Origin of the sequence: Microbispora sitophila (assembly GCF_014892245.1) — a bacterium.
In the GTDB taxonomy this organism is placed as follows: Bacteria; Actinomycetota; Actinomycetes; order Streptosporangiales; family Streptosporangiaceae; genus Microbispora; species Microbispora siamensis.
Genome location: NZ_JADBGC010000004.1, coordinates 112,594 through 457,055, shown reverse-complemented (window position 1 = coordinate 457,055; position 344,462 = coordinate 112,594). Strand labels below are relative to the sequence as shown.

Genomic DNA, 344,462 nt, shown 5'->3' with positions numbered 1-344,462 from the left:
TGTGACGGACGCGGCCGGCCGCTGGCGTTCCTGGTGACCGGCGGAAACGTCAACGACTGCACTCGCTTGCAGCAGGTGCTGCAGGCGATCCGCGTTCCCCGCCTCGGTCGCGGCCGGCCTCGGACGCGCCCTGACCACGTGGTGGCCGACAAGGGCTACAGTTCCCGCGCCATCCGCATCTACCTGCGACGGCGCGGGATCAGCCACACCATCCCCGAGCGGGCCGACCAAGTCGCCGGCCGTGCCAGGCGGGGCAGCAGGGGCGGCCGTCCACCGGTCTTCGACCCTCAGACCTACAAGCGCCGCAACGTGGTCGAGCGCTGCTTCAACCAGCTCAAACAGTTCCGCGCCCTGGCCACCCGCTACGACAAGACCGCTACCTCATACACCGCCGTGGTCACCATTGCAGCACTCCTGCTCTGGCTCTAGGCGACCACTATGAAGACAGGCCCTAGCGGCTGCCGAAGTCCTTCGTGACGTTGGTTATGCACCCGATCTTGCGACCTCCGGCTTTCATGCGCTTGATGGCGCGAGTTTTCTCCAGACGGTGGGTGCTCCTAAGCGGCTCGTGGACCTCATCGCTCATCACTCATATGCGCTCCTTGAAGCGCGCACGCGTGGTCTTGAGCACGACCTTGCGGCGTTCGATGATGAGGGACCGTCGGTAGTTCGAGATGCGCTCTGGTATTGCGACATCACCACGACTCCGGATGGCGATGCTACGACCGGCCCTCAGCGTATCGCTGAGATCAAGGAGCGCTATGGTCCGGATAGCCTGGTGACAGAGTTCATTACTGAGGCGTCCCCTGAGCTTCTGGCCACTGTGAATCGAACGGAGAACCGCCTTCCGTCTACCATCGCTTCAGCCTAGATAGGTGTCCAGTTCCTCTCGACTGATCCATCGGATGAGCGCGCACATCGTCCAGCACCCGCCGGTCGCGGTCACGCTGCCGTGGATCGAGAAGGGCAAGCCTGGGGGCGACCTGGTGACGGTGGAGCTCATGTTTCCCAGCCCGAATGGCAGTGCTCCGCATCGCCAACACGTTCAACCACACGTGGCGTGTCGGTCTTGAGCGTGCGGGCATCGTGCCGCCGCCGGCGAAGGGAGAGCGCCGGAAGTCTCACCGCGACCACGGATGCCACGTGCTGCGGCATCGGCGTGGCTCGGTGCCGGGGTCGACATTCGCACGGTCGCTGAACACCTCGGTCACGCCGACCCTGGCTTCACGCTCCGGACGTACACCCACCTGATGCCGAACGCAGCGGACCGGGCGTGCAAGGCCATGGACGCGTTCTTCACTCAAGAGCAAACCGGGCCGAGTGCCCTGGTTGTGCCCTCGGGAAGATCAATATGACGTTTACCCTGGTAGACGCGCGGTGCCCTTACTTCCACTGAAAGTAGACGAACAGGCGGCCGTGGTTCTTGGAGTCCTTGTCGATCCGGTGGTAGAGCGCCTTGATCTCCTTCTGCTCCAGGAAACGCAGCACCTTCTTCTTGAGCTGACCGGACCCCTTGCCCGGGATGATCTCCACCTGGGTCGCCTTCTTGCGTACGGCCTCCTGAATGATGCCGTGCAGCGCCTTGTCGATCTCGCTGCCCTTGTTGTAGATGTCGTGGAGGTCCAGCTTCAGCTTCACGCAAGCGAGTCTAAATCGCCGCTCGACGCGGGACGCGGGGCGAGGCGGGTGACCACGCCCCACGCCGGCAGGGCTCCACGTCAGCCGTTGATGTAGTCGACCAGGGCCTCCCGTTCGCTCTCCAGTTCCTGGATGGAGCTCTTGACGACGTCGCCGATGCTGACGATGCCGGCCAGCCGGCCGTCGCGGACCACGGGCACGTGCCTGATCCGGTGGTTGGTCATGGTGCGGCGCAGGTCGTCGACATTGGCGTCCGGGCCGCAGGTTCGCACCTCCGCGGTCATGATCGATGAGACGGGCATGGCGAGCAGCGCGGCGCCGTGCTCGTTGAGCCGCCGCACGACGTCGCGTTCCGACACGATGCCCGCGATGGACAGACCGTCCTCGGAGACCACGACCGCGCCGATGTTGAGCTCGGCCAGCCGGGCGAGAAGCTCGGACACCGTGGCGTGCGGAGGAACGGTCGCCACACCTGTTCCCTTACTCTGCAAGATCGTCCCGATGAGCATCGACACCGCCTCTCAGGGGGCACCCGGGGGACATGTCCCCGCTTCCGCTCCCGCCGGCCGGCCGGAGCGGCGAATCCTGTTTCCCCAGGCAACAGCGGTCGTCCTACCTCGTCAAGGGCCCCACCCCTACGATGGCGAAATATCACCGCACCCTGGGGGCAGACGATGGCCGAGAAGCTCAACACCGGGAGCCACGATCTCCCGATCTCAGACGCGCTCGCGGAGTTCATGCGCGGCGGCTGGGCCGACACGCGCGAGGACGTGGCGCCGCTGCCGGTCGCCGCGTACGCGGCCAAGCGGCGGGCGCGGCTCGCCGAACGCCTGCCCGGCGAGCGGCTCGTCATCCCCTCGGGCACGCTGCAGGCCCGCAGCAACGACGACGACCACCGGTTCCGTACGCACAGCGCGTTCGCCTACCTGACCGGCGGCCGGCAACCCGACGACGTCCTGGTGATCGAGCCGTCGGGCGACGCGCGACTGTTCCTGCATCCCCGCCCGTCCCGCGCCGAGTCGCAGGAGTTCTACCGCGACCGGCGGTACGGCGAGTTCTGGGTCGGCCGCCGTTTCGACCTCGCGGAGGCCGAGGCGGCGTACCAGATCGAGTGCGCGCACATCGACACGCTGCCGGCCGCGCTGAGCGGACCGGCGCGCGTGCTGCGCGGGGTGGACGCCTCGGTCGACGCGCTCGTCTCCCCCGCGGGCGACGACCGCGACGCCGAACTGGCCGCGGTCCTGTCGGAGCTGCGGCTGGTCAAGGACGAGTGGGAGATCGCGGAGCTGCAGCAGGCGGTGGACGCGACCGCGCGCGGGTTCGAGGACGTCGTGCGCGCGCTGCCCGCGGCCCTCGCGCACCCGCGCGGCGAGCGGTACGTCGAGGGCGTCTTCGGCCTGCGCTCGCGTCTGGAGGGCAACGCCGTGGGCTACCAGTCGATCGTGGCCTCCGGGGCGCACGCGTGCGTGCTGCACTGGATCCGCAACGACGGACGGCTCGACCCCGCCGAGATGCTGCTGCTGGACGCCGGGGTCGAGGGCGACAACCTCTACACGGCCGACGTCACCCGCACGCTGCCGCTGTCCGGCCGGTTCAGCCCGGTCCAGCGGCAGGTGTACGACCTGGTCTACGAGGCGCAGACCGCCGCAATCGCCGTGCTGCGGCCGGGGGTGCGCTTCCGCGAGTTCCACGAGACCGCCATGCGGGTGATCTCCGACGGGCTGCGCGAGTGGGGCCTGCTGACCCGGGCGCAGGCCGACGCGGGCCTGCACCGGCGCTACACCCTGTGCAGCAGCGGCCACATGCTGGGCCTGGACGTGCACGACTGCGCCCGGGCGCGGGCGGAGACCTACCTCGACGGCGTGCTGGAGGAGGGCCAGGTGCTGACCGTGGAGCCGGGGCTCTACCTCCAGCCCGACGACCTGACGCTGCCGCCGGAACTGCGCGGGATCGGCGTCCGCATCGAGGACGACCTCGTCATCACGGCCGACGGCGCCCGCCTGATGTCGGCCGCGCTGCCCCGCCGCGCCGATGAGATCGAGTCGTGGATGGCCGCCCTGGCCGGGTGAGCGTCCCCGCTCCGGGCTTCCGGTCCGGGCCCCGCCGCCCGGACCGGAATCCAGACGAGTCAGTCCGTCGCGGTCCCACGGGTTGCCGACCTGCGCCTCAGAGACGCGGCTGAGGCGGCTCTGCCGGCTCGCCCTTGTAGACGGGGTCGGACGGGTCGTCGATGATCGCCCTGATCCGGTCCGACGCGTCGAGGGCCTTGCCGGCCGCGATCATGATCGCGGTCACGGAGGTGCGGAACCCGTCGGCGTCTGTGCGGTCGGCGGCCTGTACGCACGTCGGGCCCGCGCTCCGGACGTCCAGTCCGAACTGGTGCCAGGATGCCTGCGCACCCGGGTCCGGAACCTGGAAGTAGACGGGTTCCCAGGCGGCCACGTTCATCATGTCCTGGCACAGGGGTCGCATCCTGGCCATCAGGCCGGCGGTGACCTCCAGGTGGCCGTCGCGCATCGCCGGACGTAGCAGTCTCGCCATCGACCTGCCGTCGCCGGCGGCGTGGTCGAGGAGGTATCGGCCACCGAGCCGATACCAGGCGTGGACCTGCCGCCGGCGCATGTCCTGTGATACCGGCAGAACCGGCAGCCCCGCCGTCCGCCGGAAGGCACCCTGCATGGTGACCGCTTGCCGCGCCTTGGTCGCGAGCTGCGCTTCGGAGTCGCCTGCCATGAGCACGGCCGCGGTCGCGAGAGCCGCGCAGGGGACGCCGACCGCTGACAGCACCACGCCGGCGCGCCCTCTTCCCGTCCTGGCGTACGAGGTGGTCGCGACCGGCCGGGGCGCCGGTGTGCCGTCCTTCGTGTGGATCGACCGCCGGGCAAGGCGGATCAGGGCAGCCAGTGCCGTGGCCGCCACCGCGGTGACGGGCGCCAGGAGTAGCGCGCTGTGCGCGACGAAGCCGAACGTGTTGCCCGCCTGAAGTTGCCGCCAGGCGGGGCGCCAGGTGCAGCTGTCGTTGAGGACGCTCAGTCGCCGGACGCATCCGTCGGCGGAGATCAGCACGGTCGCGGCGCCCAGGCCGAGCAGCGCGCCGATTCCCGCGGCGATGAGCGCGGCCGGGAGCCGGAACCGGGCAGAGGCCGCCGCGACCAGGGCGGCGACGAGTGCGCCGGCGGCGATCGCCCACAGTGACCAGATCGCGTAGCTGAAGGCGTACATGCCGCCGCGCTGTCCCGGTCCGGCGTCCAGAGTGTGCAGCCATGCCTGGACGCCGGCGACACCCACCGTCGCGATCGCCGCTCCCATCAGCGCGGGTGCGGTGGCCTGCCGCAGCGCGGGGGCCTGCCATACCGCGGGAGCAGTGGTGTCCGCCGCTGCGCGGTCTCCCCCGGCGGCGCCGGCCAAGCGGAGCCAGCCGGGTCCGCGTCCGGCGGCGCCCGCGGCCCACAGGGCAAAGGGCGTGATCCAGGCCGCGACGGCGGCGACGGGGGTCAGCGGCTGGTACGCCGCGTATCGCAGCACGGCGATCGTCGGGGCCATGACGTCGGTCGTGTCCGGGTGGGCGGTGCCCACACCGGGAAACCAGTGCGCGATGCTCCATCGCAGGCCCGCCGGGTCGAACCAGAACCCGGTGGCGTACATCGCCCCGTAGTAGTTCCACCAGGAGAACCAGGCCGAGAGGATCAGCCAGCCCGCAATGAGGCACAGCGCCAGCGGCCATCGCAGCGTCCGTCCCGGCCAGGACGCGGCGGCGAGGCGGGCGCACTGGGAGGTCCAGCACGTCACGGCGACCGCGGCAGCCACGACCAGCACCAGCACCCACCATCTGCCGGGCAGCCACAGTTCCCCGGTGGTCTGGCCGCTGACCAGCGATCCGGCGGTCAGCCCCAGACCCAGCCACAGCCCGGCCCGCGCCCCCGTGGGAGCCGGCCGGCCCAGCACGGCGGCGCGGACCACCGCCCGCCACAGCACCGCTGTGGCTGCCGCCGCGACCACGGCGGCCGGGACGGCGGCGAGGCCCTGCCCGAGCCAGTCGCTCAGGTCACCGACGTGAGGTGCGACGATGTGCCCCATCAGGTGGAAGTTCATCAGCGTGGCACTGGCGCCGGTCAGGAACATCAACAGTGGACTCACCGCGAAAAGCGGCGCCGGGTCGTCGAGGGCGTCACGGCGGATCTCCCACCTCGGGTGGGTGCGCATCCGGTCCAGCAGGACGCGCGACAACCGGGACAGACCCCGGTGCCCGGCCGGCGTGGGCATCGCGGCCCAGACGTGCTCCAGCGGCGCGCCCCATCGGCTGGCCGTCAGGTCGGCATACAGCTCCCTGCTGCGCAGCACGTCCGCCCGGGCGAAATGCACCACGATGGCGATGACCACGGGAACGGCCAGATAGTGCATGCTCACGGCGGTGAGCGCCGGGCCGGCGCCGGCCGCGATGCCGAACACCCCGAGTCCCGACCACCACAGCAGGAACGGCGTGATGACCAGCAGGATGAACGTCCGCCACAGGGCGACGGTGGCGTAGGTGATCGTCAGATCCCGGTTGGCGACGTGGCCGAGCTCGTGCAGGACAACGGCGTCGAACGTCCGCGGGTCGATGGTGCGGCAGGCGACCAGTCCGCCGTCCAGAAGCAGCCGGGGGCGGCCGTTGGTGCCGAACACCGCGGCGCTCCTGCTGATCGCGGCCGGCGCCATGAACAGTTCCGGCACCTGCACGACGCGGCCCGCGGCCAGTTCCGCGACCCGCGCGGCGATCTCGGAGCCGCCGGGGACGAGGTCCAGGCGAACGCAGCGGCCGCGAAGCTGCTTCCACAGCGGCAGCAGGGTCGTGGCTGCGGCCGCGACGGCGACGACCACCGCCGGCCCGGCCAGGATCTGCCACAACGGCGGAGGTGGTGCGTGCCGGGCCACGCAGGGCAGAAACGCCAGCGTCTGCCCGACCATGCGCGTTGCCGCCGCTACCGCATGAGCGGGGTCGAAGTCGACGCCGGCCGCCAGCTCACACCCTTCGTAGTCGCCGGGGTGAAGCGCGGACACCACCGGCACCAGCAGGTAACCGCTGGCGGCCACGAGCAGGAGCAGCAGCAGCGCGAAGCGGGAGTTCGTGCCGGCGCCGAGTATCCGTTCGTCGAGCCTGGCCCGGCCAGGCTCGACGGTGGTCACCGCCTCTCCCTCACATCGACTTCACCGTGGGATTCGCCCGGCTCGGCCAGCGCCAGACCGGCGATGACGCCGTCGGCGATCCGTTTGGCCCGACTCTCCGACAGCCCGGCCTCGGCGGCCGCGTCGAGGACCATCTGCTTGACCATCGCCTGCTGCTCGCGCGTGAGGCGAGGGATGGTTTCGGGCTTCGCTTTCCGGCGCCGAATGCGCCGCCACAGTGACGCCGAGCCGCGCGCCGCCTGGTCCACGGCTGCGTCGGCCAGCTTCTGGCGGGCGCTGTCCAGCGTCAACCACAGCAGCGGAGCCACCGGCGGAACGACGTCGGCGAGTCCGAAGCCGAGCGGGTCACGCCCGTGCCTGCGCCGGCGCAGCCGGGCCAGCACCTCGGCGTCGCTGTAGCGCAGCAGCCCCTCGACCACGACCGCTTCCTCCGGCGCGCAGTCGGCCACGACCCTCCGTACGACATCACGGACCAGAACCTCAGCGGAGCGTTCGGGCTGCGTGTTCAATGTCCCGTCGCTGGTGGAAGTTCGCTGACTTCGGAATCGGCCCCCCTGGGCGTGATGCTACAAGCGCTGATCGACGCGCATCCCGTTATCCGCACACGAATGCGTAGGACGCCGCGAATCGCCGGCAGCCGGCGAGAGCCACAGCCGCGGGTCGAGGCGAGTGAGCGGCCGAACGGCCCAGGTCACCCACTCGTCGTCGCATCTCGATGTACTGGCGCGCTCACGCCGGACCCACGGATGGCGCGGTCAGGGCGATGGTCACGTGCCGACCCGGTCCTTCACGAGCCGCACACATGCGGCCGCGACCCATCTCGGATAGGTCAGCTCACCCGGGATGTAGATCCAGTAGCTGGACCCGCCGCAAGAGCGGTAGTAGCCACCGCTCTCGCTCTGGCACAGCGACGGGAGGTACTGGCCCGCGTACAGCGTCGTGATGACGTAGCCGGACGTGGTGCTCTTCTGGGACCGGACCGAGACGGCGCTGACCCCCGGCGCCGGAGTGACGGAGCAGGTGACCGCGCCGGCCGGGTGGGCGACGAAGACCACCGAGGCTGCCGCCGCCATCATGGTCACCGCGGCGGCGACGCCGACACGTCTCTTCGATGTCGTCGTTGCTTCCTCTCCCCACGAGCTCGATGGTCACGCAACCTGCGCCGCGGCACGGGGCCGGGAGAACGCCGGCTGTGGCGTCCTGGGCCCCAGTTCACGTGATCGTCACATCGCTCCCCTACAGTGGCCCTCGTGCGCCCCCCACTGGCCGTGGCCGGCCACACCGACGACGTGCTGGACATGGTCGCCGGCACCCTGACCGAGGCCGAGCGCGAGCGCGCGGAGCGTTTCACCCGCAAGCGGGACCGCCTCGACTTCGTCGCCGCCCACCTGCTCGTACGGCACTGCGCCGCGGAGCTGCTCGGCACCCGCGCCTGCATGCTGACCGTGGTGCAGCGATGCGAGAGCTGCGGGCAGGCCCACGGGCGGCCCTGGCTGGCCGAGGCCCCCGAGGTGTCGATCAGCCTGGCGCACACCTCGGGCTACGTCTGCGCGGTCGCCGGCTTCGGCCGGGTGGGCGTGGACGCCGAGCACGCCACGAACGGCCCGGCCGACGAGAGGCTGGTGGAGCTCGCGCTGACCCCCGCGGAGGCGAAGCTGGTCGGCGACGACAACCGCGGGCTGATCCGGCAGTGGGTACGTAAGGAGGCCCTGGTCAAGCGGGGAGAGCTCACACTCGACCGGCTGCGCGAGGCGGACCTGTCGGCCCTGCCGCTGGAGGACGGGCTGTCGATCCCGCTGGAATGGCAGGGCCGTCACTTCGTCGAGTGGACGGCCGGCACCGTGATCGCCTCCGCGGTCACCGACGAGCCCGCCAAGCTACGCCTCCTTGGCGGCTGACCGGCCCGGGGTGGGGTCGAGGAAGACCTGCCGGATCTCCGGGAACCGCGCGGTGAGCCGGCGCTCCACCTGGTCGGAGGCGAGCTCCAGCCGCTCCCCGGACGTCTCGTCGCGGAAGTCGACCTTCGCCGCGACCATGACCTGGCCGGGGCCCATCATGACGGTGACCAGCTCGACGACGGCCTCGACCTCCGGCTGGGCGGCCAGCTCGCCGCGGATCTCTTCCTGCAACCCGCGCGGCGCCGCCTGGCCGATGAGCAGCGAGGCGTTGGTCCTGATCAGGGTCAGCGCCACGCCGAGCAGCAGCAGCCCGATGACGATCGAGGCGACGCCGTCCCACACGGCCGAGCCGGTGAGCTGCGACAGCAGCAGGCCGACGCCGGCCGTCGCGATGCCGATCAGCGCGGCGAAGTCCTCCAGCACGACCGCCTTGAGCATGGTGTCGGAGGTGCGGTGCAGCAGCCGCCCGGGGCTCACCCGCCAGCGGCGGGCCTCGCCGCGAAGCTGCCGCAGCGCCCGCCACAGGGAGACCGACTCGATCGCGAAGGACACCGCGAGCACGAGGTACGACACCCCGATGTCGCCCAGGTTCTCCCCCGCGGTGATCGTGTGCCAGCCGTGCGTCAGCGAGAACCCGGCACCCACGACCAGCGTGAAGCAGGCCGCCACGATCGCCCACAGGTAGGCGGCCCGCCCGTGGCCGAGCGGATGACGGGGGTCGGCGGGGCGCTCGCCGTGCCGGATCGCGGCGAACAGCACGACCTCGGTGGCCGTATCGGCGGCCGAGTGCGCGGCCTCCGACAGCATCGCCGAGGAGGAGCTGAGCAGGCCGGCCACGAGCTTGGCCAGCGCGATGGCGAGGTTGGCCGCGCCCGCGACCACGACGGTGCCGAGGCTCTCACCGTTCTCGCTGTCAGGCATTCCGCTCCGTCCGTCGAATTGATCTTATGCTGGTGGTCATGGAAGCCCCCGATTGGCTCACCCCGCAGGAGCAGAGCGCCTGGCGGGCCCATCTGGCCGCCCACCGCCTGCTCTTCCACCAGCTCGACCGGGAGCTGCAGGGCACCGGGCTGTCGCTGAACGACTACGAGATCCTCGTGAACCTCTCGGAGAGCCCCGGCCGCCGCATGCGCATGAGCGAGCTGGCCGACGCGACGATCCAGTCGCGCAGCCGGCTGTCCCACCAGATCTCCCGGATGGAGGCCGCCGGCCTGGTGACCCGGCAGGACTGCGAGGACGACCGGCGCGGCACGTTCGCCGTGCTGACCGACCACGGCTGGGAGACGATCCAGCGGGTGGCGCCGGATCACGTGGCGAGCGTCCGCCGGCACTTCATCGACCTGATGACCCCCGAGCAGGTGTCCGCCCTGGAGCAGATCTACACACCGATCGTCGACCATCTCCAGGCGGTCCGCGGCACCCGGTGAGGGGGCTGCGGGACGGCACGGGATGAGCACCGGCCCCGACTTCCCGCGACGGGTCATGCCAAACCGATTCTCGCGCCAGAGCGCGTGCCGGCCCCGCCCGCTCGCTACGATCCGGCTGTGCGAACAATCCTCGGGCTCGTCGTGGCCGGTTTGCTGCTCGTGACCGCCTGCAGCGCGAAGAGCGAGACGGCCCTGCCGGACGGTCCCGCGTTGCTGAAGCGCTCGGCCGAGGCCATGCGGACGGTCAAGACGGTCGCCTTCACGATCGAGACCAAGGACAAGCCCGCCGTACCGGTCCGGCACGCCGAGGGCAGCCTCACCCGGGAGGGCGACGCCAAGGGCACGCTGCAGATCGAGATCGCGGGACTGCAGGAGATCGAGTTCGTGCTCGTCGGCGACAAGGTCTACTTCAAGGGACCCACCGGCGGCTTCCAGACCATGACCCGGCAGCAGCTCATGGCTCTCTACGACCCCTCCGCCGTGCTGACCGGCGTACCCGACCTGCTGTCCACCGCGAAGGACGTCCAGACGCAGGCGGAGGAGAAGGTCGGCGACGCCGCCGCCTACCGGGTGACGGCCGCGCTGTCGCAGCAGGTGCTGGCCAAGCTGGTCCCCGGCGTCCAGCAGGGGGTCACCGGCACGCTCTGGATCGACAAGGCCACCAGCCGCCTGCTCAAACTCGACCTGCCGCTGACCGGCGGCTCCGTGGCCGTGACCCTGGGCGACTACGACGCCCCCGTGACCATCGCCCCGCCCGCGTCGTGACCGACGCCACCGGCGCGGCCGGGCAGACGCGCGCGACCGGGACGGCCGGGCCCACCACACGGCACCGGCGTCTCGCGCTGGGCGTCGGCGGGGCGGCCGTGCTGCTCGCCGCGCTCGACGCGTACGTCGTCGTCACCGTGCTCGTGGACGTCGCCGCCGACGTCGGCGTGCCGCTGAACCACCTGGAGCGGGCGACCCCGGTCGTGACCGGGTTCCTGCTCGGCTACGTCGCGGCGATGCCGCTGCTCGGCCGACTGTCCGACAGGTACGGCAGGCGCCCGCTGATCCACGCCTGCCTGGCCGGGTTCGCCGCCGGTTCTCTCGTCACCGCCCTGGCGGCGAGCGTCCCGGCACTGGTCGCGGGCCGTACGCTCCAGGGCGTCGCGGGCGGCGCGCTGCTGCCGATCACCATGGCCCTCATCGGCGACCTGTGGGACGAGCGCGTCCGGCCGGTGGCGCTCGGCGCGGTCGGCGCGGCGCAGGAGCTCGGCAGCGTGCTCGGCCCGCTGTACGGCGCGGGCCTGGCCGCGCTCGCCGGATGGCGCGGCATCTTCTGGGTCAACCTCCCGCTCGCGCTGCTGGCCGCCGTCGCCGTGCAGACGGCCGTCCCCGGCGGGCGCGAGCCGTACGGCCGGCCCTCTGACGGGGTGAACACGGGGAAGGTGGACGCGGGCGGCGGCGTCCTGCTCGCGCTGGCGCTCGGCCTGCTGGTCGCCGGGCTCTACAACCCCTCCCCCGACACGGCCGTGCTGCCGCCGTGGGGACTGCCGTGCGTGGCCGCCGGGGCGGTCGCGGCCGTGCTGTTCGTGCTGTGGGAGATCCGCTCGCCGGTCCGCCTGCTCGACCTGACGGGCGTGCCCAGGACACCGCTGCTCGCCACTTTGGCGGTGAGCCTGCTCGCCGGGGCGGCGCTGCTGGTCACGCTGGTCGACGTGCAGCTCGCGGCGCAGACGCTGCTCGGCAAGGACGCGGTGGGCGGCGCCCTGGTGCTCACCCGGTTCCTCGCCGCGCTGGCGGTCGCGGCGTTCCTCGGCGGGATCCTGGTGCGGCGGTTCGGCGAGCGCCCGGTGGCCGTGGCGGGGATGGCGGTGGCCGCCGCGGGCTACTGGATGATCTCCCGGTGGCCGCTCGACCTGGCCTCGGCCGGCGTGCGGATGGACGTCGACCTCGTGGTGGCCGGCCTCGGCCTCGGGGTGGTGATCGCCCCGGTCTCGTCGGCGGTGCTGCGCCTGGTCCCGGCGGCGCAGCACGGCGTGGCGTCGGCGGCGGTCGTGGTGGCCAGGATGATGGGCATGCTGCTGGGCGTGGCCGCGCTGTCGGCCTGGGGCTTCCACCGGTTCCAGTCGCTCACCGCGCACCTGGACACGCCGCTGCCGTTCGGGGTGGACGCGGCCGAGTACGCCCGCAGGCTCGCGGACTACACGGCGAAGGTCCAGGCGGCGCTGCACGCGGAGTACACCGAGATCTTCCTGATCACGTGCGGGCTGTGCGTGCTCGGCGCGGCCGCCTCCCTCGCCCTGCCCCACCGCCGCGCCTGACCCCGGTGCCCCTCCGGGTCAGGCGCCGAACCAGCCGGGCACGTCGAGGCGGAAGACGTCCTGCGGCGTCACCTTCCGCAGGTCGGCCTCCAGCGCCCTGAGCCGATCGTCGCCGATGACGCCGGCCCAGCGCGCCCGCAGGTCGTCGAAGATCCGGGCCGAGCGCACCAGCATGTCCACGCCCGACGGCGTGAGCCGTACGATCTTGCGGCGCGTGTCGCGGGGGTCGCGGGCGCGCTCCACGTAGCCGATGCGCTCGAGCGTCTCGACCGTCTTGCCCGCCGCCTGTTTGCTGACACCCAGCGTGCGGCCCAGCTCCACCGCGGTCGTGCCCTCCGTGCCGATCGCCTGCATGACGAATCCATGCATGGGCCGGGCGTGCGGATGCCCCTGGCGGGCGAGTTCGGCGTGCAGTTCGTCGATGAGGACGCGAAACCCCAGGAAGAGCCGCAGGGGCAGCTCGAAGCCGGGCGGGTCGATTGACAAGATAGACAACCAGGTTCACTATTAACGACAACGACGTTGTCTATCTTAGGAGACGCCGGCGATGCCTGTCATCCGTCATGCCCAATGCCGCAGATCCGAGACCCCGGCCGGGGTCATGACCACCTTCGCCTCGCCCACTCTGGGCGGCGCCGCCCGAGCCGTGTGGCGCGTCGAGGCGACCCCCGCGACGAGCGGGCCGCTGCACGACTTCGACGCCGAGCAGGTGTGGACGTTCCTCGGTGGGACCGCCACCGTCGAACTCGGCGGGGAGACGTTCACGGTCGCTCCCGGCGACACCGTGGTCATGCCGCCCTCCACCCCGCGCCGCGTCACCGCGGGCGCCGGTGAAGGCTTCACCGCCGTCGTCACCGCCCCCGCCGGGGCCAGGGCCGTCCTGCCCGACGGCACCGTCCACGGCGTGCCGCCCTGGATCGCCTGACCTCGGGCCCGCTCTCTCACACCAAGGAGTCACGACATGCCTGTCATCCGTTCCGCCGACAGCCGCAGGAGCACCACGCCCAACGGCGTCATGACCACCCTCGCCTCGCCCACCCAGGGAGGCGCCACCCAGGCCGTGTGGCGGGTGGACATGCCGGCCGGCAACAGCGGTCCCTACCACGCCGCCGACGGCGAGCAGGTGTGGACCTTCCTCACCGGCGGCGCGACCGTCGAACTCGACGGCGAGACCGTCGGCGTCGAGGCCGGGGACACCGTCGTCATGCCCGCGGACGTGGGCCGCCGGATGCACGCCAGCACCGAGTCGGGCTTCACCGCGATCGTGGTCGCACCGGCCGGCTGCGAGGTCTACAACCCCGGCGGGGTCACCGCGGCGGACGCCTGCGACCTGGCGCCCAAGGGGACCGACCGGCTCCTGCCGCCCTGGACCCGCTGACACGGGCCCCTCGTCTCCCGGTGCGAGGTCCAGCCGGGCTCGCCTCGCCGCAGTGCCGGACGGCCTGCCCGGCCTGTCGGCAGGGGCGGACCGGGTCTTGCCGGCTTCCCGCGCGGTGAATTTCCCGGCGGACAGGGACGGGTGTCCCGGGTGCTCGGGACACCGGACGGTCCACCATTGCGGCGTACCGTTCCGGCTCTCGCCGTCGCCCCGCAGAACCCCCGGGGCTCGTCCCTTCCCGACTGAGGAGGCCCCATATGCGCAAGGTGTTCTTCGGGTTCGCCGTTCTGCAGCTCGTCGCCGTGCTCGCCCAGTTCTACCTCGCCACGTTCGGCGCGTTCGAGACCCCGCACCCGGCGCCGGGCGACCCGAACGCCGCCATCAACTACCACGCGATGAACGGCACGATGGTGATCCCGCTCGTCTCGCTGCTGACCACGATCGTGGCCCTGATCGCCCGCGCGGGCGGCAAGGTGGCGGGCCTGTCGATCCTGCCGTTCGTGCTGGTCGCGGTGCAGTTGTTCGTCATCTTCCCGCTGGCGGAGATCGCCGGCGCGACGGAGACCGCGACGACCACGGCCAGCCTGGTCGTCATGGGCTTCCACGCCCTCGACGGCGTGGCGATCCTCGCCGTGGCCGTCGTCGTCGTGCGCCGGGCCCGCGCCCTGGTCAAGGGCGCGCCGGTCGCGGCCCCCTCCGGGGCGCACGTCGCGGCGTGAGCACCGCACGGCTGATCGCTCTCGATCAGATCCTGTTCGTCCTGGTCGCGGCCGCCTGGGCCGCGACCGCCGGGGTCGCCCTGGCCGGTCTGCGGCAGCCCGCCGCGGCCGGACGGCGGACCCGCCTGATCGCCGCGGCCCTGTGGGCCGCGGCGATCGTCGTGACCGCGCTCAGGATCCCCGTCACGCTCGGCCTCGCCCGGGCGGGCTGGTGGTTCGTGGCGGAGAAGGTCACGTTGGCCCTGCCCCTGGTCGTCCTTCCCGCGCTCGCCTCGGCGGCCGTCAGCCTGCCCCGGCTGCTGCGCGCGCCGTCCGGAAGCGGCGCTCCCGTCCTCTCCCCCCGGCTTGTCGCGTTCCCCCTGCTGGTCACCGCGTACGGTGCGGTGGCCGGGGTCGCCTGCGGGGTCGTGATCTCCTATCCGGTCACGGGCGGCGGGGCGGCGGCGGTGCTCGCGCTGTTCGCCGCGGCGTCCGTCGTGTCATGGCGGCTGCTCGGCCCGGTGCGCACGCCGGGCGACCGCTGGCAGGCCGCCGGGACCGGCGTGCTCGCGCTCGCCGTCGCCCTGACCGTGGGCGGCGGCTGGTCGGGCGGTCACCCGCACTTCGGTGACCACGCACGCGCCCAGGGCATCTCTGTCGACCTGCTGCGCGGCCCGGCCGCCTCGGCAGCGGGCGGGCCGTCGGGGGCGAAGCCACGGGTCCGCCGCTTCACGCTCACCGCACAGCCCGCCACCGTACGGCTCGCCTCCGGCCCGATCGACGCGTGGTCGTTCAACGGCCAGGTGCCCGGGCCGGTGCTGCGGGTGCGGCAGGGCGACCTGGTGGAGGTCACCCTGCGCAACCGGCTGCCCGGACAGGCGGTGACCGTCCACTGGCACGGGTACGACGTGCCGTCCGGTGAGGACGGTGTGCCTGGCGTCACCCAGAACGCCGTGGCGCCCGGGCAGACCCACGTCTACCGGTTCCGGGCCGAAGATCCCGGCACGTACTGGTATCACAGCCACCAGAACTCCAGCATCGCCGTGCCGCGCGGGCTGTTCGGCCTGCTGGTCGTCGATCCGGCCGCCCCGCTGCCGGAGAGCGAGGACCACGTCCTCGCGCTGCACACGTTCGGCACCCGGCCCACGCTGTCGGTGGACGGCGCGGCGCCGACGGACGGGCTCGCCCGCCTCGCACTGCCGCCCGGCGCCCGGACGCGGCTTCGCGTGGTGAACACCGACACCCGGCCCGTGGTCCTCGGGCTGGGCGGCGCGCCGTACCGGATCGCGGCGGTGGACGGCGGCGACGTGCCGGGGGCGACCGACCTGGACGGCGCCCGTCTGCACCTCGCCGCGGGCGGCCGTTACGACCTGACCTTCACCGTGCCCTCCGGCCCGGTGCTGCTGACGGCGGGGGACCGCCCCGCTCTGCTCGTCAACGGGCCGTCGGCGCCTCCGGCGGCGGCCGGGCCGATCGTGGACATCACCCGGTATGGCGCGGCCACCGCCCCGCCGGCCCGGTTCGACCAGGAGGTCACCTGGGTGCTGGACAAGACCCTCGCCATGGCCGACGGCCTGCCACGGCTCGCCCAGACGGTGAACGGCAAGGCGTGGCCGAACATCCCCACCCCCGTCGTACGGCAGGGCCAGACCGTCAGGATCAGGGTGGTGAACCGGGGCACCGACACCCACCCGATGCACCCGCACGGCCACCACGTGCGGATCCTGTCCCGCAACGGCGTGCCCGCGACCGGGCTGTCGATGGACACCTTCGACGTCGCCCCCGGCGAGGTCTGGGAGGTCGCCCTGGTGGCGGACAATCCCGGCATGTGGATGTCCCACTGCCACGACCTGGCGCACGCCGCTCAGGGAATGGAGTTCCACCTCGCCTACGAGGGAGTCACCACGCCGTACGAGATGGGCGGCGGCAACCACCCGGCCTGACGCGCGCGGTCAGGAGCGGAGGTAGGCCAGCACCGCGAGGACGCGGCGGTGCTGGTCGCCGTCCTCGGCGTGCAGGCCGAGCTTGGTGAAGATGCCGCGGATGTGCTTTTCCACCGCGCCTTCGGTGACGACGAGGCGGCGGGCGATCGCGGGGTTCGACCTGCCCTCGGCCATCAGCGACAGGACCTCGCGCTCGCGCGGCGTCAGCGAGGCCAGCGGGTCGTCGCGCCGCCGCCGCACCATCAGCTGGGCGACGACCTGGGGGTCGAAGACCGTCCCCCCGGCGGCGACCCGCCGCAGGCCGTCCATGAACTCCTCGACGTCGACCACGCGGTCCTTCAGCAGGTAGCCGACCGCTCCGCGGGCGTCGGCCAGGAGGTCGTCGGCGTACGACACCTCGACGTACTGCGACAGGATCAGCACGGGCGCGCCGGGCGCCTTCTCCCGCGCCTCGACGGCGGCGCGCAGGCCCTCGTCGGTGAACGTCGGCGGCATCCGCACGTCGACCACCGACACGTCGGGCCGGTGGGCGACGACGGCCTTGACCAGGTCCTCCCCCGTGCCCACGGTCTCGACGACCTCGCAGCCGAACTCCTCCAGCAGGCGGACGAGCCCCTCCCGGATGAGGACGGCGTCGTCGGCCACCACTACGCGCACGGAACCTCCGCCGTGATCAGTGTCGGCCCGCCCGCCGGCGACCGCACCGACAGCTCGCCGTCGACGGCCCGCAGCCGGTCGGCCAGGCCGGACAGGCCGTGTCCCTTGGCGACGTGTGCGCCGCCGACCCCATCATCCCCGATCGTGAGGATGAGCGTGTCGCCGATCCTGGTGAGCCCGACCGAGCAGGACGTCGCCCTGCTGTGCTTGGCCACGTTGGTGAGCGACTCGGCGGTGACGAAGTAGATCGTGTTCTCGATGAGCGCGGGATACCGCTCGGCCGTCTGGACGTCCAGCTCCACCGGGACCGTGCAGCGGCCGGCCAGGGCGGCGAGCGCCGGCGCGAGGCCGCGGTCGGCGAGGATCGGCGGGGCGATGCCGCGCGACAGCGCCCGCAGCTCGTCCAGGGTCTCCCGGGTGGCGCTGATGGCCTTGCCGATCGTCTCGTGCGCGGCCGTGGCGTCCTTCTGCAGTTCCCGCTGGGCCCGCGACAGCTCCATCGCCAGGTGGACCAGGCGCTGCTGGGGCCCGTCGTGGATGTCGCGCTCCAGGCGGCGCAGCGCGTTCGCCTCCGCGTGGGCGGCGGCGTGACGGCCCTCGGTGAGGTCGTCGATGCGCTCCTGCAACTCGGCGACGCCGGTCAGCAGCGACCGGCCCAGCGACGCCTTGATCAAGGCGCAGGAGCGGACGACCGGATAGAGGGTGATCGCGGCGACCACCCCGATCGCGACGTAGAAGACGCTGTTGACCATGTAGCCCCGGCCGAGGCCGAGAAGTTCGGGCAGCTCGGTGTTGCCGGGGATGTTCGAGGTGATCCACCCGTACAGCGGATAGGTCAGCCCGGCGAGAGCCAGCGCCCACCAGACGACGGTCACGCAGAACGCCACGATCGCGACCGGGAAGGCCAGCAGCGCGTGCAGCACGTCGAGCCAGGGCTGGCCACCGGCGAGCGGAGTGACGGTCCTGCGGAACACGCCCGCGCCGGGCGGCGATGTCGGATAGCGCGGCCGGGGCAGCTCCCTGCCCAGCACCGCGCGCATGCGGAGCCGCTCGACGTCGCCCATCCCCCGGGCGATGAGGAGGGTGAGGGCGAGGACGGGCACGCCCAGCCAGACCACCAGCAGGCCGGTGCCGGCCGACAGGCCGGCCACCGTGAGGCAGAACGTGATCGTCGCGAGGGGGAACCCGACGAGGATATAGACCGTGTCGCCGCCGAGGCGGGAGAGAAGTCGGCGCATGTCCCCAACGCTATTGACCCGCCCGCCGCAGATCGATCCGGCGAACGGCAGTCCCGGGGGTAGGGCATTCCCTACCCCCGGGGCCCGGCGGCCTCGGAGAACGGCAGCGGCCGGGTCGCGTAGCCGGTCTCCACCACGTCGGCGTACCACTGCCGCTCCCTGTCGGAGACCAGGCTCCAGCAGGAGTCACCGTCCTGCGGCACGACGGCGTCCAGGTAGACCAGGCCGGCCACCCGGCCGGGCAGGCGGTCGGCGACGCCGGTGATCACCATTCCGCCGTAGCTGTGGCCGACCAGCACGGCGTCCCGGACGTCCTCGGCCTCCAGCACCCCGGTGACGTCCCGGATGTGCGTGTCGAGGTTCACCCCGCCGTCCAGCAGGTGGGCGCGCTCGGCGAGTCCGGTCAACGTCAGCGGAACGGCGCGGTGCCCGTGGCGGCGCAACCCCTCGCACAACTCCCGGAAACACCAGCCGCCGTGGCACATACCGGAAATCAGGACGAACATGGCCATCTGGTGCCTCACTGTCTCGTGGACGCTTCCGCGCCGGGTGTCTTCTCGGCCAGACCCGCCCCGGCCCGGCGGGAGGGATTCGCCAACGCCGCGACCAGGGCCGCGGCGGCACACAGGATCGCCGTCCACGCCAGGGTGGCGGTGGTCGAGGTGTGGTCGGCGACGAGCCCGGCGAGCCACGGGCCCGCGGTCTGCCCGGCCGCGAAGATCGTGGTGAACGCCGCCAGGGTGGCCGTCCAGTCGGCGGGCGGGGTGTTCGCCTTGATGAGCGCGGTGACGGCGGCGGGCACGCCCATGAACGTCGCCCCGTAGACGATCGCGGAGGCGAGGATGACCGGCGGTGCGGGCGCCGCCATCGCCAGCGCCGCGCCGCCGCCCAGGAGGCCGAGCAGCACGGCCAGGGCCCGGGTGCCGGGCCACCGCGCGGTCGGACGGCTCCACAACGCGGGCGCCGCCACCACGGCCAGGCCGAGCGCCGTCCAGGTGAGCACCACCTGCCCGACCGGCGCGTGCCGGTCGGCCAGGTAGGCGGACAGGAAGGTGATGTAGGTGATGTAACCGGCGGCGAACAGCAGGTAGGCCAGGGCGACCCCCCACAGTGGGCGCACGTGGACCCGCCCGGCGGAGGCGGCCTGCGCCTCCTCCCCCGGCTGCGCCTCCTCCCCCGGCTGCGCGTCCTCGCCAGCCCTGGCTGCGGTCCAGCTCACCAGCGCCGCCAGTCCGGCGGCCACGCCCAGGCCGGCCCAGGCCAGGTGCAGGTGGTCGCCCAGCGACGGGATGCCGGCCCCGCTGACGACGATGCCCACCCCGGCGCCCGCGAAGTAGACGGTGATGGGCGTCCCGGAGGCGGCGCGGGCGGCCAGGCGCGACGCGATGACGCCGCCGGTGACGAACACGGCGGCGCCCGCCGCCCCGGCCGCGGCACGCGCCGCGAGCAGCACCGGATAGGCGTCGCTCGTCGCGGTTGCCGCCAGCGCCAGCGCGGTGAGGACCATGCCCCACCGGAAGGTGGCCGCCGTGCCCAGGCGGCGTACGACGACCGCGGTCACCAGCGCGCCGAGCAGGTAGCCGAGCCCGTTGGCGGCGCTCATCGCCCCGGCTTCGGTCAGAGACCAGCGCAGCACGTCCCGCATCGCCGGAAGGAGCAGCCCGTACGCGAAACGCGCCAGCCCGAGGGCCGACGCGGTGCCGAGGGCCAGCCGTGCCGCCTGCCATACCGCCTGTCGTGTCTCCCGCCGGATCGGCGTGCCGACGGCGAGGGGGTCGGGCATTGCTGGCTCCAGAGATCGAACCGATCGGTACGATCTCGAAGCGTAGCAGCGGATCGAACCGATCGGTACCATCTACGTATGCCGGTTCCCAAGGGCTCGACGATCGACCCGGAGCGCACCCGCGCCGCCATCCTGGAGGCGGCCACCGCCGTGCTGTACGAACGCGGGCTCGACGGCGTCGGCGTCGCCGAGTTGTGCGCCCTCATCGGGGTGTCGAAGGAGACGCTCTATCGGCACTTCGGCACCAAGGACGGGCTCGTGGAGGCCATGCTCCGGGCCCGCAGCGAACGGGTGACCCGCTGGCTGGCCGAGGCCGCCGCGGCGGCCGGGGAGGATCCCCGTGACCAGCTCGCCGCGGTGTTCGACGCGCTGAACGAGTGGTACGAGGACCCGGTCTTCCGCGGCTGCGCGATGCTGAACGCGGCGGCCCAGCATCACGTCGAGCCGGTGCGCGCCATCACCGCGCGCCACCTCGATCGCTACCTCGACCTGCTGACCGGCATCGCGGAGCGCGCCGGAGCCGCCGATCCGCCCCTGCTGGGACGCCAGTTGCTCATGCTGGTCGAGGGCGCCACCGTCATCGCCGCGCACCACGGCACGGCCGGCACGGGCGAGCAGGCCCGCCAGGCGGCGCTCGCCCTGCTGTCGGCCGCCTCCCGCGACGGCGGCGGAGACTGAGCCGGCCCGGATCACGGCGTTCGCGACGTGCCGGCCGCGGGCCGGCCGGGGTTACTTCTTCTTGCGCTTCTCTCGGATCTTCATCGTCACGTCGATCGGGGAGCCCGCGAAGCCGAACTCCTCGCGGATGCGGCGCTCGAGGAACCGGCGGTAGGTCTCCTCCAGGAACGCCGAGGTGAACAGCACGAACTTCGGCGGCTCCGTGGACGCCTGGGTGGCGAACAGGATCTTGGGCTGCCGGCCGCCACGCACCGGCGGCGGGGTGGCCTGCACCAGCTCGGTGAGGAACTGGTTGAGCCGGGCCGTCGGCACCCGCGTGCCCCACGACTCCAGGGCCCGTTCGATCGCCGGGGCCAGCTTCTCGACGTGCCGGCCGGTCTTCGCCGAGATGTTCACCCGCAGCGCCCAGGGCGTGCGGACGAGCTGCCGGTCGATCTCCTTCTCCAGGTAGTACCGCCGGTCCTCGTCGACCAGGTCCCACTTGTTGAACGCGACCACCATCGCCCGGCCCGACTCGATGACCAGGCCGATGATCCGCAGGTCCTGCTCGGTCAGCACCTCGGAGGCGTCGATCAGCACGACCGCGACCTCCGCCCGCTCCAGCGCGGCCCGTGTGCGCATCGCCGCGTAGAAGTCCGCGCCCTTCAGCTCGCGGTCCCGCCGCCGGATGCCGGCCGTGTCGATGAACCGGTACGTCGTGCCGCCCAGCTCGATCAGCTCGTCAACCGGGTCGCGGGTGGTGCCGGCCATCGGGTCGACGAGCACCCGCTCCTCCCCGGCGAGCTTGTTGAGCAGCGACGACTTGCCCACGTTGGGCTTGCCCAGCAGCGCGATCCGGCGCGGTCCCCGCCGCTCGCCGAACGTCTGCGGCGGCGTCTCGGGCAGCGCGTCGAGCACCACGTCGAGCAGGTCGCCGCTGGCGCGGCCGTGCAGGGCGGAGACGGGGTGCGGCTCGCCGAGGCCGAGCGACCAGAGCCCGGTCGCCTCCAGCTCCATCTGCTGGTTGTCGACCTTGTTGGCGGCCAGCACGACCGGCTTGCCCGAGCGGCGCAGGACCGCGCCGACGGCCTCGTCGGAGTCGGTGACCCCGACGCCGGCGTCCACCACGAACAGGATCACGTCGGCCAGCTCGGCCGCGATCTGCGCCTGCTCGGCGATGCGCAGGGCCATCCCGGTCGCGTCGGGGTCCCAGCCGCCGGTGTCCACCAGCGTGAACCGGCGGCCCCGCCAGGTCGCCTCGTAGGTGACCCGGTCGCGGGTCACGCCCGGCACGTCCTCCACCACCGCCTCACGACGGCCGATGATGCGGTTGACCAGTGTCGACTTGCCGACGTTGGGGCGCCCTACCACGGCGACGACCGGCAGCGGGCCCGAGTCGGGCTCCCGCTCCGCCTCCTCGGTGGAAAGCTCGGCGAGCTCGGCCTCGATCCAGCCGCCCTCGTCCTCGTCGTACTCCCCCGTCACGTCCATACCCTGCCTCATCGGCTGCTCTTCCCGTTCTCCCCGGCCTCCCGTGAGGCCTCCCGGCGGACCGCTTCCGGGGCCGGGCTCATTCGTACGTCGCACCGCGTGGCCCTCCCCGGCGCGGCAGACGCGGCGCTGGAGGCGGTCAGGCGGGGCGTGCGGGCGTCAGACCCGCTCCTTGACGAGCCGGAGCACCTCGGCGATCACCTCGTCCAGGTCCAGCGGCGTCGTGTCCAGTTCCACCGCGTCCGCGGCCATCGCCAGCGGATCGGCCTTGCGCGTCGAGTCGAGGGCGTCGCGCCGGGCCATCGCGGCCTGCTGCGCCTCCACGGTCGTCCCGTCCAGTTCGGCCGTACGGCGCAGGGCGCGCGCCTCGGCGCTCGCCGTGAGGTAGATCTTGACGGGCGCGTCCGGCGCGACCACGGTGCCGATGTCGCGGCCCTCGACCACGATCCCCCCGCCGGGAAGGGACTCGGCGATGATCTCCCGCTGCAGGGCCACCAGCCGGCGGCGCACCTCGGGCACGGCGCTCACGGCCGACACCGCGCCGGTCACCTCGGGGCCGCGGATCGGCCCGTTGACGTCGACGCCGTCGACGGTGACGCCCGGCGCGTCGGGGTCGGTGCTCATCACCAGTGCGGGCTCGGCGGACCTCGCGGCGATGTCGGCGGCGTCCTCCAGGTTCACGCCCCGCTGGAGCATCCACCAGGTGACCGCGCGGTACATGGCGCCCGTGTCGAGGTATCGCAGGCCCAGCGCCCGCGCGACGCCCTTCGAGGCACTCGACTTGCCCGATCCCGAGGGACCGTCCATGGCGACGACCAGACCCGACACCGGCTCTCCTTCTCCCCTTCGAATCGTCGTCCCCGAGGCTACCGGGATACCGCCCGAAAGCATGCATCGGCGGCGGGACAGGGTCTCCCGCGCGACGATCTCGCGTTCGCCGGCAACGCCGGCCCGACGGCTCTCAGGCGGTCTCCTCGGCGGTCCCGCCCAGCACCCGGGCCGCCCGCGCCTCCTGGGCCAGCCGGCGCAGGGAGGCGAGCACAGGGTCGCCGAGAGCGGTCCAGATCACGATCGCCTCGGCCATGGCGTGCAGGTCGCCGCGCCGGCTGATCGCCCGCACCTCCTTGTCCGCCAGGTGCTCGGCGGTCTCGGCGTAGGTCTCCAGCAGGTCCAGGTAGTCGTCCTGACCGAGGCGGCGCAGGGTCGCGAGCGCGTCCGCCAGCGTCCGCCTGGCCGGGTTGCCCGGCTTGACCTGCCAGCCCCGCCGGGCGATCAGCTCGTCGACCTGCGCGGCGGCCTCGTCCCAGGCCTCGTCCTCGGCGCGTTCCCTGGGCGGGGTCAGCGCGTACTGGGCCTTGCCGAGCACGTCGAACTCCGAGACGCCGGAGGAGAAGATCAGGGCGAGCGCCTCGCGGGCGGAGGCCACCGGCAGCCCGCCGACCTCGACCAGCGCCCGGGCCAGCCGCAGCCGCCTGACGTGCTCCTCGCCGTACCGCGCCTGGTTGGGGCCGGTCCGCTCTCCCGGCGGGACCAGCCCTTCCCGCATGTAGTACTTGATCGTGGGGATCGGGACCCCGGTCCGCCTGCTCAGCTCCGCGATCCGCATGTCCCTCTCCCTCGCCGCACCCTCCCAGGATAGGCCCGGGGCTTGCTCACACCCGCAGATATGGATAGCGTCGCTAACGGCGATTTATGGATAGTGACACTCTCCACTATCGGAATGGGGGAAGCGCATGTTCCGCGCTCTCGGCCGCTTCGCGGTCCGTCACCGTCGCCTGATCCTGCTGGGCGCGCTGCTGTTCACCGTGGTCGCGGGCGTGTGGGGCGTCGGCGTCTTCGGCCGCCTCGGCGGCGGCGCGGGCTTCGACGATCCCGGCAGCCCGTCCTCGCACGCCGACCGCCTGCTCGCCGGACCGCTGGGCCGCCACACGGCCGACGTCGTCGTGCTGTACGAAAGCGACCGCCTCACCGTGGACGACCCCGCCTTCGCCGGGCCCGTACGCCGGGCCCTCGACGCGGTCCCCCGCCAGGACGTCGTACGGCTGGAGTCGTACTGGTCGACCGGCTCACCCGGCTTCGTGTCGGAGGACCGGCACGCGACGTACGTCACCGTGCAATTCCGCTCCCCCGACGACCAGGAGCGCGTGCGGGCCCTGCGCGGCATCCGGGACGGGTTCGAGGTCGAGGGCCTGACCGTGCGGTTCGGCGGGATCACGGCCATGACCGACCAGGTCAACAGCACGATCGGGCGTGACATCGGCCTGGCCGAGGCGATCTCGGTCCCGATCCTGCTGATCCTGCTGGCGGTGGTCTTCCGCAGCCTCATTGCGGCCGCGCTTCCCCTGGCCGTCGGCGTGGTCGCCGCGCTCGGCACGATGGCGGTGCTGCGCCTGGTCACGCTGGTCGCCGACGTCTCGACGTTCGCCATCCAGGTCGTCACGGTGCTCGGCCTCGGCCTGGCGATCGACTACGCGCTGCTCGCGGTCACCCGGTTCAGGGAGGAGCTCGGCAGGGGCGCGTCCGTCGAGACGGCGGTGGAGCGGACGACTGCCACGGCGGGCCGGACGATCGCGTTCTCCGGCGCGGTCGTGGCGCTGTCGTTCGCGGGGCTCGCGGTGTTCCCCTCGCGGTTCCTGCTGTCGATGGCGTACGCGGGCGCCGCCACGGTCGTCCTGGCCGTGCTGACCTCCCTCACCGTACTGCCCGCGCTGCTGGCGGCCATGGGCCGGCGTGCCGGCGAAAAGAGGCTCGGCCGGCGTGCCGGCGAAAAGAGGCTCGGCCGGCGTGCCGGCGAAAGGGGGCTCGGACAGCGGGTGGGCCGCGCCCGGCCCGCCGCCTCCGGCGAGCGGTGGTATCGCCTGGCCCACGCCGTCATGCGACGGCCCCTCGCGAGCGCGCTCGCCGTCGTCGCGGTGCTCGTGGCGCTCGGCCTGCCGTTCCTCGGCGTGAACTGGGCCAGGCCCGGCGACTGGGTCCTGCCCGCGGGCGCCGACGCACGCACCGTGACGCGGGAACTGGCCGAGCGCTTCACCGCCGACCCCGCCAAGGTCGTGACGGCCGTCGTCGAGGCGCCGCGCGCCCTGGACCGGGCGGCGCTGGACGGCTACGCCGCCCGCCTGGACGCGGTGCCCGGCGTGGAGGGCGCGTCCGTCACCGGGACCGCCGGCCCTCTCGCCAGGATCACCCTCGGCTACGCGGTGGACCCGATGTCTCGCGAGGCCGTGCGGATGGTCGAGGACCTGCGGGCCGTGCCGCCTCCGGCCGGGGCCGTCGCGTCGTTCACCGGGATGCCCGCCTCGCGGGTGGACATCGTGGACATGGTCGTCTCCCGCCTGCCGTGGATGGCGCTGTTCGTGGCCGTGGTGTCGATCGCCCTGATGTTCCTGGCGTTCGGCTCGGTGATCCTGCCGATCAAGTCGGTGCTGCTGAACCTGTTGTCGCTGTCGGCGTCCTTCGGCGCCATCAAACTGATCTTCCAGGACGGCCGGCTGGCCGGGCTGCTCGGCTTCGCGCCGGTCGGAGCCGTCGACGTGAACTTCCCCGTGCTGATCGTCGCGATCGCCTTCGGGCTGGCGATGGACTACGAGATGTTCCTCCTGTCGCGCGTACGCGAGGAGCGCGAGCGCGGGGCCGACCCCGCGGAGGCGGTGGCGCGCGGGCTCGCCCGGACGGCCGGGGTGGTCACCAGCGCCGCCCTCCTCGTCGCCGTGTCCGTCGCCGGCTTCGCCTTCTCCAGCGTGACGATCATGAAGATGATCGGCGTCGGCCTGGTGATCGCGGTCGCCGTGGACGCGACGATCGTGCGCGGCCTGCTGGTGCCGGCCACCATGCGGCTGCTCGGGGAGCGCGCCTGGTGGGCGCCCTCATGGCTCCAGATCCGCCGGCAGCAGCTGCTCGGTGAGCAGCCGCCGCACGCGGACGGTGCGATCGGGGTGGTCGAGCCAGGAGTTCAACAGCCGCCATCCGTGGTAGTAGCCGAGCGTGTAGAGTCCCATCCCCGCCGTCCGCAGTGAGCCCAGCACCGCGGCGGCCTCGGCGTCGGAGAGCAGGGCCCACCGCGACAGGTAGCCCGCGACCTCGTGGTCCGGCCGCCCCTCGGCGACCAGGAACGCCGCGTTGGCCCAGACGCCGAACAACGCGGTGCGGGCCCGGTGGATGGCGGCGAAATCGCTGCCGTCGGGGTCGATGCCCTGCTCGGCCAGGATATTGACGGTCAGCCATGCCTGGGCCTCGTCATCGTGGAAGATGATGTCCTGCGCGTGCAGCCCGAGACCTTCGCTGATCACGAACGACGGCCCGAGCATGAATCTGACCCACTGGTCGAGCCGGCCCTGCTCCTCGACCAGCACCAGCTCCTTGAGCATGGACTCGGCGATGTGCCCGGGATGGCCCTCGTGCGCGACCACGTACAGCAGGTCGGCCAGGTTGAACGGCAGATCGGCGTTGATGAAGATCGTCGAGCGCAGTCCGCCCGCGTAGTGACCGGCCGCCAGGTAATGCGCGCCGCGCTGCAGCCGGCACTCCACCACCTCGTCGTCCGGCAGCGGCACCAGCGCGCTCGTACGCCGGCGCGTCTCGGCGACGGCCCGTTCCACGAGGGCGGGCAGCCGGCCGAGCCGTTCCACCGGCAGCGTGTGGGCCGCCTGCCAGGCCCGCAGCCGCTCGGCCAGCGAGCCGGGCCCTCCTCCGGCACCGGGCAGGGCCCGGTCGAGCGTGGCGTGTGCCTCCTCGAACACCTCCAGCGGCAGCCAGGACACCTCGGCACCCAGGCATTGGCGGGCGTACTCCGGCAGTGGCAGCTCCTCCCCGCCGAGGCGCCGGGCGACCGCGCGCAGCGCCCGCACCTGCGCCGTCAGATACCGGACCCGCCCGGGTTCGAACGGCGGCCTGTCCAGCAGGGCCTCGGCGTCGTCGGCCAGCCGTCCCGGTGGAGGTGGATCCTCCCGTTCGACCTGTTCGCTCCACTCCTGCGGCCCGCGGTAGACGAGCATGGTCGCCCCGCCGTCCCCGGCCACCTGCCTGTTGACGCGCAGTGCCAGCAACGCGTAGCCGCGCAGCCACTCCTGGGGGGTCATACGACATCTCTCCCTTCAACGACACGACCGCGGAGCCGAAGCTAGCTGTACGGTTTGCCGTACGTCGTACGGAAGGAGGAGCGGATGTCCCGGCAGCGACCGCCCGCCGTCTGGTTCACCGAAGAACAGCCGCGCAAGCCCCGGCTGTCCCGCGAACGCATCGCGCGGGCTGCCGTCGCCCTGCTCGACGCCGAGGGAGTGACGGGCTTTTCCATGCGCCGCCTCGCCGCCCGCCTCGACGCGGGGGTGATGTCGGCCTACGAGTACGTCCGCGGCAAGGAGGACGTGCTCGACCTGGCCATGGACCAGGTCTTCGCGGAGATCGAGCTCGACGACACCGGCATCACGCCCTGGCGCCGGGTCCTGACCCGGCAGCTCCACCAGAGCCGCCTCGTGATGAAACGCCACTCCTGGCTGCCGTCGCTGATGGCGGTCCGTCCCCTGCTGGGCCCGCACTTCCTCGCCCGCTCCGAGCTGTTCTACGCCACGCTCGCGCGGGCCGGGCTGCGCGGCCCCGAGCTGCTCGCCGCCGTCGGCACTCTGACGTACTACGTCCAGGGGTACACCGCGGCGGAGATCACCTGGCGCGGCTCGGTCCGCGACTCCGCCGAGGAGACCGAACTACGCCGTCAGGCCCAGGGGTACCTCGACCAGCGGGCGGAGCTGTATCCCACGCTGACCCGGCACGCCCAGCTCGCCGACGACGACTTCGACGGCCAGTTCCAGCAGGGGCTGGACCTGATCCTCGACGGCATCCAGGCCCGGCTCGGGCACGAGGCGCAGGACCGCTGATCCTCCGCGCGTCGACCTTGCGCGTGTTGACCTTGCCCCTGGGTGAAGCCCCAGCATCGCGGCACCGGCCGTGGCGGCCGGGACGAGGAGGAGTGGTGCGGGAGCTGCTGACCATCGGGACGTTCGCCCGGGCCGCCCGGCTGTCGCCCAAGGCGTTGCGGCTGTACGACGAGCTCGGGCTGCTGCGGCCGGCCGCCGTGGACGGCGAGTCGGGATACCGCTACTACGACCCGGCCCAGCTGGAGCGGGCCCGCCTGATCGCCTGGTTGCGGCGGCTCGGCATGCCGCTGGCGCGCGTACGGCAGGTGTGCGACCTGCCCGCGCCGGACGCGGCCGAGGAGGTGGCCGCCTATTGGCGGCACGTCACGGCCGAGACCGAGGCCCGCGGCCGGCTCGCCGCCTTCCTCGTCGACCATCTGTCGGGAAGGGGCAGCGCCGTGAAGGACACCACGACCACGCCGGGGATCCGTTACGCCGCCCGGTCGGAGCCCGGACCGGTGCGGACGAGCAACGAGGACATCGCGTACGCCGGCGAGCGGTTGCTGGCGGTGGCCGACGGGATGCGCGGCCCGGGCGGCGACCGCGCCGCCGCGGCGGCCGTCGACGCGCTCACGCGCCTGCGGACCCTGTCCGTGCCCGCCGAGGACCTGCTCGGCGCGCTCGCCGACGCCGTCGGCGACGCCGAGCGGGCGATCCGGGACATCGCCGCCTCGACCCCGTCGGGAGAGGCCGTCACCACGCTGACCGCGCTCGTGTGGTCCGGGTCGCGGCTGGCACTGGCGCACATCGGCGACAGCCGGGCGTACCTGTTCCGCGACGGGGGGCTGTTCCAGATCACCCACGACCACTCGTACGTGCAGTCGTTGATCGACGAAGGGCGGCTCACCCCGGAGGAGGCCGTCTCCCACCCGCGGCGCTCGCTCCTGGTGCGCGCGCTGACCGGCACCGGATCCTCACTGCCCGACCTGTCGATGCACGAGGCCGTCCCCGGCGACCGTTACCTGCTCTGCTCGGACGGGCTGCCGGGTGTCGTGCCGGCCGGCGTGCTGCGCGAGACGCTGGCCGGTCCCGGCGGTCCGCAGCAGGTCGCCGACGAGCTGATCGACCTGGCGTACGCCGCCGGCGCCCCCGACAACGTCGCCTGCGTGGTCGCCGAGGTGGTGGCCGGCGCTCCGGCTGACACAGCGGCTGATGCGGCGGCTGACGCGACGGCTGACGCGGTGGCGGCGGAGGGATCCGCCGCCACAGGCGACGGCGGGGCCGCGCGATGAGGGCCGCGACGGTGCGGCCACCCCGTTCTTCCACCTGTTCCTCCAGGCCGGTCTCCGCCCGGTCCTTCGCCGTCGACTGCCGGCCGCTGTCCATCCCGGCGTTCCGGCGGATGTGGGGCGCCTCGGTGGTCTGCGCCGTGGGCGGGTCCTTCAGCGTGGTCGCGGTGCCGACGCAGCTGTTCACGGTCACCGGCTCGTCGGCGGCCGTGGGGGCCGCCGCGGGGGTGTCGTTCGCCGCGCTGGTCGTGGCGGCGGTGTGGAGCGGCGCCCTCGCCGACGTGACGGACCGGCGGACGATGCTGCTGGCCGCCGACCTCGGCCTGGCCCTGACGTACGCGGCGCTGTGGATCCAGGCGGTCCTGGGCGGCCGCTCCGTCCCCGTCCTGCTGGTGGCGGTGGCCTTCCAGGGGCTGACCTACGGGACGGTCCTGACGACGACGGGAGCCACCGTGCCCCGCCTCGTCCCGGCCGAGCTGCTGCCGGCGGCCAACAGCCTCAGCTCGCTGGTCCGCTACGGCGGGTCGATCCTGGGGCCGATGCTCGCCGGAGTGCTGGTGCCGGTCGTCGGGCTCGGCACGCTGTACCTGTTCGACGCCGTCGCACTGCTCGCCGTGGTGTGGGCCGTCGTCATGCTGCCGCCGCTGCCGCCTGCAGCGGGCGCGACGGACGCGGGCGGCGGCCGAGCCTCCTCGGCGGCCGTCCGGACACTGGCCGGGTTCCGCTACCTGGCGGCCGACCGGCTGCTGGTGGCGGTGCTGGCCGTGGACCTCGCGGCCATGGTCTTCGGCATGCCGTCGGCGCTGTTCCCCGAGCTGGCCCGCCACGCCTTCGGCGGCACGGCCGGGGGCGGCCCGGAGACGGGGCTGCTCTACGCGGCCTATCCCGCCGGGGTCTTCGCGGCCGGGCTGCTGTCGGCGACGTTCACCCGCGCCCGGCGCCACGGCGCCCTCGTGGCGGGCGCCGCCATCGCGTGGGGGATCGCCGTCGTGCTCGTCGGCCTGGCCGCCGAGCTGTGGATCGCGCTGGCGGCGCTCGCGCTCGGCGGCGCGGTCAACTTCGTGCTGAGCACCTTCCGCACCACGATCACGCAGACGCACACCGGCGACGCCGTGCGCGGGCGTGTCCAGGGCGCGCTCACCGTCGTGCTGGTCGGAGGGCCGCAGATCGCGAACCTGCTGCATGGTGCTGCCGGCGCTGCGCTGCATGGTGCTGCCGGCGCTGCGCTGCATGGTGCTGCCGGCGCTGCGCTGCATGGTGCTGCCGGCGCGGTGTACGGCCCGCGCATCGTGATCTGCGCGGGCGGGCTGCTCACCGTGGCAACCGTGACGGCGATCGCCTGGGCGATCCCCGACCTGCGCCGCTACGTGGCCCCCGCTGCCGCTCCCGCTCGCGCGCCGGGGCCGGTGGCCACCAGGACGTCACCGGCCGCACCGGATGACCGAGTCAGCCCGGCACCTGCCAGCCGCGCTCGCGCAGGCCGTCGGTGAGCACTCCCGCCGCCTCCGGCTGGACGTACAGCTCGGCCGCGCCGAGCTCCAGCCCGGTGGCGTGCTCCAGGCGGATGTCCTCGATGTTGACGCCCGTCTCGCCCGCGGCCTGGACCAGGCGGGCCAGCTCGCCGGGACGGTCGCCGATGAGCACCTGGACCACCGCGTACGTCCGCGCCGGGCCGCCGTGCTTGCCGGGAATCCTGCCGGTCCCCCGCACACCGCGCGACAGGAGGTCGGTCACCTGCTCCATCGCCGCGCCGTCGCCCGCCAGTGCCCGAAGCGAGCGGGCGGCGGCGCTCAGGTCGGCCACGAGCGCCTCCAGCACCTCGGCGACGGGCAGCGCGTTGCCCTCGAGGATGCCGGTCCACAGCGCGGGGTCGCTGGCGGCGATGCGGGTCACGTCGCGCACGCCCTGCCCCGACAGCCCCAGCGCCGTCTCCGACGCCTCCGCCAGCCGGGCCGCCACCGCGGCGGCCGTCACGTGCGGGGCGTGGGAGACGACCGCGACGGCACGGTCGTGCTCGGCCGCGTCCACCCGGACGGCGTTGCCGCCGCACAGCGAGATCAGCCGCTCCACCGCGGCCACCGCCCGCGGAGCCGCCTCGTCCGTCGGGCAGTACGCCCACGGACGGCCGAGGAACAGGTCCGCGCGGGCCGCCGCCGGGCCCGACCGCTCGCGGCCCGCGAGCGGATGCCCCGCGACGTACGTCGACAGGTCACAGCCGAGCTGGGCGGCCTGGGCCAGCGGGAGCGCCTTCACGCTCGCCACGTCGGTGTAGAAGCGGGCGCTGTCGCGCTTTTGCAGGTCGAGCAGTTGCTGGGCGACGAACTGCGGCGGCACGGCGATGACCGCGAGATCCACCCGCTGCTCGCCGGTCCAGTCCTCCCCCGCCCCCAGCTCACGCGCGAGCCGTACGGCTCCCGCGTCCCGATCGGCCAGGAAGACCCGCACGTCCCGCTGCCGCAGGGCCAGTGCGACCGACGTGCCGATGAGGCCCGTCCCGACAACGACCACACTGCCGATCTCGGCGTCCTCGATGGGAGTCATCGTGCTCTTCCTGCCGTCGCCGTTCCCGGGTGCGCTGTCCTGCGACGGATGTCTCGTGGGGTGGATTGTGGTGGTTCGCCGGCCGTGCCGCCCCGGCGTGGCTCTTCCGGGGGTACTGCTTACTGGGCGATGTCCACGCGCAGCGCCACGGCGCCGCGCAGGTACACGTGCTGGATCTCCTGCCGGGGACGGTCGGTCTGCACGTGGGCCATCAGCCGCACCACGCGCGGAAGCGCGCCCGGCACGTCGATCTCGGTCGCGCACAGCAGGGGCACGTCGTGGAACCCGAGCTTGCGCGCGGCCAGCGCGGGGAACTCGGCGGTGAGGTCGGGCGTGCACGTGAAGATCACGCTGATGACGTCGTCGGTCGTGAGGTTGTTGCGCCCCATCACCTCGGTCACCAGCTCGGTCGTCCCGGCGAGTATCGCGTCACGATCGTTGCCGTCGACCTGGATGGCTCCGCGAATCGCCCGCACCATGTCGTTCCCCTCTCGCTGGGCCGGGCCTGTCTCCTGCGGAGACGAGCCCGGCCCATCTACGTGGCCTTCAGCAAATATGCCCGGCTTGCGGCTTTCGTCCGCCGCGCGGAAAGGCTACAGGCCGACCGCCGCGTACAGCTCACCGATCTCCTGCACGGTGAGCGCCCGGACGGTCCCCGGCTTGAGCCGGCCGAGCTTCACCGGGCCGAACTCGATGCGGGCCAGGTCGATCACCCGGTGCCCGACCGTCTCCAGCAGCCGCCGGACGATGTGCTTGCGCCCCTCGTGCAGGACGATCTCGACCAGCGCCTGCTGGCCGTGCTCCTGCACCACCCGGAACTCGTCCACCTTGGCCAGGCCGTCGTCCAGCTCCACGCCCTTGCGCAGCGCCTTGTGCAGGTCGCGCGGGACAGGACCGGGCACCTTGGCCCAGTACTTCTTCTGCACGCCGTAGCTCGGATGGGTCAGCCGGTGGGCGAGCTCGCCGTCGTTGGTCAGCAGCAGCAGGCCCTCGGTCTCGGTGTCGAGACGCCCCACGTGGAACAGCCGCGGCGCGAGGTCCTGCACGTAGTCGTTCAGGCACGGCCGGCCCTCGGGGTCGTCCATCGTGCTCACCACGCCGATCGGCTTGTTGAGCGCGTAGTAGACGGTGTCCGAGGACGTCGGGATGCGCTTGCCGTCGACCCGGATGACCTGCTTGGCGGGGTCGACGCGGGCGCCGAAGCGGCGCACCGTCTGCCCGTCCACCGTCACCCGGCCGTCGCCGATCATCTCCTCGCACGCCCGCCGGCTGGCCACCCCGGCCTGGGCGAGCACCTTCTGCAGGCGCTCACCGCCCGGCACCTCGGTCGTGTCGCGCTCGTCGGTGTAGTCCTTGTCGTAGAAGTCCGGGTCGCGCAGCGGCTGCCTGGACGTCTTGAACGGGTTGCCCGCCGGGCCCGCGCCGGGGCTCTTGGAACCTCCCGCGGGCCGCGCCGCGCCGCGCGAGCCCGCGCTCGCTCCGGCGCCGCCGAACCGGCCGCGACCGCCCCCCTGGCGGCCGATCGTCTGCACATCGTCACGGCTCGCACGGCCCCTGCCGCCGCCGCGTGCCGTGCGGAAGTCGCCGCGCTCGCTCCGTGCTTCACGGTCGCCGCGCCGGCTCCGGCCGTCCCGGTCGCCCCGCTCCTCGTCGCGGAAGGCCGCCCGCCTCGTCTCCTGGGCCGTCTCGTAACCGCCGTCGCGGTCACGCAGCCGGTCCCGGCCGCCCTCCGGCCTGCCGTACCTGCCGCGCGAACCGGCCCCCTCGGTACGGAACGAGGGACGGCCGGCGGAGGAGGCGTCCCGGGCACCGCGATCCCGGCCGGAACCGCGATCACGGTCGAAGTCACGCTCGTAGCCACGGCCGCCGTCGCGATCGGAGCTGCGGTCGAACCCGCGGTCGGAGCCGCGGTCGAAGCCACGGCCGCCGTCGCGGTCGCCGGAACGGCCGCCCTCGGGCCTGCCGTACCTGCCGCGAGAACCGCCCCGCTCCGCCCGGAAGGAGGTCCGGTCGTCGTCGCGATACCGCTCGCCGCCGGAACGCGCGTCGCGGCGGCCGGTGTCACCGTAACGACCGGTGTCACCGTAACGGCCGCGGGAGCGGTCGTCACGGGCGTCACCGGTACGGCGCTCGCCGTACCGGTCGCCGCGCGGGGCCTCCTCGTCGCGGGACCGCCTGGAGTCCGGCCTGTCGGACCGGGAGTCGGACCTTGAGCCCGACCTGGAGTCGAAACCGTACCCGGACCGGGAACCAGGGACGCGGGAACCGCCGCGCCGGTCGCCCTGGGGGCGGAAGCCGCCGGATCCGCCGCGGGATCCACGCGGGCTCGCGCCCTGCTGACCGGTGCTCCGGCTCCGACCGCGTCCCTCACCGGACGGGGTGCCACGCCTGTTGTTCACTACTTCTGCTCCTCAAGAATTTCCACGTCGTCCGGGAGGAACGGGGCGAGCTCGGGAAGCTCGTCGAGGCTCCGCAGCCCCAGTCTCTCCAGGAAGTAACTCGTCGTCCGGTAGAGCACGGCCTGGCTCTCCGGGTCGGTTCCGGCCTCTTCCACGAGGCCGCGTGCGACCAGCGTCCGCATGACGCCGTCGCTGCTCACGCCGCGCACCGCCGCCACCCGGGCCCGGCTGACCGGTTGCCGGTAGGCGACCACGGCGAGGGTCTCCAGCGCGGCCTGCGTCAGCCGCGCCTGCTGGCCGTCCCTGACGAACCTCTCCACCAGCGCGGCGCATTCCGCCCTGGTGTAGAAGCGCCAGCCTCCGGCCACCTCTCGCAGATCGAAACCCCGTCCGGAGGCCGTGTATTCCTCCGACAGCGCGCGGAGCGCGGCGGCGACCTCCGCCGTCGGGCGTTCGAGCACCTGCGCGAGGGTCACCTCGGCGACCGGCTCGTCCACCACCATCAGGATCGCTTCGAGGGCCGTGGAGAGCGTGGGGCCCTCCACCGGCTCCGCCTCGGACTCCCGGGCCACCGAGGCCGGATCCGGCGATCCGGGGCCGGATGACGCGAGCGCGCCGCCGTCCCGCCCCGTCACATCGGCGGCGGAACCGGAGAGGTCGCCGCCGGAACCGGGGGTGTCGCTCGCTTCCATCGCTCCTCGCTCGTCCTGCGGGTCACGTCTCCGTCGCGCCGTTCGTCCGGCGTCCTCGGTTCGGCGGGGCCTCTGTCCGGTCGGGTGGCCCGCCTCACTCGTCCCGTGCGGCCGCCGCCTCGGCGGGCCGCTCCTCGCGCCGGCCCTCGTCGTAGTCGTCGCCAACCGTGACGTCGCCGTCGGCGGTTCCCGTCCAGGTGACGTACAGGTCGCCGAGGGGTTCGACCTGTTCGAAGGAGACCGCGGCCTCCCGGAACAGCTCAAGGACGGCCAGGAAACGGGCGACGACCTCGAACGTCCCCGCGCAGTCGGCGGTCAGCGCCCGGAAGGTCGCCGTGTGCAGCCGCCTCAGCCGCTCGACAAGAATAGCGGCTTGCTCCCTGACGCTGGCCAGCGGTTGGTAGATGTGCGAGACCGACACCGACGGCGGGGCCTTCGGGGTGAAGGCCCGTGCCGCGATCTTGGCGAGCTGCTCGGGCCCGATGCCGAGCACGAGTTCCGGCAGCAGGTCGGCGAAGCGCTTTTCCATCGGCACGGCGCGCGGGAAGCGCAGCGCCTCCTCGGCCATCCGGCCGGAGAAGATCTTCGCGACCTCCTTGTACGCCCGATACTGCAGCAGCCGCGCGAACAGCAGGTCGCGGGCCTCCAGCAGAGCGAGGTCCTCCTCGTCCTCCACCTCTCCGGTGGGCAGCAGCCGGGCCGCCTTGAGGTCGAGCAGGGTCGCCGCGACGAGCAGGAAGTGGCTCGTCTGGTCGAGGTCCCACTCCGGGCCCCGCGACCGGATGTACGCGATGAACTCGTCGGTGACCTTGTGCAGGGACACCTCGGTGATGTCCAGCTTGTGCTTGGAGATCAGCCCGAGCAGCAGGTCGAACGGCCCTTCGAAGACGTCCAGGTGCACCTGGAAGCCGCTCGGGGCGCTCTCCTCGGTCCCCTGGTCGGTCTCCTGGCCGGTCGTCACACCTGCCATTGTCCCCTACCGGCGTGATCGCGCGGCACCTACGACGACATCGCTGTCAGACGCGGGCGGGCCACCTGGCCAGCAGCTCGCGGGCCAGCTCACGGTAGGCGGTGGCGCCCATCGAGCCGGGGTCGAACTGCGTGATCGGCTCTCCCGCCAGCGTGGCGTCGGGGAAGCGAACCGTCCGGTTGATGACCGTGTGGAACACCTTGTCGCCGAAGCCCTGCATGATCGTCTGCAGCACCTCGCGGGCGTGCAGCGTGCGGGGGTCGTACATGGTGGCGAGCAGGCCGTCGATCTCCAGGCTCTTGTTGAGCCGCTCCTGGACCTTGCCGATCGACTCCATGAGCAGCGCGACGCCGCGCAGCGCGAAGAACTCGCACTCCAGCGGAATCATCACGCTGTGCGCGCAGGTCAGCGCGTTGACCGTCAGCAGGCCGAGGGACGGCTGGCAGTCGATCAGGCAGATGTCGTAGTGCGGCAGCAGCGGCTCCAGCGCCCGCTGGAGGGCGTACTCCCTCGCCACCTCGTTGACGAGCCGGATCTCCGCGCCGGACAGGAAGATGTTGCTCGGCAGGAGCTGCATGCCCTCGACGGTGGTGTCGAGCAGCACGTCCTCGACCGTGACGTCCGGCTCCTCCATGATCAGGTCGTAGACCGTCGCCTCGAGCGGCCGGGGGTCGATGCCGAGACCGACCGACAGCGCGCCCTGCGGGTCGAAGTCGACGAGCAGAACCCGCTGACCGACCTCGGCGAGCGCGGCGCCCAGGTTGATCGTGGTCGTCGTCTTGCCGACGCCGCCCTTCTGGTTCACCATCGCGACGATGCGCGCGGGCCCGTGCGACTCCGGCGGGGTCGGCTCGGGGAACACCGGACGTGGACGGCCGGTAGGCCCGATCGCGCCGGGAGCCCCCACCCACGTCCCCTCTGTGGTCGCAGTCACCTGTTGGTCCTCCCTGACGGCCTTAGAACCTGATCGAATCTAAAGGGTAGGCACGTGGTCGGCAAGGCGGCGCGCCAAAGGCCCGCGAGATGGGCCTTCTAATGCAACGCACGGGGATGCGCCGCCGCGTAGACCTCCCGGAGCGTGTCGACCGTCACCAGGGTGTACACCTGCGTGGTGGTCACCGAGGCGTGCCCGAGCAACTCCTGGACAACCCTAACGTCGGCGCCGCCGTCCAGGAGGTGGGTTGCGAACGAATGGCGCAACATATGCGGTGATACACCGGAAAGTCCGGCTCGTTCCGCCGCCGCCTGCAGCACCTCCCAGGCGCCCTGCCGGGTGAGCCGCCCGCCCCGCGCGTTGAGGAACAGCGCGGGCGTCCCCCGGCCGTGCGCCGCCAGCCGAGGCCTGGCCCTGACCAGGTACGCGTCGAGCGCCTGGCGGGCGAAGCTGCCGAGGGGCACGATCCTGGTCCGCCCGCCCTTGCCGCGCAGCCGCACCTGGTCCTGGTCGGGCTCCTCGTCGTGGACCGGACCCGTGGGCACGTCGTCCACAGCCAGCCCGACGGCCTCGGAGATCCGGGCGCCCGTGCCGTACAGGACCTCCAGCAGGGCGCGGTTACGCAGGGCGAGCGGCGAGTCCTCCGGGCCGCAGGCGGCGATGAGCCGCTCGACCTCCGCGACGGTGATCGCCTTGGGGAGGCGCCGGAGCTGGCGCGGCGGGCGCACCTCGTGCGCGGGGTCGTGGCCGGCCACGCCCTCGCGCAGGGCGAATCGGTGCAGCCCGCGTACGGCCGACACGGCGCGGGCGGCCGAGCTGGCGACCAGCGCCGGGTGGTCCTCGTCGCCCTCCCGCAGCGCGGCGAGGAAGGCGACCACGTCCGACTCGGCGACCTGCGCGAACGTCTCGAGCCCGCGCGCCCGGAGATGCTCGACGTATCGGCGCAGGTCACGCCGGTAGGAGGCGAGCGTGTTGGCAGACAGCCCCCGCTCCACCGCCAGGTGGGCGAGGTAGCTGGACAGCACCGCCTCGGGCTCGCTCAGGACGTCTCCCTACGGACTCATGCCTCCGGCGCGTCGGCGGGACGAAGGCCCTTGAATCCGTCGGCGGAAGCAGCGTATGCGGCGAGGATACCGGCGACGGCAGGAGAATTGTGGATCATTCCGCTCAGCGCCTTATCGACCGCCGCACCCAGGGGAATCCAGACCGCCGGCATGTCGGTCTCCTCGTGGTGGCGCACGTACGTGTTCTCCTCGTCGGGGATCGGCTCCACGTCGCGCGCCAGGAAGACCCGGATCCGCTCGTCCGACATGCCCGGCGAGGTGTGCAGGTCGACCAGCGTGTGCCACGTCCGCGCCCGGTAGGCGGCCTCCTCGGCGAGCTCGCGCGCCGCGCACTCCACCAGCGGCTCGCCCGGCACGTCGCGGATGCCGGCCGGCAGCTCCCACAGCAGGCGCCGCGCCGGATGCCGGTACTGGCGGATCAGCAGCACGCGGTCCTCGTCGTCGAGGGCGAGCACCGCGACCGAGCCGGGGTGGACGACGTAGTCGCGGTCGGCGGTCACCCCGCCGGGCATCTCCACCGTGTCGGTGCGCACCGTGATGATCCGCCCGGAGAAGTGCTCGGCCGAGGCGACGACGTTCCAGGACTCCTCGGCGTCCTCCACCTTCACCGTGTTCTCAGCCGTCACTTGGCCCGCCCCGCCTTCGCCACGTTCTCCCGCCGGCCCGCGTACTCGAGCGCGGCCTGGACCAGCCCCTTGAACAGGGGGTGCGACCGGGTCGGGCGGGAGCGGAACTCGGGGTGGGCCTGCGTACCGATGAAGAACGGGTGCTGGTCGGTGGCCAGCTCGGCGTACTCGACGAGGCGGCCGTCGGGCGACAGGCCGGAGAACACCATGCCGACCTTCTCCAGCCGCTCCCGGTAGGAGTTGTTCACCTCGTAGCGGTGCCGGTGGCGCTCCTCCACCTTGGCCTTGCCGTACAGGCGGCGGGCCAGCGAGCCCTCCACGAGCCTGGCCGGGTAGAGGCCGAGCCGCATGGTGCCGCCCATGTCGCGCTCGCCGGCGACGACGTCCTTCTGGTCTGCCATGGTGGAGATGACCGGGTTGATGGTCTCGGGGTCGAACTCGGTGCTGTCGGCGTCCTCGATCCCGGCCAGGTTGCGGGCCGCGTCGATGACCATGCACTGCATGCCGAGGCAGATGCCGAGCAGGGGAACGCGCTGCTCGCGGGCGTGCCGTACGGCGCCGACCTTGCCCTCGATGCCGCGCACGCCGAAGCCGCCGGGGATCAGCACACCGTCGACGCCGTCCAGCTCGCGGGCCGCGCCCTCGGGGGTCTCGCAGTCGTCGCTCTTGACCCAGCGGATGTTGACCCGCGCGTCGTTGGCGAAGCCGCCGGCGCGCAGCGCCTCGGTGACCGACAGGTACGCGTCGGGCAGGTCGATGTACTTGCCGACCAGCGCGATCGTGACCTCCTTGGCCGGGCGGTGCACCCGGCGCAGGAGCTGGTCCCACTCGGTCCAGTCCACGTCGCGGAACGGCAGGCCGAGCCGGCGCACCACGTACGCGTCGAGCCCCTCGGCGTGCAGGACCTTCGGGATGTCGTAGATCGAGGCCGCGTCGACGGCGGAGACCACGGCGTCCTCGTCCACGTCGCACATCAGGCTGATCTTGCGCTTGAGCGAGGTGGTGATGGGCCGGTCCGAGCGGCAGACGATCGCGTCGGGCTGGATGCCGATGCTGCGCAGCGCGGCGACCGAGTGCTGCGTGGGCTTGGTCTTCAGCTCCCCGCTCGGGCCGATGTACGGCAGCAGGGAGACGTGCAGGAAGAAGACGTTGTCGCGGCCGACCTCGTGGCGAACCTGCCGGACGGCCTCCAGGAACGGCAGCGACTCGATGTCGCCGACGGTGCCGCCGACCTCGGTGATGACCACGTCGACGTCCGGCCCCGCCATGCCGCGGATGCGGTCCTTGATCTCGTTGGTGATGTGCGGGATGACCTGGACGGTGTCGCCCAGGTACTCGCCGCGCCGCTCCTTGGCGATCACGTTGGAGTAGACCTGGCCGGTGGTGACGTTGGCGGAGCCGTGCAGCTCGGTGTCGAGGAAGCGCTCGTAGTGGCCGATGTCGAGGTCCGTCTCGGCCCCGTCGTCGGTGACGAACACCTCGCCGTGCTGGAAGGGGTTCATCGTGCCCGGGTCGACGTTCAGGTAGGGGTCGAGCTTCTGCATGGTGACACGAAGGCCGCGAAGCTTGAGGAGGCGGCCGAGGCTGGAGGCCGTGAGTCCCTTGCCGAGACTGGAGGCGACGCCGCCGGTGACGAACAGATGCTTGGTTTGTGCGGCGCTGCGCAAGAAGAGCTCCCGTGGTCGATGTCGATCCGGCCGTCCGGATTGGACGCCGCGATGCCCACGGGCTCTCAGAATATCAAACGCTGGGCAACATTGGGCTTGCCACGTGCACTAACCCGCCATAGCGGACAAGCCGACCTAACGGTAACTTGTCGCGTTATGTCGTTCGTGAAGCGCGCCGTCGGCCGTCTGGTCCACCGGGGCTGGGCCTATGTGCGGGAGGCCGGGGCGATCAGCCCGGCCGCCCCGGGCGGCTACCGGTTCCGCAGCATCGGCGAGGGGGTGTGCCTGTCCTTCCCTCAGGGCGCCATCTTCGGCGAGCAGTGGATCGAGATCGGCCCGCACACGCTGGTCGGGGAACGGGTGTCGATCTCCGCCGGCATGGGCCCCGGCGTCGACCTGGGGCCCGACTCGATCGTGCGGATCGGCCGGGGCTGCTCGATCGGCAGGGGCAGCCACATCGTCGGCCACCAGTCCATCGACATCGGCGACGACGTCTTCACCGGCCCCTACGTCTACATCACGGATCAGAACCACGTGTACGACGACCCCGAGACGCCCATCGGGCGGCAGTGGCCGCGCAACAAGCCGGTCTCCATCGGCTCGGGATCCTGGATCGGGACGGGCGCGATCATCCTGCCGGGGACGCGCATCGGCCGCCAATCGGTGGTCGCCGGCGGCGCCGTGGTGCGCGGGGAGTTCCCCGACCACTCGGTCATCGCCGGGGTCCCCGCCAAGATCGTCCGGCGACACTCCGCCGATCTCGGCTGGCACAGCCCCTCGGCCGTCCGCCTCACCTCCCCCCTTCCCGCCGACTCCCGCACCCGGGCCGAGCACGAGTCACGTACGGGCTGACCGAACGCCGGCAATCTGTCGCAGAATGAGCCCATGACTACGGTCCGTGACAGGATTGTCATGTGGAGCGATCACTCTGGGGAGAGGAGGACCCCGGATGACCGCGGCTTTCCCCGAGTGGTTCTATCCCGGTCCGCCCGGCGGGTGGACCGCCGACATGCTCGACCATTTACCGGCCGGAGGAAGTCCAGCTCGTCGTCGAGGTCGTGTCGCCCGACTCGGAGGAGCGGGACCGCACGACCAAGCCGATCAAGTACTCGGACGCCGGGATCAGATATCTCTGGCGCATCGAACTGGAGGACCAGGAACCGGTCGCGTACACGTTCGAGCTGGCGCCGAGCGAAGGGGTACGTGCCGACCGGGATCCACCGTGAGCGCCTCATGACCTACGTCGGCTTCGACGTGGACATCGACCTGGACCTGAGCCCGTTCATCGGCTGACCCACCTGTCGAGCGTCACCCGCGAGACGCGGGTGCCGTGCCCCGCCGTCAGCCGGGCGGGGCTGCGACCCGGGCACGGCGGGCCGCCCGGTAGCGCCGGACCCTGCGGATGAGCCGCCAGGCCACGAACGCCAGCACGGCCAGCGCCACCACCACCAGGACGGGCAGGAAGATCGCGATCAGGCTCATGCCGAGCGAACCCACGTCCTCCACCGTGCTGACGACCGGCGCGCCCACGCCCGCCGTGGTGGCGTTCACCACCGGCCGTGCCGTGGCCTTGATCACGTGCACGGCGAGGGCGACGGCGATTCCCAGCAGCCAGCCGACCGCCGGGTGCTCGGCCATCCACGCCGAGTTGTCGATCTTCGCCGCGGCCGCCGTGGCGCTGAAGACCACGCCGCCCGACGCGGGCCGCACCGCCGTCTGGATCATGTCGTTGACGTGGTCGACCACCGGCACCTTGTCGAGGACGAACTCGGCGACCAGCAGCACGGCGACGATGGCGAGGACCCAGGTGTCGGACAGCCAGGCGTACTCGGCCGGCAGCCGCACGGCGTCGGTGAGCCGCGCGAGCACGCCGACGAGCAGCAACGGGATGTACGCGTTGAGCCCGGCCGCGGTCGACAGTCCGAGCCCGGTGAGCGCCGCGAACATCAGCAACCTCCTCCGGCCGGCGGGACGATCCCGCCTCCCCGTCAACGGACGGCCCCGGCACCGTGTGCCCGGTTACTACCGCGAATCGCACTCCCGACACCCGCGGGTATGAGCCGGGCGCGGCCGCCGTGCCGGCGGCTCAGTGTGGCCGCTCTGCCCGGCCGCCCGATCGGTGCCCGGAGGCGCCGTCAGCCTGCTGCGGCGGCGAGTTCGTCGATCGCCACGGCGAGGTCCTCGGCGCGGGCACCGCGCTTCACCAGCGCGCCAAGGCGCTGCGCCTGCTCTCTCGTGGGGAGGAACCCGGTCAGCAACGCGGGCAGGAGCAGGCGTCTGGCGAGCACCTCGGGAACGGAGATGCCCTCGGGCCGCCGGACCACCGAGACGTTCACCCGGATGGCGTGCTCGTTCCCCGGCGGCACCCCGGGACGGTCGGTCTCCCTGGCGACGTAACGTATGCCGTTCGCCACGTCGCAGCGCGGGCACCCGGCCTGGCGGCCCAGCGGCCCGCCGCACTCGGCGCAGGTCAGGCGGTCGAGCGCGGCATCGACCACGCGCCAGTCATGCCGGTCCGGCTCGTCGGCCACCATCTCGGCGATCGCCCGCTCGTCGGCGGGCGCGACGCGGTCGCCGAACTCGCGTAGGAGGACGTCCCGCCAGCCCTCTTCCACGATCGCGTCGACCAGCTCCGCACACCTCGGGCAATCGGGGGCACCGCCGTACTCCCAGCCGCCGCAGGACGGGCACCGCCGCAGCGCCTCGCCCACCGCAGGTCGCATGATCACCTCCCGCGGGGACGCCCCCGCCGTCCGCCGCACCGGTCGGGTCGTCGCCGGGGACGGCCTCGTGGGCGCGGACCGGCCGGGCCGCGCCGGGTCGTCGTGATCGGCCCGGACACCAGGCTAGGTGTGCCGCTCAACCCGGGCGAACGGTTTTCCGTCGCCCGATCCGCCTGAGGGACATCACAGCGGGACCTCTTCGACAGCGGGCGTGAGGGCCTTCCCGATACCTGTGACGCCGTACGCAGGGGAATGGCTGACCCCAGGTCACGGCGGGGAAACGCCATGCCGTGTGGCGGTGTAGCAGCGTCACCCGCTGGAAAAGGGGGGGAATCTCGCTCCCAGCCGTCACCCGGCGCGGTCGCGCTCATGGCCCGGTTTTGGCGGGCGGCCGGCGCGCAAACCAGATGTTCCTCCTGGGTTGACGGTTTTGCGGGGCGCGGCGGTCCACTCCGCTGCGGCTCCCGCCGTTCCCGCCAGTGGCAGCATCAGCACGAAACGGGCGCCTACCGGCGAGTCCTCGATCCGCAGGGTGCCCTTGTGGGCGCGGGCGATGTCGCGAGAGATGGCGAGGCCGAGTCCGCTGCCGCCGGAATCCCGGCGACGCCCCTCGTCCAGGCGGACGAAGCGTTCGAAGACACGCTCGCGGTCCGCCGGGGCGATGCCCGCTCCGTCGTCGGTAACCGCCACGACAGCCTGGCCGCCGACGGAGTCGACCGTCACCGTGACGGCGCCGGCCGCATGCCGCCGCGCGTTGCTCAGGAGGTTGCCGACCACTCGGGCCAACTGGATCCGGGAGCCGCGGACTCGCACGTCCCCGGCCGCCCGAACGTGCACCGGCACCCCGGGGCCCAGGGCCGACACCTCCTCCGTCACCAGCGCGCCGAGCTCTATCAACTCCGGCGCCGCCGCATCGGCGCCGCGCAGCCGGGTCAGCAGCAGCAGGTCGTCGACGATCGCCTCGAGCCGGCCGGTGGCCCGCAAGGCTCCCTGGATGGTGTCGCGCGGGTCGACGTCGTCGGGATAGAGGAGAGCCTCCTCCAGTCGTGCCCGCAGGCCGGCGATCGGCGTCCTGAGCTCGTGGGAGGTGGTGGAGGCGAACTGGCGCTCCAGCTCGACCGGGCGGAGGGTCCGGCCCATCGCCCACCACGTCATCCAGGCCACCGAAACCAGGATCAAGACACCGCCCCCGGCGATGACGTACTCCAGGTTGTGCGTGGCCAGGAGGGACGGCTGCGCCGTGCCGGCGTAGACGACCGGCGAGTCCGCCGCGGGAGAGACCCGATTGGCCATGAGCATGACACACCGGTCCTGCGCGGAGCACTCCGTGCGCTCTTGAAGGCGATCGTCGGCTGGAGGCCGCAGCGTGCTGAGCGGCCCCATGCCCGCGGCCTGAAGGCTGGAGTCGACGACCCTTCCGCGGGCGTCCACGAGCTGGACGAGGGTGATGTCGGTGAATGTGGGGATCGGATAGGGCACGGCGCCGTTGCGCGCCGCCGCGCTCCATCGTGCGGCGACCTGCTCGGCCGTGAAGAAGACTTCGTCCTGGATTCTGTAGCGGATCGCCAGGTCGAGGCCGACGCCTCCCACGACCAGGGCCAGCAGCAAGAGCCCTGCCGCGGCGATCGTGGAGCGCGCTTTTATGGAGTGCGGGTTCACATCCGATTTCCCCTCCCCTGGTACCGGCGGATGGTTTCTGTTTCGGGACGATCAGTTCTGCGCGTACCAGCGCCGGATCGCCTCGCCCGCCTGGGGCGCACGACGGTCCGCCGCGGCCTGCACATCGGCCAGAGTCTGCGCGGCCAGCGCCCGCCGCCACGCCATCTCGGCCTTGCGCATCGCGGTCGAGACCGCGCACGGGGTGCGGAACTGCCACTCCGGCCTCGCCGCCCCGGCCCCGCGCCGTCGGATCTCCGTGCAATGGAACGCCTCGGCAGGTCCTTCGATCGCCGTCACGACGTCCATGACCGTGATCTCCTCCAGCGGCCGGGCCAGCCGGAACCCGCCCCTCACCCCCGGAGTGGATGTCATGATCCCGGCCTTGGCCAGCGCCTGGAGTTGCTTGTTGAGGTATGCGGACGGCAACTCGAACCCGGCGGCGAGCTTCGCCGTCGAAACCGGCACCTCGTTGCCGAGCCATGCCAGCGTCAGGCAACAGTGCATCGCCCACTCGACGCCCTCACTCATCCGCATAATCTGGATACTACACATCCAGGATTGAGATCGGGAGCCGTTGTGCCTGGTCAGGAGTGGTGCCGCCGCCGTACGCGGGACCGATCAGCCGTGTGGAGTGCAACCGGATGAGGGCGTCGCAGCCGACGAGCGTGGCCGGGAGCCTCGGCCCACCGGCGCGGAGCGCGGTCAGGAGCGGGCGTCCCGGGCGGCGAGGATGCGCGCCTCCTTCTCCGGGTCGATGCCGTCCCTTGCGAGCGGCGTGAGGACGAGCGCGGCGGGGCGGCACCGGCAGAGGGAGGTCCCGCCACTGGCGTACGGGCGTCGCCCCGGACGCGCTTCAGCCGGTCGGCCGGACGGCGGGAGCACGGCGGTCAGGGCGACGAGCGGAAGCATGGTCACGCGCGACCGGGCCGCCCCCGCCGCCGCGCGGAAATCACCTCGGTGAGCCGGGCGACGAGACATCGCGCCGGCTCCGGCCGGAGTGCGGGAGCGGAGTGCGGGGGGCCGGAGTGCGGGGGCGGAGTGCGGGGGGCCAGAGTGCGGGGGCGGAGTGCGGGTCGGTCGCCTTACCGGGTGGCGGGCTCGAGCACCAGCACGGCGGTGTCACCCGCGACCTGTGCGAGCCGCAGGTCGACGTCACCGATGCGGCCCGGCCTGCTCGTGCTGATCGTCACCGCTCCCCTGACTCGGCAGCGGTCGTTGTAACAGCTCCGGCTGATGCTGATGTTCGCGCCGTCGACGACCGTCGAGGTGCCGGTGAAGGCGAGCCTGACGGCGTCTCCCCGCAGGCCCACCACGGTGATCTCGTCCACGCCCAGCCTCGGGTCGATCGGGATGGCGTCCCCCTCACGCACTCGCGCCTCGCATTCGCCGTCCCGGCACCCGGCGAGGTCGCTCGGCGTCGCCGACGGGCTGGGCACCGGCGACGGTGTGGGCGTCGCGGGCGGGCTGGGCGAGACCGAGGCGAACGTGACCGGCCGGCTCACCGGCACCGCGGCGAACGACCGCGCCGGAGCCCCGCCGCAACCGGCGAGGAGCGCGGTCACCGACCCGGCGGTGAGCACGAGGCGGGCGTAAGGGCTGGACGCGATAATCGTCGAACGCATTATTTCCCCGATTGCCACAGACGGATTCGCCCGGCGGGAGCCGCTCGAATAGGCGGCCCCCATGACGCGTGGACGTTATCCACGCGCCGACGAATGCCTTCCCCGCAACAGGCCAGGTCAATCGCGTTCGGAGCCGCGCCCCTCTCGATTCCGCACAGCCCGCGGCGTTTCAACGGGACAAGAACGCCAAAAACCCGGCCCGGTTTCCACACTTCGCCCACCAGCGGTTCCAGCGCACAATTCACCAGAATTCGCTGAATAAGAAAATTTGCCGCATGGCCGGGCACGGGGTGATGCCGCCTGCGCCCCGCCCAGGCCGGCGGGCCCGGGCGGTCATGGGGGTCACGGCACGGTAGCGCCCGGTCGCCCGATCATGAGCGCTCACCGGGCCGGCGGGCCCGGACGACTACGGCGCAGGCGCGTCGCCCCGCTGAGACGGGGTCACTGAGCAGTGACTGCATGGTCTACGCCGTCACTTCACGCCGGCCTCGCGCATGTCGCGGACCTCCCGCTTGAGCTCCTTGATCTCGTCGCGCAGCCGGGCCGCCACCTCGAACTGCAGGTCGGCGGCGGCGTTGTGCATCTGCTCGGTCAGCGACTCGATCAGCGACTCCAGCTGGGCACGCGGCATCTCCCCCGCGATGGCCTTCGCGTGCTGACCCGCCCCGCGGGACGCGAGGCCCGGCACCGGCGCCTTGCCGCGCGACTGCTGCCGCCCGGCGCCGCCGAGAAGCTGCGCGGTGTCGGCGTCCTCGCGGACGAGGCTGTCCAGGATGTCGGCGATCTTCTTGCGCAGCGGCTGCGGGTCGATGCCGTGCGCCTCGTTGTAGGCGATCTGCTTGGCCCGGCGCCGGTTGGTCTCCTCGATCGCCCGCTCCATACTGGGCGTGATCTTGTCGGCGTACATGTGGACCTGGCCGGACACATTGCGGGCCGCGCGGCCGATCGTCTGGATGAGCGAGGTCTCCGAGCGCAGGAAGCCCTCCTTGTCGGCGTCGAGGATCGACACCAGCGACACCTCGGGCAGGTCGAGGCCCTCACGCAGCAGGTTGATGCCGACGAGCACGTCGAACTCGCCCATGCGCAGCTCGCGCAGCAGCTCGATGCGGCGCAGCGTGTCGACCTCGCTGTGCAGGTAGCGGACCCGGATGCCGTTGTCGAGCAGGTAGTCGGTGAGGTCCTCGGCCATCTTCTTGGTCAGCGTGGTGACCAGGACCCGCTCGTCCCGCTCCGCCCGGGCCCGGATCTCCTCCATGAGGTCGTCGATCTGGCCCTTGGTGGGCTTGATGATCACCTCGGGGTCCACCAGGCCGGTGGGGCGGATGACCTGCTCCACCACCTCGCCCTTGCTGCGGCCCAGCTCGTACGGCCCCGGCGTGGCGGACAGGTAGACGGTCTGCCCGATGCGCTCCAGGAACTCCTCCCACTTGAGGGGGCGGTTGTCCATCGCCGACGGCAGGCGGAACCCGTGGTCGACCAGCGTCCGCTTGCGCGAGGCGTCGCCCTCGTACATCGCGCCGATCTGGGGGACGGTCTGGTGCGACTCGTCCAGCACGAGCAGGAAGTCGTCGGGGAAGAAGTCGAGCAGCGTGTGCGGCGGGGTGCCCGCCTCGCGGCCGTCGATGTGCCGCGAGTAGTTCTCGATCCCGGCGCAGGTGCCGACCTGGCGCATCATCTCGATGTCGTAGGTGGTGCGCATGCGCAGCCGCTGGGCCTCCAGCAGCTTGCCCTGCCGCTCCAGGTCGGCGAGCCGCTCGGCGAGCTCCGCCTCGATGCCGGCGATGGCCCGCTCCATCCGCTCGGGACCTGCCACGTAGTGGGAGGCGGGGAAGATGTGGAGCTCGTCGTCCTCGCCGACGACCTCGCCGGTCAGCGGGTGCAGCGTCGCCAGCTTCTCGATCTCGTCGCCGAACATCTCGATGCGGACGGCCAGCTCCTGGTAGACCGGGATGACCTCGACCGTGTCGCCGCGCACCCGGAACGTGCCCCGGGTGAAGGACAGGTCGTTGCGGGTGTACTGCATGTCGACCAGCCGCCGCAGCAGCTGGTCCCGCTCGATCTGCTGGCCGACCTTGAGCCCGACCATCCGGTCGACGTACTCCTGCGGAGTGCCCAGGCCGTAGATGCAGGAGACGGAGGCGACCACCACCACGTCGCGGCGCGACACCAGCGACCAGGTCGCCGAGTGGCGCAGCCGCTCGACCTCCTCGTTGATCGAGGAGTCCTTCTCGATGTAGGTGTCGCTCTGCGGGACGTACGCCTCGGGCTGGTAGTAGTCGTAGTAGGACACGAAGTATTCGACCGCGTTGTTCGGCAGCATCTCGCGCAGCTCGTTGGCGAACTGGGCGGCGAGCGTCTTGTTCGGCTGCATGACCAGCGTCGGGCGTTGCACCCGCTCGATGAGCCACGCCACCGTCGCGGTCTTGCCGGTGCCGGTCGCGCCGAGCAGGACCGTGTCCTTCTCCCCGGCCCTGACCCGCCGCTCCAGCTCCGCGATCGCCGTGGGCTGGTCGCCGGACGGCGTCATGTCGGTGACGACCTGGAAGGGCGCGACCTTCCGCTTCAGGTCCATCATGGATGTCATCGGCCGCTCAGCTCCTCACTCGCCCCGTCCACCGGCGCGGGCGGCCGCACAGACACAGGCGCCCACTCCGGTTCACCTCCATAACCTACGCGCGGCGACCGACAATTCCGGCCCCGATGCCCGTCCCGTTCATCGCTTCCGGGCCGCCGCGGCCTGGCCAGGCGAACCCTTTGCCGGACCATGACCCGGTCGTTACGATTCGAGTCGGGGGCCGACACTGACGGGATGGCGGGGCTGACCTATGGCGGGGTTGCGGAGTGCCGTCGGCCAGTCGCTCGCGTGGGCGGCCAAGAACGTCGACGGGGCCATCGCCCTCGTGCTGGCCGTTGCGGTGGGCGTGCTCGGCGTGCTGCCCGACAAGGTGATCCCCGACGAGGTGAAGTCGCAGCTCGTCAGCGGCACCACGCTGGTCGTCCTGGCCCTGGTCGCGACCGCGCTGCTGCGCGACCGGGCCCGGCAGGAGCCCGTCGAGGAGGCCATGCACGCCACCTCCGGCGTCCTTTCGCGGCTCCCCGAGCGCCTGGACCGCCTCGACGAGCTGGAGGACCTGGTCGCGGGCACCCGCCGGGCCCTGGAGGACATGGCGGTCATCCGCATCCTGGGCAGCCAGCACGAGATCGCGCAGGCGCACGCGGACGCCCGGAGGGGCACCGACCGCTGGACGTTCAAGGGCGGCACCGGCACCTACATGCGCGCCGTCACGCTGCCCGAGTGCGTGGCCGCCGCGCGGCGGGAGAAGCGGCACCTCACGGTCCGTCTGGAGATCATCGACCCGACGGACGAGGCGGTGTGCGAGAGCTACGCGCACTACCGCAGGTCGCTGTCGGACCGGCCGGACGGCACCGGGGAGCGGTGGACGACCGACCGGGCCAGGAAGGAGTCGTACGCGAGCGTCCTGGCCGCGTTCTGGTATCGCCAGCGATACGGCCTGCTCGACATCGCGGTGGGGCTCTCGCCGGTCATGACGACCTTCCGCTGGGACATGTCCGGCCGCGCCCTGATCATGACGTCCGAGGACCCCAACCGGGCCATCATCGCCTTCAGCGGCTCGTTCTTCTACGAGAGCTGCGGCACCGAGCTGCGCACGAGCTTCGAGCAGGCCCGCCGCGTGGCGATCGACCGCTACCGGTCGGTGCCGCTGAGCGACGAGCCGACCGTCGAGGAGGTCCGCAGGCTGTTCGACCGCGTCGACCTCCCCCTGCCCAAGTCGTTCACCGACCGCGACGTGGTCGAGGTCACCCGCAAGGCGCTGCGCGCCAAGGATCCGTACGCGCCATGAGGTATGAGGACGTGTCCGACGTGCTCGCCGGCGGCAGCGCCCGCGAGTGGGCCCTCGGCGTGCTCGGTGAGATCGCAGAGGGTGGCTCGGGCGTGCGGGGCGTGCGGCATCCGCTGGGATTCCTCTGCCTGCCGCTGGTCCGGGAGGGAGACCTCGGGGTGTGCGTGCACGTGTGGACCGCCGCCGCCCGGCGCGCCCGCAGCACCACCTCCCAGGTCCACTGCCACAGCTGGGACCTGGTCAGCCACGTCCTGTACGGCCAGGTGCGCAATGTCCACGCCGTGGTGACCGACACCACCCGGTCCCCCACCCACCGCGTCTTCGAGGTGGTCAGCACCCCGTCGGGCGACGTCGTCCGCCCCACCCCGAGGACCGTGGCGTACGCCCCGGGGCGCGCCGAGCTGTTCGGCGCCGGGGACACCTACACGCTCGTCGCGGGCGCCTTCCACAGCAGCGTCATCCCCGAGGACGGCGAGGCCGCCACCGTGGCGCTCGGCCGCGGCCGGCCGGGCCTGGGCGACCTGTCCCTCGGGCCGCTCGCCACGCCCCTCCACCACGTCAGGCGGGAACGCCTCGACGACGCCGAGACCGCACGTGCCGCCGAGCTGGCCAGGAGGAGCCTGTGGACCTCGAACACGCCAGGCGGGTAGCCGTCGAGGCCGCCCTGGCCGCCGGGGCCGTGCTGCGCGAGAGCGCGCCGGGAGCGGTCGCCGTCCACGACAAGGGCGGGTCGGGCGACGTCGTGACCGACCTCGACCTGGCCGCGGAGAAGCTGATCCTCGACCGCATCCGGGCCGAGTTCCCCTCCCATCGGATCGTGGCCGAGGAGTCGGGCGTCCACGGTGGCGACCGTCCGGACGGCGGATGGACCTGGCTGGTCGACCCCCTCGACGGCACGAACAACGTGGCGATCGGCCTTCCCGCGTACGTCGTGGGCCTGGCGCTGTGCACGGGCGGCCGCACGGTGCTCGGAGTGGTCCACGAGCCGCTCTCCGGCCGCACCTGGTCGGCCGTCAGCGGGGCCGGGGCCCGCGGGCCGGCGGGGCCGCTGACCGGGCCGCCGCGCCGCGACCTGCGGCACGGGCCGGTGCTGGCCTGGACGCAGGGCCACGGGGTCTCGCGGAGCGACCCGGCGGCACGGTCGCTGAAGATGACGATGGACGCCCGCGCCCGGCGGGTGCTCCAGCTCTGGGCTCCGCTGCTGTGCTGGGCGATGCTCGCGCGCGGCGACATCGACGGCATGATCGGCTACCGCGCGGAGGGGCTCGACCTGCCCGCCGGCGCCCTGATCGCCCGGGAGGCGGGGGTGGAGATCCGCGGGCTCGACGGCGGCCCGTTCGAGGCGTCCGCCGAGGGCCCGCCCGACGACCGCAGCTTCGTCGCCGCGCCGCCCGCCCTGGTCGGAGACCTGCTCGGCCTGGTCGCCGAGGCCCGCCGCCTGGCGCCCGCCCTGCCTCCGCTCTGACTCGCCGCAGCCCCGGGGTCAGTCGTCGAGACCGCGCGCGGCGAGCGCCTCGCCCAGCGCGTCGGCGTGCCGCAGGGCGCCCACGACCAGCGGGACGGCGAAGGCGCGCGGGCTCCGCTCGACCCCTCTGGCGCGCTGCGCCTCCCGCACCCGGGTGACCAGATCCGCGATCACCGGCACGCTGCGCAGCGTGAGGGACAGGAGCAGCGACAGGCGGAACGGGTCGAGGCCGGCGAACCTGGCGGGGGCGAGGCAGCGCTCCAGACTGGCCATGAGGGCGCCGGTGCGCGTCGTGAGGGTGACCAGCCCGGCCAGGGCGACGGCGAGCACGACCCGGAGCGTGGAGGACGCCGCCGTGGGCAGGTCCGCGAACACCAACTGCACGCCGAACAGTGCCACGGCGAACCAGCGGACGGGCCGCACCTGCGCCCAGGCCGCCGCGACGCCGACCCCGGAGACGGCGTACAGCAGCACCACGGCGGCCGCGGCGCCCGCCAGCGCCGCGGGCGAGCGCAGCAGCAGGAGCGCCGTGCAGGACACGGCGAGCCCGGCGAGCTTGGCCCCGGCGGGCAGCCGGTGCAGGAGCGAACCGCCGGGCACGTAGGCGCCGGTGAGCCCGCTCACGCCATCATCTTCCTGTAGTGGCCGATCGCGGCGGCGGGCTCGGCGTCGGCGACGATCCGCCCCTCGTCGATCACGAGCACGCGGTCGAAGTCCTCCAGCAGCGCGAGGTCGTGGGTCACCACGACCACCTGCTGCGGAAGAGTCCGGAGCAGCGCGGCGACCTGCCGGGAGTGGCGCAGGTCGAGCAGCGTGGTCGGCTCGTCCATGACCAGGATCTCCGGGTCGAGCACCAGGACCGAGCAGAGGGCGAGCAGTTGCTTCTGGCCGCCGGACAGGTGATGCGCGGGGTGGTCGGCGTGCTCCCCCAGGCCGTACCTCTCCAGGACCTCCCGCACCCGGCGCTCGACCTCCTCGCGCGCCAGCCCCTTGCGGCGCAGCGAGAAGGCCACGTCCTCGGCCACCGTGGGCATCACGATCTGCGCGTCCGGGTCGGTGAACAGGAACCCCACGCCGCGCCTGATGCGGGCCGCGTGGCGGCGGGTGTCGAGCCCGGACACCGTCACCGTGCCCGAGGACGGCAGGACCAGGCCGTTGACGAGGCGGGCGAGCGTGCTCTTGCCCGAGCCGTTGGCCCCCACCACGCCCACGCGGCGCTCGGTCAGCGAGGCCGTGACGCCGCGCAGCACCTCCCGCTGCCCGAGCCGCACATGGACGTCCTCCAGCCGGATCACTCACACCACCTCGAACAGGGCGGCGATCCCGAGACCGCCGCCGACCGCGACCGCCGCCAGGCCCAGCGTCCCCGGAGGAGCCCCGAGGAGCCGGCTGAACAGCCGGGTCACCACCACCGCTCCGCTCGCGCCCCAGGGATGGCCGAGGGCGAGCGCGCCGCCGTCGGCGCACACGCGGCCGGCGTCCGCGCCGAGGGGGTCGAGGCCGAGCGCGTCGGTGACCGCGAGCACCTGCGCCGCGAACGCCTCCACGATCTCCACCGCCGCCACCCTCCCCAGGTCCGCTCCGGTCCGCCGCAGCACGCGTCGTACGGCGGGCACCGGTCCCCACCCGGGAAGCGCGGGGTCGCAGCCGGCGACGGCGCCGGCCAGCAGGCGCAGACCGGGCAGGCCGGCCGCCGCGCGCAGCCGCTCGGGCACGACCGCCACGGCGGCGGCTCCGTCGCTCACCGGGGAGGAGTTGCCGGCCGTCACCGTACCCCCCGGCACGAACGCGGCGGGCAGCCGGGCCAGCGACTGCGGCCGCAGCACGCGCGGACGCTGGTCGTCCGTCCGGCCGCCGATGGGGACGATCTCGCGCGTGAACCGTCCGGCCTCCCGGGCGGCCAGCGCCCGCGCGTGACTTCGGGAGGCGTACGCGTCCTGGCGCTCCCTGGTCACGCCGCGCGCGGCGGCGAGCGCCTCGGCGGCCGGGCCCATGTCCGGGTCCGGGTGCCCCTCCGGGGCGAACGGCGCGCGCTCGTACGGCACGCCCGGCTCGCCCTCCCGCCGGCGAACCCGCAGCGGAGCGGTGGAGGCGCTCTCGACGCCCCCGGCGACGACGAGGTCCGCCTCGCCGCAGCGGACCGCCTGGGCGGCCAGCAGGATCGCGGCGAGGCCGCTGCCGCACTGCCGGTCGACGGTGACGCCGGGCACGTCGTGGCCCATCCCGGCGGCCAGCGCGCAGACCCGGGCGAGGTTGCCCCCGGGTCCCGTGCAGTTGCCCAGCACCACGTCGTCCACCGGGACGCCGAGGTGCGCCACGTCGCGGGCGACCGCCTCGATGACGGGCGCGGCGAGCCGGTCGGCCGTCAGGGTCCGGAACGCGTGGCCGGCCGTGCCGATGGGGGTGCGGCGGGCCGCCACGACGACCGCGTGCTCGTCCATCTCAGTCGAGCCGCCGCAGGCCGGGATCGTCGCCGGCGGCGAGACGGGCGGCGACGAAGGCGCGGGCCGGCTTGCCCGTGGGGGTCCGGGGCAGGGACCCGGCCGTGTACCAGCGCCGGGGCCGCTGCGCCGGGTCGAGTTCGGCGCGCGCCGTCGCCTCCAGCGCGGCCCTCGACGCGTCCTCGCCCTCGACGACCGCGGTGACCACGGCGCCCAGGTAGGGATGCGGCGTGCCGACCACGACCACGTCGTCCACTCCCGGCACCTTCCTGAGCACCTCCTCGACGTCCTCGGGCACCACGGTGGCGCCGCCGGTCTGGATCGCGCCGTCGCCCCGGCCGCGCAGCCGCAGGACCTCGCCGGGCCGGTGCGGCTCGGCCAGGTCGCCGACCGTCATCCAGCCGCCGTCGTCCCGCCGCAGGGGGCCGGTCGCACCGGCCAGGTAACCCTCGCAGAGCCACGGGGAGCGCACCCACACCTCGCCCAGAGCCTGCCCGGGCGGCACCCTGACGTCGATCTCCACGCCGGGGAAGGGCCGCAGCCCGGCCCCGTCGGCGTCCACGGCGACGAACGACAGCTCGGTGGCGCCGTAATACGACACCACACGCACTCCGGCCGCCGCTGCCCGGGCCCTGGCGGCGGCGTCCAGGGCGGCCCCGCCGACCACGGCGGTGTGCAGCGGGCCTCCGGCCGCCTCCAGGGCGTCCAGTACGGCCGGCAGGCGGTGGGGCACCACGTGGACCACGGTGGCCCGCCGCAACTGATCCGCCAGCAGGGACGGAGACCACCGGCCGGGGACCACGGCGGTCGCGCCCGCCGCCAGCGTGTGCACGGCGGCGAAGCCGTACAGGGAGGAGACCAGCGGACCGGGGATCAGCACGACGTCGTCCTGGCCGATCCCGGTCAGCGCGTCCAGGTAGGCGAACGACGCGGTCCACGAGGCCCGGCTGCGCACCACGGCGCGGGGCCTGCCGGTGCTGCCGGAGCTGAAGCAGGCCCAGGTGAGGTCGCCCGGCGCGGGGCGGTGCCGTACGGGCGGGCCGTCGGCCTCCGGCAGCGGGGCGTCGAAGCGGGCGGTGACCGGCACCGCGGCCATGACCTGCGCCCGCCGTTCCTCGCTCCAGGCATGGTCGCACAGCAGCGGTGTGGCTCCCGCCAGGTCGGCGGCGAGCACGGCGACGAGCAGGGCCACGGGGTCGGCCTGGCCGGCCGCGACGAGCGCGCCGGGCCCGACGCCCTCGTCGGCCAGTCGGCGGGCGGCGCGGCCGGCCAGGGCGGCGAGTTCGGCGTAGCCGAGGTCGCCTCCGGGCCCGGACAGCGCGATCCGGTCCGGGCTGGCGGAGGCGTGCCGCATGACCTGCGCGGCTACCGGCACGGGCGCGTCACCGCCCCCCTGCCCGCAGCCGCTCGCGGTGCACCGCGGGGACCGCGTCGGGGTAGGCCCGCTGGGTGCCCCGCGCCACGATCGACGCCAGCACCGCCTTGGCCAGGTCGCCGGGCAGGAAGGCGGCGCTGAGCAGCGCGGTCTTGCCCAGGGACAGCCCGGTGACCAGGGCCTGCACGGGGATGCCGCACAGGTAGACCACGCCGACGCCGCCGGCGAGGCAGGCGGTCACCAGCCGCACCGTGGACGGTGTGCGTCCCCCGCGTTCGACGATCCACCCGGTCAGGGCCGCGCCGGGAAGCCAGCCGATCAGGAAGCCGGCCGAGGGCCCGGTGAAGACGCCGAGCCCGCCGCGTCCACCGGCCAGCAGGGGCAGCCCCGCGGCGACCAGCACGAGCAGGACCACGACGGCGAGGGCGGACCGCCACGTGCCGAGGATCGCCCCGGCGAGCATGACGCCGAGTGTCTGCAACGTGATCGGCACCGCGTCGCCGAAGACGTTCAGCGCGCCCGGCATGCCGAGCACGGCGATCAGCGCGGCGAAGACGCTGACCCTGGCGACGTCCGCCGCGGGGAAGCGCCGCCGCGGCGGACTCTGTTCATCTGTCACGGATCGATCCCATACCAAGACGCTCCGTTCGGCGCATGAGGATTCCCACAACTTTTCGCCGTGTCGTTCTCAGCGCCGCCCATAGCCGGGCGATCCGGGCCGCTCGACTTGGGACGGAGCTCAGGCCGTGAGGATCAGGACGGTCACGGTCGCGGCGAGGCCGGTCACGGCGAGGCCCGCGCCGGTGGCGACGAACTTGGCCAGCGGCACCCGCACGTCCCCCCGCCGGCACCACTCGAACCACAGCAGCGTCGCGAGCGAGCCCCAGGGCGTGATCACCGGGCCCAGGTTGGTGCCCGCGAGCAGCGACAGCAACTGCGTGTGGTTGGCCGCGGGGACGACCTGCTCGCCCGCGACGTACGCCGGGAGGTTGTTGAGCACGTTGGACAGCGCGGCTCCGGCGGCGGCCGCGCGGTAGGCGCCGTCCCCGTCGCCGCCCACGCCGACGAGCGCGCGCATCACCTCCGCCAGGCCGAGACGGCTGAGCGTCGGGACCACGAGGAACAGCCCGGTGACGAAGACCAGCAGCCGCCAGGGGATCAGGCCCCACACGAGCTTCGCGCGGTCGCGCCAGGCGAAGGCGGCGACCACCGCGACCGCCGCGACGAGAGCCGCGACGCCGATCTCCACGCCCACCAGGATCGCGGCGATGAACAGCAGGCACGCCACCCCCGCGACGCCGAACAGCACCCGGTCGGCCACAGGCACCGGAGGCGGCGGCACGTAGCGGTCCTCGCCCCGCTCGCCGCGCCGCCAGTAGAACGCCCACAGGAACGCCATCGTCACCGCGATCGACACGGCCTGGGGCGCCCACATCCGCGCGGCGAACTCCTGCGTGGTCAGCGCGACCCGGTTCATGGCGAGCAGGTTCGTGAGGTTGGAGACCGGCAGCAGCAGGCTCGCGGTGTTGGCCAGCCAGACCGTGGTCATCACGAGCGGCAGCGGCGCGATCTTCGCGCGCGGCGCAAGGGCCAGCATGACCGGCGTCAGCAGCACGGCCGTCGTGTCCAGGTTCAAGAAGATCGTGACCAGCGAGGCGAAGGCCGTGCAGAACAGGAAGAGAACGGCGTAGCTCCCCCGGCCGACGATCGCGATGCGGGTCGCGATGACGTCGAAGACCTGCGCCTCCTTGGTCAGCTCCGCCAGCACGATCACCGCGCCGAGGAACAGCAGCAGGGGGGCGATGCGTTCGACGCTGTCCCTGGCCTCCTCCGCCGGCAGCAGGCCGGTGGCCACGAAGACCAGGCCCGCCGCGAGCAGTCCGAACCTGATCCAGTCGAGAACGCTCAGTCTCCGCAGCCCGGTCGCCACGCGCACACCCTATCTCGCCGCCCGCCGAGATGATCGATCCCCTCCAAACCGTCGGCGGCAGCGTGAATACTGGGCCCATGACGCACACGGGGCGGGGGGACGCGCGGACCGAGATCTTCGTCAGCTACTCCCCCGCCGACGAGCGCTGGGCGACGTGGATCGCCTGGCAACTCGAAGCCGCCGGCTATCGCACGATGCTGCAGGCGTGGGACTTCGTGCCGGGCACCAACTTCATCGACTTCATGGACCGCGGGGTCAGCGAGGCCGACCTCGTCGTCGCGGTGCTCACCCGCAACTACCTGGGCTCCCGCTACGGCAGGCTCGAATGGCAGGCGGCGCTGCGCGCCGATCCCGACAACCCGTCCAACAAGCTCGTGACGGTCCGCCTGGAGGACTGCCCGCTCGACGGCCTGCTGTCCACGATCACCTGGGTGGACCTCCTCGGCGTGACCGACCCCGACGAGGCGCGGCGGCTGCTGCTGACCCGGATCCGGCAGGCGCTGGCCGGCCGGGCCAAGCCGGCCGAACCGCCCCGCTTCCCGGCGGGGCCGGGCACGCACGCCCTACATCCGCCCGCGGACCCCGCGCCCCCCGCCGTACGGGTGCCCCGGGCCCGGCGCACCCCCGCAGCCGAGCCGGCGTTCCCGACGGCCGAGCGCGCGGGCGGCGCCTCCGCGGTGACCGTGCTGCACGTCGCCGGGCCGCGGTTCGGGCGCGGCCTCGCCGAGGCGGACGAGCCGCTCGACGCGGGCGAGCTGCAGGCGAGCGTGTGGGCCGACCTGACCCGTCTCGCCGACGCCGGTGTGCCCAGGCCCGATCTCCTGGTGGTGACCGGCGACCTCACCGAGTCGGGCAGCATCCGCGAGTGCGAGCAGGCGCTGGCGTTCCTCACCGGGCTGCGCGTGCTGCTGGGCCTGGAGCCCGGGCGGCTGGTGGTCGTCCCCGGGCCGCGCGACGTCACCAAGGCGGCCTGCCGGGCCTACTTCGCGACCTGCGAGGCCGACGACGTGCGCCCGCAGCCGCCGTACTGGCCGAAGTGGCGGCACTTCTCCACGCTCTTCGGCGAGCTCTACCAGGGCCTCGACGGCCCGGCCTTCGACAGCGCCCAGCCGTGGACGCTGTTCGAGCTGCCCGAGCTGCGCACGGTCGTCGCCGGGATCAACTCCACGATCGCGATGAGCCACCGCGAGGAGGACGACTACGGCTTCGTCGGCGAGGCCCAGGCGGCGTGGTTCGCCGAGCGGCTGCGGCCGTTCGAGGGCTGGCTGCGGATCGGCGTCGTCGCCCATCCCCCGCGTCCCGGCCTGCGCGACGCCGCCACCCTGGAACGGCTGCTCGGATCCCGGCTCGACCTGCTCGTCCACGGGCGGAGCCCCCGGGGCGGCGGCCCGGAGGAGGTCTGGGATCTGGAGGGGCTGCCGTGCGTGCCCGCGCTCGCCCCGGGCCGTCACCAGATCCTCCAGCTCACGCCGGAGGGGCTGCGCCGGTGGACCCGCGACCGGCCGGAGCTGGGCGACCCCGAGGTCCTGCCGTACGGCTGGCGCGGCTGGCGGCCGCAGACCCCCGCCGCGGCGGCTCCCGAGCCGCCGTCCCGGGAGCCGGAGGAGCCGGCGGGCCCGGCCGACCTGCTGCTCGACCGGATCGCCGAGGTCTGCGAGACCCGCTTCGAGCGGGCCAAGATCCGCCGCGTCGCGGGCGACCCGCCGCGCCTGCTCGTCACCCACCCCGAGGACGGGTTCGTCCGCCAGGTCCTGATCGGCGCGCACGCCGGGGAGCTGAACCAGGATCGGGTCGAGGCGTTCCTCGGTCACGTCCACGCGGCGGGGCTGGAGCACGCCGCCGAGCTGGTCTACCAGGGGCCGCAACCGTCCCGGACCTTACGCGACGACGCGCTGCGGCGCGGGCTGCGGCTGCGCAGCTTCACCGAGTTCCAGGGCCTGCTCGACCTGTCGTCCTACGTGGCCGGGCAGACGGCCAGGCTGCGCGGCGACCGCCGCTACCCGCCCGAGCTGTACGTGCCGCAGCGGTTCCGGGAGCTCGACCGGACCGGCGGCGAGGTGCGCGACGACCTGACCGACGAGCTGATGCGGCTGCTCGCGGCCGACCACGGGCGGTTCGTGCTCGTGCTCGGCGACTTCGGCCGGGGCAAGACGTTCTCGCTGCGCGAGGTGGCCAGGCGCATCCCCGCCGAGCTGCCGCACCTCACGCCGATCCTGATCGAGCTGCGCGCCCTCGACAAGGCGCACTCGGTCGCCGGGCTGGTCGCGGCGCACCTCGCCAACCACGGCGAGGAGCTGATCGATCTCAAGGCGTTCCACTACATGCTGCGCCAGGGCCGCATCGTGCTGCTGTTCGACGGCTTCGACGAACTGGTCACCCGTGTGACGTACGAGCGGGCGGCCGACCATCTCGACACCCTGCTGCGCGCGGCCGAGGACAAGGCGAAGATCCTCGTTGCCGGACGCACCCAGCACTTCAAGTCGCGCAGCCAGGTGATGACCGCGCTCGGGGAGAAGGTCGGCCTGCTGCCGAACCGCCGGGTGCTCAGCATCGAGGAGTTCACCGAGGAGCAGATCCGCGCCTACCTCGTCAACCGGTACGGCTCGCAGGAGGCGGCCGACGACCGGATGGCCCTGCTCACGGGCATCGGCGACCTGCTCGGCCTGGCGCACAACCCCCGCATGCTCAGCTTCATCGCCGACCTGCCCGCCGAAAGGCTGCGCGCCGTCGCCCAGGCCGGGGAGGCGATCAGCGCCGCCGGTCTCTACCAGGAGATCCTCGACACGTGGCTGGCGTTCGAGGAGGAGCGCGTGCGCGGCGTGGCCGGAGCTCCCGGCGGGCTGACCCGCGAGGAGCTGTGGCGGGCCGCGACCACGCTCGCGCTGCGGCTGTGGGAGACCGGTGAGACCTTCCTGCGGCCGGTGGAGCTGGCCGAGGTCGCCGACACGCTCACCGGCCTGGCCGCCGACACGCAGAACCGCGTGCCGTACGGACCGGAGACCGGTTCCGAGCAGGCGGAGCACACAGGCCCGGCCGACGCGGACGGCGCCGGAACCACGGGAGGGCAGGGGCCCGCGCGGCTGACGCCCGAGCAGGCCGCGCACGCCGTCGGAGCCGGCAGCCTGCTGGTCCGCACGGACGAGGGATTGTTCGGGTTCATCCACGCCTCGGTCGTGGAGTGGCTGGTGGCCCGGCACCTCGCGGAGTCGCTCGGCACCGGCCGCGCGCCGGGGCTCGGCCTGCGGCCGTTGTCGGCGCTGGCCGTCGACTTCCTGTGCGACCTGGCCGACGCCTCGATGCTGCAGGCGTGGGCGGCCCGCACGCTCGCCTCCCCCGGCGCCGGTGACGTCGCACGGGCCAACGCCATCAAGGTGACCACCCGGCTGCGCACCTCGGCCAGGACCGACCTGCGCGGAGCCCGGCTCAGCGGCGAGGACCTGTCGTACCGCGAACTCCAGGGCGTGGACCTCACCGGCGCCGACCTGACCGACACCCGGCTCGTCGGGGCCGACCTGTCCCACGCGGTGCTCAGGGACGCCCGGCTTGTCGGGGCGCGCCTGGACGAGGCCGTGCTGGTGGGCGCCGACCTGCGCGGCGCCGACCTCACCCGGGCCCGGCTCGCCCGCGCCGACCTGCGGGACGTCGCCGTCGAGGGCAGCCGCTGGGACCGGGCCGCGCTCATCGACGTCACCGGCGTTCCCTGGGGAGCGCCGGAGCTGCGCGGCGCGGCCGTGGCGCCCGCCGCCCCAGCCGCGGGGACACGAACCGACGGGGGGCGGGTCGGCGCCGAACTGGCCCCCGCCGTCGTCGGCGTGCCGTACGGCTACCACTTCGAGAGCAGCCGCCTGCCCGAACCGGTCGCCTACCACCCCGACGGCGGCGTGGTCGCCCTGGGCGGTGAGGACGGCGGCGTGCTGGTCTGCGACAGCGTCACCGGGTCCGCCCTGCGCACGCTGCAGGGCCACCGGGGCCGCGTCTACAAGGTCGCCTACGGCGAGGCCGGGCTGGTGACCGGCGCGAGCGACGGGACCATCCGGGTGTGGGACCCGGCCACCGGAGAGCCGTCGCACGTCCTGCGTGGCCATCCCGAGGGGGTGTGGCCCGTGCTGACCTCCGGCGACCTGGTCGCGGCCGGCGGCGCGGACGGGATCATGCGGGTCTGGGCGTCCGGGGAGCTCGCGTGGGAACTGCCGGGCCACACCGCCCCGATCTACACGGCCGTGTTCCTGCCGGGGCTGCTGGTGACCGGCGACAGCGCGGGGGCGATCCGCGTGTGGGACCTCGCCACGGGGCGGGTGCGCCACCATCTGCACGGCCACAGCGGAGCCGTCTACCGCCTGGTCCTCAGCCCCGACGGCACCCGCCTGGCCGCCGGGGACGGCCAGGGCGTGCTGCGGATCTGGGACCCCCGCACGGGCGCCGCACTGCACGAGCTCACCGGTCACCCCGGCCGGATCTACTCCCTCGCCTTCCACCCGGAGGGCCGCCTGCTCGCCTCCGGCGACACCGAGGGAGCCGTACGGCTGTGGGACCCGGTCACGGGGGCGGCCGCCGGCAGCCTGCCCGGGCACCGCGGCGCCGTCTACCAGGTCCTGTTCGATCCCACGGGCGAGCTGCTGGCGACCGGCGACAGCGACGGGGTCGTACGGATCTGGGACCACCGCACGGGCCAGGCGCGTGCCGAGCTGACCGGGCACCGGGGCTCCGTCTGGCCGTTCGCGTTCCGCCCGGACGGCAGGCAGCTCGCGACCTGCAGCAACGACGGCACCGCCCGCCTGTGGGACCCGCACAGCGGTCGGTGCGTCCAGACGCTGCGCGGCCACGGCCGCCGCATCACGTCGGTCCGCTTCTCCGCCGACGGCGGCATGCTCGCCGCCTGCGGCAACGACGGCTACGTACGGCTGTGGGACCCGGTCACGGGCCGGCGCCTGCGCTCGCTCACCGGGGCGGCCGACCGGCTGGTGTCGGCCGTCTTCAGCCCGGCCGGCCCGCTGCTGGCGACCGCGAGCAACGACGGCGGCGTCTACCTGTGGAACCCGGTGGCAGGGACGTACGAGCGCGAGCTCAACGTGGAGACCGACCATGTGTGGGCCGAGGCGTTCAGCCCCGACGGGCAACTGCTGGCCACCGCGAACGACGACGACAGCGTCCGGCTGTGGTACCGCCCCTCCGGGCGGCAGGTCGCCAACCTCGCCGGGCACCGGGGACGCGTCAGGTCGATCGCCTTCAGCCCCGACGGCCGGCTCGTGGCCACCGGCTGCGACGACCGCAACGTGCGGCTGTGGGACGTGTCGACCGGCCAGTGGGCGGCGACGCTGAGCGGCCACGACGACCGGGTGTACGCCGTGGCCTTCTCCCCGTCGGGCGACCTGCTGGCGAGCGCGAGCAACGACGGCACCGCCCGCCTGTGGGAGGTCGCCTCCGGCGAGTGCCTGCACGTGCTCGCCGGCGGCGGGCGGCTGTGGACGGCCGCCTTCAGCCCGTCGGGCGACCTGCTGGCCACCGCCGGGGACGACCTCGCCGTCCACCTGTGGGACCCGGCCTCCGGCGCGCGCGCCGGCACCCTCGCGGGTCACGGCCGCCGGATCTGGTCGCTCGCGTTCCACCCCTCCGGGGATCTGCTCGCCAGCGCCGGGGACGACGGCGTGGTGATCCTGTGGGACGTCCCGGGACGCGAACGCCGCGCCACGCTGCTCGGCCTGCCCGAGGGATGGGCCGCGTTCTCGCCCGGCGGGCTGTACAAGCTGGAAGGCGACGTGACGGGCCAGTTCTGGTACGTGATCGGCATGTGCCGGTTCGAACCCGGCGAGCTGGACGAATACCTGCCCGAGGTCAGGCGGCTGGCCCTCGACGAGCCGTTCTGACGAGCGGCCGGGTCACCGGTCGCGGGCGGTGTGAAGCCCGGAGATGACCATGTGGGCCAGCAGGGCGTGGCTCTCGTCGAGGTCCTCCGCGAGCTGGAACGCGCCCGCCGCCTCCAGGACGGCGAAGCCGTGCATCGCGGCGCGCAGGCAGCGGACCGCGTGGATCGCGGCCGAGCCCTCCAGCCCGTACGCCCGCAGTGCGGCGAGCATGACGCCGACCAGCCGGTCTCCCGCCTCGGCCGTCTCGGGCCGCGGCGCCTGGATCAGCGCCGAGTAGCGGTGCGGATGCCGGGCGGCGTAGGAGCGCCAGCCGTCCATCAGGGCGCGCAGCGCCTCGTCGCCCGACCTGCCGAGCACCGCCTCGCTCGCGATCTCCGTCAGCTCGCCCAGCACCCGTCCGGAGACCAGGACGCGCAGCTCGGCGAGGTTGCGTACGTGCTTGTAGAGGGAGGGGGTGGCGACTCCCGCCCGCCCGGCGACCGCGGACAGGGTGAGCGCCTCGGGGCCCTCCTCGTCCACGATTCGAAGCGCGAGGTCGACGACGGCGTCCGGAGACAGAGCCGCCCTAGCCACGGGCCCGTTCCTTGAGGAACGTGAGCATCGCGGCGGCGACCTCGTCGGGGTGCTGCGCGTGCGGGTAGTGCCCGGCGCCGTCGATCATCACCACGTCGCCGAGGCCCGGCGGCATCCCGGCGACGATGCCGTCCGCCTCGGCCCGGGGGTCGGTCCAGTCGAGGTCGCGGGTCCCCATGACGACCAGCGCGGGGCAGCCGATGCGGTCGAGGTGGGCGCCGGCGTCGGTGGGCGCGGACGCGCCCATCGCGCTCACCACGGCCATCCGGCCCGGCCTGCGCAGGTCGTTCTCCAGGGCGGCCAGGTAGTCGGCCCAGTCGGCGGGCTTGACGCCGGGGTAGGCGTGGTCGAGGTAGCTCTTCCACAGCCCGATGCTGCGCAGGAGCGCCACGCCCATGAGCCGCGTCATGCCCTTGCGGTAGTGGCCGTTGCTCAGCAGGCCGCCCAGGTCGGGCTTCTGCGGCCGGGTGAAGGGGCCGATCTCCACCAGGGCACTGACCAGCTCCGGCCGCTGCGCCGCCGCGATGGTGGCCGCTCCCCCGGCGAACGAGTGCCCCACGACGACGGCGGGCCCGCCCAGGTGCTCGATCAGGGCGACGATGTCGGCCGCGGTGTCGGTGCGGGTGTAGGAGTCCCAGCCGAGGCTCGACTCGCCGTGCCCGCGCAGGTCCATGGTCGCCACCCGATACCCGGCGGCGGTCAGCGCCGGGACGAGGAAACGGTAGGCGCGCCGGCCGTTCCCCATGCCGGGGACCATCACGACCAGCGGCCCCTCCCCCGTCACGTCGTACGCGATCTCACCTTCGCCGATCTTCAGGAACTCGGTCACGTCATCCTCCAGGCTCAAGTGCATAGCTCATAGGCTAATGGTATTAGCCGATATGCGTCAAGACGCGCCCCCTCGGGTTCGCGGGCACCGGCGGACCCCGGCTCAGCGGTTCAGCCGCGGGTCAGGTCCTGGAGGCCGACCACGCGCAGCAGCTCCAGCCGCTCGTAGGACTCGCTGCCCGGGCGGGCGGTGTAGACGACCAGCCGCTGGTCGTGCTCCGGGCTCAGCAGTACCTCGCAGTCCAGCTCCAGCAGGCCGACGACCGGATGCAGGAAGCGCTTGACGTCGGCGCGGCGCACGGCGACGTCGTGGGTGTCCCACAGCGCCGAGAACTCCTCGCTGCGGGCACGGAGCCGGCGTACGAGCCCTGCCAGCCGCGCGTCGTCCGGGCGGCGGGCGAATGTGGCGCGCAGATCCGCCACCGCCGTGCGGGCGGCGCGGTCACGGTCCTCGGCCGGGAAGAGTTCCCGCGCGGACGGGTCCGTGAAGTAGCGCCAGACGACGTTGTGCTCCGCCTCGGGGCGGGCGGACATGTCACCGTGCAGTGCTTTGTCCATCGCGTTCTGCGCGAGGACGTCGCCGCGGTCGCTCACCACCCGGGCGGGCGTGTCGATCAGCCGGTCGAGGACGAGCAGCAGGCCGGGGCGGACATGCTCCGTGGCCGGCCGGTCCCGCGGCGGCTCCTCGCCGGCCAGGTGGAAGAGGTGGTCCCGTCCGTCGCCGGTCAGCCGCAGCGCGCGGGCGACGGCGGCGAGCATCTGGCGGGACGGGCGCGAGCCCCTGGCCTGCTCCAGCCGGGTGTAGTGGTCGGTGGACATGCCCGCCAGCTGCGCGACCTCCTCGCGGCGCAGTCCCGGGGTGCGCCGCCGCGCGCCCTGCGACAGCCCCACGTCGGCAGGGGTGAGCCGGGCACGGGAGCGGCGCAGGAAGTCGGCCAGCTCGATTCTGTCCACGCTCCCACCATGCCCCGGGACGCCGGACGCAGCCAGGGACCGCCCGTCCCCGGATAAGGGCGTCTCTCCCGCCGACGCCCGCGCCGCCGCACGCTGGGAGCCGGCTCGGCGGACCGGCGGCGCCCTCGCAGGGGCGACGGGACGAACGCCGAAGGGCGCCGCGTGCCACACCCGGCACTCCGGCGTTTCGCGGGTTCGCCACCACCACGAACGAGGAAGGCAAGGTTCGCATGCACTACCGCACGCTCGGCCGGACCGGTATCAAGGTCAGCCCGTACGCGCTCGGCGCGTTGATGTTCGCCACGTCCGTCGGCAACCCCGATCCCGGCGACTCTGCCCGCATCATCCACAAAGCGCTGGACGCGGGAATCAACCTCATCGACACCGCCGACGCCTACGGCGACTCCGAAGAGGTCGTCGGCAAGGCGCTCAAGGGGCGACGGGACACCGTCGTCCTCGCGACCAAGGTGAGCCGCCCGATGGGCGACGACCCCAATCAGCAGGGCGCCTCACGGCGCTGGATCATGACCGCGGTCGAGAACTCGCTGCGCCGCCTGCAAACCGACCACATCGACCTCTACCAGATCCAGCGGCCGGACCCCACCACGGACGTCGAGGAAACCCTCTCCGCGCTCTCGGACCTGATCCACAGCGGGAAGGTCCGTGCGATCGGGACGTCCACGATGCCGGCGTCCGACATCGTCGAAGCCCAGTGGGTCGCCGAGCGGCGCGGCCTGGAACGGTTCCACACCGAGCAGCCGCCGTACTCGCTGCTCAACCGCGGCATCGAACGCGAGGTGCTGCCGGTCGCGCAGCGCTACGGTGTGGGCACCTTGGTGTGGGGCCCGCTCGGACAGGGACTGCTCACCGGACGCGTCCGCAAGGGGCAGCAGAACGAACTCCGCCGCGCCGGCCTCTTCGCGCACCTCAACGACGAGCACCGCCTCGACGCCGTCGAGCGGTTCATCTCGCTCGCGCAGGAGGCGGGTCTGCCGCTGACCCACCTCGCCATGGCATTCGCCATCGCTCATCCCGGCGTGACCAGCGCGATCGTCGGGCCGCGCACGATGAGCCACCTCGACGACCTGCTCGCCGGCGTCGACGTCGCGCTCACCGACGACATCCTCGACCGGATCGACGAGATCGTCCCGCCCGGCACCGACGTCGGCACACTCGACCAGGCCTACGTGCCGCCGGCTCTCCAGCGGACGAGCCTGCGCCGCCGCCCCGTCGGCGAACGCAGCGCCGCCTGACACCTCCGCCACCGCCGTCTTCGACGACCGGCGCAGTCGTCGCGGACGCGGGGCTGAGGCGCCGCGTTAAGGTTGTGCACGTGAGCCCGAGGCCCGTGCGCGCAGTCGACGCCGATGGGAAAGTCGACCGGCAGGCGCGGATCCTCGAGGCGGCGCTTCGGCTCCTGTCCCTGCAGGGCATATCCGGGGTCAGCATGCGTGCCCCCACGTCGGCACCGCCGGCGACGGGGCGAGGTTGGAACTGCTGGAGCCGAGGAGCGAGGGGTTCCTCACCCGCTTCCTGGACGCCCGCGGCGAGGGTCCTCATCACCTCACCTTCGTCGTACCGGACCTGCGCACGACGGTGGCGCAGGCCCGTGCGCTCGGCCTGACCGTCGTCGGCGAGGACCACGACCACCCGCCCTGGCGCGAGGCGTTCATTGCGCCCGACCGCAGGCACGGTGTCGTCATCCAGCTCGCGCAGTCCGACCGGAGCCACCCGCCCGTCGACCGGCTGCTGTCGAGCCGTACCCGTGACGTCGGGGACTTCCCAGCTCCCGGGGAGCCACCGAGCCGCTGTGGTGGACCGGACTGTGGGAGACCTCGCCAGGAGCGGTCGCACGGCTGGACAGCACGCATCTGGCGTCGACGGACCCTCGAGTTCTCCCGGCTCGTCTTCGGGGAACCGCTGGGGGCTCGGGTGGCTGAAGAGGACTCGGCGCTGGACCTGTCGTGGCCCGGCGGATCGGTCCGGGTGCACGCCTCGGACCGCCCAGGCGTGACCGGGATGAGCCTGCGCGGTGGTCCCGCCGACGGCATCGCCATCGGTCCCGCCCGGCTCGGCGCGGAGGCGGTCCACCCGTGAGCGCGACGACCGAACCGCGGCAGTCTTCAGGACCAAGGGCGTCGGCTTTACGTTGTAGATTCAGAACGGATCGGGCGTCCGTGCGACTTCCGGCGCATGGACAGCCCGGTCAGCCCCGTAGAGAGACCCGCGCGCTCAGGTCCTGCCAGATCTTGTCGACCTGAGCGTCCAGGTCGTCCAGGGAACCCTCGTTGCGGATCACGATGTCGGCGATCCTCAGCCGGTCCTCGCGGGAGGCCTGGGCGGCGATCCGGGCGCGGGCGTCCGCCTCCGGCATGCCGCGGAAGCGCAGCAGACGCTCCAGCCGCACCTCGTCCGGTGTGTCCACGACGATCACCACGTCGTACAGGGCGGCCAGGTTGTTCTCGGCCAGCAGCGGCACGTCGTAGACGACGACCGCGTCGTCCGGGGCCTCTCGCTGGAGTCGCTCACTGCGCTCGCCCACCTTGGGGTGGACGATCCCGTTGAGGACCTTGAGCTTCTCGGCGTCGGCGAAGACGATCGCGCCGAGCCGTTCCCTGTCGAGGGTGCCGCCGGGACGGAGCACGTCCTCGCCGAACGCCTCAACGATCTCCGCGAGCCCAGGGGTGCCCGGCTCCACGACCTCTCTGGCGATCTTGTCCGCGTCGACGACGACGGCGCCGCGGGCCGCGAGCCGGCGCGACACCTCGCTCTTGCCCGAACCTATGCCGCCTGTGAGCCCAACTTTCAGCACGTCCCGCAGCCTATCGGGCGGACTGGTGCTGGGGCTCCCGGCGCAGGTGGACCAGCGTCAGGTGATCCTGGACCCGTTCCCGCTGGGTCTCCCGGTAACCGAGGCGCCGGTAGAGCCGCAGGTTCCCCTCTGACAGGTGCCCCGTGAACAGGTCGAACGCCGCCGCCTCGGGCACGGCCTCGTGCATCGCGGCGAGCAGCTCGCTGCCGATCCCCTGCCCCTGCCGATCGGGCGCGACCACGAGACGGCCCACCAGGCAGGTCGAGCCGGACATCTGGCCCCGGACCGCGCCGACCAGCCGCCCGCCGTCCGTCGCCTTCAGCACGACCCCCGTCTCGATCACCGTACGCACCTGGTCGAGCGACTCGACGAGTGGTGCGATGAACGGGTCGCCGTAGAGCTGCGCCTCGGTCACGTACGCGGCCCGCTGCAGGGTGAGGATCTCCCCCGCATCCGCGGGCAGGGCCCTCGCGATCTCCACCACGAGGGCCACCCTACCGGCACACCTGCCTCCGCCAGGGGCGGGCCGGGCTCCCGGACGTCACTCGCCGCGGCCGGCCCTTCCTCGATCATGGACCCCATCATGCCGCCAACCCGGGGGGAGGTGTCCCCCGCCCGGGAAGGGCCGTCAGAAAAGGGGAAAGGCCCCGCCGAAGCGGGGCCTTTCGTGATGCCGTGGAGGACTGGGCCGTGACCTCCGGTCGAAGACCGGGTGTCAGCTCTGGCCGCCCGCCAGCTTCTCGCGCAGGGCGGCGAGGGCCTCGTCGGAGGCGAGGGCGCCGCCGCTGGTCTGCGAGCTGGTCTCGCCGCTGTAGGACGACGGAGCGGCCTCGCTGGCCGCCGCCTCCTCCTGGCGGGCCTTCTCGATCTGCGAGCGGTGCGCCTCGAAGCGGGCCTGGGCCTCGGCGTACTGCCGCTCCCACTCCTCGCGCTGCTTGTCGAAGCCCTCGAGCCACTCGCCGGTCTCGGCGTCGAAGCCCTCGGGGTAGATGTAGTTGCCCTGGTCGTCGTAGGTCGCCGCCATGCCGTACAGCGTGGGGTCGAACTCGACCTCGGCACCGACGCCCTCGTTGGCCTGCTTGAGGGACAGCGAGATGCGGCGGCGGTCCAGGTCGATGTCGATGATCTTGACGAAGATCTCGTCGCCGACCTGCACGACCTGCTCCGGAATCTCCACGTGGCGCTCGGCCAGCTCGGAGATGTGGACCAGGCCCTCGATGCCCTCCTCGACCCGGACGAAGGCACCGAACGGCACCAGCTTGGTGACGCGGCCGGGCACGACCTGGCCGATCTGGTGGGTCCGGGCGAACTGCTGCCACGGGTCCTCCTGCGTCGCCTTGAGCGACAGCGAGACCCGCTCGCGCTCCATGTCGACGTCGAGAACCTCGACCGTGACCTCCTGGCCCACCTCGACGACCTCGGACGGGTGGTCGATGTGCTTCCAGGACAGCTCGGACACGTGCACCAGGCCGTCGACGCCGCCGAGGTCCACGAACGCACCGAAGTTGACGATCGAGGACACGACGCCCTTGCGGACCTGGCCCTTCTGGAGGGTGTTGAGGAACGTCTGGCGAACCTCGGACTGCGTCTGCTCCAGCCAGGCACGGCGGGACAGGACCACGTTGTTGCGGTTCTTGTCCAGCTCTATGATCTTGGCCTCGAGCTCGCGCCCGACGTACGGCTGCAGGTCGCGGACGCGGCGCATCTCCACCAGGGAGGCGGGGAGGAAGCCGCGCAGACCGATGTCGAGGATCAGGCCACCCTTGACGACCTCGATGACCGTGCCGGTGACGATGCCGTCCTCGTCCTTGATCTTCTCGATCGTGCCCCAGGCGCGCTCGTACTGGGCGCGCTTCTTGGACAGGATGAGGCGGCCTTCCTTGTCCTCCTTCTGGAGAACCAGGGCCTCGACGTGCTCTCCGACCTCGACGACCTCGGCCGGGTCGACATCGTGCTTGATCGAGAGCTCGCGCGACGGGATAACGCCCTCGGTCTTGTAGCCAATGTCGAGCAAGACCTCGTCTCGATCGACCTTGACAACGGTGCCCTCAACGATGTCTCCGTCGTTGAAGTACTTGATGGTCTCGTCGATCGCGGCGAGGAAGGCCTCCTCGGAACCGATGTCGTTGACCGCTACCTGCGGGGTGCTCGAGGTGGCCTCAGTGCTGCTCGTCATGTGTGGAATTGCTCCGAACCGGACAGATGTCGTTGTGACAGAAGCGCGGCGGGCCGTTTTTCGTTCACCGGATGATGCTTCCTGGTAATCACCAGATGACCGAGCGCGAGCCCGCTCCGTCCGTGACGCGCGCGAGCCCACAGCGCAGCGATCAGCATATGAGACGGAGCGAGCTGGGTCAATCCGAGGCAACCAGGCGAACGCCTAGTAGGTGATCACCGACTTCGCCCGCGCCGGTGAGAGCGTTGCCCGGAGTTTACGCGGCACCGACACTCGAGCCGGATCCCCATCCGACGTATAACGCTCTCCTGGGTGTTTGTCGAGCCAGTCGAGCCAGTAGGTCGTGCACCAGCGGCGACAGTCGCCGTGTTTTCCGTTGGACTGGATCCTCGGGATCGCGTATCGCGGAAAACTTTTCGCGTAGGGCGAAACCGCGGGCTGCGCCCCGGCCAGGAAGACGGCGTCGAAGTGGTAGCCGGTGCCGTCCCACATGCCGTCGTGCGCCCTGCTCAGCTTCCTCGGCCGCGACCCGTACGGCAGCGCGAAGGTCGTCGAGGCCGGCACGCCGATCTTCTTCAGCAGCCGCTCCTGCCGCACGATCTGCTCGCTGACCCGCTTGTTGGAGAGCCGCCGGAGATCGGGATGGGAGTAGGTGTGGTTGGCCACCTCGAAACCGTGGTCGAGCAGCCACTTCACCGCCTGCCTCTGCCGCTCCCGGTCACGCAGCCCGAAGGGGTCGCGGTTGACCCAGAAGGTGGCGGTGGGCCGGAAGTTCGGGTACTTCGCCGCTACCTCGTAGATGATGCCGACGGCCGTGTCGTTCTTCGGCATGCCGTTCCCGTCCATCGCGAAGTGGCTGGGGTGGCCGTCGTCGAAGGTCAGGACGACGGGATGGGTTCCCGCCGGAATGTCGATCTTCCTGGCCGCCAGTTCGGCCGCGGTGATCGGGACGTAGCCGTCCTTGGCCAGGCGCTCCAGTTCCTTGCGCAGCTGGCCGGGGGTCCGGTCGATGGACGCCAGCCGCTTGGGCAGGATGCGGTGGTACATGATCACGGGCACCAGGCCGGCCTCGTTCGCCTTGACCTTCCTGGCCGACTCCGCGGTCGCCTTCGGCGGGGCCGCACTGGGCTTGGGCGACGGCGACGGTGGCTGCGCGCGCACCTGCGACCGTTCCTCGCCCGTGGACCGTGGCAGCAGCACGAGCGCGACAAGACCGATCACGACAACGACGACATTGGCGATTGCAGTCATTCGGGCAAGGTTGCGCACAGTTATTTGACCTTACTGCCCGACGTGTCCGCATTCACATGTGTTGCAATTTTCCTGTGGACTGGAGCCTGCGTACGTGCGGACGACATGGGCACGTCACCTACGCCCCCGACGAGGAGGCGCTGCGGAACCGCCTGCGCGCCGAGACCGCGCTGGGCGAGGCGTGGCGCTGCCTGCGCTGCGGCGACTTCACCCTGGGCCCGCCGCGCGGCGCCGGGCCTGCCGGCGAGGCGCCCGTCGTGCTGCGAGGCCGGGCGCTGCGGGACGCCGCCGTGCTACGGCTGATCGCCGTCTTCCGCTGGGCCAAGGCCGTGCTCGTGATCGTCGGAGCGTACGGCGTGTGGCGGTTCCGGGCCCATCACGACGCCGTACGGCGGGCGTTCGACCAGGACCTCCCGCTGGTCAGGCCGCTGGCCCAAAAGCTCGGGTGGAACCTCGACCAGTCGGGCGTGGTGCACACGCTGCGGACCGCCCTGGGCGCACGGACGACGACCCTCACCTGGATCTTCCTCGCCCTGCTCGCCCTCGCGGCCCTGCTGCTGACCGAGGGGGTCGGCCTGTGGCTGCTGAAGCGATGGGGCGAGTACTTCTCGGTGATCGTCACCTCGGCGTTCATCCCGGTGGAAATCTACGAGATCGTCGAGAAGGTGAGCCCGTTCCGGATCGTGATCCTTCTGATCAACATCGCGGCCGTGCTGTACATCGCGTTGAGCAAACGCCTGTTCGGACTGCGCGGCGGGCGGGCGGCGTACGAGTCGGAGCGGCACGAGGCGAGCCTGCTGGAGGTCGAGCAGGCGGGCCTGGCCATGGCCGGGCGGGGGCACAGGCCCACCCGCCCGACCGGCCGCCCCTGACCCGTCACCCGGCCCGGCGAACCAGTCCGGTTCGCCAAGTACAGCCCGGCGTGGTCAGTGGCCGGCGTCCTCCCAAGTGGTCCCGACCCCCACGCTGACCTCCAGCGGCACGCTCAGGTCGTAGGCCCGGCACATCTGCGTGCGCACGACCTCGGTCAGCTCCTCCAGCTCGCCCGGCGCGACCTCGAACACCAGCTCGTCGTGGACCTGGAGCAGCATGCGGGAGCGCATGCCCTCGATCGCCTTCTGCACGTTCAGCATGGCGACCTTGATGATGTCGGCCGCCGAGCCCTGGATGGGCGCGTTGAGCGCCATCCGCTCGGCCATCTCCCGGCGCTGCCGGTTGTCGCTGGTCAGGTCGGGCAGGTAGCGGCGGCGGCCGAGGATGGTCTCGGTGTAGCCGTCCTTGCGGGCCTGGGCGACGATCGACTCCAGGTAGTCGCGAACGCCGCCGAACTCCTCGAAGTACTCCTCCTTGAGCGCCCTGGCCTCCGCGACGGGGATGTTGAGCTGCCCCGACAGGCCGAAGTCGGACAGGCCGTAGGCCAGGCCGTAGTTCATGGCCTTGATCCGGGCGCGCAGGTCGGCGTCCACCTGCTCGGGGGGCAGGTCGAAGACGCGGGACGCCGTGGCCTGGTGGAAGTCGTGGCCCGACTCGAAGGCCGCGATCAGCGACTCGTCCCGGGACAGGTGCGCCATGATCCGCAGCTCGATCTGGCTGTAGTCGGCCGTCAGCAGCGTGTCGTAGCCCTCCCCCACCACGAAGCCCTTGCGGATGCGCCGGCCTTCGACTGTGCGGATCGGGATGTTCTGCAGGTTGGGCTTCTCGCTCGACAGCCGCCCGGTGGCCGCCACGATCTGGTTGAACGTGGTGTGGATCCGCCCGTCGTCGGCGATCTCCTTGATCAGGCCCTCGACCGTGGTGCGCAGCTTGGTCTGGTCGCGGTGGCGCAGCAGGATCACCGGCAGCTCGTTGTCGGTCTGCTGGGCCAGCCAGGCGAGCGCGTCGGCGTCGGTCGTGTAGCCCGTCTTGATCTTCTTGGTCTTGGGCAGGCCGAGCTTGCCGAACAGGATCTCCTGCAACTGCTTGGGCGAGCCGAGGTTGAACTGCTCCCCCACCGCCTGGTGGGCGGCCTCCACCGCCTGCTTGACGGCCGCGCCGAACTCGGCCTCCAGCGCCGCGAAGTACTGCCGGTCGGCGGCGATGCCGGCCCGCTCCATCTCGGCCAGCACCCGCACCAACGGGAGCTCGACCTCGGTCACCAGCCGGGTGCCGCCGCGCTTGGACAGGTGGGCCTCCAGCGCGTCGGCCAGGTCGCGCACCGCCTGGGCCCGCAGCGCCAGGTCCCGGGCCACGCCCTCGTCGGCGTCCTCGAACAGGGAGGTCTGCCCGCCGGGCGCGGACTCGGCCCGCAGTTCGCGGTGGAGGTAGCGCAGGACCAGGTCGTCGAGCGGGAACGACCGCTGCCCCGGCATCGCGAGATACGCGGCGAGCGCCGTGTCGCAGGTGAGGCCGCGCAGGTCGTGCCCGTGGGCCCACAGCGCGAGCAGCGGCCCCTTGGCGTCGTGCACGGCCTTCGGCCTGTCTTCGTCGGCGAGCCAGGCGTGCAGCGCCGCCTCGTCCTCCTGGGTGAGACGCGTGGGGTCGAGGTAGGCGGCGCCGCCCGAAGAGGCGATCGCCAGGCCCTCGAACCGCCCGGTGCCGCTGCCGTACGCGCCCTGGAAGGCGAGCCCGGCGCGGTCCTCGGGGAGGGCGGCCAGCCAGCCGGCCACCTGGCCCGGCTCCAGCACCGTCACCTCGAGCTCGAAGCCCTCGCCCGCCTCCGGCTCGGTGGTGCCGAGGGTCTTGAACAGCCGCTCACGCAGCTCGCCGCGGATCTGCAGCGAGTCGAGGAGCTTGTTGACCTCCTCGCGGTCCCACAGGCCCATGGTCAGCGCGGACACCTCGGCGTCGACCGGGGCGTCGCGCTTCAGCTCGGTCAGCATCCGGTTGTGGATCACCTGGCCGAGGTGCTCGCGGAGCTTGTCGCCGACCTTGCCCTTCACCTCGTCGGCCCGCCGGACCAGCTCGTCCAGCGAGCCGTACTCGGAGATCCACTTGGTGGCGGTCTTCTCCCCCACGCTCGGGATGCTCGGCAGGTTGTCGCTCGGGTCGCCGCGCAGGGCCGCGAAGTCCGGGTACTGCGCCGGGGTGAGGCCGTACTTCTCCATGACGGCCTCGGGGGTGAAGCGGGTCATGTCGCTGATGCCCCGCCTGGTCATCAGCACCGTGACGTTGTCGTCCACGAGCTGGAGCGCGTCGCGGTCGCCGGTCACGATGAGCACGTTCATGCCTTCGCCCGAGGCCCGCGTCGCCAGCGTCGCGATCAGGTCGTCCGCCTCGAAGCCGGCCACGGACATGCGGGGGATCCGCAGCGCGTCGAGCAGCTCGAAGATGAGCTGCATCTGGCCGCGGAAGTCCTCGGGGGTCTCCGCCCTGTTGGCCTTGTAACCGTCGTACGCCTCGTGCCTGAAGGTCGGCTCGCTCCGGTCGAAACAGACCGCGACGTGGCTCGGCTGCTCGTCGCGCAGGATGTTGGCCAGCATCGAGGTGAAGCCGTACACCGCCTCGGTGTGCTGACCGTCGGTGGTCATGAGGTTCGCGTCCTTCAACGCGTAGAAGGCGCGATAAGCAAGAGAATGCCCATCCAGGAGCAACAGACACGGACGGGTGGGGGTCGCTTCACTCTTCGGCACATCCGCAGCCTAGTCTCCCTGTACGACAGAAAACCCGTGCTCTTCCCACAGGAGGCGTCCCCTTGACCTTGACGAATCCCGAGGAGTTCGTGTCGTCGATGAACGCGTCCGGGGACCACCTGCACCAGCGGATGGGCATCGAGATCCTGGAGGCCAGCGCCGAGCGGGTGGTCGGCCGCATGCCCGTCGAGGGCAACACCCAGCCGTTCGGCCTGCTGCACGGCGGCGCGTCCTGCGTGCTGGCCGAGACCCTCGGCTCGACCGGCGCCGCCCTGCACGCCGGCGCGGGCAGGATCGCCGTCGGCGTCGAGATCAACGCCACCCACCACCGCTCCGCCACCTCGGGCCACGTCACCGCCGTCGCCACCCGCGTGCACGGCGGGCGCACGCTCGCGACGTACGCCATCGAGGTCACCGACGACGAGGGCCGTGCGGTCTGCACGGCCCGCCTGACCTGCATGCTCAGGGACGCCCGCTGAGGCCGGGAGGCTCGCGGGCCGTGCTCGCCCGCGAGCCTTCCGGGCAAGCACCACGAAAACCCCTTACGACGCATTGGGCCTTATAACGGAACGGCTTGCGACTCTCTTTGCACGGGAGTCGCTCCGGTCGCTACCGTTGTGGCTCCAGAGCCCGTGGGAAGACCGAGTAGACAACGTGCGGAGCCGGGGAAGCTGTGTACGGTCCCAAAGGTCCTCCCACGGGCTCACGCTCTTCTACAGCACCGACCCTCCGGTTGACTCCTTACATGCCCTGACCTGCGAACCCTTTCTCACGTCAGTGACACACCATGGTCACCAATTGGTGACGAACAACCCCGAAACGGGCGTCTCAGGCTTATGCTCCGGCCACAACATCGCAGCAACCTTGCCGATGTTGCGCGTCCGCAGTGGGGGGCACGACCCCGCCATGACCTGAACAGAGGGAGCACCATTGCGCAGAGCCGTGATCGCGTTCACGGCCTTCCTGGGTGGAATCGTCTTTCTGCTCTCCTCCCCCGCCTGGGCGGACGGGGAGGCGTTGAAGGGCACACTCCAAAACCAAGGCCAGCCGGTGAACGGCGTGAAGATCAGCGTGGCGGGCGAAGACGGCAAACCCGTCGGGGACGCCACCACGGGTGCGGACGGCAAGTGGGAGGTGCCGGTCCCCAAGGCGGGCAAATACAAGGTCACGCTTGACCAGGCGACGCTCCCCAAGGGGATCGCGCTGAAGTTCCAGAACCGGGCCACCCTGGACGTGCAGGTCTACGAGGGCAGCGAGCGCAACGTCCTGTTCGCCCTCGCCCCCGCCGGCCAGCAGGGCGGGGCCGCGGCGCCCGCCTCGTCCGACTCCTCCTCCTTCTGGGACCGGGTCGCCCAGCTCACCTTCGAGGGCTTCAACCTCGGGCTCATCATCGCCCTCGCGGCCATGGGCCTGTCCCTGGTGTTCGGCACCACCGGGCTCACCAACTTCGCCCACGGCGAGTTGCTCACGTTCGGCGCGATGTGCGCCTACTTCTTCAACGTGGTCGTGGGATTGCCGCTCATCTGGGCCGCGGTGATCTCGGTCGTGATCGGCGGGGCCTTCGGATACGGTCAGGACCGGTTCTTCTGGGGAGTGCTGCGCAAACGGGGCAGCAGCCTGGTGGCCATGATGATCATCTCGATCGGCCTGGCCCTGTTCCTCCGCTACGTCTTCCTGTTCTTCTTCGGCGGTGAGGGCGCTCCGTACGCGGACTACAACGCCCAGCCCGGCATCCAGGTGGGCCCGATCTCCGCCGCGCCGAAGAACTTCATCGCGATGGGCATCGAGCTCGCCGTGCTCGTGATCGTCGGGCTCGCGCTCCTCAAGACCCGCGTCGGCAAGGCCGCCAGGGCCGTCGCCGACAACCCCGCGCTCGCGGCCTCCTCCGGCATCAACGTCGACGGCGTCATCCGGATCATCTGGACCGTCGGCGGCGCCATCGCGTCGCTCGCGGGCGTCATGCTCGGCCTGTCGCAGAACGTCAGCTACCAGATGGGCTTCCAGATCCTGCTGCTCGTCTTCGCGGGGGTCACCCTCGGCGGCCTCGGCACCGCCTTCGGCGCCCTCGTCGGCTCCATCGTCGTCGGCCTGTTCATCCAGCTGTCCACCGTCGTGGTGCCGACCGAGCTGAAGACCGTCGGCGCGCTGCTGGTGCTCATCCTCGTCATGCTCTTCCGGCCACAGGGCATCCTCGGCCGGCGCGAGCGCATCGGCTGATCGGAGACCACACGTGGACTGGAACACCATTTTCGTCACCACGGTCAAGGCCTCGATCGGCCTGGAGACCGTCGTCTACGCGCTCGCCGCGATCGGCGTGAACATCCAGTTCGGCTACGCCGGGCTGCTCAACTTCGGCCAGGCGGCCTTCCTCGGCGTCGCCGCGTACGGCATGGCCGTCACCGTGGCCACCTTCCACCTGCCGTTCTGGCTCGGCATCCTGATCGGCCTCGCGGCCACCGTCGTGCTGGCCTTCCTGCTCGGCATCCCCACCCTGCGGCTGCGCGCCGACTACCTCGCCATCGTCACCATCGCGGCGGCCGAGATCGTCCGGCTCGTCTTCAGATCGGTGAAGTTCAGCAGCGTCTTCGGCGGCTCGGACGGCCGACAGAACTTCTCCGGCGACTTCTTCGCGATGAACCCCTACTCCCCCGGCACGTACGGCATCGGCCCGATCAGCTTCAACGAGCGGGTGACGTGGGTGCTGACGGTCGGCTGGGTGCTCATCGCGATCTCCTGCGGGCTGGTCTACCTGCTCATGAAGAGCCCGTGGGGCCGTGTTCTCAAGGCCATCCGCGAGGACGAGGACGCGGTGCGCAGCCTCGGCAAGAACGTCTTCTCCTACAAGATGCAGGCGCTCGTGCTCGGCGGCGTCGTCGGATGCCTCGGCGGCTTCCTGTTCGCGCTCGGCCAGGCGTCGGTGCAGCCCGACCTGTTCAGCACCGAGTTCACCTTCTACGCGTACACGATCGTGATCCTCGGCGGCGCGGCCCGCGTCTTCAGCCCCGTCGTCGGCGCCGCGATCTTCTGGGTGCTGCTGGTCTTCGTCGGGAACACGCTCAGCGAGGCCGTGAGCGCCGGGCTGCTCCCCTCGTTGTTCACCGTGAACAACATCGGCGCGGTCCGCTTCATGCTGGTCGGTCTCGGCCTGATGCTCCTGCTCATCTTCCGGCCTCAGGGCATCTTCGGTGACAAGAGGGAGATCGCGCTCGATGCACGCTGACACCACCCCGACCAGGAAGTCGGCGGCGCTGGCCGCCTTCGCGGGCCTCGAGCACGAGCCCGGCGTGCCCAAGCCCGACCCCATCCTCGTCGTCGACAAGGTCGTACGCCGGTTCGGCGGCCTCACCGCCGTCGACGTGGACCACGTGGAGATCCAGCGCGGCTCGATCACCGCGCTCATCGGCCCGAACGGCGCCGGCAAGACCACGTTCTTCAACCAGCTCACCGGCTTCGACAGCGCCGACGAGGGGTCCTGGACCTTCAACGGCAAGCAGCTCAAGGGCGTGCCCGCCCACCGGGTGGCCCGTTCGGGCATGGTCCGCACGTTCCAGCTCACCAAGGCCCTGTCGAAGCTCACCGTGATGGAGAACATGCGGCTCGGCGCGCAGAACCAGCTCGGCGAGAACTTCTTCCGCGCGCTGATCCCGGGCAGCTGGCGCCGCCAGGAGGACGAGATCACCGAGCGTGCCGAGGAGCTCCTCGAGCGCTTCAAGCTCGCCGCCAAGCGCGACGACTTCGCCGGGTCGCTGTCCGGCGGCCAGCGCAAGCTGCTGGAGATGGCGCGGGCCCTCATGGTCGGCCCCGAGCTGGTCATGCTGGACGAGCCCATGGCGGGCGTGAACCCGGCCCTGACCCAGTCGCTCCTCGGGCACGTGAAGGACCTGCGCGAGGAGGGCATGACCGTGCTCTTCGTGGAGCACGACATGGACATGGTCCGCGACATCAGCGACTGGGTCGTCGTGATGGCCCAGGGCGCCGTGATCGCGGAGGGGCCGCCGGACACCATCATGTCGGACCCGCGTGTGGTCGACGCCTACCTGGGCGCCCACCACGACGCGCCGATGTCCGCCGAGGAGTTCGAGGAGCAGCTGCAGGAGGCCGAGGCCGAGCTGGAGTCCGAGATCGAGGAGAAGGCATGACCGCCCCCACGCCGGAAAACCACGCGGAGCCAGACCGCGTCCCCACGCCGGACGGCGTCGAGACGGACGGCGCCGGCGAGCCCGAGCCGGTCGCGGCGGCGGACGAGGACGGCGCCGAGCCGGTCTCGCGGGCGGCCGTCGTCGACCGCTCCGACCACCTCGCCGGAGCGGAGAACGCGCTGCTGCGGGCCGACGAGCTGTACGCCGGTTACATCCCCGGCGTCAACATCCTCAACGGCGCCGACCTGTACGTGAAGAAGGGCGAGCTGATCGGCATCATCGGCCCGAACGGCGCCGGAAAGTCGACCCTGCTCAAGACCCTGTTCGGGCTCGTGCCGGTGCGCAGCGGCTCGGTCACGTTGGACGGCGAGGACATCACCAACCTCAAGGCGCACTCGCTGGTGGCCCGCGGGGTGGGCTACGTCCCGCAGACGAACAACGTCTTCCCCAGCCTCACGATCGAGGAGAACCTGGAGATGGGCGCCTTCCAGGTGCCCGGCAAGTTCAAGGAGCGGTTCGAGTTCGTCTGCGAGATCTTCCCCGCGCTCCGGGAGCGCCGCAAGCAGCGCGCCGGCTCGTTGTCCGGCGGTGAGCGGCAGATGGTCGCCATGGGCCGGGCGCTCATGACCGAGCCGTCGGTCCTGCTGCTGGACGAGCCGTCCGCGGGCCTGTCGCCCAAGCTGCAGGACCTGGTCTTCATCCAGGCCCAGCAGATCAACAAGGCCGGCGTTACGGTGATCATGGTGGAGCAGAACGCCCGCCGCTGCCTGCAGATCTGCCACCGGGGCTACGTGCTCGACCAGGGCCGCAACGCCTACATGGCCAGCGGTCGCGACCTGATCAACGATCCCAAGGTCATCCAGCTCTACCTGGGCACGCTCGCCCGGGCCTGAGCCGCTCCCCGAGGGCCCCAGCGGAGCCTCCGCCGGGGCCCTCGTCGTATGTCTGTGACCTTATTTCCACCTGATCGGCAACCGGCGGGGCGACAATGAGCCGTATGACCCGAACCCCCCTCCGGGCGGCACTGGTCGTCTCGGCACTCGCGATCGGCCTGTCCGCCTGCCAGTCGCCGTCCCCGGAGCCCACGACCTCGGCGGGCGCCGTGTCGTCCGCCGCGCCGGCCACGGGGGCCGCGTCCGGGAAGACCAGCGGCGCGGTCTACGTCACCGGCGCGAAGGCCGGAGACGACCCCTGCGCCCGCGTGGTGTCCGCCATCGGCTATCTGGGACTGTCGCTGCTGCCCGCGAGGCAGGAGGAGGCCCAGCACTGGGACGGGGACGTACGCGGCCGTTTCGGCTATCTGCGCGGCACGCTGGAAATGTACGGCCCCCACCTGCCGGCCTCGGCCTCGGCCGCCGTCGCGACCATCGACGGCCTCGCCGAGACCCTGTCCCGTGCCGACACGGCCGGTTCCCGGCGTCCGGACCTGCTGCGCCGCTACCGCAAGGCGTCCGCCGCCGTCCTCACCGCCTGCGGCCGTTCCTGACCCCCGTGACCATCCCCCGCTTCCGGTAGACGCGGAAAGGGCCCGCTCCACGGGAGCGGGCCCTCCTCGCCGTGAATCAGCCGGCGATCTTGCCGGTGTTGAAGGCGATGTTCTTGTTGGTGTTGTCGGCGCCGTACTGGTAGATGCCGATCGTCGCCTCGGCCGGGTCACCGGCCTCGTTGAACTCGATCGGGCCGGACGCGCCGTCGTAGTCGATGTCCTTGCCCGCGGACAGCAGGTCGTTGCAGGACTTGAAGTCCTTGCACTTCTCGCCGCCCGTGGAGACCTCCTGCAGCTTGGCCGCGATGTCCTTGGGCGCGTCGCTCTTGGCGGCGACCGCCGCGAGCGCGGTCAGGATGGTCGCGTCGTACGACTCGGGGCCGTAGTTGAAGTCCTTCAGGTTCGGGTCGACCGTCTTCAGCTTCGCCTTGAAGTCGTCGGAAACCTGGGCGCCCGGCTGGGTGCCCTTGGCGCCGTCCAGCGTGCCCTTGGGGAAGCCGTCCTTGCCCGTGCCGTAGTTGGACAGGTTGCCGTCGACGAAGTAGTACTTCACCTTCTTGGCGGTCAGGCCCTGCTTGACGAGCTCAGGAATGATCTTCTTGGTCTCGTCGAAGCCGATCAGCGCGACGGCCTTCGGGTTGGCTTCCTTGATCTTGGCGACGTCCGCCGAGTAGTCCGCCGCCTTCGGGTCGTAGATGACCTTCTCCACGACCTGGCCGCCGCCGCCCTCGACCGCCTTCTGCACGTTCTCCGCGAGGCCGGTGCCGTACGCGTCCTGGAGGGCCAGGATGCCGACCGTGTCGTTGCCGTCGGCGAGGATCAGGTCGCCGAGGACACGACCCTGCAGCACGTCCGGCGGAGCCGTACGGAAGTAGAGGCCCTTGTCGTTGTAGGTGGTGAACTGGTCAGAGGTGTTCGCCGGCGAGATCTGGACCACGCCCGCACCAGTGATCTTGTCGATGACCGACAGCGACACCGAGGACGAGGCCGCACCGATGACCACGTCGGCCTTCTGCTGCAGCAACTTGTCGACAGACTGGGACGCAATGTTGGTCGAGGTGTCACCCGAGTCCGTGTCGACCTCGACCACCGGCTTGCCGAGGACACCGCCGGCGTCGTTGATCTCCTTGATCGCCAGCCCGACACCCGCGAACTCCGGCGGGCCGAGGAAGGCGAGCGAGCCGGTCTGCGGCAGCAGCGTGCCGACAGTGAGAACGCCATCGCCCTGGGCGGTGGCGGCAGCGGGCGCGGAGGACTGGGCCGCCGGTGCCGAGGAGGCCGGCGCGGCGCTGTCCTCACCACCGCCACAGGCCGTCAGCGCGAGGCTGGCGGCGGCGGCGACGGCCAGCGCCCGCCCGAGGGGGGCAATGCGGATCATGAAGCATCTCCTTCATCCAGGCCCGGGAGTCGTCAGCGCTGCCGACTGGTCCCGATCGAATGGCTGAAAGGTACATAGGCCAGGCACGGCCCGACCAGGGATGCATCAGAACTGTCCGCACTTGGATGCGGAGTCGTAATAACTCCTCAACTTAGCGGGACGGCCCCTGACCAGGAGTGTTCTTCTCAACGATCAGCGGGCGGCGTTCAGGCGGGCTGCTGGGTCTCACCGCCGTTCTCGTTCACCACGATCTGGGCCACCTGGCGCATGCTCATGCGCCGGTCCATGGACGCCTTCTGGATCCACCGGAAGGCCTGCGGCTCCGTCCACCCGTGCTGGGCCATGAGCAGGCCCTTCGCGCGCTCCACGAGCTTCCTGGTCTCCAGCCGCTCCGACAGCGTGGAGACCTCCTTCTCCAGCGCGGCGATCTCCTCGTGCCGGCTGACCGCCATCTCGATGGCCGGGACCAGGTCGCCCTTGGTGAACGGCTTGACCAGGTAGGCCATCGCGCCCGCGTCCCTGGCCCGCTCGACCAGGTCGCGCTGCGAGAACGCGGTGAGGATAAGGCACGGCGCGATGCGTTCCGAGACGATGCGCTCGGCGGCGGATATCCCGTCGAGCACGGGCATCTTGACATCCAGGATCACCAGGTCGGGGCGGAGCTCCATGGCGAGCTTGACCGCCGTCTCGCCGTCGCCGGCCTCGCCGACAACGGCGTAACCGTCCTCTTCGAGCATCTCCTTCAGGTCGAGGCGAATCAGCGCCTCGTCTTCCGCGATCACCACTCGCCGCTGCGTACTCACGCACAAGAGGTTACCGACGTCCGCTACATTAGGACCACGGCAGGGGATGCCCCAAGCGATCTCCAAGCAAGATCGACCGCTGGGATGGCACCCATTGCCAAAACCGGACAAATCCGTAAATAGCCCCGATAGACCAATCGGCAGAGTCGATGGCCTCAAAATCCATTCAGTGTGGGTTCGAATCCCACTCGGGGCACTTGCGCGAATAGCGGCCCCTAAGAAGCCGTCAGGGCGACGACGATGGGGCCATGGTTGCGCTCCAGCGGTCAGCGGTGACATACTGTGACCGCCGGGCCCCGCTGGGGCCGCGGAAGTGAGGCCGGGACCTCCCGATGGAATCGGGCGCCCGGCCTTCGCGGTTTCAGTGCCGGACTCCACGAGGAGCGGTCACAGGAACTCGATCCTCTGCCGGATGATGTCGAAGCTCTCACCCTCGCCGCCGAGCCACCACACGACGCTGCCCACGAGTACGTCGGCGAGCCAGAGCAGCGGCTCGTCCGCTGATCTCCTCCACTCCGCTCGCAGGCCTCGCTCGATTCGGCCGGCCCCTCGGAGCGCGTCCACCAACGCGCGGTCTCGTCTGTCGTGCCACTGGTCTCGCGTCTCGATGCAGACCGTCTCCACCTTCTGCTGAGACAGCTCGCGCAGGAGCCTGTCCAGACAGAGGCGCCTCGCTCGTTCCGCTTTGCCGTTCTCCGGATATATGTCGACTACGACCATCGCCCGCAACGGCATCCTTGCCACCGCCTCGGCGATGAGCACGTGACGAGCGGAAGATTCATCCCGCCAGTGAATTCTCTGGCTCCTGCCGGCCCTGAGGCCCAGCAACCGCTCTCGCAGTTCCGCGCAGACATGCTCCTCCAGCAGGACGGCCGCCAAGGCGTAGACGTAGGCGTCACCGCTCCTGCGCCGCATGCTTTCGTCGATGAACGCCAAGAGAGCCACAGTGGGCCGATGATACGCGCTGTAACCGACAAGTCACCCTGGATGCGAGAATCAGGTGCCGGGGAGGAGGCGGACGGCGTCGAGGGCGAGGGAGAGTTCGACGACGTCCAGGGGGCGGGCCAGCGACCGGCCGGTGAGCTGCTCGATGCGGCGCACGCGGTTGAAGACGGTGTTGCGGTGGCAGTACAGCTCGGCCGCCGCCCGCGACGCGGACCCCTCGCAGCGCAGCCACGCCTCCAGAGTCGCGAGCAGCACGCCGCCGTCCGGTGAGGCGATGATCGGCCCGAGGACGCCGCCCGCGAGGTGCCCGGCCAGCTCCGGCTGGCAGACCACCAGCGCGGCGGGCAACCGCCGGTCGAGCCGCGCGATCTCCGGCGCGGTCCCCGAGCAGGTGCGCATGGCCACCTCCGCCAGGCGGCGGGCCGTGCCGAGGTCGGCGAGGCTCTCCACCACCGGGCTGACGCCCGCGCTCGCGCAGACGACCGGGGTGATCGCGGCCACCAGGTCGTCCAGCACCCGGTCGTCGAGGTACACCACCGCCATCTCCAGGTCCGGGCGCATGCGCCACAGGAAGCGCAGCCCGCCGATCTCGTCGGGCCGGTGCACGCGGTCGGGCTGCGCGGGCAGCCGCGTTGTGACGACCGCATAGCGTCCGTGCTCCGGCAGGCCGAGGGCGTCGGCGGCCACGCCGGCCACGGCCGGGTCGGCGCGGCCCTCCAGGAGGGCGTCGAGCATGGCGTTGACGCGCTGGTTGGTCCGGCCGAGCAGCTCGTTCTCCCGGCGGCGGTAGGCGTCGGCCGCCGCCACGGCCTGGCGGTCGATGGCGTGCCACACGTGGGTCGCGCTGCGCAGCAGGGCGGGCAGGCGTTCCTGGCCCTGGTCGCCGATGATGTCGATGACGCCGTTCCAGGTGACCTGCGCGGCCAGGCGGTAGCTGCGCATGAGCGAGTCCAGCGGGAGCCCGAACTCGGCCCGCCGGCGCCCGACCGTCTGGGCGTACGCGACGTCGCGCCGCTCGTGCCGGGGCTGCAGGATCGCGGTGATGCCGACGCGCAGCCCCTCGTGGGTGCTCTTCCAGTGGTCCTCGTAGGGGACCGTCATGCGGTAGGCCTCGTCGCTTTCCCTGCCGCGCTTCACCAGCTCGTCGGCGAGCTCGGGGAGCCGTTCCAGCAGGCCTGCGGCGGAGGTCCGCAGCAGTTCCCGGACCTCGGAGTCCGTCCTGGACCTCATGCCCCGAATGTGCCAGCCGGCGGCGTCCGGAACAAGGTTCGGTTTTCGTTTCGTGATGCGGGATTGTGCTGGAGCACAGGGCACGGCCGGCGCGCATGGGCTGGGGTCCCGACTTGACTCCTGGCGCTGGACGGCCCTCGACCACGGTGGGTTGGGTGTGCCTTCATCGGAGTCACAGGAGGCGCGGATGTCTGGTGAGGCGGGCCCGGGACCAGCGGCCCAGAGATCGAGGGTCCGGTGACCGCGGACCCGGGAGCTGCGGACCCGGGAGCTGCGGACCCGGCAGCTGCGGACCCGGCAGCTGCGGACCCGGCAGCTGCGGACCCGGCAGCTGCGGACCCGAAGGCCGGGGGCCTCGAGATCAGGGGCCTGGAGGTGCGGTACGGCCCCGTACGCGCCCTGCGGGGCGTCCATCTGGCCGTGCCCCGGGGCGCGGTGACCGCGGTGCTCGGCGCGAACGGCGCGGGCAAGACGACGCTGCTGCGTGCCGTGTCGGGGACGCTGCGGTTCCACCGGGGCGCGATCACGTCGGGGACGGTCGCCTTCGGCGGATCCCGCCTCGACGGCGTGCCGGCGGCGGCCGTCGTACGGCGCGGAGTGGTCCAGGTGCCGGAGGGACGGCGGGTGTTCGCCCGGATGACGGTGGCCGAGAACCTGCGGGCCGGAGCGCTGGGCGTGCCGGGCAGGCGGGCGGCGGCGGCCCGTGAGCGGGTGCTCGAGCTTTTCCCGGTGCTGGCCGAGCGGGCCCACCAGCGGGCGGGCCTGCTGTCGGGAGGTGAGCAGCAGATGCTGGCGATCGGCCGGGCGCTCATGGCCGGGCCTTCGCTGCTGCTGCTCGACGAACCCACGCTCGGGCTCGCGCCACTGATGGCGGCCCGGATCGCCGACACCGTGCGGCAGATCAACGCCCAGGGCACGTCGGTGCTGCTGGTCGAACAGAACGCCGCCATGGCGCTCGCGCTGGCCGAGCGGGCGTACGTGCTGGAGGTCGGCGAGGTGGCGCTGTCGGGACCGGCGGCGGACCTCGCGGCCAGCGACGAGGTGCGGCGCCGCTATCTCGGCGTCGGCGCGCCCGAGACAGACCGACCGGTCGGTACCCACCCCGGCCCAGGCCGCGAACGGCACGAGAGGACCAGGCTGACGAGATGGACGGCATGACCCACCGCCGCGGCGAACCGCGCGCACGCCCGCTGAGGCGCCTCCGCGTGCCCATGAGAAACCAACCGGTCGGTACGGCCGACGGTGACGGCCCGGCCGAACTCGTGGTCAGCGAGGTGACGGTCCGCTTCGCCGGGGTCACCGCGCTCGACGCGGTGAGCTTCACCGTGGCCCCCGGCAGCGTGCACGCGCTGATCGGCCCGAACGGCGCGGGCAAGTCCACCTGCTTCAACGTCCTGTCGGGCGTCTACCGCGCCACCTCCGGCAGTGTGCGCTTCGGCGGCGCCGAGCTGACCTCGCTGCGCCCGCACCGGGTGGCGGCGCTGGGCGTGGCGCGGACGTTCCAGAACATCGCCCTGCCGCCGCACCTGACGGTGCGCGACAACCTCATGCTCGGCCGGCACCGCCTGACCCGTGCCGGCTTCGTCTCGGCCGGCCTGCGGCTGCCCTCGGCCAGGCGCGAGGCCGTACGGCACGGCGCGCGCGTGGCGGAGATCGCGGAGTTCGCCGGTGTCGGCGACGCGTTGTCCATCCCCGTCGGGCTGCTGCCGTACGGCGTGCAGAAGCGGGTGGAGCTGGCCCGCGCGCTGTGCATGGAGCCGCGGCTGCTCCTGCTGGACGAGCCGGTGGCGGGGATGAACGGCGCCGAGCGGCGGGAGATGACCGCCCTCATCCAGTCGGTGCGCGAGAGCCTCGGCATCTCGATCCTGCTGGTCGAGCACGACATGGCCATGGTCATGCGGATCGCCGACGCGGTGACCGTGCTCGACTTCGGCAGGCGGATCGCGGACGGGCCGCCCGAGGAGGTCCAGCGCGACCCCGAGGTGATCCGCGCCTATCTCGGCGACTTCGGCGGCCCCTCCGGTGAGCGGGGGGAGGCGTGATGGCGGTCTTCCTTGAGCTGCTCGTCAACGGGATCTCGATCGGGGCCGTGTACGCGCTGATCGCGCTCGGCTTCGTGGTGATCTTCAAGGCGACCGAGGTGGTCAACTTCGCCCACGCGTCGCTGCTGCTGGCCGGCGGCTACGTGATCGCCCGGCTGCACCCGCTGATCGGGTTCTGGGCGGCGCTGGCGGCCGGGATCGCGGCGGCGGCGCTGGTCGGCGCGCTGGTGGAGTTCCTGATCCTGCGCCGGGCGCACGTCGGCTCCCGCGGCGTGCTGGCCATCGTCACGATCGGCGTGGACATCCTGCTCACGACCGAGCTCACCCGCCGGATCGGCACCGAGGTGCTCGCCCTGGGCGACCCCTGGGGCGACCGGGTGCTGCGTCTTGGCCCGGTCACGGTCGCCGAGACCCGCGTCGTGGCCCTCGCGGTCGCCGCCACGCTGATCGTGGCGTTCCTGCTCGCCTTCAAGTTCACCGGCTGGGGCGTGGCGATGCGCGCCACGGCCGAGGACGCGGAGACCGCCGCGCTGATGGGCGTGCGGCTCGGCCGGGTCTCGCTCAGCGCGTGGGCCGTCGCCGGGGCGCTGGCCGCGGTCGCGGCGATGTTCCTGTGCGTCTTCCCGACGCCGGGCCTGGACAGGGGCACGGCCGCGGCGGCGATGAAGGCGTTCCCCGCCGCCATCCTCGGCGGGCTCGACTCGACCACGGGCGCACTGGCCGGAGGGCTGATCGTGGGTGTCACCGAGACGCTGATGAGCGGCTACCAGAGCGAGCTCGCCTTCCTGGGCCGCGGCATCGGCGACGCGGCGCCGTTCCTCGTGATGATCGTGATCCTGCTGCTGCGGCCCTCCGGGCTGTTCGGCACGAAGGAGCCGGCCCGTGTCTGAACCCACGCCCACGGCCGGCACGTCCGTGCCGGAGACGCCCACGGCCGGCACACCCACCCTCAGCGCGTCCACGCCCGGTACGCCCCCGCGCGGCAGGTTCCGGCCCCTCCGGGCCGCGCTGTGGCTCCCGGTGCTCGCGGTGGCGGTCGCGGTGCCCTTCTACCTGGAGGGGTTCTGGCTGCAGGCGGGGCTGTTCGCGATGTCGGCGGCGATCGGCGCGATCGGGATCAACCTGCTGACCGGGGCGACCGGGCAGCTGTCCCTGGGGCATGCCTTCTTCCTCGCGGTCGGGGCGTACTCCTACGTCTCCCTGTCGTCGGACCTGGGGCTGCCGACGCCGCTCGCGGCCGTGGCGGCGGTGATCGTCGCGGGCGTGTCCGGTGGCCTGTTCAGCCCGATCGCGGGCCGCCTCAAGGGCGCCTACCTGGGCATCGCCACGCTCGCCCTGATCTTCGCCGGCCAGCACATCCTGTTCAACGCCGAGCCGGTGACCGGCGGCTTCAACGGACGGCCGGTGCCGCCGATGGAGCTGTTCGGCTTCGTCTTCGCCGACACCCCGGAGCTGGTGGTGCTGAACGTGCCGTTCGGCTCGCTCGAACGGCTGTGGTTCCTTGGGATCGCGTTGCTCGCGGGCGCGGCGATGTTCGCCCGGGGCGTGCTGCGCGGCCGTCCCGGCCTGGCGATGAACACGATCAGGGACCACGAGATCGCCGCGGGTGTCATGGGCGTCCCGGTCGCCCGCTACCGCGCGGGCGTGTTCGTCCTGTCGTCCATGTACGGCGGGCTCGCCGGGGTGCTGGTCGCCCTGGTCTTCCAGCAGGTCGTGCCGGACTACTTCGGCATGCTGCTGTCGCTCGACTACCTCGCGATGATCGTGATCGGCGGCCTGGGATCGGTCGCCGGGGCGGTCACCGGGGCCGCGTTCGTCTCCCTGCTCCCCCAGTTGCTCACGCGCTACAGCGACGCCCTGCCGCTGGTGGCCGAGCCGGGTTCCGGCGGGGTCTCCCCCGCCGAGGCCGCGCGGATCCTCTACGGCGCCGCCGTCGTCGCGGTGGTGCTGTTCCTGCCCGGCGGTCTGGTCGGGCTCGCCACGCGGCTCGGCCGCGTTCGACTCAAGGAGCTCAGATGGGCAAAATCGGCACCCGCGCCGGCGTCGCGGCGTTAGCCCTGCTGTCCCTGGCCGTCGCGACCTCGGCCGCGGGGTGCGCCAGCGGCAAGACCACGGGCGGTGGCGGAGACGCCGGGGCGGCGGCCGGTGGTGACGGGGTCAAGACCGGCCCCGGTGTCACGGCCACCACGATCACCGTGAGCGCGCTCACGGACCTGACCGGTCCGTACGCGTCGTTCGGCAAGAGCCAGACGCAGGCGCAGCAGCTGTACTTCGACCAGGTCAACGCCGGCGGCGGGGTCTGCGGCCGGAAGTACGAGCTGGTCGTGCGCGACCACGGCTACGACACGCAGAAGGCGGTGGCGGCCTACACCGAGGTCGCGCCCAAGTCGGCGGCGATCGTGCAGTTCATCGGTTCCCCGATGATCACGGCGCTGAAGCAGCGCATCGACGGCGACAAGCTGCTCACGATCCCGATGGCGTGGGCGACCACCCTGCTCGGCAGCCGGGCCATCCAGGTGACCGGCACGACGTACGACGTCGACATGATCAACGCCGTCGAGTTCCTCACGAAGGAGAAGGGGATCAAGTCCGGCGACAAGATCGGGCACCTGTACTTCGAGGGCGACTACGGCGAGAGCTCGCTCAACGGCTCGAAGTACGCCGCGGACAAGCTCGGCCTGAAGATCGTCGAGCAGAAGATCAAGGCGACCGACCAGGACATGAGCGCCCAGGTGGCGGCGTTCAAGGCGGCCGGGGTGAAGGCCGTGCTCGTCTCGGTGGGGCCCCGGCAGACGGCCTCGCTGGTCGGCGTGTCCCTGGCCAAGGGCATGGACGTGCCGTTCGTCGGCAGCAACTCGGCCTACGCTCCGCAGCTTCTCGCGACCCCGGCCGGGCCGGCCCTGCTGAAGGTCTTCTCCTACGTGTCGGCGGGGACGCCGGTCAGCGCGCAGAACCCGGCGATGCAGAAGCTGGTGGCCGACTACCAGGCGAAGTATCCCGGCGAGACGCTCGACAGCGGCGTGCCCACCGGCTGGAGCGCGGCGATGATCGTGGACGAGGCGATGAAGAAGGCGTGCGAGGCCAAGGACCTCACCCGGGAGGGCGTCCTGAAGGCGCACCGCTCGCAGTCGAACTTCGGCGGCGACTTCGGCACGCCGATGAACTTCACGTTCTTCGACAAGCCCGCCTCCCGGTCGTCGTACGTGCTCAAGCCCGACAAGGCGGCGCTCGGCGGCGCGGTGGTCTTCAGGGAGGCGGAGGTCTCCGAGCTGGCGAAGGACTACCCGGTGCCGGTGGGCTGACGCGGACAGGCCCGTGCCCGCGCCGGGGTGGTTACTCGCAGGTGCCGCGATTGACGAGATTTGCCCGGAAGGAGCGGTGTCCAGAGTGGTGCATCGCAAGGCGGAGGAGGAGCTCGTAGCGGAGCTGCGAGCGATCTTCCCGGGCCCCGCGGAGATTACGAGCTTGCGAGGAATCTCCGCGGGTGGGGCGACAACGCAGCGAGGTGCCGCTCTGGGCGACGCGACGGGGTGAAGATCGGAAAGAGGGGCACTAGTATCCCGATACCGAACAATCGTCTGGAGAATCGATGCGGCGCACCATCTACGGCGAGGACCACGAGGCCTTCCGCGACTCCGTGCGGCAGTTCGTGATCCGCTCGGTCGCCCCGCGGGCCGAGGAATTCATCGAGCGCCGGCTGATCGACCGCGAGGTGTGGCGGGAGGCCGGCCGGCAGGGATTCCTCGGCCTGGAGGTCCCCGAGGAGTACGACGGCGCGGCTGCGGGCGACTACCGCTTCAACGCCGTGCTCACCGAGGAACTTGCCGGGGTGGGCATGGCTCTGGCGTCCAGTTTCAGCATCCACTTCGACGTGGTCGCACCCTACCTGGTGGAGCTGACGACGGACGAGCAGAAGAAGCGCTGGCTGCCGCCGTTCTGCTCCGGAGAGATGATCACCGCGATCGGCATGACCGAGCCGAGCGGCGGGTCGGACCTGGCGGCGCTGCGCACGACCGCCGTCAGGGACGGCTCCGACTGGATCATCGACGGCTCCAAGACGTTCATCACCAACGGCTACCAGGCCGACCTCGTCGTGGTGGCGGCCCGGACCAGCCCGGAGAAGCGGGCCAAGGGCATCACGCTGTTCGCGGTCGAGGACGGCATGCCCGGCTTCCATCGCGGGCGCAAGCTGGACAAGGTCGGCCAGCCGGAGGCCGACACGGCCGAGCTGTTCTTCGAGGGCGTGCGGGTGCCCGCCGGCAACGTGATCGGCGAGGTGGACCTGGGATTCATCGCGATGATGGAGCGACTCCCCCAGGAACGGCTCGGCAGCGCCGTCACCAACATCTCCCACGCCGCCGCCGTGCTCGCCGAGACCCTGTCGTACGTGAAGGAGCGCAAGGCGTTCGGCCAGGCGATCGGCAGCTTCCAGTACAACAAGTTCACCCTCGCCGATCTGGTGACGAAGGTGGAGGTGACCCGGGCGTACGTCGACCAGTGCGTGGCCGCTCACGCCGATGGGGAGCTGACGGCGGTCGACGCGGCCAAGGCCAAGATGTGGACCGCCGAGGTGCAGAACCAGGTGATCGACGCCTGCGTGCAGCTCTACGGCGGCTACGGCTACATGAGGGAGTACCGCGTGGCACGGGCCTGGATGGACGCCCGGGTGACCCGGATATGGGCGGGGTCCAACGAGATCATGCGCGAGATCGTCGGCCGGGACCTCGGCTTGTGAACGGGCCCGTGAAGGACCGGGGAGCCTATCCGCACTGGCGGGACGTGCCCACCCGCTGGAAGGACAACGACGTCTACGGGCACGTCAACAACGTCGTGCACTACTCGCTGATGGACACCGTGATCAACACCTGGCTGATCGAGGAGGCCGGGCTGGACATCCACGAAGGCCCGGCGATCGGGTTGTGCGTGGAGTCGCGCTGCTCCTACCGGGCCTCGGTGTCCTTCCCACAGGTGATCAGCGTGGGCCTGCGGATCGGGCACCTGGGCCGGTCCAGCGTCCGCTACGAGCTCGGACTGTTCGCCGGGGACACGCTGGTCGCCGAGGGGGACTTCACACACGTCTTCGTGGACCGGCACACCCGCCGCCCGGTGCAGATCGGCCCGCCCCTGCGCCCCGCCATGGAACGCCTGCTCGTCCCCCCTGCCCCCGGCATGATCTCGTAGTCGGCTCAGCGCCCGTGGACGTTGACGGCCACGCCGCTCAGATGGTCCTCCTGGGCGATGTCCAGCAGGGTGTTCGCCACGTCCGCCCGGGTCAGGGAACGCGGCGTGGCCAGCAACTCGCGGCGGATCACGACCGCCCCTATGGCGGGCCGGTCGGTGAGCCGGGTCAGCCGGACGATGGTCCAGTCCAGGTCGCCGGCGCTCACCGCCTGCGGGCCGGCGGCACGGTGATCAGGACGGCGACGCACCATGTTGTTCTCCTCAGCGACTGGAGGGTCGGACGACGGCGACAGTGACGATAAGGACGAAAGCGGCCAACGCGGTCAGGGTGCGCAGATCGTGGAACAGCTCCCACCGCCGGAAGACCTCGGCGTAGCCATCCGGCACCGGACCGGCAGCCCATTCCCGGAAACGCGCATGCAGCGGGACATTGCCGAAGACGGTGACGAGCAGCGAGGTCAGCGCCAGCGCACCGGCGCCGAGCGCCAGCCGGCGCACCCGGCCGCGGCCGGCGATCGCCAGACCGAAGGTGGTGAGGATGGCCAGCGCCATCGCGCTCTGCATGATCGGCTCGTTGACCTCCATCATCGTGGTGTGGAAGGTCAGGCGCACATCCAGCGGAACGGCCCGGAACGTGGGAATCACGTTGGCCGCGCCGTACCCGAACGCGCCCGCGAGCAGGCCGGTGGCCAGCAACGCCGCCCCGTGGATGTACCTGAGTGGGGTTCCCATGAACGGCTATCGTCGTCCAGCCGGAGTTCGACGGCGTCCCACCCACGGAGGCATCTGCCGCTACCCCACCGAGATCAGCTCGGCTTGGCGGGCTAAGACTCCGGGAGTAGTCCGCAAGGGCAGGGGTCAGGCGAGGCTGTCGAGCCAGGCGCGGTGGAGGCGGGCGAACCGGCCGGAGCCGGCGATCAGGTGGTCCGGCGGGCCGTCCTCCACGATCCGGCCGTGCTCCATGACGAGCACCCGGTCGGCGATCTCCACGGTGGACAGGCGGTGAGCGATGATCAGCGCGGTCCGGTCGGCGAGGATCGTCCGCAGCGCCCGCTGCACGAGACGCTCGCTGGGCACGTCGAGGCTGGAGGTGGCCTCGTCCAGGATCAGCACGGCGGGGTCGGCGAGGAACGCCCGGGCGAACGCCACGAGCTGCCGCTGCCCCGCCGACATGCGGCCGCCGCGCTTGCCCACCTGGGTCTCGTACCTGTCGGGGAGCGCGGAGACGAACGTGTGGGCGCCGATGGCCTCGGCGGCACGCTCGATCTCCGAATCCGGCGCGCCGGGCCGCCCGAACCGCACGTTGTCGGCGATCGTCCCGCTGAACAGGTAGTTCTCCTGGGTGACCATCACCACGTGGCGGCGCAGGCTGTCCTCGTCCAGGTCGCGCAGGTCCACGCCGTCGAGCAGCACCCGCCCGGCGACCGGGTCGTGGAACCGGGCGATGAGCTTGGCCAGCGTGGTCTTGCCCGCGCCCGTGGTGCCGACGACGGCCACGGTCTGCCCGGCGGGAATCTCCAGGTCGAGCAGCGGCAGCACCGGCGGGCCCTCGGCGTAGGCGAACCCGACGGCCTCGAAGCGCAACGCCCCGGCGGCGCGCGGCAGCGGCACCGGGCGGCGGGGCTCGGCCACCGAGGGCCGCTCCTCCAGCACGCCCGACAGCTTCTCCAGCGCCGCCCCCGCCGACTGGAGGGCGTTGTAGAACTGGCTGATCTCCTGCATCGGCTCGTAGAACTGGCGCAGGTAGAGGAGGAACGCCGCGAGCACGCCGACCGTGACCGTGCCGCGCAGCGCGAGCAGGCCGCCGTACAGCAGGACGGCGGCGACGGTGACGTTGCCGATCAGCTTGATGCCGGGCATGAACACGGCGACCAGGTGCATGCCCCTCGTGTTGGCGGCGCGGTAGTCCGTGTTGAGCCGCTCGAAGATCTCCTGGTTGCGCTGCTCCCGCCGGAACGCCTGCACCGCGCGGATGCCGGTCATCGACTCCACGAAGTGGACGATGACCAGCGCGACCGCCTCCCGCGTACGGCGGTAGGCGACGCTCGACTGGCGGCGGAACCACCGGGTGAACAGCAGCAGGACCGGCAGCGGCAGCAGCGCCACCAAACCGAGGCGCACGTCGAGCACGAGCAGCATGACGGCGGTGCCGCACAACGTGAGCACGGCCGTGACCAGGCCGTCGAAACCGGAGTCGAGCAGTTCCGCGATGGCGTCCACGTCGGAGGTGAGCCGCGAGATGACCCGCCCGGAGGTGTACTTCTCGTGGAACGACAGCGACAGGCGCTGGAAGTGGTCGAAGACCCGGCGGCGCAGCTCCAGCAGGATGTCCTGGCCGATCCGGCCCGACATCTGCAGGAACGCCTGCCGGGTGAGCGCCTGGGTGAGCGCGGCGGCCAGCACCGCGCCGACGATCGCGAGCAGCGTGCCCGCGCCCTGCCCGCGCAGCATGGGCGGGATGCCGTCGTCGATGCCCGCCTTCACCAGGTACGGCAGGGCCAGCCCGGCGGCGTTGGACACCACGATGACCGCGGTGAGCACGGCGATGGCCCGGCGGTGCGGGCGCAGCAGGTCGCCGAGCAGGCGGCGCGACCGGGTGCGCAGCAGCAGGGAGACGCGCTCGGAGATCTCGTCGCGATCTTCCGCCGCGACCCCGCGCCACCCTGTGTTTCCCGCTTCGCCATCGGGGCGCTCACTTCCGCCGGCGTCGCGCCGGAGGCGCGCAGTGAGCGCTTCCCTCGTCGCTCGGAGTCGCTCGTTCCTCGCTCCCCACTCGCTCCTCAGTCCAGACCGGCGGCGCGCCCCTCCGGCCCGCTCGGTGTCTCCCCCGCCGTCAGCGGTCCCTTGGGTCATCGCATCGAGCCTTCGGGGTCGAGGTCGGCGTCCTGCGCGAGCAGTGCGCGATACTCCGGCACGGCCGACAGCAGGTCGCCGTGGCGGCCGACGTGGGTGACGGTGCCGTCGCGCAGCAGCGCCACCCGGTCGGCGAGCAGCACGGTCGAGGCGCGGTGGGCCACGACGATGCCGGTGGCCTCGGCGAGCACCCGCCGCAGCGCCTCCTCGACCAGCGCCTCGGTCTCCACGTCGAGAGCCGAGAGGGTGTCGTCGAGGACGAGCACCCGCGGCCTGCCGAGGATCGCCCTGGCCAGCGCGAGCCGCTGCCGCTGACCGCCCGACAGCGACATTCCCTGCTCCCCGATGCGGGTGTCGAGCCCCCACGGCAGGTCGTAGGCGAACGTCGCCTGCGCGATCTCCAGGGCCTGCCCGATCTCCTCCTCGGTGGCGTGCCCGTGGCCGAGTGTCACGTTCTCGCGGACGCTCATCGAAAAGAGCGTCGGCTCCTCGAACGCGGTGGCGACCACCGAGCGCAGCGAGGCCAGCGACAGGTCCCGCACGTCGTGCCCGTCCACGGTGACGCGACCCGCGGTGACGTCGAGCAGGCGGGGCACGAGCGCGGTGAGCGTCGTCTTGCCCGACCCCGTGGCCCCTACGAGGGCGACGGTCTCCCCCGGCCGCACCTCCAGCCACACGTCGCGCAGCACCGGCCGGTCGGCGCCGGGGAAGCGGAACCCGGCGCCCTCGAAGCGTACGTGGCCGCGCGGGCGCTCGATGACGGCCGGGCCGCCGCTGATCGCGGGCACCGTGTCGAGCACCTCGACCACCCGGTCGGCCGAGGTCATGGCCTCCTGGCCCATGGCGAGGATGTAGCCGAGCGAGGCGACCGGCCAGACGAGCTGGAGGACCAGCGTGGTGAAGGCGACCAGGGTGCCGAGCGTCAGCGCGCCGGCGCCGACCGCGATCGCGCCGAGCAGCAGGACCAGGGCGAGTGTGACGTTCGGCACGACTTCGAGGAAGGTGAAGAACCGGGAGGCCAGCCGCACCTTCGCCAGCGAGGTGCGGCGGATCTCGCGGGCGGCCGCGGCGAAGTTCGCGAAGACGTGCTCACGCCTCCCGAACGCCTTGACCGTGCGGATCCCCACGGCCGACTCCTCGACCAGCGTGGCGAGGTCGCCCTGCTGGTCCTGCACCTGCCGGGAGATGACGATGTAGCGCCGCTCGAACCGCAGCGACAGGACCACGACAGGGACGGCGGAGACGGCGACGAGCAGGCCTAGTGGCCAGTACATCCGCAGGAGCACCACGGTGACCGCGGTGAGCTGCAGGATGTTCATGATCAGGAACAGCACGCCGAAGCCGAGGAACCTGCGGATCGTGGACAGGTCGGTCGTCGCCCTGGACAGCAGCTGGCCCGACTGCCATCCGTCGTGGAAGCTCATCGGCAGCCGCTGGAGGTGCCGGTAGAGGTCGTCGCGGATCGCGGTCTCGAGGCCGAGGACCGGCCCCGCCTGGGACCAGCGGCGGACGAACGTGAGGACCGCCTCGGCGATGCCGAGGCCGAGGGCCAGCAGCCCGAGCGGGATCAGCCCGCCGAGGTCCCCATGGGCCACGGGGCCGTCGATGATCTCCTTGCTCACCAGCGGGATCACCGTGCCCGCGGCGATCCCGAGCAGCGCGGCGAGCCAGGACACCACCAGGCTGGGCACGTACGGGCGCAGGTAGGACCTCAACCGCCACAGCGAGCGCCACGACGACCGGCGGACAGCGTCGTCCCTTGCGTCGGGCCCGGGTTCCTGAGGGGAGTCCATCAACGGGCGCAGCGCTCCTCCGGCGTCTGACAGGAAAGGTCGACTCGCTCCTGCCATGCTCCGTCGAAGGGCGCCGCGCCTTCAAGGGGTTTTCTCCCGCCGCCGGGTGCCCCAGGCTGTGGCCCAGGGGTACCCGGCCGCCGGGGTCAGGTCGACGGGTGGGCGACCGCCGAGCCGATGGTGTGGACGCGCAGGGCGTTGGTGGAGCCGTGGTTGCCGGGCGGGGAGCCGGCGACGACGACGACCTTGTCGCCCTTCTCGCAGACGCCGAGCGACAGCAGCGAGGCCTCCACCTGGCGGACCATGTCGTCGGTGTGGTGCACGAACGGCACCTCGAACGTCTCCACCCCCCAGGTCAGCGCGAGCTGGCCACGCACCTGCGGGTTGGAGGTGAACGCCAGCAGCGGGATCGGCGAGCGGTAGCGGGCCAGCCGCCGGGCGGTCTCGCCGGACATCGTGAACGCCACCAGGGCCTTGGCCCCGACGATCGCGCCGACCTCGGCGGCGGCACGGGCGATGGCCCCGCCGGTCGTCTCGGGCAGGCGCTCCAGCGTGTGGGTGGCCTGCAGCGTGGTGCCCTCGGCGGCGACCGCGATGCGGGCCATTGTGGAGACCGACTCGATCGGGTAGTTGCCGACCGAGGTCTCGCCGGACAGCATGACCGCGTCCGCGCCGTCCATCACGGCGTACGCGACGTCGGACGCCTCGGCGCGGGTGGGCCGGGGGGCGCCCATCATCGAGTCGAGCATCTGGGTGGCCACGATGACCGGGTGGGCCTTCTCCCGGCACAGCTCGATGATGCGGCGCTGGACGATCGGCACCTGCTCAAGCGGCAACTCGACGCCGAGGTCGCCGCGGGCGACCATGACGCCGTCGAAGGCGTCCACGATCTCCTCGAGGCGGTCGACGGCCTGCGGCTTCTCGATCTTGGCGAGGAGCGGGAGCCTGACGCCCTCCTCCTCCATGATCGCGTGGACGAGCGCGGCGTCGTCCGGCGACCGGACGAACGACAGGGCGATCATGTCGAAGCCGGTGCGCAGCGCCCAGCGCAGGTCCTCCTCGTCCTTCTCCGTGAGCGCCGGGGCGCTGACGGCGACGCCGGGGAGGTTGAGGCCCTTGTTGTCGGAGATCATGCCGCCGATGACCACGCGGGTGACGACGCGCGGCCCCTCGACCGCGGTCACCTCGAGGTTCAGCCGGCCGTCGTCCACGAGGATCGTGTCGCCGGGCTTGACGTCGCCCGGCAGGCCCTCGTACGTCGTGGAGACGATGTCACGGTCGCCGGGAACGTCCTCGGTCGTGATCGTGAAGACGTCCCCGTAGCCGAGCCGCACGGGACCGGAGGCGAAACGCCCGACGCGGATCTTGGGGCCCTGGAGGTCGGCGAGGACGCCCACGGCGCAGCCCAGCTCGTCGGCGGCGGCTCTGACCCGGTCGAACACCTCCTTGTGCAACTCGTGGCTGCCGTGCGAGAGGTTGAAGCGGGCGACGTTCATGCCCGCCTTGATGAGCTCGCGTAGGCGCTCCGGCGAGGAGGTGGCGGGCCCGAGGGTACAGACGATCTTTGCTCGACGACTCACAGCACTACCCTAATTGGTACAGACCACTTGCAGTGACGGCGCACACAGCTGTCGCCAAATGTTCAGACACTTCACGCGATCATCCGCGTGCCCTAGCCTTGGCAGCCATGGGACGTACCCGGACCTGGGGGGTAATAACGGCGCTGTTCACCCTGGCCGCGTGCGGAGGCCAGGGTACCGAATCGGCCGCGCCGCCGACGGGTGTTTCGGTGTCGCTCAACCAGTGGCGCAGCGACGAGACGTCTCACGACCTGGAGGTGTCGGTGCGCAACGAGACCGACACGCCGGTGCGCTTCCAGGACGTCCAGCTCGTCACCGGCTCGTTCGCGACGCTCCCCCCGACCCGCGTGGACACCGTCCTCCGCAAGACGCCGCGCACGGACCTGCGGATCCCGTACGGCGAGGCGCGCTGCGACCCGGCGAAGATCCCGCCGGTGCGCCCGGCCACGGTGGTCGCGCACATCCAGGTCGGCGACGGGACATTGCGCAAGGTGGAGTTCCCGGTCCACCACCCCGACCCCACGCTGGACGGGCTGGTGAAGGCCGAATGCGGGGCCTACATCCTGCGCCGGTCGGTGGACGTGACGTTCGGGGACACGTGGACCCGGGTGGGCCGGACCCTTCACGGGAACCTCGTCGTCACCAGGAAGGGCGGCTCGGAGCCGATCACCATCGACGACCTCGGCGCCACCACGCACTACACGATGCTCCCCCGCTCGGGGAAGCGCCGGCCGGTGGCGGTGCTCGCGGCGGACGCCACGCGGCTGGAGATCCCGGTGGAGGTCACCCCCATGCGCTGCGACTGGCACGCGTTCGCGGAGGCCAAGAAGGCCTACCTGTTCCCGATCTACGGCATCGTGGGCGGCGGCGAGAGGCGCTACCTCATCGCGACGCCTCCGGCTCCGGTGCAGCAGACGTTCCTGTCGTACGCGCAGGACGTGTGCGGCGTCGGCGGATCCTGATCGCGAGGCCCGCCCAGGAGGCGAGCACGACGGCGATCACCGCCAGCCGCACGTGCCAGACGTACGCCTGCGGGTAGACCACGCCCTCGATGTAGGTGTCGATGAAGCCGCCGGGCAGCAGGCCGCGCTCCCCGGCCCTGGCCCTCCCCCAGTTCTCCAGCGCGGTCAGCGGGCACTCCACGAGCCCGGCGAGCTGCACCAGCCCCCAGGCGCACAGCGCGAGGTGCGGCCAGATCAGCCGGGGCCGCCACCAGGCGAGGAAGCCGCCCAGGGCGATGTAGGCGATGACGAGGAAATGCGCCACCATCGTGGCCTGCCAGACGAGCCCGTAGATCATGATCTGCCCTCCTCCGCGAAGGAGGGTAGGCCGCCGTGGCCCGCCGGACATCCGGCGGGCTACTCAGGCGCGTACTCAGGTGGGGACGAACCCCTGGACGAGCCCCACGACGGACTCAGGGCGCGACGGTGGCGGCCCGGGCGGCGTCGACCAGGCCGTGGCCGAAGAAGCCGTTCTTCGCCGTGGGCCCCTCGCAGACCTGGCTCTCGCCCGTGCCGTAGCGGTAGGTGCGAGGCGCGGGGCAGCCCTTCGGGGTCGCCGTGGCGTACAGCATGCGCTCCACCTGCGCGGGGTCCATCTCGAGCCCGCCCTTGCCCGGCTTGCCGAACCGGCCGATGATCAGCGCCGCCACCCCGGTGACGTGCGGCGCGGCCATGGAGGTGCCCTCCAGGTACTGGTAGTAGGCGCACGTGCCGTCGTGGCAGTCGCGGATCACCGAGGACGTCTTCGGCATGCCCGAGGCATCGACGAGGCCCTTGGCGCGCAGGACGTTCTCGGGGGCGGCGGCCAGGATCTCCCGGCTCGCGCCCTTGAGACCGGTGCCGCCGTCGAACATGTCGCCGCCCGGCGCGGCGATGTCGGTCTGCTCGACGCCGTAGTCGGAGTACGCCGCCTTCTGCCCGCCGGGGCCGACGGAGGACACCGAGATGACGCCGTCGAGCTCGGCCGGGACGTTGAGGCAGGTGTTGTCCACGGACCGCTTCTTCTCCATGCCCTTCGGGAAGTCGGGGCTGGAGGTGTCGTTCTTCACCTTGCCGAGGTCGAGGCCCTCGTTCCCGATCGCGGTGACGAGTGTGACGCCGCGCGCGCGGGCGTACTTGACCGCGCGGCGCATGCCCTCCACGATCGCCCGCTGCTCCAGCCGCTCCCTGTTCGTGTCGTTCGGATTGTTCGCGCAGTTGAACGCCCAGGGGTCGACGAAGAAGCTCATGTTGACCACGTCGACGCCGACGTCGGCGGCGTACTCCAGCGCGTCCATCGTGGGCTTGAGGAAGAAGAAGCCCGAGTCGGTGCCGGCGCGGAGGTTGACCAGCGACACGTCGGGGGCGACTCCGCTGATGCCGAGGCCGTTGATCGGCGAGCCGATCGTGCTCGCGACGTGGGTGCCGTGGCCGTCGTCGTCGACGTCGGCCGGGTCCTTGCAGCCCTTGTGCTCGCAGGGCCCGTCGAGCGGCTTGCCGTTCTCGTCGGTGGGCTCGTCGGTGACGAAGTTGCGGCTGAGCGCCTGGTTGAAGTTGGGCGCGATGTCGGGGTGCTTGCCGTCCACGCCGGTGTCGATGATGCCCACGAGCACCTTGTGGCTGCCCCGGGCCTTGGCGTACGACCCGGTGGGGGTGGCGCCGATCATCTTCATGTCCCACTGGCGGCCCGAGAGCGGGTCGCCGCCCGGCACCGACCGGACGTGCTCCGCATGCCGGGCGCCGGAGGTGACGGGCGCGCCGGCGGTCTTGCCGATGGGACGGTCGAGCGCGACGCCGACCACGGAGGGATCGGCGCCGATCTTCTCGGGGTCGGACGCGCGTACGACGAGGTAGCCGAGCTTGTCGTCCCTCCCTTGGATCGTTCCTCCGGCCGCCTCGGCCGCCCGCTCCGCGGTGGCCCGGTGACCGTCGGTGTAGAAGACCAGGTAGTTCCGCGCGGGCTCCGACGCGCTCGCCGCCCCCGGCAGACCCGCGGCCCCCAGCCCGCCGAGCATGGTGATGGACATGATGACCCCGGCGAGCCGCCCCCGTGCGTACAACGATCCTCCTCGGTTGCGGGCCCCTGGTGCGGAGGCCCCTCGATCCGGGCACAGCATCCTCCCGGCGGCCGTACGCGCTCGCAACCCGGCCACCGAACTGGATATGCCCGTTTTATCCCCTACGCCCCGACCGCCGTGGTCCGGTCCCCTGGGACCACGGCGGCGGGTCACATCTCAGACGAGGGGCCTCGCGGTCGGCGGAATGGGAACGGGCAGAACGGTCCGCCCGCTCAGGTAGCGGTCCACCGCCGCCGCCGCCGACCGGCCCTCGGCGATCGCCCACACGATCAGCGACTGGCCCCTGCCCATGTCGCCGGCCGCGAACACGCCCTCGACCGACGTCTCGTACGACGCGTTCCTGGCCACGTTACCGCGGGCGTCGAAGAACGACTCCGGGTCGCCGGACAGCGCCGCGAGGTCGTTCAGCAGCGGGCCCTTCTCCGGGCCGAGGAAGCCCATCGCGAGCGTCACCAGCTCGGCCGGGATCTCGCGCTCGGTGCCGGGGATTGGCTTGAACCCCGCCGCCGGGCCCTCCACCTCGACCAGGCGCAGCGCCCGTACGTTGCCCTCGTCGTCGCCGGCGAACTCGGTGGTGGACACCGCGTACACGCGGTCGCCCGCCCCGGCCTCCAGCTCCTCGTGCGCGCTCTCCATCTTGAACAGCATCGGGTACGTCGGCCACGGCTGGCTGCCCGGACGGGTCGCCGGCGGCCTCGGCATGATCTCCAGCTGGGTGACCGACAGGGCGCCCTGGCGGATCGCCGTGCCGATGCAGTCGGCGCCGGTGTCGCCGCCGCCGATCACGACGACGTGCTTGCCCTCGGCCGAGATCGGCGACTCGGCGTAGTCGCCCTCCTGGGTCTTGTTGGCGGGTGGGAGGTACTCCATCGCCTGGTAGACGCCCTTGAGCTCACGGCCGGGCACCGGCAGGTCGCGCCAGGCCGTGGCGCCGCCCGCCAGCACGACCGCGTCGAACTCCTCGCGGAGCTGGGCCACCGTGACGTCCACGCCGACGTTGACGCCGGTGCGGAACTCGGTGCCCTCGGCCTCCATCTGGGCGATGCGGCGGTCGACGTGCCGCTTCTCCATCTTGAACTCGGGGATGCCGTAGCGGAGCAGCCCGCCGATCCGGTCGGCCCGCTCGAACACGACCACGTCGTGCCCGGCGCGGGTGAGCTGCTGCGCGGCGGCGAGGCCGGCCGGGCCCGAGCCGACGATCGCGACCTTCCTGCCCGTCTTGGCGGCGGGCGGCTGCGGCGTGACCCAGCCCTCGGCGAAGGCGCGGTCGACGATCTCGACCTCGACCCGCTTGATCGCGACGGGGTCGGAGTTGATGCCGAGGACGCACGCCGACTCGCACGGCGCCGGGCACAGGCGGCCGGTGAACTCCGGGAAGTTGTTGGTCGCGTGCAGCCGCTCGATCGCCTCACGCCAGTCGTCGCGGTAGACGAGGTCGTTCCACTCGGGGATGAGGTTCCCGAGCGGGCAGCCGTTGTGGCAGAACGGGATGCCGCAGTCCATGCAGCGGGCCGCCTGCTTGGTGAGCGCGGGCCGGGGGAAGTCCTCGTAGACCTCGCGCCAGTCGCGGATGCGGACGTCGACCGGGCGGCGCGCCGGCAGCTCGCGCCCGTGTGTCAGGAACCCCTTCGGGTCAGCCAACGGTGATACCCCCCTTATCGCTGCGTGGAAACGGTCGTGGTGATTCGCATCGGCGTCACCCGTGGGCGGCGGCCATGACCGCCTCGTCGATGTCGCGGCCCTCGGCCTCGGCGGCGGCCCTCGCCTGAAGGACCCGCTTGTAGTCGGTCGGCATGACCTTCCCGAACCGGCCGAGCGCGGCGTCCCAGTCGGCGAGCAGCGCCTTGGCCACCGTGGACCCGGTCTCCGCGAAGTGCTTCTCGACGATCTCCCGCAGGAACTCGGCGTCGTCGTCGTCCAGCGCCTCCAGCTCGACCATCTCGCGGTTGACCCGCTCGGGCCGCAGGTCGAGCACGTACGCGACGCCGCCCGACATGCCGGCGGCGAAGTTGCGGCCGGTCGGACCGAGGACGACGGCCCGGCCGCCGGTCATGTACTCGCAGCCGTGGTCGCCCACGCCCTCCACGACGGCGGTCGCGCCGGAGTTGCGCACGCAGAACCGCTCGCCCACGATGCCGCGGACGAAGACCTCGCCGGACGTCGCGCCGTACAGGCCGACGTTGCCGGAGATGACCTGCGTCTCGGCCTCGAACGGCGCGTCGGGGTGCGGGCGGACGATGATCCGGCCGCCCGACAGGCCCTTGCCGAGGTAGTCGTTGGCGTCGCCGGTCAGCCGCAGCGTGACGCCGCGCGGCACGAACGCGCCGAACGAGTTGCCCGCGGAGCCGGTGAACGATACGTCGATCGTGTTGTCCGGCAGGCCGGCCCCGCCGTATCGCTTGGTCACCTCGTGGCCGAGCATCGTGCCGACCGTACGGTTGACGTTGCGGATGGGCAGCTCCAGCGTGACCGGGTCGCCGAAGTTCAGCGCGCCCTCGGCGAGCTGGATCAGTGTGTTGTCCAGCGCCTTGTCGAGCCCGTGGTCCTGCTCGACGACCTTGCGGCGCGGGGTGCCCTCGGGCAGCTCCGGCTGGTGCAGGATCGGCGCCAGGTCGAGGCCGGAGGCCTTCCAGTGCTCGACCGCCTGGGCGGTGTCGAGCAGGTCGGCCCGCCCGATGACCTCGTCGAGCGAGCGGTAGCCGAGCTCGGCGAGGTACTCGCGCACCTCCTGGGCGATGAACTCGAAGAAGTTCACCACGAACTCGGGCTTGCCGGTGAACCGCTTGCGCAGCTCGGGGTTCTGGGTGGCCACGCCGACCGGGCAGGTGTCGAGGTGGCAGACCCGCATCATGACGCAGCCGGAGACGACCAGCGGAGCGGTGGCGAAGCCGTACTCCTCGGCGCCGAGCAGCGCCGCGATGATCACGTCGCGGCCGGTCTTGAGCTGGCCGTCGGCCTGGACCACGATGCGGTCGCGCAGGCCGTTGAGCAGCAGCGTCTGCTGGGTCTCGGCCAGGCCGAGCTCCCAGGGGGCGCCCGCGTGCTTGACCGAGGTCAGCGGGGAGGCGCCGGTTCCGCCGTCGTGGCCGGAGATCAGCACGACGTCGGCGTGGGCCTTGCTGACGCCCGCCGCCACGGTGCCGACCCCGACCTCGGCGACCAGCTTCACGTGGACGCGGGCGCGCGGGTTGGAGTTCTTCAGGTCGTGGATGAGCTGGGCCAGGTCCTCGATCGAGTAGATGTCGTGGTGCGGCGGCGGCGAGATGAGGCCGACGCCGGGCGTGGAGTGCCGGGTCTTGGCGATCCACGGATACACCTTGTGACCGGGCAGCTGGCCGCCCTCGCCGGGCTTGGCCCCCTGCGCCATCTTGATCTGCAGGTCGTCGGCGTTGACCAGGTATTCGCTGGTCACGCCGAAGCGGCCGGAGGCCACCTGCTTGATCGCGCTGCGCCGCTCGGGGTCGTGCAGCCGCTCCGGGTCCTCGCCGCCCTCACCGGTGTTCGACTTGGCGCCGAGCCTGTTCATCGCGATGGCCAGCGTCTCGTGCGCCTCCATGGAGATGGAGCCGTACGACATGGCGCCGGTGGAGAACCGCTTGACGATCGACTCGACCGGCTCGACCTCCTCGATCGGCACGGGCGCGCCGCCGGGACGCAGCTTGAACAGGCCGCGCAGCGTCATGAGCTTCTCGGACTGCCCGTCCACCAGGGACGTGTACTCCTTGAAGATCTCGTAGCGCCGGGTGCGCGTGGAGTGCTGCAGCTTGAAGACGGTGGTCGGGTTGAACAGGTGCGGCTCGCCCTCGCGGCGCCACTGGTACTCGCCGCCGACCTCCAGCCGCCGGTGCGGGTTCTCCGCGCGGGGGTAGGCCCGCGCGTGCCGCTCCAGCGCCTCCTTGGCCAGCACGTCGAAGCCGACGCCGCCGAGGCGGGAGGTGGTGCCGGTGAAGCACTGGTCGATGACCTCGGCGCCGAGGCCGAGGGCCTCGAAGATCTGCGCGCCGGTGTAGGAGGCGACCGTGGACACGCCCATCTTGGACATGACCTTGAGCACGCCCTTGCCGTACGCCTTGATCAGGTTGCGCACGGCCTTGCGCGGGTCGAGGTCGAGCTGACCGGTGGCGATCAGGTCCTCGACCGTCTCCAGCGCGAGGTAGGGGTTGATCGCGCTCGCGCCGTAGCCGATGAGCAGGGCCATGTGGTGGCACTCGCGGGCCTCGCCGGTCTCGATCACGAGGCCGACCCGGGTGCGGGACTTCTCCCGGATGAGGTGATGGTGCACCGCGCCGGTGAGCAGCAGCGACGGGATCGGCGCCTTCTCACGGGACGACCCGCGGTCGGACAGCACGATGATCCGCGCGCCGTCCTCGATGGCCCGGGAGACCTCCTGGCGGATCTCCTCGAGCCGCCGCACCAGCGCCTCGCCGCCGCCGGCCGCGTCGAACAGGCCGGACACGACGTACGGCTGGAAGCCGGGCAGCGCGCCCTCGTCGTTGATGTGGATGATCTTCGCGAGCTCGTCGTTGTCGATCACCGGGTAGGGCAGCACGAGCCGGCGGCACGAGGCCGGGCCGGGGTCGAGCAGGTTGCCCTCGGGGCCGATCGTCGACTGCAGCGAGGTGACGAGCTCCTCGCGGATGGCGTCCAGCGGCGGGTTGGTGACCTGCGCGAACAGCTGGCTGAAGTAGTCGAACAGCAGCCTCGGCTTCTCGCTCAGCACCGCCACGGGGGTGTCGGTGCCCATCGAGCCGATCGGCTCGGCGCCGTTCTTGGCCATCGGCGTGAGGATGACCCGCAGCTCCTCCTGGGTGTAGCCGAAGGTCTGCTGCCGCTTGACCAGCGCCTCGTGGGTGGGGTGCTCGTGCTCGCGCTCGGGCAGCTCCTCGAAGCGGACCAGGCCGGCGTGCAGCCACTCGCCGTACGGCTCGGCGGCGGCGAGCTCGGCCTTGATCTCGTCGTCCTCGATGATCCGGCCGCGGGCGGTGTCCACCAGGAACATGCGGCCCGGCTGCAGGCGGCCCTTGCGGACGACCTTCTCCTGCGGGATGTCGGACAGCACGCCCGCCTCGGAGGCGAGCACGACGAGGCCGTCGTCGGTGACCCAGAACCGGCCCGGGCGCAGACCGTTGCGGTCGAGGACCGCGCCGACCAGCGTGCCGTCGGAGAAGGTGATGGACGCGGGGCCGTCCCACGCCTCCATCAGTGTGGAGTGGAACTCGTAGAAGGCCCGGCGGGCCGGGTCCATCTCGGTGTGGTTCTCCCACGCCTCCGGGATCATCATCAGCACGGCGTGCGGCAGCGACCGGCCGCCGAGGTGCAGCAGCTCCAGCGTCTCGTCGAACGAGGCGGTGTCGGAGCCGTCGGGGTCGCAGATCGGGAACAGCCGCCGCAGGTCGCCCGGGATCAGGCCGGTGGCGAGCATGGCCTCGCGGGCGCGCATCCAGTTGCGGTTGCCGCGCACGGTGTTGATCTCGCCGTTGTGCGCGACGTACCGGTACGGGTGGGCCAGCGGCCAGGAGGGGAAGGTGTTGGTCGAGAAGCGCGAGTGGACCAGCGCGATGGCGCTGACGTAGCGCTCGTCGGACAGGTCGGCGAAGAACGGCTCGACCTGCAGCGAGGTCAGCATGCCCTTGTAGACGATGGTCCGCGAGGACAGCGAGGAGAAGTAGACGTCCGCCTCGTGCTCGGCCCGCTTGCGGAAGGCGAACACGATCCGGTCGAGGTCGACGCCGGTCTCTCCGCCGGGCGAGGTCACGAACAGCTGCGCGAAGTGCGGCATGACCGCCCGGGCGGTGGCGCCGGGCAGGTCGCGGTCCACCGGCAGGTCGCGCCAGCCGAGGATCGTCACACCCTCCTCGGCGGCGATCTGCTCGATGAGGCCGATCGAGGTCTGCCTGGCCTGCTCGTCCAGCGGCAGGAACGCGGCGCCCGCGGCGTACGCGCCCTCGGCCGGAAGCTCGAAGTCGACCACCGCGCGGAAGAACGCGTCGGGGATCTGGGTGAGGATGCCCGCGCCGTCGCCGGTGTCCGGCTCGCTGCCGCTGGCACCCCGGTGGTCGAGGTTGCGGAGCGCGGTCAGTGCCTTGGCGACGATGTCGTAGCTGCGGCGGCCGGCGACATCGGCCACCATGGCTACGCCACAGGCGTCGTGCTCGAATCCGGGGTCGTAGAGTCCCTGGGGCTCGGGGAGACCTCCGGGAAGGCCAAGGCGGGCAGCAGGCATGTAGTCACTCCCGTCGTCAACGTCTGCGTGGAACAGAGGGACGACGCTGGCCCTGCTGCGGTTGTGGTGCTTAGAGATTACAACACGCTGCCGGAATAGTGCCCCCCAGGTCCGCTTCGCGAACCTTCACAGGTCAGCGCCGTGGATATGGTTTGCGCATGGGTGGTCATGAGGCGATCGACGAACTGCTGGCGGAGGCCGGCGTGGACGGCCTGCGCCTGCGCGGAGCGCTGGCGCTCCTGTCCGGCGGCCGCTGGTGGACCCTTGCCGACCTGGTCAGGGAGACCGCGACGTCGCGGCGGACGATCGAGTCGCTGCTGCGGGTGCTCCCCCTTGAGCACAGCGGCGATCGCGTCCGTATTCCCAGTGATCAGGTCAACCGCTACAACGTCGGGATAGATGCGGATATTTCCGGTCTTGGGAATCCGGTCGCCGGAATGGTCGCGGGGCACGCCGAGACGCTCGAACGCCTGGAGACGCTGATCGCCGAGGCTCCCCGGGGGCGGCACGCGCTCGACCACGTCTCCGCGACCGCCGAGACCGTGTTGCGCCGCGCCCTCCTGCTGGGGCGACGGTTCTGGCTGCCCGGCGCCCGCCTGCTGTGCGTCGGCGACCACGACCTGACCTCGCTGGCCGTGCGGATGGTCCACCCCGAGGTCGAGGTCGCCGTGGCCGACGTCGACGACCGCATCCTGGAGTACATCGACGCCCAGGACCTGGGGGTGCGCACCCGCTGGGCCGACCTGCGCCTCGGCCTGCCGCCGTCGCTGCGGGGCTGGGCCGACCTCGCGATCACCGACCCGCCGTACACGCCCGAGGGGATCGGGCTGTTCGCCGCCCGGGCCGCCGAGGGCCTGCGCGACCGCGACCGGGGCCGGATCCTCGTGGCGTACGGCGCCTCCGAGCGCACTCCGATGCTCGCACTGAAGGTGCAAAAAGCCCTCTTCGACCTCAACCTGCTGCACGAGGCGATATTTCCGCACTTCAACCGGTATCACGGGGCGGAGGCGATCGGCAGCGCGGCGGACCTGTACGTGCTGCGCCCCACCACGAAGACGTGGCCGGCGATCGCCGCCCGGCTCGACCGCCTCGCCACGGCCATCTACACGCAGGGACCCCAGGCCGTCGAGTCCGCCCCGGCGGCCCCACCGGACGAGGCGGCCGTGACCGCGTTCGGGCCGGACCTGCTCGCCGGCGACTGGCCGCGCGGCCTGCTGCCGCAGGTGCCGCGCACCCGGCTCGCCACCCTGCTGGCCAAGCCGTACGCCGCCGACCCCGAGCGGGTGGCGATCGCCGTGCCGGCCGGGCTGGAGGCGGCGCTGCCCCGCCTGCTGCTCGCGACGCGCGCCCGGCACGTGCGTGTGCTCGCCGCGGGCGCTGTGGTGGACAGGATGGCGGACCTGCCCGCGCTCGCCGCGCTGCTCGCCCCCGTCTATCGCCTGACCGCCGAGGGCCACGTCCTCGACGCCGTACGGCTCTCGCCCCCGGACAGCGGACCGGACCGGGTGGTGCGCAGGATCATGGACAGCGCCCACGGGAAGGTCGCCAACACCTGGCGCGAGGCACTGACCGAGACGGCCGGGCTCACCAAGCGGCAGGCCAGGGCCGCCGTCGAGGAGGCCGCGCCGTGGGCCCTCGACGCCGCCCCGCTGGAACTCCCCCTCCACCGCCTCGCCGAAATGAGGACGCGGATCGGCGCTCCCACCACGGCCTGACAAGACCGGGCCGGGTCCGTCGCGCCGGGTCTTGCGGGCTGGTCTACCGCGCCGGATCTACCGGGCGGCGGGGACGGACGGCTGCGCGGGCGTGCTCGCGGCGGGTGCGGACACGGCAGGAGAGGCGCCGGGATCGGAGGGAGGCTCCTCGGAGGGCTGGGCGGTGTCGGCCGGGCCCGGCGGTTGCGCGGGATCCGACGGCACCCCGGCCACCTTGACCACGCGGCGGAAGACCGCCTTCTCGGTCTCCCGCACGGCCAGGCCGAGCATGATGAAGTCGTCCTTTTCCCCCGGTTCCGCGCCGTCGGCGCGGCCGATCCAGGCCACCCCGAGGTAGTGCCCGAGGACGTAGGCGTTTCCCTCGCTGTATGCGCCGAACTTCGCCCGCGGCGACTCCAGCGGCTGCACCCAGGCACCCCGGTAGAGCGACGCCAGCGACTTCGCCAGCGACTCGGCCGCGGCGACGTCCGCGAGGTTGAACAGGGTGTACTGCGCGACGTACACCCCGTCGGCGGTGGCGTACAGGCCGCGGACGGCCTGGCTGCATCCGGCCTCGGTCAGGGCGTCGGCGAGGTCGGCTCCCCACACGGCGCCCGCGCAGGCCTGGTCCAGGCGGCCGGCCAGCCTGCGCAGCGTGACCTTCCCGGCCGTGAGCGTCCGTGCGCCGAACACCTCCTGGACGGTCAGCGGCGCGCTGTCGGCCTTCCTGTCGCCGATCGGAGCCAGTTCCTTCAGGGACGGCCAGGACTGGAAGGACGCGGGCAGGCCCTCCCCGGACATCTCGCCCGACGCCTGCACCGGCTGCGACTGCCCGCCGCCGATCGCGTTGACCACCAGCGTCAGCACCAGGGCGATCGCCAGCACTCCCACAGCGGTGACCGACCACACGACCACACGCTGCTGCCGGTCGTCCAGCCCCAGCTCGGCCAGGGCGGCCCCGGTCCGCCCCTCGGCCGGCGCGGACGACCGGCGCTTGCGCTTGGTCATAGACCGCCGGTTCCAATCAGCGAGCCCAGGCCCCAGGTCAGCGCCGCCGCCCCGGCCCCCACCACGAGCTGGCGCAGGCCGCTGAACCACCAGCTGCGGGCCGTCACCCGGGACACCACGGCGCCGGCGGCGAACAGCGCCACCATCGACACCACGGCGGAGATCCACAGTCCCCGCACGCCCAGCAGGTAGGGCAGGAGCGGGATCAGCGCGCCGATGCTGAACGACAGGAACGACGACACGGCGGCCAGCACGGGCGAGGGGAGGTCGTCGGGGTCCACGCCCAGCTCGGCCCGCGTGTGGACCGCCAGGGCCTCCTCCGGGTTCCGGGAGATCTGCCGGGCGACCTCCCTGGCGGTCTCCGGGTCCACGCCCCGCTCCTCGTACATCCGGGCGAGCTCGGCCTCCTCGGCCTCGGGATGCCGCTCCAGCTCCCGTCGTTCGACGTCGATCTCCGCCTGGGCGAGCTCGCGCTGGCTGGCGACCGACACGTACTCGCCGCCCGCCATGGAGAACGCCCCGGCGGCCAGGCCGGCGATGCCGGCGAGAGCGACGATCCGGGTCTCCGCGGTGCCGCCGGCGACGCCCGCGATCAGCGCGAAGTTGGAGACCAGCCCGTCCATCGCGCCGAAGACCGCGGGGCGTAACCAGCCGCCGTTGACATCCCGGTGCTCGTGGTGGATCTCGGCCCGCGCCCCCGTCGTGGCCTTCGTCATCGCTGGCCGGCCTCCGGTTCCGCCGCCGGGCCGTCGCTCGCGGCGCCCGCTCCCGCGGTCGCCGTCTGCTTGCCGGAGCCCGCGTCGCCGCCCGGTGGCGGGTCGCCGGCGCCGCCTCGCGTCTCCCGGTCCTGCGCCTTCTCGTCCCGCTCGTCGTCGCGCAGGAGTTCCGGCTCGTCGGCCTGGTCCCGCCCGTGGGCGGGGTCGGAGAGGTCTCCGCCGGTGTCGCCGGTCGGCGCGCCCAGCGGCTCCTCGCCCGTACGGTTGCGGGCCAGCCACAGGTACGCCAGGGCGCACAGGAAGATGACGACCGAGGTCCACTGGTTCAGCCGCAGGCCGAGAATGTGGTGGGCGGGGTCCACCCGCAGCCCCTCGATCCAGAACCGGCCGAGGGTGTAGCCCGCGACGTACAGCGCGAACACCCGGCCGTGCCGCAGACCGAACCGGCGGGCGGCCAGGATCAGCACGCCGGCGAGCGCGAGGTCCCACAGCGACTCGTACAGGAACGTCGGGTGGTAGGTGGTCGCGCCGGGGACGGTGCCCGGGCGGCCCGGCTCGATCTCCAGGCCCCACGGCAGGTCGGTGGGGCCGCCGAACAGTTCCTGGTTGAAGTAGTTGCCCCACCGGCCGATGGCCTGCGCCACGGCCACGCCGGGGACGAGGGTGTCGGCGATGGCGGTGAAGGAGATGCCGCGCCGGCGGCAGGCGATCCACACGCCGAGCGCGCCGAGGGCGATCGCGCCCCAGATGCCGAGGCCGCCCTCCCAGATGAACAGGGCGTCGATCGGCCGCTTGGGCGCTTCGGAGCCGAAGTAGATCTGCCAGTCGGTGATGACGTGGTAGAGACGCCCGCCGACGAGGCCGAACGGCACGGCCCAGACCGCGAGGTCGTTGATCGTCCCGGGGGCGCCGCCACGGGCGCGCCACCGGCGTTCGCCGATCCAGACGGCGACGATGACGCCGAGCACGATGCACAGCGCGTACGCGCGGATCGGGATCGGTCCGAGATTCCAGACCCCCTGTGACGGGCTGGGAATCGAGGCGAGGAGGGGCATGTAACGTGACGTTACCGCAAGAGAGGGCGGGCCCGGAGCGAGGCGCGGGCATCCGTCCCGCGACCTGCGCCGACCATCCGCCGCATCCCGTTCAGAGCCCGGCGTCCGGCGTCTCGCGGAGGGCGGCCAGGCGGGTGGCGAGGTCTCCCAGGCCCCGATATTCGCCGAGATCCACCAGTCCCAGCCAGCCGAGCGAGGTGACCGTTTCGGGGTCCCGGGCGCCGAGGACGCCGCCCACGAGCGCCGCGACCGTGTCGGCGTCCCCGCCGAGTGACACGGCGTACGGGAGCGCCGCGGCCAGGTCCGGGGCCTCGCGGATCACGTGGACCACCGCGGCGGCCGTCTCCACGGCGTCCAGGGAGACGCCCTCGCGCGGAGGCGACCACCGGCCGCGTGCGGCGTCCGCCACGGCCTCCATCGGCCCGTAGCGCTCACCCGCCCATCGCGCCTCGGCCGCCGCCACGGCCGGCAGATCGGCCGCGCCCGCGCCCTCCACCGCGGACGACGCCATGGCCGCGATCACGCAGGCCGATGCCACGGCCGCCGGCGCGCGGTGCGTCGCGGCGGACAGCGCCTCGCACAGGCCGCGGCGGCGTTCCGGCCGGTGGGGCGGCACGGCCCAGCCGACCGGGGCGATGCGCATGGCCGCGCCGTTGGTGGCCAGGTCGCCTGCCGAAGGCACGGGAAGCTCCCCCGTGGCGTGGAAGTGCGCGAGGGCCCGCCGCGTCGTCGGCCCGAGGCCGCGCACCCCGGGGGCCGCGTCGGCCAGACGGGCCAGGAAGTCCATGGAGCCGGGCCGCCCGCCCGTGTCGGCCAGGCACCGGGCGACCAGCACCATCTGCGCGGTGTCGTCGGAGGTCGAACCGCGCGGCCACCCCCGGTCCGGAGCCGGCAGCCGCACGACCTCGGCCGTGTCTATGTGCTCCGGCGGGCGCCCCTCCCAGGGCACGCCGAGCGCGTCGCCCGCCGCGAAGGCGATCATCGCCCCGTGGATCCTCCTCGCGGCGCCGGAGGGTTCGGTGAGGAGAGGCCGGTCGTCGTACGGCATGCGGGCATGCTAACCACGGCCGCCGAGGTGAAACCCGGCGAAGTCGGCGGGGAACCCGGCCGTACGTCAGGCCACGCCCACCGCCAATGGAACGTGCGTGCGGCCGCCCAGAGGCTCTCCGGGACGCGTCAGAGCTGCTCGCGCACGCCCGCCTCGCGCGCCAGTCCCTTCGCCTGGTCGCGCAGGTCGCCCCGGACCGCCGTACGAGCCCGGCCCCGGCGGGCCAGGGGGAGGAGCGCGCGCCCGTGCGCGTCCTCCAGTTCGAACGCCAGGGCGGCGTAGTAGGCGACGGCCGCGAGCACCAGACCGGCGACTCCCGCCGTGGTCCTCCACCCCGCGGACGCGGTGAGCTCGTAGACGCCGGTGATCGCGAACCTGGTGGCGGACATCGCCATCACGGCGGCGGCCACCAGCTTGGGCAGGCCGGCGAGGGCCGGGACGAGCATCGCCGCGGCGGCCGTGAGCAGGACGACGCCGAGCGCCGCGCTGGTCGTGCCGGGCGCGGTGGTGAGCGTGACGCCGGCGATCACCGCCCACGTGCCGGACAGGACGCCCATCGCGGCCCCGGCGACCGAATCGCGGGCGAGGAAGCCGAGGACGGAGACGAGAAACTGCAGCGGCGTGGTGAACAGCAGCGCCGCCAGGGCGACGACGCGCCCCTGCGCGGCGGGCACCCAGCCGAGCTCCATGGCGGCGAAGGCGGTCGTGGCCAGGGCCAGACCGAGGAACCCCAGCGGCAGCGGGCTTCCCACGGGCCGCAGGACCACACGGACCACGCCGTCCTGTCCGCCTGCCTGCTCCCCGGGGAGATCGCGCCCGCTCATCGGCCCGGCGGCGCCGCCCGGCTGCGGCCTCGCCGCACCGTCACGACCGGTTGTCCGGCTCTTGGGTCCGGCTGTCGAACTCGGTGTGGCCGTTGGGGCACTTCGGAATCGTGTCGCCCTCCTGGACCGACACCTTCTCGCCGCAGACGGCGCAGTGGAAGACGCCGGTCTTACGGGCCTTCTCACCGGTGTGGGCGGGCACGGCGCCTCCTCGCTCAGCTCATCGCGGCGGAACCGCTCGGGGCAGGCGCGGGCGGGGCTCCGGTCGGAGCGGCCTCTCCCCCGCCCTGTGCGGAACGTGCGACATGGCGCTCGATACCCCCATCACGGGAGAGCCACGCGGCTTTTGCCCGATTCTTGGCGACGGGCTGGGCGCGGGACGGCCCGCGGGGGGCCGTCCCGGCGGGAGGTCACTTGCCGGCGCTCTCCACCGCGTCACGCAGCGATTTCGGCACGAAGGCGACGTTGGTGTCGAGCTCCTTGCCGTTGAGCTTGACGGTCGGCGTGCCGGTCAGCTTCTGCGTGCTCATGGTCTGCGCGGAGAACTGCTGGTGCGCGGCGACGTTGCGCTGCTGCCGTACGCAGTTGTCGAAGTCTTCGGCGGTGACTCCGGCTTCCTTGCCCCACTTGATCAGCTCGTCGATCGTGAAGCCAGTCACGGTCTCGCTCGGCTGGTTCTTGTAGAGCTTGTCGTGGAACGCCAGCCACTGCCGGCCGTCGGTGACGCAGCGGGCGGCGGAGGCCGCGCGCAGCGAGTTGCCCTTGGTCGGCTCCTGCGTGAAGATCGTGATCGGGTGGTAGACGACCTTGGCCTTGCCCTCGGCGGCCAGGTTCTTCAGCGTGGAGCCGCTGGTCTCCTCGAACTGCTTGCACGCCGGGCACTGGAAGTCCTCGAACACGTCGACCACGGGCGCGGTCACGCCGGACTTGGCCATCACGACCGTCCCGTCCTTCTCCACGGTGACGGGCGCGACGTTCCCGGAGGCCTCCTCCGCGGTTCCCTGCTGCACCGACCACACCGCGAAGGCGACGGCGATCACGACGATCACCGCGATGGTGGCGATCATCGTGATGCGCTTGCGCTGCTCCTGCTTGCGCAAGGCCTCCCGTTGGGCCGCGATCCGGGCCCTGGCCGCCTCACTCGTCCGCTTGCTCACGAAGCTTCCCCCCTGGCTTTCCTCACGGCGACGTCCCGCGGTCGTCCGCGGTCACACACCGTCGTCCTCGCCGCCGTCCGAGTCGTCCTCGTCCGCTGTTTCCCGCTCCCCCGTGAAGCCCAGCGCGGAGTCCAGCGACAGCCGGCTCGCCGGCCTGACCACGATCCACGCCGCGCAGACCAGCAGCCCGAGGTCGCGCATCAGCTCCCAGAAGTAGTTGGGGTCCTGTCCCGCGGCGAGCGTGCCGTCGCCGCCGAAACAGCCGCAGTCGATGCGCAGTCCCCTGGCCCAGGCCGACGCGATGCCGATCACGAACGCCACCATCAGCACCCCGCCGACGGCCGCCGCCGCGCGCGTGAACAGGCCGACGAGCAGCAGCAGGCCCGTGATGATCTCCAGGACGGGCAGGCCGTATCCCACGACCTGCGCGACGGAGTCGGGCAGGAGCTGATAGGCCCGCACCGCCTGCACCGACAGCGCGGGCGCTCCGATCTTGAGCGCCCCGGCGACGATCAGTACGCCGGCGAGCACGACCCGTGCGGCGGTCGTGACCCAGGAGAGCACGGGTTTCGCGGGCTGTAACCGTTCGGACACCGAGGCGCCGGATGCCAACTGAACCATGAGTCTCCTCGCCCGGTAGGCAACACCGACTGAACAGTACCGGGACCCAACCTCACCATGTGCTGGATAAGAGCATGGTAAGCCGCCTTATCTTGGCTGCTCGCGGCGCATGTGCGGGAAGGAAACTTCAGGGTAGCTCAGCGCCGGACACCCCGGGCGAGTTCGGACGCGAGCTCGCGTACCGCCGCAAGGCCGGACTTCTCGTCCGGCGCGTCGAGCAGGCGCCGGATGAAGGCGGACCCGACGATGACGCCGTCGGCGTACGCCGCGACCTCGGCGGCCTGGGCGCCGTTCCCGACGCCGAGCCCGACGCAGACGGGCAGCGAGGTGTTCGCCTTGGTCCGCTTGACCAGGCCCTCCGCCGACGAGCTTACGGTCTCCCTGGCACCGGTCACGCCCATCAGCGAGGCCGCGTACACGAAACCCGTGCAGCAGGCGGTGACCCGGGCGATGCGCTCGTCCGGCGAGCTGGGCGCGACGAGGAAGACCGTGTCGATGCCGGCCTCCTTGCTCGCGGCGAGCCAGGGCTCGGACTCCTCGGGCGTCAGGTCCGGCGTGATGGTCCCGACCCCGCCCGCCGAGGCGAGGTCGCGCGCGAAGCGCTCGGCGCCGTAGCGGTCGATCGGGTTCCAGTACGTCATGACCAGCGTCGCGGCCCCCGACTTCGCCACGCCCTCGACGGTGCGCAGCACGTCGGCGATGCGGGTGCCGTTGGTCAGCGACCGGTGCACCGCGTCCTGGATGGTCGGGCCGTCCATGAGCGGATCGGAGTACGGCAGGCCGATCTCGATCACGTCGCAGCCTGCCTCGACCATCGCCGTCGCCGCGGCGACGGCGCCGTCCTTGGTCGGGAAGCCGGCCGGCAGGTAGCCGACCAGCGCGGCCCTGTCCTCGGCGCGGGCCTTGTCGAACACCGCGTGGAGTGTCGTCATCGGGATGCCCTATCGATGCTGATCAGAGGTTGAAGTACTTCATAGCGGTGCCCATGTCCTTGTCACCGCGGCCCGACAGGTTCACCAGGATGACCGCGTCCGGGCCGAGCTCGCGGCCCAGCCGCAGCGCGCCCGCGAGCGCGTGCGAGGACTCGATGGCCGGGATGATGCCCTCGGTGCGGGCGAGCAGGGCGAAGGCCTCCATGGCCTCCTCGTCGGTCACGCCCTCGTAGGTGGCCCGGCCCGTGTCCTTGAGCCACGCGTGCTCGGGGCCCACGCCCGGGTAGTCGAGACCGGCCGAGATCGAGTGGGACTCGATCGTCTGGCCCTCCTCGTCCTGCAGGACGTAGGTGCGGGCGCCGTGCAGCACGCCGACGCTGCCCTCGGTCAGGGTCAGCGCGTGCTCGCCGGTGTCCACGCCCCGGCCGCCGGCCTCGTAGCCGTACAGCCGGACGCCCTCGTCCTCGATGAAGGCGTGGAAGACGCCGATGGCGTTCGATCCGCCGCCGACGGCGGCGCAGACCGCGTCGGGCAGGCGTCCGGTCAGCTCCAGGACCTGGCGGCGCGCCTCGACCCCGATGATCCGGGCGAAGTCCCGGACGATCTCGGGGAACGGGTGCGGCCCTGCGACCGTGCCGAACAGGTAGTGGGTGTGGTCGACGTTGGTGACCCAGTCGCGGAACGCCTCGTTGATGGCGTCCTTGAGGGTCTGGCTGCCGTTGGTCACCGGCACGACCGTCGCGCCGAGGAGCTTCATCCTGGCGACGTTGAGCGCCTGGCGCTCGCAGTCGACGGCGCCCATGTAGATGACGCACTCCAGGCCCATGAGCGCCGCGGCGGTGGCGGTGGCGACGCCGTGCTGCCCGGCCCCGGTCTCCGCGATGACGCGCCGCTTGCCCAGCCGCTTGGTCAGCAGCGCCTGGCCGAGCACGTTGTTGATCTTGTGGGCGCCGGTGTGGGTCAGGTCCTCGCGCTTGAGCAGGATCCGCGCGCCCCCCGCGTGCTCGGCGAAGCGCGGCACCTCGGTCAGCGTCGTGGGACGGCCGGCGTACGTGCGCAGCAGGTGGTCGAACTCGCGCAGGAAACCCAGGTCGGTCTTGGCCTTCTCGTACTCCGCGGCGACCTCGTCGAGGGCCGGGATGAGGGCCTCCGGCACGTATCTGCCGCCGAACCTGCCGAACTTGCCGTGGACGTCGGGGTCGTTCCCGTGGACCCCGTTGCCGGCCAGATCGGCGGGGGTGATGATGGTCCCTTCCGTCGGGGTCACGCGGCCTCCCTCTGCAGCGCTGTCGTTCACGAGTGCCTCTCGGAGCCGGTGTCCTGCCGCGAGGCCGGGTGGGCGCCCGCGGTCACCAGGTCGTTGACCGCCGCCTTGGGGTCCCTGCCGGTGACCAGGCTCTCGCCCACCAGCACGGCGTCCGCCCCCGCCCGCGCGTAGGCGAGCAGGTCGTGCGGGCCGCGAACGCCCGACTCGGCGATCTTGATGACGCCGTCCGGCACCTTGGGCGCGAGCTTGGCGAACACCTCGCGGTCCACCTCGAGCGTCTTGAGGTCACGGGCGTTGACACCGATGATCTTCGCGCCGGCGTCGACCGCGCGGACCAGTTCCTCCTCGGTGTGCACCTCGACGAGCGGGGCGAGCCCGATCGACTCGGCCCGCTCGATCAGCGAGACGAGCGCCGGCTGGTCGAGGGCGGCCACGATGAGCAGGGCGAGGTCCGCGCCGTGCGCCCTGGCCTCCCACAGCTGGTAGGAGGTGACGATGAAGTCCTTGCGCAGGACGGGGATGTCCACGGCCGCGCGCACGGCCGCGAGGTCGGCGAGCGTCCCGCCGAACCTGCGCCGCTCCGTCAGCACGCTGATGACGTGGGCGCCGCCCTCCTCGTAGTCCGCCGCGAGGGCGGCGGGGTCGGCGATGGCGGCGAGCGCGCCCTTCGAGGGGCTCGACCGCTTCACCTCCGCGATGACCGACACCCGGTCGCCGCCGAGCGCGGCGTACGCGTCCCGGGGCTCGGGGGCGCGGGCGGCGAGCCGCTTGAGCTCCTCGATCGGCACGTTGCGCTGCCGCTCCTCGAGGTCCTCCCGCACGCCCAGGATGATGTCCTCAAGAACACTCACGCGTCCTCCTCGCCTTCGGCTCGGAGCTCGCGCGATTTGCCTGTCCGCTCGCTCACGCGTCAGGGTCCCTCCGGTCGGCTGCTCTGCGTGTCCTGCCCTGCGATGGTATCGGCCCGCCTCGCGTCGATCCGCCACCGGGTCGATTCACGGTGCGAGGAAATGCCCGAAAGGCGTATTACGCACCACCCAGAAGACGGCCGCGACGGCGAGGAGTCCCCACAGGTACGCGGGGTGCGCGATGTCCGGGCGCACGGGCCGTCCCTGCCATGATCGTAACGCCCAGCGGGCCCACAACGTGATTACGACAGGGACGCAGAAGACAAAGAGCAGGTTCATCCGCGCCGCCCCGGCGAGGTCGGCGTGGGCGAGGTCGTGCACGGCGCGCAGCGCGCCGCACCCCGGGCAGTACAGGCCGGTCAGGTAATAGAGCGGGCAGACGGGGTAATGGCCCGGCTCGTGCGGGTCGACCACCGCCAGGTACGTCACCGCCCCGGCGAGAACCGCCGCGGCGCCGAACGGCGCGCGCAGCGACCACACCCGGTCCCACGCGCGCCGTCCGGTCACGTCCATGAAGGTCAGCCTAACGCGGGGCGCGCACGACCACGGTGCCGACGATCTTGTCGGCGAAGGTCTGCCGCTTGGCGTCCCACAGCGGCCACAGGTAGCCGATGTAGCAGGGCAGGCCGTCCACGATGTGGCAGATGCCCCGGACGACGGCCATGCCGAATCCGATGTACTCGCCGGTCTGCTCCTTGACCGTCTGGATGCCGACGACCTTCTTGCCCACCGTCTGGCCGGTCGTGCCCTCCTTGTGCTTCAGCCACAGGCCGAGGCCGAGCGCGACGACGATGGCCACGAAGGAGAGCACCAGGCCGATCCCGAAGCCGGAGCCGACCTGACCGGTCTCCTGGTCCACCGAGCCGGCGCTCAGGGCGCTGCCGATGATGCTCAGGATCCAGGTGGGGACGCCGACGATGAGGCCGTCGATCAGCGTGGCGCCGACGCGCAGGCCCCAGTGCGCGAGCTCGGGGGCCGGGTAACCACCGGGCGCGCCGTACGCGCCGCCGTACTGGCCGCCGTACTGGTCACCGGAGGGCGGTGCCGGGTACGAACCCTGCGGCGGCGGGTAACCGCCCTGCGGGTAGCCGCCCTGGGAAGGCGGCGGGTAGCCGCCCTGCGGCGGGGGATACCCGCCCTGCGGGCCGGGCTGGTTCTGGGGGTAACCACCCGGGTTGTAGCCCGGGTCGTTGCCGTACGTCATGTGGTGCTCCTGCGTGAGTGGGGAAAGGAGTCTCGGATCTTTTTCAGCGCGACGAGACCGGAGACGACCCCGAAGATCCGCGGAGCACCGCATGGAGACGGGCCGGGGATGCCGGGGAGGAGCGACGCGACGACCATGCCGTTCCCGCCGGCGCCGGAGGGTGGCCGGCGCCGATGCGGACCGGCCGGGGCCGGTGACGATGACGGCCGGAGGCCGGCTGCCGGTCACCCCGGCCGGGCGGGCAGCCGCGGCCGCCCGTGCCGCCCGGCCGACTCCCGTGGCTCATTCGGTCTCCTGTGCGGTGATCAGAGGTCGGCGCGAAGCATATCGGCAGCGGGGCGGCCGTTCCGGCGGAAATCGGCTTTGTGGACAATTTGTAATGTGAGGTGGGAACGATCCAACGCGCTTCGGGGAGGGCGCTCTCCCGCAGGCGACCCGCTAGGCGGTGGGGTCCTCGCCCTCGTCGATCGCGTCCCACATCGCCCTGTCGGCGTCCTTCACCCGGGCGGTCTCACCCGTGCCCGCACGCCCGGCGCCCCGCTCGTACCTGCTCGACATGCCGGGCCAGCGGACGCTCAGGACCGCCGCCGCCGCGCCCGCCACGGCCAGGACGAGCCCGCCCGCGGCGGCCAGCACCGGCCAGACCCAGGGGCGCGACTCCACGGAGATGTGACCGGAGGACGTCAGCGCGGTCGTCATGTGCTGCGCGGCCGCCGCGGCGATCGTCCCGCCGCGCGTGCCGTCCCACGCCCCGGCCGCGACCGCCGCGCCGAGGAGGGCGACGACCACGCTCGTCGCCCGCCGCGCGACCCCACGGGTCGCCAGTACGGCCAGCACGGCGGCGAGCGCCGCCAGCGCCGCGGGGGTGAGCCAGGCGACCAGGTCGTTGCCGGTGAGGGAGCCGCCGCCCGCTCCGGCGGGGCTTCCCGCCGTGCCGAGCGTGACCCACACGCGGCCCGCGGCCAGCAGCGCGAGGCCGCCGCCCACGGCGCAGGCGGCCAGCCAGACGAGCAGTGAGCGCCGCGCCGTACGCGCCTGGTCGCGGGCGGGCGCGGGCGCGGTCACGGCGCGCCGCTCACGTCGAGGACGTCGGCGTCGAAGCAGGTGCGGTCGCCCGTGTGGCAGGCCGCCCCCACCTGGTCGACCTTGAGCAGGATCGTGTCGCCGTCGCAGTCGAGCGCCACGTGCTTGACCCACTGCACGTGGCCGGAGGTGTCGCCCTTCACCCAGTACTCCCCCCGGCTGCGGGACCAGTAGGTCGCCCGGCCGGTGGTGAGCGTGCGGTGCAGCGCCTCGTCGTCCATCCAGGCGAGCATGAGCACCTCGCCGGTGTCGTGCTGCTGGACGATCGCGGGCACCAGGCCGTCCGGCGTGCGCTTCAGCCGGTCGGCGATCTTCGGGTCGAGGGCCATGAGGCCAATTGTGCCGCAGGTCCCGGACGCCCCCGCCGCCGCTACCCTGGCCCGCCGGCCGCCGTGGTCACCAGCGACAGCGGCAGGTCGCCCACCCGGCGTACGGCGTGGTCCCCGTCGCGCGGGCCGCCCCGGTAGACCGATCCCGCGACCCAGCTCGCGGTGTTGGACGCGACGACCCGGCCCTCCGCGTTGACCAGGAACGCCGGGCCGGGGATCTCCCGCAGCGCCGGGAGCACCGCGGCCTCGAACCGCCGGACGAACACGTCGGCCGCGGCCACCCCGGCGAAGCTCCCTCCGGCCAGCACGGGCACCGACAGCGTCAGGCTGTACTCGTCGGTGCACAGGTAGTCGACGTACGGGCCGCAGATCGTGCGCTCGGCGCCGGAGAACGGGCCGGCGTACCAGTCCCAGTGGGTGTAGTCGTAGAAGGCGCTGCTCGCGGGGTCCATGTCCCGCAGCAGCTGCACGGGCTCGCCGGAGGGGTTCTCCTGCCACCATTCGAGATACCACGGCGCGTCGGCCAGCAGACCGGGCGCGGCGATGAAGCCGATCCCCGCGATCAGCGCCGGCAGATGGGCGGGCAGATGGGCGGACAGCGCGCCGCCGCGCAGCCGGGCCCCCAGCAGCGGGCGCAGCGCCGCGAGGTCGGCCACGACCGGGCGGCGCGTGCCGCCGGCGGGCAGGACGCAGGCGACGGCGGCGTCGCGCACCTCGCGCAGCGCCTCGAAGACGCCCTCGGCCGTCTCGCGCACCCGCGCCGTCGCCGCGGCGGCGTGGTCGTGCCCGGCCTGCACAAGTGACGCCGGTGTGCTCATGCTTCTTACTCCCGCAGCCGCAGCCGAAGCTCGATGAGGTGTCGTGTCGCGTCGAGCACGTGCCGCTCGGCGACGGCCCTGGCCTGTTCGCCGTCGCCGCGCTCGACGGCCCCGGCGATGGCGCGATGCTGTGCCGCCGTCTCATCGTGCCCGCTCAGGCCCTCGTGCGGAAGCCAGAGCAACGGTCCGATGTCAGCCTGTAACCGGATCTCCTCCTGAGTGAGGCGGGCCGACTGCGAGGCCGCCGCCACCTCGATGTGGAACCGGCCGTCGAGCCTGCGCAGCCGGGCGCACGCCTCTCCTGAGTCGGCCGTCTCCGGCGCGGCGGCGACGGCGTCCATCTCGTCCAGGGTGCGCCACAGGGGCGCGACGTCCGAGGGCAGCGAGCGCTCGGCGGCCAGCCGGGCCGCCGTCCCGGCGATGGCCGCGTAGTGGTCGCCGAAGTCGCGCAGCTCGTCGGCCGCGAACGCGCGCAGCCGCGCCAGGGGGTCGAGCTCGGCGGGCAGGCGTACGAAGCTGCCGCCGCCCCGGCCGCGCCGCGTCTCGACCATCCCCTGCTGGCGCAGCGCCATGAGCGCCTCCCGCAGGGTCACGGTGGAGACGCCGAGCCGGCCCGCGAGCTCCGCCTCGCTGGGCAGTTGCTCGCCGTCCGCGAGCAGGCCGACCGCGATCGCGTCGGCCAGCCGCCGTACGACGGCGTCCACCCGGCCGGTGCTGTCCACCGGGGAGAAGACGGCCAGGCGGGCCATGTTCACGGTCGCACTCCTGTTCGCCCACGCCGTCCGCGAAAGATCGACATCCGCGAAAGTTGACGACAGTGATACCGGATCGAGTCTTTACGCGAAACATTTAACTTCATATGTTTCAGGTCATGCCAGACCAAGCAGTCAGTCTCCGCGGCCTCCGCAAGAGCTTCGGGCCGGTCGAGGCGGTGGCCGGGATCGACCTCGACGTCGCCGACGGGGAGTTCTTCGCGATGCTCGGGCCGTCCGGCTCGGGGAAGACCACCGTGCTGCGCATGATCGCGGGGTTCGAGTCGCCCACCGCAGGGACGGTCGAGCTGGGCGGGCGCGACGTCACGCGGCTCGCGCCGTTCGAACGGGACGTGAACACGGTCTTCCAGGACTACGCGCTGTTCCCCCACATGAGCGTGCTGGACAACGTCGAGTACGGCCTGCGGGTGAAGAAGGTGCCCAGAGCCGAGCGGCGCGAGCGGGCGCTCGCCGCGCTGCGCTCGGTGCGGCTTGAGGGCTTCGAGAAGCGGCGCCCGGCCCAGCTTTCCGGCGGCCAGCGCCAGCGGGTCGCGCTGGCCCGCGCGCTGGTCAACCGGCCGCGCGTGCTCCTGCTCGACGAGCCGCTGGGCGCCCTCGACCTCAAGCTCCGCGAGGAGATGCAGGTCGAGCTGAAGGCGATCCAGCGGGAGGTCGGCATCACGTTCCTCTTCGTGACCCACGACCAGGAGGAGGCCCTGACGATGAGCGACCGGATCGCGGTGTTCAACCAGGGCAGGATCGAGCAGGTCGGCACCCCCGCCGAGGTGTACGAGCGCCCCGCCACCGCCTTCGTCGCCTCCTTCGTCGGCACCTCCAACCTCATCTCCGGCGAGGCCGCGCGGGCCGTGCTGGGCAGGGAGGGGACCTTCAGCGTCCGGCCCGAGAAGCTGCGCGTCGTGCTCGGCGACGAGCCCTCTGGACCGGACGAGCACGAGGCGGCCGGCGTGATCCGCGAGGTCGTGTACGCCGGTCCGGCGACCCGGTTCGTCGTGGACCTCGACGCGGGCGGTCGCCTGATCGCCCTCCAGCAGAACCTGCAGGCGTCGTCCATGGACGTGACGGGCCTGCGCGGCGCCCGCGTCCGCCTCGTGTGGCACCGCCGGCACGAGTTCCCCATCGACGCCCCCGCCGCGCCGGTCGCCGCCGGCTGATTCGCACCACTCACAGCAAGGAGAACCACGATGCGGTCCCCCCGTCCGCGTTTCGCCAGGCCTTCTCTCGTCGTCACCGCCGCGCTGGCGCTCGCCGCCGTCGCGGGCTGCGGCGGCGGGTCGTCCCCCGCCACCGGCGGCTCGGGCGCCGCCCCCGGGGGCGGCGCCTTCAAGCCGCCGAAGATCGAGGCTCTGAAGTCCCTCGGCCCCGGCGAGGGACAGGTCAACCTCGTCGCCTGGGCCGGGTACGCGGAAGACGGCTCCAACGACCCCAAGGTCGACTGGGTCCACCCGTTCGAGAAGGCCACGGGCTGCACGGTCAACACCAAGACGGCCGGCACCTCCGACGAGATGGTCAACCTGATGAAGACCGGCGAGTACGACGCCGTGTCCGCCTCGGGCGACGCCTCGCTGCGCCTGATCGCCTCGGGCACGGTCGCGCCGGTCAACACCGACCTCGTGCCGAACTACAAAGACGTGTTCGAGGGGCTGAAGCTCAAGCCGTGGAACTCGGTGAACGGGGTCGCGTACGGCATCCCGCACGGCCGCGGGGCCAACCTGCTCATGTGGCGCACGGACGCGGTGAAGCAGGCCCCCGACTCCTGGGGCGTCGTGTTCGACCCCGCCTCGCCGTACAAGGGCAAGGTGACGGCGTACGACTCGCCCATCTACATCGCCGACGCGGCGCTCTACCTCATGTCGGCCAAGCCGGAGCTGGGCATCAAGGACCCGTACGCGCTGGACGACAAGCAGCTCCAGGCCGCGGTCGACCTGCTCAAGCAGCAGAAGCAGAACATCGGCGAGTACTGGTCCGACTACACCAAGGCGGTGCAGTCGTTCAAGTCCGGCGACACGGTCGTGGGCACGACCTGGCAGGTGATCGCCAACCTGGTGGAGGCCGACAAGGCGCCGGTCGAGACGACGCTGCCGAAGGAGGGATCCACCGGCTGGTCGGACACCTGGATGGTCGCCGCGAAGGCCAAGCACCCCACCTGCGCCTACAAGTGGCTCGACTGGATCATCTCCCCCACGGCCAACGCCCAGGTGGCCGAGTGGTTCGGCGAGGCGCCGTCCAACGCGAAGGCGTGCGAGCAGACTTCGGACAAGTCGTTCTGCGACACCTACCACGCGACCGACGAGGAGTACTTCTCCAAGGTCCACTACTGGACCACGCCGATCGCGCAGTGCCTCGACGGCCGCACCGACGTCAAGTGCACCGACTACTCCGAGTGGACCCGGGCCTGGACCGAGATCAAGGGCTGAGCGCTCCCCACGGGGGACGGCCGCCCGGCCGTCCCCCTCGGCCGCACGGAGAGAAGACGATGACGACCCTCACGACGACGGCCGCCTCCCCCGGGATGCGGAGGCGGGCCGCCTCATTCCTGCACCGGCACGCCGGGGTGCGGCTGTCGCTGCTGCTGTCGGCGCCCCTGGCCTGGCTGGGGCTGGCCTACCTGGGCGCGCTCGCGGCCCTTCTCGTCACCGCGTTCTGGTCGACCGACGTGTTCACCGGCGACGTGGTCAAGGTGTTCACCTGGGCCAACTTCACCGATCTGGTCACGGGCGAGGTCTACCGCACGGTCGCCCTGCGCTCGATCGGCGTGGCCGCGGCGGTCACGCTGATCGACCTGGTGGTGGCCTTCCCCATGGCGTTCGCGATGGCCAAGCTGGCCTCGCCGCGGGCCCAGCGCTGGCTGGTGATCGCCGTGCTCACCCCGCTGTGGGCGTCCTACCTGGTCAAGGCGTACGCGTGGCGCGTGATGCTGTCCTCGGACGGCGTGCTCGGCTGGGGCTACGGCCTGACCGCCACCGTCGTGACCTTGTCGTACCTGTGGCTGCCGTACATGATCCTGCCGATCTACGCGGGGCTCGAACGGCTGCCGAACTCGCTGCTCGACGCGGCCGGCGACCTCGGCGCGCGCGGGTGGCGGACGTTCCGCACCGTGGTCTGGCCGCTGACCTTCCCCGCCGCCGTGGCGGGGTCGATCTTCACGTTCTCGCTCTCGCTGGGCGACTACATCACCGTGAAGATCGTGGGCGGCAAGACCCAGCTCATCGGCAACGTGGTCTACGACAACATCGGCGCGGCCAACAACCTGCCCTTCGCCGCGGCCGTCGCCACCGTTCCCGTCGTGATCATGCTGGTCTACCTCGCGGCCGTACGCCGCACCGGCGCGCTGGAGAATTTGTGAGAGAGCGAAGCGAACGAACCGGCAAGCACAGCAACCTGGTTCACCGGCCGACGAAGGAGGCCTGGTGAACCTCTCTCGAACGTCCCGGACGCTGCTGCGGGCGGCGCTGGCGGCCGGCCTGGCCGTCATCTACGTGCCGCTGGCCGTGGTGCTGCTCAACTCGTTCAACTCCGACCGGACCTTCTCCTGGCCGCCCGCCGGGTTGACGCTGCGCTGGTGGGGCGCCGCCTGGGACTCGGCCGGCCTGCGCGAGGCGCTGTGGACCTCGGTCCAGGCGGGTCTCGGCGCGACCGCGATCGCGCTCGTGCTCGGCACGATGGCCGCCTTCGCCGTGCAGCGCTACCGGTTCTTCGGCCGGGAGACGGTCTCGCTGGTGATCGTGCTGCCCATCGCCCTGCCCGGCATCGTGACCGGCATCGCGCTGAGCAACACCTTCCACACGGTGCTCGGTCTCCCCCTCGGGCTGCTGACCGTGATCGTCGGCCACGCGACGTTCTGCGTGGTCACCGTCTACAACAACGTGCTGGCCCGGCTGCGCCGCATGGGCCTGAACCTGGAGGAGGCGTCGGCCGACCTCGGGGCGGACACGTTCACCACGTTCCGCCTGGTGACGTTCCCGATGATGCGCTCGGCGCTGCTCGCGGGCGGTCTGCTCGCCTTCGCGCTGTCGTTCGACGAGATCATCGTCACGACGTTCACCGCCGGGGCCGGCGTCCGGACGCTACCGATCTGGATCTTCGAGAACCTGTTCCGGCCCAACCAGGCGCCGGTGGTCAACGTGGTCGCCGCCGCGCTGATCCTGCTGTCGGTGATCCCGATCTACCTGGCCCAGCGCCTGTCCGGCGGGGACCCCCAGACCCACTGAGGGACGCGGACGGGTCAGCCGTCCGCGCCCGTCAGGGATCGAAGGCAGGGGCGCAGCAGGGCGGAGATCTGCTCGGGAGGCGCGTCGCGCAGCTCTTCGAGCTTGAGCAGGTGCCGTCCGAGGACCACGCCGATGAGCACCGCGCTGATCACCGAAGCCCGTACGCCCGCGTCGGCGGCGGGGATGGCCTCGACGAGCTGCGCCCGGTATCGGGTACTGGAACCCCATGGGCCTCGCCGCCGCGGTGCGGGCGTGATCAGGGCCTGAAGACGTCGGCCGCGGTGATCGGCAGAACGCCCTCGCGCACGTGCGTGACCTCCTCGCGGGCGCACACGGCGTACGTCAGCGCGTCCACGTCGCCGGTGAGGTTCGCCGCCTTGCGCGACAGCCGCGCCCGCAGCCGTTCCGCGTCCACGGTACGGCTCCACTCGGCCTCGCCGACGAGGACCGGAACGCGCGTGCGGGCGGGTTCCGCGAGCACGACGGCGTCAATCTCGTCCTGCCCGTCGTCCTTCCACCAGGGCCCGACGGCGACGACCCGAGGTCCGAGTTCCCCCGCCGCGGCGCGCCGCCGCAGGTGGTCGCGGAACGCCTCCTCGTAGACCAGCCCGAGATGCTCGCTCATCGCCTCGTACAGTGCCTGGACGACGTCCGGCCCGGCGCCCTGCTCGATGTCGGCCCGGTAGCGCGAGAGCGGGCCCAGGTAAAAGGCGAGGAAGGGGTCTGCGATGCGGTAGATCTTGCGCCGCGTCCGCTGCTCGGACTCGGTGACGGGTAGCACTCTTTCGAGCAGCCGGAGCCGGAAAAGCTGCCGCAGCGTCCGGCTCGGATCCGCACCCAGCGCGTCGGCGATCTCGTGATGGCGGGTCTTGCCGTTCGCCACGGCCTGCAGGACGGCCGCTGGATACTCGCCGGCTTCCGCCTCCGTGGCCAGCACGAGCTCGCCTTCGGTGAGCAGGCGCGCCCCTGGCCTCCCCGCAAGACGAAGCAGGTTCTGCTCGATCGTCAGCTCCTGGCGCCACCACGTCAGGTACAGGGGCGTTCCGCCGACGACGCCGTACACCACCGCACGGTCGGCCGGGGTCAGATCCGGCAGCATCATGGCCGCCTCATGTGGCCGGAACGGATGCACCTGCAGCGCCAGGTCGAACCGCCCGTAGAGAGGCGCTCGATATTCCTGCATCTCCCACATCGTCCGTACGGCTGAGCCGCAGACGATGAGACGCAACCGCCCGTCCCCTCCGGCCGGTCCAGGAAAGCGCGCAGAACGCCCGGTAGTTCGGGAGAGGACTTCATCAGCTCGGGAAACTCGTCCAGGATCAGCAGGAGCGCGCTGTCCTGCGCCTGCAACGCCAGGTGCTCCAGCGCGTCGTCCCAGTCCCGGTACGGACGGTCCTGCGGATTGCGACCACCAGTGGTGGTAACCGAGGCCGCCCGGACCGACAACGCGGCCAGTTCGGCGGGCGCGGGCCTTGTGCCGCCGATGTGATAAAGCGCCCGTGCACCGCAGCGAGCCGCGAACTCGGTGATGAGTGCGGTCTTCCCGACCCGCCGCCGCCCACGCGTCAGCGGGCGGTGGTCGCGGTGGTCCAGGAGGCGTAGAGGTCGGCGTACACGCCGGGCTGCTCGGCCAGGACGGTGTGCGGGCCGCGTTGGACGATCCGGCCGTGCTCGAACACCAGGATCTCGTCGGCCGCCTGGGCGGTGGACAGGCGGTGGGCGATCGAGATGGCCGTACGACCGCGGGTGACGCCGTCGAGGGCGCGGGCGAGGCGCACCTCGGTGGCGGGGTCCACGGCGGAGGTGGCCTCGTCGAGCAGCAGCAGGTCGGGGTCGGCGAGGTAGGCACGGGCGAGCGCGACGAGCTGCCGCTCTCCTGCCGACAGGGACTCACCCCGCTGGCCGACCGGAGTGTCCAGGCCGGCGGGCAGGCCGTCGAGCCAGTCGGCCAGGCCGAGCTCGGTCAGGGCCCGGGTGATCTCCTCCCGGGTGGCCGAGGGCCGTCCGAAGCGGATGTTGTCCTCGAGCGTCGAGTCGAACAGGAACCCGTCCTGCGGGACCATGACGATCCGCTCCCTGAGCGAGGAGAAGCTGACCGTGCGCAGATCGGTCCCGTCCATGAGGATCCGGCCGGAGGTCGGGTCCATGAGCCGGGTGAGCAGCTTGGCGAAGGTCGTCTTGCCCGAGCCGGTCTCCCCCACCACCGCGACCCGCGTGCGCGGCGGGATCTCGACCGACACGTCGTGGAGCACCGGCGGCCCGCCGGGGTAGGCGAAGCCCACGCCGTCGAAGCGGACCGAGATCGGGCCGCGCGGCAGCGTCGCGCCGTTCTCCGGGTCGGCCACGTCGGCAGGGGTGTCGAGCACGCCCAGGATGCGCCGCCATCCGGCGATGGCGTTCTGCGCCTCGTTCAGCACCTCGGTCGCGGTCTGCAGCGGGCTGATGAACAGCGTGATCAGGAACAGGAAGGCGATGAGCCGCCCCGCCGTGATCGACTCGGCCACGCCCAGCCAGACCCCGGCCACGACCACCAGCGCGACCGTGATCGAGGCGACCAGCTCGGTGGCCGGGAACGTGAACCCGACGATCTTCTGGGCCCGGGTCTGCGCCGCGCGCATCCCGTCCACCGCGGTGTCGATCCGCTCGGCCGTGCGGTCCTCCGAGCCGTACGCCCGGATCACCGCGCTGCCGACGACCGACTCGCTGACGGCGGCGAGGACGTCGCCGGCGCGCTCACGCACCCGGGTGTACGCCCGGGCCACCAGCCGCTGGAACCGGGGCAGGGCCAGCACCAGCGGCAGGAAGCAGACCCACACGAGCAGCGTGAGCTGCCAGGAGTAGACGGCCATGAGCACGGTCGCCACCACCAGCTGGCCGGCGGACACGATGACCATCAGCCCGCCCCACTGCATGAACGTGCTGATCTGGTCGACGTCGCCGGTCACCCGGGAGACCAGGCCGCCGCGCCGCTCGGTGTTCTGCGTCAGCACCGACAGGTCGTGCACGTGCCGGAAGCCCTTGCCGCGCAGGGCCGCCAGGCCCGACTCGGTGGAACGGTAGAGCCGTACGTTCATGAGGTAGCCGCACAGCGCGGTCAGCACGACGGCGAGCGCGCACAGGGCTACCGCGTTCCGGATGAAGGGCAGGTCCGGCACGCCCGAGCGCAGGCCGCGGTCGATCACCTGCTGCACGGCGATCGGCACGACGACCTTGCCCAGGGTGGCCAGCACGGCCAGCACGAGCGTCCCGGCGAGCCCGCGGCGGAACTCCGGGGACAGCCGCAGGCCCTGCCTGAGCGTCTCCAGGGCGCCCCGGTCGGCCGACCGCAGGGACGAGGTCTCTCCTGTGGCCGTGTCGGTCACGGCGGTCACCGCGTCACACTCCTCGTCAAGGGCTTCGGGCCGTGCGTCATGCGACGACCTCCTCATCGGTGTCTTCGCGGATGTCGAGCGCGGCCCGCTCGGCCTCCTCGCGCTCGTAGGCGGTGACGAGGTCGCGGTAGCCCGCGCAGCGGACCAGCAGCTCCTCGTGCGTGCCGTGGTCGGCGACCACGCCCTGCTCCAGATAGACGACCTCGTCGGCCAGCGCGATCGTCGCCATCCGGTAGGCGACCACGATCACCGTGGCCTCGGCGGCGCCGTCGCGCAGGCCGTAGAGGATGCGCTTTTCGACCTGCGGGTCGACGCTGGAGGTGGCGTCGTCGAGGATGAGCAGCCGGGGCTCGCGCACGAGCGCGCGGGCCAGCGCGAGGCGCTGGCGCTGACCGCCCGACAGCGTCGCGCCGCGCTCGCCGATCCGGGTGTCCAGGCCGGACGGCAGCGCGCTGACGAAGCCGTCGGCCTGCGCGAGCCGCAGGGCGGCCCAGACCCGCTCGTCCGGCACCTGCCCGGCGAGCGCGATGTTGCCGCGCACGGTGTCGTCGAACAGGAACGTCTGCTGCGGGACGAGCGCCACCGAGGCGCTCACCTCGCCCCTGGCCACCTCACGCAGGTCGACGCCGTCGACGCGTACGACGCCCTCGTCGGGGTCGATCAGGCGCGCGAGCAGCTGGGTGAGCGTCGACTTGCCCGCCCCTGTCGGCCCGACGACCGCGATCGTACGGCCCGGCGCGACGGCGAAGCTCACGTCCCTCAGCACCGCGTTCCCCGGCACGTACGCGTAGGAGACGCCCTCGGCCTCCACCCGGGCCGGGCCGGAGGCGTCCAGGCGGGCGGTGCCGTACTCCATGGAGCCGGTGGCGTCGAGGACGTCCCTGACCCGCGTCCAGCCGACGACGCTGCGCGGCAGCTCGGCCAGCACCCAGCCGAGCGCCCGTACGGGGAAGGCGAGGAGGGTGAACAGGTAGGCGACCTGGATCAGGTCGCCGGCCGCGACGCCGCCGGACTCCAGCCGCAGCGACCCGACGAGCAGCACGGCCAGCACGCCCAGCGTGGGCAGCGCCTCGAGCATGGGGTCGAACAGCCCGCGGACCCGGCCCACGGCGACGTTGGCGTCCCGCAGCGCGTCGGCCTTCGCCTGGAACCGCGCGGTCTCCGCGTCCTCCCGGCCGAGGGTCTTGACGACGAGCGCGCCGTCGAAGCTCTCGTGCGCGACCTCGCTCACCTCGGCCCGCAACTGCTGGGCCCGCATCGCGAGCGGTGAGAGCCTGCGCTGGTAGACCAGGTTGAGCACGGCCACGGCCGGGAAGATCAGGAAGCCGACGACGGCGAGCACCGGGTCGACCAGCACGATCGCCACGGCGGCCGTCACGAGCATCACGATCACGCCCACCGCCATCGGCAGCGGGGCGAGCGGCCCCCAGGCCGCCTCGACGTCGGAGTTGGCGTTGGACAGCAGCTGCCCGGTCGGGTGGCGGTGGTGCCAGGCGAGGGGCAACCGCAGATACTGCCGGGTGACGGCGCGGCGGGAGTGGGCCTGCATGCGGTACTGGTGGATGCCGGCCATGATGCGCCGGCCCATGATCCCCGCGGCCTTGAGCACAGCCACGCCGACGATCAGCAGGGCCGCCGCGACCAGCACGCCGGCGCTCGCCGTGCCATTCCGGAACGCGGGCAGCACCGCGTTGTCGGTCGCCCAGCCGAGCGCCCAGGACGAGGCGACGGTCATCGCGCCGTAGAGGGCGCTGGCGAGGACCGCGCCGGTGAAGATCCTCGGCTCGGTCCTGATCGCCACGCCGATGACCTTGAGACCCTGGAGCATGACTGAGCTGCCGGGCCGCGCGGGGGACTCCTTCGTCGGCACGCGGTGCGTTCCTTCCGATCGGGGGACCAGCCGGGGCCGCTCCCTGTGAGCGCCCCGGAGGGGGACGTTACTCACTCGGGGACGCCACCGGATCGGTCACCGGACCGACGCCACCCAAGCCCTTGGTCCTAGTTACTCCCTATCATCCTGATCAACCTGTTTATTCCTCGGACGTGCTCGGCCGCCGGGCCGGAGGGCGTGGCGGACGCATAGGCTGATCGCGTGACACACGCCCAGACGGAGCGCGCAGCGCTCTGCGACCTGCTCGACCGCCTCGGTCCCGAGGCGCCCACGCTGTGCGAGGGGTGGGCGACCGGGGACCTCGCGGCCCACCTCGTCCTGCGCGAGCGCCGGCTCGACGCCGCGCCCGGCATCGCGCTGCCGTTCCTGGCGGGCTACACCGCCACCGTGCAGGACCGCATCAAGCGGAGCCACCCCTACCCCGAGCTGGTCGGGCTCGTCCGCCACGGCCCGCCGCGCTGGACGCCGTACGGCCTGGTCCCTCGCCTGGACGAGATCGTCAACACGGCGGAGCTGTTCATCCATCACGAGGACGTGCGCCGGGCGCAGGCCGGATGGGAGCCCCGGGTCATCCCGAGGGACCTGCAGGAGGCGTTCTGGAACCGGCTGCGCGGCACCGCCCGGCTCTTCCTGCGCAAGGCTCCGGTGGGGGTCGTGCTCCGCCGCCCCGACGGGGTCAAGGCCGCCGGGCGGATGGCTGAGCCCGCGGTGGTGGTCACCGGCGAGCCGTCGGAGCTGCTGCTGTTCGCGTTCGGCCGGCAGGCGCACGCGCGGGTGACGTACGACGGGGACGCCGCGGCGGTCGCCCGGCTCCAGGAGGCCCGATTGGGGCCGTGAGGAGGGAGTCGCGGGACTTGTCCGAAATCCTCCACGTAAACGTCGTGCAATGGGGCAGCATGAGACCAGCACACGATGTGTGGGAGCGTTTGGGAGCCCCGGATGAACCTCAAGAAGGTCCTGACCTACCTGGCCATCGCGTTTGTGATCTTCTATTTGTTCACGCAGCCCGCGAACGCCGCCGGCGCGGTCAGGAACCTGTTCGGGGGCATCAGCACGGGAGCCGAACGCCTGTCCGCGTTCTTCACCTCGCTCTTCTCGGGCTGAGCCCCGCTCTTTCCGGGCCGAACCCCGCTCGTCGCGGGGCTGGGCCGCGTTCTTTCCCGGCTGGGCCGGCGGTGTCCGGGCAGGCCCGCGAGGAGTGCGGACCGCGCCGCGGCGAGGCCGTCGATCCCGCCGTCTCACGATGAGGGCGGAACGGCCTCATGTCCTCTCGGCTAGTTATGATCAACACTGCCGCCGGGTACAAACAACCGGGATACCGATTGCAGGAGGCCCCCCGATGAAGGTGAAGAAGGTTCTTACGTACGCGGCCATCGCGTTCGTGGTCTTCTACCTCTACAGCCAGCCGCACGCGGCGGCAGGCGCCGTGCGCGGCGTGTTCGACACGGTCAACACCGGAGCCAGCCGACTGGCGACCTTCTTCACCTCGGTCCTGAGTTGAGGCCGCGGACCGCCCGCCCCCGCTCTCCCTCAGGTAGCCCCGACCACGACCACAGGCAGCCACGAACGACGACCGAACCGTAGTAGCAGCCAGAGCCGCGAGGCTCTCCGCGCACAGGCCGGCAGGGCATCCGCCCTTGCTCCGCCGGCCTCTCCTTTCGCATCCCTTCGTGACCGGCGAGCGGCTCATCCCGAGGCCCAGGACCTCTGCCCTCAGGTTCCGCTCTCACACAGTCCCGTTCTCACACCCGCTTACTTCCGCAGGGCTGCGGTGAACGGGAGCGGGCGCGCCGCGACGCGCTACCCGCGCTGCCGGTGCTCCGTGAGCTCGTACTCCACGAACGCCCCGATCATCGCCCGCCAGACGGCCTCGGCGACCTCCGGGGACAGCCCCTCACGCTCCGCGCGCTCCCGCGCCGCGGTCACGACCCGCTCCATCCGGCCGGGAGCCCGTACGGCCTGCTCGTCCGTCTTGAAGGCGGCCGCGGCGCGCACGAGACGCTGCCGCTCGGCCAGCAGCGTCGTCAGACGGGCGTCGAGCTCGTCGATGCGGCGGCGGACGTCGTCGAGCGAGGTGGGGTCGGACACGTGTTCCTCCGGGCGGCGAGACGATGATCATTGGCAACTCTAGGGCCGATGCGGAAGAGCTCATGCTTCCGCCCCCGGGGTCCGGGCCCACGCCTCGGGCCCTCTCCTCACGCGTGCCGGGGACCGACCGGTCCCACCTGGTCGGCCGCGTCGAGCGGGCCTCGGAAGAGCCGGTAACCGAACGCGGCGTACCAGGCGTAGTGCCAGGCGAAGTCCGCGCGTTCGAGCAGGCCGCCGACGTGCAGCGGGTGCAACGGTGAGCGGGGTATGAGGGGCCGGAACGCTCCTGCCGCCGTGAACACCACGACCGACAGGACCGGCCCGACGACACCGGTCAACGCCAGCGATAAAGACCACACAATCGCGAATGCCGAGTTTCGCCCACTATCGCCCTATTTGAGGTGATTGGTATGGACGGTCGCATGATGTCCGGCTGACCATTGAGGAGGCGGACTCCGGAGCGCCTCATGATCCCTCGACGGACAGGAGACAGCTATGCGTGCCAAGCGTTTCCCGAGCCTGCTGGGCCTGGCGTTCCTCGCCGCCGTCGGCCTCGCGGCGGCCCAACCGGCCCACGAGGCGTCCGCCGCCGCGACCTGCTGGGGCGACCACGGGTGTGGCCGGGGCGGCGCCTTCCAGGGACAGTGGCAGTGCCAGTCGATGGCGTCCTCCTCGCTCGGCACCGGCCCGGACGCCTACCCCACGGCGATCATCGACATCGACTGAGGACCCACCGACCGGGGGCCGGATCCCGGCCCCCGGTGGGCGCTCAGCGGACCGGGTGACCGGCCGCGCGCAGCGTGTCCTTCACCTCGTGGATCTTGAGCTGGCCGAAGTGGAAGACCGACGCGGCCAGCACGGCGTCCGCCCCGGCGTCCACCGCGGGCGGGAAGTCCTCCAGCCGCCCGGCGCCACCGGAGGCGATCAGCGGGACGCTCACCGCCGCCCGTACGGCCCGCAACATCTCCAGGTCGTATCCCGACTTGGTGCCGTCGCCGTCCATCGAGTTGAGCAGGATCTCTCCGACGCCGAGCTCCTCCCCGCGCCGGGCCCACTCCACCGCGTCGATGCCGGTCCCCCGGCGCCCGCCGTGGGTGGTCACCTCGAACCCGGAGGGCGTGGGCGGCCCGTCGACCACCCGCCGCGCGTCCACCGACAGCACGATGCACTGCGACCCGAACCGGCGCGAGGTCTCGGTCAGCAGCTCAGGCCGGGCGATGGCGGCGGTGTTGATGCCGACCTTGTCGGCGCCCGCGCGCAGCAGCCGGTCCACGTCGCCGGCCGACCGCACGCCTCCGCCGACCGTCAGCGGGATGAACACCTGCTCGGCCGTACGCCGCACCACGTCGAGCATGGTCTCGCGCTCGCCCGAGGAGGCGGTGATGTCGAGGAAGGTCAGCTCGTCGGCCCCTTCGGCGTCGTAGCGCGCGGCCAGTTCGACCGGATCGCCGGCGTCCCTGAGGTTCTCGAAGTTGACCCCCTTGACGACCCGGCCCGCGTCCACGTCCAGGCAGGGGATCACCCGCACCGCTACGGTCATCGCTCAGCCCTCATCGTTGCCGCGTTCCACCGGCCGATACGCCTCGACCTCGACCTCGACCAGCATTCGCTCGTCGACCAGCCCGGCGACCTGCACGCTCGTGCACACGGGCCGTACGTCGCCGAAGATCTCACCGTGCGCCTTGCCGACGGCGTCGAAGTCGCCGGCGTTCACCACGTACAGACGGGTGCGCACGACGTCGGCCCGGGTGGTGCCGGCCTTCTCGACGGCGTCCAGCGCGATGGAGAAGGCGGTGAGCGTCTGCTGGTAGGCGTCGCCCACGTGCTGGACCTCGCCGCCCACGGTGGCGGTGCAGCCGGACACGAGCACGTGCGGCCCGGCGACGACCGCGCGGGCGTAGCCGTAACGGTCCTCCCAGGGGCCGCCGGAGGAGATCCGCCCCTCGGGCATCTGCGTGCTCATGCGGTCTTCACCGCCGCGAGCGCCTCTTCCAGGGTGAACGCCTGGGCGTACAGCGCCTTGCCCACGATGGCGCCCTCGACGCCGTCCGGCACGAGCGTCGCGATCGCCCGCAGGTCGTCGAGCGAGGACACCCCGCCGCTGGCGATGACCGGGCGGTCGGTCCGCGCGCAGACCTCGCGCAGCAGGTCGAGGTTGGGACCGCGCAGCGTGCCGTCCTTGGTGACGTCGGTGACGACGTAGCGAGGGCAGCCCTCCGACTCCAGCCGGTCGAGCACCTCCCACAGGTCGCCGCCCTCCTGGGTCCAGCCGCGGGCGGCCAGCGTGGTGCCGCGCACGTCCAGCCCCACCGCGATGCGGTCGCCGTGCTCGGCGATCGCCTTGGCGCACCACTCCGGGTTCTCCAGCGCGGCGGTGCCGATGTTGACCCGGCGGCAGCCGGTGCTCAGCGCGGCCTCGAGCGAGGCGTCGTCGCGGATCCCGCCGGACAGCTCCACGTGCACGTCGAGCGCGCCGACGACGGAGGCGAGCAGCTCGCGGTTGCTCCCCCGGCCGAACGCCGCGTCGAGGTCGACCAGGTGGATCCACTCCGCGCCGGCCTTCTGCCAGGCCAGGGCGGCGGCGAGCGGATCCCCGTACGAGGTCTCCGTCCCCGCCTCGCCCTGCACGAGGCGGACGGCTTGGCCGTCGGCGACGTCGACGGCTGGGAGCAATACGAGCGACATTTGGTCATGACCTCCGGTCGAAGACGATGGTGACGAGCACCGGGAGCAGCAGGATCGAGCCGAGGAACACGCCCAGCCGGGCCATCCACGAGTCGAGCAGGATCCAGGCGAGCACCTGGACGAGGAACCACAGCACGGCGACGACGGCGTTCTCGGTGCGGCGGCGGCGGGCGAGATACCCGCGCTGCCGGGCAACCCGCACCGGCCTGGCCGGCCACGGCAGCACCGCGGCCACGGCCCCGGCGACGGGCCCGACGAGCCGCCGGCGCGTCTCGCGCCGCCTGGCCGCCCTCGCCTCGCGCTCGGCCCGGGCCGCCGCGAGGCGTTCGCGCTCGGCTTCGCGCTCCGCCCTCCGGCGGGCCCGTTCCTTGCTCATCGGGCCTCCCGCTCGGGTCCGGTCACGGCCTGGCCGGCCGTACGCGCCGCAGCCCCGCCGTTCCCCAGTGTCGCACCGCCGCCACGAGATTTCGCGTGCCGGACACGCTCACAACGTGCTCAGCCAGTTGGACAGCAGCACGGCCCCCGCGTCCCCGGACTTCTCCGGGTGGAACTGGGTGGCCATGAGGGGACCGTTCTCGGCGGCGGCCACGAACGGCACGCCGTGCTCGGCCCAGGTGACCAGCGGCTGACGGAAGCCGTCGCCGGCCTCCAGCCGCCAGTCGCGCACACCGTAGGAGTGGACGAAGTAGAAGCGCGTCCCCTCCTCCAGGCCGCGGAACAGCACGCTGCCCTCGGGGACGGTCACGGTGTTCCACCCCATGTGGGGCAGCACGGGCGCGTCGAGCCGCTCGACCGTGCCGGGCCACTCGCCGCAGCCCTCGGTGTGGACGCCGTGCTCGACGCCCTTCTCGAACAGGATCTGCATGCCGACGCAGATCCCGAGCACCGGGCGCCCGCCGGCCAGGCGGCGGCCGACGATCTGGTCGCCGCGCACGCCCTTCAGCCCCTCCATGCATGCGGCGAACGCACCGACGCCGGGGACGACGAGCCCGTCCGCCTCGAGGGCCGCGTCGAAGTCGGCGGTGACGGTCACGTCCGCACCCACCCGGGCCAGCGCCCGCTCCGCCGAGCGGAGGTTGCCCGAGCCGTAGTCGAGAACGACGACCCGTCTGCTCACTGCCACCACATCACTCCCGCGGTGATCGCCATGGCGGCCCCGACGCCGGCGAGCGCCGCCAGCAGCTTGAGGCCCTGCCGTATGCCCGAGATGACCCCGCCGATCAGGAAGAGGCCAATGAAGATCATCCCTCCGGACGCGAAGGTCATCAGAGGACTCCCTTGGTGCTGGGCACGCCGGTCGCCCGCGGGTCCCGCTCCGACGCCTCGCGCAGCGCCCGCGCGAGCGCCTTGAACTGCGCCTCCACGATGTGGTGCGCGTTGCGCCCGTACGGCACGTGCACGTGGAGGCAGACCGCCGCCTGCGCGACGAACGACTCCAGGATGTGCCGGGTCATGGTGGTGTCGTAGTCGGGCCCGATCATCGGGGCCATGCCCTCGGGCTCGGTGTGGACGAGGTACGGCCGGCCGGACAGGTCCACCGTGACCTGCGCGAGCGCCTCGTCCAGCGGGCAGGACGCGCTGCCGAACCGCCGGATGCCCGACTTGTCGCCCAGGGCCTCGCGGAACGCCGCGCCGAGCGCGATCGAGGTGTCCTCGATCGTGTGGTGGGCGTCGATGTGCAGGTCGCCCTCGGTCTTCACGGTCAGGTCGAACAGGCCGTGCTTGCCGAGCTGGGCGAGCATGTGGTCGTAGAAGCCGACGCCGGTGGACACGTCGACGATCCCGGTGCCGTCGAGGCCCACCTCGACCAGCACCGACGTCTCCTTGGTCGTGCGCTCGACCCGGCCGCGGCGCTCGTTCAGCTCGGTCATGCGAGGACCCCCTCCAGCGCGGCGCGGAACGCCGCCATCTCTTCCGGCGTGCCGATCGACACGCGCAGCCAGCCCGCGGGGCCGGTCTCCCGGATCAGCACCCCGCGATCGAGCAGTCCCTCCCATACGGACCGCCGATCCGCAAACGTACCGAACAGCACGAAGTTGGCGTCGGAGTCGGCGGCCGCCAGGCCACGCCCGCGCAGCCAGTCCACGGTGGCGTCCCGCTCGGCGCGCAGCGCGTCCACCGTGCCCAGCAGCTCCTCGCGGTGCGCCAGCGCCACCCGGGCCGCCGCCTGGGTCAGCGTGGACAGGTGGTAGGGCAGGCGGACCAGCAGCATTGCGTCGACCACCGCCGGGTCGGCGGCGAGGTAGCCGAGCCGGGTGCCGGCCATCGCGAACGCCTTGGACATGGTCCGCGTCACGATCAGCCGGGGGTTGCCCGGGAGCAGGGTCAGCGCCGACGCAGTGCCGGTGCGGGCGAACTCGGCGTACGCCTCGTCCACCACGACCATGCCGGGCGCGGCGGCGAGGATCCGCTCGATGACCTCCAGCGGCAGGGCCGTGCCGGTCGGGTTGTTCGGCGAGGTCAGGAACACCACGTCGGGGCGGTGCTCTTCGATCGCGGCCACGGCGGCGCCGGGGTCGATCGCGAAGTCCTCCTCGCGCAGGCCCTCGATCCAGCGGGTGTTCGTGCCGCCCGCGATGATCGGGTGCATGGAGTACGACGGCTCGAACCCGATGGCCGAGCGGCCGGGGCCGCCGAACGCCTGGAGGATCTGCTGGATGATCTCGTTGGAGCCGTTGGCGGCCCACAGCTGGCGGGCCGTCAGCCCGTGGCCGAGGTAGTCGGCGAGGTCCTTGCGCAGCTCGACGGCGTCCCTGTCGGGGTAGCGGTTCAGCGTCGCCGCGCCCTGCCGTACGGCACGGGCGAGGTCGTCGATCAGCGCGGCCGACGGCGGGTAGGGGTTCTCGTTGGTGTTGAGCTGCACCGGCACGTCGAGCTGCGGCGCGCCGTACGGCTGCTTGCCGCGCAGGTCGTCGCGGATCGGCAGGTCGTCGAGTGTCGTCATGCGGGCACTTCCCAGTCGAAGCGGGCGCGGATCGCGGCGCCGTGGGCGGGCAGGTCCTCGGCGTCGGCGAGCGCGCACACGTACGGCGCGGCCCCGGCCAGCGCCTCGCGGCTGTAGTCCACCACGTGGATGCCGCGCAGGAACGTCTGCACCGACAGCCCCGAGGAGTGGCAGGCGCAGCCGCCGGTCGGCAGCACGTGGTTGGAGCCCGCCATGTAGTCGCCGAGCGACACCGGCGCGTACGGCCCGACGAAGATCGCGCCGGCGTTCCGCACCCGGGCGGCGACCGCGCGGGCGTCGGCCGTCTGGATCTCCAGGTGCTCGGCGGCGTAGGCGTCCACGACCTTCAGCCCGTCCTCGATGTCCGAGACGAGCACGATGCCCGACTGGCGGCCGGCGAGCGCCTCGGTGATGCGCGCCGAGTGCCGGGTCGCGGCCACCTGGCCGGGCAGTTCCTTCTCCACCGCGTCGGCCAGCTCGACGCTGGTGGTGACCAGCACGGAGGCGGCGATGACGTCGTGCTCGGCCTGGCTGATCAGGTCGGCCGCGACGTGGACGGGGTCGGCGGTCCCGTCGGCGAGGACCGCGATCTCCGTGGGCCCCGCCTCGGAGTCGATGCCGATACGGCCCTTGAGCAGGCGCTTGGCCGCGGCCACCCAGATGTTGCCGGGACCGGTCACCATCGTGGCCGGGCGGCACTCCTCGGTGCCGTAGGCGAACATCGCGACGGCCTGGGCGCCGCCCACGGCGTACACCTCGTCGACGCCGAGCAGCGCGCAGGCGGCGAGGATCGTGGGGTGCGGGAGCCCGCCGAACTCCTTCTGCGCGGGCGAGGTGACGGCCAGCGAGGGCACGCCCGCCTCCTGGGCGGGGACGACGTTCATGACCACGCTGGAGGGATAGACGGCCCGGCCGCCGGGGACGTACAGCCCCACGCGGTCGACCGGCACCCAGCGCTCGGTGACCGTGCCGCCCGGCACGACCTGCGTCGTGGTGTCGGTGCGCCGCTGGTCGCGGTGGACCAGGCGGGCGCGGCGGATCGACTCCTCCAGCGCCGCGCGCACGGCCGGGTCCAGCTCCTCCAGGGCGCGTGTGAGCGCCTCGGCGGGCACCCGGGCGGACTCCAGCTCGACGCCGTCGAATCTCGCGGTCAGCTCCCGTACGGCTGCCGCGCCACGATGGCGTACGTCCTCACAGATGGGCCGCACCTTCTCCAGGGCGGCCTCGACGTCGAGTTCGGCGCGGGGCAGCACGTCGCGCAGGTCGGCAGGAAGGGACCCGCGCAGGTCGATACGGGAAATCACCGTCCCAGTCTACGGACGACCAGGGACGGATCCGTGTGTGTCCAGCATTCGGGACGGGCGTTTCACCGGTTCGCGCACCACTCGGGAGCTGGGACTCTTCTCCGTCAGTCGATTTCCGGGCTCGCCCCTTGACAGGTTTTCGGGCACTAATCCACACTCTCGGGCAATACCAGTCACATTCGGTCAAAGGCGGATCTCTTGCTTCCGGCACAGCGCCACCAGCGGATCATCGAAGCCCTCGGGCGGAAGGGGACCGTGCGCACCGAGGACCTGGCCGCGCTGCTCGGCGTCTCCCACGAGACCGTCCGGCGCGACCTGGCGATCCTGGAGCGCCGGGCGCTGCTCGTCCGCGTGCACGGCGGGGCGACCTCGGCGCCGTCCGGCACCGGCGAGGAGCTGTCCTACCTGGAGCGCTCGACCAGCCAGTCGGAGGCGAAGGCCGTGATCGGCGAGCTCGCGGCGCAGCTCCTGCGGCCGGGCCAGACCGTGGTCATCGACGTCGGCACCACGGCCGTCCACGTCGCCAGGGCCGTCCCCCCGTCCTTCCGGGGGGTGGTCGCCACCTGCTCGCTGCTGGTGGCGGCCGAGCTCGCGGGCCGTCCCGGCGTCGAGGTGCTCGTGGCGGGCGGGCGCGTCCGGCAGGGCGACCTCGCCGTCTCCAACGCCCACACCCTGGGGTTCTTCCAGGACCTGCGCGCCGACGTGGCGTTCCTCGGCTCGGGCGGGGTGGACGCCGAAGCCGGGCTCACCGACTACTTCCTGGACGAGGTCGCGACCAAGCGCGTGATCCTCGCCAACACCGCACGGACGTACGTGCTCGCCGACAGCTCGAAGCACGGCAGGGTCGCCGCCTACCGGGTGTGCGCCCTGGACGGACTGTCCGGCCTCATCACGGACGGGGAACCCCCTCCCGCGCTCGCGTCCGCCCTGGTCAGGGCGGGTGCCGAGATGATCAACCCGTAGGGTGGCCCGGCGGCGCGGCCACGCCGCCGGGCCCGGACCGTTGCAATCTCCCCAGCTCCAGCCAGGAGACGATCCATGACCCATCCTTCCACGCGCCCGCCATCGCATGATCGGAACAGCGCGGATCAGGCCGACGCGGCCATCTCCCACGCCGGGTACGCCCAGCAGTTCTCCCGCACGCTGAAGTCGTTCGAGTCCTTCGCCGTCGCGTTCTCCTTCATCTCGATCACCACCGGCCTGTTCACCACGTACGGCACCGTGCTCAACTCGGGCGGCCCCGCGGGCATCTGGACCTGGCCGATCGTCGGCGCGGGCACGGTCGCGGTCGCCCTCCTGTACGGCGCGCTGGCCAGCCGCATCCCGCTGTCGGGCTACAGCTACCAGTGGGCGAGCAGGCTCGCCTCGCCGGTGCTGGGCTGGTGGTTCGGCTGGGTGTCGTTCGCGTTCCTCGCGATCGTCGCGGTGGCGGTCGACTACGGCCTCGCCCAGGTGGCGCTGTTCCCGCTGTTCGGCTGGGAGTACACGCCCATGGCCGGCGCGCTCACCACGCTCGTCGTGCTGGTCGTGCAGATGGTCCTGATCATCTGGTCCACCCCGATCACCACGAAGATCAACAACCTCGCGGTGAGCGCCGAGGTGATCGCGATGATCGGGCTGACCCTGCTGATCGCCGGGTTCGCGATCTTCGGCGGGCACGCCGAGTGGTCCAACCTCACCTCCACCGGCGCCGTCTCCGGCGACGGCTACTTCGGCTGGCTCGGGCCGTTCATGCTGTCGGCCCTGCTCGGCGCGTTCACGCTGGTCGGCTGGGAGTCGGCGGCCAACCTCGCCGAGGAGACGATCAACCCCAAGCAGGTGGTGCCCCGCGCCATGGTCCGCGCGATCCTGCTCAGCGTCGCCCTCGGCATGCTGTTCCTCGTCGTGGTCACCGCCGCCCTCGGGGACGACGTCGCGGCGATCACCGCCTCCTCCGCGCCCGTCGCCCAGGTGGTCGAGAACGTCCTCGGCGCCGGGGTGGCGCGGGCCTTCCTCGTCGTCGTGAGCCTCGCGATCTTCGCCTGCGGCCTGGTCATCATGGTGAGCTGCAGCCGCCTGGTCCACGCGATGGCCCGCGACGGCCGGCTGCCGTTCTCCGGGGCGCTGAGCCGGGTGCCGCGCGCCACCGGCGGCCCCACCTGGGCCACCGTGCTCGCGGCCGGCGCGTCGATCGCCATCGTGCTCGCCTTCTCCGGCAACGCCGACGCCCTGTCGCAGCTCCTCGGGGCGGGCACGCTCATGCCGGCCCTGCTGTACGCCGGCACGGTCGCGCTCTACCTCGGCACCCGCCGCCGGCACCGGCCGCGGCCCGACGACTTCCGGCTCGGGAAGTGGGAGCCGCTGGTCGTGGCGGGCGCGGTGATCTGGCTGGTGATCGAGCTGGCCGTCTTCCTCATCCCGTCCGACTTCCGCACCGCGCAGGTGTACGCCCTGGGCTCGCTCGTGCTCGGCGCCGTCGTGTTCGCCGTCGTGTGGGTGCGCGGCCGGGACCGCCTGACCCGCGAGACCGGCGACTCCGCGGAGCTCCTGTGAGCGCGCCGGCCGTGCTGGCGATCGACCAGGGCACCTCGGGCACGAAGGCGGTCGTGGTCGGCGGCGACGGCGCCGTCCTCGCGCTGGCCGAGGCGCCCGTCCGCCCCGCCTACCTGCCGGGCGGGCGGGTGGAGCAGGACCCCCGGGAGCTGCTCGACTCGGTCCTGGCCGCCGGGCGGGAGGCCGTCGCGGCGGCGGGCGTGCCCGTCGGCGCGGTCACGCTGGCCAACCAGGGCGAGACCGTGCTGGCCTGGGACCCGGCGACCGGCGAGCCGCTGACCACCGCGCTGGTGTGGCAGGACCGGCGGGCCGAGGAGGTGTGCGCCGGTCTCGCCGGACACGCCGAGAGGGTCGCCGAGCTGACCGGGCTCGTGCTCGACCCGTATTTCTCGGCGCCGAAGATGGCCTGGATCCGCCGCAACCTCACCCGCGAGGGGGTGGTGACGACCAGCGACACCTGGCTCGTCCACCACCTGACCGGCGAGTTCGTCACCGACGCGGCGACCGCGAGCAGGTCGGCGCTGCTCGACCTCGACGCGGTCGAGTGGAGCGGGGAGCTGCTCGGCCTGTTCGGCCTGGACGGCGAGCGCCTGCCCGCGATCGTCGCCTGCGACGAGGTCGTCGGGACGACCCGGGCCTTCGGCGGGGAGATCCCGGTCGGCGGCCTGGTCGTCGACCAGCAGGCCGCATTGCTGGCGGAGGGCTGCCTGTCGGCCGGCGAGGCCAAGTGCACGTACGGCACCGGGGCGTTCCTGCTCGCCAACACCGGCGAGCGGGCGGTGCGCTCGGCCTCCGGCCTGACCACGTCGGTGGCGTGGCGGGCCAGGGGCGCCACGCCCTACTGCGTGGACGGGCAGGTCTACACGGCGGCCTCCGCCGTGCGGTGGCTGAACGGCCTCGGCCTCATCGGCGACGCCTCCGACCTGGACGCGCTGGCCGCGCCGGACGCCGAGGGCGCGCTGTTCGTCCCCGGGCTGGCCGGGCTGGCCGCGCCCTGGTGGCGGCCGGACGCGACCGGCGCGTTCCTCGGCATGACGCTGTCCACCCGGCCCGGGCACCTGATCCGGGCCGTCCTGGAGGGCATCGCCGCCCAGGTGGCCGACCTGGCCGCGGTCGTCGCGGCCGACCTCGGCCGCCCGCTGGCCCGCCTGCGGGTGGACGGCGGGCTCACCCGGTCGGCCGCCCTCATGCAGGCCCAGGCGGACCTGCTGCAGGCGCCGGTGGACGTCTACCCGTCGCCGCACGCGACCGCGCTCGGCGCCGCCGCGCTGGCCCGCCTCGCCGTGACCCCCTCGCTCGCGGTGGCGGACGCCGTGCCCGCGTGGGCCCCGGCGACGACGTACGAGCCGCGCTGGCCGGCGGAGCGGGCGGAGGAGTTCATGACGCGCTGGCGGCGGGGTGTCCGCGCGGCGATCGACACGGGGAGGGACGCATGAACGGGGGAGTCAGCAGGTCCGGGCCGCTGCCGGACGGGACGGTCGACGTGGCGGTGGTCGGCGGCGGCGTCGTGGGCGCCGCCGTGGCCCGCGAGCTGGCCGGACGCGAGGCGGACGGCCGCGCCCTGTCGGTCGCGCTGGTCGAGGCGCGCTCGGACGTCGGCGACGGCACCAGCAAGGCCAACACCGCGATCCTGCACACCGGCTTCGACGCGACGCCGGGAACGCTGGAGTCGCGCCTCGTGCGGCGGGGATACGAGCTGCTCGGCGGGTACGCCGAGCGCGCCGGCATCCCGGTCGAGCGGACCGGCGCGGTGCTGGTCGCCTGGACCGGCGAGGAGCTGGCCGCGCTCCCCGCTCTGGCGGACAAGGCGGTGAAGAACGGCTACCGGCAGTGCGAGATCGTCGGCGCGGACGAGGTCTACGGGCTGGTCCCGGCCCTCGGCCCCGGCGCGCTCGGCGGGCTGACCGTGCCCGGGGAGTCGATCATCTGCCCGTGGACCACGACGCTCGCGTTCGCCACCGAGGCGCTGGCGCGGGGCGCCGGCGTGCTGCTGAACACGCGGGTCGAGGGCGTCCAGCGCGACGGCGGCGCGGAGACCGTGCTGCTGACGAACCGGGGCCCGCTGCGGGCCCGCTGGGTCGTCAACGCCGCGGGGCTGGGCTCCGACGCCGTCGACCGCCTGTTCGGGCACGAGCGGTTCACGGTCACGCCGCGCCGGGGCGAGCTGCTGGTCTTCGACAAGATGGCCAGGCCGCTGGCGAACCGCATCGTGCTGCCCGTGCCCAGCTCGCGCGGCAAGGGCGTGCTGATCAGCCCGACGATCTACGGCAACGTGATGCTCGGCCCGACCGCCGAGGACCTGCGCGACCGCGCCGACACCTCCACCTCGGAGGAGGGATTCGCGTTCCTGGTCGACAAGGGCCTCGCGCTCATGCCCGAGCTGCTGAAGGAGGAGGTCACCGCCTCCTACGCCGGGCTGCGGGCCGCCACCGAGCGCGGCGACTACCAGGTCCACCTCGACGCCGCGGAGCGTTATCTCGTGCTCGGCGGCATCCGGTCCACCGGGCTCACCTCGTCCATGGCGCTCGCCGAGCACGCCGCCGGGCTGCTGGCCGACGCGGGCCTCGTCACCTCCGTACGCGACGAGCTGCCTGAGCCGCCCCGGATGCCCAACATCGGCGAGGCGTTCCCCCGGCCGTACATGTGCGACGACCTCATCGCCCAGGACCCGGCGTACGGGACCGTGGTCTGCTTCTGCGAGCGGGTCACCGCCGGGGAGATCAGGGACGCCCTGGCCTCCCCGCTCCCCCCGGCCGACATCGACGGCCTGCGCCGTCGCACCCGGGCCATGATGGGCCGCTGCCAGGGCTTCTTCTGCGGAGCCGAGGTCGGCCGGCGCCTCGCTCCCGTGCCGGATTCTGTGGAGGAGTCACGATGAACCTCACCACCGACGTCGCCGTCGTGGGCGGCGGCCCCTCCGGGCTGACCGCCGCCGCCGGTCTCGCGGCGGCCGGCCTGCGGGTCCTGGTGCTCGACCGGGAGCGCGAGGCGGGGGGCATCCCCCGGCACAGCGACCACACCGGCTACGGCCTGCGCGACCTGCGCACGGTGATGACCGGCCCGGCGTACGCCCGCCTGCTGGCCAACCGCGCGCTGGAGGCCGGGGCGCTGGTGCGCACCTCGGCCATGGTGACCGGTTGGGCGGGAGAGCACGCCCTCGACGTCACCACCCCGGAGGGCCGCCTGCGGGTGGACGCCCGCGCCGTCGTCCTGGCGACCGGCGCCAGGGAACGTCCCCGTACGGCCCGGATGGTGCCGGGCGACCGCCCGCCGGGCGTGCTGACGACCGGGCAGCTCCAGAACGTGGTCCACCTGCACCACGGCAAGGTCGGGACGCGGGCCGTCATCGTCGGGGCCGAGCTGGTGAGCTGGTCGGCCGTGCTCACGCTGCGCGAGGCGGGCTGCCGCACCGTGCTGATGACCAGCGAGCACGCCCGTGCCGAGTCGTACGCGGCGTTCAGCGTGCCGGGGCGCGCCGTGCTGCGCGTGCCCGTCGCCACCGCCACCCGGGTCGTGCGGATCAACGGCCGCGACACCGTGGAGTCGGTCGAGGTGGAGGACCTGCGCACGGGCGAGCGCCGCACGGTGCCCTGCGACACGGTGGTGTTCACGGGCGACTGGGTTCCGGACCACGAACTGGCCCGGGCCGCCGGGCTGGCGACGGATCCCGGCAGCAGGAGCCCGGTGGTGGACAACACCCTGGCCACCAGCCGTCCGGGCGTGTTCGCCGTCGGCAACCTGGTCCACCCCGTGGACACCGCCGACGTGGCCGCCCTCGACGGGCGCCACGTGGTGGGGCACGTCCTGGCGTACCTGTCCGGGCGCTCGGGCACGACGGGCTCAGGCGCGACGGGCTCAGGCGCGACGGGCTCAGGCGCGACGGGCTCAGGTACGACGGGCTCGGGCGCGGACGGACGCGCGGGGATTCCGCTGCGGGCCGAGGCGCCGTTCCGCTGGGTCTCCCCCGGGCTGGTCAGGCCGGGCGCGGGCGCGCCACCACGTCACCGGATCCTGCTGTGGGCCGACGAGCATCGCGCCGTCGCCAGGGTGGTGGTGACGCAGGACGGCCGCGAGATCGCCCGCCGCACCCTGCCGTGGCCTGTCTCCCCCGGCCGGGTGTTCCGGGTGCCGTCGTCCCTGTTGTCCGGCGCGGACCCGCGCGGCGGGCCGATCACCATCTCACTGGGCTGAGACCGCCGCCGCGGAGCCCGGCGCGCCGGCGGGCGCGCCGCCCGCGGGCGGAGACGGCGCGGCGATCGGGGGCGCGACCAGCGGGAGCGTCCTGGCCAGCACGAGGGCGAATCCGAGCTGGAACGTCGCCTCGCCGTGGATGAGCAGTCCCTCGGCCTGGAGCACGTACACCGCGGCGAGGACGCCGCCGCCGAACTGGACCAGGAGGAACGCGACGCCGGCGACGTCACCGTGGGCCCACGCGACGAGCCGCCCGGCCAGCAGGAGCTGGAGCACGAACAGGGCGGCGCCCAGCCCCCGATGCGCCCAGTCGACCACCCCGCCCAGGGTGTAGGGCGTCAGCACGATCCCGGCCAGCAGCACGACGAACGAGTCGGCCATCCGCCGCAGGCGGGCCGGGGACGGCGTTCGGGCCGCCGCGTCGCGCAGCGCCCGGTGAGTGAACAGCGCGGCCCCGGCGAGACCCGCCGCGTACGGCAGCACGGTCTGCCAGTGGACCCCGTAGTAACTCATGCCGTGGTTGACCGCCAGGCCCTCCGGCCGCAGGGTGACGCACATCCCAAGTCCACCGAACAGGCACGCCTGTCCCTTCGCGACGTCACCCGCGGCGTCACCCGCGACAACATCCGCGACAACATCCGCGACAACACCGACCGTCCTCATCGGCTGCCCTTCCGCGCTCGGCCACTCCTATCGGCAAAGGTCACGTAAAGAGATTGTCCCCTTTAGATCGTTTTGCCATACGGCGGGTAGGCATGACGACCGGTTTACGCGCAGCCGGGCGGCACAATGACCGCATGGAGATCTGGATCAACCCGGCCTGCTCGAAGTGCCGGTCGGCCTTGTCCCTGCTCGACGCCGAGGGCGCCGGGTACACGGTCCGGCACTACCTGGAGGACCCGCCGAGCGCGGAGGAGCTCGCCGAGGTGCTGCGCCGCCTCGGGCTGGAGCCCTGGGACGTCGCCCGCCTCGGCGAGCCCGTCGCGGCCGAGCTGGACCTGGAGTCGTGGCCGCGCGACGGAGCGTCCCGCGAACGGTGGATCGCGGCCATGGCCGCCCACCCGATCCTGATCCAGCGGCCGATCATCACCGCCGACGACGGCACCGCCGTGGTGGCCCGCTCCCCCGAGGCCGTACGCTCCGTCCTGTCGTGACGGGTTGTCCCCAAGGGGCGAAGCGGGGAAGAGCGCCCGCACTAGGCTTGCCGTCGTGAGCAAGACCAAGAGCAAGGGCGGCCAGAGCACTCCGGCGACGGTCGCCCTCACGCAGGCGAAGGCGGAGTTCACCCTTCACCCCTACGACCACGACCCGAACGCCCAGGCGTACGGCGAGGAGGCGGCCGACGCGCTCGGGCTGCCGTACGAGCGGATCTTCAAGACGCTGGTGGCGGAGACCGAGACGGGCCTGGCGGTCGCGGTCGTGCCGGTGGCGGGCAAGCTCGATCTCAAGGCGTTCGCCGCGGCGCTGAAGGGCAAGCGAGCGGCGATGGCCGACGCGACCAAGGTGGAGCGGGTCACCGGCTACGTGGTCGGCGGCATCAGCCCGCTTGGGCAGCGCAAGCGGCTGCCGACCGTGGTGGACGAGTCCGCGCTCGGCTTCGAGACGATCTACTTCTCGGCCGGGCGGCGCGGCCTGCAGATCGAGACCGCGCCGGGCAACCTCGTCCGGCTCGCCCAGGCCGTGACCGCCCCCATCGCGAAGCTCTGAGCCTGTCTACTGTTGCCATCGCCCGTACGGCTCACCGGCCGTAAAACTGGCCGGGAACCGCACCGAACGGGGGAAACGTGAACGAGCTGGTCGACCTCACCGCGACGGAGATGGCCGTGCTGCTGCGGGCGCGCGAGGTGAGCGCGGTCGAACTGACCGAGGCGAGCCTGCGGCGCGTCGAGGAGACGAACCCGCGGGTCAACGCCGTCGTGACGCTGACCGCCGAGCGGGCGCTCGACCAGGCCGCACGCGCCGACGAGGACCTGCGGCGCGGCCTGGTGCGCGGCCCGCTGCACGGCATCCCGGTCGCGCACAAGGACCTCGCCGACACCGCGGGCGTGCGGACCACGTACGGCTCGCGGGCGTTCGCCGACCACGTCCCCACGGAGGACGACCCGCTCGTGCGGCGCATCCGCGAGGCGGGCGGGATCGCCCTGGGCAAGACGAACACCCCGGAGTTCGGCACCGGCTCGCACACGGTCAACGAGGTGTTCGGGGCGACCCGCAACCCCTACGACCTGTCGAAGAGCGCGGGCGGCAGCAGCGGCGGCGCGGCGGCGGCGCTGGCGTGCCGGATGGTGCCGCTCGCCGACGGCTCCGACATGGGCGGGTCGCTGCGCAACCCCGCGTCGTTCTGCAACGTGGCGGGCCTGCGGCCCACCCCGGGGCGGGTGCCGGCGAAGTCGGCGACGGCGGCCTGGTTCACGCTCGCCGTGCCGGGGCCGATGGCCCGCACGGCCGGCGACCTGGCGCTGTTCATGTCGGCCATCGCCGGGTTCGACCCGGTCTCGCCCTTCTCGATCCGCGAGGACGGCACGGCGTTCGCGGCGTCCCTCGACATGGACCTCGCCGGAGTCCGCGTCGCCTTCAGCCCCGACCTCGGCGGCCTCCCGGTCGACCCCCACACCGCCGCGACGACGGCGCGGGCGGCCGAGACGCTGGCCGCGCTGGGGGCCAAGGTCGAGCGGGTGGACCTGGACCTGTCCGACGCCGAGGAGGCGTTTCGCGTCTACCGGTCGTGGTACTACGCGCTCAACTTCGGCGACCTCCCCGAGGTGGGTCCCAACGTCGCCTGGAACGTGGAGCAGGGGCGGAAGGTCACCGGGGCCGACCTCGCCCGGGCCGAGCGGCTGCGCACCGGGCTGTTCCACCGCATGCGGGAGTTCTTCGGCCGCTACGACTTCCTGGTGGCGCCCGTCAGCCAGGTGCCGCCGTTCCCGGTCGAGCAGCCGTACGTCACGGAGGTGGCCGGGGTGGAGATGCCCGACTACCTGGCGTGGATGCGGTCGTGCTACTGGATCAGCGTGCTGCACGCGCCCGCGATGTCGGTGCCGTGCGGGTTCACACCCGACGGTCTCCCGGTCGGCCTGCAGATCGTGGGCAGGCCGTGGGCCGACATCGACGTCCTGCGCCTGGGACACGCCTTCGAGCGGGCGACCGGCTTCTGGCGGACCGGGCCCCGGCTCAGCTGATCACCGCCCGCGCGAGGTACCCCTCGGCCACGCGGGCTCGTGGTCGCCGGCTGCCGTCTCAACCGGCGACCGCGTCCCCCCGCAGGAGGGCCGCGCCCAAGGGGGTCAGCGCGTGCAGCACGGCTCCGCCGATCCGGGTCGTGGAGACCAGCCCGGCGTTCCGCAGAACCGTGGCGTGCTGGCTGGCGGAGGCGAGGGACACCCCGGCCCGTTCGGCCAGGGCGGTCGTCGTCGCCGGATCGCGCAGGGCGGCCAGGACGGCCGCCCTGGTGCGGCCGAGCAGAGGGCCGAGGGCGTCGGCCGAGCCGGCCCGGTCGTCGTCACGGCAGATCGGGTAGACCAGCACGGTCGACAGTCCGGGCCGCCAGGTCAGCAGGGGGGTCGGCGCGAAGTACGAGGGGATCAGCAGCAGCCCTCGCCCGCACAGCGGAACGTCGTAGCTGAGATGCGACGGGATGTGCAGCACGGGAGGCTGCCAGTGCCAGCGGGTGTTCAGGGTGGCGAGCAGCGCGTCGATCCCGCCGCGAAGCAGGGTCTCGGCACGCAGGGAGCGGTCGGCGGCCGCGGCGGCCTGAACCGTCTGCCACACGGGCGCCAGTGACGACCTGAAGTAGGTGCGGAGGTCGTCGGCGAGCGTCCGCCGCGCCGCGACGGCCCCGGACGCCAGCTCCCGGAACCAGCGGCTCGGCGCCGGGGACGGGGGCAGCGCGGACAGGTCGGCGGCGAACTGCGCCTCGGGCACCTGGGCGATCAGCTCCACTCCGGCGGCGAGGTCACGGGCCGCCGGCTGCAGCAGGAAGTCCGGGAGGAAGCCCTCCGGCGGGACCACCTCGAGGAGCACCCCCGCCCGGGCCGCCAGGCTGCCGTTCACCAGGTGGTGCAGCCGCCGCAGGCCCGGGAGTGACCGGCTCCCGCCGCCCGCCCCGGTGCGCAGCCGGCGCACGCTGAGGGCGGTCTCCAGCACCACGTCCGGAGTCGCGGCCACGGTGATCTGTCGCAGGTCGGCGTCGGTGAACTCCAGTCTGAGCATGCTGATGATCATGGCATCGGCGGGCCTGCCGTCAAGGACAGAATGGCCTCACCCCCCGGACCCTTTCAGCGGCACCTCGGCGACGATCGCCGGGATCGACGGCGCTCATCGCTACGTCCGGGTCTGCCTTCGCCGCTCCGGCGCTCTCCAGTGCACGAATATCTGGTACGGCGACAACGACGACGAGACCGGCGACTCGGCCTGATCCCTCACCGGGCGGCTACCGGGGCCCGCCCGGAAACGGCACCAGGCCCGGTGGCGACCCGGCGGGGAGGGGACCCTCCGGCCGGCGGGCCGTGGTCAGGACTCAGCGGCTTCTCTCGTTGTAGGTCACGGCGAACTCGATGACCCAGAAGACCGCGGTGGCCACGAGCGGCCAGGCGAACAGCACGCCGTGCGCGGTCAGGTCCAGCGAGGTCGTGGTGGTGTAGCCGCCCGGTCCCGCCGCCTGGACCGCGCCCTTGGCCGTGCCGCCGACCAGCATCGCGACGTACCCGGCGAGCAGCCCGCCGGCGGCGAGCCCCACGAGGACCTCGACCGGCCGGCCGCGCGACAGCACGTACCCCGTGATTCCGCAGACCAGTCCGAACGCGCCGGTGACCACGGCGAACCAGCCGTCGGCCTCGATGAGCGACTGCGTCTCGGGGTCGGCCACGTGCGGCGCCCCGTCGATCAGCACGTATCGCGTGGCGGGGGCGAGCGCCGACCACACGTATCCGGCGACCACGCCGAGCACGGCGAGCACGAGGACGGTCACGCCGATCGTCGCCAGATTGCCCCTCAGGTGCCGCACCGTCCCGATAGTACCCACGTGGTGATTGGGTCCGGTCCCGTTACTCTTGCTGAAGCCGGGTGCAGGGGACACACGGCATCGGTGTGGGGCCAAGGAGGCCGAGTGAGCGAAGAGGTATGGCAGATCGACCCGTCCGGCCCGCTGCGGGGGGACGTGGAGGTCCGGGGATCGAAGAACGCGGTCTCGAAACACATGGTGGCGGCGATGCTCGGCACAGGCCCGAGCACGCTGCACAACGCCCCCGAGGTCGGCGAGGTGGGGCTCACCGCCGCCATGCTCGAAGCCCTCGGCATCCACGTGGAGATAACCCCGGGTGAGATCACCATCGAGCGGGGCACCGAGATCCGGCCGCGAGTGCCCGAGGAGTACACCGGGCTCAACCGCATCCCGATCCTGATGCTCGGTCCGCTGCTGCACCTGGCGGGCGAGGCGTTCGTCCCCCTCGTCGGCGGCGACCCGATCGGCAGGAGGCCGGTCAACTTCCACGTCGAGGCGCTGCGGTCGATGGGCGCGGAGATCGAGGTCGGCGACAACGGCATCACCGCCAAGGCGGCCCGGCTGCGCGGCAGCCGCATCACGCTCCCCTACCCCAGCGTGGGCGCCACCGAGACGATCCTCATGACGGCGGTGCTGGCCGAGGGCAAGACCGTCATCAAGGGCGCGGCGATGGAGCCCGAGGTGGTGGAGCTCGCGCTGTTCCTCCAGCGCATGGGCGCGATGATCGAGCTGAGCCCCGACCGCCGCATCGTCATCGAGGGCGTCGAGCGGCTGCACGGCGCCTCCACCTGGCTGGCCGGCGACCGCATCGAGGCGTTCTCCTACCTCGTGGCGGGCCTGGTGACGGGCGGCGAGGTGCGCGTGCACGGCTGCCACCAGGACCGGCTCGTCACGGCCATCACCACGCTGGCGAGGATGGGCGCGCGGTTCGAGATAACCGACGAGTGGCTGTGCGCCTCCGCCCCGGACGGCCTGCGCGCGGCGGCGGTGCAGACCGACACCCACCCCGGCTTCATGACGGACTGGCAGACGCCGCTGATGGTGCTGTTCACCCGCGCCGAGGGCATGTCGGTGCTGCACGAGACGGTGTTCGAGAACCGGCTCGTGTACGTGCCCGCGCTGCAGAAGATGGGGTGCGAGATCGAGGTCTTCGCCCAGTGCCTGGGCGGACCGGCGTGCCGCTACCACGACACCAACGCCAAGCACTCGGCGGTCGTACGCGGAGTCTCCAACCTGCGCGGGGCCGACGTCACGCTCCCCGACATCCGCGCCGGGTTCTCCGCGGTGCTGGCCGCCGCCGTGGCCGAGGGCACCTCGACCCTGCGGGGCGTCAACCACATCGAACGCGGTTACCACAGACCGTTCGAACAGTTCACCTCCCTCGGGTTGAAGATCAACAGGATCACGTAAAGCTTTGCGGCCCCCGGGTTTGGAGAAACGCCAGAGGTCGCACTGATATCCCGTGACCTCTCGTCTTCTCAGCACCGTCCTCGCGTTGGGCATGTGCGGCGCGGCCGGGGGCACGCTGGTCGCCGGGCTGGTCATGCCCTACGTGGGCGGGGCCGGCCTGGCGGCCAAGAGCGCCGCCTCCACCTTCACCGAACTGCCCGCGCCCCTGCGCGAGGAGCCGCTGCCCGAGGTGACACGGCTGCTCGACCGCAACGGGCACCAGATCGCCCAGTTCTACTACCAGAACCGGCAGTCGGTGCCGCTGAGCGCGGTCGCCCCGGTCATGCGCCAGGCCATCGTGGCCATCGAGGACGCCCGGTTCTACGAGCACGGCGGCCTGGACATCAAGGGCACGCTGCGGGCCTTCGTCACCAACACCCGGGCCGGCGGGATCCGGCAGGGCGGCTCGTCCATCAGCCAGCAGCTCGTCAAGAACATCATGCTGAACCAGGCCGAGTCGGAGCAGGAACGGGCGCAGGCCCTCGTCCGCTCGTTCCGCCGCAAACTGGACGAGCTGCGGTACGCGCTGGCGCTGGAGCGCAAATACACCAAAGACCAGATCCTGGAGCGCTACCTCAACATCGCCTACTTCGGCGCGGGGGCGTTCGGCGTCCAGGCGGCGGCCAGGCGGTTCTTCGGCGTCGACGCCGCCGACCTCACGCTCACGCAGGCCGCGACGCTCGCCGGCGCCGTGCGCACGCCGTACGACACCGATCCCTCGCTCGGCGAGGAGCACCAGGAGCGGTTGCGCGCCCGGCGCGACCTGGTCCTGGGCCGGATGGCCGAGCTCGGAGCGATCGGCAAGGACGCGGCGCGCACCGCCGCGGCCGAGCCGCTGGCGCTGCACCTGCGCCCCGAGCCCGGCGGCTGCGCCGGCAGCGCCCACCCCTTCTTCTGCGTGTACGTGGAGCGCGAGGTGCTCACCAATCCCGCCTTCGGATACACCAGGGCCGACCGCGAGAGGCGCCTCCAGCGGGGCGGGCTGACGATCTGGACGACCATCGACCCGGTCGCGCAGCGAGCCGCGGAGCGTGCCATCGCCGCGCGGGTCAGGCCCCGCGACAACCAGGTGGCGTCGGAGACGATGATCGAGCCGGGCACCGGGCGCATCCGCGCGATGGCGGTGAGCAAGCGGTATGGGCGCAACAAGCACGACCGCGACCTCGGGCCGAGCACCACCTACAACCTGGCGGCCGACACCGCGCACGGCGGCGGGCTCGGCCTGCAGGCGGGCTCCACGTTCAAGGTGTTCACGCTGGCCACCGCGCTCATGCAGGGGATGCGGTTCGGCGACGGCTTCACGATCCCCGGCGCGTACGTCCCGTCGTACGGCTACCGCGACTGCTCGGGCAGGGCCGTCAACGACCCGAACACGGTCATCCACAACGCCGGCGGCGAGGGCGGCGGCGGGCCGTACAGCCTGGAGATGGGCACCTGGCAGTCGGTGAACATCTTCTACATGCGGCTGGAGCGCGAGGTCGGCCTGTGCGACGTCGTGCAGACGGCCAAGTCGCTCGGCATCAGGCGGGCGGACGGCGCGCCGCTCCACGAGGTGCCGACGTTCACCCTGGGGGCCAACGAGATGGACCCGACGACCGTGGCGGCGGCGTACGCGGCGTTCGCCGCCCGCGGCCGCTACTGCCGGCCGATGGCCATCACCGCCGTCGTGGAGCGCGACGGCACCCGCACCCAGATACCGCCCGCCTGCGTGACCGCGCTCGAACCCGCGGTCGCCGACGCGGTGAGCCACGTGCTGACGGGCGTCTTCACCAAGGGCACGATGCGCGGCCAGTCCATCGGCCGGCCCGCCGCCGGCAAGACGGGCACGAACAACGGCTACACCTCGGCCTGGTTCGCCGGGTACACGCCCGGCCTCGCCGCCGCCGTCAGCGTGGGCGACATCCGCGGCTCCTACCGCTATCCGCTCACCGGCGTCACCATCGGCGGCCGATACTACGGCGCCGTGCAGGGCGCCTCGCTGCCCGGGCCGATCTGGGTGGACTCGATGCGCGCGGCCCTGCGGGACACCCCGGCGTACGGATTCGTCCCGCCCGACATGGCCCGGTTCGGCGGCGGCTTCACGCCCGGCCTGAAGGAGGCGCTGGAGAAGCAACGCGAGAAGGAGAAGAAGAAGCGAGAGGCCGAGCGCGGGAAGCACGACGACGGCGACGGCGCCACGGCCCAGGAGAACGACACGACGAAGGACGCGACGGACGGCGGCGAGGAGGCTTCCGGCAGCGCCAGGACCACTCCCCTGGCCGCAGGCGGCAGGACCACCCCCACCGTCGTCCGGGCCGCTCCCGCCCCTGCGAGCCGCTCCACCTCGGTCACCTCCACCCGTAACCCGCCGGGCGCCACCCGCACCCGCTCGGCGGCCCGTGGCTCCTCGCCCCGTGCGCCACTCCGCAGTGGCTCCGGCGCCGCGCCGGCGACGACCGGCAGGACGGGCTGGGCGAGTCTCACCCACCCCCGCGCCGGTGCGAAGGGGAGTGGCCACCGGCCGGCGCGCGCCACCTCGCCCGCCACGTCCGGCCACCGGCCCGCTCGTTCCCATGCCGGAAGAACGACCGGCACTCGCGCGGCGGACGGCCGGCACCACGCCGTGACCCACGAGGGCCGGCACCCGCGGGCGGCCCACGGCGCGAAGCACGCGGCGAAGCATCCGGCGGTAAGCCGGGGAACCCGCCGAGCCGGAGCACCGGCTCGACACCACCGCCCTGTCCACCGCGTACGGCGCCACGCCTGAGCGGATGGATGCCGCGCCCGCCGTTGTGCCTGCCGCGGAGGGAGGCGGGGGGCGATGATGGGGGGCATGCGCGGACATGTCCTCCCACGTGTTCTCCTATGCGCCGGCGGGATCGCCGCGCTCGGCGGCGGCTCGGCGCTCGCCGTGTACCTCTCCTCGGTGGGGCTCGACAAGGCCGACAAACTCGCGAGCGTCATCGGGCTCTTCGTCGGCCTGGCGGGCCTGGCCGCCGGGGTGTGGGGGCTGCTGCTGACGCGCCGGCAGGAGGCGCACGCACCGGCGAACGGCCCGGGCGCGGTGAGCCACGACGTGCGCAACGAGATCAGCGGCGGCACGATCCACGGCCCGGTCATCCAGGGGCACACCATCAACGGGCACACCGTCAACGGACCGGTCGGGCCGGACGAGCGCGCGGGGAAGGGCTGAACGCGTGGCCGCGACCCGCAACACGATCAGCGGCGGGCTCTTCCTCAACGCGGTGATCCAAGGTCACACCGTCACCGTCCGGCTTCCCCCGCACGTGACCCCGGCACTGTCCGGAGCGCCCCCGCGGACGGAGGCGTTCACCGGCAGGGACGACGAACTGTCCATGCTGCTCGACCTGCTCGACCCGGCCCAGGACACCGGTTCCGGCACGCGCGCCGAGCCGGTCCGGCCGCGCGCCGCGCTCGTGACGGGTCTCGGCGGAGCCGGCAAGACCGAGCTCGCCCTGCAGGCCGCGCACCTCGCCCGGGAGCGCGGCTGGTTTCCCGGCGGCGTGCTGTTCACCGACCTCCAGGGCTACGCCGGCCGCCCGTGCCACCGGGAAGACCCCGACCACGCGGAACAGCACGGCCGGGACGAGCGTCCCGGCCGCCACGATCGGACCGGGCAAGGGCGGCGATGCGGTGCGGGGCCGGGCGCGGTGCTCGGAGAGCTGCTGCGGGCGCTGGGGCTGGATCCCGAACGCGTCCCTCCCGACACCCAGGACCGGGCCCGGCTGTTCGCGACGGTGCTGGACGCGTACGCCGAGCAGGGCCGGCCGATCCTGCTGGTCCTGGACAACGTCTCCTCGGCCGAGCAGGTCAGGCCGCTGCTGCCCGGCACGGGCAAGGTGCTGATCACCTCCCGGCACACGCTGGACGTGGGGGCGCGCATCCTCGACCTCGGCATGCTCGCGCCCGGCGCGGCCGTCGCACTCCTGGCCCGTGCTCTTCGCCTGGCCCTGGGCGACGCCGACACGCGGGTCGCCCGGGAGCCCGCCGCGGCGGCGGACATCGCCGGTCTGTGCGGAGGGCTGCCGCTGGCCGTGCGGATCGTGGCCGCGATCCTGGCCGCCGATCCCGCCCGTCCCCTGCGGGCGATGGCCGAAGACCTGGAGGAGGCCGCGACCCGGCTCGACGAGCTGTCGTACGAGGATCGTGGGGTGCGCGCGGCCTTCGCGCTGTCCTACCGCCGCCTCGGCGCGGAGGAGGCCCGGATGTTCCGGCTGATGACCGCCGCCGCCGGTCCCGACCTGTCCACCGAGATCGCCGCCGTCGCCGCGGACCGCGAGCCGCGCCCCGCCCGCCGCCTGCTGGAGGCCCTGCACCGCGCGCATCTCGTCGAGCGCGGCGGCGCGTACGGCCGGTGGCGCATGCACGACCTCGTCCGCCTGTACGCCGAGGAGCGGGCCCGCGACCAGGCGGAGCCCGACCGGCACGAGGAGGCGCGCGACCGGCTCCTCGACCACTGCTGCTCCCGGGCCCGTGCGGCCGGAGTGTGGCTGTCCCTGCCGGAGGCCCAGGCCTGGCGGGAAGGGCAGGCACGGCGGGAAGGGCAGGCGCGGCGGGAGGCGGCGTTCGCCTCCCGGGAGGAGGCCGTGGCATGGCTGGACGCCGAGGCCCGCACACTCGTGGCGGCCGTCACCGTCGCCGCCGGGAGCGGAGACCGGGCGCGGGCGCACGCGCTCGCGGTGGACCTCGCGCCCTACTTCGAGTTCCGCCGGCGCGCCGACGAGTGGATCACCACGGCCCTGGCCGCCGTGGAGGCGGCGGCGCGGCTGGGACATGGCGCCGAGCTCACCGCGGCCGTGACCCTGGGCAACGCCTACCGCCTCGCCCGCCGCTACGACGAGTCCGCCGCCCAACTGCGCAGGGCCCTCGGCCTGGCGCGTGACGACCGCGCCCGCAGCCCGGTGCTGCACAACCTCGGGCTGACGTACCTGCGGATGGGGGCCCTGGCCAAGGCGGAGGCATGCCACCGCCGCGACCGCCGCATCTGCGCTCTCGCGGGCGACCTTCGCGGCAGGGCGCAGGCCGCCATCGCGCTGGGGGACGCGCTGCGCGCGAGGCGGCGCCACCCGGAGGCGGCCAGGGTGCTGACCGAGGCCGTCACACTGCTCCAGCGTCTCGACGGGCTCGGGCTGGGCAACCGCACCGCTCTCATGCAGGCGCGGGTCAATCTCGCGCTCACCTACCTGGGCGGCCGCCCGGACCGCACGCCCACGTACATCCTCTGGCAGTTGTGCGCCGCCCTCGCCGCCGCGCGGGACCTCGACGACCGTCACGCGCAGGCGCTGATCTTCATGAACCTGTGCACGGCCTACCGGAACAGGTGCGCGGCCTGTCACGGACCGTCCGCTCTGACGTGGGGCCGGCGCGCGGTCGCGCTGTTCGGAGAGCTGGGCGACGCCTACCACCGGGCCCGGGCGCTGACGGCGCTCGGCCTGGCGGCCGGGCCGGAGGAGGCCCGCCGCAGCCTGGCCGAGGCGCTGTCGATCTTCGAGGATCTCGGCGCCGAGCGGGAGTGCCGGGAGGTGCGCGCCCTGTCGCGAGCGGGCCGCACGGAGCAACCCCGCCGGGAGGCGTGTACGGCCGACGAGCCCGAGCCGCTGCGCGACTGGGTGGACGACCTCCCGCACGCCGTGCTGCGCGGCGACGACGGACGCCTCGGCGAGGTGCTCATCCCCGGCTGCACGATCGGCTGAGGTGCCGTCGTCAGGGGCGTCAGGGGCCGGCGCGAGTAGGGAAAACCCCGAGATCGGTGAAGGGCTTGCCACGATGTGGCGGGCCCCTCCCCGGAAGCATCGTGGAGCCATCCGGAACAAGGAGACCACGATGAACCGCATGACCAGCGCTCTTCTGCTCGGCGCCACCGCCCTCGCCACCGCGCTCCCGGCCGCCGCGTCGCCGGCGCAGGCCGCCACCGCCTGCAAGATCCAGCCGTACGGCCTGATCGGCGACTACTGGCGCTCGATGGGCGGCGCGACCGGGGTGTTCGGCTGCCCCACCACGGAGGAGTACAGCATCCCGAACGAGAACGGCCGCAAGCAGCGCTTCACCAACGGCCAGATCGCCTGGTCCCCCGACCAGGGGCCGAGAATGATCGTCGCCGCGTACGAGCAGAACGGCAAGGCCGTCTTCCGGTGGGGGCCGACCACGCCCTTCAACTACGACTACTGGCGGGTGTACTGGAAGGCCGACCCGGCCAGGAACCTGGGCGACGAGACACTCAGATACCCGACGTACACCGTGCGGACCGGCTCACGCACCAGCGGCAAGATGGTCCACAACCGGCCGACCGGCTTCATCAACAGCGAGGGCTACGCCTCCACCTACACCTTCTGGGTGCGGGGCTGCGACAGCAAGGTCCTCTCCGACACCTGCCGTCAGGGCTACACCCTGCCGGTCTCCGTGAAGGTCTGAGCCGTGTCACACTGGCTTCCATGCGGGTGCTGATCTGTGACGACTCGGCTCTGTTCCGCAAGGGGCTGGCCCTCCTGCTCGACCGCGTCGGCGTGACCGTCGTGGCGCAGGCCACCGACACCGCCGAACTCTCAGCCCTCCTCGAGACGCGACCCGCCGACGCCGTCATCCTCGACGTACGGATGCCTCCCACCTTCACCGACGAGGGACTGGTGGCGGCGACAGAACTGAAGGAACGCTTTCCCGCCCTCGGCGTACTGGTCCTGTCCACGTACGCCGAGGGCGCTTTGGCCGCGCGGCTGCTCGAATCGAGCCCGCGCGGCGTCGGCTATCTGCTGAAGGACCGCGTCGACGATGCGGCCGCGCTTCGGGACGCGCTGGAGCGGGTCGCCGCCGGCGGCGTCGCCGTCGACCCCGAGATCGTCAGCATGCTGTTCCAGCTGCGGCGGGAGGAGTCGCTCGCCGACCGGCTCACCGCACGGGAGCGGGAGGTGCTGCGCCTGATGGCCGAGGGCCGGTCGAACGCGGCGATCGCCAGGGCGCTGTTCCTCGGCACGAAGACGGTCGAGGCACACATCGCGGCCGTGCTCACCAAACTCGACCTGAGCCAGACCCCGGACGACAACCGCCGTGTCCTCGCGGTGCTCACGTGGCTGCGTATGGAGGGGACAGGTGCCCATCAGAATCGTGATCGCTGAGGACTCGCTGTTCGTACGCGAGGGCGTGCGGAGGGTCCTGGACCTCCAGCCCGATCTGGAGGTGGTCGCGACCTGCGGCGACCTCCCCGGGCTGATGGCGGCGGTGCGCGAGCACGATCCCGACGTCGTGGTGACCGACATCAGGATGCCGCCCACGGCCTCCGACGAGGGGGTCCAGGCCGCCGTCAGGCTGCGCGCGTCCCACCCGCGGGTGGGGGTCGTGGTCCTCTCCCAGTACGCCGAGCCCGCGTACGCGACGCCGCTGCTGGCCGGGGGCAGCAGCGGCCGGGCCTACCTGCTGAAGGAGCGGGTGAGCGACGCGCGCGACCTGATCGAGGCGGTCGGCACGGTGGCCCGGGGCGGCTCCGTGATCGACCCGGCGGTGGTGGACGCGCTGGTGGCCGACACCGTGCACGCGCGGTCGTCACCGCTGGCCCAGCTGACATCGCGCGAGCGCGACGTGCTGGCCCAGATCGCGCAGGGCAAGAGCAACGCCGCGGTCGGGGCGGCGTTGTTCCTGACCGAGCGGGCCGTGGAGAAGCACATCAACGCGCTGTTCGCCAAGCTCGGGCTGGGCATCGAGCCCGACGTGAACCGCCGCGTGATGGCGGTGCTGATGTACCTGTCCGAGCATGGTGGTGCTAGCACCCGCTGATCGTGGTGGTCACGCCCTTGGACACAGAACCGCGTTCGGGGAGGCTGGGGGCATGCAAGTGGTCGACGTGCTCATCGTGGACGACCAGGCTCCGTTCCGGTCGGTCGCCCGGGCGCTGATCCGGCTGCTGCCGGGATGGCGCGTGGTGGGCGAGGCGGAAACGGGCGAGGACGCTCTGGACCTGGCGATCGGCGACCGGCCCACCATGATTCTGATGGACATCAATCTGCCGGGGATCAACGGCATCGAGGCGACCCGGCGCATCCTGGCCGAGTCGCCCGACGTGAAGATCGTGCTGGTGTCGACGTACGCCGCGGACGATCTGCCGCCCGACGCCGGCACGTGCGGAGCGCTCGCCTACATCCGCAAGGACGACCTCACCCCCGCCCTGCTGCGCGCGCTTCCCGTCTGAGCGCCAGGCGGGCGGCCTGCCGGCCGCCCATGCCGTGCACACCGGGCCCGGGCGGAGTGCCGGCGGAGCAGATGTACAGGCCGGGGACAGGGGTCGCCCAGGGGTACGGGGAGTAGACCGGACGCCGGACGAACTGGCCCAGGTCGCCCGCCCCTCCGCCGATGTCTCCGCCGACGAGGTTGGCGTTGTGCGCCTCGAGCGCCGGTGTGTCCATGGTGGCACGAGCCAGCACGAGGTCCCGGAAGCCGGGGGCGAACCGCTCGATCTGCGCCTCCACCGCCTCGGTCATGTCCACCCTCGAGCCGTTCGGCACATGGCAGTAGGCCCACAGGACATGCGCACCCTCCGGAGCCCGGGTGGGGTCGGCCACGCACGGCTGGACGAGCAGCACGTAGGGCCGGTCCGGATGGCGCCGACGGTTCACCTCCGCCTCTCCGTGCGCGATCTCCTCCATCGTGCCGCCGAGGTGCACGGTCGCGGCCGTCCCCACGGCGGGGTCGGCCCACGGCACCGGGCCCGACAACGCCCAGTCGAGTTTGAACACCCCCGGGCCGTAACGGAACCGGCCCAGCCGCGCCCGGTACGCCGGGGGCAGCCGATGACCCGCCACGGCCAGCACCTGGCGCGGCGTGAGGTCCAGGAGGATCGACCTGGCCGCAGGCACCTCGTCGAGGCTCCGCACACGGTGGCCCGCGCGAGCCTCACCTCCGAGGTCCCTGAGGCGGCGGACGAGCGCGTCGGCGAGCCGCTGGGAGCCGCCGCGCACCAGGGGCCACCCCACGTGGTGCGCGAGCCCGGCCAGCATCAGCCCGTACCCACCCGTGATCGGCGCACGCAGGTCGAGCATCGAGTGCGCGGCCATCCCCGCGAGCGCCGCACGCGCCCCGGCCGTACGGAACACCGTACGGGCGAGGACGGTCGCGGGGAGCGCGGCCAGCGCACCGAACCGGGCGGCCCGCAGCGGCGCGCGCGGCACCGACAGAGGGGCGAGCAGCGTGTCGACGAGCCGATCGCCCCCGCGCGTGATCATCCCCACCGTGGCCCGCCATGCTCCGGCGTCCCTGCCGAGGCCCAGCGCGGTCTCGTCGAGTGAGCGATGGACGAGCACCGCCGGCCGCTTGTCCAGCGGATGCGCGGCCGGTACGGCGGGATGCGCCCACTCGACTCCCAGCTCCTGCCAGAACCGCTCCCGGCGGAACACGGGCGAGGCCAGCGCGAGCGGCAGCACGGTCGCACACAGGTCGTGCCGGAACCCGGGCAGTGTCACCTCCTCGGTGCGCAGCCCGCCGCCGAACGCGTCCGCCGCCTCCAGCAGCAGGACCCGGCGGCCCGCCTCCGCCATGGTGACGGCCGCCACCAGCCCGTTCGGGCCCGACCCGACCACCACGGCGTCGAAGCCGTCAGCCATGGACCGGCACCTCTCCCCTGATCGTCGTGCCGGCCCCGGGCGCGGAGTCGACGTGCAGCCGCCCGCCGATCGCGCCGAGCCGGTCGGTCATGTTGACGAACCCGTGCCCTCGGGCGGCGCCCGGCGTGAAGCCCGCGCCGTCGTCGCTCACGCTGAAGTGCAGAACGCCGTCCTCGGCGTGGATGCGCACCTCCACGGATGCGCCGGGGCCGGCGTACTTGCCCGCGTTCTGGATCGCCTCGAGGCAGCAGAAGTACACCGCGGCCTCGATCTGCTCCGGATAGCGTTCCGCCAGATCCACCTCCACCCGGTACGGCAGCGCGACCCGGCGGCCGGCCGAGCGCAGGGCCTCGCCGAGCCCGTGGTCGCGCAGCAGGGGCGGATAGATGCCGTGGGCAAGCTCGCGGAACGCGGCGTTGGTCTGCTGCACGTCGCCGCGCAGTTCGTCGAGGAGCTCGGCGGCCATGGCGACATCATCCTTGATGATCTCGCGGATGAGGCCGAGCTTGACCGCGAGCGCGACGAGATGTTGCTGTGCGCCGTCGTGCAGGTCGCGCTCGATCGCCCGCCGGGAGGCGTCCGCGGCCGTGACGATGCGCAGCCGGGACGCCTGCAGCTCCTCGTTGCGCTGCCGCAGCTCCTCCATCGAGGCCTGCAGAGCGGTGTCCAGGCGCATGTTGTGCAGGGCCAGCCCCACCTGGCGGGCCAGCTGGATGAGCACGCGGTCGTCCTCCTCGGAGAACTCGACGCCTTCGCGCGGCCGCCGCACCACGAGCAGGCCCAGCAGGTCGCCCAGGTGGGCGGCGGGCGCCACCCGGATCGGCGCCTCGCGGTCCTCCAGCAGCGCGGGCAGCCAGACCGACGACCAGGCGGTGCCGCCGATGCGGGTGCCCCCGATGACGAGCCGTTCCTTGTCGGTGAGGGTGATCACGTCGGCGGGGCGCTCGGGCACGCTGACCTGGCGGTGGAGCACGCCGTCCGCGCCCACCCACACCTCGGCGCCGGCCTGGCCGAGCGCGGCCCGCAGCGACTCCACGAGCTGGAGCAGCAACTCGTCGAACGGCACCGCGCGGCTCATCCGGGCGCCGAACGAAGCGAGCGCCTCCTCCGGCGTCTGCCCGCGCCGGCCGAGCAGCGACTTCCCCACCGAGACCAGGCGGAACCGCACGGGCAGGGCGAGCAGCACCGCCGTGAGCGAGGCGGCGACGCTGGCGACCAGCACGTCGCGCTCGGCGGCGACGGGACGGCGGGCCAGCCCGATGACCACGACCAGGTAGACGGCGACCACGAGCAGGGTCAGGCCCGCGATCACCACCGCCTCGACCAGAGCCCGCTCCGCCAGGCGCGCGGTCCCCCTCACCTGGCCGAACAGCAGGCCCACGGGCATGACCGCCATGGCGGCGAGCATCCAGGGCATGACATCGTGCGGAGTGTCGAGCAGGGCGTTGACCGCCACCAGGACGGCGTCGACGGCGGCGGTCACCACCGTGGCCGAGGCGATCCACTGCAGGGTGCGACGGCGCGCGGCGGGCGCCTTGGGGCAGCGGAGGGCCACACCCCCGAGCGCCACGGCCGAGGCCGCGACCGCGGCGGCGGCGACGGATCCCGGGGTGACCGGCAGCGTCGCCGTCCACACGAGCGCGCCCGCTGCCGCTCCGGCGGCGAGCAGCCGGCGGGCCCGGGATCCGAGCACGCCGTCCGGCAGGCTGAGGCCGCAGATCAGCCAGGCCGCCACGACCGCGGGCGCGGCCCGCGGCACCACGACGGCCACGCCGTGCGTCAGAGCGACGAGCCCGGCCATGCGGGCCAGTGCCGGACGGCCGGCGAGGAAGGCTCCCACCGTGGCGGCGAGCCAGGCGGCGGCGACGATCACGCAGGCGACGACCATGGCCTACTCCGCCCGCAGGATGTGGCCGATCCGCAGCCGGGAGGCGAGATGCCCCGGCCGGACGGCCAGCAGGTTGGCGACGGCGACGGTCAGCGGCCCGGCCAGGAGCAGCGCCGGCACCGCCAGGGGCGGCAGGTACAGCAGCGGCATCGTATCGGCCACCACCCTCCACAGGGTGCGCCCGAGCGCGACCCCGAGCGGCACCCCGAAGGACAGCCCGAACGCCGCCAGCAGCGTGGCCTGCACGACCACCGTCCAGCGGGCCTGCCGGCGCGTCATGCCCAGCGCCCGCAGCACCGCCACGTCGTGCCGCCGTCGCCGGACCGCCGTCGCCAGGGCGTGCCCGACGGCGCCGACCGCCAGGAGCGCCATGAAGACCGACAGGAGGACGGGGAGCTTCTCCACGCCGCGGATCTGGATCATCACCTGGGGCATCGGCCACGGCTCGCCGATGGCGAAGTTCTCGGCGCCCTTGACCGCTGCTACGGCGGCCTGCAGCCTCTCCCTCGCGGCGGCGACGTCGTACCCGGGACGCAGGGCGATCTCGGCGGCGTGGAACTTGAAGGCCTGCGCCCCGGCGAAGAGCCTTTCGTATCCGCCGGCGGTGATCCAGCCTCCGTCGCTGTAGTCGTTGTGCGGGCTGACGGGCACGAAACCGATCCCCGTGACGGTCATCGTCATCGGCGTGCCGCCGCCCCGCAGCGGAATCCGGTCCCCCACCCGCGCGCCGAGGGCGTCGGCGCTCTTGGGTGCGAGCGTGACCTCGCCCGCCGTCCGCGGCATCCGGCCGGCGAGAAGCACCACCGGCAGCGGCCGGCCCACCGGCGCGTAGGTGCCCATCGTGACGGAGGTGTCTCCGGACTCCGCGACCGCGATCCGGCTGTCGTTGACCCCTTGGACGATCGGCTCGCGCGCCAGGGTCTGGAGCACCTCGCGGGCCGGCCCGAAGTCCGTCCCGTTCAGGCCGAAGAACATCGCCAGCTGGTAGGTCTGCCCGAACCGCTCCGGATGCTCGGCCGCGTCCTGCACTCCGGCGGAGAACGTGAAGGCGGCCAGCACGCCGAGCACTCCGGAGACCGCGCCGAGCAGCGCCGGCCTGACCGGGACCGCACCGGTGCCCCTGCCCGGCTCCAGGGCGAACCGCGCGCCGACCACGAGCGGCACGGGAAGACCGGCCCGGGCCGCCGCGAGGGCCACCAGGGACCGGCGTCCCGCCGGATCGCGCCGGGCGGCGGCCAGGGCGACGGCCGCCGCGCCCACGGCCCCGGCGAGGACGAGCGCGGGGATCAGGATCCACCCGCCGGCCAGGACCAGCCAGTCCAGGTCGAAGCCGGGGGCGGGCTCGACCAGCGCCGCCGACCCGATCGGCATCCAGACGGACGCCACCGCGGCGGCGACGGCTCCGGCGGTCGCGCCGGTGAGCGCCCCGAGGAACGGACCGGCCGCGGCCACCCACGCCGCCTGGCGCGGTGTCAGGCCGATGGCCCGCAGCACCTGCAGGTCGGCGACCGTCGCCGCGGTGTAGCGGGCCACCGACTGCCCGATCAGCACGATCGCCGCGGCCAGCGCGGCGAGCCCGAAGGCGAGCAGCGAGGCGGCCTCGAAGCCGGCGATCCGGCGGGTGGGCTCGGCGAACTTCGTCTCGTTGTTCCACACGTCGATGTCGTTGCGGTGGGAGACCCGCGCGAGGCCCTCCCGGAACGCGGGGATGTCGTCCGCGCCGTCCTTCAGGCGGACAAGGGCGTTGAGGTAACCGTCCTCCCCGAGCATGTTCTCCCGGTATCTGGTGAACAGCGCGGGCGACGGGACGAGACCGCCCTTCTCTCCGACGTGATCGGCGAACCACGGCGAGCGGACCACACCGACGATCGTGACCGGGACGGACGGTCCGCGCGGCGGCTCCGCCGACGGGTCGTAGTTCGGGTCCGCGACCTGCTCGCGGGACATCAGCCGCAGGACCAGCCGGTCGCCCACGCGGCGGTGGTAGGACCGGGTGAACATCGGACTGACCACGACCTCGTCGGCCCGTCCCGGATCGGGCAGCCGTCCGTCGAAGACGACGGGCCGCTCGACGGTGTGCAGGAACTCCGCGTCGCCGGGAGGGAACCCGGAGATGTTGTCGGACACGGGGATGCCGTCCACCCAGAAGCCCCCTGACACCGCGAACGTCGCCAGCGCCGCGACCTGGGGGAGCGCCCGTACCGCGTTCCAGTCGAAGCCCGGCTGGTTGGGCAGGACCGTGATCGTGGCGGGAAGCGTCTCCCGCTCCAGCCGGTCCATCGCCGTGCCGCCGCGCCGCGCGCCCGCCACCGAGGCCAGCACGGTGGCCGAGGCGAACGCCACGAGCAGGGTGAGCACCGCCAGTGACCGCCATCGGCGGCGTAACTCCAGCCGCAGCCAGGTGGTCGTAATGATCATGGTCGCTCACTCCGTCCGAAGGATGTGGCCGATTGGCAGCCGGGCGGCCAGACGCCCCGGCCACAACGCGAGAAGGTTGGCGACCAGGACCGCGGCCGGTCCGATCGCCAGCAGCGCCCAGAGGGCGACGGGCGGCTCGTAGAACAGCGGTGTCCGCTCCGCGACGACGCGCCAGAGCGTGCGGCCGAGCGCGACGCCGAGCGGCACGCCGAACGCCAGCCCGACCACCGCCAGCAGCGACCCCTGGGTGAACACGACGAGCCGCGCCTGAGCACGCGTCATGCCGAGAGCACGCATGACGGCGACCTCGTGCCTGCGCCGCCGTACCGCGGTGGCGAGCGCGTGGCCCACCGCGCCCACGGCGAGCAGCGCCAGGAAGCCGCCGAGGAAGAGCGGGAGGATCTGGACGTCCTGGACCTCGGCGAGCTGCTCGGGCGGTTGCACCGCGTCGATGGAGACCCGGTCGCCGCCCTCGACCCCGGCCACGGCCTTCGTGAGGCGGCCCAGGACGGCCTGCGGATCCGCGCCCGGACGCAGGGCGACGAGCGCCAGATGGTACTTGAAGTCCGCGCCGAACAACGCCTCGAATCCGGCCGTGGTGGTCCACGCCCCCACGTCGTAGTCGTTGTGCGATCCCTGCGGGACGAAGCCGATCCCGCGGACGGTCACCTCCCGCGGCCCGGTCGTGCCCGCGAGCCGCACGGACGAGCCGACCTCGGCGCCCAGGGCGCGCGCGGTCGTGGGAGCGAGGACGACCTCGCCGGGATCCTCGGGCATCCGCCCCGACAGGAGCACGACGTCCGCCGCTCCGCTGACGGGGTGGTGGCGGTAGACCGTGACCGAGACGTCGCCCGCCTCCGCGACCGCCACCCGGCTGTCGTTCACCCCGGCGACGTCGGGGTCCCGGGCCATGACGTCCGTCGCCCGCTCCGCCGCGGCCCAGTCCTTGCCTCCTTCTCCGAGGTAGGCGGTGAGCTGGAAGGTCTGGCCGAACCTCGCGGGATTGCCGGCCGCGTCGGCGACCCCCGCGGCGAACGTGAAAGAGGCGAGCACGCCGAGCACGCCCGCGGCCGCCGCCAGCAGCGCGGGGCGTACCGGGACGGCGCCGGGAGCCTGGCCACGCTCCAGGGCGAACCGGGCGCCGGCCACCAGGGGCACGGGCAGCCCGAGGCGGTCCGCCGCCCGCGCCACCGCGGAGCGGACCGGCGCCGCCGTGGACCGCGCCGACACGACGGCGAGCCAGGCCGCGGCGAGCGCCCCGGCCAGGACCAGCAGCGGCACGGCGGCCCAGCCGCAGGCGAGCACGAGCAGGTCGGCGTCGAAGCCGGGGGCGGGCTCGACCAGGGAGGCGGCGCCGATCGGCATCCACGCGGAGGCCACCGCCGCGCCCCCGGCCCCCAGCGTCGAGCCGGCGACGGAGGCGAGGAACGGCCCGGCGCACGCGGCGGCCAGGCACTGCCGCGTCGTCAGCCCCGACGCCCGCAGGACCTGCAGCTCGCCGACGCCGGCCGCGACGTAGCGGGCCACGGACTGGCCGACGAGGACGAGCGCGGCGGCCAGGGCCACCAGGGCGAAGACGGCGAGACACAGGCTCTCGTAGGCGTTGACCTGCTGGCGGTGCCGGGTGACGTCGCCGGCGTTCCAGATCTCGATGTCCGTACGCCCGGTGATCTTCGCCAGCCCGGCGCGGAAGGCGGGCAGCCCGCGCTCCCCCTGGTCGAGCCGGACCAGGGCGTTGACGAAGCCCGACGAGGAGGCGCCGAGGAAGTTCTCCCGATACGTGGCGACGAGGGCGGGCGAGGGGAAGACGGAGAACCAGGTGCCCTTGTCCCCGAGCTTGTCGGAGTACCACGGGGAGCGGATGACGCCGACGATCCGCGCCCGCACGCGGGGACCGCCCGGATCGCCGCCGAGATCGAAGTCACCGGCCTGCCGCTCGGACAGCAGGCGCAGGGTGAGGGTGTCTCCGACGCCCAGTCCGTACGCGACGGGGAAGTAGCCGGTGACCACGACCTCGTCCGGGCGGCCGGGGTCGGCGAGCCGCCCCTCCAGCACCACGGGCCGTTCGACGGTCCGGTACGCGTCACGGTCCACCGGCGGGAGGTAGCCCCAGTAGCCGGGCAGCTCCTCGACGAAGAAGGGCGCGACGGCGAAGCCGGACACGGCCGCGACCCCGGGCAGTGAGCGCACCGCGTCCCAGTCGAATTCCGGCTGGTTGGGCAGGACGACCGCGTCGGCCGGCAGGGTGACGGCGTTCAGGCGGGCCATCGCGCTCTCTCCCCGCCGCGCGCCGGCCAGGGCCGCCAGCACCGTGGCGGTCGCCACCGCCACGAGCAGCGCGAGCACGGCCAGCGACCGCGCTCGCCTGCGCGCCTCCAGGCGGAGCCAGACGGCGACGAGGCTCACAGGGCCTCCACTCGGCCGTCGCGCATCCGCACGGTCCGGGTCGCGCCCGCGGCCACCTCCGGCGAGTGCGTCACCATGATGATCGTCTGGCCGGCGCCGTGCAGCCGGCGGAACAGTTCGAGGATCTCCAGGCCGCCCTCGCTGTCGAGCGCGCCGGTCGGCTCGTCGGCCAGCAGCAGCGTCGGCTCGTTCACGAGCGCGCGGGCGATCGCCAGGCGCTGACGCTGTCCTCCGGACAACACCGCGGGCACCTGCTCCGCGCGGTCGCTCAGGCCGAGCAGGTCGAGCACGTCGCGGGCCCGGGACTCGGCGGCCCGCCGCTTCATGCCGGCGAGCACGCCGGGCATGACCAGGTTGTCCAGCGCGGACACGCCGTCGAGCAGGTTGAAGAACTGGAACACGAACCCGATGTGGCCGCGCCGGAAGCGGGCGAGCCAGTCCTCGTCCCTGCCGTCGACGCGCTCGCCCGCGACCTCGATCGTCCCCTCGTCGACCGCGTCGAGCCCCGCGATGACATTGAGCAGCGTCGACTTGCCGCAGCCGGAGGGGCCGGTGACCGCGACGAACTCCCCTCGGCGTACGTCGAGGTCGACTCCGCGCAGTGCGCGCACCGGGGCGAGGTCGGCGGTGAAGGTGCGCCTGGCGCCGCGGACGCGTACCGCGGCGGGTTCCGTGGTGACGCCGTCGATCTCGGCGGCCGGCTGGGGGGCGGACATCTCAGTTCACCTCAAGGTGATAGGCGTTGACGGGGGTGGAGCGGCCCTTGACGAGTCGCGGACCGAGCGGTTTCCAGGACCAGCCGTCGCCGGCCGCGCGCACGGTCGTCTCCGCCGCGACCGTGCCGGCGGGGCGTGCCAGGTCCTGCATGCGCTGCGCGAGGTTCACCGTGTCTCCGACGAGGGTGTACTCCACCCGTTCATCGCTTCCGAGCAGGGCCGCCGCTACTTCCCCGGTGCACAGGCCGATGCCGAGGCCGAAGGGGACGAGCCCCTGCCCTGCCCACTCGGCGTCGAGCCCGCGCTGCCGGACATGCATCTCACAGGCCGCGCGCACGGCCCTCGCGGCGTGGTCGGGTGCGGGATCGGGGGCGCCGAAGACGGCCATCACGGCGTCCCCCACGTACTGCATGACCGTGCCGCCCGCGCTGAGGATCGCCGCGTTCATGGCCCGTCGGTGGGCGTTGAGCTGGCCCGCGAGCACCGCCGGGTCGGTGGCCTCCGCGATGGCCGAATAGCCGCGCACGTCCGACATCAGCACGGTCACGACCAGCCGCTCCGTGCGGCCGGCGGCGTCGCGGTCGCGCAGCAGCTTGTCGGCGAGGCCGCCGGGGAGCAGGCGTGACAGCGTCTCACCCTGCTCGTCGCGGCGCAGGATCGCGGTGTGCAGCATCCGCAGCCGGCGCAGCGCCCCCTGCAGTCCCGCGCTCGCGCCCCTGGCGAGGACGAGGAAGAGCTGCTCGATCTCGGCGTTGACGGCCTCGGGCGGCTCCCCCCGGGAAGCGGCGATGGCCTTCACCGTACGGCCCTGGGCGACCTGGTGGAGCAGGTCCTCCTCCGCGGGCGAGAGCCGCCCCTCGTCGCGGGCCGGCGTCACCAGCTCCCGCACGATCACCGGGTCGATGAGCGAACCGCCGGCGGCGACCTCCCGGATGGCCCTGCCGAGCAGGCCGGCGTCGGCGACCCGGTCCTTGAGGAGGTAGGCGTACCCGGCGGCGCCCTCGTCCAGCAGCCGGATCGCGTAGTCCGGGTCGTCGTACTGGCTCAGCACCACGACGCCGGTGCCCGGTAATCGCTTGCGCACCTCACGTGCCGCCTCGATCCCCTCGTCCTGGTAGGTCGGCGGCATCCGGATGTCGGTGACGACGACCTGCGGGCGCAACCGGACCGCGGCGGCCACCACTTCGGCGTAGTCGGCGGCCAGCCCCACGATCTCCAGGGCGGCGTCGCGGCGGAGCAGCGCGCGCACGCCCTCACGGACGATCAGGTTGTCGTCCGCGAGCACCACGGTGATGCGTTCCACGAGCCGAATTACATATCCGGCGAGACCGGACGGGAAGGGTGCCAGGACCACAGCCGGGGGGTGCTGGCACCCCCGCGCTCTCGCAGGCTGGCGCCCTCGAAAGCCGCCCGCGTGGTTCCTACGGTCGGAGCATGCGAGTCGAATCGACGATCACCTCTGTCTCCTGGATCCCGTCCGAAGCGGTCAAGGGCTACACCAAGCCCGCGTTCACGATGGGACTCACGCACTACGACGATCCGCCGCCCGACGTGATCACAGACCTCGACGGCCTGCGCGACCGCGACGCGTTCAGGTTCGCCAACCGGCTCCGGGTCTGGGCCGAGTTCGACGGCGCCCGGGTGGTCGCGCACGGTGCGGACGGCGGCCTCGTCATGGGCGCCACGACCGTCCGCCTGGGCCCGCTGGGCGTGAGGTTCGCCGCGTACGGCCTGCCCGACCTGAGGCCCGAGCCGCGGACGGGCGACGGGTGGATCACCTTCAGGCAGACCGCGGGCGGACGTACGGCGCTGCCGTTTCCGAGGCGGGTCGCGCGGCCGCCGTACCTGCGGATGCAGTCGCCGCTGGTGTGGACCACGCTCGCGGTGACCCTGCACGCCGACGGGCGGGCCGAGGGGACGCTGGAGGGCGCCAGCCCGTTCCCCCGGCACTGGGTCTACGGGCCCGACGGCCGGCTGTCGCTCAAGGCGGGCATCACCGACTTCGCGGCGTGGGCGGCCCAGGAGGGGCCCGGCCGCACGCCGTGGGGCGACGAGGACTCCCCGGTTCTGGTGACCGCCGCCGAGACGGCGCTGGAGCGTCAGCTGTCCCTGCTGATCATGCGCGATGCCCGCAAGCCGGTCATCCGCTCGCTACCCGCCGGTTCGCGGCTCGTCCGGCAGGGCGAACCGGGCTCCTCTCTGTTCCTGCTTCTCGACGGCGTCCTGGGGGTGGACGTGGACGGCAGTCCGCTGCCCGAGCTCGGCCCCGGCGCGATCCTCGGTGAGCGCGCGGTGCTCGAAGGCGGCGTGCGCACGGCGACGCTGACGGCGCTGACGCCGATCAGGGTCGCCGAGGCGGCCGCGGACGTGGTGGACAAAAAGGCGCTGGCCGCGCTGGCCGAGGGGCACCGCCGAGAGGAACAGCTCACGTGAGGCTCGCGATGCTCGGCGTCCGCGGCTCGACCCCGGCGCCGGGCCCCGAGTTCGTGCGGTACGGCGGTCACACCAGCTGCGTCGCCGTACTGCCCGACGACTCCGCCGTCCCGGCCCTGGTCCTGGACGCGGGAACCGGCCTGCGCGGGCTGGGCGCCCTGCTGGGCGGGGCGCCGTTCCGCGGCTCCGTCGTGGTCACCCACCTCCACTGGGACCACGTGCAGGGCCTGCCGTTCTGTCCGCCGCTCGACCACCCCGGCGCGCGGGTCGACCTCTACCTGCCCTCGCCGCGGCCGCTGGAGGCGCTGACCCGTGTCATGTCCCCGCCGCACTTCCCCATCACCCCGGACGGGCTCGCGGGCATCTGGCGGTTCCTCACCTCGGCCTGCGGCGTGATCGAGGGATACACCGTGACCGTGGCCGAGATCTCCCACAAGGGCGGCACCACCCACGGCATCCGAGTCGAGGGCGACGGAGTCTCGATCGCGTACCTGCCCGACCACTCGCCGCAGGCGGGATGCGCGGCGGCCGCCGAGCTGGCGGCGGACGTGGACCTGCTGCTGCACGACGGCCAGTTCCTGCCCGGGGAGCAGGCGATGGCCGACGCCTACGGCCATTCCACGGTCGCGGACGCCACCGCCTTCGCCGCCCGCTGCGGCGCCCGCCGCCTCGTCCTCACCCACCACGCCCCGACCCGGGCGGACGACGCGCTGGACGTGCTGGCCAAGGAAGTGGAGGTGGCGCGCCAGGGCGACGTCCTCACCCTCTGACCCTGGCCGGGCGACCGGTCAACCGGCCAGGCAGGCCGGGCCGAGCAGTTGCTTGAGGTCGCCCATCAGGGCGGGTGACGGGGTCACCCGGAGCCGGTCGTCCAGCCGCATGACCGTCGTACGCGGCCCGTTGTGCACCTGGAGGTGGACCTCCGTCGTCCCGGGGTGGGTGGTGAGCACCTCCTTGAGCCGGCCGACGACGGGCGGCGTGCAGCGGTTGATCGGCATGCTCACCACCAGCGGCCCGCCCGACTCGGCCGTGAGGTCCGGCGCGGTCACCTCCATCGCGATGATCTTCGCGACGTCCTCCCGCTTGTCGATCCTGCCCTTGACGAAGACGATCGCGTCCTCGGCGAGCACGGTCGCGCAGAGCTGGTAGGCCGACGGGAAGATCATGACCTCGATCGAGCCCTCCAGGTCCTCCAGCATGGTGAGGACCCAGGTGTCGCCCTTCTTGGTCACCTTCCGCTGCAGGCCCGACAGGATGCCGCCGACCGTGACGACCTGCCCGTCGGGGCGGCTGTCGTCCTGCAGCGCGGCGATCGAGCAGTCGGCGCCCGCCGACAGGATGTGCTCGACGCCGAACAGCGGGTGGTCGGAGACGTACAGGCCGAGCATCTCCCGCTCGAACTGCAGCAGCGTCGTCTTGTCCCACTCCCCCGGCGGGATCTGCACGTCGAAGGTCTGGTCCTCGGCGCCGTCGATCGCGCCGAACAGCGAGTCCTGGCCGATCGCCTCGTTCTTCTTGATGTCGATGATCGCGTCGACGGCCTGCTCGTGCACCATCAGCAGGCCCTTGCGCACGTGCCCGAACGAGTCGAACGCGCCCGACTTGATCAGCGACTCGATGACGCGCTTGTTGCAGACGATCGCGGGGACCTTGCGAAGGAAGTCCTTGAAGTCGGTGAACCTGCCCTTCTCCTTGCGCGCCGCGATGATCCCGTCCACGACGTTCGCGCCGACGTTGCGGATGGCCGACAGGCCGAACCGGATGTCGGTGCCGCGCGGGGTGAAGTCGAAGTCGGAGTCGTTGACGTCCGGCGGGAGCACCTTGATGCCCATGCGGCGGCACTCGTTGAGGTAGAGCGCCGACTTGTCCTTGTCGTCCTTGACGCTGGTCAGCAGCGCCGCCATGTACTCGGCCGGGTAGTTGGCCTTGAGGTAGGCGGTCCAGTAGGACACCAGGCCGTACCCGGCGGTGTGGGCCTTGTTGAACGCGTAGTCGGAGAAGGGGAGAAGGATGTCCCACAGGGCCTTGATGGCCGCCGCGGAGAACCCGTTCTCCTTCATGCCCTTCTCGAAGAACTCGAACTGCTTGTCCAGCTCGGACTTCTTCTTCTTGCCCATCGCGCGGCGGAGCAGGTCCGCGCCGCCGAGCGTGTAGTTGGCCACCTTCTGGGCGATGGCCATGACCTGCTCCTGATAGACGATCAGGCCGTAGGTCGTGCTGAGGATGTCCTTGAGCGGTTCCTCCAGCTCGGGGTGGATCGGGATGATCTCCTGCTGGCCGTTCTTGCGCAGCGCGTAGTTGGTGTGCGAGTTGGCGCCCATCGGGCCGGGCCGGTAGAGCGCGAGGGCCGCGGAGATGTCCTCGAAGTTGTCGGGCTTCATCAGCCGCAGCAGCGTGCGCATGCCGCCGCCGTCCAGCTGGAAGATGCCGAGCGTGTCGCCCTTGGCCAGCAGCTCGTACGTCCTGGTGTCGTCGAGCGGGAGCTCCAGCAGCTCGATCTTGTTCCCGGTGTTGCCCTCGATCATCTTCAGGCAGTCGTCGATGATCGTGAGGTTGCGCAGGCCCAGGAAGTCCATCTTCAGCAGGCCGAGCGTCTCGCAGGTCGGGTAGTCGAACTGCGTGATGATCGCGCCGTCCGAGTCGCGGCGCATGATCGGGATGTGGTCGGTCAGCGGCTCGGCCGACATGATGACGCCGGCGGCGTGCACGCCGGTCTGCCGGATCAGGCCCTCCAGGCCGCGCCCGAGGTCGATCGTCGCCTTGACGTCGACGTCCTCCTCGTACAGCTTGCGCAGCTCGCCCGCCTCGTTGTAGCGCGGGTGGTCGGAGTCGAAGATGCCCGACAGCGGGATGTCCTTGCCCATCACCGCGGGGGGGAACGCCTTGGAGATGCGGTCGCCCAGCGCGTACGGGTAGCCGAGGACGCGGCCGGCGTCCTTCACGGCCGCCTTCGCCTTGATGGTGCCGAAGGTGGCGATCATGGCGACCTTGTCGGCGCCCCACTTCTCGGTCACGTAGCGGATCACGTCGGCGCGCCTGCGCTCGTCGAAGTCGATGTCGATGTCGGGCATCGAGACGCGCTCGGGGTTGAGGAACCGCTCGAAGATCAGGCCGTGCGGGATCGGGTCGAGGTCGGTGATGCCCAGCGAGTACGCGACCAGCGAACCGGCGGCCGAACCACGGCCGGGACCGACCCGGATGCCGTTGTTCTTGGCCCACATGATGAAGTCGGCGACCACGAGGAAGTAGCTCGGGAAGCCCATCTGGATGATGACGCCGAGCTCGTTCTCGACCCAGGCGCGGTGCTCCTCGTCCACGCCGCCGGGGAAGCGGCGCTTCAGGCCCTCCCAGACCTGCTGCCGGAAGTATTCCTCCTCCGTCATCCCCTCGGGGATCGGGTAGGTCGGCATCAGGTTGTGGTAGGGGAAGAAGCCCTCGGGGTCGACCTTCTCGGCCACCAGCAGTGTGTTGCGGCACCCCTCCTGCCAGATGTCGGAGGAGTCGACCGCGCGCATCTCGTCGGCCGTCTTGATGTAGTAGCCGCTGCCGTCGAACCGGAACCGGTCGGGATCGCTGAGCTGCTTGCCGGTCTGGATGCACAGGAGCGCGTCGTGACCGGCGGCGTCCGACTCGTACGTGTAGTGGGAGTCGTTGGTGACCACCGGGGGGATGTCCAGCTCGCGGCTGATCCGGACCAGGCCGTCGCGGACCCGGCGCTCGATGTCGAGGCCGTGGTCCATGATCTCCAGGAAGTAGTTGTCCTTCCCGAAGATCTCCTGGAACTTCGCGGCCGCCTTGAGCGCCTCGTCGTACTGGCCGAGCCGCAGCCGGGTCTGCACCTCTCCGGACGGGCAGCCGGTCGTGGCCATCAGGCCCTCGGCGTGCTCGGCGAGGATGTCGGCGTCCATCCGGGCCCACTTGCGGACGAAGCCCTCGGTGTAGGCACGCGAGCTGAGCTTCATCAGGTTCTGCAGGCCGGTCTTGTTCCGCGCCCAGATGGTCATGTGGGTGTAGTAGCCACCCGCCGACACGTCGTCGCTCTTCTGGTGCGGCTCGCCCCACAGCACCGGCTTCTTGTGCATGCGCGACTCGGGCGCGACGTACGCCTCGATGCCGAGGATGGGCTTCACCCCGGCGCCGGTCGCCTGCTTGTAGAAGTCGTAGGCGCCGTGCATGTTGCCGTGGTCGGTGATCGCGATCGCGGGCATCTCCAGCTCGCCCACGAGTTTGAACATCTGCTTCAGCCGCGCCGCTCCGTCGAGCATCGAATACTCGGTGTGGACGTGCAGATGAACAAACGAATCACCCATGAGACCCCCATCGTCACCGGACCGCGGACCAGAGCCTACGCCGTGATCGCGAACCAGTGGGACTCAGGTGAAACAGAATCCTATCTCCGTTCCTCGCCGTCCCGCCTCTCCTCGGACAGGCGCAATCCGGCCTCGATCACGGCGTTCATGATCGGGGCGAGCAGCCCGGCACCGAGGCTGGGGGCGCGGCGGGCCATGGCCGCGACGAGGCGCCGCTCGCGGTCCATGTCCCGACCCCTGAACCCGCCGACGGGCTTGAGCCGCTGGATCCGCCCCGCCAGCGCGGCCCGGCGTTCGAGGAGCGTGGCGAGGGCCGCGTCCACCCGGTCGATCGCGGCCCGGGCCGCGTCGAGGGTCTCGGGATCGTCCGGCCGCACGAGTGCCGCCATGACGGTCGCCGCCTCGCGCGCCGCCGCCAGGGCCTCCTCGGGCGCGCCCGGGCCGACCAGCAGGCCGTCCGCCCCCGCCGCCACCGCCGCGTCCGCCAGCCCGCCGTCGCCGCCCAGCCCGGCGAGCACCGGGCGCCCGGTGCGCTCCCGCGCGGCGCGCATGAGCCCGAGGTCGGGCGCGGCGTCCTCCGGCTCGCCGCGACCGCCGCTCTCGCAGAGCACGACCGCCTCGTTGCCCTCGGCCGCGCAGTCGTCCGCCGCGGCCAGCCACTCCTCCAGCGTCGCCGTGCGCCCACTCGGGACGATCCCCCGCTGGAGGACGACGGGGAGCCCCAGCCGGGCCGCGGCGCGGACGAGATCGGGGTCGCCCGCCCAGGCCGCCCCGACCACCACTCCGTCGGCGTGCCGGGCCACGGCGGCCAGGTCGGCGACCGTGGCGGGCTCCACCAGCAGCGGGCCCGTCCAGCGCGCCCTGGCCTCGGCGACCGCCCCGTCCCCCGAGGAGTCCGCCGGCGTGTCCCGCGCGGTTTCCGCGCCGTCGCCGGGAGGGCCGCCGTCGCCGCGCAGGCGCAGCCAGCGGGCGTCCTGGCCCCCGATGACCACAACGGGGAGCCCGTCGCCGATCACGAGGTCGCCGATCCGTACGGCGTCGCGGTCGAGTTGGGCTGCCTTCGACATATGGGCTCCTCCGTGGGCCGGCCCCGCGGAACCGGCCGTCTGCCATGGGACTCGCTGAGATCAGGACTGGCTGAGATCGGACTTCCGAGAACGAAAAAGGCAGAGACGCTGGCGTCCCTGCCTCAAGCCGGCTCCGGATGGTCGCTAGCTCACCGTCACGCGACCGGCCCTCCCGGAGCCGGCCTCGTAAACGAGCTGTACCTACCCATAACAAGGACCTTAGCAGCGACGGGCCACGGCTCGAACCGATCTGTCTCGGATTCCGGGATCGCCAGTCATGGGCGCGGTTGATCCCTTTGCCATCCGTGGGACGATTCATGGGTCCAGGAAGGGGTTCGAGTGTCGCGTGCGGAAGGCCGGCTCGTCGGAGGCCGGTACCAGTTGATGGAGCCGATCGGCCGGGGTGGCATGGGCGTCGTCTGGCGCGCCCACGACCAGTTGCTGGACCGCGCGGTCGCGGTCAAGGAGGTCCGCTACGACAGCGCCATGGGCGACGAGCTCAGCGACCTCAATCGCCGGACCATGCGCGAGGCCCGGGCCGCCGGCCGCCTCACCCACCCGAACGTGGTGGTCGTCCACGACGTGATCGAAGAGGACGACCGGCCCTGGATCATCATGCAGCTGGTGCCGTCCCGCTCGCTCGGGCAGGTGATCAGGGAGGACGGCCCGCTGTCCCCCGAGCGCACCGTCGAGATCGGCCTGCAGATCCTGGACGCGCTGCGCGCCGCCCACCGCCAGGGCGTGCTGCATCGCGACGTCAAGCCCGAGAACGTGCTGCTCACCGATGACGGCCGGGTGGTCCTGACCGACTTCGGCATCGCCAGGCTCGAAGCCGACTCCACCATGACCCGCACCGGCCTCGTCGGCACCCCCGCCTTCATCGCCCCCGAACGGCTCCGCGGCGAGGCCGCACAGCGCGAGTCGGACCTGTGGTCGCTCGGCGCCACGCTCTACACGGCGGTGGAGGGCAAGCCCCCGCACGACCGGGGCATGGCGATGGCCACCATGCACGCCGTGCTGAACGACGACCCGGCCCCGCCGCGGCGCGCGGGCGCGCTGGGGCCCGTTCTCCTGAGGATGCTCGCGAAGGAGCCGGCCGACCGGCCCGGCTACGACGAACTGACCCGGCTGCTCAAGCGCGCGTCACGGGAGCTGTCCCCACCGCCGTCCCGGCCCGCCGAACCCGCTTCACCGCGGCCCGCGACGCCGGAGGCCGCGAAGCCGGAGGTCCAGAATCCTCGGACGCCCGCCTCCCGTCCCGGGGCGGACAAATCCTCCCGCGGCGCCGCGCCGTACCCGCCCGTGTCTGCCCCGCCCGTGTCCTCCGCCCGCCGTGAGGAGCGTCCCGCGACGCCCGCGGAGCGCGACAAGGCGGCGGGGGCTGGCCGTACGCCCGTCCCCGGCGAGGGAGCGGCGGCCGGGCAGGGTGGAACCGGGGCCGAGAGCGAGGCCGCGGGCCCCGGCGAGATCACCTCGCCCCTCCCGGTCGTACGCGACGACGGCGCACAGGAGCAGGAGGACGCCCCGGATCAGGAAAAGGCCGGGAAGACGCCGGCGGCCATGCCGGAGACCGGCGTACAGGCCGCCCCGCCCGCCCGTACGACGCCCTCGACCGGCGCCCCCGCCAAGGAGAAGCCCGGCGAGGAAGGCGGTCCGGCAGCGGCGGACGCCCAGGACGGCACCACCAAGATCGCCCCCGCCGTCACCGCCGGCGCGGCCTCCGGCAAGGAGGGCCGCGAGGCGCCGGAGGGCTCGGCCGCCTCCGGGAAGACGAAGGATTCCGGCACCTCCTCCGGCGAGCGGAAACCCTCGACGACACAGTCCTCGGCATCACGATCCTCGGCGGCCTCCGGCGCGAGTGCGACGCCGAAGGGCGCGGGAGGGAGCACCACCGGCGGGAGCGCCGCGTCGAAGGGCGCGGCGGGTTCGGCGTCGTCCGCCTCCTCCGGTTCCACCGGCTCCGAGACCGGCTCCGGGGGCGACAGCCGTACGGACCGGACGGGCGACCGCGCCGGAGCGGCCCGCGCCGAGACGCCCCGGCCCCTCGCGAACGGCGGATCCGCGGGCGACGAGCGGCGGGCCGCCACGGCGGACCGGACGCAGGACGCCTCGGGCGCGGCCGGGATCGCCGACGCCGGGAGCCCGATCGCCGGGCTGAGGCAGGCGCCTGCGGCGGTGCCCCCGCAGGGCGGGGCGGCGTGGCACGAGGTGTCCACCACCCCGGTCCCGCCGCGGTCGTCGAACGGAATGCTGAAGGTCGCGCTGATCCTCATCCCCGCGCTGCTGGTCATCGCGGGCGTGGCGGGCTACCTCGGGCTGCGGGCGGGCGAGGGCGACTCGGGGGGCGACCCCACTGCCGGGTCGGACGCGGCCCCTGCCGCGACGGGGAAGGGCGGTGAGGACCCCTCCACCTCGGCGTCCTCCTCGGCCGCGCCGTCCTCCGCCGAGCCGTCCGCGTCCGCCTCGGACGAGGCGACGGAGTCTCCCGAGCCCTCCCCCAGCCCCGAAACCTCCGAGCCCGCCGACGTCCCCAAGGGCTGGCACAAGTACAAGCACTCGAGCGGGTTCTCGCTCGCGCTGCCGAAGGGGTGGCACGTCGACGGCAGGGGCAACGGGGAGGTCCGCTTCCGCGGCGACTCGCACACCTACCTGGAGGTTCACCACACCACCAGTCCCGAGTCCGACGCGCTGAAGGTCTGGCGGCGCGACGTGCCCGGGATGAGCCGGAACTTCCCCGGCTACAAGCTCATCGAGATCAGAGAGGTCAAGGGGTACTGGAAGACCGCGGCCGACTGGGAGTTCACCTTCGGCGACAGCCGCTACCGGTCACGCGTGATCGACCGCGGCTTCGTCACCGACAAGCACAACGGCTACGCGCTGCTCTACAAGACCCAGGACAAGGACTGGAAGAAGAAGAAGGAGCTCTTCGAGACCATCGCCGCCACCTTCAAGCCGGCGAAGTGACGCGCTCCCCCGCCGAGGGGCCGACGGCGGCCAGGGAGTCAGCGCCCGGCCGCCGACCGCCCCCGTCTGCCGGGGGAAAGCCGGACCGGGCTCCCGCCGTCCTGCCCGTGTGAGCCCGTCAGCCTGCGGTGGAGCGTGACGGCCGCGAGGAGGACGATCGCGCCGATGTCGAACAGGATGCCGGGCGTCGCGCCCGCCCTCACCGCGACGGGCAAGGTCGCCATCAGGCCGAGAAAGACGGACTTGGTGACGATTGCCGTCACCGCCGCCGGAACCCTGACCGCCGGCTGGAACGCGGCCCAGACGAGGGCCGCGCCCAGCGCCCCCTGCAGGATGCCCCGATGCTGGAGCAGCGCCAGTGTCATAGGGTCGGACGGCGGCGAGATGCCGTAGGAGAAGTCCAGCGCCCCTCCCGGGGAGACCAGGGCGAGCGCCGGGAGTGCCGTGACCACTCCCAGGATCACCAGGACCCCCCGAACGGTCCGTTCGATCGTCAGCGCCATGAGAACCCCCAGTCGTGGGGCCGGATGGGAGGGACACCAGGCCGCCGGTCCCGGCCCGCCCTTGCTCCGGGGGACCGTTCGCGGCGGTCTTTCTCCGGCCCGAGGCGGCCGGAAGCGATCAGCACTCCCTCCACTCTACGAGCCCGCCCGCGAACACGCGGCGGCGAAAACGGGGGACGACGGGCCGTTCAGCCGGACTGGCGGGCCTGCTCCAGGTAGGCCACCAGGCCGGCCATCCGCTCGGCCGGCCACGGCAGGCTCCGGCCGATCTCCGCGCTGTTGTCGCGCCACATCCTGCGGGCCGCGGCCCTGGTCCGCTCCCCCTCCGGTCCGTCCGGATGGAACCCGCCCGCCAGCGCGTCCCAGCGGCGTACGAGGTCCCGGGCCCGCTCGTCCTGCGCGGGCACGCCGGTCTCCATGAGCCGCAGACCCTCCTCGACGAGCCCCGTCCACTCGCGCCTGGCCGCTTCGACGCCCTCGCCGCCCAGTGCGTCCCTGCGCTCGGCCAGCCGCTCGCGCTGCTCCGCTGTGAAATACGTCTCGAACACCGACATCAACTCCAATGTGGTCATCAACCGATCCGGATCGGGGCCGGACGAGTCGCCGGTCTGCCGGAGCAGACCGCGGATCCGCTGACGCAGCATCCCGATCAGTTCTGCGTGCTCGTCGAGCCTGCGCAACTGCGCCGTGAGCAGATCGCGCATCGAGCCGGGGTCGTCCGCCGCGCCGTCGAGAACACCCGCGATCTCCTCCAGCGACAGGCCGAGCGCCCGCAGGGCGCGGACCCGGTACAGCCGCCGCAGGTCGCGCTCGGTGTATCGGCGGTGCCCGGCGAGCGTACGCTCGCTCGCGCTCAGCAGCCCGATCTCGTCGTAGTGGTACAGCGCGCGCACCGTCATCCCGGTCGCCCGCGCCAGCTCGCCGATCGACCATCGCCGCCCGGCGTCGTCTGCCCCGATCACGTCCGAAACGCTACGACCTCTCCCAACGGGAGGTTCAAGCCCCGCGCGAGAGGCGGCGGTAGCGCCGGCACCCCTCCCCGGGTGGGGACAGGAACTCACCTGACTACACTGCGGCTGCGGGTAGGTGACGGCCCAGCGCGAAGGTGATCCATCGGAGGCGACGCTCCACCGGACAGCGCCACCGAACGTGCGCACGCGTCGGCTCGTGAACGCCGTCGCGCATGTCGTGGCTCTGCCGACGGCCGGTCAGCGGCTCCCACCCGCGCACGATACGAAAGGCACAGCACAAATGGTCGACCGCGACGCCGTCACACTCGACGACCCGGTCGGTGAGTCGCTCCGCGGCCACCACGCGCACCTGGCCCGTCGGCTCGGACGAGCGGCCGGTTACCTGCCGGAAGTCGCGACCTTCTCCGCGGTGTCCGCCGATCCGGGCCCGGCGGAGTGGGCCGACCTCGCGCGATTGCTCGGTCGCGGCGAGTTCGCCGATCTGTTCAGCTGCCCGGCGACCCCGCCCGCGGACTGGGAGCCGGTCTTCACTCTCGACGGCTTCCAGATGATCTGGCCCGCGGGCAGCCACCCCGGTCCTGCCGAGCCCGACTCGCAGATAGCCGAGCTGGGCGTCGGCGACGTGCCCGAGATGCTCGATCTCACCGCGCGAACCCGGCCGGGACCGTTCTGGCCCCGAACTCTCGAACTCGGCACCTACCTGGGTATCCGCGAGAACGGCGTCTTGGTCGCCATGGCGGGCGAACGGCTCCGCCCGCCCGGATGGACCGAGATCAGCGCCGTCTGCACCGCCCCCGAAGTCCGCGGGCGAGGTCATGCCTCCCGCCTGGTGCGCGCGCTGGTCGCACGTATCACGTCGCGGAACGAGCGCCCGTTCCTCCACGCGGCCGAAGCCAACGTCGACGCGATCGCACTCTACGAGCGGCTCGGCTTCGTGGTCCGCAGGCGCGTGACGTTCCGCGGATACCGTACGCCGTGACGGTGTGTCACCACACGACGGCGCCGGGGGCGGGTGAAGTGCAGGTCTTGACGACCAGCGTGTCTCCCGCGTTCGGGGCCCGGAGGCGGGCTGAAGACACTTGCCGGCCACCTCGCTTTTGATCACCAGGAAGCCGTCGTCCTTCTCGGTTATGGTCCAGCGGGCCGCCCTGTGCCGGATGGCAGGGGCGCGCAGTGTGACGGGCCGGGTCCCTTCTGCGACCCCCCCGAGAGTGACATGCGACTGCCGTCCATCTCGTTGATGATCCGCATGTTGAAGTCGGTGGTGTCCGCGTGGGCGGCAGCCGGAAACACGACGAGGCCGGCTGACGCGATGGTAGAGGTCATCAGGGTGGGGCGCCTTTGAATGGCCCTGTCTCAGCGCGTTGCGCCTCTTCGGAGGATTACCGAGTGAGGGCCGACACGCTCGGCGTGGCGATCTTACTTTTCGGGTGCGCATGACTACGTTCTGCAGCTGCGCGTCTGTTCGACGCCTGAGTCATCCGTTCCGTATCGCCGGAAGTAGGACATGCACAATCTTCGCCTGGCTGGCGCTTTCGCCATGCTCGCATTGGCTCCGACGTTCGTCGCCGCCTCTGCCTTCGCCCCCGCTCACGCCGGGGTGACGACCGCCGCCCGAGCCGCCGTACTGGAGCCGGATCCACCGGAGGACGACAAGCCCTGCCCCAACGGGGAGCCGAAGCCCTGCGGCGCCTCCGGGCAGGACCGGGAGGGCGTCGACTCCGGCCGCGAGGACGCCAAGAAGGAGGCCGAGGCGGCCAAGGAGGACATCGCGGCCGCCAAGGACAAGGCCGAGCAGTGCCCTCCCGGGTCCGCCCAGGGCAAGCAGTGCATGCGGAACCTCATCGGCGACGGCGCCGAGCAGCAGGAGGGCATGGACAACGTTCGGCAGGAGCTGAACACCTTCAAGCCCGCGCCGACCGACAACGCCACGTCGGCGCTGAACGCCACCTGTGACGCCTTCGCCGCGGACCTGCCCGCCGCGTTCAAGGTCAGCGACGGCTCGCCCTCGCTGACCGGCCTGTGCGAGTTGATGAACAAGTGAGCCTCATGACACCTCTGACCCGGCGGATGCCGGTGCTGTCCGCCGCCGCCCTGATCACGTTCCTTCCGATGGCGGCGTCCGCCGGTTCTGAGCCGGAAACGCCAACCGCCCAGGCGTTCGACGGTGACGCGCCGCTGCCGTCCGTGCGTCCGGTGACCGAGTATTGCGCCGCGCACCCCGGGGCATGCCGGTTCGCCGTCGACAAGGCCGGGTCCGGGGACTTCTACAGCGCCGTCAAGTCCCTGGGCAACGCCGCCGTCAACTGCACCGACGACGAGATCACCGTGACACGTCAGATCACGCTGCGCACCGGCAGCACCGACAACCTCGGCGGCGAGATCACCGGAAAGATCGCGGTGGAGGGGCAGCTCAACGCCTCCGGCGAGGTCTCCGCCGCGGTGAACGCCGAAGGCAGCGGCAGCTTCGACACCCCGAACAAGCAGCAGGGCCCCAGCGCGACCTTCGGCGCCAAGGCCGGCGCGAACGGCAGCGGCAAGGTGGGCGGCTCCCTGGGGCTCAAGGGCGCCTTCGAGGGTGCGTTCAAGCTCGCCTACCAGCGCACCTGGACCAGCGAGCAGACCGAGTCGACCACCTACACCACCGTCGTCCGGCCCGGGGACGCCCTGGTGTTCGGCGCCAGCGCCGCCATGCAGCGCGTCGCCGGGACGATCACGGCGCCGAACGGCCTGTCGGTGCGCAACGTCGTCGTCACCGGTCCCTCGACGGTCAACACCAGCACCTTCGTCGCCGAGACCTTCGTCGTAGGCGGGAACACCTGCGAGCAGGTGCATCCGCACGCCACGACCGCCGCGGACGACAACGTCAATCAGACCGGTCGCCGCGTCGACGCGTCGACACCCGTCCCCGCGCTGCCGCCGGGGGCCCGGCTCAGGGAGCGGACCGTGCTTCCGCTTCGGCCGTCCTGACCGTCCCGCCAGCCTCTTCTGATGGAGATCATCGTGAATATCGTGCAGACCCGTGCCGTGATGGGCATGGTTCCGGCCGCCGGCCTCGGCGCGGCCCTCTGCCTCGGCCTGCCCGCGGCTGTCCAGCCCGCGTACGCCGACGCGCCCGGCAGCAGGCCGGTCGCGGTCATCAACGGCGACTTCGCCCTCCCCGTCTTTCCCGCCGGCAGCGTGAACTGGGGCCCGGTGCAGGGCTGGTCGGTGGGTTCGACCGCCGGATCCGGCACCGCCGCCGGGGTCGGGCGTTACGCGGGAGCGGACTCGGGACATCCGGACGGCAAGACGGCCGTCATGCTCCGCTTCCCGGCCGCCGCCTACGGCTTCAAGCAGCGGCTGCGCGGGGTGCGCGCGGGCGCCCAGGTGACCGTCACCTTCGACGACAGCCCCGGAATCGCCGCCGCCTGCACACCGGCGTCGGTCGCCCAGGGCCAGTCGTACACGGTCGAGGGCGCAGGGGGCGAGGTCAGTGAGCGGACCACCGCAGCCGACCCGGACAAGAAGCTCAACACCCTCGGCAAGGGGGTGTGGCGCACCGGGCAGACCTATACCTTCACCGCTTCCGAGCACGAACCACTGCTCACCTTCACCTCCACGGTGCCGGCTCCCGCCAACGCAGGCGGCAACTGCGGCCCGCTGATCGCCAACGTGCGGGCGGTCCAGGTTCCGCCGCCGGTCGACAAGACCATTCCCAAGACCGCCCTGCCACCCTCTCAGGCCTTCTACGGCAACGACGCCAGGCCGGTGACCGAAGCGGTGAACTACTGCAACGGCACTCCGAGCAGGTGCGTCTTCAAGCCGGAGAAAGAGTATTCGTATGCGTACTACGAGCCGGCTCAGATCAACGGGGACACCTACATCAACTGCACCCGCAACGCGCTGACCCGAACGCGCCCGGTCACCTTCACCGGGCGCTCCTACGGGGACCTGCCCACCGGTGCGGGCCTTCCCGGCACCACAGGCACGCCGAGCGCCATGGCCCAGCAGTTCGCCGCCGGGACCGCGACCAATCCCGCGTGGGCCGCCAAGAGCGACCACACGGTGACCGAAGCTCTACAGCCTTCGGAGGCCGGGTGGGTCGAGACCCAGGCCGGTCGCCGTCGCACCGAGGGCTGGTTCGTATCCGATCCCGCCCCCGCGGACCCGAACACCGAGTGGCGCCTCTACACCGTCATGGACTACCCGGCCACCGAACTGTCCGACCGCGTCTACCAGCGCACTGGCCCGATGACCGCATCGGAGAAGCAGCGCTGCCAGGCCGACCGTCCGACGGCCTCCACGCCTGTCGGCATGAACACCCCGGCGGGCACCAACCGCTCTTCCTGACCGTCACGGCGTAGCCGGCGCGCGCCGGCTACGCCGCCGAAACCGCCGTCTTCGGGGCGTCAGCGGGAGTAGTGCTCGACCACGAGCTGCTCGTCCACCGGGACCACGATCTCCTCGCGTTCCGGGCGCCGCAGCAGGGTGAAGCGCAGCCCCCGGTGGTCGACGTCCAGGTAGGGGGCGGTCCGCTCGTCCGCGTACGTGCCCTCGGCGGCGGCCACGAACGGCTGCATCCTGACCGACCGGTCCCGTACGGCCACCGACTGGCCCGGCTTCACCAGGTAGCTCGGGATGTCCACCTTGCGGCCGTCAACCGTGATGTGCCCGTGGTTCACGTACTGCCGGGCGGCGTAGATCGACGGCGCCAGGCCGGCCCGCAGGACGAGCGAGGCGAGCCGGGTCTCCAGCAGCGCCAGCAGTTCCTCCCCCGACCGGCCGGGGCGGCGGACGGCCAGGTCCCAATAGCGGCGGAGCTGGCGTTCCGACACGTCGTAGTACCAGCGGAGCTTCTGCTTCTCCAGCAGCCGCACTCCGTAGTCGCCCGTGTTGCGGCGGCTGGTCGTGCGGCCGTGCTCCCCCGGCGGGTAGGGCCGGGCCTCGAAGTACTTCACCGCCTTACGTGGCCGAACGCATGGTGCGCCACGTCAACGAGTCCCACTCGGGGCAGCTGAGGGAGGCGGCGGAGCGGCTGACGGGGGAACCCGCCCCGGAGGTGTGGCTGTGGGAGCTGGACCGCTACGGCGCCACGTTGCGGCCGGGGCCCGGCCACCTGGTCAGGGTCCCCTGGCCGGCGCCCGTCGCGACGCCCGCGGCACTCGAACGCGCACTGGCCTGCCTGCTGTCCGCGTGACGACACGGGACACGACGATGAAAGTTGCAGGTCCATACGAAATCAGCCGCAGGTCAGGGCCTCGCGGGCCGCCTGGGCGTTGACCGTACGGCATGGCGAGGAAAAGGATGCGGCTCGACCTGCGCCCGGAGAGGGCGACAGCGCGACCGCTCGAAGGAGCTCCCATGCACGGCTCGCTCACCCGCCGGCGGCGCGCCGGCCTGGCCCTGCTGACGTCGGCGACGCTCGCCGCCGCGTCGGCCCTGGTGGCGGCGACGGCCGTCACCGCGCCCGCCTCGGCCGCGACCTCCGCCACCGTGACGGTGAACACCGGCACGAGCCTCGGCACGATCCCGGCCGCCGGGCACGGCGTCAACGTCGCCGTCTACGACGGCAACATGAACAGTTCCCCCGTCTCGGGTCTGCTGCGGGACGCCGGTTTCACCGCCGTCCGCTACCCCGGCGGCTCGTACGGCGACATCTACCACTGGAAGACGCACACGACCGAGGGCGGCTACGTGGCCCCGGGCACCGACTTCGACACCTATGTGAGCACGGTGCGCTCGGCCGGCGCGCAGCCCGTCGTCATCGCCAACTACGGCACGGGAACCGCGCAGGAGGCCGCCGACTGGGTGCGGTACGCCAACGTCACCAAGGGATACGGCGTCAAATACTGGGAGATCGGCAACGAGGTCTACGGCAACGGCCACTACGGCTCGGGCTGGGAGCAGGACAACCACGCCGACAAGAGCCCCAAGGCGTACGCGAACAACGTCCTGCAGTACATCTCGGCGATGAAGGCCGTGGACTCCTCGATCAAGGTGGGCGTCGTGCTGACCACCCCCGGCGGCTGGCCGGACGGCGTCGTCGGCTCGGGCGACAGCGCGGACTGGAACAGCACGGTCATGTCCATCGTGCAGGACAAGGCCGACTTCGTGATCATCCACTGGTATCCGGGCGCCACGTCGGCGGCCGACAGCCTGACGAAGGTCTCGCAGATCGCCCCGATGGTGAGCACGATCCGCTCCCTGCTCGGCAAGTACGCCGGGAGCAGGGCGTCGAGCATCGGCATCGCGGTCACGGAGGCGAACCTCAACTACCAGCTCAACAGCGCGACGACGGCCCTGGGCGCCGCGGACAGCTACCTCACCTGGTTCGAGAACGGGGTGATGAACGTCGACTGGTGGAGCCTCCACAACGGCACCAGCAGCAGCCCGAAGACCAACGACGACGGGACCCCCGACTACAACGACTTCGGCATCCTGTCCTCGGGCAGCTCCGGAGAGCCCCCGGTGAACACGCCCCTCCCGCCCTACTACGGCCTGGCCATGGTCGGCAGGGCCGGATCGCCCGGTGACACCCTGGTCAAGGCGTCCTCGTCCAGCTCGCTGCTCGCCGCGCACGCGGTGAAGACCTCCGGCGGCGTCAACGTCGTGCTGGTCAACAAGGACCTGAACAACTCCACGACGGTCTCGCTGTCCTACTCCGGCTTCTCCCCCGGTGGCGCGGCCACCGTCGTGCAGTGGCGCAAGGGCGCCACCTCGATCAGCACGAGCAGCGCGTCGTCCGCCACCTCGATCACGCTGCCGCCGTACTCCATCACGGTCCTCAAGGCGTCCGGCGGCGGCACCCCGTCGCCGTCGCCGTCGCCGTCGCCCTCGCCGTCCGCCTCGCCCTCGCGTACGCCGTCCCCGTCGCCCTCGGCCTCCCCCACGCCCGGCGGCTCAGGGTGCTCGGCGACGTACAAGGTGACCAACTCCTGGCCGGGCGGCTTCCAGGCCGATGTGACGGTCACGAACACCCGCACCACCGCGATCTCCGGCTGGACCGTCGGCTGGTCGTACCGGAACGGCCAGACGATCAGTTCCTCGTGGAACGCCACGGTGTCCCAGTCGGGCGCCGCCGTCACCGCGAAGAACGTGAGCTACAACGGCAGCCTGGCCGCCGGAGCCTCCACGTCGTTCGGCTTCACCGCCAACGGCGCCGGTGACGTCCCGTCCCCGATCTCCTGCACCACCGGCTGACACCCGCCCGCGCCCGCCCGTACGGACGGGTGGGCGGGCGCGGGCCCGGCCGCTCTCAGACCGTCTCCGGGGCGGGCACCGGCTCGCGCCCCGCACGCGCGCGATACACCGTCTCGATCACCCATGCGGCCAGTGTGAGAGCGCCGGCCATCAGGGCGAGTTGCGCTGCGAAGCCGGCTTCGTGGGTGGGCGTCAGTCGCAGGCCGATGTGGAGGCCGCCGTGCACACCCACCGCCATCCCCACCGCGCCGCTGCGCATCCGGGCCACCGTGCACGCGAAACCGAGCGCGGTGGCCATCACGACGTAGAGCAGCTTCTCGAGAAGAGTGTCGGCACCGCCCTGGGAGACGATGTGTAGAGCGCCGAACACGCCTCACCACCGCGCGGGTGGACAGCCGGGCCGACAGGGTGTCGTACACGTGCCCCCGCCACAGCAGTTCCTCCGGAAACGCCTGGTTGAGCGGGCTTGGTGGCTCTCATGGGGGAGACGCTAGGTTCGCCCTGCTCCCCGGCACATCGAGCGGCGGATAGGCGCGGGCATGACCATGGTCATGGTTCCGATGGGCGATTGCGTCCGATCCGAATCGCTCTAGGGTCGAGGCATGGCGCGTTTCGACTGGCTTCGTGACGCCGACCGGCCGTTCCTGTTCAACGTCGTGTTCTGGGCGATGACGGCCCTGCTGACCGCCGGCCTCGCGCAAGGGTTCATGACCCGCGCGGTGAGCCCGGTGCAGTGCGTGCTCTTCGGCGCCAACCTGGTGCTGGTCGCGGCGCTCTGGCCGGCCCTGCCCTGGAGCCGGGGGCGGGGCCGCCTCTGGGTGGCGCCGCTGTTCCTGGCGGCGACGCTCATGATGGGGGTCACCGGTTCGGCCGAGTTCCACATGCCGCTGATCCTTATCGCGGTGGCCAACCTCGCGTTCCTGTACGGTATGCGCGTCGCGACGGCCATCCTGTCGTGCGTCGTGGTCCTGTGCGCCGTCATGCCCCCGCTCGTGGGCTCGACGATCGCCGACGGCCTGGTCCAGGCCGCCTGGATGGCGGCGTTCTCCGCGTTCGTCCTGGGCATGGTGGCGTCCATCGCCGAGGCGCGGCGCAGGCGCGAGGAGGCCCAGGGGTTGCTGGAGCGGATCAGGGAGCTGGCCGTCGCCGAGGAGCGGGCCCGGATGGCGGCGGAGATGCACGACTCGGTCGGCCATCACCTGACCGTCATCAAGATGGGCCTGGAGAACGCCGAGCGGTTCCGCGAGCGCCGCCCCGAGGCCGCCTGGGCGGAGGTCCGCCAGGCCAAGGAACTGACCGTGGAGGCGCTGGCCGACGCGCGGCGCTGGGTGCGCGCGCTGCGGCCGCTCGCGCTGGACGGCCGCGTCGGCAGCGCCGCGCTCGAACGGCTCGCGGCGTCGTTCGACGGCACCGGCATCAGCGTGAGCTTCGAGGTGCGGGGCGAGGAACGGCGGCTGGAGGCCGACACCGAACTCGTCCTCTACCGGGTGCTGCAGGAGGGGCTCACCAACGCGCTGCGGCACGCGAGGGCGGAGCACGTGCACGGCACGCTCACGTTCGGCGACGACCAGGTGGCGCTCGTGGTCAGCGACGACGGAACGGGCAGGGACGGCCAGTCGCGCGGCGGCTTCGGGCTGGCGTCGCTGGCGGATCGGGCCAGGGCGCTCGGCGGCACGCTGGCCGGTGGCGACAGGCCGGGCGGAGGGTTCGAGTTACGCGCCGAGCTGCCGCTGGGGGTGGGGGCATGACGCCGGTCAAGGTGGTGCTGGTGGACGACCAGGCACTGCTGCGCCAGGGGCTGCGCAAGCTGCTGGAGGTCGAGGACGGCATCGAGGTCGTGGGCGAGGCGGCCGACGGCTACGAGGCGCTGCGGGTGATCGGCGACCGCCGCCCGCAGGTGGCGCTCGTGGACATGCGCATGCCGGGCATGAACGGCGTGGAGCTGATCGTCCGTCTGGCCGACGAGCATCCGGAGGTGGCGGTCGTCGTGCTCAGCACGTTCGACGAGGACGAGTTCATCTTCGGCGCGCTGCGCGGCGGCGCGACCGGCTATCTGCTGAAGGACTGCTCGCCGGAGGAACTGGTCGCGGCCGTCCACCGGGTGAGCCGCGGGGAGACCGTGCTGGGCAGCCCGGTCGCGGCCCGCCTGGTCGCCGAGCTGCGGCACCTGCCGGTGAGCCCGGTCGCCTTCCGCGGGCAGGAGTTGCTGTCGGCTCGCGAGGTGGAGGTGGCGCGGATGGTCGCCGCCGGGGCCGCCAACAGGGAGATCGCGGCGCGCCTGTCCATCACCGAGGGCACGGTGAAGAACCACGTGTCCAGCGTGCTGCGCAAGCTGGACCTGCGCGACCGCATCCAGCTCGCCCTGCACCTGCGTCCCTGAACCGGCGGCTCCCGCGGTGGGAGCCGCCGGAACGGGGTTTACCAGGAGGCGGGCTTGCCCTTCCGGAACAGCCACACGTCGAAGAACGCCTTCAGGTCCATGCCCGAGACCTTCTCCGCCGCCCGGATGAAGTCGGCGGTGGCCGCGTTGCCGTACCGGTGCTCCGTCGCCCAGTCCTTGATCAGCGTGAAGAAGGCGGCGTCGCCGATCTTGCCGCGCAGCGCGTGCAGCGTCATCGCGCCGCGGTTGTACGGCACGTTGCCGAACATGTCCTCGGGGCCGGGGTCGGCCGTGACGATCTGCCAGAACGACGAGGTCGCCGCCCGGCCGTAGTTGCTGGAACTGTTGAACGTCTGCTGCGCGGTGGCGCCCCCGGTGTGCTCGGTCCACAGCCAGGTCGCGTACGTCGCGAAGCCCTCGTTCAGCCAGATGTCGGACCACTTGCCGACGCTCACGCTGTCGCCGTACCACTGGTGCGCGAGCTCGTGCGCCATCGTGCCCACGCTGGGCGCGCTGGAGAAGATCGGCTTGGTCTGGCTCTCCAGGGCGTAGCCGACGTCCGGCGCGCGGTCGATGATGGCGCCCGCCTGGTTGAAGGGGTACGGCCCGAAGATCGAGGAGAAGTAGTCCAGGATGTCGGGGATCCGGGAGACGGCCGCGGCCGACTGGGTCACCAGGCGGGGATCCACGGCCGTGTAGACCGGGATGCCGCCGGAAGTGGTCGACTCGTTGACGACGAAGTTCCCCAGGGTCACCGTGGCGAGGTAGGTCGCCATCGGCTCGGCCGAGTCCCAGACGAACGTCGTCTTGCCGTCCGCGGTCGTCTTGGACACGAGGCGGCCGTTGCCGACCACCGTGACGCCCTCCGGGACCGTCGCGTGGAAGGTGAACGTCGCCTTGTCCGCCGGGCTGTCGTTGGCAGGCAGCCACGCCGGGGCGCCCTGCGGCTCGCCCGGCACGAAGGCGCCGTCGTCCGTCGGCACCCAGCCCTCGATCGAGCCGTCGGGGTCGGTGACGACCGGCGGCGTCCCCGCGTACGTCACCGTGACCGTGAAGGTCTCCCCGGTCTTGAGCTTCGGCCGCGGGGTGACGACGAGCTCCTGCCCGTCCCGCCGGTAGGCGGCCGGGTGCTTGCCGACCTTCAGCGACGTGATCTGCGGGCCGCGGAAGTCCAGGTCGAACCGGTCGAGGTCCTGGGTGGCGACCGCGGTGATCACCGTCGTGGCGTCCATGACCTTGGTGGCGGGGTCGTAGGAGAACGTGACGTCGTAGTGCCGCACATCGTAGCCGCCGTTGCCCTGGTCGGGGAAGTACGGGTCGCCGAGCGAGGGGGCGCCCGCGGAGTAGCGCGGCTCCCCGGGGTTCCCGGGAGCCGCGAGAGCCGTGGTCGCCTGGGTCGCGGTGAGCAGCGCGGCCGCGAGGGCCGCGCCGCCGAGCCGCGCCGCCCGGCGCGAACGGGACGATGTCATGAGAGTCCTTTCGACGGACCGGGCGGCCGGGGGCCGGCCGCCCGGTCCGGTTCTTTGCGTGAGATCAGGCGACGACGGAGCGGAGCGGGATGCCCGCCGCGCCGAGGTCGCGGACCAGGTCGCGGACGAACGGGTGCTCGTCGGCGGACAGTCCGTCCGGGTTCGGGATCGTGATGTAGGACGAGCCGTCCGCGGAGGCGGTCAGCGCCGTGTCCGTGTAGCGCTCGACCACCGCCCGGGTCCGCACGAGGTCGGCGTCGGCCACCTGGATGACGATCGGCCGCCACTCCCCGCCGAGGTTCGGCGGCTCCTCCGCCGTCGCCGCGGCGCTGCGCAGGGACTCCGTCTCCGGCTGTGCCGAAGCGATGCGCTGCTTCGCCCCGGGCGACGCGTGCGGCGCCTGCGGCGCGCCCGCCGGATACAGCAGCGCGTTGGCGAGGAGGTGGATGCCGTTCTCGTTGTACGCCCTGAACAGCGGGTTGTACGCGAACAGCACGGCGTGTCCGGCGCCGGTCGGCTCGTCGACGAGAGAGGCCGTGCCCTTGAGCGCCTCCGCCCCCACCGTGTAGCCGTTGGACCAGAACGTGTCATCCGAGGGGTAGGTGAGCACGTTCACCCCGGTCTGGCTGGGGTTGAGGATCGGGTCGCCGTTGTTGAACTGGAAGTCCTCCGCCGGGCGGCCGAGCGACACCGGGCTGCCCTGGGCCACGTCCACCCGGAAGTGCGAGCCGATGACCTGGTAGCCGGTCGGCTTGGCCTTCTCGGTCGTGGAGGTGAGGCCGGCGGCCCTGGCGACCCGGGTGCCCTCGTTGCGCAGCCCGACGTACGTGCCGCCCGCGGCCACCCACTGCCTGAGGTTGGCCAGGCCCTGCGCGGTCAGCCCGCCGTTCGCGCTGCTGCCGTCCGGGACGAGCAGGACGGTCCGCTCGGTGAAGGCCGGGGTGTTGCCGTTGACGTCGGCCGTGGTCACCGGCGTGAGCCCGAGGCCCCAGCGGGCGCCGAGCACGTAGCGGGCCTCGCCGTACGAGCCGGAGGTGGTGGAGACTCCGGTGCCGGCGAACAGGCCGACGTCGGGCGTGCGCAGCGAAGCGCCGGAGGCCGGGGCGCGGCCGCCCTCGACCGTCACGCCCAGCGAGCGGGCCAGCTTGTCCAGCTCGCCGCGGTTCATCGCCGTGGCGGGCAGGCTGACGACCCCGGTCCGGTCGTCGCGCGTGAGCGGCACGCCCGCGCCGAGCAGCCGGAAGGTCAGCTCGGACGCGGCGGCCGAGTCCATCGGGTAGGAGTACGACCCGCCCCGGGGCGCGGCGGAGGCCACCCCGCCGTCGACGTCCTTGACGAGGTCGGCCTTCGGCGACAGCACGTCGCCGGTGGAGATGGTGTTCACGCCCGCGAGCAGCGGGTTGCTCCACGAGGAGACGTCGTAGAAGTAGGGGAACGGGACGTACGGGTCCTCCGCCATGACCGCCTGGATCCAGTGCTTCTGCGGCTGGTCCATCGGGATCCAGTAGGCCCCTTCGGGGACCGTCACGTCACTGGCCGTCCGGCCGCCGAAGACCCGCGCGGAGGGCACCTTCACGGGCTTGCTCACCCGGTAGACCTCGACGTCCATGCGGCGCAGCCGCTCGACCAGCCGGCGCACGTCGCCGAGCTGCCGGTCGGGCAGCAGGAAGTACGACCGGATCGTGATGTCGGGCACCGGGAACCGGACGGTGTTGGTCGGCTGGACGACCTCGTTCGGCTCCAGGGCGCCCGCGGCACCCTCGGCGAGCGCGGTCCGCCAGATCGAGTAGTAGCCGTTCAGGACCTCGCGCCGGTTGTCGGCGGCCCAGCCCGTCGTCGCCCACTGGGTGTTGAACTGCTGCTGCACCCGGTCCTCGACCGCCGAGGAACTGCCCTTCTCGAACGTCATCCCGGCGGCGCCGAAGCCCGCGGCCGGGACGGTGTCGCCGTAGCCCATGTAGAACAGGTCGTACGTCGCGTAGTTGAAGTAGCACTCGGTGGTGACCGCGCCGCCGCAGGCGCCGTTGAAGCCGAAGCCCGCCGCGTTCGCCGCGCCGATGCGGTTGATCCAGTTCACCGGCTGGTCGGCGATCTCGTGGTGGATCGGGTCGGCGTTGGGCGGGAAGAAGTACTGCCGCCCGCCCATCTCGTGCGCGTCGACGAAGACCTGCGGCGGGTACTGACGCAACATCTCGATCTTGCCGTCGGTCTCCGGCTGGGTGCGGGCGAACCAGTCCCGGTTGAGGTCGAAGCCGTACTCGTTCTGCCTGCGGCTCGCGTCGCGGCCGTCCGGGTTCTGGGTCGGCACGATGACCGTGACCAGGTTGTCGTTGCGCTTGGCCACGTCGCAGGACAGGCCGCTGGCCAGCTCGTACAAGGTCTTGAGCGCGGCGTCGGCGCCGCTCTTCTCGCCGCCGTGCACGTTGCCGGCGATCCAGACGATGGCGGGCGAGTCGTCGGCGATGCGCGCCGCCTTGTCCGCCCGAAGCGACCTCGGGTCGCGCAGCGAACGGATCTGGTCCGCGACCTTCTTGAGCTGCCCCGGGACCATGTTGTGGGAATTCGACACGATGGCGTACGGCAGGTCCTGGCCGGTCACGCTGTGTGCCACGGTGCCCGTGACCACGCGGTCCGAGGCGCCTCCCACGGCTTCCACGTACTTCTTGATCTCTTCGGTCGTGAGCACCCGGGGCTGTCCCTTGCCCAGCGGGAAGCCGAAGAACTGCTCGGGAGCCGGGACCTCGCCCAGGTGGGCGTTCGGGTCGGTGCTGCACCGTTCGGGCGCTTTACGCGCGTCGGCCGGGTCGGCCTGCGCGGGGGACGCGGGCGTCAGCGTGAGCGTGGCCGACACCAGGACCGCGACGCCGAGCGCCATGCCGTAGGGGGATCTTCCGCACAACGTCGTGCGTAACCGCATCTCGCCTCCAGGCGGGGGGACGGGGGGATGTCTCGGGGGAGCACCCGTCCGGGAAACGACAAAGTCACTGCGGACAGTATTAGAAGGGAATAAACCGGACAAGACGCCGCGAAATATAACCACACCCGGATGGAAACTGTGAGCAATGGCGTTTCCGCATGTCAATGTGGCATTGTCTGACCGAATCGTCCTTTTATAACGTCCGATAACAACTGGGCATCGGGTTCGCCCGCTTCGGCCGGTGGTCACGGCCCACCGCGGTGCACCCCTCGATCTCGGCGTTGGGCGCGTTCTCCTCGAGCTCCGGCGGTCGCGCCCGCTCCATTCGATGGAGCGGCATCCGAGCGATCCGTGCCGCGTCCTGTGGCCGCGATGACGACGGCGCCGATGGACGCCGAGACCGCCTTCTGGGCCGCCCCGGACGGCCCGAAAGGTCCGAAAGGAACATGCTCACCCGGCTGCCGCCCGTCACGGGTGCGTTTCACTGCTTGGTCGCGCGAATGCGATCGAGTTACCTCGCCTGGGGCGATGCGGTGGACCTGTTCGAGCGGCGCGGGCTGTCGAAGGGAACGTGCACCTGTCCACCGCCTCCATCGGCGGCCTGGTCGACCCGGCGCCCGAGGTCCCGCTCAGCCGCCTCCTCGTGCCCGACCTGCTGGTCACCGGCGCCTCCGGCCCCGACGACCTCCCCGAGCTCGGCATCCGCGGCGACGCCCTACGCGACCGCCTGCTGGCCGGCCTCCTCCTCACCACGACCCCCTGCGGTCCCCTGCCAAGCTTCTGCTGGTCGTCTTGGACGACGACATCACCTGGCGGAGACAAGCTCGGCCAGGTGGTGCAGCGAGTTGATGAGATGCTCAGGGCCGAACGGCGGGAACTGGATGCCTCGCTCCCGGATGAACTGCGGCACCCCCGACCAGTCATAGGTGAGCGTGACCTCGGTCTCGGACGGACCGAGCGGCGCCAGGTCGTAACGCCAGATCCAGCCGCCGAACTCCAGCTGACCGTCGCCCTTCTCCTGCCCCGTCAGCCAGCCGATGGCGCGCGGCCAATCGAGCACCTCGACCTTGTTGACCACCTGGTAGTCGCCGTTCGGATGGTCGGCGTGATGCATGTCCATCCGGAAGATCTGCCCCACCTCGGTCAGCGGCGCCTGGTCGACGGCTTCCTGAACCCAGCCGGTGCCATCGATCGCGGAATGGGTCGTCGGGTCGGCCAGCACCGCGAAGACCCTCGCGGCGGGCACGGCGACCGTCAGGGTGGCGCTCACGTTCTCTTGGTTCACGGTGTGCACGCTCCTTGGCGCGGACAGTGCGGCGGCAGATGGCCGGATCACGATCGCGACGGCGACCACGTGCGTCAGGTCGCCGCCGCGGCGGTCAGGCCGCCGGTGGATCAGCGGCCTCGCGGGACCGACGGTGATGACCGACATCGTGGGCCTCCGGTGAGTGGCGACCGGCCCGTTGCCGGCCTCTCACCTTGGCTACGAACGCGCTCGACGCCATTCGACACCACCACAGAAAAATCAGAAGCGCCTCGAAGCAGGGACCGACCCCACCAGCCGATGCTCAGCCCGGTGTTCAGATCCAGCCGGACCTCGCCGTAGGGGCGCACGTGCTGTCGGAACAGCGGGGTCAGGCCGCGCCGCCTTCACCGCCTCCTGAGATCGAAAACGGACGGCCGCGCGCCGGGCTGTGGGACCATTCAGGGAGTTTCAAGGAGGACAGGGTGGACGAGGAGCGTCGGGTGGCGGGCAGGTATCACCTGCTCGAACCGATCGGCCGCGGAGGCATGGGCGTGGTCTGGCGTGCCCACGACGACCTGCTCGACCGCACGGTGGCCGTGAAAGAGGTGCTCTACCACCCCACCTCGGAAGAGGACAGGGAGATGTTCAACCGGCGCACCATCCGCGAGGCGCGGGCGGCGGGCCGCATCGACCATCCGAACGTCGTCGTCGTCCACGACGTGATCGAGGAGGACGGCCGCCCCTGGATCGTGATGCAGCTGGTGCAGTCGCGCTCGCTGGGGCAGCTGCTGCGCGAGCAGGGCGCCCTCCCGCCCGGCCGGGTCGCCGCGATCGGCCTGCAGGTGCTCGACGCGCTGTGCACCGCGCACGCCGCGGGAGTGCTCCACAGGGACGTCAAGCCGGAGAACGTGCTGCTCAACGGGGAGACCCGGGTGGTGCTGACGGACTTCGGCATCGCGACGATGCCGGAGGAGGCCGGGCTGACCATGACGGGCGGCATCACCGGCACCCCCGCGTTCATGCCGCCCGAGCGGCTGAACGGCCATCCCGCGACCCCCGAGTCCGACCTGTGGTCCCTCGGCGCGACGCTGTACGCCGCGGTCGAGGGCAGGACACCCTTCGACCGCAACTCCCCGGTGGCCACGATGGCGGCCATCCTGCACGACGACCCGGCTCCGCCCCAGCGGGCGGGCGCCCTGACGCCGGTGCTCGAAGGCCTGCTGCGCAAGGACCCGGCCCGGCGGATCGGCGCGGCCGAGACGGCCGCCCTGCTCAACGCCGCCATGGCTGCCGGGCCGGGATCCGCCGCCGCGCACAGTTCCCCGGAGATCCGGCCGGAGCCCGGTTCCTGGAGCGGCGCGCCGTCCGGCCCGCCGCAGCCTTCCGGCCCGTGGCCGCAGACCCCCTCCGGCTGGAACAGCGTGGACAGTGCGCCGTCCGTCCCGGCACAGCCGGGGCAGCCCGGGTCCTGGAGTCAGAGCCCGGCCGGCCCCCCTCAGCCGTACGGTGCCCAGTCGTACGGCGGCCCGCACCAGTCCGGCGGCTCCGCCTCCTGGCCGGGGACCGCCGGTCAGGCGGGGCCGACCGGCCCAGGCGGCGGCCCGGGCATGGCAGGCTACCCCACGAGTCCGGGCGGCCAAGGGGCCCAGATGGGCCATGCGGGTCCCGGCGGACCTGCCGTCCCGCCGGGGAGCCGCCCCGGCGCGTACGCCGCACCGGGTGCGCGCCCTCCGCGGCGCGGCTCCGCCGCCAAGTCCGCCAAGGTGACCTTGCTCATCCTGTTACCGCTGCTGCTCGTGGCCGTCGTCGCGGGCGGCTGGTACGGCTACCGCACGCTGGCCGGCAGCGGGACCGTCGCCGAGGACCTCACGCCGTCGGGCACCGATCCCACCTTGGGCTCCGATACCTCGGGCTCCGATCACACGGGTTCCGACCCCACCCCCGGGGACACCGAGCCGAGCGCCTCCGGCGAGCCGTCCGCACCGCCGACGAAAGAGCCGTCGGAGGAGCCGTCGCCGGAACCCCCCAGGCCGACGGCGGCCACACTGCCCAAGGGGTGGAAGACCCACCGCGACCCGCTGGGCTTCTCGATCGCCCTGCCCTCCGGCTGGGTCCCGTTCCACAGGGAGGCCACCCGGGTACGCTTCCACGACCCGAGCGGGCGGGACTACCTGCAGGTCGACTTCACCCCCTGGGAGACCACGGACCCGGTGGCCGCGCTGCGCACGGTCGAGGCGGCCTCGACCAAGAAGGGATACCTGCGCGGCTACGAGCGCATCGGCCTCGCCTCCGGAAACTACCTCGGTGTTCCCTCCGCCGACTGGGAGTTCACCCACACGACCGACGCCGGCAAGGTGCGGGTGCTCGACCGCGCCTTCCGGCTCGACGACGGCCGCTGCGTCGCCCTCTACTGGCAGGTCGCCGACTCCCGATGGACTTCCGGTTTGTCCTACTTCAACGCCTTTACGCGCACCTTCCGGCCGTAATAACGATTCGGTGAAGATCCGCAGGCCAAGGGGAATTTCGCCCCAGAACAGTAACGATGTCGCATGCGTTCGCCCAAGACGGGTAGCGCGACAACCATGGCTGAAGCGCAGACCTCCGAACGTGTCGTGGCAGGACGCTATCGCCTGATCGAGCCGCTGGGGCGGGGCGGCATGGGCACCGTGTGGCGAGCCGTCGACCAGGTGCTCGAACGAGAGGTCGCCGTCAAGGAACTGCTCGCGTCGGCCGAGCTCACCGGCCCGGAGCGGGAGGTCTTCACCATCAGGACCTTCCGCGAGGCCAGGGCCGCCGGGCGGTTGAGCCATCCGAGCGTGGCGGCAGTGTACGACGCCTTCGAGGAGAACGGCTACCCCTGGATCGTCCTCGAACTGATCCCGTCCCGGACGCTGGGATCGGTCATCCGCGAGGAGGGCCCCCTGCCGCCGCGGCGGGTGGCGGAGATCGGGTCCCAGGTGCTGGCCGCGCTGCGCGTCGCCCACGCGAACGGGGTTCTGCACCGGGACGTCAAACCCGACAACGTGCTGCTCGCCGACGACGGGCGGGTCGTGCTGACGGACTTCGGCATCGCCGCGATGGAGGACGACTCCCCGGTCACCCGCACCGGCATGCTGATCGGCACCCCGGCGTTCATCGCCCCGGAGCGCGCGGCGGGACGGCAGGCCCAGCGGGCGTCGGACCTGTGGTCGCTCGGAGTGACGCTGTTCATGGCGATCGAGGGGCGCTCGCCGTTCCACCGAGGTCACGCGCTGGCGACGCTGGCCGCGGTCATGTACGAGGACGCGGGCCCGATGCACAACGCCGGGCCGCTCGCACCGGTGATCGAGGGCCTGCTCGTCAAGGACCCGGACCGCAGGATGACCGCGGACTACGCCGCCCAGCACCTGCACGCCGTGGCCACCGGCCAGGTGACCGGCCCGGTCGTGCCGCGCCCGCGGCAGCCGCCCCGGCTCGCCCGCCTGATGCCCATCTTCGACACCACGCCTTCGGCTTCCATGTCCACGCCCGTGCCCCTCCGCGAGGGCACCCCGACGCCGGTCCCGGTGCCCGTGCCCACACCGGTGGGCCGGCACCGCAGTCCCTGGGCGCTGGCGGCGGGCTCCGGAGCACTCGTCGCCTTCGTCGGGCTGGCGGCCGGCGCCATCGCGTTCGCCACCGCCAGACTTCCGGCCGACCCGAGGGGCACCGCCGTGGTGAGCACGCCCACGGTGACGGTCTTCGCGACGAAGACCGCCGGCCCCAGGAGCGCCGAGACCGGCAGGCGGACCGAGAGCCGCGGGGCGGAGAAGACGGCTTCCCAGCCGGTGGCGAACACCGGAAGCGGCGCCGCCGGCGGGCACCGTACGGAGGATCGCGGCTGGCCCGCGGACAGGTCCACGGGGAGGTCACCCGAGAAGCAAGGCGGGGGAAAGCCCAAGGGCAAGCCCACCGGGGCCCCGTCCAAGGGTGCGGGCGAGCCCAAGAAGTCTCCCCCCGGCAAGCAGACGGGTAAGGGATCCGGCAAGGGGACGCCCTCCACGTCCAAGCCCGGGAACGGCGGCGGAAGCGCCGAGCCGTCCCAGGGCAAGGGTGGGGGCCAGGGAAAAGGCGAGGGCCAGGAGGCCACCACGGACGACACCGGTGACATCCCCGACGGCTACACCCAGCCGGAAAACGACCTGGATGCCTGACTTCCGGCGTGAGCCTCTGCCGAGGAGAGGCCGGCGGGTAGCCGCACGCGCAGGATGGCCTCCAACCGGTAGCCGCCCTTGCCATTGGGGGACAGCCCCACCTCGGCCGTGACCGACGCCTCGGAGGCGTCCAGGTTCTTCTGGCCCGCCACCGGTTTCAGCGACGTCGCGAAGCGGGCGGCGTAGCCCGCCGCGAAGAGCTGCTCGGTATTGGTGCCGTCGCCGTTGCCGCCCAGTTCCTTCTGCATCGCGAACTGGACGTCCAGTTCGCCGTCCGAGGAGGTCACGGCGCCCGGCGTCGGGCAGCGCATCCTCGAGACGGCCGCCCGGCTGTTCGGTGAGCACGACCTGGAGTGCCGCGTCAGCCTTCGTCCGCGAGGATCTCCAGCGCGTGGGCCAGGTCCGCGGGGTAGTCGCTGGTGAAGGTCATCCACTCCCCCGTCGCCGGGTGCTCGAACGACAGCGAGACCGCGTGCAGCCACTGCCGGCCCACGCCGAGGCGGGCGGCGAGGGTGGGGTCGGCGCCGTACAGCAGGTCTCCCACGCACGGGTGCCTGAGCGCGGCCATGTGGACCCGGATCTGGTGGGTCCTGCCCGTCTCCAGCTTGATGTCGAGCAGCGACGCCGCCCGGAACGCCTCGATCGTGTCGTAGTGCGTGACCGAGTCCTTGCCCCCGGCCACCACCGCGAAGCGCCCGTCGCCCGACGGATGCCGGTCGATCGGGGCGTCCACGGTGCCCCGCAGCGGGTCCATGTGTCCCTGGACGAGCGCGTGGTAACGCTTGTCGACGGTGCGTTCCTTGAACGCCCGCTTGAGGTGGGAGTAGGCTCGCTCGCTCTTGGCGACGACCATGACCCCGGTGGTGTTGGCGTCGAGCCGGTGCACGATGCCCTGCCGCTCGGCCGCGCCGCTCGTGGACACCCGGTGGCCGCCGCCGAGCAGGCCGCCGATCACGGTGGGGCCGGTCCAGCCGACGGTCGGGTGCGCCGCCACGCCGATCGGCTTGCTCACCACGACGATGTCGTCGTCCTCGTACAGGATCGTCATGCCCGGCACGGGCTCGGCCACGGGCATCGGCGCGGCGGGCGGCGGCGGGATCGTGACGTCCAGCCAGGCCCCGGCGTGGACGCGGTCGGACTTCGCCGGGACGGCGCCGTCGACGAGCACGTCCCCCGAGGCGATCAGTTCGGCCGCGCGGGTGCGGGAGAAGCCGAAAAGCCTGGCCAGGGCGGCGTCGAGGCGCTCGCCCTCCAGGCCGTCCGGCACGGGCAGGCTGCGCTGGTCACCCATCGGCCCGCTCCCCCGCCGGCTCACCGGCCTGCGTGTCCGCCTCGCCCTCCGCGTGGTTTTGCGCATGGTCCTGCGTGCGGTCCTCGGCGGACTCGTCCGTCTGGCGGGTGCCGTCGATCTGGTAACCGCGCCAGGCGAGGAACACGGCGAGCACGCCGCCGCACACGATGCCCGAGTCGGCGAGGTTGAACACCGGGAAGCGGGTGACCGGGAACACCTGGATGAAGTCGACCACGTGCCCCTGGAACGGGGCGGGCGACCGGAGGATGCGGTCGGTCAGGTTGCCGAGCGCCCCGCCCAGCAGCAGGCCGAGCGTGATCGCCCAGGGCAGGCTGCGCAACTGCCGCGCCGTACGCACGATCGCGACGACGACGCCCAGCGCGATCACCGTGAACACGATCGTCATGCCGGTGCCGATGCTGAAGGCGGCGCCGGCGTTGCGGATCACGGTCAGCACCAGCGCGCCGGGCACGACGGTCAGAGGCTCCTCGTGCTCCAGGAACTCCACGACGAGGAACTTGCTGACCTGGTCGAGCGCGTACACGACCGCCGCGACGACGACGAGGAGAGCGATCCTCCGCGCCCGGTTGGGCCTCGCCGGCACGCCGCTCAGCGACGCTCCTCCCGTTGCTTGCACGCTACGCACAGCGTCGCCCTCGGGAATGCCCGCAGGCGCTCCTTGCCGATCGGCTTGTGGCACGATTCGCACTCTCCGTAAGTCCCTGCCTCGACGCGGGCGATCGCCCGCTCGTTCTGCGCGAGCAGGTCGCGCGCATTCAGGGTAAGGGCGATCTCACGCTCACGCTCATACGTCTTGGCTCCGGCGTCCGCCGGATCGTCCCCCGCGCCCTGGCTCACGTCCCCGGACGCGAGCTGCTCCTCCGCCCGGGCGATGTCGGCGCGCAACTCCTCGATCTCGTGCCGCAGCCGCTCGCGGACCTCGGCGAGCTCCTCGTCGGACCAGACGTCGTCACTGGTGGCGGTTCTCGCCGTGCGCGTCGTCATTGCGGGCCTCCCCTTCGCCCAGAACCCTTCGAGCCCAGGACACCCTTCGAGGCGGGTGTGTTTCGAGCCGGTCCGGGCAGAATAAGTCGCCGATAACGGATCGGCAACGGACTCGCCGAGGCTTTTACCCCACCCGTGACCGGATGGGCGCATTCGGCCAGCTCCTCCTCGTCGCCCTCTGTTTCGATCAGTTTGTCGCGGACGGTGCCGCGGGTGGTGCCGCCCAGACCCCATGCCCCGAATGCCAGGCGACAGCCGTGCCCACCCTCACAACAATCGCGGAGTCTCCGCGTGTTCCTCCCACGTATTCCCGCGACGAGCCGGGTCTCACTCCGGACGTCGCCCGTATATCGGGAAGCCCTTCCGGCCGGGTTGCGTTATCGTCTTAGTCTGCACGGTGTTGATGGGGACGAGTACCTCCGCATCCGCCCGCTCAGCGACCCGGGGACGGTGTGAGCCCGGGGCGGGCCGCGAAGGGAAGATCACCCCGGAGCCGCCGGAAGAAAGGCCGTCCCGGCCGAGTAGAACCGGCAGCGGAGAGAAAACGAGAGGGCGCCCGGCTCGGCCCGGGCGTCAAGAAGGGTGGTACCGCGGAGTCGCACCCGGCTTCGTCCCTTCACGCCATGTCAGCAGCGCTGTCACAGCCACCGCGTGGAGGTCCCGCCCGACGATGTCTTCCCACTATTTCCGCTCACTTCCCGCGCAGGTCGACCTGCCGGCCCTCGAGCACGAGGTCCTCGAACGCTGGCGGGACGGGAAGGTCTTCGAGCGCTCGCTCGAGCAGAACGCCGACGGCCCCTCCTGGGTGTTCTACGAGGGCCCGCCGACCGCCAACGGCATGCCCGGCGTCCACCACGTCGAGGCACGCGTCTTCAAGGACGTCTTTCCCCGCTACAAGTCGATGCGCGGCTACCACGTCCCCCGCAAGGCCGGCTGGGACTGCCACGGCCTGCCCGTCGAGGTCGCCGTCGAGAAGGAACTCGGCCTGTCCGGCAAGCCCGAGATCGAGTCGTACGGCATCGCCGAGTTCAACGCGCGCTGCCGCGAGTCCGTGCTGCGGCACGTGGACGCGTTCGAGGAGATGACCGAGCGGATGGGCTACTGGGTCGACATGTCCCAGGCCTACCGCACGATGGACCCCCAGTACGTGGAGGCCGTCTGGTGGTCGCTCAAGGTCGTCTGGGACAAGGGCCTGCTGTTCCGCGACCACCGGATCACGCCCTACTGCCCCCGGTGCGGCACCGGCCTGTCCGACCACGAGCTCGGCCAGCCCGGCGGCTACGAGACCGTCTCGAGCCCTTCGGTGTACGTCCGGATGCCCGTCGTCTCCGGTCCCCTGGCCCAGATGGGCGCGTCGCTGCTGATCTGGACCACCACGCCCTGGACCCTGGTGTCCAACACCGCCGTCGCCGTGCACCCCGACGTGACGTACGTCGCGGCCCGGCGCGGTGACGAGGTGCTGGTGGTGGCCGAGCCGCTGCTGCGGCGGGTCCTCGGCGAGGACGCCGAGGTGCTGGCGACCTACCAGGGCTCCGAGCTGGAGCACACCGCCTACCGGCGTCCCTTCGACCTGGTGGACATCGAGGACGCCCACTACGTCGTGCTCGGCACGTACGTCACGGTCGAGGACGGCACCGGCCTGGTGCACCAGGCCCCCGCATTCGGCGCCGACGACATGACGGTCTGCAAGCGCTACGGCCTGCCGGTGGTGAACCCGATCGGCCCGGACGGGCGCTTCCTGCCGGACGTGCCGTTCGTCGGCGGCCTGTTCTTCAAGGACGCCGACGAACCGCTGACGGAGAACCTGCGCGAGCGGGGCCTGCTGTTCCGCGGCGAGCACTTCGAGCACAGTTACCCGCACTGCTGGCGCTGCCACACCCCGCTGCTCTACTACGCGCTCCCGTCCTGGTACATCAGGACCACCGCGATCAAGGACCAGCTCCTGGCCGAGAACGAGCGCACCAACTGGTTCCCGGACACGATCAAGCACGGCCGGTACGGCGAGTGGCTGCGCAACAACGTCGATTGGGCGCTGTCGCGGTCCCGCTACTGGGGCACCCCGCTGCCGCTGTGGGTCTGTTCACAGGACGAGAATCACGTCACCTGCGTCGGCTCTCTGAAGGAGCTGGGCGAGCTGGCGGGCCGCGACCTGACCGGCCTCGACCCGCACCGCCCGTACGTCGACGACGTCACGTTCCCTTGTCAGCATCGTGTCGGAGACGCGTCAGGGGCACTGTGTCAGGCCGAGGCGCGGCGGGTGCCCGACGTGATCGACGTCTGGTACGACTCGGGCGCCATGCCGTTCGCCCAGTGGGGCGCGCCGCTGGTGAACAAGGACCTCTTCGAGAGCTCCTTCCCCGGCCAGTTCATCTGCGAGGCGATCGACCAGACCCGCGGCTGGTTCTACTCGATGATGACCGTCGGCACGCTGGTGTTCGGCCGGTCGTCGTACGAGAACGTGCTCTGCCTCGGCCTGATCCTCGCCGAGGACGGCCGCAAGATGAGCAAGCACCTGGGCAACGTGCTGCGCCCGATGCCGCTGATGGACCAGCACGGCGCCGACGCCCTGCGCTGGTACATGGCCACCTCCGGGTCCCCCTGGGCCCCGCGCAGGATCGGCCACGCAGCGCTGGAGGAGATCGTCCGGAAGGTCCTGCTGACCTACTGGAACACCGCGTCGTTCTTCGCGCTCTACGCCAACGCCGAGTCGTGGTCGCCGGCGCGCATGGCCGACGCCCCGGCGTACGCCGAGCGGCCGCTGATCGACCGGTGGGCGCTGGCGGAGCTGCACCGCACGGTGGCCGAGGTCACCGCGTCGATGGAGGAGTTCGACACCGCCCGGGCCGGGCGACGGCTCACCGAGTTCCTGGACGACCTGTCCAACTGGTACGTCCGCCGCTCGCGCCGCCGCTTCTGGTCCGGTGAGGCGTCGGCCTTCGCGACGCTGTACGAGTGCCTGGAGACCGTCACCCGGCTCATGGCCCCGCTCGTGCCGTTCCTCACCGACTACCTGTGGGACGTGCTGCGCGACCCGGACGCCCCGGCCTCGGTGCACCTGGCCACCTGGCCGGAGGTGAACACCGCGCTGCTCGACCCCGAGCTGTCGGAGCGGATGGCGCTGGTGCGCCGGCTCGTGGAGCTGGGCCGGTCGGCGCGCGCCTCGTCGTCGGTGAAGACCCGCCAGCCGCTCGGCCGGGCGCTGGTCGGCGCCCCCGGCTGGCCCGCGCTCCCCGGCGAGCTGCGCGAGCTGATCGCCGACGAGCTCAACGTCCAGCGGCTGGAGGACCTGTCCGGGTTCTCCGCCGACCTCGTGACGTTCACGGTCAAGCCCAACTTCCGCAGCCTCGGCAGGCGGTTCGGCTCGCAGACCAAGCTCGTCGCCGCGGCCGTGTCGGGCGCCGACCCGGCGGAGCTGGCCCGCGCCCTGCGCTCGGGCGGGTCCGCGACGGTCGAGGCCGGAGAGCTGGGCACGGTGGAGCTGGGCGCGGACGACGTGATCGTGACCGAGCAGCCGAAGTCCGGCTGGGCCGTGGAGACCGGCGCGGTGGACACCGGCACCGGCGAGACCGTGGCGCTGGACCTGGCGATCACCGACGAACTGCGCCGGGCCGGCCTGGTCCGCGACGTGATCCGGCTCGTCCAGGAGGCCCGCAAGTCCACCGGTCTGTCCATCACCGACCGCATCCACCTGTGGTGGTCCGCCGACGGTGAGCTGGCCGAGGCGCTGCGCGAGGGCGGCGACGCCGTCGCCGACGAGGTCCTGGCGGCCACCCTCACGGAAGGCGTCCCGGACGAGGACCTGCCGGTCCACCAGGACGCCGACCTCGGCCTGTCCTTCCGTCTCCGCAAGGCCTGATCCCGCAGCTGATGGGGCCGGTCGCCGACCGGCCCCCATCAGCGTATCCACCGACCAGGCTGAGGGCGGCCGGCCCGAACCGCTCTCGCGACTACGGCGTCAGTCGTCGCGATCGTCGCCGCGACGGTTGGCGACGATGACGGCGAAGGGCGGGATCACCAGTGCCACCACGAACATCACGATCGCCGCGGTGGTCGAGAACATCCGGACGACGGCGCCGGCCAGCACGAACAGCGTGAGGCACGTGCCCATCATCAGCAGGTACGCCTTCTGCCGACGTCGCACGCCTCCAGCCTAGGTCCTGAGAAATCAAGCCCTGATGCGCGTGACCCAGGCGGCGCCTCGCCGCGTTGCCCCACCCACAAAAACGTCCTCGCAGGCTCGGAATTTCCGCGGGGCCCGGGTTCGTCGTCGCCGGCAACGCTTCGCGGCGGGCAGGATTCGCCAGACACTCCTCAGGGCCGATGCAGCCAGTGACGTCTGACCGGCGGTTGACCAGCTCATCGTCGACAGGGCCACACGGTGCGTGACGCGGCGCGCCCGTCGTACGACCCGGGAACGCGTCAGCGGTCGTTCTGGCAGACCGAGCAGGGAGTGAGGCCGGCCTCGTCGGCCTCGGCCCGCGTCATGGTCTCGATGCCCGAGTCGCCCATCCCGCTGATCAGGGGGCAGCCGGCCTCGTGGTAGCGCCGTGTGCCGACCATGACCCGCACCTGGGTGTCCCCGCCCGCGGACGGCTCCGCCGCGTCGGCGGTGCGGTCCCCTCCGGCCTCGCCGCCGTCCTCCTCGCCGCAGGCCGCCGCTGCGGCGTCGGAGTCACCGCCGGGCCGCTCGACGGTCTTCCCGGCCCTCTTTTCGGTGCTCTTCTCAGCGGCGGGTGCCGGGCCGGAGGTGGAGCCGGCCGAGGCCGCGGATCCGGCGCGCCCGGATCCGGGGGTCTCTGCCGGCTCCACCGGCTTTCCGCTCCCCGCACGCGAGGGCGTGGGGGCGTCCTCCGGACGGGACGCCGCTTGTGCGTCCACGGCGCCGGAGTCGCTCTGGTCGTCACGGGCCTGCTCGTCGTCCGCCCCGGAAGAGGCGGCCTTCCGCGGCGAAGCCGCAGCCGCACCGGGAGCCTTGTCCCCGGCCGCGGGTCCATCGAACTCGCCGTCCCCCGACGACGGGGGTTCCTTCGTCGTCTCCCCGGCGGCCTTGGACCGCGCGGGGTCCCACGGCAGGGGGACCCTGCCGGGCCTGAACCAGTCGTGCTCCGCGGTGTCGGTCAGCGAGTCGTCCGTCTCGTCGTCCGCCCGGCCCGACGCCGATCCTGCCGCCGGCGGAGACCAGGCCGGTGCGGACCATGACGTGGCAGAAGGCCAGGACGGCGCGGAGGATCCGGACGACGCCTCTGAAGACTCGGTGGAGGACGAGGCGGAAGGCGAGGACGGCGGCGTGGGGGCGGCAGGCCGCGGCACCGTTGTCTCGGCGCCGGACTCCTGCGGCGCGCCACGGCCGAACCAGTTCACCGGTGCGTGCCCGTCGCCCTCGGCCCCGGCATCGGCCTCGGAGGCCGCGTCGCGCGCCGGACCGTCCTGCTCATCCGCCTCGCCGGCGTCAGCGGTCTTCCCGGACGCCTTCTCGGCCGTCTCACGGGGCTCCTCGCGCGCTTCGTCATCGGACGGCCTGCCGCCGGAGGACGCGGACGGGCCGGCGGTGGAAGGACCTGACCCGGGCGGAACGGCGGCCGGCGACGCGCCGGCGGCGACACCCGCGATGGTGCCTGACGCGCCGGCAACGGACGACTGGGGGCCGGAGGATTCGGGGGCGGACGACTCGGGCAGGCGCGGCCCCGGGGCGCCGGGCTGAGGGAACCGCGCGACGGGCGGCTCGCGATCAGCGGGCGTGGGACGGGACGGTTCCTGGCCGGTCGTGCCGGAGGTTCCGGCCGAAGGCGTGGTGGTCGTGGGAGCGGCTTCCGCGCGCAGGATCTCGTCGCGGACCGTGTCCTCGCGGACTGTGTCGTCGCGGGGTGCCGTTTCCTCCGGCTCCGCCGTACGGGTGGAGATCTCGGGGAGACAGGTGGTGCAGGGGGTGAAGCCCTCCTCGCGAGCCTCCTCGTGCGTGAGCTCCTCGGTCTCACGCCCGGCGAGCTGGCGGCAGGTGGCCAGATGGAAGCGCTTGCGCCCGGGGATCACGAGCACGATCGCGTCGGGGGCGAGGCCGCGGCCGGAACCGGCCGGCGGCCGCGTGATCGGTCCCGTCCGCTGGGGCGGCGGGGACGGGAAGGTCTGCGGGGGCAATGCCCCGTGATGCGTGACCGGCGGTGCCGCCACCATGGGCGTCGCCACCGGATGCGCCGGTGCCCCGGCGAGGGCTCCGCCGTACGCCCCGCTCACGGCACCGACGTGCGCGAGCTGGGGCACGGACGAACCCTGGGGGGTGGGAGCGGTTCCCTCGGCGGCACGCCCACCGGCAGGGAACAGCTCGTGGCGCCTCAGCAGTGCCCCGATCAGCAGGCAGACCGCCGACAGCACGCTGACGACGATCGACCACATCACGAGAGGGGGCGTCCCCAGCACGACGCCCGCGATGAGCAGGACGATTGCGGCGAGGACCAGTGCGGCACTGATGAGGATCACGGGGGGTTCTCCGAGCTACCGGGTCCCTGTGAGGACCCGCCACTTCTTACCGGCGGTCGTTGTGGGGGCCGTCGGGTCCGGGGAAGGCGCCGGAGTGCTGCGAGGGCTCCTGACCGAACGGGTTGGGGGCTGCGGTCATCTGCTGGGGACCGGGGGCGACGGCGTGGGCCATGGCCGGGGCGGCGCCCACGATCGGGAAGCCTCCGCTGCCCTCACCCGCGACGTTCAGCTCGGCGAGCTGGTTCTCCAGGTACAGCTTGAGACGGCTGCGGTACTCGCGCTCGAAGCTGCGCAGCTCCTCGACCTTGCGCTCCAGCTCGTCGCGGGTCTGGACGAGGGTGCCCATGGCCTGGCGGTGCCGCTCCTGGGCGTCGCGCTCCAGCGTCTCGGCGCGGGCGCGGGCGTCGCCGATGATCTGCTCGGCCTGGCGGCGGGCCTTGCCGAGGATGTCGTCGGCCTCACGCCGGGCGCGGGTCACGGTCTCGTCCGCCTCACGACGGGCGTCGGCGATCGCCTGGTCGGCCGTCTGCTGGGCGAGGGCGAGCACGCGGGCCGCGGTGTCCATGTTGTCCTCGGCGGGCGGCAGGCCCATGCCGACGGGCACCGGCTCGGGACGGGCCGGCTCCGGAGGCTTGATCGGCTCCGGCTGGGGGGCCATCATCTCGGGCTTCGGCTCGGCCACGGGAGCGGGCGCCATCTGCATGGATCCGGGCATGCCCATGCCCCCGGGCACCTTGCCCCTGAGGCACTCGGCCAGCTTCGCGCGGAGTTCCTCGTTCTCCTGGATGAGGCGGTCCAGCTCGGCCTCGACCTCGTCGAGGAACGCGTCGACCTCCTCCTCGTCGTACCCCGGCCTCAGCCGGGTGGTACTGAACTGCTTGTTCCGCACATCGGCGGGCGTCAACGGCATTTGGGTCTCCTTGGCGCGCTTGGAGTCTGTCCGGTCGGACGGTACCCGATCAACGAAGCGCGTTCACGACTTGGATCAAGACCAAAACCACAATGAACAGCACTGTGAAGCTCAGGTCAAAGGCCACCGTACCCAACCTGAGGGGCGGAATGAAACGGCGGAGGAACTTGAGAGGTGGGTCGGTCACTGTGTAAACGACCTCCGCCAGCACCAGGACGACCCCCGTGGGCCGCCATGCGCGGGCGAACGCCTGCACCGTATCTATGATCATTCTGCCGATCAGCAGAACCAGGAAGAGGGTCAGGGCGATGACCAAGATCTCGCTAATGATCCCCACGGTCGAGCCCCGCCTCCCCTCGGTCCAGCCGCCCTCGGGCCGCACGGGCACCGCTCAGCCGGTCACTGTTCATGTATGGAACTCTAGCTCTGGTTGAAGAAGCCGCGTTCCGCGATTCTGGCCTTGTCTTCGGCGGTCACCTCAACGTTGGCGGGGGACAACAGGAACACCTTGTTGGTAACACGTTCGATGCTGCCGTGTAGGCCAAAGACGAGACCTGCCGCGAAATCGACAAGGCGCTTGGCGTCGCTGTCGACCATCTCTGTCAGATTCATGATGACCGGCGTGCCCTCGCGGAAGTGCTCGCCGATCGTCCGCGCCTCGTTGTACGTGCGGGGATGCAGGGTGGTGATGCGCGCCAGATCGGTCGTACGGCGCTCCAGCACGGTGGTGGGGGGACGCGGGGCGGGGACGGCCGTCTCGGTGTCGTCCTCGCGCTCCAGGGGCCCGGAGTGCGTGCCCGAGGGCCCGGCGAAGCCGCGACGCGGCGACTCGTACTCCTCGTCGCCGTACTCCTCGTCGGTGCCGTACTCTGCCGCGTACCTGTCTTCGTAGCGGTCGTCCTCCACGAGACCGAGGTAGACCGCCATCTTGCGCATCGCGCCGGCCATCGCTCGTCGTCCTCCGCGTTACTGGTGCCTTCAAGGTCCCTTTGGAAGGCCAGGGCGGTAGCCGTACCCCCCTTGGAGCTCACCGCTGATCGACCTCTACCTGAGCGCGGACACCATGGTCCACTTGGGGGACATTACCTGACGAAGGGCTTTCTGCGGCCGAGCAACGCCGTACCGACTCGCAGGTGTGTCGCGCCGTTCGCCACAGCCTGGGGGATATCTCCACTCATCCCGGCCGATATCACATCGGCGGCGGGGTGTTCCTCCCGGACCCGCTCGGCGACGGCCCGCAGCCGGGCGAACGCGGCGGCCGGGTCCTCCCCCAGCGGTGCGACCGCCATGACGCCCCGCAGGCGCAGCCCCTCCGCCTTCGCGACGAGCCCCGCGAGCGCCGGCACCTCCTCCGGCGCGGCGCCGCCCCGCCCGGCCCCGCCCTCGCCCGGTGCGGCGTCGAGTGCGACCTGGATGAGACAGTCCACCTCGCGCCCCGCACGTACGGCCTCGCGGCTGAGCGAGTCCACCAGCCGGGGGCGGTCCACCGAGTGGACCATGTCGGCGTAGGAGACGACCGAGCGCACCTTGTTCGTCTGTAACTGGCCGATGAAGTGCCACGTGAGGCCGAGATCGGCGCACTCGGCCGCCTTGGCCGCCGCCTCCTGGTCGCGGTTCTCGCCGACGTGCGACACGCCCAGCTCCGCGAGCAGCCGCACGTCGGAGGCCGGGTAGGTCTTCGTCACCGCGATCAGGGTGATCTCCGACCGCGACCGGCCCGCAGCCCGGCAGGCGTCCTCGACGTGCCGCTCCACCTCGGCCAGGGCCGCGGCCAGTTCCTCACGCCGGTCACCCACGGACCGCGCCCCCGGCCGTACCGATGTCCGGCGTCACTTGAGGAAGTCCGGCACGTCGAGCTCCTCCTCCTGCTCCTCGAACACCACCGGACGCCGGGGGCCCGGCTGCGCGGTCCTGGAGGTGATCGGGGTCGGCGGCTCGGGAGTGGGTCGCGGGATCGACAGCGGTCCGGTCGCACCCTGGTCGCGCCCGCCGTCGGCCGCGTCGCGCGGGAACGGCGTGACCGCCTCGGCCTGCTGGGCCTGCGGCACGGACGCCGCCTGCGACGTCGTCTGCTGGACCGGCTGGCTCGCGGGCTGGGCCGGCGGCGCAGGGTTTGCGGGAAGCGCGTTCATCGGAAGCTGGGTCACCGGCGGAGCCGCGGGCTGCACCGGCGCGGGAGCCGGGGCGGGCGCGGGCTGCGCCGCGCTGCTCACCGGACGCACGGGCGGCTGCGCGGGCTCCACGCGCGGCTCCGGCTTGACCGGGGCGGGCGCGGGACGGGCCGCGGGCGCCGCCGGACGGGCCTGCTGGGGCCGCGACGACGGCGCCGCCGCCGCCGGCTTGGCCGGTTCGGGCTCGTCGAACCCGGCCGCGATGACCGTGACCCGCACCTCGTCGCCGAGCGCGTCGTCGATGACCGTGCCGAAGATGATGTTGGCGTCGGGCGCGGCGGCGTTGCTGACGAGCTGGGCCGCCTCGTTGATCTCGAACAGGCCGAGGTCGGAGCCGCCCGCGATGGACAGCAGCACACCGTGGGCGCCGTCGATGCTCGCCTCCAGCAGCGGGCTGGAGACCGCCATCTCGGCGGCGGCGACCGACCGGTCGTCGCCCCTGGCGTGGCCGATGCCCATGAGGGCCGAGCCCGCGCCGGACATGACCGACTTCACATCGGCGAAGTCCAGGTTGATCAGACCGGGCGTGGTGATGAGGTCGGTGATGCCCTGCACACCGGACAGCAGCACCTGGTCGGCGGCCTTGAACGCGTCGAGCACGCTCACCTGGCGGTCGGAGATCGACAGCAGCCGGTCGTTCGGGATGACGATGAGCGTGTCGACCTCCTCGCGGAGGGTCTCGATGCCGGCCTCGGCCTGCATGGCCCGGCGCTTGCCCTCGAAGCTGAAGGGCCGGGTGACCACGCCTATCGTGAGCGCGCCGAGCGAGCGGGCGATACTGGCCACGACCGGTGCGCCGCCGGTCCCGGTGCCGCCGCCCTCGCCCGCGGTCACGAAGACCATGTCGGCGCCCTTGATGACCTCCTCGATCTCCTCCCGGTGGTCCTCGGCGGCCTTGCGGCCCACCTCCGGGTTGGCGCCCGCGCCGAGGCCCCGAGTGAGCTCGCGCCCCACGTCGAGCTTCACGTCGGCGTCACTCATCAGCAGCGCCTGGGCGTCAGTGTTTATGGCGATGAACTCGACGCCCTTGAGTCCCTCCTCGATCATCCGGTTGACGGCGTTCACTCCGCCGCCGCCGATGCCGACGACCTTGATGACCGCGAGGTAGTTCTGCGGTGCTGCCACGACGAGGGGCCTTTCCGCTCGTTTGCGTTTCATGCGGGCAGGGCCCGCCGTCTTCTGAACTCTCACCCTCAAGTTGAGATTTAGAGTTATGTCAACCTGAGGATTGATACGGACAGTAGGGTTGTCCGTCCCCCAGGGTCAACTAACCGCGCCGCAAGACCGTCCGGCGTGTCGCGCGCTGTCCTATTCGCACGTCGCCCTGCTGAAAAGCGGTCCCGGATCACGCGTCCACGGTCCGTGATATATCTCACCTGACCGTCACCACCTGCGGCGAGCTGACATCGTAGCTGGTTCCCGGCTTGGCGAGGGCGGCGAGCAGGACACGTCCCTTCTGCGCCGAGCGCCCCGCGTCCCCCCACAGGACTGTACGGCCGTCGGTGAGTTTGAGCGTGATCGACCGGGGCGAGGCGACGCGCAGCTCCCGCAGGCGCTGCAGGACGCTCTCCGGCAGCGCCCGCAGCACGGTGAGCCCGGCCCTGGTGGCGGGGTCGTCCACGGCGGCCCGCTGGACGCGCAGCACGGGCAGCCGGGGCGGGGCCACGGTCACCTGCTGCAGGACGACGCCATACCGGTCGATCACCGCGGTCGTCACGCCCATGGGCACGGCGGCGGCGGGGACGCGCTCGACCACGCTGATGCGCAGCGTTCCCGGCCAGCCGCGGTCGGCCGTGGCCGACTCGACCGCGCGCAACGCCCGCACCCGCCGTTCGACCTCGGCGAGGTCCACGGTGGCGAGCGGCGTGCCGGTGCGCACCCCCGCGGCCTGCCGCAGCTGCTCGGCGGGGATCCGGCTGTTGCCGGTGATCTCGACCTCCCGCACGCCGAGGACGGGCGAGAAGAACACCACCCACGTGGCGACGCCCACCACCCCGCCGGTCAGCAGGGTGGCGAGGGCCGAACGCCGGACGGCCCGCCTCACCGGTCCCCCACGCTCCGGAGCACGGTGCGGTTCACGGCGCGGATCACGGGCCGGATCACTGGGCGGACAGCTCCGCGACGATCTTCGGGCCGAGTTCCGTCACGTCTCCCGCGCCCATCGTCAGCACGATGTCCCCGGCACGGGCCCGGCCGGCGACGAGCGCCGGCACGGCCTGCCGGTCGGGCGCGTAGACGATCCGCTCGGCGGGAAGCGGGATCTTCCCCGCGACCAGCGCGCCGGAGACCCCCGGCTCGGGGTCCTCGCGCGCGCCGTACACGTCCAGCACGACCACCTCGTCGGCGAGGCCGAGCGCCGCGCCGAACTCGTCGGCGAAGAACCGGGTGCGCGAGTACAGGTGCGGCTGGAAGACCGCGATGACCCGGCCGTCGCCGGTCACGACGTCGCGGGCGGCGCGCAGGTCGGCGGTCAGCTCGGTCGGGTGGTGGGCGTAGCTGTCGAAGACCGTCACGCCCGCGGCCTCGCCCTTGGACTCGAACCGCCGCTTGGCCCCGGTGAAGGCGGCCAGGCCCTCCTTGACGTCGTCGAAGCGCAGGCCGAGGTGGAGCGCCACGGCGATCACCGCGGTGGCGTTGAGCGCGTTGTGCCGGCCCGGCACGGCGAGGCGCACCTCGCCGCGTCCCGGTCCCCCGGGCGCGGCGGGGCCGAGCTCCACGCCGAACTCCACGCCGAGGCCGCGCGGCACCACGTCGGTCGTGCGCAGGTCGGCGCCGGCGCTCTCGCCGTACGTGACGACGGTGAGGCCGCGCTCACGCGCGATGGGCACGAGGGCGGCGGCGCCCGGGTCGTCGGCGCACACCACGAGCAGCGACCCGATCCGCTCGACGAAGCGGGCGAAACTGTCGTGGACGGCCTGGGGGTCGCCGTAGTTGTCGAGGTGGTCGGCCTCGACGTTGGTCACCACGGCGATGCGCGGCGCGAGCATGAGGAACGAGCCGTCGCTCTCGTCGGCCTCCGCCACGAACACCTCGCCCGCGCCGTCGTCTGCGCCGAGCCCGGTCGTCACCAGCTGCCCGCCGACGCAGTACGACGGGTCCTCCCCGCACTTCTGCAACGCCACGGTCAGCATCGAGGTGGTCGTGGTCTTGCCGTGCGTGCCGGCGACGGCGATGCCGGTGCGGCCGGTCATGACCGAGGCCAGCGCGGCGGCACGCGGGATCACCCGCAGGTTCTGCCGCAGCGCCTCCCCCAGCTCGGGGTTGGAGTCGCGGATGGCGGTGGACACCACAACCGTGTCCACGTCCTTGATGTGCGAGGCGGCGTGGCCGACGTGGATGACGGCGCCCAGCTCGCGCAGCTCGGCCAGCAGCTCGGAGGGCCGCGCGTCGCTGCCCGACACCGGCACGCCCCGCTTGAGCAGGATCCGGGCGATGCCGGACATCCCGGCGCCGCCGATGCCGATGAAGTGCACCCGCCCCAGGTCGGCCGCCGGGACGGGATCCACGAGCTTGACGAGACTCATCGGTGAGCGATCTCCAGCACCTTGCGGGCGAGCGCCATGTCGGCGTCCTTTCGGCCCATCCGCGATGCGGCCTCGGACATCGCGACCACGCGCTCGGGGTCGTTCAGGATCGGCAGCAGCGCCTGGACGATCCAGGCGGCCGACAGGTTCGCGTCGTCGACCATCAGGCCGCCCCCGGCCCGCACGATGGGCTCGGCGTTGAGGCGCTGCTCGCCGTTGCCGTGCGGCAGCGGCACGAACGCCGCGGGCAGCCCCACGGCGGTGAGCTCGGCGCAGGTCATGGCGCCCGCGCGGGACAGCACGAGGTCGGCGGCGGCGTAGGCCAGGTCCATCCGGTCGACGTACGGCAGGATGACGTACTGCGGGTCGCCCGGCGGGGGCTCCACCTCGACGGTGTTCTTGGGCCCGATCACGTGCAGCACCTGGACGCCCGCCGCCCGTAGGTAGGGCGCGGCCTCCAGCGCCGCCTGGTTGATCGAGCGGGCGCCCTGGGAGCCGCCGAACACGAGCAGTGTCACCCGGTCGGACTCCAGCCCGAAGTACGACCGCGCCTTGTCGCCCATCGACAGGCGGTCCATCATGCTGATCTCGCGGCGCAGCGGGATGCCGATGTACTCGGCGTTCGGGAGCACGGCGTCCGGGTGGCCGGTGAAGACGTGCTCGGTGAGGCGGGCGCCGAGCCGGTTGGCCAGGCCGGGCCGGGGGTTGGCCTCGTGGACCACGATCGGCACGCCGCGCCGCCGGGCGCCGAGGTAGCCGGGCGTGGCGACGTACCCGCCGAAGCCGACCAGGACGTCCGCGCCGACCTTGTCGAGGATGCCCGCGGCGCTGCCGATGGCCCCGGCGAGGCGGCCGGGCACGGTGAGGAGCTGAGGGCTGAGCGAGCGGGGCAGTGGCACGGCGGGCACGAGTTCGAGCTCGTAGCCCCGGGCGGGCACCAGGCGGGTCTCCAGGCCGCGCTCGGTGCCGAGGCAGGTGATGCCGATCCTCGGGTCGAGCCGGCGAAGCGCGTCGGCCAGCGCGAGCGCCGGCTCGATATGGCCGGCCGTCCCGCCGCCGGCGAGGACCACCCTCATGTCACTCCCTGTTATCGCGGATGTTATCGCGGATGTTCTCACGGACGTCGCCGCGGACGTCTTCCCGGATTTTCTCGCGGATGTTTCCGGATCCGTTCCCTGTCGTTCCTCTTCGTGCCGTCCGCGGCCGTGCGGCCTGCTGCCGGGCCGGTGCCCGCGTGGCCGCGGGCCGCCGCCCGGCGCGGTTCAGGCCAAGCCAGCTTAGAGCCCGCGCGACCGGTCCCGGGCCACGGGCGGCCAGCGCCTCGGCCGCTCCGGGCTCCTGCTTGGCGAACGACACCAGCATGCCGAGCGCGGCGAGCGTCGGCAGCAGCGCCGATCCGCCGTACGACACCAGGGGCAGCGGGATGCCGGTGACCGGGAGGACCCCGATGACCGCGCCGATGTTGACGACGGCCTGCCCGGCGATCCAGGCGGTGGCGGCGGCGGCCGACAGCCGGACGAAGGGGTCCTTCGTCCGGATGGCGATGCGCAGCCCGGCATAGCCGAGCAGGCCGAACAGCGCGACCACGACGAGCGTCCCCATCAGCCCGAGCTCCTCGCCGATGATGGAGAAGATGAAGTCGCTCTCGGCGTGGGGCAGATAGTTCCACTTCTGCCGGCTGGCGCCCAGCCCGATGCCGAACCAGCCGCCCGACCCTATCGCCATGAGCCCCTGGACGGACTGGAACCCCTCGTTCTGCGCGGTGTCCCACGGGTGCAGGAAGCCGGTCAGCCGGTCAAGCCGGTACGGCTCGGCGACGATCATAGTGGCGGTCGCCAGCGCGAGCAGCGCGAGGATCCCGCCGAACAACCGCACCGGCGCGCCGACCACCCACAGCAGCGCCAGGAAGATAATCATGAGCACGAGCGTCGTGCCGAGGTCGCGCCCGAGCATGACCAGGACGGCCAGCAGGGCCACGCCCGGCATCAGCGGGATCAGCAGCTGACGCCATTCGATGCGGCCGGCGCGCGCCCGCGTCGCGAGCAGGTCGGCCCCCCACAGCACCAGGGCCAGCTTCGCCGGCTCCGACGGCTGGACCGAGAACGGGCCGATGACGATCCACCGCTGGGCGCCCAGCAGCTCCTGGCCGAGGAAGATGACCATCAGCAGGCCGAGGATCGCCAGGCCCATCAGCGGATAGCCGGCCAGGCGGAAGAACCGCTGCGGCAACCGGGAGCAGACCCACATCAGGGGGAGCCCGATCGCCACCGACGTGACCTGCTTGAGGAACCAGTAGAACGGGTCGCCGGTCCGCTGCAGCGCCTCGATGCTCGACGCCGACAGCACCATCATCAGCCCGAGCGCCAGCAGCAGCGCGCTGCAGCCGAGCACCAGGTGGTAGGACGTCAGCGGACGGGCGAGCAGCTCGCGCAGCGCGGCGAGCTGGGCGCCGGCCCAGCCGAGGGGCTCGGGCCCCCGGCGCTCCGCCTTCCGCGCGGTGGCGGCACCGGCGGAGCCGGTCGCGGGGCCCGTCACCGGGCCGCCAGCCGCCGCACGGCTCGGGCGAAGGCCTCCCCACGCGCTCCGTAACCGGCGAACATGTCCAGTGACGCCCCGGCGGGGGCGAGCAGCACGGTGTCACCCGGGGTGGCGAGCCGGGCGGCTTCGGTGACGACACGGTCCATGACCCCAGTGTCTTGCCCGGGCACGTCCACCACGGGGACATTCGCGGCGTGTCGCGCCAATGCGCGGCGGATCACATCCCGGTCGGCCCCCAGCAGCACCGCGCCGCGCAGCCGGGGCGCGGCCTGCCGTACGAGGTCGTCGACGTCGGCGCCCTTGAGCTGGCCGCCCGCGATCCACACCACCGACTCGTAGGCGGCCAAAGACGCGGCGGCCGCGTGCGGGTTGGTGGCCTTGGAGTCGTCCACGTAGTCGACCTCGCCGACCCGGGCCACGTGGGCGATCCGGTGCGGGTCGGGCGTGAACTCCCGCAGGCCGCGCCGTACGGCCTCGGGCGGCACGCCGTACGCGCGGGCCAGGGCGGCCGCGGCGAGCGCGTTGGCGACGTTGTGCGGCGCGAACGGCCGCACGTCGGCGAGGCAGGCCAGCTCCTCCGCCGAGGTCGCGGGGTCGGCCACGAAGGCCCGGTCGACCAGCAGGTCCTCCACGACGCCCAGCTGCCCGGGCCGGGGCACGGCGAGCGTGAAGCCCACCCGCGAGGCGTACGGCTCGGCCAGGCGGGACGACCACGCGTCGTCGGCGTTGTAGACCACCGTCCCCGCTCCCGCGTAGACGCGCGCCTTGGCCGCGGCGTACTCCTCCATCGAGCCGTGCCAGTCGATGTGGTCGGGCGCCACGTTGAGCACGGCCGCCGCGAGCGGAGCCAGGGTCGAGGACCAGTGGAGCTGGAAGCTCGACAGCTCCACGGCCAGCACGTCGTACGGCCCGTCGACGGCCTCCACGGTCGGAACGCCGACGTTGCCCACGGCCACGGCCTTGTGCCCGGCGGCGGACAGCATGGACGTGAGCATGCGGACGGCGGTGGTCTTGCCGTTGGTGCCGGTCAGCGCCAGCCAGGGGGCCGCGGGCTCCTGCCGCAGCCGCCAGGCCAGCTCGACCTCCCCGATGACCTCGACGCCCGCGTCCGCGGCGGCGACGAGCAGCGGGTGCGTGGGGCGCCAGCCCGGCGAGGTGACCAGGAGCGAGGTCCCGGCGGGCAGGGCGGGCTCGCCGAAGCGCACCTCCACGCCCAGCTCGGCGAGCTCGGCGGCCGTCGCGCGCTGCCGCTCGCCGTCCGCGGCCTCCAGCACGGTCACGCGCTCGCCGCGCGCCGCCAGGGCCCGCGCCGCGGCGGCGCCCGACACGCCGAGGCCGGCGACGACGACGACGTTCACTGTTTCGGCATCCATTCCAGGTAGAACAGTCCGAGACCGGCGGCGACGCACAGGGCGGCGATCAGCCAGAAGCGCACCACGATCGTCGTCTCGGCCCAGCCCGACAGCTCGAAGTGATGCTGGAGCGGCGCCATCCGGAACACGCGTCTGCGGGTCAGTTTGAAGGATCCGACCTGGATGATGACCGACATCGTGATGATCGCGAAAAGGCCGCCCAGGATGACGAGCAGGAGCTGGGTCCGGGTGGTGAAGGCCAGACCGGCGATCACGCCGCCGAGGGCCAGCGAGCCGGTGTCACCCATGAAGATCTTGGCGGGCGGGGCGTTCCACCACAGGAAGCCCAGGCAGGCGCCGAGCACCGCCGCCGCGACCACCGCCAGGTCGAGCGGATCCCGCACCCAGTAGCAGTTGGGGCCGAAGCCGACCGTCGTGCAGCTGTTGCGCAGTTGCCAGTTGCCGATCAGCACGTACGCCGCGAGGACCAGGCAGGTGGCGCCGGAGGCCAGGCCGTCGAGCCCGTCGGTCAGGTTCACCGCGTTCGAGAAGCCCACGATGAAGAACACGACCCAGATCATGAACCCGATGAGCCCGATGGACGGCCCGATGTCCCGCAGGAACGACACGTGCGTGTCGGCCGGGGTGACGGCGTAGGCGTTGGGGAACCGCAGGACCAGCACCGCGAAGATCGCGCCGATGACGAGCTGCCCGCCCGCCTTGGCGCCGCTGCGCAGGCCCAGGCTGCGCTGCTTGTAGATCTTGATGAAGTCGTCGAGGAAGCCGACCGCGCCGAGGCCCGTCATCAGGAACAGCACCAGCAGTCCCGACGCCGTCGGGGGGTCGGTGGCGGCCGAGAAGACGGTCACCCCGTGGGCCACGAAGTAGCCGATCAGCGACGCGATGACGATCACCGTGCCGCCCATCGTGGGAGTGCCCTTCTTGTCGTAGTGCCCCGACGGGCCCTCCTCCCGGATGTTCTGGCCGTAGCCCCTGCGGGCGAACAGCCGGATGGCCAGCGGCGTGCCGACCATGGACAGCATCAGCGAGATCGCCCCCGCGATGAGGATGTTCCTCACCGGGCGTCACCTCCGAGGATCGCCTCGGCGACCCGCTCGAGCCCGGCCGCACGCGGCCCCTTCACCAGCACCACGTCGCCCGGCGCGAGCCGGTCCGACAACTCCCGCGCCGCCGCCGCGGCGTCCGGGACGTGGATCGCGCCGGGCGCGCCCCGGAGCACCGGCTCGGCGTCCTCCCCTACGACGACGACGGCCTCCAGGCCCGCGCCCGCGGCCAGCCGCCCGAGGTCCTCGTTGAGCGCCGGGCCGTCCTCGCCCAGTTCGCGCAGCGCGGCGATCACCGCGAACCGCCGCCGCCCCTCCCCGATCACCGCGAGGCTGCCGAAGGCGGCCCGCATGGAGTCGGGGTTGGCGTTGTAGGCGTCGTTGATCACGGTCACGCCGTCGGGCCGCTCGGTGACCTCCATGCGCCAGCGGCTGCGCGGCTCGGCCGCCGACAGCTCCTCGGCGATGCCGGCCACCGGCAGCCCCAGCTCGTGCGCGGCCGCCGCCGCGGCCAGGGCGTTCTCCACGGTGTGCGCGCCGTACAGGCGCAGCCGGACCGGGGCGGTGCCGGACGGCGTGCGCAGCGTGAACGAGGCGCGGCCGGTCGCGTCGAGCGTCTCGTCCTCCGCCCGCACGTGCGCCTCCGGCGAGCGCCCGAAGTAGGTCACCCGCGCGCTCGTACGGCCGGCCATCGCGCGCACCAGCGGGTCGTCGGCGTTGAGCACGGCGACCCCGTCGGCGGGCAGCGCCTCGACGAGCTCGCCCTTGGCCTGCGCGATCGCCTCCTTGCCGCCGAACACCCCGAGATGCGCGGTGCCGACGTTGAGCACGACGCCGATGCGGGGCGGGGCGATCCTCGCCAGGTAGGCGATGTGTCCGATGCTGCGCGCGCTCAACTCCAGGACCAGGAATCTGGTGGTCTCGTCGGCCTTGAGCACGGTCAGCGGGTGGCCGATCTCGTTGTTGTACGAGCCGACGGGGGCGACCGTGGGGCCGAGCCGGGCGGCGAGACCGGCCAGCAGGTCCTTGGTCGTGGTCTTGCCCGCGGATCCGGTCACCCCGACCACCGTCGTGCCGGGCAGCTCCGACAGCACGGCGGTGGCGAGCGAGGCCAGGGCCGCGAGCGGGTCGCCCACGATCACGGCCGGCGCCTCGACGGGCCGGGTGGCGAGGACGGCGACGGCGCCGGCGTCGTGGGCCTGCCGGGCGAAGTCGTGCCCATCGGCCCGTTCACCCTTGATCGCCACGAACAGCGAGCCCGGTCCGGCCGCCCGTGAGTCGATCACGACGGGCCCTCGGACCACGGCCGCGGGGTCGGCCGCCCCGTTCAGCGCTCCGGACGTGATCTCGGCGACCCGGGCCAGCGGCAACGGGATCATGGTGTCTTTCCTGCTCTCTTTCGCGTCGCTAACTCGGCCGCCAGGGCACGGCCCGGCATCGGCTCACGCATCGGCGGCCTCCCGCACCGCCCGCCGCGCCCGGCTCCGCTCCGCGATGGCCGCGGCGGCCACCTCGCGGTCGTCGAAGGGAATGACCTCGCCTCCGACATACTGCCCCTGCTCGTGTCCCTTGCCGGCCACAACTACCACATCTCCGGGGGCCGCACCGCCGACGGCCAGGCGGATGGCGGCCGCCCGGTCCGGCTCCACGATTACGTGGGCCCGCTCCTGAACAGGTACCCGCAGCGCGCCCTCCAGCATCGCGGCGAGGATCGCGAGCGGGTCCTCCGTACGGGGGTTGTCGCTGGTGAACACGGCCAGGTCGGCGAGGCGGACGGCGGCCTCGCCCATCATCGGGCGCTTGCCGCGGTCGCGGTCGCCGCCGCAGCCCAGCACGATCACCAGCCGACCGCCGGGCCCGTCGTCGAGCACGGCGCGCAGCGAGCGCAGCACCGACTCCACCGCGCCCGGCTTGTGCGCGTAGTCCACGATCACCTGGACGTCGTCCGCGCCCGGCACCCGCTCCATCCGGCCCGGCACGCCGGCGAACTCGCCGACGCCGGTCACCGCGGCCTGCAGCGGTACCCCCGCCTCCACCAGCGCCACCAGCGCGCCGAGCGTGTTGGCCACGTTGAACGGGCCGGGCAGGGCCACCGACACCTCGGCCTCGACCCCGCCGGGACCGACCAGGCGGAACGCGCTGCCGGCCGCGCCGAGGCGCACGTCCTCGGCGCGCCAGTCGGCCTCCGGCGCCCCGGTGGCGGAGAACGTGGTGATCGGGATCTTGGCCGTGGCGGCCAGCTCCCGTCCGTGGGCGTCGTCGATGTTCACCACGCCCGCCCGGCTGAACTCCGGGGTGAACAGGCGCGCCTTGGCCGCGAAGTAGTCGTCCAGGTCGCGGTGGAAGTCCAGGTGGTCCTGCGAGAGGTTGGTGAAGATCGACACGTCGTAGAACAGGCCGTCCACGCGGCCGAGGGCCAGGGCGTGGCTGGAGACCTCCATGGCCGCCGCGCTCACTCCCCGCTCGCGCATCAGCGCGAACAGCCCCTGCAGGTCGGTCGCCTCCGGGGTGGTCAGCTCGGGGGTGAACCGCACGTCGCCCGCGCGGATCTCCACGCCGCCGACCAGGCCGGTGCGGTGACCCGCCGCCCGCAGTCCCGCCTCCAGCAGGAACGTCGAGGTCGACTTGCCGCTGGTGCCGGTGACGCCGATGAGCGTGATGCCGGCCGCCGGCTTGCCGTACACCCAGGCGGCCACCTGTCCGAGCACGGCCCTCGGGTCGGGCACGACGAGCACCGGCAGCCCGGTCGCGACGGCCCGGTCGCGGCCGTCGGCGTCGGTCAGGATCGCCGTCGCGCCCGACGCCAGGGCGTCGCCGGCGAACTCCGCGCCGTGCCGGGACTTGCCGGGCGCGGCCACGTACAGGTCGCCGCGCCGCACCCGGCGCGAGTCGAGGGTGATGCCGGTGACCGTGCCGCGCACCGCCCGCGCTCCGGGGGACGGGACGGCCGACGACGTGCCGAGCAGGGACGCCAGCGCGGACAGCGGACGGGCCTGGACGGCCTCGGGACGCATGGACGACGGGGAACGCACGGCGAGAGCGTACCCCCCTCCGTCGCTCACCCCGGCCACTCCGGCTCCGGTCACTCCGCCGTCACTCCGACGGGCGAAGGACCATCGCGGGCGCCTTCGTACCGGTCGGAGGGATCTTCCTGTTCTTCAACGCGAAAGTCATGACGTCCTTGAACACCGGGGCGGCGACGGCACCGCCGTAGTGGCCTTTCTTCGGATCCTGGATGACCGCCAGCGCCATCAGCCGGGGCTGATCGGCGGGGGTGAAGCCGACGAACGTGGCGGTGTATCCGCAGTATCCCGCGCACTTCTCGTCGTAGCGCATGGCGGTGCCGGTCTTGCCTGCGACACGGTAGCCCTCGATCGAGGCCTCCTCTCCCGTGCCCTCGTGGCCCACCGCGGCCTCCAGCATCAGCGCGATCCTCTTGGCGGTGGTCTCGCTGATCACCCGCGTGCCCTTGGCCGCGGGGCTGGGGACGAACGCGCCGTGCTCGTCGGTGGTGCCCGCCACGATCGAGGGGGTCATCCGCACTCCACCGTTGGCGATCGTCTGGTAGACGCTGGCCATCTGCAGCGCGGTGACCGAGATGCCCTGGCCGTAGGCGATCGTACAGCGCTGGCTGCCCGACCACGTCTGCCACTGCGGCAGCAGCCCGGCCTGCTCGCCGGGGACCTCCGACCCGCTGCGCGCGCCGAATCCGAAGGACCGGAACATGTCGTACAGCCGCTGGCTGGAGATCTTGTCGGCTACCATGATCGTGCCGACGTTGCTCGACTCGGCGAGGATCCCGGTGAACGTGAGCGGCTCGGGCTTGTGCGGGTGGGCGTCCCTGAGCTGCCGGTCGGCGCACTGGATGTGGTCGGGCACGCGGAAGACGGTGTCGGGGGTGACCACGCCCGCCTCCATCGCCGCCGCGGCCGTGATCACCTTGTTGGTGCTGCCCGGCTCGAACACCTCGGACGCCGCGCGGTTGGCCCGGTCCTCGGCCGGGGCCGACTGCCAGTCGTTGAGGTTGGCCTGGGGCGCGTTCGCCATGGCGAGGATCTGCCCGGTCCGCACGTCCATGACGATCACGCTGCCGCTGCGCGCCCCCGTCGCGCGGACCTGCCGATCCAGCGCCTGCTCCGCGGCCCACTGGATGTCCCTGTCGACGGTCAGGCGCACGTCCCGCCCGGGCACCGGCGCCTCGCGCTGGCTGCGCGTCATCGGGATGCGCTGCCGGTTCGCGCCGAGCTCGACGCTCTGCTTGCCGTCCTTGCCCGCCAGAAGGTCGTCGTACGCGCTCTCCAGGCCCTCCAGGCCCCTGCCGTCGACGCCGACGAAGCCGAGCAGACCGCCCGCGAGCGAGCCGCCGGGATAGAGGCGGCGGTAGGTCTCCTTCATGCCCACGCCCTTGAGCTCGAAGCCCATGATGCGCTTGGCCCGCGGCGGCTCGACGTCGCGGGCCAGCGGGATGTACCGCTGGGTGGTCTTGGCCAGCGCGGCGGCGATCTCCTCCTTGGGCTTGTTCAGCTCCCGCGCCAGCGTGGTGGCGACCAGGTCGCGCTTGTCCGCGTCGACGTCCTTGGGGTCGACGTAGATCTCCCTGGCCTCGACCGTCACGGCGAGGTCGTGGCCCCCGGCGTCGGTGATCGAGCCGCGCCGCGCCGGCAGCGTCTCGGGCCGCACGCGCTGCTCCGCGGCCCTGGCCTGGAGCACCTTGGAGTCGAAGCCCTGGAGCTGTACCAGCCGGCCGGCGAACAGCGACAGCACGATCGCCATCACCACGAGCGCCGCCCTCAGCCGCCGGGCGGGATTGCCCAGCCGGAGCACGGCGGGCGGACGCGGCGGACCCGGCGGACGCGGCGGACCCGACGGACGTTGGGGGCGCGGCGGAGCGCCGACGGTGCGGGGACGGCCCACGCCGGTCCCGGCTGTCTCGCCGGGCGCTCCCGGCGCGGACGGCCGCGGTGCGCCGGTCCTGCCCGGGCCCCCTGCCTTCACCGAAGCGCCGTCTCCGGGGGCACCCGGTGTCCCCTGGGCGCCGGGCCTGCCGGGAGCCCCGGATTTTCCCGGGGCGCCGGGTCTGCCGGGAGCCTCGGACTTCCCGCGGGCGCCGGGCTTTCCGGAGGCGCCGGGCTTTCCGGAGCCGCCGCGAGGACGCCCCTCACCGGGGGCCGGGTGCTGCGCGACGACGCGGCGCGGACCTCCGCCGGGCGTGCCGGGCTCGCCCCTTCGCGGCGCGCGAGCGGGCGGAACGGACCCGCCCGGCGCGGACCGGCGCCTGCCGGGCGACTCTCCGGTGCGGCCGCTGCGGGCGTCGTCGCGCCCACCCGCGGCGTCGCGCGCGCCGTCCGCCCGGCCGCCGCCCTGCCTGCCTCCGCCTTCCGGGGCGCCGCCGGGACGGCCGCGCCGGGGCGGGCCGCCCGTCGCGTCGTCGCGTCCGGGGTCGTCGGAAGGCCTGCCGGGGCGGCCGGGCCTCGGCGGCCCGTCCTGGCGGGACGGCCGCCCCGGGGAGCCGGGGCTCCTCCTGTCACCGCCCGGGCCCTGGCCACCGCCTCGCCCGCTGGGACCCCCGCGGCCGGGACCCGGGTTCCGGCCGCTGTCTCTCACCGGTCCGTGCCCTCCTTCTGGGCCTGCTCCTGCGCCGCGTCGCCCGTCTTGATGAACTTCGGCGCGGACGTGTCGGGGTCGAGGCCCTGCGCTCTGGCCTGCTCGCCCAGCGGGCCCGGCTGCGTCCACTGGCGCAGCTGGTTCTCCTGCTCGGCGGCCTGCTCGTGCAGCTCGTCGATGCTCGACCGCAGGTCGCTCAGCCTGAACGAGTCCTGCGCGAGGACCGTGTTGAGCAGCAGCAGGGTCACCAGGCCGCCGCACATGAGGCCCACGACGAGCAGCACGAACGGCGCACGCGGCGGCCGCCGGAACGCCCGCCGCGCCATTGTGGCACGCACGGTCGTCGCCGGCCGGGTTTCCGAGCCGCCGCGCCGGACGCGCCGCGGAGCGGGCGCTCCCTCGGTGAGGCCCCGGGCCTCACGGGACGGCGCGGGGCGGGTGGCCGTACGCGATGCGGCCGTGCGGGGTGTGGCCGTACCGGAAGGGGTGGAGGTGGCCGGGGCGGCCGTACGCGCCCGGGCGCCGTCGCGCTTCGGGGCCGCGACGGATCCCGCGGACGCCGCCGGCGCGCCAGCCGGCCGGGCGGCCGCGGCCGCCTCACCCCGGCGCGCGTCCGTGCGGGTCCTCCGGGAAGCCGGGGCCGCCTCACGGCGGAGCCGGCCGTCCGCGCCCGGCCGGGGAGCCGGGACGGCCTCGCGCGCGCGGTCGTCGCCCGTCGTGGGCGCGCCGGGGCGGACGCGGCGCTTCTCCGGAGCGGCGACGGCCTCGCCCGCCGTCGCGGCGGTCCGGCCCGGCACGCGGGGCGGCGCGGCCGTGCGCCCGGCCGCCCTCCTGCTCTCCTGCTCTGTCCTCATCCCTCGCGGATCCTCTCTGCCGCCCGCAAGCGGGCCGAGGCCGCCCGCGGGTTGCGGGCCACCTCCTCGTCGTCCGGGAGCTCCGCTCCCCTCGTCAGAAGGCGGAACCGGGGCTGGTGAGCCTCCAGGGGGACCGGCAGCCCGGGGGGGCTGGTGTCCCTGGTTCGCGCCGCGAGGACCTGCTTGGTGAGCCGGTCCTCCAGGGAGTGGTAGGCGAGCACGACCACGCGCCCGCCCAGCGCCAGCGCGTCGAGCGCGTCCGGGAGCGCGCGCTCGAGCGCCGTCAGCTCTCCGTTCACCTCGATGCGCAACGCCTGGAACGTTCTCTTCGCCGGGTTGCCCCCGGTCCGCCTCGTGGCGGCGGGTATCGCCGCGCGGACCAGGTCGGCAAGCCGTTTCGTGCTGGTGATGGGGTCCTTGGCGCGCTCCTTGACGATGAGGTTCGCGACGCGTGCCGCGAAGCGCTCCTCGCCGTAGTCGCGCAGGATGCGGGTGAGGTCCGCGGCGGAGTAGGTGTTCACCACACGCTCGGCGGTGAGCTCCTGCTCGCGGTCCATCCGCATGTCGAGGGGGGCGTCGTAGGAATAGGCGAAACCGCGCTCGGCCTCGTCGAGCTGAGGGGAGGACACGCCGAGGTCGAACAGCGCGGCGTTCACGCGGGGCCGTCCGGCGTCGTGGAGCACGTCGGCCAGTTCGTCGGAGACGGCGCGCACCAGAGTGATCCGGTCCGCGTACGGCGCGAGCCGGGCGGTGGAGCGCTCGATGGCGGTGGGGTCGCGGTCGATGCCGACGAGATGGAGGGAGGGGTGGGCGGCGAGCAGCGCCTCGGCGTGCCCGCCGAGACCGAGGTTGGCGTCCACGGCCACCGGCTCCGGTCCGGACAGCGCCGGAGCGAGCAACTCCAGCACGCGATCGAGCATGACCGGAACGTGACCACCCGGCTGACCGGGCTCGTGCGACAACGCTTCCAACCCCCATTTACGCCGCAGTACTCGCGGATTCGCGGCTGTGCCGCCGGTGACTACCCAACGGACCCCCACCCATGCCGGTTCCCGGAGAATCGGAGAACCGACCCGTCCGGCCAGGTCCCCATCCGCGTCGCCGGCCGTGGCGTCTGACACCGGGGAAGGTGCATCAGCTGCCACATGGGAGCGGGTGGAGACCTCGCCGAACGTCACCGACGGGTCAATTGATCAAAAGGAAAAGGACCGATCTACAGAATCCCGGGCAGCACCTCCTCCGACAGGTCGGAGAATGCCTGCTCCTGGGCCTCCAGGTAGGTGTCCCATGCCTGGGCGTCCCAGATCTCCAGTCGCGTGTTGGCGCCGATCACGACGCAGTCACGTTCCAGCCCGGCGTAACGCCGCAGCGTCTGGGGAATCGTGATGCGTCCCTGCTTGTCCGGCACCTCGTCGGACGCACTGGCGAAGAAGACACGGCTGTAGTCGCGGACCGCCTTCGCCGTCACCGGAGCGGTACGCAGGGCCTCGGTGATGCGCTGGAACTCCTCTACGGGGAAGACGTAGAGGCAGCGCTCCTGGCCTTTGGTGATCACCAGACCCTCCGCCAGCTCCTCGCGATACTTCGCCGGCAGGAACAGCCGTCCTTTGTCGTCGAGGCGCGGGTGGTGGGTGCCGAGGAACACCGGACCCACCTCCTGTGCCTTGTGGAGCGCTCAGCGCTATAGCCCCTGCCCTCCACTGCGCACCACCATACTCCACTTCTCCCCACCGTCAACTGATTCTGACCGTGTCGGCATTCAAAATCGACGGCGTTTTCGCAGGTGAAATGGGGTGGGTCGGAGTGGGGCGCCGCGGCGCCCCCCAGCCCGCGCACGGGCGTGTCGGCGCGCCGGAAACCCCGGCCCGTACGGGGTTCGCGGCGGCGGGCGGGAGCCCGGTGGAGGAGCCGGTGGAGGGAAGTGGAGCGCGCCGGGGCGCCCCGGCTTCACGTGTCACGGGATTCGGACGAACGCGCCACGTGACCGTGAAGAGATGCCACAACACTGTGGGCAGTTCACCCCGGATTTCTGGACAAAGTCGCCCTAGAACCACAGGGGACATAGGGTCGGTACACAGAATGGAAAAGGAACGTTTAATGCCCCATTCTCGGGGACGCACCCTCATGGAGGCCTGGTGGCAGTAACTCCCGACGTCACCGATGCTTCAGCCCGGCTCGAGGATCTGATCGACACCGCCCACCGGATCCGCAACTCGATCGAATCGGTGATCGAGGGCAAGAGCGACGTCGTCCGTCTTACTCTCACCGTGCTCCTGGCGGAGGGCCACCTGCTGATCGAGGACGTGCCCGGCGTGGGCAAGACGATGCTCGCCAAGGCCCTGGCGCGCTCGATCGACTGTCCCGTCAAGCGCGTCCAGTTCACCCCCGACCTGCTCCCGAGCGACATCACCGGCGTCAGCGCGTACAACCAGCAGACGCGGGAGTTCGAGTTCAAGCCCGGACCGGTCTTCGCCAACATCGTCGTCGGCGACGAGATCAACCGCGCCTCCCCCAAGACGCAGTCCGCCCTGCTGGAGTGCATGGAGGAGCACCAGGTCACGGTCGACGGCGTGACCTACGCGCTGGAGTCGCCGTTCATGGTCATCGCGACGCAGAACCCGATCGAGATGGAGGGCACCTATCCCCTCCCCGAGGCGCAGCGCGACCGCTTCACCGCCAAGATCGCGATGGGGTATCCGGAGCAGGCCGCCGAGCTGGAGATGCTCGACGTGCACGGCGCCTCCCAGCCGCTGGACAAGATGGAGCCGGTCGCGACCACGGCCGAGGTGGCCGCGCTGATCCGGGCCGTCCGCGCGGTCTACGTCTCCCAGCCGGTCAAGCGCTACGCCGTCGACATGGTGGCGGCCACCAGGCACTCCCCCGACCTGCGGCTTGGCGCCTCCCCCCGGGCCACCCTCCATCTGGTGCGCAGCGCGCGGGCCCACGCCGCGCTGTCCGGCCGCGACTACGTGATCCCGGACGACCTGCAGGACCTGGCCGTCCCCGTGCTGGCGCACCGCTTATTGCCGAGCCTGGAGGCGCAGGGGCAGCGCCGCCACCCCGAGCAGCTCGTCGACGAGCTGGTGCGGCGCGTCCCCGTCCCCGACGCCAAGTAGCGGACGCGAGTGAGCCGGGCACCCGCCCGGCGATCTGACAGTGAGCAAGTGACGGAGGGCCCATGAGCGGGCTGAAGGCTCTGACCCCGCGGGGACGCTCGTTCCTCGCCTCCGGCGTGGCGGCCCTGCTGTGCGCCCTCGTCCTCGGGGAGCAGGACCTGCTGCGCGTCGCCGTGCTGATCACCGCGATGCCGTTGCTCGCGTCGCTGGTCGTGGCGCGCACGCGATACCGGCTGGCCTGTGCCAGGCGGCTCAGCCCGGCGCGGGTCCAGGCCGGCGAGGACAGCACGGTCACCCTGCGGCTGGAGAACGTCACCCGGCTGCCCACCGGGCTGCTGCTGGTGGAGGACACCCTGCAGTACGCGCTGGGCACGCGGCCGAGATTCGTCCTCGACCGGATGGAGTCGCGCGGCGTCCGGGAGATCGACTACAAGGTGAGCTCGGACCTGCGCGGGCGTTTCCCGATCGGGCCGCTCTCCGTGCGGATCGCCGATCCGTTCGGGCTGGTCGAGCTGACCCGCTCGTTCACCATCACCGACACGCTCGTGGTCACTCCCGAGGTGGTGCCGCTGCCGCCGGTGCGCCTGTCGGGCGAGTACAGCGGTGGCGGCGACAGCCGTACGCGATCGGTCGCGGCGGCGGGCGACGACGACGTGGCGCCCCGCGAGTACCGCCAGGGCGACGACCTGCGCCGGGTCCACTGGCGCTCGACCGCGCGGCGCGGCGAGCTGATGGTCAGGCGCGAGGAGCAGGAGTGGCAGAGCCGGGGCGCGCTGCTGCTCGACACCCGCCGGCACTCCCACCGGGGCGAGGGGCCGCGCTCGTCGTTCGAGGTCGCGGTCTCCGCCGCCGCGTCCATCGGCGTGCACCTGTCCGCGGAGGGGCTCGCCCTGCGCCTGGTCACCGACCAGGGCGCGCGGCACGTGGTGGACACCGGCCAGTCGTGGTCGCTGCTCGACACGCTCGCCGTCATCCGGCAGAGCACGGCGCGCTCGCTGGAGCACGGCGTCGGCGCGCTGCGCCAGGGCGGCGGGGAGGGGCTGATCATCGCGGTCCTCGGGGCGCTCGACCCGGAGGAGGCCAGGACGCTCGCCCAGCTCAGGCACTCGGGCGTGACCGCCGTCGCGGTCCTGCTCGACCTCGCCTCCTGGGACGGCGCCTCCTGGGACGCCGTCGCCGCGGAGAACGCGCGGGCCGCGCGGTCGGTGCTGACCGGCAGCGGGTGGCGGGTGCTCGACCTGCCCGCCGGCGCCTCGCTCGCCGGCGTGTGGCCGGAGGCCGGAAACAACAGGAGCGCGGCCTGAGCCGGCCGCTCCGGCGTGACGGAAGGTAAGAAGCAATGAAACTGCCGGTTGCGGCGGGGCTGGCCACGGCGGCCGTCACGATCACGCTCTACCCGCTCTTCGAGGGCGGCACCTGGTTCTGGTCCTGCATGGGGGCGATCCTCGTCACCACTGTGGCCGGGGCGGTGGCCTCCCGTCTGGGCGCCCGCCCGTGGGTGGCGCCCGCCGTGGCGCCCGTGGCGGTCCTGCTCTACCTGACGCTCGTCTTCACGCCGGACGAGGCGTGGTTGGGGCTCTTCCCCACCAAGGACTCGCTCGTCCGGCTCGCCGAGCTGGTCGGCGCCGGGTTCGACGACATCCAGCGGTACGCCGCACCGGTGCCGGACAACCCCGGCATCACGCTGCTCGCCACGGCGGGCGTGGCGCTGATCGCCCTGCTCGTGGACGTCTTCGCGGTGCGGCTGCGCCGGGCGGCACTGGCCGGGCTGCCGCTGCTCGCCCTGTTCACCGTGCCCGCGGCCGTGGTCACGGACCCGATCGGGTGGATCGCGTTCGTCATCGCGGCGTTCGGCTACATCGGCCTGCTCGTCACCGACGGCCGGGAGCGCCTGAGCCACTGGGGCCGGGCCGTGGTGGTGCGCCGTTCCTCCGGCTCCGCTCGCGGCGCCGCCCCCGACACCGAGCGGCTCGCCCTGTCGGGCAAGCGGATCGGCGTGACGGCGATCGCGCTGGCGGTCCTGGTGCCCGCGTTCCTGCCGGCGCTCTCCCCCGATCCGCTGTTCGGCTTCGGCGTGGGCAACGGCCTCGGCGGGGGCGGCGGCAACATCGGCATCCCCGACGCCATCGCCAAACTCGGCGGCCAGCTCAGGCAGCAGCGCAACGCGACCGTGCTCACCTACACCAGCAGCGACGACGTGCCGCGCTACCTGCGGATCTACTCGCTCGACATCTTCGACGGGACGAAGTGGACGCTGTCCCCGCTGCGGGGGCTCCAGGAGGACCGTGTGTCGGAGGGGCCGCTGCCGCCCACTCCAGGGCTCCGCCCCGGGGTGTCGGTGAAGCGGGCCGAGATGCGGGTCACGATGAGCGAGGACATCGACAAGCTCAACTTCCTGCCGTTGCCGTACCCGGCACGGCAGGTGGACGCGGACGGCGACTGGCGCGCCGACCGGGCCTCGCTCATGGTCTTCTCCGCCCACGACGAGGCGGCCGGGCTCGAATACCGGGTGGTGACCGAGGAGCCCGAGCCAAGCACGACCGAGCTGCGCACGGCGGTGACCCTCCCGGAAAGCGAGCGCTACCTGCAGCTGCCCGACGGGCTCGACCCCCGGGTGGCCGCCCTCGCGCGCCGGGTGACCGCCGACGCCGCCACGCCGTACGAGGCCGCGGTCGCGCTGCAGGAATGGTTCACCCGGGCCGGCCGGTTCACCTACGACCTGCGCGCGTCCGGATCGGGCGCGCAGGCGCTGTCCCGCTTCCTGCTGCGCGACCGCGTCGGCTATTGCGAGCAGTTCGCGGGGGCGATGGCCGTGATGGCGCGGCTGCTCGACATCCCTGCGCGGGTTTCGATCGGCTACACGGGCGGCACCAAGATCGGTGACGTGTGGACGGTTCGCACCCACGACGCCCACGCATGGCCGGAGCTGTTCTTCGACGGAATCGGCTGGCTGCGGTTCGAGCCCACCCCCGCCGGGGCCGGCGGGCAGGGCACGGCCCAGGTGCCGCTGTACTCGCTGCCCGTCACGCCGACGGCCGATCCCACGGCGGGCCCGTCCGACGGGCCGTCGTCGGACGAGGAGGACGACGGCGGCCAGAGCGCCGGGCCGGCCCGGCCGAACCCGCGCCAGCTCGACCGCGACCTCGACGGCACGGCCATCGCGGCCGACCCGGGCACGCCCGTCGCCGTCAAGATCGGGATCGGCGCCGCCGCCGCGCTCGCGCTGCTGTTGCTGCCCGCCGCCGCGCGGCTCCTGGTGCGCCGCCGGCGCCTTCGCCGGATGACGCGGTCGGCGTCGGGAGGCCACGCGGCCTGGGCCGAGCTGCGCGACGTGCTCACCGACCTGGGAATGGCCGGGGAGCCGAGCGAGACGCCGCGCGCGCTCGGCCGCCGGATCGCCGAGCGGTACGCGCTCGGCCCGCAGGCCGCCGAGTCGCTCACCCGCGTCGTCACCTCCGAGGAGCGGCTCAGGTACGCCCCCACGCCCTCGGCGTCGGGGCCCGTTCCCGCGGACCTGCGCCGGATCAGGCACGATCTGGCGCCGAGGGCCTCACGGTGGCGGCGCCTGGGGGCCGTGCTGGCCCCGATGTCCGTCCTGCTGCGGGTGCGGGCGGCCGGCGAGGGCGCGCTCGACGTGTTCGACCGGCTGGAGGGACTGCGGCCCCGGCTCTGGCGGGCACGGCCCGGCGGGACGCGGGGGGCGGCGTCGCCGGCCGGAGCCGGCGACGTCGCAGCGGCCGGAGCCGGCGACGCCGCGAGGGAGCGGACCCTGACCGGCGCCCGCCGCTGATTCGCGGCCGGTCGCCGCAGACGACTCGGTGGGCCCGCTAAGCGGGCCCACCGGCGTTGCCTCGGATGGGGAGCGGTGACTCAGAGGGGGATCAGTGCTCGTCGTGGCGGCGGCGCCAGCGCTCTTCCATGCGCTCCATGAAGCTCTGGCGCTGGGGGCGGCGGCCGCGGTCGCGGGACGGCGGGGAGTCACCGAACCCGTTCATGCGCTTCCAGCTCGACAGGCCCCACAGGCAAGTTGCCAGCATGACCACGAAGCCGGCGGCACCGAGCCAGATCTGGGCCGCGACGACGCCGACCATCAGCAGGACCACGCCGAGTGCGAAGCCTATGGAGGCCTTCACCAGGCGGCGCTTGTAGTGGCTGCGCGGATCGCTGATCCGTACGGTGTTCGCCCACTTCGGGTCCTCGGCATAGAGGGCCTGCTCGATCTGGTCGAGCAAGCGCTGCTCGTGCTCAGACAGCGGCACGGCGCCTCCCAAGGACGGCCCCATTCAGGGGAAGACGGCAACGGACGACACGGGGTGTCCGAACCTCGCGGTCGGTTATCCCCAGAATACGAGGCCTCAGACGTAGGCGAAAGAAAACGTCCAACGCGGTCCAAACCGGAGGTGACGTCATGGACCTATTGGACCAAACGGACGCCGAACAAGCGATGCCGGTTTCACCGCGTCCGGGCCGAAACGGCGGGCCGCCCGATCCATGGCCTGTTCGGCCTCCCGCCAGCCGGTCTCCCGCTCCCCCAGGCCCAGCTGACGCGTCGCCGTGGCGGCCGGGAACAGGTTCTCCACCCGCACGCCGACCAGCCGCAACCGCACCCGCTCCAGCCCGGCGGCCTCGTAGAGCTCGCATGATGTGTCGAAAATCTCCTTCGCGACGTCGGTCGCCTCGCGCAGCGTACGCGACCGGGTGATGGTCGTGAAGTCGGATCGGCGGAGTTTGACGCTGACCGTTCGGCCGACGTGCCCGCCGGCCCGCAGGCGCGCCGCGACCCGCTCCGACAGTCGCAGCAGCTCACGCCTGATCGTCTCGGGGTCGTCGACGTCGTGCGGGAACGTCTCCTCGTTGCCGATGCTCTTGTCGGGCGCGTGCGGCACCACCCGGCGCTCGTCGCGCCCCCAGGCCAGGGCCGCCAGGTGCGCGCCGACGGCGCCGAACTCGCGCTGGAGCGTCGCCACCGGCACCTGGGCCAGATCCCCCACGGTGCGGATGCCGAGCCGTACGAGGGCCTGCTCGGTGCGCTCTCCCACGCCCCACAGGGCGGCGACGGGCAGCGGGTGCAGGAACTCCACGACCCGGTCGGCCGGGACCACGAGCAGGCCGTCCGGCTTGCACTGGCGCGAGGCGAGCTTGGCCACGAACTTCGTGCTCGCCACCCCCACCGAGCAGGTGATGCCGTACCGCTCGGCGACCTGGGCGCGGATCATCCGGGCGATGGCCGCGGGGCTGCCGAGCCTGCGGCGGGCCCCGCCGACGTCGAGGAACGCCTCGTCGGAGGCGATCGGCTCCACTTCCGGGGTGATCGCCTGGAAGATCTCCATGACGCCGCGGGACACCTCGGCGTACTTGGCGTGGCGCGGCGGGATGACCGTGGCCTGCGGGCAGATGCGCCGGGCCCGTGTCATCGGCATCGCCGAGTGGACCCCGAACCTGCGGGCCTCGTAGGTGGCGCTGAGCACGACGCCCCGCGCGCCGGTGGCGCCGACGATGACCGGGGCGCCCCGCAGCTCCGGGCGGTCGAGCAGCTCGACGCTGGCGTAGAAGGCGTCCATGTCCACGTGCAGGATGGGACAGCCGCTGTCGTCGACCGGCCCGTCCGGCGGTGGCGACGGATCCCGAGGCAGCAGCTGGTTCCGGGACATGAGCTCACCCTACCCGACCACCGCGCTATCCGAACATTGTTTCTACTGGCGGTAGCCGATGACGTGGATCTGGGTGGCGACGTCGCGGAGCACGGGATGGGTCGCCGCCGCCCGCTCCAGCGCGACGAGTCCCTCGGGGTCGCTCTCGGCCAGCATGCCCGGGACGAGGTCGGCGAAGATCCGCACGCCGTGCGCCTCGCCGACGGTGAACCCGGCACCGGCCAGCAGCGCGCCCAGCGTCTCCCGGGAGAAGCGGCGCGGCGTGGGGTCGCGGTCGCCCCAGCGGCCCGCCGGGTCCGAAAGCACCCGGCGCGCCTCGTCGAAGTGGCCGGCCAGCGAGCGGTGGACGGCCGCGGCGACCGAGTTGGCGGCCAGCACACTCACCACGCCGCCCGGCCGCAGGATGCCGCCGACCGCGCTCAGCGCGCCCGCCGGGTCCTCGACGTACTCCAGCACGCTGTGGCACAGCACCAGGTCGGCGCTGCCGGGCTCCAGCAGGTCGGCGAGGTCGGCGGCGTCGCCCTGCAGGCCCTTCACGCCGACGCCCGTCTCGGCGGCGCGGCGCTCCAGCGCGGCCAGCGCGTCGGGGGTCGGGTCGACCACGGTCACGGCGTGCCCGAGCGTGGCCAGCGGCACGGCGAAGCCGCCCGTGCCGCCGCCGGCGTCCACGATGTCGAGCGTGTCGCGCCCGGTGGCGGCCGTCCGCTCGGCCAGGAGCGCGCGCAGCGCCTCCCAGACGACGGCGCGGCGTGTGGCGTCACGCACTTACGGCCTCCCTGTCGGGCCTCTCGGAGCTGTCGGCCTCCCGGAGAGCCGCCGGAGCTGTCGGAGCTTCCGGAGCCGTCGCACCGAGGGGCCGTGGGGTCAGAGCGAAAGCGAGGGCTTGAGCTGCTTGAAGCGGGCCAGCAGTCCGTTGACGAACTGCGGCGACTCGTCGGTCGACAGCTCCGCGGCCAGGTGCACCCACTCGCTGATGACCACGCCCTCCGGGACCTCCTCCGACCACAGCATCTCGTAGGTCCCGCCGCGCAGGACGTTGCGGTCCACCGCCGGCATGCGCTCCAGGGTCCAGCCCTCGGCGTACGTCGAGATCAGCTCGTCGATGCGGTCCAGGTGCCGGACCACGCCCTCGACGAGGAAGGAGGTGTACTCGTTGACCGGCGGGTCCGCCCGCTCCACCCGCTCGGCGAGCACGTTGAGCGGGCTCACCTGCCGGGCCTCGGCCTCGAAGAGAATGTCCAGCGCGCGGCGGCGGGCCTTCCCCCGAGCCGACACGTCAGGCCCGACCGAGGTACTCGCCGGTGCGAGTGTCGACCTTGACCTTCTCGCCGGTCGTGATGAAGAGCGGAACCTTGATCTCGGCGCCGGTCTCCAGAGTGGCGGGCTTGGTGCCGCCGGTGGAGCGGTCGCCCTGGAGGCCCGGGTCGGTGTGCGAGATCGTCAGCTCCACGGCCGCCGGGAGGTCGACGTACAGCGGGTTGCCCTCGTTGAAGGCGACGGTCGCGGTCGTGTTCTCCAGCATGTAGTTGGCGGCGGTGCCCACCACGTCGCGCGGGACGTTGACCATGTCGTAGGTCTCGGTGTCCATGAACACGAAGTCGTCGCCGTCGAGGTAGGAGTACTGCATGTCGCGCTTGTCGACGTTCGCCACGTCGACCTTCACGCCGGCGTTGAAGGTCTTGTCGACGACCTTCCCGGACAGGATGTTCTTGAGCTTGGTGCGGACGAACGCGCCGCCCTTACCCGGCTTGACGTGCTGGAACTCGACAACGGTCCACAGCTCCCCGCCGTCGAGCTTGAGCACGAGTCCGTTCTTCAGGTCGTTCGTCGTCGCCACGTAGCGTCTCCCGCGTGCGGCTGCCCTACAGGACGAGCAGCTCCTTGGTCGTCAGTGTGAGAAGCTCCGGCCCGTCACCACGCGTCACAAGCGTGTCCTCGATGCGCACACCGCCCCTGCCCGGGAGATAGACCCCCGGCTCGACGGTGATCGGAACTCGATCCTCTAGTCTACCGGTCCTGCCAGGGCCCAGGAACGGCAGCTCGTGGATCTCCAGGCCGACTCCGTGGCCCAGCCCGTGGCCGAACCGCTCGGCGTGACCCGCCTCCGCGATCACGTCACGCGCCGCGGCGTCCACCTCGTGCGCCGTCGCCCCCGGCCGTACGGCGTGGCGGCCCGCGCGCTGGGCCTGCCGTACGAGGTCGTAGAGGTCGCGCTGCCACGCGGCGGGCGGGCCCACCGCGACCGTGCGGGTCATGTCGGCGTGGTAGCCGTCGTAGCGGGCGCCGAAGTCCATGGTCACCAGATCGCCCCGCTCGACCGGCCGGTCCGAGGGCGAGTGGTGCGGGATCGACCCGTTGGGGCCGCTCGCCACGATGGAGTCGAAGGCCGGCTTGTCGGCGCCGAGCTCGACCATGGCGGCCTCCAGCCACCGGGCGATCTCCCGCTCGGTGACGCCGGGGGCGATGCGCTCCACGACCAGGGAGAACGCCTCGTCGGTGATCGCGCAGGCGCGACGCAGCGCCGCGATCTCCCCCTCGTCCTTCACGGCCCTGACGGCCTCCACGAGGCCGCTGACCGGGCCGAGGCCCGCGTGCTCGGCGGACAGCCGCTGGAACAGCCCCACCGGCATGTGGTCGGCCTCCACCGCGACCCGCGCCGCGCCCGGCCCCCGCTTGAGCAGGGCCCCCGCGACGTCGCGGTCCTCGATCACCTCGACGCCCGAGCACACCGCCTGGGCCGTTTCCAGGTAGCGCGAGTCCGTGGCGAGCGCGGCCTCCCCCGTCGCGGTGACGAGCACCGCGGCGTTGGAGCTGCCGAGACCGGTCAGATAGCGGACGTTGACCGGCCAGGTGACGAGGGCCGCCGCGACCTCGTGCTCGCGCAGCGCGCCGGCCAGCCGCGCGCGGCGCACGGCATGGATCGCCGCGGGTCCGGTGGCAGTGGTCCCGGGGTCAGTGGTCCCGGCGCCAGTGGTCCCGGGGCCGGTGTTCTCGGTGGCGGCGGTCCCCGCCTGAGCGTCTCCGGCCGATGTGCCGGTCACGGCGGCACCGGTCCCTGCGGCGCGAGTTCCTGCGGCGTGAGTCCCTGCGACATCGGTCACGGACGGACTCTACCGCCGCCCCCGCGCGTCCCACCGCCCGGCGGTGGGGCGCGGGGGGCTCGGACGGCGGCGGTCAGGAGGCCAGGTCGCGGATCTTCTCGATCAGCCGGACCCGCTCCTCGTGGGTGCGGGCCATGGGGGCGACGTTGAGCGTGGTGACCCCGGCCTCGCGCAGCGCGGCCAGCCGCTCCCTGACGTGCCCCTCGGGACCGACCAGGGACATCCGCTCCAGCAGTTCCCTGGGCACCAGCGCCTCGGCTTCCTTCTTCTTGCCCTCCAGGTAGAGGTCCTGGATCTGCTCGGCCTCCTTCTCGTAGCCGTAGCGGCGGGCCAGGTCGTTGTAGAAGTTCCTGCCCTTGGCGCCCATGCCGCCGATGTAGAGGGCGGCCATGGAACGGCCCAGCTCCAGCATCTCGCCGACGTCGTCGCCGATCGCCAGCATGGCCTGCGCGATCACGTCCAGCTCGCCGAGGGCCGGGTCCCTGCGCTCCCGCCCGGCGGCGAGCGACGCGTCCCACACGTCGCCGGCCTTCTCCGGCACGAAGAAGATAGGCTCCCAGCCCTCCGCCAGCTCCGCGGCCAGCTGCACGTTCTTCGGCCCGATGGCCGCGATCACGATCGGGACGCGCTCGCGCACCGGGTGGTTGATCAGCTTGAGCGGCTTGCCGAGGCCGGTGCCGCCCTCCAGCGGCAGCGTGTAGTGCCTGCCCGCGTACTGCAGCCGCTCGCGCCGCCAGACCTTGCGGCAGATCTCGATGACCTCACGGGTGCGGCCCAGCGGCGCGGTGTACGGCACGCCGTGGAAGCCCTCGATGACCTGCGGGCCCGACGTGCCGATGCCGAGCGTGAACCGCCCGTCGGAGACGTAGTCGAGGCCGGCGGCCGTCATGGCCAGCAGGGCCGGCGTGCGGGAGTAGATCGGCAGGATGCCCGAGGCGATCTGCAGCCGCTCGGTCCTCGCCGCGATGTAACCGAGCTGGCTGACGGCGTCGAAGCTGTACGCCTCGGCCACGAACACGATGTCGAGCCCGGCCTTCTCGTAGTCGGCCAGCTCGGCGACGGTCTCCTTGAAGCCCCCCGAGTAGTTGAGGGCCATCCCGATCCGCATCCGCTTCGTCCTTCCGCGCGTGAACCCGTCGGTAACCGAATGATGTTCCGTATTCGGATCCCAAGGCTAGTGATGCGGACCGGCCGTGACCACTTTCAGGGTCGGCGGCCGACACCTCCGAGCACCGGCAGGAAGCCGCCGCGCGGCGGCACCGGGTCGTCGCCGGGCCGCCACTCGTTCAGCGGGACCAGCCCCGGCTCGACCAGTTCGAAGCCGTCGAAGAACCGGGCGATCTGCGCGCCCGGCCTGGCCTCGAAGGGCGCGTTGGCGTTGCCGTAGACGGCACCCGCCTGCGCCATCGTGTCGGGCAGGAGGTCGGAGCAGACGTGGGAGACGACGAGGTGGCTGCCCGCGGGAAGCAGGTCACGATAGGCGGCCACCAGCCCCGCCGGATCCTCCTCGTCGGACACGAAGTGCAGGCAGGACACCAGCAGCAGCGCCGCGGGGCCGTCGAGGGTGAAGCCCGCCTCCTCCGCCGCGGCGAGGACGTCCCGCGGCCGGCGCATGTCGCCCTGCAGGAAGCGCACCCGGGGATCGCCCTCCAGCAGCGCCCGCCCGTGCGCCGCCACCACCGCGTCGTTGTCCACGTACGTCACGAGCGAGTCGGGGGCCTCCGCCAGCGCGATCTCGTGGACGTTGCCCTGCGTCGGCAGGCCGGCGCCGAGGTCGAGGAACCTGCGGATGCCGCACTCGGCCGCCAGGTAACGCACGGCCCGGCCGAGGAAGGCGCGGTTCTCCCGCACCGCGTCCCTGACGTACCCGTGCGACAGCTCGATGATCCGCTCGGCCGCGGCCCGGTCGGGCGGGAAGTGGTTCTTGCCGCCCAGGTAGTAGTCGTACATGCGGGCGACGTTGGGCCGCGTGACGTCGAACCCGCCGGGTGCCTGCTCCGTCATGACGCGCTCCCCGGTCGGCCGGACTCTTCTTCGCGATCATTGTGACGGAGCTCACCAAGGGCAGCGAATCGGGCGAATTACTCCTTATGGAGTCGCCCCTCATGGAGTCGACACAGGTCGGCGGGGGTGTCGACGTCCACGGGGTCGCCCGCGTCGTCACAGGGCACGGCCGTGACCAGTTCGGGGTGCGCGCGCAGGAAGGGCCGCGCGCCCACGTCGCCCTCGGCGAGCGCGGCCACCTCCTCCAGGTGCTCGCGCGCGATGAGCACCGGGTTGCGCGGCGCCCCGCCGTACGCCGCGACGGCGACGCGGGCGCCGGCCTCGAATGCCGCGATCAGCCGGCGCACCGCCTCGGGCCGCACCAGCGGCTGGTCGGCCAGCGCGATCACCACCGCGGCGGCGGCCGGCGGGAGCGCGCGCAGCCCGGCCCGCAGCGACGAGCCCATGCCGGCCGCCCAGCCGGGATTGCGCACGACGACCGCACCGGCGACCGGCACGTCGGCGGCCCCGAGGACGATCAGCACCGGCCGGCACCCGCCCTCGGCGAGCAGCCGCACCCCGCGGTCGGCCAGCCGCTCCCCCTCGAACTCCACCAGCGCCTTCGGCCCGCCGAACCGGCTGCCGCCTCCGGCGGCCAGCAGCAGCCCGGCGACCGCCGCGCCACTCACCGCGACTCGCCGTGGATGCGTCCCGACGTCTCGGTGAGCGGCCTGCCGCTGCCGCCCCAGCGCAGCTGGATCAGCTCGGCCGCGATCGACACGGCCGTCTCCTCCGGCGTGCGCGCCCCGAGGTCGAGCCCGATCGGCGACCGCAGCCGGGCCAGTTCGTCCTCGGTCAGGCCGGCCTCGCGCAGCCGCGCCAGCCGGTCCGCGTGCGTGCGCCGCGACCCCATGGCCCCGACGTACGCCGCCGGGGTGCGCAGGGCCACCTCCAGCAGCGGCACGTCGAACTTCGGGTCGTGGGTGAGCACGCAGATCGCGGTGCGCTCGTCGACCTCGGCCGCGGCCAGATAGTCGTGCGGCCAGGCCACCACGACCTCGTCGGCCTCGGGGAACCGCTTGGCCGTGGCGAAGACCGGCCGCGCGTCGCACACCACCACGTGGTAGCCGAGGAAGCGGCCGATCCGCGCGACCGCCGCGGCGAAGTCGATCGCGCCGAAGACCAGCATGCGCGGCGGCGGCGCGAACGACTGCACGAACACCCGCAGGTCGTCCAGCCGCCGCTCGCCCTCCGGGCCGTAGCGCCGCACGCCGGTCAGGCCCTGCGCGAGCATGCCGCGCACGTCGTCGTCCACCGCGTCGTCGAGCCGGGCCGAGCCGAGCGAGCCCGCCGCCCGGTCCGGCCAGACCACGCGGCGCGCCCCCACGCGGCCGGGGCCCGCGACGATCGTGGCCACGGCGACCGGACGCCGCGCGGCGACGTCCGCGGCGACCTCGCCCAGCTGCGGATAGTCCTCCTTGGAGACCGGCTCGACGAACACGTCGATGATCCCGCCGCAGGTCAGGCCGACCGCGAAGGCGTCGTCGTCGCTCACGCCGTACCGCTGCAGCACCGGCGTCCCGGTGGCGACGACCTGCGCGGCCAGCTCGTAGACCGCTCCCTCGACGCAGCCGCCCGACACGCTGCCGGCCGCCTCGCCGTCGAGGACGGCCATGGCCGCGCCGGGCGGGCGCGGTGCGCTGCGGAAGGTGCCGACGACGGTGGCGAGCCCGAACCGCCGCCCCTGCTCCCACCACCGCAGCACCTGGTCCAGCACGTCACGCACCGGCCCCTCCCCCCCGGACAGCCCGGAAAGCCCGCACGGGCCGGTCGCCGGCCAGCAGCGCGGCCAGTTCCTCGTACGCGGCCAGGCTGTGCCCGGCGACGAAGTCCGTGACGTACGGCAGCGCCGCGCGGATGCCCGCGGTCAGCGGCCGGTACGCCGGGTCGCCCTTGTGCGGGTTGACCCAGACGACGCGGCGGGCGAGCCGGGACAGCCGGGCCATCTGCGCGCCCAGCAGGTCGGCCTGGCCCCGCTCCCATCCGTCGGAGGCGATCACGACGATCGCCCCCCGGGGATCGGGCAGGCGCAGCAGCGCCCGCACCTCCTCCCCCAGCCGGGTGCCGCCGCTCCAGTCGGGGATGGCCGCCGAGCACTCGGCCATGGCGAGACCGGGGTCGCGGTGGCGCAGCGCGGCGGTGATCCTGGTGAGCCGGGTTCCCACGCTGAACACCTCGGTCGCCCCCGGCTCCGCGCGCACCAGCGCGTGGGCGAGGCGCAGCAGCGTGTCGGCGTAGGCGGCCATCGAGCCGCTGACGTCCACGAGCATGACGACCCGGCGCGGCCGGTCCCTGCGCACGCGGCGGCGCAGCCGGGCCGGTTCGCCGCCGTGCCGCAGGATCTCCCTGACCGTGCGCCGCGCGTCGGTCGCGCCGCCGTGGGGCGACGGGCGGTAGCGCCGCGACCTGCGCGGCTGCCGGGCGCCGCGCAGCAGCGCGAGCAGGCGGTGCACCTCCCGGCGCTCGGCCTCGCTCATCCGCGCCACGTCCCGGTGCCGCAGCACCTCGATCTCGCTCGCCGTGGCCGGGGGCGCGCCGGGCTCGCCCGCCGGTTCCCGCTCCCCGCCGCCGTACGGCGCCGCCACCGGGCGGGTCACGGAGACGGTCATCGCGCGGACGCGGCGCGGCGCGGGGAAGGCGGCGGAGAAGTAGGCCGCGAAGCAGCGGTCGTAGCGGGGCAGGTCGTCGGGCCCGGCGCACAGGGTGAGACGGCCCGCCCAGTAGACGTTCCGCCCGTCGGCCGCGTCGAGGTGGCCGAGCGCCGCGAGGAAGCTCTGGGTGCGATGGTGGTCGGCCGCGACCCCCGCCGCCCGGAGCGTCCGGGCGAATCCGGTCAGCACCGCGACGGGTCCGGGACCGGGCGACGCGAGCAGGCCCGGGCGGTGGCCGCCCCAGCTCTGGTCAGCCACGGCCGCCGTCCCGCGTGAGCAGCCCCAGGGCCCGGACGGTCTCCTGGTCCTCCCGGTGCTTGAGCACCGCGCCCAGCGTGGCGGCGGCCAGGGCGGGATCGAGCTCCACCGCGCCGAGCGTGAGCAGCGCCTCGGTCCAGTCGAGGGTCTCGGCGATGCCGGGCGGCTTGACCAGGCCGGCCTCGCGCATCCGGCCCGCCGTCCGCGCCACGTCGGCCGCGAGCCGCTCCGCGCATCCGGGCAGGCGCCGCCGCAGGATCGCCACCTCCCGGTCGAATCCCGGGTGCTCCAGCCAGTGGTAGAGGCAGCGCCGTTTGAGCGCGTCGTGCACCTCGCGGGTCCTGTTGGAGGTCAGGACCACGACCGGCGGGGTCGCGGCGCTGATCGTCCCGATCTCCGGCACCGAGATCGTGAAGTCCGACAGCACTTCGAGCAGGAACGCCTCGAACTCGTCGTCGGCCCGGTCGATCTCGTCCACGAGCAGCACGCTGGGCTGGGTCTCCAGGGCCCGCAGCAGCGGCCTGGCGACGAGGAACCGGCGGTCGTAGATCTCGCCCTCCAGCGCGGCGACGTCGGCCACGCCGGCCGCCTCGGCCGCCTTGAGATGCAGGAGCTGGCGCGGGAAGTCCCAGTCGTACATGGCCTGCGCCGCGTCGAGCCCCTCGTGGCACTGCAGCCTGATCAGCGGCGCGTCCAGGATCGCCGCCAGCGTCTTGGCCAGCTCGGTCTTGCCGACGCCCGCCTCGCCTTCCAGGAACAGCGGCCGGCCCATCTTCAGGGCGAGGTAGGCCGCGGTCGTCACGCCCTCGTCGGCCAGGTAGTCGTGGTGGTCGAGCAGCTCCGCCAGCCTCGCCGGCGCGTCGATGTCCGAGATCGTGGTCGTCCGCCGCAGCACACGGACAGGCTACGTGGCGAGCGTTCCGCGAGGCTCTGGCCGAATCCGCCAAAGCCGGGCGTGTCACACCGTCCCGCGTCGCCACGATCGCACAGATCCTCCCGGGTTCTACTCCGCGGTCGTGCCGAGCACCGCGTCCAGCAGGCCGGGGAAGCGGTCGTCCAGGTCCTGCCTGCGCAGGCTCACGTACCGCTGCCGGCCCTCCGGGACGTTGCGGATCACACCGGCCTCGCGGAGGGTCTTCAGGTGGTGCGACAGCGTCGACTTCGGCACCTCTCCCCCGGTGGGCTGGCACGCCGCCACCTCCAGCGGCCCCTGCGCGAGCCGCCGTACGAGCGCCAGCCGCGAGGGGTCGCTGAGCGCGAACAGCACGTCGGTCAGCACCAGGCTCGCGGCGTCGGGGTGCGGTAGGTCCCGGGCTCCAGGCATGGTTCGATAATAGTTGAACTATCCGGCGCTCCGTCGTACGGTGTGACGGTTCGAAAATTCTGGAACCGTGAACGATTGGAGTGCCGAGATGACGAACTCGGGGGGCTGCGCTCCGTCCGCGAACACCCTGGAGGCGGACCCGCGCGCGCCGGGCCGCACGCCCGGACCGCGGGGCGACGCGGCCGGAACGGTGACCGGGACGGTGACGGCCGGAACGGTGACGGCCGGAACGGTGACGGCCGGAACGGTGACGGAGACGGCCCCGGAGGCGGCGGGAACGGCGGCGCGCGGCCGGATCTCCCGCAGGGCCGGGTTCTGGCTGCTCGCCGGGACCCTGGTGGCGTTCATGGCCGCCGCGAGCACCCCCTCCCCGCTGTACGTGCTCTACCAGCAGCGCTGGGGGTTCTCGGCGGCCACGCTGACCGCCGTGTTCGCGGTCTACGCCCTCGCGCTGCTGATCGCGCTGCTCACCGTCGGCGGGCTGTCCGACCACGTCGGCCGGCGGCCCGTGCTGATCACGGCCCTGCTGGCCGAGGCGGGCGCCATGGTCGCGTTCCTGACGGCGGACGGCGTCGGGCCGCTGCTGCTGGCCAGGGCGGTGCAGGGCCTGGCCACCGGCGCGGCGACGGGCGCGATCAGCGCCGGTCTGGTGGACCTGCAGCCCGCGTCGCGCCGCGTCCGTCAACTGGGCGCGCTGGTCAACAGCGTCGCGCCGACCGGCGGCCTGGCCGCGGGAGCGCTCGGCGCCGGCCTGTTCGTGCGTTACACGACCACCCCGACGACCTCGGTCTTCGTCCTGCTCACGGCCGTCTTCGTCCTGCTGGCGGCCGCGATGGCGCTGTTGCCCGAGCCGGTCGCGCCCCGTCGTGGCCGGGGGCGGGACGCGCTCGTCTCGCTGCGCCCGCGGGTGGCCGTGCCACGGCCCGTCCGCGGTGCGTTCGCGGCGGCCGTTCCCTGCCTGGTCGCCACGTGGGCCTTGGGCGGGCTCTACCTGTCGCTGGGCGGTTCGCTGACCGCGGGTGTGCTGCGCGTCCCCGACCGCCTGGTCGGCGGGCTCGTCGTCACCGCGCTCACCGCCGCCGGAGCGTTGGCGTCTCTGGTCGTGCGCGACCTGCCGGCGAGGCGGGTCATGGCGGGCGGGTCGCTGGTGCTCGCCGCCGGCGCCGGCCTGACCCTGGCGGCGCTCGCCGCCGCGTCCACGCCGATGTTCTTCGCCGGGACGGTCGTGGCGGGCTGCGGGTTCGGCAGCGCCTTCCTCGGCGCGTTCCGCTCGCTCGCGGCGCTGGCCGGCCCCGCCGAGCGGGCCGGGATGTTCGCCTCCGTCTACGTCGTCAGCTACCTCGCCTTCAGCGTGCCCGCGGTCGCGGCGGGGATCGCGGTGCCGTCGCTCGGCCTGCGGACCACGGCCACCGTATACGGCTGCGCGGTCGTCGTCCTGGCCCTCCTCGCGGCGGTCCTCGGCCTCGCCCGCGAGCGTGCGGCCCGCACGGCCTGAGAGACCCCACGCACGCGCCCCTTAGGGTTCGGCACATGACCGACGATCGGAGCCTGCCCCGGCCGGGCTGCCTCACCGGCTCGCCGGCCGGGCGGGCGCTCGCCGCCGAACTGACCGCCCGCTGGGCGGAACCGCACCGGCGTTACCACACCACTGCCCATCTGCGGGCGGTCCTGGCCGCGATCGAACCGCTCGCCGCCCAGGCGGGGGACGCGGACGCCGTACGGCTGGCCGCGTGGTTCCACGACGCCGTCTACGAGGGGCGGCCGGGCTGGGACGAGGAGCGCAGCGCCCAGCTCGCCCAGGCCCGGCTGCCCGCCTGCGGCCTGCCCGCGGAGCGGGTGCGCGAGGTGGCCCGGCTCGTGCGGCTCACGGCGGGGCACGCCTACGAGCCCGGCGACATGAACGCGGCCGTCCTGTGCGACGCCGATCTGGCGATCCTCGCGGCGCCACCCGGCGCGTACGAGACGTACACGAGAGCCGTACGCGAGGAGTATCGGCACGTGCCGGACGAGGCGTTCAGGACCGGACGGGCCGCGGTGCTGCGGGAGTTGCTCGGCAAGCCCCGCCTGTTCGGCACTCCCGCAGGCCGGGACCTGTGGGAGCTGCGGGCACGTGAGAACGTCGCCGCCGAGCTGGCCGCTCTCTGAGCCGTTCTCTGATCTCTGAGCCGTTCTCTGAGCGGTGGGCGCGCACGACGAGCCGCGCGGCGGATCGCCGTCGGGTCACCACTTGGCACCTGGCGGCCGCTCGCCTTTACAGCGTAGATCAGGTGCGGGTCTTCGGCCGGCGCAGGCCTGACTCGCGCAGGCGGCGCACCAGCTCCTGGCTGCCGACGGGCTCGGCCCCGAGGAACACGGCCCGGTCGTAGACCGTCTCGGGCACGTCGTAGTGGTCCCGGTCGAAGGCCCGCTCGGGCACGCCGAGCAGTCGGGCGAAGTCGTGCAGTTCCTCCAGCGAGGAGTCACTCACCAGGTGGGACCACAGCAGGCCCCGGGGTCCCGGCCAGTTCGGCCGGTCGATCAGCACCGCCATGCGCCCCTCCCCTGGGCCGGTCGAGTAACCCGCAGCGAAAAGCGAGGACTACCCGACCGCCCCTGCGGGGTCCGGGGGCCGTCCCCCGGTGTCGTCCCGGGCGAGCATAGCCCCGGGGCGCCGGCCGCCACCTCGTCGCCGCCCGTCCCCCGGCGATACGGCAGCCGACGCCGGCACGGCGGTGAGCGGATTCGGAGCGGATATCAGATGACCGGAGAACGCGTCGGCGGTCCCCCGAGGGCTACCTCAGCGGGAATTATCCTCTAGCATTTCCCCGGAACTCGCTGACACTTGGGACAGCATTTGAACTTACGGTGGTTTGTGCATCGATAGGTGCACTTAGGCGACGGCTTCGGCTTCGCGTGAATTCCGGGAGCCGCCTGCGTGACGGCCGCGCCGCCCGCACCCACAGATGCCGACGCCGGAGACGTCGTGGCCGGCCAGAGTGCGACCGTGCCGAGCAGCGCCGAGCCGACGATCATGCTTAAACGCCCACCTCGCATGGCCCTTCTCCCTTCCGATCAAGCCGCCTTGCGGCGAATCGGGTTGTTCCTACCCCATTGTCCGAATCGCCTCCGGGAGGCGTCCACCCCACCGCCCGCCGCCCGCGATGATCCGGGGAAAACCCGATGCGAATCGCGATCCGGCGATTGACATGGATCGATGAATGACGTGCCGGGTCAGATCCGGAATGGTGCCGCCTCTGGTTTCCGCTGGCACGGGATCTACGCCCCCATGAGGCGCCGGGCCGCGCCCGGCCGGATTTCCCGGCGAATTCGCCGTGCCTTCCGCGCTTTCGCCATACGAACCGTGCGGTGGCTCCAAAATGTCCGTCCGGCCACGGCATGGAAAGCGCCCCGACCCGGCAAACGCCCGCATAGTCGCCATCTGGGCGGCAACCGTCGTCAGAACGCGCCCTCGCGTCAGAGGCCAGGACGGCCCGCGACAGCCGTGGCCCCGTGACCGCTCGCGGCGCAGGGCGCCGATCACACAATCGCAACGGCCCGGATTCGGGACACCAGACGGTGCGCGGGCGGTGCGCCGCGGAACCGCAGGGTCCACGGGATCCACAGGGGCCATAGGGGGAAACGATGGCTGCACGAACTGTTCGGTCCCTGACCGCGCTCGCGGCGGCGGCCGTGCTGACGATGGCGCTGCTCGCCGGCTGCGGCGGCGGCACGACCACCGCCCCGGCGTCCGGAGGCGCCGTTGCGGCCGGACCGGCGGCGCTCGTCACGCCGACCGCGACCGAGAGCGAGTACAACTCGCCGTGCCCGACCGGCGGCAACGCCAAGAAGTTCGCCAAGACCCGGTTCGCCCTGCACGCGGGTCTCGCGCTCGGCGCCTTCCACCGCTACATCTACAAACCGCTGCGTAGCGGTGGTTTCAGGGCCGGAGCGGAGAAGCGCAAGCGCACGATCGCGAAGGCCGCGATCGCCGGCGCCTTCGCCCTGCACCAGCTGAAGGTCGCCAAGAGCTTCGCCACGGCCAATCCGAGCCTGTGCAGGGCCGTCGAGGGCGTCAACTCCCAGTTCAGCGCGCTGACCGACAAGCTGCACAACGGCACCGCCACGCCGGCCGACATCGACGCCGGCAAGAGCTCGATGGACGGCCTGCAGCGCGACGCCGCGAAGACCGGCTACAAGTTCAAGGAGCAGAACGTCACCATCCCGGGCGCGAGCTGACCTCCGTCGAAGGACGCGGCCGGTCCGCGCCGGTCAGCCCACCTTGGCGAAGAACGCCCGGATGTCGGCGGCGAGGCGATCCGGCTGGTCCATCGCGATGAAGTGGTGGCCACCCGGATTGTCCTCCGGCCAGTGGAGGATGGTGTTGTGGCGTTCGGCGAGCCGGCGGATGCCGGGCGGGCCGCTGTACACACCGGTCGGCGCGACCGTCTGGCCCTCCGGCCAGCCGAAGCCGGTGCTCTCGTAGTACGGCCACGCCGACGTCCCGAACGTCCCGGTGAACCAGTACAGGCTCACGCCGGTCAGGAACAGATCCCGGTCGATCACCTGTTCCAGCGGTTTGCCGGAGGCGTTGAACTCGTGGAACTTCTGGGTCATCCAGGCCAGTGCCGCGAGCGGTGAGTCGTGCCACCCGTACGTGAAGGTCTGCGGCGCCGCGCGCAACAACGCGTGGTGGTCGACGCCGTTCATCCAGTCCTGTTCCATCAGCCGGGCATAGGCCGCCCGCTCCTCCTCGGTCATCTCCGGGAGATCCTTCTCGGTGGGGAAGCCGAGACCGCTGACGATGTAGACCCCGGCCACGTTGTCCGGCGCCGCCTTGGCCACCTCCGGGGCGACGTAGGCCCCGAAGTCCCCGCCCTGCGCGCCGTACCGCTCGTAGCCGAGGCGGCGCATCAGCTCCGCCCAGAGCCGCGCCACGCGCGCCGCGGTCCAGCCGGTGCCGCGCGGCGGCGCGGAGAAGCCGAAGCCCGGCAGGGAGGGCACCACGACGTGGAACGCCCGGGCGGGGTCGCCGCCGTGCGTACGGGGGTCGGTGAGGCGGCCGATGAGCTCGGTGAACTCCAGGAACGAGTTCGGCCAGCCGTGCGTGAGGACGAGCGGCAGTGCGCCGGGCTCGGCCGAGCGTACGTGCAGGAAGTGGATGTCCTGACCGTCGATCTCGGTGATGAACTGGGGGAACTCGTTCAGCCGCGCCTCGTGCCGGCGCCAGTCGTACTCCTGGCGCCAGTAGGCGGCGAGCCTCCGGAGGAAGGCGTCGGGGACGCCGCGGTTCCATCCGTCGCCGGGCAGCTCACGGGGCCACCGGGCGCGGTCCAGCCGGTCGTTCAGGTCGTCCAGGTCGGCCGAAGCGATCTCAATACGGAATGGGCGGATCTCGGTGCTCATGTCTCTCCCGTCGCGTCGCGATGACGGGATCGACGCTAGGGGCCATGTAGGTCATGACCCGTCCTAGATGACCGGGCATGCTTGATCCATGAGTGATACGTCCGCACGGTTGCTCGCTCTGCTGTCGCTGCTGCAGACGCCCCGCGAGTGGCCGGGAAGCGAGCTGGCCGAGCGTCTGGAGGTCAGCCCCCGGACCATTCGCCGCGACATCGATCGCCTGCGCGAGCTGGGATATCCGGTCCAGGCGACGATGGGTGCGGTGGGCGGTTACCGGCTCGCCGCGGGCGCGGCCATGCCGCCGCTGCTGCTGGACGACGAGGAGGCGGTGGCCATCGCCGTCGGCCTCCGCACGGCCGCCGCGCATCCGGTGGACGGCATCGAAGAGGCGTCCGTGCGCGCCCTGGCCAAGCTGGAGCAGGTGCTGCCGTCCCGGCTGCGGCACCGGGTGGGCGCGCTCGCCGCCGCGACCGTGCCGATGCTCGCCGGAGCCGAGCCGCCCGTGGACCCGCGGACCCTGGTGGTGCTCGCCGGGGCCGCCGCCAACCGCGAACGCCTGCGCTTCGCCTACCGGTCCGGCGACGGCACCGAGACCAGGCGCCTGACCGAGCCGTACCGCCTGGTCACGGCCGGGCGCCGGTGGTATCTGCTGGCATACGACAACGACCGCGACGACTGGCGGATCTTCCGTGCCGACCGCATCGGCGACCCGCACCCGACCGGCGTACGGGTCCCGGCCCGGGTGCCGCCGGAACAGGACCCGGCCGCGTTCGTCGCCGCCAAGCTGTACTCGTCCGCGCCCGTCTACGAGGTGGTGGCGACCGTGCGCCTTCCGGCCGGCCAGGTGGCAGGCCGGCTCGGCGCCGCCGCGGGGAACGTCGAACCGATCGACGACCACAGCTGCCGCCTGCGCGGACCGGCCGACACCCTGGAGTGGCTCGCGTCACGCCTGCTCATGCTCGGCTGCGAGTTCGAGGTGCACGAGCCGCCTGAGCTGCGGGCGTATCTGCGTGCGCTGGGCGCCCGCGCCGCTCGCGCCGCCAAGACCACGGCCAGATAACCTATTGACTTGGTAGGGAATGTGGGCAACTCTGGTGACGAATTCCCGTCGTCAACTGCGAGGTGTGTCCATGTCCGTCGTCGAACTGCAGGGCGAGTTAGGGGGCGCGGTCCGGGTCGATCCCCGGCCGCGCCCCCGCTCCGCCACGGCGCGCGGCCCGAGGAGGGGGTGGCACAGGTGGGTCAGTCCCCTCGTCGTCGTGCTGCTGTGGCAGGTCGCCAGCGCGTCCGGGCTGCTGCCCGCCCGGCTGCTCGCCGCCCCGTCGCAGATCGCCGCGACCGCGCTCGACCTGGTGCGCTCGGGGACGCTGCCCACGGCGATCGCGGTGTCCCTCGAACGGGTGCTTCTCGGCTTCGCCGCCGGAGCGATCGCCGGAGTCGGCCTCGCGCTGGTCGCCGGGCTGAGCCGGACCGGTGAGAACGCCGTCGACCCGATCATGCAGATGCTCCGGGCGCTGCCGTTCTTCGGACTGATCCCGCTGTTCATCCTCTGGTTCGGGATCGGTGAGACGCCCAAGGTGCTGCTGGTGGCGCTCGCCGTCTCCTTCCCCCTCTACCTCAACACGTTCGCGGGCATCCGGGGCGTGGACGGCAAGCTCGCCGAGGTCGCCCGGACCCTCAGGCTCGGCCGGGCCGCGCTCGTACGGCACATCGTGCTGCCCGGCGCGCTCCCCCAGACGCTCGTCGGGCTGCGGCAGAGCCTCGGCGTGGCCTGGCTGGCGCTGATCGTGGCCGAGCAGGTCAACGCCGACGCCGGCCTCGGCTACATGATCAACGACGCGCGGGAGTTCCTGCGCACCGACGTGATCGTGGTCGGCCTGCTCGTCTACAGCGCGCTCGGCCTGCTCACCGACGCCCTGGTCCGGCTCCTGGAAAGGAGGGCGCTGACATGGCGGCGCGAGTTCCTGTCCCGGTGAATGTCCCGGGGAGTGTCACGGGGAGCGCGCAGGCTCCCGACGCCGTACGGTCGGCGGGCACAGGACAGGCCACGGCACAGGCCACAGCGCAGGCCGCGGTGCTGGCCACAGTACGCGGGCTCACCCGGCGCTTCGGCGACCGCACCGTGCTCGACGGCCTCGACCTGACGATCGGGCGCGGCGAATTCGTCGCGCTCCTCGGCCGCAGCGGCTCGGGCAAGTCCACGCTGCTGCGCGCGCTCGCCGGCCTGGACGAGGAGGTCGAGGGCGGCCTGGAGGTGGACGGCTCGGTGGCCGTGGCCTTCCAGGAGCCCCGGCTGGTGCCGTGGAAGCGGGTGCGCGACAACCTCACGCTCGGCCTGACCGCGCCTGACCCGGTCAGCAGGGCGGAGGCGGCGCTGGCCGAGGTCGGCCTGGCCGACCGGGCGGGGGCGTGGCCGCTGACGCTGTCCGGCGGCGAGGCGCAGCGGGCGAGCCTGGCCCGCGCGCTCGTCCGCGAGCCGGGGCTGCTGCTGCTCGACGAGCCGTTCAGCGCGCTCGACGCGCTGACCCGGATCACCGTGCACCGCCTGGTGCTCGACCTGTGGGCGGCGCACGGCCCGGCCGTGCTGCTGGTGACCCACGACGTGGACGAGGCGCTGCTGCTGGCCGACCGGATCCTGGTGCTCGACCGCGGGCGCGTCGCGCACGAGTGGACCGTCGCCGCGCCGCGCCCCCGGCACCGCGACCACCCCGACCTGCTCACCCTGCGCGCGGCCCTGCTGTCCGCGCTGGGCGTCACCCCGGAAGGACCCGCATGACCAGGAGACTGCTCGCCGCGCTGCTGATCGCGCTGGCGACCGCCACGGCCTGCGCCTCGACGGGACAGGGCACGTCCGGCGGGGATGACGGACAGGCCGCGGGCCGCGTCACCCTGCGGGTCGGCGACCAGAAGGCGGGGTCGCAGGCCCTGCTCAAGGCCGCCGGACTCCTCGACGGCACCTCCTACGCGATCACGTGGTCGCAGTTCACCTCCGGGCCGCCGCTGCTGGAGGCCGTCAACGCGGGCGCGGTCGACATCGGCGGCGTGGGCAACACCCCACCCGTCTTCGCCGCCGCCTCCGGCTCGAAGATCAAGATCGTGGCGGCGTACCGGCAGAGCGCCAAGGGATCGGCGATCCTCGTCCCCGACGGGTCCGCGATCACCTCGCCGGCCCAGCTCAAGGGCAAGAAGATCGCGGTGGCGAAGGGCAGCTCGGCCCACTACCACCTGCTGGCGGTCCTGAAGAAGGAGGGCCTGTCCTTCAAGGACATCCAGCCGCAGTATCTCCAGCCCGCCGACGCCCTCGCGGCGTTCTCGTCCGGCACCGTCGACGCCTGGGCCATCTGGGACCCCTTCGCCTCGCAGGCCGAGATCCAGCACAAGGCCCGGCTGCTGGTCGACGGCGCGGGCATCGTCAACGGCCTGGGCTTCCAGGTCGCCGCTCCCGCCGCGCTCGGCGACGCGGGCAAGCGGGCCGCGATCGGCGACTTCCTCACGCGGCTGGCCAAGGCGCGGGTCTGGGCCGCGGCCCACCTGGACGAGTGGGCGAAGGTGTGGGCGCGGGAGACCGGCCTGCCGGTCGAGGTCGCGGACGCGGCCGTGGCCAACGCCGTGGCCACCCCGGTCGTGATCGACGACTCGGTCGTCTCCTCCGAACAGGAGATCGCCGACGCGTTCTCCGCCGAGGGTCTCGTACCGGGCACCGTCACGTTCTCCCAGTTCGTGGACGACCGCTTCAACGACGTCGTCAGGAAGGCTCAGCAATGAAGTTCCACTGGTTCCTGCCCACCTCGGGCGACGGAAGGGCGATCACCGGCGGCGGGCACGGCCTGCGCCGCGTGCACGGGCAGTCGCCGGCCACCGCGTTCCGGCCGCCCACGATCGACTACCTCGCCCAGGTGGCCCGCGCGGCCGAGCAGGCCGGGTTCGAGGCGGTGCTCACCCCCACGGGCACCTACTGCGAGGACGCCTGGCTGGTCACCGCCGCGCTGACCCAGGTGACGACCCGGCTGAAGTTCCTGGTCGCGTTCCGGCCCGGGGCGCTGTCCCCCACGCTCGCGGCGCAGATGGCCGCCACCTACCAGCGGATCTCCGGCGGCCGGCTGCTGCTGAACGTGGTGACCGGCGGGGAGGCGGCCGAGCAACGGCGCTTCGGCGACCACCTGGGCAAGGACGAGCGGTACGCGCGGACCGCCGAGTTCCTGTCGATCGTGCGCGGCGCCTGGGACGGCCCGTTCGACTTCACCGGCCACTACTACGACGTCGAGGGGGCGACGGTCGCCGAGCGGCCCGACCCGGTGCCCGAGCTGTACTTCGGCGGCTCCTCGGCCGCCGCGGGCCCGGTGGCGGCCCGGCACGTGGACGTCTACCTCACCTGGGGCGAGCCGCCGTCCCAGGTCGCGGCCAAGCTCGACTGGGTGCGCGAACTGGCCGCCGCCGAGGGCCGCACGCTGCGCTTCGGCGTACGGCTGCACGTGATCACGAGGGACACCTCCAAGGAGGCGTGGGCGGAGGCCGGGCGGCTGCTCGACCAGATCTCCCCCGAGGACATCGCGTCGGCACGGGCCGTCCTGTCCCGCAGCGAGTCGGTCGGGCAGCAGCGGATGCTCGCGCTCCACGAAGGCTTCCACGGGGGCTCCCGCGGGGGCTCGCGCGGCGGCAGGGTCAGAGACCTGGAGATCCACCCCGGCCTGTGGGCGGGGGTCGGCCTGGTGCGCGGCGGCGCCGGCACCGCGCTCGTCGGCAGCCACGCGGAGGTCGCCGACCTCGTCGAGGAGTACGCCGCGCTCGGCGTGGAGGAGTTCGTCCTGTCGGGCTACCCGCACCTTGAGGAGGCCTTCTGGTTCGGCGAGGGCGTGCTGCCCGAGCTGCGCCGGCGCGGCCTGCTCGGCGCGGCCGCGCCCGTACGGCTGAGCGCCTGACGGCCCGCCGGGGCCCCCGCCGCCGTCACAGGCGGTCGGGGGCCTCGCCGCGTTCGCGGATGAGGGCGGTGAGCTGGGCCACCGCGCGGCGCGAACGTTCCCGCTCGGTGCTCTGGATGCCCATCGCGCCCAGGCTGAGCCCGTTGGCGAGGTCCAGCTTGGGCCAGGGGTCGCCCTCCACCATGGTGACGTCCAGCACCTCGGCCCACTCGAAGTGGTGGACCCGCAGCGGGTTCACCACCGTGATCCCCTTCTCGTCCGCCCGCACCCGCAGGCGGCCGAGCAGGTGCAGCACGCACGCCACCGCCACGCCGAAGGCGACCATGCCCAGCCGATCGGGGAGCTTGAACTGCTCCGGCAGGCCGAAGGCCAGCAGGATCGAGCCGATCACCATCACCGCCCCCATGCCGTACGCGATGATCGTCGTGACGCGGGGCCGCCAGGTGACGGGCAGCGGCGGCGCGCTCTCAGGCATGACGCCCCCCGCGAGGCATGGCGCGGCGGCGTACGGCGTGCCCGGCCTGCGGGGCCGCGGGCGGATACTGCGTGATCACCAATCAAGTCTTCCCGGCTCGGCGCTGCGGATGCGAGGGCTGCGGCTACGAGGTTCGGGCGAGGTCAGCCGGCGAGGCCGCGAAGGAGGAGCGCGGTCTCCAGGGCGGCGACCGTCGCCTCGTACCCCTTGTCCTCCTTGCTGCCCGGCACACCGGACCGCTCGACCGCTTGATCAAGGGTGTCACAGGTCAGCACCCCGTTGCCCACCGGGGTCGACTCGTCGAGCGAGACCCTGGTCAGGCCCGCGGTCACCGAGTCGCACACGTAGTCGAAGTGGGCCGTCTCCCCCCGGATCACCACCCCGAGCGCGACGACGGCGTCGCAGCGCCGGGCCAGGGCCTGCGCGACCACCGGGATCTCCAGCGACCCGGCCACCCGGGCCGTGACCACGGCCGCGCCGCTGTCCCGCGCCGCCCGCTCCGCCCGCGCGAGCAACTGGTCGGTGATCTTCTCGTGCCACCGGGCGGCGACGATGCCGACGGTCAGCCCGCCCGCGTCCACCGCCGCCGCGTCCGGCCGTCCCTCACCGCTCATGCGCCCTCCTCGCCTGACGGCTCGGAGCCGCATGAGCGGATCGCGCCGTGTTCACTGATTCGCTCGCTTCGCTCGCTCATGAAGCCTCCTTGCCGAAGTGTTCGCCGTGGATGTCGCGGGGGACGCCGCCCGAGATCTCGTGGCCGAGCCGGTCGCGCTTGGCGGTCAGATACCTCTCGTTGTACGGGTTCATCGCCACCGGCATGGCCTCGCGGCCCAGGACCTTGATGCCGTACCCGTCCATGCCCCGCACCTTGGCCGGGTTGTTGGTCAGCAGCCGCACCGACTTCACGCCGAGGTCGGCGAGCATCTGCCCGGCGTTGGAGAACTCCCTGGCGTCCACCGGCAGCCCCAGCTCCAGGTTGGCGTCGACGGTGTCGCTGCCGTTGTCCTGCAGGTTGTAGGCCCGCAGCTTGGCCAGCAGGCCGATCCCCCGCCCCTCGTGGCCGCGCAGGTACACGATCACGCCGCGCCCGTTCTCCGCGATCATGCGCATGGCGGTGTCGAGCTGCACGCCGCAGTCGCAGCGCAGCGAGCCGAGCACGTCGCCGGTGAGGCACTCCGAGTGCGCCCGGACGAGCACGTTCTCGCCGTCCTCGATGTCGCCGTACACCAGCGCGAGGTGCTCGCCGCCGTCGAGCGCGCTGGCGTAGCCGTACGCGCGCCAGACGCCGTACCGGTTGGGGATGCGCGTCTCGGCCACCCGGGTGACCATCCGCTCGGACCTGCGGCGGTGCTCGATGAGCTGCTCGATCGACACCAGCGCGAGGTCGTGCTCGTCGGCGAACTCCCGCAGGCGGGGCAGGCGGGCCATCGTGCCGTCGTCGTTGACGATCTCGGCGAGCGCCCCGGCCGGGGTCAGCCCGGCGAGCCTGGCGAGGTCCACCGACGCCTCGGTGTGCCCCGGCCGCGCCAGCACGCCGCCCTCCCGATAGCGCAGCGGGAAGATGTGCCCCGGCCGGACCAGCTCGTACGGCTCGGTGGCCGAGTCGCACAGCGTCCTGATCGTCTTGGCCCGGTCGGCGGCGGAGATGCCCGTCGTCACCCCGTCCCTGGCGTCCACGCTGATCGTGTAGGCGGTGCGCAGGCGCTCGCGGTTGTCCTGCACCATCAGCGGCAGGCCGAGCCGGTCGAGCGTGGCGCCCTCCATGCCCACGCAGATGACGCCGCTCGTGTAGCGGATCATGAAGGCGACCAGTTCGGGCGTGGCCTTCGACGCCGCGAAGATGAGGTCGCCCTCGTTCTCGCGGTTCTCGTTGTCCACCACCACGACGGGCCTGCCGTCCCCGATGTCGTTGACGGCCCGCTCGATCGGGTCCAGCCTGATCACACTCATGCGGTCACCGCCCGCAACTCGCGCGACTGCCGCAGCCAGCCGCGGAACCCGATCAACACCATCACGAAGAACAACCCGTACACGAGGCCGGAGACCACCAGCCCGGAGTTGAACGCCAGCGGCACCCCGACGAGGTCCACGGCGACCCAGATGACCCAGAAGTCGACCAGCGCCTTGCCCTGCGCCCAGGTCGCCACCGCGCTGCCGACGAAGATGTAGGCGTCCGGCCACGGCGCCCAGGAGATGTTCCAGCCACGGGAGTTGAGGAAGGTGAACAGCAGCGCGACCGCGACCGTCCCGGCGACCATGACGCCCACGAGCGCCGCGCGCTCCCCGGCGCGCGCCGAGCGGATCGGCAGCTCCGCGCCGCCGCGCGTGCCGCGCGACCACTTCACCCAGCCGTAGACCGCCAGGATTCCGAACAGCGCCTGCTTGAGCGCGTTGCCGGTGATGTGCGCGCTGACCGACGCCACGAACAGCAGCACCGACCCGAGCAGCTGCACCGGCCAGGTCCAGATCGTTCTCCTGATCGCGAGCCAGACCGTGCCGAGCGCGCACACGTTGCCCACCAGGTCGGTCCACAGCACGGGCTTGCCGAACACGTAGAAGGCCGCCGCCTCGGTCCAGCTCATGCCACCGCCCCCTTGGCGGTCGCGGCGGTGAGCTTCTCGACGTACTTGGCGATCACGTCGACCTCGAGGTTGACCGGCTCGCCCGGCTGCTTGCGGCCGAGCGTGGTGAGTTCGAGGGTGGTGGGGATCAGGCTGACGGAGAAGGAGTCGTCCGTCACCGCGGCCACGGTGAGGCTGACGCCGTCGACCGCGATCGAGCCCTTCTCCACCACGTACCGGGCGAGGTTCGCGGGCAGCGAGAGCCGCACGACCTCCCAGTGCTCCCCGGGCTCGCGCGACAGCACCTCCCCGGTCCCGTCCACGTGGCCCTGCACGATGTGCCCGCCGAGCCGTTGGTCGGCCCGTACGGCCCGCTCCAGGTTGACCCGCGAGCCGGGGCGCAGGGCCCCGAGCGAGGACCGGTCGAGGGTCTCCTTCATCACGTCGGCGGTGAAGGAGTCCCCCTCAGCGGCGCCGGCCACGGTGAGGCAGACGCCGTTGACGGCGATCGAGTCGCCGTGCCGGGCGTCGGCGGTGACGACCGGGCCACGCACCGTGAGGCGCGCGGAGTCGCCCCGCGGCTCGAGCGCCACGACCTCGCCGAGCTCCTCGACGATTCCGGTGAACATTCAGCTCTCCTTAGGGGACTGCGGACGCACAGTGGACCGCGGGCGCACAGCGGACTGCGGACCAGGGGACTTCGGACGCAGGACCAGCTTGAGGTCCGGTCCGACGGGGGTGACTTCGGCGAACTCCAGCCGGTGGATCTCGGTGATCGTCGAGACGCCCGCGGGGCCGAGCGCGGCCGCCCCAGCGCCCAGCAGCGCCGGGGCGAGGTAGCCGACGACCCGGTCGACCAGGCCTTCCCGGAGGAAGGCGCCGGCGAGGGTGGGCCCGCCTTCGATCAGCACGCTCACGACCTGCCTGTCGTGCAGCTCGGCCAGGAGGGCGGGCAGGTCGATCCCGCCGGGCCCGCGCGGGAGCCGTACGGCGTGGTGGGACAGGTGGGCGGGGACGGTCGCGTCCTCGGCCACGGCGACCAGCGTCGGGGCCTCGCTGTCAAGGACGCGGGCGGCGGCCGGAGTGCGGGCGCCCGGATCCACGACCACCCGAAGCACGGGCGCCGCGCGCAGGGGCGTGGGGACGCGGGCGGTCAGCCGGGGGTCGTCCGCGAGCACGGTGCCGATGCCGGCGACGACGGCGTCGCTCCCGGCCCGCAGGCGGTGCACGTCGGCCCTGGCCTCGGGCGAGGTGATCCACTGGCTGGTGCCGTCCTCGGCCGCCGAGCGGCCGTCCACGGTGGCGGCGAACTTCCAGGTCACGTACGGCCTGCCGGCCCGCACGAAGGTCAGCCAGGCGGCGTTGACCTCCTCGGCCTCGGCGGTCAGCACGCCCTCGTCCACGAGGACGCCGTGCCGCCGCAGGACGGCGGCGCCGCCCGCGGCCTTCGGGTTGGGGTCGGAGACGGCGACGACGACCCGGGCCACGCCCGCCTCCAGGAGGGCGGTGGAGCAGGGGCCGGTCCTGCCGGTGTGGTTGCAGGGCTCCAGCGTCACGTAGGCCGTGCCGCCCCTGGCCCGTTCGCCGGCCTCGCGTAGCGCCACGACCTCGGCGTGCGGGCCGCCGGCGTAGGCGTGGAAGCCCTCTCCCGCGACCTCGCCCGACGGGTCGAGGATCACACAGCCGACGACGGGATTGGGGCTGGTGCCGCCCAGGCCCCGGGCGGCGAGCGCGATCGCGCGCCGCATGTGAAGGATGTCCCCTGAGGTCACCCCGGTCTTCCTCTCGCCGTTGTCTACGGCGGGCCCCGGGGATCGTTCGGGATGCGGCCTCGCATCACCCGCACGGACAGCCTCGCTGCCGGCGCGGCCACACGGCCGTCCGGCGGCACGACGGCCGCCCGTTCGCGCGCTTCCTCCCATCCGGACTTTCACCGTCGGTCCTGGAATCTCACCAGGTCCACCGGCCGATGGCTTCGGCCGGGTCGCGGACTGTCACCCCTGGGGACAGGGGTGTCACCGCCGGTTCGGAATTACACCGACCCCGGAGCACGCTGCTCTGCTACCCGTCAGTGTAGCCGTGCCCGGCTCGTTGCCCTAGGGAGGGTTTGTGGTGATCTGCGGCACACGCTTACCAGAAGTGGTTGGTCTCAGCCATGTGCGAGTTGTGTCACAAAGCTGTGACACAAAAGCATTTGTGTAATAAGTAGTGTTCCTCGCCGCGTATACCGAGGTCAATGCGGTCGCAGGACACAAGGTGATTTACTTTGCACAACGAAGCAGGCAAGTGACGAACTACCCGCCTGAAGTGATTGACCCCCGCAAAATTAGTTGCCAGGGTTCCCTATAGTCGGATCTCTTCCGCTCGTTAATGGTCCATCCGGGAGCACCGCACCATGACGTTCCCCTCCTCGACCGCGACCGACGCCGCCGCGGAGTCCGCGGACACCGCGGGCACGGCCGGTTCCGGTTCCGCCGTCGTCGGCCGCTCGCCCGGCCAGCTCATGTGGCGCCGTTTCCGGCGCGACAAGACGGGCGTGGTCTCGGCGATCATCGTGCTCGCGTTCTTCCTGATCGCGCTGCTGGCTCCCGTGATCGGCGCGTTGTACGGCAAGGACCCGTACACCACGTACGGCCAGAACCAGCCCGGCCTGCTCAACGAGTTCGGCTATCCCATCGCGCCAAACGGCGGCATTAGCGGCGACTTCTGGTTCGGCCTGGAGCCGGGTCTGGGCCGCGACGTGTTCATGCAGCTCGTGTACGGCATCCGCACCTCGCTGAGCATCGCGGTCATCGTGACCGTGATATCCACGGTCATCGGCATCGTGATGGGCATCACCTCGGGCTACGTCGGCGGCAAGACCGACTACGTGATCGGGCGGGTCATCGACACGCTGCTCGCCTTCCCCTCGCAGCTCTTCCTGATCGTCTTCCTGCCGGTCGTCGAGGCGGCGTTCGTGCTGCCCGAGGAGGAGACGCCGGTCTGGCTGCGGTACGTGTCCATCTGCGTCGTCCTCACCGTCCTCGGCTGGGCCACGATCGCCCGCCTGCTGCGCGCGCAGGTGCTGTCGCTGCGGGCGCGCGAGTTCGTGGAGGCCGCCCGCGTCACCGGCGCCTCGCCGGCGCGGGTGATCTTCAAGGAACTGCTGCCCAACCTCTGGACGCCGATCATCATCCAGGCCACGCTCGCGCTCCCGCTCTACGTCGGCGCGGAGGCGGGCCTCGGCTTCCTCGGCGTCGGCATGACCGAGCCCACCCCTGACTGGGGCCGGATGTTCCAGGTGGGCGCGAACGTCTACCACTCCGACGTGACCTACCTCCTGTTCCCCGGCGTGTCGATGCTGATCTTCGTCGTCGCCTTCAACCTGCTCGGGGACTCCATCCGCGACGCCTTCGACCCACGCACCAAGCGCTGACTCCGTGAGCGCGCACCCCCATAGGAAGGACCACATGAGATCGCATAGCAGGCGGATCGCCTCGATGACGGCCGTGCTCGCGGCAGGCGCGCTGGCCCTGGCCGGCTGCGCCAAGGGCGGGGGCGGCGGGGCGCCCCAGGGCGCCGCGGGAACTTCGCAGAAGCCGCTGGAGAACAAGGCCGTCAGCGCGATCGCGGTCGGCACCGCCGACGACTCCAAGGGCCCCGCCCCGGAGGTGCCGGGCGCCAAGTCCGGCGGCACCGTCTACATGATCGACCGGGACGACTTCAGCCACCTGGACCCGGGCCGCGTCTACCTGAACTACAACTCCTCGGTGTCCCACCTGTTCACCCGACAGCTCACCGCCTACAAGCACGACGACTCGGGCAACATCAAGCTGGTCGGCGACCTGGCCACCGACACCGGCACCACCACCGACGGCGGCAAGACGTGGAAGTTCACGCTCAAGGACGGCTTGAAGTGGCAGGACGGCTCGCCGATCACCTCCGGTGACATCAAGTACAGCTTTGAGCGCCTGTTCGCCGACTTCATCACCGAGGGCCCGGACTACGCCGAGACGTGGCTGGTCCCGGACCCGAAGAAGCCGTTCCGCGACCAGTACAAGGGCCCGTACGACGGCAAGGAGCTCGACTCGATCGAGACTCCGGACGACAAGACCGTGGTCTTCCACCTCAACGGCGCGCACCCGGACTTCAACTTCACCGTGGCCATGACCGGCTACGGCGCCGTGCCCAAGGCCCACGACACCAAGCAGAAGTACGACAAGCAGCCGTTCTCCTCGGGTCCTTACAAGATCGTGAGCCACATCACGGACAAGTCGATGGACCTGGAGCGCAACGAGAACTGGGACCCGAACACCGACCCGATCCGGCACGCCTACCCGGACAAGTTCCACATGGAGTTCGGGATCCAGTCCCAGCAGTCCACCGAGCGCTTCCTGGCCGACGCCGGCAACGACAAGAACGCGTTCACCTTCCACAACGCGGTCGCCCCCGAGCGGGTCCAGGAGGTGCTGGGCAACGCCGAGGTGATGAAGCGGTCGGTGCAGGGCCTGACGCCGTTCACCACCTTCTACAACATCAACACCAAGCGGATCACCGACGTCAACGTCCGCAAGGCGATCATCACGGCGTGGCCGTCCAAGCAGATCCAGCAGATCGGCGGCGGCGAAATCAACACCGGCAAGATCGCCACGACCGTCATGAGCCCGACGGTCCTCGGCTACGAGGCCTTCGACCTGTACGGCAAGCTGGCCAAGCCCGAGGGCGACCCCGAGGCGGCCAAGGCGCTGCTCGCCAAGTCGGGCAACCCGAACCCGACGGTGGTCTACGCCTACAACCAGACGCCGACCCAGGAGAAGGTCACCGTCGCCATCAAGGAGGCGCTCACCAAGGCCGGCTTCAAGGTCGTGGCCAAGCCGCTGAACGCGGGCACCTACTACGACGCCATCGGCCCGGTGGACAACAAGTACGACATCTACTGGGGTGGCTGGGCGGCCGACTGGCCGACCGGCTCGACCGCGATCCAGCCGCAGTACGACGGCCGCCTGATCTCGGACAACGCGCCGAACTACACGCACCTCAACGTGCCGGAGATCAACGACGCCATCGACAAGGCCAACGCGATCACCGACGCCGCCGAGGCGGGCAAGGCGTGGGCCGCGATCGATCGGCAGATCATGGACCAGGCCGCGATCGTGCCGGAGTACTACCAGACGTACTTCGGCCTGTACGGCTCGGGCCTCGGCGGGGTGAAGTTCGACCCGATCGAGGGCGAGCAGTCGGCGCTCGACATCTACGTCAAGTAGCAGCAACCCGGGTCCGCCGCCCCTCCGCGGGGCGGCGGGCCCCCGGCCCGTCCCGCCCGCAGGAGCAAGTGCGAGACCATGACCAGCTATCTGGTACGCCGCGTCGCCGGCGCCCTCGTGATCCTGATCATCATCAGCGCGATCACGTTCTACCTCTTCTACGCCGTGCCGCGTGACCCCGCCAGGGCGTTCTGCGGCAAGATCTGCCAGCCCGAGACGCTGGCGCTGATCCGGCACAACCTGGGCATGGACGAGCCGCTGTTCGTGCAGTACTGGCACTGGCTGGTCGGCATCTTCGCGGGCCGGGAGTTCGTCCAGTTCGGCTCGTGCCCGGCGCCCTGCCTCGGCTACTCCTTCGCCACCCAGGAGCCCGTCTTCAGCGCCATCGTCGACCGTTTCCCGGTGACGCTGTCGCTCACCCTCGGCGCCTCGGTGGTCATCCTGGCGTTCGGCATCCTCACCGGCATGATCGCCGCCTGGAAGGTCGGGCAGCCGCTCGACAAGATCGCCAGCTCCTCGTCGGTCATCGGGGCCTCGCTCCAGATCTACTTCGTCGGGCCGCTGCTGGCGTTCTACCTGGTGGACACCATGCAGCTGATCCCGCGCCCGTCCTACGTGCCGATCACCGAGAACCCGCTGGACTGGTTCACCCACCTGATGCTGCCGTGGGTGGTGCTGTCGATCATCTTCACCGCCAACTACACGCGCATGACCCGCTCGCAGATGGTCGAGCAGCTCGCCGAGGACTACGTCCGCACGGCGCGCGCCAAGGGCATGTCGAGCCGGACGGTGTTCTTCCGCTTCGCGTGGCGCGGCGCGATGATCCCCATCATCACGATCTTCGGTGTCGACCTCGCCACGCTGCTGGGCGGCGCGATCATCACCGAGCAGACGTTCAGCCTCCACGGCATCGGCGAGCTGGCCGTACGCGCCGTGCAGAACACCGACCTGCCGATGCTGCTCGGCGTGACCATCGTGGGCGCGGCGGCGATCGTCCTGCTGAACATCGTCGTGGACGTGCTCTACGCGTTCATCGACCCGCGGGTCCGCCTGAGCTGAGCGCGCCCTATCACGTCGAACGCCCAACCAAGTCGAACCGGGAACTGGAGCAGCAAGTGACCACCGTGTCGTGGAGCGGCGAGCAGGGGACCTCGCGCGGCCCCGGGCCGTTCCTGTCCGTCCGCGACCTGAGCGTCGAGTTCAGCACCGAGGACGGCATCGTGCACGCCGTCGACGGCCTGTCCTTCGATCTGGAGAAGGGCACCACGCTCGGCATCGTCGGCGAGTCCGGATCGGGCAAGTCGGTGACCAACCTCGCCATCCTCGGCCTGCACGACCCCGCCCACACGAAGATCGGCGGGGAGATCTGGCTGGAGGACCAGGAGCTGATCTCGGCGGACCGCGGCACGATGGAGAAACTCCGCGGCAACCGCGTCGCGATGATCTTCCAGGACCCGCTGACCGCGCTGTCGCCGTTCCACACGATCGGCCGGCAGATCGGCGAGGTCTACCGCAAGCACAAGGGCGCGAGCAAGAAGGAGGCCCGCGACCGGGCCGTCGAGATGCTCCGGCGCGTGGGCATCCCCCAGCCGGAGACGCGGGTGGACCACTACCCGCACGAGTTCTCCGGCGGTATGCGGCAGCGCGCGATGATCGCGATGGCGCTGGTGTGCGACCCCGACCTGCTCATCGCCGACGAGCCGACGACCGCGCTCGACGTGACCGTGCAGGCGCAGATCCTCGACCTGCTCAAGGAGCTTCAGCAGCAGTTCGGCACCGCGATCATCCTGATCACCCACGACCTCGGCGTCGTGGCGGGCACCGCCGACAACGTCCTGGTGATGTACGCCGGCCGGGCGGCCGAGCGCGGCACCGTCCGCGAGGTGCTGCGCGAGCCGCGCCACCCCTACACCTGGGGCCTGCTGTCGTCGATGCCGCGCCTGAACTCGTCCGTGGACGTCCCGCTGAAACCGGTGCGCGGCACTCCCCCGAGCCTGCTGAACCCGCCGTCCGGCTGCCCGTTCCACCCGCGATGCGACTACCCGAAGCTCGCCGGGCCGGAGCTGTGCTTCCACCAGCGGCCGTCGATCTCCCCCGAGACCGGGCACGGCGACGCCTGCTACCTCACCCTCGAGCAGAAGAGGGAACTCCGCACCGCGAAGACCGAGGACCGCGCATGAACGAGACGCTGCTGGAGCTCAAGGGGCTGGTCAAGCACTTCCCCGTGCGGGGCGGCGCGCTGATCAAGCGTCAGGTCGGGGCCGTCCATGCGGTGGACGGCATCGACCTCGCAGTCGGCGCGGGCGAGACCGTCGGACTGGTGGGCGAGTCGGGCTGCGGCAAGTCCACCACCGGCCGCCTGGCGGCCCGCCTGCTCGAACCCACCTCGGGCGAGATCCTCTACCGCGGGCAGGACATCAGCCACAGCTCGCGCAAGAAGCTCAAGCCGATCCGGCCCGAGATCCAAATGATCTTCCAGGACCCCTACAGCTCGCTCAACCCCCGCCAGACCGTGGGCACGATCATCCGCGGGCCGATGGAGGTCAACGACATCAACCCGTCCGGCGGCCGCCAGAAGCGGGTCCAGGAGCTGCTGGAGATCGTCGGCCTCAACCCCGAGCACTACAACCGCTTCCCGCACGAGTTCTCCGGCGGCCAGCGGCAGCGCATCGGGATCGCCCGGGCCCTGGCGCTCGGCCCCAAGCTCATCATCGCCGACGAGCCGGTGTCGGCGCTGGACGTCTCCATCCAGGCCCAGGTGGTCAACCTGCTGCAGGAACTGCAGCGCGACCTCGGCATCGCGTTCCTGTTCATCGCGCACGACCTCGCCGTCGTACGGCACTTCTCCCAGCGCGTCGCCGTCATGTATCTCGGCAAGATCGTCGAGATCGGCGACCGCCAGTCGATCTACGAGCGGCCCCGGCATCCGTACACCCACGCCCTGCTGTCGGCCGTGCCCGAGCCGGACGTGTCGAGCGAGCCGCGCGAGCGCATCCGCCTGGCGGGCGACGTGCCCTCGCCGATCAACCCGCCGTCCGGCTGCCGGTTCCGCACGCGGTGCTGGAAGGCCCAGGACAAGTGCGCCACGGAGGTGCCTCCGCTGGTGCGGCTCAGCGGCAACCGCGAGGGTCACCTGACCGCCTGCCATTTCCCCGAGGCGCCCACCACGCAGGGCGAGGACGTGGTCCTCGACCCCGCCCTCGCCTGACGCGAGCCGCCGGGGTTCGCAGCCCCGGGGGTTCGCAGCCCCCGGTGAGCGAGCCCGGTGAGCGAGCCCGCTGAGTGAGCCCCGATCGGGCGCTCGCCTCGCCCGGCCGTGCCGTACGACACGGCCGGGCGGCTTGTCTGAAGGGACGGATCGGCCCGGACAGCGGCGGAGCGTTCCGCTCAGGCGGGCGGGGTGGCCCGCTCGGCGAGGCTCCGCAGCTCCGCGACGGCGCGGGCGGGGTCGTCGGCGCCGTAGACGGCGTTGCCCGCCACGAAGACGTCGGCCCCGGCCTCGGCGCAGCGCTCGATCGTCTCCGCCGAGACGCCGCCGTCCACCTGCAGCCACACCTCGCCGCCGTGCTTGTCGATCAGCGCCCGGGCCCGCGCCAGCTTCGGCAGCACGATGTCGAGGAAGCGCTGCCCGCCGAAGCCCGGCTCGACGGTCATGACGAGCATCATGTCGATCTCGGGCAGCAGGTCCTCGTACCCCTCGACGGCGGTCGCCGGGTTCAGCGCCAGGCCGGCCCTCGCCCCCGCGGCGCGGATCGCCCGGAGCGTGCGCACGGCGGCCTTGGCCGCCTCGGCGTGGATCGTGACGCTGGCCGCTCCCGCCTCGGCGTAGTCCGGCGCCCACCGGTCCGGGTCCTGGATCATCAGGTGGCAGTCGATCGGCGTCGAGGTCGCCTTGAGCAGCGACTCGACGACCGGCAGTCCGAGCGTCAGGTTGGGCACGAACTGGTAGTCCATCACGTCGACGTGGAGCCAGTCCGCGACGTTCTCCACTCGGGCGGCCTCGTCGGCGAGGCGCGCGAAGTCCGCGGACAGGATGCTGGGCGAGATCTGAACGGCCATAGTCCCTGCAGTCTATTTCGCCCGGGCGTCCGTCCCGCCCCTCCCCGGCGGCGCGGGCGCACCGGTCTCCTGACCGCACCACGGCAACGGCCGCCGGCCGCGCCGGCGTGTCCCTTATCCAGGCCCGGAGTCCGGGTCACTCGTCTAGAGGCGGCGCAGCAGCGCCAGGAACATCGCGTCCGTGCCGTGCCGGTGCGGCCAGAACTGCGCGTACGGGCCGTCGCCCAGGCCGGGCACCTCGGGCAGGAACGCGCGGGCGTCCAGCACCTCGACCCGGTCGCGCACGTCCTCCACCACCGCCCGGGTCTCCGCCAGGTGCGGCGAGCAGGTCACGTACGCCACGACGCCGCCCGGGCGGACGGCCTCCAGCGCCGAGTCGAGCAGCCGCCGCTGCAGCGCGGTGAGCTCGGGAATGCCGCGGGGATCGCGCCGCCAGCGGGCCTCCGGCCGCCTGCGCAGGGCGCCGAGCCCGGTGCAGGGGGCGTCGAGCATCACCCGGTCGAACGCGCCGGGCCGCCAGGCGGGCCGAGTGCCGTCCGCCGTGATCACCTTCGCCTCGCGGGTGGTGCCCCAGACCAGCCGGGCGCGGTGATACTGCACGTCGGCGCCGAGCAGCCGGGCGCCCCGCTCGGTCGCCACCGCGTCGAGCAGCCCGGCCTTCCCGCCGGGGCCCGCGCACATGTCCAGCCACGTGGCATCCCGGTCGAGCGGCACACGGGTCAGTGCGAGCGCGACGAGCTGGCTGGCCTCGTCCTGCACCGCGGCCCGCGCCTCCCCCACCGCGAGGATGGACCCCGGGTCGCCCTCCGGCAGATAGGCCGCGTACGGCGAGTAGGCGGCCGACTCGGCCCCGGCCGCGATCAGTTCCTCCACCGTGGCCCGGCCCGGCCGCGCCACCAGCGCCACGCGGGGCCGCTCGTTGTCGGCCTCCAGCAGCGCGGCCGTCTCGTCCACGTCCCCGCCCACGGCGTCGCGCAGGGCGGTGACGATCCAGCGCGGGTGGCTGTAGGTGACCGACAGGTTGCCGACCGGGTCCTGCGCGCGCGGCGGGGCGACGATCTCCAGCCACTGCTCCAGCGTGCGGCCCGCGACCTTGCGCAGCACCGCGTTGGCGTAGCGGGACGGGCCAGGCCCGACGCGCAGCCGTACGAGGTCGATGGTGGCGCTGACCGCCGCGTGGGGCGGGATCCGCGTGCGCAGAAGCTGGTGGACGCCGAGGCGCACCGCGTCGAGCAGCGGCGGGTCCACCTCCTCCGGCGGCCGGTCGCTGCACGCGGCGATGACCTCGTCGTAGGTCCCGAGGCCGCGCAGCGTGCCGTACGCCAGCTCGGTGGCGAGGGCCGCGTCGCGTCCGGTGATACGCCGCTGCCGCAGCAGGGTCGGCATGAGCAGGTTGGCGTACGCGTCACGCTCGTCGACGGCCCGCATCAGGTCGTAGGCGGCGTTGCGCGCCTCGTCGCGGGGCGGGCGGCCGCGGCCCTGCCTCGGCTGCCCGGCCTTCGCCGCGTGCGCGGTCTGCCCTCCGTGGCCCGCTCTGCCGCCGCGTCCCGGGCGGGCCTGCCCTGCACCGCCACCCGGGCCGCCGCCCTGGCCGCTCCCCTGGCCGCGCCGCGCGCCGCCGCCCTGACCTCTGCCCTGCTTCACGGTGTCACCCTCGACCCTGCCGCCCTCGACCCTGCCACTCGCTGATCCGCCGCCTTCACGGCTCCGCTCTCCGCCGTCCGCCATGCCGTCCTCCCGGCACGGCGCCGGGGCCGGGATCGCGGCGGACAGGGCCCTTCAGACCAGGGTCTCACCGTCCGCGAACCGGACGCCGCGGCCCCACTCGGCCGCCGTCATCTGCCGCTTGCCCTGCGGCTGCACCTCGCCGAGCTCCACGGGGTGGGTGCCGGTCCCGACGAGGACGGCCTTGCGCGTGGCCGCGATCTCTCCGGGAGCGAGCTTGCCGGCGTCGGGCGCGAGCCGGACCGGGCCGATCTTGACCCGCTGGCCGCGGAACTCGGCCCATGCGCCGGGAGCCGGGGTGCAGGCCCGCACCAGCCGGTCCACCCGCATCGCGGGCGTGGCCCAGTCGATCCTGGCGTCCTCGACCGTGATCTTCGGGGCCAGGCTGACGCCGTCCGCGGGCTGCGGACGCGCCTCAAGCGTGCCGTCCTCGACGCCGTCGAGCGTGGCCAGCAGCAGGCCCGCGCCGGCCTCCGCGAGCCGGGCCAGCAGCACGCCGCTGGTGTCGTCCGGGCGGATCTGCTCGGTGAGCACGCCGAACACGGGACCCGCGTCCAGCTCCTTCACGATGCGGAAGGTCGAGGCGCCGGTGACGTCGTCGCCGTGCAGCACGGCGTGCTGCACGGGCGCCGCGCCGCGCCAGGCGGGCAGCACCGAGAAGTGCAGGTTGATCCACCCCTGCGGGGGGATGTCGAGCGCCGGCTGCGGCAGCAGGGCGCCGTACGCGACCACCGGGCAGCAGTCGGGGCCGATCGCCCTCAGCCGGTCGAGGAACTCGGGGTCCCCGGCCTTCGCCGGTTTGAGCACCTCGATCCCCGACTCCTCGGCGAGCTGGGCCACCGGGCTGGGGTGGACCTTGCGCCCCCGGCCGGACTGCGCGTCCGGCCGCGTGACCACGGCCGCCACCTCGTGACGGGGCGAGTCGAGCAGGGCGCGCAGCGACGGGAGCGCGGTGTCGGGCGTGCCGGCGAAGACCAGGCGCACTACAGAGCCCTTCCCTGCGTGGCGTGCGGCGAGATCTTCACCACCGGCGCCGACAGGCCGCTCCACTCGGCCTCGCGGATCGCCTTCATGGCGAGCTTGCGCTGCTTGGGGTCCAGCCGGTCGATGAACAGCACGCCGTCCAGGTGGTCGGTCTCGTGCTGGAAACAGCGCGCCATGAGGTCGGTGCCCTCGAGCGTCACCGGCTCGCCGTACATGTTGAAGCCCTTGGCCACCGCCCTGATCGCGCGAGGCGTCGGGAAGGACAGGCCGGGGAAGGACAGGCAGCCCTCCTCGCCCTCCTCGTCCGTCTCGCCGCCGAGGTCGAGATCGGGGTTGATGAGGTGCCCGAGCTGCTCGTCCACGTAGTAGGTGAACACGCGCAGGCCGACGCCGATCTGCGGCGCGGCCAGGCCGGCGCCCGGCGCGTCCATCATCGTGTCGGTCAGGTCCTTGACGAGCTTGCGCAGTTCCTTGTCGAAGTCGACCACCGGCTCGGCCGGGGTGCGCAGCACCGGGTCGCCGAACAGGCGGATCGGCTGAATGGCCAAGGGTTGGCTCCGTTCACGTCACGTACACGAGGAGGATCACCCCAGTCTACGGGCGTGAACGCACCTTCATCGCCGTCTTCCTGGCGGTCTTCGCGATCAGCGGATCGGGATGGTGCCTGCCGAGCATCTCCAGCACCGCGAGGGCGTCGGGGTGGTCGGCCCGGCCCATCTCGGGCACCAGCGTGAGCAGGTCCTCCCCGAGGAGGTCGAAATGGGCCACCGAGTCGACCGGGGCGCCGATGTAGAGCAGGGCGGCGAGGGTGTCCACCGCCACCCAGGCCCCGTCGCCCTCGCCGAGGGCCGGCGCCTCCAGGTCGCGCACGCCCAGCCAGGCCGCGGCGTAGCGCCACATCATGGGCTCGTCCAGGGCCTCCCGTACGGCCTGCGCGGCCTCCGGGCCCAGCTCCTCCAGAACGGTCCCGGCGGTGCCGCGCTGGGCGGCGTTGCCCGACGCGGCGATCTTGATGAGCTCGCGCGCCGCGTCCTCCGGCACCCGGCGCTCCAGCCACAGCGTGGCGGCGCTGGCGGAGGCCCGGCCGGTCAGCATGGCGTCGATGAGGTCGGCGGCGCCCAGCTCGGCGAGCGCGGCCACCTCGCCGAGCGACGGCGCGTCGTGGCCCTCCCTGAGCAGGTCGCGGCGCACGGCCCACACGCCCGGCTGGGTGAGCCGGACGAGCTCGCCGGTCAGCTCGATCAGCCCGCAGTACTCCAGCAGCGCCATCGCCGCCGCGAGCTCCCCCGGCAGGGTCATCCGCAGCCGCCGCAGGTCCGCCGGCCGCGCCTCGCAGCCCACCTCGTGGGCCTGGAGGATGCCGCCGGCCAGGGCGGCGAGCGGCATGCCCTCACGCACCGAGTAGATCGTCGCGAGGATCTCGGTGAGGTGCTCGTCGATGACGGCCGACCCGGTCAGGCCCTCCTCGGTCCGGTCGAGCACGTCCATGACCACGCCGTCCCAGAACTCCATGGGGTCGGGCACGCCGGGCCCGGGGCGGGCGCCCTGCCGGGTGACCTCCACGAGACGGCCGTTGACCGCGACCACCCACAGCAGGCGCAGCCTGCCGGCCTCCAGGCCCAGTTCGGCGACGAGCGCCTCGGCCTCGGCGGGGTGCGGCAGCCCCTGCTCGGTGACCTCGCACACACCCCGGGGGGAGGCCGCGCATCGGGCCACGACCCACTCGGCGATGCGGCGGGCGTCCCGTACGAGCGGGACCTCCCGCACCGCGTGGACGAGCTGCTCGTCGGGGGCGATGTCGACCGGCGGGAAGGTGAGCACGTCGCTGTCGGCCATTCCAGCAACTTACTGCACAGCAGTCACCTGATGCCCCGCGAACGAGCCTTGAAGGCCGCTTTCCGGGCGGCTTTGGCGGCCGCCTGGTCCGGCAGCGTGCTGCCGAGCAGCTCGAGAACCTCGACCACGTCGGGGTGGTCCACCCGCCACATGTCCTCGATCAGATGGGCGGGCGGCCCCGAGGCCGCGATGTTCTCCGCGAAGCCCTCCGGGTCGGCCTCGGCGGCGGGCAGCGCGAGCGCGAGCATGTCGACGCTCACCCACAGGACCTCCTCGGGGGTGAGCGCGGGCGCGTCCAGGCCCCGTGAGGACAGCCAGTGGATGGCGTGCGGGCGCAGCTCGGCGTCGTCCAGGTAGGACCGCACGACCGGCGCCGCCTCGACGCCCAGCCGGTCCACGATGGTCACGGCGACCCCGCGCACCTCCGCCGGGGCACCGGCCACGGCGGCGAGCAGCTCCGACGCGGCCTGCTCGGGGGTGCGCCGCGACAGCCATTCGGCGATGTCCCGCTCGGCCGCCTCGTCGGCCGTGCCGTCGCCGATCAGGCCGGCGATCAGCCCGCTCGCGTCGCCCTCGGCCGGGGCGGGCGCGAGCGGCGCGTCGAGACCCATGCCGGCGTACAGCTCCCGCAGACCCCACAGGGCGTGCGGGGTCAGGGCCAGGCCGTCCTCGGTCCGCTGGACCGTTCCCGCGTACGCCAGAGCGGTCAGCGCCTCGTCCAGCCTCCCGACCGGCCGCCCGGCGGCCACCTCGCGCAGGTAGTCGGCGAGCGCGTCCACCGGGACGGGCGACTGCAACCGGTAGAGCAGGTCGTGGATCTGGGACATCCCCTCGTCCACCACCGCCTCCCCGGTGAGCGGCACGGACCTCTCGACGAGGAACTCCAGCGCCGCCCGCCACAGGTCGAGCAGTTCCTCCTCACCGCGCGCGTCCAGCTCGCGGAAGTCCTCCGCGACCACGACGGCGGTGCCGTCGAGCCGGGCCAGGCCCAGGTCGAGCGCGAGACGCCACGCCGGCTCGGGGTACTCGACGCCGAGCTCGGCCGTGCACGCCCGCGCGTCCCTGACCCGCAGCGACCGGCGCGTCGTCACCGTGCGGCCGCCCTCCACCAGCCACGTCACCACCCGGTGGGCGTCGCGCAGCAGCGGCACCCCGCGCACGGCCCGCGCCACCTCCTCGCGCGGCGCGAGCCGTACGGGCGGCAGGGGCGCGCAGCCGGGGCAGTCGCAGTCGTCGCCGTCCGCCGCGCCCTGGGCCCCCGCACCCTGGGCCCGCGCGGCCTGGGCCGCGTCGAGCTCAAGGGAATCGGGCCCGATGGCGCTGAACAGGCTCTTGGCCATGCCGAACTTGGACGTGTCGGCGAGCGCCCGCGGCATCTCCGGCTCGATGCGGTCGATGGTCTCCCGCATCCGGGCGGCCGTCTTGCTGCCGATCTCGCCCGTGTCCAGCAGGAACTCGACCAGTGTCCGCGCCGCGGCGACCGTCTCCGGCGCGCTCTCCGGCGGCGCGATGACCTTGCGTGGGTAGATTTCCAGCAGGAGCTCCTCGAAGGCGCCCGGCCGGAAATCGCCCAGTTCGTTCACCTCCAGGTAGTCGCTGGCGTAGTCGCACAGCAGACGCACCTCGTCGACGTCGACCTCGACGTTCCGCTCGCGCCCCCAGGCACGCAGGCCGTCGATGGCCCGGTTCACCCATTCGATCGACACAGAGGCACGCTAACGGCTCGCTTTGTGCGAGGCGAATCGGTCAGATGAGGTCGAGCGGATCAATGTTCACACGTACCACGTCAGGCGCCTTGCGCGCGGAGCGCACACCGGAGGCGCCCTTGAGCGCGCGCGCCAGCGCGGACCCGAGGTGGCGCGGCACCCGGACCATGGCCCGTTCCAGCCCGCCCTCCACCGGCACCGGCCCCAGCACCTGCGCCCCCATGGGCAGCACGGCGCCCGCCAGCGTCTCCCTGACCGCCGCGGCCGGGCCCGTCAGCGTCGCCATCCGCACGGCCGGGGGGAAGCCCAGCTCGGCCCGCTCGTCGAGCTCGCGTTCGGCGAACGTGACGGGGTCCCAGCGCAGCAGGGCCTGCACGGCGGGCACCGCGGCGTCGGCCAGGACGACCAGCTCCCCCGCCGGTCGCAGCAGTGCGGCGGCGTTCGTCCAGCGCCGCAGCGCCTCCTCGGCCGCGCGCAGGTCGGGGCGGCCCAGCAGCGCCCATCCGTCGAGCAGCACGGCGGCCGCGTAGCCGCCGTCCGGCACCGGCTCGGCCCCGGGCGTCGCCACGACCAGCGCGGGGGCGCCGCTCACCGTCGCGAGCACGCCGTCGCGCCCGCTGGTGCGCACGGCCACAGAAGGAAAGGCCCGCCCCAGCTCCTCGGCGGTGCGCCGCGCGCCCACGATGACGGCGCGCACGCCGGTCCCGCCGCAGGACGGGCAGCGCCAGTCGCCCGCGATCCGGCCGCACCAGCGGCAGTACGGCACAGCGTGCCCGCCGCGCAGCGCGAGCGGGCCCGAGCACACCGGTCCCGTGGCCGTGGGTTCCGCGAGCACGGGTTCTGCGAGCACGGGTTCCGCGAGCATCCGTGCCCTGCCGCCGCCGGGCGCCGCGTCTCGCGAGGCGGCCCCTGCCGCCGGGGCCGGCCGCACCGGCGGCAGGCCCGAGCAGCGGGCGGGGGCGCGGCAGTGGCGGCACGCCAGCGCGGGCAGGTAGCCCCTGCGCGGCACCTGGACGAGCACAGGACCGTGCTCCAGCCCCTCCCGCAGCGCCCGCCAGGCGAGGCTGGGCAGGCGGGCCGCCCTGGCCGCCTGGTCGCGGGCCAGCTCCGCGTCGTCGCCCGCCGGGCGCACCCGGGGCGCGCGGGCCCTGAGCTCCGCCCGGTCGGGGACGAGCGGGGCCGCCCAGCCCGTCTCGACGAGCGCCGTGGCCTCGGCGGTGCGCGCGTAGCCGCCGACGAGCAGGCCCGCCCCGGCCTGGTGCGCGCGCAGACCGAGGACCTCCCGCGTGTGCGGGTAGGGCGCGTGGCGCTCGGCGTGCAGGTCGTCGCCGTCGTCCCAGACGACCGCCAGCCCCAGGCGGGCCACCGGCGCGTACGCCGCGGGGCGGTTGCCCACCACGATCCCGATCTCGCCGCGCAACGCCTTGAGCCAGCGCCGGTAGCGCTCCGCGGGACCGAGGTCCGCCGTGATCGCCACGTGCGGCGTCTCTCCCAGGGCCGCGGTCACCAGCGCCACGTCCTTGCCGTCGGGCACCACCACGACGACGCCGCGGCCGCCGTCCAGCGTCGCCCGCGCGGCGGCCGCGATGGCGTGCGGCCACGACGGCCCGCCCGCGTCCGTGCCGGGCAGGGCCGTCCACACGGCGCGCGGCGCCCTGCCCTCGGCCAGCGCCTCCAGGAAGGAGGCGCCCGCCGGGTAGGCCCTCCAGGCGTCGCCGTCGGCGCCGGCGCCGGGGGACGCCGCCCGGCGCGCGGGGGTTCTCGCCTCGGCCTCGACCCGGGCGTGCCGCGGCGGAACGGCCAGGCGCAGGACGTCCGACATGGTGCCGGCGTACCGGTCGGCCACGGCGCGGGCCAGCCGCGCGATGTCGGGGGTGAGGACGGGCTCCGGGGAGATCACCCGTTCCAGGAAGGACAGCCGGCCCTCGTGCTCGCTCTCGGGGAGCCGTTCGAGCAGGTAGCCGTCGGCGAGCTGGCCGGCGAAGCGGACGCGAACCCGGCAGCCGGGCACCGCCTCGGCGTCCATCGTCGTGGGGACGAGGTAGTCGAAGGGCCGGTCGAGATGCGGCAGCGGCGTGTCCACCACGACCCGGGCGACGGGGAGGTTCGGCGCCGCCTCGCGCGCGCCCTTGGACGCGCCCGCCCGCGCCCGCCCCGAGGCCGCGCCCCCACCCGTCCGCTCAGCCGTCCCCCGCGCCCGCTCGGCGGCCCGCTGCGTGGCGGCCGGGGGCGCCGGGATGAGCGCCTCCTGGGGATGCGGGGCGCGGGTCGGCTCGGTCACGTTTACGTCCTACCAGACCCGGCGAGCCGCAATCACACGTACGCCCGCCGCCTGTGGACGTCCGGGCACGCGCGGGCGGCGCCCGCCGTCAGGGGCGGGCGCCGCCGAGGCGACGGTGGTCGCCGGTGCTCGTCAGGCGCGGGTCACAGACCCGCGGCCTTGCGCAGGGCGTCGGCCCGGTCCGTGGACTCCCAGGAGAAGCCCTCGCGGCCGAAGTGGCCGTAGGCGGCGGTCTCGGAGTAGATCGGGCGCAGCAGGTCGAGGTCGCGGATGATCGCGGCAGGACGCAGGTCGAAGACCTGGAGCACCGCCTCCTGGATCACATTGACCGGCACCTTCTCGGTGCCGAACGTCTCGACGAACAGGCCGACCGGCTGGGCCTTGCCGATGGCGTAGGCGACCTGGACCTCGCAGCGGTCGGCCAGGCCGGCCGCGACGACGTTCTTGGCGACCCACCGCATCGCGTAGGCGGCCGAGCGGTCGACCTTGGACGGGTCCTTGCCGGAGAAGGCGCCGCCGCCGTGACGGGCCATGCCGCCGTAGGTGTCGATGATGATCTTCCGGCCGGTGAGCCCGGCGTCGCCCATGGGCCCGCCGATCTCGAAGCGGCCGGTCGGGTTGACCAGCAGGCGGTAGCCCTCGGTCTCGATCTCCAGGTCGGCCAGTACCGGCTCGACCACGTGCTCGCGGATGTCGGGCGTCAGCATCTCCCGCAGGTCGATCTCCGGAGCGTGCTGCGTGGAGACGACCACCGTGTCGAGACGCACCGGCCGGTCACCGTCGTACTCGATGGTGACCTGGGTCTTGCCGTCCGGGCGCAGGTACGGAACCGTGCCGTTCTTCCGCACCTCGGACAGGCGCCGGGCCATCCGGTGCGCGAGCTGGATCGGCAGCGGCATCAGCTCGGGGGTCTCACGGCAGGCGTAGCCGAACATCAGGCCCTGGTCGCCCGCGCCCTGACGGTCGAAGTCGTCGGAGCCCTCGCCCTCGCGGTGCTCGTAGGCGTCGTCCACGCCCTGCGCGATGTCCGGCGACTGCGCTCCGATGGACACCGACACGCCGCAGGAGGCTCCGTCGAAGCCCTTGTGGGAGGCGTCGTAGCCGATCTCGAGGATCTTCTCGCGGATCAGGGCGGGGATGTCGACGTAGGTCTCCGTCGTCACCTCGCCGGCGACGTGGACCTGGCCAGTAGTGATCAGCGTCTCGACGGCGACCCGGCTCTTGGGGTCGTCCTTGAGCATGGCGTCGAGAATCGCGTCACTGATCTGGTCGGCGATCTTGTCCGGGTGGCCCTCGGTGACCGACTCGGAGGTGAACAGGCGACGGGACAACTCAGGGCTCCTCATGCAGCGGCTGCTGACGTCCATGAGTGACCGGCGGTAGAGCCGAGCCCTACCGCGGCCACTCGATGCTCACGCGAGTCTAGCCCTAGGCGCTGCGGAGCCGCGAAGCCATCCGGGTTCGGGTCGCCCGCTCCGCGGTCCGCGAGACGGCCCGCCGCGTCCGCGGACGGCGGGTCAGAGGTCGGGCAAGGGGTCTCTGGGCAGGTCACCGGGCGAGAACGCCTCCGCGTCCGCCGCCGCCACCACGGCGGCGTACTCGTCGTCGACCTCCAGGGTCATGCCGCCGATTTCGATGTGGGGCCCCGACCCGAACTCGACCGGCCCGAGGCGGGTGCGGCGGGGGTAGCGGGCCCACACCCCCGACGGCTCGTCCCTGCTGAACATCTTGGTGGACAGCAGAGTGATCGACCGGTCCGTCACCACGACGAGGAAACCGATCGTGGCGGGAGGCGGCAGGGCCACCGCGGGAAAGACGTAGCGGATGTCCTCGCCGGGACCGAGCATCGCCCGGCAGCGCTCCCTGATCGTGGCGGACACCGGCATGGCGATCGCTCCCTCGACACACGACCTGTGGGGGCGGGGCGGGCGCCCGCGCCGGCCCCACGCGAAGGTCAGGCGAGACGCTGCGCCACCAAGTCCCACACTACGTCGGCGAGATCCTCTTTGGGACCCCTCGGAATCTCCACGGATCCGCCCTCCGCCGTGAGGACGACGGCCGCGTTGTCCGGCGTGCCGAACGCCAGGTTCTCCCCGACCTGGTTCACCACGAGCAGGTCGCAGCCCTTGCGCTCCAGCTTGGCCCTGCCGTTGGCCAGGACGTCGTCGGTCTCCGCCGCGAATCCCACGATGACGCGGGGATGCGGCCCGCCCGCTGCGGCCTCCCTCGCGGCGCCCGAGCCGTTCGCGGCGTCGCGCCCACGGCCCGCCGGCGCGTCGTGCGCCGGCGCGTCCCCCGCGGCGTACGCCTCCCGCCTGGCCCGGCGGGTCTCCCCCAACTCGGCCAGGATGTCTGGATTTTTCACCAGATGGATTGGATCGGGCTCGGCGGACGACTTCTTGATCTTCGTGTCGCTCTGCCGTACGGGCCGGAAGTCCGCGACCGCGGCGGCCATCACGACCGCGTCGGCGTGCTCGGCCGCCGCCAGGACCGCGTCGCGCAACTGCCGCGCCGACTCCACCCGCACGACCTTCGCGCCCGCGGGATCGGGCAGCGTCACGTTCGCCGCCACGAGCGTGACCTCCGCGCCTCGGGCGACGGCCGTACGGGCCAGGGCGTATCCCTGCAGCCCGGAAGACCGGTTGCCGATGAAGCGCACGGGGTCGATCGCCTCGCGGGTGCCGCCGGCGGAGACGACGACGTGCCGGCCGGCCAGGTCCTCGCGCCGGCCCGCCAGCACACGGCGGCACACCTCGAAGATCTCGGCGGGGTCGGGCAGCCGCCCGGGACCGGTGTCGGCGCCGGTGAGCCTGCCGACGGCCGGCTCGATCACGATCGCGCCACGCTCGCGCAGCGTCGCCACGTTCGCCCGCGTGGCCGGGTGCTCCCACATCTCGGTGTGCATCGCGGGCGCGAACACCACCGGGCAGCGCGCCGTGAGCAGGGTGTTGGTGAGCAGGTCGTTGGCCATGCCGTGCGCGGCCCGCGCCAGCACGTCCGCCGTCGCGGGGGCGACGACCACCAGATCGGCGGACTGCCCGATGCGCACGTGCGGCACCTCGTGCACCGACTCCCACACCTCGGTGGTCACCGGATTGCCCGACAGCGCCGCCCAGGTCGGCTCGCCCACGAAACGCAGAGCGTCCCGGGTCGGCACGACGCGCACGTCGTGGCCCGACTCGGTGAACAGGCGGAGCAGCTCGCAGGACTTGTAGACCGCGATGCCGGCGCTCACGCCCAGCACGACAGACGTCATCGACGGAAGTGTGCTCAGCCCTCGATGGGCTCGGAGGTGAGCAGGCCCTCGGAGACCTCGCGCAGGGCGATGGACAGCGGCTTCTCCTGGGCGTGGGTCTCCACGAGGGGCCCCACGTATTCCAGCAGGCCCTCGCCGAGCTGCGAGTAGTAGGCGTTGATCTGGCGCGCCCGCTTCGCACCCATGATCACAAGGCTGTACTTGCTGTCGACGATGTCGAGAAGCGCGTCGATCGACGGGTTGGTGATGCCTTCCGCGTAGGCGGAGCTGCTTGCCACGTCAGTGATTCCCCTAGCTAGGTGAGTTTCCCATCAAGGTTATCAGCCGGTGGCACACGTCCTTGACGGACGTGTTGACGATCGTGAGGTCGAACTCCTTCTCCGCCGCCAGCTCGATCCGGCCCATCTCCAGGCGCCGGGCGATCACCTCGGGAGGCTCGGTGCCGCGGCCGCGCAGCCGCCGCTCCAGCTCCTCCCAGCTCGGCGGGGCAAGGAACACCAGCAGGGCATCGGGCATGGTCGTACGCACCTGCCTGGCGCCCTGCAGGTCGATCTCCAGCAGGGTGGGGACACCTGCCGCCAGCTTCTCCAGCACCGGCCGCCTGGGCGTGCCGTACCGGTTGCCGGCGAACTCGGCCCACTCCAGAAGCTCGCCGGAGGCGACGAGCTCGTCGAACTCGTCGTTGCCGGCGAAGAAGTACTCCACGCCGTGCTGCTCCCCCGGACGGGGCTTCCTGGTTGTCACCGAGACCGACAGCCACACCTCTGGGTGGGACCGCCGGAGCTCGGCGACGACCGTGGACTTCCCCACACCCGACGGACCGGACAGGACCGTCAGGCGCGGGCGAGGCATGGAGTCACCGCCGCGCGTCCTGAACCCGCTGGTCGCGACTGCCTCGTGGGCCCGATCTCCAGCGGACCGGGACGTGTCGGTCACTCCGTACCCCCGTGAAACTCGCTCGTACGCCGCCGAGATCAGCTCTCGGCGCCGCCGAACTCGCGCTCCAGGGAGGCGCGCTGGTTGGCGCCGAGACCCCGCACGCGGCGGGATTCGGCGATACCAAGGCGCTCCATGAGCTGCTTGGCGCGGACCTTGCCGACGCCAGGGAGCGACTCCAGCAGAGCCGAGACCTTCATCTTGCCGATGACGTCGTCGGTCTGCCCATCCTTCAGCACCTCAGCCAGAGAAACCGCGCCGTGCTTGAGCCGGTTCTTGACCTCGGCACGCTCCTTGCGTGCCTTGGCAGCCTTCTCAAGAGCTGCGGCGCGCTGCTCGGGGGTCAGGGGAGGAAGAGCCACGCCGGGTCACCTCGAATTTCTTGTCGATGTACTCGGACGGGAGGGGAAACTAGCTGGTCTTGGCCGTAACGGCAACGTCAAGGGCGGTTTCTCGGACTACAAAATTGATTTTACTACTTTTGGTATTGGAAAAGTCACTCTTCGTAGATCAAAACCGCCTCAGCAGGCCCGGAGCGGGATGACGCATGGTGACGGCGCCGGAGCCCGCCCAGAGCCCGCCCGGTGCCCGCTCAGGGACTCACTCAGGGGCTCACCCGGCGCAGCGCGGCGGCGATCCCGGCGGCCGCCGCGCCCGGGTCCGGCGCCCCGGTGATGGGCCGTCCGATCACGAGGAGGTCGGCCCCCTGGGCGATCGCGTCCTCCGGTGTGGCCACCCGCGCCTGGTCCTGGGTGTCGGCGCCGACGGGCCGTACGCCCGGGGTGATGAGCGTCACGTCCGGGCCGACCTCCGCCCGTACGGCGGCGACCTCCCTGGGCGAGCAGACGAGGGCCTGGGCGCCCGCCCCGACGGCCACGGCGGCCATACGGCGCACGACGTCCTCAGGGGGTCCCTGGATACCGATCTCACGGAGATCGGCCTCGGAAAGCGACGTCAGAAGCGTCACGGCCGCGATCTGGGTGTTGGGGGCAGCCTCGACGGCCGCCCTGACCATCGCGGGCCCCCCGGCGGCGTGCACGGTGAGGTACGTCGGCTTGAGGCGGGCGACCGCCCGGGCCGCGGCGCCGACGGTGTTCGGGATGTCGTGCAGCTTGAGGTCCAGGAAGACCTGCACGCCGCTCGCGCCGCGCACCGAGGCGATCACATCGGGCCCGTACCGCAGGTAGAGCTCCAGCCCCACCTTCACCGTGGAGACGTGCGGGGTGACCAGACCGGCCCAGCGGGCCGCGGTCTCCAGGTCGGGCGCGTCCAGGGCGACGGCGATGGGAGCGGGCGTGGTCAAAGCGAACTCTCCTCGAGATCTGATCGCGAACGTGGTTGCGCGCCCGCCGGCCGGTGGGCCAGGCCCACGGCGTCGGCGAGCCGGTCGAACCCGCGCTCCTGCAGAAGCTCCTCAAGCTCTCTCAGGACGCGCGGGCAGGCGTAGGGGTCGTGGAACAGCGCCGTGCCCACCGCGACGGCGCAGGCGCCCGCCAGGATGAGCTCAAGGGCGTCCCTGCCGGTCGTCACGCCGCCCATGCCCACGATCGGCACCCCGGGCAGCGCGGCGTGGACCTGCCAGACGCAGCGCACCGCCAGGGGCCGTACGGCGGGGCCGGACAGGCCGCCGGTGCCGGCCGCGAGCGCGGGACGCATCGTGTCCACGTCGATGCTCATCCCGACAGGGTTGTTGATCATCGCGAGGGCGTCGGCGCCGCCGTCCACGCACGCGCGTGCGACCGCGACGACGTCCGCCACGTCCGGGGACAGCTTGGCGATCACCGGCACCTCGTACGGCGTGGCCGCGCGCACCGAGGCCACGACCTCCGCCGCGGCGGCCCCATCACGGGCGAACACCCTGCCGCGGTCCTCGACGTTCGGGCACGACAGGTTGATCTCCACGGCGGTGATGCCCTCGACGCCGGCCAGGCGCCGCGCCAGCGCGGTGTACTCGGTCACGGTGCCGCCGCCGATCGACACGATCGTGCGGGCGCCGCGCTCGGCCAGCCAGGGCAGCTCGCGCTCCAGGAACGCCTCGACGCCGGGACCCTGCAGGCCCACGGCGTTCAGCAGCCCGGAGGGGGTCTCGGCCATCCGCGGCGTCGGCCGTCCCGCGCGGGGGGCCATGGTGATCGACCGGGTGACGAACGCGCCCAGCCGGTGGACGTCGGAGAACTGGGCGAGCTCGCGGCCGGTCCCGCCGCAGCCGGAGGCGGTCAGCACCGGGTTGGGCAGCTCCACATGGGCCAGGTAGGTCCGCAGGTCGGCGGTCACGGCCGCCTCCCCCGCCCCGGCTCAGGCATGCCGTCCGCCGGGCGCGCCCAGCGCGTCGAAGGGGATCGTCCCGACGTCGTCGAACCGCACCCGCTCGCCCCGGAACACCGGCCCCTCGGTGCAGGCGCGGACCATGCGGGTCACGCCGTCGTCGCCGATGATCGGCACCACGCACGTCATGCAGACGCCGATGCCGCAGGCCATGGACTCCTCCACGGCCACCTGCACGGGGATGTCGAACTCGACGGCGACCGCCGTGACGCCGCGCAGCGTCTCCATCGGCCCGCACGCGTAGACCGCGTCGGCCCGCGCGTCGGCGATCACGCCGGGCAGCACGTCGGTCACCCTGCCGCGCATGCCCAGCGAGCCGTCCTCGGTCGTCAGCGTGGTCGTCTCGCCCATCCGGCGGGCCCGCAGCGCCCCGAAGACCCGGTCGGCCGACGGCGCCCCCAGCACGAAGTCGATGCGGCAGCCCCGCTGCTGCAGCGCGTCCCCCAGCGCGAACAGCGCCGCCGCGCCGTGCTCGTCGCCGACCAGTACACAGGTGCAGGGGTCGCGGGGCAGGGGGAATGGACGGCCGAGCGGGCCGACCAGGTCGAGCGTGTCGCGCGCCCGCAGGTCGGCGAGCCAGGCCGTCCCGGCACCGCGCACGCCGAAGACGAGCTCCACCGTGCCACCGTAGTCCGGCTTCACGTCATGGATCGTGAAGGCCCGCCGGGTGAGCATCGAGGAGTTGCGGCCTCCGACGGCGACCGTGACGAAGTGGCCGGGCCGGAACCGGTCGGCGATGCCCGGCGCGACGACGGTGAGCGCATGGTAGGCGTCCACGCGGCGCGTCGTCAGCACCGTGCCCGTGACCTGAACCGGACTGCCGGCCACTCCCTTCCTCCCTGTTCCCGGCGCTCGCTCCGCTCGCGCGGCTGCGGGCGCCTAAGCTGGCCTGATCGTGCCGGAGGCGCGCAGTGTATCCAGCCCTCGTCGCTCCGGGTCGCTCGTGCCTCGCTCCCCTCGCTCCTCGGTCCAGATCGCCGGCGCGCCCTCCGCGCTCATGGCGCCCTCCGCTGTCCTGGGCTAGCTTCGCAGCCTCCTGGCGTGTTCCTGGAGAGGACACACGTCGATGTCGCCCCTGACGATGTGCTGGATGCCCTGCACGGCGGCCGCCAGACCCTGGACGGTCGTGATGCAGGCGATGCCGCGGTTGACGGCGGCGGTGCGGATCTCGTACCCGTCCAGGCGCGGTCCGCCCTGGCCGGGGCTGCCGAACGGGGTGTTCACGATGAGGTCCACCTCTCCGTCGAGGATGCGCCGCACGATCGTCGGCTCGCCGTCGGGACCCGTCCCGTCGCTGTGCTTGCGCACGAGCTTGGCACGTACGCCGTTGCGGCGCAGCACCTCGGCGGTGCCCTCCGTGGCCAGGATCTCGAAGCCGAGGTCCGCGAGCGCCTTCACGGGGAAGATCATGGCCCGCTTGTCCTTGTTCGCGACCGAGACGAACGCCCGTCCCTTGGTCGGCAGCGCGCCGTAGGCCGCCGACTGCGACTTGGCGAAGGCCGTGCCGAAGAACTCGTCGATGCCCATGACCTCGCCGGTCGAGCGCATCTCCGGCCCGAGGACGATGTCGACGCCGCGGAACCGGTTGAACGGCAGCACCGCCTCCTTGACCGCGACCGGCGCGTCCAGCGGCAGCGTGCCGCCGTCGTAGTCGGCCGGCAGCATGCCCTCGGCGCGCAGCTCGGCGATCGTCGCGCCCAGCATCAGCCGCGCCGCCGCCTTGGCCAGCGGCACCGCCGTGGCCTTGGACACGAACGGCACCGTACGGCTGGCCCTCGGGTTGGCCTCCAGGACGTACAGCACGTTGGCGGCCATCGCGTACTGGACGTTCAGCAGGCCGCGCACGCCCACGCCGCGGGCGATGGCCTCGGTGGCCGCGCGGATCCGCTTGATGTCGAAGCCGCCCAGCGTGATCGGCGGAAGGGCGCACGCCGAGTCGCCGGAATGGATGCCGGCCTCCTCGATGTGCTCCATGACGCCGCCGAGGTACAGCTCCTCGCCGTCGAACAGCGCGTCCACGTCGATCTCGATGGCGTCGTCGAGGAACCGGTCGATCAGCACCGGGTGCTCGGAGGCCGCCCTCTCCATGTACGCCCCGAGGGTGTCCTCGTCGTACACGATGGCCATGCCGGCGCCGCCGAGCACGTACGACGGCCGCACGAGCACCGGGTAGCCGATCTCCTCGGCGACCGCCCGCGCCTCCTCCACGGTCGTCGCGGTGCCGTGCCTGGGCGCGGGCAGCCCGGCCTCGGCGAGGACCTGCCCGAACGCGCCCCGGTCCTCGGCGAGGTGGATCGACTCGGGCGAGGTGCCGACCACGGGCACCCCGGCGTCCTTGAGCGCCTGGGCGAGCCCGAGCGGCGTCTGGCCGCCGAGCTGCACGATGACCCCGACGACCGGCCCGGTCTCCTGCTCGGCGTGCACGACCTCCAGGACGTCCTCCAGCGTGAGCGGCTCGAAGTAGAGCCGGTCGGAGGTGTCGTAGTCGGTCGAGACGGTCTCGGGGTTGCAGTTGACCATCACGGTCTCGTAGCCGGCCTTGGCCAGCTCGAACGACGCGTGCACACAGGCGTAGTCGAACTCGATGCCCTGGCCGATGCGGTTGGGCCCGCTGCCCAGGATGATCACCTTGGGCCGGTCCCCCACCGGCACCTCGGTCTCCTCGTCGTACGTGGAGTAGAGGTACGGCGTGCGCGCGGCGAACTCGGCGGCGCAGGTGTCCACCGTGTTGTAGACGGGCCTGATGCCGAACTCGTGGCGCCTGGCCCGCACCTCGGGCTCCGCCACGCCCAGGATCTCGGCGATCTGCGCGTCGCTGAAGCCGTGCCGCTTGGCCAGGTCGAGGGTGGGCCGGTCGAGCGCGGTGATCGACCGGGCGACCTCGTCGATCGCGAAGAGCTGGTCGACGAACCACGGGTCGACCGACGTGGCCTCGTGGACCTGCTCGGGGGTCGCGCCCGCCCTGATGGCCTGCTGCATGGTGCGCAGCCGCCCGTCGTGCGGCCTGCGGCAGGCCTCCAGGAGCTCGTCCAGGTCGCCGGGCTCGCCCGCCCAGCTGAACGACGACCCCTTCTTCTCCAGCGACCGCAGCGCCTTCTGCAGCGCCTCGGGGAAGGAGCGGCCGATCGCCATCGCCTCGCCGACCGACTTCATGTGGGTGGTCAGCGTCTGGTCGGCCCCCGCGAACTTCTCGAACGCGAACCTCGGCACCTTGACCACGATGTAGTCGAGCGACGGCTCGAACGACGCCGGGGTCTCCTTGGTGATGTCGTTGGGGATCTCGTCGAGGGTGTAGCCGATCGCGAGCTTGGCGGCGATCTTGGCGATCGGGAAGCCGGTGGCCTTGGACGCCAGCGCCGACGACCGCGACACGCGCGGGTTCATCTCGATGACGATCATCCGGCCGGTCTGCGGGTCGACCGCGAACTGGATGTTGCAGCCTCCGGTGTCCACGCCGACCTCGCGGATGACCGCGATCGCGACGTCGCGCATGTTCTGGTACTCGCGGTCGGTCAGCGTCAGCGCGGGCGCCACCGTCACGCTGTCGCCGGTGTGGACGCCCATCGGGTCGATGTTCTCGATGGAGCACACGATGACCACGTTGTCGTTGCGGTCCCGCATGACCTCCAGCTCGTACTCCTTCCAGCCGAGGATCGACTCCTCCAGGAGCACCTCGGTGGTCGGGGACGCGTCGAGGCCGGCCCCGGCGATGCGGCGCAGCTCCTGCTCGTCGTGGGCGAAGCCGGAGCCCGCGCCGCCCATGGTGAAGCTCGGGCGGACGACGAGCGGGTAGCCCAGCTCGCCGGCCGCCTGCAGGCACTCGTCCATGGTGTGGCAGATCACGCTGCGCGCCGACTCGGCGTTGAGCCCGTGCTCGGCGGCGACCTTGGCGACGATCTCCTTGAACCGCTCGCGGTTCTCCCCCGCCTGGATGGCGTCGATGTCGGCGCCGATCAGCTCGACGCAGTACTTGTCGAGCACGCCCGCCTCGTGCAGCGCCACGGCCGTGTTGAGCGCCGTCTGGCCGCCCAGCGTGGGCAGCAGCGCGTCGGGCCGCTCCTTGGCGATGATCTTCTCGACGATGTCCGGCGTGATCGGCTCGACGTAGGTGGCGTCGGCGAACTCCGGGTCCGTCATGATCGTGGCGGGGTTGCTGTTGACGAGGATGACCCGGAAGCCCTCGCTGCGCAGGACGCGGCAGGCCTGGGTGCCGGAGTAGTCGAACTCGCACGCCTGTCCGATGACGATCGGGCCGGAGCCGATCACCATGACGGACCTGATGTCCGTACGCTTAGGCACCCTTGGCCCCCTTCTTGTCCATCAGCTCGCAGAACTCGTCGAACAGGTAAGCGGCGTCGTGCGGGCCCGCGGCCGCCTCGGGGTGGTACTGCACGCTGAACGCGGGACGGTCCAGCAGGCGCAGCCCCTCCACGCAGTCGTCGTTGAGGTTGACGTGGCTCACCTCGGCCGCGCCGTACGGCGTCTCGAAGGGCCCGTCGAGCGGCGCCCGCACGGCGAAACCGTGGTTGTGCGCGGAGATCTCGACCTTGCCGGTCCTGCGGTCCTGCACCGGCTGGTTCACCCCGCGGTGGCCGTACCGCAGCTTGTAGGTGCCGAGGCCGAGCGCCCGGCCGAGGATCTGGTTGCCGAAGCAGATGCCGAAGAACGGCACGCTCTCGTCCAGCACCTCCCGCAGGGACTCGACCGCGTACCCGGCCGCGGCGGGGTCGCCGGGGCCGTTGGAGAAGAAGACGCCGTCGGGGCCGAGGGCGAGGATGTCGGCCGCCTTGGCCGTCGCGGGCAGCACGTGCACCTCGCAGCCCCGCTCGGACATCCGCTGCGGCGTCATGGCCTTGATGCCGAGGTCGACCGCGGCGACGGTGAAGCGCTTGCGGCCGCGCGCCGGCACGACGTACGGCTCGGGCGTGCTGACCTCGCGGGCCAGGTCGGCGCCCTCCATGCCGGGCGAGCGCCGCACCCGCTCCACCAGATCGGCGATGTCGCCGCCCTCGCTGAAGATGCCCGCGCGCATCGCGCCGCGCTCGCGCAGGTGGCGGGTGAGGGCGCGGGTGCCGGGCATCGCGATGCCGACCACGCCCTGGTCACGCAGGTAGTCGTCGAGCGTCCTGCGGGAGCGCCAGTTCGACGGGATCCGGGACGGCTCGCGCACCACGTAGCCCGCGACCCATACCCTGCGGGACTCGGGGTCCTCGTCGTTGACACCGGTGTTGCCGATGTGCGGAGCGGTCATCGCCACAATCTGGCGGTGGTAGGAGGGGTCGGTGAGCGTCTCCTGGTAGCCGGTCATGCCGGTGTTGAAGACCATCTCGCCGAACGTCTCGCCCACGGCGCCGTACGGCGTTCCCTCGAAGACGCGTCCGTCCTCGAGCACGAGCAGGGCTGTCATACGAGCTTCCCTTCGAGAACGGTGGGACGGCCGCGCAGGAACGTGGCGACGACGCGGCCGGGCAGGGTCAGCCCCTCGTAGGGGGTGTTGCGGCTCTTCGACGCCATCGCGGCGGGGTCCACGGGCTGCCGGACCGACGGGTCGTACAGCGTGATGTTGCCGGGGGCGCCCGGCTCGATCGGGCGGCCGTGCCCGGCCAGGCGGCCGATCCTGGCCGGCCGCGCGGCCATGCGGTCGGCGACGCCGGCCCAGTCGAGCAGCCCGGTCTCGACCATGGCCTCCTGGACCACGGACAGGGCCGTCTCCAGGCCGATCATGCCCATGGCCGCCGCGGCCCACTCGGTCTCCTTGTCCTCGACCGGGTGGGGCGCGTGGTCGGTGGCCACGCAGTCGATCGTGCCGTCGGCCAGCGCCTCGCGCAGCGCCCGCACGTCCTCGTCGGTGCGCAGCGGCGGGTTCACCTTGTAGATCGGGTTGTACGGCCCGAGCGGCGAGCTCTCCGCGCAGGAGTCGGTGAGCAGCAGGTGGTGCGGGGTGACCTCGGCGGTCACGTCCCAGCCCTTCGACTTGGCCCAGCGGATGATCTCGACGGAGCCCGCGGTGGAGACGTGGCAGACGTGCAGCCGGGAGCCGACGTGCGCGGCGAGCAGGCAGTCGCGCGCGATGATCGCCTCCTCGGCGACCGCCGGCCAGCCGGTCAGGCCGAGCCTGGCCGACACCTCGCCCTCGTTGAGCTGGGCGCCCTCGGTCAGCCTGGGCTCCTGGGCGTGCTGGGCGACGACGCCGTCGAACGCCTTGACGTACTCGAGCGCCCGGCGCATCAGCACGGCGTCGGAGACGCACTTGCCGTCGTCGGAGAAGACCCGCACGCGGGCCGCGGAGTCGGCCATCGCGCCGAGCTCGGCGAGCTGGCGGCCCTCGAGGCCGGAGGTCACCGCGCCCACGGGCTGCACGTCGCAGTGGCCGTATTCCTGGCCGAGCCGCCAGACCTGCTCCACCACGCCGGCGGTGTCGGCCACCGGGGAGGTGTTGGCCATGGCGTGGACGGCGGTGTAGCCGCCGCGCGCCGCGGCCTGGGTGCCGGTCTCGACGGTCTCGGCGTCCTCCCGGCCGGGCTCGCGCAGGTGGGTGTGCAGGTCGACCAGGCCGGGCAGGGCGACCAGCCCGTCGGCGTCGACCGTCTGGTCCGCCCGCGCGCCCGCGAGGTCGCCGGTCTCGGCCACGACGCCGTCGCGCAGCAGGATGTCGGTCGGGGCGCCGCCCAGGATCCGGGCGCCCCTGATGAGGATGGTGGTCACGGTCCCCTCGTGAAGGTCGTACGGGCTCATTCGGCGCCTCCGATCGCGGGCTCGGAACCGCCGAGCAGCAGGTAGAGGACGGCCATCCGGACCGTCACGCCGTTGGCGACCTGCTCGACGATCGTCGAGCGCGGCGAGTCGGCGACCTCCGCGGAGATCTCCATGCCGCGGTTCATCGGGCCGGGGTGCATGACGATGGCGTCGTCGTGCAGGCGGGCGAAGCGGTCGCGGTCGAGGCCGTAGCGGCGGCTGTACTCCCGTGCCGAGGGGAAGTAGGCCGCGTTCATCCGCTCCAGCTGGACCCGGAGCATCATCACGACGTCCGACTTGGGCAGCACGGCGTCGAGGTCGTACGAGATCTGGCAGGGCCAGGTCCCGACCGCCACCGGCAGCAGGGTCGGCGGCGCGACCAGCGTCACCTCCGCGCCGAGCGTGTGCAGCAGCAGCACGTTGGACCGGGCGACCCGGCTGTGCAGCACGTCGCCCACGACGGCGATCTTCAGGCCCTCCAGCCGGCCCAGCCGGCGGCGGATGCTGAAGGCGTCGAGCAGCGCCTGGGTGGGGTGCTCGTGGGTGCCGTCCCCGGCGTTGACCACGCTGCCGCGCACCCAGGTGGCCAGGCGGTGCGGCGCGCCCGAGGCGCTGTGCCGGATCACCACGGCGTCGGCGCCCATGGCCTCCAGGGTGAGCGCGGTGTCCTTCAGCGACTCGCCCTTGGACACGCTCGACCCCTTGGCCGAGAAATTGATCACATCGGCCGACAGGCGCTTGGCCGCGGCCTCGAAGGAGATGCGGGTCCGGGTGGAGTCCTCGAAGAAGAGGTTCACCACCGTGCGGCCGCGCAGCGTCGGGAGCTTCTTGATGGACCGCTGCGAGACCCGCGCCAGCTCCTCGGCCGTGTCGAGGATGAGGAGCGCGTCGTCGCGGGTGAGGTCGCCGGTCGAGATCAGGTGACGCTTCATCGGTCGTCCTCCTTGATGAGCACGACCGCGTCGCGCCCGTCCGTCTCCTCCAGGAAGACCTTGACCTTCTCGCTCTTGGAGGTCGGCAGGTTCTTGCCGACGTAGTCGGCGCGGATCGGCAGCTCCCGGTGGCCGCGGTCCACGAGCGTGGCGAGCTGGACGGCCCTGGGCCTGCCCACGTCGTTCAGCGCGTCGAGCGCGGCGCGCACGGTGCGGCCGGAGTAGAGGACGTCGTCCACGAGGACGACGGTCCTGCCGTCCACGCCGTCCGGGGGCAGTTCGGTGCGGCCGAGCGGGCGCGCGGGCCGCAGGCGGAGGTCGTCGCGGTACATCGTGACGTCGATGGCGCCGACGGGGACCTTGATCCCCTCGAACTGCGCGATGCGCCCGGCGATGCGGTGCGCGAGGGTGGCGCCGCGGGTGGGGATGCCGAGCAGGACGACGCTCTCCGCGCCCCTGGTGCGTTCGAGGATCTCGTGCGCGATCCGGGTGAGCGCCCGATGGATGTCGGGCCCCTCCAGGACGGCACGGGCCTGATTTTGGGCATCAGACATGAAAAAGTCACCACCTTTCCCGCCTCACGGGACGGGTCTTAAAAGGGTGTCGGGTCTGCTTAGAGTATCAGGGCCGTCTGCGAACCCCCTCCCGCCAGGGGTGATGCCCCCGAAGGGACCGTTCGCCCTCGGCGTGACAGAGACGTGCCGGGCCCGTTCCGGGGACGGGGGTGGGGGTGCCGGGGATCGGAAGCCGCATCGCACCGGGTGTCGGTGATTTCGGTGAGAGCACTGTTTGACGCTCTTTTTTCCAATCAGCTTGACCTTTGGGAGTGTCGGCTTTACCGTCACTGTCCGTAACCACAACACGCGACCTTCCTGGGTAAAACCCGACGCAGCGGTCACCGAAGGTGCCGGTCACGGGCACCAGCCCCGGTGTTCGGAACGCTTAGGACAAGGACGCACAATCAAGTGAGAAGAGACATAGAAAGCCGGGGGCCACACGATGCCGTCTGACTACGCCAAGTCGCTGGGCGCGCGCCTGCGCGCCATCCGGACCCAGCAGGGGCTGTCCCTGCACGGTGTCGAAGAGAAGTCCCGTGGGCGGTGGAAGGCCGTCGTCGTGGGCTCCTACGAGCGGGGCGACCGCGCGGTGACCGTGCAGAAGCTTGCCGAGCTCGCGGATTTCTACGGAGTGCCGGTGTCGGAGCTTCTTCCGGGCGGAGCCGCCCCCAGTCCGCTTGCGCCCGCTCCCAAGTTGGTCATCGACCTGGAGCGGCTGTCTCAGCTGCCCAAGGACAAGGCCGGCCCGCTTGCCCGCTACGCCGCCACCATCCAGAGCCAGCGCGGCGACTACAACGGCAAGGTGCTGTCCATCCGGCAGGAGGACCTGCGCTCGCTCGCGGTCATCTACGACAAGTCGCCGGTCGAGCTGACCGAGGAGTTCATCCACTGGGGCGTGCTCGACGCGGAGGCCCGCCGCGCCGTCGAGTCCTTCTGACCTCCCGCCTGGTTCGTACGCGGCTCCCCGTGACGATGTCCGCCCTCTCCGGCCCAAGTCGTGTACGAATCAAGCCCCTGCTGCGCGTGGCCAGGGCGGCGCCTCCGCAACGGGGAGCCGCCGGCACGAGTGATTCCCGCCACGCGGGGATAGGCAGGACATGACGTTTTACGTGGGCTCCGAGGTGGGCAGGCTTCGCCGGGTCCTGGTCGACATACCCGAACTCGCGCTCAAGCGGCTCACCCCGGGCAACAAGGACGGCCTGCTGTTCGACGACGTGCTCTGGGTGCACCGCGCGCTGGAGGAGCACCGGGAGTGGTGCGAGGTGCTCGCCGGGCGCGGCGTCGAGGTGCACCACCTCGGCGACCTCCTGCGGGAGGTGATCGAGATCCCCGACGCGCGCAAGCACATCCTCGACGGCAGCGTCGACGAGCACTGGTTCGGCCCGCTGGCCGCCGACGCGATCCGCAACACGCTCGACGCCCTCGACGCGGACACGCTCGCGCCGCTGCTGACCGGCGGGATCACCAAACGCGAGATCATGGAGCTGGGCTGCGACCCCGGCTCCATCGCCTTCCACACGCTCGGCATGGACGACTTCGTCCTCCCGCCGCTGCCCAACCACCTGTTCGCCCGCGACACCTCCTGCTGGGTGTACGACGGGGTGTCGATCAACCCGATGCGCAAGAAGGCGCGCAGGCGGGAGACCGTCAACTACGAGGCGGTCTACCGGTGGCACCCGCTGTTCGCCGCGGGATACGGCAACCCCGGCGGCGGCGGGTTCAACGTCTGGTACGAGGGCGTGCGCATGGCCCCGGCCACCATCGAGGGCGGCGACGTCCTGGTGCTCGGCAACGGCGTCGTGCTCGTCGGGGTGAGCGAGCGCACCCAGCCGCAGGCCGTGGAGATGCTGGCGACCAACCTGTTCCGGACGGGGTCGGCGACCCGCATCGTGGCGCTCGACCTGCCCAAGACCCGTGCGTTCATGCACCTCGACACCGTGATGACCAACGTCGACGTGGGCGTGTTCACCAAGTACGCCGGGCTCGGGATGCTCCCGTCGTACACGGTGGAGCCGGGTGACACCGACAAGGAGCTGAAGGTCACCGACCATCCGCCGGAGGACATGCACAAGGCGATCGCGCGGGCCCTCGGCCTGGACGACATCAAGGTCCTCACGCCGACGCAGGACGTGCACGCCGCTGAGCGCGAGCAGTGGGACGACGGCTGCAACGTGCTGGCGCTGGAACCCGGCGTGGTCGTGGCCTACGAGCGCAACACCACGACCAACAACCATCTGCGCAGGCACGGCATCGAGGTCATCACGATCCGGGGCAGCGAACTCGGCCGCGGACGCGGCGGGCCGCGGTGCATGAGCTGCCCGATGGAGCGCGACCCCGTCTGACCAGGCGACGCGCGGCGGCCAAGACCGGGCGATCCGGGCCGTGGGCGGAGCCGGAGGTCAGCCGGCCATGGGCAGGGTGGGGCGGCCGGGCAGGCCGAGGATCGACTCGACCTCGCCGACGAACCTGTCCGCTTCCGCTATGATCTCCTCTGCGTCGTTCTGCGTGACGGCTCGCACCATGCCCGCCTCGGCCGCCGCGCGCTTGGTCGCGCTCACCGCGAAGTAGGCCGCCCAGTCCGCGAGCTTGGGCTCGGCCTCCGGCAGCAGCTCCCAGGCGCTGCGCAGCCGGCGCCTGCGGCCGTCCATCGGCCGCGGACGGGCCGCGAGGATCCCGGCGGCCGCGCGGAGGGCCGCCAGATGGGCCGACACGTAGCGGTCCGCGGGGGTGGGCCCGACGGTGGCGTCCGCGAGGCATGCCCTGGCGTCCGCGAGGTGTGCCAGAACCGCCTGCGAGAGCCGGGGCCCGCTCTTCTGATCGTCGTTCTGCTCAGTCATGCCCGCCTCCTTGAGTCGTGGCACTCCGGCGAAGGTCGCCGGTGACTTCACAGTCGCAGATCGCACCGACAATTTCGCCGGCCGGGAGATCCCGTGAACCGCTCGAGATCGCCCGACGCTTTCTCAGGCTCCCGTGGGCGGCCGGACGAGGAGCTTCCCCTCTCCCCGTCCGGCCCACGCCGCGGGCCGTGCCGCATCCGTCTCCGCCGACGACGAAGGCACGAATCCAACGGGGTGGGCGCGAGCCGCGAGTCCCACGCCCACTCCATCGAACATAGATTCGACCATGTCCCATGTCAAGGCTGTCAACGAATACGTGTTCGAGGACCGCGTTCGAAACATGGGCGAGAGACGACGGAGGGGCCCCGCGCGACACCACGCGCGGGGGCCCACCGGGGTTGGGATCAGCGCCTGTAGGCGCCCCAGACGTGCACGGGGACGCCCTTGCCGAGCATGCCGGGCAGGATCTCGGCCACGTTCATGGGCAGCCGCACGCAGCCGTGCGACGCGGGGTAGAGCGGCACCGACAGCGCGCCGTGGAGCGCGATGCCGCCGTTGAAGAAGATCGGGTTGTAGAGCTGCCCGAGGTAGGACCGGTGCCAGCCCTTGACCCGCCAGGTGGTCTTGTAGTCGCCGGTCGGCGTGCGGGCACTGCCGGAGAACCGCTGCCGCTTGCCGTTCCAGGTGGCGTACTCGGTGTAGGGGATGCCGCTGCCGCTGGAGATGTGGCTGATCAGCACCGGCGCGCCGCCCCGGTACAGAACCATCACCTGCTTGGTCAGGTTCACCTCGACGCGGGTCGCCTTGCCTCTGGGCACCAGGACCTGGGGCGCCCGGGGGTTCTCCAGCGCCTTCCAGGTGCGGGCGGCGACCGTGCTGGTCGGCGTGATCCCCTGCACCTTCTGGAACGCCCACACCGCCGTCAGCGTGGTCCCGCCGTACCGGCCGTCGGCACTGCCGGGCATGTACCCGAGCTCCTTGAGCCGGGCCTGCAGCGCCTTCACGGCGGAGCCCTTGGCGCCGAGCTTGAGCGTCTTGCCCGGGGCGGTGAACGGCGCGTAACCGGTGGCGCGGGCGGGGACGGCGCCTCGTGCCGGGAGCGCGGGAAGCGCCGAGGACGCCGGGAGCACGGTCCCCGTGGTCACCACTCCCGCCGGCGCGGCGGTGCGCGCCTGCGCCGTGCCGGCGACGCCGGTCGCCGCCAAGGCCGCTGCGAACGTCACGGCCCCCACTGCGACGAGCAGTCCCCGTCGACTCCTCATCATGACCAACCCCCTCATAAGCCCGTTTTCTCGATCAAAGGACTCACCTTACGGTCCGATTGTGAGCCGCGTGATCGTAAGTGGCCATAATCGGCCGCGTATGTCCTGGCAATCCGTTTAGAGTGACCAGGTGGCAGAAAAGTTGCATCCCAACGTCGTCCGGGTCCAGGAGGCCCTGCGGGCCCACGCGGTGACGGGCGAGGTCGTCGTGCTGGACGAGGCCGCCCCGACGGCCGCCACGGCGGCGGCCCAGCTGGGCTGCGAGGTCGGCGCGATCGCCAACAGCCTGATCTTCGACGCGGACGGCGCGCCGCTGCTGGTGCTGACCAGCGGAGCCCACCGCGTGAACACCGAGCTGGTCGCGCGGCTCGTGGGCGCGGCGAAAGTGCGGCGGGCCACACCGGAGTTCGTCCGCGAGCACACCGGACAGCCCATCGGCGGCGTCGCCCCGGTCGGGCACCCCGCGCCCGTACGGACGCTGGTGGACAGCTGGCTGGGCAAACACGAGGTCGTGTGGGCCGCCGCAGGGCACCCTCACACCGTCTTCCCCACGTCCTTCGACGAGCTGCTGCGCATCACCGGGGGCACGGCCGCCGAGGTGGAGTGACGCCTGCCGGACCGGCCCGGCGTCGTTTTGCTAGTGTGCGACGCGTGATCCGACTGCGACGGGTGGGCCCCGACCAATTCAGGGCGGCGCTGGACACCGTGCTGGAGATCTACACGGTCGCCATGCGCCCGCCGTCGGACCAGCTCGCGGGCCGCATGGCGATCATGCGTAACCACGCCACCTATCCCGACTTCGACTGCGTGCTCGCGGAGGACACGCAGGCCTCCGCGATCGCCGGCTTCGCGTACGGCTTCCACGGCGGCCAGGGGCAGTGGTGGCACGACGTCGTACGCGGGGCGCTGCAGGACCGGGCCGGGCCGGTGGTGGCGGAGGACTGGTTCGGCGACGCCCTGGAGATCGCCGAGGTCCACGTGCGCCCCGAGTATCAGGGCCGGGGAATCGGCCGGCGGCTGATCCACACGCTGTGCGATGGCCGCCCTGAGCGTACGGCCGTGCTGTCGACGCACGACGCGCCCACGGTGGCCCGGCATCTCTACCGGGACGTCGGCTTCGCCGACCTGATGACCCGGTTCGTCTTCCCCGGCGGCTACGAGGAGTACGTCATCGCCGGGGTTCGGCTGCCGCTGTCCGAGCGCGGGGCCGGCGAGGGCTGACGGAACCGGCCGGCTCAGCCGGCGACGGTGGCGGGCACGCTGTGCAGCGCCTGGAACACCTCGCGCGTCGCGCTCGACCGGTTGAAGGTGATGAAGTGGATGCCGGGCGCGCCCTCGTCGAGAAGCTTCTGGCACAGCTCGACGGCGTGTTCGATGCCGAGGCGGCGGACCGCGGCCGGGTCGTCGGCGACGGCCTCGAACCGCTCGGCCAGCTCCGGCGGGAACGGTGCGCCGGACAGCTGCTCCGACCGGGCGATCGTGCTCATCTGCGTGACGGGCATGATGCCGGGGATGATCGGGGTGTCGCACCCCTGGGCCGCCACGCGGTCGCGCAGCCGCAGGTAGTCGTCCGCCTTGAAGAACATCTGCGTGATCGCGTAGTCCGCGCCGGCCCGGCACTTCTGCACGAAATACTTGGTGTCCGACTCGATGGTCGCCGACCTGGGGTGCTTGTACGGGAAGGCCGCCACCCCCACACAGAAGTCGCCCGCCTGGCGGATCAGCCGCACCAGCTCCTCGGCGTACAGGACGCCCTCCGGGTGCTTGACCCACTCGTCCAGGGGGTTGCCGCCGCGCGGGTCGCCGCGTACGGCGAGGATGTTGCGCACGCCCGCGTCGGCGAACCTGCCGACCAGGTGACGCAGCTCGCGGATCGAGTGGTCGACCGCGGTGAAGTGGGCGACGGGGGTCAGCGTCGTCTCGTGCGCCAGCCGCTCGACGATGTCCACCGTGCGGTCGCGGGTCGAGCCGCCGGCGCCGTAGGTCACGGAGACGAACGTCGGCCGCAGCGCTTCCAGCTCACGGATCGCCCGCCACAGCTGGCGCTCCCCCTCGTCGGTCTTGGGCGGGAGGAACTCGAACGAGAACGAGCGCTCGCCCGCCGCCAGCAGTTCACGGACCGTCGGGACGCGATCAGGAAGCCGCGAGGGCAGACCGAGAGCCATACCGGCAAGGGTACAGCGATGGCGGTTTTCGCGACCCCCACGGTCTTGCTATGTGGACGTTTTCCCTAACAGAGTGAGTTAACCCACTTGAAGGGGATCTGCTGCTGTGTGTCCGGATCAACCCCGGTTAGTCTCAGAGCATGACCGCTTCCGCCGCCTCGCTCGATTCCATCCGTACGGAGGTGGACCGCGCACTCCGGGAGTTCCTCGACCGGCAGCGACCACACTTCGGTGACCCCCATCTGGCCGCCCTGCTGTCCGCCGCGGAGGACTTCCTGGCGGGCGGCAAACGGCTGCGTCCCGCCTTCTGTCACTGGGGATGGCGCGCCGCCGGGGGAGGCGACGACCCGGGACTGCACTCCGCCGCCGCCTCGCTGGAACTGCTGCAGGCCAGCGCGCTCATCCACGACGACGTCATGGACGCGAGCGACGTGCGCAGGGGCATGCCGTCGGCGCACCGCCGGTTCGAGCGGATGCACACCGAGGCGGGCTGGCACGGCTCCGCTCGGCAGTTCGGCGAGGGCTCGGCCGTGCTGCTGGGGAACCTGCTGCTGGTGTGGTCCGGGGAGATGTGGCGCACCAGCGGCCTGGCGCCCGAGGCGATCGCCGCCGCCCAGCCGTTGCACGATTACATGCTCACCGAGCTGATGTGCGGGCAGTATCTCGACCTGCTCGAACAGGCGCAGGGCGAGAGCACGTTCGACAGCGCCCTGCGGGTGGCGCTGTACAAGAGCGGAAAGTACTCGGTCGAGCAGCCGCTCCGGCTCGGGCTGGTCCTCGCCGCCCGGGCCCCGCACGCCTGGATCGACCGGCTCTGCGTGCAGTACGGCCAGCAGGTGGGCATCGCCTTCCAGCTCCGCGACGACATCCTCGGCGTGTTCGGCGATCCGGCGGAGACCGGCAAGCCCGCCGGGGACGACCTTCGCGAGGGCAAGCGGACCGTCCTGATCGCGCGCGCGCTCGCCTCGGCCACCCCCGCCCAGACGGAGGTCGTACGTGCCCTGCTCGGCGACCCCGAACTGGACGCCGAGGGGGTCGCGCGGCTGCGTACGGTGATCGAGGAGACCGGAGCGCTGGTCGCGTGCGAAGGCATGATCAAGCGCTACCTCGACGACGCGCTGCACGCCCTCGAGCAGGCGCCGATCGAGGAGGAGGCCCGTAAGGCGCTGGCCGCCCTGGCCGTCGCCGCCACGTCCCGCCGCACCTGACCCGCCACTCGGCCCGGACCGCCGCCCGCCACCGGGCCGGCGGGGACGGGCCCGGAGGACGCGTTCGGTCAGAACGGGACTGCGGACAGCCGGGCCTTGAGCGCGGCGGCGGCGGCGCCGGGATCGTCGGCCTCGGTGACGGCCCGGACGACCACGGCGCGGCGCACGCCGTGCGCCATCACCTCGTCGAGGTTGCCCAGGTCGATGCCGCCGATGCCGAACCACGGCCGGTCGGCGCCCAGGCGCGCGGCATGATCGAGCAGCGCGGGGCCGGGCGCCGGACGGCCGGGCTTGGTGGGCGTGGGCCAGATCGGCCCGCAGCAGAAGTAGTCGACCCCCGGCTCCACGGCGGCGGCCGACGCCTCGGCCGCCGAGTGCGTGGACCTGCCGATGAGGACATCGGGACCGAGGATCTCCCGGGCCACCGGGACCGGGAGATCATCCTGGCCGAGGTGCAGGATGTCGGGCCGGGCGGCGTAGGCCACGTCCGCCCGGTCGTTGACCGCCAGCAGCGCGCCGTGCCTGTCGCAGGCCGCGCGGAAGACCTCGAGCAGGTCCAGCTCCTCGCGCGCCTCCAGGCCCTTCTCCCTGAGCTGGACGATGTCCACCCCGCCGGACAGGACCGCGTCGAGGAACTTCTCCAGGTCGCCGCGGTCCCTCCTGCCGTCGGTGCAGAGGTAGAGCCTGGCCTGCGCGAGCCGCTGTCGCCGGATGTCGTTCACCCGACCACAATGCCATGCGGCGGTACGGTCAGAAGCCGAGGGCCTGGGCCCTGCGCTTGACCTCGGTGTGCCGGCCCTTCACGATCGCGTCGATCGGGGACCCCGGCAGCGAGTCGTCCGGGGTGAACAACCACCGGATCGACTCCACCTCGTCGTACCCGGCGTCGGACAGGACCGTGAGCGTGCCGGGCAGGCCCTTGAGCACCTCGCCGTCCGTGATGAACACCGCCGGGATCTGCGGCTCGCCGCCGCCCCGCCGGACGCCGACGAGCTTCTTGTCCTTGAGGAGTTGCTTGGCGCGGCCGATGCTGAGCCCCAGCTTCTCGGCGGCCTCCGAGAGGGGGAGCCACTCCCCTACGAGCTGGTCGGTCTCCCGGTCGATCTGCGCAACAGTAAGCGTCACGGCTCCACCATTACCACAGGCGGGCTGCCAGGAAACACCTCGATTAGGCCATAATGCAGTCGCGGAGCGGCACGGCCGAATCGGCCACCCGCACGGGATCGAGCCGCCGGCCGCTCTCGACGATCTTGCGGCCCTGCACCACGTCGCGCGGCCGGTCGACGGTGAGCACCGCGGCGAGCCGGTCGTCCGCCGTCAGCCAGCACACCGCCCACTTCGCGTCCCTGCGCGGGTCGCCGCGCAGCACCATGCGGTCACCGGCTTCCCGATGACCGGCGAACTGCACCATGTGACCGAACTGCTCCGACCAGAAGTACGGCACGGGGTCGTAGACCGCCTCCTCGCCCAGCAGGGTGGCGGCGGCCGTGTCGGGGGCCTGGAGCGCGGTGTCCCAGTGCTCGACCCGCAGCCGGGTGCGGAACCTGCGCGACCACCAGTTCGCGCAGTCGCCCACCGCGACCACATTGGGCAGCGACGTGCGCAGGTGCTCGTCGACCACCACCCCGTCGTCGAGCCGGACCGCCGACCCCTTCAGCCAGTCGACGGCGGGGCGCACCCCGACACCGGTGACGACCACGTCGGCCGGCACCCGGGCGCCGGACATGAGCGTGAGGCCGTCGGCGTCCACCGTGCCGACCAGCGCGCCGAGGCGCAGCTCGACGCCCGCCCGCGCGTACCAGTCGGTGGTGTGGCTGCCCACGGCGGGCCCGAGCGCCACGGCGAGCGGGCTCTCCCCCGCCTCCACCACGGTCACCGTGCAACCGGCCCTGGCCGCCGCGGTGGCGACCTCGGCGCCGATCCACCCGGCCCCGACGACGGCCACGCGGGCGCCGGGGACCAGCCGCTCACGCAGCGCGAGCGCGTCCTCGATCGTGCGCAGCACGTGCTGGCGGCCCTCGCCGCGCAGGCGGATCGGCGTGGCGCCGGTGGCGATCACCAGGCCGTCGTACTCCAGCTCGCCCTCGGTCGTCTCCAGCACACCGTCACGCAGGCCCTTGGCCGCCGTGCCGAGGCACAACCGTACGTCGAGGGCGTCGAGGTCGGAGTCGACCACGGTGGAGTCGGTCTCTCCGAGCAGCACCGCCTTCGACAGCGGCGGCCGGTCATAGGGGCGATGGTGTTCCTCGCCGATGAGCGTGATGCGTCCGGTGAACCCACGGAACCTCAACGCCTCGATGCTTCGCACGCCGGCCAGGCCGGCACCCACCACCACGACGTGATCCACAGCTTGACCATAGATTGTCAGCGGGGGCCCTGGCCAACGGGCCCCCCATAACGAGTTGGGCAATTGACGCGCACTTCCGCGGGGGCCCACGTTGTGAAGCCGGGCCGCGTTGTCACCTGACCACGCGCATCCAGATGTTCGTCGCGTGCGGCACGTGCGTGACGCTGGTCCTTTCGAGCCGCACGCGGGCCCCGCCGGGGCGGGAGAACAGCCGGACGCCGTCACCGAGCATGACCGGCGCCACGCACACGAGGATCTCGTCGAGCAGACCCGCGTCGAGGCACTGCGCGGCGACGTCGGCGCCGAGCACGTTGACGTACTTGTCCCCGGCGGCCGACCTGGCCGCCGCGACGGCGGCGCCGAGGTCCGTCACGAAGGTCACGCCGGGCACCGGCGCGGCCGGGACGTCGTGGGTGAGCACGAACTGCGGCCCGCTCCACCCGCCCCCGAACGGCTCACCCTCCTGCGGGGTGTCCCGGTACGGGTCGTCCCCCCGGAAGGTGCGGTTGCCGACGAGCAGCGCGCCGATGTCGCCGATAAGCCCGTCCACGGTCGGATTGGGCCCGATATGTTCGGTCAGCCAGGACATGTCGCCGTCCGGCCCGGCGATGAAGCCGTCCAGGGACATGGTGGCCGAGTAGAGCATCATGGCCATGGGATACCTCCGTCGGGTCGATCCACGTCGCGCCATCATGCTCCGGCGGGTGGCCCCGGACCCGCCGATCCGGCGATCGGCCGTGATGGGCGGCGTACTACCCTTGTGGGCGTAAGACGCGCGGGAGCCCGGCGGACCGGGCTGAGAGGAGAGCGTGCGGCTCTCGACCGCCCCGACCTGATCCGGGTAATGCCGGCGAAGGGAGCGCTGTGTCCCACACACCGCCGTCCGGCCCGCAGTCCGGCTACGACGTCGTGATCGTGGGCGGCGGGGTGGAGGGCCTGGCCGCGGCCTGGCGCACCGCACGACGGGGCCTGTCGGTGGCGGTGGTCGACCCCGCGCCCGGAGGCGGCGCCACGCACGCGTCGGCCGGGATGCTCGCGCCGGTCAGCGAGGTGACCTACACGGAGGAGCCGCTGCTGCGGCTCGGCCTCGCGTCGCTGGCGGCCTGGCCGGCGTTCCGGGCGGAGCTGGAGGACGAGACCGGCGCCGACCTCGACTACCGGACCGAGGGCACGCTGGAGGTCGCCCGCGGCGCCGACGACATGGCCTTCCTCGACGACCTCGCGGCCTTCGAGCGGACGCTCGGCCTGCGGGTCGAGCGGCTCACCGGGCGCGAGTGCCGCTCCTTCGAGCCGATGCTCTCCCCCTCCGTACGCGGCGGGCTGCTGGCCCGCGACGACGCCTGGGTCAACCCCCGCAGGGTCGTGCGCGCCCTCCACGCGGCCTTCGAGAAGGCGGGCGGCACGCTGGTGACCGAGCGCGTCGCCGCGATCGACACCCCGGGGCCCGGTGCTCCCTGCGTACGGCTTGAGTCGGGCGGCGCCGTCGCGGCCGGACAGGTCGTCGTGGCGGCCGGGTCGTGGTCGGCGTCCCTGCTGCCCGGCCTGCCGGTACGCCCGGTCAAGGGCGAGATCCTCCGGCTGCGCGGCCCCCGGGGGTTCCTCACCCGGTGCGTCAGGGGGCTGGTGCACGGCTCCCCCGCCTACCTGGTCCCCCGGGGCGACGGAGAGATCACCCTGGGCGCCACGACCCAGGAGATGGGGTTCGACGCGCGGGTCACCGCCGGAGGCGTGTACGAACTGCTGCGCGACGCCCGCGAACTGGTGCCCGGCATCACGGAGCTCGAACTGGCCGAGACGACGGTCGGCTTCCGGCCGGGCACGCCCGACAACCTGCCGCTCATCGGCCCGGCCGGGCCGCCCGGCGTGCTCGCGGCGACCGGGCACGGACGCAACGGGGTGCTGCTGTCCCCGATCACCGCCGACGCCGTCGCCGCGTTCCTCACCGGCGACGAGGTGCCTCCGGTCGCCCGGTTCTGCGATCCAGGGAGATTCAGTCAATGAAAGTCACGATCAACGGAGGCGCGGCCGAACTGCCGGACGGCGCCACGGTCGGCGACGCCGTACGGACCCTCACGGCCCTCACGTCCGGGGTCGCGGTGGCGCTGAACGGCGAAGTCGTGAGCCGGAGCGCCTGGGACTCCACCCAGGTCGCCGACGGCGACGGCGTCGAGGTGCTCACGGCCGTGCAGGGAGGGTGAGCATGACCGACGACATCCTCGTGCTGGGCGGGGAGAAGTTCACCTCGCGGCTCATCATGGGCACCGGCGGCGCGCCGTCGCTGGAGGTGCTCGACCAGGCGCTGGAGGCCTCCGGCACCGAGCTGACGACCGTCGCGATGCGCAGGCTCGACCCGGAGTCCCGCGGTTCGGTGCTGGACGTGCTGCGGGCCCGCGGCATCAAGGTGCTGCCGAACACGGCCGGGTGCTTCACCGCCGGGGAGGCCGTGCTGACCGCCCGCCTCGCCCGCGAGGCGCTGGAGACCGACTGGGTCAAGCTGGAGGTCATCGCGGACGAGCGGACCCTGCTGCCCGACCCGATCGAGACCTTCGACGCCGCCGAGCGGCTGGTCGCCGACGGTTTCGTGGTGCTGCCGTACATCGGCGACGACCCGGCGCTGGCCCGCAGGCTCCAGGACGCCGGGTGCGCCGCCGTGATGCCGCTCGGCGCCCCGATCGGCTCCGGGCTGGGCATCCGCAACCCGCACAGCATCGAGCTGATCGTCGAGGCCGCCACGGTGCCGGTGATCCTCGACGCCGGCATCGGCACGGCCAGCGACGCCGCGCTGGCGATGGAGCTCGGCTGCGACGCCGTGCTGCTGGCGAGTGCCGTCACCCGGGCGCACCGGCCCGGCCTGATGGCCGCGGCCATGCGGCAGGCGGTCACGGCCGGGCGGCTGGCCCGCCTCGCCGGGCGCATCCCACGCCGCCGCTACGCCGAGGCGTCCTCCCCCGATCGCCTGTCCTGAATCCGTCACCGCCGCGACCAGCCGTCCTCCCCTCGCCCGCCTGTCCCCGGACATCTGCGCGGGCGGGGCGGAAGGCGGTCGATCCCCCGTCTGGTAAGCCCGGTTTTCGGAATCGGGACGGCTTTTCGGACGGCGCGAGAGGCGGCCGAATAGGTCTCGGTTTGGGATTCGGGAACACGCCGGGCGGCAAATCACCCGTAAACTTTGGCGAGTGGACACGACGCTAACCGACCCGCTCGTGGGGCAGTTGCTCGACGGGCGCTACCGCGTCGAGTCCCGGATCGCCCGGGGTGGCATGGCCTCCGTATACCTGGCTCTGGACGTCCGGCTCGACCGCACGGTCGCCGTCAAGGTGATGCACCGCTCGCTGGCCGAGGACCCGCAGTTCGTGCGGCGGTTCATCGGCGAGGCCAAGTCGGTGGCCAGCCTCTCGCACCCCAACATCGTGCAGGTCTTCGACCAGGGCACCGACGGGGCACACGTCTACCTGTCGATGGAGTACGTCCCCGGGCGGACGCTGCGCGACGTCCTGCGCCGGCGCGGCCGCCTCCCGGCCCGCGAGGCCCTGGAAATGGTCATCCCGGTGCTCGCCGCCCTCGGCGCGGCCCACCAGGCCGGGCTCATCCACCGCGACGTCAAGCCCGAGAACGTGCTGCTCGCCGACGACGGCCGGGTGAAGGTCGTGGACTTCGGCCTGGCCCGCGCGATCGAGGCGACCAACCAGACCAAGACCGGCATGATGATCGGCACGATCGGTTACATGTCGCCCGAGCAGGTCACGACCGGCACGGCCGACGCCCGCAGCGACGTGTACGCCGCCGGGATCATGCTGTTCGAGCTGCTCACCGGGCGGCAGCCGTACGCGGGCGAGACGCCCATGTCGATCGCCTACCGGCACGTGCACGAGACCGTCCCCGCGCCGTCCTCGATCGTGCCCGACATGCCGCCGCCGATCGACGCGCTCGTCGCCGCGGCCACCGACAAGGACCCCGCCGGGCGCCCGGCGGACGCGACAGCGATGCTGGTCGCCGCCGTCGAGGTCCACCGTACGCTGCCGAAGACCGGGCACACCGGTGCGCACGCCGCCCCCCACGGGGCCCCGGACACCGGTGCCCACAGCGGCATACGGACGGGCGCGCACCGGACCATCCCGCCGGCCGGCGGGGCCTCGTCGTTCGGCACCGCGCAGCACGCGCTCGCGGAGCCCGAGTCACCGCTCGGTCACACGATGATCCAGCCGCGCTCGGAACTGCTGACCGGCCGGGCCGAGACGGAGCGGCGGCGGGGGCGCAGGATCAGGCCCGTCTGGTTCGTCGCCGCGCTGGCCCTCGTCATGCTGGCGGGCGTCGCCTTCACCGGCTGGTGGTTCTCCCAGGGCCGCTACACGAAGGTCCCCGACCTGGTGAACAAGCCCATCACGGTCGCCAGGCAGGTGGCGCAGCAGGCCGGTTTCGAGGTCCGGATCGGCGAGGCGCGGTTCGACGACAAGGTGCCGAAGGACATCGTTCTCGACACCGAGCCGGGACTGGGCGCCGAGGTGGTCAAGGGCTCGGTGCTCACCCTCATCCCGTCGGCCGGCCCGGAGACGGTCCCCGTGCCGAAGGTCGAGAGGTACAGCCTGACGGACGCCCGGGCGAAGATCGCCGAGGTCGGGCTGACCCCCGGGCGGGTGAGCAAGAGCGCGAGCGACACCATCCCCCGCGACCAGGTCATCCGTACCAACCCGCCGGTGGGCAAGCGCGTCAAGAAGGGCAGCACGGTCAACTTCGTCGTCAGCGCCGGTCTGCTGATGCCGGACGTCACGCAGATGATGCGCGACCAGGCGGAGAAGTTCCTGCGTGAGAAGGGCTTCAACGTCCAGGTCGACGAGACCGCCGACGACGCCCCGCCGGGCACGGTGATCGCGCAGGACCCTCCCGGAGGCGCCGAGGTGGTGGCCGGGGCGACCGTCCACCTGACGGCTTCGCGCGGCCCGGACCAGGGCTTCCACTGGCCGTGGGAGATCAACCCCGCCGACCCCAACCAGAGCCCGGCCGCCGTCGTCAACGTGCCCGACGTACGTTTCAAGTTCGTGAAGGACGCGGTGAACGAGCTGAAGGCGGCCGGCTTCAAGGTGAACGTCCGCAAGCTGGCGGGCGTGGGCACCCAGCGCGTGATCGGCGAGAACCCGCTCGGTCAGCAGCCCGCGGGCTCCACCATCACCATCTGGCACTGACCCGCGCCTCGTCATCGTCCCCGGCATCCTGCCGGGATCCGATCATGGGTCGGAAGCGGGCCATGTGGGTGGCCGCGGCGCCACACGGCCGCACTCTCCTGCTCTGAGGTTTCCTCAGACTCGGTCGATCCAGTCCTCAGTGACCGCCGCCCAGTCATCTTTGTTCAGGAAGTGGCAGTAAGGGAGGTTGGTGCCCTTGATCCAGCCACGGCAGTTGAGCTGCCGTCGCATCATCTGGACGCGGGTGTCGCGAGTCCACTGAGCCGCCTGCGCGTCGTTGGCCGCTGCCGGTAATGGTTGGTAGTTGGAATCGGGACGACCTCGGTACACCCGCACCGCTGTCACCTCGCTCGGACGCGACCGTCGCTGACCGATCAGGTCGGCGATCCTGGCGGGATCGGGTACGCAGCGGCGGCAAACCGTAGTTCTCGAAGACGCCATGCCCGCTCAGATGAACGTTCTGAAAGTCAAGGAAAACCGCGACGCGCTCGGCCACGAAGTCGTCTCCCGCATGAAAAAGCCCCGCCAGTCCCGGAGGACGGCGGGGAGTAATAGTCCGAGTGTAGCAGGACGAGTCGCGCTCGTTCCGCTACCCTCCGAAATCGTCGTGTCACCAGACTCCGCCGCAAGCTTGAGGCGCAGTGATTCTTCGATGTTCGCCGGTCAGGGGGTGAGGGTGCCGAGGAGGCGGAGACGGGCGAGGCCGCCGTCGGGGTAGATGTCGAGCCGGGCATGGGTGATCCGGCGGTCGTCGTCGAGGCGGAAGCGGTGGCGGGTGTCGGGCTGCAGGCGTGTCCTGGGCAGCAGCGGAAACCAGGCGTCCTCGTCCTCCAGCGGCGCCCGGTCCGCGTCGATGCCCTTCAGCGACGCCCAGCCGGGGGCGTTGAACACCAGATTGGTCGTGTCGATCTCGGCGACGGCCACCCGGCCGGGCCCGGCCAGGGCGACGACGAGCCAGTCGTTGCCGCCGTCGCGGCGGCGGGCGGTCTCCCAGCCCTCGGCCTGATTGCGGGCCAGGCCGGGCGCGAGGACGTTGTTCGGCGAGGAGTAGAACTCGTCGGAGCACGCCGTCACCAGGCCGCCGTTCTCCAGCGCGGCGAGGTCGGCGGTGAGGCCCTCCAGGAACGCCCGGTCGGGCACGACCCGCCCGTGGACGCGCAGCCGCGCGACGCCGCCGTCGGGGAAGATGTTCAGCCGCACGTGGGTGAAGCGGTGGGGGTCGGTGACGGCGAACTCGTGGACCGCGTCGCCCTTCAGCGGCCTCTTCGGCACGATCTCCACCCAGCCGTCCAGCTCGTCCGGCGAGGGGTAGCCCTCGGCCGCACAGGCCTCGACCGACGCGTACGGCGGGTAGTTGCCGCGGAACCAGGCGGTGTCCACGACCACGCCCCTGATGACCCCCGGCAGGCCGAGCCGCACGATCGCCCAGTCGTGGCCGGGCTCGCGCCGCCGCCGGGTCTCCCAGCCGTCGTAGACCTGGCCCTTGGCCCCGAAGGTGTGCGGCCGGAACTCGGCCGGTCCCGGCCTGATCAGAGCCTCCCGTTCGGCGAACGACTCGTCGCTCGCGGCCACGACCGACCCGCCGTACGTGCGCAGGGCGAGGTCGGGCAGGTGGGTGAAGCCGGTCATCGGGCTCTCCTCGTCAGCAACCGGCCATGCGGCGTGGCGAGATCGACGGGCGTGCCGCGCAGCCAGGTGGTGCGCACGACGCCCGCCAGCCACGCGCCGTGGTAGGGAGACACCGGGTTGCGGTGGTGGAGCGCCGCGACGTCCACCGTGAACTCGGCGTCGGGGTCGAAGGCGACGAGGTCCGCGTCGTTGCCCACCCGGATCGCCCCCTTGTGGGGCAGGCCCGCCAGGCGGGCCGGTCCCTGGGCCATCCAGCGCGCCACGTCAGCCAGGCCGTGGCCCCTTGCGCGTGCGGCGGTCCACACGACGGGCAGGCCGACCTGGAGGGAGGAGATCCCGCCCCAGGCGGCGGCGAAGTCGGGCACCTTGAGGTCGGGCGTCGACGGGGAGTGGTCGGAGACGACCCCCATGAGCACGCCGTCGGCGAGCGCCTGCCACAACGCGTCGCGGTTCGCGGCCTCCCGGATCGGCGGGCAGCACTTGTAGGCGGGCCCGGTGACCTGCTCGGCCGCCAGGGTCAGGTAGTGCGGGCAGGTCTCGGCGGTGACGCGCACCCCCGCCGCCCGGGCGGCGCGCAGCGGTTCGACACAGGCGGCGGCCGACACGTGCACGATGTGCGCCCGCGCGCCCGTCTCCGCCGCGAGGGCGATCACCTGCTCGACGGCCCGGCGCTCGGCCTCCTGCGGGCGTGACCGCAGGAAGTCGTCGTACGCGGGGCCGCCGGGCTCGGACAGCGACCCGGGGTCCTCGGCGTGCACGATCAGCAGGCCGTCGAAGGCCGCCACCTCCGCCAGCGCGGCCCGCAGCCCGTCGCGGTCGAGGGCGGGGAACTCGTCGACGCCCGACGGGGACAGGAAGCACTTGACGCCCATCACGCCGGCCTCGTGCAGGGGCCTCAGGTCGGCGAGGTTGCCGGGGATCGCGCCGCCCCAGAAGCCGACGTCCACGTGGCACCGGCCCTCGGCGGCCTTCCGCTTGACCTCCAGCGCCGCCACGTCCACGGTCGGGGGGAGCGAGTTCAGCGGCATGTCCACGATCGTGGTCACGCCCCCGGCCGCCGCCGCCCTGGTGGCGGTCGCGAAGCCCTCCCAGTGCGTACGGCCGGGCTCGTTGACGTGCACGTGGGAGTCGACCAGCCCGGGCAGCAGCGGCAGGTCGCCGAGGTCGGCGGACTCCTCCGCCGCGACCGTCTCCTCGTACGGGCGCAGGGCCGCGATCACGCCGCCGCGCACGGCGACGGCCAGCGGGCGCTCCCCCGCCGGGGTCACGGTCCGCCGGGACCTCACCACCAGGTCGTACGGTTCCCCCACGCGCCACTCCTCATGTCGTGAGATGTACGGCGGCGATCCGCGCCGCCAGCCGCTCCAGCAGCGGCCCGGCCTCGGTCACGCAGCGGCTCACGTCGGGCTCGATGTCGGTCAGCGCGTACGCCGCCTCGATGCCGGCCGCCCTCAGCTCGTCGTCGCCGACGGTGCGCCGCCCGCAGACGGCCACGACCGGCACGCCGTGCTTGGCCGCGGCGGCGGCGACGCCCACCGGGGTCTTGCCGCGCAGGGTCTGCTCGTCGATCGAGCCCTCGCCCGTGATCACCAGCCGGGCGCCCTCCACGTGCCGGTCGAACTCCACGAGGTCGAGCAGGTAGCCGATGCCGGGCCGGATCTCCGCGTCGAGGAACGTCAGCGCGCCGAAGCCCACCCCGCCGGCGGCGCCCGCACCCGGCCGCCCGGCCACGCCCATCGCGCGCACGACGCCGTCGTGCTCGGCGGCCCCCGCCAGGCCGTGGGTGTGCGCGGCGACGGCCGCCAGCCGGGCGAGCCCGGCCTCCAGCACGGCCACGTCCTGCGGGCTCGCGCCCTTCTGCGGGCCGTACACCGCCGCCGCGCCGTATGGCCCGAGCAGCGGGTTGTCCACGTCGCTCGCCACGATCACCTCGAACCCGCGCAGCGATCCGGAGGCGTCGATGACGTGCAGATCGCGCAGCGCGGCCCCGCCCGGCGGCAGGTCGTGCCCGGCCGCGTCGAGCAACCGCACGCCGAGTGCCTGGGCCATGCCCGCACCGCCGTCGGTGCAGGCGCTGCCGCCCAGGCCGAGCACGATCCGCGTAGCGCCGTGCCGTACGGCGTGGGCGATCAGCTCGCCGGTGCCACGGCTGGTGGCGGTCAGCGGCACCGGCTCGCCCGGCAGCCGGCGCAGGCCCGACGCCTCGGCCAGTTCGATCACCGCGACCCGTGCGCCGGGCTCGCTGCGCACGGCGTAGCTCGCGGTGACCGGGTCGCCGGCCGGCCCGGTCACCTCCGTCCCGACCCGGGTGAAGCCGCTCGCCACGACCGCGTCCACGGTGCCGTCGCCGCCGTCGGCCACCGGCAGCTCGACGACCGGGGCGTTCCCCAACCCGGCGGCCACGTGCGCGGCCACCTCGGGCGAGGTCAGCGACCCGCGGAACTTGTCCGGCGCGATGACGACGTGTCCTGTCATGGTGCGGCTCACCTGATGCCCTTCGATCGTGTCCGGGAACGCCTCAGACATGATCCATGGTGGTCAGCCTGCGGTGGGCGTCGGCCCCCGTCCGCGCGGCCTCCGCTCCCGAGACGGTGCGCAACTCCCCGTCGTCCACCACGGTCCGGCCGCCCACGAGCAGCCGGGCGAGCGGCGGGGTGGTGCCGTACGCGAACGCGACGACGGGATCGTCGATCGCGGCGTGGAAGCCGCCGAGCCGCCACAGCGCCACGTCGGCGAGCTTGCCGGGCTCCAGTGAGCCGATCTCGGCCTCACGGCCGAGGCAGCGGGCGCCGCCGAGCGTGGCCATCTCCACGGCCTGGCGGGCGGTCAGCGCGCGCGGGCCGTACCTGGCCCGCTGCGTGAGCACGGCCATGCGGATCTCCCCGGCCAGCGGGGTCATCTCGCTGGAGGCCGCGCCGTCGACGCCGAGCCCGACCGGCGCGCCCGCGGCCAGCAGGTCGGATATCCGGGCGATGCCGGCGCCGAGGCGGCCGTTGGACGACGGGCAGTGGGCCGTGCCCGTGCCGGTCTCGGCGAAGCGCCGCACGTCCTTGTCGGTGAGGTGGACGCAGTGGGCCAGCCACACGTCCGGGCCCAGCCAGCCGAGGTCGTCGAGGTACTCGACGGGCAGCACGCCGAACTGCTCCCTGCAGTGCTCGTCCTCGTCGGCCGTCTCCGCCACGTGCGTGTGCAGCCGTACGCCGCGGGAGCGGGCGAGTTCGGCCGAGCGGGTCATGAGTTCGCCGCTGACCGAGAACGGCGAGCAGGGGGCGACCGCGACACGCAGCATCGACCCGAACGACGGATCGTGATATTTCCGGATCGCGTCGTCGGTGGCCCGGAGGATCTCGTCGATGTCCTCCACGACCTCGTCCGGCGGCAGGCCGCCGCGCGAGGCGCCCCGGTCCATCGACCCCCGGCAGGGATGGAAGCGCAGCCCGACCCGCCGCGCGGCCTCGATCTCCGCCTCGAAGAGGTCTCCCCTGCCCCTGGGGAAGATGTAGTGGTGGTCGGTCGAGGTCGTGCAGCCCGACAGGGCCAGCCAGGCCAGCCCCGCCGTCGCGGCGCCCGACACCACCTCGGCGTCCATCCGGGCCCACAGCCGGTAGCTCGCCACCAGCCACTCGAACAGCGTGCCGTCCGGTGTCACCCCCTGGGACGCCCACTGGTAGAGGTGGTGGTGGGTGTTGACCAGGCCGGGGGTGGCCAGGCAGCCGGAGCCGTCGACGCGTTCCGCCCCCTCGGGCACGGCCGGCGCCGGGCCGGGGCCGACCGCCGTGATCATGCCGTCCTCCACGACGACGTGGCCGGACGGGATCTCCTCCCCGGCGACGGGGACGACGTAGGCGTTCTCGATGACCACGGGACGTGGGCTCACGGGCAACGGGACTCCCGGTATGGGCGATGCGGGCGCGGGCGGACGATCTGCGGACCCCGTCATGTGCGAGTCCCCCTCATGTGCGGACGCCCCGTCATGTGCGGAGGCCCCGTCATGTGCGGAGGCCCCGTCATGTGCGGAGGCCCCGTCATGTGCGGGAGCCGGAGTCCGCACCAGCGCGGCGGGCGGCGGCCAGGCGCACCGCGTCGAGGATCTTCTCGTATCCGGTGCAGCGGCACAGGTTGCCGGCCAGGGCCTCCCGGATGTCGGCGTCCGGCGGCACCCCGTCGGCGTCCGCGAGCAGCGCGTGGGCCTGGACGACGAGACCGGGCGTGCAGAAGCCGCACTGCACGGCCCCCGCGTCCACGAACGCCCGCTGCACCTCGCTCAACCCGGCGTCCGGCCCGCCGCCGGAGGTCGCCAGGCCCTCGACCGTCACGACCTCGCGCCCCTCCGCCTGCCCGGCGGCGACGAGGCACGCGCAGACCGGGGTGCCGTCGAGATAGACGGTGCAGGAGCCGCATTCGCCCTGCTCGCAGGCGTTCTTGGCGCCGGGCAGGCCGAGCCGCTCGCGCAGGACGTACAGCAGGCTCTCGCCCTCCCACACGTCGTCGGCCGTCATCGGGCGGCCGTTCACCGTGAGGTTCACTCTCATGAGTTCCCCCTGTAGTCGTCCCATGCCCAGCCGAGCGCGCGGCACGCCATCACCGCCAGCGCGTGCGTGCGGTAGGCGGCGCGGCCCCGCACGTCGTCGATCGGCGCGGCGGAGGCGGCCACGAGTTCCCCGAAGCGGTGTGCCACACCGGGATCGAGCGGGCCGCGGCCCTCCCAGTCCAGTTCCCCGGACGCGAAGTCCTCGGCCCGTGAGGCGTGGCGCGGGGTCGGCGCGGCCGAGCCGATGCCGGTCCCCACCCGGCGCCCGGACGGGTGCAGCGCGACCGCGAACGAGCACACCGCGATCACCATGGCGTTCCTGGTGCCGATCTTGGAGAAGTACTGCGGGCCGGTGGCGGCCGGGACGCGCACGGCGCGGATCAGCTCGTCGGGGGCGAGCGCGTTGCGCTTCACGCCGGTGTAGAACTCCCCGATCGGGATCAGCCGGGTGCCGCGCAGCGACTCGGCCTCCACGACCGCGCCGCAGGCCAGCAGCGGCGGGTGGCTGTCGCCCGCGGGCGAGGCCGCGCCGAGGTTGCCCGCGACCGTGCCCCGGTTGCGGATCTGCGGCGACCCGACCGTACGGGACGCCTGGGCCAGGCCGGGCAGATCGGTGCCGAGCTCGGCGATCAGCCGGGAGTAGGTCACGCCCGCGCCCACGCGGATCTCGACGTCCTCCCGCGACCACTCCCGGAGCTCGGGGATCGGTGTGAGGTCGAGCAGGGCGGCCGGGCGGCCCTTGTCGAGGTTGATCTCCACCATGACGTCGGTGCCACCCTGGATCGGCGTGGCCTCCGGCCGCCCGGCCTTCAGCGCCAGGGCCTCCGCCCAGGTCCGCGGTCGCAGGAAGTCCATCGGCTACTCCCAGGCCGGGCCGGCGGCGGGCGCGTCCTCGCGCAGCACCGTGCCCTCGATCAGCCCGTACGGCCGGTCGGCGGCGAAGAAGACCTCGCCGTCGTTGTCCAGCCCGAAGGGCGCCAGGTCCACCAGGAAGTGGTGCTTGTTCGGCAGCGACAGCCGCACCTCGCAGACCCCCGGGCACTCGGCCAGCACCCGCGTGCCCATGGCGTACAGCGTCTGCTGCAGGGACAGGCTGTAGGTGTCGGCGAAGGCCGCGAGCAGGGCGCTCCGCGCGTTCTCGTAGGCCTTGTCCCAGTCCTGGGAGGCGTCCGCGTGCCGCCACGCCGCGTCCACGGCGGTGGCCAGGACGCGGTCGCGGGTCTCCGGCAGCGTCGTGTACTCGTCCTTGGCGAAGCCCCAGAACTCGGAGTTCGTCGTGTTGAGCACGACGAGGTCGCGCAGCCCGGAGACCACCCACGACCGCGTCCCGTCGTAGTGGGCCACACAGGTGCGGACCTCCCGGCCCGAGCGGACGAACGAGTGCCCGAACGCGCCGTTGCGCTCCCAGGCGTGCTCCTCGACGGCGACCCTCGCGTGGTGGATCGCGGGCTGGGAGTCCGCGAAATGACGCGCGAGCAGCAGCGCGAAGTCCTCGATCGCTCCGACGCCGCGTTTCTTGGCGAACGCGAAGACCGTGTTCTTCTGCGTGTCGGTGGGCAGGACGGCGGAGTTGTCCCCGCTCAGGTGCACCTCGGTCATGTCGCCCGACAGCGACGTGCTGACCGTGAGGTCCTTGATCCTGTGGGCGTCGCCGTGCCGGGTCACCCGCACGACCCTCGTCTCGGCCTTGCCGTACCTGTTGGGCCCCAGAACGGCCACGTCAGCTCCCCCGGTAGGTCGAGTAGGCGAACGGGCTGAGCAGCAGCGGCACGTGGTAGTGCTCGCCGGCCTCCCGGATGGCGAACACGACGCTCACCTCGGGGAAGAACGCCTCGTCCCCCAGGTAGCCGCCGGTGTCGAACACGAGCCGGTAGGTCCCGGGGCGCGGATCCGCGGCCGGGTCCCACTCCCGGCCCAGGGGCGTCCACTCCCGGATGCGGCCGTCGCCGTCGGTGCGGCCCTCCGCCACCGGCACGAATCCGTGCGCGGCGCGCCGCGACAGCCGTACGAACAGGTCCTTGGCCGGCCGTCCGGCGGCGGTGTCGAGCACGTGCGTCGAAAGGCTCACCGGCCCTCCCAGAGCTTGGTCAGCCGCAACGCGACGATCTTCGACAGTTCGCCCACGACGACCTTGCGCTCGGTCTCCTCGTCGTTGCCGAGCCGGTCCCGCAGCAGCGTCAGCAGTTCGCCGGCCTTCCGGCCCGTCGCGCAGACCAGGTAGACGTGGCCGAACCGGCTCTCGTAGGCGGCGTTGCCCTCGCGGAGCGCGCCGAGCACGTCGCGTCCGGCCTCCGCGGTCCCGGACTGCTCCGAACGCGACCACGCGGCCTCGCGTCCCCCGCCACCCGGCCGCTCACCGATCCGCGGGTGCGCCGCCAGCGCCTCCAGCACGTCCTCCCACGCCAGCGCCGCGAGAGCCGACTCGCTCGCGCGGCGGAGCCCGTCGAGATCCCGGAACGGCCCGCGCGCGGCGACCGCCTCCACCCACCTGGCGGAGGCGCAGCAGGACCGCAGGTCCTCCCGGCTGAGTTCGCGCATGCCGTCAGTCAACCGCCGGGCCCGAGGCGGGTCCAGCGGCGCGAAGTCCGAACCGGACGCCCTGCCCGGGGGGCCGCTTTGTACGTTGTGACAAAGGGGGCGGCACCAGCCTGCGCCGATATCCTGTGCCAATACTCTGGGGGACATCATGACTCCTTCCAATCTCATCGGCGGACACGTCTTCGTCGCCGGCGGCCTGGCCAAGGGCGGGCTGAAGTACGCGGCCGACATCGGCGCCGAGATGATCCAGGTCTTCGTCACCAACCCGCGGGGCTGGGCGCTCAGCGAGGGGAACCCCGCCGAGGACGCCAAACTGCGCGAGTCCGGCGTGCCGGTCTTCCTGCACGCCGCCTATCTCGTGAACTGCGGATCGCCGACGCCGGAGACCCTGGAGAACTCGATCGCGGTGATCCGCCACACCCTGCGCAGGGGCGTCGAGACCGGCGCGCTCGGCGTGGTCGTCCACACCGGCTCGGCCGTGAGCCAGCCGCGCGAGGCCGCCATGCGCCAGATCCACGAGCGCCTGCTGCCGGTGCTGGACGAGCTGCCCGACGACGGCCCCGACCTGCTGCTCGAACCGATGGCGGGCCAGGGCCAGATGCTGTGCGCGACCGTCCAGGACCTCGGGCCCTACCTGGAGGCCCTCGACCACCATCCCAAGGTCGGCGTCTGCCTCGACACCTGCCACGCCTTCGCGGCGGGCCACGACCTGGCCGCGCCCGGCGGGGTGAAGGAGATGATGGACGCGCTGAACGACGTGGCCCCCCGCCGGCTCAAGCTGATCCACGCCAACGACTCGAAGGACCCCTGCGGCTCCAAACGGGACCGGCACGAGAACATCGGGGCCGGGCACATCGGCGCCCAGGCGTTCGGCGAGCTGATGCGCCACCCCACGGCCGCCGGGGTGCCCGTCTGCATCGAGACGCCCGGCAAGGTGGAAAAGCACCGCGAGGACATCGAACTGCTCAAGAAGCTGCGCGGCGACTGACCGGTGCGTTCCCGGGGCCGCCGGTCACCGCACCGCAACAGGGTTTCCCGGCAGCACCCGGCGTTCAGGGGCAGCCGCACCCCCCATTCAGGGGCAGCCGCACCCCCCATTCAGGGGCAGCCGCCCCCCGGGGGAAAGCAGGGATGGGGCGTTCGCGGCGATCCGGCGCCCCCGTATGGCCGGATCGCCGCGCACCCCCCGATACGCGTTGGCGGGGCCCTTCCCCCCCCGAGCAGGGCCCCGCTTGGTAACCATTCGGTGACAACCTGCTCACTTTGTGATTACCCCGCGTGTCTTGCGACGTGCGAAAGACTACGAGGTGTAATCGGGCGGCGGGATGGTCGTTCGGACGAGCGGTCTCTAGTTAGCGCCATGCGGCCCGCTCCCGCACGACGAGCGGGCCCCGGGAGACGACGAGCGGTAGATCGGGGCGCACGAAGACACCCCCCGCCCCGACGAGTGTGCACAGCTCAGCCGCCGAGGCGGCGGTAGCGGCGGGCCGACAGGGGCAGGAAGACGAGCGTGATCAGCAGTGGCCAGCCGATCGCCAGCGTGAGGGCGTGCTCGGCGGCCCAGGACTCGCCCTGCCATCCGGGATTGCCGAACAGCATCCGGCACGCGGAGACCGTCGCCGACAGCGGGTTCCACTCCGCGATCGCCCCGAGCCAGCCCGGCAGGAGCGCCGGGGACACGAAGGTGTTGGCCAGCATCGTGAGCGGCAGCAGCGGCAGCCAGGCCGCGCTGGCCGCCTCCGGGGTGAGCACCAGCCCGAGCCAGATCCCCACCCAGATGAGCGCGAAGCGCAGCAGGAGGAGCAGGCCCACGGCGCCCAGGGCGTCGCCGATCCCCCGGTGCCAGCCCCATCCGGCGACCAGGCCGCATGCGAGCAGGATCAGCAGTTCGAGCACCGAGTTGACGATGTCGGCGAAGGCGCGGCCGAGCACCACGCCGGGCCGCGAGATCGGCATCGAGCGGTAACGGTCGGTCACCCCGCGGGCGGTCTGCAGGCTGACCACCGTCATCGTGGTCATCACCCCCATCGCCATCGTCTGGGAGAACATGCCCGGCATCAGGAACTCGCGGTAGTCGCCGCCGCCCGCGACGTTCATCGCGCTGCCGAGGACGTAGCCGAACAGCACGACCATGACGATCGGATACAGCGTCAGGTTGAGGACCGCGGCCGGGTTGCGGACCCAGTGCTTGAGGTTGGTGCGGGCGATGACCGCCGCGTCCGACAGCGTCCAGCGCAGCCGCTCGCCCCAGGGGGGCGGGGCGTCCACCGGGGCGTCCGGGGTGGCGAGGGCGCTCACGCGGCCGCCTCCGCCGTCAGACTCAGGAACACCTCGTCCAGCGTCGGACGGCGCAGGGAGACGTCCTCGACCTCGATGCCGCGCCGCTCCAGCTCGCGTACGACCGTGGTGAGCGCGCCGACGCGATCGCGTACGGGGGCGGTCAGGCGGCGCGTGTCCGCGTCGGCCACGGGCTCGGCCTGCGCGACGCCCGTGAGGACCGCGGCGGCGTCGCCGATGCGGGCGGGATCGCGCACGACGAGGTCGAGATGGTCGCCGCCGATCAGCGACTTCAGACGCTCGGGGGTGTCGTCCGCGATCACCCTGCCTCCGTCGATCACGGCGATCTGCCGGGCGAGTTGGTCGGCCTCGAACAGGTACTGCGTCGTCATGAGCACGGTGCTGCCGGCGTCGGCGAGCCCGCGCACGGTGCGCCAGACCTCCGTGCGGCTGCGGGGGTCGAGCCCGGTGGTCGGCTCGTCGAGGAAGAGCACGCGCGGGGCCTGGATGAACGCGGCGGCCAGGTCGAGACGGCGCCGCATGCCACCGGAGTAGTGCCTGACCCGCCGGTCGGCTGCCTCGGACAGCCCGAACCGCTCCAGAAGCTCGCCGGCGCGGCGGCGCGCCGCCGCCGCGCCGAGATGGTGGAGCCGCCCCCACATCTCGAGGTTCTCCCGCCCGGTGAGGATCTCGTCCACGGCCGCCTCCTGCCCGGCCAGGCCGATGCGGCGGCGCACCTCGGCCGGCTGCCGCGCGACGTCGAACCCGGCCACGAGCGCGCGGCCGGAACCCGGCCGCGCCAGCGTGGTCAGCACGCGGACGGCGGTGGTCTTGCCCGCGCCGTTCGGGCCGAGGACCGCGCACACGCTTCCGTGGGCGACCCTCAGGTCGAACCCGTCGAGGGCTCTGGTGTCGCCGTAGCGCTTGCCCAGCCCCTCGGCGACGATGGAGTAAGAGTTCATACGTCCATAATGGGACTTTGATGTCTCATTAGCAACCACATCTGTCTCCCAATGGAGGCCGCTGCTAGCCTTCCGGGCGTGACCGACACCAGGGAATCGGGCACGCGCAGCCGCACGCGCCGTGCCATCCTCGCCGCGGCGGCCTCGGTCCTCGCCCGCGATCGCGGCGCGACGCTCGCGGACATCGCCGAAGCCGCCGAGATCGGCCGCAGCACGCTGCACCGATACTTCTCGGATCGGCAGGACCTCGTGAACGCGGCCGTCGTCGACTCCTTCCGCGTGGTGGAGAAATCGACGGCCGAGGCGGCCATCGACCAGGGCCCGCCGCTCGAGGCGATGCGCAGGCTGATCGCCGCCCTGGTGGACGCCGGTGACCGCCTGGCGTTCCTGTTCGGCGACCCCCGGGTGCTCGAGGAGTTCACGGCCTGCTTCGAGCCGGACCTGTCGGTGCCGACCACCGTCGGCCTGATCGAGCGCGGCCAGGCCGAGGGCGTGTTCGACCCCGGCGTCAGCGCCGAGTGGATCCAGCAGGTGCTGTGGGCCCTCACCTACACCGGCTGGGAGGCGGCCGAGAAGGGACTGCTCCCCCGGCACGGCGTCGCCGCCGCCGTGACCCGCGCCTTCGAGAGCGGCATGGTCGTGTCCCCGGCCCGCCCCTGAGGCGCCGTACGGCCCGCCACGACGGCGCGGGGGGCGATCGCGCGGAGGCTCAGGGACGGAACTGGCGGACGAGCTGCTCGCGCACCTGCCGGGTGTGCCGCCTGCTCACCGGCAGCGTCTCGCCGCCTACCTGCAGGACCACCCGCCCGGCGTCGAAGCGCAGCTCGCTCACGTGCCGGGCGTTGACCAGGGTGCTCCGGTGGGCCCGGACGAACCCCGCGCCCGCCCAGCGGCGTTCCAGCGCCGCGAGCGACATGCGTACGAGGTAGACGGCGTCGGCCGTGTGCAGGCGGACGTAGTCGCCGTGGGCCTCGGCGTAGCACACGTCCTGCCGGGCCACGAACTTCGTGCGGCCCCCGAGCTCGACCGGGATCGTCTCCAGATCCTCCTCGGCGCCGGGAGGCGCGACGGCGGCCGAGAGCCGGCGTACGGCCTCCGCCAGGCGTTCCGGGCGTACGGGCTTGAGCAGGTAGTCGACGGCCTCCAGCTCGAACGCCTGCACGGCGCAGTCGTGGGCGCTGACGAAGACGAGGCGGGGAGGCGTGGGGAAACCGCCGATGAGCCGGGCCAGGTCGAGACCGTCGAGGCCCGGCATGCGCACGTCGAGGAAGACGCCGTCGAGGCGCTCCCCGTCGGCGATCATCTGGACCATGTCGTGCAGGGCGGCCCCGCCGTCGGTCGCCGTCCTCACGTGCTCCACCCGGGCGTCCTGGCGGAGCAGGAAGGCGAGCTCGGACAGGGCGGGGACCTCGTCGTCCACCGCGAGGACACGCAGCATGGCGTCCACCGTGCCGCGTGCCCCGCCCTCCGCGCAAGGGGTGACCGAGCGGTAGGTGACATTCTCGATACTCTCCGCCACCAACGCGGCGGGCGCCGGGGCACGCTCCAGGCCAAGACTAGGTAGAGCTATTGGGCTTTTGCCACCTGAAGGGCTATTTGTTCGCCAGGACTGCCTACCGTTGACAAGAAGACCAGGCCCAACGAGGAAGTTCGATGAGCATCAGGCCCGGCGCGTTCTTTCTCCTCTCCCACTCCATCCAGGCGCGTGTGACGCTGACCGTGGCGGCGGTGTCCGTGCTCGTCGCCGCGGTGATCGGGGCCGGCCTGTGCCTGCTGATCCGGCACCGGATCGAGAGCGAGATATTCAGGGAGACGCGCCGCGTCGCCACCGAGTGGATCGGCCTGATGGAACACGGGCAGGTTCCGCCGCCGGCGCCGACGGCGCGGGTCCCGCTCGTCCAGCTCGTCGACTCGCGGGGCCGGGTGACGATAGCCGGGCCCATGGCCGGCGACCGGCCGCTGAGCACGGTCCGGCCGACCGCGGAGGACCGTTTCCGGGACGTGACCGAGTGCCCCGCGGGCGAGCCGTGCGTCATGCTCACCGCCGGCCGGGTCTCGTCGTTGCAGGCCTGGGAGCTCTGGAAGGGCGAGCCCCACTTCGTCTACGCCGGCACGGACCAGCCGCCCGCCCTGCGCGGACGGCGGCTGGAGTTCCTCGTCGGCGCGGGCGGGGTGCTGCTGGCGGCCCTGTGGACGTGGACGACCTGGCGGGCGACGGGCCGCATCCTGCGCCCCATCAACGCGATCCGGCAGCGGATGTCGGAGATCACCGCCAACGACCTGTCCCTGCGGGTGCCGCAGCCGTCCGGCCGGGACGAGATCGCACAGCTGGCCCGCGCCGCCAACCAGACGCTCGGCCGGCTGGAGTCGGCGGTCACGCGGCAGCGGGAGTTCGCCGCCGTCGTGTCCCACGAGCTCAAGTCCCCGCTCACCGGCCTGCGCACGGGGCTGGAGGAGGCGCTCCTCTACCCGGAGATCGACGCACGGCAGGCGATCACCAGGTCGCTGCCTGCCGCCGACCGCATGCAGCAGATCATCGACGAGCTGCTCGCCTTCGCCCGGCTCCGCAACACGCCGTGCTCGTCCGAGCCGGTCGACCTCGGGGCGCTCGTACGCGCCGAGGCGGCGGCGCGCACCACGGGCGTGCCGGTGCACGCCAGGACCGAGCCGGACGTGTGCGTCCTCGGCAACCGCGTGCAGTTGGCCAGCATCGTGACGAACCTGCTGGTGAACGCGCAACGCCACGCCACCGGCCAGGTGGACGTGAGCGCCGAGCGCGCCGGCGACCAGGCGCTGGTGGTCGTGCTGGACGACGGCGACGGCGTCGACGAGAAGGACAGGGAGCGCATCTTCGAACCCTTCACCCGCCTGGACGCGGGACGGCGTCTCGATCCCGGCGGCAGCGGCCTCGGCCTGGCCCTGTGCCGGGCGATCGCGGTCGCGCACGAGGGCAGCCTGTGCGTCGAGGAATCCCCGCGCGGCGCCCGGTTCGTCCTGCGGCTCCCGCTCCTGACCGGCTGAGCGCCCGGCCGGCTGTCGGCGGGCGCCGTTATCGCGGGGCACGGTTGTCGAGGGGCGCCGTTATCCGAGGCGCCGTTGTCGCGGAGCACGGCGCACCTGGGCCTCCACGCCGTCGAGCACGCACTCCAGGCCGAACGCGAAGCGCTCGTCCGGCCCGGCGTCGTCGGCAGCCCGAAGATGAACATCCTGTTCCGCGCCGACCTGCGGCCGTACACACGGGGGCGGTTCTTCGCCACCTGCACGATCACCACCGCCGAGGCGCCCGGCCTGCTGGTGACCGTGGACGGGGAGAAGCCCCGGGCTCGCGCCTGCCTCATCTGTGGGTCGAGCGGGGCGGCCTGCGGCTGTCCACCCTCGACCTGGTGTCCGGGTTCACCCTGCTGACCGGCGCGGCGGGTGCGGGCTGGACGCGGGCGGCGCGGGACGCGGCGGACCGGCTCGGCGTGCCGCTCGCGGTGTGCCGCATCGCCCCCGGCGCGCCGTCCACGGCGGACCCGATCGCCGGCGGCACGCCGGTGACGGACACGACCGGCCCCGCGTTCGCCCCCGGCGCGTCCCACGTGTTCGACGCCTTCGACGCGTTCCACAGGGACGGACGCTGGCCGGGCCTCGCCGGTATCGCCGCGGACGGCGCGCTGCTGGTGCGGCCCGACCAGATCGTGGCATGGCGGGCGCCCGCCCTGCCCGCCGGCCCCGCCGGCGACCCTGCCGCCGATCTGGCCCGGGCGCTCGCGCACGTGCTCGCCCGTTCGTGACCGCGCAGGAACCCCGGCCTGCGCGGTACCCGCCGACCGGCGGGTTCAGGAGCGGGCGGGGACGGCGCGGGGGCGGGTCTTGGGGATGCGCAGCCGGATGCGGGTCCCCTTGCCGGGCGCCGTCTCGACCATGAGCCCGTAATCCTGGCCGTAGAGGTGGCGCATGCGCAGATCCACGTTGCTCAGCCCGATCCCGCTGCTCTCCTCGGCGAGCGCGGCCCGCAGGTGCTCGGGGTCCATGCCGACGCCGTCGTCCTCGACCCAGATGTGCGCCTCCGGCCCCGCGTCCCTGATCACGACCCGGACCTCCCCCGGCATGCCGTGCTTGATCGCGTTCTCCACCAGAGGTTGCAGACACAGGAACGGCACGTCCACCCGCAGCACCTCGGGGGCGACCTGGACGGTGAAGCGCAGCCGGTCGCCGAACCTCGCCTGCTCCAGGAGGAGGTAGCGGTCCACGCAGCTCAGCTCGTCGGCGAGGGAGGTGAAGTCGGCCGCCCGGCGCAGCGCATACCTGATGAAGTCGGCGAAGTCGAGCAGCAACTCGCGGGCGCGCTCGGGATCGGTCCGGACGAACGAGGCGATCGTGGTCAGCGAGTTGTACACGAAATGGGGCGAGATCTGCGCCCGCAGGGCCCGCGCCTCCGCCTCAAGGCTTCGCCTGCGGGAGGCGTCGAGTTCGGCGAGTTCGAGCTGGCCGGACATCCAGCGCCCGACTTCGGCCGCCGTGCGCACCATGGCGGTGCCGATCTGCGTGTCGTACGCCGCGAGCGCGCCGACCGCCCTGCCCTCCACGGTCAGGGGGACGACCACCCCGTGCCGGTCGCCGCCCGCGGCGGGGGCGAGGCGCGTCCTGCCGCCCGCCATGGCCGCGCGCACCTCGGTGAGGACCGCCTCGTCCGCCGGCGCACCCGTGCCGTCCCTGGCCAGGACGCGGTCGTTCGTGGCGACCACCAGGCCGGCGGTGCCGAGCAACGTCCGCAGGTGCCGTACGGCGCGGCGGGCGGATCCGCGGGTAAGTCCGGCGCGCAGCGAGCCCGCGGCCAGCCCGGCGACGCGCAGGGCGAGGAACGTCGCGTCCCCCGGCAGTTCGCCGGGGGCCGGACCGCGACAGGCGAGGGCGCGGCCCAGCGCGCCGCCGCAGACCCCGCAGAGCGCGCACAGCGTGACCCACACGGCTGAAGACACGCCGGACACCGTAGCCGCTCGGCGGCCTCACGGAGGGCCGTCGCCCGGGTCCTCCTGGTATGAGTAGCGCTGCTCCTTCCAGGGATCGGCCACGTTGTGGTAGCCGCGCTCCTCCCAGAAGCCGCGCCGGTCCTCGGTCAGGTACTCGACCGCGCGCACCCACTTCACGCTCTTCCAGGCGTACAGGTGCGGCACCACGATCCGTACGGGGTAGCCGCGCTCGGGGGACAGCGGATTCTCGTCGAGGTGCGTGGCGAACAGCGTGGTCGGGCGGTCGAAGTCGGACATGCGCATGTTGGCGCTGAAGCCGTACTCGGCCCAGACCATGACGTGGCGCACGCCCGGCGCCGGGGGGACGCGGTCGAGCAGCGCCGACGTGGGAACGCCGCCCCACTCGTTGCCCATGAGGGAGAACTTGGTGACGCAGTGGAAGTCCGCCACGACCGTAGCCCTGGGCAGCGCGGCGAACTCCTCCCATGAGAACTCGTGGACCCGGCCCGAGGCCGTGGCGCCGAACACCTGGAAACGCCAGGTCTCAGGGCGGAACGCCGGGACCCTCCCGTAGTGGACGACGGGCCGTCCGCGCGGGACGTACTGGCCCGGCGGCAGGCGCGTCTCCTCCTCAGGTTTCTCCGGCACGCGTGCCATCCTGCCATCCGCCCGCAGGACGACCGCACCGGACCCCGGGAGGTGCGGGTGCGGCACGATCAAGGAAGCGTGCGCTATATTGCGTCACATGCGCACCGCTTGGTCGTTTTGGTATGGCGACGGACCCGTGAGGACCGATCGCCTCCATGCGCTGCGCTGACAGCCACGGCGAACGAAGGCCCCGGGTCCACACGGACCCGGGGCCTTCGTCGTTTTTCCGGACCCGCACCGTCGACAGCAACAGGAGTGACCATGGTCATCGTCATGACCCCCGAGGCCACGCAGGACGACATCGAGGCGATCGCCGACCTCGTCACCGCCGCCGGAGGGGAGGCGTTCGCGAGCCGCGGCGTGAACCGCACGATCATCGGCCTCATCGGCGACGTCGAGCAGTTCGCCACACTGAACCTGCGCGCCATGCCGGGCGTCGCGGACGTCGTGCGGGTCTCCACGCCGTACAAGCTCGTGAGCAGGGAGAACCATCCCCAACGCTCCACGGTGACCGTGCGCGGCGTGCCGATCGGCCCGGACACCGTCACCCTGATCGCGGGCCCGTGCGCGGTCGAGACGCCGGAGCAGACGCTGGAGGCCGCGCTGATGGCCAAGGCGGCGGGCGCGACGCTGCTGCGCGGCGGCGCCTTCAAGCCGCGCACCTCGCCGTACGCCTTCCAGGGGCTGGGCGAGAAGGGCCTGCGCATCCTGGCCGAGGTGCGCGAGGAGACCGGTCTGCCGATCGTCACCGAGGTCGTCGACGCCCACGACGTGGCGCTCGTGGCGTCGTACGCCGACATGCTGCAAGTCGGCACCCGCAACGCGCAGAACTTCGCGCTGCTGCAGGCCGTCGGCGCGGCGGGCAAGCCGGTCATGCTGAAGCGGGGCATGACGGCGACCATCGAGGAGTGGCTGATGGCGGCCGAGTACGTCGCCCAGCGCGGCAACCTCGACATCGTGCTGTGCGAGCGGGGCATCCGCACCTACGAACCCGCCACCCGCAACACGCTCGACATCTCCGCGGTCCCGGTCGTGCAGCGGCTGTCGCACCTGCCGGTGATCGTGGACCCGTCGCACTCCGGCGGCCGGCGCGACCTCGTGCTGCCGCTGTCGCGGGCCGCGGTCGCGATCGGGGCCGACGGCCTGATCGTCGACGTGCACCCCCATCCCGAGCAGGCCCTGTGCGACGGCCCGCAGGCCCTGGTGAACGCCGACCTGGACGACCTCGCGGCGGTCATGCGCGACTTCCCCCCGCTGGTGGGCCGCACCGCGACCGTCACGACCACCGGGGCGACGGCGGCGTCCCCGATCCCCGCCTGAACCCGTCCCCGCCAGAGCGCCTCCCAGCGGGGCCCGGGACCGCGGCAGGCGGTCCCGGGCACCGCCGGGACGAGAACGGGCCGGAGGACGAACGCCGTCTCAGACGTCGAGCTTGTACGGCTGGATCGAGTCGGCCAGCTGGGCGGCGAGGTCCTCGGCGTCCAGGCGCCGCTCGATCTGCTTCAGGTCCTCGATCTTCGCGCGGGTCTCGGCCTGCCGGGGCGCGAGCAGCGTGCAGCAGTCCTCGTCGGGCAGCTCGGAGATCTCCAGCGTCCCGATCCGGCGGGCCTCTGCCATGATCTCGGTCTTGTCCAGGCCGATCAGCGGACGCAGGATCGGCAGGTCCACGGCGTGATCCTGGGCCGTGATGTTGGCCAGGGTCTGCGAGGAGACCTGGCCGAGGCTGTCGCCGGTGACCAGCGCCTCGGCGTGGATGCGGTGGGCGACCTCCTCGGCCGTCTTGAGCATCAGCCGCCGCTGCGCGATCACCGCGAGCCGGTCCTGGCCGGAGTTCCTGATCGACTGCTGCGCCTTGCCGAACGGCACCACCCACAGCCGCGACTTGCCCTGGAACTTGTCCAGGTTGCGCACCAGCGCGTACGCCTTGTAGATCGACTCCGAGGTGGTGAACGGGATGCCGGAGAAGTGCAGGAAGTCCACCCGCAGGCCGCGCCGCATCATGCGGTAGGCGGCGACCGGCGAGTCGATGCCGCCGGACAGCAGCGCCAGCGCCCGGCCGCTGGAGCCGACCGGAAGGCCGCCCTGGCCCGGCCGGCCCCCGGTGAACAGGAACGCCTCGTCCTTGTCCACCTCGATGTGCACGGTCAGCTCCGGCCTGCTCAGATCGACCGGCAGCCCGTAGGTGTCGTTGATCGCCCCGCCGACCACGCGGTCGAGCTCGTTGGAGCGCAGCGGGAAGCGCTTGTCGCGACGCCGCGACCGTACGGCGAAGCGCGCCTTGCGGGCCACCTCGTCGCTGTCCCTGATCAGCTCGATCGCGGCCTTGGTGATCGCGTCCGGGTCCTTCGGCACCCGCCAGGCCAGGTGGACCAGCACGATCCCGGGCACGTCGGCCACGCGGGCCGCCACCGTCTCGGCCTCCTCCACTTCGGTCCCCGCGGGCAGGAACAGGGCGATCACCCCGTGCCGCTGGCGGATGTCGACCCGGTGGTCCTTGAGAGCGTGCTTGATGTTCGCCCGCAGGCGCATCTCGAAGATCTCGCGGTTCCGGCCCTTCAGAACCACCTCGCCTAACTTGAGCAGCACCGAGGGCTCTCCGAGGGCGGTCATGGTCATCTGTGGAAACCTCCGGACGGACATGGACGGCCGTCACGCCGGGGAGGGCACGGCCGGGGGGACATACTCCAAGGACAACGCGTCACCGCGACGCGGGCTTCCCCACTGTAATGCCGCCGTCGCGACAGCCCTAGTCGAGTTCGGCCAGGCCCTTCTCTATCGCGTAGCGGACCAGCTCGACCCGGTTGTGGAGCTGGAGCTTGCTCAGCGTGTTCTGCACGTGGTTCTGCACGGTGCGATGCGACAGCACCAGACGTTCGGCGATCTGCCGATAGGTCAGTCCCTTGGCGACCATGCGCAGCACCTCGGTCTCCCGGTCGGTCAGCCGGGGGCCGTCCCGCTCCGCGTCCCGGCCGGGGCCGGGCGCCCGGTGGGCCAGCCTGCGGTACTCCCCCAGCACGAGCCCGGCCAGGCCGGGAGTGAAGACGGCGTCGCCCTCGGCGGTGCGCCGGACCGCGTCCAGGAACTCCTCCCGGCTCGCCGATTTCACGAGGTATCCGGAGGCGCCCGCCTTGACCGCCTCCAGCACGTCCGCCTCCTCGGCGCTGGCCGACAGGACGAGCACGCGCGGCGGGGCCGCGGACGCGCCGAGCCCCCGGGCCACCTCCACCCCCGGCAGGTCGGGCAGCCGCAGGTCGAGCACCACCACGTCCGGCCGCACCGCCGCCGCGACGCGCAGCGCCTGGCGGCCCTCCCCGGTGGCGGCGACGACGTCGTACCCGGCCTCGGTCAGGTCGCGGGCGACCGCCTCCCGCCACATCGGGTGGTCGTCCACCACCATGACCCGCACCCGCGGGCGTTCCCGGCCGCCGGCCGCCACCTCGTCCTCCGCCCCTGCCACCGCGGGCGAGCGCGCGGGATCATTCGCGCGCAGCCGTTCGTCTCCGCTCACGACCGCCTCTCGTTTCCTTCGTCCGCCCACAGCGGGACCGACAGCTCGATCTCCGTTCCCGTCCGCGACGAGGTGATCGCCACCCTGCCGCCGAGGTCGGCCACGCGGCCCCGGATCGAGCGGGCCACGCCCATGCGTCCCTCCCGGGCCGCCTGCTCCAGCCGGCCCTCGGGAATGCCCGGTCCGTCGTCGCGTACGGTGACGACGACCGCGCCGGCGTCCTCCTCCGCGAGTATCCACGCGCGGGTGTCCTCGGGGCAGTGCCGTACGACGTTGTCGAGGGCCGCGCCGACGGCCGCCGCCACCTCCCGCGCGCTCTCGGCCGGCAGCGGCAGCGGTGTCGCCGGCGCGGACACGGTCACCCGGGACGTGCCGTACGGCCGCAGCAGGTCACGCAGATCGACCTCGCGCTCCGCCGTGAGGTCCGGTCCAGGAGAATTCCCTTCGCCGGCGAGCGGACCGCGAGGCCGCGCCGGCGACCGGAGCCGGCCGCGAAGACCGGGCGGCGCGGCGGGGTCCGGCGCGTCCACGACGGGCGGGGCCTGCACCAGCGCCCGCAGCGCCGCCTCCTGCTCCCCCGCGAGCCTGCCCAGCTCGGCCGCCTCGCCGCCGATCTCCGCGCCCCTGCGCTGCACCAGGGCCAGCACCTGGAGCACCGAGTCGTGGATGCCCCGGGCCAGCCGCTCCCGCTCGCGGCCCGCGGCCTCGATCCGCGCGGCGCGCCGCATGCGCGCCTCGGCCTCCCGCGCGAGCCGGGCGACGTGCCCGACGACGACTCCGGCCATGAACATGAGCACGGCGCCGTTCACCGGGATCGAGGCGAGGTCGACCCCGTTGCCGCTGCGCAGCCACAGGTCGGCCGCCGACATGACCGCGGCGGCGACCGCACCGGCGCGGCGTCCCCGCGCCACGCCGTACGCCAGGACGGGCCCTGCCACCCAGGTCGCCGTGATCGGGATCGCCCCGGCCAGCATGTCGCCGCGGCTCTGCGCGTACGGCGTGGCCAGCAGGCAGCCCGCCGTGACGACGAGGTCGGCGGCCAGCAGCGGCCCCCGCCGCGCGGCGGGACGCGGGACGAGCGTGACGACCGTCCAGGCGGCCATCACGCCGACGACGGCCCAGGCCACGGCGGGACGGGCGTAGCCGCCCGCCCTGAGCACGAGCAGTGCCGCGTACGCGAGCGACGCCACGCGGAAGACCGCGATCGCCCGCCAGAACGGTCCCTCGATGCCCATCGCGCGGCGCCCTCTCCTGATCGAGCCGGGAGGGCCGGGCCCTCCGCTCACATACTCGGGCAATCGCCGCGCGCCCGCGGTTCACTTGGATCCGTTCGGGGCCTCGCATGCGTACGGCTCCCGCGGGGCGACGCGGGAGCCGTACCGGATCGTGCGCGGGCCGCGGTGACGGGCCCGCGACCGATCAGCCGAAGAAGACCTCGGCCTCCTCGTAGCGGGAGACCGGCACGGTCTTGAGCTCGGCGGTCGCCTCGGCGAGGGCCACGCGGACGATGTCGGTGCCGCGCAGCGCGACCATCTTGCCGAAGTCGCCCTCGTGCACCGCGTCGATCGCGCCGAGGCCGAAGCGGGTCGCGAGAACGCGGTCGTAGGCGGTCGGCGTGCCGCCGCGCTGGATGTGGCCGAGGACCGTGGTGCGGGCCTCCTTGCCGGTGCGCTTCTCGATCTCCTTGGCGAGGACCTCACCGATGCCGCCGAGACGCACGTGGCCGAACGCGTCCAGCTCGCCCGCCTGCAGCGCCATCTGGCCCTCGAGCGGGTGGGCGCCCTCGGCGACGACGATGATCGGCGCGTAACGGGTCTTGAACCGCGACTCGACGTAGGCGCAGACCTTCTCGATGTCGAACGGCTTCTCGGGGATGAGGATGACGTTGGCGCCGGCGGCCATGCCCGCGTGCAGCGCGATCCAGCCCGCGTGGCGGCCCATGACCTCGCAGATCAGCGCGCGGTGGTGCGACTCCGCGGTGGTGTGCAGCCGGTCGATGGCCTCCATCGCGATGTTGACCGCGGTGTCGAAGCCGAAGGTGTAGTCGGTGGCGTTGAGGTCGTTGTCGATCGTCTTGGGCACGCCGACGACCTTCACGTCGCGGTCGAACAGCTGCTTGGCCACGCCCAGCGTGTCCTCACCGCCGATGGCGATGAGCGCGTCGACACCCTGCGCGGCGAGGTTCTCCTTGATCCGCTCGACGCCGCCCTCGATCTTGATCGGGTTCGTGCGGGAGGAGCCGAGGATCGTGCCGCCGCGCGGCAGGATGCCCCGGACGGCCTGGATGTCGAGCGGCATGGTGTCGCCCTCCAGAGGGCCACGCCAGCCATCCCGGAATCCGACGAACTCGTGCCCGTACACGCCGACGCCCTTGCGGACGACGCCGCGGATCACCGCGTTCAGCCCGGGGCAGTCGCCGCCTCCGGTCAGGACTCCAATACGCATGACGGGTTCTTCCTCCATCTGGGATTTCGCGTGGAAAGGCGCGGCCGGCCCGACGCAGACCCCGGCGCTCCACCGCACCGCATTCTGCCTGAGCCTATCTCAATGGTCTAGACCAAAAGGAGAGGCTACGCCACCCGGCCGACCAGACCAACTCAGTCTCGCACGGCGAGACCGTCCGCATCGTAAGAGGCGTCTTCCCAACGGCTCGCCGCGGTTCTATGTTTGACTGCGTCAATCATTTCCTTGAGTTAGGCAAGGGAAAAATGGACATCGTTCCGGAAGTACGCGCGTTCAACCGCTTCTACACGTCCGTCATCGGCGTGCTCGGGGCGGGAATGCACGACACCCCCTACTCCCTGACCGAGGCGCGGGTGCTGTTCGAACTCGGCACCCGGGAGGCGGCCGACGCCGCCGACATCAGGGCCATGCTCGGTCTCGACCCCGGCTACCTGAGCCGGATCCTCGCCAGGTTCGAGAGCGACGGGCTCGTGTCCCGCGAGCGTTCGGCCGAGGACGCCCGCCGCCAGGTCGTACGGCTCACCGCAAAGGGCCGCGACACCTTCGCCGCGCTCGACCGGCGCTCGGGCGCCGAGATCGAGACCCTGCTGGCGAAGCTGACCGATCCCGAACGCCGGCGGCTCGTCTCCGCGATGGGCACCGTGCGGAGCCTGCTCGAGCCCGCCGAGCGGCGCGAGCCGTACGTGATCAGGCCGCCGCGGGCGGGCGACCTCGGCTGGGTGGTGCACCGGCACGGGGTCCTCTACAGCGAGGAGTACGGCTGGGGCGCCGCGTTCGAGGCCCTGGTCGCGCGGATCGTCGCCGAGTACGTCGAGAACCACGACCCCCGCAGGGAGGCGGGCTGGATCGCCGAGGTGCGCGGCGAGCCGGTGGGATGCGTCTTCTGCGTGCGCAAGGACGACACGACGGCCCAGCTCCGCCTGCTGCTGGTCGAGCCGTCCACGCGCGGCATGGGCATCGGCGGGCGGCTGGTCGAGGAGTGCCTGCGCTTCGCCACGGCGGCCGGCTACCGGCGGATCATGCTCTGGACCCGCGACGCGCTCGCGAGCGCCCGCCGGATCTACCAGGCCGCGGGGTTCGAACTGGTGGAGCAGCACCCGGGCGAGGAGTCGGGCATCCCCGTCAACGAGCAGATCTGGGCCAGGGACCTGTGACCTTCCGGGTCCGTCCGGGCGGTCCCTACCATGATCCCCATGCTGGGATCGGTGTGGCGGGGCGCGGGAGCGGTCGCCCTCGCGCTGAGCGTGGCCGGAGGCACGGTGGGATGCACGGCCGCGGTCGAGCACTTACCGCCCGCCCACCGGCCGTCCGCCCGCCACACGGCCGGGGCTCAGGCCCCGGCCGCGCACAGCGTGGTGAAGGTCCGGGGGTTCGCCTCCTCCTGCGGCCGGCGGACGGAGGCGACAGGATTCGTCTACGCGCCCGAGAGGGTCCTGCTCAACGCCCATACCGTGGCGGGCGTGGACCGCGACCTGGAGGTGGTCCTCGACGACGGGCGGCGGTTCCCCGCGCAGGTGGTGGCCTTCGATCCGGAGGTCGACGCCGCCGTCCTGCGGGCACCCGGGCTCACCGCCCGGCCGTTGCGGCTGACGCGCGGCAGGCGGACCACCGCGGTGGTCGTCGGCTACCGCAAGGGCGAGGCCGCTCCGGCCGTGCTTCCCGCCACGGTGCGGCCGGATCAGCCCGCCGAGTCGTACGACATCTACAACCGCAAACGGGTGTCGCGGCAGGTCCACCCCTTCCAGGGCGCGGCCGTCACACCCGGCATGTCGGGCGCGCCGCTCATCACGGGCGGGGACCGGGCGATGGGCATGGTCTTCGCGGTGGACATGGACAGGGCCGACGTCGGCTACGCGCTCACGGCCGCCGAGATCGAGGCGGTCGCGGTGGCGGGCGAGAAAGTCACCACCGCCGTACCGCACGAGCCCTGCTCCTGACAGCGAGAGCACGACGGGCGCCTTGCCGCGCCCGGCGGCGCGAGACGCACCCGTCGCCCGGCCGGGTGCCGCCCGGCGAGCATGCCCGCCGTTCGGAACGACTGCCGGTTCGCCGGTTCAGGCCCGGATGAGATCGCGGAACGGCCCGCGGACCTCGACGGTCACGGGGGCCGGGGCCGGCCGGGCGTCCCGCGGTGGACGGCAGGAGAAGTAGAGCCGGTCGCCGGCCGGGGACATCGCGGGGCCCGCGACGGTCCAGCCGCCCGTGACCCGCAGGAACGGCACCGCCCGGTCCCCCGCGACGAGGGTGATCTCGCCGTCCGCACCGCCGCCTGACCCGCCGGCCGTTCCGTGCGGCACGGTCAGGCGCGCGCGGACGGCGTCGTACGCCCACACCCGGCCGTCGCCCTCGGTGACGAACCACACCAGGCCGTCGGAATAGTGACAGTCGCCGCCCCCTGCGAACCTCCTGGCCCCTTTCACCTGCTCACGCAGGGGCACATGGTCAGGGAGGGCCGGGATCGGCACCCGTTCCCAGGCCACGGACTCCTCGCGGGGCTCACCGACCATCACCTCCAGCACACCCGTCGTGAGGTCGCCCCAGTCGTCCGGGCGGAAGCGGTACAGGCATCCGTCCGGCTCTCCTTCGGTGAGGTAGACGACGCCCCGATCGGGGTCGCAGGCCACGCCGCCGTGGGTGAACAGGCCCATCGCGAGCCGGGGCATGGGGGCGCGCAGGCCGTACGGGTCGCATTCGAAGACCCGGCCGTACGGCGTCCGCTCGCCCGACACCCAGGTGTGCCACGGTGTCGCGGCGCCGGCCCCGCTGCGGTCGGCGCCGGACAGGATTCGATATCCGCCGCGCAGGGTCCCGTCCGGCGCGAAGCGCAGCGCCGTCACGCCGCCGAGCAGCGGCAGCGCGCAGTTGGACACGTATATCCAGCCGTCCCCGTCGGGGAAGCATCCGCCGCCGTCCGGGGCCGCGTGCCAGACGACTCCCCCGGCCCGCTCCCCCGACCGCGCCACGACCCGGCCCGCGAAGCCAGGCGGCAGCGCCCGCAGCACGTCCGCCGGGAAGGGGCCATCCGGATCCCCCTGGCCGTATGGCCCGCCGCCGGGTGGCTCGCACCCGTCGCCGGGCCGTGCGAACGTCGCGCGCCACAACGCTCCCGGCAGCGCCGAGAGCGCCGCCGATCGGACGGAAGTACCCTGCACCGCTGACCGCCTCCTTGACCTGCCCCTGGTCATGCCGGTCCGGCCCCCGGCGGGCCGTTCTCTCGTTCCGCGCGGCCGCCGAGCCCGGGCCGGGCCGGGGGCCGCCCGCTCCCCCTACCCGCCCGGCGAGCTCCCGACCGGGTCTTGCTGTCCGGTTTCTGCCTGTCCCGTGTCTGCTTGTCCGCCGTCTTCTCGTCCCGCGCCTTCTTGCCCCGCGACTTCTTCTCCCGCGGAAGCACATCGCACACGTCGCGGGCGCCCAGTCGACCCGTCTCATGTGAACGGCGGAAGAAGCGGCGTCCCTCGCCGAGACGAACTCTTCGAAAACCATGACGCCGCATGACGGAGACAACATTGACAGTGTCATTGTGACAGTGTCATTGTGGAGGCATGAGCGATTCCTGGACGATCGGCGAACTGGCGGAGCGGGCGGCGGGCCTGCTCGGCCAGGAACGGCGTGACGACGGCCAGGAGCCTCGCGACAACGGTCCGGAGTCGCGCGTCAACGGCAGGGTCCGCGAGGTGCCGAACGAACGTCTCATCCGCTGGTACACGACGATCGGACTGCTCGACCCTCCGCTGGGCCGGCGCGGCCGGGTCGCCCTCTACGGCCGCCGTCACCTGCTCCAACTCGTGGCCGTGAAGCGCCGCCAGGCGGACGGCCTGTCCATCGCCGCCATCCAGGCGGAGCTGGCGGGCGCTACCGACGCCATGCTCCAGCGCGCCGCCGGCCTCACCGCGCCGCAGTCCGCGCCGCAGTCCGCGCCGCAGTCCGAGCCGCTCGCCCCGCCTCTTCCGCGCGGCCCGGCGGCCCCGGCCGCCGCGAGCCACCTCTTGGACGCGCCCGGCACTGCGACGCCGCCGACGCCTGATTGGTGCGGGACGAGGCCGGAAGCGGGCACCCCGCCCGCCATTGCGGACGTCGCGCGGCCGGCGGCACGCGACCGCTTCTGGGTGCACCCGGCCTCATCCGCCGCCACAGCGGCCTCCGCCCACTTCCCGGCCGATCTCGCCGACGCCGTCGCCCCGCCTTCCGCGGCATCAGGCCCGGCCGGCTCCCCTCCTGAATCCGTCGCATCCCCCGGAGGTCTCCTGCCGGTCGCGGCGCCTCCACGGGAAGAGACGCCGCGCGCCGCGCAGGGAAACGCCCCACACGCGGACGTCGTGCACGGTGTACGGCTCGCACCCGGAGTGACGGTCCTGCTCGACCCGGCCCACCGGGTCCCGGACGGTCACGAGGTGGCCGCGCTGCGCCGGGCCGCGGCGCCGCTCCTCACGGCCCTCGACACGCTCGGCCTGGCCGGGCCGTTCGAGGGCGCCCATCACACCAACGACGCCTCGGCACTCGATCCACACGCTTCCGACGCTGAAGGGATGACGTCATGACCGTTCCCATCACACCTCTGCGGCCGGAGGAGTGCCGGCCCGTGCCGGACGCCGGGCTCGGAGCGCTGGAGACCGAGAAGGGCAACCTTCCGCTGGAAAGCGTGGACGTCACCGCCCGCGTCACCGGACTGGTGGCCGGCGTCGAGGTCGTCCAGACCTTCCGCAACGCCTTCGACGTGTCGCTGGAGGCGACGTACGTCTTCCCGTTGCCGCCGCGGGCCGCGGTCACCGCCTTCCGGATGGAGGCGGACGACCGGGTGGTCGACGGTGTGCTCAAGGAGCGCGGGCAGGCACGGGCCGACTACGACCGAGCGCTCGCCGAGGGCAGGCGCGCGGCGATCGCCGAGGAGGACCGGCCCGACGTGTTCACGATCAGGGTCGGCAACATCGTCCCCGGGGAGCGGGTGATCGTCCGCCTCATGCTGAGCCAGCCGCTCCCCTACGAGGACGGCGCGGCCGAGTTCCGCTTCCCGCTGGTCGTCGCGCCCCGCTACATCCCCGGGGCTCCGCTGCCCGGGGCTCCGGCCGGTGACGGCGTGTCCTCCGACACCGACGCCGTGCCCGACGCCTCCCGGATCACGCCGCCCGTCCTGCTTCCCGGCTTCCCCTATCCCGTACGGCTGTCGCTCGCGACGACGATCGACCCCGCCGGGCTCGACCTGCGGGAGGTCCGCTCCAGCCTGCACGAGGTCGACCGGGAGGGCGACACGATCAGGCTGCGGCCCGGCGAGCGGCTCGACCGTGACTTCATCCTGCGTCTGGCGTTCGACGCCTCCTCCTCACTCGCACTCGTCCCGGACGACGCCACAGACGGCGGCTCACGCGGCGAAGGCACGGCCGACGGCAGCGGCTCCGCTGAGGACGCGACGGAGAACACCGCGGACGCCGAGGGGACCTTCGTGCTGACCCTGCTGCCGCCGCAGGAGGACGCGACCGGGACCGTGTCCCGTGACGTCGTCCTGCTGCTCGACCGCTCCGGCAGCATGACGGGCTGGAAGATGGTGGCCGCACGGCGCGCCGCCGCACGGATCGTCGACACGCTGACCCGGCATGACCGCTTCGCCGTGCTCTCGTTCGATTCGGTGGTGGAGCGGGCCTTCTCCGGCGGCCTGGTGGACGCGAGTGACCGCAACCGATACCGCGCCGTCGAGCACCTGTCCCGGCTCGACGCCCGCGGGGGCACGGAGATGCTCGCTCCCCTGGAGGAGGCCCTGCGGCTGCTCGACGGCCAGAGCGCCCCCGCCCCGGGGCCGGCCACCGGCACGGACCCCGGCCGGTTCCGGGAGGACGACCGGCCCGGCGAATCAGGCCTGTCCGGCGAGCAGGCACGCGATCGGGTGCTCGTCCTGGTGACCGACGGCCAGGTGGGCAACGAGGACGAGATCCTCGAACGCATCGGCGCCCGGCTGCACGGCGTCCGGGTGCACACCGTGGGCATCGACAGGGCGGTGAACGCCGGGTTCCTCGGACGGCTGGCCCTGCTCGGCTCGGGCCGGTGCGAGCTGGTCGAGTCGGAAGACCGGCTCGACGCGGCGATGGAGCACATCCACCGCCGCATCGGCTCGCCGCTGGTGACCGACGTCGCGCTGAAGGCCGAAGGCATGGACCTGGTGGCGGACACCGTCACACATGCCGGGTCGCTCTACCCCGGCGTCCCTCTGGTCGTGAGCGGGCGTTATCGGGGACCGCGGCCGGCCGGAGCCCTCACCGTCCATGGCCGCACGGCCGACGGCCGCCCCTGGGAGGAGCGGATCGAGGGCCGTCCCACCCACGGCCCGGCGGCCCGGGCCCTTTGGGCGCGGGCGCATCTGCGCGGTCTGGAAGACCGGTACGCCATGGGCGATCACTTCCTCGAGCAGCGGATCGTCGACGCCTCGCTGCGTTTCGGCGTGCTGTGCCGGTTCACCGCCTTCGTGGCCGTCGACACCCGCGTCACCGGCGAGGGCGGCCCGGAGCATCGGGTGATCCAGCCGGTCGAACCGCCGAGCGGCTGGGAGATGCCGACCGCGATGCCGATGATGGCGGCGGGCGCGCCGATGATGGCGAAGATGGCCGCCTTCACCACGGCCGGACCGGAGGCGGCTTCCGGTTCGGCGGCGGACCGGCCCATCGCCGCGGCCCCGCCACCCGGCGCACCCCCTGGCGCGCCTCCCGCCCCGCCGTACGCCGCCGCGCCCGCACCGGCTCCGAGGCGGGCCTCCCGCGGGTTCTCCGTCGGTCGCTTCCTTCCGCATCCCGGCGAGGGGAGCGCACCGGTCACGGATTTCGAGGGCATCCGGCCTCTGCTGGCCGAGGAGCTCACGAAGCTGGGCCAGGCGGAGTCGCTGCCCGAGCGGGAGCGGCGGCGCTATCTGGCGGATCTCGCCAGTCGCCTGCGCGTCGTCGCCCAGATGGTGGGTGGTCACCCGGACCTCACCGCGCTCGCGACCGACCTCGAAAGGGCCGAGTGGGCCGAGGTCTCGCTCGACGACCTCTGGCGGCGGACGGCCGACCTGCTGACCGCGCTGACCGGCCGCTCCGGTTCCGCCGCAACGGGCCCAGCGACCCCAGGCTCCGCGACCCCGGGCTCCACGTCCCCCGGCCCCGGGCCTGGCTTCAAGGAGGGCCGGCGTCCCTTCTGGAAGCGATCGTGAGACGCCACCTGCGGGAGGCCTCCACATGGCGTGGCAGGGCTGAAGCGAGCGCGGCCGGGACACCGGCGGGGAAGCCGGGCCCGGCCGCGTCGGTTCGGGTTTCGCTGAAGGCGAAGCCCCTACGAGGGTTCGGGTAGGCGAATGACATCGGACGGCGGGGTGGGTGCGGGACGCCGCGGCTCCCTCACCCCTCCCGTGTCGGGCCGATCGTCGCGTCCACCTGCGGGGACGGGAGACCGGCGGCGCAGCAACCGATTGATGAGCCCTTTCAGCCCCATGTGCCGCCAACGCGTGGGATCGCCGATCGGTTCCTCGCCCGGAGAGCGGTAACGGCCGCGACGTACCCGCTGAGCGATCCCCTCGCGTACGGCGGCCCCGCCTCCACCGGCTCGGCCGCGAGCCGGCCAGAGGCGCCGGCGCGCTGGTCCCGCCGGCGACGACGCCATGTCCGAGTCCCCGCAGTGTTGCCTGCCGCGACCACGTAGTGTTGCCCGATATGAACCCAATCGTCCTCGACGGCGGTCTCGCCACGCACCTGGAGACGCTCGGCTGTGACCTGAGCGACGACCTGTGGTCGGCACGGCTGCTCGCCGACGATCCCGGCGTCATCCGGCAGGCGCACCTCGACTATTTCAGGGCCGGGGCCGATGTCGCCACCACGGCGAGCTACCAGGCGAGCGTCCCCGGGTTCGCACGGCGCGGCCTCACTCCCCAGAAGGCCCGCGATCTCATCCGGCTGTCGGTGACGCTTGCCGTGCAGGCGAGGGACGAGGCCGGGCACGGGCTCGTCGCCGCGAGCGTGGGGCCGTACGGCGCCTACCTGGCCAACGGCGCGGAGTACACCGGCGACTACGACCTGGACGAGGACGGCCTGGCCGAGTGGCATCGGGAGCGCTTCGAGATCCTCGCCGACGCCGGGGCCGACCTGCTGGCGTGCGAGACGATCCCCTCGCAGGCCGAGGCGCGGGCGCTCGCGCGGCTCCTGCGCGAGACGCCGTCCGTGCGGGCGTGGGTCACCTTCTCCTGCAGGGACGGCGCGCACGTCAGCGACGGGACGTCGTTCGAGGAGTGCGCGGCGATCTTCGCGGGCCTCCCTCAGGTGGTCGCCGTGGGCGTCAACTGCACCGCGCCGCGGTTCATCCCCGACCTGATCAAGCACGGAGCTTCGATCGTCTACCCGAACTCCGGCGAGACCTGGGACGCCGCCAACCGGCGCTGGCTGGGTCTCGCCGATCCTGTCGAGTTCGGCAGGGCGGCGGCCGGGTGGGCCTCGCTCGGCGCCCGTTACGTGGGCGGCTGCTGCCGCACCACCCCGGTCCACATCCGCGAGATCCGCTCCCACCTCACCTGAGCCCGTCCCGGGCGAGCCCTGCGACGTCGGCCACTCGAGGGTCAGCCCATGGCGGCCGGGCCTTCGGTGCTCCGCGTGGCGAGCGGGATCTCCTTGAGGAAGAGAGCCACGATCAGCGCGAGGGCGACGAAGGGCAGGCTGGCGAGGAACACGTCGTCGATCGCGCTGGTGAACGCGACCAGCACGTGATCCTTGGCCGGTTGCGGCAACTGCTGGATCGCCTGCACGTTGTTGGCGTCCACGCGCCCCGGCGGCATCCTGCCGCCGAACTCGGCGGCCAGGTGGTGGGCGAGCCGGTTGGTGAGGACCGCGCCCATGATCGCCGTTCCGATGGCGGCGCCCATCATCCGGAAGAACGTCGCCGAGCTCGTCGCCACGCCCATGTCGGCGCGGTCCACCGCGTTCTGGATCGCCGTGACGATCGTCTGCATCGTGAACCCGAGCCCGGCGCCGAAGAGGTACGCGTAGACCGCCACCTGCCAGTACGGCGTGTCCACCTTGATCGTGGACAGCAGCCACATGGCCACCAGGAGGACCGCCCCGCCCAGGATCGGGAAGATCTTGTATCGGCCGGTCCGGCTCATGATCTGGCCGGAGGTGATCGACGTGGAGAAGATGCCGAAGACCGCCGGCAGCAGCGCCAGGCCCGACACGGTCGGCGACATGCCCTGGACCGCCTGGAGGTAGACCGGCAGGAAGATCATGCCGCCGAACATCGCCAGGCCCGCGAGGAAGCTGAAGCCGTTGCCCACGCTGAAGATCTTGTTGCGGAACAGCCGCATCGGCAGGATCGGCTCGGCCGCCCGCAGTTCGACGAACACGAACAGGGCCGCGAGCGCCACGAACCCGGTCAGCAGGGCCAGCGAGCCGGGGGCGGTCCAGCCGATCTCGCCGCCCGCCCAGTCGAGGTAGAGCAGGAAGCACGACACCCCGGCCACGATCAGCGCCGCGCCCAGGTAGTCGATGCGGTGGCTGCGGCGGGTGAAGGGGATCCGCAGCGCCATCGAGGTCACGACGAGCGAGATCAGCCCGATCGGCAGGTTGATCCAGAAGATCCACCGCCAGCCGGGACCGTCCGTGAAGAAGCCGCCGAGCAGCGGCCCGGCGACGCTGGAGGTGCCCCAGACGGCGCCGAAGTAGCCCTGGTATCGGCCGCGCTCGCGCGGCGGGATGACGTCGCCGATGATGCTGAACGCCAGCGCCATCAGGCCGCCGCCGCCCAGGCCCTGGATCGCCCGGAATCCGATGAGCTGGCCGATGTTCTGGCTCAGCCCGGCCAGCACCGAGCCGAGCAGGAAGATGCCGATGGCGGTCTGGAAGATCGCCCGCCTGCCGTACAGGTCGGAGATCTTGCCCCACAGCGGGGTCGCCGCGGTCGAGGTGAGCAGGTAGGCCGTGACGACCCACGACAGCTTGTCGAGGCCGCCGAGTTCGCTGACGATGCGCGGCAGGGCCGTGCCGACGATGCTCTGGTCGAGGGCGGCCAGCAGCATTCCGGCCGCCACTCCGGAGAGCACGACCAGGATCTGGCGGTGCGGCAGATATCCGGTGGCGGCCTGCTGCTCCTCGCTGACGCTCATGCGGGGCACCCGCGAGCGGCGTGACGGGCGGCGTCCCGCGCTGCGCACCTGGGACCGGCGTACCGTGCGGTGTCCCCGGCGGTGTCCCCGGCCGCGTACCCGGCGCCGTACCGCGCCGCGGCCCCGCCGGGCGCGGCGGGCCTGCTCGCCGGGGTCGTGGGCGGGCCGTCGGCTCCGTCGTCCGCTCCGTGCCTATCGGCGCCGGGCTGGGCCCCTGTGCGCTGCCTGCGTGCTGGCATGCTCCTACGCCTTCCGATCCGGACGTGTCTGAACGTCCCAACGTGCGCGGCGGACACCGCCACGTTACCCCTCCGGTCCGGAAGTATTAGGAATTCTCGCGAGCTGCCCTGGTCGTTTCCGTCTTGGCCGCGGCGGCGTACTTGTCGACGTACTCCTGACCCGACAGTTCCATCAGCGCGTACATGATTTCGTCGGTGACCGCGCGCAGCACGAGGCGGTCGTTTTCCATTCCGTAGTAGCGGGAGAAGTCGAGCGGCTTGCCGTACCGGACGCCGGGGCGGATGCCGAACCTGGGGATCGGCCGGCCGGGGGGCATCATCTCGAACGTGTTGACCATGGCCCACGGGATCACCGGTGCCCGGGACTCCAGCGCGAGCCGGGCCACGCCCGTCTTGCCCTTGTAGAGGCGGCCGTCGGGCGAGCGGGTTCCCTCGGGGTAGATGCCGAGCACCTGGTTCTCCCTGAGGATGCGCAGTCCGGTGCGGAGCGCCGCCTCGCTCGCCTTGCCGCCGGAACGGTCGATGGGGACGGTGCCGACGCCGGAGAAGAAGGCGCGGCTCACCACTCCTTTGAGCCCGCGGCCGGTGAAATACTCGGCCTTTCCCAGAGAGATCACCTTGCGCGGCAGGAATCCCGCCCCGAAGAAGTGGTCGGCGAACGACAGGTGGTTGCCGGCCAGGATGACCGGGCCCTCCTTCGGCACGTTCTCCACCCCCTCGGCCCAGGGGCGGAACACGAAGCGGAGGATCGGCCAGAGGATGGCCTTCACCACCCAATAAAACACGCGGGCACCCCCTCGGCTCGGATGTGCAGTCATCTTCGCACGCCCAGCCCTCTCGCACTAACGCTGACCAACGTGCGAGTATCGGGCGGAACACGCCGCCG

General features: G+C 72.5%; 315 protein-coding genes, 1 tRNA gene, 1 pseudogene and 2 riboswitches. Of the genes and pseudogenes, 115 read left to right on the top strand and 202 right to left on the bottom strand.

Going from position 1 to position 344,462, the window contains the following annotated elements; translation table 11 throughout:
• Positions 1 to 429 (top strand): IS5 family transposase (locus IL992_RS10150; RefSeq protein WP_193203038.1); only part of this gene is annotated, 429 nt, incomplete at its 5' end.
• A gap of 954 nt (positions 430 to 1,383) precedes the next feature.
• On the opposite strand, the gene IL992_RS10145 is transcribed toward IL992_RS10150, so the two are convergent.
• Both IL992_RS10145 and IL992_RS10140 read right to left on the bottom strand, forming a co-directional pair.
• Entirely contained in the window at positions 1,384 to 1,638 is a 255-nt protein-coding gene (locus IL992_RS10145) for a Smr/MutS family protein (protein ID WP_030509549.1), read from the bottom strand.
• Between the two features lie 80 nt (positions 1,639 to 1,718).
• Positions 1,719 to 2,147 carry a CBS domain-containing protein gene (locus tag IL992_RS10140; RefSeq protein WP_193203037.1) on the bottom strand — a complete coding sequence of 143 codons (429 nt, stop codon included), beginning with the start codon at positions 2,145 to 2,147 and terminating at the stop codon, positions 1,719 to 1,721.
• A 165-nt stretch (positions 2,148 to 2,312) separates the two neighbouring features.
• Between IL992_RS10140 and IL992_RS10135 the strand changes: the two genes are divergently transcribed.
• Positions 2,313 to 3,707, top strand: coding sequence for an aminopeptidase P family protein (locus tag IL992_RS10135; protein WP_193203036.1), 1,395 nt, complete (start codon positions 2,313 to 2,315; stop codon positions 3,705 to 3,707).
• A 97-nt stretch (positions 3,708 to 3,804) separates the two neighbouring features.
• Here IL992_RS10135 and IL992_RS10130 read toward each other — a convergent pair whose 3' ends face one another.
• The 3 genes from IL992_RS10130 to IL992_RS10120 all read right to left on the bottom strand — a co-directional run bounded on the left by IL992_RS10130 (position 3,805) and on the right by IL992_RS10120 (position 7,880).
• Positions 3,805 to 6,804: a M48 family metalloprotease gene (locus tag IL992_RS10130; protein ID WP_193203035.1), complete on the bottom strand. Its 3,000-nt coding sequence runs from the start codon at positions 6,802 to 6,804 to the stop codon at positions 3,805 to 3,807.
• On the bottom strand, positions 6,801 to 7,253 hold the full coding sequence (locus IL992_RS10125) for a hypothetical protein (protein ID WP_226872590.1): 453 nt from the start codon (positions 7,251 to 7,253) through the stop codon (positions 6,801 to 6,803). The genes IL992_RS10130 and IL992_RS10125 overlap by 4 nt, the downstream gene beginning before the upstream one ends.
• A gap of 318 nt (positions 7,254 to 7,571) precedes the next feature.
• Positions 7,572 to 7,880: a hypothetical protein gene (locus tag IL992_RS10120; protein ID WP_193203034.1), complete on the bottom strand. Its 309-nt coding sequence runs from the start codon at positions 7,878 to 7,880 to the stop codon at positions 7,572 to 7,574.
• A gap of 174 nt (positions 7,881 to 8,054) precedes the next feature.
• Here IL992_RS10120 and IL992_RS10115 point away from each other — a divergent pair, with 174 nt between their 5' ends.
• Positions 8,055 to 8,702 carry a 4'-phosphopantetheinyl transferase family protein gene (locus IL992_RS10115; protein WP_193203033.1) on the top strand — a complete coding sequence of 216 codons (648 nt, stop codon included), beginning with the start codon at positions 8,055 to 8,057 and terminating at the stop codon, positions 8,700 to 8,702.
• On the opposite strand, the gene IL992_RS10110 is transcribed toward IL992_RS10115, so the two are convergent.
• On the bottom strand, positions 8,682 to 9,623 hold the full coding sequence (locus tag IL992_RS10110; RefSeq protein ID WP_193203032.1) for a cation diffusion facilitator family transporter: 942 nt from the start codon (positions 9,621 to 9,623) through the stop codon (positions 8,682 to 8,684). The two genes, IL992_RS10115 and IL992_RS10110, sit on opposite strands and share 21 nt — an antisense overlap.
• 38 nt (positions 9,624 to 9,661) lie before the next feature.
• On the opposite strand from IL992_RS10110, the gene IL992_RS10105 reads away from it, so the two are divergent.
• From IL992_RS10105 to IL992_RS10095, 3 genes are all read left to right on the top strand, one after another.
• Positions 9,662 to 10,129, top strand: a complete 468-nt coding sequence (locus IL992_RS10105; protein WP_193203031.1) for a MarR family winged helix-turn-helix transcriptional regulator — start codon at positions 9,662 to 9,664, stop codon at positions 10,127 to 10,129.
• 117 nt (positions 10,130 to 10,246) lie between these two features.
• Positions 10,247 to 10,894, top strand: a complete 648-nt coding sequence (locus tag IL992_RS10100) for an LppX_LprAFG lipoprotein (protein WP_193203030.1) — start codon at positions 10,247 to 10,249, stop codon at positions 10,892 to 10,894.
• On the top strand, positions 10,891 to 12,432 hold the full coding sequence (locus IL992_RS10095; protein WP_193203029.1) for an MFS transporter: 1,542 nt from the start codon (positions 10,891 to 10,893) through the stop codon (positions 12,430 to 12,432). The genes IL992_RS10100 and IL992_RS10095 overlap by 4 nt, the downstream gene beginning before the upstream one ends.
• A gap of 18 nt (positions 12,433 to 12,450) precedes the next feature.
• Here the strand turns inward: IL992_RS10095 and IL992_RS10090 are convergent, their stop codons facing one another.
• Positions 12,451 to 12,927, bottom strand: a complete 477-nt coding sequence (locus IL992_RS10090) for a MarR family winged helix-turn-helix transcriptional regulator (RefSeq protein ID WP_226872589.1) — start codon at positions 12,925 to 12,927, stop codon at positions 12,451 to 12,453.
• Positions 12,928 to 12,979: 52 nt separating this feature from the next.
• On the opposite strand from IL992_RS10090, the gene IL992_RS10085 reads away from it, so the two are divergent.
• The 4 genes from IL992_RS10085 (at position 12,980) to IL992_RS10070 (ending at position 16,451) form a co-directional block, all read left to right on the top strand.
• Positions 12,980 to 13,357 (top strand): cupin domain-containing protein, encoded by a 378-nt coding sequence (locus IL992_RS10085; protein WP_193203028.1) that lies wholly within the window; start codon positions 12,980 to 12,982, stop codon positions 13,355 to 13,357.
• Between the two features lie 36 nt (positions 13,358 to 13,393).
• Positions 13,394 to 13,810, top strand: a complete 417-nt coding sequence (locus IL992_RS10080) for a cupin domain-containing protein (RefSeq protein ID WP_193203027.1) — start codon at positions 13,394 to 13,396, stop codon at positions 13,808 to 13,810.
• Between the two features lie 257 nt (positions 13,811 to 14,067).
• Positions 14,068 to 14,529: a DUF6220 domain-containing protein gene (locus IL992_RS10075; RefSeq protein ID WP_193203026.1), complete on the top strand. Its 462-nt coding sequence runs from the start codon at positions 14,068 to 14,070 to the stop codon at positions 14,527 to 14,529.
• Positions 14,526 to 16,451: a multicopper oxidase family protein gene (locus IL992_RS10070; RefSeq protein ID WP_193203025.1), complete on the top strand. Its 1,926-nt coding sequence runs from the start codon at positions 14,526 to 14,528 to the stop codon at positions 16,449 to 16,451. Before IL992_RS10075 ends, IL992_RS10070 begins: the two co-directional genes overlap by 4 nt.
• A 9-nt stretch (positions 16,452 to 16,460) precedes the next feature.
• Here the strand turns inward: IL992_RS10070 and IL992_RS10065 are convergent, their stop codons facing one another.
• The 4 genes from IL992_RS10065 to IL992_RS10050 form a co-directional block, all read right to left on the bottom strand.
• Entirely contained in the window at positions 16,461 to 17,108 is a 648-nt protein-coding gene (locus IL992_RS10065) for a response regulator (protein WP_079315801.1), read from the bottom strand.
• A complete protein-coding gene (locus tag IL992_RS10060) occupies positions 17,099 to 18,346 on the bottom strand; it encodes a sensor histidine kinase (protein WP_193203024.1) in 1,248 nt (415 codons plus the stop codon). Before IL992_RS10060 ends, IL992_RS10065 begins: the two co-directional genes overlap by 10 nt.
• A 71-nt stretch (positions 18,347 to 18,417) precedes the next feature.
• A complete protein-coding gene (locus IL992_RS10055; RefSeq protein ID WP_193203023.1) occupies positions 18,418 to 18,858 on the bottom strand; it encodes an alpha/beta fold hydrolase in 441 nt (146 codons plus the stop codon).
• A gap of 8 nt (positions 18,859 to 18,866) precedes the next feature.
• Complete coding sequence (locus IL992_RS10050; protein WP_193203022.1) at positions 18,867 to 20,129, bottom strand: YbfB/YjiJ family MFS transporter; 1,263 nt, start codon at positions 20,127 to 20,129, stop codon at positions 18,867 to 18,869.
• A gap of 78 nt (positions 20,130 to 20,207) precedes the next feature.
• Between IL992_RS10050 and IL992_RS10045 the strand changes: the two genes are divergently transcribed.
• Positions 20,208 to 20,807, top strand: a complete 600-nt coding sequence (locus IL992_RS10045) for a TetR/AcrR family transcriptional regulator (RefSeq protein WP_193203021.1) — start codon at positions 20,208 to 20,210, stop codon at positions 20,805 to 20,807.
• 51 nt (positions 20,808 to 20,858) lie between these two features.
• Here the strand turns inward: IL992_RS10045 and der are convergent, their stop codons facing one another.
• The 3 genes from der to IL992_RS10030 form a co-directional block, all read right to left on the bottom strand.
• Positions 20,859 to 22,277, bottom strand: a complete 1,419-nt coding sequence (der, locus tag IL992_RS10040; RefSeq protein WP_226872588.1) for a ribosome biogenesis GTPase Der — start codon at positions 22,275 to 22,277, stop codon at positions 20,859 to 20,861.
• Between the two features lie 159 nt (positions 22,278 to 22,436).
• Entirely contained in the window at positions 22,437 to 23,084 is a 648-nt protein-coding gene (gene cmk / locus IL992_RS10035) for a (d)CMP kinase (protein WP_226872690.1), read from the bottom strand.
• 154 nt (positions 23,085 to 23,238) lie between these two features.
• Positions 23,239 to 23,883: a MerR family transcriptional regulator gene (locus tag IL992_RS10030; protein ID WP_193203018.1), complete on the bottom strand. Its 645-nt coding sequence runs from the start codon at positions 23,881 to 23,883 to the stop codon at positions 23,239 to 23,241.
• Positions 23,884 to 24,010: 127 nt separating this feature from the next.
• Between IL992_RS10030 and IL992_RS10025 the strand changes: the two are divergent.
• Positions 24,011 to 26,128 (top strand): annotated as a pseudogene (locus IL992_RS10025) (MMPL family transporter); the annotation flags it as partial.
• Positions 26,129 to 26,140: 12 nt separating this feature from the next.
• Here IL992_RS10025 and IL992_RS45975 read toward each other — a convergent pair.
• Complete coding sequence (locus IL992_RS45975) at positions 26,141 to 27,352, bottom strand: hypothetical protein (RefSeq protein WP_226872587.1); 1,212 nt, start codon at positions 27,350 to 27,352, stop codon at positions 26,141 to 26,143.
• An 84-nt stretch (positions 27,353 to 27,436) separates the two neighbouring features.
• Between IL992_RS45975 and IL992_RS10020 the strand changes: the two genes are divergently transcribed.
• The 3 genes from IL992_RS10020 to IL992_RS10010 all read left to right on the top strand — a co-directional run bounded on the left by IL992_RS10020 (position 27,437) and on the right by IL992_RS10010 (position 30,902).
• Positions 27,437 to 28,144, top strand: a complete 708-nt coding sequence (locus IL992_RS10020) for a TetR/AcrR family transcriptional regulator (protein ID WP_193203016.1) — start codon at positions 27,437 to 27,439, stop codon at positions 28,142 to 28,144.
• Between the two features lie 95 nt (positions 28,145 to 28,239).
• Positions 28,240 to 29,415, top strand: coding sequence for a MerR family transcriptional regulator (locus IL992_RS10015; protein ID WP_319018454.1), 1,176 nt, complete (start codon positions 28,240 to 28,242; stop codon positions 29,413 to 29,415).
• Entirely contained in the window at positions 29,412 to 30,902 is a 1,491-nt protein-coding gene (locus tag IL992_RS10010) for an MFS transporter (protein ID WP_193203014.1), read from the top strand. Before IL992_RS10015 ends, IL992_RS10010 begins: the two co-directional genes overlap by 4 nt.
• Here the strand turns inward: IL992_RS10010 and IL992_RS10005 are convergent.
• From IL992_RS10005 to IL992_RS09965, 9 genes are all read right to left on the bottom strand, one after another.
• Positions 30,859 to 31,953 carry a prephenate dehydrogenase gene (locus IL992_RS10005; protein WP_193203013.1) on the bottom strand — a complete coding sequence of 365 codons (1,095 nt, stop codon included), beginning with the start codon at positions 31,951 to 31,953 and terminating at the stop codon, positions 30,859 to 30,861. The genes IL992_RS10010 and IL992_RS10005 overlap by 44 nt on opposite strands.
• Before the next feature lie 119 nt (positions 31,954 to 32,072).
• Entirely contained in the window at positions 32,073 to 32,432 is a 360-nt protein-coding gene (aroH, locus tag IL992_RS10000; RefSeq protein WP_193203012.1) for a chorismate mutase, read from the bottom strand.
• Between the two features lie 114 nt (positions 32,433 to 32,546).
• Positions 32,547 to 34,352, bottom strand: a complete 1,806-nt coding sequence (locus IL992_RS48260; RefSeq protein WP_193203011.1) for a pseudouridine synthase — start codon at positions 34,350 to 34,352, stop codon at positions 32,547 to 32,549.
• The gene (scpB, locus tag IL992_RS09990) at positions 34,352 to 34,855 is read right to left on the bottom strand and encodes an SMC-Scp complex subunit ScpB (RefSeq protein ID WP_239108017.1); all 504 of its coding nucleotides are present in this window, start codon (positions 34,853 to 34,855) and stop codon (positions 34,352 to 34,354) included. Before scpB ends, IL992_RS48260 begins: the two co-directional genes overlap by 1 nt.
• Positions 34,856 to 35,138: 283 nt before the next feature.
• Positions 35,139 to 36,014 (bottom strand): segregation and condensation protein A, encoded by an 876-nt coding sequence (locus tag IL992_RS09985; protein ID WP_193203009.1) that lies wholly within the window; start codon positions 36,012 to 36,014, stop codon positions 35,139 to 35,141.
• Positions 36,015 to 36,060: 46 nt separating this feature from the next.
• On the bottom strand, positions 36,061 to 36,948 hold the full coding sequence (locus tag IL992_RS09980) for a ParA family protein (RefSeq protein ID WP_373308207.1): 888 nt from the start codon (positions 36,946 to 36,948) through the stop codon (positions 36,061 to 36,063).
• 98 nt (positions 36,949 to 37,046) lie between these two features.
• Complete coding sequence (locus IL992_RS09975) at positions 37,047 to 37,973, bottom strand: site-specific tyrosine recombinase XerD (protein WP_319018453.1); 927 nt, start codon at positions 37,971 to 37,973, stop codon at positions 37,047 to 37,049.
• Between the two features lie 35 nt (positions 37,974 to 38,008).
• Positions 38,009 to 38,638, bottom strand: coding sequence for an NUDIX domain-containing protein (locus IL992_RS09970; protein WP_193203008.1), 630 nt, complete (start codon positions 38,636 to 38,638; stop codon positions 38,009 to 38,011).
• On the bottom strand, positions 38,635 to 40,305 hold the full coding sequence (locus IL992_RS09965) for a CTP synthase (protein ID WP_079315787.1): 1,671 nt from the start codon (positions 40,303 to 40,305) through the stop codon (positions 38,635 to 38,637). Before IL992_RS09965 ends, IL992_RS09970 begins: the two co-directional genes overlap by 4 nt.
• 156 nt (positions 40,306 to 40,461) lie before the next feature.
• Between IL992_RS09965 and IL992_RS09960 the strand changes: the two genes are divergently transcribed.
• On the top strand, positions 40,462 to 41,157 hold the full coding sequence (locus IL992_RS09960) for an acyltransferase (RefSeq protein WP_193203007.1): 696 nt from the start codon (positions 40,462 to 40,464) through the stop codon (positions 41,155 to 41,157).
• A 206-nt stretch (positions 41,158 to 41,363) separates the two neighbouring features.
• Positions 41,364 to 41,531: a hypothetical protein gene (locus tag IL992_RS45965; protein ID WP_319018452.1), complete on the top strand. Its 168-nt coding sequence runs from the start codon at positions 41,364 to 41,366 to the stop codon at positions 41,529 to 41,531.
• Between the two features lie 115 nt (positions 41,532 to 41,646).
• On the opposite strand, the gene IL992_RS09950 is transcribed toward IL992_RS45965, so the two are convergent.
• From IL992_RS09950 to uvrB, 7 genes are all read right to left on the bottom strand, one after another.
• On the bottom strand, positions 41,647 to 42,252 hold the full coding sequence (locus tag IL992_RS09950) for a DUF4126 domain-containing protein (RefSeq protein WP_193203006.1): 606 nt from the start codon (positions 42,250 to 42,252) through the stop codon (positions 41,647 to 41,649).
• Positions 42,253 to 42,440: 188 nt separating this feature from the next.
• Positions 42,441 to 43,028 (bottom strand): hypothetical protein, encoded by a 588-nt coding sequence (locus IL992_RS09945; protein WP_193203092.1) that lies wholly within the window; start codon positions 43,026 to 43,028, stop codon positions 42,441 to 42,443.
• Positions 43,029 to 43,376: 348 nt separating this feature from the next.
• On the bottom strand, positions 43,377 to 44,687 hold the full coding sequence (locus tag IL992_RS09940; RefSeq protein WP_193203005.1) for a sensor histidine kinase: 1,311 nt from the start codon (positions 44,685 to 44,687) through the stop codon (positions 43,377 to 43,379).
• Between the two features lie 51 nt (positions 44,688 to 44,738).
• Positions 44,739 to 45,215, bottom strand: a complete 477-nt coding sequence (locus tag IL992_RS09935) for an RrF2 family transcriptional regulator (RefSeq protein WP_193203004.1) — start codon at positions 45,213 to 45,215, stop codon at positions 44,739 to 44,741.
• A gap of 174 nt (positions 45,216 to 45,389) precedes the next feature.
• Positions 45,390 to 45,602: a hypothetical protein gene (locus tag IL992_RS09930; RefSeq protein ID WP_193203003.1), complete on the bottom strand. Its 213-nt coding sequence runs from the start codon at positions 45,600 to 45,602 to the stop codon at positions 45,390 to 45,392.
• A gap of 167 nt (positions 45,603 to 45,769) precedes the next feature.
• Positions 45,770 to 46,309: a hypothetical protein gene (locus tag IL992_RS09925; RefSeq protein WP_193203002.1), complete on the bottom strand. Its 540-nt coding sequence runs from the start codon at positions 46,307 to 46,309 to the stop codon at positions 45,770 to 45,772.
• 472 nt (positions 46,310 to 46,781) lie between these two features.
• Positions 46,782 to 48,893 (bottom strand): excinuclease ABC subunit UvrB, encoded by a 2,112-nt coding sequence (gene uvrB / locus IL992_RS09920; protein WP_226872586.1) that lies wholly within the window; start codon positions 48,891 to 48,893, stop codon positions 46,782 to 46,784.
• Between the two features lie 241 nt (positions 48,894 to 49,134).
• On the opposite strand from uvrB, the gene IL992_RS09915 reads away from it, so the two are divergent.
• The 3 genes from IL992_RS09915 to IL992_RS09905 are packed head-to-tail and all read left to right on the top strand — an operon-like array spanning position 49,135 to position 51,637.
• Positions 49,135 to 50,172 (top strand): hypothetical protein, encoded by a 1,038-nt coding sequence (locus IL992_RS09915; protein ID WP_193203001.1) that lies wholly within the window; start codon positions 49,135 to 49,137, stop codon positions 50,170 to 50,172.
• Positions 50,169 to 50,822, top strand: a complete 654-nt coding sequence (locus tag IL992_RS09910) for a hypothetical protein (RefSeq protein WP_193203000.1) — start codon at positions 50,169 to 50,171, stop codon at positions 50,820 to 50,822. The genes IL992_RS09915 and IL992_RS09910 overlap by 4 nt, the downstream gene beginning before the upstream one ends.
• Positions 50,795 to 51,637 carry an inositol monophosphatase family protein gene (locus IL992_RS09905; protein ID WP_193202999.1) on the top strand — a complete coding sequence of 281 codons (843 nt, stop codon included), beginning with the start codon at positions 50,795 to 50,797 and terminating at the stop codon, positions 51,635 to 51,637. The genes IL992_RS09910 and IL992_RS09905 overlap by 28 nt, the downstream gene beginning before the upstream one ends.
• An 18-nt stretch (positions 51,638 to 51,655) precedes the next feature.
• Here IL992_RS09905 and IL992_RS09900 read toward each other — a convergent pair whose 3' ends face one another.
• From IL992_RS09900 to IL992_RS09875, 6 genes are all read right to left on the bottom strand, one after another.
• Positions 51,656 to 52,261, bottom strand: coding sequence for an energy-coupling factor transporter transmembrane component T family protein (locus IL992_RS09900; protein WP_193202998.1), 606 nt, complete (start codon positions 52,259 to 52,261; stop codon positions 51,656 to 51,658).
• Entirely contained in the window at positions 52,258 to 52,932 is a 675-nt protein-coding gene (locus IL992_RS09895; RefSeq protein WP_193202997.1) for an energy-coupling factor ABC transporter ATP-binding protein, read from the bottom strand. The genes IL992_RS09900 and IL992_RS09895 overlap by 4 nt, the downstream gene beginning before the upstream one ends.
• The gene (locus tag IL992_RS09890; protein ID WP_193202996.1) at positions 52,933 to 54,078 is read right to left on the bottom strand and encodes a thiolase family protein; all 1,146 of its coding nucleotides are present in this window, start codon (positions 54,076 to 54,078) and stop codon (positions 52,933 to 52,935) included.
• 1 nt (position 54,079) lies between these two features.
• A complete protein-coding gene (locus IL992_RS09885; RefSeq protein ID WP_193202995.1) occupies positions 54,080 to 55,453 on the bottom strand; it encodes an AMP-binding protein in 1,374 nt (457 codons plus the stop codon).
• Between the two features lie 7 nt (positions 55,454 to 55,460).
• Complete coding sequence (locus tag IL992_RS09880; protein ID WP_193202994.1) at positions 55,461 to 56,072, bottom strand: biotin transporter BioY; 612 nt, start codon at positions 56,070 to 56,072, stop codon at positions 55,461 to 55,463.
• Positions 56,073 to 56,192: 120 nt separating this feature from the next.
• Positions 56,193 to 57,383 carry an ArsB/NhaD family transporter gene (locus tag IL992_RS09875; RefSeq protein ID WP_193202993.1) on the bottom strand — a complete coding sequence of 397 codons (1,191 nt, stop codon included), beginning with the start codon at positions 57,381 to 57,383 and terminating at the stop codon, positions 56,193 to 56,195.
• A gap of 77 nt (positions 57,384 to 57,460) precedes the next feature.
• On the opposite strand from IL992_RS09875, the gene IL992_RS09870 reads away from it, so the two are divergent.
• The gene (locus IL992_RS09870) at positions 57,461 to 63,247 is read left to right on the top strand and encodes a WD40 domain-containing protein (protein WP_193202992.1); all 5,787 of its coding nucleotides are present in this window, start codon (positions 57,461 to 57,463) and stop codon (positions 63,245 to 63,247) included.
• A gap of 12 nt (positions 63,248 to 63,259) precedes the next feature.
• Here IL992_RS09870 and IL992_RS09865 read toward each other — a convergent pair whose 3' ends face one another.
• The 3 genes from IL992_RS09865 to IL992_RS09855 all read right to left on the bottom strand — a co-directional run bounded on the left by IL992_RS09865 (position 63,260) and on the right by IL992_RS09855 (position 65,602).
• Entirely contained in the window at positions 63,260 to 63,820 is a 561-nt protein-coding gene (locus IL992_RS09865; protein WP_193202991.1) for a TetR/AcrR family transcriptional regulator, read from the bottom strand.
• Positions 63,813 to 64,673, bottom strand: a complete 861-nt coding sequence (locus IL992_RS09860; RefSeq protein WP_226872585.1) for an alpha/beta fold hydrolase — start codon at positions 64,671 to 64,673, stop codon at positions 63,813 to 63,815. Before IL992_RS09860 ends, IL992_RS09865 begins: the two co-directional genes overlap by 8 nt.
• 86 nt (positions 64,674 to 64,759) lie before the next feature.
• Positions 64,760 to 65,602, bottom strand: a complete 843-nt coding sequence (locus IL992_RS09855) for a helix-turn-helix transcriptional regulator (protein WP_193202990.1) — start codon at positions 65,600 to 65,602, stop codon at positions 64,760 to 64,762.
• A gap of 230 nt (positions 65,603 to 65,832) precedes the next feature.
• Here IL992_RS09855 and IL992_RS09850 point away from each other — a divergent pair, with 230 nt between their 5' ends.
• Both IL992_RS09850 and IL992_RS09845 read left to right on the top strand, forming a co-directional pair.
• Entirely contained in the window at positions 65,833 to 66,855 is a 1,023-nt protein-coding gene (locus IL992_RS09850; RefSeq protein ID WP_193202989.1) for an aldo/keto reductase, read from the top strand.
• A 181-nt stretch (positions 66,856 to 67,036) separates the two neighbouring features.
• Positions 67,037 to 67,699 carry a VOC family protein gene (locus IL992_RS09845; protein ID WP_193203083.1) on the top strand — a complete coding sequence of 221 codons (663 nt, stop codon included), beginning with the start codon at positions 67,037 to 67,039 and terminating at the stop codon, positions 67,697 to 67,699.
• 109 nt (positions 67,700 to 67,808) lie between these two features.
• On the opposite strand, the gene coaE is transcribed toward IL992_RS09845, so the two are convergent.
• From coaE to IL992_RS09825, 4 genes are all read right to left on the bottom strand, one after another.
• Complete coding sequence (coaE, locus tag IL992_RS09840) at positions 67,809 to 68,414, bottom strand: dephospho-CoA kinase (protein WP_193202988.1); 606 nt, start codon at positions 68,412 to 68,414, stop codon at positions 67,809 to 67,811.
• 10 nt (positions 68,415 to 68,424) lie between these two features.
• The gene (locus IL992_RS09835; protein ID WP_193202987.1) at positions 68,425 to 68,898 is read right to left on the bottom strand and encodes a GNAT family N-acetyltransferase; all 474 of its coding nucleotides are present in this window, start codon (positions 68,896 to 68,898) and stop codon (positions 68,425 to 68,427) included.
• Between the two features lie 231 nt (positions 68,899 to 69,129).
• Positions 69,130 to 70,590 carry a 30S ribosomal protein S1 gene (gene rpsA, locus IL992_RS09830; RefSeq protein ID WP_193202986.1) on the bottom strand — a complete coding sequence of 487 codons (1,461 nt, stop codon included), beginning with the start codon at positions 70,588 to 70,590 and terminating at the stop codon, positions 69,130 to 69,132.
• A 204-nt stretch (positions 70,591 to 70,794) separates the two neighbouring features.
• Entirely contained in the window at positions 70,795 to 71,841 is a 1,047-nt protein-coding gene (locus tag IL992_RS09825; RefSeq protein ID WP_193202985.1) for a polysaccharide deacetylase family protein, read from the bottom strand.
• Positions 71,842 to 71,915: 74 nt separating this feature from the next.
• Between IL992_RS09825 and IL992_RS09820 the strand changes: the two genes are divergently transcribed.
• Positions 71,916 to 72,713, top strand: a complete 798-nt coding sequence (locus tag IL992_RS09820; RefSeq protein ID WP_319018451.1) for a DUF2127 domain-containing protein — start codon at positions 71,916 to 71,918, stop codon at positions 72,711 to 72,713.
• Between the two features lie 54 nt (positions 72,714 to 72,767).
• Here the strand turns inward: IL992_RS09820 and polA are convergent, their stop codons facing one another.
• Positions 72,768 to 75,449: a DNA polymerase I gene (polA, locus tag IL992_RS09815; protein WP_193202983.1), complete on the bottom strand. Its 2,682-nt coding sequence runs from the start codon at positions 75,447 to 75,449 to the stop codon at positions 72,768 to 72,770.
• A 98-nt stretch (positions 75,450 to 75,547) separates the two neighbouring features.
• Between polA and IL992_RS09810 the strand changes: the two genes are divergently transcribed.
• From IL992_RS09810 to IL992_RS09785, 6 genes are all read left to right on the top strand, one after another.
• On the top strand, positions 75,548 to 75,928 hold the full coding sequence (locus IL992_RS09810) for a PaaI family thioesterase (RefSeq protein WP_193203082.1): 381 nt from the start codon (positions 75,548 to 75,550) through the stop codon (positions 75,926 to 75,928).
• Positions 75,929 to 76,379: 451 nt separating this feature from the next.
• Positions 76,380 to 77,666, top strand: coding sequence for a branched-chain amino acid ABC transporter permease (locus tag IL992_RS09805; protein WP_226872583.1), 1,287 nt, complete (start codon positions 76,380 to 76,382; stop codon positions 77,664 to 77,666).
• A gap of 13 nt (positions 77,667 to 77,679) precedes the next feature.
• The gene (locus IL992_RS09800; protein ID WP_193202982.1) at positions 77,680 to 78,669 is read left to right on the top strand and encodes a branched-chain amino acid ABC transporter permease; all 990 of its coding nucleotides are present in this window, start codon (positions 77,680 to 77,682) and stop codon (positions 78,667 to 78,669) included.
• The gene (locus tag IL992_RS09795; protein ID WP_193202981.1) at positions 78,659 to 79,588 is read left to right on the top strand and encodes an ABC transporter ATP-binding protein; all 930 of its coding nucleotides are present in this window, start codon (positions 78,659 to 78,661) and stop codon (positions 79,586 to 79,588) included. Before IL992_RS09800 ends, IL992_RS09795 begins: the two co-directional genes overlap by 11 nt.
• A complete protein-coding gene (locus IL992_RS09790) occupies positions 79,585 to 80,481 on the top strand; it encodes an ABC transporter ATP-binding protein (RefSeq protein ID WP_193202980.1) in 897 nt (298 codons plus the stop codon). The genes IL992_RS09795 and IL992_RS09790 overlap by 4 nt, the downstream gene beginning before the upstream one ends.
• Positions 80,482 to 80,585: 104 nt before the next feature.
• Positions 80,586 to 81,074: a hypothetical protein gene (locus IL992_RS09785; RefSeq protein WP_193202979.1), complete on the top strand. Its 489-nt coding sequence runs from the start codon at positions 80,586 to 80,588 to the stop codon at positions 81,072 to 81,074.
• A gap of 76 nt (positions 81,075 to 81,150) precedes the next feature.
• Here IL992_RS09785 and IL992_RS09780 read toward each other — a convergent pair whose 3' ends face one another.
• On the bottom strand, positions 81,151 to 82,452 hold the full coding sequence (locus IL992_RS09780; RefSeq protein WP_193202978.1) for an ABC transporter substrate-binding protein: 1,302 nt from the start codon (positions 82,450 to 82,452) through the stop codon (positions 81,151 to 81,153).
• Between the two features lie 206 nt (positions 82,453 to 82,658).
• Positions 82,659 to 83,237, bottom strand: coding sequence for an ANTAR domain-containing response regulator (locus IL992_RS09775; protein ID WP_079315852.1), 579 nt, complete (start codon positions 83,235 to 83,237; stop codon positions 82,659 to 82,661).
• A 140-nt stretch (positions 83,238 to 83,377) separates the two neighbouring features.
• Between IL992_RS09775 and IL992_RS09770 the strand changes: the two genes are divergently transcribed.
• Positions 83,378 to 83,451, top strand: a tRNA-Leu gene (locus tag IL992_RS09770).
• A 191-nt stretch (positions 83,452 to 83,642) separates the two neighbouring features.
• Here IL992_RS09770 and IL992_RS09765 read toward each other — a convergent pair.
• Together IL992_RS09765 and IL992_RS09760 are read right to left on the bottom strand one after the other, a co-directional pair.
• Positions 83,643 to 84,191: a DUF3800 domain-containing protein gene (locus IL992_RS09765; RefSeq protein WP_193202977.1), complete on the bottom strand. Its 549-nt coding sequence runs from the start codon at positions 84,189 to 84,191 to the stop codon at positions 83,643 to 83,645.
• A 60-nt stretch (positions 84,192 to 84,251) separates the two neighbouring features.
• Entirely contained in the window at positions 84,252 to 85,430 is a 1,179-nt protein-coding gene (locus IL992_RS09760) for a PucR family transcriptional regulator (protein ID WP_193202976.1), read from the bottom strand.
• Positions 85,431 to 85,805: 375 nt separating this feature from the next.
• On the opposite strand from IL992_RS09760, the gene IL992_RS09755 reads away from it, so the two are divergent.
• The 7 genes from IL992_RS09755 (at position 85,806) to IL992_RS09725 (ending at position 92,653) form a co-directional block, all read left to right on the top strand.
• The gene (locus IL992_RS09755) at positions 85,806 to 86,588 is read left to right on the top strand and encodes an ABC transporter ATP-binding protein (RefSeq protein ID WP_319018450.1); all 783 of its coding nucleotides are present in this window, start codon (positions 85,806 to 85,808) and stop codon (positions 86,586 to 86,588) included.
• A 53-nt stretch (positions 86,589 to 86,641) separates the two neighbouring features.
• The gene (locus tag IL992_RS09750; protein WP_193202975.1) at positions 86,642 to 87,472 is read left to right on the top strand and encodes an ABC transporter ATP-binding protein; all 831 of its coding nucleotides are present in this window, start codon (positions 86,642 to 86,644) and stop codon (positions 87,470 to 87,472) included.
• Positions 87,472 to 88,362: a branched-chain amino acid ABC transporter permease gene (locus IL992_RS09745; RefSeq protein WP_193202974.1), complete on the top strand. Its 891-nt coding sequence runs from the start codon at positions 87,472 to 87,474 to the stop codon at positions 88,360 to 88,362. Before IL992_RS09750 ends, IL992_RS09745 begins: the two co-directional genes overlap by 1 nt.
• 118 nt (positions 88,363 to 88,480) lie before the next feature.
• Positions 88,481 to 89,527, top strand: a complete 1,047-nt coding sequence (locus tag IL992_RS09740; RefSeq protein WP_226872673.1) for a branched-chain amino acid ABC transporter permease — start codon at positions 88,481 to 88,483, stop codon at positions 89,525 to 89,527.
• Complete coding sequence (locus IL992_RS09735; RefSeq protein ID WP_193202972.1) at positions 89,488 to 90,774, top strand: ABC transporter substrate-binding protein; 1,287 nt, start codon at positions 89,488 to 89,490, stop codon at positions 90,772 to 90,774. The genes IL992_RS09740 and IL992_RS09735 overlap by 40 nt, the downstream gene beginning before the upstream one ends.
• A gap of 287 nt (positions 90,775 to 91,061) precedes the next feature.
• Complete coding sequence (locus tag IL992_RS09730) at positions 91,062 to 92,207, top strand: acyl-CoA dehydrogenase family protein (protein ID WP_193202971.1); 1,146 nt, start codon at positions 91,062 to 91,064, stop codon at positions 92,205 to 92,207.
• 8 nt (positions 92,208 to 92,215) lie between these two features.
• The gene (locus IL992_RS09725) at positions 92,216 to 92,653 is read left to right on the top strand and encodes an acyl-CoA thioesterase (protein WP_319018449.1); all 438 of its coding nucleotides are present in this window, start codon (positions 92,216 to 92,218) and stop codon (positions 92,651 to 92,653) included.
• A gap of 5 nt (positions 92,654 to 92,658) precedes the next feature.
• Here IL992_RS09725 and IL992_RS09720 read toward each other — a convergent pair whose 3' ends face one another.
• The 5 genes from IL992_RS09720 to pyk all read right to left on the bottom strand — a co-directional run bounded on the left by IL992_RS09720 (position 92,659) and on the right by pyk (position 98,879).
• The gene (locus tag IL992_RS09720; RefSeq protein WP_193202969.1) at positions 92,659 to 92,904 is read right to left on the bottom strand and encodes an NAD(P)H-binding protein; all 246 of its coding nucleotides are present in this window, start codon (positions 92,902 to 92,904) and stop codon (positions 92,659 to 92,661) included.
• A gap of 10 nt (positions 92,905 to 92,914) precedes the next feature.
• Positions 92,915 to 93,349, bottom strand: a complete 435-nt coding sequence (locus IL992_RS09715) for a DUF1772 domain-containing protein (protein WP_226872581.1) — start codon at positions 93,347 to 93,349, stop codon at positions 92,915 to 92,917.
• Between the two features lie 162 nt (positions 93,350 to 93,511).
• Positions 93,512 to 95,506 carry an ABC transporter ATP-binding protein gene (locus IL992_RS09710; RefSeq protein ID WP_193202967.1) on the bottom strand — a complete coding sequence of 665 codons (1,995 nt, stop codon included), beginning with the start codon at positions 95,504 to 95,506 and terminating at the stop codon, positions 93,512 to 93,514.
• Positions 95,503 to 97,299, bottom strand: coding sequence for an ABC transporter ATP-binding protein (locus tag IL992_RS09705; RefSeq protein WP_193202966.1), 1,797 nt, complete (start codon positions 97,297 to 97,299; stop codon positions 95,503 to 95,505). Before IL992_RS09705 ends, IL992_RS09710 begins: the two co-directional genes overlap by 4 nt.
• Positions 97,300 to 97,445: 146 nt before the next feature.
• Entirely contained in the window at positions 97,446 to 98,879 is a 1,434-nt protein-coding gene (gene pyk / locus IL992_RS09700) for a pyruvate kinase (protein WP_193202965.1), read from the bottom strand.
• A gap of 107 nt (positions 98,880 to 98,986) precedes the next feature.
• Between pyk and IL992_RS09695 the strand changes: the two genes are divergently transcribed.
• On the top strand, positions 98,987 to 99,841 hold the full coding sequence (locus tag IL992_RS09695) for a hypothetical protein (protein WP_193202964.1): 855 nt from the start codon (positions 98,987 to 98,989) through the stop codon (positions 99,839 to 99,841).
• Here the strand turns inward: IL992_RS09695 and IL992_RS09690 are convergent.
• The 4 genes from IL992_RS09690 to gltB all read right to left on the bottom strand — a co-directional run bounded on the left by IL992_RS09690 (position 99,762) and on the right by gltB (position 108,160).
• Positions 99,762 to 100,178: a DUF2784 domain-containing protein gene (locus tag IL992_RS09690; RefSeq protein ID WP_193202963.1), complete on the bottom strand. Its 417-nt coding sequence runs from the start codon at positions 100,176 to 100,178 to the stop codon at positions 99,762 to 99,764. The genes IL992_RS09695 and IL992_RS09690 overlap by 80 nt on opposite strands.
• Before the next feature lie 115 nt (positions 100,179 to 100,293).
• Entirely contained in the window at positions 100,294 to 101,919 is a 1,626-nt protein-coding gene (locus IL992_RS09685; protein ID WP_226872580.1) for a S8 family peptidase, read from the bottom strand.
• Between the two features lie 174 nt (positions 101,920 to 102,093).
• Positions 102,094 to 103,578, bottom strand: coding sequence for a glutamate synthase subunit beta (locus IL992_RS09680; protein WP_193202962.1), 1,485 nt, complete (start codon positions 103,576 to 103,578; stop codon positions 102,094 to 102,096).
• 55 nt (positions 103,579 to 103,633) lie between these two features.
• The gene (gltB, locus tag IL992_RS09675) at positions 103,634 to 108,160 is read right to left on the bottom strand and encodes a glutamate synthase large subunit (protein WP_193202961.1); all 4,527 of its coding nucleotides are present in this window, start codon (positions 108,158 to 108,160) and stop codon (positions 103,634 to 103,636) included.
• Positions 108,161 to 108,318: 158 nt separating this feature from the next.
• Between gltB and IL992_RS09670 the strand changes: the two genes are divergently transcribed.
• Complete coding sequence (locus IL992_RS09670; RefSeq protein WP_193202960.1) at positions 108,319 to 109,875, top strand: bis-aminopropyl spermidine synthase family protein; 1,557 nt, start codon at positions 108,319 to 108,321, stop codon at positions 109,873 to 109,875.
• Positions 109,876 to 109,932: 57 nt separating this feature from the next.
• Here the strand turns inward: IL992_RS09670 and IL992_RS09665 are convergent, their stop codons facing one another.
• The 17 genes from IL992_RS09665 to IL992_RS09585 form a co-directional block, all read right to left on the bottom strand.
• Positions 109,933 to 110,862: a hypothetical protein gene (locus IL992_RS09665; RefSeq protein WP_193202959.1), complete on the bottom strand. Its 930-nt coding sequence runs from the start codon at positions 110,860 to 110,862 to the stop codon at positions 109,933 to 109,935.
• On the bottom strand, positions 110,859 to 111,578 hold the full coding sequence (locus IL992_RS09660; RefSeq protein ID WP_193202958.1) for a VIT1/CCC1 transporter family protein: 720 nt from the start codon (positions 111,576 to 111,578) through the stop codon (positions 110,859 to 110,861). The genes IL992_RS09665 and IL992_RS09660 overlap by 4 nt, the downstream gene beginning before the upstream one ends.
• On the bottom strand, positions 111,575 to 112,633 hold the full coding sequence (gene lgt / locus IL992_RS09655) for a prolipoprotein diacylglyceryl transferase (RefSeq protein ID WP_193202957.1): 1,059 nt from the start codon (positions 112,631 to 112,633) through the stop codon (positions 111,575 to 111,577). Before lgt ends, IL992_RS09660 begins: the two co-directional genes overlap by 4 nt.
• A gap of 91 nt (positions 112,634 to 112,724) precedes the next feature.
• Positions 112,725 to 113,681 carry an ADP-ribosylglycohydrolase family protein gene (locus IL992_RS09650; protein ID WP_193202956.1) on the bottom strand — a complete coding sequence of 319 codons (957 nt, stop codon included), beginning with the start codon at positions 113,679 to 113,681 and terminating at the stop codon, positions 112,725 to 112,727.
• A gap of 128 nt (positions 113,682 to 113,809) precedes the next feature.
• Positions 113,810 to 114,505: a hypothetical protein gene (locus IL992_RS09645; RefSeq protein ID WP_193202955.1), complete on the bottom strand. Its 696-nt coding sequence runs from the start codon at positions 114,503 to 114,505 to the stop codon at positions 113,810 to 113,812.
• A gap of 40 nt (positions 114,506 to 114,545) precedes the next feature.
• Positions 114,546 to 114,707, bottom strand: a complete 162-nt coding sequence (locus tag IL992_RS09640) for a zinc ribbon-containing protein (RefSeq protein ID WP_079315866.1) — start codon at positions 114,705 to 114,707, stop codon at positions 114,546 to 114,548.
• Between the two features lie 208 nt (positions 114,708 to 114,915).
• Positions 114,916 to 115,662 (bottom strand): DsbA family protein, encoded by a 747-nt coding sequence (locus tag IL992_RS09635; protein WP_319018448.1) that lies wholly within the window; start codon positions 115,660 to 115,662, stop codon positions 114,916 to 114,918.
• A gap of 51 nt (positions 115,663 to 115,713) precedes the next feature.
• Positions 115,714 to 116,283, bottom strand: a complete 570-nt coding sequence (locus tag IL992_RS09630) for a DoxX family protein (protein ID WP_193202954.1) — start codon at positions 116,281 to 116,283, stop codon at positions 115,714 to 115,716.
• Positions 116,284 to 116,420: 137 nt separating this feature from the next.
• Positions 116,421 to 117,215, bottom strand: a complete 795-nt coding sequence (gene trpA, locus IL992_RS09625; protein ID WP_193202953.1) for a tryptophan synthase subunit alpha — start codon at positions 117,213 to 117,215, stop codon at positions 116,421 to 116,423.
• A 22-nt stretch (positions 117,216 to 117,237) separates the two neighbouring features.
• A complete protein-coding gene (trpB, locus tag IL992_RS09620; RefSeq protein WP_226872671.1) occupies positions 117,238 to 118,443 on the bottom strand; it encodes a tryptophan synthase subunit beta in 1,206 nt (401 codons plus the stop codon).
• A gap of 65 nt (positions 118,444 to 118,508) precedes the next feature.
• A complete protein-coding gene (gene trpC, locus IL992_RS09615; RefSeq protein WP_193202951.1) occupies positions 118,509 to 119,333 on the bottom strand; it encodes an indole-3-glycerol phosphate synthase TrpC in 825 nt (274 codons plus the stop codon).
• Positions 119,334 to 119,477: 144 nt separating this feature from the next.
• Positions 119,478 to 119,903 (bottom strand): DUF2752 domain-containing protein, encoded by a 426-nt coding sequence (locus IL992_RS09610; RefSeq protein ID WP_193202950.1) that lies wholly within the window; start codon positions 119,901 to 119,903, stop codon positions 119,478 to 119,480.
• A 10-nt stretch (positions 119,904 to 119,913) separates the two neighbouring features.
• Positions 119,914 to 120,594: an RDD family protein gene (locus tag IL992_RS09605; RefSeq protein WP_193202949.1), complete on the bottom strand. Its 681-nt coding sequence runs from the start codon at positions 120,592 to 120,594 to the stop codon at positions 119,914 to 119,916.
• Positions 120,595 to 121,032: 438 nt separating this feature from the next.
• Positions 121,033 to 121,659: a Trp biosynthesis-associated membrane protein gene (locus IL992_RS09600; protein ID WP_193202948.1), complete on the bottom strand. Its 627-nt coding sequence runs from the start codon at positions 121,657 to 121,659 to the stop codon at positions 121,033 to 121,035.
• On the bottom strand, positions 121,656 to 122,006 hold the full coding sequence (gene hisI / locus IL992_RS09595; RefSeq protein WP_030509961.1) for a phosphoribosyl-AMP cyclohydrolase: 351 nt from the start codon (positions 122,004 to 122,006) through the stop codon (positions 121,656 to 121,658). The genes IL992_RS09600 and hisI overlap by 4 nt, the downstream gene beginning before the upstream one ends.
• A 41-nt stretch (positions 122,007 to 122,047) precedes the next feature.
• Positions 122,048 to 122,824 (bottom strand): cache domain-containing protein, encoded by a 777-nt coding sequence (locus IL992_RS09590; RefSeq protein ID WP_193202947.1) that lies wholly within the window; start codon positions 122,822 to 122,824, stop codon positions 122,048 to 122,050.
• A 5-nt stretch (positions 122,825 to 122,829) separates the two neighbouring features.
• Positions 122,830 to 123,573, bottom strand: a complete 744-nt coding sequence (locus tag IL992_RS09585) for a FadR/GntR family transcriptional regulator (RefSeq protein WP_193203076.1) — start codon at positions 123,571 to 123,573, stop codon at positions 122,830 to 122,832.
• Between the two features lie 122 nt (positions 123,574 to 123,695).
• Between IL992_RS09585 and IL992_RS09580 the strand changes: the two genes are divergently transcribed.
• From IL992_RS09580 to IL992_RS09565, 4 genes are all read left to right on the top strand, one after another.
• Entirely contained in the window at positions 123,696 to 124,748 is a 1,053-nt protein-coding gene (locus IL992_RS09580; protein WP_193202946.1) for an ABC transporter ATP-binding protein, read from the top strand.
• 30 nt (positions 124,749 to 124,778) lie between these two features.
• Positions 124,779 to 126,011, top strand: coding sequence for an ABC transporter substrate-binding protein (locus tag IL992_RS09575; RefSeq protein ID WP_193202945.1), 1,233 nt, complete (start codon positions 124,779 to 124,781; stop codon positions 126,009 to 126,011).
• Positions 126,012 to 126,070: 59 nt separating this feature from the next.
• Entirely contained in the window at positions 126,071 to 126,940 is an 870-nt protein-coding gene (locus IL992_RS09570; protein WP_193202944.1) for an ABC transporter permease, read from the top strand.
• A 64-nt stretch (positions 126,941 to 127,004) separates the two neighbouring features.
• Entirely contained in the window at positions 127,005 to 127,805 is an 801-nt protein-coding gene (locus IL992_RS09565; RefSeq protein ID WP_193202943.1) for an ABC transporter permease, read from the top strand.
• Between the two features lie 14 nt (positions 127,806 to 127,819).
• Here the strand turns inward: IL992_RS09565 and IL992_RS09560 are convergent, their stop codons facing one another.
• From IL992_RS09560 to IL992_RS09545, 4 genes are all read right to left on the bottom strand, one after another.
• The gene (locus IL992_RS09560; protein ID WP_193202942.1) at positions 127,820 to 128,137 is read right to left on the bottom strand and encodes a TetR/AcrR family transcriptional regulator; all 318 of its coding nucleotides are present in this window, start codon (positions 128,135 to 128,137) and stop codon (positions 127,820 to 127,822) included.
• Complete coding sequence (locus tag IL992_RS09555; RefSeq protein WP_226872579.1) at positions 128,062 to 128,988, bottom strand: ATP-binding protein; 927 nt, start codon at positions 128,986 to 128,988, stop codon at positions 128,062 to 128,064. Before IL992_RS09555 ends, IL992_RS09560 begins: the two co-directional genes overlap by 76 nt.
• 382 nt (positions 128,989 to 129,370) lie before the next feature.
• Positions 129,371 to 131,176 (bottom strand): ABC transporter ATP-binding protein, encoded by a 1,806-nt coding sequence (locus IL992_RS09550; protein WP_319018447.1) that lies wholly within the window; start codon positions 131,174 to 131,176, stop codon positions 129,371 to 129,373.
• A 37-nt stretch (positions 131,177 to 131,213) separates the two neighbouring features.
• On the bottom strand, positions 131,214 to 133,004 hold the full coding sequence (locus IL992_RS09545; RefSeq protein WP_193203075.1) for an ABC transporter ATP-binding protein: 1,791 nt from the start codon (positions 133,002 to 133,004) through the stop codon (positions 131,214 to 131,216).
• Positions 133,005 to 133,268: 264 nt separating this feature from the next.
• Between IL992_RS09545 and IL992_RS09540 the strand changes: the two genes are divergently transcribed.
• The 3 genes from IL992_RS09540 (at position 133,269) to IL992_RS09530 (ending at position 134,568) form a co-directional block, all read left to right on the top strand.
• Entirely contained in the window at positions 133,269 to 133,904 is a 636-nt protein-coding gene (locus IL992_RS09540) for a TIGR03085 family metal-binding protein (protein WP_193202940.1), read from the top strand.
• 102 nt (positions 133,905 to 134,006) lie between these two features.
• Positions 134,007 to 134,171, top strand: coding sequence for a hypothetical protein (locus tag IL992_RS09535; RefSeq protein ID WP_179155474.1), 165 nt, complete (start codon positions 134,007 to 134,009; stop codon positions 134,169 to 134,171).
• A 235-nt stretch (positions 134,172 to 134,406) separates the two neighbouring features.
• The gene (locus IL992_RS09530; RefSeq protein ID WP_167748136.1) at positions 134,407 to 134,568 is read left to right on the top strand and encodes a hypothetical protein; all 162 of its coding nucleotides are present in this window, start codon (positions 134,407 to 134,409) and stop codon (positions 134,566 to 134,568) included.
• 299 nt (positions 134,569 to 134,867) lie between these two features.
• Here the strand turns inward: IL992_RS09530 and IL992_RS09525 are convergent, their stop codons facing one another.
• Both IL992_RS09525 and IL992_RS09520 read right to left on the bottom strand, forming a co-directional pair.
• The gene (locus IL992_RS09525) at positions 134,868 to 135,155 is read right to left on the bottom strand and encodes a chorismate mutase (protein ID WP_193202939.1); all 288 of its coding nucleotides are present in this window, start codon (positions 135,153 to 135,155) and stop codon (positions 134,868 to 134,870) included.
• Between the two features lie 107 nt (positions 135,156 to 135,262).
• On the bottom strand, positions 135,263 to 135,493 hold the full coding sequence (locus tag IL992_RS09520; protein WP_193202938.1) for a hypothetical protein: 231 nt from the start codon (positions 135,491 to 135,493) through the stop codon (positions 135,263 to 135,265).
• A 157-nt stretch (positions 135,494 to 135,650) separates the two neighbouring features.
• Between IL992_RS09520 and IL992_RS09515 the strand changes: the two genes are divergently transcribed.
• Positions 135,651 to 135,881, top strand: a complete 231-nt coding sequence (locus IL992_RS09515; protein ID WP_193202937.1) for a hypothetical protein — start codon at positions 135,651 to 135,653, stop codon at positions 135,879 to 135,881.
• 43 nt (positions 135,882 to 135,924) lie between these two features.
• On the opposite strand, the gene hisF is transcribed toward IL992_RS09515, so the two are convergent.
• The 9 genes from hisF to hisD all read right to left on the bottom strand — a co-directional run bounded on the left by hisF (position 135,925) and on the right by hisD (position 142,088).
• On the bottom strand, positions 135,925 to 136,695 hold the full coding sequence (hisF, locus tag IL992_RS09510) for an imidazole glycerol phosphate synthase subunit HisF (RefSeq protein ID WP_193202936.1): 771 nt from the start codon (positions 136,693 to 136,695) through the stop codon (positions 135,925 to 135,927).
• A gap of 3 nt (positions 136,696 to 136,698) precedes the next feature.
• Positions 136,699 to 137,118, bottom strand: coding sequence for a RidA family protein (locus IL992_RS09505; protein ID WP_193202935.1), 420 nt, complete (start codon positions 137,116 to 137,118; stop codon positions 136,699 to 136,701).
• Positions 137,115 to 137,840 carry a bifunctional 1-(5-phosphoribosyl)-5-((5-phosphoribosylamino)methylideneamino)imidazole-4-carboxamide isomerase/phosphoribosylanthranilate isomerase PriA gene (gene priA, locus IL992_RS09500; RefSeq protein WP_193202934.1) on the bottom strand — a complete coding sequence of 242 codons (726 nt, stop codon included), beginning with the start codon at positions 137,838 to 137,840 and terminating at the stop codon, positions 137,115 to 137,117. Before priA ends, IL992_RS09505 begins: the two co-directional genes overlap by 4 nt.
• Positions 137,841 to 137,844: 4 nt before the next feature.
• Positions 137,845 to 138,216 carry a hypothetical protein gene (locus tag IL992_RS09495; RefSeq protein ID WP_193202933.1) on the bottom strand — a complete coding sequence of 124 codons (372 nt, stop codon included), beginning with the start codon at positions 138,214 to 138,216 and terminating at the stop codon, positions 137,845 to 137,847.
• Positions 138,217 to 138,324: 108 nt separating this feature from the next.
• The gene (gene hisH / locus IL992_RS09490; RefSeq protein ID WP_193202932.1) at positions 138,325 to 138,957 is read right to left on the bottom strand and encodes an imidazole glycerol phosphate synthase subunit HisH; all 633 of its coding nucleotides are present in this window, start codon (positions 138,955 to 138,957) and stop codon (positions 138,325 to 138,327) included.
• Complete coding sequence (locus IL992_RS09485; protein ID WP_179155475.1) at positions 138,954 to 139,106, bottom strand: hypothetical protein; 153 nt, start codon at positions 139,104 to 139,106, stop codon at positions 138,954 to 138,956. Before IL992_RS09485 ends, hisH begins: the two co-directional genes overlap by 4 nt.
• On the bottom strand, positions 139,106 to 139,711 hold the full coding sequence (gene hisB, locus IL992_RS09480) for an imidazoleglycerol-phosphate dehydratase HisB (protein ID WP_030509942.1): 606 nt from the start codon (positions 139,709 to 139,711) through the stop codon (positions 139,106 to 139,108). The genes IL992_RS09485 and hisB overlap by 1 nt, the downstream gene beginning before the upstream one ends.
• Positions 139,708 to 140,784 (bottom strand): histidinol-phosphate transaminase, encoded by a 1,077-nt coding sequence (locus IL992_RS09475; protein ID WP_193202931.1) that lies wholly within the window; start codon positions 140,782 to 140,784, stop codon positions 139,708 to 139,710. Before IL992_RS09475 ends, hisB begins: the two co-directional genes overlap by 4 nt.
• On the bottom strand, positions 140,781 to 142,088 hold the full coding sequence (gene hisD, locus IL992_RS09470) for a histidinol dehydrogenase (protein ID WP_193202930.1): 1,308 nt from the start codon (positions 142,086 to 142,088) through the stop codon (positions 140,781 to 140,783). Before hisD ends, IL992_RS09475 begins: the two co-directional genes overlap by 4 nt.
• A gap of 198 nt (positions 142,089 to 142,286) precedes the next feature.
• Between hisD and IL992_RS09465 the strand changes: the two genes are divergently transcribed.
• The 5 genes from IL992_RS09465 to IL992_RS09445 all read left to right on the top strand — a co-directional run bounded on the left by IL992_RS09465 (position 142,287) and on the right by IL992_RS09445 (position 148,811).
• A complete protein-coding gene (locus IL992_RS09465; protein WP_193202929.1) occupies positions 142,287 to 143,051 on the top strand; it encodes a DeoR/GlpR family DNA-binding transcription regulator in 765 nt (254 codons plus the stop codon).
• A gap of 75 nt (positions 143,052 to 143,126) precedes the next feature.
• Positions 143,127 to 144,620 carry an amino acid permease gene (locus IL992_RS09460; protein WP_193202928.1) on the top strand — a complete coding sequence of 498 codons (1,494 nt, stop codon included), beginning with the start codon at positions 143,127 to 143,129 and terminating at the stop codon, positions 144,618 to 144,620.
• The gene (locus IL992_RS09455; RefSeq protein ID WP_319018446.1) at positions 144,617 to 146,056 is read left to right on the top strand and encodes an FGGY family carbohydrate kinase; all 1,440 of its coding nucleotides are present in this window, start codon (positions 144,617 to 144,619) and stop codon (positions 146,054 to 146,056) included. Before IL992_RS09460 ends, IL992_RS09455 begins: the two co-directional genes overlap by 4 nt.
• Positions 146,053 to 147,498 (top strand): NAD(P)/FAD-dependent oxidoreductase, encoded by a 1,446-nt coding sequence (locus IL992_RS09450; protein ID WP_193202927.1) that lies wholly within the window; start codon positions 146,053 to 146,055, stop codon positions 147,496 to 147,498. Before IL992_RS09455 ends, IL992_RS09450 begins: the two co-directional genes overlap by 4 nt.
• Positions 147,495 to 148,811 (top strand): NAD(P)/FAD-dependent oxidoreductase, encoded by a 1,317-nt coding sequence (locus IL992_RS09445; RefSeq protein ID WP_193202926.1) that lies wholly within the window; start codon positions 147,495 to 147,497, stop codon positions 148,809 to 148,811. Before IL992_RS09450 ends, IL992_RS09445 begins: the two co-directional genes overlap by 4 nt.
• Here the strand turns inward: IL992_RS09445 and IL992_RS09440 are convergent.
• Positions 148,800 to 149,369 (bottom strand): hypothetical protein, encoded by a 570-nt coding sequence (locus IL992_RS09440; RefSeq protein ID WP_193202925.1) that lies wholly within the window; start codon positions 149,367 to 149,369, stop codon positions 148,800 to 148,802. The two genes, IL992_RS09445 and IL992_RS09440, sit on opposite strands and share 12 nt — an antisense overlap.
• Positions 149,370 to 149,608: 239 nt before the next feature.
• Here IL992_RS09440 and IL992_RS09435 point away from each other — a divergent pair, with 239 nt between their 5' ends.
• The 3 genes from IL992_RS09435 (at position 149,609) to IL992_RS09425 (ending at position 151,990) form a co-directional block, all read left to right on the top strand.
• The gene (locus IL992_RS09435) at positions 149,609 to 149,965 is read left to right on the top strand and encodes an arsenate reductase family protein (protein WP_193202924.1); all 357 of its coding nucleotides are present in this window, start codon (positions 149,609 to 149,611) and stop codon (positions 149,963 to 149,965) included.
• A gap of 55 nt (positions 149,966 to 150,020) precedes the next feature.
• Positions 150,021 to 150,518, top strand: coding sequence for a Cys-tRNA(Pro) deacylase (gene ybaK / locus IL992_RS09430; RefSeq protein WP_193202923.1), 498 nt, complete (start codon positions 150,021 to 150,023; stop codon positions 150,516 to 150,518).
• Between the two features lie 77 nt (positions 150,519 to 150,595).
• Positions 150,596 to 151,990 (top strand): amidase, encoded by a 1,395-nt coding sequence (locus IL992_RS09425; RefSeq protein WP_193202922.1) that lies wholly within the window; start codon positions 150,596 to 150,598, stop codon positions 151,988 to 151,990.
• A 58-nt stretch (positions 151,991 to 152,048) separates the two neighbouring features.
• Here the strand turns inward: IL992_RS09425 and IL992_RS09420 are convergent, their stop codons facing one another.
• Positions 152,049 to 153,020: an ArsR/SmtB family transcription factor gene (locus IL992_RS09420; RefSeq protein WP_193202921.1), complete on the bottom strand. Its 972-nt coding sequence runs from the start codon at positions 153,018 to 153,020 to the stop codon at positions 152,049 to 152,051.
• Between IL992_RS09420 and IL992_RS09415 the strand changes: the two genes are divergently transcribed.
• Positions 153,019 to 153,225 carry a hypothetical protein gene (locus tag IL992_RS09415; RefSeq protein WP_193202920.1) on the top strand — a complete coding sequence of 69 codons (207 nt, stop codon included), beginning with the start codon at positions 153,019 to 153,021 and terminating at the stop codon, positions 153,223 to 153,225. The two genes, IL992_RS09420 and IL992_RS09415, sit on opposite strands and share 2 nt — an antisense overlap.
• A 102-nt stretch (positions 153,226 to 153,327) precedes the next feature.
• On the opposite strand, the gene IL992_RS09410 is transcribed toward IL992_RS09415, so the two are convergent.
• Positions 153,328 to 153,813: a hypothetical protein gene (locus tag IL992_RS09410; protein WP_193202919.1), complete on the bottom strand. Its 486-nt coding sequence runs from the start codon at positions 153,811 to 153,813 to the stop codon at positions 153,328 to 153,330.
• A gap of 102 nt (positions 153,814 to 153,915) precedes the next feature.
• Here IL992_RS09410 and murA point away from each other — a divergent pair, with 102 nt between their 5' ends.
• The 8 genes from murA (at position 153,916) to IL992_RS09370 (ending at position 163,435) form a co-directional block, all read left to right on the top strand.
• Positions 153,916 to 155,220, top strand: coding sequence for a UDP-N-acetylglucosamine 1-carboxyvinyltransferase (murA, locus tag IL992_RS09405; protein ID WP_079319717.1), 1,305 nt, complete (start codon positions 153,916 to 153,918; stop codon positions 155,218 to 155,220).
• A gap of 52 nt (positions 155,221 to 155,272) precedes the next feature.
• The gene (locus IL992_RS09400; RefSeq protein ID WP_319018445.1) at positions 155,273 to 158,005 is read left to right on the top strand and encodes a transglycosylase domain-containing protein; all 2,733 of its coding nucleotides are present in this window, start codon (positions 155,273 to 155,275) and stop codon (positions 158,003 to 158,005) included.
• A gap of 66 nt (positions 158,006 to 158,071) precedes the next feature.
• Entirely contained in the window at positions 158,072 to 158,431 is a 360-nt protein-coding gene (locus IL992_RS09395; RefSeq protein WP_193202918.1) for a hypothetical protein, read from the top strand.
• A 4-nt stretch (positions 158,432 to 158,435) separates the two neighbouring features.
• Complete coding sequence (locus IL992_RS09390) at positions 158,436 to 160,952, top strand: ATP-binding protein (protein WP_193202917.1); 2,517 nt, start codon at positions 158,436 to 158,438, stop codon at positions 160,950 to 160,952.
• Positions 160,953 to 161,091: 139 nt separating this feature from the next.
• Positions 161,092 to 161,670 carry an LGFP repeat-containing protein gene (locus IL992_RS09385; protein ID WP_193202916.1) on the top strand — a complete coding sequence of 193 codons (579 nt, stop codon included), beginning with the start codon at positions 161,092 to 161,094 and terminating at the stop codon, positions 161,668 to 161,670.
• Between the two features lie 20 nt (positions 161,671 to 161,690).
• The gene (locus tag IL992_RS09380; protein WP_193202915.1) at positions 161,691 to 162,368 is read left to right on the top strand and encodes a response regulator transcription factor; all 678 of its coding nucleotides are present in this window, start codon (positions 161,691 to 161,693) and stop codon (positions 162,366 to 162,368) included.
• Positions 162,343 to 163,023, top strand: a complete 681-nt coding sequence (locus tag IL992_RS09375) for a response regulator transcription factor (RefSeq protein WP_193202914.1) — start codon at positions 162,343 to 162,345, stop codon at positions 163,021 to 163,023. Before IL992_RS09380 ends, IL992_RS09375 begins: the two co-directional genes overlap by 26 nt.
• 52 nt (positions 163,024 to 163,075) lie before the next feature.
• Positions 163,076 to 163,435 (top strand): response regulator, encoded by a 360-nt coding sequence (locus tag IL992_RS09370; protein WP_226872578.1) that lies wholly within the window; start codon positions 163,076 to 163,078, stop codon positions 163,433 to 163,435.
• Here IL992_RS09370 and IL992_RS09365 read toward each other — a convergent pair.
• The 6 genes from IL992_RS09365 to IL992_RS09340 are packed head-to-tail and all read right to left on the bottom strand — an operon-like array spanning position 163,401 to position 173,574.
• Positions 163,401 to 164,843 (bottom strand): phytoene desaturase family protein, encoded by a 1,443-nt coding sequence (locus tag IL992_RS09365; protein ID WP_193202913.1) that lies wholly within the window; start codon positions 164,841 to 164,843, stop codon positions 163,401 to 163,403. The two genes, IL992_RS09370 and IL992_RS09365, sit on opposite strands and share 35 nt — an antisense overlap.
• A complete protein-coding gene (locus IL992_RS09360; RefSeq protein ID WP_193202912.1) occupies positions 164,836 to 166,731 on the bottom strand; it encodes a sensor histidine kinase in 1,896 nt (631 codons plus the stop codon). Before IL992_RS09360 ends, IL992_RS09365 begins: the two co-directional genes overlap by 8 nt.
• A 3-nt stretch (positions 166,732 to 166,734) precedes the next feature.
• A complete protein-coding gene (locus IL992_RS09355) occupies positions 166,735 to 169,149 on the bottom strand; it encodes an ABC transporter permease (protein ID WP_193202911.1) in 2,415 nt (804 codons plus the stop codon).
• A gap of 6 nt (positions 169,150 to 169,155) precedes the next feature.
• Positions 169,156 to 171,555 carry an ABC transporter permease gene (locus tag IL992_RS48255; protein ID WP_193202910.1) on the bottom strand — a complete coding sequence of 800 codons (2,400 nt, stop codon included), beginning with the start codon at positions 171,553 to 171,555 and terminating at the stop codon, positions 169,156 to 169,158.
• Positions 171,552 to 172,271, bottom strand: coding sequence for an ABC transporter ATP-binding protein (locus IL992_RS09345; protein WP_193202909.1), 720 nt, complete (start codon positions 172,269 to 172,271; stop codon positions 171,552 to 171,554). The genes IL992_RS48255 and IL992_RS09345 overlap by 4 nt, the downstream gene beginning before the upstream one ends.
• A gap of 1 nt (position 172,272) precedes the next feature.
• Complete coding sequence (locus IL992_RS09340) at positions 172,273 to 173,574, bottom strand: adenylate/guanylate cyclase domain-containing protein (RefSeq protein WP_319018444.1); 1,302 nt, start codon at positions 173,572 to 173,574, stop codon at positions 172,273 to 172,275.
• Positions 173,575 to 173,705: 131 nt separating this feature from the next.
• On the opposite strand from IL992_RS09340, the gene IL992_RS09335 reads away from it, so the two are divergent.
• Positions 173,706 to 174,704 carry a cyclic nucleotide-binding domain-containing protein gene (locus IL992_RS09335; RefSeq protein ID WP_193202908.1) on the top strand — a complete coding sequence of 333 codons (999 nt, stop codon included), beginning with the start codon at positions 173,706 to 173,708 and terminating at the stop codon, positions 174,702 to 174,704.
• On the top strand, positions 174,701 to 175,474 hold the full coding sequence (locus IL992_RS09330; protein WP_193202907.1) for an MBL fold metallo-hydrolase: 774 nt from the start codon (positions 174,701 to 174,703) through the stop codon (positions 175,472 to 175,474). The genes IL992_RS09335 and IL992_RS09330 overlap by 4 nt, the downstream gene beginning before the upstream one ends.
• Before the next feature lie 18 nt (positions 175,475 to 175,492).
• Here the strand turns inward: IL992_RS09330 and dnaE are convergent, their stop codons facing one another.
• Entirely contained in the window at positions 175,493 to 179,014 is a 3,522-nt protein-coding gene (gene dnaE, locus IL992_RS09325) for a DNA polymerase III subunit alpha (protein ID WP_193202906.1), read from the bottom strand.
• A gap of 80 nt (positions 179,015 to 179,094) precedes the next feature.
• Entirely contained in the window at positions 179,095 to 180,081 is a 987-nt protein-coding gene (locus IL992_RS48895) for a chorismate mutase (RefSeq protein WP_193202905.1), read from the bottom strand.
• 339 nt (positions 180,082 to 180,420) lie between these two features.
• On the opposite strand from IL992_RS48895, the gene IL992_RS09315 reads away from it, so the two are divergent.
• Positions 180,421 to 183,045, top strand: a complete 2,625-nt coding sequence (locus tag IL992_RS09315; RefSeq protein ID WP_193202904.1) for a protein kinase domain-containing protein — start codon at positions 180,421 to 180,423, stop codon at positions 183,043 to 183,045.
• A gap of 38 nt (positions 183,046 to 183,083) precedes the next feature.
• On the opposite strand, the gene IL992_RS09310 is transcribed toward IL992_RS09315, so the two are convergent.
• A complete protein-coding gene (locus IL992_RS09310; protein WP_193202903.1) occupies positions 183,084 to 183,548 on the bottom strand; it encodes a hypothetical protein in 465 nt (154 codons plus the stop codon).
• A 188-nt stretch (positions 183,549 to 183,736) separates the two neighbouring features.
• Complete coding sequence (locus tag IL992_RS09305) at positions 183,737 to 184,510, bottom strand: MerR family transcriptional regulator (RefSeq protein ID WP_193202902.1); 774 nt, start codon at positions 184,508 to 184,510, stop codon at positions 183,737 to 183,739.
• 289 nt (positions 184,511 to 184,799) lie between these two features.
• On the opposite strand from IL992_RS09305, the gene IL992_RS09300 reads away from it, so the two are divergent.
• The 4 genes from IL992_RS09300 (at position 184,800) to IL992_RS09285 (ending at position 188,851) form a co-directional block, all read left to right on the top strand.
• Complete coding sequence (locus IL992_RS09300; RefSeq protein WP_193202901.1) at positions 184,800 to 185,498, top strand: GNAT family N-acetyltransferase; 699 nt, start codon at positions 184,800 to 184,802, stop codon at positions 185,496 to 185,498.
• Positions 185,499 to 186,059: 561 nt separating this feature from the next.
• Complete coding sequence (locus tag IL992_RS09295; RefSeq protein WP_193202900.1) at positions 186,060 to 186,563, top strand: hypothetical protein; 504 nt, start codon at positions 186,060 to 186,062, stop codon at positions 186,561 to 186,563.
• A gap of 5 nt (positions 186,564 to 186,568) precedes the next feature.
• On the top strand, positions 186,569 to 187,489 hold the full coding sequence (locus IL992_RS09290) for a hypothetical protein (RefSeq protein WP_193202899.1): 921 nt from the start codon (positions 186,569 to 186,571) through the stop codon (positions 187,487 to 187,489).
• Positions 187,490 to 187,510: 21 nt separating this feature from the next.
• A complete protein-coding gene (locus IL992_RS09285; RefSeq protein ID WP_193202898.1) occupies positions 187,511 to 188,851 on the top strand; it encodes a carbohydrate binding domain-containing protein in 1,341 nt (446 codons plus the stop codon).
• 59 nt (positions 188,852 to 188,910) lie between these two features.
• Here IL992_RS09285 and rpsD read toward each other — a convergent pair whose 3' ends face one another.
• Positions 188,911 to 189,459: a 30S ribosomal protein S4 gene (rpsD, locus tag IL992_RS09280; protein ID WP_193202897.1), complete on the bottom strand. Its 549-nt coding sequence runs from the start codon at positions 189,457 to 189,459 to the stop codon at positions 188,911 to 188,913.
• Between the two features lie 8 nt (positions 189,460 to 189,467).
• Between rpsD and IL992_RS09275 the strand changes: the two genes are divergently transcribed.
• Together IL992_RS09275 and IL992_RS09270 are read left to right on the top strand one after the other, a co-directional pair.
• The gene (locus IL992_RS09275) at positions 189,468 to 189,698 is read left to right on the top strand and encodes a DUF2470 domain-containing protein (protein WP_193202896.1); all 231 of its coding nucleotides are present in this window, start codon (positions 189,468 to 189,470) and stop codon (positions 189,696 to 189,698) included.
• Positions 189,699 to 189,862: 164 nt separating this feature from the next.
• Positions 189,863 to 191,701 carry a cellulose binding domain-containing protein gene (locus IL992_RS09270; protein WP_193202895.1) on the top strand — a complete coding sequence of 613 codons (1,839 nt, stop codon included), beginning with the start codon at positions 189,863 to 189,865 and terminating at the stop codon, positions 191,699 to 191,701.
• 55 nt (positions 191,702 to 191,756) lie between these two features.
• Here the strand turns inward: IL992_RS09270 and IL992_RS09265 are convergent, their stop codons facing one another.
• Positions 191,757 to 192,071, bottom strand: a complete 315-nt coding sequence (locus tag IL992_RS09265; protein WP_193202894.1) for a hypothetical protein — start codon at positions 192,069 to 192,071, stop codon at positions 191,757 to 191,759.
• Positions 192,072 to 192,303: 232 nt separating this feature from the next.
• Here IL992_RS09265 and IL992_RS09260 point away from each other — a divergent pair, with 232 nt between their 5' ends.
• Both IL992_RS09260 and IL992_RS09255 read left to right on the top strand, forming a co-directional pair.
• Positions 192,304 to 193,449, top strand: a complete 1,146-nt coding sequence (locus tag IL992_RS09260; RefSeq protein WP_193202893.1) for a sensor histidine kinase — start codon at positions 192,304 to 192,306, stop codon at positions 193,447 to 193,449.
• Complete coding sequence (locus tag IL992_RS09255) at positions 193,446 to 194,081, top strand: response regulator (RefSeq protein ID WP_193202892.1); 636 nt, start codon at positions 193,446 to 193,448, stop codon at positions 194,079 to 194,081. Before IL992_RS09260 ends, IL992_RS09255 begins: the two co-directional genes overlap by 4 nt.
• A 38-nt stretch (positions 194,082 to 194,119) precedes the next feature.
• Here IL992_RS09255 and IL992_RS09250 read toward each other — a convergent pair whose 3' ends face one another.
• The 3 genes from IL992_RS09250 to IL992_RS09240 form a co-directional block, all read right to left on the bottom strand.
• Complete coding sequence (locus IL992_RS09250) at positions 194,120 to 195,550, bottom strand: M1 family metallopeptidase (protein WP_193202891.1); 1,431 nt, start codon at positions 195,548 to 195,550, stop codon at positions 194,120 to 194,122.
• Between the two features lie 64 nt (positions 195,551 to 195,614).
• Positions 195,615 to 198,467 carry a M14 family zinc carboxypeptidase gene (locus IL992_RS09245; RefSeq protein WP_226872577.1) on the bottom strand — a complete coding sequence of 951 codons (2,853 nt, stop codon included), beginning with the start codon at positions 198,465 to 198,467 and terminating at the stop codon, positions 195,615 to 195,617.
• Between the two features lie 805 nt (positions 198,468 to 199,272).
• A complete protein-coding gene (locus IL992_RS09240; protein WP_226872576.1) occupies positions 199,273 to 199,899 on the bottom strand; it encodes an SRPBCC family protein in 627 nt (208 codons plus the stop codon).
• Positions 199,900 to 200,195: 296 nt separating this feature from the next.
• Here IL992_RS09240 and IL992_RS09235 point away from each other — a divergent pair, with 296 nt between their 5' ends.
• Positions 200,196 to 202,199, top strand: coding sequence for a serine/threonine-protein kinase (locus IL992_RS09235; RefSeq protein WP_193202890.1), 2,004 nt, complete (start codon positions 200,196 to 200,198; stop codon positions 202,197 to 202,199).
• A 96-nt stretch (positions 202,200 to 202,295) separates the two neighbouring features.
• On the top strand, positions 202,296 to 203,885 hold the full coding sequence (locus IL992_RS09230) for a serine/threonine-protein kinase (protein WP_193202889.1): 1,590 nt from the start codon (positions 202,296 to 202,298) through the stop codon (positions 203,883 to 203,885).
• On the opposite strand, the gene IL992_RS09225 is transcribed toward IL992_RS09230, so the two are convergent.
• The 4 genes from IL992_RS09225 to IL992_RS09210 all read right to left on the bottom strand — a co-directional run bounded on the left by IL992_RS09225 (position 203,852) and on the right by IL992_RS09210 (position 206,181).
• Positions 203,852 to 204,172, bottom strand: coding sequence for an OsmC family protein (locus tag IL992_RS09225; RefSeq protein WP_226872574.1), 321 nt, complete (start codon positions 204,170 to 204,172; stop codon positions 203,852 to 203,854). The genes IL992_RS09230 and IL992_RS09225 overlap by 34 nt on opposite strands.
• A gap of 74 nt (positions 204,173 to 204,246) precedes the next feature.
• The gene (locus IL992_RS09220) at positions 204,247 to 205,176 is read right to left on the bottom strand and encodes an RluA family pseudouridine synthase (RefSeq protein WP_193202887.1); all 930 of its coding nucleotides are present in this window, start codon (positions 205,174 to 205,176) and stop codon (positions 204,247 to 204,249) included.
• Entirely contained in the window at positions 205,169 to 205,780 is a 612-nt protein-coding gene (gene lspA / locus IL992_RS09215) for a signal peptidase II (protein ID WP_319018443.1), read from the bottom strand. The genes IL992_RS09220 and lspA overlap by 8 nt, the downstream gene beginning before the upstream one ends.
• 5 nt (positions 205,781 to 205,785) lie before the next feature.
• The gene (locus tag IL992_RS09210; RefSeq protein ID WP_193202886.1) at positions 205,786 to 206,181 is read right to left on the bottom strand and encodes a TraR/DksA family transcriptional regulator; all 396 of its coding nucleotides are present in this window, start codon (positions 206,179 to 206,181) and stop codon (positions 205,786 to 205,788) included.
• A 670-nt stretch (positions 206,182 to 206,851) separates the two neighbouring features.
• Here IL992_RS09210 and ileS point away from each other — a divergent pair.
• Complete coding sequence (ileS, locus tag IL992_RS09205) at positions 206,852 to 210,037, top strand: isoleucine--tRNA ligase (protein WP_193202885.1); 3,186 nt, start codon at positions 206,852 to 206,854, stop codon at positions 210,035 to 210,037.
• 99 nt (positions 210,038 to 210,136) lie between these two features.
• Here the strand turns inward: ileS and IL992_RS09200 are convergent, their stop codons facing one another.
• The 19 genes from IL992_RS09200 to mraZ form a co-directional block, all read right to left on the bottom strand.
• The gene (locus IL992_RS09200) at positions 210,137 to 210,322 is read right to left on the bottom strand and encodes a DUF3099 domain-containing protein (protein WP_319018442.1); all 186 of its coding nucleotides are present in this window, start codon (positions 210,320 to 210,322) and stop codon (positions 210,137 to 210,139) included.
• Positions 210,323 to 210,600: 278 nt separating this feature from the next.
• Entirely contained in the window at positions 210,601 to 212,655 is a 2,055-nt protein-coding gene (locus tag IL992_RS09195) for a hypothetical protein (RefSeq protein ID WP_193202884.1), read from the bottom strand.
• A gap of 46 nt (positions 212,656 to 212,701) precedes the next feature.
• Positions 212,702 to 213,565, bottom strand: coding sequence for a DivIVA domain-containing protein (locus tag IL992_RS09190; protein ID WP_079318308.1), 864 nt, complete (start codon positions 213,563 to 213,565; stop codon positions 212,702 to 212,704).
• Positions 213,566 to 213,614: 49 nt separating this feature from the next.
• The gene (locus IL992_RS09185) at positions 213,615 to 213,881 is read right to left on the bottom strand and encodes a YggT family protein (RefSeq protein ID WP_205829672.1); all 267 of its coding nucleotides are present in this window, start codon (positions 213,879 to 213,881) and stop codon (positions 213,615 to 213,617) included.
• 104 nt (positions 213,882 to 213,985) lie between these two features.
• Complete coding sequence (locus IL992_RS09180; RefSeq protein ID WP_079318306.1) at positions 213,986 to 214,513, bottom strand: cell division protein SepF; 528 nt, start codon at positions 214,511 to 214,513, stop codon at positions 213,986 to 213,988.
• A gap of 134 nt (positions 214,514 to 214,647) precedes the next feature.
• On the bottom strand, positions 214,648 to 215,361 hold the full coding sequence (locus tag IL992_RS09175) for a YggS family pyridoxal phosphate-dependent enzyme (RefSeq protein WP_193202883.1): 714 nt from the start codon (positions 215,359 to 215,361) through the stop codon (positions 214,648 to 214,650).
• A gap of 33 nt (positions 215,362 to 215,394) precedes the next feature.
• The gene (gene ftsZ / locus IL992_RS09170; protein ID WP_193202882.1) at positions 215,395 to 216,861 is read right to left on the bottom strand and encodes a cell division protein FtsZ; all 1,467 of its coding nucleotides are present in this window, start codon (positions 216,859 to 216,861) and stop codon (positions 215,395 to 215,397) included.
• Between the two features lie 247 nt (positions 216,862 to 217,108).
• Positions 217,109 to 217,780 carry a cell division protein FtsQ/DivIB gene (locus tag IL992_RS09165; RefSeq protein ID WP_193202881.1) on the bottom strand — a complete coding sequence of 224 codons (672 nt, stop codon included), beginning with the start codon at positions 217,778 to 217,780 and terminating at the stop codon, positions 217,109 to 217,111.
• A 55-nt stretch (positions 217,781 to 217,835) separates the two neighbouring features.
• Positions 217,836 to 219,260: a UDP-N-acetylmuramate--L-alanine ligase gene (gene murC / locus IL992_RS09160; protein WP_193202880.1), complete on the bottom strand. Its 1,425-nt coding sequence runs from the start codon at positions 219,258 to 219,260 to the stop codon at positions 217,836 to 217,838.
• Entirely contained in the window at positions 219,257 to 220,336 is a 1,080-nt protein-coding gene (murG, locus tag IL992_RS09155) for an undecaprenyldiphospho-muramoylpentapeptide beta-N-acetylglucosaminyltransferase (protein ID WP_193202879.1), read from the bottom strand. Before murG ends, murC begins: the two co-directional genes overlap by 4 nt.
• Position 220,337: 1 nt before the next feature.
• Positions 220,338 to 221,795 carry a putative lipid II flippase FtsW gene (gene ftsW, locus IL992_RS09150; protein WP_193202878.1) on the bottom strand — a complete coding sequence of 486 codons (1,458 nt, stop codon included), beginning with the start codon at positions 221,793 to 221,795 and terminating at the stop codon, positions 220,338 to 220,340.
• Complete coding sequence (murD, locus tag IL992_RS09145; protein WP_193202877.1) at positions 221,792 to 223,171, bottom strand: UDP-N-acetylmuramoyl-L-alanine--D-glutamate ligase; 1,380 nt, start codon at positions 223,169 to 223,171, stop codon at positions 221,792 to 221,794. Before murD ends, ftsW begins: the two co-directional genes overlap by 4 nt.
• Entirely contained in the window at positions 223,153 to 224,229 is a 1,077-nt protein-coding gene (mraY, locus tag IL992_RS09140) for a phospho-N-acetylmuramoyl-pentapeptide-transferase (protein ID WP_193202876.1), read from the bottom strand. Before mraY ends, murD begins: the two co-directional genes overlap by 19 nt.
• Positions 224,226 to 225,593, bottom strand: a complete 1,368-nt coding sequence (locus IL992_RS09135) for a UDP-N-acetylmuramoyl-tripeptide--D-alanyl-D-alanine ligase (RefSeq protein WP_193202875.1) — start codon at positions 225,591 to 225,593, stop codon at positions 224,226 to 224,228. Before IL992_RS09135 ends, mraY begins: the two co-directional genes overlap by 4 nt.
• Before the next feature lie 63 nt (positions 225,594 to 225,656).
• The gene (locus IL992_RS09130; protein ID WP_193203066.1) at positions 225,657 to 227,228 is read right to left on the bottom strand and encodes a UDP-N-acetylmuramoyl-L-alanyl-D-glutamate--2,6-diaminopimelate ligase; all 1,572 of its coding nucleotides are present in this window, start codon (positions 227,226 to 227,228) and stop codon (positions 225,657 to 225,659) included.
• A 79-nt stretch (positions 227,229 to 227,307) separates the two neighbouring features.
• Positions 227,308 to 229,038 carry a peptidoglycan D,D-transpeptidase FtsI family protein gene (locus IL992_RS09125; protein WP_319018441.1) on the bottom strand — a complete coding sequence of 577 codons (1,731 nt, stop codon included), beginning with the start codon at positions 229,036 to 229,038 and terminating at the stop codon, positions 227,308 to 227,310.
• Between the two features lie 776 nt (positions 229,039 to 229,814).
• A complete protein-coding gene (locus tag IL992_RS09120) occupies positions 229,815 to 230,672 on the bottom strand; it encodes a hypothetical protein (RefSeq protein WP_193202874.1) in 858 nt (285 codons plus the stop codon).
• Positions 230,669 to 231,592 (bottom strand): 16S rRNA (cytosine(1402)-N(4))-methyltransferase RsmH, encoded by a 924-nt coding sequence (rsmH, locus tag IL992_RS09115; protein WP_193202873.1) that lies wholly within the window; start codon positions 231,590 to 231,592, stop codon positions 230,669 to 230,671. Before rsmH ends, IL992_RS09120 begins: the two co-directional genes overlap by 4 nt.
• Before the next feature lie 293 nt (positions 231,593 to 231,885).
• Positions 231,886 to 232,317: a division/cell wall cluster transcriptional repressor MraZ gene (mraZ, locus tag IL992_RS09110; protein ID WP_079318531.1), complete on the bottom strand. Its 432-nt coding sequence runs from the start codon at positions 232,315 to 232,317 to the stop codon at positions 231,886 to 231,888.
• A gap of 490 nt (positions 232,318 to 232,807) precedes the next feature.
• On the opposite strand from mraZ, the gene IL992_RS09105 reads away from it, so the two are divergent.
• The 3 genes from IL992_RS09105 to IL992_RS09095 all read left to right on the top strand — a co-directional run bounded on the left by IL992_RS09105 (position 232,808) and on the right by IL992_RS09095 (position 237,578).
• Positions 232,808 to 233,788, top strand: coding sequence for an AAA family ATPase (locus tag IL992_RS09105; protein WP_193202872.1), 981 nt, complete (start codon positions 232,808 to 232,810; stop codon positions 233,786 to 233,788).
• Between the two features lie 62 nt (positions 233,789 to 233,850).
• On the top strand, positions 233,851 to 235,092 hold the full coding sequence (locus IL992_RS09100) for a DUF58 domain-containing protein (RefSeq protein ID WP_193202871.1): 1,242 nt from the start codon (positions 233,851 to 233,853) through the stop codon (positions 235,090 to 235,092).
• Between the two features lie 35 nt (positions 235,093 to 235,127).
• The gene (locus IL992_RS09095) at positions 235,128 to 237,578 is read left to right on the top strand and encodes a DUF3488 and transglutaminase-like domain-containing protein (RefSeq protein ID WP_193202870.1); all 2,451 of its coding nucleotides are present in this window, start codon (positions 235,128 to 235,130) and stop codon (positions 237,576 to 237,578) included.
• Between the two features lie 91 nt (positions 237,579 to 237,669).
• Here the strand turns inward: IL992_RS09095 and IL992_RS09090 are convergent, their stop codons facing one another.
• From IL992_RS09090 to IL992_RS09030, 13 genes are all read right to left on the bottom strand, one after another.
• Complete coding sequence (locus IL992_RS09090; RefSeq protein WP_193202869.1) at positions 237,670 to 238,047, bottom strand: DUF3040 domain-containing protein; 378 nt, start codon at positions 238,045 to 238,047, stop codon at positions 237,670 to 237,672.
• 147 nt (positions 238,048 to 238,194) lie between these two features.
• Positions 238,195 to 239,439 carry a DNA polymerase IV gene (locus IL992_RS09085; protein WP_193202868.1) on the bottom strand — a complete coding sequence of 415 codons (1,245 nt, stop codon included), beginning with the start codon at positions 239,437 to 239,439 and terminating at the stop codon, positions 238,195 to 238,197.
• Positions 239,440 to 239,481: 42 nt separating this feature from the next.
• Positions 239,482 to 240,204, bottom strand: a complete 723-nt coding sequence (locus IL992_RS09080) for a methyltransferase domain-containing protein (protein ID WP_193202867.1) — start codon at positions 240,202 to 240,204, stop codon at positions 239,482 to 239,484.
• Positions 240,205 to 240,303: 99 nt separating this feature from the next.
• Positions 240,304 to 240,714 carry a transcription antitermination factor NusB gene (gene nusB, locus IL992_RS09075; RefSeq protein WP_193202866.1) on the bottom strand — a complete coding sequence of 137 codons (411 nt, stop codon included), beginning with the start codon at positions 240,712 to 240,714 and terminating at the stop codon, positions 240,304 to 240,306.
• A gap of 1 nt (position 240,715) precedes the next feature.
• Entirely contained in the window at positions 240,716 to 241,276 is a 561-nt protein-coding gene (gene efp / locus IL992_RS09070) for an elongation factor P (protein ID WP_079318503.1), read from the bottom strand.
• A 25-nt stretch (positions 241,277 to 241,301) separates the two neighbouring features.
• On the bottom strand, positions 241,302 to 242,480 hold the full coding sequence (locus tag IL992_RS09065; RefSeq protein WP_319018440.1) for an aminopeptidase P family protein: 1,179 nt from the start codon (positions 242,478 to 242,480) through the stop codon (positions 241,302 to 241,304).
• Between the two features lie 133 nt (positions 242,481 to 242,613).
• Positions 242,614 to 243,648 (bottom strand): LLM class F420-dependent oxidoreductase, encoded by a 1,035-nt coding sequence (locus IL992_RS09060; protein WP_193202865.1) that lies wholly within the window; start codon positions 243,646 to 243,648, stop codon positions 242,614 to 242,616.
• Between the two features lie 95 nt (positions 243,649 to 243,743).
• Positions 243,744 to 244,544, bottom strand: coding sequence for an SAM-dependent methyltransferase (locus tag IL992_RS09055; protein ID WP_193202864.1), 801 nt, complete (start codon positions 244,542 to 244,544; stop codon positions 243,744 to 243,746).
• A 77-nt stretch (positions 244,545 to 244,621) separates the two neighbouring features.
• On the bottom strand, positions 244,622 to 245,212 hold the full coding sequence (locus IL992_RS09050; protein WP_193202863.1) for a nucleotidyltransferase family protein: 591 nt from the start codon (positions 245,210 to 245,212) through the stop codon (positions 244,622 to 244,624).
• The gene (locus IL992_RS09045) at positions 245,209 to 246,309 is read right to left on the bottom strand and encodes an XdhC family protein (protein WP_193202862.1); all 1,101 of its coding nucleotides are present in this window, start codon (positions 246,307 to 246,309) and stop codon (positions 245,209 to 245,211) included. Before IL992_RS09045 ends, IL992_RS09050 begins: the two co-directional genes overlap by 4 nt.
• A complete protein-coding gene (locus IL992_RS09040; protein ID WP_319018439.1) occupies positions 246,302 to 247,492 on the bottom strand; it encodes a vWA domain-containing protein in 1,191 nt (396 codons plus the stop codon). Before IL992_RS09040 ends, IL992_RS09045 begins: the two co-directional genes overlap by 8 nt.
• Positions 247,485 to 248,387, bottom strand: coding sequence for an AAA family ATPase (locus tag IL992_RS09035; RefSeq protein WP_193202861.1), 903 nt, complete (start codon positions 248,385 to 248,387; stop codon positions 247,485 to 247,487). Before IL992_RS09035 ends, IL992_RS09040 begins: the two co-directional genes overlap by 8 nt.
• 108 nt (positions 248,388 to 248,495) lie before the next feature.
• Positions 248,496 to 248,816 carry an ArsR/SmtB family transcription factor gene (locus IL992_RS09030; RefSeq protein WP_193202860.1) on the bottom strand — a complete coding sequence of 107 codons (321 nt, stop codon included), beginning with the start codon at positions 248,814 to 248,816 and terminating at the stop codon, positions 248,496 to 248,498.
• Positions 248,817 to 248,904: 88 nt separating this feature from the next.
• On the opposite strand from IL992_RS09030, the gene IL992_RS09025 reads away from it, so the two are divergent.
• Positions 248,905 to 250,311, top strand: a complete 1,407-nt coding sequence (locus tag IL992_RS09025; RefSeq protein ID WP_193202859.1) for an MFS transporter — start codon at positions 248,905 to 248,907, stop codon at positions 250,309 to 250,311.
• Between the two features lie 35 nt (positions 250,312 to 250,346).
• A complete protein-coding gene (locus IL992_RS09020; RefSeq protein WP_193202858.1) occupies positions 250,347 to 250,961 on the top strand; it encodes an HD domain-containing protein in 615 nt (204 codons plus the stop codon).
• 118 nt (positions 250,962 to 251,079) lie between these two features.
• Here IL992_RS09020 and IL992_RS09015 read toward each other — a convergent pair whose 3' ends face one another.
• Positions 251,080 to 251,346, bottom strand: coding sequence for a DUF4031 domain-containing protein (locus IL992_RS09015; RefSeq protein WP_142556761.1), 267 nt, complete (start codon positions 251,344 to 251,346; stop codon positions 251,080 to 251,082).
• A 1,091-nt stretch (positions 251,347 to 252,437) separates the two neighbouring features.
• Between IL992_RS09015 and IL992_RS09010 the strand changes: the two genes are divergently transcribed.
• Positions 252,438 to 253,031 (top strand): hypothetical protein, encoded by a 594-nt coding sequence (locus tag IL992_RS09010; protein WP_226872571.1) that lies wholly within the window; start codon positions 252,438 to 252,440, stop codon positions 253,029 to 253,031.
• A gap of 33 nt (positions 253,032 to 253,064) precedes the next feature.
• Here the strand turns inward: IL992_RS09010 and IL992_RS09005 are convergent, their stop codons facing one another.
• Positions 253,065 to 254,198, bottom strand: coding sequence for an epoxide hydrolase family protein (locus IL992_RS09005; RefSeq protein WP_193202857.1), 1,134 nt, complete (start codon positions 254,196 to 254,198; stop codon positions 253,065 to 253,067).
• 88 nt (positions 254,199 to 254,286) lie between these two features.
• Between IL992_RS09005 and IL992_RS09000 the strand changes: the two genes are divergently transcribed.
• From IL992_RS09000 to IL992_RS08980, 5 genes are all read left to right on the top strand, one after another.
• Positions 254,287 to 255,255, top strand: a complete 969-nt coding sequence (locus IL992_RS09000; RefSeq protein ID WP_193202856.1) for a helix-turn-helix transcriptional regulator — start codon at positions 254,287 to 254,289, stop codon at positions 255,253 to 255,255.
• Between the two features lie 70 nt (positions 255,256 to 255,325).
• On the top strand, positions 255,326 to 256,171 hold the full coding sequence (locus IL992_RS08995; protein ID WP_193202855.1) for an ABC transporter permease: 846 nt from the start codon (positions 255,326 to 255,328) through the stop codon (positions 256,169 to 256,171).
• A complete protein-coding gene (locus IL992_RS08990) occupies positions 256,144 to 256,971 on the top strand; it encodes an ABC transporter ATP-binding protein (RefSeq protein WP_193202854.1) in 828 nt (275 codons plus the stop codon). The genes IL992_RS08995 and IL992_RS08990 overlap by 28 nt, the downstream gene beginning before the upstream one ends.
• Positions 256,968 to 257,960, top strand: coding sequence for an ABC transporter substrate-binding protein (locus tag IL992_RS08985; RefSeq protein ID WP_193202853.1), 993 nt, complete (start codon positions 256,968 to 256,970; stop codon positions 257,958 to 257,960). The genes IL992_RS08990 and IL992_RS08985 overlap by 4 nt, the downstream gene beginning before the upstream one ends.
• Positions 257,957 to 259,114: an LLM class flavin-dependent oxidoreductase gene (locus IL992_RS08980; protein WP_193202852.1), complete on the top strand. Its 1,158-nt coding sequence runs from the start codon at positions 257,957 to 257,959 to the stop codon at positions 259,112 to 259,114. Before IL992_RS08985 ends, IL992_RS08980 begins: the two co-directional genes overlap by 4 nt.
• A 25-nt stretch (positions 259,115 to 259,139) precedes the next feature.
• Here IL992_RS08980 and IL992_RS08975 read toward each other — a convergent pair whose 3' ends face one another.
• The 6 genes from IL992_RS08975 to ribD all read right to left on the bottom strand — a co-directional run bounded on the left by IL992_RS08975 (position 259,140) and on the right by ribD (position 263,922).
• Positions 259,140 to 259,589 (bottom strand): PH domain-containing protein, encoded by a 450-nt coding sequence (locus tag IL992_RS08975; RefSeq protein WP_193202851.1) that lies wholly within the window; start codon positions 259,587 to 259,589, stop codon positions 259,140 to 259,142.
• Positions 259,590 to 259,732: 143 nt separating this feature from the next.
• Complete coding sequence (gene ribH / locus IL992_RS08970; protein ID WP_193202850.1) at positions 259,733 to 260,203, bottom strand: 6,7-dimethyl-8-ribityllumazine synthase; 471 nt, start codon at positions 260,201 to 260,203, stop codon at positions 259,733 to 259,735.
• A gap of 76 nt (positions 260,204 to 260,279) precedes the next feature.
• The gene (locus IL992_RS08965; protein ID WP_193202849.1) at positions 260,280 to 261,539 is read right to left on the bottom strand and encodes a bifunctional 3,4-dihydroxy-2-butanone-4-phosphate synthase/GTP cyclohydrolase II; all 1,260 of its coding nucleotides are present in this window, start codon (positions 261,537 to 261,539) and stop codon (positions 260,280 to 260,282) included.
• A complete protein-coding gene (locus IL992_RS08960) occupies positions 261,536 to 262,171 on the bottom strand; it encodes a nicotinamide mononucleotide transporter family protein (RefSeq protein ID WP_193202848.1) in 636 nt (211 codons plus the stop codon). The genes IL992_RS08965 and IL992_RS08960 overlap by 4 nt, the downstream gene beginning before the upstream one ends.
• Positions 262,168 to 262,779, bottom strand: coding sequence for a riboflavin synthase (locus IL992_RS08955; protein WP_193202847.1), 612 nt, complete (start codon positions 262,777 to 262,779; stop codon positions 262,168 to 262,170). The genes IL992_RS08960 and IL992_RS08955 overlap by 4 nt, the downstream gene beginning before the upstream one ends.
• A complete protein-coding gene (gene ribD, locus IL992_RS08950; protein WP_319018438.1) occupies positions 262,780 to 263,922 on the bottom strand; it encodes a bifunctional diaminohydroxyphosphoribosylaminopyrimidine deaminase/5-amino-6-(5-phosphoribosylamino)uracil reductase RibD in 1,143 nt (380 codons plus the stop codon).
• A gap of 132 nt (positions 263,923 to 264,054) precedes the next feature.
• A riboswitch (FMN riboswitch) is annotated at positions 264,055 to 264,206 on the bottom strand.
• 339 nt (positions 264,207 to 264,545) lie between these two features.
• Between ribD and IL992_RS08945 the strand changes: the two genes are divergently transcribed.
• From IL992_RS08945 to IL992_RS08925, 5 genes are all read left to right on the top strand, one after another.
• Positions 264,546 to 265,565 (top strand): ABC transporter permease, encoded by a 1,020-nt coding sequence (locus IL992_RS08945; protein ID WP_193202846.1) that lies wholly within the window; start codon positions 264,546 to 264,548, stop codon positions 265,563 to 265,565.
• 34 nt (positions 265,566 to 265,599) lie between these two features.
• A complete protein-coding gene (locus tag IL992_RS08940) occupies positions 265,600 to 267,393 on the top strand; it encodes an ABC transporter substrate-binding protein (RefSeq protein ID WP_193202845.1) in 1,794 nt (597 codons plus the stop codon).
• A gap of 78 nt (positions 267,394 to 267,471) precedes the next feature.
• Positions 267,472 to 268,452 carry an ABC transporter permease gene (locus IL992_RS08935; RefSeq protein ID WP_193202844.1) on the top strand — a complete coding sequence of 327 codons (981 nt, stop codon included), beginning with the start codon at positions 267,472 to 267,474 and terminating at the stop codon, positions 268,450 to 268,452.
• Positions 268,453 to 268,508: 56 nt separating this feature from the next.
• Positions 268,509 to 269,573 (top strand): ABC transporter ATP-binding protein, encoded by a 1,065-nt coding sequence (locus tag IL992_RS08930; protein ID WP_319018437.1) that lies wholly within the window; start codon positions 268,509 to 268,511, stop codon positions 269,571 to 269,573.
• Positions 269,570 to 270,601: an ABC transporter ATP-binding protein gene (locus tag IL992_RS08925; protein ID WP_193202843.1), complete on the top strand. Its 1,032-nt coding sequence runs from the start codon at positions 269,570 to 269,572 to the stop codon at positions 270,599 to 270,601. Before IL992_RS08930 ends, IL992_RS08925 begins: the two co-directional genes overlap by 4 nt.
• 179 nt (positions 270,602 to 270,780) lie before the next feature.
• Here the strand turns inward: IL992_RS08925 and rpe are convergent, their stop codons facing one another.
• The 21 genes from rpe to pyrR all read right to left on the bottom strand — a co-directional run bounded on the left by rpe (position 270,781) and on the right by pyrR (position 294,722).
• Positions 270,781 to 271,452, bottom strand: coding sequence for a ribulose-phosphate 3-epimerase (gene rpe, locus IL992_RS08920; RefSeq protein WP_193202842.1), 672 nt, complete (start codon positions 271,450 to 271,452; stop codon positions 270,781 to 270,783).
• A gap of 144 nt (positions 271,453 to 271,596) precedes the next feature.
• Positions 271,597 to 273,096, bottom strand: coding sequence for an RsmB/NOP family class I SAM-dependent RNA methyltransferase (locus tag IL992_RS08915; protein WP_193202841.1), 1,500 nt, complete (start codon positions 273,094 to 273,096; stop codon positions 271,597 to 271,599).
• Positions 273,097 to 273,231: 135 nt separating this feature from the next.
• The gene (fmt, locus tag IL992_RS08910; RefSeq protein ID WP_193202840.1) at positions 273,232 to 274,161 is read right to left on the bottom strand and encodes a methionyl-tRNA formyltransferase; all 930 of its coding nucleotides are present in this window, start codon (positions 274,159 to 274,161) and stop codon (positions 273,232 to 273,234) included.
• Positions 274,161 to 274,709 (bottom strand): peptide deformylase, encoded by a 549-nt coding sequence (def, locus tag IL992_RS08905; RefSeq protein ID WP_193202839.1) that lies wholly within the window; start codon positions 274,707 to 274,709, stop codon positions 274,161 to 274,163. Before def ends, fmt begins: the two co-directional genes overlap by 1 nt.
• A gap of 46 nt (positions 274,710 to 274,755) precedes the next feature.
• Positions 274,756 to 275,997, bottom strand: coding sequence for a hypothetical protein (locus IL992_RS08900; RefSeq protein WP_193202838.1), 1,242 nt, complete (start codon positions 275,995 to 275,997; stop codon positions 274,756 to 274,758).
• Between the two features lie 23 nt (positions 275,998 to 276,020).
• A complete protein-coding gene (locus IL992_RS08895) occupies positions 276,021 to 277,703 on the bottom strand; it encodes a hypothetical protein (RefSeq protein ID WP_193202837.1) in 1,683 nt (560 codons plus the stop codon).
• 40 nt (positions 277,704 to 277,743) lie between these two features.
• Positions 277,744 to 279,984, bottom strand: a complete 2,241-nt coding sequence (locus tag IL992_RS08890) for a primosomal protein N' (RefSeq protein ID WP_193202836.1) — start codon at positions 279,982 to 279,984, stop codon at positions 277,744 to 277,746.
• 143 nt (positions 279,985 to 280,127) lie between these two features.
• Positions 280,128 to 281,315 carry a methionine adenosyltransferase gene (metK, locus tag IL992_RS08885; protein WP_193202835.1) on the bottom strand — a complete coding sequence of 396 codons (1,188 nt, stop codon included), beginning with the start codon at positions 281,313 to 281,315 and terminating at the stop codon, positions 280,128 to 280,130.
• A 186-nt stretch (positions 281,316 to 281,501) separates the two neighbouring features.
• The gene (locus IL992_RS08880; protein ID WP_193202834.1) at positions 281,502 to 281,870 is read right to left on the bottom strand and encodes a hypothetical protein; all 369 of its coding nucleotides are present in this window, start codon (positions 281,868 to 281,870) and stop codon (positions 281,502 to 281,504) included.
• Positions 281,871 to 281,938: 68 nt separating this feature from the next.
• Positions 281,939 to 283,240, bottom strand: coding sequence for a bifunctional phosphopantothenoylcysteine decarboxylase/phosphopantothenate--cysteine ligase CoaBC (coaBC, locus tag IL992_RS08875; RefSeq protein ID WP_193202833.1), 1,302 nt, complete (start codon positions 283,238 to 283,240; stop codon positions 281,939 to 281,941).
• A 14-nt stretch (positions 283,241 to 283,254) separates the two neighbouring features.
• Positions 283,255 to 283,518 carry a DNA-directed RNA polymerase subunit omega gene (gene rpoZ, locus IL992_RS08870; protein WP_030508986.1) on the bottom strand — a complete coding sequence of 88 codons (264 nt, stop codon included), beginning with the start codon at positions 283,516 to 283,518 and terminating at the stop codon, positions 283,255 to 283,257.
• A 13-nt stretch (positions 283,519 to 283,531) separates the two neighbouring features.
• Positions 283,532 to 284,092 (bottom strand): guanylate kinase, encoded by a 561-nt coding sequence (gene gmk, locus IL992_RS08865; RefSeq protein ID WP_193202832.1) that lies wholly within the window; start codon positions 284,090 to 284,092, stop codon positions 283,532 to 283,534.
• A 122-nt stretch (positions 284,093 to 284,214) separates the two neighbouring features.
• The gene (gene mihF / locus IL992_RS08860) at positions 284,215 to 284,538 is read right to left on the bottom strand and encodes an integration host factor, actinobacterial type (protein WP_030450375.1); all 324 of its coding nucleotides are present in this window, start codon (positions 284,536 to 284,538) and stop codon (positions 284,215 to 284,217) included.
• Between the two features lie 242 nt (positions 284,539 to 284,780).
• Complete coding sequence (gene pyrF / locus IL992_RS08855) at positions 284,781 to 285,479, bottom strand: orotidine-5'-phosphate decarboxylase (RefSeq protein ID WP_193202831.1); 699 nt, start codon at positions 285,477 to 285,479, stop codon at positions 284,781 to 284,783.
• The gene (locus IL992_RS08850) at positions 285,476 to 286,450 is read right to left on the bottom strand and encodes a dihydroorotate dehydrogenase (protein ID WP_193202830.1); all 975 of its coding nucleotides are present in this window, start codon (positions 286,448 to 286,450) and stop codon (positions 285,476 to 285,478) included. The genes pyrF and IL992_RS08850 overlap by 4 nt, the downstream gene beginning before the upstream one ends.
• Positions 286,451 to 286,471: 21 nt before the next feature.
• The gene (locus tag IL992_RS08845) at positions 286,472 to 287,329 is read right to left on the bottom strand and encodes a dihydroorotate dehydrogenase electron transfer subunit (protein ID WP_193202829.1); all 858 of its coding nucleotides are present in this window, start codon (positions 287,327 to 287,329) and stop codon (positions 286,472 to 286,474) included.
• Positions 287,330 to 287,521: 192 nt separating this feature from the next.
• On the bottom strand, positions 287,522 to 290,800 hold the full coding sequence (carB, locus tag IL992_RS08840) for a carbamoyl-phosphate synthase large subunit (RefSeq protein ID WP_193202828.1): 3,279 nt from the start codon (positions 290,798 to 290,800) through the stop codon (positions 287,522 to 287,524).
• A complete protein-coding gene (gene carA, locus IL992_RS08835; protein WP_193202827.1) occupies positions 290,793 to 291,908 on the bottom strand; it encodes a glutamine-hydrolyzing carbamoyl-phosphate synthase small subunit in 1,116 nt (371 codons plus the stop codon). Before carA ends, carB begins: the two co-directional genes overlap by 8 nt.
• A complete protein-coding gene (locus IL992_RS08830; protein WP_193202826.1) occupies positions 291,905 to 293,206 on the bottom strand; it encodes a dihydroorotase in 1,302 nt (433 codons plus the stop codon). The genes carA and IL992_RS08830 overlap by 4 nt, the downstream gene beginning before the upstream one ends.
• Positions 293,207 to 293,232: 26 nt before the next feature.
• On the bottom strand, positions 293,233 to 294,168 hold the full coding sequence (locus IL992_RS08825; RefSeq protein ID WP_139574480.1) for an aspartate carbamoyltransferase catalytic subunit: 936 nt from the start codon (positions 294,166 to 294,168) through the stop codon (positions 293,233 to 293,235).
• Positions 294,165 to 294,722 carry a bifunctional pyr operon transcriptional regulator/uracil phosphoribosyltransferase PyrR gene (gene pyrR, locus IL992_RS08820; RefSeq protein ID WP_079320023.1) on the bottom strand — a complete coding sequence of 186 codons (558 nt, stop codon included), beginning with the start codon at positions 294,720 to 294,722 and terminating at the stop codon, positions 294,165 to 294,167. Before pyrR ends, IL992_RS08825 begins: the two co-directional genes overlap by 4 nt.
• Before the next feature lie 445 nt (positions 294,723 to 295,167).
• Here pyrR and bldD point away from each other — a divergent pair, with 445 nt between their 5' ends.
• Together bldD and IL992_RS08810 are read left to right on the top strand one after the other, a co-directional pair.
• The gene (bldD, locus tag IL992_RS08815; protein ID WP_030508976.1) at positions 295,168 to 295,662 is read left to right on the top strand and encodes a transcriptional regulator BldD; all 495 of its coding nucleotides are present in this window, start codon (positions 295,168 to 295,170) and stop codon (positions 295,660 to 295,662) included.
• Between the two features lie 160 nt (positions 295,663 to 295,822).
• Positions 295,823 to 297,067 carry an arginine deiminase gene (locus tag IL992_RS08810; protein WP_193202825.1) on the top strand — a complete coding sequence of 415 codons (1,245 nt, stop codon included), beginning with the start codon at positions 295,823 to 295,825 and terminating at the stop codon, positions 297,065 to 297,067.
• Between the two features lie 57 nt (positions 297,068 to 297,124).
• Here IL992_RS08810 and IL992_RS08805 read toward each other — a convergent pair whose 3' ends face one another.
• Both IL992_RS08805 and IL992_RS08800 read right to left on the bottom strand, forming a co-directional pair.
• Entirely contained in the window at positions 297,125 to 297,562 is a 438-nt protein-coding gene (locus IL992_RS08805) for an SAV_6107 family HEPN domain-containing protein (RefSeq protein ID WP_076432068.1), read from the bottom strand.
• A 404-nt stretch (positions 297,563 to 297,966) separates the two neighbouring features.
• Positions 297,967 to 298,785, bottom strand: a complete 819-nt coding sequence (locus IL992_RS08800) for a L,D-transpeptidase family protein (protein ID WP_319018436.1) — start codon at positions 298,783 to 298,785, stop codon at positions 297,967 to 297,969.
• Positions 298,786 to 298,954: 169 nt separating this feature from the next.
• Here IL992_RS08800 and IL992_RS08795 point away from each other — a divergent pair, with 169 nt between their 5' ends.
• Entirely contained in the window at positions 298,955 to 299,431 is a 477-nt protein-coding gene (locus IL992_RS08795; RefSeq protein ID WP_193202824.1) for a YbaK/EbsC family protein, read from the top strand.
• A gap of 44 nt (positions 299,432 to 299,475) precedes the next feature.
• A complete protein-coding gene (locus IL992_RS08790) occupies positions 299,476 to 300,045 on the top strand; it encodes a GNAT family N-acetyltransferase (protein WP_319018435.1) in 570 nt (189 codons plus the stop codon).
• A 14-nt stretch (positions 300,046 to 300,059) separates the two neighbouring features.
• On the opposite strand, the gene metF is transcribed toward IL992_RS08790, so the two are convergent.
• Positions 300,060 to 300,989: a methylenetetrahydrofolate reductase [NAD(P)H] gene (gene metF, locus IL992_RS08785; protein ID WP_193202823.1), complete on the bottom strand. Its 930-nt coding sequence runs from the start codon at positions 300,987 to 300,989 to the stop codon at positions 300,060 to 300,062.
• Between the two features lie 140 nt (positions 300,990 to 301,129).
• Between metF and IL992_RS08780 the strand changes: the two genes are divergently transcribed.
• On the top strand, positions 301,130 to 302,197 hold the full coding sequence (locus IL992_RS08780; RefSeq protein WP_193202822.1) for a polyprenyl synthetase family protein: 1,068 nt from the start codon (positions 301,130 to 301,132) through the stop codon (positions 302,195 to 302,197).
• Positions 302,198 to 302,265: 68 nt separating this feature from the next.
• Here IL992_RS08780 and thiE read toward each other — a convergent pair whose 3' ends face one another.
• From thiE to IL992_RS08760, 4 genes are all read right to left on the bottom strand, one after another.
• Entirely contained in the window at positions 302,266 to 302,919 is a 654-nt protein-coding gene (thiE, locus tag IL992_RS08775) for a thiamine phosphate synthase (protein ID WP_404804739.1), read from the bottom strand.
• Positions 302,920 to 302,947: 28 nt separating this feature from the next.
• Complete coding sequence (locus tag IL992_RS08770) at positions 302,948 to 303,322, bottom strand: Rv2175c family DNA-binding protein (RefSeq protein WP_193202821.1); 375 nt, start codon at positions 303,320 to 303,322, stop codon at positions 302,948 to 302,950.
• A gap of 43 nt (positions 303,323 to 303,365) precedes the next feature.
• Positions 303,366 to 304,544 carry an NAD(P)/FAD-dependent oxidoreductase gene (locus IL992_RS08765; protein WP_193202820.1) on the bottom strand — a complete coding sequence of 393 codons (1,179 nt, stop codon included), beginning with the start codon at positions 304,542 to 304,544 and terminating at the stop codon, positions 303,366 to 303,368.
• Between the two features lie 112 nt (positions 304,545 to 304,656).
• Positions 304,657 to 305,199 carry a dihydrofolate reductase family protein gene (locus tag IL992_RS08760; protein ID WP_193202819.1) on the bottom strand — a complete coding sequence of 181 codons (543 nt, stop codon included), beginning with the start codon at positions 305,197 to 305,199 and terminating at the stop codon, positions 304,657 to 304,659.
• Between the two features lie 110 nt (positions 305,200 to 305,309).
• Positions 305,310 to 305,420, top strand: a riboswitch (TPP riboswitch).
• Here IL992_RS08760 and thiO point away from each other — a divergent pair.
• From thiO to pknB, 4 genes are all read left to right on the top strand, one after another.
• The gene (gene thiO, locus IL992_RS08755; RefSeq protein WP_193202818.1) at positions 305,409 to 306,545 is read left to right on the top strand and encodes a glycine oxidase ThiO; all 1,137 of its coding nucleotides are present in this window, start codon (positions 305,409 to 305,411) and stop codon (positions 306,543 to 306,545) included. Its footprint overlaps the riboswitch before it by 12 nt.
• Positions 306,542 to 306,742 carry a sulfur carrier protein ThiS gene (thiS, locus tag IL992_RS08750; RefSeq protein WP_079320013.1) on the top strand — a complete coding sequence of 67 codons (201 nt, stop codon included), beginning with the start codon at positions 306,542 to 306,544 and terminating at the stop codon, positions 306,740 to 306,742. The genes thiO and thiS overlap by 4 nt, the downstream gene beginning before the upstream one ends.
• A gap of 2 nt (positions 306,743 to 306,744) precedes the next feature.
• Positions 306,745 to 307,509 carry a thiazole synthase gene (locus IL992_RS08745; protein WP_193202817.1) on the top strand — a complete coding sequence of 255 codons (765 nt, stop codon included), beginning with the start codon at positions 306,745 to 306,747 and terminating at the stop codon, positions 307,507 to 307,509.
• A 211-nt stretch (positions 307,510 to 307,720) separates the two neighbouring features.
• Positions 307,721 to 309,724: a Stk1 family PASTA domain-containing Ser/Thr kinase gene (pknB, locus tag IL992_RS08740; protein WP_193202816.1), complete on the top strand. Its 2,004-nt coding sequence runs from the start codon at positions 307,721 to 307,723 to the stop codon at positions 309,722 to 309,724.
• A 114-nt stretch (positions 309,725 to 309,838) separates the two neighbouring features.
• Here pknB and IL992_RS08735 read toward each other — a convergent pair whose 3' ends face one another.
• The 10 genes from IL992_RS08735 to uraD form a co-directional block, all read right to left on the bottom strand.
• Positions 309,839 to 310,060: a hypothetical protein gene (locus IL992_RS08735; protein WP_193202815.1), complete on the bottom strand. Its 222-nt coding sequence runs from the start codon at positions 310,058 to 310,060 to the stop codon at positions 309,839 to 309,841.
• A gap of 327 nt (positions 310,061 to 310,387) precedes the next feature.
• Positions 310,388 to 311,353, bottom strand: coding sequence for an allantoicase (gene alc, locus IL992_RS08730; protein WP_193202814.1), 966 nt, complete (start codon positions 311,351 to 311,353; stop codon positions 310,388 to 310,390).
• On the bottom strand, positions 311,350 to 312,663 hold the full coding sequence (gene allB, locus IL992_RS08725; protein WP_193202813.1) for an allantoinase AllB: 1,314 nt from the start codon (positions 312,661 to 312,663) through the stop codon (positions 311,350 to 311,352). Before allB ends, alc begins: the two co-directional genes overlap by 4 nt.
• Before the next feature lie 10 nt (positions 312,664 to 312,673).
• The gene (locus tag IL992_RS08720; protein WP_226872569.1) at positions 312,674 to 313,828 is read right to left on the bottom strand and encodes a glycerate kinase; all 1,155 of its coding nucleotides are present in this window, start codon (positions 313,826 to 313,828) and stop codon (positions 312,674 to 312,676) included.
• A 43-nt stretch (positions 313,829 to 313,871) separates the two neighbouring features.
• The gene (locus tag IL992_RS08715) at positions 313,872 to 315,230 is read right to left on the bottom strand and encodes an 8-oxoguanine deaminase (protein ID WP_319018434.1); all 1,359 of its coding nucleotides are present in this window, start codon (positions 315,228 to 315,230) and stop codon (positions 313,872 to 313,874) included.
• Positions 315,231 to 315,378: 148 nt separating this feature from the next.
• The gene (locus IL992_RS08710) at positions 315,379 to 315,885 is read right to left on the bottom strand and encodes a (2Fe-2S)-binding protein (protein ID WP_193202810.1); all 507 of its coding nucleotides are present in this window, start codon (positions 315,883 to 315,885) and stop codon (positions 315,379 to 315,381) included.
• Positions 315,882 to 316,739: an FAD binding domain-containing protein gene (locus IL992_RS08705; protein ID WP_193202809.1), complete on the bottom strand. Its 858-nt coding sequence runs from the start codon at positions 316,737 to 316,739 to the stop codon at positions 315,882 to 315,884. The genes IL992_RS08710 and IL992_RS08705 overlap by 4 nt, the downstream gene beginning before the upstream one ends.
• Positions 316,740 to 316,742: 3 nt before the next feature.
• Positions 316,743 to 317,603, bottom strand: coding sequence for a factor-independent urate hydroxylase (gene pucL / locus IL992_RS08700; RefSeq protein WP_193202808.1), 861 nt, complete (start codon positions 317,601 to 317,603; stop codon positions 316,743 to 316,745).
• A gap of 1 nt (position 317,604) precedes the next feature.
• The gene (gene uraH, locus IL992_RS08695) at positions 317,605 to 317,952 is read right to left on the bottom strand and encodes a hydroxyisourate hydrolase (RefSeq protein WP_193202807.1); all 348 of its coding nucleotides are present in this window, start codon (positions 317,950 to 317,952) and stop codon (positions 317,605 to 317,607) included.
• Entirely contained in the window at positions 317,949 to 318,422 is a 474-nt protein-coding gene (gene uraD, locus IL992_RS08690; protein WP_193202806.1) for a 2-oxo-4-hydroxy-4-carboxy-5-ureidoimidazoline decarboxylase, read from the bottom strand. Before uraD ends, uraH begins: the two co-directional genes overlap by 4 nt.
• Before the next feature lie 148 nt (positions 318,423 to 318,570).
• Here uraD and IL992_RS08685 point away from each other — a divergent pair, with 148 nt between their 5' ends.
• Complete coding sequence (locus tag IL992_RS08685) at positions 318,571 to 319,410, top strand: deoxyribonuclease IV (protein WP_193202805.1); 840 nt, start codon at positions 318,571 to 318,573, stop codon at positions 319,408 to 319,410.
• 470 nt (positions 319,411 to 319,880) lie between these two features.
• On the opposite strand, the gene IL992_RS08680 is transcribed toward IL992_RS08685, so the two are convergent.
• Complete coding sequence (locus IL992_RS08680; protein ID WP_319018433.1) at positions 319,881 to 320,720, bottom strand: ABC transporter permease; 840 nt, start codon at positions 320,718 to 320,720, stop codon at positions 319,881 to 319,883.
• A complete protein-coding gene (locus IL992_RS08675) occupies positions 320,717 to 321,661 on the bottom strand; it encodes an ATP-binding cassette domain-containing protein (protein WP_193202804.1) in 945 nt (314 codons plus the stop codon). The genes IL992_RS08680 and IL992_RS08675 overlap by 4 nt, the downstream gene beginning before the upstream one ends.
• A gap of 78 nt (positions 321,662 to 321,739) precedes the next feature.
• Here IL992_RS08675 and IL992_RS08670 point away from each other — a divergent pair, with 78 nt between their 5' ends.
• Entirely contained in the window at positions 321,740 to 322,321 is a 582-nt protein-coding gene (locus IL992_RS08670; protein WP_319018432.1) for a TetR/AcrR family transcriptional regulator, read from the top strand.
• Positions 322,322 to 322,370: 49 nt separating this feature from the next.
• Here the strand turns inward: IL992_RS08670 and IL992_RS08665 are convergent, their stop codons facing one another.
• Positions 322,371 to 323,099 (bottom strand): LytR/AlgR family response regulator transcription factor, encoded by a 729-nt coding sequence (locus tag IL992_RS08665; RefSeq protein WP_193202802.1) that lies wholly within the window; start codon positions 323,097 to 323,099, stop codon positions 322,371 to 322,373.
• Between the two features lie 215 nt (positions 323,100 to 323,314).
• On the opposite strand from IL992_RS08665, the gene IL992_RS08660 reads away from it, so the two are divergent.
• From IL992_RS08660 to IL992_RS08650, 3 genes are all read left to right on the top strand, one after another.
• Entirely contained in the window at positions 323,315 to 324,682 is a 1,368-nt protein-coding gene (locus IL992_RS08660) for a sensor histidine kinase (RefSeq protein ID WP_193202801.1), read from the top strand.
• A 75-nt stretch (positions 324,683 to 324,757) separates the two neighbouring features.
• Positions 324,758 to 325,066, top strand: coding sequence for a hypothetical protein (locus IL992_RS08655; protein WP_193202800.1), 309 nt, complete (start codon positions 324,758 to 324,760; stop codon positions 325,064 to 325,066).
• Positions 324,991 to 325,437, top strand: coding sequence for an aromatic-ring hydroxylase C-terminal domain-containing protein (locus IL992_RS08650; protein ID WP_404804742.1), 447 nt, complete (start codon positions 324,991 to 324,993; stop codon positions 325,435 to 325,437). Before IL992_RS08655 ends, IL992_RS08650 begins: the two co-directional genes overlap by 76 nt.
• A 45-nt stretch (positions 325,438 to 325,482) precedes the next feature.
• On the opposite strand, the gene IL992_RS08645 is transcribed toward IL992_RS08650, so the two are convergent.
• Positions 325,483 to 326,625, bottom strand: a complete 1,143-nt coding sequence (locus IL992_RS08645) for a sensor histidine kinase (protein ID WP_319018431.1) — start codon at positions 326,623 to 326,625, stop codon at positions 325,483 to 325,485.
• Positions 326,626 to 326,652: 27 nt separating this feature from the next.
• A complete protein-coding gene (locus tag IL992_RS08640) occupies positions 326,653 to 327,273 on the bottom strand; it encodes a molybdopterin-dependent oxidoreductase (protein ID WP_193202798.1) in 621 nt (206 codons plus the stop codon).
• A 252-nt stretch (positions 327,274 to 327,525) separates the two neighbouring features.
• On the opposite strand from IL992_RS08640, the gene aroF reads away from it, so the two are divergent.
• Entirely contained in the window at positions 327,526 to 328,584 is a 1,059-nt protein-coding gene (gene aroF, locus IL992_RS08635) for a 3-deoxy-7-phosphoheptulonate synthase (protein ID WP_193202797.1), read from the top strand.
• Positions 328,585 to 328,683: 99 nt separating this feature from the next.
• Here aroF and thiI read toward each other — a convergent pair whose 3' ends face one another.
• The 4 genes from thiI to IL992_RS08615 form a co-directional block, all read right to left on the bottom strand.
• Complete coding sequence (thiI, locus tag IL992_RS08630; RefSeq protein ID WP_193202796.1) at positions 328,684 to 329,880, bottom strand: tRNA uracil 4-sulfurtransferase ThiI; 1,197 nt, start codon at positions 329,878 to 329,880, stop codon at positions 328,684 to 328,686.
• Positions 329,881 to 330,010: 130 nt separating this feature from the next.
• Positions 330,011 to 330,661, bottom strand: a complete 651-nt coding sequence (locus IL992_RS08625; RefSeq protein WP_193203054.1) for a response regulator — start codon at positions 330,659 to 330,661, stop codon at positions 330,011 to 330,013.
• Between the two features lie 107 nt (positions 330,662 to 330,768).
• Positions 330,769 to 332,007, bottom strand: a complete 1,239-nt coding sequence (macS, locus tag IL992_RS08620) for a MacS family sensor histidine kinase (RefSeq protein ID WP_193202795.1) — start codon at positions 332,005 to 332,007, stop codon at positions 330,769 to 330,771.
• A gap of 184 nt (positions 332,008 to 332,191) precedes the next feature.
• Positions 332,192 to 333,217 (bottom strand): 6-phosphofructokinase, encoded by a 1,026-nt coding sequence (locus IL992_RS08615; protein WP_193202794.1) that lies wholly within the window; start codon positions 333,215 to 333,217, stop codon positions 332,192 to 332,194.
• 263 nt (positions 333,218 to 333,480) lie between these two features.
• On the opposite strand from IL992_RS08615, the gene IL992_RS08610 reads away from it, so the two are divergent.
• Positions 333,481 to 334,389 carry a bifunctional helix-turn-helix transcriptional regulator/GNAT family N-acetyltransferase gene (locus IL992_RS08610; protein WP_193202793.1) on the top strand — a complete coding sequence of 303 codons (909 nt, stop codon included), beginning with the start codon at positions 333,481 to 333,483 and terminating at the stop codon, positions 334,387 to 334,389.
• Positions 334,390 to 334,428: 39 nt separating this feature from the next.
• On the top strand, positions 334,429 to 335,172 hold the full coding sequence (locus IL992_RS08605) for a trypsin-like peptidase domain-containing protein (protein ID WP_193202792.1): 744 nt from the start codon (positions 334,429 to 334,431) through the stop codon (positions 335,170 to 335,172).
• A 117-nt stretch (positions 335,173 to 335,289) separates the two neighbouring features.
• Here IL992_RS08605 and IL992_RS08600 read toward each other — a convergent pair whose 3' ends face one another.
• Complete coding sequence (locus tag IL992_RS08600; protein ID WP_319018430.1) at positions 335,290 to 336,387, bottom strand: alkaline phosphatase PhoX; 1,098 nt, start codon at positions 336,385 to 336,387, stop codon at positions 335,290 to 335,292.
• Positions 336,388 to 336,777: 390 nt separating this feature from the next.
• On the opposite strand from IL992_RS08600, the gene IL992_RS45940 reads away from it, so the two are divergent.
• The 3 genes from IL992_RS45940 (at position 336,778) to mmuM (ending at position 341,757) form a co-directional block, all read left to right on the top strand.
• Positions 336,778 to 337,773, top strand: coding sequence for a MerR family transcriptional regulator (locus IL992_RS45940; protein WP_226872568.1), 996 nt, complete (start codon positions 336,778 to 336,780; stop codon positions 337,771 to 337,773).
• Positions 337,770 to 340,406: a VIT domain-containing protein gene (locus tag IL992_RS08590; protein ID WP_193202790.1), complete on the top strand. Its 2,637-nt coding sequence runs from the start codon at positions 337,770 to 337,772 to the stop codon at positions 340,404 to 340,406. The genes IL992_RS45940 and IL992_RS08590 overlap by 4 nt, the downstream gene beginning before the upstream one ends.
• Positions 340,407 to 340,902: 496 nt before the next feature.
• Positions 340,903 to 341,757 (top strand): homocysteine S-methyltransferase, encoded by an 855-nt coding sequence (gene mmuM / locus IL992_RS08585; protein WP_193202789.1) that lies wholly within the window; start codon positions 340,903 to 340,905, stop codon positions 341,755 to 341,757.
• Between the two features lie 41 nt (positions 341,758 to 341,798).
• On the opposite strand, the gene IL992_RS08580 is transcribed toward mmuM, so the two are convergent.
• A complete protein-coding gene (locus IL992_RS08580) occupies positions 341,799 to 343,337 on the bottom strand; it encodes an MDR family MFS transporter (RefSeq protein ID WP_193202788.1) in 1,539 nt (512 codons plus the stop codon).
• Between the two features lie 325 nt (positions 343,338 to 343,662).
• Positions 343,663 to 344,361 carry a lysophospholipid acyltransferase family protein gene (locus IL992_RS08575; RefSeq protein ID WP_193202787.1) on the bottom strand — a complete coding sequence of 233 codons (699 nt, stop codon included), beginning with the start codon at positions 344,359 to 344,361 and terminating at the stop codon, positions 343,663 to 343,665.
• Between the last annotated feature and the right edge of the window lie 101 nt (positions 344,362 to 344,462).

Coding starts and splice junctions, on each gene's coding strand:
- IL992_RS10140 (WP_193203037.1), bottom strand. CDS start 2,147: ATGCTCATCGGGACGATCTTGCAGAGTAAGGGAACAGGTGTGGCGACC.
- IL992_RS10135 (WP_193203036.1), top strand. CDS start 2,313: ATGGCCGAGAAGCTCAACACCGGGAGCCACGATCTCCCGATCTCAGAC.
- IL992_RS10120 (WP_193203034.1), bottom strand. CDS start 7,880: ATGATGGCGGCGGCAGCCTCGGTGGTCTTCGTCGCCCACCCGGCCGGC.
- IL992_RS10110 (WP_193203032.1), bottom strand. CDS start 9,623: ATGCCTGACAGCGAGAACGGTGAGAGCCTCGGCACCGTCGTGGTCGCG.
- IL992_RS10105 (WP_193203031.1), top strand. CDS start 9,662: ATGGAAGCCCCCGATTGGCTCACCCCGCAGGAGCAGAGCGCCTGGCGG.
- IL992_RS10085 (WP_193203028.1), top strand. CDS start 12,980: ATGCCTGTCATCCGTCATGCCCAATGCCGCAGATCCGAGACCCCGGCC.
- IL992_RS10080 (WP_193203027.1), top strand. CDS start 13,394: ATGCCTGTCATCCGTTCCGCCGACAGCCGCAGGAGCACCACGCCCAAC.
- IL992_RS10075 (WP_193203026.1), top strand. CDS start 14,068: ATGCGCAAGGTGTTCTTCGGGTTCGCCGTTCTGCAGCTCGTCGCCGTG.
- IL992_RS10060 (WP_193203024.1), bottom strand. CDS start 18,346: ATGCGCCGACTTCTCTCCCGCCTCGGCGGCGACACGGTCTATATCCTC.
- IL992_RS10055 (WP_193203023.1), bottom strand. CDS start 18,858: ATGGCCATGTTCGTCCTGATTTCCGGTATGTGCCACGGCGGCTGGTGT.
- IL992_RS10050 (WP_193203022.1), bottom strand. CDS start 20,129: ATGCCCGACCCCCTCGCCGTCGGCACGCCGATCCGGCGGGAGACACGA.
- IL992_RS10045 (WP_193203021.1), top strand. CDS start 20,208: ATGCCGGTTCCCAAGGGCTCGACGATCGACCCGGAGCGCACCCGCGCC.
- der (WP_226872588.1), bottom strand. CDS start 22,277: ATGGACGTGACGGGGGAGTACGACGAGGACGAGGGCGGCTGGATCGAG.
- cmk (WP_226872690.1), bottom strand. CDS start 23,084: ATGGACGGTCCCTCGGGATCGGGCAAGTCGAGTGCCTCGAAGGGCGTC.
- IL992_RS10030 (WP_193203018.1), bottom strand. CDS start 23,883: ATGCGGATCGCGGAGCTGAGCAGGCGGACCGGGGTCCCGATCCCCACG.
- IL992_RS45975 (WP_226872587.1), bottom strand. CDS start 27,352: ATGACCCCCCAGGAGTGGCTGCGCGGCTACGCGTTGCTGGCACTGCGC.
- IL992_RS10020 (WP_193203016.1), top strand. CDS start 27,437: ATGTCCCGGCAGCGACCGCCCGCCGTCTGGTTCACCGAAGAACAGCCG.
- IL992_RS10010 (WP_193203014.1), top strand. CDS start 29,412: ATGAGGGCCGCGACGGTGCGGCCACCCCGTTCTTCCACCTGTTCCTCC.
- IL992_RS10005 (WP_193203013.1), bottom strand. CDS start 31,953: ATGACTCCCATCGAGGACGCCGAGATCGGCAGTGTGGTCGTTGTCGGG.
- aroH (WP_193203012.1), bottom strand. CDS start 32,432: ATGGTGCGGGCGATTCGCGGAGCCATCCAGGTCGACGGCAACGATCGT.
- scpB (WP_239108017.1), bottom strand. CDS start 34,855: ATGGTGGTGGACGAGCCGGTCGCCGAGGTGACCCTCGCGCAGGTGCTC.
- IL992_RS09985 (WP_193203009.1), bottom strand. CDS start 36,014: ATGGCAGGTGTGACGACCGGCCAGGAGACCGACCAGGGGACCGAGGAG.
- IL992_RS09960 (WP_193203007.1), top strand. CDS start 40,462: ATGTCGTTCGTGAAGCGCGCCGTCGGCCGTCTGGTCCACCGGGGCTGG.
- IL992_RS09950 (WP_193203006.1), bottom strand. CDS start 42,252: ATGTTCGCGGCGCTCACCGGGCTCGGACTGTCGACCGCGGCCGGGCTC.
- IL992_RS09945 (WP_193203092.1), bottom strand. CDS start 43,028: ATGCGACCTGCGGTGGGCGAGGCGCTGCGGCGGTGCCCGTCCTGCGGC.
- IL992_RS09935 (WP_193203004.1), bottom strand. CDS start 45,215: ATGAGTGAGGGCGTCGAGTGGGCGATGCACTGTTGCCTGACGCTGGCA.
- IL992_RS09925 (WP_193203002.1), bottom strand. CDS start 46,309: ATGCGTTCGACGATTATCGCGTCCAGCCCTTACGCCCGCCTCGTGCTC.
- uvrB (WP_226872586.1), bottom strand. CDS start 48,893: ATGACATCCATGATGGACCTGAAGCGGAAGGTCGCGCCCTTCCAGGTC.
- IL992_RS09915 (WP_193203001.1), top strand. CDS start 49,135: ATGGCGGGGTTGCGGAGTGCCGTCGGCCAGTCGCTCGCGTGGGCGGCC.
- IL992_RS09910 (WP_193203000.1), top strand. CDS start 50,169: ATGAGGTATGAGGACGTGTCCGACGTGCTCGCCGGCGGCAGCGCCCGC.
- IL992_RS09890 (WP_193202996.1), bottom strand. CDS start 54,078: ATGGACGAGCACGCGGTCGTCGTGGCGGCCCGCCGCACCCCCATCGGC.
- IL992_RS09870 (WP_193202992.1), top strand. CDS start 57,461: ATGACGCACACGGGGCGGGGGGACGCGCGGACCGAGATCTTCGTCAGC.
- IL992_RS09860 (WP_226872585.1), bottom strand. CDS start 64,673: ATGCACTTGAGCCTGGAGGATGACGTGACCGAGTTCCTGAAGATCGGC.
- IL992_RS09850 (WP_193202989.1), top strand. CDS start 65,833: ATGCACTACCGCACGCTCGGCCGGACCGGTATCAAGGTCAGCCCGTAC.
- rpsA (WP_193202986.1), bottom strand. CDS start 70,590: ATGACGAGCAGCACTGAGGCCACCTCGAGCACCCCGCAGGTAGCGGTC.
- IL992_RS09825 (WP_193202985.1), bottom strand. CDS start 71,841: ATGACTGCAATCGCCAATGTCGTCGTTGTCGTGATCGGTCTTGTCGCG.
- IL992_RS09810 (WP_193203082.1), top strand. CDS start 75,548: ATGAACGCGTCCGGGGACCACCTGCACCAGCGGATGGGCATCGAGATC.
- IL992_RS09795 (WP_193202981.1), top strand. CDS start 78,659: ATGCACGCTGACACCACCCCGACCAGGAAGTCGGCGGCGCTGGCCGCC.
- IL992_RS09790 (WP_193202980.1), top strand. CDS start 79,585: ATGACCGCCCCCACGCCGGAAAACCACGCGGAGCCAGACCGCGTCCCC.
- IL992_RS09785 (WP_193202979.1), top strand. CDS start 80,586: ATGACCCGAACCCCCCTCCGGGCGGCACTGGTCGTCTCGGCACTCGCG.
- IL992_RS09780 (WP_193202978.1), bottom strand. CDS start 82,452: ATGATCCGCATTGCCCCCCTCGGGCGGGCGCTGGCCGTCGCCGCCGCC.
- IL992_RS09760 (WP_193202976.1), bottom strand. CDS start 85,430: ATGAGGTCCAGGACGGACTCCGAGGTCCGGGAACTGCTGCGGACCTCC.
- IL992_RS09750 (WP_193202975.1), top strand. CDS start 86,642: ATGAGAAACCAACCGGTCGGTACGGCCGACGGTGACGGCCCGGCCGAA.
- IL992_RS09745 (WP_193202974.1), top strand. CDS start 87,472: ATGGCGGTCTTCCTTGAGCTGCTCGTCAACGGGATCTCGATCGGGGCC.
- IL992_RS09735 (WP_193202972.1), top strand. CDS start 89,488: ATGGGCAAAATCGGCACCCGCGCCGGCGTCGCGGCGTTAGCCCTGCTG.
- IL992_RS09730 (WP_193202971.1), top strand. CDS start 91,062: ATGCGGCGCACCATCTACGGCGAGGACCACGAGGCCTTCCGCGACTCC.
- IL992_RS09720 (WP_193202969.1), bottom strand. CDS start 92,904: ATGGTGCGTCGCCGTCCTGATCACCGTGCCGCCGGCCCGCAGGCGGTG.
- IL992_RS09710 (WP_193202967.1), bottom strand. CDS start 95,506: ATGACCCAAGGGACCGCTGACGGCGGGGGAGACACCGAGCGGGCCGGA.
- IL992_RS09705 (WP_193202966.1), bottom strand. CDS start 97,299: ATGGACTCCCCTCAGGAACCCGGGCCCGACGCAAGGGACGACGCTGTC.
- IL992_RS09695 (WP_193202964.1), top strand. CDS start 98,987: ATGGGACGTACCCGGACCTGGGGGGTAATAACGGCGCTGTTCACCCTG.
- IL992_RS09690 (WP_193202963.1), bottom strand. CDS start 100,178: ATGATCTACGGGCTCGTCTGGCAGGCCACGATGGTGGCGCATTTCCTC.
- gltB (WP_193202961.1), bottom strand. CDS start 108,160: ATGCCTGCTGCCCGCCTTGGCCTTCCCGGAGGTCTCCCCGAGCCCCAG.
- IL992_RS09670 (WP_193202960.1), top strand. CDS start 108,319: ATGGGTGGTCATGAGGCGATCGACGAACTGCTGGCGGAGGCCGGCGTG.
- IL992_RS09665 (WP_193202959.1), bottom strand. CDS start 110,862: ATGACCAAGCGCAAGCGCCGGTCGTCCGCGCCGGCCGAGGGGCGGACC.
- IL992_RS09660 (WP_193202958.1), bottom strand. CDS start 111,578: ATGACGAAGGCCACGACGGGGGCGCGGGCCGAGATCCACCACGAGCAC.
- lgt (WP_193202957.1), bottom strand. CDS start 112,633: ATGCCCCTCCTCGCCTCGATTCCCAGCCCGTCACAGGGGGTCTGGAAT.
- IL992_RS09650 (WP_193202956.1), bottom strand. CDS start 113,681: ATGCCGTACGACGACCGGCCTCTCCTCACCGAACCCTCCGGCGCCGCG.
- IL992_RS09645 (WP_193202955.1), bottom strand. CDS start 114,505: ATGAGCGGGCGCGATCTCCCCGGGGAGCAGGCAGGCGGACAGGACGGC.
- IL992_RS09630 (WP_193202954.1), bottom strand. CDS start 116,283: ATGGTTCAGTTGGCATCCGGCGCCTCGGTGTCCGAACGGTTACAGCCC.
- trpA (WP_193202953.1), bottom strand. CDS start 117,215: ATGACGACACTCCACGCGGTGTTCGACAAGGCCCGCGCCGAGGACAGG.
- IL992_RS09610 (WP_193202950.1), bottom strand. CDS start 119,903: ATGGACGTGACCGGACGGCGCGCGTGGGACCGGGTGTGGTCGCTGCGC.
- IL992_RS09605 (WP_193202949.1), bottom strand. CDS start 120,594: ATGACGTACGGCAACGACCCGGGCTACAACCCGGGTGGTTACCCCCAG.
- hisI (WP_030509961.1), bottom strand. CDS start 122,006: ATGGCCCTCGACCCGAAGATCGCCGACCGGCTGAAGCGCACGCCGGAC.
- IL992_RS09590 (WP_193202947.1), bottom strand. CDS start 122,824: ATGAGCACACCGGCGTCACTTGTGCAGGCCGGGCACGACCACGCCGCC.
- IL992_RS09585 (WP_193203076.1), bottom strand. CDS start 123,573: ATGGCCCGCCTGGCCGTCTTCTCCCCGGTGGACAGCACCGGCCGGGTG.
- IL992_RS09580 (WP_193202946.1), top strand. CDS start 123,696: ATGCCAGACCAAGCAGTCAGTCTCCGCGGCCTCCGCAAGAGCTTCGGG.
- IL992_RS09575 (WP_193202945.1), top strand. CDS start 124,779: ATGCGGTCCCCCCGTCCGCGTTTCGCCAGGCCTTCTCTCGTCGTCACC.
- IL992_RS09570 (WP_193202944.1), top strand. CDS start 126,071: ATGACGACCCTCACGACGACGGCCGCCTCCCCCGGGATGCGGAGGCGG.
- IL992_RS09555 (WP_226872579.1), bottom strand. CDS start 128,988: ATGCAGGAATATCGAGCGCCTCTCTACGGGCGGTTCGACCTGGCGCTG.
- IL992_RS09545 (WP_193203075.1), bottom strand. CDS start 133,004: ATGCTCCAGGGTCTCAAGGTCATCGGCGTGGCGATCAGGACCGAGCCG.
- IL992_RS09535 (WP_179155474.1), top strand. CDS start 134,007: ATGAACCTCAAGAAGGTCCTGACCTACCTGGCCATCGCGTTTGTGATC.
- IL992_RS09530 (WP_167748136.1), top strand. CDS start 134,407: ATGAAGGTGAAGAAGGTTCTTACGTACGCGGCCATCGCGTTCGTGGTC.
- IL992_RS09515 (WP_193202937.1), top strand. CDS start 135,651: ATGCGTGCCAAGCGTTTCCCGAGCCTGCTGGGCCTGGCGTTCCTCGCC.
- hisF (WP_193202936.1), bottom strand. CDS start 136,695: ATGACCGTAGCGGTGCGGGTGATCCCCTGCCTGGACGTGGACGCGGGC.
- IL992_RS09505 (WP_193202935.1), bottom strand. CDS start 137,118: ATGAGCACGCAGATGCCCGAGGGGCGGATCTCCTCCGGCGGCCCCTGG.
- priA (WP_193202934.1), bottom strand. CDS start 137,840: ATGTCGCTCGTATTGCTCCCAGCCGTCGACGTCGCCGACGGCCAAGCC.
- IL992_RS09495 (WP_193202933.1), bottom strand. CDS start 138,216: ATGAGCAAGGAACGGGCCCGCCGGAGGGCGGAGCGCGAAGCCGAGCGC.
- IL992_RS09485 (WP_179155475.1), bottom strand. CDS start 139,106: ATGACCTTCGCGTCCGGAGGGATGATCTTCATTGGCCTCTTCCTGATC.
- hisB (WP_030509942.1), bottom strand. CDS start 139,711: ATGACCGAGCTGAACGAGCGCCGCGGCCGGGTCGAGCGCACGACCAAG.
- IL992_RS09475 (WP_193202931.1), bottom strand. CDS start 140,784: ATGACGACACTCGACGACCTGCCGATCCGCGACGACCTGCGCGGCAAG.
- IL992_RS09460 (WP_193202928.1), top strand. CDS start 143,127: ATGACCCATCCTTCCACGCGCCCGCCATCGCATGATCGGAACAGCGCG.
- IL992_RS09450 (WP_193202927.1), top strand. CDS start 146,053: ATGAACGGGGGAGTCAGCAGGTCCGGGCCGCTGCCGGACGGGACGGTC.
- IL992_RS09445 (WP_193202926.1), top strand. CDS start 147,495: ATGAACCTCACCACCGACGTCGCCGTCGTGGGCGGCGGCCCCTCCGGG.
- IL992_RS09440 (WP_193202925.1), bottom strand. CDS start 149,369: ATGTGCGTCACCCTGCGGCCGGAGGGCCTGGCGGTCAACCACGGCATG.
- IL992_RS09435 (WP_193202924.1), top strand. CDS start 149,609: ATGGAGATCTGGATCAACCCGGCCTGCTCGAAGTGCCGGTCGGCCTTG.
- IL992_RS09415 (WP_193202920.1), top strand. CDS start 153,019: ATGCTGATGATCATGGCATCGGCGGGCCTGCCGTCAAGGACAGAATGG.
- IL992_RS09420 (WP_193202921.1), bottom strand. CDS start 153,020: ATGCTCAGACTGGAGTTCACCGACGCCGACCTGCGACAGATCACCGTG.
- IL992_RS09395 (WP_193202918.1), top strand. CDS start 158,072: ATGCGCGGACATGTCCTCCCACGTGTTCTCCTATGCGCCGGCGGGATC.
- IL992_RS09385 (WP_193202916.1), top strand. CDS start 161,092: ATGACCAGCGCTCTTCTGCTCGGCGCCACCGCCCTCGCCACCGCGCTC.
- IL992_RS09380 (WP_193202915.1), top strand. CDS start 161,691: ATGCGGGTGCTGATCTGTGACGACTCGGCTCTGTTCCGCAAGGGGCTG.
- IL992_RS09370 (WP_226872578.1), top strand. CDS start 163,076: ATGCAAGTGGTCGACGTGCTCATCGTGGACGACCAGGCTCCGTTCCGG.
- IL992_RS09365 (WP_193202913.1), bottom strand. CDS start 164,843: ATGGCTGACGGCTTCGACGCCGTGGTGGTCGGGTCGGGCCCGAACGGG.
- IL992_RS09360 (WP_193202912.1), bottom strand. CDS start 166,731: ATGGTCGTCGCCTGCGTGATCGTCGCCGCCGCCTGGCTCGCCGCCACG.
- IL992_RS09355 (WP_193202911.1), bottom strand. CDS start 169,149: ATGATCATTACGACCACCTGGCTGCGGCTGGAGTTACGCCGCCGATGG.
- IL992_RS09345 (WP_193202909.1), bottom strand. CDS start 172,271: ATGTCCGCCCCCCAGCCGGCCGCCGAGATCGACGGCGTCACCACGGAA.
- IL992_RS09335 (WP_193202908.1), top strand. CDS start 173,706: ATGCGAGTCGAATCGACGATCACCTCTGTCTCCTGGATCCCGTCCGAA.
- dnaE (WP_193202906.1), bottom strand. CDS start 179,014: ATGGGTGATTCGTTTGTTCATCTGCACGTCCACACCGAGTATTCGATG.
- IL992_RS48895 (WP_193202905.1), bottom strand. CDS start 180,081: ATGTCGAAGGCAGCCCAACTCGACCGCGACGCCGTACGGATCGGCGAC.
- IL992_RS09310 (WP_193202903.1), bottom strand. CDS start 183,548: ATGGCGCTGACGATCGAACGGACCGTTCGGGGGGTCCTGGTGATCCTG.
- IL992_RS09300 (WP_193202901.1), top strand. CDS start 184,800: ATGGTCGACCGCGACGCCGTCACACTCGACGACCCGGTCGGTGAGTCG.
- IL992_RS09295 (WP_193202900.1), top strand. CDS start 186,060: ATGCTCGCATTGGCTCCGACGTTCGTCGCCGCCTCTGCCTTCGCCCCC.
- IL992_RS09290 (WP_193202899.1), top strand. CDS start 186,569: ATGACACCTCTGACCCGGCGGATGCCGGTGCTGTCCGCCGCCGCCCTG.
- IL992_RS09285 (WP_193202898.1), top strand. CDS start 187,511: ATGGAGATCATCGTGAATATCGTGCAGACCCGTGCCGTGATGGGCATG.
- IL992_RS09270 (WP_193202895.1), top strand. CDS start 189,863: ATGCACGGCTCGCTCACCCGCCGGCGGCGCGCCGGCCTGGCCCTGCTG.
- IL992_RS09260 (WP_193202893.1), top strand. CDS start 192,304: ATGGCGCGTTTCGACTGGCTTCGTGACGCCGACCGGCCGTTCCTGTTC.
- IL992_RS09255 (WP_193202892.1), top strand. CDS start 193,446: ATGACGCCGGTCAAGGTGGTGCTGGTGGACGACCAGGCACTGCTGCGC.
- IL992_RS09250 (WP_193202891.1), bottom strand. CDS start 195,550: ATGACATCGTCCCGTTCGCGCCGGGCGGCGCGGCTCGGCGGCGCGGCC.
- IL992_RS09245 (WP_226872577.1), bottom strand. CDS start 198,467: ATGCGGTTACGCACGACGTTGTGCGGAAGATCCCCCTACGGCATGGCG.
- IL992_RS09240 (WP_226872576.1), bottom strand. CDS start 199,899: ATGTCGGTCATCACCGTCGGTCCCGCGAGGCCGCTGATCCACCGGCGG.
- IL992_RS09230 (WP_193202889.1), top strand. CDS start 202,296: ATGGCTGAAGCGCAGACCTCCGAACGTGTCGTGGCAGGACGCTATCGC.
- IL992_RS09220 (WP_193202887.1), bottom strand. CDS start 205,176: ATGGGTGACCAGCGCAGCCTGCCCGTGCCGGACGGCCTGGAGGGCGAG.
- IL992_RS09210 (WP_193202886.1), bottom strand. CDS start 206,181: ATGACGACGCGCACGGCGAGAACCGCCACCAGTGACGACGTCTGGTCC.
- ileS (WP_193202885.1), top strand. CDS start 206,852: ATGTCTTCCCACTATTTCCGCTCACTTCCCGCGCAGGTCGACCTGCCG.
- IL992_RS09190 (WP_079318308.1), bottom strand. CDS start 213,565: ATGCCGTTGACGCCCGCCGATGTGCGGAACAAGCAGTTCAGTACCACC.
- IL992_RS09180 (WP_079318306.1), bottom strand. CDS start 214,513: ATGGCCGGCGCGATGCGCAAGATGGCGGTCTACCTCGGTCTCGTGGAG.
- murC (WP_193202880.1), bottom strand. CDS start 219,260: ATGAGTCTCGTCAAGCTCGTGGATCCCGTCCCGGCGGCCGACCTGGGG.
- murG (WP_193202879.1), bottom strand. CDS start 220,336: ATGAGGGTGGTCCTCGCCGGCGGCGGGACGGCCGGCCATATCGAGCCG.
- murD (WP_193202877.1), bottom strand. CDS start 223,171: ATGGATGCCGAAACAGTGAACGTCGTCGTCGTCGCCGGCCTCGGCGTG.
- IL992_RS09135 (WP_193202875.1), bottom strand. CDS start 225,593: ATGATCCCGTTGCCGCTGGCCCGGGTCGCCGAGATCACGTCCGGAGCG.
- IL992_RS09130 (WP_193203066.1), bottom strand. CDS start 227,228: ATGCGTCCCGAGGCCGTCCAGGCCCGTCCGCTGTCCGCGCTGGCGTCC.
- IL992_RS09120 (WP_193202874.1), bottom strand. CDS start 230,672: ATGAGGACAGAGCAGGAGAGCAGGAGGGCGGCCGGGCGCACGGCCGCG.
- rsmH (WP_193202873.1), bottom strand. CDS start 231,592: ATGCTCGATCGCGTGCTGGAGTTGCTCGCTCCGGCGCTGTCCGGACCG.
- IL992_RS09100 (WP_193202871.1), top strand. CDS start 233,851: ATGAGCGGGCTGAAGGCTCTGACCCCGCGGGGACGCTCGTTCCTCGCC.
- IL992_RS09095 (WP_193202870.1), top strand. CDS start 235,128: ATGAAACTGCCGGTTGCGGCGGGGCTGGCCACGGCGGCCGTCACGATC.
- IL992_RS09085 (WP_193202868.1), bottom strand. CDS start 239,439: ATGTCCCGGAACCAGCTGCTGCCTCGGGATCCGTCGCCACCGCCGGAC.
- IL992_RS09060 (WP_193202865.1), bottom strand. CDS start 243,648: ATGCGGATCGGGATGGCCCTCAACTACTCGGGGGGCTTCAAGGAGACC.
- IL992_RS09055 (WP_193202864.1), bottom strand. CDS start 244,544: ATGACGGAGCAGGCACCCGGCGGGTTCGACGTCACGCGGCCCAACGTC.
- IL992_RS09030 (WP_193202860.1), bottom strand. CDS start 248,816: ATGCCTGGAGCCCGGGACCTACCGCACCCCGACGCCGCGAGCCTGGTG.
- IL992_RS09025 (WP_193202859.1), top strand. CDS start 248,905: ATGACGAACTCGGGGGGCTGCGCTCCGTCCGCGAACACCCTGGAGGCG.
- IL992_RS09020 (WP_193202858.1), top strand. CDS start 250,347: ATGACCGACGATCGGAGCCTGCCCCGGCCGGGCTGCCTCACCGGCTCG.
- IL992_RS09015 (WP_142556761.1), bottom strand. CDS start 251,346: ATGGCGGTGCTGATCGACCGGCCGAACTGGCCGGGACCCCGGGGCCTG.
- IL992_RS09010 (WP_226872571.1), top strand. CDS start 252,438: ATGGCTGCACGAACTGTTCGGTCCCTGACCGCGCTCGCGGCGGCGGCC.
- IL992_RS09005 (WP_193202857.1), bottom strand. CDS start 254,198: ATGAGCACCGAGATCCGCCCATTCCGTATTGAGATCGCTTCGGCCGAC.
- IL992_RS09000 (WP_193202856.1), top strand. CDS start 254,287: ATGAGTGATACGTCCGCACGGTTGCTCGCTCTGCTGTCGCTGCTGCAG.
- IL992_RS08995 (WP_193202855.1), top strand. CDS start 255,326: ATGTCCGTCGTCGAACTGCAGGGCGAGTTAGGGGGCGCGGTCCGGGTC.
- IL992_RS08990 (WP_193202854.1), top strand. CDS start 256,144: ATGGCGGCGCGAGTTCCTGTCCCGGTGAATGTCCCGGGGAGTGTCACG.
- IL992_RS08985 (WP_193202853.1), top strand. CDS start 256,968: ATGACCAGGAGACTGCTCGCCGCGCTGCTGATCGCGCTGGCGACCGCC.
- IL992_RS08980 (WP_193202852.1), top strand. CDS start 257,957: ATGAAGTTCCACTGGTTCCTGCCCACCTCGGGCGACGGAAGGGCGATC.
- IL992_RS08975 (WP_193202851.1), bottom strand. CDS start 259,589: ATGCCTGAGAGCGCGCCGCCGCTGCCCGTCACCTGGCGGCCCCGCGTC.
- ribH (WP_193202850.1), bottom strand. CDS start 260,203: ATGAGCGGTGAGGGACGGCCGGACGCGGCGGCGGTGGACGCGGGCGGG.
- IL992_RS08965 (WP_193202849.1), bottom strand. CDS start 261,539: ATGAGTGTGATCAGGCTGGACCCGATCGAGCGGGCCGTCAACGACATC.
- IL992_RS08960 (WP_193202848.1), bottom strand. CDS start 262,171: ATGAGCTGGACCGAGGCGGCGGCCTTCTACGTGTTCGGCAAGCCCGTG.
- IL992_RS08955 (WP_193202847.1), bottom strand. CDS start 262,779: ATGTTCACCGGAATCGTCGAGGAGCTCGGCGAGGTCGTGGCGCTCGAG.
- IL992_RS08945 (WP_193202846.1), top strand. CDS start 264,546: ATGACGTTCCCCTCCTCGACCGCGACCGACGCCGCCGCGGAGTCCGCG.
- IL992_RS08940 (WP_193202845.1), top strand. CDS start 265,600: ATGAGATCGCATAGCAGGCGGATCGCCTCGATGACGGCCGTGCTCGCG.
- IL992_RS08935 (WP_193202844.1), top strand. CDS start 267,472: ATGACCAGCTATCTGGTACGCCGCGTCGCCGGCGCCCTCGTGATCCTG.
- IL992_RS08925 (WP_193202843.1), top strand. CDS start 269,570: ATGAACGAGACGCTGCTGGAGCTCAAGGGGCTGGTCAAGCACTTCCCC.
- rpe (WP_193202842.1), bottom strand. CDS start 271,452: ATGGCCGTTCAGATCTCGCCCAGCATCCTGTCCGCGGACTTCGCGCGC.
- IL992_RS08900 (WP_193202838.1), bottom strand. CDS start 275,997: ATGGCCGACAGCGACGTGCTCACCTTCCCGCCGGTCGACATCGCCCCC.
- IL992_RS08880 (WP_193202834.1), bottom strand. CDS start 281,870: ATGCCGGTGTCCGCCACGATCAGGGAGCGCTGCCGGGCGATGCTCGGT.
- coaBC (WP_193202833.1), bottom strand. CDS start 283,240: ATGACGTCTGTCGTGCTGGGCGTGAGCGCCGGCATCGCGGTCTACAAG.
- gmk (WP_193202832.1), bottom strand. CDS start 284,092: ATGCCTCGCCCGCGCCTGACGGTCCTGTCCGGTCCGTCGGGTGTGGGG.
- carA (WP_193202827.1), bottom strand. CDS start 291,908: ATGACAGCCCTGCTCGTGCTCGAGGACGGACGCGTCTTCGAGGGAACG.
- IL992_RS08825 (WP_139574480.1), bottom strand. CDS start 294,168: ATGAAGCGTCACCTGATCTCGACCGGCGACCTCACCCGCGACGACGCG.
- pyrR (WP_079320023.1), bottom strand. CDS start 294,722: ATGTCTGATGCCCAAAATCAGGCCCGTGCCGTCCTGGAGGGGCCCGAC.
- bldD (WP_030508976.1), top strand. CDS start 295,168: ATGCCGTCTGACTACGCCAAGTCGCTGGGCGCGCGCCTGCGCGCCATC.
- IL992_RS08810 (WP_193202825.1), top strand. CDS start 295,823: ATGACGTTTTACGTGGGCTCCGAGGTGGGCAGGCTTCGCCGGGTCCTG.
- IL992_RS08805 (WP_076432068.1), bottom strand. CDS start 297,562: ATGACTGAGCAGAACGACGATCAGAAGAGCGGGCCCCGGCTCTCGCAG.
- metF (WP_193202823.1), bottom strand. CDS start 300,989: ATGGCTCTCGGTCTGCCCTCGCGGCTTCCTGATCGCGTCCCGACGGTC.
- IL992_RS08780 (WP_193202822.1), top strand. CDS start 301,130: ATGACCGCTTCCGCCGCCTCGCTCGATTCCATCCGTACGGAGGTGGAC.
- IL992_RS08760 (WP_193202819.1), bottom strand. CDS start 305,199: ATGGCCATGATGCTCTACTCGGCCACCATGTCCCTGGACGGCTTCATC.
- thiS (WP_079320013.1), top strand. CDS start 306,542: ATGAAAGTCACGATCAACGGAGGCGCGGCCGAACTGCCGGACGGCGCC.
- IL992_RS08745 (WP_193202817.1), top strand. CDS start 306,745: ATGACCGACGACATCCTCGTGCTGGGCGGGGAGAAGTTCACCTCGCGG.
- alc (WP_193202814.1), bottom strand. CDS start 311,353: ATGACCGGCTTCACCCACCTGCCCGACCTCGCCCTGCGCACGTACGGC.
- IL992_RS08720 (WP_226872569.1), bottom strand. CDS start 313,828: ATGACAGGACACGTCGTCATCGCGCCGGACAAGTTCCGCGGGTCGCTG.
- IL992_RS08710 (WP_193202810.1), bottom strand. CDS start 315,885: ATGAGAGTGAACCTCACGGTGAACGGCCGCCCGATGACGGCCGACGAC.
- IL992_RS08705 (WP_193202809.1), bottom strand. CDS start 316,739: ATGGACTTCCTGCGACCGCGGACCTGGGCGGAGGCCCTGGCGCTGAAG.
- uraD (WP_193202806.1), bottom strand. CDS start 318,422: ATGCGCGAACTCAGCCGGGAGGACCTGCGGTCCTGCTGCGCCTCCGCC.
- IL992_RS08685 (WP_193202805.1), top strand. CDS start 318,571: ATGACTCCTTCCAATCTCATCGGCGGACACGTCTTCGTCGCCGGCGGC.
- IL992_RS08675 (WP_193202804.1), bottom strand. CDS start 321,661: ATGAACTCTTACTCCATCGTCGCCGAGGGGCTGGGCAAGCGCTACGGC.
- IL992_RS08665 (WP_193202802.1), bottom strand. CDS start 323,099: ATGCTGCGTGTCCTCGCGGTGGACGACGAGGTCCCCGCCCTGTCCGAG.
- IL992_RS08660 (WP_193202801.1), top strand. CDS start 323,315: ATGAGCATCAGGCCCGGCGCGTTCTTTCTCCTCTCCCACTCCATCCAG.
- IL992_RS08640 (WP_193202798.1), bottom strand. CDS start 327,273: ATGGCACGCGTGCCGGAGAAACCTGAGGAGGAGACGCGCCTGCCGCCG.
- aroF (WP_193202797.1), top strand. CDS start 327,526: ATGGTCATCGTCATGACCCCCGAGGCCACGCAGGACGACATCGAGGCG.
- thiI (WP_193202796.1), bottom strand. CDS start 329,880: ATGACCATGACCGCCCTCGGAGAGCCCTCGGTGCTGCTCAAGTTAGGC.
- IL992_RS08625 (WP_193203054.1), bottom strand. CDS start 330,661: ATGGTGGTGGACGACCACCCGATGTGGCGGGAGGCGGTCGCCCGCGAC.
- macS (WP_193202795.1), bottom strand. CDS start 332,007: ATGGGCATCGAGGGACCGTTCTGGCGGGCGATCGCGGTCTTCCGCGTG.
- IL992_RS08615 (WP_193202794.1), bottom strand. CDS start 333,217: ATGCGTATTGGAGTCCTGACCGGAGGCGGCGACTGCCCCGGGCTGAAC.
- IL992_RS08610 (WP_193202793.1), top strand. CDS start 333,481: ATGGACATCGTTCCGGAAGTACGCGCGTTCAACCGCTTCTACACGTCC.
- IL992_RS08605 (WP_193202792.1), top strand. CDS start 334,429: ATGCTGGGATCGGTGTGGCGGGGCGCGGGAGCGGTCGCCCTCGCGCTG.
- IL992_RS45940 (WP_226872568.1), top strand. CDS start 336,778: ATGAGCGATTCCTGGACGATCGGCGAACTGGCGGAGCGGGCGGCGGGC.
- IL992_RS08590 (WP_193202790.1), top strand. CDS start 337,770: ATGACCGTTCCCATCACACCTCTGCGGCCGGAGGAGTGCCGGCCCGTG.
- mmuM (WP_193202789.1), top strand. CDS start 340,903: ATGAACCCAATCGTCCTCGACGGCGGTCTCGCCACGCACCTGGAGACG.
- IL992_RS08580 (WP_193202788.1), bottom strand. CDS start 343,337: ATGAGCGTCAGCGAGGAGCAGCAGGCCGCCACCGGATATCTGCCGCAC.